The sequence below is a fragment of the Natranaerobius thermophilus JW/NM-WN-LF genome, from assembly GCF_000020005.1.
Classification (GTDB): Bacteria; Bacillota; Natranaerobiia; order Natranaerobiales; family Natranaerobiaceae; genus Natranaerobius; species Natranaerobius thermophilus.
The window spans coordinates 1,007,060-1,468,432 of record NC_010718.1 but is presented as its reverse complement, the minus strand read 5'-3'; the positions used below and the strand labels follow the sequence as shown (position 1 = coordinate 1,468,432).

The window sequence follows — 461,373 nt, the reverse complement described above, 5'->3', positions numbered from 1 at the left end:
TCCCATCATTCTAGTTAAATTTCTAGCTGTCTCAGAGTCCATCTCAGATAGAATTCTTGCTTTTTGGTCACTGGAGAGACGATTCAGTATTTCAATCACCAATTCATCTTCTAAATCTTCCAGTATCTCTGCTGCTTCTTGAGGCCGCATTTCAGAATAGACATTAGCAAGTGATTCTAATCGCTCTTCTCTGTCTACCACAGTATCTTCCTTATCTAGTAATTCTTCCTCCCGCTCTTCCAATATTTGTTCGCGTTCTTTTAAGGATTCTTTTAATTCATCCAATTCCTCTTGACGTTCCTCTAATTCACGCCTATCTTCTTCTAAATCTCTTTCTCGGTCGTCAAGGGTTTCAGCCCATCTATCCAGTTCATCTTCTCGAGAGTAAACTTCTTCTTCGTCTGAGTCAGGTACCACTTCACCTACTACAGGAATTCCACCCAAAAAGTTAGTAATATCAATAATTCCAAACAATTGGGCTAGAATCCCTCCTACAATCAAAGCAAATATGAGAGGGATGATAATCATTAATGCAAGAGCCTGTTTTTGACTGCCAGTATTATTTTGATCCAATATCTCTCGCTCCTTTTTAACGGGAGTAACTAAATTGAACACTTAACTCATCTAAAGTCTTTTGTTCATTCTTCAAAACCTTTTGTTTATATTCCTCATACTGTCTTTCCTCTAGTTTCTCCAAAACCTTTTTCTCCCGTTTTGCTTCAATCCAATTAAGCCGTGCTTGCTCTAGTTGTTCTTCGGCATCTTCAAGTTGATGACGCTTATTTATAATTTCATCATCTAGATGTGAAAGATAACTATAGTAGTGGGTTATATTTTCTATTTTCACAGGAGATTTCTGTTTAGTTAAGATATCCTCACACAGTTCATGGCGCTTATCTAAAAGTTTATCTAAAGCCTGTTTTTGCTCATCCCTGTATTTTTGAGCTCTTTGAAATTCTTTCTTCTTCAGTTCTTCATTGCGTTCCTTAACTTTTAATACCTTCTCCAAAGAGAATTGGAACTTCTTCAATATTACCACCTCTGTCTTTCCCTACATTTAGTCAACCAATTAATCATCTAAAAACTTCTTTAGTTTATTGATGGTTTCATCCAGAGTAGTTTTTTCTGTGATTTCCTGGCGTAAAAACTCATTTAAATCGTCAATTAGCTCCATCGCCCAGTCAACCTTGGGATTGCTCCCCTTTTTATAAGCCCCGATTTCAATCAAATCTCGGGCCTCTTCATAGGCTGCCAGAGCTGAACTAATTTTGGCAGCCGCTTTTTGATGTTGAGTATCAGTAATATCCACCATCACCCGTGAAATGCTCTGTAGTATATCAATGGCCGGATAATGATTTTGCATGGCCAGCTTTCTGCTAAGAACAATATGACCATCTAGCACTCCCCGAACGGTATCGGATACGGGCTCGTCCATATCATCTCCATCAACCAATACAGTATATAAACCGGTAACACTCCCTTTATCAGAAGTACCAGACCTTTCTAACAGCTGGGGCAACATTGCAAAAACAGAAGGTGGAAACCCTCTTGTAGCCGGTGGCTCACCTGTTGCCAGTCCAACTTCCCGTTTGGCAGTAGCAAACCTGGTTACAGAGTCCATCATTAGCATGACATCATTTCCACAGTCACGGAAATATTCTGCAATAGCAGTTGCAGTCATCGCTCCCTTGATTCTCAAAAGAGCGGGTTGGTCAGAGGTGGCAACCACAATAACACTTCGTTGTAATCCTTCTTCTCCTAAATCTTTTTCTATAAATTCACGAACTTCTCTGCCCCGTTCACCTATTAAACCAATTACATTGACAGAGGCAGAAGTATTTCTTGCAATCATACCTAGGAGTGTACTTTTACCTACTCCAGACCCTGAAAAAATTCCCATCCGCTGCCCTTTTCCAATTGTCAAAACCCCATCAATAGCTTTAATACCAGTTTGAATAGGTTTTTGTATCCTACTGCGGTCAAGGGGAGCGGGGGGAGTGTTTTCCATAGGATAACGACATTTTGTATTAGTAAGGGGGCCCTTTCCATCCATAGGGCGACCTAGACCATCTAATACTCTACCAACCAAACCAGGACCTACAGGTACTGACAAATTCTCTCGAGAAGTAATCACTTTATTACCCGGTGCCACATTGTTTAAATTACCAAGGGGCATCAATAGTATTTTTCCATCATTGAAACCTACAACTTCACACTCAATCTCCTGATCATCACTTCTGATAAGGCACAAATCACCGATTTTAGCCCCTGGGCCTCGGGCCTCAACAGTTAACCCTACAACTCTGGTGACTTCTCCTTGTAAAGGTAAAGTGTTACTATTCCTTATTGTTTGAGAAAGTTTATCTAAGTCTACACCATCAGTTGCCACTGTTAATCACCTGCCCCAAGGCTCGGCGAAGTTCATCTATTTGCCGACTTAGTTCTAGTTCAATATGTCCATTTTCCCCAAACAAAATTGGTGCTCCTGGCTTTAAATCATCGTCCTGTTTCAGTTCAATCCTTAAGTCAGAAAAACCCTCGAGTATTTGGTCTTTGTCTGCTTCTAATTGGGCATAATCATCGGGATGTGCTCTTATTATAACCTTATTTTGTTCAGTCATTCTTTCAATACCATTTTTTACCAGTTCAGATACTAGTTCTTGCTGGTCTTCTAGTCTATCGGATATAAGTTTCTCGGCAATTTCAGTTATCAAGCGGCAAATTTCCGGTTCTAGTTCTTTTAATGTGTCTTGATAATCTTGCTTAGCAGCCACTAAAAGATGCTTAGCTTCGGATATTAACTGTTCTTTTTCAGCTTCAACTTCCTGTAACCCCTCATCTTTGCCTTGCTGGTACCCATCTTGATAACCTTTTTCCTTGGCTTCTTTAAGTATTTTTTCTTTTTCAGCCTGAGCATTATCTATTATCTCCTGGGCTTCCTGTTCAGCCTTTTGTCGAGCGTTTTCTAGAATTTGATTAATCTCTTCTTCGGGAATTTGATGTCCTTGCTGTTGCTCTTCTTCTTCTGTCTCGAATTGTTCTTCCTCCATATATGTATCTTCTTGTGTATCAGAGAAGAAATGGTCACATTTCCAGACAAGAGGGGATTTGGGAGTCAAGTTTTTAGACTTATATATTTTAGACAATCACTTCATCCTCCTTACCCCTTGCGATAACTATTTCACCACTTTCTTCTAGGCTGCGAATTAAGTTAACAATTTTTTGTTGCGACTCTTCCACATCTCTCAAACGTACAGGGCCCATATAATCCATCTCTTCTTTAATAAGATCTGACATTCTTTTGGACATATTTTTAAAGACTCGATCTTTCACTTCATCACCTGCTACCTTTAAGGCCATAGTCAAGTCCTTTTGCTCTACTTCTCTAATCACTCTCTGGATTGAGCGGTCATCTAGGAGTACAATATCGTCAAATACAAATAATCGCTTCTTGATCTCCTCTGCCAGATCTGGATCTTCAGTTTCTAGGTTTTCCAAGATAGTCTTTTCAGTTGCCCTATCCACATTATTTAAAACATCCACAATAGCAGAGATCCCTCCGGCTGAAGTATAATCCTGTGTCATGACTGAGGACAGTTTTCTTTCAAGTATCTGCTCCACTTCTTTAATTATCTCAGGGGATGTCCGTTCCATAACTGCAATACGCCTGGCCACATCCACCTGCTTTTCTGAAGGTAAAGCAGACAAAATCATTGAAGATTGCTCAGGTTGTAAGTAAGCCAGTATCAATGCAATAGTTTGCGGATGTTCGTTTTGGATAAAATTAATTACCTGGCTAGGCTCGGTTTTTCTCATGAATTCAAACGGCTTTACCTGTAACGAAGATGTCAGCCTATCTATGATATTCATGGCTTTTTGAGAGCCCAAAGCCCTTTCTAATACTTCCTTGGCGTAATTAATTCCACCTTGAGAAATATAATCTTGGGCAACAGCCATTTGATGAAATTCATTTAATACATCTTCTCTTTGTTCAGTATCAACTTTTTGCACATTAGCGATTTCAAGGGTCAGCTGTTCAATCTCTTCCTCGGATAGGTGCTTCATAACCTCTGCTGACGTATCGCTGCCGAGAGAAATCATTAACACGGCAGCTTTTTGTTTAGGAGAAAGTTCTTCGGGACTCATGGTCTCACCCCTTTATTCTTCAGCTAGCCAAGCCTTCAATACTTTGGCAAACTCTTCTGGTTTTTTCTCAGCGAAATCGGAGATTTGTTTTTGAACTTTAGGTACTTCAGGTTCAATATCTTCTGAAGCTGCTGCCTGATCTTGTACCATTTGTTCTCTCTCAAGGCGATCTTCTATTTCTTTTCTATCCCTTATGGTTTTATAAATCTTTCTACCAATGAGAGCCAGAACAACTAGGACTGCAGCTCCAATGCCAAGGGTTATCCATCTCTGTTGCGCTGCCATTTGTTGTTTTTTCTCATGTTGTGCAGCTAACATATCCTGTAAAGAAGTATCAAAGTCCATTTGTTCAACTGTTATCTGATGGTTCTCGTTTTCTAAATTTATTCCTACTGCGTCTTCTACTAGCGCTTCTATGCTATCCATTTCATCTTCATCGAGTTCTTGATTTACAGCTACAGCTACACTCAATTTATTTAGTGCGCCAGGAGCTAGCCTTGATCTTTCTTCAATCTTATTCACTTCATAATTTCTAGTTTCATCTATTCTTTCGTAATCAAAGCTACCACCTTCTCCGGTTACTTCTTGATATTCCGGAGTTCCCTCGGCAGGATCTCCAGGAACACCTCCTTGACTTACATCTTCACCGGAGTAAAACTCCTCTTCTCTATGCATGCTCACCAATATTCCTTCATCACCCTCAACGGGCTCAAAGAGTTCTGAAAAGGATTCAAATTCGTCAAAATCCAATTCCGCATTTACTCGGGCTGTCACATTACCTCTGCCCACTATATTTTCCAACATACTTTCTACACTGCTTTGGAGTGTATTTTGAAATTCTTCTTGAATGGATAATCTCTTTTCAACTTCTGATCCAGCACTAGGGCTGTTTTTGTCATCGGATTGGGTTTTGTCACTTAGCATCCTGTCTCCTGATGTTAATGTGACATTTTTGGGTGTCAGACCTTCCACAGAATGGGCAACTAAATTGACTATACTGCTTATCTGCTGTTCAGTCAGTTCCCTATGAGGTTCTAAATCCAAAAAAACAGCAGCTTGCGAATCTTCACGAGTTTCTTCGAAAATAGATCTTTCCGGAAGAACTAAATGTACTCTTGCATCTTCAACTTCAGGATAACGACGAATGGTACGTACAAGTTCTCCTTCCAGAGCAATCTTTTGACGCATCTCTCGCTCAGATTCAGTAAGTCCCAACTGTTGTGTATCTAACTCTTCATATCCCAGGACACCACCTCGCGGTAATCCGGCGCCAGCTAACTCTAATCTAACCTGATCGTGATCGTCTTCAGGCACCAGGATACGAGAGCCTCCATCCTCTATTTGATAAGAAACACCCATATCTTCTATCATTTCAGCTATTTCACTGGCATCTCTGGGATCTAAATCCCGTGCAACTTCTGTATAATCAGTTTGTAGCATAGAGACAGACAGTACCAGGGTACCAATAATAAATAGTCCCAGAGCGGTGGCAAAAGTTATCTTTTGACCTTTTGATAAATTGCCCCAAAATTGCTGTGACTGATTTTTTGCATTAGCTAACATTTCATTCATGGATTAATCACCACGCCTTTATATTTGCATCCGCATTAATTCGTCATGGGTTTCTATGAGTTGATTCCTAACTTCTAAAGTTAAGTTGAGAGCTAACTCGGCTTTTTCAGTGGCAATCACCACATCATGAAGGTTATCTACTTCTCCAACGGCTAGCTTTTGATTGAGCACCTCACTCTCTTTTTGGATGTCATCCACCTTAGAAATGGCGTCAGACAAAAACTCTCTAAAATTTAAGTCCTCTGCCTTTTGTTTATTTCCTTGATTAATAGGATTTACAGTGTTTTCACCAATACCTTCTATTCTCATGTTAATCCCCCCCATTATCGACCGATATCTAATGTATTAGAGGCCATACTTTTTGCATTATCTATTGCTGTAGCATTGGCTTCATATGCCCGTGATGCTGTAATCATATCCGTCATCTCTTTAACTATTTCAACATTGGGTTTTTGAACATATCCGGTTTCCGGATCAGCTTCAGGATGTTCCGGGTCATAAATTTCTTTAAAAGGTGAATCATCTTCTTCAATACTACTGACCCTGACACCTTGGGAATCAAAATCTCCATCTTTTTGCAAAAAACTATGTAAGTGGTCACTAAAACTTTTTCCTCTAGTTTCAAATACAGGCATCTGTCGTCTATAAGGTTCGCCATCTTCAGTTCTGGTTGTATTGGCATTGGCTATATTATTAGAAATAACATCCATACGTAACCTTTCTGCTGTTAAACCAGATCCACTAATATCAAAGGTGTCAAACATTTATTTACCTCCCTCCTTGTATAGCAGAACGCAATTTGTTAAATTCACTGCTTAACTGTCTTGTAAGGGCCTGATGATGAAGAGAGTTTTGGGTCAACCGTGACATTTCGGTATCCACATCTACATTGTTATCATCATTTCTCATAGATGAATCAGATTCACGCCTGACCTGGGGTTCTATCGTAGAGTCTACTTTCCCAATTGGTATGTGTTTTTCTCGAGTGATTTTTCCTTCAATATCTTTGGAATCAGCTTTCATAGCTTCTTTAAGCTGTTCTTCAAAATCCACTCGTCCTCTTTTAAACCCAGGAGTGTTGACATTGGCAATATTATTAGAAATTACTTCGTGTCTTTTAGTGGTCCCATTCAGGGAATTTCCTAACAGACCTATAGGGGCTTGTTCAAACATCTGACGTCCCTCCTATGCAAACGCTGAATAAACACAGTTAGTTTTTCTAAAAAATCATACTTTATCCTTATATTTGTCCATAAATCTTTATAGTAGCTTTGTTTTTAATAATGATATCTTTTATCCCTTGTCCGACTTTTATTTTTTCTTCGACATGTAATTACATTATTCCTACCAAAAATATTATTTTTTCGGTAAAAAATAGCATATTTAGTCACCTTGTTAAAAATATTACATATTCTGACAAAATACTAGACCTCTCAGGTCCTAATTGGTTCTTAGACCTAGGACAATAGACTCATAAATCGAGTAGGAGGTAGATAATTATTTTATCTACCGACCTCTCACACCACCGAGCAAACCGTTCGGTACACGGCGGTTCCTAGTTTACGCTTTAACTTGTCGATAATATTCCGAAAAGAATAGGAAACCAAATCCTTTGATTACATCATTTCCAAGGGATTTGGATAAGACGGGGCTATTGGAAATTCTCCAGTAGCCCTTTCTTGTGTTTGCATATTCCCATGCTTTGTATTTATTGGCTCCAAAGAACTTGAGCATTTTAAATTTTGTTCTCACTTTCTTCCATTGTTTCCAGTAAATCATGCGAATACGCCTTCTCATCCAACTGTCAGTATTTATTAACAGATTCTTCATATCAGCTGGTTTAAAGTAGTTAACCCAACCCATAATGTATCGGCTAAGTTTCTTTGCTCTGGCTTCGTTGCTTATTCCATAACTTCTAGATGTGAGTTCTTTTATTCTCGTTCTCATCTTTGTAACTGATTTAAGATGAACTCTTAATCTGGCTTTTCCTTTATGTCTGTAAAAGCCAAACCCAAGAAATCTTACCTTTCCTACATAGGCAACTACAGTTTTATCTTTATTTACTTTGAGAAATAGTTTATTTTCGATGAAGGGTAGTATGTTCTTCAAGGTGCGTCCGGCACTTCTTCTGCTTTTACAAAAGATTAGCAGGTCGTCCGCATAGCGGACGAATTCGTGCCCCCTTTTCTCAAGTTCTTTATCCAATTCGTGGAGCATTATGTTACTGAGGATAGGGCTAAGAGGCCCGCCCTGGGGCACGCCAACTTCTGTATCCTTATAGGTGTGTTTGATCATTACTCCTGCTCTTAGATATTTGTTGATAAGAGATATTACTCGACCGTCTTTTATTGTCTTAGATAGCACTTCTATCAATTTGCTCTGGTTTACTGTGTCAAAGTATTTCTCCAAGTCCATATCTACTACATATTTGTATCCTTCATTTATGTTTTGTTGACTTTTCTTAATTGCATCATGAGTACTGCGTCCAGGGCGAAAACCATAGCTGTTATCTGAGAATTGCTCCTCATATATTGGAGATAGTACTTGGGCTATTGCTTGTTGGATTACCCTGTCTACCACTGTAGGTATGCCTAATTTTCTTTTCTTCCCATCTTCTTTAGGTATCTCTACCCTTCTGACGGGATTAGGGCGGTATTTACCGTCCAGGACTCTTTGCCTGAGGTGGTCCCCGTTTTCTTTGAGATATTGTAGAAGTTCATCTACTCCCATCCCATCAATCCCGTGAGAGCCTTTGTTGGATTTTATTTTCTTGAATGCTTTATTCATGTTGTCTCTATCCAAAATTTCCTCTAGCAAATTCCCCTTCGACAAGTTTGCATTGGAGATGTTGTTTTCAGTTATCCTTAAAGAACTGTGCACTCCCGCATATCCTTCGTGTTCCGCACTATTCTTCTGCGGTGAGCCTTCTTTGCAGCTTTCGCCTGTCAGAAGTTGGCGGCACTTCATTCCTTTATTGGTAACAGTCATTTACTGATCTCCTCCTAGGTTCATCCCTTCCTTAATGATGTCGACCTCATCAAGTACTATGGAATCTGCTGACTTCTCATGACAAATCTTATTTCAACCGTGGTTCGAAGTTCATCTTGCCACGTCCATGAGACCTCCCACGGTAAGACGATTAACTTTCATTCCATGTACCCACATCATTTACACTGGTATGTCCGTGTAGTTGATTGGACTTCGTTTTGTATTGCAAACTCATCCCATACCTTATGCCTGATGATGTTCGTGTGCCTTGGGTCGGAATTTTGCCTTAAGCTTCCTTCAGATCCCACCTCACGATGGGCACCCTTGCTCTTGGCTAATGGTTGGTAACTACAAACCCCCATAGTGGACTTACACCACCTAGCTAATCGTCATGCATGGCGCACAATAAAAAGGCTATGCATCCTTTGGACACATAGCCTTTCACTTCTTGCTGTTTATGTTTTAAATCAGCGAAGACAGGTGAGGAAATTATTAGGCATATCTTTTTCTAAGCTCTTCTAGCAATTGATTGTTGAGAACTTTAATATAAGTTCCCTTCATTCCCAAGGAACGAGATTCAATAACTCCTGCACTTTCAAACTTTCTCAAGGCATTCACAATTACAGATCGGGTAATTCCGACACGATCTGCAACCTTACTTGCTACTAATAGACCTTCGTCACCGTCTAACTCTTCAAAAATGTGCTCTACAGCTTCCAGCTCAGAATATGATAGAGTTCCTAAGGCTAATTGAACAATAGCTTTATTTCGAGCTTCTTCTTCAATTTCCTCGGCTTTTGCCCTTAATATTTCCATGCCAACTACTGTAGCTCCATTCTCTGCTAGTATTAAGTCTTCGTCTTGAAATTCTTTACTGAAACGAGCTAAAATCAAGGAGCCAAGTCTCTTTCCTCCCCCGATTATCGGGACTACTGTTGTTAATTTGTTTTCAAATAGACATTGTTCGTCATTTTTATACACACATTCGTTTCTTTTTTGTGTTAGATTATAACTAGTTTCATTTAATGATAATAAATAATCATTGTAATCCTCAGGGAATTTTCCTTGATCAAGAACTTGATCTTTCATAATCTCACACTCGAATTCATCTACCAGGGCACTACCCAATATTTTACCTTTCTTGCTGGCAATGTAAGTGTTTGCTTCGATAACATCCCTTAAAACTTGGGCTACTTCCGCGAAATCTACAGGCTGTCCTGCAGCCTTTTGTAGAATTCTGTTGATTCTGCGTGTTTTTTCTAACAAACTACTACTCATAAACTTCATCCTTTCTTATAGAATTTTTTGTTTTATCTAGTAAGTATAATAGAAAAGTCACTAATACTTTTCATTTCCATGAAAAAATCCCACCTTCAATCAATAAACTGTTAAGTCATTTACAAGATAAACCGACTGCTATCTTTTTCAGTCACAATATCTTGAAGTTGATCTTTAACATAATTGGAGTTGATCTCAACCTCTTGACCTTTCATTTCTGGAGCATAAAATGATAATTCTTCCAGTAATGTTTCTAAAATTGTATGCAGTCTTCTAGCCCCAATATCTTCAGTATTTTCATTTACGTACTCACACATATTGGCAAGTTCTTCGATGGCATCTTCTGTGAAATTGACCTTTACTTCTTCAGTTCTTAACAAGGCCTTATATTGTTCTAGCAAAGCGTTGCTAGGCTCTGTCAGAATCCGATAAAAGTCATCCTTGGTCAGGCTATCCAGTTCAACTCTGATGGGGAATCTACCCTGCAATTCAGGTATTAAGTCCGCCGGTTTACTATCGTGAAAGGCTCCAGCTCCTATAAACATAATGTGATCAGTCTTGACTCGACCGTATCTAGTGTTCACTGTCGAACCTTCTACAATAGGAAGTATGTCCCTTTGTACCCCTTCACGTGAAACATCTTGACCACCGGATTGTTTTCCTGAAGATGCTGCTATTTTATCAAACTCATCCAAGAAAATGATACCATAATTTTCTGCTCTTTCAATAGCTTCTTGATTTACCTGATCCTTATTAATTAATTTATCGGCTTCTTGTCGAGTTAAAACTTTTCTAGCTTCTTTCACAGTCATTTTCTTGTGTTCAGATTCTTTAGGTAATATTTTTCCAAACAATTCTTTAAAATTAACTCCCATTTCTTCAAACTGTTCTCCCATCAAGTTATCATCTTGAGCCGGTTCTTTTTCTAGTTTAACTGTTACATACTCATCTTCCAATAAGCCTTTAAACAATTGTTCTTTAATTTCCCGTCTTCTTGTTCTCAGATCAGTTTCTTGCTCACCTTTGGAAGAAGATTTTTTCTCTGACAATAATAAATCTATAATTCTATTTTCAGCTTGCTTACGTGCTTGTTTAGAAACTTCTTCATGCTTTTCCTCTTCTACTAACTGAATGGATTCAGCTACTAAATCTTTGACCATAGATTCAACGTTTCTACCTACATAACCTACTTCTGTAAACTTAGTAACTTCAATTTTTATAAAAGGTGCCTTGATAAGTTTTGCCAGTCTCCTAGCTATTTCAGTTTTCCCAACTCCTGTAGGGCCAATCATCAATATATTTTTAGGAATAACTTCTTCTTTAAGTTCTTCTTCAAGTTTTTGTCTGCGATACCTATTCCTAATTGCTATAGCCATAGATCTCTTTGCTTTGTTTTGACCAATAATATATTTATCTAATCGCTCTACTATTTCTTGGGGTGTCAGTTCTTCTGTTGAAATAATCATCACCTGCCTTTTACGGTCAATTCTTTATACTAATTGAACTGTCAATTAGTCTCCCTGTGCTCTCAACTCTTCCACGGAAATATGGGAATTAGTGTACACACAAATTTCTGCAGCTGTGTTCAAGGCTTCGCAGGCCATTTCTCCAGGAGCTAAATCACTGTGTTTCGAAAGCATTTTTAAAGCTGATAGAGCATAAGCCCCTCCTGAACCAATTGCTGCTACATTATCGTCGGGTTCAATGATTTCTCCACTCCCGGAAATAATAAACATTTTATCTAGATTAGCTACCAGTAATAGAGCTTCTAAGCGTCTTAACACTTTGTCTGATCTCCATTCTTTTGCCAGTTCCACACTAGCCTTGGATAAATTACCTTTTTCTTGTTCTAATTTATGTTCAAACCTTTCAAACAAGGTCATAGCATCGGCAACTGAGCCAGCAAAACCAGCCAAGACTTCACCTTTATACAATTTCCATATCTTTTTGGCTGATTGTTTAAAAATGGTATTTTGTCCCATAGTAATTTGTCCATCCCCTGCAATGGCAGTTCCTTTATCGGTTTTACATGCTGCTATTGTAGTACCATCAAGCATAATGTTCACCACCTTAAAACTTCATTCGTGATAATATAATTTTAAGCCCTGGGATGATATTTATTGTAAACCTCCGTCATCCTGGCTTGATTAACATGGGTATAAATTTGAGTCGTAGATATATTCACATGTCCCAGTAATTCTTGAACAGCCCTGAGATCGGCACCACCTTCTAGTAAATGGGTTGCAAAACTATGTCTTAAACTATGAGGAGAAACTCTATGTTCTGAGGCAGTTTGTTGGACGTATTTTTTTACCCTTCTCCTAATACTGCGCTGAGATATCCTTGTTCCAAATTTATTCAAGAATAAGGCATCACAGTTTTCAACTGACTTATTCTTTTTAAGTAATTCAGGCCTGGCATTATAAAGATAATCTTCTATAGCTGCCAAGGCAAAGCTTCCCAAGGGTGCCAACCGCTCAATATTGCCTTTTCCAGTCACTTTTAAGTAACCAGTTTGTAAATCTAAATTTTGTAAATCAAGGCCCCATAATTCTCCTAGCCTTATGCCTGAACAATAAAAAACCTCCAAGATTGCCTTATCACGGAGTCCAAAAGGATCATCACCTGGGGCATTTATCAACATTTCAACTTCTTCTATTGACAAAAACTCCGGTAGTTTGCGCTCTTTTTTTGGTGTGGCTAATAAAGCGCTAGTGTTAGACCTTATTTTTTCTTCCCTGGTTAAAAATTTGAACAATGACCTAATAGCTGACAACTTTCTAGCCGTTGTGCTTTTTTCGTAGTTTTTATCTTTTAAATAGGCAAGAAAATGTCTAATATGTTTATGTGTCACTTCATCCCATTGATATAGCTCAAATTGTTCATTAAAAAAGTTTTCTGCCTGAGTAAGGTCTTTATAGTAATTGTCTACGGTATAATGGGATAAATTCTTTTCTCCTTTTAAAAATTCCAAAAAGTCGAGCAACTCGTTTCTCAATTTCGAGTTCTCCCTTCTGACAAATCATAACACAATTCGTAAAAGATTTGCAACTAAAATAGTTACAATTTTCTTTCAATAAATTCTTCCAATATTTTTAAAGCTCTTTCCGATTGTTTTTGCTTTTTAATTTTTTTCGGAACTTTCTTCTCTAAAGAGGGGAGTAAACCAAAATTAATGTTCATAGGTTGAAAATTGTCAGGCGAAGCTTCAACTATATAACTTGCCAGGGCACCCAATGCCGTTTCTCGCGGGAAAGTCAAGGTTTCATTTCCTTGTAATTTCCTAGCTGCATTAAGTCCAGCAACTAACCCTGAAGCTGTTGACTCTACATATCCTTCAACTCCAGTCACCTGTCCTGCAAAAAATAATCCAGGCCTTTCTCTAAGCTGATAATTAGCGGTTAAAACTTTGGGTGAATTAATAAAAGTATTTCTATGCATAACTCCATACCTGACAAATTCAGCTTCTTCTAGCCCGGGAATTTTACGAAACACTCTTCTTTGTTCAGGCCATTTTAGCCTAGTTTGAAAACCAACTAGATTGTATAGAGTTCCTTCACGATTATCTTTTCTCAGTTGCACTACTGCATAGGGCATTTCTCCTGTATTTGGATTTTCAAGTCCTACAGGTTTTAAAGGACCAAAAACCAAAGTATCCTTACCACGGTTTGCCATTTGTTCAACAGGCATACAACCTTCAAAGACTACTTCCTTTTCAAAAGATTTTAAAGGTACTTTTTCAGCATTTATTAACTCTTGATAAAAGTCTTCATACTCTTCTTTAGTCATGGGACAGTTCAGATAGTCAGGTGTACCTTTGCCATACCTGGATGCCCAATAAGCAATATTTTTATTAATTGATTCATATGTGACGATTGGGGCAGCTGCATCATAAAAGTACAGAAAATCTGTACCAGTTAACTTTTGAATTCGCTCAGTTAACGATGTTGATGTTAGAGGTCCTGTAGCTATAACAGTTGGCTGACTTTCATTTATTTCTGTAACTTCCTCTGTGATTAAATTTATATTCGGATGGTTTTCAATATACTCAGTCACTTTCTGACTAAAAGCTTCTCTATCAACAGCCAAAGCTCCACCGGCAGGAACTTGTACCTGATCAGCAACTTTCATAATCAAACTATCGAATTTTCGCAGCTCCTCTTTTAATAGTCCAGCTGCATTTTCCAAGGATTTAGCTCGCAAGCTATTACTACATACTAATTCAGCCAGTTCACCTGTTTTATGTGCAGCCGTGGTCTTAACCGGCCTCATTTCATACAAGTCAACAGTTACCCCTTGTTGTGCAGCCTGATAAGCAGCTTCTGAACCAGCTAGTCCACCACCTATCACTGTTAATCTCATAGTATATCCTTCCCTTCTCCTGTGTTAGTTCAGCTCTGTTTCTCTTCTTGTTCTTCCACGGCATCGGCGGAATAATCACAATCTGGATGACTACACTGGTAGTACTTGTTCTTTTTACCGCGCTGTACTAGAAAAGATTCGCATTTAGGGCATTTTTTTCCTTCAACAGGTTTATACCAAGTTATAAAATCACAGTCTGGATAATTATTGCATCCCAAAAACTTTCTGCCTTTTTTACTCTTTCTTTCTACAATAGTTCCCTGACATTTAGGACATTCTACATTCAATTCCTTAACAAAGGATTTGGTATTTTTACAATCAGGAAAATTAGGACAAGCCAAAAACTTTCCATAACGGCCATGTTTTACCACCATGTAACTACCACATTTTTCACATTCTACATCCGTCTGTTCTTCTTCTAGTTCAATTTTCTTCATCTCTTCTTCAGCTGTTTTTACTTGTTTCTCAAAGGGTTCGTAGAATTCATATAAGAACTCTTGCCAGTCTTTTTCACCATCTTCAATTTTATCTAAACCCTGTTCTACTTCTGCAGTAAAATCTACATCTAATACATCAGGAAAAAATTCTTTAAGTTGTTCAACTACTATTTCACCAAGTTGAGTCGGATATAGTCTCTTCTCCTCCTGAATCACATACCCCTTTGTTTGAATAGTTTCTATAATTGGTGCATAAGTACTAGGACGACCTATACCTTCTTTTTCTAAAGTTTTTACAAGAGAGGCCTCACTGTATCGAGGCGGTGGTTGAGTAAAGTGTTGGTTAGGTTGCAATTCTTCTAAATCTAACAAATCATCCTGTTTTAATTCAGGCAAAATTTCATCTTTATCCTGGTCTTCATGTCCCAAAGCTAAAAAGCCTGGAAATTTAAGTTGAGAACCTCGAGCCCTAAACTTCATAGTACCAGCAGCATAAATATCAGCAGCAACGGTATCGTACTTGGCTGGAGCCATCTGACTTGCAATAAATCGATTCCAAATTAATTTATACAATTTAAATTGGTCATTACTCAGGGCCGATTTAATTTTTTCAGGTGATAAATCCGTCCTAGTTGGGCGAATACACTCGTGAGCATCCTGGGATCCTTTGCCACCTTTAAACGTTCTCGGTTTCCCGGGATAGTAGTCTTCGCCATATTCCTCCAGGATATATTCTTTAGCAGCAGTCAAAGCACTTTGACTAATCCTAGTGGAATCCGTTCTTAAATAAGTTATTAAACCCACATGTCCTTCACCAGACACCTTAATACCTTCATATAATTGTTGAGCTGTTCTCATAGTTCTTCGTGCAGAAAAACCCAATCGTCTATATGCGTCTTGCTGTAATGTGCTTGTTATGAATGGAGGATTCGGGTTTCTTTTGCGTTCTTTTTTCTCTACCTTATGAACCTTGTACGTAGCATTTTCTAACTTTGATAGTATCTCGTTCATTCTTTCTTCATTGGGAATCTCAGCTTTTTTGCCGTCAACTTCTTGCAGTTTACCTTCAAATTTTTCTCCATCTTTACTGAATTGAGCAATCAGGGTCCAATACTCTTCTGGAACAAATTCTTTGATCTCTTGTTCTCTATCGCAAATGAGCCTAACCGCTACCGACTGAACCCTTCCCGCACTCAATCCTTTTCTTACTTTTTTCCACAAAATGGGACTAATATTATAACCAACAAGCCGGTCCAGTACTCGTCGAGCCTGTTGTGCATTAACTAAGTTATAAGCGATTTTTCTTGGTTCTTTAAAAGCCGCTTTTATTGCATCCTTAGTAATTTCATTAAATTCGACGCGGCAATGTTCATCTTCATCTATTCCTAAAGCTCGCCCCAAGTGCCAACAGATAGCTTCCCCTTCTCGGTCAGGGTCCCCTGCCAGATAAACTCTGTCGGCTTTTTTGGCCTCTTTTTTAAGCTCTGAGAGAATTTTACCTTTCCCTCTAATTGTTATATATTTTGGCTTGAATACTTCATTAATTTCTATTCCCATCTGACTTTTTGGGAGGTCTATTAAATGCCCCATTGATGCTTTTACTTTGTATTGTTTTCCAAGGTATCTTTTAATCGTCTGAGCCTTGGCCGGAGATTCAACTATAACTAAATTACTTGCCAATTACTTCACCTCCATAAAAGACCTTATTTTATCCTTATTACATATCCACCCAGTCTGCGCATTATCCATCCATTTAATTCTAATTCCAATAAACATGTATAAATATCCTTATCAGTATTAGTTGAAGACAATAATTCATCAATTGATATTTCATAATAAGGGATTTTTTCCAAAATTGCTTTTTGAGATGAGGAAAGTCTGTTCTTAGATTCTTCTATAAGCATATTAACTGTTAAATTATATTCTGTCAAAATATCATCAGGATCCGTAACCACTTTAGCACCTTGAGCAATTAAAGCATTGCAACCCTGACTACATGGATTATTAATATTACCTGGTATAGCAAAAACTTCTCTATTTTGATCTAAAGCTAATTGAGCTGTAATCATAGCCCCACTTTTTTTAGGAGCTTCAATGACCAAAACACCCTCTGACAAACCACTTATTATCCGGTTGCGTTGAGGGAAATGAAATTTTTGTGGGCCAAGTTCTGGCGGATATTCACTGATTAATAGCCCCTTTTCAGAGATTTGCTTGTATAGTTCCCTGTTTTCTGGAGGATAAATAATATCTAAACCATTGCCTAAAACGGCAATGGTTTTCCCCCCTTCCTGTAAACATCTATAGTGAGCTTTTGCATCTGTTCCCTTAGCTAAACCGCTGACAATTGTTATATCAGCCCTTGTCACTGAAGGTATGATATTTTTAATGACTATATCTCCATAACTGGTTATTTTACGTGTTCCAACTACAGCAAGTTTTCTGGTATTAAGTAATGATACATCGCCCTTGGCATATAACAAAACAGGAGAATCATAAATTTCTTGTAGTGATTCAGGATATTCCTCAGGTAATATAATCTTTATTCCCTGTTCCATAATTTCATTAACCTTTTTTTGTAAATCGATTTTAGATCTATGAACCACTATATTTTCAGCCAAATCGTAACTAATACCAGATACTTCTAAAAGATTTTCAATAGATGAATTCCAAACTTCTTCCCCACAACCAAACCATTGAATCAACTTTTTTATTCTGTTATTGCCTAAACCAGGAATCAACTTTAACCCCATAACATACTTTCATTCCAAAGTTATCAACTCCTGTCGGTAATTTAAACTTCTAAAGTTAGTACTAAGGTCTTAATTTTGTGTTTAGTATACACTATTTAATATATTAGAGTCAATTCTTGCCAGTTTATTTTAGATACATATCTTGCCATAGTAAAAATATCAATAGTGTCCACAATTTTCTGCCCTGAAAATCAGTTTTTTTATCGGGTTTCATTAGTTTTTTAACTTTGTTTGGATTAAAGTATTTTTTACTTTCATTAGACAATAACAAATCTTTAGCCCATGTAATCAAAGAATTTTCAAACCATTTATCAGTAGGTACTGGAAACCCTAGTTTTTTCTTAACAACACTTTGTTGAGGTAAAATGTCATTCATGGCTCTTCTAAAAGCTATTTTGGTCTCTTTTTGGGAAACTTTCCACTTAACAGGTAAATTATAAGCCCAGTCTGTCAATTCAAGATTAAGAAAAGGGGCTCTTAAGCTCAGTGAATGTGCCATTAACATTCTATCAACTTTTAGCATTATATCACCTGTCATCCAGGAATTTATGTCTACATACTGCATTTTATTAACATCGTGGCATTTTTCTACATTTTTATAGATAGGTTTAAACATTTTGTCTAAGACTCCAGAAATTTGATGTTCTTTGGAAATTAAGTTATCCTTTTCAGCTGGAGTGAAAATCATGGCATTACCGAAATATCTCTCGGATAGAGGAGTGTTGGCTCTTTTAAATAAACTCTTTCCTTTTATATTGTAAGGAATAATATTAAATATACTATTCATAGTAGATAATACAGTCGATGGTAATTTTTGAATTTTGTTGACAAATAAGGGTTCTTGGTAGATATTGTATCCACCAAAAAATTCATCTGCTCCTTCTCCTGAAAAAATTTCTTTGACAAAATTACTTGCAAGTTCAGCCCCTTTATATAAACCAAAGGCAGAAGGATCAGCTACTGGTTCGTCAAGATGCCACACAAATTTACGCAATTCGTTCTTCAATTCCTCTAAAGACACCAATTTTTGATAATTGTTAACCTGAAGTTGAGCTGTTAAATTTTTAATAAATTCAAGTTCATCATACTTTTGAAAATGAAACCCCACGGAAAATGTAGAAATCCCCGGAACATATTTTTTATTTAACAGAGCAACTACTGAGGAAGAATCTATTCCACTTGAAAGAAATGCTCCTGGATTAGATGTGTTTTCAAATTGTTCCTGAATACTTTTCTGAAATAAAGTTTTGGTTTGTTCTGCTATTTCTTGCTTATTACCTCCCTTTGGTTTTGATTGAGTGAATTTATTCGAACCATTAAATACAAAAGTATGATATTTGTAAGTAGATTCTATGCTAGCTTTATTAAAAGTCATTGCAGTTCCTGGAAGGACACGGTAGACATCATCAATCATACTGTAAGGCTCCGGAGGGTACTGTAATATTAGATACAAATTGAGGCAATAGGAGTTTAATTTAGGAGAAATTAAATTAGAAGCTACTATTCCCTTTAATTCAGAAGAAAAGAGTATGGTACCATTTTTTTGATGATAATAAAGAGGTTTAACGCCAAAGGGATCACGTGCGGCAATTAACTTATCTGTATTTTTGTCATAAATCACCAGACTAAAAAATCCGTTGACCTTTTGTAATCCATCCAAACCCCATTCTTCATAGAGATGAAGCAAAATTTCTTCTCCATTACCGGTCCTTAAATAATGTCCCTTAGCTTTTAATTGTTGTCCCAGTTCATGTGAATTGAAGATAGTGGCATCACAAATCATCATTTTGTTGTTATATTCATTTACATAAGGCAAAACCTGCTGTTCTTTCTCAACGTTCACGGTCATTCCCATAGTAATTTTATTAATAGAATGTTTCTTTCTGATCCCTGGTCCCCTGTGATTAAGTGTTGCCAGCATGTTATCAACAATTTTCTGTCTTTCAAATTCTCTGTTAGGCGACATAACACCAGCCAAACCACTCATAAAGACTGCCCTCCAGTCATAATATTATTTGAAGGTTAATTTATTTAAAATAACCTTGAGTTTTATCCCTTTCCATGTTAGTATATTTAAGAAATATCGGGAGTGTTATTATATTTGTTAATGGGGAGAAGACCAGTGATAATAGGACCAAGAGTTTGGAAAACAGGATTGGCCGTTACAATCACAATATGGTTGGCCAGTTTATTACAATTAGAATATGCTTATCTAGCAGCTATAGCAGCTATTATTTCACTACAGCCCACAATTACTGATTCTTTTATCAAGGGCTGGGAAAGAATTCAGGCTACTGCTATCGGAGCAATAATAGCTTTATTAATGTTATTCACTTTGGGAAATAACCCTTTACTTGTAGGACTTGCTATTATCATTACTATTTTGGTCTGTCTTAAGTTTGGCTGGACCGAATCTATCAACTTGGCTTGCGTAACAGTGGCAATTATAATGACCGGAGGACGAGACGACACAGTTTCTTATGCTGTCCATCGAGCTACCATTTTACCCTTCTTAGGAATTATCGTAGCAGTAATAATTAATCTTTTATTTTCTCCACCACAGCATATTGAAACTGTAAAAAAGAGCTTGCGCGACTTAAATGAAGGAATTGAATTATTGATGATGAGAGTTATCAACAGTTTTCTGACTTGTGAAAACTACAGTCAGGAACATATCGATCAGTTGGTTGACAGAATTTATCACCTCCATGATGAAGCAAAGCAAAAATTAGCCATGTATAAAAATGAACGAGGTTACAAGCGTTACTTTGGGAGCAAGCACAAAAGCTTTAATGAGATCGATAAAATGGAAAAGGCATTAGAACTGCTATGGCTTATAGCCCAACGGGTAATTGATATTCAATATGTTGCTGAACAAAGATGTAATCGTTTATCTGGTATCAGAAACCCCAGTACACAATACAATGATTTACTTAATTCAGTACAAGAATTCTTGTTTTTAACCACAAGTCTAGAAAAAAATTTACTGGAAAATTTCTTAGAATCCGATGATAATAGAGTAGAAATAATTTCAAATCAGATAGAAGAAATCACCACTTTAAGAGAAGAACTGCGTGAAAAAATTAATAACTGGCAAGAAAGCCACTTAGGACCTGCTCATATTAGGTCTCTAATCGAAATTGCTACACTAGTTTATGACTTAGACCAAATTTGTAATTTATTATTCCAATTTCAAAGTTTAACCCAGGAAAAAAATGAAGACACCCAATAATGGGTGTCTTTTTTACTGGTATTTACGATCTAAGCCGCGATAACTACTAGCTTCAGCCAAATCTGAGGCGGTAATTTGGTTATCACCACGCAAATCAGCAATGGTCCTTGCAACCTTTAGGATTTTATTATATCCCCTAATACTTAGCCCTAATTTGTCAAACATTTGATTTAGCAGATTTTGACCTTGTTTATCGATGGAACAGTGTATTTTTATTTCATTAACTTTTAAACGTGAATTAGTGATCATTGAGTAGCCATATCTCTCCTGTTGTTTAAGACGCGCTGATATAACCCTTTGCTGTATATCTTGGGAATCCTCACCGTTATTATTAGAAATAATTTCATTATATTCAATTAACGGTACTTCAACCTGTATATCAATGCGATCCCATAACGCTCCTGTTATTTTTCCATGATGAGTTTTTAATTGACGAGGAGTACAAGTACATTCCTTTCCCGGCACAGTAAAGTAACCACAAGGGCACGGATTGGTGGTTGCCACTAGCATAAATTTGGACGGAAACTCACATGTACCATGCGCTCGAGAAATAACTACCCTATCATCTTCCAAGGGTTGGCGTAATAAATCTAATGTTGTCGCTGAAAATTCTGATAATTCGTCTAAAACTAAAATACCCCTGTGGGCAAGGCTGATTTCACCAGGGATAGGAACCTTTCCTCCACCAATCAAAGCAGCTTCTGTAATACTGTGGTGAGGGGTTCTTACCGGTGGAATAGCTATCAAACCATTAAAAGTATTGTAATCTAATTTTCCTGAAGCACTATAAATTTTAGTAACTTCTAAGGATTCTTCAAAATTAAGCCCTGGCATTATTGAAGGAATGCGCTTGGCGAGCATTGACTTGCCCGTCCCTGGTGGCCCTATCATCAAGATATTATGCATCCCTGCTACAGCAATCTCTAAAGCTCTTTTAGCTTGCTCTTGACCTTTTACATCATTAAAATTTGATAACCATGTTTTTTTGGTTGATGAAAATTGATGGCAATCCATATCAATAGTGATATTTTTACTAGACGCCCCTTTACAATTGATAACAGCTATAGCTTCCTCAATAGAATTAATAGGGAATACTTTCAGTTTATCTCCTAGTACTGATACTTCTTTAGCATTTTCTGCCGGTAAAACTAAGTTTGAGTAGCCGCTTTCTAACACAGACATAGCCATGGGGAGGGCACCGTCAATCCTTCTAACTTTTCCATCCAGGGATAATTCGCCAATATATACAGCATCCCGGCTAAAACAGTTATAACTGTGGTAATCTATCCCTTGGCCACAAGCAGTTAAAATACTAAGAGCAATAGACAGATCAAGTTGCGATCCGCCCTTGGGGAGATTACTGGGTGCTAGATTGATGGTAATGCGTTTTGTAGGAAAATCTAGACCACTGTTTTTTATTGCCGATCGGACACGACCCTTAGCCTCTTTCACAGCTGTGTTGGCTAGTCCCACAATCTCAAAATTGGGAATTCCATTAGCAATATCAACTTCTACTCCTATGAGTTTACCTTCGATACCATGCAAAATACAACTTGTCAGTTTAGTATACACCTGGCACTCATCTCCTAAATTTTAATCAAAGTCCTTATATTTCTTGTTAATACAGCCTTATCAAAAAGCATCCCTCAAGTGACTAATTTCACATTTTACCTTATTATTATTTAAAATAGCAATCACATCAAATCTGATTTGGTATTCAGTAAATTCGTTAAATTCGTACAAAAAAATATTTGCCAACTTTTTCAGCTGGCCTTGTTTCTCATAACCAACCGCTTCTTCTGGTTGTCCCCATAAAAGAGATGATCTGCTCTTAACTTCTACAAATATAAGGATATTGTCAAAACAACATATTAAATCTATTTCTCCTAACCGAGAAAATCTATAATTTTGGAAAATAATTTGATAGCCTTTACTTAATAGAAAGATTCTTGCAATCTTTTCGGCAGTTCTTCCCTTGGATTTATTGTTCACCTGCTTGTGTGCCTCTTTTCATTTTAATTAATACTTAATCACAATCATAATAATTCCCTAAAATAGCTCCAACTGTTGATTTTTCTGATTATCAATAATTTTTTTAATAGGTTTATATGTTTTTCTATGTATTGGACTGGGTCCGTATTTTTGAATAGCTTTGATATGGTTTTTAGTCAGATAACCTTTATGGTCTTTAAATCCGTATTCAGGATATTGTTCATCATATTCTAGCATCCTATTATCACGGGCAACTTTGGCTAGAATTGAAGCTGCACTTATGGCAGGGATTTTACTATCACCTTTAACGACAGTTTCCACTGGAAAAGGCACTTCAGGTGAATTAATGCCATCTATGTAAACCATATCTGGTTTAACAGTTAATCCTTCAAGAGAACGCTTCATTGCCAAAATCGTAGCTTTTCTAATATTTAGTTTTTCGATTTCTTCCACACTTGCAGTAGCTATACACCACGTTAAAGCGTCTTGTTTAATTTCTTCTGCAAGAAGTTCCCTTTTTTTAGGAGTCAATTGCTTAGAATCCGTTAGGCTTTCATTAATAGGTTTCTGTGGATCTAAAACACAGGCTGATACATAAACCTGGGCAGCTCCTGCTCCGAAACCAGCTTCATCAATACCACAATAATACATCATAATTCCCTCCGACATATAGAACAACTCAAAATATATACCAAAAGCATCTTATATACTCCCAACATCATCTAAAGGCCAAAAGATTAAAAAAGCTTTTCCCTTTATCTTATCTTCATGGATAAACCCAACTGAGTCAGAGCGGCTGTCCATACTATTATCGCGATTATCTCCCAAGACAAAATATTTATCTTCGGGTACTGCTTCAGGACCGTAATTATCATTAATTTTTTTTGTTTCATATTCAGACTCGTCAAGAGGGTCACCATCTATATATACTTGTCCTTCAGATATTTTAATTTCTTCTCCTGGAAGAGCAATTACTCGTTTAATAAAATCTTTATCATCACTGTATTCAAAAACTATTACATCTTCTCGATCAGGTTCTCTAAAACGGTACACAAATTTATTCACTATCAAGCGCTGGGAATTCTCCAAGGTAGGATACATGGATTGTCCCTCTACTAAAAAAATTTCTACAACGAAATATCTGATAAGCAAAGCAAGTAAAACAGCTACTACTAATGATTTTATCCATTCAAATACTTCTCGTGATTTGTTTGTTGTCATAAACTCATCCTCCATGTTTAAAAAAGGGACTGTAATCCAGCCCCTTTTTTACTAGCGAATGCCTTTGACACGTGCAGCTTTACCTTTTAAATCTCTTAAGTAATACAATTTAGCACGGCGTGTCTTGCCACGACGCAATACTTCAATTTTTCCTAACTTAGGAGAATGGACGGGGAAAGTTCTTTCGACTCCAACACCGAAACTTGTCCGCCTAACTGTGAAAGTTTCTCTTAAACCAGAACCTTTTTTACGAATAACTATTCCCTCAAAAGGCTGCTGTCGTTCTCTTTGTCCTTCAACCACTTTCACATAAACCCTAACAGAATCTCCAGTTTTAAAATCAGGAATATCATCTCGCATTTGTTTTTGCTCAATTTGTTTAATTATATCCATTTTTCTTCCTCCTCCTTCTTAGACGTTCATGTCAATTATTTTGACAGAGGACCATCTGTGATTTGACAAACGACAGAAATATTATAGCATATTGGTCTTAAATTTACAATCTGTCCAAGTCCAATTCTTTATTTGGACTTTCTTTTAAAATTTCGCGCATTAATTTGTATTCTTCTTCAGTTAACGATTTCTTGTCTAGTAAGTCTGGCCTCCGAGATAAGGTTCTCTTTAGGCTCTCTTTGGTTTTCCATGTTGCTATTCGCTTGTGATCCCCAGACATTAAAATTTCTGGAACTTCTAAACCTCTAAAAATTGCAGGTCTAGTATACTGGGGATGTTCAAGCAAGTAATTATTGAATGAATCTGTCTTGGCCGAGCTCTCATCACCAAGAACACCAGGTACAAGCCTGGTTACAGAATCCAAAATAACCATTGCAGGCAATTCACCACCGGTTAATACGTAATCTCCAACGGATATTTCTTCATCTACTAAATGTTGCCTAACCCTTTCATCTACTCCTTCGTAATGCCCACATAAAATGGTTAATCGATTTAAACTAGATAATTCCTTCGCTTTTTCTTGAGAATATGGATTTCCTTGTGGTGTAACAAAAACAGTTTTCTGGTTTACATTAAAAGAAGGAGACTTTTTAAGTTCATCCATGGCATAAAATATGGGTTCTGGTTTCATCACCATTCCCGCACCGCCACCATAAGGGTAATCATCTACCTTTCGATGCTTATTAGTAGAAAACTCCCTGATATCAATCAGATTTACTGTAATCATTTCTCGAGCCAGGGCTCTACCAATAATACTGCTTTCCAATACGCCGTGAAACATTTCCGGGAATAATGTCATGATATCGATATGCATTTTATTCCTCCTCGTCTAAGAGCCCCTCTGGTAGATCCACTATCATAATTTGTTCGTCAAGATCTATTTTTTTAACTACTTCATAAAGGGCTGGAATTAAAATTGGCTTATCATCTTGTTCTTTACTGACTTCGTAGACATCGTTACTCCCAGTTTGGTAAATATTGGTTACAGTACCCAGAAATTCATCTTCCACGGTAACAACAGACAAACCGGTGATTTGATCAAAGTAATATTCATCTTCTTCTAACTGTGGCCTTTCTTCCCTAGGGATTTTAATATACCAGTCATGAAAACCCTCAACTTGATTGATATCATCCCATTCACTAAACTTGACAATTTCCATGTTTTTATGAGTAAAGGATGATTCAATATGAGCAATAATAGGGTCATAGTGATCTTGTTCATTGACAAGATAGACCCTATCTAGCTCATTAAATCGGTTTTCAATATCGGTGAGTGAAATGACTTTCAACTCACCTTTTACACCGTGAGTACCTACAATTTTCCCTACATAAACAAGATCTAATTCAGGGTGCATTTTGATTCACCCCACTTTTAAGAATACTATCTGCTGCCCCAAATAACATTACATCACTGCACTATTTCCACCATAACCCTTTTATTTTCTCTTATAGCAGCAGCACTAACCACAGTTCGGATAGACTTAGCAATCCTACCTTGTTTACCAATCACCTTACCCATATCATCAGGATGAACTTTTAACTCAAGGACCATCGCTTTTTTGCCTTCTACTTCTGACACAGACACTTCTTCAGGATGATCGACTATAGATTTGGCAATGTATTCCACCAGTTCTTTCAATGTTAAAAGCCTCCTTCTGTTATTTTTCCACTACACCGGCTTGGGTTAACAGAGAACGAACTTTTTGTGAAGGCTTAGCCCCTTCTTGTAACCATTTCTTAGCTTTTTCCTCATTAATTTCTAAAGTGACTGGTTCAGTTGTTGGGTTATAATGTCCCAGTTCTTCAATGAACCTGCCATCTCTGGGTGCTCTCACATCTGCCACTACAATTCTGTAGGAAGGTTGTTTCTTAGCTCCCATTCTTTTAAGTCTCATTCTAACAGCCATTAGTTCTACACCTCCTTAGTTTGATTAGATGGATTTCTAAATTCCATTAAATTATTACATAAAGGGAAGATTGTTCCCCATTTTTCCCGGCATTTTCTTTTTACCCATTTTACCCATTTGTTTCATCATTTTCTTCATTTGCTCAAATTGCTTCAGAAGTTTGTTGACATCTTGGACTCTGGTTCCACTTCCTTTGGCTATACGTTTTTTTCTACTGCTATTAATTACTTCAGGTTTAACACGTTCTTCTTGAGTCATTGATTGAATAATAGCTTCAATTTTAACTAGTTCTTGTTCATCTACAGAGAAATTTTTCATCTTTTTGTTACCTGCCATACCAGGCATCATATCCATAATTTGGTCCAAAGGACCCATGCTCTTCAATTGTTGTAGCTGCTCTAAAAAATCTTCGAAGGTAAAAGACTGGCTTTTAATTTTCTTTTCCAGTTCTTGGGCTTTTTTCTGGTCCATACTAGTTTCAGCTTTTTCTATCAGAGACATTACATCTCCCATGCCCAGAATTCTAGAAGCCAATCGATCAGGATGGAAAACTTCTAATTCATCAACTTTTTCCCCTGTACCAATAAATTTAATTGGTTTTCCAGTGACTTTTTTGACTGAGAGCGCTGCTCCGCCCCTGGTATCTCCATCAAGCTTAGTCATTACTATTCCAGATAAATCTAAATCCTGATCAAATCTTTCGGCAACATTGACTGCATCCTGACCTGTCATAGCATCTACAACTAGTAAGATTTCATGAGGCTCGACACTGCTCTCAACCTCACGCAACTCTGTCATTAGATCTTCATCAATATGCAATCTACCAGCTGTATCTAAAATAACAACATCCATCTGATTTTTTTTAGCATGTTCCACAGCACCTTTAGCTATATCAGCTGGGTGCTGTTTATCTCCCATACTGAAAACAGGGATATCAGTTTGTTCTCCTAAAACTTGTAACTGTTTAATTGCAGCTGGACGTTGGGTATCACAGGCAACCATCAATGGATTTTTGCCATCTTTTTTAAATTTTTTAGCCAGCTTAGCAGATGCCGTGGTTTTTCCAGTACCTTGCAAACCAGAAAGCATAATAACAGTTGGAGGTTGATCAGAAAAGTTTACTTCGCTAACTTCTCCACCCATTAATTGTGTTAATTCATCCCGGACAATTTTGATCACTTGTTGACCCGGAGTTAAACTTTCTAATACTTCTTCCCCAACAGCTCTTTCTTTAACATTATTGACAAACTCTTTAACTACTTTATAGTTAACGTCGGCTTCTAGAAGGGCCAGACGAACTTCTCTCATGGCTTCTTTAACGTCTTTTTCGTTGACTTTACCTTTTCCTGTCAGTTTGCCAAAGGTATCCTGTAATTTTTCTGATAGTCTTTGAAGCATTAAGCCTCACTCCTTAATAATTCATCCAACAATTTAAGGCACTTTTCTCTAGTGTTATTATCTAGGTGAGTTTCCCTTGTCAAAATTTCTTTTATCTTTTTCAAGGATTTCCTTTGAAAGGTAAATCTGTCAACAAAACCCAATCTGGATTCGTAATCCTGTAGTAATTCCTCACAACGTTGTAATAAGTCATATACAGCCTGCCGACTAATACCTTCCAGTTCGGAGATCTCTCCCAGAGAAAAATCCTCATAATAATATAACTTGAATATTTCCTTTTGTCTAGGGGTTAATAATTCTCCATAAAAATCAAAGAGCATAATCAATTTATTTGTTTTTTCTAGCATTTTAGAATACCCCACCTGCAAAGTTTAATCTTACAAAATCACTGTAAAGGCAAATCACTTTACAAAAATATTCTACAAAAAAAAGACTCCCCTGTCAAGCAAGGAGTCTTTACTCTTCATTATTTTCTCCCGAATTAGCAAACAGAGCATCGATAAATTGGTCTGGATCAAAATCTTGTAAATCTTCCATTCCCTCACCAACCCCAATATATTTAATTGGTATCTCCATTTCATTAGCTAGTGCTAGCACAATACCACCTTTTGCAGTACCATCTAATTTAGTAAGAATAATACCGGATACGGGAGTTACCTCTGAAAATAGCTTGGCTTGACTCAGGGCATTTTGGCCAGTAGTTGCATCTAATACCATGTAAACATCATGTGGAGGAGTTCCGATTTCTCTTTCAATTATTCTTGATACCTTCTTTAATTCTTCCATAAGATTTTTCTTATTATGCAAACGACCTGCCGTATCACATATTAGATGATCAGCATTGCGGGCTCTTCCAGCCTGAATAGCATCATACACTACTGCAGCAGGGTCCGCACCCTCCTGATGTTTAATCACATCAACTCCAACTCGGTCACCCCATATTTGTAGTTGGTCTATTGCAGCGGCTCTAAAAGTGTCCCCGGCCGCTAAAACCACTTTTTTACCTTCTTGTTTGTGTTTATATGCCAGCTTTCCAATGGAAGTTGTTTTCCCAACACCATTCACACCTACAACTAAACTTACTTTAGGGGTCCCTTCTTGGGGAGTTAGTGACTTATCTTTTTGCATAAGCATATCCTTCATTTCATCTTTTAAAACTTGATTAACAGTTTCCGAATCCTTTATTTTTTCTTCCTTTATCCTTTGACGCAAGTTTTCTACAATTTTTAAAGTGGTATCCACTCCTACATCAGCACTTATTAAAATATCTTCTAGCTCTTCAAAGAACTCTTCATCAATCTTTTTACCTGTTAACAACTTTTCTATCTGGGACACGAATCCACGTCTAGTCTTTGTTAGACCGTCCTTGATTTTTGAAAATATCCCCATTTTTAACTGCACTCCTTTCTTATTTTCCAATCTAAGCGGTTTCTATTATATCATCATCTTCTAGTTTAACTGAAATAAGTTGACTGATGCCGGGTTCAGCCATGGTAATACCATAAAATCTATTAGCAGCTAACATAGTCTTTTTCCGATGAGTTATCACAATAAATTGTGTATTTTGGGCATAACTTTTCATAAATCTGGTCAGTATTTCTAAGTTAGATTCATCTAAAGAAGCATCTATTTCATCTAAAATGCAAAATGGTGTGGGTTTAATCTCGTGAACGGAGAAAAGTAAGGCAATGACAGTTAATGCCCGTTCACCTCCGGATAATAAAGATAAATTTTGTTTCTTTTTACCAGGTGGCTTGGCAATTATCTCTATACCTGTGTTTAACAGATCGCTTTCATCAGTGTATTCTAAATGAGCCGAACCTCCACCGTATATTTCTGTGAAAACTCTTTTAAATGTCTGATTAATCTTAGTGACTGTCTCTGAAAAACTATTTTTCATCGTAGAATCAATTTCTGATAATAATTTGTTTAATGATTTCTGAGCGGATCTCAAATCCTTTTGTTGATCTTTTAGGAAGTCCATCCTTTCTTGTAACCTGTTGTATTCTTCTATAGCGCCCAAATTGACTTCACCCAATTGATTTATCTCTGATTGGATGTTTTTAATCTGATATTCGTATTTTTTAAAATCATCAATGGCTTCTTTATGATTTAAAGCTTCCTGAGGTTCCATATCATACTGTTCATCAAGGCGTTCTAGTATATTTGATAGTTCTGTTTCAATTCTGCTCTTTTTCATCTTCAATTGAGAGCTCTGTTGGTCTATTTCTTTCTCTTGTTTGGCTAACTCTTTTTGACGAGTTTCTTTTTCACTTAGAGTTTCTCTCGTATTTTCTCGTTCTTGTTTCAGATTGTCCAAGGTATTGGATAATTCCCGCTGCTTTGTCCTAAGTTCTTCAATTTTGGTATGATTGTCTTTTTTCTCGTTGATAGTATCATTTATCTTTTCTGATAACTCTTTCAGCTCTTCCTTTATTTGAGGTAACTTTTCTTCCCGATAATATCTCGTTTTTTCATAAGTTTCCTGTCTGTCTTCACTGATATTTTTTAACCTTTCATCTAATTTCCCAACATTAACTTCAAAGGTTAATTTCTGTTCATTGAGCTTTTTGTATTCATCACTAGTTTGTTTAAATTCGGTTTCAAGTTCTTTAATATCCTGTTCGAGTTTACTTCTAGTTTGATCGAGTTCCTGTAATTTTGATTCCGTTTCTTCAATATTACTGTCTAAATCCGAAAGTTCCTGTTGTTTTGTCTGTTGTTTAAGCTGATAGACTTCTATGTCTTCTAGTATTTTGGCTTTTTCAGTTGCAAAATTCTCTTGATCTTTTCTCAACTCACCTAATTCCAAATCTAATTGATGTCGTTCAGACATCAACTTGTCAATATTGCTTCTTTTATTCTGAAGCTGTTCTTCTATCTGTTTTTGATCTTCCTGTAATTTTTGAAGTTCTTTTTGGGTAGTTGAGATCTGATTTTGTAATTTAGTTTTATTATCGTCATTGGATAGTTGCTGTTGCAAAGAAGAGGACGACTTTTTGTTACTTCCCCCTACCATAGCTCCTCCTGGTAAAATCAATTCGCCGTCTAGTGTAACTAGTTTAAGACTAAACTTGAGTTTTTTGGCTAACTCTAAACCAGTATCCATATTGGGTACAACAATAACTCGGCCTAACAGATGCTCGGCAACTACTCTGTATTTTTCAGATATAGTGATCAACTGTGAGGCTATACCAGTAATCTCACATTCTCTGATTATTTGACGTTGTTTTTGATTTAAGTATCTGGGTTGTAAATTATCTAAGGGCAGGCAAGTAGCTCTACCGAGTTTGTATTTCTTTAAATGTTCTAATACTTTTTTAGCTTCGGCATCATTAGCTGTAACTATATTCTGTTGAGCTTGTCCTAAAGCAGTTTCAATAGCTTTTAAATAATGTTTTTCCACAGATATGAGCTGTGAAACAGTTCCTATTACTCCACTCCAAGACTGGGGGTTATTTTCTTTTAGTTTTAAAACTTCTCTAACTCCCCTGGAAAAACTATCTGAATTATAGAACTCCTTTAAAGCTTCATACCTGGATTTATAACCTTGGAGTCTTTGATTAAGGTCATTTATACGATCTGTTAATTGTTGTTTTTCAGACTCTAACCCATCAATTCTTTGTTTTTCAGAGGTTATTTTAGTTACTAATTCATCCAGACGACTTTGTTTTGTTATTTGCTGCTCTTTTATTTGTTTAATTTTATTGTCAAGTTCTTCTTGTCTAGACTGTAATTTTTTTACTTCAGTTTTTAGCTCATCTAATTCCTTTTTAAGACGTGTTTGTTCCTTATAATAGTTATCATATTCAGTTTCTTTTCTTTGACGATGACTAATCACTTCTATTAAAGATGCTTTCGCATTTTCCAGTTCATTATTTTCTTGGGACATTTTATCAAGACGGTTTTTTATGTTATGCAAATCTTCTTCCACTTGATGTTTTTCTTTCTTCAGAGATTCATATTTATTATCAAGGTCTGTCAAGGAAGTTGTTAACTTCTCAATTTCTTTTTCAATATTTGCCTGTTCGGATTCAAGACGGACTTGTTCTTTTTCCAAATTTTCCTTACGCTCAGATAAAATTTTATCTTGTCCCTGTTTTTGTTCTATCTCACTTACTACTTCTACATTTTGCTGTTGCTGCTTCTCCATCTCTTTCTCCAAGTCAACTAACTGGGTTTTAATGGTTTCTAGTTCACTTTCAATAGTTCTAAGCTGAGAAGATATTTCTTCCTTGTTATTTTCTATCTGCTTATAAGTTTCATCTAATTCATACCATTTAGCTCTCTTTTCATCTATTCTATGAGCTAAAAGGTTTACTTCCAATTTCATCATTTTATCTTTAAGTTCTTTATACTTGCTAGCTCTTTCAGCTTGTTGTTTTAGAGGGGGTAATTGTTGATTTAATTCCTCGATAACATCGGAAACCCTGGAAAGATTGTGCTCAGTATCATTCAGCCGCTTAAGTGCTTCTTGCTTTCGCGTCTTATGTTTTAAAATACCTGAGGCTTCCTCAAAGAGATATCTCCTCTCATAAGGGGAAGCTGATAATATTTTGTCAATCTCTCCTTGGCTAATAATTGAATATGTATCTTTTCCCAAACCAGTATCCATGAAAGTTTCCTGAATATCTTTTAATCGACAAGGTGTTTTATTTAAAAAATATTCACTGTCTCCACTTCTGTAGTATTTTCTCTTAATTGTCACTTCATCGTAATCAAGTCCCAAATGCCCTTGAGAATTATCAAGAGTTAGCGTAACTTCTGCCATATTCATAGCTTTTTTATTTTGAGTACCGGAAAAAATGAAATCTTCCATTTTTTCACCACGAAGAGGTTTTGTTCGATGTTCTCCCAGTACCCATCGAATTGCATCACTGATATTACTTTTACCACAACCGTTAGGCCCAACTACGGCTGTGATACCATCAGAGAGCTCAAATGTTGTTTTTTCAGGAAAGGACTTAAAACCGACTAATTCTAGTTTTTTTAACAAAATACCACGCTCCTCTAGACTCCACGCAACAAAATACCTGCTTGTTTGCACAAGCAGGTACTGTAATAACAAGTTTCAATTGCTTTGAATCTCAATTTTAGCGAGATTCAAGATAAAATTTAATGGCTGTTCTTTCTTCACCATCAATCTCAATTTCAGTAAAAGCCGGGATACATACCAAATCAATCCCATTAGGAGATACAAACCCTCTCGCAATAGCAATCGCTTTTACTGCCTGATTAACGGCACCTGCTCCTACTGACTGAATCTCAGCAGCGCCATGTTCTCTCACTACAGCCGACAGTGCACCTGCAACAGCCTTTGGTTCTGATTGAGCAGAAACTTTTAGTACTTCCATTGTTTTAAAGCTTCCCCCTTTACTTGAATTGTTTTTTGTAATTTAACTTCTTCTTAACTTTGAAATGCACCAAAACTTTAATTGAATTGTTTTAGCTTACTTTATAATATACTATATGTTCATAGCAAATTCCTGCCACTTGGTTAAAATTAATTTATTTACTTAATTTTTGAAAAGCAAAATGAGCCGCATTCTGTTCTGCCTCTTTTTTGCTTTTACCACTGCCTCTACCCACGACTTCATTGTTAATTTGGACTTCAGCAACAAAACTCTTGTCATGATCTGGACCCGATTCTTTAACAATTTGATATTTAGGTGGATCACCATATCTATCCTGTACTAATTCTTGTATCATAGTTTTATAATCACCAATCCGTTGATTATCAATATGACTTAATTGATCTTTAAATAAGTCAAGAATCAGTTGTTTCGTTTGATCGTAATTTGTTTGTAAGTAAACAGCTCCAATTAAAGCTTCAACTGTATCTGCCAGGGTAGAACGCCGGTCTCTTCCTCCAGTACTATCCTCGCCTTTGCCTAACCTTAAATATTTTCCCAGATCTAATTTTTCTGCAATTTTAACTAAAGATAATTCGCACACTAACTCTGCTCTTAATTTGGTAAGCTCACCCTCAGGTAGCTCAGGGTATTTTTTATATAATGTTTCGCTGATTGCCAGTTCTAAAACAGCATCTCCTAAAAACTCAAGCCTTTCATTGTGATCAACAACATCTTTTTGTTCATGGGCATAGGAAGTATGAGTCACTGCTTGTAGTAGTAACTTATCATCCACATAAATACCTAACTTTTCTTTTAGTTCAACAATATCGCGGCATTCCTTACCCATTTTACATCCCTCACTTAAATAGTTAATCCTTCAAGCTTTTAAAAATTAAGCTAGCATTTGTCCCACCAAAGCCAAAATTATTCACTAAAGTAGTATCTAGTTCCGCATGGCGTCCCTCATTGGGTACGTAATCCAGGTCACATTTAGGGTCATGAGTTTCTAAATTTATAGTCGGATGAACATAATTATTTGTCATTGAAAGTAATGTAGCTACACTTTCAACCCCTCCTGCTGCCCCCAATAAGTGGCCTGTCATGGATTTGGTTGAACTTACCAGTAAATTTTCGGCATGTTCTTGGAAAACTTCTTTGATGGCTAAAGTTTCTAATCTGTCATTATACTCGGTGGAAGTGCCGTGAGCATTTATATACTGAATTTCAGTTTTTGAAATACCAGCATCCTGAATGGCTTCTTCCATACAAGCAATGGCTCCAGTGGAATCTGGACAAGGAGCAGTCATATGATAAGCATCACCTGTCATGCCAAATCCTGCTACTTCCGCATAGATAGGTGCATTTCTTTTGATTGCATGATCTAGAGTTTCCAGAACTAAAACTCCAGCTCCTTCTCCCATTACAAATCCGTCCCTATTTTTATCAAAGGGCCGACTTGCTTTTTGGGGATCGTCATTTCGCGTTGATAATGCCTTCATAGAACCAAATCCTGCAATAGCTAAAGGTGTGACAGTCGCTTCAGATCCTCCGGTGATCATCACATCACATTCACCCCTTTGAAGTATTCTGAGCGATTCACCGATAGCATGAGCAGCAGTAGCACAAGCAGTTACTAAAGTCAAATTTGGTCCTTTTGCACCCAAATCTATTGACACCTTACCCGAAGCCATATTAGCAATCATCATGGGAATAAATAAGGGGCTTACTCTTTTAGGCCCTTTTTCCATTAGCTTTTTATGACTTTCTTCTAAGGTTTGTAGTCCACCTATTCCTGAGCCTATAGAAACTCCTACTGAATTTTTCAATTCATCAGTTATTTCAAGAGCTGCATCATCGACAGCCATCTGACTAGCAGCTGACGCAAATTGAACAAACCTATCCATTCTCCTCGCTTCTTTTTTACTAAAAAAGTCTGTGGCTTCAAAGTCTAATACTTCACCAGCTATTTTTGTTGAAAATTCTTCGGTATCAAAAGATGTGATTTCATCTACTCCGCTGCTCCCATTTTGTAGTGCATTCCAAAACTGTTCTTTACCTAAACCGTTAGGACTGATAACTCCCAAGCCAGTCACAACAACCCTGTTCAAATTAATCACCCACTTTCAGTAAAGATAGGTTTGATAGCTTGCTAAAACAACTTATTGCTTGTTTACCTAAAATCTATAATTTAGAGAAAGTCCCTATAGGGACTTTCTCATATTACTGATTCTGTTCAATATAATTAACAACATCACCAACAGTGCTCATTTTCTCAGCTTCCTCATCTGAGATTTCCATGTCAAACTCTTCTTCCATAGCCATAATTAATTCCACAATGTCTAAAGAATCAGCTTCTAAGTCTTCAGTGAAATTAGCTTCCATAGTCACTTGATCTTCATCTACTCCCAGCTGATCCACAACAATGTCTTTCACTTTATCAAAGGTAGCCACATTGTCACCTCCCCTCTTTAGTGCTAGGTACTATAATAATGTATTAGTTAATATTTGTAATAAACTAGGGTTTTAAAATCACATCACCATACCACCATCTACATTAATCACTTGTCCAGTCAAATATGTAGCCTGTTCAGTTAAAAATAGTACAGTTTCAGCCACTTCTTCAGGGCAACCATATCTCTTCATAGGTATTTGATTTAATAACTCCTCTTTTACTTGTTCCGATAGGTTCTCAGTCATCTCTGTATCTATAAAGCCAGGAGCGACAGCATTAACTCTAACTCCCCTTGGTGCTAATTCACGTGCTAAAGTTTTCGTTAAACCTATGACACCAGCTTTACTGGCTGAATAATTTGCTTGGCCTGCATTTCCTATGATCCCAGCAATAGATGCCATATTAATTATTGTACCTGATCTATTTTTGATCATAGGTTTTGAAAACACTTTACTACAATTATAAACACCTTTAAGATTCACATCAATCACTTTTTCAAAATCTTGTTCTTTCATTCTCAGAAAAAGTTTATCTTGAGTAATCCCTGCATTATTGACCAATACATTTATATTTCCGTATTTTTCCATAGCATAATTACCCATTGCTTCAACATCTTGATAATTCTCTACAGCGGCCTGATAACATTCGGCCCGTTGTCCAATAGCTTCAACTTCCTTTTTAACTTCTTGGCAAGCACTGGAGTTAGAAGAATAATTAATTAAAACATCATACCCAGCTTTTGCTAAGTTTAGTGTAACACTTCTACCTATACCCCTAGAACCGCCAGTAATAACAGCAATTTTACTCATTTAAGCAGGTCCTCCTTATTAGATAACAATTCTTGTAAATTATTTCCTTTATCAACTGAAGTCTGATAAACCTTACGGTCAACTTTACTTAAAAGCTTCGTCATAGTGTTACCTGGACCTACATCGATAAAACCATCATATCCCATGTTAATCATTTTAGTAAACGACTGATGTAATAACACTGGGGATTTCACCTGTCTAATTAAATTTTCACGGACTTCTTGAGCCGTTTGAAAAGGTTCTCCAGTCACATTTGATATTACATCAATTTCTGGTTCTTTAATTTCAATTTGATCCAGTTCTACCTTTAGTTTAGCTGCAGCTGGCTCAAGTAATTCACAATGAAAAGGCGCACTTACGGAAACTTCTTTAGTTCTTTTTGCACCTAGTTCATGACATTTCTCTTTGGCCAATTCAACACCCTCGGCCTCTCCGGAGATGACAATCTGCTTAGGACTGTTATAATTAGCAGGAACCACATATTTATCAGTTTCTGTTCTCACCATTTCACAAGCTTTTTCAACCTGTTTATCTTCTAAACCTAAAACAGATACCATTTTGCCTTTACCTTCAGGGACGGCTTCTTGCATATATTGTCCTCTTCTTTGAACAATAACAAGAGCATCTTCAAATTTGATGGATCCTGCTATCACCAGTGAACTGTACTCTCCCAAACTAAGCCCTGCAGCACCTTGCGGTGCCAAACCTTGTTCCTGTAATACCGTAGCAGAAGCGACTGAAGTTGTCAAAATAGCTGGTTGTGTTAATTCTGTTTTACGTAAATCTTCTTTTGTTCCGTTAAAAATCTTGTCCTTTATATCAAAACCCAGAACTTCACCTGCTGTTTCGAAGATTTTTTGGGCTGGTTGGTAATTATCATATAGAAATTTTCCCATTCCTACGTATTGAGCACCTTGGCCCGGAAACAAAAAGCCTAGTTTTTTCATACATTTCACCTCACCTTTCCAAATTCTTTGAATCAAAACTGTCCACTAAATTTTTAGCTTCAGTCATAACTTCTTCGATAATCTCCCTGGCACTCTGTTCCTGGCTTACCAAACCAGAAATTTGTCCTGCCATAACTGAGCCTTCCTCAACATCACCTTCATTAACAGCTTTTGACAGCATACCTGCACCTAATTCTTCAATTTTCTCTTTGGGAACTCCCTGTTGTTCCATTTTAGTAAACTTTTTGGTTAACTTATTTTTAATAGTACGTACAGGATGTCCCGTGGAACGAGCTGTAACCAAGGTATCCCTATCTTTTGCTTTCTTGATAGCTTGTTTATAATTATCATGAGCAGTGCACTCATGACACATAACAAATCTGGTTCCCATTTGCACTCCTGAAGCTCCTAAAGCTAAAGCTGCAACTAATCCACGGCCATCGCCAATACCTCCTGCCGCAATTACCGGTAAGTTTATAGAATTTACAATTTGTGGCACCAAGGCCATGGTAGTTAATTCACCTATGTGACCACCTGCTTCAGTACCTTCGGCAATTACAGCATCGACTTTTTGTCTTTCCATTCTTTTGGCTAAAGCAACTGATGGGACTACGGGAATTACTTTAATACCTGCCTCTTTAAATTTGTCCATATATTTTCCAGGGTTTCCTGCTCCAGTAGTCACTACGGGAACTTGTTTTTGAATAACTAAATCCACAATCTCATCAACAAAGGGGGAAAGTAACATAATATTAACTCCAAAGGGATTATCTGTTTTAGCTTTGACCTTGTTTATTTCTTTTTCTACTACATCTACAGGTGCATTACCCGCTCCAATCATTCCTAGGCCACCGGCTTCAGATACAGCAGCAGCCAATTCACCTGTGGCAACCCAAGCCATCCCACCTTGAATTATAGGATAATCAATATCAAGTAATTGTAATAATTGTTTAGTATTCATGATAAACCCTCCATTTTCTACTACCATTTAATGAGACAAGAGCCCCAGGTCAAACCTCCACCAAAACCTACTAAGGCAACCAAGTCATCTTCCTTTATTAAATTTTCTTCAATAGCTTCATCTAAAGCAACCGGAATCGAAGCTGCTGACATATTTCCATAATTTTGTAGATTAACAAAAGTTTTCTCCTTACTTATACCAAGACGATTAGTAGCGGAATCAATAATTCTCTGATTTGCCTGATGAGGAATAAATAAATCAATATCTTCAGTTGTTTTGTCAATTTTTTTCAAAGCCTTTTCCGTTGTATCACCAATAACTTTCACAGCAAATTTAAAGACTTCATTTCCATTCATTTTGATAAAATGCTCTTTACTACTAACTGTTTCTAATGTAGCCGGCTTTAAGGAACCTCCTGCAGGTTGCTGCAATAATTCCCCCTTGGAGCCATCAGCACCTAAATCAAAAGAGATCAAACCTTTGTCTTCTTCACCATTCTCTACAGGGCCAAGTACTGCTGCGCCGGCTCCATCACCAAAAAGAACGCAGGTGTTTCTATCTTCCCAATCAACAATTTTGGACAGGGTTTCTGATCCTATAACCAAGATATATTTATGGGTATCAGTAGCTATAAACTGACTGGCTATCCGCAATCCATACAAAAAGCCTGTACAGGCAGCTTCCAAGTCAAATGCACATGCTTGATCAGCTCCTAATTTATCTTGAACAAGGCAAGCCGTAGAAGGGAAAGCCATGTCAGGAGTAACCGTAGCTACAATGATCATATCCAAATCGGCTGGTTCAATTCCAGATTTGTTCAAAGCTATTTCGGCCGCTTGTACTGACAAATGAGACGTAGCTGTGTTTTCATCTGCAATCCTACGTTCCTTGATGCCTGTTCTTGATGTGATCCAACTATCACTGGTTTCCACCATCTTCTCCAAATCTTCATTGGTGAAAATTGAATCAGGTACACTTTTTCCTGTGGCCAGTATTTTCGCATTACTCATCAGTTTCTACCCCTTTCTCTATTTCCTGTGAAAAAGCCGTCAAAACTTCGTTATTGACAAAATGATATACTTGGCGCACAATAGCATTTTTAATGGCGGTTTCATTGGAGGAACCGTGACTTTTCACAAGAATTCCGTTCACTCCTAGAAAAGGTGCTCCTCCATACTCATTGTAATCAAATCTACTTTTAAGAGACTTCATACGAGGTTTTAACATCCAAGCTCCAAGTTTACTCTTAAAATCCGCAGTAAATTCGTCTTTCATTGTCCCAAAAAGTCCTTTTCCTATGCCTTCCATAAATTTGAGAAGTACATTTCCCATAAAACCTTCACATACAACCACATCAAAATCACCTGATAACAATTCCCTGGCTTCCACATTACCACAAAAGTTAATAGGAGCAGTCTCTAATAAACTATAGCTTTCCTTAGTAAGTTGATTACCTTTACCTGCTTCTTCACCTACATTTATTAGTCCCACCCGTGGTCGTTCACGACCAAGTACTTTTTCTGCATAAACACTTCCCATAATTGCAAAATCTTTTAAGTGTTCTGGTTTAGGATCCATAGTAGCACCAACGTCTAATACAACAGTCCCATTTCCATCAAAAGCTGGAAAAACAGGTGCTAAAGCAGGCCTTTTGATATTTGCTAGTCTTCCGAGTTTGAGCAACCCTCCAGCCATAAACGCCCCGGTATTTCCAGCACTAACTACAGCTTCTACTTGATTATCTTTTAATAAGTTCATGGCCTTTACTAAGGAGGAGTCTTTTTTTTCTCTAATTGCTTGAGTTGGATTGTCTTCACCTGATATTATTTCCCGTGCATCAACTATATGTATGTTATCATCATCAAAATCTTCGCTTTTTATTCGAGAAAGTTCTTGTTCAATTAATTCTTTTTGACCGACAAGAGAAATCGAAATTTCTTGTAACTCTTGTACAGCTAACAAAGCACCTTTCACAGGCGCTTTTGGGGCATGATCTCCACCCATAGCATCTAAAGCTACTCTAATCATAGTTTTCCCCCTTATTATAAAAATCCTGTTGGAACTAATTTATATCAATAATGTATAGAATCTAAGGTGATATACTATTAGAAATTAAGGATTTTAAATTCTAATTAACTATAAGTTAACTACCAGTTAATTTCAAAAACAGTATAATATATCACCAATTGAATTGCAAGAAAAAAGCACCTACCGGCAACATAATATGAGGCCTGTAGGTGCTTGCAATACTAATTATACTTCTATAATTTCTTCACCTTTGTAATGCCCACAACTTTGACAAATTCTGTGCGGTAATTTCTTTTCTCTACATTGAGGGCACTCAACAAACTGTGGTGCTCTCGCTTTCTTTTGAGCTCTTCTACGATTTGTTCGAGTTTTTGAAGTCCTTTTCTTTGGTACTGCCATTAATTCACACCTCCTTGATTAGTTACTATAAATCTTTTTTTAACTCTTGCAGTTTAGCCATCCGAGGGTCAATGTCCATCCCTTTACACTGACATTTTTTTGATGACAAATCCACTCCGCAATGTGGACATAAACCAGGACAGTCTTCTTGACATACAACTTTTGGAGGAATCGCTAAAATTAACATCTGTCTGAATAAGTCTGTTAGATCTAATTCATTTCCACTAAAATAATCCACATTTAGATCTTCACTGTCTAAGACAACTTCTTTCTCATCATCTTCTTCCTCTTGGTCTTCTTCATCCTGATCTAATTGACTGCTTTCCATCTGGCGAAACTCTTCTTGAAAATTAATGGATATCTCTTTTTTTGCTGGCTTTAAACAGCGATCACAGTTGGTGTCGTATGTTGTTTCAAGTTGTCCCGTAATTAAAATTCCGTTTCCCGTATAAGTCGCCGTAAAATCAACTTTAGCGGGTTGTACACTGTTTTTTAAATCTTGAGGTGGATGTACCTCCCTTTGATACTTCTTAGTTCCTTCAGGTGCACTTTTTAAAGCATTTAATAATACCTTCATAAGCTGTCCTCCTATGCTCCTTAAACAGGTTATATTATAATTAACTCCTCTTTTTTTGTCAAGAATGGTATGTATAGGAAGGATAACACAATTCCCGCCGAGAAACAATTATTACATAACTCAAATTATCTAACAGGGGGTTCTTTAAATATGCAAGGGCTTGGTATCATTGCTGAATACAATCCATTTCACAACGGACATTTATATCATATTACTAATAGTTTAGAGCAAATTCGCCCTGATTTTGTCATGGCTGTTATGAGCGGCAATTGGGTGCAACGAGGAGAGCCAGCTATTATTGATAAATGGACAAGGGCTGAAATGGCCTTGAATCAAGGAGTTGACTTAGTAGTCGAACTGCCTTTTTTATGGGCTACTCAAAGTGCCCGAGAATTTGCCCAAGGAGCAGTTGCTTTGTTAAAGGATTCCGGGGTTATCAGCTACCAATCTTTTGGAAGTGAAACTGGAGATCTAACATTACTACAAAGAGCAGCCAAGTTGTCTTTAGAAGAATCTGAGCACTTTCGACAAACTTTGCATAACTACTTAGACCAAGGATTTAATTTTTCTGAAGCATTGGCTAAGGCTTTAAATTTAAATGAGCTAGCTTCCAATGATATACTTGGAATCGAATATCTAAAAAGTCACGATCTACTGTCTAGTGATATCAGCTGTATAACAGTCCAAAGACAGGGAAGCCCTTACCACAAAAGTGAAATATCCGGCAAATTTAGCAGCGCTACAGCTATTAGACAGGCAGCCAAAAATGGCGATTTATCTCTAATTAAACACACTGTACCTGATCAAACTTGGAATTTACTATCTCAAAATAAAACAGATTGGATATTTTTCAAAATGCTTGAACAGCATATACTTTATAAATTTAGGATAACGAATAAGGAAACTATTGAACAACTAATGGAGTGGGAACAGGGCTTAGAAAACCGCATTTATAATGCTTCCCTTGATTCGTGCACATTAGAAGAGTTTATATCCAAATTAAAAACCAAGCGCTATACAAGAACTCGTTTAAACAGACTGATGTTGCATGCCCTCATGGAAATTGACAAATCACTACTTAACCATTTCAATACCACAGGTCCTCCATACTTAAGAGTTTTAGGTATGAATCAACGAGGCAGACAGGCATTAAAAACAATATCTGACAGAGCTTCTTTACCAATTTTAACCCGTCCAGCCCGTGACTTGAGGTCTTTGTCACATTATTGCCGCCAATGCTTTCACTGGGAAGTGAAGGCATCAGCCTTTTATAATTTATTAAAACAAAAAGACGGTCGAGAAGAATATATAAGGCCTCCTATTGTACATCCTGACTAAATTTACATTAAAGTGATTCCAAAAAATCTTGAACTTCTTCAATATTTGTTACTTTGACAACTTTGATATCTTCGGCCCCTTGTTGAGCTTCTTCATAATTGTTTTCGGGAACCAGGAAGTAAGTAGCGCCTTGGGCTTCTGCAGCTCGAACTTTATGTCTTACTCCTCCTACCGCATTAACGGAACCATCTAAATCTATCGCCCCTGTACCTGCAATTACTCGCCCTTGACTTAAGTCTTCTTCAGTTAACTGATTCATGATTTCTAAAACAAACATCAAACCTGCTGAAGGACCACCAATACCTCCTGTTTCAAAATTTATATCAACTGGTAGTATAGGTTCCCATTTGACAGTTTTTATAAAAACGCCCAAGTATGAATTATCCGGATTATCAGGATGAGCTTTCGTTTCTACAGTTTTTAGCTCCTCTTGGTTATTTCGTTCAATTGTCAATTCTACAGTTTCACCAATAGGATGATTTTCTATATAACCGACTAATTCTTCGGCTAAATATATGGGTTCTCCGTTGACTTTAGTGATAATATCATCTTTTTTTAAAATGTTTTCTGCAGGACTATCCTCTGCTAGCTCTAATACCTTTATACCTTCTCCAGTAAATTCTATTTCATGACCCAAATTTTCTAGAGCAACTGTTTTTGCTATGTTTTGACTGTCCGTCATGCGTTGCTGCATCATCTCTCGATACTCTTCCACATCCATTTCCGGAGGTATCACTTCTTCTATTTCATGTAATTCAGCATTGGGATTAAGTAATCCATACAAAAATGATACTCCACTGGTGCGAGATTGATTCACTGTTGTCAAAAACAAATTGCCAAATTTTTGGCTATCATTGTCTATTTCAATAACCTCACTCAACTCTAAAGGTGTACCTGGTTGTACCAGATAATAATCTGGCGTCACCTGACTTAGTAATAATATTAGGACGGCAACTACAGCAAAGGTTTGTAAAATTCTTGCAATGAGTGATTTAGAGTTAGTCATTTTTTAACACTCCTCGACTACTTGTTTTAAAGCTGGTAAAACTTCCTGACATGCTTCTTTGCCTGCTTCAATAGCTTCTTCTGCCTTTTGGAATTGATTGGGTGTAATACTTTGTACATCAGGCCTAATCAGAATATCGCTATCTTCTCTTCTTTCTTTTAACATTTCAGCTTGCATTATATTCATTGATTGGACTATCACATCAAATATATTAGTAATACTAGCATTAGACACGTGGGTACTCACATCTACTGAAATTACACAATCGGCTCCTAAAGCGCGACACAAACTTACAGGTAGTCGGTCTACTAATGCCCCATCTACTAGAGTTTTTCCTTCGTATTCGTATGGAGTAAAAACTCCCGGAATAGAAATACTTGCCCTGATAGCTTCCGCTAAATTCCCTTGTTTGTAAACAATTCGTTCTCCAGTGTTTAATTCAGTCGCCACACAACCAAAGGGAATTTTGGTATTTTCAATAGCGCTGTCTTTAGTTAACATGCGCAGAATTTGTAAAACTTTATCACCTCGAATAAATCCCTTTCTAGGCACACCTATATCCACCCATTTTTTTTGTGTTAAATTTAAAGATAAGCCCTCGATAATATCAATTGGTATCCCTGCAGCATACAAACCTCCTACCATACTACCCATACTGGTTCCTGCAATGCAATCAATTGGAATATTATTGTCAATTAATGTTTTTAAAACACCTATATGAGCCAAGCCCCGGGCTGAGCCGGCGCTCAAAGCTAAACCTATTTTTTTAGTCAAAATAACCACCTCTAATCTAAGTATATTCCCCTTTTTTACCAATATAAATGATAATGTACCCGGTTTTAAGGAGGAATTGATTATGGATAACATTAAAGGAGGGAAATTATTTCATCTATTCCTATCATGTAGTGCAGCATTTCTAACCATTTCTTTAATACTTTTTCCTGATAGGGCTTTTGACGCGGCAGTTGATGGCCTTAATATTTGGTGGGAAGTAGTTTTTCCGGCTTTACTACCTTTTTTTATCGGGGCAGAAATTTTAATGGGTCTCGGCGTTGTCCACTTCATGGGAGTTATGTTAGAACCATTAATGAGGCCAATATTTAATGTGCCTGGAGCCGGTTCTTTTGTTATGGCAGTAGGTTTGGCTTCTGGATTTCCCATTGGGTCCATTCTAACATCCAAGCTTAGAAGGGACAGTATGCTTACTAAAACTGAGGCGGAAAGATTATTGTGCTTTACCAATACTGCTGATCCACTTTTTATGTTCGGGGCTGTAGCAGTAGGAATGTTTCACAATGCCCAATTAGGTTTAATGATAGCTGCAGCCCATTATATGTCTAGTTTTACTGTGGGTTTATTAATGCGATTTTACAAAAAAAATAGTTCTGATATAACAAAAGAACCAAAAAGCCAAGAACATATAGTTATTAGAGCATTTAAAGCTATGTTCGATGCAAAAGACCGGGACGGACGCACCATGGGTAAATTATTAGGGGATGCAATAAAAAACTCGGTCAACAATTTATTACTTATCGGAGGCTTTATTATACTTTTTTCAGTAATTATAAGAATTTTAACAGTTGTAGGAGTAGTTGATTTGATAACAGCAATTTTGGCACCAATTTTTGTATCTGTGGGGCTAGAGCCCGATTTAATTCCAGCAATTATTAGTGGTTTTTTCGAAATTTCTCTTGGCTCCGAAATCGCCGGCAATTTGCCTGCTGAAATTCCTTTAGTACAAAAGTTAATGGCTGTGGGAGCAATCATCGCTTGGAGTGGTTTATCAGTCCATGCACAAGTTGCAAGTATAACCAGTGATACAGATATTAACATTATTCCTTTTATATGTGCTAGAGTGGTACACGGATTGTTAGCAGCAATTTATACAATACCAGTTGTAAATTATATTTTCGCTGATATCAGTCTTTCTCATACAGTAACGGCAATTTCCAAAACAGGGACAGAATTAATTTATACTTGGGGTTTAGGAGTCACTTGGTCCCTAAGTGTATTTATTATCCTAATATTGTTCACAATTTTACTAATGTTATTATATACTCTAGGGATTAGCAAAAAAGTATTAGTCCTGTTTAAAAACCGTAAATAATTACGGATATATGATATCATTTCCTTTGAGAGTTCCTTTTTTCAATAATGTAGTCTTGAATTTGTTCTGGTACTAATCCCTCAATACATCCATCAAAAGCTACTACTTCTTTTACTACACTGGAACTTAAAAATGAACATTTATGATTAGTCATCATGAAAATAGTTTCAATATCAGGTGCTAATTTTCTATTCGTCAGAGCCATTTGCATTTCATTTTCAAAATCCGATATAGCTCGAAGACCTTTAATAACTATGCTAACTTGTTTTTCTCTAACATAATCAACTAGTAACCCATTAAAATCATCAATTTCTACATTGGCATATTCCTTAGTGATCATTTCCAACATTTTTCGACGTTCTGCCACTGTAAACATAGGGTTTTTCTCTGGATTATTTAACACAGCAACTATAACTTTATCAAAAACCCGAGCAGCTCTTTGAATAATATCCAAATGGCCATTTGTTGGTGGATCAAAACTTCCGGGATAAATTACCGTTTTCATAACTATTCACTCCTTAACGGTGTTAGGATTGTAATTGTAGTATCACCATAATTTTTTTCCTTTACTTGTTTCCATAGTTTTAGCTCAGTTTCAATTAATTTCCCTTGCTCATGTTCTAAAATTAATAAACCACCATGGGATATTATGGCAGCTAACTCTTCAGAACTCAACAATTTATCAGTATAACCTTGTCTGTACGGCGGATCTGCAAAAACTAAGTCAAAAGCTGTATTTTTTGCTTGCACTCCCTTTGACAACCATTTAAAAATATCGTCTTTAATAATTTCGACTTGTGATGAAAATTCACATAATTTCACATTATTTCGCACCAATTTGATAGCAGAAATATTATTGTCAATGAATGTAACATCCCTAGCCCCACGGCTAAGTGACTCTAAACCTAAATTACCACTACCGCAAAACATATCAAGAACATGGGTATCCGTGATATCTTGTAGCATGTTAAATATTGATTCTTTAACCTTATCCGAAGTTGGTCTGATTTTATTACTTTTTAAGCTATGTAGTTTTAGCCCCTTTTTTGATCCAGCTATTATCCTCATATTATATATTCACCACTTGTATTATAAATGATTTAGAACATCTATATTCTACCAACAAAAAAAAGAAATTTCAATTAAGTTTCGTAATGTTGGCTACAAAATTTTTTAATAGTGTATACTCTTTACTTAAATGGTAATAATATTCATAGAAGGGTTAACCCCAAACTCTTCCTCCGGTTTCTCCTCTCCCGTAAACCAGGGTCTATAAGACCCTGGTTTATTAATAAAAGGGAAAAAATTTTCTTTTTTATGTTACATTTTTCATTTTTAACCTTTTCGTTGGGTTATAATAAATTTATTAGAGAATATAAATAAAACCGGGTAGATCTAAGTCTACCCGGCCCTGTTAACTTATATGTGTGAAGATATTCTGTTATTGACCTCCTGTTTGGCTCAACTGGTTTTCATAAGCTTCAACCATCTTTCTAGTCATGTTGCCTCCTACTGCACCACAGTCTCTTGAGGTAAGATTACCCCAATAGTCACTTTGAGGAGGCTGAATTCCTAGTTCGCTAGCTACTTCATATTTGAATTGGTAAAGGCCTCTCTCGGCACCTTCTACAAGAGCTTTGTTTCTTTTTTGACCTGTACCCATATTGTCACCTCCTTCTTTATTGTCTATTTGTATTATTTCTCCCTTAGCAAGACTTAATACTAGAAGTGTTTTCCTAACTAAAAAACACAAGGGCAATAAACACCCTTGTGTTCGGATTTATGATGAATTATTAAATTTTATTTGTTAAATCATACATACTCCAAAGGCCCCTGGACCAACATGGACTCCAATAACAGGTCCGAAGGGTGAAATCACCATGTCTTCACAATTAAATTCTTCGCTAATTTTAGTTTTAATCATATCTAGATTTTCTTGTTCATTACCACTATAAAGAATTCCCGCCGTTACATTCACGTCTCCCTTTGCTTCTTTTAATAGATCAATTACCTTGTTTATTGCTTTCTTTTTTGTTCTCACTTTATCAATGGGTTCAATGATTCCCTCATTATTAATGGTTAATATCGGTTTGATATCTAAAAGAGAGCCTACCAGGGCTTGAGCCTTACCAATTCTGCCTCCTCGTTTTAAATATTCCAAAGTATCCACAAAAAAATACAAGGTAATTTTTTCTTTCAAAACATCAATTTTGTCGACAATTTCTTCCATAGAAGCTCCTTGCTCTCTTGCTTCTGCAGCCTTTTTGACTAATAATCCCATAGCCAGGGATGCCAATTTAGAATCAATCACCGTAATATCTAAATCAGGTAGCATTTCCTTAGCAATATTAGCTGATTGAAATGTGCCACTAAGCTCTGAGGACAAATGTATTGATAATATTTGATCCTTCTCCCCTGCAATTTCTTGATAACAGTTTACAAAATCTCCTGGAGAAGGTTGAGAAGTTTCGGGATGTTCCTGTGAATTCACTAATTTTTGGTAGAATTCATCAGGAAATAAGTCAATCTTGTCTTTATAGGTATTTTCCGCAAAATGAACGTTTAAGGGTACTACATTGATACTATATTTTTCTATTATTTCTTTAGGTAAATCACATGTACTATCAGTTACTATATGAATCGTCATAGTCTAGCCTCCTTAATTACTCCACAGAAAATGTATAGTAATATAACGGTTGACCTCCGTAATGGCTTTCAATTTCACAGTCGGTGAAAATACCTTCTAGATCTGAAATTAAATTATCAACTTTAGATTTATTAGTATTTTCACCATAATAAATGGTTATAATTTCGTGGTCTTCCGAAACTAAATCATTTAAAGCATCTAATAACACTTGTTCAGATTCAGTTCCGTGATTAGTGATTTTCCCATCTACTATAGCTATTATTTCATCCTTTTTAATATCCATATCATCAATCTTAGTATCTCTAACGGCGTAAGTTATTTCTCCAGTAATAACTTCTTGAGAAGCGTCTCCCATATCCTCAGCCATTTCTTTCATATCGTCGGCTTCTGGGTCAAAGGCCATCATAGAGCTTATACCTTGAGGGATCGTTTTTGTAGGGATAACTTCTACCTGTTTGTCTGATATTTCCTTAGCCTGCTCACAAGCCATAATAATGTTCTTATTATTCGGTAATAAAATAACACTGGACTCAGGTATTTGATTAATTGCGTTAATTAAATCTTCAGTGCTAGGGTTCATAGTTTGTCCGCCTGTAACTACATGAGAAGCACCTAAACTTTGAAAGATCTCATCAAAACCAGCTCCATTAACAACCGTTATAACTCCCACCTTATCTATTTGTTCTTCATTAAACTCGTCTTCCTTACTATCCCCTGGTTCTTCATTTTTAATTATTTCTGTATCGTGTTGTTTTTTCATATTATCTATTTTGATGTCTGTTAGTTCTCCAAATTTCATTGAATCTTCCAGGACTTTTCCCGGTCGATTAGTATGTACATGGACTTTAACTATATCAGTTTCACCTACTACCAGTAAAGAATCACCATAGGCCATCAATTCCTGTTTGAGAGTCTTCTCAGTTTCTTCTGGCTGATTTACACCAGAAAGAATAAATTCCGTACAAAATTTGTAAACCAAATCAGCATCTTCTTCGTGATGACCTTCAGGAATCTGACTTTCGGCGATAGGTATATCTACCTTCAAAGAGGAAAAATCCTCGCCAGAAAGTCCCATTAAAAATCCATAGTAAATATAGTATAATCCTTTACCTCCAGCATCTACTACACCAGCTTCTTTTAGAACCTTTAATTGTTGTGGTGTTCTTTGAACACCTTCATCAGTACTTTGAATTACATAATTTAATAGTTCATTAAAATTAGTTTCTGACTTGTTGCGGACATATTTTTGTCCTCCTTTAGCAGCATCTTTAGCAACAGTTAAAATAGTACCTTCAACTGGCTTCATAACAGCTTTGTAAGCTGTGTTTACACCAGAATTCATGGCTTTGATAAAGGTTTTCACATCTATTTCAGCATACTGTTCTAACTCTTTAGCAAAGCCTCTAAATAGCTGGCTTAAAATAACACCTGAATTACCTCGTGCTCCCATTAATGCTCCTTTTGAGATAGCCTTGGCCACTTCACCAGCATGATTAGTAGTAACTTTTTCAGCCTCTTCCTTAGCCGATTTTACTGTTAAATTCATGTTAGTACCCGTATCACCGTCAGGTACGGGAAAAACATTGAGAGAATTAATTTCTTCTTTTGCTTTATTTAATGAAACTGCTCCACCAGCTATCATTTGTTTTAACATTAATCCGTCAATGGTTTCTTTACTCAATATTTGTACCCCCTTTACTCCTGAACCCTTACACCCTGTACATTGATATTTACTTCCTCAACTTCCAGTCCAGTATAATATTCCACAGTGTATTTTACTTTTTCCATAACATTATGGGCTACTACGGATATTTTAGTACCATAACTGACGATGATATATAGTTCAATGACCAGCTTGTCTTCTGAAACTTTAATCTCAACACCTTTGCTTAAATCTTCTTTTCTTAGAATTTCATTTATACCGTCTTTTAACCTGCGAGAAGCCATCCCTACTAATCCGTAACATTCAATAGCTGAAATCCCTGCTATAGTGGCAATTACTTGTTCGGATAACGAAATTTGGCCATATTGCGTTTCAAAGATATTTCCTTTCATATTAAACCTGGCTTATACGCCAGGATTCACCTCCTTTTTATAAGGATATTATAGTACTTAACCCTAGCTTTATCCAAGTCTATAATTCAATATGCTTTTCGATAATTCCTTCTTTTCTTGTCAGTTAATGTATCTTATGCTAAAATACACATAGTTTAGTTGGTATTATTATAATTACTTAGTTAGAAAATAAACAGGTAGAACAACTCATCCAATATCAAAATAAAGGGGGTATAAAAATGGCTAATTTATGTGAAATTTGCGGTAAAGGAAATAACTCCGGTGCAAGTGTATCCCATTCCAATAAGAAAACAAAAAGAAAATGGAAGGGGAATATCCAAAAATTAAAAGCCATGGTCGATGGCAGACCTAAAAAAGTTAAAGTGTGCACCCAGTGTATTAAAGCCGGGAAAATAGAAAGAGCATTTTAAGTAAAAAAGCGCTGTAAAAGCGCTTTTTTATTTATTTTATTTTACGACTCCTGTCCCTTATTCCCTTTACCTAAAAAACCTCTCAATAATTTAGCTAAAAACCCAGGTAATTTGATTGTATAAAATTTCATTCAAATCCCTCCCCCAAATAATAATTAATTATTTCAACACCAAATTTGGGTTGGTATTATTCTATTATTGAAACCGACAGAATGTTACTTTCTTCTATTTTGTTTATTATATTTTATGCATAATTCACTAATCTATGTTTAACTATGAACTCTTTTCGAAAAATCGGCATGTACAAATTTTAGAGAAAATCTAAATAGAAGTTGGATCTGGGGAAGGGTATTTTAACAATTTAATAGCTTGTTCTAACCCCAGTTTGGATGAAAATATAGCAGAGCCTGCTACCAGTATATCTGCACCAGAGTCCAGCACCTGTTTGGCATTACTGTGATTTATTCCTCCATCAACTTGAATCATAAAGCTATATTTACCCGCCTTTCGAATTTTATCCAAATCGCTTATTTTGCCTGATACATATGGTATATATTTTTGTCCACCAAACCCAGGATTAACACTCATCAATAAAACCTGATCCAGTTTTGGTAATACCCACTTTATTTGCTCTAAAGGTGTAGCAGGGTTTAAAGAAACTCCAGCTTTAATATCATGTGCAGTAATTGCTTCTATATTTCTGTCCAAATGCAATGAAGCTTCCTGATGAATAGTCAATATATCGGCACCTGCTTGAGCGAATTTGTCGATATACTTTTCCGGTTCTTCAATCATCAAATGTACATCACAAGGAATAGAGGTTATTCTCTTGAGGGCTTCAACAATTTTGGGTCCCATGGTTATATTGGGAACGAATCGTCCATCCATTACATCGACGTGAATCATATCTGCCCCAGCAGCTTCAACAGCCTTGATCTGCTCTTCTAACTTCAATAAATCAGCTGATAATATTGATGGTGCCACTAATGTCATCATCAAAAACTCCTTTCCATGTCTACCAATTCTTCAAAAAATTTGACAAAGTGTTCGTATCTCGTAGTAGGTATATCAGTGCCGACCAATTTCTTAACTTGACAATCAGGTTCCTTTCTATGAGAGCAGTCATTAAATTTGCAATCTGAAGAATGCTTTTTTATTTCTGGAAATGCAAGTTCTAGCTGTTCTGGCACTATTTCTGGCAACTTTTTTTTGTTAAATCCTGGTGTATCAACTAAAAATCCTCCACCGGCTTTTAAAAGTTGACAATGACGGGTGGTATGTTTGCCCGTACCAGCTTTTCTGCTTACGGGATTTACCTCCAAGTTTAAGTCCGGATTCAAGGTGTTTAAAATACTGGATTTACCTACGCCAGATTGACCAGCTAGAACGGAAGTTTTATTTTCAAAGAATTTTGGGAGATGATCCAGATCGTTTTCCTTGACACTGATTAAGGTTGTATTTATCTCTGAAGTTTTATATATTTCAGCCAATTCCTGTGCTTTTTGATAGTCTAGTTCTCTTTTGTTAATACAGACCATTCCCTGTAATCCTTCAAAATAAGCCCAAACCAATAGACGGTCAACTAATTGGAGATTCGGTTTAGGGTTTTTGACAGATGTGACTACAATCACCTGATCCACATTGGCAACTGCAGGTTTTACAAGCCGGTTCTCTCGGGATGATAAATCTGATATCATACCCTGCCCTTCCCCTGTAAGTTCCACTAAAACTACGTCTCCTACTAAGGGAAAGTTATTATCTTTAATTAAATTGCCTTTTAATTTACATTCTATTGTTGCGTTCTTTTCATTGCCTTGTACATAATAGAAATCATTTATAATTTTGACTACTCTACCCTGCATTTATTATCACCCACCTTACTCGGGGAAAATTATGATATCGTAAATCTGTGTGAATTCACCTTGTTCATCTTGGGTAGATATTTCAACTATTCCTTGTTCTGTTCCCTCAATTTCCATTGAATCTTCTTCAGGAACTCCTTCAAAGACTACATGAGCTCCTAATTCATCATCAACAACGATTTTAATTTCCTCATCAGTGGGTAAATTCTCAAGCTGTATAGTATGTCGTTCTACATCTTCGTCCTGTTCTTCTGCTTTATTAACCCAAAGATCTACATTGTCCCCAGGTTGCACTTCTTCCCCGGAATCAGGCCATTGTCTAGTAATGACTTCTGAAGGTAATGTGGGGTCTTCTTCTTCATAAGTGTTTCTCAGTTCTAAATCTAAATCATCAATTTCTTCTTCTATTTCTTCGAAATCTTCCCCGACAAAGTCTGGTAAAACAAAAGGTTCTTCCCCTAAACTAACAGTTATATAGACCTGCTCACCTTCCTCTAATTCTGTATCTTCACTTGGGTCTTGAGATATCACCTTATTAGCTTCTACTTCGTCATATTTTTCCTCTACCTGAACTTCAAATCCACCTTGTTCTAGTTTTATTACAGCTTCACGTTGGCTCATTCCTTCAACGTCCGGTACTTGCAGTAATTCCGGACCTTCACTAATAATCAAACCTATTGTTCTATTTTGCCGAACTGTGCTGTCAGCTTCAGGGTCTTGCCGAATAACATAAGTTGCCTCAATTTCTGGATGAGGTTCCCTTTCAGTTACTGCACTATCAAGCCCTTCTTCTTGCAAAGTTTCTTGGGCTTCATCTAAAGACATTTCCTGTACATTAGGTACAGTTACTTGGGGAACTACTAAAAAAGCCATTATTCGATTAACTCCCCAGGATACTCCTCCAATAATCACACCAAGTATCAAAATTGCCAGCAGTAATTTCTTTATCGAAATTTTAGGTCTGGATTTTTTAGTACGCTTTTTCTTGTTCACATTGTTTCCCTCCACCTTATCGGTTCCTTGATCTGAAGAAGTAGACGAACTTTGTTCTTGCCCAACTACAGGTATCTCCTGAGTGGGAAAATCTTCAGGTGATACCCCTTCTCTATGGTTATTTGCCTTAAAATACTTGTCTTGAAGGCAGTAGTCATCTTGAAAATCTGAATTAAAGTATGACGAGTAGGTGGGATTGTCGACAAAGTTTCTCAAGTCATCCATCAAATCTTTCACATTTTGATATCTAAAAGCTTGATCTTTTTCTAGAGCACGCATTATCACACGTTCAAGCTCTTGAGGTATATCAGGATTATAATTTGTAGGTTTTTCAGGCATTTCTTGAATATGCTTTAAGGCTACAGATACAGGACTACCGCCATTGAAAGGAACATTACCAGTTAGCATTTCATACAAAACTACACCTACCGAATAAATGTCAGAACGTTCGCTAGTATAACTTCCTTTGGCTTGTTCCGGCGAAAAGTAGTGGGCGGAGCCCATGACAGAACTAGTATAGGTTTGTGTAGCTTCGGATACTGCTCTTGCTATACCAAAATCAGTTACCTTAGCCTTACCCTCTGTTGTAATTAAAATATTATGAGGTTTTATATCTCTATGAACCACATTGTTGGCATGGGCGTGAATCAAAGCATCAGAAATTTGACAGACAATGTCAACCGCTTTGTTTACGGGTAACGGAGCTTTTTCTATAATAACTTCCTTCAGACTTTTCCCCTCAATATATTCCATTACAATGAAATGTCTATCCCCATCTTGTCCTACATCGTAAATACTCACAACGTTAAAATGGGATAAGCTTGCAGCAGCTTGAGCTTCTCTGCGAAACTTTTTTATGAACTCCTCATCGTGGGCAAATTGAGGTAGTAATACTTTTATAGCAACATAACGGTTTAAAATTTGATCCTTAGCTTTATAAACCGATGCCATTCCTCCCGTACCAACATGCATTACTATTTGATATCGATTAATTAACAGTTCTCCAATCATCGGCTTCACCTCTTGAAAATACCTGCAAGTTCACTGTTGGTAATCATGGTAACGGTAATATTATCGTGACCTCCTCGTTCTTTAGCTTCTTGTACAAGCCTTTTACACGCCGATTCAATATTCTTCGATTGAACCACCATTTGATAGATCTCGTCATCCTGAATTTGGTCAGTTAAACCATCTGTACAGAACATAACCAAACTATTAGGGGGAAAAGCTAAAGTTTGTATATCTACATTTATTTCAGGACCTGTACCTAAAGCTCGAGTTAGTATATTTTTTTGAGGATGATTAGCGACCTTTTCACTAGAAATTTTACCCTGCTGAAATAATTGGTTAACATAAGAATGGTCTTCTGTTAACTGCATAATTTGTACAGCATCATTTATTATATAGGCTCTAGAGTCTCCTACATGTGCAATAGTCCCGGTTTCTCTTGTGAAAGCACCTACTGTCATAGTAGTACCCATATACAGGAATTCATTTTTTTGATATTTATAATCAAGAATTTCTTGATTAGCCTTTTCAACAGATTCTTTTACTATCTTAGGTAGAATTTCTTGAGATTTCTGATGATTGTCGTATTCGGATTCAAGTTGTTCATGAAAATGCTTTCTGACAGAAGAAACTGCAATTTCACTAGCAACATCGCCTCCGTGATGTCCTCCCATGCCATCTGCAACCCCTGTTATTACTAAGTCTCCTGTTTTGATGCCTTGAATAAAATTATCCTCGTTTTTTTCACGTAAGCACCCTACATCACTCATCCCGAAAAACTGCATTTTTTCACCTCATTACCTTTGATCTTAACTGCCCGCAAGCGCCGTCAACATCGACCCCGCGCTCTTTGCGTACAGTAACGCCAATATTATTCGACTGTAAATTATTTTTAAAATCCGAGATTCTGGAACTCGGAGGTGCCGTAAATTTAGTTTCTTCAACTGGGTTAAAGGGTATCAGATTAACATGTACGGGCATCTTCAATGCTGTTAAAGTTTCGGAAAGTTCTTTTGCCAAATCAATTGAATCATTGAAGTCCTTAATCAGTACGTATTCAAAAGTTATCCGTCTCCCAGTTTTTTGAAAATACACTTGACAGGCTTCTAGCAGTTCGTGAATTGGATATATTTTATTTAAAGGAATCAGTTTATTTCTCAATTCGTCATTGGGAGCATGGAGTGAAATTGCCAAGTTTAACTGCAACTCTTCTTCAGCAAGATTATAGATTTCAGGTACTAAACCACAAGTAGATACAGTAATATGCCTCATACCAATATTTAAACCTTTACCGTCATTGACTATTTTTAAAAACTTGATAAGATGTTGATAATTTTCTAAAGGTTCTCCACTTCCCATAACAACAATATTATTTATCGATTCCGAACCCGGGAGCACTTTATTTGCCATAAGTACTTGATCAATCATTTCTCCTGGGCTCAAATCCCTTTCTTTACCCCCAGTAGTCGATGCGCAAAACACACAATTCATATTGCATCCCGCTTGAGAAGAAATACAGACAGTATTACCATAATCATATTTCATGATAGTAGTTTCTACACCTATACCGTCTTTGAGAACACTTAAAAATTTAATTGTTCCATCTGTTGGTGATGTATATATATTATTACTATCTAACTCTAAATCATTAATGGTGCAGTTTTCCATCAATTCTTGGCGCAGTTTCTTAGGGATATTAGACATCACTTCAATGGAGTCAACTTGTTGAATATACATCCAGTCAAAGATTTGTTTCGCCCGAAATTGTTGCCACCCTTTACGACTAAAATATTCCTGCAATTCATTCAAGGTAAGATCTTTTAAAGATTGCTTGTGATTAATCATATTGCATCATCCCCATCTTCATTACTTATTCATGCCAAAGTATATCAGAGTAAAGGACACATAGCAACTAACAGTGCAGGGAGTTGTAATGGAATTAGATTACTACCCTTTATCTATTATTCACACTGAGTTTTTTTCATTCTGGCCCCGTAGAAGCCATCCCCTAAGTTTAATTCAGGAAAGTACTGTAAAGAATTGTTAGATAAAATCATACCTCCCTGTAAAGTGTCTTCCTTTAAGATAGCTCGTGGAGATTCCATTACAAAATCAGGATGATTTTTTAGGAAATCATTGATTTGGTCTTCATTTTCTTGTGGGTTAATAGTACAAGTACTGTAGACTAAAGTTCCACCCGGTTTGACCAGCTGACTACCTGCTTTTAATAGCTTACCTTGTAGAGTTGATAGACTATTAAGGTCCTGTTCGCTAATTGTCCATTTAAGTTCGGGGCGTTTTCTCAAGGTCCCTAAACCTGAGCATGGAGCATCTATTAGGCACAGGTCAAATTGTCCCTTGAGCTGTTTATTGTTTTCTTGTTGATCCCTAGAAATTAATTTAGTACCATCAGCCTGTTTGACATTAACATTATTGACTTGTAATCGTCGGCATGCTTCTTTAACCAACTTCAGCCGATGTTCATGGATATCTACTGCCAATATCGACCCCTGACCGTCAATCAACTGTACTAAATGAGTGGTTTTACTACCTGGAGCACTACAAAGATCAATAATATTATCACCTTGTTGTGGGTCACAAAGATGCGAAACTACCATGGAGTTTATATCCTGGACTTGAAAATAACCACAATTAAATAATGTATTATTATTCAAATCACCCAAATTATCTACAAGTAAAGCATCATCAATCTTTGAAGAAAGTCTACTCTGAATCCCAGTCATTTCTAATTCATTTTTTAAGTTTTCAAGACTAGTCAAAAGTTTATTGACCCGAATAGCTTCTTCTGGTGTAGAATTATTTTGGTCCATGATTGAAATAGTTTTATCAAGCCCATACTTATCGTACCATAACTTTACCATCCAATAAGGGTGTGAATACTTTACAGATAAATAGTTCAGTAAATCTTGATCCCTTGACGGTAATAATATTTGATCTTTCTTTCTAATTAAGTTTCTTAGAATTCCATTGACAAAATTGGCAATCCCTTTGTGTGTTCTTCTATGAGCAACCTTGACAGTTTCATTAACAGAAGCACTTGGTGGTACTCTATCTAAAAACAGTATTTGATAGGCACCCATTCTTAATAAAAATAAGGCCTTGTTTGATAATTTACTTAAAGGACGATGTGACAGGGTTTTAAGATAATAATCTATTAAACCCTGCCACTGTAAAGTCCCATAAGTAATTCTAGAAGCCAAGGCCTTGTCTTGAGCCAAAAGATCAGTTTTTCCTAAAAGTTGATTTAACACAAGATTGCTATAGGCCTGGTCCTGAATTATTCTCGTATACGCAACAAAGGCCAGTTCTCTAGAAGATTTAATCTTCATAAATTAACGCCTTCCTCGTAACATTATTAAACGGAGTAATTGAGCTAGTGCCATAGCAGTAGCAGCAACATATGTCATCGCCGCAGCATTTAAAACTTGTTTAGTAGGTTTAACTTCATCTGAAGTCAAATAACCGCCGCCTTCTAGGGCTGCAACAGCTCTAGTACTGGCATTAAACTCCACAGGGAGAGTAATTATTTGAAATAACACGGCAAAGAAAAACAGCGCAATTCCTAAATCCATAAAGGTGGTTCCCATACCCTCAGCAAATATAAATCCAATAAAGAACAAGGGTACACCTAGTTTAGAACCAAAACTGGCAGCTGGAAAGACCATATTTCTTAAAGACAGTGCAAAATATCCATCTGCGTGCTGAATAGCATGACCAGTTTCATGGGCTGCTATCCCCAAAGATGCTATAGAGGTGCCGTCATGAACATTTGGAGATAGTCGCACTGCTTTTTTCCTGGGATCGTAATGGTCACTTAGCTCTCCTTTACTTTTCTCAACTCGAACATCAGATAAGCCCGACTTATCCAAAAGAGCCCTGGCAACCTGAGCACCAGTAAACCCTCTCTTACTGGGAACCCTCACATATTTTTGATAGGTTCCTTTCACTTTATTTTGGGCATACATTACAAATATAAACGCTGGTATTACGAATAGAATGAGCCCTGTATCGAAAAAGAACATGGTTCATCGCCTCCTTTAGTTAAATAAATAATAGCATTCTCCACTTCACTTAAATCCACTTGAGTGTCAAAACACGGACCTTGGGGACGCTGATTGACAATACCTAAAACTGGTAGAGGATTAGTATCCAGGATACCACTAGTTAAATCCCTTTCACAAGCCACAGCAATAATTGCCTTGGGACGGATTTCTTTAACTACTTTTCTCGCTAATGTCCCTCCTGTTGCTATTCTAACTGGAACACCATAATCCTCAGATAAGTTTAACAAGCCATCAATGGGACATTTACCACATCTTCGACAATTATTAATTTCCAAATTAATTCTATGAGGACACTGAGAATCTTGCAGACAATGAGGTAATAAGATCAATATTTTATTACTGGATATTTTTCCCTTTAAATCTTTGATTTTAACTTTAACCAGCTGATTATTGACCTCTACAAAGGATTGTTGAATGCGATCCTTTGTTATTTTGAATAGTCTACCTAAGAACATAACTATGGGATAAAACAAGTTTAATGTTAATGAGATCCATTTGTCCAAAAATGGATAATTTTTAGCATTTATTATGGTTAAAATTATACCAATTAATCCAAGGGTAAACATCGCCATCAGGCCAATTATTACAATCGTAGTTATAAATACCATGATTTCAGCTAATATACTGTCTCCACCGGAAAATAACAGCTGACCTAAATACAGCAACAACAAACCACTTAAAACAATAGTTAAACTAACTAAACCGAGAAATAATCTTTTCCTCGCTTCCATAATTTTATCACTTCCTTATTCCAGTTGTATCCCTGATTTTATATCATAGCCCCGAATAAACTGTTCACCAGTCATTGCTTTTTTTCCGGATGGTTGAATTTTTGTTAATATGACAGAACCTTGACAACATTTAACCACAGGTCCTTGTTGGTTTATCTCAATAATTTCACCTGGTTTAGAGTTTGAATTAAATGAACTACTATTGTGAACTTTCGTCTCCCATATTTTTAGGCGTTTGCCTTCAAACTTAGTAAAGGCTCCAGGCCAGGGGTTCAACCCCCTAACTCTATTAAACACTTCTGTATTGGTATATTTAGAAAAATCCAGGTATTCATCTTCTTTTTTTAATTTAGGTGCATAAGAAACTTGATTTTCATCTTGTTTTAAAGGAGTTACTTGATTTTTTTCCAGTAAGTCCATAGTTTCTATTAGCAGTTGGGGGCCAACTGTTATGATTTGTTTATATACATCTCCTGTGGTGTCTGTTTTTCCAATATCTACCGATTCATAATTTAGTATATCCCCTGCGTCCATTTTATCGCACATTTCCATAATAGTCACCCCGGTTTGCTCCTTGCCGTCCATAACAGCTCGATGAATAGGTGCTGCTCCCCTGTATTCCGGTAACAGTGAGGCATGGACATTAATAGCTTTTATCCGAGGTAAATCCAATATTTTTCTGGGTAAGATTTGTCCATAAGCTGCGGTGACTATTAAATGGGGTTCAATATCGGATAAAATCTGATAAGCATAATTATTGTGAATGCTTTCGGGTTGAAATACATCTATTCCAAGCTCCTCAGCTTTTCTTTTAGCCGGAGGTGGTTGCAATTCCTTCCCCCGACCTTTTCTTCTATCTGGTTGTGTTACAACTAAGTTCAAATTGTGGGTGCTTCGAGCAATTGCCTCAATAAAAGGAACTGAAAAGTCTGGTGTACCCATGAATATAGTTCGCATAAATATACCACCTCAATTTAATGAGATTCCTCTTCCCTAAACACTTCTTCTGCCCTGTCAATAAAAGTAATACCATCCAAATGATCTATTTCGTGCTGTAAAGCCCGGGCCAATAATCCCTCTGCTTCTATAATCATTTCTTCTTCCTGGGGATTCAGAGCTTTCACTGTAACTTTAACAGGTCTAGTGACCCGCCCCTGTAATCCAGGATAACTCAAACAACCTTCCAAGGCTTTTTCTTGCTCATCGGAAGTATCAACTATTTCTGGGTTTATTAACTGATAAATTTCATCTTCACCTATATCAACAACAATCACTCTTTTTGATATTCCTATTTGTGGTGCTGCTAGGCCAATTCCTTCAGCTTCATACATGGTATCAAGCATGTTTGTTAACAGTCTTTCCAATCTATCATCTATATTTGTAACTTTTTTGGCCTTCCGTTTAAGTACAGGATCATCATTAGTTCTAATTTTTTTAATCGCCAATATTATTGCCACCTCCAAAGATGCAAACTACTCTGTAAAGCTTTTTTTACAGCCTATATTATAGTAAGTTTAAAGGATCTACATCAATTGCCATTCTTATTTTTCCCTGTTGAGATAAATTATTTTTTGTTGTAAGCAAGTAATCTCGAAGTTGTTCATCTATTATTTCTTGATTATTTAGATCAAGCCTTAACATTAGATGCCATCTAAATTCATCCTTGATTTTAGGTATGGGACAAGGGGTAGGACCTAACACTTCATAGCCCATATCCTGCAATTTTTGTGATAGTTCCTCTACCTGATGGGATACAGCCTGTTCATAAGGAGACCTTAACATAATCCTGATCATTCTCTTAAATGGAGGATAACCTAATTTTTTACGTAAAGCAAGTTCTTCCCCGGTAAATTTACGCACATTTTCATTTTTAACTGCTTCAATGCTGTAATGATCTGGATTATAAGTTTGTATTACTACTTGCCCTCGCTGATTATTGTCTCTGCGTCCTGCCCTTCCAGCTACTTGAGTTAATAATTGAAATGTTTTTTCACCAGCTCGAAAATCTGGCAAATTAAGAGCCGTGTCTGCTGTAATTATACCAACAAGAGAAACGTCAGGGAAATCAAGACCCTTAGCTATCATTTGAGTGCCAATTAGCACATTTGCCTGTTTATTTTTGAACTTTCCCAATAATTCTTGATGGGAGTTCTTTTTCCGAGTTGTATCCACATCCATTCTAATAGTTTTTAAATCAGGTAAATATTTTTTTAGTTCTCTTTCTATTTTTTGAGTTCCTGTACCAAATTCTTTGATTTTATCGCTATTACAATCCGGACAAAATTTTGATAGGGGTTCTGTGTAATCACAATAATGACACAACAATTGATTAATTGATTTATGGTATGTCAGAGTAACTTCACATCTCGGACAGGTTACAGTATAGCCACATTCTCTACAGAGTAGAAATGTAGAATACCCTCTTCTATTTAAAAATAAAATCGTCTGTTCGCCTTTATCTGTAACTTCTTTTAGCTTTAATATTAATTCTCTACTGAATACCGACTTATTGCCCTTCTGAAATTCTTCTTTCATGTCAATCACAGATATATCGGGAAGTTCAACATCTCCTACTCTCTCAGGTAATTCTGCCAAATTGTAATCATCTGACTTGACTCGGTGTATACTTTCTAAAGATGGAGTAGCTGTTCCAAGTAACAATTGACCATCTTTAAACTGACATCTTCGTTCAGCTACCTCCCTAGCATGGTACCGGGGCAATTCTTCTTGTTTGTAGGAGCCTTCTTGCTCTTCATCGATAATAATTAACCCGAGATTTGAAAAAGGTGCAAATACAGCAGATCGAGGCCCCACAACTATATTAGCTTTACCCCACAACATTTTCTCCCATTGATCTAATCTTTCCCCATGACTCAATTTACTGTGTGTAACAGCCACTTGGTTTCCAAATCTTCCAACAAACCGTTCAATTGTTTGGGGAGTTAGGGAGATTTCGGGTATCAATACTATCGTCTGCAGTCCTTGCTGTAAATACGATTCAATCAATTGAAGATAAATTTCAGTTTTACCACTCCCGGTTACCCCAAATAGTAAAAAAGGCTTCGGCTTCTTAGGAGAAGTGTTATCACAACTACCTCTACCCTGATTCTTGATTAATTTTAGCACAGTTTTTTGGGCCTGTGTAGGTTCTTTAGGTTTATACTCTTCGATTTGTTTGAAATCAATGGGTTCCCTATAGGATCGACTACTTTGGATATTAATTATTCCCTTCCCATAAAGAGATTCTACCGGGGATTTTGTGATTTTTAACTCATCTAGTAACTGATCAAGAGCTAAGGGTGAATTACTAAGTAAGCGTTCAAGAACTTTCCTTTGTTTAGGTGCCTTAGCACTGTCTAGTAATTTTCTAGCTTCAGTTATATCTGCTATAGACACGTATTTTTTATAAATGCGATTCACTCCTGATTTTAACCCCTGGGGAACCATAATATTGTAAGCTTTAGACAGCGAACATAAATAATAGCTGCTCATCCACTGGGCAAGTTCCATGATATCTTCCGGGAGAGGTTGATCTGATAGGACTTGATTCACGTTTTTTATCTTATCTTTGGATAAAGAAGTAGTTCCAGTCACTTCATTGACAACTGCATTAACATTTCTCTTACCAAAAGGAACTTTAACTAAAGAACCCCGAGTGACCCTAGATTCCAAATGTGGTGTTATTTTATATGTGAATTGCCTGTCCAATTCATCGGATACGATATCTAGAATTGTTACATGACAGTATTTCATAAACCCTTAAAACCTCCCCCAGTTTTTAACATTGGTGCTGTTATATTTAGTTGTTGATACTGTAATATTTACAGTTATCAATATTCAACTATCCACATTCAACTTTAATACAACCTAGCTATTAAATTGACCGACCTATCCCAGGTCGGTCAATTTAATAAGTTCTCAATTTCAGCTAGAAGATGCTCGGCTAATTCTAACTTTGACATGGTATCTAATTCTTTACAGGAGCCATCCTCAAAAAACAGAGTTACAGTATTTATATCTTTTCCAAAACCTGCTTTATCGGAACTGATATCATTTACAACTATCATATCCAAGTTCTTTTTAGTTAATTTAGCTCTCGCATGCTCGTAAATATTGTCAGTTTCTGCAGCAAAGCCAATGACAAGCTTATCACCTTTTTTTTCGCCAACTTCCTTTAATATGTCAGGATTACGGACTAGAGTCAACTGATATTGATCATCCTGCTGATTTTCTTTCTTTAATTTATTGTGGTAAGTTTCCTGGGGGCGATAATCACTGACTGCTGCAGTTTTTATAATCACATCTGATCTATCCAAATTCGCCATAACCTGTTCATACATATCCCTTGCTGATGTAACTGAGATCAATTCGACCCCTTCTGGTGGTGTTAAACTAGTGGAAGCAGAAATTAGTATTACATGAGCGCCGTCATTTACTGCAGCTTGGGCAATTGAGTAACCCATTTTCCCGGAACTTGGATTAGTTAAGTATCGGACCGGGTCTAGTTTTTCCATCGTGGCACCCGCAGTCACCATAACAGTATATCCTCTTAACATTTGTCCTGGACTTGGATCAGCTGCTTCTTTATCAAAAAAATTAGCCACCTGATCAACTATTTGTTCTACAGGAGCTAGACGGCCTTTTCCTTCATCACCACAAGCTAATTTACCAGAATCCGGATCAATAATCTGGTATCCGTATTGTTCCAACTTAGACAAATTATCTTGAACAGCGGGATGCTGATACATACCCGTATTCATTGCTGGAGCAATCATACAGTGGGCTTTGCTAGCTATTAAAGTAGTGGAAACAAAATCATCACACACTCCAGAAACTAACTTGCCAATAATATTTGCGGTTGCAGGACAGATTAACACTAAATCACACCACTGGGCCCAACTAATGTGTTCTACGTCCCAATTTGCTTCTCTAGAAAACATATCAGAAGCCACGGGATTTTGGGTTACTGTTTCAAAAGTAAGGGGTGTAACGAATTCTTTTGCAGATTCAGTCATCATAACCTTTACATTAAAACCGGCTTTTCTCAAGCGGCTGCAAATTTCCACGCTTTTATAAGCTGCAATCCCACCTGTAACTGCAACTAAAATATTACCTTGTCTTTGGTCAGACACTATACTCGCCCCTCTTTCCTTGTTCAGCTCTACTTTTTATGATAATTTAGCTTATTCGCATCAATTTCTTTTAGGGCTACAGTAACACTTTTTGGTGATTTGTTCTCAACTAAAGAAGGAGAGCCATCCACTATCTCCCTTGCTCGCTTGGCAACAGCAATAACCAGAGAGTACTTACTCTCCACCTGTTCTACTAAGTTATCAACTGCAGGTTCATTCATTATCTATCACCTCTTTAACGAGTTTTTGTCCAACCCTGCTAACACTGCATTTTTCAGCTTTGATAACTGAATAAATCAAGTCAGCAGTGTCACCTATATTATTATTAACAACTGCATAGTCGTATTGATGTACAGTTTTAATTTCATTTTTTGCTGCCGTTAATCGCGTCTGCATATCCTTATCTTGTTCAGTTCCCCGCTTTCGGATACGCTTGTGTAATTCATCCAAGGATGGTGGTAATAAGAAAATAAATACACCATTTGGACATCGTTGCTTTACCTGTAATGCTCCTTGAATATCAATTTCTAAGACAACACTTTTACCTTCTCTAAGTTTAGAGTTGACAAATTTTCTTGGTGTCCCGTAATAATTACCAAATACTTCTGCCCACTCTAAAAATTCATCATCAGCGATCATTTCTTGAAATTCACTTTTCGAAACAAAGTAATAATCTTCTCCATGGATTTCTCCAGCTCTTGGAGATCTGGTAGTCATAGAGATAGAATATTCCAAATCCGAGTATTTATCAAGTAAATGATCACAAATAGTACCTTTTCCTACTCCTGATGGACCAGAAAGAACTACTAGTAAACCTTCTTTTTTCATAGTTTGTCCCACCTATATTTAATTTATTTCTTCATCGTCCTCTGAGGAATCAGTGTGTAGTCTTTGTTTAACTGTTTCCGGTTGAACAGCTGATAAAATAACATGATCACTATCGGTGATCACAACTGCTCTAGTTCGCCTACCATATGTGGCATCGATTAACATTCCCCGATCTCTACCTTCTGTTACAATCCTCTTAATTGGAGCTGACTCAGGACTCACTATAGCCACAATCCTGTTTGCGGATACTATGTTTCCGAATCCTATGTTTACAAGTTTAATTGACACGTCATCTCCTCCTTTTTTAGTCTTCCCATATCATGCATACCTCTAGTATAGCTTAAAATATAGGAATAATGCAAGTTGTCTTTAATATTCTCAATCATTCTACATTCTGCACCTGTTCTCTAATTTTTTCTATAATACTCTTGGCTTCGATTACTAACTTTGAAATAATTTCATCATTGGATTTTGAAGCAATAGTATTAATTTCTCTAATCATTTCTTGAACTAGGAAATCAAGTTTTTTCCCTATAGCACCTTCTTCCTCTACAAACTGTTCTATTTGATTGAGGTGACTATGCATGCGAACCAGCTCTTCATCTATATTAGCTTTATCCGAATAAATTGCTGCTTCTTGAATAATACGATTTTCATCAATGTCGTGTTCGCTTAAAAGTTCGCTTAGGCGTTGAGTCAATCTTTCATATCCTTTGTTTTCAGAATAAGACTTTCTATTATCTATTTCTGAAACAATCTCTTGTAAATGCTTGCTCTGATCAATGATATCAGTTTTTAATTTCTTACCTTCTCGCTCTTTCATTTCCACTACTTCATCTAATGCTTCTAAAATGCCATGATATATAGCCTCCCAGGCACTCTCTTCGTCTATATCGGATTGCTCTAGAGAAAAAACTTCAGGCATTTTTGCCAAAACTGGAAGTAGCGGCTGTTCAGCCTCTCCCGTTAATTTTTTAAGCTCTTGCAATCCTTGCCAGTAACTTTCTGCCAGAGATTTATTAAACTTGGCTTCAATGTTTTGTTGATCTGTAAAATGGATTTTAAACCTAACTTCAACTCTACCTCTGGCCACTTTCCGAGAAATTTCTTGTCTAATTTTATCCTCTAAAGAAAACAGTTCCTTAGGCCCTTTCACATTAATATCCAAGTATTTGTGATTAAGGGTTTTAACGTCAACTTTTCCCTCCATTTCAGGAGCTGAGATATCACCACTACCAAATCCTGTCATGCTGTACAATTTTGGAGCCCCCTTGTGTGATACAACTGTTATATAACTCTATTTAATTAATTCTAGCCGATTTGATTATATTTAATCACTATTTAATTGTCAAAATTCTAGGTATCTGTTTTAGTAAGTAGCTAATAATCGTAGGGATTAATGACAGAACAAAAATTACCGACCAGTGTTCCCAACTCAAACGATAGGTATCAAATATAGTAGCCAGAGGTTCTAAATAGATCACTGCACAAAACAGGGCGAAGGATAGTAAGACAGCTCCCATCACTTGAGGGGTCTTAAATATTTTAGATAAAGTAAAGCCTCCCTTTAAATTTTGACATTCAAAAACAAATAGCAACTGACTAACAACTAGAGTACTGAAAGCCATAGTTCTGGCAAAATCAATTGAGTGAGGTGTAAACTCCAAACCACGCATAAAAGCAAATACACTTACTAGGCTAATCAAGAATCCACGCCCAACTATAGATTCAAATAAACCACCGGAAAAAATACTTTCCTGAGGTGATTTTGGTTTTCTCTGCATGAGATCATCTTCTTTTGGAGCTACCCCTAGGGCTATGGCAGGGAAGCCGTCTGTCACTAAATTAACCCATAAGATTTGAATTGGTTTCAAAGGTAATGGCAAACCAATCAACATGGCAAAGAACATTGTCAATATTTCACCAAAATTACATGCTAATAAGAACTTAATAAATTTCTTTATATTGTCGTAAATCCCCCGACCTTCCTCAATAGCTGATTCTATAGTGGCAAAGTTATCATCTGCCAGGATTAGCTCAGCAGCTCCTTTAGTTACATCAGTTCCCGTGACACCCATAGAAATTCCAATATCAGCCGATTTAATAGCAGGCGCATCATTAATCCCGTCTCCTGTCATGGCTACTATATTACCTTGCCTTTTTAATGCCGTTACTATTCTCAACTTATGTTTTGGAGACACCCGGGCAAAAACTTTTATTCTGTCAATAATCTGAGCTAATTTGTCATCACTAATATTGTCTAGCTCTTTCCCTTCCATGACTTTACCATTTTCCTCGTTAAGAAGATTGATTTTCTTTGCAATGGCAACAGCTGTGGCTTTATGATCACCTGTAATCATCTTAGTTTTAACTCCAGCTCTCAAACATCTAGTAATTGAATATTTCACTTTTTCTCTAGGGGGATCCAATAAACCTATTATACCTACAAAAGTTAATTGGGACTCCAGATCTGCCAAATTGTGTTTATAGCGTTCGTATTGCTCCCTTGTGATATATTTATAACCCATGGCAATGTTTCGTAAAGCATTATTGGCCATGTTTTCATTTTCCTTGAAAATTTCTTGGGACTTGGATTCAGTTAGCTTCTGAGGAGCTTTGTCTCCATGAATTTGAGTACATCTAGGCAAAATCATTTCAGGAGCACCTTTAGTTACTAATAATATACTTTCTTGGGACTCCCAACCTTTACCATCTATCTGATAAAACACACTCATCCGTTTTCTATCAGAATCAAATTGTAATTCATCCAAAAAGGAATAGTAAGTCAAGAGTTGGTCCGGAGAGTACCCTTCATCTAAAGCTTTTGCCATCAAAGCCTTTTCCGTGGGTTCTCCCCTTACTATTCCACGTCCTTCTTCATAAACCGAGTGATTACATAGAATAGCTATTTTATGACACATTTTCAGGGCCTCAGGCTCATCAGGAGCATATATTTCATCAACTTTCATTTCGTTAGTAGTCAATGTACCTGTTTTATCTGCACAAATAACAGTAGCAGAACCCAGGGTTTCAACGGCAGGTAATTTCCTGACTAGAGCTTTCCGCTTCATCATTCTTTGAACACCTACTGCTAAAGCTATAGTAACGACAGCAGGCAGCCCTTCTGGTATAGCTGCTACGGCTAGACTGACACCAGCCATGAACATTTTATATACAGGTTCTCCTCTAAATATTCCAAGAATGGCAACTAATAGACAAACTACCAGGCAAACTGTGACGAGAATCTTACCTAAGTAAGCCAGGCGTTTTTGTAAAGGTGTTTCTTCTGCGTCGTCTTTTTCCGACAGCATATATGCTATCTGTCCCATTTCCGTATCTTGGCCGGTACCCGTAACCACTCCTTTTGCAGTTCCTTTAGATACCATGGTCCCCATAAAAGCCATATTAGAAATATCGCCGGTTGAGTCGGGATAAAAATTTAGTGTATCAGTGTGTTTCTTAACAGGTACCGACTCTCCTGTTAGTTCAGCTTCTGTTATCTCTAGGCCTTGTTCTTCTATTAAACGTAAATCTGCTGGCACTCTTGAACCCGTATCAATAAAAACCACATCTCCTGGAACCAAATCCAGGGCATAAACTTCTTGATATTGATTATCCCTGATAACCCACGATTTAGGTGCAGTCAATTGTTTTAAAGCATCTAGTGACTGCTCTGCTTTATATTCCTGATAAAAACCTAGTATGGCATTCAAGAACACAATTGCTATAATAGTTACTGCATCTGTATACTCACCTAACAGACCTGATATTAAAGTAGCAACCAGTAAAACCAGAACCATAAAATCTCGAAATTGATCTATTAAAACATCCCACCATTTGACACCCTTATCAGTGGGTAAAACATTGTCACCATATTGACCTTGTCGCTTGTGAGCTTCATTGGTAGTTAATCCTTGCTCAATATTTGTATTAAGCTCTTTCGCCACATCTTTAGTTGATACAAAATAAAATGACATAGATGTTCCCCCTCCAAATAAACCGGCTACTCCTAATTCCTATTACATAAATTTAAAAATAATACTTTTATCAAGGGTAAAATTTGACCCGATCTTTAATACCATTTATACTCTAATTGATACTTGAAACGGAGGGAACAATCTAATGCCAATAGACGGTTTTACCATCAGAGGAATTGTAGGCGAGTTACAAAAAATAATTGGTTCTAAAATTAACCAAATTCATCAACCTCAAAAAGAAGTTATTACTCTAAAATTATATGGAAGAAGTGGCCAGAACACGTTGTTATTAAGTGCTCATCCCAAGTACTGTCGCGTGAATCTAACTGAAAAGAAACTGGAAAACCCGGCTTCTCCCAGCTCATTTTGTATGTTTTTGCGTAAATTTTTAGTTGGAGGAAAAATTACCGATATTGTTCAGTATCATGGTGATCGGATAGTTGATATTCACATAAAACGCAGGGATGAGTTTGATTTGACCGAAGAATTCCTGTTAACTTGTGAAATAATGGGTAAGCACAGTAATGTGATTTTAGTCAATAAAAAAACAAAGAGAATTATGGATGCTTTAAGGCGTATTCAAAGAGAACTCTCTGCCTCTGATCAAAGAGAATTAGTGCCGGGGACCCTATTTGAACGACCACCAGCTCCAGATAAACTAGATCCCTTTTCTGAAAATCTAGATAAAGATAAGTTTAATAAACTATTATCTCAATACCAAAATCAAATAGATAAACTGTTTTTTGATAACTTTTTAGGAGTAAGTCCCTTTTTATCAAAGCAAATAATAAATACTACCTACCCAGAAGGTGTAGAAGCTAACGAGCTGTATAATATTTGGGAAAAAATTATAAATGATATAATGTCCCTGTCATATCAACCTGTTATTGTTTATGACAAAACCACAACTGAGATGAAGGATGTTTATTGGGATAATAGATTTTATAATACTGATAATTTTAAATTAGTCGAGTACGATACATTAAATCAAGCAATAGATGATTTTGCTCATTATAAGGGACAAGAAGAACTGGCTAAGCAATTAAAATCACAACTAAAGAAAAAACTATCCGGAGCAGCTAAAAAAGCAAGAAAAAAACTTAAAAAACAAACAAAGGAATATGAAACTTCGGAAGGTGGTACTAAATACAAAAAATATGGTGAACTCTTAAGTGCTAATTATCATTTAGTTAATAATGCACATACCGAAACAGTAGAAGTTTACGATTATTATCAAGATCCTCCCAAACTACTAGGAATTAAAATCGACCCATCTAAAACTCCAGGAGAAAACATTGACCATTACTTTAAAAAATTTAAAAAATGCACCAATCGTATCAAAAAACTAGGAACTGAGATAAAGAAAACCAGGCAGGAAATTTCTTATTTGGAAGGCTTACTATTCCAAGTCGATGAAGCAGCTAAATTGGAGGAACTAAAAGACATTAGGCAGGAGCTAATGGAGCAAGGTTACTTAAAGAAACAAACTAAAGACCGAGAAAAAGCCCCTCGAGGTAGTGAAGGTGATTTTATCAAATATACTTCTAGTGATGGTTTTACAATTATGGTAGGAAAAAACAATAAACAGAACGATCGCTTAACGTTAAAGAAGGCTTCCAAAAACGACACTTGGTTTCACACCAAGGAAATTGCAGGAACTCATGTAATTGTTAAAGGTGATAATATTCCGGAAGCAACTATCCTTGAAGCTGCACAAGTTGCGGCATACCATTCTAAAGCTAGAAACTCTGAAAATGTACCTGTGGATTACACTCAAATTAAAAACGTCAGAAAACCCAAAGGAGCAAAACCAGGAATGGTAATTTATGATAATCACAAGACTTTATATGTGGATCCAAAGTTACCACAAACTGACTCCAACTAATTCAATATAATTTGAAATCATTTTTTATCTAAAATTGGTTTTGTCACTTCTGGTTAGTTTAGAAATCAGGTTCATCATATCTGAGGGCAGGGGAGCTCTAAAAACCATAGTCTTTTTAAATACAGGATGAGTAAATGCTAAGGAAAAAGAGTGAAGAGCCTGCCCTGTTAAATTTTTATCTATATCTACGTTTTTTCCGGTTTTTCCTCTATAAACTGGGTCACCTAAAAGGGGATAACCTAAATGGCTTAAATGTACTCTAATCTGATGAGTGCGTCCGGTCTCTAAAGAGCATTTCAAATAAGATATTTTTTCGGGATTTTGAAAACTTCGCAACATCTCAACTTTCGTAATTGCTCTCTTTCCTCCATGAACTACAGCCATTTTTTTCCTGTTTCTGGGATCTCTTCCTATTGGTAAATCAATTGTAGCTTTCTTCTTGGAAAAGTCTCCTATAACTAGTGCTAAATAAGTTCTGGCTACACGCCTGTTTTTGATTTCCTCCGATAAAATATCATGGGTTTCATTTTGCTTTGCAACTACCAACAAACCAGAAGTATCCTTGTCCAAGCGATGTACAATACCGGGTCTCTCGTAAGAAGTACCATCTGATAAATTTTGACAATGATATAATAGAGCATTAACCATGGTATCTCGATAGTTCCCGGCTCCAGGATGAACTACCATATTTCTCGGCTTATTGACAACCAAAAGATATTCATCTTCGTAGACAATATCTAAGGGTATAGACTGGGGAATTAGAGTTATCTCAGATTGAATTAATTGAGTGTCCACTTTTACCACATCTCCAGAGGTAATGGAATAGCTAGCCTTAACCCAATTGTCATTTACCATCACACTGTTATTGTTTATTAACATTTTTGCTTTACTTCGGCTTAAGTCCTCGATCTGTTCACTTAAGTACAGATCCAGCCTCAATCCCTCATCTTTCTCTTTAGGGATCAATTCATAGTCTGTATTTATAGACTGGGCCTTTTTATATCTTTCCAATACAAGCCCTCCCTTACTGGCAACTTCCACTAATCAAAACATCCATAATCTTTGGACATAAACAATATAAAATAAATTAAAATAGACACACCTAGCACAATAGCCATATCTGCAATATTAAAAATTGGCCAGATCCTAAAATCAAAAAAATCTATCACATAGCCTGTTCTAATCCTGTCAATCAAATTACCTACTGCGCCACCAAACTGTAAAGCCAGAGCTATTTTTACTATTTGAAATTCTTGTCCTAGTCGATAAAATAAAAATACCATTACGAGTAATAACAAAATGGTAGTCACGATGAAAAAGGTAGTCTGATAAGCCATTATTCCAAAAGCAGCACCGGGATTAACTGAGTAAGTTATATGAAAAATGTTCTCCAACACCGGGATACTATCACCTAAACTCATAGTTCTTGCAACTATTAGTTTGGATATTTGATCTAAAACAATAGTTAATGCAATTATGACAAATAAAACAAATCCCACTCCACCAGTCCCCCCTCTAATAGTAATAATCTCAATTTATTCTAGCACAACAGAACATGCTTGACAATTTAGATGAAGATAAATACTATGATTGATCATTTCTTCCCCGTCTTTTCCTTCTTTTAAATCGTTCTGGATCTGTTTTAGGGTTAATACTAAGATCTTTGCCTCCAATAGAATATTCATCCATTTTATCAGCAGCACCCCAATTTTCATCGGAGTTTTCATAATCTTCGTTAGTTCCCCCGGCCTGACCGTAGTTCTCTAATTTTTGCCACATATCTTCTTTATCGAAGTGGATTGAATTTTCGTCTTTTGAGCTCATAGTCTCCAAGTGAGTATGTCCTTCAAAATAAGGGTGTTCATCCTGATTTGAAGCTAAATCTCCTAGACATGAAATACAATATCTAGTGTATGGAACTGCATCTAATCTTTCATTATTAATTTCCTTTCCACATGATTCACATTTCCCATAATCACCATTAGCAATTTTTTCTAAAGCAATTTCTATTTCTCGTAATTTTTGTTCTCTTAGATTTGATAAAGTTGTATCTTTTTCTAGTTCATATTGTTCAGAACCTAAGTCCCCAGGATGATTATCATAGCTCGATAGTTCTGAGACATTATCTCTAATACTAGTACGATTATCATGTTGTCCTTCAGCTTCGTGTTTTTCAAGATCTGCTTTAATAGATAACAATTTCTGGCGATATTTCTCAATTTCTTGATCTGTCATTTAGAACAACCTCCTTTAAGAAATTATAAGTGTTCTTGAACAATTTTAACGATATCAGCAATAAAATCACCAATTATTGGTAGATTTAACATTACTAGCTGCTGTAAAAAGTAAACCAAAATAGCACCTAAAACTGTCATCCCCACTGCTATGCCTAAACCTCTAGCTACCCCTCCCCAAAAATTAATCCAAAAATAACGTACTGGATTATTTAAATAATGCATATACTCGGCTAATTTAAATTTTTCCAGTTTATCTAAAAGTTCTGCAGTTTGGTAATATAGTTTTTCTAACAACTCTTTTTGATTATTATTGTTATCTTGCAAAATTCTCATCCCCCTTATTAATTTAACCATTTGTGTATCTATTATTTTATTCCAAAACATGGTAAATAAAAAACCCCCTGATTAAATTCAGGGGGTAAATTTTGCTAATTCTATTAAACTATTTATTGCTAGTCTCTAAGACATGACTACATCTAGGGCATAATTCTTCCGCTTTAGTCACTTCAGGGTGATAGTTCCAACACCTGGGGCATTTTTCACCCTGGGCGGCTTCAATAATTATGCTAGCCTGTTCTACATCTTCCGAGCTTAAAGCCTGGTTCTTAACAGTCTCAGTTAATTGTTCGGCTTTCTTCAATTCTACTTGAGAAACTATGAACAGTTCCTCTAGATTATCCTCAAAACTTTGTAATTTTTTAAATAGGTCTTCATCAGCATAAATTAAGATTTTCGATTCTAAGGAACTGCCAATTTTTTTATCTTTACGAGCATTTTCTAGTGCTTTGGCCACTTCTTTTCTGAATTCTAAAAAATTCGCCCACTTCTGCTCTAGCTCATTATCTACCAGTTCCTCGTTGACTTCTGGCCAGTCGGTTAATTGGATTGACTCTTCTCGATCACCTGGTAAATACTGCCATATTTCTTCACTGGTGAAAGTCAATACTGGAGCAAGCATTTTCACTAAACTATCTAGTAAATAATACATGGTGGTTTGAGCAGCCCGCCTCTCTCTTGACTCAGTTGGCATTGTATAGATTCGATCTTTAATCACATCTAAATAGAATTGACTCAATTCAACAACACAGAAATTGTGAATTAAGTGATAAAACTCATGAAACTCGAATTCATCATAGGCTCTAGTGGCTTGATCAATAACCTTTTGTAAGCGACATAGAATATAGCTATCAATTTCTTCTAATTGATCAAAGGATACATAATCTTTTTCGGGTGTAAAATCGTATAAATTACCCAGGATAAATCTAGCAGTATTTCTTATCTTACGATAGGCTTCAGCAGTCTGTTTTAATATCTTTTGAGATACCCTGACATCTTGTTTGAACTCACTAGAGGCTACCCAAAGCCTGAGAATATCTGCTCCGTATTGGTTAGTAATATCCTGGGGAGCTATGACATTACCCTGGGACTTACTCATTTTCTTTCCTTCACCATCAACTACCCAACCATTAGTCAAACATTCTCGATAGGGGGATTCACCCTTAGTGGCAACAGCAGTCAGCAAGGATGATTGAAACCATCCTCGATATTGATCGCTCCCTTCCAAATAAAGATCTACAGGCCATGCCAGTTCTTGTCTTTGAGCACAGACCCCTCTATGAGTAGACCCAGAATCGAACCATACGTCCATAATATCCGTCTCTTTACTAAATTTTTTGGCACCACAACTACATTGAATGCCTTGTGGTAATATTTCAGGGGCTTCTTTTTCGAACCAGGCATCTGAACCTTCCTGTCTGAATAATTCAGCTACAGCTGAGATAGATTCTTCTGTGATCAATTCATGACCACATTCTTGACAGTAGAAGATCGGCAATGGTACTCCCCAGACTCGTTGCCTGGAAATACACCAATCTCCCCTGTTCATTACCATGGCTTTGATTCTTTCTTCACCCCAGGCAGGGATCCAATCCACATCTTCTATAGCTTTTAAAGCATCTTGTCGAAATCCGTCTACTGATGCAAACCATTGTTCAGTGGCCCGAAAGATAACTGACTCTTTACATCTCCAACAGCATGGATACTGGTGAGTAATGAAACTCAAGGACAATAAAGCTCCTCTTTTATCCAGGGCTTGAGTAATTTCTTTATTAGCTTTGTCGTAATAAAGTCCTTGAAACTGACCAGCTTCTTCAGTAAAAACACCACTATCATTCAATGGAGAAAGTACTTCCAAATCGTATTTTTGGGCAACTTCATAGTCCTCATGACCATGTCCCGGAGCAGTGTGAACACAGCCAGTTCCCTGTTCAAGGGTTACATGATCCCCTAAAATAACTAAAGACTCTCTGCTATCAAAGAGGGGATGTTGACAGACTATTCCTTCTAATTCTCGACCAGTATACTCTCTGATAATTTGATATTCTCCTAATTTAGCCTCTTCTGCTACCGTTTCTAGTAAATCGGTAGCCACAATATAGTGTTTTTCTCCCGATTTTATTAATGAGTATTGAAATTCGGGGTGAAGTGCAATTGCCATGTTGGCAGGAATCGTCCAGGGAGTAGTGGTCCAGATAATAAACTCTACACCTTCTTCATTAAACTCACCTTTACTATCCTTTACATGAAATCCAACATAAATGGAAGGTGAACGTTTGTCATGATATTCAACTTCTGCTTCTGCTAGAGCTGTTTCACAGTCAGTACACCAATATACAGGTTTTAATCCTTTATAAATATAACCCTTTTGTGCCATTTCACCAAATAATTTAACTTGTTCAGCTTCAAATTCAGGTGATAAAGTCAGATAAGGATTATCCCAGTCTCCTCTGACTCCAAGTCGTTTAAACTCTTCCTTTTGTATCTCCACATACTTCATGGCATAATCATGACATTTTTTACGAAATTCCACATCTGACATGCTCTTCCTATCAACTTTCTCTGTTTTGGTAATCTGATGCTCTATAGGTAGACCGTGGGTATCCCATCCAGGTACATAGGGAGAATCGTATCCTTGCATTGTTTTAAATTTAACAACAATATCTTTAAGGACTTTATTCAAGGCATGACCCATATGAATGTTCCCATTAGCGTAGGGTGGGCCATCATGCAAAATGTACTTAGGCTTTCCTGAACGTTTTTGTTGGACACGTTGATAGAGGTTGTTGCTTTCCCACTCTTGTAAAAATTCAGGTTCCCTTGAGGGAAGCTTAGCTTTCATGGGAAAATCTGTCTTAGGTAAATTGAGAGTATCTTTATAATTCATAGTGCCACCTCCAGGCCATCTTTTATTTTAGAAATCAAAAAAACCTCGCCCTGATAGGGACGAGGTTACTCGCGGTACCACCCTATTACCCGCACACCTAAGCAAAATCTTAACGAATGATATACGGGCTCTCAGGGCAATTAACGCTTGCCATTCGCTTTGAGCTACTATTAGTTCACTCAAAGAGCTCAAGGATGATCTTCATCTACACACTATCACCGGTTCCCAGCATTCCCGGCTCTCTGTAGATAGTAAGTGCAGATTACTCTTCCCTTCACGGCCGATAATGTATATTGAATTTTAAAGCTTTAACGGAATTTATTTATCTTAGCATTTTAGCATAGCCACAATTGTTTCGCAATATTCTTTTTACACAAAATTTACCTGATACTCTTATTAATTACTATGTGATGTGTCTTGACTATCAATTTGGGAATTTTCAACTTCCTCTTCTTCGTAGCTAGCAGTCAAATCAGAGGCTTGTTCAGTACCTGCATTTTGGCTATGATATTCAGATTGGTAGTCTTCTTGATTGTTAGCATTTAAATTTTTCCATTCTTCTGATTCCAGTAAATCAAGTTGAGTTTCTAGCATGGATTTAAATCGTGTTTTATGAGCACTAGCTTGTTTTTTCAATTCTTCTATTTCCTGTTGAATTTTATTGACCTTGTTATGAGCATCTTCGATCTGCTTGTTAGCTTCACTTTGAGCTTCTCTTTTAATTAATTCTGCCTCTTTTTGTGCATTTTCCTTCACTTCTTCAGCAGTTTCCTGAGCCACAACTATAGCATTATGAAGAGTTTCTTCCATTTTTTGATAGTGTTCAATTTTATTATTTAATTTTTCCACTTCTTCCTTAAGTTCGATATTCTTTTTGATAATACTTTCATAGTCCTTAACAACCCTGTCCAAAAACTCATTAACTTCATCAGGATTATATCCTCGAAAGGAACGAGAAAATTCCTTATTGTGTATGTCTAGGGGGGTTAATGTCATAATTCCACCTCCGAAATTAAAACTTATTTATAACGCTTTAATGTTACATGTCTCCTACCCTTTCGGCTTTTACCACCGATTGCAGATATTTCCACTCTTCCTTTTCCTCTTAATGAAATCACATCTCCTTCAGAAACAGTAGCCTTAGGATCTTTAGTAGGTTGCCAGTTGAGTTTTATCCTCTCTGCTTTTATCAACTGACTCATTTTACTTCTAGAAGCTCCGAAACCTATACTGGCAACAGCATCTAATCTTAAACTAGATACAGTTCCCTTTATTTCACGAGTGTACTCTTGCTGGCGAGGGATTTCTTCCTGATCCATAGCTTCAGCTGATACTGATACATTTTTTACTTGTGTTAAATTTTGTGTAATGAATTGGGAGATACTTTCATCAACAGCAATAATCAACCTGTGTTCCTCTTCCATGACATGAATATCACCAATTTTATCCCTCTTTAAACCTAGACCCATGACAGCACCTAAAACATCTCTATGAGAAATACTAGAAAATCTAAAATTTCCTCTAAGCTCTAGTACTTCGATCCCCAATTGATCAGGGGTAACATTCCATTCCTTAGGGAAAATCCCAACCTTTTTCCTTTCCGCATCAGCTAAACCACCATAAAATAAAGCTGAAACATCAGAGAATGTATTAATCACTTTTTCTGCAATAGTTAACTGATGTGGATCAAAAAAATCTGTAGTTTCCATCCCTTGCTCCTTAAACACTTTGTCTGTTTTATCGAATATTTTACTGGCTGTTTCCTTTTCCAGAGGATGAGTATAGTGATTCATAATTGTTTGTTTATCAGTTCCCATCAACTACCCCCCATATTAAATTCCAAATTTTACAGCATCCAAAGTAAACTAAATGTCAATCTTTGTAATAAATTCAATAATAACAAGGCGATTAACGGTGAGAGGTCAATGTAATGTCCTCCACCGACCATCAAAGGCGAAATTAAGTTTCTAATAGGTGCTAGGACAGGTTCTGTTATTTTCCAAATAATTTTATTTAAATCATATAATCTTTTGTTTTGATAAGGGGACGGACGCAAAAAGGAAAAGATCACTCTAATAATCAGCATTATATATACAATTTGAAAAATCCAATTAAACAAACTCACCACAGGCATTTATTACATCTCCTATTCATATTCTTCGTATGTTTTTTGATCAAAAAATTCATCTCCAGTGGTATCAATGGCACCATCTATTCCTACATTAGGTGGCGAAAATAAGAATATTTGCTGCCCAATTTTGTGTAAATTGCCATCAAGGGCAAAAACTGTCCCACTAACAAAATCAATCATTTGTTTGGCCGTCTCCATTTCTAATTGTTCTAAGTTTACGACCACAGGAAAACCACTTTTTAGGTATTTCCCAATTTCTTGAGCTTCTTCGTATTTACTGGGTGCAATTAAGTGAATTTTTATACCTTGTGTATTTTTTGTACTGTGTAGTGGCACTACCGAATCCCCTTCCTGATCACTATTTTTCTGTTTTCTTTGAACAGCACTTCGTTTTTTATGTTTTTTTTCTTGGAAGGTAGAGTTGTTAACTGGTGCTACATCTTCTTCATCTTCTATAATTTCCTCCTCTGCTTCTTCGGCTAGCCCTAAAAATACTAGTATCTTTTCAAAAAAATTCATATTATCTTACCCCTCCTCTCTTTGTGTAAACAGTGACCTACCAACTCTAACCATGTTTGCTCCTTCTTCAATGGCTATATGGTAGTCATGGGACATCCCCATTGACAGATATTGAAAATGTTGTTCTCCAAATTTTGTTTTAAACAATTCAAATAGTTCTCTCATTCTACTATAATATGGACGAACTTGCTCCGGTTCTGAAAAATAAGGAGGCATGGTCATAAGACCCTTGATATTGATACGTGGATAATTATTTAATACTTTTTCAATAAAATGTTCCGTTTCCTCCTGACTCAGCCCAAATTTATTTTCATCTCCAGCAATATTTATTTGAACCAAAGCATTTACATTGACATTGTTTTTATCTGCACGTTTGTGCAACTCCTTAGCCAGTGAGGTCCTATCCAAAGCCTGGTAAAGAGATATATGATTGATTAAGTACTTTACCTTATTACTTTGTAAATGACCTACGAAGTGCCAGTTAATTTCAAGATCTTCTAATTCTTCAATTTTAGGTAATGCATCTTGAACTTTGTTTTCTCCTATATTTGTCACCCCTAATCTGTATAGTTCAGCTATTTGTTCAGTTGTTGCATACTTAGTAATTCCTATCAATGTTAAATCATCAAGGGATTTACCGACTAGTTCCGCAGATTTTGACATTTTTTCCTTAATTTCTTGAAGATTACTTTTGATATATGCCGTCATTACCCTCCCCCCCATTTATTGTAATTATTTTGTATTATCGTATTCGATCACCTTCTCGAACGAAAAAGGAATTCCTAATCAATAAATTCCCCTCATTCAAGCCATCGACTAATACTTCATTGTTTTCTAATTCGGAAATTAATTCTATTTCTTCAAATTTTACCACACCATGCTTGACAAGGTATACCCCTAATTGACCATTATTCTCGGTCAGGGCTCTTTGAGGAATTTTATACCCTATCTTGGTATCTTTGACAATATCAATTTCTGCAAACCGATTTTTCCAAAATTTTTCTAGCTCACGTTCAAATTCTAACACCATTATAGTTTGGGAATCAAATTCTTTTATTTCCACAATTCTACCTTCAATTTCATTATCAGCAAAATCAAATTTGACTGATAACCAATCACCCACTTCATTATCAATGGTTTCTTCTTGTGAAATTTCAACTATTGCCTTCCAGTTATAATTATCCACCACTTTGAATAGTGGAGCTCTTGAGACAACTATATCTTGATCATAAGTTGAATTCTCGTGTTGCTCACGGTAACGCTGCAATCGTTTAGGTGACAGCTTGTCTATATCATTAAAACCATTTTCCAATCCGTCTATATTATAGCTGACAATACCGGGCTCTGGTGAAGTAACCTCTCTTAGAGAGCTATTTTCGTTTTCTTTTTCATCAACTATTCTGTGATATTCATCAGATAAGTTTTGAATATCTTGGATAATTTCTTCAATTTGACTTTTAACTAAATCTTGTTCACGAGCTGATGTCAATTCTGATTCAAATTCTACAGCTAATCTGTCTATCTGACGCTTAATTTCACCTTCACTTTGATAATTATCCTTTTCATTTGAAAGTTCGTCATAAACCATGACTGTTTGATTGCGTTTGACCCGGATGCCCTCATCCACTTTCCTGTCAACTTGACCGGAAACTGGAGCAGTTATCACCTGCTCTTCCCGCTTTATAGTAGCCGGTTGTTCTTCTATAATCTGATCCACCTTTTGTTGTTCTACAAGTTCTATATTAACTAGTCGGGTAACAAAAAAACTTCTCATACCAGAAATTAATATGATTAAAACAAATACAGCAACAAGCAATGAAATTACAGGTAGTAAATTTTGCTTTTTATGTGTTCCTGTCTGTTCTGATTTATTGTTTCTTTGAAGTTTTACAACCTTTTCAGTTTTATTTCTTCGTTTCAACCCCCTCCTCCTTCCAGTTTCCGTAATCGCGGGATATATATTTATTTCTCTTTATATATTCAAGTTCCTGCTAAAATGTGTTATTTTAGGGAAATCAAACCCATCATCCTTCCGGTGTATTTGCCTCCCTTGCGATGAGAGAATAGCAAATCATGATTACACATAGTACAAAGTTCTCCAGATAAGATATTTTCTGAAGGTACTCCTGCTCTCTTCAATAATAATTTATTTGCACGCCAAAGGTCTAAAAACCAATATCCTTGTTTGTTTTTAAAAACTTGCTCCCTATCTTCTCCTTTTCCCCATTGTTCATAAAGTTCTTTTCCTACTTGATAACAGCAAGGACCAATAGATGGTCCAATAATCACTTTCAATCTGGAAACTGACCCACCTTCTTGTTTGATTTTCTCAACTGCTTGAATGGCAATACCTTGCCATGTCCCACGCCAACCTGCATGGACTATTCCTATTAATGAACGGTCAGGCTCATAAAAGTATAATGGAACACAATCAGCAAAACTTCCTAAAAGCATAATGTTTGAGGAATCAGTAATCAAACCATCGGTGTTAGCTATGCCACTATCAGGATTTGTAATCATATCAATTGAACCTGGCTCTTTAACTACAGTTACCTGATTACTGTGAATTTGATTTCCTATAACCGCATGATACGGATTAGCCCCTAAAGCCTTAACAAATCGAATGCGATTTTCAACCACATTGGCAGGATTATCAGGGACGGAAAACCCGAGATTCAAGCTATTGAATGGGGGTTTGCTTACTCCACCGTATCTAGTAGAAAATCCGATCATCACTTGCTCTGTATCGAAAAAATCGCTGGTGATATAAATGACACCATTTGACCCTTCAACAAACTGTAACTTTCTGTTAAACATAACATAATTCCTCCGCTGCAGTGTATTTAAAATTTATTAACTAAAAAATATTATATCATATACTCTAAACAATAACAGGTATCCTAAATCAGATCTAGCGTGTACTTTTGTGAGTTCTTTGGACTTTCCTATTCATTCCTGGTACTTCAACTAGGATAACATCTGAACCAAGTTTAACAATCTTATCCCAGGGTATTACATAATCTCTTTCTCCGCCTAGAAGTCCAAAAAATTTACCTGGACCAGGAACTATAATAGCGTTAATACACCCTTCCCTAGGATCAAGTTCTAAGTCACTTACAAATCCTAGCCTTTTACCATCATCCACGCTGACAACTTCCCTTCTTCTTAATTCCGAAGCCTTAATCACATTAATACCCCCTGATTCATCATATGATGAGCAGAAAGGTTTTTTTCCTAAATTATTATAATAAAAATTCCCTCCTGGAGGAGGGAATTTAATTCGACCTAGATTTTGATCCAGAATCGGATATATTTTTTTTCAATTGAGATAAAGCGGCTTTTTCTAGCCGTGAAACCTGGGCCTGGCTGATTCCGATTTCTTCTGCTACTTCCATTTGTGTTTTCCCCTTAAAAAATCGCAGATTTACAATTAATTTTTCTCGGGAGGATAGTCTATGAAGACCTTCTTTAATGGCTATTTCCTCTAACCAGGTTCTATCTTGATTCTTCTCATCACTGATCTGATCCATTACGAAGATGGGATCACCCCCATCATGATAGATTGGTTCAAATAAAGATACTGGATCTTGGATAGCATCTAAAGCAAATACCACCTGTTCTTCACTAACATCGAGTTTTTCGGCAATTTCAGATATTGCAGGTTCTCTGGAATTTTTTTCAACTAGCTCATCTCTGATTTGAAGGGCTTTATATGCTATATCTCTTAGGGAGCGGCTAACTCTAATAGAATTATTATCTCTTAAGTATCTTCGTATTTCACCAATTATCATAGGTACTGCATAAGTTGAAAATTTTACGTTTTGACTCAAATCAAAATTATCAATAGCCTTTATTAACCCTACACAACCTACTTGGAATAGATCATCTACGTATTCACCTCTGTTGTTGAACCTTTGGATCACACTTAATACAAGGCGTAAATTCCCGTTAATAAGTTTTTGTCTTGCTTCGTCTTCATCATCACCAACCCTCATTTTCTCAAAGAGTTCCTTCATTTCTGAGTTGTTTAAAACGGGTAACTTGGAGGTGTTGACATTGGAAATTTCTACCTTAGCACTGCTCATTTTAATCGCCCCCTGTTGCTTCATTCTGTCCCTTATTTATCTCCAAGTACCCGTTTTTTATACTGGTGAGTTATTGCATTTTGTTTATTTCTTTTCTCATTCTATTAATAATTCTCTTTTCTAATCTTGAAATATAAGACTGAGAAATTCCCAGTATATCGGCTACTTCTTTTTGTGTTTTACCTTCTTGACGCCCTAATCCAAACCGCAATTTCATAATAGTTTTTTCTCTCTGGGATAATTTTTCCAAAGCCATCTTCAGTAAATTTTTGTTTACTTTTTGCTCAATATTTTGATGTATAATGTCAATATCAGTTCCCAATACATCAGACAATAAGAGTTCATTTCCGTCCCAATCGATATTTAATGGTTCATCGATTGATACTTCATTTTTTAATTTATTATTGCGTCTCAAATACATCAAAATTTCATTTTCTATACATTTTGAAGCATAGGTAGCTAGTTTAATTTTCTTTTGAGGATCAAAAGTATTAACAGCTTTTATTAAGCCGATAGTCCCTATAGAGATCAAATCTTCTATATTTACACCAGTATTTTCAAATTTTCTGGCAATATAAACCACCAGCCTTAAATTTCTCTCAATTAAAGTTGACCTTACTTTTTTATCACCAGCTTTTAGTTTTTCAAGTAAATCTTTTTCTTCTTCATTTGTTAACGGTGGTGGTAAGGCTTCACTACTCCCTATATAATGCACTGGCGGTTTTTTTATAATATTCCATTGGTATAATTTTATAACAATTTTAACAAATAAATTTCTAAAAAATTTCATCAAGATCCCTCCGCAAATTTTAATAATTCTACTGGTACTAAACCACAATTAGTATCATCAATATTTAATTCTTGAAAAGTAACAGCTATTAGAGCAGAAACTTCTCTCCAGGGATCCCCATTATTATTCTTGTTAACTGTACCATTACATTCAAAACTTGTGCCTGAATTACCTAAAGCCAGTTTTTCGGGTCTAAAGGCCAGTAATAATCCGTGTTCTGTCCCTAGAGAGTTGAACCACAGGGGAAAAAATCTTGCAGATGCCTCTTGATCCCATTGCCTGTCATCTAGTTGATTATAATTTGAAATTTCTGATAATACATGTTTTTCGTCTGAAGTCAATACGTTATCTAGTGCTCTCGCTTCTACTACGAGACAGTATTCTCCAGTGAAAGTCTTTAATTTGTTTCCTGTATCCACTAAGGCATTTAATTTCACAGATTTACCGTTCACAACCACTTTAACTGGAATAGAGACCTTTTTAAGAGTTATTTTACGTTCTATTGCCCTAATACCTAAAATCACTGCCAATGCTACAATAAAAGCTAGAACTAAGTACCCAAAGGGTAAGTTCCCTGGCATCAGAATTTGAAAATTCGATTGTCCGCTAAACAGAAAAGCAGTTCCCATTATGCTGCCACCCATTACAAAACTAACTCCATAGAATACCATTAAAGTTACTAAAAAAGCTTGTTTTTTAAGGGCTCCAAAAGCAATTCGAATCATCAAAACGGATATGGCTAATTTAACTAAAATTTCACCAGGGAATTGTGGAACAAACACGGCTAAAGTTCCTATCAAACCACTTGCCAATAGTTTTTTTAACGAACAATACAGATTCATTATCCTCCCCGTTACAAATAAGAGCATAAAGTTTAACAGAAGATTAATCACTAAAACTACTTCACCTATAACATACACTGGACCAGATCCCTCCCCAAGGACTTAGAAGTCCTTTTATGTATGTATTCATATATCTTATTCGATATGACAATTATAACAATAAAAAATCAAAAAACTTGTCACTTTCCTGGGATAAAAGCATAAAAAAAGAGCGACTTTTTTAGTCGCTCTGTCTCTCTATTTGTCGGATTTTTTCTTTCTTCTCAAAAATGCGGGGATATTTATGTCGTCTCCCACGAAAGAACTGCTAGCTAGCTCCTCTTTAGTTTGAGTTTTTTGGCTAGATTCAGTTTGCTTTGGTTGTCTATCGTCATCATCAAACCCTGTAGCTATCACTGTCACTTTAACTTCGTCTTCCAGATTATCGTCTATGACTGCTCCAAAGATAATATTAGCATCTTCAGCTGCAGCTTCTGCCACTACATCAGCTGCCTCATTCACTTCAACCAAACCTAAGTTTGATCCACCAGTTATATTTAACAAGATACCCTGAGCTCCTTCGATACTTGTTTCCAATAGTGGGCTCAAGATTGCTGATTTAGCGGCATCTACAGCCCTGTTGTCATCTGTACTAGACCCGATTCCCATAAGTGCCGTGCCTGTATCAGTCATAATTGTTTTGACATCAGCGAAGTCCAAATTAATTAATCCTGGAACTGTAATCAAGTCTGAGATACCTTGTACACCTTGTAGAAGTACTTCATCAGCTACTCTAAATGCTTCTACCATTGTTGTCTTTTTTTCTACAACTTGCAGTAATCTATCATTGGGAATCACAATTAAAGTGTCAACGTTTTCCTTGATCTCATCTATTCCAGCTTCAGCTTGTTTTTTACGTTTCTTGCCTTCAAAAGTAAAAGGCTTTGTACAAACCCCAACAGTTAATGCACCGAGTTCTCTAGAAATTTTAGCTATTACTGGAGCAGCTCCTGTTCCGGTTCCTCCACCCATACCAGCTGTAACAAAAACCATATCCGCACCTTTTAAAGATTGCTCTATTTCATCACGGCTTTCTTCAGCCGCCTTTTTACCAATCTCTGGGTCCGCCCCAGCTCCTAATCCTTTAGTTAAATTTTGACCTAATTGCAGTTTTAAATTAGCTTCTGACATGTTTAATGCTTGAGAATCAGTATTTACAGCTATAAACTCTACACCTTTCAGTCCAGAAGATATCATGCGGTTTACAGCATTACTTCCACCACCGCCAACTCCGATGACTTTGATTTGGGCAAATTGATCTGTTTCGATATCAAATTCCAACATATGTACCCCTCCTTATAGGCATTAATAAAGCTATTCGAAAAAATCAAGCAACCAGTTTTTAACTTTTCCAAAAAAACCGGTCAGTTGAGAATTAGTACTTTCTTGTTCTCTAGGATAGAGATTGTTCTTAGTTACATAATTTATTATACCTACCCCAGTTGAGTAAATAGGATTGTTAACTCCTAACAATTTTGGTTCACCAATCCGTACATTTAAACCTAGCTCTGTCTCTGCTATTGTTTGGACACCCTTTAACTTAGTAACCCCTCCAGTTATAACTACCCCAGCAGGTAATGATTTTTCATCATAACCCATATCAGCTAACTTTTTATTTACTAGAGCAAATATCTCTTGAACTCTTGGTTCTACTATATTGGAAAGTTCTATAGCACTAATTTGAATTGGTTCCTTTTCACCTACTTGCGCAATTTCTAAATACTCTTCTGCTTCTGTTACCTCTGAGAGAGCAATTCCATGTTTGATTTTTAATTGTTCTGCTTCTTCAGTAGGGGTTTTCAATCCTACAGAGATATCATTTGTGATAAAATTTCCGCCTATATTAATAACATCTAGTTTTTGTAAGTTACCGTTTCGGAAAATACCAATTTCAGTGGTTCCACCACCAATATCTACTACCGCTACCCCCAGCTCTTGTTCATCTTTAGTTAATATAGCTTCCGCATTAGCCATTGAGTTAAGCACTAATCCATCAACGTCTAAACCCGCTCTTGTGACACACCGAAGCATATTGTGTATACTGGTGCTCTTACCAGCAACGACTAAAGCCTCAATTTCCATCCTAACACCTAACATTCCAACAGGGTCGCGAATTCCATCATATCCATCGACGATAAACTGACGAGGAATTACATCAATAATTTCACGATCAGGCGGGAGGGCGATCACCTTAGCAGCTTGAACAGCTCTTTGAACGTCTTCTTCAGTAATTTCTTTATCGTCACTGCTTACCGCAACTACTCCACTGTTTTCAATTAATTGTATATGAGAACCAATAATTCCGACAAAAGTCGACTCTAATTCTACACCAGCCATTCTTTCAGCTTGCTCTACTGCATTTACTATTGCTTCAGTAGTTTTATCCAGATCTACAATTCCTCCATTTTTTAACCCCTCGGATATGCTTGTCCCTATCCCAACAATATTTATGTTATCACCATTCCCCATTTCGCCAACTATCACGCGAACATGGGTGGTGCCTATATCTAGACCGGTAATTAAATTTTTAGTGGTCAAATTAGCACCTCCCTGTATCTCATCAAATGCCCATTGTATATTACTTCAACGTTTCAGCAAAATTTCCTTTTTTATAATCCTTAAGAAATCAGTTTTGATCTTGTTCTTTATCAACCAAAACTGGGTATTCCGGTACTCTTAAGTCTAAATAATAATCATCACTTTTCTGCTTAAGTTCAGACTTCACTTTACTTAAAACACGAAATTTGTCATTTAGTTTTCTTAATTCCCCTATCTTAACTTGACTTCCATCTGTCAAGTATAACATCATTCCACCGGAAGACTGAGAGTAACGGAATTCCGTAAGTCTTATTTCTGAGATACTTGTAAGTTCGTATTTTTTTAACAGTTCAAAGACTTCTACCATTGGTTCAGAAAAATCTTCAGTTAACTGTTCACCCTCGGAAACTTTTTCAAATTGTCCTTCATTTAAACCAGTTATCATAGGAAGCTGTCCGGGGTTTTCTTGATACCGTTCCATGACTACTAAGTCTGAGGATACGGTATAGTATTTCTCCTGTTCCTCATCTCTAATCAGCGCTTGTCCTTCCCGTTCTTCAATTTCCACGTATAATTTATTGGGGAACTCTTTATCTATTTTTGTCACTTGTTTTATCCAACGATTTGACAATAAGTTGTTTTTAAATTTTTGTTGATCAAATAACCAGTAATTGAGATTCTGTTTTTCTAAGGTAGACTTGAGTTCACCTTTAGCTATTCTATGGTTACCATGGAAAAAAAACTCATCTATTTCAAAATAGCTAGAAGTACCGATAAAAACAAGGGCTAAAAGACCTAAACAAATGAGCAGGACTACCCAAATTGTCTTTTTGGGTCTGATTTTTTTGTTTTTAGTCGATTTTTTTCTCATTAGCTTGTCCATAAAAAACCCCCTGAAAACGCCTAATAATTAGGCGTTTTCATCACTTTTTATATCCGAATGATTGGAAATTCTAAACATATTGGCTCCAAGAGCATTTAAGTCTCTATCAAAGTCCTCGTAACCACGGTCAATATGATCAATATTTTCAATAATTGTAACACCTTCGGCAGCTAGTGCTGCCAGGGTAAGAGCAGCCCCTGCTCTTAAGTCAGAAGCTTTCACAACGGTTCCAGATAAAGCACTATTTCCTTTTACAATAGCATAGTTACCCTCAATACTAATATCTGCTCCCATTTTTAATAGTTCAGAGACATGCTTGAATCTACCCTCAAAAATATTTTCAGTTATTTTTGTAGAGCCGGTTAGTAAACAACTTAGTGCCATAAATTGCGGTTGCATATCTGTAGGAAAGCCAGGATATGGATTTGTTTCTATCTTACCCGGTGAATTCAACTGGCGATTTTTTGCAGAAACAGATATATTTCTATCTCCAACTACAACTTGCACACCACACTTTTCTAATAAATTTACTGTTTTTTCGACATGAGAAGGTACTACATTTGTTAAAGTGACTTCACCTCCGGTAATTGCCGTCGCTACCATGTATGTGCCAGCAGCAATTCGGTCAGGTATAATTTGATAATCAGTACCATGTAAAACCTCTTTACCAACTACTGTAATCTTATCAGTGCCAGCCCCTTTTACTTCACCACCCATTGAATTAATAAAATTAGCCAAATCTTGAATTTCAGGCTCTTTTGCAGGATTTAGAATTTCAGTAACACCTTTAGCCTTGGCTGCAGCCATCATTATATTTTCTGTAGCACCAACACTAGGATAGTCAAGTTTAATTTTCGCTCCCTTTAAGCCATCCGGAGCAGTCAAAACTATAGACTCTTGATACTGTTTCACTTCACATCCCAGCTGTTCTAGTCCTTTTAGATGTAAATCAATTGGCCTTTTTCCAATAGCACAACCACCAGGTGGATATATCTTTACCCACCCAAGATTATGCAAAATACCTGCTAATAATACAATACTAGATCTCATTTCACTCATTAATCTTTTTGGTATTATACCTGTTTCAATTTCTCCTGGATTAACGCTAACACCATTACCATCCTCAATTACATATCCACCTAAACTTTTAATAATTTCTTTCATAACTTTAACATCTCGTAACTGCGGTATCTCCCTTAACCTCACAAGCTCACTGGATAAAAGAGAACCTGCTAATAAGGGGAGTGCAGAGTTTTTTGCACCGTGTACTTTTATTTTTCCATGAAGCCGTTTCTGTCCCGATACCACAAATTTACACATTCAGGCACCCCCAATTAATTGCATAACCTTAATCTTGAATCTTGGTTTATGATATGCAATAAATTTAACTGGTGTTAATTACGCTTGTCCCTTTTCTAATGGACTTGTCAGATTAAGGATTCTAAGATCTTACATATTTCTGTAGCCGCAGTTGGATAACTTATCTCTTTGGTAGCTCTTTGCATATCAAAAAGTACCTCTTCATCATTAATAATAGAAGATATTGATTTAATAACTTCTTGTTCATTTAGCGAGTCTTCAGTGAGAACTTTAGCAGCCCCTCGTTCTCCTAAAATTTTAGCATTTACTCTTTGGTGGTCATTGGTGACATTTGGTGACGGTATTAATATTGAAGGAGTCTCGGCTGCTGTAAGTTCGGCAAGGGTAGTAGCTCCAGCCCTACTTATAACCAAATCAGCACAGCTGATGGCAGCCGGCAAATCAGATAGATATGCATGAAGTTTAAGACGATCTTGATAAGAGTTATCTACATATTCTAGTATCTGGGACCTAATTGATTCGTAGTAATTATTACCCGTTACATAGATAATTTGTATGGGAAATTTGGAAATAAGTTCAGGTATAATATTGATCATAGTTTCATTTATTTTTTGTGCCCCTCTACTTCCGCTAACAATCAGTAAAGTTTTAAGATCAGATCTCAAGTTCAGATGCTTATTCACACTAGAAAAATCTCGACTGGTTATTTCTTGAGCTCTAGGATTACCTGTTGTAATAATTTTTTTTGCTTTTGTCATATAGTTTTTTGATTCTGGAAAGCTAACACAGGTATAATCGGCAAATCTAGACAAAAATTTATTGGTGATACCTGGAATCACGTTTTGTTCATGAAGTACTGTAGGAATCTTCATTAAACTGGCTGCCATAAGAACAGGACCGCAAACATAACCACCGGTCCCAATTACCACATCAGGGGTAAAATTTTTTATCAATCTGTAAGATTGATAAAGCCCTTTTAAAAAATCTCGTAAAAAATACACCTGTTCTAAATTAATCTTACGTTGAAGGCCTCTCACTGTAATAGCTGCAAAATCAATACCTCTATTAGGTATTATTTCTTGCTCCATACCTTTGGAGGTGCCTACATAAAGTATGTCAACTATTTGATTGCGCTCTTTGAGTTCATTTATTACAGCAAGGGCCGGGTAGATATGACCACCCGTGCCCCCACCAGTTACCAATACTTTCATAACAGACCTCCTGACTTGGTACTGCACATTAGTGTTATATTAATACTGTCGAGTTGTTAAATTTGATTATGTTTAGAAATATTAAGGAGGATTCCAATTGAACTTAAGGTAAATAGTAAAGACGACCCTCCTGCGCTAATTAAAGGTAAGTTAATTCCTGTAACAGGCATTGAAGCCGTTACAACTCCAATATTCATAAAAGCCTGTAAGCCTACCATAGCAGTTATACCTGTAGCCATAAGTGCTCCAAACATATCAGGAGAGTGCATGGCGATTTTAAAACCTCTCCATATAAACACAAAAAACAATATTATCACTAAGCTAGCTCCTAAAAAACCTAGTTCTTCTCCAATAACTGCAAATATAAAATCATTATGGGGTTCAGGTAGATAGAAAAACTTTTGTCGACTTCTACCTAGTCCAGCACCAATTAATCCCCCAGGACCTAAAGCGTATAAGGATTGAATTATTTGATAACCGCTTTCAAGTTGATCTTCCCATGGATCTAAAAAAGACAAAAACCTTTTACGTCGATAATCTTCACTAAAAACCAGGGCTATAGTCGCCGGGACAATTGCACAACCTAAGACTAGCATATGAGAAATTTTCATACCAGCAACAAAAATTATAAGTAAAGCACTACCTGCTACAGCTACAGCCGTTCCCATATCAGGTTGTAATAGTATTAATCCGCAGCTAATACCCATGGCTCCCAGTGCAACCATCAAAGTCCTAATATCTTGGACTGAATTTTTACGACTGGTCAAATATGTGGCTACAAATATCACTAATGCTATTTTAGTAAACTCCGATGGCTGGATCGTCAAACCTGCTATACCCAGCCATCTTTCAGCTCCGTAAACTTGGACCCCGAGACCAGGAATAAATACAGCCAACAAAAGTATAAAGTTTATAATGATAATGGGAGTGGCCAACAATTTCCATTTCCAGTAATTTATTTTGCTAGTTACATACATTCCGATGATGCCTAAAACTGCCCAAAAAGCTTGACGTCTGAGAAAAAAGTAAGTATCGTCTCTTTGAACTTGAGATATGATAGCACTAGAACTAAAAACCATTACCAATCCAAAAGCTACCAATATTAGTGTAACTGCAAAAAGAGTGAAATCGGGAGTTGATTGCTTTTTTTCCATATCATTCACCCCCGAGAGAATAAACAATACTTTTAAAATGATTTCCCCGTTTCTCGAAACTGTCATACATATCCCAGCTGGCACAGGCAGGTGAAAGCAAAACTACATCGCCAGAAATGGCGTCCTGATATGCCCCTGTGACAGCTGTTTCTAAATTATTAACAATATAATATTCAGGATAATATACTTTATCTAGAGCAGAAGCTATTTTTTTATAAGTTTCTCCAAATAAATAAACTTTTTTAACTCCTTTTTCTTTTATAGCCTCCGCAAATTCACTGAAATCAGCCCCTTTATCTTTACCCCCAGCTATTAATATCATGGAATCAAATGAATTGATGGCTTTTAAAGAGGCTTCAACATTGGTTCCCTTAGAATCATTTATAAATTTAACTCCATTTAGTTCTCTCACTAATTCAAGTCTGTGGTCTACTCCACTAAATGCTTTCAAGGTATTTCGAATATTTTCCTCACTTATAGAAAAAGGCAAAGTTGCGGTAGTCGCTGCCAAAACATTCTCCAAATTATGCTCCCCAGGAAGTAAAATATCGTGTTTATGGATTATAGAAGTTTTAGTATCTAAATAATTGATTACTAAGTGATCATCCTCTATAAAAGAGCCTTCAGTCCGCAAACTATTCTTTGAAAAATTTAATTTTCTTCCTTTGCTTTCTCGATTTAAACCAAATGTCGTTTCATCATCCACATTGACAACGGAAAAATCTTTACTGGTCTGATTTTTAAAAATATTCATCTTAGCTCTAATATATGAATCTAGATCACCATGCCAATCTAGGTGATCTGGTGTTATATTCAATATCATTGATACCTTTGGCCTAAAGCCTTTAATAAATTCCAATTGAAAACTAGATACTTCTAAGACTATAAAATCAGTGTCTGTAACTTCACAGGCTATCTGGCTTAAAGGTAATCCCACATTTCCCGCTACATAAATGCTGTAACCACTTGCTTCGAAAAATTCGCCAATTAAATTAGTAGTTGTAGTTTTTCCATTAGTACCAGTTACAGCAATAAGCCGTTCTTCCGGTTTTGTCAATCTGTAATTCAATATTTGATATCCTAGTTCAAGTTCATCTATGACAGGCATACCTAATTCTTTAGCTTTGGTAATAATATTATTGTCCATGGGTATTCCTGGACTTTTGACAAGAATATCAAACTCAGACAGTCTTTCAACGCTTTCTCTTTCATTTAAATAAGGTACATTATGCTCTTCTAGTATGGCAGCTGCATCCCGGATGTCATCGAGGTTTTTTCTATCTGTCACAGCTACCTGACAATCTTCAAAATTACTCAGACCTATAACAGCGCCCTGGCCGCTTTTACCTAATCCAAGTATTAGATATTTGCCTTTATCATCAAACATAGTCTCTCTCCTATCTGAACTTTTGTTTATAAATTAATCACGGAAATAATCCCGATAGCGGCAGTAATCAGAGTAAAAACCCAAAAAACTAATACAACCTTCCATTCACTCCATCCCTTTAATTCAAAGTGATGATGTAGTGGGCTCATCAATAAAATACGATTCCCTGTAGTTTGATAAAATATTACCTGCCCAATCACACTTAAAGTTTCTATTACCAAAGTCAGACCTATTATAACCAGGGCTAACTCGGCTTTGGTTAAAACAGCCATGGAAGCCAATCCACTTCCAAGAGCCAGACTACCTACATCCCCCATAAAAACTTTTGCAGGATGAAGGTTAAATATTAGAAACCCAGCACACGCTCCAATAAAAGCGCTTCCGAATAAAGCGGTTCCAGTTAGATTATGCATATGAGCCAAAATAACAAAAGATGTTAGGCAAATTACTACAACTCCAGTGGCTAAACCATCTAAGCCATCTGTAATATTAACCGCATTAGAGGTACCCAGAATCATCAAAGCAAGAAACAGATAATAACTAAATCCCAAATCTATTTCAAAATTTGTGAAAGGGATTAATAATTCCGTAGAGTGATCAATAGAATTCAGATAAATAGAGAACACAGCTACAACAAGTAACTGGCCAAATATTTTATATCTGCCCTTTAATCCAAGACTTCTTTTTTTAACAACCTTTTGAAAATCATCCATAAATCCAATTAAACCAGTTGCCAAAGTTACAAATAATAATATAAGGATTTCACCGTTCAAAGGTGCGATAATAAGCAGACTTATTAAAGCAGATAGGAGAAAAATCACGCCCCCCATAGTTGGGGTGCCTGATTTTTGATAATGGCTTTTTGGTCCTTGATCTCTAATTTGCTGTCCGAACTTAAGTTTCCTCAATAACGGTATAAAAATGGGTGATAATACTAAACTGATTACAAAAGCTATTAATATTGATGTGTATATTTTTTCCATATTCGATCCTCCTAAGTTTTTAACAACGAATTTACTATCTTTTCCATAGCCATACCTCTAGAACCCTTAACAAGTATTCCATCTCCAGATTTAACTATCTGTAATATCCTTTGAATAGCCTGTTCACGATCAGCAACATGAATGTTTTGATGCTCAGGCATTCCCAACTTATCAGCTGCTTCTTGAGTGGTTTTTGATAGTTCACCAACTGTAATCAAATAATCAAATCCCCTGTTTACAGCCTGTTCACCCACAGTTTTGTGAGCTTTTTCTGTATAATCACCTAATTCGAACATATCTCCTAAAACGGCTATTCTACGGTTGAGTGGTAAATTTGTTAATACATCAAAGGCTGCCAAGGTAGATTGTACATTGGCATTATAAGTATCATCAATAATTATCATGTCTTTATGATACTTTATTTGATTCCTCATTGATGTACCAGTAAAACCTTCAAGTGCACGGATAGATTGAGTCAAATCGAGTCCAAAGACTCTACCAACAGCAATTGCCGCCAAAGCATTACTCAAGTTATGCTTTCCAATTAAAGGTAAGTTTAGCTGCTCACTTTTATCATTACTCATAATTTTCGCATTCGTTTTGTCCTTGTCGACTCTGACATTATAAGCCGATAAATCTCCATCTGTTAAACCATAGTATAAAACTTCACCTGGAACTTTAGACCTCAGTCGTCTAACCCAGTTATCATCGCAATTCAAAATAGCAGTCCCACCAGGCAATAAATTCTCCAACAGTTCACCTTTAGCTTCTGCAATGTTTTCTAAACTGCCCAGCTTCTCTATATGAGACTCGGCAATCCTTGTGATAACACCTACATTAGGTCTTGCCAACTCACATAACCTGGCTATTTCTCCTTGATTGTTCATTCCCATTTCAAGTACAGCAACTTGATGATGTTGAGTTAATTCCAATAACATCAAAGGGAGTCCAATTTCACTATTCAAATTACCGTGGGTTTTTAAAATAGAGTACTTTTCAGCTAAAACACTGGCGATCATATCTTTGGTGGTAGTTTTACCAATACTACCAGTAACAGCTACCACAGAAACGCCAAATTTTTGTCGATGCTTTCTGGCTATTTCTTGCAGGGCCATCAACGTATCATTGACTTTTATTACCAAGGGTGGATGGACTGAATGACGTCGAGACAGTTCAATATCACGATTTACTAGACATCCTCGGGCACCATTATCAATTGCTTCGTCTATAAAATTATGACCATCGGTTTTATCTCCCGGTAAGCATACAAACATATCGCCCTGCTTGACATAACGTGAATCCACACTAAAGCCAGTAATGACAGTATCAGGGTCACCCATAATTATATTTCCCCGACAATTACTAGTAAGTTCATGTCCGGTCCAAACCATACTAATACCCCATTTTTTTCAATTTTTCTCTCGCTATCTCACGATCATCAAAGTTAATAACTTTTCCGTTTATCTCCTGAGTAGCTTCATGTCCTTTACCTGCTATCAAGACAGCATCTCCTTCTCTAGCCCAATTTAGAGATTTTTCTATGGCCTGTGCCCTATCTAATTCAATTTGTATTTTTTCATTATTGTTAACATCACAACCTGATAATATATCTTGCACAATTTTTTGGGGATCTTCTGCTCTAGGATTATCAGAAGTGATAAATATCTTATCACCCAAATCAGAAGCCGCACGACCCATTTTAGGTCTTTTACTTTTATCCCTTTCTCCTCCACAGCCAAATACAACTCCAATTTTTCCCGATACCATTTGACGTAAGGATTGTAGTACTTCCTGCAATGAATCAGTAGTATGAGCAAAATCTACTACTACTGTAAATTCTTGACCTAAGTCAATTCTTTCAAATCTTCCTGGAATATTAATAGGTTGTTCCAGGATTGTTTGAATTTTGGAAGCAGGAATACCCTCAAACAAAGCTACGGTAATTGCTGCAAGCAAATTGTAACAATTGAATTTTCCTATTAAAGGAGTTTTAACAGTGAAATTTCCCCAAGGAGATGTTATTTTTAGCTCCGTAAACGTTTCAGCTGTGTTTATAATTTTACCTTTTACATGTGCATTTTCATCAAAGCCGTGTGTCAAAACTTGTACGGCAGGTTGTTCTAACATGTAGCTGGCATATTTATCATCTAAGTTAATAACAGCTAGTTTAGGTTTATCATTTTTTTCAGGCTTAAGGCCTTGAAAAGAAAATATACGCCCTTTAGTTCTCTTATATTCATCCATATCAGTATGGTAGTCTAAATGTTCAGGTGCCAAATTGGTATACACTGCTATATCTAAATCAACACCGGCAATTCTTAATTGAGATATGGCATGAGAACTAACCTCTAGGGTTACATGACTAGCCCCTGAGTTTTCAATTCTCCCTAATAGTTCATTTAACTCTAAAGGACCTGGGGTTGTAGTTGGCTGCTTTTCCTCTTGGTCATCTATTCTTGCATTGATTGTTCCAATCATGCCAGTTTTCACTTCTTTGCCTTCAGAAAGTAGCTTATCTATTAGATTTACAGTAGTGGTTTTCCCTTTAGTTCCTGTCACACCAGTGACTCGCAAACTATCACCAGGATAGTTGTAGTATTTACTCGCCAAGATGGCAAAAGCTTTTCTAGAGTCTGTCACCAGTATTACCGGAATATCTATCTGGGTTAATAACTTTTTCTGTTCTGATGACAAGCAGTCGTATTGAGCCACTACGGCACTAACACCCTTAGATAATACATCTTCTAAATACTTATGTCCATCATCTTTTGTTCCTTTGATACATGTGAACAATTGGCCTGGTTTAGTAAATCGGGAGTCGTATGACAGGCCGGAAATTTCACCGTCTAATTTGCCAAATACTTTAACTTTTAGTAGTGGTTTTACTAAATCGGCTAATTTGATAATTTCACTCCTCTCCCTGTTATTAATTTCTGTTTTTGATTCATAGTTTAACCTTGTTAATCTATGAAGGTTATTTAATGTCTTACTCTTCATTGAATTCATCGGGAGGTTCGAACTGGACAGTTACGGATGTACCTTTATCTACTTTCGTCCCCTTTTCCGGATTTTGTGTAACAGCAATACCACTGCCTTCTTCTCTCAATTCTAAACCCATCATATTTAAAACTTCTCCCGTTTCTCGCATGCTTCTTCCCCTTAAATCAGGTACCGTTACTGTCTCTTCCTCCCTGTCTTCTGTAGCTTCCAAATATAAAATTAATGAAGATTGTTCAGGAACTTGTTCTCCGGGTTCAGGGATCTGATCTGTGATAGTTTCACCATCGCCTATTAATTCAACCTCTAAGGCAGTTTGATCTATATGTTCCTCAGCCTCTTCAAATTCCATATTTAGAAGATTAGGGACTTCTACATAATTTACCTCTTCTTCAATTTCCCCTGGTTTAGAAGGAGGCACTTCTAAATAGTCCAAGATATCAACCATCATATTTCTAAATACGGGGGCTGCAACTTGACTACCCCAAGCAGGCCCCTCAGTAGGGGTATCTACAGCTACATAAATTAGAATTTCAGGATCATCAGCCGGTGCAAATCCCACAAAGGATACTATTAGTTCTCCAGGGACATACCCACCTTCTGGACCTACCTTTTCCGCTGTCCCCGTTTTGCCAGCAATTTCATAACCATCAATAGCTGCATTTTGGCCACTTCCCTCATTTACTACTCCCCTCATAATTTCTGATACTTCTTGAGAAGTTTTTTCAGAGATGGCGCGACGAACGGTATTAACTTCTTTGTCTTTAACTACATTTCCTTCTTCATCTAAAAATTTATCTGCAATTCTTGGTTCATTAATATAACCACCGTTGGCAATGGCACTTACTGCTACAACTTGCTGTATAGGAGTGACTGAAATCCCCTGACCGAAAGAAGTTGTTGCTAATTCAACTGGACCAACTTGATCAGGTCCAAATAACAATCCCAACGTTTCTCCCGGCAGGTCAATACCTGTTCGAGATCCAAATCCGTACCCTTGAATATAATCAAATAACGTTTCAGTTCCTAAACGCTGACCCAATGTAACAAATCCAGGGTTACAAGAACCATATACAACTTCTGTAAAATCTATAGCACCATGACCATCACCAGTCCAACATCCAATTTCTGCACCAGAGACTTCAATATGTCCGGGACAATAAAAAGCTTCATCGGGATTATATTTCCCTTCCTCTATTGCTGCTGAAAGAGTTACTAGTTTAAAAGTTGATCCAGGTTCAAAAGTATTATTGATTGGAGTTATCCTTCGTAATGATTCATCAAAATCTTTGTATTCACCAGGGTAGTAATCTGGTTTACTGGCCATTCCCAGTATTTCACCAGTATTTGGTTCCATAGCCACTGCCATGGCTCCTTCTGGTTTGTATTCCACCATAGCCCGTTCTAGCTCGCGTTCCATAATATATTGAATCCGACTATCTAAAGTAGTTTGCAATTTCTGACCGTCTTTAGGTGGAACAAATTGTTGGACTCCATGTGGTAATTCTTGTTGTCTTGCATCCGCTTGAAAAATCAGCCATCCTTCTTGACCCTTAAGTTCCTCATCGTATTGGTATTCAATTCCCGCCCAACCTTGATCTACACCAACAAACCCCAATACTTGTGAGGCTAGGCGCCCATGGGGATAATATCGTTCGGTTTCACTAGTAGTTTTAAGACCTGGGTCACCTAGGGCCTTAACTTTCCTAGAGTCTTCTTTATCTAATATCCGCTCGACAATAACCTGTTCCGTATCTTCTGTCAGCTTTTCAAAAAGTTCTTCCTGATCCCTATCTAGAATAGCCGCTAACCTCTCCGAAAGTAACTGGGGGTTTTCTATTTGTTGAGGAATAGCAATCAGACTATCTGCCGTTACACTACCGACTAGTAATTCTCCATTCCGATCTAATATTTCTCCTCGAGGTGAACCTGTGGGGATACTTCTGTTCCATTGCTCCCAAGCCTTTTCATGTAATTCTTCCCCCATAACCAGCTGTATATATCCTAATCTACTAATTAATGAGATCGTAATTAATAGTACAAAGAAAAATATAAGTACAAGTCTCCTTTTAGTCGGTAGGAGATGTTGGCGCTTCTTTGCCACTCCTCACCACTCCCAACTTATTTAGATTCGGGTCGCTTCATTTCTAACTCTTCTTTGGCGTATTGCTCTATTCTCTGATGAGATTTTAATTCCACAATTTTCATTTCCAAATGGTTTTTTTCATTATGTAACTCTTCCAACTCATTTTCAAGTTGTGATATTTGAAAGTTTAGCTGCGCTACAAAGGCAAAATGAGCAACAGTAAGCATCGCTAAAGCAAAGGCACAAAAAGCTACACCAAGAAATTTTATTTTAGCAGTTTTAGGAACAGCAACGGGACGACTACGAGTTTTCTTACGTTCTTGGGGACTTCTTTGGGGTGCGGTTTGTCTATGAGTTTTAGGTATTGCCTCGGCAGTCACTTGATTTTTATACAATATATTCACCCCTTTCAATTGTTAGAACCCAATCGCTCCACTGCTCTTAATTTTGCACTTCTTGCCCTAGGATTAATTTCTATTTCCCCTTGACTTGGCAGTAGAGGTTTTTTTGTTAGTAATTTAACTGTAGCTTCTCCCTTACACTGGCATATCGGCAATTTAGTAGGACAAACGCAGGTTTGAGCTAATTTTTTAAATTCTTGCTTGACTATCCTGTCTTCTAGAGAATGAAATGTAATAACTACAAATCGACCTTTACCCCTTAGTAACCGAATCCCTTCTTGGATGGCCGTTCTTAAACTATCAAGCTCTCCGTTAACATGTATTCTAAGGGCTTGAAATGTCCTTTTTGCCGGATGAGGCCCTGATTTTCTAGCTCCTTTAGGTATTGCAGCCTTAATTACTTTTACTAACTCTTGTGTTGTATTTATCTCCTGATCTTGACGGGCCTGAACAATAAATTGTGCTATTCTCTGTGCCCATTTTTCCTCCCCATATTCTCGGATTATCTCGGCTAATTTTTGCTCTGAATAAGTGTTAACTACTTCGCTAGCTGTTATCTTTTGGCTTTTATCCATTCTCATATCTAAAGGTGCATTTTCTTGATAAGTGAAACCCCTGTCTTTATTATCAAGTTGATAACTAGAAACACCTAAGTCTAGTAAAATTCCGTCCACATAATGAATACCAATTCTTTCACAGATATGTTTTATATTTACAAAATTGTCATTAAAAACTTTAGCTTTATTTCCATAAGCCTCTAACAGAGATTTTCCCGCTTCATAAGCATCTGGATCTTGGTCAATACCAACTAGAATGCCTTCAGGAGGTAAACTATTAATAATTCTTAATGAGTGGCCAGCTCCTCCCATGGTTCCATCAACAATAACTTGAGCCGACTCAGGTTTTAATAATTCTATTGTTTTTTCAATCATAACCGGTTCATGATTAAAATTCATTGTATATCACCTTTCTTGTTTTATCCTTTAATGTCAGGCTATATATCAAAATCCACAATCTCTTCGGCAATATTTTCAAAGGAACTTTCAGCTTGTTGCTGATAGTTATCCCATTTCTCCTGACTCCAAATCTCAACTCGATTGGATACTCCAATTATCACTACATCTTTTTGTAAAGCTGCGTAGTCTCTTAAATTACTTGGTAAGCTTATTCTCCCCTGTTTATCAAGTTCACACTCACTTGCTCCTGATAGGAAGAATCTGCTAAAAGCTCGTGCATCGGATTTAGTTAGGGGGAGTTGACGTATTTTTTCTTCTAAAACCTTCCATTCGTTCATGGGGTAAACAAAAATACAGTTATCTAAACCTCGTGTAGCCACGAAATTGTCTCCTAGGCCTTTTCGAAACTTGGCTGGTACAATTACTCTGCCTTTGCTATCCAGGCTATGCCTAAATTCCCCCATGAACATACTTATCCACCACTTTCATCCATTATTTAACCACTTTCTACCACTTTCCCCCACTTATATTTTTCGTGCCTTATTTAAATATTCCTTCATAAAACTTCAAAAAAAATAAAAAAAGCGAGGTCTATAACCTCGCTTAAATACTTAACAGTTTATTTTGTTTTAATTTTCAGACTAATAATTTTTTGACTTGGTTCATCTGTTCAGAACTGATCAATTTCCCCTGACACTTAGGGCAGTCTGAATTTTCAGCCTTTTTTTCACCTAATCCTTGGAAACCGCAGGTCAAGCACAGAAATTCAATTAAACTTAGTTTCTGATCCAAAAGATCGCCTCCCATCCATGGATTGGCTTTCAAATAATTTTATCAGTTTAGGGGGAGAAACGTAATGTTAATTTTCTGAATTTTTTTGATACACTTAAACCCTTTAAGTACATACGTTAAATTAATTGCTGTATTTGGCAATTAATTCAGTTAATTCTTTAATTGCTCGTTCCCGTTCTTCTTCGTCCTGAGGTAAATCGATACACTTCCGTAAATGTTCTTCCAAAACCAATTTTCCTACATTATTAACAGCTGATCTAACTGCTGAAACTTGCATCAAAATATCTGAACAATATTTTTCTTCTTCTACCATCTTTTGAAGACCTTTTATTTGACCTTCTATCCTACGTAATCGATTTATCAAGGCCTCTTTTTCACTCATTTCAAATTACCCCCTAAACGAATACTATATCGACTATCAAGATAAAAGTGAAAGCGCCCCCGCTGTGCCGTGCACTACACGCATGTTTTGAACCTGATTACCTCAGGTGGGTGCCCTCCTGCATGCTTAACATGTCCCTATCAGGGCCTATGCGCCACATGCAGAGTCCAGGCTCCCTTTGTTGTTGCTGTTGGGTCAAAACATAACGGCTATCACGTACACAGTAGGGACGCTTTCAAATCTGCTTATCTATTGCTTTGTTTAATGAAATAATAACATATCTAGACCCAAAAATCAATTATCATTAAACATCCGATTTTACTTCGTGGTTTTCAAGTGCAACTCTTTGAGCTGGTTTTCATCAACTTTTGCAGGAGCCTCAGTCATTAGGCAACTTGCGTTAGCAGTTTTTGGAAATGCTATCACATCTCTGATACTTTGAGAGCCAGTAAACAACATTACTAATCGATCAAGTCCAAAAGCAATTCCGCCATGGGGTGGTGTTCCATATTCAAAGGCTTCGAACAAGAAACCGAACTTTTGTTTAGCCTCTTCTAGAGGGATTCCTAGAAATTCGAACATTTTCTCCTGTAACTCTTTCTGATGGATTCTCATACTCCCCCCACCGATTTCTACTCCATTCAATACTAGATCATAAGCTTTGGCGCGTATCTTTTCTGGTTCATTCTCATATTTTTCTAAGTCATCTTCATAAGGTGATGTGAATGGATGATGCAATGCTTTATATCTTCCTTCATCTTTATCATATTCCATTAAGGGGAAATCAATTACCCATGTAAGTTGATATTCATTGCTAGGAATAAGATCTAACTTATTAGCCAAATGCTCACGTAATTTTGATAAGGAATCTGCTACTATTTCGGGTTCATCGGCTACAAATAACAGTAAATCACCTGTATTGGCGCCCATTCGATCAATAATTCCGTCTAATTCTTCGTCACTAAAGAATTTAGCTATTGGACTTTTTATTTCTTCTTCCTCTAAAACCATCCATGCTAGCCCTTTCGCACCGAATTCCTTAACAAATTCCGTTAAATCGTCAATTTCTTTTCGACTGAATTCTTGTCCTTGAGGGACGGCAATTCCTTTAACTTGACCTTCGCTAGCCACAGTTTCTCTAAATACTTTAAATTCTGCATCTTTCACCAAATCAGATACATCATGTAATTCTAAACCGTATCTTAAATCAGGGCTATCAGATCCATATCTGTCCATAGCCTCCTGGTATGTTATTCGCGGGAATGGCTTAGTTAACTCAATTCCCAATACTTCTTTAAATAATTTTGATACCATGTTTTCCATTAATTTCATAAACTCTTCTTGTTCGAAAAAAGACATCTCAATATCGATTTGACTAAATTCTGGTTGTCTATCAGCCCTTAAGTCTTCATCTCTAAAACACCGAGCTATTTGGAAATATTTTTCCACTCCTGAAGCCATCAATAATTGTTTAAACAATTGGGGAGATTGAGGCAACGCATAAAATGATCCCTCATGTAACCGGCTAGGAACCAAAAAGTCTCTTGCACCTTCTGGAGTACTTTTAGTCAGCATAGGTGTTTCAACTTCAATAAAACCGTTCTCATCTAAAAAGTCTCTCACAAGTTTAGTGATTTTATGTCTTAAGTAGATATTATTTTGCATTGATGGTCTTCTAAGATCTAAATATCGATACTTTAAGCGTATGTTCTCATCCACATCCACATTTTCATTAATAAAGAAAGGAGGTGTTTTGGAAGTATTTAATACATTAATATCCTCACAGTCTACTTCTATTTCACCTGTCTTCAGATCTGGATTAACATTTTCCGGTGACCTTTCTCTAACAGTACCGGTGATTTCAAGAACATACTCGGATCTAACCGAATCAGCTACTTCTAAAGCTTCAGGATTAGATTCAAAATCACATACCACCTGAACTAAACCCGAATTGTCTCTCATGTCGATAAAAATCAGTTTTCCATGATCACGTCGATTGTCAGCCCATCCCTTAAGGACAACTTTTTTCCCAACTAATTCCCTGGTCAATTCTCCACAGTAATGTGTTCTTTTCATATTACAAACCCCCTATCCTTAATTTGTTTTAACCAGCTATCTCTTTTATCCTTTCTTCAAAGCTCTTTAAAGGAACTTGAAATTGTTCGCCTGCTTCCATATCCTTAATTTGACATGTTTGTTCGTTCAATTCTGCTTCACCAAGGATCAAAGAAAATCTGGCATTTGCCTTATTTGCTCTTTTCATTTGCGCTCTCATACTACGTCGTTCAAAATCCATAACTGCGCTATAACCCTCTTCTCTAACTGTAGCCAACAATTTAAATGCTTCTTGTTTTGCTTCTTCCCCAGTGGCAATAAAATAGAAATCTAATTTTTCTTCTTGATCTAAGTTGATCTCTTTTTGCTCGAGGGCTAATAAAATTCGCTCTAGCCCTACTGCAAAACCTACACCAGGGGTGGGCGGGCCTCCACATTCTTCTACTAAATAATCGTATCTGCCTCCACCCCCTAGGGCATCTTGTGCCCCCAAAGAAGGCATTACTACTTCAAAAGCTGTCTTGGTATAATAATCTAAACCACGAACTAGATGAGGGTCAATCTGGTATGGTAAATTCAAGCTAGTTAAAATTTCTTTAACTTTATCAAAGTGAGTAGCACAATCTTGACATAAATAATTTACTATTAAAGGCACATCTTCACCAATAGCTTCACGACAAGATTTCTTTTTACAATCCAAGACTCTCATGGGATTAGTTTGATACCTTTGATAACAATCCTGACAAATATGATCTATCTTCCCTTCAAAATAATTGCTTAATTCATTTAAGTATTTTTGGCGACATTCTTTACAACCAACACTATTAAGTTTGAGCTCTAATCCCGATAATCCCAGTGCCTCAAAATAGTCTAACAACAGTTTCATTACTTCCACATCTGTTTCTGGTTCTAAACTTCCAAATACTTCAACACCAAATTGGTGGAACTGACGATATCTGCCCGCTTGTGGTCTGTCGTAGCGAAACATAGGGCCAATATAATAATACTTTACAGGTTGAGGCTCGTTAAACAATTTATGTTCTACGTACAGTCTGGCTGCTGGAGCTGTACCCTCTGGCCTTAATGTAAGACTTCTATCTCCCCTATCGGTAAAAGTATACATTTCTTTACTAACTATATCAGAGGTCTCTCCAACACTGCGAGTAAATAGTTCAGTATGTTCAAAAATTGGAAACCTTACTTCATTGAAACCGTACAAGTTTGAGATTTTCTTTGCCGTCTCCTCTAAAGCATGCCACTTGCTACTCTCTTGAGGCAAAATATCTTTAGTTCCCCTTGGAGCTTTCGTCAACATAACAATTCCCCCTTTCAAAATAAAACTAGCATTAATATCTTAATATAAATTCCTGGAATACGATCTTTATTAATCAGCCCAAAACTAAAAAACTCCCGTCTCCGACATAAGCCGAGGACGGGATTTATGCTCCCGCGGTACCACCTCAATTAGCACCTTAAGAAGTACTCACTTTGCTGTAACCCTAGCAGGGATATGGACCTACTCTGAATATCAAATAGATATACTCATAGAAGAAACGTAGTTTCTGTAATCATTTCGATCCAATAGCTCCAGGATGTTGTTCGAAAAGCCCTTTTTAGGGTCCTTCCAGTCTAGGGACCCCTCCCTGTTAAAAAGGTATCTTTTCTACTCTTCCCATCATAGCATTTTTACAATATTTTATTTCTAAATTATTTTATAATATCGCTATCCCGTTGTCAAAGGTTATATTATTTAAGAAAAGGATTTTTTCTTTTCTCATGAGCAATGGTAGTGCTTCCTCCGTGCCCTGGATATACAACAAGATCATCGGAAAGTGTGAACAGCTGTTCTCTTATGGATTTAAGTAATTCATCTTGGTTTCCACCCGGTAAATCACAACGGCCTATCCCTTCAGTAAATAGGGTGTCACCAGAGAACAGATTATTATCAATTTTAATACATATTCCTCCTGGAGTATGACCTGGAGTATTGATTATTTCTCCTTTTAAATTTCCTACTTTTATAGAATCACCGTCATTTAAATGTATATCTGCTGACGGACTAATAATCTCTTTTCCAGTGAACATGGACAAATTAAGTTTGGGGTCAGTTAGCATTGGAGCATCTTTGGGATGAATCCCCAATTCGGCATCAGTGTGTTCTTTTAAATATGAATTAGCCCCAATATGATCGACATGACCATGAGTGTTAATTATCATAGAGGGAGTCATATCTAACTCTTTGATTTGTTGGTGGATTTTTTCACCATTCCCGCCTGGATCAATAATCACTGCTTCACCGGTTTCCTGACAACCGACAATATAACAGTTAGCACCTAATTCACCTACAACTAATTGCTCAATAATCAATGTTTTATCGCCTCCTTCTATCTGTAATCAAAACTTTTTGTTACTATCTAATAAAATAGTCACAGGACCGTCATTTAAAATATCTACTTCCATATGTTCTTTAAAGCTTCCTGTGGCTAATGATAATCCATAATCTTTGCTCACTTTTTCTACAAACTTTTGATATAGCTCATCGGCAATTTCCGGAGAAGCTGCTTTCATAAAATTTGGCCTTCTACCTTTTCGACAATCTCCCAGCAAGGTAAACTGACTAATAACTAATAATTCTCCTCCGATATCATTTACCGATAAGTTCATTTTTCCTTGGTCATCCTCAAAAATTCTTAGATTGACAATTTTATCAACTAAATATTTGATATCGTCTTCCCCATCACCATCTTCAACACCTAGTAGTACATTTAAACCTTGATTAATTTCTCCGACTTTTTCTCCATTAACATTAACGTAAGATTTGCTAACTCTTTGAACCACTGCTCTCATGGTATCTCTCCTTTCATAAAACCACTGCCACTTAATCTAGGGGTTATCCCTTTGTACTTTCAATACATCCTGAATATTCTGTAGTTTGTCAATCACAAATTGTAAGTGTGAGTGATTCTTGATTAATACAGTTAAATTGATTTTTGCAACTTGATTTTTGTCCGTCTTAGCTTCTATAGCAGTCACGGCAATTTTAGAATCGCCCAAGGCTTTCATAATATCTTGAACTATTCTTTGGCGATCTACAGCAAAAACGGAAACGCTAACTTGAAAGTCATTATCTCCACTTTCATCCCAGTGAACTGGTACAGTGCGTTCATTATTCTTAAGCTTATGTTGAGCATTCGGACAGTCATGGCGATGGATAGTGATACCTCTAGTTCGTGTTATAAAACCTACAATATGTTCTCCTGGTAAAGGATGGCAACATTTTGCAAATCTAGTGGCAATATTTTCAAGACCCTGTACGCTTATACTGTCTTTGGTTTTTTTGAGACTTTGATCTTCTTTTAGATACTTGGAGAAGTCCTCTACCTGATCTTCCTCTTCTTCTAACTCTTCCCGATTTGCTTTATAAATACTCTGGTATTTTCCAATAACTTGATTTACTGTAATACCACCATAACCTAAAGCGGCTAAAACATCATCATAACTCTTCATATTAAACTTTTCAGCCACTTCTTCTTGAACTTGTTCATCTTTAATATACTTCTCAGGAAAGATCTTTAAGCGCTTGGCTTCCCTTTCAATCATTTCTCTTCCTCGTTGAATATTTTCATCTCTGCTTTGACGTTTAAACCATTGTTTAATCTTATTTTTAGCCTGAGAGCTTTTAACCAAGTTTAGCCAGTCACGACTCGGGGTGGCATGCTTAGAAGTTAAAATTTCAACTACATCCCCCGTTTGTAACTGATAATCTAGAGAGACCATTCTACCGCTTATTTTAGCTCCAATACAAGTATTACCTATATCGGTATGAATCCTATAAGCAAAATCAATAGGTGTAGAGCCGCTGGGCAAGTCAATCACATCACCTTTAGGAGTAAAGACAAACACTTCATCGGAGAAAAGATCAACTTTTAAGTGCTCCATAAACTCTAAGGCATCACTGGTTTCTTGCTGCCATTCTAGCAACTGTCTAAACCAGGACACTTTTTCAGCAAACTTCTTGTCGTCCGTATTTTCTTTGTATTTCCAGTGAGCTGCAATACCATACTCTGCTGTTTTATGCATATCCCATGTCCTGATTTGTATTTCTACCAGATTCCCTTGTGGACATAACACCGTTGTATGCAAAGATTGATACATATTAGACTTGGGAACTGCAATATAATCCTTAAAACGACCAGGTACGGGCTTCCACATAGTATGGACAGTTCCTAATACTGCATAGCAATCTTTTACATTATTAACGATAATCCTTAGGGCGATTAAATCATAGATTTCATTAAGATCTTTTCCTGTTTTTTTCATTTTAGAATAAATACTATACAAATGCTTGGGTCTTCCATGAATCTCACCATCTATGCCCATTTCTTTTAATTTATCCCGAAGGTCAACCTTTATTTTTTTAATATATTCTTCTCTTTCCATTCTCTTCTGTACAATTCTATCCGCTAAATAATAATACTGTTCAGGTTCTATATATCGAAATGCCAGGTCTTCCAATTCCCATTTAATTTTATATATACCTAAACGATTGGCAAGGGGAGCATAAATTTCCATAGTTTCTTTAGCAATTTCTTTTTGTTTTCGTTCTGGAAGATAATTTAGAGTTCTCATATTATGAGTTCTATCAGCTAATTTTATTAGAATAACTCTAATATCATTTGCCATGGCAAAGAACATTTTTCTTAAATTTTCTGCCTGATGTTCTTCTTTAGTTTTAAAATTCAATCTGCTAAGCTTTGTTACCCCATCTACTAGCAAAGTAATTTCATCACCGAACAGTTCCTCCAACTCTTCTCTAGTAGCAGGAGTGTCCTCCATGACATCGTGCAGTAAACCTGCACTAATGGTATCTAGATCCAACTCTAAATCCGCTAGCACTAGGGCAACTTCAATGGGATGAACTATATATTCCTCACCTGAAACTCGTTTTTGATCATTATGATAGCTCCTGGCAAACTCAAAGGCTCTATCCAGTTGTTCTAAATCTGTGTCAAGAGGGTAGTATGATTTTATTTTTTCTTTTAAACTGAAAAACAACTGTTCGGCATCTAACAATGTTTTCATCTCCCCACCTTTATATTAGTAAGTACCTAACTCTTTAATATACTCGGGCGAAATATTATGATTATATAATAACATGTATAATTTGGAATAACTTCCTTTTAAAAAGCATTCTTCCCAGAAAATCAAATTAGTAAGTCTATTATGCTCTTCACCGTAAATTAGTGAGCTCTCAAGTTCTGTAGTAATATCCTCTTGATAGTTGATCAGTTTTGTATTTATTGGAACATAATCATGGTAAGAATCGGTGTATTCAATAATCTTTAATTCCTTAAAAATATCCATAATTTTGTTGATCAATCGATTTGTAACAGGATAAGAAATTTTATCTTCAAGTTTATTCTGTAACTCTTTTTTGGATATAAAATCAGTTTCAGTTTGTTTGTACTGTTCTTTTAACAACTGATAAGCTATTTGCAGATTATTTTCACTTGGAATTGTCGCATACCACATTTTGTTATTACTTGCTTTATCCTGTGAATTGTAAAGAAGATATAAGTATTCAGGATTTACATTAACAATCCAATTTCGAACTTGATAGGGGTCATATGGTAAATCATAAATCACTAGAACCACATTATCTGTATCTAAATCTGCACGATCATGTTCCGTTATTCTTGCAACTTGGCATTGAGGGTATTGGCTTTGTAAATGTAGCCGTTTTTGTTTGTTATTTACGAGAATAACTGTACTATACTTTTCATTTAGCAAATTTTTGATAGTTTTTCCCTTGGAATAATTGCGACAGTCTCTTAAAATATTTGCTTGGTTGTCAGGAAGCTGCATATCACATAATTGCAAGCTCAAATGTCCTTTACTTGATTTGGATTTAAAAGTAGATATCTTAGGAATAAAAGCTGCTTGAACAGGCATACCTGTTTTAATATTTTTTTCTTTAGCTTTTTCTGCTCCTTTAAACCAAATACCGTCAAGTACACCCATATTATTTTTAAATTTTATTTGCAAGTGTTCAGAGCTTTTACCCACTTCTCTAGTAGAAGCGACTTGAATATGTCCACAGCCAATGACGGGTTGAGGATTACCCATGCCAAAAGGCTCTAATTGGGAAATTTCTTCTGCTAGTTCCCTAGTTAAAGCTTCCTCGGGAATTTCCATATCTATATCAATAGACGGCAATAAGTCATCTTCTGAAAGCCACTTTTGAGCCAGATGATTCATCTGTTTAATAAACTCATCTAGATGAGCCGATTCTAATTTTAAACCGGCTGCCAGTTCATGTCCTCCGTATTTTATCAATAAATTATCACAGCTTTTTAAAGCTTCTGCCATGTTAAAACCTGAAATACTTCTACAGGAACCCTTTAACTTGCCGGGTTCATCGTCCCTTGTCAACACTATTACGGGGCGATAATATTTTTCAAGTAATCTAGAGGCGACAATTCCTACTACCCCTTCATGCCAATTTTCGCTCCAAACAACTAAAACAGGTCCACGAGCAAGCAAATTATTGCGATTAATCATCTCGTCTGCTTCTTTAGTAATCTTTTGTTCAACCTTTTGCCTCTCTCTATTTTCTTTATCAAGTTTTTTTGCAAGTTCACGCGCAGCAGATTCTGAACTCTCTGTTAGGAGTTGTACAGCTTCATCCGCGGATGCCAATCTACCTGCAGCATTTATCCTGGGACCGATAACGAATCCGACCTGTCCTGCTTTAACTTCTCCGTATTCAAGTCCTAATAAATCCATAAGAGCTTTCATTCCAGGTCTTCTTTCATCAATATATTGTAATCCCTTTGATACAAAAATCCTGTTTTCACTAGTTAAAGGCACTAAATCAGCAATTGTGCCAATAGTGACCAAGTCCAGATACTGCTTCAACAGTTCATTAAAATCATAGTGAGTTTCTATTTGTTCAGCTAGAGCACTCACTAGTTTAAATGCTACACCCACTCCTGCCAGATATTTAAAGGGATAGTTTGTAGTGTGGATTTTAGGATTAATAACTGCGTGGGCAGAAGGCAAATCACCAAGTTGTTCGTGATGGTCAGTAACTATCACCTTTTTGCCAAGACGATTGAGTTCTTCGATCTCTTGAATTGAATTGATTCCGCAATCCACGGTGATAATTAATTTGCATTGAGGAAATCTTTCCAATACGGAATTAACACCTGCATTGGTTAAACCATAACCATCTTTGAAACGATCGGGAATGTAATAATATATATTATCAAACTTAGTAGATAGATATTCGTATAATAAAGCCGTGGCTGTCACACCGTCTGCATCGTAATCTCCATAAATTAATATCGGCTCATTGGATTTTATAATTTTATCAATCAATTCAACAGCCTGTTTCATATCAGGTAACAACCAGGGAGAATGCAAAGAATCAAAAGAGGGATTTAAAAAATCAGCTACCTGTTCGGGGGTAGTAACACCTCTATTGACTAACAATTGAGCTAGGACTGTAGAAATATTACAAGAATTAGCTAATTCTTTAGCTGTCTCCGAATAATCGGTTTTTATATTCCATTTAACTGCCTGTCCATCCATAATAAATCCCCCACACTCATAATTAAACTGTTTAGCTGTTAATCTTTAGATTACAAACTCAAAGGTGCAAAGTAGAGATTTTACGCTGTCTGTTTATTTTTTTGACTAAGCCCGGGGGCTAATTTTTCAGTCAAAATTGACCATACATTCGCAGCTACGAAAATGGAAGAATAGGTTCCGCTGATCACACCAATTAACAGAGCAATTATAAGCGGCCTTATAGTTACTCCTGCAAAAATAAACAAGCTAATTAAAACTAATAAAGTTGTAATTGAAGTACATAAGGATCTTTTTAGCGTTCTTTTAATACTAATTTGGATAGTTTCAAAAAGAGTCAATTTCTTTTCGAACTTAAGAGTTTCTCTAATTCTATCAAAAACCACAATAGTGTCATTCACTGAATACCCAATGATAGTCAGTATAGCTGCAATAAAAGGCTCATTAATTTCAATCTGAAATATTGAAAAAACAGCCAAAACAATGAAAGCGTCGTGAATTATGGCCGCAATAGCTGCTAAAGCAAATCTATACTCAAAGCGATAGCTAATAAAAGCAATCATCCCTAAGGAGGCAATTAATAAAGCCCAAAACGCTTCTGAACGCAATTCAGATCCGATTGTTCCACCCACATTATCAGTTCTTAAAACCTCTGATTCCGGCCAGCTATCCCGAAAACTGTCAATAATTTCATTGCGTGCCTCTTCATTTAATGAAACTGTCCTGATAATAACTTCTCTCTCTTCAGCTTCATCACCACCAGCTTCTTGAATAACACTATCTTCTAAACCGTGTTCTCCCATGATATCTCGCACTTCTGATACCTGATAGTCTTCACCTATTTTGATGTGAAGTAGAGTTCCTCCTGTAAAGTCAATCCCCACATTTAATCCATTAAACATCAGAGATCCTAAACCAATCACCAATATTACCAATGAAACTATAAACCAAATTTTGCGATTTGTTATTATTTCCATAGCTCTAACCCCTTTGTATTCCAAAATACTTAGTATCTCTAATTAATCTGCTAGACACCAGCAGTTTTAAGATCACTCTCGTAAACAAGACTGCAGTAATCATACTTGCAATTATTCCAGTTGATAATGTTACGGCAAAACCTCTGATGGGACCGGACCCAAAGTAGAATAGGACAGCGGCAGCAATTAAGGTTGTGATATTGGCATCTAAAATAGTTCTGATACCTTTTTTGAAGCCTGATTCTACAGAGACACGAAGGGTTTTACCATAGTTTAATTCTTCTTTAATTCTTTCAAATATAATCACATTGGCATCGACAGCCATTCCCAGAGATAATATTAGACCTGCAATCCCCGGTAACGTAAAAGTTGCATCTAGATAGATCAAAGCATTAAAAATAATCACCAAATAAACAGCCAAAGCAATATTGGCCATTAATCCAGGCAAACGGTAAACACCCAGCATAAATATCACTAACAAAGCAAGTCCAAGTAATCCAGCTTGTAAACTTTGTTCTTGAAATTCTTCTCCTAAGGATGGTCCCAAGGTTCGGGTTTCTAGCTCTGTTAAAGACACAGGTAGAGCCCCTGACCTTAGCATCAAGGCGACATTTTGTGCTTCTTCTACTGAACCCATACCATCAATCATACCTTGATCGTGAATAACATCCCTAATCTCAGGGGCTGAAACTAACTCTCCATCTAAAACTATCACTAAATGATCTCTCATGTGTTCTTGAGTGGCTTCGCGCATTCGATCAGCGCCTTGGGAGGTAAAATGGACATTTACATAAGGCTGACCTTGGGGAGTATATCCAACCCCAGCATCTTCAACGTGTTCTCCAGTTACAAAAGGACTAACATCTTTATTCTCTAAATCGATTTGTTCATCTTCGGTCACATCAATTTGTCGATATAGGTCTGGGCCGTAAAATTCTAGTTGTGCCGTTCTGCCAATAACATCCATTGCTCGCTCTCGATCAATCCCGGCACCTGCTAATTCAACTCTGATTCTATTAGCTCCTTCTTGTTGAACTACAGGTTCCGAAACGCCCAGCTCGTCTACTCTAGACCTAATAATTGTCTTAGCCCGTTCAATGGCATCATCATCGTCTTCTCCTGCTACATCTTCAGCTTCCAAGAGGACATATATACCTCCAGACAAGTCCAATCCTAGATTGATGTTATCCCTTGCATAATGATAGGAATAAAAACTCAGTCCAAATACAGCTAACAGTATTACCAATAAAATCGTCACGTATTTCCATCTGATCATAGCCTTTTAACTCTCCTTATTATAAATTCAACGATAGTTAAATAAGATTGTAAAGCTAATTATACCTTTGGTCAATTTTCGGTGTCAATCAGTTTTGCAAGAGCATTTCTCTCTAACTGCTGTCACAGTTTTTAATAACATTTCAGGAATAGTTAAATCATCAGTGGGCAAATAAAGATCACAGTATTCTTTAGCTGTCTGTAATCGCTTCCTTTGAAGCTCAAGCCTTTCTTTACCCCAGGAAATATTGCGCCTTTTCTGCGCTGTTTCTAAACTACAGGTGAGCATAACTAAAAAATCCGGCTGCTTTCTTTTCCATAAATTTTTAGACACCGAATGTTCTTGAGGGATATTAATAGCTTTGTAACCCATAGCAGTCAATCCCTCAACTAGTGTTGTTTTACCTGAAACGCAGTTCCCACAAACCCCAATCAAACATTCCTTTGGTTTCAAAAAAAATTTCCTCCTGTCATAATCATATTTAATACGTATACATAACTCTTAGTTGCCTGGGCTTGTGTTGATACTCTCCTGCAAATAATCCTAGAACTAATACTGACATATCATCCTGCGGACGATTCCGATCTCGATCTACTGCCAAAGATAAAATATCTTGACTTAGTTCATAAATGCCATCTTGTTGATTGTTTGTTTCTAACATTTCTATTATATCATCAACAGCTACCTGATTGCCAAATTTTCGCCCAGCATGAAATATACCGTCACTAAAACTAATAACTACTGTTCCAGGTGTAATAGGCAATTCATCAATGGTAGGTTTGACAAAATAATGAAATCCAATGGGTTTTACAGGTTCATCTAAGACTTTGATTTCATCTTCTGTTTTGACAATCACAGGACAATTACTATTTCTTGAAATCACCAAGGTGTCCGTAGCTAAATCGCATGAAACCATTGTTAGAGTAGAAGACACCCGTCCTCTTTTTTGGGCATACAAAAAATCATGGGCGGCTCGAGAAACAGCCCCATCCCTAGTTCCATCTGAAACCAGGGAAGCAGCTTTAGCAGCCACCGTATTACTAGTAATTTTAGCCGATGGACCGCTTCCTTGACCATCGGCCAAAATTGCTGTAATACCACCTTGAGGGCGCTCTACTACTTCAAAACTGTCCCCACTTTCGCCACTTGCATGCTTAGGAACTTTATCAGTAGCAAGTTCAATTTTCAATGTAACTGCTCCTTCCATGTTTTGATAACAACCCATGGACACAGAATATTTGGGATAAATTATTTTATATGAAGGCTGCGTAATCTATTCAGGGCTGATGCCAGTTCGAAGGGTCTAAAAGCTGCATACTCACCAGGATGACCTTTAAAACCTGACAACACATCCAAACCTTTTTTGTCTATATCCTCCATAACCCTGTCAATAATTTGGTTCATTGTCATATTACTATCAATGTAAAACTTCAATATATAGAAGATAGCATCACCAATAGCTCTAGTCTGGCTTGTGTCCACTAATTGTTCAACTTCAGAAAGCAAGATATTCTGTTTACCGTACTGAATTTGTTTCAATCCTTTAGCGGCTACTTTCCTCTTCTTACCTTTTATAGGATCAAGGCCCTTTTTCAAAGGCTTTCTAGGAGTTATCCTTCCAAAGCTCTTCCCACCTTCTTTTTTACGATAGGCCTCGTGTTTCTTAGCTATGTTGTGGGCTTGGCCTGTTACTTCATAAGGTTTATAGTGATCCATCATGATTACATTATCCGCTACATCAAAGTAATCACCAGAGCCACCCACGACTAGGACCGTACTTACTTGATGTTCTTGATAGAGCAATCTAATTTTATCGATCAATGGAGTGATAGGCTCTTTATTTTTAGCAACTAATTCTTGCATTCTAACATCTCTAATCATAAAGTTAGTAGCAGAAGTATCTTCGTCAAGTAATAGAACTTTCGCCCCTATTTCCAATGACTCCATAATATTGGCGGCTTGTGATGTACTTCCACTGGCGTCTTCGCTGGAAAAACGTTGGGTATCAGCTCCGTGAGGCAAATTATTAATAAAAGGACTGATATCAACTTTTTCTACTTTCCTGCCATCTTCAGCTCTAATTTTGACTGATTCTTCCCTAGAAACAACAAGTTCTCTACCATCTTCAGGCAGGTGATTATATACGCCTCGCTCCAAGGCAGTTAATAAAGTTGACTTTCCGTGATAGCCACCACCGACTATTAAAGTGATTCCTTCCTTTAAAAACATACCTCTAACCTTTCCTCTATTGGGCAGTTCAACCTCTCCCTCTAGGTTTTCAGGTGAGTAAAAAGGTATAACCTCCTCTTTATTCATAGGTCTATCATCTATGCCGCTTCGTCTAGGTAGTATAGCACCGTTTCCCACAAAAGCTATATAATTATTCTTTTCTAAATAATCCCTCAAATAATCCTGGTCTTCAACTACTGCAATATGCTCCTCCAATTCAGTTGTATCCAAAGCTTCATTATAGAGGGAAGAAGAAACTATTTTGGTTATTTCTTGTTCAAATATTTCAATGGCTTCTTTCCCAAGGATCTTTCTACCACGGGCCGGTAATCCAATAACAAAACGTGCCTCTACATAGTTATCATTGACTACCATTGAAGAACGTCCTAAGACTTCTTGACCTCCAGCATCTATAGCAATCATGCCACTTTTTCCTGTTCCTCGATTTCCTTTAGCTTTGTTTACAGCCTGGTCAAAAGCACGAGTTAGATAGTCCTCCAAGGCAATTTTACGTATTTTATTTTGGTAATAGCTTTTAGGAAATTTGGCAAGCTCCATGGGCACTCGAAATCTTAAACGCGAGGGACTTGCAAAGGGGTCTCCTTGAACGTAATCAATATACAATTCTCCACCATCAGGATACTTATACATCCCTTGAATGTCTTTATAGGCCTTATAGCCTTTCCCATCGATCCTGGAAAGAGTGGCTATCAGCTTTTTAAGATCTGCCATAGCAACACCTCCTATGATTCTAGAATAACTTTTATCAGTGCTGTTGCGGGACATTTACAAATTTCAGCTGATCCAATTGATGTAGGTAAAATTACTGTTAACTCTTCTCCAGTTTTTTTCTTATCTCTAAGCAGCAATTCCTCAATTATATTTGGGTCTTTAACTTGTATAGGTACTTCTGGAACTTTTGTTAACTCTGGTAACTCGGCGATTGCTTGATAATCCTTATAGGTCAGCTTGTTTAGTTTATAGGAAAGTTCTGCTGACATGGCAAGTCCCCACATCACAGCTTCTCCATGCTTAAAATAGTTATAAGATGTTGCTCCTTCCAGGGCATGAGCGAAGGTATGCCCTAAATTTAACAACATCCTAATGCCAGTATCAATTTCATCCTGAGATACAATATCTGCTTTGATTTCACAAGATTTGTGGATTAGATACGAATACCTTTCCCAGGAAACATTATTAAGGGGTTCACAGTCTTCAAATAAAGATTTCACTGTTAAAAATAACTCCCGGTCACATAGAATACCATATTTAAAAACTTCTGCCAAACCAGCCCTGAGTTCCCTGATGGGAAGAGTATCTAAAAAATTTGTATCTATTATTACTGCTTTGGGCTGATAGAAATTACCTACTAAATTTTTATAGCCACTTTGATTTATTGCAACCTTTCCTCCAACACTGCTATCCACCTGAGCAAGTAAGGTTGTCGGTACATGAAGGAGATTAGCCCCACGCATGTAAGTAGCTGCTACAAAACCTGTTAAGTCTCCTACGACACCACCACCAATCCCAATGAACCAAGAAGACCTGTCAAGATTAAGGCTAGCAGCCTTCTCATATAGCGATTCTGAAACTGATAAAGACTTGCTATCCTCTTCTCCTGGTATGATAATTTGATTGACCGTTCGCGACTCGGTTAAAAACTCTATCAATCGTGTGATTTTATCCCTGTGCAACCTTGCTATCCGCGAATCAATAACTATCAAAACACTTACATTTCTTGGTATCACCTTATCTAACAGATTGAGAATGGCTTTACCAATATAGATAGGATACTTTTTTTTGGATTTAACCCCTGTTTCAACTGTTAAAGTGTCAAATTTATTTTTCAAAAAAATCCCCCTATATTATCTAGTATCTAAATACTCAAAGTAAGCTTGATAATTTCGTCTCAATTCATCTATTGAATCACTACCAAATTTTTCTTTCACTACTTTGGCAAGTTCATAGGCTATAATATGTTCAGCCACTATAGCTGCCGAAGGGACAGCACAACAATCAGAACGTTCAATTTGGGCATCAAAAGCTTCTTTAGTATGAATATCCACACTTTTTAAAGGCTTGGATAGTGTAGGTATGGGCTTCATGGCTCCTCTGACGATCACAGGTTCACCATTGGAAATACCACCCTCTACACCACCGGCATTGTTTTGATCTCGATAGTAACCTCTATCCTGGGAATAAAAAATTTCATCATGAATTTGAGAACCAGGGAGTGTTGCCGTTTGAAACCCAGCACCTATCTCTACTCCTTTTATTCCCTGCAAGCCCATTAATGCTCCTGCTAGCAGACCATCAAGTTTACGATGATAATGAACATGGCTTCCCAATCCCGGAGGAAGGTTTTCAACTATAACTTCAAATTCACCACCTAGAGTATCTCCTTGGAGACGTGTTGAATCTATCTCTTCAATCATCTTCTGCTCTGTTTTAGGGTCTATACAATTCAGTTGTGATCTTTCGAGATTTGAAATTAATTCTTTCATGTTAGAGAAATTATTAGTATGAGTTACCCCTGTTAGCTCTTGAGATAGGCTTATACTACCTATTCTAGTGACATGACTAATAATCTTGATATTTAAGTCTTGAAGAAGTTGTTTACACAAGGACCCCACTGCCGTTCTCATAGCTGTTTCCCTGGCACTAGATCTTTCCAAGATGTTTCTAATATCACTTTGGTCATATTTTAACGCACCAGCTAAATCAGCGTGACCAGGTCTAGGTTTTGTAACTTGGGTATTAAATTTTGACTGAGACTCAGATTGTTTTGTACTAGACTCTTCAGAGTCTATTTTTGACGGATTCATTTCATCTTTCCAATTCTGATAATCTTTGTTAAATATTTGAAAAGCTATGGGTGCCCCTGTAGTGACACCCTGACGAACACCTCCCAGAAAATTTACAGTATCGCCTTCGATTTTCATGCGACCTCCCCTACCATAACCTGATTGACGCCTTGCTAGTTCTGAATTTATTTTGCTTTCATCAATTTCAAAGTTTGACCAGAATCCTTCTAATATCCCTACCAATGCTGGTCCATGGGATTCACCTGCTGTTAGAAAATTAAGACTCATGTCCTCACCTCTTCAAATATACTGCCTGATTTTTTTCTTTACGATTACGAATTAAATAATATCCTCCAACAATAATTAAAATCACACTTACTACTTGAGCTACCCTTAAAGGACCTAACATCAAACTGTCTACACGTAATCCCTCTATCCAAAAACGACCAAATGAATATAAGATTAAATATAAACTAAAGATCTCTCCCTGACCCTGTCTGAATTTTTTTCGATAATATAGTAAAAAGGCCAAAACTAGTAAGTTCCACCCAGATTCATAAAAAAAAGTAGGATGATGATAAGAACCATTAATTTCAATAGCCCATGGCAAATCAGTCTCATAACCGTAAGCTTCTTGGTTGATAAAATTTCCCCAGCGACCAATTGCCTGTCCCAGAATCAGACTAGGTGCAGTCACGTCAGCCAAGGCCCAAAAATTAATATTTTTGTATCGGCAATAGATAATTGCTACTAAGATAGCAGCAAATATACCGCCGTGAATTGCCAAACCTCCTTGACGAAAAGCAAAAATCTGTTCCGGATAGACAGAAAAGTAATCCCATCTAAAAATGACATAGTACAAACGTAAGCCAATAACAGCAACAGGCAAGGCAAATAATAGATAAGTTATTAAATCGTCAGGGTCCAATCCCTGTCTTTGACTTTCTCTAATAGCTAAATACAAGCCGATTAAAATCCCTAAAGTAATCAAAATGCCATACCAGTATACTGAAATCGGTCCAATTTCAAAAGCTACTGGATCCATATTTATACCTCCTTCAAAACCTTCAAATTAACACCTTCTAGGTTCAGAAACCATTTTTTTAACTCTATCATACCCGAAAAACCTCCCAGGCTATTATTTCTACCAATAACTCGGTGACACGGCACCAATAGGGGGCAGGGATTTTTTCCTAAAGATTGTCCGACTGCTCTACTTGCCCCTGGTTTATTTAATATTTTAGCTATCTGTCCATATGTGCACACTTCTCCCCAATTGACCCTTTTAGTAACTTCCAATACCTGTTTAGTAAAGGTAGGTAGACCTTCCAAAGAAACTGGAATTGAAAAATTCACTAGTCTTCCTTGAAAATACAAGTTCAGTTCTCTTTCTAGAGCTGTTAGTTTTTGATTTTGATAGCTGGATAGTTCCTCTTCTAAACCTGTTTCTTCCTGCTTATCAGGTAAAATCACTCTATTTACAATGCCCTGATTATGCCCAAAGGTGATTGTTCCCCATTTAGTTTCATAAAGCATCTTTTTAAACATTAACTCCCCCCGACTATAGTATTATAGGATACTTGATCCGATTAAAGAATACTTGATTTATATCATAAGATCTAAATATAATACATTAAACCCTGAGACGATTTTTGATAATATTTATTCCTGAGATCATCTAAAGTGATCTGATTGAGTTGTTTTATTAAATCTTGAGAAAGTTCATCCCAAAATTCACTGGTTACTGATAACAATTCCTTTTCGCCCGCTTGATCAGAAGCATCTTCACCAAAATGAATTGGTTCTATAGAACTCAACACTTGATATACGGTGATTTTTTCTGGGTGATATTTTAATTTATATCCACCTTGAGTTCCTCTAGTACTTGCTAATATATCGGCCTTTTTTAATGGAATGGACAATTGTTCCAAGTATTTTTCTGAAATACCTAGGGCTTTGGAAACCGTTTTTAATGGAATAACTTCCTTGGAATAATTAACAGCATAATAGAGACTACATGCCAGAGCCCATTTGCTCCTAGTAGATACTTTCACGGTCTTACACCCTCCCTAATGTTTTTTGATATAATTGCTCATATTGTGGGATAACTTGTTCTACACTAAATTTATTAATCACCCTATTTCTAGCATTATTGCCCAAACTTGTGCTTAAAGATTCATCCAGCAAAATTTTTAAAGTTTTTTCGGCCATACCGTCAATATCTCCTACAGGCAATAGATAACCTGTCTCACCTTCAGAAACTACTTCAGGAATACCACCCACCTGAGTTGCTATTACAGGAATCCGAAAAGCCATAGCCTCTAATGCTACTAATCCAAAACTTTCGCGTTCAGATGGCAAAATAAACAAATCCGATATATCTAAAATGTTTTTTATCTGATCTTGTTTACCCATAAATATAATTTCGTCCTCTAATCCAAGTTCTCTTGCCAATTGTTCTGCCTTTGTTTTATCAGGGCCATCGCCCACCATTAACAGCTTTGTAGAAACTTGTTCCTGGACTTTTGCAAAAGTTTGAATTACATCTTCCACCCTTTTTACAGCTCTAAAATTAGATATATGCAGTAATATTTTTTCACCATTTGGGGCCAATTCTTTTCTCATTTGCCTATTATTGTTTCCTGGTCGGTATTCCTCATAGTCAATAAAATTATATATTGTAGAAATCGGTTGTTCAATTCCAAATATATCATAAGTTTCATGTTGCAATTTGTTTGAAACACATGTAAGAGAATTACTGTCTTCCATGCTGTATTTTGTTATGGGAAAAAATGAAGGATGGTTTCCTACCAAAGTGATATCAGTACCGTGTAAAGTGGTTACTACTACAGGGGCTTGATCGGTTTCTCTTTTGAGCATATCTCTAGCGAGATTACCACAGACTGAGTGAGGTACCGCATAATGAACATGAATTATATCTAAACCTTCTTTTTTGCTCACCTCAGCAATTTTACTGACAAGGGAAAAAGAGTAAGGAGGATATTTTAATACAGGATATGTGGGTACTTGAACTTCATGGAAAAAAATATTGGTATAATATTTATCAAGTCGGAATGGTACTTGATATGAAAAAAAATGAATTTCATGACCTCGCTTTGCCAGTTGTTTCCCCAGTTCTGTAGCTACCACTCCACTACCCCCATGGGTAGGATAGCAAACAATACCTATCTTCATTATTAAGCACCCCCAATACTTAACAGGTCATTAATTCGTGGAATTCGATCACAAATTAAACCTTCACCCAATTCACATCTGCCTAAATGGCCCATGTAACGATCTCTAGCTTTAATCCTTTCTAAAAATGAAGGGTGAGTTAGTCTAGTATCACGACCTTGGGCATACTCATCCAAGCCCAGTTGTGATTTATGAGCTAAAATACTATCTATTTTCGTTTTATGTACAGAAGTTATATCAACCACTAGATCAGGGTTTTTGGGTCTAGCAGCTAAGAAAAAATATAAATTACTGGGCCTAAAAGGCTCCCCTTTCCCTGGATATTTATATAAACCAGATAAATGAGCTGCTTCTCTAACTAATTGAGAAGCGTGTATATGGTCTGGATGGTCATCTTCTGAATAAATTGTAATAATAGTTTCTGGACGGTACTTTCTAATTAAAGAAACTGTTTTTTTGAGGTTTTCCTCAGTAGTTCGAATAAATCCATCAGGTATTTTTAAATTTTCTCGCACTGCTACCCCCAAAATTTCAGCAGCATTTTGAGATTCTTGTCTCCTTATTTCTATAGTGCCATTAGTTCCCATTTCTCCTTGAGTGAGATCACATATTCCAACTTGATAGCCTTTCGAAGTATGAAGAGCTATAGTGCCACCAACCCCCAATTCTGCATCATCAGGGTGAGGTGCAATTACTAATAGATCTAATGAATTCATAATTAATCACTCTCCTACCTACCATCTTTTTTATACTTAATTCCATTACCAAAAGTTAATATCTTGATCTTTGATCATTCTAAGTCAACCACTGATATTTTTTGAGGGTTGAGGGGTGTCTTTAACAGTTTTTTTAATACAGAACTGTCATATTTACACAAAAATTCCCCAATATTATACTCTCTTTCTTGTAATTTATCCAGAGGATAGATTTTTATCTTTGAGTAATCCAGATCTCTCTGAGCTTGTAATTGTTGACGTCGAAAATATTGGTCTCCCTTTTCTTTCAAATAATATAACTGTCTATATATCAAATGGAAATTCTTTTCTTCAAAATCGTAAATCTTTTCATCTAGTCTTGATAACTCTTGAATAAATTTTTCATGCTCTTCCTTGATAGTACGACAAGTATCATTAAGAACTTTTTCTGTATTAATGGGAGCTAGTTCCCGAAAAACTCGTTTTCTAGTGGTAGGCCAGTCATAAAAGATGTTTTCTGGACCGATCTGGTACTTTTCTAATATGCTTTTCACATCTGATTCTAATAACAAATAGCTTTCTCTAGGATAAATTACAGGCATTCCAATTTCAAATTGTTCATAAATTTGTTTTAGTTGAGCAAAGTAGCTAATCTCACCTGGTCCCGCTACATAAGCCAGTGATGGCAATAAAAAATCTTGTAACACAGGCCAAAGAGTAACATTAGGGCTGAACTTAGCTGGATCAGATTCAAGCTCTCGAACCAAATCCTCTTTCGATTTCTCAATACCTAAGTTAGCTAGTAAAAATTGATCTCCCTCTACAGTTAAGGGGGATCTAATACCTTGATAATAATAAAATAAGCCCGAGTGATTTACTCTTAGATCGACTTGTCCTGAATAACCCCGATTATTTAACTTTTCAGTTTGTGAGTCTATACTATTATGAAGTCCTTCTCCCAAATCCAATGCCTTTGAAAAAATCGGCTTGCTCAGTTGCCGAAATACTGGCTTCATAGGATCTATTACTAGTACACCTTCGTTGCCAAACAATTCTAAAATTATGGCAGCAGTCCAATCGGCTAGAGTTTTGGACTGTTCCAAAGTTTTACTGAATAGTGTCATCCATTTATCATAATAAGGGCTGTCTTGCAATTGTTGAGCTAACTTATCAAGTAAATCTTGACTTTTATGTTTGATATCCCGGTCACCGATAGAAAAACCTTCTTTATCATCATGTATCTCGTATAGTAGTTGCTCACCTTTGTGATCAACGGTTTTTAGCCAGTTGACCTCTTGAAAGTCATGGTCATCAGAGCAGATCCAAAAAATAGGAATAACATTGGCATCTAGATTTTTAGACAGTTTTTTTGAAAGTTTAATCGCTGTAATTATTTTGTAGATGGCGAACAACGGGCCTGTCATGATCCCTGGTTGTTGACCTGTCACCACTGTCATTGTTTCTGGATCATTAAGTAATTCTATTGTATTGTAAACTTTAGGATTATCTGTAAATTTTTTATGGTAATTGTGTAATCCTAAGGTTAATTGATTTCGAAATGTTCTTCGGTTGGCCTCTCTTTCTTGTAATTTCTTAGCTTGCTTCTCAAAAGAACTTTCTTGCCATGGGGATAATTCAAAGAAGTCCTTTAAAGGATCAAAATTATAAAGATAATCCAAGTAAACTTGCGATCCCATATCCTCATTAAATGTCACTTCATTTTGAAACAAATAGATCACCCCTCATTTCATGAACTAAGCTAATTATTTTCTCCCTTTCATTTAATAATAATTGCTAGCAAATATCAAGGGTTTAGTCAAAAAAAGGGCTGCAAAAATGCAGCCCTACTAATAATATCAAGTTTGCAATAAATATTCTAAGATTTGTACTGCATTAGTAGCAGCCCCTTTTCGAAGATTATCTGCTACAATCCATAAATTGATTCCATTGGTTAATGTAGGATCTTTTCTAATCCGTCCTACATAAATTTGATCAGAATCGTCACAATCTATAGCAGTTGGATAATCATTTTCACCTAAATTATCGTTAACTACAATTCCTGCCCCTGTTTTTAACACCTCTCTCACCTTTTCTGGGTTGATATTATTTTCTTCAGTTTCAATAGTAACTGCTTCACTATGACCATTTACTACAGGAACTCTAACACAAGTAGGTGATATTTTGATATTCGGTGAAATAATTTTGCGAGTTTCGTTAATCATTTTTAGTTCTTCTTTTGTCAAACCTGATTCAGTAAAGTCATCTACATGAGGTAGACAGTTAAACTCAATATTCTTGGGATATGCCTTTCTCTCAGTATCTTCGTAATAGCCTGCCAACTGCAATGCGGCGTTTTTTCTCAATTCTTTCATGGCTGCTTTGCCTGAACCCGACACGGCTTGATACGTACTAACAATCACCCTTTTAACACCAAATTCATCGTCTATATATTTGAGAGGTACCACCAACTGGATAGTTGAACAGTTTGGGTTTGCAATAATTCCTTGATGCTCCTTAGCTGTTTCGGGATTGACTTCAGGAACCACTAATGGTACATGGGGAGCCATTCTGAAACGTGAACTGTTATCGATAACAGTTGCCCCAGCCTGGACTGCTTTTGGAGCGAATTCCTCACTAACGTCTCCACCTACAGCAAACAGTATATAGTCTAGTTTCGAAAATAGCTCCACATCTATTTCTCTGGTAAATATTTTTGTGCCTTTAAAGTACAGGGGCAAACCAGCAGACTTTTTTGTTGTCAAAAGATACAATTCTTGAGGGGTAATATTCCGTTCTTCAAGAACTTCCAAGATCTTGCCACCAACTAAACCGGTAGCACCTACAACGCCTAATTTAAAAGACAATTATCCTCTCCCCTTTAATTAAGAAAAATACTCACATATTTTTTCCATAGCTGTTTTTAGTCTGTCCTTTGTCACCGTCAGGGCAATTCTAAAATACCCCTCACCGTGTTTTCCAAATCCAATACCTGGGGTAACTACCACACCAGTCTTGGTAAGTAAAGATTTAGTGAAATTGAAAGAATCTTGATTGCCAGGTACTTGTGCCCAAACATAAAAAGTGGCTTTGGGGTGATAGACATGAAAACCTGCTTCTTCCAAAAATTCAATAACCAAGTCTCTTCGTTCTTTGTATGCCTTCAATATATCCGGAATGTATTCATGTCTATTTTCCAAAGCATGGGTAGCAGCTAACTGCAATGGTGTGAACACTCCAGAATCTACATTGGTTTTGTACTTAGCTAATGCAGAAATTGCCTTTTCATTACCTACAACAAAACCTACACGCCAACCGGTCATATTAAAGGTTTTAGATAGGGAATTAAATTCGATGGCTACTTCTTTGGCACCAGGTACTGATAATAGACTCTGAGGTTGATAATCATCAAATGCAATTTCACTATAGGCAGCATCATTACACAATAATAACTTATTTTTTTGACAGAATTTCACAGCATGACTGTAGAAATCTTTGCTGGCTACAGCCGAAGTAGGGTTGTTAGGATAATTCATAAAAACAATTTTACCTTTACTTAATCGGGACTGGGGAATACTTTCTAATTCCGGAATAAAACCATTATCCTGCTTTAATGGCATAGAATGAGGTGTACCACCAGCCAGAATAGTTCCATTTTTATAGACAGGATAAGAAGGATCGGGGATAAAATTAATGTCTCCCGGGTTTAAGATGGCTTGTGAAATATTAGCGATACCCTCTTTAGAGCCAATTAAAGTTAGGATTTCCCGATCAGGATTCAATTCAACTCCAAACCTGCTTTGATAGTATTCTTTTATAGCATGTTTTAATTTATCAATACCATCATAGGCTGGATAACCATGATTTTCACCCTTATACATTTCCTGAGTAGCTGCTTTAATTATTCCTTCAGGTGGTTTCATGCCAGGATCACCAATTCCCAATTTGATTATCTCTTTACCTTTGGCCTGTTCTTTTTGGACCATTTTATCGAGATCAGCAAATAAATAAGGTGGCAAATTATTTAAGCGGTGGGCCGATTGCAATTAAAAACCTCCTTTAGCAATACGAGGATTTTCTTATAGATATGTATTAATTTTGTTCTCTATTAATTACATAATAAAAAAAAGAATCGGCTATTAACCGATTCTCCTTAAACCAAGACTCTTAATTTTACTTTTAGTCATCACGATGTTTAAAAACTTGCATTAATTCCTCCAAAACCTCTTCCTCTTCATTTCCTCTTTTAATAGCTCCTTTAACACAGGAATGTAGGTGCTGTTCCAAGATTTGATCACTAATTTTACGAAGGGAAGATTGAACTGCAGAGATTTGGTTAATGATATCAATACAGTACTTGTCCTCATCAATCATTTTTTCAATTCCCTTCATATGACCAATCACTGTTTTTACCCTTAACTGCAAATCCTTTTTATCACTTACCATAAAATCCTCCCCTTATATTTAATCACCATTTGGACACTTATTTTATTAAAGGTATTGAAATATCTAAACTAGAATAATTTAAGATAGTATAATATAATCTAATCTAAAAATTTCTTTATTAATATCAGAATCTCTGATATTTAGTTATTGATACTGTGAAAAGTTTCAGTTAAACTGAAACGGATTTAAATTTTACAGATATCAATTCAACTTTAATACAACTAATAAAAAATAAGCGAGGTTATATTATGAATATAAATAAAGGAATTATTTTAGCTATTATTGCAACTTTGTTTTTCTCTACCAGCCCAATTTTCACACGGTTAGCCACCGAACTTTCTCCCAGTCAAGTCGCTTTTGCCCGCATGTTTGGTGGCAGCTTATTTATAGCTATCTTCTTAAAGTCTGGAACAAAATTACTTATATCAGAAAGTTTTAAACTCCGATATCTCATCTATGGAGTAATTACCGCTTTCCACTTTCTATTTTATATCTGGTCTCTATACTATACTTCAATTGCCCATAGCCTAGTCATTATACACACAGCTCCCGTTTATGTTTATTTATACGAGGTTTATAAAGGTCATAAACCCACCATGAGTGAAGCTATAGGAACAATTTTGGCTTTATTGGGTTTGGGGATATTGTTAGGTTTTCAACCTTATGTTGATTCTACAATTATCTTAGGAAATGTCATGGCTTTTGTATCCGCTCTATGTTTGGCAATCTACTCTTTAATAGGTCGCCGGGAAAAAAATCGAGGTCCTTTGTTACCTTATACCTTTTGGCTATATTTTATATCATCATTAGTATTACTTCCTGCGGCAGCTGCAGACTTTCAAGTTGCCTTTAGCTTTAAGGAAATTAGCGCCTTAATAGGCCTGGCACTATTTCCTACAGCCCTAGGACACACTATATACAATGCTTCCTTAAGACAAATCAGAAGTTTTTATCCAAGTATTATAGCAACTCAAGAGGTAACCGGAGGAATTTTACTTGGTATCGTATTTCTATCAGAAATACCAACAATTCAAACTATTATAGGTGCATTAATTTCTCTAGCTGGAATTATAGTTATTGTTTACAAATCCCAGTCGTCTTAATTACAGCTTTAGTTCGTAGTTAATTTTTTGAGTATTTTTGGCTTGAATTTTTGTGGCTGAGATGTTTTCACTTTATTATCGTACATTTTTAGCCCTGTATAGGAAAAACCCATAAACAATATACCAAAGGCCAAGCCAATTAAGTTCTCATCACCATTAATTTCTGCTGCAACCATATTCCCTAGAAATAATCCCAAAACCAATGAAAATAATGGAAAAAGATATATTAAAAAAGAAGCCAGTACAATATCTTTTCCTTCCATATCTACAACTACCTCGTCACCGACCTCAGCGTTTACAGTGTTTTCAAGCTCCAATTCAGAGGTTTTGTTACCGCTCATCCCAAAGTCGCAGGCACCACAGTTTTTACATGCTGAATGACGCTCTATTTCCACTGTTACATAATTATCCTTGCGCTCAATTACTTTTCCCACTTGGTTTTCATTTTCACTTTGATTCGACATAAAAATTACCCCCCCATAACTTCATTCACTAGTTTAATAGCAGCTCTATGAGGACTGATTTGTTGTGTTTTCACCTGCTCCATGATTGAATCTTCACCCTGATGCCTTTCCATTAGAAGTTCTAATTTTCTCCCCAGGTCTTGACGAATGAGTTCCAAGACTTGTTTTTGTGCTCTTTCATTTCTTAGCTCTTCCCATCTTCCAGTATCCTTAAGCAAGTTTTTATGATCTATAAAAACATTTGCCAATTCATTAATACCCTGTCCCGATACAGCAGATGTAGACACTATTTCAGGTCGTTCAGTATCATCATGATAATGAAAATCTAACATACTTTCAATTTCTCGTAAAATCTTATCAGCACCTGGGAGATCTAATTTGTTAATTACAAAAATATCGCCAACTTCCATAATACCAGCTTTCATAGTTTGTATACTATCACCTGAGTTAGGAGTTAAAACAACAGATACCGTATCTGCTATTTGAATTACTTCAACTTCACTCTGTCCTACACCAACTGTTTCAATAATTATTATATCAAAACCAGAGGCATCTAAAATTGCCACTGCTTCCCTAGTAGAAACACTAACTCCACCTAAACTACCTCTGCTGGCCATACTTCTAATGTACACCCCTTTGTCTAGGGAGTGATCCTGCATTCTAACACGATCTCCAAGGATCGCTCCTCCACTGAAAGGACTTGAGGGATCCACTGCTATTATTCCTACTTTTAAATCCCGACCTCGGAACTGTTTTATTAAAGAACTGACCAGTGAGCTTTTACCCGCTCCAGGTGCTCCTGTAATACCAATGATATGGGATGTTCCAGTTTTAGGATACACCTGATCCATTAAACTTGTAACTTGCTCATCATTGTTTTCAACTATAGTCAGGGCTTTGGCTATTGCCCTAGGATTTTTCCAAGTTAACTCAGTGACTTCCATCTGCAACCCCCTATAAGTTTACAGTTTATAGAACTAAACTTTCTTCAATAAAATTAATGATTCCATCATAATCATCCCACGAAAATACCGAAATGTTTCTTAAATTCTCTGGCAGCATTTTCTTTACCTCTTGTAAGTTTTCACAGGCAAGGGCATATAAGTTATCCTCGTTACTACATAGCGGAATATTATCTCCTTTATCCCTTATCACTTCTATTTTAGGTTTTGGTCCCCTTTTATAACCTTCAGTTAAAACAATATCAACACCATCGCCAATTTTTTCTTGTATTTGTTCAATTGATCTTTCCTGGTTTAATTGCTCAATCATTGCCATTTTATAAGGAGATGAAATTACTACAGTATCCGCTCCAGCTTCCCCGTGCTTCCAAGTATCCTTACCTGGTTTGTCAATATCAAATCCATGGACATCATGCTTGATTGTTGCTACCTGATACCCTTTTTCTTTTAGTTTTGTCACCAGATTACAAATTAGAGTAGTTTTACCATTTTTTGACTTCCCCGCTATAGAAATCACTGGTGGCTTCATGTAACTTCAATGCCCCCTTTATCTTTTGACAATATTTAAATTTAAGTCAGTACACGTATTTGGTCACCTGGTTTTATTTTGCCACCTTTTTCTATTTTAGCAAAAATTCCTTCTCGAGGCATGACACAATCCCCAGCTTGCTGATAAATGGCACAGCGATCATGGCATTCTTTTCCTATTTGAGTTACTGTCAGCTCCACAGTGTCACCAATGGTAAAACGAGTGCCTATAGGCAATGCAATCAAATCAAGATTTTTTGTGGTTATATTTTCCGCAAAGTCTCCTGGAGAAACTTGCAATCCTTGAGCTTTCATTTTATCAATACTTTCTTGAGCCAATAAGCTTACCTGTCGGTGCCAATCTCCTCCGTGAGCATCTCCTTCTAAGCCATATCCTTCAATAAGTTTCCCTTCATCAACTACTGACTTTCGTTCACCTGTTTGTCCACTCTTGCAAACAGCTACTACCTCAGCCCTTCTTGTTTGATTATTTTTATTAGCCTCCAATTTGACTCATCCCTCTCTTTCTATTTAAATCATTTGTCAGCATATCCTCTGAATGAATGGTCGAAAGATTATGCTGGCTAGGTTTTGCTAATATAGCTTTAAGTAACAATCTCTCTATATCATAATTAGATTTTAAAGCTACTCTTAAGTCCAATTCTTCATCGGAAAATAAGCATGTTTTAATTTTTCCATCGGAAGTAAGCCTAAGACGATTACAATCTCCACAAAAGTGCTCACTTACAGCGGAAATAAACCCTATTTTACCTACACCATGTTCAAGTCTATAGTACTTGGCAGGCCCATTTCCTTTTGCCGTTTCCACAGGTAACAATTTGCCAACTTGACTACATTTTTCTTTAATATCTGTAATTGGTAGATAGGATTTTTTCCAATTTTCACCATCACTCATGGGCATGTATTCAATAAAACGTACCTCAATATCCTCATTCATTGTTAACCTGGCAAAATCAGCAATTTCATCATCATTCATTCCTTTAATAACCACAACATTTAGTTTTAAAGGGGTTAAACCCAAATTCCGAGCAGTTTCTTTGCCTTTTAAGACTTGAGCCAGAGTTCCTCCCCTAGTAATTTGAGAAAATTTAGTATTATCTAAGGTATCTAAACTGATATTAACTCGATTTATTCCAGCTTCTAGGAGCTGTTCACCTTGTTGGGCCAACAAGACCCCATTAGTAGTCAATGACAGATCCTCTATTCCTGGTATTCTTGATATGGTATTAACTAGTTTAGAAAAATCCTTACGCACAAGGGGTTCGCCCCCCGTAAATCTAATTTTTGATACTCCTAAATTGGCAGCCGCTGTTACTATTCTTTCAATATCTTCAAAGTTCAAAATTTGGGGGTGAGACATTTTCTCTACACCACTAGTTGGCATGCAATAAAAGCAGCGCAGATTACACCTATCAGTGACCGAAATTCTTAAATAGTCAATCCGTCTTCCGTACATGTCTAGATTTTTGTCTAATTCATTTGTCATTTTATTCCCTCCATAAATAAACATCAACTGCTTGGAAACAGTTGATGCAGTTCTCCTTTCCAAGCACGGGGGGAAAAAGGGTTTCCCCTTTTTCCTAACGGCTGAACCCCATAGGCGACCCCTTAGGGAGAGCAGCTCGGAGAAAATTATTCAGTTTTGCCTAAATATTTCCTAGCCTGTTCTAAATCTTCAGGTGTGTTGATGTTAAAAAAAGAGGCAAGATATTCATCATATTGCACACAATAATTGTCTGTCAGTTCTAGGACCTTAAACTCTTTTAAAGAATCAGTGATTTTAAAGTTCTCATGAAGCAATTGCTGCTTCATGGTATAGTGACAGTTTTTATGATAGACAGCAAATAGTGGTTCATAATGTCCTGAAATAACGGGTATGATAATGTCCCATTTATCCTTCCTCATTTCAGAAATCATTGCTTTTATGAGCTCAGGACTTATAAAAGGCATGTCCCCTGCAAAAATAAATCCATACTCATTACTTATTTCTGTAAGACCAGTGTAAATTCCTCTCAAAGAACTTCTTTTTAAATGAGTTAATTTATCGCTGACAACTTTGAAATCATTATTTTTGTAATCAAACTTTTCAGGTGAATTTGAAACTATTACAAGCTCATCAAAAATATCTGAGATAGATTCAATTACAATTTCAATCATTTTTTTCCCTTTTAATTTTAACATACTTTTGTCTGTTCCCATTCTACGACTTGCGCCACCCGCTAAAATCACTGCAGAAACATTATCAGTCATATTGACTACCTCGCAAATTTAAAATTGTAGTTTACTTCTGTTGAAGTAAGCTTTCCATTTCTTCGAAAGTCATAGGTCCTGGTTTAACAAACAAAACTTCTTGGTCTTGATTAACAAGATATTGAACAGGAAAGCCCACGACCTGGTAGTCTTCCGTCATGTCACCATCTGAATCAAAAAGAACAGGGAATTTATAACCCTCGTTTTCCATAAATGAAGTAATTTCGTCAGGATCTTCCATAACATTGATGGTATATATTCCCATATCATCGTCTTCTTTTACTTGATCATGTAACTTCTGAGTTGCGTCCATCTCCTCTAAACACAAAGGACAAGTACTTTGCCAAAATTTAATTAAGACTATATCCTCCAAATCATCCGGTACTGTTACTTCATCCCCATCTAAATTTTGGAGAGTATGAGAAGAAACCTCAAACTCTACTTCGTCAAGATCATCGTCAGTTCCTTCAAATTCAAAATCATTAGTTTCCTTCTCCTCTTCTTCCTTGGCCTCCTTTTCATCATCTAGCAATATATCTGGATTACATCCCGACAAAAGGAAAGAGCCAGTCATCAGAACTAATAGCAGAATTATCAATAATGATTTTTTTAAGAACATTTTGATACTCCCCCCTTTAATTAACCAAGTTAAACAGCCATAAACTAATATCTGCAAACTTATCAAAAAGGACTAAAAATCCAATAACTATTAATAAGCTACCGCCAATTTTATTTAACAAAGGCAAATATTTACTAAACTTGCTCAAGCGTGGATGAAGTAATCGCATAAAATAAGCAAGTAATAAGAATGGAATGGAAAAACCCATGGAAAAGATCGCTAGTAATACCATTCCCTGATAAACCGTATCTGATTGACTTGCGTATAAGAGTATTGAAAATAAAATAGCAGTAGTACAAGGACTCCATGCAAAAGCAAAAGTTGTTCCAAAAACAGCCGATGAAAAAAAGCCTGGGTTTTGTGGTATAAAATTGATCTTTTTTTCTTTATTAAGAAAGGGTAATCTATAAAAACCACCCAATTGTAGCCCGAATAAGATGATTAAAATACCAGCACCAACTCGAAAATAGTTCTGTCGTTCATCTAAAAATTCACCTATCCCCGTAGCCGTTGCCCCAAGCAGAACAAACACCAAAGTAAATCCAGCTACAAAGCCCAGTGCATTTACCATAACTTTCGTTTTATTTAACCCGTCTTTTACGTCTCCAATTGAAGAACCCGCAATATATGATATATAAGCCGGATACATAGGCCATACGCATGGACTAAAGAAAAATAATAATCCGGCTGCAAAGGCTATAGAAATTGATACGGTCTCTATCATGAGTAATACTCCTCTCCCTTCTATACTTGTTGATTTTTTCGCCATAATCAATCTAGGAGTATTTTAACCTTAATGTTTTTTAGAATAGTATTTTTTAATTTTTTTAGATACTATACCACCTATCTTACCTGACTCCTCGGCAGTTAGGTTTGCCCAACCATGTTTCAGAACTTTCCCTCCTAAACCCATTTCAATTGCTGTCTTCCATTTAAAATAATCTTTTATTTCATTTAATCTTCCTTCATCTAATTTTTCATCCTTTTGGGTAACCATTATAATATATCTACCCTCCCATATTAGCAGGATTAATATCGGGTACTATTATTATAACATAGGTTTTAGGACTTAATTCTTATTTCACATTTTTACACTAAATATTTATTTTACCAAAAATACATTTGGTAATCTATAAGTTCAAAATGTCCTTCTTTTTCTAACATATCAATGGACTTTTGTAAAATTTTATCTAAATATCTTTTATCAGTACTGACAGCCGCTACACCTAAAGTCGCCCGCTGCCATTTATCATGATAACCAACTTCTGCCACTGACAAATTAAATTTGTTTTTAAGTCTGGTGATAGTGCTCTTTAAAATTTTCCGTTTTTCTTTCAAAGACCTAATTCCACCTATACTGATGTCAATCTCTAGAATTCCTACCTCCATTGTATCACCTCATTATATATTTTTTACCTTGCTAATATTTTATAGTTACCCCCAGAAATTGAAAATAATTTTTAAATATTTCCATAAAGGAAAAAAGGCGAACCTTTTCACAAGGCCGCCTTTTTCCTAGTAATTTATCCCCATTTTCCTTTTCCAACATGAACTTCAATTTCCGCCTTTGATGACTGCTTGAGAACATTAGCCTGTTCTTTGGCCTGTTTAAACAAGGCAAGGCAACCGGGGTCAAGATTAATTTCTATCCCCTCTTCTGAAATATTCTCAGCCTGTTCCATTAGTTCACAAAGTTCCATTAATAAAGCATTTGTTTCCCTTGATTTTTCGACTTTTTCCTGGGACTCTCCAGTTAGTTCCATGAATTTTTCCTTGGGTGCACCGCATCTCGGACATTTTTCCGGTGCTTCTTCTACATCAAGAATTAAATTACAAACTTCACATTTCCACATTATCTTTCACCTCTTTTTCAGAAATAAAAATTACTATTATTAATATTCGACTTTGATTTATAAATTCCTGCTTTATTATTCTATTTTTGGGAATGAATTCTATGTAGCTATAAATTACATTTTTTCGGCCAGAATTACTGTGCTTGAACAATTTTGATTCCAGATCTGTTCTTCAAAGCCGCAATAGCTGTTTTTTACTTGAAAACCTGCTCTTTCAAGCATTGAAGTTAATTTATCTTTAGTTAGTATTAGCAGTTCGGTCTCATCTTGGTAGTTTTCATGATTATCCGTGATTTGTAACAAAGTTTCAAATAATACTTTATCTTCTCTCTCATTATGAGGGCGATATTGACGGTAAAATTTCACCTGCCCTTTTCTGGCAGTTAATACTGGAAATTCTTTTGAATCAGCCCCATCCTGATCAAAGTTCACAGTCTGAACTAGCAGCCGACCTTTTGGATTTAAATAATTATATGCTATTTGTAAACACTGATAAACATCTTCAAAGCTGTTAACATGGGGCAAAGTGTTTCCGATACAAAAAATCCCATTAAATTTTTCATTAAAGGGATAATCTTGTAACATATCTCCTACTGCTACATGAGCCCCTGTAATTTCATTTTTTTGAATTTTATTAATAGCCATATCTATCATGCCATGATCGTTATCAATCCCGTAAGAATAAATGTCCTGCTTGGCAAATGATAGCACATAATCCCCTGTACCACAGCCCAGATCTAAGATTTTATCCTTCTTTTGTAGTCCTAGTTTATCCCAGATCCAATGAACTTTGTTCATTTTGACTGGAAACAGTTCATCGTAATATAAAGATAACTGCTGGTATAAGCTCATTCTGTTCCTCCTTTGGCCAGTTTAATTGGTATTTTTTAGTATAGCAGATAAAATATCTAAATACAAAAAAAGCGTGGTTTTAATATATTTCACCACGCTTGATAAGTTACTTTACTTTATAAGATTGCTAATTCTCCAGGGATCATTTTTCTTATTCGAAGGCTATGTAATATTTAGTTGTTGAAATTGAAAATTTACATACCAACATTCAACTTTAATACTGCTTATTTGAAAATATCCTTAAAACCTGCTTGTTCGATTCTATCTTCAATGATTTCGTGATCGGTGGTATAGTATCCCCATTGATTTAAGTAATCAAATAATACTGAACCCGAAAAAGTATACTTGATAGCTCTACCTTCTTCAGTAGTCATTTGCTCACCTACATAAGCAATAGCTTCGCCACACATAGTAGAACGGGGAATTTCAATTAGTTCATCATCTAACCCATAACGTACAGCATTAAAACCGGCCAGGGTACCTGTTATAATCGCTTCTGTATGACCTACTAGTAAACCCGATTTCTCTCCAGCACAAAATAAATTTTTAATTCCTTGAACATTTAAGTAATTATCTCTGGGAGCTAAAGCCATATATCTAATGGAATTGCCTACTCCTCCAGCATAAGGATCTTCAAATCTGGCTTTCTCAAAACCAGGAATCTTCCTTAAATATTCAATAGGAAAAAATGGAGTCATCAATTTGGCATGACCTGTATCCAAAAGAATAATATTGTCATAGTATTCCTTTAAAGCATATTGCTGACAAGCTTTTTTCTTTGTAAAGTCATCACTTTCTAAAAGTTCTTGTGGAATCGATACTATAGCAGTACCTGTGCTATCTAATTGATGCACTATGTCTTCACTTAATGAATCTTTCAATAGCTTACAAGATCCACTCATAGCCCCTTGAGTGCCATCGGAATTTTTACCTGTTATTTCTTGTATACCTGCTTGAGCAGTGATACTTACTCGCTCTCCAAAGCTACTGCATCTGTAGATGCATTGAGCACAGCCATTTCCATATTTAATGCAATTTTTCATAGGTCCTGCTGTGCCTGTAGTGTCTATAAACACATCTCCTTGGACTTCTCCATGACCAGTTATTAAAGATTCAATTTTATCTTCTTTGAGATTTACATCTCTAGCAGTAACATTTAAATGTAGTTGGACACCATTTTGGACTAAAAAATCCCTGATTACTGGTTCTATACTGGCTATATCATAAAGACTAGCATGTTGGTGTCCGGGAAAATCTACATTTTTATGTCTGGTTGTCTCATCTATGAGTTTAAATAAATCTCCTCCACCCATATTAATAGCTTCTTCTGCAGCAGTATACCTACCGTTATTTCTCATAATCCCTCCGACTAGACCGGAACCCAATAACATATCCGTTCTTTCCAGAATACTCACTTCTGCACCTTGTTTTAGAGCTGCAATAGCTGCAGCACAACCGGCCCAACCTCCCCCCGAGATTATTACTTTAGTCAATTCATTACCCTCCTGAAATCAATACACATAATACACATCCTATCAAACAAAGGATTCTTGAGTTTTTCACAATAACTTTCATTTGAAATATAATAAATCAGGTTTGATATAGCTCAGGAATCATCCTGTATCATTTAAAATACCCCGTATAGCTTGTTTTATTCTTATAAGGAGCTAAAATCGAATCTTTGAGGGGTATCAGCTGGGGAAAGGAGGTTAATTATGAATACTAAGATCATTCCCTATTACTTTGCCGGTGGAAATACCAGCCAAGGATTTTATTCACTATTTGATTATATTTTAGAAAATCCGGATAGGATTTATATTTTTAAAGGAGGTCCAGGTACCGGTAAATCAACTTTAATGAAAAATTTAGCTAAAAAATTCACTGAACGTGCATATGCCGTAGAGCAAATTTATTGTGCTTCTGATAGCAATTCCCTTGACGGAATAATGTTGCCCAAAAAAAACAAAGCAGTAATTGATGGTACTTTTCCTCACGTAATTGACCCACGTTCACCTGGTGCTGTAGAGGAAATAATTGATCTAGGTAAAAATTTGAACAAATCAAATTTGAAAATAAATAAAAAAACAATCAAATCAATCCAAAATCAAGTAAAAAAATTATTTTCTGTCAGCTACAATTATCTAAAACAGGCCAATACCACTAGATCGAGACTCAAAACGATCTACGGTTTTAAGCTAAGTAATAAGTTTCTACATGAGTTAGAAAGTTTCATTGTATCTAGCTTAAATTCTCACCGAAACAAACTGTCAGATCCGTATGTTCACAACAACTTGCCAGGAAAAAGCCGATATTTATTTGCCAGTGCTTTGACTCCTCAGGGTTATATAAATTTTCTACCCAATATACTTGCCAATGCTTCTCATCTGATTGCTGTTAATGATGATTATTATCCAGAAACTGATCTCCTGTTTAAAAATGTTTTAAAAGAACTTCAGAAGCAAAATCATCGAATCACTGTTTTTTTGTGTGGACTTAATCCAGAACAAATTGACTGCATTTACCTTCCAGACTATGGTGTAGGGTGTTTTAGGTCCAATCAATATCACAAATTCCCAGAAAATGAACAAAATAATAACATCAATTTTGAAACTCTTAACCTTAGAAATTCAGTTGATTTACCTTCATATTTGTCTGCAGAAAGGCAGTACAGTCTTAATCAGTATCAGCAATTAATTGATAAAGCCCTTGAAAAATTGGAAGAGATGATTGAAATCAGGCAAGATCTAGAATCAATATATATAAATGCTCAAAATTTTGATTATGTAAATGAAATTGAAGACTACTTACTAACAGAGTTAAACCAGTAAATTGTAATCTTTGTGCAATTTTACTATTTAGGTTGACAAAGCTATGATATTAAGGGAAAATTTAGCTAGAATTTTACAAGTGATTATCCAAGTAATTGTAATAACTTTTGAATCACCGTAAATACAAATACAATAAATAAAACGCGAGGGTCTTGTCATGTTAGATCTTAATTATTTAATTGATGTATTGAAAGTTATCGTCTTTTCAATGCTACCTGTAGTGGAAATTAGAGGGGGAATTCCTTTAGGAATTTCTCTAGGATTTCATCCTATTCAGGCATTTATATTTAGTGCACTAGGTAATATAGCTATAATCTTACCTTTAATCGTGATATTAAACTTGCTTGATCCATTCTTTCGTTCTTTACCCGGAATTCGATTAATTTACGAAAAATCTATTGACAGAGTCCTAGCACGTAGAGATAGGTATTTAAAGTATGGAAAATACGTGTTATTCTTTTTTGTAGCAATCCCCTTTCCTACTACCGGAGCATGGACAGCTTGCCTGGCTTCTTATATTTTTCAAATACCCAAAAAAGATTCATTTTGGATAATAAGTACAGGAGTACTAACTGCTGGTTTAATTGTTCTATTAATTTCTCAAACAACAATTTCATTTTTAACTTTCTTAGATTAACCCGACCAGACTATGGTCGGGTTTTTTATTTGATGTACAAAGTTATTGCATGTTGATAACTGTAAAATCCACATTATCAACAACGAAATAATAAAGCGCTTTTATTTAGACATTGTATAAAATTATTGTCTGAGTAATATTAGAATTAACTCAGTTTAGATAAAATGACCAATTATTGCTAATACTAGGATTAAGTATAAATTTTAAACTTGGAGTGATAAATTGTGAAATCTATCGATAACAACAATCCCCAAATCGCCAATTTTAAGTCTCTAATACTCCAAAACTTACAAGAAACATTGCTTAACGATGGAGATACAGAAGTTCAATCTATCATTAATCATCTTTTATCAAGACAAGGAAAGCTTTTTCGACCCGTCCTTGTATATTTATCAGCCAATATTCATCAAGTTGATAAAGATAGGGTATTGAAAACTGCCATGGCTTCTGAGTTGATTCACCTAGCTTCTTTGGTCCACGATGATATCATAGATAATTCTGACTATCGACGGGGGAAACAAACTGTAAATTATTACTGGGGTAATAAATCAGCCGTGCTAGTTGGTGATTATTTATTTTCAAAGGCTTTTTCAATTCTTGCTATGATTGATTCTCCCAAAATTATGGCTCTATTTACCGATGCCATCAGTAAAATGTGTCAAGGAGAGCTTATTCAGTTAAATAACGCCTTTAAAAGTGGTATTTCTAGAGAAATTTATTTTAAAGTGATTGAATATAAAACAGCTGCACTACTTGCAGCTTGTTGTGAGTCCGGTGCTATCTTAAGTTCAGGGAATGGAAAGTCTTGTAAATCGGCAGCAGCTTTAAAAAATTATGGACTTCATTTGGGTAGAGCTTACCAAATCATCGATGATGTAATGGATTATACTGTACCCATGGGTTCTAGCGAAAAACCACGAGGGAAAGACCTTACTGAAGGCATTATTACTTTACCCGTAATTTTATTAATGGAAAAGAATGAGTTGACAGGGCAAGAGCTAGAAGAATTTTGGCAGGCAGGTCCGACCCCAAACCAGTTTAGTCTCCTTGTGCGAGACCTTAATAATAACAGATGTATTACTGAAGCCCTCAGAATTGCTGAACATGAGTTGAATTTAGCTAATCAATATTTAACACAAATTAGTGGAGAGTACAGTGAGCTCGATGTCTTGTTTTCTATGAAAAGTCAACTTTTACAGCGTGTAAACAAACTACAATCAGTCACCGCCGAAATCTGAAATTGTAAATGGCTGTATTAAGTTGTATTTTGAAAATGTAAAGAGTATCAACAACTAAATATAACAGCGCCTAAGTAATAATAAATTAAATCTAGATTACTCCTACTCTTCTAAGTGATTTACAGACTTTATATAACATTAATGTATCACTACCTCCAGTTGAAAGCAGGTCATTTCGCAATAATTCCATTCCCTGACTTTCAATTTTAGGATCTGATAGGTACAGAGCCAGTAACCCTTTTACTACCATTTTATGAAAATCAGCATTTGGTAACTCTTTAATGGATTCTAAGGACTTGTTGACAAAGTACTTTAATCTTGTCAACATCATTTCTTTATTAGGATAAAAAAACACAAAATTTAGATCTTGTTCTCGATAATCCTCCTCTTGATCAATTAAATAATCAAGTAAAATATGAAGTCCACAAATCCAAGGAAAATAACAGTTCAAAATTGACCGGTGTGAGGTTTCATCGTAATTTTTAGACATCAAAGCAATTAAAGCAAAAATCAATAATGTAGAACCAGATGCACTGGCAAATTCCCACCAGTATAAATTTCCAGCACTATTCAATTTAGTGGTATAATGCTCATGCCAGGACTTTAACTTGGATTCTCTTTTATCTAGTTCTAGATGCTTGTAAATTTGTAATTCTGTGTAGAGCTTGGTATAGAAATACAAGTCATCTCTAACTAAGTCAATTTCTTTAAATTTACTTAATTCCTGTCTACAAGTCTGTACTAAATTGATCAGATAACTGTCATCATCTGTATGAGGATAATATTTATAATATCCTTCTCCTGAAACTGACAAATTGACTTCATCAGTATTAAAAATATCAAGCATTGCTTGATGTAGTTTTGCAAAACTTCTTTCTTCATAAATACCAGAACGATCGCACAAATTATCAAGATAATCGCTGATTGTTTGAAAAGCTACAATAAATCGAGCCACATCCTCGTCGAAACTTCCTTTGTATAGTGAATAGACACTTCCACCCTGACAGTGAAATTTTTTAAATTTAATGCTTAATTGTCCTTGTTCACTTAAAAAATCACTAGAGGCATTGGAAATCACATCGTACCAGTAATTTAATTCCCGATTTACAAAGGGTAGAACTTTAAAAATCATTAAACTAAGTGATTTGAACTGCAATACCCTTTCCTCCCTGGTTAATCGTATTTAATATTTTACAACTTAATAAACAAAAGTTCTTTATACTCTGTTGTTGCTAGTTGAACTTTTCTATTGAACGAATTTTGTGTTTAACACAGACAAACAAAAAATACCTGCTATCATAATATTTCCAAGACAGCAGGTATTAATCCATTTCGAACTAGTTAATATGTTTATTTCACTATATTTATTTCACTATAAAGCTGGCTTACAAATTATTTCATGTAGAGATGTCTTAAAAAAGTCTTTGCCATGAGCTGGAGTAATAACCACGGCAGAATCAGCTCCCCGACCACTGCCTCCTATGGCAATCACTTTCTTTCCATAGGGAATCAAACCAGCATCTAATGCCATGGTAGAGATTTCAAAAGTTACTTTTACTCCCTGTCCAAAACATCTTAAAGTTGCTGAAACAATTCCACCAGGATATAAGCCACCGAATTCATTGGTTACAGCTCTTTCAATATTAGCAAATAAATGGGTAGTAGTTAATACAGAAATTCCTTGATTAGATAATTTTTCTCTGTTTTCCTGGGACATTTCATCCTGACCAGGTTCTTTGAAACCTACATGATGAGTAACACAATTAATATTTGCTTCCTGATCTTTTAAGAGATCGGCAAGTATTAATGCAGTATCACCGTTATTCGAGGCCACAATATAATCTGTTACTCCTAGCTCTTTTCCACGCTCTACAGCTAACTCTAAAGCTCGATTTGTATTATCCTGACCGGAATTTTCAAAAGTAATCAATGTTTCCACCTCCCATCACTAATTTACATTGCTTCAGGAGCTTTAATACCCATAATACCTAGGCCATTAGCTAAAACCTGTCTCACAGCATCAATGAGTATTAATCGAGCCTGTTTTACTTCTTCGGTTTCATTCAAGATAGGGCAATGGTTATAAAAACGGTTGAATTCTCTACCTAAATCCAGCAGATACCTGGCTAGTATATGAGGTTTGTTGGCATCCCTAGTTCGTTTTAAAGCATCTGTGAATCCAGCCAACAACTGAATCACATTCTTTTCATAGTCTGACTGCAAGTGCTTAACTATGTCTTTGTCATACTCTGGCGTAATATCAGCTTTTTTCAATACACTACAAATTCGCGCATGTGTATATTGTAAATAAGGTGCTGTTTCTCCATTGAAGTCTAAAATTTTATCCCAATCAAAATTCACTTCTTTAACCCTGTCATTGCTTAGGTCACCAAAAATTACAGCTCCTACTCCCACCATTTCTGCAATATCTTCTTGATTATCTAATTCAGGGTTCTTTTCTCTAATAGTTTCAAGGGCCAGTTGTTTTGCTTTTTCAAGAACGTCTTCTAAGTAAACCATATTTCCTTTGCGAGTAGACATTTTCCTATCTTGGAATCTAATTAACCCAAAGGGTACATGCTCCATATTTTCAGCCCAATCACAACCCATTTTCTTTAGAACATTGAACATTTGGTTAAAATGCAGTTCCTGATCAGCTCCCACTACATATAGAGCTTTATCAAATTGATAGTTTTCGTATCGATAGAAGGCTGCAGTTAAATCTCTAGTAATGTATAATGTGGCACCATCTTGTTTCTTTAATAAACAAGGTGGTAAATTTTCTTCGTTTAAATCTACAATTAATGCACCTTGACTATAAGTAGCGATTCCAGAATCTTTGATGGTTTCTATGGTGTCTTCCAACTTATCATTGTAAAAAGCTTCACCTTTGTTACTATCAAACTTAACTCCAAGTTTACGGTAAATACGTTCAAAATCTTTTAAACTCATTTCTCTAAACCATTCCCAAAGCTTTTCCGCCGTCTCATCGCCTTCCTCAAGCTTTCTAAACCATTCCCTTCCTTCATCTTTCAAAGACGGGTCTTCTTCCATTTCTTCATGAAACTTGACATACAAATCATATAAATATTCAATGGGGTCTTTTTCTAACTCTTGTTCGTTTCCCCATTTCAAATATGCGGCAATCAAATTGCCAAACTGAGTTCCCCAGTCTCCTAAATGATTAATTCTTTCCACATTATACCCTAAGGTCTCATAAACATTTGCCAGGGAATTGCCAATAACAGTAGAACGAAGGTGACCAAATCCAAAAGGTTTGGCTATATTTGGTGATGAAAAGTCGATAACTACTGTTTTCCCATCCCCTTCAGAAGATTTTCCGTATCCACGGCCTTGGGTATAAATCCTTTCTAAGGTGTCCTGGTTTAATTTTTCAAGATTACAGGTGAAATTAATATATGGACCTGTAGCTTCTATAGCTGAAAAGTATTCTCCTGCTTCAATATTTTCAACTATTTCCGATGCAATTTGAGCTGGATTTTTTTTCTTTATCTTGGCCAGTTTAAAACAAGGAAAGGCAAAATCTCCCAGGTTACGGTCCGGGGGAACTTCAACGTTTTCTTTAATGTCCTCAAGATCAAGCCCGGTTTCTTCCAGCAGTAACTCTGCTATTTTCTGGCGAAAAATTTCCATAGCTTATCCCCCATTTCTTTAAATATTTCAAATGAATATTTTATGTTTTAATTGCATGCATGATTTATTATATCTCAATTTGTCAGTGCCAACAAGAAATCTTTGCAAAAACAAATTTATATTCTTTATATCCAAGTCTATTTTAGTTAAAAATAACTAAAATTTATGTTAGACTTAATGTATATGATTTACAATACGGTATGTTTAACTCGTTAGGAGTGAGACCATGAACCGATCTTACTATAAGGACAGACCTATATTTTTTTTGGGTCATAAAAAACCTGATACAGACTCAATTTGTTCAGCTTTGGCTTACAGTAATTTTAAGAATAAAGTTAGTAACGAACATCAATTTCAGGGTGCAAGAGCAGGAGAAATAAATAAAGAAACAGAGTTCGTATTAAATCATCTTGAGGTTGAACACCCTCCACTAATAAAAGATATTCATTCACGTGTATCTGACATGCTTACTGAGGAACCTGTAACTATTAACCCAGATACCACAGTTAAAGAGATTAATTCTTTGTTAAAAAATAAAGAATCCAAGTCGTTTCCAGTAGTTGATCAACACGAGCGCCTGCAAGGTCTAGTCACTATGGGAGACTTAGCTGCTAAAATTATGGACGATCTTGAAAAAGATTTTTTAGGACCAATTTCTTTTGAGTCCGAATCACTTGTTAAAATTTTAGCTGGTGAAGCTCTTTACCTAGGTAAAGATAAATCGTTAAAAGGAAAAATCATTGTGGGCGCTATGAGTCAAGATACACTCCCAAGTTTTGTTTCCCGGGGTGACATTGTTTTGTTGGGAGATAGACAAGATGCTCAAATTAACTGTCTCAAAGCTGGTGCAAAATGTCTAATATTGACAGGTAATAGTCAACCAAGTTCAAAAACTAGAGATCTAGCAAAAGATAAAGATGCCTCCATCATTTCGGTACCCCATGATACTTCAAAGACAGTTAGATTGTTAACCATGGCAACTCCTGTAAAAGACTTCATGAATACTGGCAACATCGTATCCTTTTATACCGATGACCTTACCGAAGAAGCTAAAGACGAAATGCTTGCGACAAGATATCGTAGTTACCCCGTTCTAAACCATGATAATCAAGTTGTAGGAACCATATCTCGAAAAGATCTATTGGGATTACAGGGAAAAGAAGTTGTTTTAATTGACCATAATGAAAGTCATCAGGCAGTTCAGGGTATTAATGAAGCAAAGATACTAGAAATAATTGACCATCATAAATTGGGTGATCTTTCTTCGGCAGAACCGATTTATTTTAGGAATGAACCTCTAGGAGCTACGGCTACAATAATTGCTCGTATATATCAAGAACACAATCTAAAACCTGATCCAACAACAGCAGGTCTTTTATTAGCAGCAATTTTATCTGATACAGTTATTTTAAAATCACCTACCTGTACCCAACTTGATATCAGTATTGCTCAAGAATTAAGCCAAATAAGCGGACTTGATATCTACGAATTCGGTAAGAAAATGTTTCGAAAAGGTGCAGAAGTAATAGAAGAAGCTCCTGTTCCTATGATAACAAAGGACTTTAAAGAGTACAATTTTGGAGAAAAATTCGTTGGTATAGGACAGATGAACACGGTTGATTATCAAGATGTGAGAGAATACCTTCCCAGTATTAAAGAGGGAATGAAAAAAATAATTACAGAAGATCAATATGATCTGTTACTTTTTCTAGTAACTGATATTGAAAGACAGGATTCTTTACTACTGGTTGAAGGCACTGATTTGAATTGTGTTGAATCAGTATTTCAACAAAGGTTATCAGAAAATACTTTATACCTAGAAAATGTAGTTAGCAGAAAAAAACAAGTAGTGCCACCTCTATCAAGATTTTTTTCACAAAAATAATTAACGTAATTCTTGATGTCACGATATGAAAAAAGCAGGCTCCCTAAATTAGGAAGCCTGCTTTTCTTGTTAACGGAATATTCTCTTACCGTCATTTATCATATAAATCTACATAGACTGTTGTAATTTCTCTAAAAGTTCTGTTACCACTGGCTTTTTGTTCACAGCCGACATCTTTTGTAGTCTACCTTCAGAGTTGTAGAAACTACCGTCCATTTCTAGATAGCTTTCTGCCATCATGGTTACATCTGCAGCTCCATTTCCAGCCACTCTTCCGGCAAGAATATCAGCTACAAAAAGTGATTTGCCATTATTGGATAACTTAGTAGCTAATTCTTCATCAGATTCGATTACTAAAGCACCGGTAATATCTCCTGCCGCCACCTTATTCATAACTTCTTCATGTTCGTGAGTAAGGATGTCTTCTTGAACAAAACCATAACTGTTACCCGCTGGTTGTAGAACTAGTACTTTAAGATCGCCCTGATGTTTATTTGCTACTTCTGTAACAGCTTGTAATTCTTGTTCAGTTATTCTGGCTCCATCAAGGATAATCACAGGTGACTTGGCTTGTTGTAAGGATTTTGCTACTTCATCTTGTCCTGCACCATTAGCTAGACTAGTTAATGTTTCTTGGCCTTTTTTAGATGAATCCACTGCTACATAATTGTCTACAATATCATCTAATTTTGTTTTTACATCATTAATTAAGGCTAGCTGAGTACCCTTATTTTTATTCATTCTAACTCTGTTATCAACTACCGGATAATCTTCACCGGGATTCACTCTATACATAACTATAAAGTCAGAATGATCCAAGTCATTGAACTCTCCACCGTATTCTGCCATTAATTCCTCTTTAGATTGTTTGAGTATTGAGTAGTTTATTGGAGTAGTACTTGCTATATAATCAGCTCCCAGTTTTCCGTGGGCTAGCTGCTTAGTTTGTTTAGCTATTTCTAAAGGCAGTTTTGGTGAAATAAATACTGCTAAGCTTCCTTCTTTTTTAACCCTGGCTAACTCATGGGCAGCCTTCTTAAGAGCTTCTTCTTGATCATTTTCTGCCATTTCGTTGTTTTCGTGTTGATCTAGTGTGTTGTATCGATAAGCACCTTCCACGCACAAGTTACCAGCATTCACTTCATTGTTTACTCTCGATTCTACTCCTACTAGTTGGTCTCCTGCATGTTCCAAGGTGATTGAGCAGCCAACACCGCAGTGAGGACATACGGAATCTTTTTTGTCCGTTTTCCATGGTCCGGGTTTTTCAAGCGCTAATCTGTTTGTCAAAGCACCAGTTGGACATACGGAAATACACTGGCTGCAAGATTCACATTCTGTTTCTTCTAAAGGCATTTCTAGGGAAGGTAGTACGATTGTATCTAGTCCCCTATTTACCATTCCAAAAGCATGAACTCCCTGGACTTCACTACAGATTCTGACACAACTACCACATAGGATACACTTATTTGGATCTCTCTTAATATATGGGTGATCCTCTGGAATTGGATGATTTTGCTTTCTGTCCATCTTAACAACTTCGTCATCAGATACTCCGTATTCCGTTGCAAGTTCTTTCAAAGTACAGTCAAAAACTTCATCACAACCGCATGATAGGCAACGTTTAGTTTCTTTTCTTGCACTCAATTCGTCAAATCCGTGTTCATATTCCACGAAGCTAGTTTTTCTCTTTTCAGGTTCAATGGTAGGTTGTTCAGTTCGTTCTTGAGATTCTTCATCAGCATATTCTTCAGGATCGATATCTTCATTCTCACCTCGAGAGCAGTTGTATTCTTCTTTAATAGGAGTAATTTCTTCACCATTCAGATATTTATCGATGGAAAAGGTAGCTTTCTTTGCTTGACCAATAGCTTCAACTACAGTACTAGGTCCTGTTACGCAGTCTCCTGCCGCAAATACTCCCTCAGCTGTAGTTGTAAATGTTTCCTCAGAGGCGTCTACTTCACCCCAAGAAGTTGCACACAGAGCTTCACAGTCAGCAAAGCAGTCATCATCAACTTCTTGCCCTACAGCTAATATGACTGAATCAGCCTGTAAACGAAATTCAGAACCTTCAATTGGTTGTGGTCTTCTTCTACCACTTTCATCAGGAGGACCTAATTCCATTTGAACACATTCAACTTCTTCTACTTTGTCTTCTCCGATCACTTGGGAAGGATTTGTCAAGAACTGAATATCTACACCTTCTTCAAGGGCTTCTTCAATTTCTTTAGGATCTGCAGGCATTTCATTTCTTGAACGTCTGTAAACTACTGTCACATCTGCTCCCATTCTAACTGAAGTTCTAGCAGCATCCATAGCGGTATTACCGCCACCAACAACTACTACTTTTTTACCTAATTCCACATGTTTTCCTTCCGCAATATTTTTCAGGTAATCTATACCTGAATAAAAACCACTTAGATCGGAAGGACATCCCAAGTCTAAATCTCTATTTTCTTGAGCGCCAATAGCTAAGAATACTGCATCATATTCGGATTCTTTTAAGCTATCTACGGTAAAGTCTTCACCTAATCGCTTATTGGTTTTTACTTGTATACCAAGTTTTAATATATGATCGATCTCTTGATCTAGCAAGTCATTGGGAAGTCGGTATTCAGGAATACCATATCTTAAAAATCCACCTAATTTTTCTTCACCTTCAAAGATGGTAACTCTATGACCCTCTTGTCGCAAGTAATAGGCAGCTGATAAGCCTGCAGGTCCGCCACCTACTACAGCCACATGTTTACCAGTGTCAGGTTTTACTTCAGGTAAATTATCTCCTTTTGCTGCCAGATCCTGATCTCCTGCAAATCTGTGAAGTGTACAAATAGAAACAGGATCTTCTAAAATGTCTCTACGACATTTTTCTTCACAGAATTTAGGACAAACCCTACCTACACTGGAAGGGAAGGGCATTTGTTCTCTTACAACGCTAGCTGCTTCCCTTGGTTTACCATTTGCAATGTGCGCAATAAAACCTTGGACATCAACACTTGCAGGACAAGCTTGATTACATGGAGCCATACAATCGCCATAGTGATTAGCTAATAGTAACTCCAAAGCAGACTTTCGAATCTCAGATAATGTTTCTGAATTAGTATGAACTTCCATACCATCCCGTGCCTCAGTGGAGCAAGCAGTCATGGGTTTGTTTCCACCTTCGATTTCCACAAAGCACAGTCGACAAGCTGCAAAAGGCTCCAATCGTGGATCATGACACAAGGTGGGGATTTCCACATCAGCCTTTTCCGCAGCTTCTAAAACAGTCGCTCCTGGATTCACTTCAACAGTTTTGTTATCAATTGTTACTTTAACTTTCGTCACCTTTATCCCCTCCCTTGCTAGTTATCCTCTCTTTCTCTTCACCACTAACTACGTGAATAGCATCAAATTTACATGCTGATACGCACATACCGCATTTTACACATTCTTCTTGATCTATGATATGGATCTCTTTTTTATCTCCAGAAATCGCTCCAACTGGACAGCTCTTCTTACAAACTCCGCAACCAATACAATCATCTGTTATGGAGAAGGCGATCAGCTCTTTACAAGTGCCAGCTGGACATCTATTTTCTTTAACATGAGCTTCGTACTCATCTCTAAAGTACTTCAAGGTTGTTAATACCGGGTTAGGAGCAGTTTGACCCAATCCACATAGGGATCCTTTAATGATTTTACTACCCAAATCTTCTAAACGATCAATGTCTTCCATTTCTCCTCGACCTTCAGTGATTTTATCTAAAATATCAAGCATCTGATGAGTTCCGATTCGGCAGAAAGTACATTTACCGCAGGACTCTTCAGCAGTAAAGTCCAAGAAAAACTTGGCTACGTCTACCATACAAGTATCCTCATCCATTACGAGCAAACCACCTGAACCCATGATAGCACCTAGCTCATTTAGTGACTCGTAATCAACTGATACATCCTGATATTTAGCAGGTATACAACCTCCAGAAGGTCCGCCTATCTGAACAGCCTTGAACCCTTTGTCTTCAACAATTCCGCCGCCAACTTCATAAACGATATCTTTGATTTTAATTCCCATAGGAACTTCAATCAAACCACCGCGTTTTACGTCACCAGCCAGGGCAAATACCTTTGTACCTTTGCTATTTTCAGTACCAAGTTCACTGTAAGCTTCAGCTCCTTGTAAAAAGACCCTGGGTACATTAGCTAAGGTTTCTACGTTATTAATACAACTTGGTTGAGTCCATAAACCTTTTTGGGCTGGGAATGGCGGTTTAAAAGTAGGTGTTCCACGTTTACCTTCAATACTTGCTATTAACGCTGTCTCCTCACCGCAAACGAAAGCACCTGCACCTTCACGAATATATATATCAAAATCAAATCCAGTATCTTGAATGTTTTTACCTAAATAACCCTTTTCTTTAGCCTGTTCTATAGCTATCTCTAGCCTCTTAACGGCAAGTGGATATTCAGCTCTAATATAGATATATCCAGTGTTAGCCCCAATAGCATAACCGGCAATTGCCATTCCTTCTAGTAAACTATGGGGATCACTTTCCAAGACACTTCTATCCATGAAAGCACCCGGGTCACCTTCATCGGCATTGCAAATCACGTATTTAGGCTGTCTTTCTTCAATTCTTGTAAATTCCCATTTTTTGAAAGTAGGAAAGCCAGCTCCTCCTCGGCCTCTAAGACCAGAGCTTTGAACTTCTTCTATCACATCTTTGGGAGTCATTTCTTTTAAAGCATTTAATAAGCCTTGATAACCGCCTTCTTCTAAATAACTTTCTATATTTTCTGGATCAATTTTACCACTGTTTTTCAATAAAATTCGTTTTTGACTATCCAAATATTTTTGAATTTCAGATTCAATTTTGTCAGAATAAACTATCAAATCCTCTACAGGTTGACCATTATCCAAGTGATCTTCAATAATTTGCTGCGCTTTTTTCTCATCCACATCCCCGTAAATAAAACGTCCCTCATTATCGATCACTTCAACCAGAGGTTCTTTAAAACACATTCCGACACAGCCAGTTTCTTGAACAGAAGCTTTACTTTGAGCTTCATCGGAGAAAAGGTCATAAACTTTTTTAGCCCCTGCAGCTATACCACAACTGGCCATTCCGATTTTTACAACTGGTACCATACTTTTGTCCACCTCCTAGATGTTTTTAGCTATTTTAACAGCTTTGTCAGGAGTCAGCCTGCCGTGAGTTTCACCATTTATAGTCATAACTGGTGCTAAACTGCAGCAACCGAGGCAGGCTACTTTTTCGACAGTAAATTTACCATCGGGGCTTGTACCTTCATCGCCAATCTCTAATTCTCGTACTAAAGCATTGGTGATCTCCTCGGCACCAGCCAAGTGACATGCAGTTCCGTGACAAACATGAATCAAATTATCACCAACGGGCTGCAATCTAAATTGAGAATAAAATGTAACAATACTGTAGAGGTCACTTTCTGGAATCTTTGTTAAAGAGGTAACTTTTGGTAACACCTCTTTAGGAATGTACCCCAACTCCTTTTGTATGTCTTGCAAAATTGGAATAGCTGCACCTTTTTTATCTTGGTGTTTTTTGACTAGATTCTCTACTTTTTTGACTTCCTCTGTTCCAATGGTTTTTTCTTGAGACACGTTATCCCTCCTAACAGAAAAATATGTCCTCCCTAAATACTTAATACATTAATTAATCTTTATTACTAATGACTTAAAAACTAAGCCTGTCCTAGATATTATAACATAAAAATACCCCTCATACCCTATGTTCATTTTATAACAAATGGAATGACCCTACAACCTTTTATGATTAAACTAAAAAAATTCAGACTATTTCCTTTGTTTTTTCTTGATAAGTTTTAAAACTGTTATCGTCAAATAATACAAATTTTATTAATTCAATATTTTTAAGTTTATCTGCCTGCGCTTTAACAGTATCTAAGGCAATTTCGGTAGCTTCTTCAATGGGATATCCAAATGCTCCAGTAGATATTGCAGGGAATGCTACGGATCTAATCTCATGTTCATCGGCTTTCTTTAAAACATTTTTATAACATTTAATCAATAATTCATCATGTGGCTTATCAACACCATATACTGGCCCCAAACAGTGGATTACATAATCATTAGGTAAATTATGAGCTCCTGTTATAACTGCTTCACCCGGTGTAATTGGAGCATATTGTCGGCATTCCTGTTCTAATTCCGGACCAGCACCTCGATGGATAGCTCCTGCTACTCCACCACCAGTTCGCAACTCTCTATTGGCTGCATTAACTATAGCTTGCACATCATTTTGATTGGCAATATCACCTTTAGTGATTTTTAGAGTAACACCGCCAATCTTCTTCTCCATATTTACACCACCTCCAATTTTAAACTAATTCCATTTATAATTATTTGATTTTAACGGCAAAATATCCTTCTAAGTAAAATAAAAACCGCATCTTTGTAGATGCGGTTAGCTAACAATCTAATTTTTAAAATTTGGTGGGCGGAACAGGGCTCGAACCTGTGACCCCCTGCTTGTAAGGCAGGTGCTCTCCCAGCTGAGCTATCCGCCCTTTCAATCAACGAATCACTGCTAAGTAAACCACTTTCTTATTAGTCCGTTATATCTCTAGTATAAGACAGTCAAAACTAGAAATCAAGTGGTTTACCCCTTTGTTGTTAAATTATATCTTTACAAAATATTTATTATCTTTTAAAGCAACCACACTTAAAGCTAGAGCAATCACCATATCATCATGGTTTTCTTCTCCTTGCTTGTTTCCTGTACTTCCATCTTCTCTAACTTCAAATATCCTCATTTCTTCAAGTGTTCTTTGACAGTTAATATTAATTAACCCTTTCTCAAATAACTCTTTTAAGTCCGTTATCATAATGCTTTTAGATGCGTTTGTAGTTAACCATCCCAACTGTTTTTTCTTTTTACCTCTTTGGTCAAATGTTTTCATCTTGTATAAGTTCATATATTGATGCCTTTCTCTTAGTCTTTCAATTAATGGGAGTCCGTATGAATTTCTTTCTATACAGGTATAAGCATAACTAAAATACCTGCCTAGCTCGTTAACTATTTCAGCAAACTCATGGACTGGTACATCATTTCTATAAAAACTAGCAACTTGTTCACCATCTTTGTTTAGAACTATGATTGAAGAATAATCAGCACCAGAACCACTAGCAACATCAACACCTGCAAAATGGCGTTCTCTCTTTGGTCTATTGTAAATATCCAATCCATTGTTAAGATATTTTTTTAGTTTACTAGGCAGATCAGCTAGTTCTTCCTTTGGCAATGGTGGAAGTAAATTATCTAATCTTTTAACAATCATTTCAGTATCAAATATTGACTTCTGACTACTTATAAATGCCTGTTCAGAATGTGAGGGATATTCCTGACAGAATTCTTCTTCTGTCATATCCTGTAACTTCCAATAACGCCACATTATCTGTTTTAAATTAGCACCTTTTTCATAGTACAATTTTTTTGACGTTTCATCTGTTAAATCTTTTGTTGTTAATCTATTTCCTTTATTGATAGACTTATACCACTTTTCAGCAATATCATATTCACTAGCAAACTGCTTTTTATTGTCTATCCAATTAAAAAAGAAGGGTTTGTATTTACTGTTACCCTTCTCTGCTGATTTAAAAAGCTCGTAAAATTTGTTAAGACCATTGGCGGTACTTTCAATTATTATTTGACCTTTCCCAGGTTCATCTGACTTCATTAAGGACTGTTCTAAACCCATTAATCCTTTTGTTTGTACCCACTCATTCCAAAAAGCGTATTCTGATAGGTGGGCAAAACTCAAAGTTAAACCACGTGATAGCTCTTTATACCCTGCTGTTTTTACAAGTACCTTGCTACCATTTTCAAGTAACAATTCATATCTGTTATTTCTTAACTCCTTTGGCTTGATTCTCTCATCATCGGGAATACTATTATAAATGCTTTTTAGTTTATTAAAAATCTCTTGTGTACTTTCAAGATTATAACTGACAATCATTGAAGTAACATTTTTCCTAGTACATGCTAAATAGACTGAATAAGCACAACTAAGTGTAGTTATTCCTAACTGTCGGGATTTTAGACAAATATTATATTTATCCATGTTCCTGTAAAGGTATCTCTGTTCTTCGTTTAATGTTAAGGGAACTTCTTCACCTGTTATATCAACTACCTTCATAAAGTTCTTGGCATATAACTCAAAGTTATTTAAGACTTTATCTAGTTTCTTCTTACTAGAGGTTTTGACTGCCATATTAGTTTCACCACCTTAAACATAAAAAAGAAGGGAATACCTAGAGGTAGCCCCTTCTAAACTTAATATATTTTAATTGTTAGCAGGTTTTGAAAAAACTTTTAGCTTTTTAACATCTCGTTTTAATATCGTTACAATTTCTTTTAACTCATTTTTGGTTTCTTCATCTTTTATTTTATCTATTTCTTCCATAATTTCATCAAAACCAATTTCAATATTTTGTATTGATTCTTTATACTTTTCTCTGTTTATCTCAGGTGGAATAGTAAAACCATCCTTACTTTTAATCAATTTCACCCCCTTCCTGTTAACTACTCTTTTCAGAAAGCTTGACTCCCTAAGTTAAACTTAGACCGTTCATCACCTTCCTATTAACTAATTCTTTCCAGAAAGGGGGTTATCCTTTGACTAATTTTGTAGCTTTTTGTCGATTAATCTAATATCAATTCATCGCCTTCATCTTCTTCAAACATCTTACTTGCCTCTTTTGAATTTTCCTTAATTCTCTTTTGTAATTCCAATAACTGTTTAACCGCTTTATCATCACCTTGTTTAGCTTTTTCCTTAACAGATTCGTAAACTTCTAGCAAGTCATTAGCTGTTTGAGATTGCAAGTAAAGATTTACAAGTGCATGATACTCTGGAGTTCTCTCCCATTCCTTGAATGGTCTAATTGTTGTACCATCATCTGTATATTTATCTAAAAATTCCTGTTCTGATAAATTACTTAAATCAACTCTTGGCTTAACATTAAATTTCCACTCAAAGTAATGTTTTTTTCGTGTAGGCAACTGTCTTAATGCTTTACGCAACTCCATCATCTTGGATACCTCCAATTTGATAAATACTTGGATTCAGTTCTTCAATCAATTCTTCTCTAGAAACTAACAACCCTAAACTTTTATAAGTTGGGTTTTGAGAAGAAACTTTTTTATATTTCTTTTTATTTTTCTTTATCCACTTTTTCAGATCAGATAATTTAAAGATATATAAAGTACCATCTATAAAATAATAAAACAGCCACTTGGCGTGACTGCTTAACAATGCACCAGTTTTATTTTTGTTTGTGTTTGCTATATACTCTAAAAAGAAATTTCCACTACTATAATAAGTATCTGTTTTTACTTCTATTCCTTGCTTATTTCCGCTTTCAGTCTCAATTAGAAAATCAATTCCCTTTTCCATATATTCTTCGTTATCAGAAACATCAATAACATTTCTTATATTTTTCTTATTATTCAGAAATTCATCTACCTTCTTTTCTCCTTGCTTACCTATCTTCATAGAATCCCAAAATTTATGTGTCATAACATACGGTCTAGTTCATTCCCTAGACTCCTTTTTGCTCCAACGGTATAACCATATTCAGTTTTTAAACCTCCTTTCATTCCCCAACTAAATGGGAATGAACATTAACCTTTCCCCCTTATTGGTTTAATAATTTTTTGGTGATTTCATCCACTTGTTCTTCAAGTTTATATAACTCTGTAAACATTTTCTCCTTTTGACCCTTTTCCTGTTCTTTAAACTCATCTATCAAATTTAAAATATCTTGAGTTTTTTTATTCATACTTAAAACCTCCTTTGTTGAGTTTAAAATATAAAAAAACGCAGGGTTCTCCTGCAATTGATATTTATGTACAATTTGACATACAACGATATATATATAATAGTAATCAGAGTATAATAACAGTATATTGATATATAGATAGTAATATAGCTATTAACTAATAAAATATTGATACTGTCTCCTTGGTAACAAGTCTTTTAACTGCTTATCAGAATAAAATTCCAACAAACAATCTTGAAAATTGTCTTTCAATTCAATTTTTTCGCTTTGATTTTCATTTTTCATTTTTATTCTATATCTATTTGGCTTACTAATTGGTTTTTGCAAACTGTAATCATATTCAAAGTTTTTACCATTTCTTTCCACAACTTCAATCATCTTTAATTCTTCTAATTCATTAATTTGCCTAAAAACTGTCCTAAAACCTAATCCAGTAGTTTCTTCCATCTGTTTAAAAGTCATATAAAAAACGCCACCTTCAGTGGCGTATCTTTTGGAATGTACTAGAAGTGCGTACATTAATAACTTTTGATTTTTTTGTGGACAGTTAGTAACTATCGTGTTAATCTCGTCAAAACTGATTGATAAATCCTTTTTAGGCGGTACTAGACTCTTATTATTTTCATAAACCCAATTAACAATTTTTTCTATATCTTTCAATGAATCCTCCAATGGCGTTCTATAAGTCTTTTCATCCTGTCTTTTCATCCAATTCTTTAATTCCTGTTCTGCTTCACCTTTTTCTAATCCGTTATATCTCAAAAACTTTGCTAATAACAGACAAACATTGTGTCTAGTTCCTGTCCGCTTTAATCCGTTTCTATAATAATCCATTGCTTTGCTGAATATTTCATCCTCTGTTTGATTATATATTCCCAATTCTTGATATTGTTCAAGGACTTCACCTGTTTCTTCAATCTCATTTTCTATAGTTCCAGTCTTTTTATTTTCTTGAATCTTTTTATTACTTTCTTCAAAATAATTTTTATATTTCTTTACTATTTTTGAGATTTTCTTTCTTTTTATTTTTTGGATATTTAAGAAATAATTAATTTCTTCCTGTTCATCTAACATTCTCAATCTTTCAAATTCAGAACAAAAACCACAATAACCACCTGTTTGATAATATTTCTGATTTAACCCTAAAGGGAGCTTTACTCCTTCTTTTTCTGTTGGTCTAAATTCAATTTTACCCTTATCTGAATAGCTATACAGATCTGTAAATCGTAAAACTAACAAGTAAAACTTATATGCTAATTTAACTGGTATTAAATCTTCAAAGAAAACTTCTATATGATAACCTTTTCCCCCAGAATGGCTAATGTAATATTCATTGATTCCCATTTCTCTTAAAGTTTCAGCAACTTTGTAGGTAAACCACTTGGCAAGGTTATCATCTTCCTTCAAATCAACGTCAAAACATATAAATTTAGTATAAGTCCTGTTGTTCTTTCCTTTTCCTGCAAAAGTACCAATTGTATAATTTTGTTCTAAGTGTGCTTTAATCATAAAGGGTAATAATGGTTTTTTGGTAGTTTTCCCTTTTGTTAAAGTCATAAATTCTTTCCCTGGATTTTGTTTAAGATATTTATCAGTTCTATAAATATATAAGTCATAAATCTTATCAATTAGCTTCTGTTGAATATCCTCATCCAGTTTTGGTGAATACATTCATTACGCCCCTTTCTATCTAAAGATTTTGTCTTTAAATTCCTTATACAACTCTACAGTATCTCTTAATTCTTTGGTGTTGTTGAATAAGAAAACATTTCTTGAGGGGTCTTCCCTAGATATATCTAACTTCTTTAATACAAACCCTTTTAACATTAAAAAGCCAGCTAAACGCTGACTTCTAACAACATACCAAGTAGCAACTTTTAGATTTTCATTCATTTGTTTTCCCTCCTAAAATTTTCAGATTTATTCTGACATTTTTGACCAACTTTGACCATCGGAGTAAAAAAAGAGCAGTTTTTAACTGCTTATAATCTTTTAAAATTAATTTTTGACACTTTTATTCATCTACTGAATTTGACTCTTTTATATCTTCATTATTTTCTAATCCTTTTGATCTAATTGATTTAATATCCTCACGCTGATTATATTCTAGAAAAATATATGCCATCATAAAACTCATCCCTAATACGGCAAAAAATATTGCTAAAGTAAAATAACCAGTGGCATAATTAGCATTAATTATAAAATTGTAAGCATCTCCACCTACATATGCGTTAACTGCATTCTCTAATACTGAATCTGGGTTTTCATATATAAAAATCTTATGAAAACCAATTCCTATAAAAATTATAGAAATAATATAACTGACTATCGCACCATTTTTCATCATTCTATTTCTACTCCTAACTCTTCATATAAATCAAAATCTTCATCAATTATTTCTAATTGGTCATCTAAACCATAAAGCTCATTAAAAGTTTTAATTATATGTTTTAGCATCATACTATTTTCTGATTCCCCATAGATAAAGTCATCTGTCTCAAAGTGATTATCTGTTTCTTTAATGTTATTTTCTACATAACTTTCATATCGATTAAGAAACTGTACATACATAGATACTACTTCGTAATCAAAATCTGTATAATCTCCTTCTACTAATTCATCTCTTGAAGCTTCTTCTAACAATTCTTCATGTATCTTATTAGATTCTTTTGCAAAATCTTCATAAACGACTTCTTTTGTGTGAAAATGTTCTTCATAAGATTCTTCTTTATCTAATTTATCTAAAATAACATAGTAGGAAGCTCCAATATCATAATAAAGTTCTTCATCTTTAAATTGCGGTGGTGGTTCTGCAAAATCAAGCTTTTCTTCATCTGGTATATAATTCCCTTCCATTCCACAACCAACAAACAAGAATAAACTTAAAATTATAATTACCGATACTCTAATTTGTTACCCCTCCCTCTTTAAATTCCAGAATATTCTTAATATAGCATAACTCTTCATACAAATTTTGTCAAGTTGCTATGATTTCCCTATACCTCTCAACCTTCTCATCACTCATACCACATTCACCTAATTCAAACTTAGAGATTAAACTCTTATGACAACCTACATAATTAGCAACTTCATCTAAAGTCAATCTCTTTTTCCTACGTTCTAAAAAAAGCTTGTCTCGTTCTTCTTGGGTAACCATTTCATTTGTCTCCTCCTTTGTTTCTAAATGTTGAATTATATTTTTTTAATAAGAAGGGGCTAGAATTAAAATCTAGCCCCTTAAAATTACTATGCAGTAGAAATTTCTAAAGTAGAACCAGCATAACTGTTTAATAGCTTAACTCCTGCTTGTGTTTCTAGGTATACTTCCTGTTTAGAACCACTAGGATTCTGTGGTCTAGCTGTGAATGGAATTAGTGTTGGCATTTCAAGATAAGCAGGATTAATTACAAACATTGTATTAGCAGGTAACTTTGGTGCAAGTGCAAATCTTACAATACCAAAAGGAGATATGTATTGCTCTGCATCGAATCCTGCTACTCGATCTAAAGTATCAGTATATTTAACTACGTTATTAAACTCTTGGTTAATCTTAATCTTCTCTTCTGGTCTAAGGAAAACAATCATATTATCGTGTACATTCGCATCGTATAGCTTTTGTAAAGTATCTAAGAAAACATTTTCATTAAATTCATCTTCTGTTTTTTGGTTTTCAGAATTAATCAAGTTAAGAATACCATCAGTTTCATAAACACCATCAGCAAAGTTTTTATTACCATTAATAAACTTGTTTTCCATTCTGTTACGAATGGATTGAGTTTTCAACTCTACTTCATGTGCTAGTAAGTCATTCACAGTTTCACTAGTTGAATACTGTGCAGTATTTGAGACCTTTGCTGTTGCTCCAAAAATCTCAAGGTAGTTTTCTTTAAGTTCTCTGTTATCAGTTTTATGTTCTGGAGCATCATCACCTTCTCCTTGAGTAACAGCCGAAGATTCATCTATCTCAACTTCTACCCAATGTACCTGTGGAGCTTGTGCTTGAACCTGCCTTACCATCAACAAAGATGTAATAGGAGTTTGTGGTACGTTAGTAACTTCTAAAACTCCACTCATATCAATACTTTCATATTGTAAAAAGTTATTATGTGTAAACATATTCAATCACTCCTGTAATTATATAGTATGCTTTATTTGTTGATTAAAGATTTTATCATCTCTTTTGGATTACCTTCTTGTTTAGCTTGTGAGTACTTATCTGTTGAACCATGTTCTCTAGGAACATAACTATTATTAACCTTCTTTTTCTTTAAGACGTTATTTAACTGTTCTACCTTGTTATTCAAATCTTCTTCATCTTTAGCAGTTATTAAACCCTCAAAACCATCTAAGCCATTTTCTTTAAGTGTTAAATCAACCTGTTTCTGCCATAACTCATTTTCCTTTTCTTCAATCTTTTTCTGTTCTTCTGATTTTTCTTCTGGCTTGTATTGTTCTAGTTCCTGTATTTTACTCTCCATATCATTTAATTTTTGACTGTATTCTGTTCTAATTTTATCTTCGTGAGATTGTACCAATTTTTCAACTGTTTTTTGCTGTTCTTCATCAAACTGTTGTTTTAAATCATCTGTCCATTCAAATTTCATGTTTAGAATCCTCCTTTTGAGTCCTGTTTTGTGTTAGTCCTTCAAAAAGAAGTCCTAAACACTCACAGTCCTCAGTTTTATTTGACCAATACAAATAAAGTTTGTGTCAGCTAACTATTCAATAATTTCAAATTCAAGTCTATCAATAATTACCTTATCAGAATTATCAATATTGATTTTAAAATAAATATAATAACTCTGATCTGTCTCAAAATCTTCTTTGGTCGTATCCACTAGATACCAAACTTTATTTCCATCAATCTTACCTTCGCCCTCATCAACTAGGGTATGGTCGTTATCTAGTTTCCTAATCTCAACATCAACAGAATCAATCTCAAAACCTGTATATTTGTATATTGTTCTCTCAACTTCCAACCCTAAATTTCTCTTTTCACCTTTATAAAACTCAATCATTTCATCACTATACATCATGCTAAACCACTTCCTATTTTGAAAGTCAATATAACTAGCTTGATAATCAAGAGGTAACATAGCAGTTTCAAAAACTTCATGTTTTAGTGTTTCATCTTCCATATTTCTTAAAGTTTGAAGTTTTTTAATCACAGTACCGTAAATATTCCTAGCAGCTTGCAATCCTACTGAAAAAGATTCTGTTCCTAAACTATCAACCAATCTTTCAGTTTGTAATTTAACTTTAAAATCACTAAACAGTTCTCTACCAGTCTGTAATTTTGATTTTACTTTTCCAACTAATTCACTACCGCTTTGAAGTGAAACTGTAAATTCTTCAGGGTTTGATAATTCCCTTCCTGTCTGAAAATTAATGCTAAAAAAGTCTGTATCATCATCTGTTAATATTCTTTCAGTCTGTAAATCAACTGCAAATTCTTCGGGCATCTAAATCACTCCTAACTACCACAAATCCCCGCCTGTTTCTTCTGCAAGACCTTCAACAGTAATAAGAACATCATCATATTGCCCCAAATCTTCATTTTCTTCCGCTTTTGCCTTTACCCAAAAGTGTTTTGTATCTTCAGCATCAATATCTCCTAAATCTAAACTCTCGCCCCAATCTTTATATTCACCTTCTTCACCATCATCATCAGGTGCTAATGCCCACTTTTCTGCTGTATCTCCTTCAATCTTGATAACAACATCTTCCAAGTGATAATCTTCATCAGCTTCAATATACAATCTTTCAGAATCCTTTTCTTCTTCGTCTGCTTTTAACTTAAATATAATTGCATTATCAAATTCTCCCTCTTGGGAGACTTCTTCATCTGTTTCAGCAAATTTTATTTTTAAATAATCACTCATGTTATCACTCCTATAAAATTAGAATAAAAAAGCAAAAGAAAAGAGAGCTACGGAAATGTAGCTCTCTTTAAAGATAAAAAACAACCTGTTGAATTAGCCAAAGTAAGTTTTAAGTATGAATAAAAAACTCCTTCATATATAATAACAAATTTTTTGGGTTAAAATGAAGTGATTTTTCTCACCTTGCTTCATATATAATAACAAAATTTTAGAGTTAAAATAAAGTAATTTTGACGTAATTGTTCTCCCCTTCATATATAATAACAAATTTTTTGGGTTAAAATGAAGTGATTTCCACGAAAATTATCCCTCACTAGTAATAACAAATTTTTTGGATTAAATACAAGTGATTTTGTCGAATATTAATCACATTTTTTACAAATTCCTTTTAATCCATATTTCCCTTTAGAATCTTTTCTAAAATATTTATCTTTAGCTAACTTAACTTCACCACACTTACTACACTTGGCTTCACTAATAATAACAAATTTTTTAGGTTAAAATGAAGTGATTTTGCACAAAATTATCTACATTTTTTGCAAATGGTATTTAAACCATCTGGACTAGATTTATTTTTACTAAAATATTTATCTTTTGCTAACTTAACCTCGCCACACTTACTACACTTGGCTTCACTAATAATAACAAAATTTTTAGGGTAAAATAAAGTGATTTCTTACGAAAATTATCCCTCACTAATAATAACAAATTTTTTGGATTAAAATGAAGTGATTTTCCAACAACTATTTATTGCATTGTTTACAATATGGAAAAAATCCATCCCCTGCCAAACTTCAAATTGAAGTAACAAAAAGCTGAATTAAAGCAAACATAATCCCTGCACCAGTTAAAAACAAACCTGCTAACTTCCACATATCCTTTTTATAGTTATACTCTACTTGTCTAATCTGTTGAGTTAACTCTTGCTTATCTTGTGAGTGTTGCTCTTTTGTAACATAGTATGTAGGAAGATTAATTTTCACTTCATTCACATCTTTCCTTAATTCTGCCATTTCATTGGATAAACTAGTTAATGTGTCCATCACATTTTCTGTTTTTTGTTCATCTGCACTTTTCCATTCTTGAATTGCTTGTGTTATTTCTTTTAGGTTATCAATTTCGCCCTTCAGCTCCTTTTCTCTGTTTTCTTTCATAATATCTTCCTCCTAATTAATTACCATAAATCAGCAACCGAAACTTCTAAAATCCTATAAATATCCGAATCTTTTTCTAGTTCTGCTTTAATTTCAATAGTTGTACCAACAGTATCCTTAACTGTAAGCTCACCATCTTCTGTAATTTCACTATCAACATCATTAGCAATAGAAAATTTAATTTCCTTATCAAGTTCTTCCACCCCTTGATATGCTATGGCTTGATATTGATATGTAGAATCTTCGTGTACGCTTGTTTCTCCCGATATTAAGATATAAGTATCATCTTCGGAAGGTAGTTTAACGTCTTGCTTTTCATCTTGTTCAACTGTTAATTTGATAACCCCTGGGGTAGTTTTATCAATTCCCATAACTACCCATTTAAAATCAAATAAATAGAAATAGTCATTTTCAACAATCAGATCTGTTGCATCATTTCTTTGTAGGATAACCTTAAATTCATCTGTTGGTACAATGAATTGGTCTGTATCTTCCATGCCCATATCAAAAGATTTAATAATTGCATCTGTAAAGAAGAATAAATCTGTATCATGGTCAAATATAGCAATTTGATAAAACATAGGTTCAATAACTGCTTTGTATTTAAAATCCACCTTTGGATAGGTAGGTTCAGTTATCATAAACTTTTGATTGTCAAATTCGATTATATTACCCGATTCTATAGGATAGAGTGTTGATATTATTCTTTTGTAAAAATTGTTTTGATGTGTTGAGATGATTGCTTTAGTTCTTGTGGTCTTTTCTCCATCATCTATCTTTACAGGTTTGCCTATCTGATTAAGTAGAAACTTGAAATCATTCTCAATCAAAATAATCACTCCTTAAACAACATGAAGGTACTACTCTTCTTGTTGTGACTGTCTGAAACTGATAGCTGTCTTATAGTCCGTTCTAGCTGGTCAATTCTGTTTTGTAGGTTTTCAGCAAACTGTGAGACTGTCATATCTTCGTGAGTGTATCTTTTCATTGTTGTAGGTGAGTTTGCTAAGGATTCAAGGATTGATAAAGCTGTTTGGTAAATTCTGCGTTTATTAATTGGGGAATCTGTTTTGTATTCTTCATCGGGTTTAAGCTGATTTTCTTCTAAATAGACTTTAAGTTCTTGTTCGTGGACTTCTATATCTTTAATTTCCATTTTTAAGCGTTCTAGGTTAGTCATGCTAAAACTCCTTTCTAGTGGGAGGTTTGAGAATCCGACAAAATGTCGGTTTCTAAAATAGTGAAAAAATTTCACCATTAAATTTAGAAAGTTGTAAAACACAACTTACTTGAAGAAAACTTGGATTTCAAGATTTAGAAATGGACACAATGTCCAATTCTAAATGTTCAAAATGAATAATTAGAAAGTGACAAGATGTCCCTTTCTCACTGTCGGGAAACACTACCCCGAAACAGGGTGTCGGTTAAATCTACTCCCCAAACAGGATAGTGGGAAAAACATTCATCTTGAATGTTTAGAATACCGCCCCGAAACAGGGCGGTGAGGTTTGCATAAAATTTTTTCCTGCGAAAAAAAGTCAGTCTGTAGGAGGCGAACGCCTGTTCGAGGGGTATCCAAGATTTTTCCATTTTTTAGGAAAATTATTGCCGTTTTTCAGGAATGACTGATAAGGAATATTATCAATCACTTCCAAAACTGGATAAAATGAAAATTTTATTAAGATGTTCAAGTCTCATAAACCTTGCCATCAAAGGATTGTTTTAACTCATTAATCTGTTAAACGTCCTATAAGTTACGTTATGTTAATAATTTCAGTAAAATCCTGTAGTTTTTAAAATTGTGTTATTATTTTATACAATTAAAGTGTTGTTTTTTGTCAAGTATTATTCCTTAACAGGCGAAAATCTCCCACTTATTATCTTTTTGGTAACTTTCCTTTAATGACAGTATTCAAAGCATATTTGAAGTAATGTTATGTTTTCTTAACATATACCAAAAACTCTTATTTTGCTATTCTTCACTATTCCCATTATCATTGCTTTCTTCTAATCTTTTCTTTTCAAAGTTTTTATCGTTAACGTATGGATTCTTGTCTAACAACGTATCCAGACTAATTGCTCCCATATCATCTAACTTCTGTAAGTTATCAATAACTTCATTATCATTTCTTGGAAGTGCAGGATGAAACACAGCGTCTAATGTCTCCCACCCTTCATAATTCTCTCCTTTATAATCCAACAACCGCTTAAACCTATCAAACCTCTGTTCAAACCCTTCTCTCATAAACTTTTCATTTAGTGAACCTTTCATACTAGCTAATGTGTACATCATTCTAATACTAACTTCTGAAAGGTTAGAAATATCAGTTTGGTTAAAGGCAACTGCAGGAGTTTGGGAAATATCCAGTAACGCCTGTTTAAGTGTATTATAAATTTCCTTAAATGCTCTCTCGTTTATTTCATTATTGGCAAAGTAAAATTCTGCTCCATCTTCAAGGTTTAATCCTTCTCCTGCTATTTTAGGATTAACCCCTTCTTCTCCCTCTAATTGCTGACCTGACATAATAGGCAGCCCATCCATGTATTTATATAAACCATCGCAAGACCTTGAAATCAATCTTTCCATTTCTTCAATGATTTCACCAAACCGTAACACATCTGATCTGCCAAAGTTTTCATCTAATTCATTATCACTTTTGTAGATACAAGGCAATCCTGAAACATTTTCATACTCCCCTATTTTGTGTATCTTACCACCTTTGTTGCTATACTCTTCTACTTTATCCTCTGTAAAAACAACCCAGAATGTTACATTATCAACTGTATAACTTTCAATAAATCCTATATATTCATTACCAAACTCTGAAAAGATAGGATAGCCATCTTCTGGGGGAATGATTTTACTGTAAATGTATCCATCTTCTGAAATATACGGGTATTCATAAGCGTTTCCGTATTTAACAACTTTGTCAAGTATATCAAAATCTATCCTGTCATAATTCCCAATATCATAAACCTCTTTCACCCTATTCAACAAGCCCTCATTACTACAAGTTAAACTAACTGGATTCTTTAATAGAAAATTAGTCTGAAAATTACAGATTGTTTTAGCATAATTCAAAACTATAGTAGCAGGATAATAAGTTTTGCCTTTATATTCTTCTGTTTGACTGTTCAATATTGAATGATTCTTACCTTCAAGAAATTCCTTTATATCAATTATCTCATTAACCCTTTTCACATTATCCATTCTGTTAACTTCTTCTTTAAAGAAAGTTTCTCTATCATTATAATTTTCTTCAATGTAATCTTGTAAAGTAGTCAAGTTCAATACCTCCTTCTAAATAAAAAACCTGCCCATAAAAGGCAGGTTAAAAATAAATATCTATTTTCTGATTCTAAACATCAATTTCATTAAGCGGATTAAACTTATCATTCTGTTCCTTTAGAGCAGTACCAAAGTTTACATACCTTCTACACATAGATAAATCTTTATGTCTTAACATCTTTTGAAGAGTGAATATATCACAGTTGTTTTTTATCATGTTTACTGCAAAGGTGTGTCTGAAGGTATGGCAAGATACTCTTACATTTTTAAAATTCATGACCTTCTTTAATCTTTTAAAAATACATTTTACTGCATTATCAGTGAGCTTTTCATTTTTTCTATTAGTAAACACATATTCAGATAAACTTTCAAAAGTCTGTTCACAATAAGTTTTGTATTCCATTAATTCTTTCTTTAATTTTTCCGTCATTGGAATTGATGAATATTCCCGCTTTTTGCCATAAAAGACAATAGTGTTGTTAATAAAATCAATATCATCCCAACGCAAATTGATTAATTCACCTAATCTACTACCAGTACCTAAAAGGAAAACTATAATGGTGTAATTTCTATAAGCGTAAAATCCTTTCTCCCTTCGCTTTATTCTTCTGTAGTAGTCTAGCATCTGCTTTATCTGATAATCATTAAAAACCTCAATTTTAATATCCTCTTTAACATAGTTAATTTTTTTAGCTGGATTTTGCTTTTCACTTATTACTTCAATGTCTTGTAGGTAGTTAAAGAAAATTTTGAGATTATGAAGTTTGTGATTAATAGAAGTTGGATTATTGTTTTTATTCTTTTTACAGTGAAGTAGATAAGATTTAATGTGAGATTGAGTTACATCATTTGCATTAACAACTTCCTGTTCTGAAATAAATTCTTGAAACTCTTTTAGTGTAGCACTGTAACCTGAAATTGTTTTTTGAGTAAGGTTCTTAAACTCCCTGTCCTCAATAAAATCTTGGATAGCAAACTTCAACAACAAAAAAACCACTCTCCTTTTGTCCATTATTTGGACTAAAAGAAAGTGGTTTTTATAGTTTGAATCGGGTTAAAGATTGACTACTTTATTCGCTAATTGTCTTAAACCTTGTAGTAATCGTACTGGTGGGCGGAACAGGGCTCGAACCTGTGACCCCCTGCTTGTAAGGCAGGTGCTCTCCCAGCTGAGCTATCCGCCCGCTACCAATATATAGTTTACTTCATGTATTTAATTTTGTCAAGGTTTCCTTTTTAAAAATTAAGCTGCTTGTCCAGTATGTTTGTTCTTTCGCCTATAAATAAACTTAGATACCATAATACTTGATTCATATAAGATAATCAAAGGACCAGCAAGTAACCCCTGTGATATTAAATCAGGGGGTGTTAAAAAAGAACCAATTACAAAAGTGATCAACACTGCTATTTTTCTATTTGTTCGTAAAAATTCAGGAGTTATTAATTCTAAATTTGATAAAATTGTTACAATGAGTGGCAATTGAAACACCAAGCCAAAGGGTAACAATAAACCTAAAGCAAAAGAGACATAACTTCTCACCGTGATCATTGGAAGTAAATCTTCCCGGGCAAAATTAATAAAAAATCTATAAGCTAAAGGTAATATTACAAAATATGCAAACAATACTCCCAAAACAAATAATATCAAAGCTAAAGGCAAGAATATAAATAAATACTTTTTTTCTCCAGGCTCCAAAGCAGGTAATACAAAAGCGATTAGTTGATAAAGTGTTACTGGTAAACTGAACACTAGACCTGCAATAATAGCCAGCTTCAGTTGACTAAGAAAGGCTTCTGCAGGTGAAATATAATGCAAATTGTCTGCTGGCACAGTGATTATGTCCAACAATGTCTCTGAAAAATAAAAGGCAATTCCTGTGGCAATTAAAAACGCTAGTACTATCCAGATTAACCTCTGTCTTAATTCACCGAGATGATCTGTGAAACTCATTTTATCACGTTGTTCTGACATTGGCCTTCACCCACTTCTAGTCAAAAAGTGCATATAATAGAGTATAACTGATCAGTGTTTAAAGTGTTATCTCTAATAAATATAAGGTAGTCAATTAGGTTGATTTTTCAGTTTTGTTATCTTCGTTTTCTTTTACATCACTTGATTTATTTTCTTTAACTTCCTCTTCTACTTCGTTAACTTCTTCTCTTAATTCCTTAGTGGCACTCTTAAACTCTCTCAAACTACTGCCCAAAGCTTTCCCTAGTTCAGGTAATTTTTTAGGTCCAAAAATAATTAATGCAATAGCCAGAATCAACAAAATTTCAGGAAGCCCAATTCTACCAAACATTTTTTACCTCCTCCCACACTTTTGTTATTAGATTAACAATCCCTGATACAATTCTTATTATGTCTTTTATGTTATTATATTACATTACAAGCCAAAACACAATAAAAGAGAGAATCATTCCTCACATTCAGAAATTTCTTCTAAACTTTTAGTTTCACCTGTTAATTTTTTGGCAATTATCAAATAACCTGTATGCCCTATCATTGTATCTTCAGGTCGCATACGTTCTGGGTTATGTTTATATCTTCTCAATAACAATTCAACAATGTCTGTTACAAAGAAACTATTATCTTTTAATTCTGGAAGCGTAGCACTAATCTGATTATATGTGGGTACTAATACACCTAAATTTCCCGAAGGTTTTAAAGAATGACTTATTTTGTCTAGTACTTCCCAGGGCTCTCTCACATCTAGTACAAACGCATCTAAGTCGGTTTCAAAAATTCCTTCTTCTATTGATTGATTGTAAAAGGTTACATTATCAAATTTTCTTCCCCTAGAATAGTTTTTATTTACTAATTTACTGAAGTCTGATCTCCTTTCATAAGTGTATACACTCCCTTGGGGACCTACTGTACGAGACAAGGACAGTGTCATGGCACCAGAACCAGTACCCGCTTCGCCTACACTATCACCTGGTGAAATATCAAGTTTATAAATCATAAAACTGATTTCTTTAGGATACATAATTTGAGTCTTTCTCTCTAATTTTTTTTCAAGAAAATCAGCTAATGTACATTCAAATATAAAGTATTTTTTTTCGTTTAAATAAAATTCCGAACCTGGAGATAACTGTCGCAACTTTTCACCTGTTAGAATCCCCGTTGGTAATTGGACACTATCAGCTTTCAGATCAACTACCTTTTTGAATTTGTTTCCATCTGTTATCATTCTTTTACTGTCTAATCCTGTGGACATTTCTATCACTCCTTACATAAAAACTTTGATTTATATTTTAACTTCAATCAAAATTTATTATAATAATTCCAGGAGGTGAAATAATACATGAGTTTTGTTTACGGTCCCGTTAAGTCAAGAAGACTGGGTTTATCATTAGGAGTAGATATAACTCCTGATAGAATATGTAGCTTTGATTGTATCTATTGTGAAGAAGCCTGCGCCACAAAAACTTTAACAATTACTAGAAGTGAATATAGTCCTACCGAGACAGTCATTAACGAAATCGTCACACAAGCCAACAACCACCCCCGTCTAGATTATATCACTTTTTCTGGGTCGGGCGAACCCACTCTTCACTCCGAGTTAGGAAAAATTATTACAGAAATAAAGTCTCAAACTGACAACGCTGTAGCTGTGTTAACTAACTCCTCTTTATTATACCGTGAAGATGTAAGAAATGATCTACAAAAATCAGACTTGGTAGTTCCTTCAATCGATGCTATAACCGAAAAAAGTTTCACTGACATAAATCGTCCTCATGAAGAAATTAATAGCTCACTTATAGTAAATGGTATCAAAACTTTCTGTCAAGAATACACAGGAAAAATCTATCTAGAAATTTTACTTGTCTCTGAAGTCAATGACTCTTATGAAGAGATAGAAAAATTGGCTAATTTTGTTAACGATTTAAATGTAACTAAAATTCATTTAAATACAGTGAGTCGTGCCACAACAGAACCTGATGCTCAAAATATCCCCTATGATAAACTTAAAGAAATAGTAAACCTATTTTCCAAGCCCGTAGAAATCTTTAATTAATACATTGCAACAATAATACATTGTGACTTGGATAGGAGGTGATGTAATGGAAATAACAGTAACAACTTCCAAGAAAATAGAGTTTATTAATATTACTGAGGAGGTTAAAAAAGCACTGTCTCAAATGGAACTTCCCCAGGGTAATAACAAAGTTCATTTATTTATTCCACATACAACAGCTGCTATTACAGTTAATGAGACTGCAGATCCAGATGTCTGCTTCGATCTAGAAAACGCCTGTCAAAAAATAATACCAGACATTTCTTACCAACATCTTGAAGGTAATAGTCCAGCTCATTTTTTATCTTCTCTAGTAGGGCCTGATATCATGGTACCTATTAGGAAAAACACATTAGATTTAGGCAGGTGGCAGGGTATAATTTTTTGCGAATTTGATGGTCCCCGCAGAAGGAAAGTAAAAATCCTATATTAACTTCTTTAACATCTTACATTTTTAAGTATAAATAACCCACGACTATAGCCGTGGGTTATTATTATTTCTCAATTATTCAGTTCCATCAACATTATAAGATCTCGGAAAATAAACAGTAAATGTACTGCCCTTTCCTTCTTCACTATCCACTTCTATTTTGCCGTTATGAATTTTTACTAATTCATTGACAATAGCCAAACCTAATCCAGAGCTTCCGCTTTTTTTATTTTGATTTCTTGCTTTATCTACCTTGTAAAACCTTTGGAAAATACTATCAAGCTCTGATTTTGGGATGCCAATGCCGTTATCAACCACTTGCAAGGCAACGTATTGTTCTGTATCAAATGCCCTTAACCTTATTGTACCTTTTTCAGAAGTATACTGGATAGCATTCTTTAACAAATTAACAATAATCTGTTTTACCCTCGGAGGGTCTCCTTTAAAGAATGTTTTACTTTCACTCTTATCTATGGTTATAGTTTGATTTTTCTTTTCAGCATCAGGTAATACCATATCCATGGCATCAATTAAAACTTCCTTGGCTGTCATCTTCTCTTTGTTTAAGTTTATAGTACCCGTTTCTAAACTCGACAGGTCTAATAACGTATCGACCATTTCATTTAATTCAACGGCATGTTTCCATATTAGGTTCAAATAGTGGGTTTGATCTTGTTCAGGAACAATACCATCAATAATCAATTCGCTATAACCCCTTATGGCACTTAAGGGAGCCCGGAATTCGTGGGATGCATTATCTACTAAATTTTTTCTAAAAACAGCTAACCTTTTTTGTTCTTCAATATTGTTTTCAATTTCCTGGGCAGCTAAATGAAAAGTGCGGGAAACTTTACCCAATTCATCATCGGTTTCCTCAAGCACCTCGCGACCAATTTTCTGGGTAAATTCACCTTTAGCCAGGGCTTGTGCAGACTCATTGATTGAACTCAACGGTCTAGTAATATTCTTTGAAAGAGACAGGGCAAAGGCACTTGCTACAAGAATTGCAATTCCTCCTGAAATTAAAGTCAACCGACTAATATTAGCCAAAGTGTCCTCAATACCTGCTAAAGGCACATTTAAACTTACTACACCTATAACTTCTTTTTGTTCTTCTTCATTTTGATCATCTTCCTGCTGATTACTTTCACTTTCATTATCACTCTCTCTAGTTTCATCTGTGTTCTGTTTTTCATCATTCTCTTCTTCTTTTTCATATACTGGTATGGCAATCAATAATCGCTCCGCTTGTGGACCGACTAGTTTTTTCGTAAGGGAATTACCTTCTAATACATGGTCAAGCTCATGATTTTCAAATTCTACTGTCCCGGTATCTTCATCGGAATAGTAATTTGCGATTGTAATATTTCTTCCATTTTCGTCAAAAACTGCTATTTCTGCTTCAAATGAACGTGAAAGAGTTTGAGCTTTTTGCATAATATCCTGTAATTCACTATTTTGGATAGGCTCTTGTAACATACTAGCAACTTCACGGGCTTGAGTATTCACTTCCCATTCTCTGGCACCATAAAAATATTCTTCTACTAAATAGGACATAATGCCACTTAATACTAGCAAAGTTACTAGTATGACAACCAAATAACTCAGCATCAGTTTTAAAAATAAGGTCTTGGGCTTAAATTTTTTAATCATTCATTTTTCACCTCAAATTTGTAGCCAACGCCCCAAACCGTCTGGATCAAACTATCAAAACCACTTTCAGGTTCTAGCTTTTTTCTAATTCGTTTTACATGTTCATCTACTGTCCGTGTCCCACCAGCAAAAGAAAATCCCCAAATTTTCTCCAGAATTTCTTCTCTGGTAAATACTCGTTCGGGATTTTTAATGAGTAAATATAATAATTCAAATTCTTTTGGTGGTAAATCAACTTCATTATCTTTAACAAAGACTTTATAACTGTGTGCATCTACAGTTAGATCGCCTTTTTCAAGAATTTTATCTTTATCCTTGAAATCCTGATCTCTTCTTATCAGAGCACGTACCCGGGCTACTAATTCACGTGGACTGAAAGGTTTTATAACATAATCATCAGCTCCCAGTTTTAGTCCCATAATTTTATCATCTTCTTCTACTTTGGCAGTTAACATTATGATTGGTACCTTACTATTGTTTATTGAATTTCTTATTTTATGGCAAACTTCCCAGCCATCCATTTCCGGTAGCATAATATCTAAAATCACAGTATTATAGTTATATTTTTCAACATATTCATAACCTGTCTTACCATCATAAGCCATATCAACAGAAAACCCTTCGTGTTCCAGGGTCAGTTTAACCATATTACATAAATCTTTATCATCGTCTACTATTAGTACTTGTTGATCAGGCATCAAACCCACCTCCAATTTAATTCAAAATTAAACATTATCTAAGTCTAATCTAATATTTTGCTCTTAATAAATAATTTCCTGCTAATAGGCAAATTTTCATTAAAAATGTTATAATAAAAAGATGTGTGAAAGTTATATTATACAAGGAGTGTGGTGCTATGAACAGTTTGAATCTTCCAGACAGTGCAGGAGTTGCAGCTATTGGTCTTAAAACTGATCTAATTGTCCCTCACGATGATATCGCGGAAATAACTGCCAATACCGTCAAAGATATTACCGAAGATAATGATATAATTTGCGTTACAGAGGCAGTTGTGGCTAGATCTCAAAACCAATATGTTTCTTGTGAAAGTTTGGCCGAAGAAATTCGAGAAAAACTAAATTTAAAAGAACAAAGCACTATAGGAGTTATCAGTCCTATTGCAAGCCGCAACAGGTTTTCATTGATTTTAAGGGCTCTAGCTTTAGCCACTCGTGGGGGTAAAGTTATTGTTCAATTTCCTATTCCCTTTGATGAAGTAGGTAATCAAGTTATTGACGAGAATTTTGCATATACCAGACTCAGGTTAAAAAAGACACTCCAAAGTCTTAGAGAAACAAGGGGAAGCACTCCACAGCTGAATGTCTTAATAAGAGAAATTTTAGCTGCCTTAAAACTACAAGAATTAGGATACGGAATTGAAAGCATTCGTAAAATTACCGGAAAAGGCATTGCTGATTTGACTTTAAAAACCCCTGAGGGGAAAACTGCAGTTGCCGAAGTTACTTTTGAGGACTTAGCCAAAACCGCAAAAAAAGCCATAGGAGTAAAGAAGGATGTGCCTGAAGCGGAAGTTGCGCTAAGTATAGCTGTGAGCTTAGAACATAATAGTATCACAATTGTGGATGCCAACGACTATCTATATAGTGATAATCCAAAAGTTTCCACTATTAATTACGGAAACCAGGTGGATAGTTATTACGATCCAGAAGTAATCTATACCAATGAGATAGAAAATCATACTTTCCCTCATCCTATCACTAAGCATGACTATCGTCATCTTTATTCAGAAATAATTGAAGATGCCGGAGCTCAAGCTTCCATTATATTTACAGATAACCCTGTAAAAGTTTACGAAATGGGTTTTATAGATGGTATATGCGTTGGAGCAGTACACGAACGATACAAACTAAAGGAATTATTTAGTTCTTTTGGAGCGAAAGTTCCAATAATTACAATTGAAGATATCGGTAGTAATCCCTGGGGATTGATTGGTTCTAACGTATCAGATATGGATAAGGGAATTTTAAAACTACTTCCCGATAATCCTCACAAAACTGCCGATAACATTAAAGATAAAATTAAAGAAATTACAACTAAAGATGTTGAAGTTTTGATTTTCGGTGATGGTGCTTATAAAGATCCGGATACAGGTATTTACGAACTGGCCGATCCTCATCCAGCAATTGGAGCCAGTTATAATTTGCGAAGTGCTTCTTTAAGAGAAGGTTCAAAACTAAAACTACAGGTTGACACTTTGTTCCGACAGGGATATTCAAAAGATCAGATTAAAGATATTTTATCCGACGATAGTGATAAAACTGCAGAAAATCTTGGTACTACCCCCAGAAGTGTAACAAGTATATTGGGTACCATGGCAGATTTGATCACGGGCTCTGCAGATGCCGGAACACCAATTGTCTTAGTCAGAGGTTTTAAACATCTATAATAAAGGTATTACCTACTAAAAAGGCTGTTGCCCCACATAGGGCAACAGCCTTTTTAACATTAAACTGCCAGGATATTTACAAGCAAGTCTGTAAGCCGAGTTCTGTCCTCCCCCTAGAGGGAGTGGCAGTCATCTATCTAGGGTGCCAGTCGCCTGACACCTCAAGCGACCAAACCCGGAAGGTCAGCGGGCCACTTCATCCCTTCCCTATTTGGTCTTGCTCCGGGTGGGGTTTACCTAGCCGACCAGTCACCTGGCCGCTGGTGCGCTCTTACCGCACCTTTTCACCCTTACCAGATTGAAGCCTGGCGGTTTGTTTCTGTGGCACTTTCCTGGGGGTCGCCCCCACTGGGTGTTACCCAGCACCCTGCCCTACGGAGCTCGGACTTTCCTCGAAGACAGTTTACTGTCCTCGCGACTACCCGACTTACTTGTAATCATCCCGGCAGTTAATGAAAAAACGGATATTTATTTTCTCTCCGTTTCCGGATTTATAAGTATAACACATACTACTTACTTAGTCAAAATCACAATACGATCACAGCTATCACAAGACACCATTCCTTCAACTTGCAAACGACTGTATCTCTCAGTTGATAATTCTAAACCACATGCACAAGTCACTTCTTGTTCGAATAATTTCACTACTGCATCTCTTGGAAATTTATTGACCAAAGAGTTATATTTTGTTAATAATCGTTCTGGCATTTGCTGTTTTAATTCTTCTCTCTTTGATTTTAGTTCCTCTATTTTTTCGGTTACATCTACTTTATTATCAGCTATTTCATTGCTTTTTTTATCCAACTCTTTTTTAATATCTTGAAACTTATTCTGATTCTGTTCTAAGTTCTTTTCTTCATTGTCAATCTCTTCAGTTAACTCACAATAGCCCTCAAAAGATTGTTGTTCTTTCTGGTGCAAGTCTTTTATTTTTTCAGATAGATCATTTAATTCTTTACTGGCTGTGACCTTTCCGGAATACATTTCGTCTTCGAGTTGCTTCTTTTCTTGATGATACTGTTCGCTTTCAAGTTCCCGTGTTTTCATCAGTCGCCGCTTTTCTGTTAAGCTTTCTTCCTGGTTTTCAATAGTTTTTTCTAGATTATTTAGTTGTTGTTCTAAGCGTTCTGGCTCATGACTGTCTTTTAAAACCTTTAGTTCACTTCTTAACTCAGTCAGTTTCCTGTCTAAGGTAAATAATTGCTCAATTAATTTTTGTTCTTGCAACACTGCACCTCCTAGTCTTTTGGCAAACTTGAATGTTGATAATCGTAAAATTTCAATTTTACTTAAAAATGCTTAGATTTGGTACATCTAATTCTCCTGTTCACTTGTTAAAATGTACTGTCAAACCCGCATAATCCGTTCAATTGATAATTTTACAGTATTAACAACTCAATATAACAGCCCTTATATTAAAATAGATAATTAATAAAAAACAGGTAGAGATAACAGTATCCTGTCACTCTACCTGTAAAACACATATTCGTCATTATGAAAAGATTTTATTTCTAGGTTGTAATCATCACTTAACTGTTCATCTAAAAACTTTGTAACTTTGTCTACAACAGGTAATTCTGTTTCTCTATGACCTGCATCAATTAGAAAAAGTCCTTCTTGTTCAGCTCTCAGAGCATCGTGATATTTTATATCTCCTGTAATAAAAGCATCTACTCCTAGTTTTAAGGCTTTTTCAACCATTTTACCTCCACTTCCTCCACAAACTGCCACACTATTTATATTTTCGGGCCTTGGCCCGGCAAGTCTCACTTGGGTATGTAATCTTTGTTCAATTGTTTCAATCAAAGTCTCACTTCTAATGGGTGAACTTAACTCTCCTACCAATCCGATTCCATATTTTTTGTCAGGATATTCCAGTTGATAAATATCATATGCAGGCTCTTCGTAAGGATGAACAGCTCTCATTTCTTGAATTACTTGATTAATTTTGGAATTAGGAACAATGGTTTCAAGCTTAACCTCTTCAGTGCGAGAAATTCTTCCCTGCTCTCCGATAAAGGGATCAGTTCCAGCCAGGGGTTTAAAAGTGCCTATACCTTGAGATTGGAAACTAACGTCACAATAATGCCCTAAAGAGCCAGCACCTGCACTACTCAATGCCGTTCTCACTTCATCTTCATACCCTTGAGGCATAAAAACAACTATTTTTGAATATTTTTCTTTATATGTTGTAGTCAAAGGCCTTTCGTCAATTAAGTTGATATTTAGTGTTTCAAGAAGTGCATGATTAACTCCAATTTCAAGAGCAGCATCCAAATTTGTATGACTTGTATAAATGGATATGTCATTTTTAATGGCCCTTTTTGTTACATCTCCTATTTTTTCATCAGTAACTACATGTAAGGGGGGCATGAATAAAGGATGATGTGTAATAATTAACTCCGCTTTCATTTTTATTGCCTGTTCAATGACTTGTTTTGATGGATCAAGGGCTACTAAACACTTAGAAACTTTATCATTAACACTTCCAAGCTGTAATCCAGGATTATCCCCTTCAACAGCTAAGTATTTTGGAGCAAATTTTTCTAAAAGATTAATCAAGGTCTTTTTAGCTGGTCGTGTTGTCATGATTATTTAACACCTCCGAAATAGCATCGGCTCTAGTTCTCATTTCCTGCAGTTTTGCTCTTGCCCTCTCAGTTTTAGCTTGTTGAAGTTCATCTATTACTGATTTAGTTTTTACTAATTCTCTATTTAAATATTCTATCAAAACTTCATTTGGATTCGCTAGGATTTTTGGACCCATTTCCATTTCGAGTTCACTTAAGCTATTTGCATCAATTTTATTTACATCAGGTACTGCGTTAATCACTTGATAAAAAAATCCTTTATCTTTAACTAGTTCTTCTCTTTTAAAGAAATATCCTTTGGAAATCAAGTATTTTCTGATATCAGCATGATCAGTCTGAGGTTGTAGGATTAAGTTTGATTTGAAAAGCCATTTATCCTCATTATCCATTAAAATATTTTTTATGGTTATTCCACCTATACCTGCAAGGATTATAATATCTGGGGTTTCATTGCTAGCGAGAACCTCTAATCCGTCTCCAATTCTTAGATCAATATAATTTATTAAATCATGTTTATTCACTTGTGCTCTGGCTTCATCAACTGTAGCTTTAGATATGTCTGAAGCTATAACTTTTTTCACTCTATCTTCTTTAATCAAAGAAATGGGTAATAAGGCGTGATCGGTACCAACATCCAATACTAGTTCTGAATTGCTAATCATGTTTTTAATAGCAGTTAAGCGTTTAGAAATCATTTGCGTTCCTCCAAATAATATTCCACAGTAAAGTAAAAAAACCTTCTCAATAAGAGAAGGTTTTTAGTGGTGGGCGGAACAGGGCTCGAACCTGTGACCCCCTGCTTGTAAGGCAGGTGCTCTCCCAGCTGAGCTATCCGCCCATGTGGTGACCCCTAGGGGATTCGAACCCCTGACTTCGGCGTGAAAGGCCGATGTCTTAACCACTTGACCAAGGGGCCATGATTGTTATAAATATCAGTTGGATGGTGGGCCCACCTGGGCTCGAACCAGGGACCAACCGGTTATGAGCCGGTTGCTCTTCCAACTGAGCTATGGGCCCAAAAATGGCTCCCCAGGCAGGATTTGAACCTGCGACCTACCGGTTAACAGCCGGTCGCTCTACCGCTGAGCTACTGAGGAACTCTTTCGACATGATTTATTATACTTAAGTTTAGCAGCGAAGTCAACAGGTTTTTTAAATTTTTTGTTTGAAAATCTGTCGCTGTCGTCGAGCCATTTCCGCCGCCCACAATAATTTATACCAAAAAAAACGTCTTTTGTAAAGAGTAAATTTAAATTTTATTTAATCTAAGTAATCCTTAAGGCGTTTACTTCTCATAGGGTGACGTAATTTACGCAAGGCTTTAGCTTCTATTTGTCTAATCCTTTCCCTAGTGACACCAAAGTGTTTACCCACCTCTTCTAGAGTTCGAGTTTTTCCGTCATCTAATCCAAATCTAAGTCTCAATACTTTTTGCTCACGGGGTGTTAAACTATCCAATACTTCTTCTAATTGTCCTTTAAGAAGTTCAAAAGCAGCAGCATCTGCAGGTGGTTTAGCATCCTGGTCTTCTATAAAGTCTCCTAAGTGACTGTCATCCTCTTCTCCTATAGGAGTCTCTAAACTTACGGGTTCCTGGGCAATTTTTAAGATTTCCCTGACCTTGTCTTCACTCATATCCATTTGTTCTGCAATTTCTTCAGGTAAAGGTTCCCTACCCAGTTCCTGTACGAGTTGACGCGAAACTCTAATCAATTTATTGATAGTTTCCACCATATGGACAGGTATTCTAATAGTCCTAGCTTGATCTGCTATGGCCCTTGTAATTGCTTGACGTATCCACCATGTAGCATAAGTACTAAACTTGTAACCTTTTCGGTAATCAAATTTTTCTACTGCTTTTATCAGTCCCAAATTACCTTCTTGAATCAAGTCCAGAAATAACATCCCGCGACCAACGTATTTTTTAGCAATACTGACCACTAAGCGTAAATTGGCTTCAGCCAATTTTCTTTTAGCTCCTTCATCTCCCTCTTCAATTTTCTTGGCAAGTTCTATTTCGTCGTCGGGAGATAGAAGGGGGATTTTTCCGATCTCTTTTAAGTACATACGTACCGGATCACTTACTTCTACCCCTTCAGGAAGTGATAAGTCCAGCTCCGCTTTTGTGGGGTCATCTGGATCCACCTCTCCAATAGCATCCACCACATCTATACCGGCCTGAGTCAGTACTTCATAAAATTCATCTATTTGGTCGCTGGAAAGCTGGAATTCTGACAACTGATCCATAATTTCTTTATAGGTGAGAAATCCTCGTTCTTTTCCCACTTTTAACAGTTCATCTTTAATTTGTTCTAATTTTTGGTTTTGATTTTTCTCTGCCATAATTTTACCCCCCTTCCTCCAAGGTCCACTGTTTTGTTTTTTCTATATACAAGCAATCTTGCAACTTTCTCAGAATTTCTCTATATCTATCTGGTTCATGATCAGGATTTATTTGAGAAAGCTCCTTTTGTAGCTCTTCTCTTTGACTCTTAATTCTGCTTTCCTTAATTCTAAATACACAGTCCTTTACAAACTTTTCTATATCCTTTGGCTGCGGAAAATCCTTCATACCAAGTTTAGTAATGATATTTTCTGCATCTGGGTGATCTCTTAATTCCTGGGTGAGATTCGACAGATCTAGTTCAATGTCGTGATTCTTCAACTGATACAGTTTATGAACAATAAGAGCTAAAGTATCACTAGAAAAATCTTCAGGGTACAAAAATTTATTCACTTCTTCAGTATATTCAGGAAAATGCAACATTAGAGCCACCAATCCTTCTTCTGCTTTTTCGCGTGGTGTCCTTTTGTCAGCAAATTTCACAGTTTCACTTCCATTATTTTTTCTTTTATTCTTCCTGTTTACTCCAGTTTTATCCATTTTGCGATAATTTTTATTTCTGTAATTTTTTCTAAAATATTTCATGAGTTCAGAATTGAGTGCTTCTTGAGAAATTCCTAACTGCTCTGATACTTGATTCAGATATTCCTCGCGCTCCACTGCATTATCGATTTTTGAAATTATAGGGATTATTTCTGTTACGTATTGCTTTTTTCCTTCTATTGTTGACAAATTTTTGTTTTTAGCAGCTTGTCTTATTTGATATTCAGTTAGTGGCAAAGCCGTGTCTAAAATTTTCTTTTGAAAATTTTCTAGTCCATAGTTTTTTAAATACTCATCAGGGTCATAAGACTCTGGAAGCTGACAAATCAAGACATCCAAGCCTTTACTTTGCAAAATTTCTAATCCACGGAGAGTGGCAGTCTCTCCTGCAGCATCTGCGTCAAAGGCTATATAAGCCTTGCTAGCATTATTTCTAATTAGTTTAGCTTGTTCTTCAGTTAAAGAAGTTCCTAAAGACGCTACTGCCGTATTCACACCAAATTGATGAGCAGTGATCACATCAGTATAACCTTCCATCACCAAGGCATGATTTTCTTTTCGAATTGTTTTAAAAGCTAAGTTTAAACCATATAAACTTAATCTTTTATTAAAAACAGGAGTTTCAGGAGAATTTAAATACTTAGGTTGCTTTTCACTCTCCTCTAATAGCCTTCCACCGAAACCGATCACTTCGCCTCTTTGGTTATAAATAGGAAAAATTACCCTTCCTCTAAATCTGTCGTATACCCCCTCACGATATTTCCTACGATTACTTAGACCAGCTTTAACTAGTAATTCCTCAGTGAAACCTTTTTTCTTTAAGAAATCACTCAGACCAGTCCAGTTATCGGGAGCGTATCCAATAAAAAAGTCCGCCATCGTCTGCTTGTCAATTTTTCTATCAGCCAAGTATTTTCTCCCAGATTTCCCAGTTTCGGTATTCATTAGTACGTATCTAAAAAAGTTTGCTGCATATTTATTGGCTTTTTTAATAATTTCTCGTTCCTGCATTTCCTGGGATAACTCTTGACTGTCTTGGGAATCCGCTGGCAACTCAATTCCTAGTTCTTCACCCAACTTTTGACAAACCTCAACAAAGTTTAGTTGTTCAATAGATTCGAGAAATTTAAAAACATTCCCTCCTGCTTGACAACCAAAACAATAGTACAATTGCTTTTCAGGTGAAATATGAAATGACGGAGTTTTTTCGCTATGAAAGGGACATAGACCCCAGTAATACTTACCTTGTTTTTTTAAGTTCACATACCTTGATGCAATTTCTACTAAGTCGGCTTCAGCTTGAATTCGTTCTATAATTTCCTGGGGTATTCGGATTGTCATATGGATATCCCCCTCAGATAACCTTCTACATAAATCATCATGAAACGACAAGTATATTCATTTCTCTAACATTAAAAAAAATCCTGCTAAAAAATAAAATCTATTTAAGCAAATTTTTTAAGTTAATAATGCCTTTAATACTTTAGTTAGGTTTACGTAAGACATATTCGACGAAAAAATTAAAATTTCCTTCTAAGGATTAGCAAATACCAAACATATATTCGCCTTTAATTATTCACTATAATTTCCGATAAAGGCTACTTTTATTCTTCTCTGTTAAATCGCCATGGCTTCGGTAAAAATATATCTCGATAAAGATCTAAAATATACCTGTCTGTCATACCCGCTACATAATCACAAACTAACCTTTCCCTACCAACTTGATCTATCATACTATACACATCATTTGGCAACTTTTCAGGCTCATTATAGAAATAATCATAAACTGCCTTAATTACATATTCCGCCTTACTTTCTTCTTCTTTGGCCTTAGAACCTACATATACATTTTGAAATAAAAACTCCCTCAATTCTTCCATGGCAGTTTTTACTCGAGTACTCATTGAAACTTCCCCATTTTTATAGCTGGTTTCTATCAAGTCACACACCATAGTGTCGATACGTGAATTAGATGTATTACCTAATACATTACCCGAACTTTCAGGTAATTGTTTTTGGGATATTATCTCTCCTCTCAGAGCATCATCAATATCATGATTAATATAAGCTATCCGATCACATATTTTCACTATTTGCCCTTCTAAACTGACAGGGGTAATATCACCAGTATGATTTTTAATTCCGTCTCGGACCTCTTGAGTAAGATTAAGCCCGCCGGGGCGTTCTAAAAAATCCACAACTCGTAAGCTTTGATTATTGTGCTGAAAACCCCCGTCATTAACCAATTCATTTAACACCATTTCACCAGCATGACCAAAAGGAGTATGGCCTAAATCATGTCCCAGTGCTATCGCTTCTGTCAAATCTTCGTTTAAAAATAATGCTTTAGCTACTGTTCTAGCAATTTGTGCAACTTCTAAAGTATGAGTCAGTCTGGTTCTATAATGATCACCTTCGGGTGAAATAAAAACTTGGGTTTTATGCTTAAGTCTTCTAAATGCTTTACTGTGTAAAATTCTATCCCTATCTTTTTGGAATGCAGTTCTAACTTTACATTCTGTTTCCGGAGACAATCTACCACGTGTGTTTTGGGAAAATGTGGCTTTTTGTGACAATGTCTCTGTTTCTAATTTTTCCAGTTTTTCACGAAAACTTACCATTTAAAAATCTCCTTAATTAAAGTCTTGACCAAATGAGATAATTAGAGCTAAAATAAATTTGTGTCGTACTATGTGATATACTATTTTGGTCAAGGATTTTCCTGCTTAATCACTAAGGTATTTTGTATAAAACTGTTTCAAAAGTTGAGTGTTGATAACTGGAAATACCAATTTCAATCGAAAGTTTACATTTATTAATAGTGAAATGTAACAGCACCTTGTATAAGAGGAAAAACTAAGGCCAACAATATTATTACGCAAAAACAAGGAGGAAAAGCCAGTGAAGTTTAACAATATCTACATTATTATACCCTTATTATTTTTAATGATTGTTAATCCCCTGTTATCACCATCAGTTTCAGCCGAAGAATTTGACTTTGATGCAGAATCAGTTATATTAATCGAAGCTGAAACAGGGAGAACCATTTACGAAAATAATGCCGAGAAAAGTTGGCCACCAGCTAGTTTGACCAAAGTAATGACTCTTGTAATTGGTTTAGAAGCTCTAAATGAAGGTGAGCTAGAACTTGAAGAAACAACCAGAGTTAGTGCCAAGGCCAATCAAACGGGCGGCAGTCAGATGTTTCTCAGAGAAAATCAAGAAGTTACCATTGAAGATCTCCTGACTGGAATCGCTGTAGTTTCTGCTAATGACGGTTGTGTTGCTCTAGCAGAACATATGGAAGGTTCAGTAAATAATTTTGTCAATCGCATGAATGAAAAGGCAGAAGAAATAGGATTAGAAAACACTAATTTTAAAGACCCTCATGGTTTAGCTTCTGATGGGCAGTATATGAACGCTCGTGATGTAGCTCGACTATCCCAGTATGCCGTTAATGAAACGCCTAAAATTTTAGAATTAGAAAGTATAACTGGATTTCAATTCAATATTGAAAGCACCCAATATAATAGAAATTTAATGTTACCTGACCACCCCCAAACCACAAGATATTCCTATGAAGGAACGGATGGTTTGAAAACTGGTCAAATCGAAGAAGCAGGTTATAACTTTGTGGGTACTGCCCAACGCGACGATATGAGACTAATTGCAGTTGTTTTAGGTGCTGAAGAACAAACTGAAAGATTTAATATTACTCGCCAACTTTTTGATCACGGATTCTCGGAGTATCAAAAAATAAAGTTATTTGATGAAGGTGACGAATTGGAACAAGTAGATGTTAAAGATGGCTCAGAACGCCAAACAATGGCAATATCAGAAACTGAAGCAAATGTAACTACCAAGTTTGACAATGATCAAGAACTTGAATTTGTATTTCAACCAAAAGATGAAGAACTTAGAGCCCCAATCCAAAAAGGTGAATATTTAGGTGAGTTATTAGTCATTGAAGACGGAAAAGAAATAGCTTCTATCCCCGGAATTGCTCAAGATGAAGTAGAAGAACTTGGTTTTTTTGGTAGAATTGCTAGAACAATTAGTGATGCAATATCCAACACATTTGAGAGTATAAAAGATAGTATAGTCGACTTTATTTTTGGCGATGATTAAATTTATGTTGTAATATTTGTTAAATTACCAGCTTAAATTTGAGTTAAAAAGATATGCTCCCCTTAAGGTTGCAGTTAAAAACAAATCTGTACCTAAAGGGGAGCATTTTTACATTACTTGTAATGTGTAAACCAAAATAAATACATAACAAAGAAAAAAGAAATTATACTTATTCTGAATTTAAAACAGATTGTGCTGCAGCCAACCTTGCTACAGGAACCCTAAAAGGAGAACAACTAACATAGTGTAGTCCAATCTTATGGAAGAATTTAATAGAATCAGGATCGCCTCCGTGTTCACCACAAATACCTCTAGTTAAATCTGGATTGACCTGTTTTGATTTTTCAACTGCTATTTTAACTAGTTCACCCACTCCTGCCTGGTCTAAAATCATAAAAGGGTTTTCAGGAATAATGTCATTTTGCATATAATGAGCTAAGAACTTTCCTTCTGCATCATCTCTACTATATCCTAAAGTTGTTTGTGTAAGATCATTAGTACCAAAAGAAAAGAATTGAACATGATTGGCAATTTCATCAGCTGTCATACAAGCTCTGGGTAATTCGATCATGGTCCCAACATGGAAGATTTCTTTTTCTTCTGGTGCTTCTACATGTAAGTCTATTATTTCATGAATGCTATCTTTTAATAACTCCATTTCTGTTTCATGTCCTACTAAAGGTACCATAATCTCTGGTTGCGGTGAGTATCCTTCAGCCAATAGCTTTTTAGTTGCTTTGACCAGGGCTTCCACCTGCATATTATAAATTTCTGGGTATATTAATCCTAAACGACAGCCCCTAAATCCTAGCATAGGATTAGATTCTTCTAGGGCTTTAACTTTATCAAGAAGTTGTTTTTTCTCTTCTAAGGCCTCTTCATCAATCTCATCTTTCGATAAGTTATTCAATTCTTGTTCAAGTTTTTCTCTGTCGGGCAAAAATTCATGGAGTGGCGGATCCAATAATCTTACAGTGGTAGGATATCCATCCATAATTTTTAAGATTTCATAAAAATCTTGTTCTTGATATGGGACCAATTTATCTAAAGCTTCTTTCCTTTGGCTTTCAGACTCTGAAATAATCATTTCCTGAACCTTAGGTAAGCGCTCTGAACCCATAAACATGTGTTCAGTTCTACAAAGACCAATCCCTTTGGCCCCAAACTCTCTTGCTTTTGCGGCATCAGATGGTGTGTCTGCATTAGCTCTCACACCTAATTGTTTGATATTTTCTGCCCAATCAAGTAATTTTTGACTTTCTTCATTTAGTCCAGGGTCCGTTAATTTTACAGCTCCAGAGATTACTTTACCACTACCACCATCAATGGAAATTAACTCACCCTTATTTATGTTTTGGCCGTTAATGATCATTCTCTCATTCTCAAGATCAATACTTATTTCATCACAACCACAAACGGCTGGAATACCCATACCTCTAGCCACAACAGCTGCATGACTAGTCATGCCACCACGACTTGTTAGTATTCCTTCTGCTGCAACTATCCCATGTATATCGTCAGGGGTAGTTTCTGGTCTAGCTAGGATGACATTTTTACCAATGTTTTTTAACTCCTCAGCTTCATTGGCATCAAAGACCACATTGCCAGTAGCAGCACCGGGCGAAGCAGGTAAACCACTGGTCAACATTTCAAAGTCCTGATCGGGATCAATTTGTGGGTGCAATAAATGGGCAATTTGTTCTGGTTCTACTCTTTGTAATGCAGTTTCTTTCGATATTACTCCCTCTTCAACCATATCCACTGCAATTTTTACAGCAGCAGCTGCTGTTCTCTTTCCATTTCTAGTTTGCAATAAATAGAGCTTTTTATTTTCAACTGTAAATTCAATATCTTGCATATCGCAATAATGGTTTTCTAGAAGTTGACTGACTTCTAGAAACTGATTATAAACTTCAGGAAATTCATCCTCCAGATCTTTAATCGCTTTTGGTGTTCTAATCCCTGCTACCACATCTTCTCCTTGGGCATTTAGTAGAAATTCTCCATATATATTTTTCTCACCAGTTGACGGGTTTCGCGTAAAAGCCACACCTGTTCCACTATCATTCCCCATATTTCCAAATACCATGGTCTGTACGTTAACAGCAGTACCTAGTTCGTGAGAGATATTATGAATTTCTCTATAAACTTTGGCTCTTTGATTATTCCAGGAATTAAAAACCGCTTTGACTGCCATAATCAATTGGTCTTTTGGGTCCTGGGGGAATTCCTCACCGGTTTCTCTGTTATATACCTGCTTATACCTTGTGATCAGGTCCTGTAATGCCTGACTGTTAAGTTGAGTATCTTCAGTTACCTGATATTCTTCTTTTAAGCGGGACATTTCATTTTCAAACATATAATTTCCTATTCCCATAACTACATCACTGAACATTTGAATAAAACGTCTGTAGGAATCATAAGCAAATCTATCATTGGAAGTTTGACGGGCCAGACCTTGTACTGTTTCATCATTCAATCCTAGATTCAAAACTGTGTCCATCATCCCTGGCATGGAAATTACTGCTCCAGAGCGCACTGATACTAATAAAGGATTAGAAGGATCACCAAATTTTTTATTAGTTGCATTTTCAATTTCCGAAAGAGCAGTGAAGATTTGCTCCCGCAATTGTTCTGTTAATATCCCATTATTTTTAAAGTATTCATTACAAGCATCAGTGGAAACTGTAAATCCTGGTGGAACCGGTAGACCGATTTTCGTCATTTCGGCAAGATTGGCACCCTTTCCCCCTAAAAAAGGCTTCATATCTCTGCTGCCTTCTGAAAACTTATAAACTAGTTTATCCATCGAAGTCATTATCTTTACCCCCTCTAATCATGTCTAGTATTTTTTGGGCCGTTTCCTCCACAGCCCGATTACTAACGTCAATGGTAGGACAACCAATTTTTTTCATTATTTCTTCAGCATAATCCAGCTCAGTTAAAATCCTATCCATATTTGCATAGTTTGCTTGAGATTTTAAGCCTAAAGTTTTCAGACGCTCCTTTCTAATTTCATTTAGTTTATATGGATTGATTACTAATCCAATCACTTTATGACTAGGAATTTGATATAACTCCTTTGGAGGTTTCACTTCTGGGACCAGAGGTAAATTGGCAACTTTTAAACGCTTATTGGCAAGATACATACTCAAAGGAGTCTTAGAAGTTCTAGATACTCCTAGTAATGTCACATCTGCCTTTAAAATCCCTCTAGGATCCTTACCATCGTCGTATTTAACTGCAAATTCGATGGAATCCACCCTTTTAAAATAAGATTCATCCAATTTGCGAACAAGACCTGGTTGTAACCTAGGTTCTCTTTGCATAACTTTTTCAAAGGAATCTAACATAGGTCCCATAATGTCTACTGCTTCCACTTGATATTCCTGGGTGATTTTTTCCATAAAAGACCTCAAATCAGGATCTACCAAGGTGTAAGCAACCATGCAATTAAAATTTACTGCTTCTTCAATCACTTCTTTAATAGTTTCCTTATCACTGACATAAGGGACTCGTCTTAATTCACAATTCCCGGAATTAAATTGGCTTGAAGTAGCTTTTACTACTAATTCTGCGGTCTCACCTATAGAATCGGAAACCACATAACAGATAGGAGTTAGCTTTTGTTCAGTCAAAAATGTACCTCCTCTCTAGAAATAAATATATTCTTTTATAAACTAATAATATAACTCATTTTTCACCTCTGTTCATCAATTTCAGCTAATAATTTAACCAAATGAGTTTTACTAACTCTACCAGTAAGCTCGGCCTGTTCTTCTACATTGTCATCACTGATTACGGGTATACAATCCACCTGAAATTCTTCAACTTTTTTGGCAGCACTCAAAGCTGTATCTTCATCCCGCAAAGTAACTATATTGGGCCAGCGTGTCATAACAATACCTACAGGCATTTTTCCCAAATCATTATCTCCCAGGGTAATCTTAAGAAAATCTTTCCTTGAAGCTACTCCTTTGAGATAGTTATTTTCATCAACCACAAATATTGTTCCCACATCTTCTAAAAACAGTGTTACAATAGCATCATAAACACTAGTTTCCTCAGATACCGCTACAGGTAGTCCCTTAATGTCACTAACTTTATTTTGTTTTAATATGTCCCCAAGGGCATTTTCGATACTTTTACCAGTATAATAATACCCTACTTTAGGCCTTGCTTCTAACAAACCCGACATGGTAAGGAAACTTAAATCCGGCCTTAAAGTGGCCCGAGCTAAATTCAGATAAGATGCGATCTCTTCACCACTGATAGGACCCTTTTCACGTACTATTTTTACTATTTCATTTTGTCTTTTAGATAGCCGGATGTTCATCACCACCTAATTTTTCTTAAATATGTTATACTATATCAAAATAAACGCCAATATATTATATACTATTTATATTTAATTTTTCCTGCTAATTTTAAAAAAAAGAGACCAAAAAATTTGGCCTCTTTTTAAAACTTTAATTAATCCTGGATAATTGAAAAATCAGCAAGTTGTCTATACATTTCTTTTATGTGGTAAATCAGGTTAAGTCGATTGTTTTGTAAATGTTTATCGTCGACCATAACCATTACTTCATCAAAAAACTGATCAATATAATCTTTAAAACCAGCCAGTTCCGAAATCGCTGATGATATTTCATCCTGTTCTAAATCAGATAATAATTTATCTTCGGTATTCAGATATTTGTGATATAACATTTTTTCTGTTTCATCTTGTAATAATTCAGTATATACATCTTCGCCCTTTGCTTTGTTTGCTAGGTTTTTAACTCTAGTATAGGCAGTCCTAACATCTTCTAATTCTTGAGAATCTCGGTAATCTTTAAGTACTTTGGCTCTCAAATATGCTTTATAAACATTTGCTTTATCAACCTCTAAAGTGCTATCAATAATATCTATTGGTAGTCCCTGTTCATTAAAAATTGTTCTACTTCTTAATTTAACGAAATCCAAAATATCATCAAGAATATTAGAAATTGGTGCCACTAAAGCACTTTCGGGTATGAGAGATAAAGCCCTGTGGAATAGTTGTTCTAGTGAGAAAGCCAATTCTGTTTCAAGAATTATATGGACAATTCCTAGCGCTTGTCGCCTCAAAGCATAAGGGTCTTGGCTACCCGAGGGGCGTTCTCCGATAGCAAAACTACTGGCAATATTATCAACTTTATCAACTATACTGGTAATAGTCCCAACCATTGTTTGGGGTAATTTATCACCAGTATGTCTTGGAAGATAGTGCTCCGAAATACCTAGACATACTTTTTCATCTTCTCCATGTATCCTAGCATATTTCTCTCCCATAATCCCTTGTAGATGAGGAAATTCTGATACCATGTTAGTAGGTAAATCCGCTTTAGATAGAGCAATTGCCCGCAAAGTTAGAGATCGTACAGGTTCTGATAATTCCAAGATGTCTAATAGAGTTTTACCCAACTCTTCCATGCGGGTGACTTTCTGGTCAACACTTCCTAGCTGTTCTTTGTAAATTATAGATTTTAGCTGTTCCCGTTTTGATTCAAGAGAAGTTTTTGTATCTTCTTCAAAAAAGAACCTGGCATCTGAAAGACGAGCCCTGAGAACTCGCTCGTTACCTGCCTTTACTTTATCGATCCCATGGTCATCTCCATTTCTAACTGCAACAAAATAGGGAAGTAATTTTGAAGAATCCTCTTTGTCTACTAGGGCAAAATATTTTTGATGTTCTTGCATGCTTGTTATTAATGCCTCTTTGGGTATTTCTAAAAACTCTTCTGCAAAATTCCCGAGTAGAGCTGTTGGCCACTCAACTAAAAAATTCACTTCTTCCAATAAGTCATGGGGCATTTCCGGACTAGCATTCATTTGGTCTGCCAGTTCTTCAATCTGAGCTTTGATGGTTTCCTCTCTTACATTGTGATCAACCATCACCCATGAATCACGCATTACTTCCTCATAATTTTCAGCTGAATTGATAATCACATCACCTTGGGATAGAAACCGATGTCCCCGGCTTATATTAGATGCCTCTACAGTTCCGAAGTTTAAAGGTAACACTTGATCATTAAACAAGCAAACCAACCATCTAACTGGTCGTAGAAATTTATCCTGTTTGTTATTCCAAAACATTTTAACCGGTAAATTAAATTTAGTAATCAACTCGTCTAGTAATTTTGGCAATACATCCTGGCAATTTTCACCTACAATTTCAGCTACAGCATATACATACTCTTTCCCATTATCTTCTCTAATCTCCAAGTCTTTTGGATCGATATTTTGACCCCTGGCAAAACCTATAGCAGCCTTGGTTGGTTCACCATTTTCATCAAAGGCAATCTCTTTAGCAGGTCCCCTTTTCATTGTGGTACTGCTTTGCTGTTTGTCCGCTAACCCGTTAACAAGCAAGGTTAATCTCCTGGGAGTAGCCATTACTTTTATGTTTTCATATTCAATTCTGTATTCTGTGAGCAAATTAGCGGAATTTTCTTCTAGCTGTTTAATAAGACCAGGAATAAATCTGGCTGGTAATTCTTCAGTTCCTAGTTCGAATAGTAATGTATTATGCATAGCTGATACCCTCCTTCAAAAGAGGATAATTGAGTTCTTCCCGTTGGCTTAAAAAAGCCTTTGCACATATTCTGGCCAAATCACGAACTCTGCCGATATAACCGGTTCTCTCCGTTACACTAATTGCACCCCTGGCATCCAATAAATTAAAGGTGTGTGAACACTTTAAAACATAATCATAACCAGGAAGTACTAATCCTTGGTTAAGAAGGCGTTTGGCTTCTTTTTCGTAGAGTTCAAATTCTTTGAATAGCACTTCAGTGTCTGAATCCTCAAAGGAAAATTTTGAATGCTCGTATTCAGCATGTTTAAACAGTTCACCATATGTAACCTGATCGTTCCATTTGATATCAAAAACATTTTCTACACCTTGAAGATACATAGCGATACGCTCTAATCCGTAAGTTATTTCACAAGACACTTTATCTACGTCAATACCTCCCACTTGTTGAAAGTAGGTAAACTGGGTAATTTCCATACCATCTAACCAAACTTCCCATCCTAATCCCCAAGCTCCTAGGGTCGGAGATTCCCAGTTATCCTCAACGAAACGAATGTCATGTTCTAAAGGATTTATTCCCAGCGCTTGCAGACTTTCCAGATAACGTTCCTGGATATCGTCAGGAGTTGGCTTCATAATTACTTGAATTTGATGGTGTTGGTATAATCTATTGGGGTTTTCTCCATAACGGCCATCTGTAGGCCTTCTAGAAGGCTCTAAATATGCCACATTCCAAGGTTCTGGACCTAAAGCCCTCAAAAAAGTTGCAGGATTCATTGTGCCCGCACCCTTTTCAATATCATAGGGTTGCCATACCAAACATTCTTGATCTTTCCAGTAATTTAATAAAGAAAACATTAAGTCTTGAAAATTCAATTACTCCCACCTCCATAGTCTTGGAGTTATTATTATTGAATACTTTAATTTGTGCAAGTGTCACAAAATACAAAAACCCTCTACGCCCGTATACTAGGGACGAGAGGGATTCTCCCGCGGTTCCACCCTATTTAACCCTCCATTTAAGGAGAGTCCACTCAGGTGACTATGGCTCGGAAACGCCTTCACTACCATATCTTTTCGAGCTCCCACTGTCCCCGAATCGCTGCTAAGATATTGGGTAGCTACTACTTTTCTTCATCGCCATTTCTATTATTTTTTATACTATAAGGAAAATATAGCAAAAACCCCAGGTCATGTCAACTAAAACTGTTAAAGTATTCCTTATTTTATCAAATCATCCATCATATGTTTAACTATTTCTCTGTAGATTGGTCTTAAAAAAAGGCTTAGTTTTACATACAATCCCAAAATGAACTTCGAGCATGCTTGTTAACATTTTCTCCAAAGTATCATACTGTAATTGAGTCGGTTTTAGTGTTCGCAGTTTATATACAGGAAATTCAAACATACGTTTTATTATATTAATACTTCCTTTTTCTACAGGAAAGGCTCTCCCTGGTCCCCGGTTCTCTGTTAACTGTTCAAAACAGGTTTCACAAATCAATCCTCCAGTTTCAGGATCAAAATACAAATTCCCTTGGGTAATACTGCCATGATTGATACATCCTGATAATTCTGGACTCACTCCTAAATTATGTATCAATTTAGCTTCAAATATACGTAATACCAGGGAAGGAGGGTAACTTTTTTCTAATAGATGAAAACAACTTAATGTCACTCCAAATAAAGCCGGGTACTCCTCACCTTCTGGAATTGCTTTATCAATTAGTTCTAAAATACACATACCTGCACTCATTAATACTAGGTCTGTTCTCAATTCTTGAAACCCATGTAATACCTTTCCTTGAACTAGCCGACCAAGGCTTTTTCCTGAGTAAAGTTGATAATTTCCGTAAGTAAAACTTTGTACAATACCTGCTAATTTGCTTTTAGGTTTTTTAACACCTTTCACAACTGCAGACACTCTTCCATAATAAGGGGTGAACAGATTTATTATCTTGTCATAATCTCTATAATCACGGCTTCTAATAACCACCGCATCCGAATTATACAGAGCACACATCTTTAATACCCCAACTCTCTTAAAAATCTTTCTCTGTTTCGCCAATCTTTTTGATTTTTAACCCATAAATCTAAGTATATCTGAGAACCTAATAAATTCTCAATATCGCGTCGAGCTTCTTGACCAACCTTTTTTAGTAATTTTCCTCTTCGTCCGATAACTATCTTTTTTTGTGATTCACGTTCCACATATATTACCGCTTCTATATCTATTAAATCCTGATCTTCCCGATTTTCCATCAACATAATTTCTACAGCTACAGAATGGGGTATCTCTTCTTGTGTATAGTTTAAAAGTTTTTCCCTGATTAATTCGGAAACTACAAATCTCTCAGGCTGGTCTATAAGTTGATCTTCCGGATAGTATTTCGGGCCTTCTGGCATTAAATTCTCAAGCTCTCCTAATAAGTCAACTAAATTGTTCCCATACAGTGCAGATATATAGTGAATACTTTCAGGAGACAATTTTTCCTTAATTTTCTCTGTCTTTTCCCTGGCCAAGTCTTCATCAACCAGATCCATTTTATTCATTACTAAAATAACTGGAGTTGATAGACGCGCTAGTCTTTCAACTAACATAGTTTCTCCCTTTCCAAAGGGAACGGATACATCAATTACAAATAAAATGGCATCCATTTCGTTCAGACTTTCATCAACTGCTTTTACCATTTTTTCTCCCAATTTATGCTTGGGTTTGTGCATCCCTGGCGTATCAAGAAATATGATTTGACTGTTTTCACCATTATAAACACATTGAATTTTATTTCTGGTTGTCTGGGGCTTGTCACTTGTAATTACTACTTTTTCACCTAATATATAATTGATCAAAGTTGACTTGCCGGCATTTGGTCTTCCGATAACTGAGACAAAGCCAGAATAGAAAATTTCCTCCTCCATATTTTGGTTCACCCCTTAAAATTCATATTATTAAATACATTACCCTATTTAATCAAAGTTTATTTAAATTGAATCCCAAATATATTCCTTTTGCACATATGGAGAAGTCATAGTAAATAACACAGCACCATATTCCATATCAAAAGTTATTTCATCTCCTATTTTATAGTTATGATCGCTATCAGTTATGTCTAAAATCAAATGATCACTACTTGCTCCTTCAATTGTTACTTGTTCATCCTCGGGAAGCAAGGAGCCTATTGCCACATCTTGTTTACCAATAGCAGCTATAGCACGTTTCCTAATTCCTCTATCAGGGAATTCCGGAACATTACCAAAAGGATCTTTACCTATCTCTCCTTCGGGTTGTGAGGGACGATCTTTAATTTCAATTATTTCAGTGACCAGACGGAAAGTATCTTGATAAGTGCCAGGTATTGGAGTTTCCCGCACACTATCATTCCCAATTAGGAAAGCCTCACCTACTCGTAACTGATTAATTCCCTCCGGTAACTGATTATGGAACATAATATTCAATCCACATGTGCTCCCACCAGATATTGTAGGTACTTCAATCCCTTCTTGTTCAAGTTCTGATTTTAGATCAATCAAGATTTGAGCATTTTCTGTAGTTGGTAGTACACCCCCAAAACAACCGACATTTAAACCCAAACCTTCAAACTTAACATTTTCAAGTTTGATAGCTTCTTTGACAAAGGACTTAACATCTTCAGGCAACACACCTTCTCGCCGGTCACCTACATCTACCATTATTATATAACCATGTGTTTTTCCCTGCTTTTTTGATTCTTCATCTAACAGTTTTAATGTATCAAGTTCACTATTTAAACTCACATTGGCAAAATTTATTACCTGGGAAATTTCACTGTACATGGGAGCTCTTAATAACAAAGTTTTTCCACTAAATCCATAGTCTCGAACCCTTTTAAGATTTTGGATTCTAGCGTCACCCAAATAATCTAAACCACCTTTTAAGTAAGCGTCTAAAATCTGATGATCTGCAAGAACCCCTTTAGTTACTCCTACTAGAGAGATATTATTTTTAGCAGCTTGTTTTTGCAAATACTCCACATTGTATGCAATGCGGTCAGCATAAATCTCTACTCTGGGAGATCTTATTTCCATATAGCATTCTCCTCTCTTTTAATATTTTTTCACTCATTTAAAGATTTTTAGATTCCTCTTATTACAAATAGATGTTTCATAGATTTTACCTCTTACTCTAATTCCTGTGCCGTAAAAGCCCCCGGCAACAGTTCACTTGCTTTCACAATCTGATAATCACCATCTTTATTGGCAAGAATTAATATAGCATCATCACTAAACTCTGAGATCACTTGTCGACAAGCACCACAGGGTGAAGCATGTCTTTCGGAGTTTGAGACCACCGCCATCACTTGGATATCTCTATAACCGTGGCTAACAGCTTTAAATATAGCTGTCCTTTCTGCACAATTCGTCAATCCATATGAGGCATTTTCTACATTGCAGCCAGTAAAAGTTTCTCCATCTTTAGTTTTCATTGCAGCTCCAACTGGGTAATTTGAATAAGGCACATAGGCATTTTGTAGTGCTTGTTCTGCTTGGCTTAACAAATTACGAATTAATTCTTCTTTAATTTCTTTTTTCTTCATATTCCCCTTGTCCCTCCTTTATGTAAGTTTTATCATGCATGTCCGCGACAGGAGGTGCTACTACCCCACCTGAAATCACAAATTTTAATCCCTCTTCGATACTCATATCTAAAAAGGTCACATTTTCCTTGGGAACCATTATTAACATTCCAGATGTAGGATTAGGAGTAGTCGGTATAAAAATACTTAACAGATTTGAACTAGTACGTTTCTGAGGCTCACCTTTTGCATCACCAGTAGCAAAGCCCATAGCATAAATACCCTTTCTCGGATATTCAACCATAACCACTTTTTTAAAAGAAGTTTTACTATTTTGAGAAAATGTATCCAAGAGTTGCTTGACTGCTATATATATATTTCTCACAAAGGGGACCCTGCTAAAAATTAAATCCATTAGACTCAGAATTTTCTTACCTACTATATTGGTTGCCAAAAGACCAGTCAAAAATATGATTATAATAGCAGATACAATACCAGCACCAGGTAAATCCGATGGGACAACTTTTAAAGGCCATCCTACCAAGCTATCCAGCCAATTAAACAGCACCCAAAATAGATAGATGCTAGTAACAATAGGTAGCAGTACAATTATTCCAGCTATAAAATAATTCCGCACCTTCTTTAATACAGTTCGCGCCATAGTTCTCACCCTCAATGAATAACAACGTTCAAAAAATTAATACTAACAAACCAAAAATCAAACCTATTAATGCCCAAATAAAATTAAGTTGTAACTGAAGTTGTCTTCTATTTCGCAAGTATAACAGAATGAGCAGGTAAAACCCAAGTCCAATTGTCATGGCCAGTAGAATATGTTCTAAATAGTTAAACATTAATACGATAATAGTGCCCAGGATAAAGCTGACACAAGCTGTTATAAATTTGACATTATTACCTTTTAGATATGTGAAAACACCGATTACTATCATGAAACCAAAAATAAATAATAACAAAGTATTTAAGGTATTATCAGAAACTAGGAATTCCGTCCAGGTTAACAGTAAAATATTTACGGGTTCAAAAAAAACTATATAACCTAAGATAATTGCATTAATAGCCGCTAGTAATACCGCCCCGGCTGCAACATCCTTGGCGATAGCTGCTAGTTGTTTTTTTTCCCTAGTATATAAATCAACAGTACTTTCAACTGCCGTATTAATCATTTCAGTAATCAAAACTAAAAAAATGGCAAACACAACCAGTAAAAGTTTAATTATATTAATTTCCAAGAACAATCCCAAACTAAAGGCCAGGATTGCAGCCACCAGATGATAGCGCATATTTGGTTGAGTTAATAATGTATATGCAATTCCTCGAATAGCAAAATAGAAACTTTCCAATAAATTACGTCGCTCCATGGAAATAGCCTCCATAAAGAACCTTGTAGGTTCTATCTTATACATTAAAGAGGGACTAAGGGTTTACTAGCTTTATCAAATCCTGATTTAAATTCCTTGATAATTTATTAGTAAAATCCTGATTTCTGATTTATTGTCTGGTTATTCCTAAACTTGATAATATTTCCTCTTGAAGAACGAACATTGATTCTTCCTCGCTTTGTGCTTCCTCTTTTTCATGATCGTATCCTAATAGATGAAGCAATCCGTGTAAAAACAGAAATGCTAATTCCCTTTCAATAGAATGGCCGTATTTATCAGCTTGGTCTAAGACCGCCGATTCCGAAATTACAATATCTCCTAGTAATAAATAATCATCGGAATCTCGTTCAACTAAATCATCTTCTTGGTATTGGGGAAAAGACAAAACATCAGTGGACTTATACTGATTACGATAATCTCTATTTAACTCTTTAATAGTTTCAGCATCTACTATCATCAATCCAACTTCCCCGGGGCTGTTAGCTATTTCTTTCTTCACCTTTTGAAGCGTTGTTTCCACAATCTTGGTTAACATCTTTTTCTGTTCTTCCTTGAGGGTCATTTGAGTTTGATTGTTGATTAGTAGTTCCATTCACAGTACTCCTTTCAGGGAAATTTTCAGGGTACTCCACTCTGCTATGGAAGATGCCCGACAGAACCTGCACAAAAGAATCTGAAATTTTATTCAAATCTCTTAATGTCAAATCACATTCATCTAACTGTCCCTCGGATAAATGCTGTTTCACTAATTTTCTTACAAGGCCTTTAATCTTACCCGGATTGGGTGAAGAAATAGTTCTAACAGCTGCTTCCACGGCATCAGCAAGTAAGATGATTGCAGATTCACGAGATTGGGGTTTTGGCCCCGCATATCTAAAGTCTTCTTCCTTAATATCTTCCGCTTTCTGTTGAGATTCACAGGCCTTTTGATAAAAATAACTACACAATTTAGTACCATGATGTTCTTTAATTATATCTAATATTGCTTGTGGTAACTTGTATTTCTTAGCTAATTCCACACCATCTTTTATATGAGATGTAATAATTAATGAACTTAGAGTTGGTGAAATTTTGTCGTGGGGATTATCCTTGGCAACTTGGTTTTCTATGAAAAAGTATGGTCTAGCTACTTTACCAATATCGTGATAATAAGCTCCAACTCTAGATAAAATTGAATTAGCTCCTACCTCATCAGCTGCAGTTTCCGCTAAATTTGCCACAATCACACTATGATGGTAAGTACCTGGAGCTTCTAAAAGCAACTTTTTCAATAAAGGGTGATTAGGATTCGCTAATTCTAGCAATTTTACCGAAGTAGTAAGGCCGAATCCGCTTTCTAAAAAAGGTAAAAATCCAATCGCCAATATTGCTGACAAAAATCCATTTAGAATTCCATAAAAAACTTTAATTAAAATATTAATAACAACATCTGGATCGACCTGAAAGCCTTCTTCAATTAAAAGTAAAGCAACAATAACCAAAGCATTAGCTCCTGCCACATATAAACCCGATCGAGTCAGATCGCCTCGTTGCTGCAATTTCGCTACTGAATAAGTGCCCACAAAACCAGATACCATTGATAAAATTGCAATATTAATATCATTGTCCGCCATTATGCCAATCAATAAACTCATAACAGCAATTATAATCATTGCAAATCTAGAGCCGAATAAGACTGTGATTAAAATTGCAGCCATTGCAGTGGGAATCAGATATCCCGAAAAAGGTATTAAAATACGCGCAATCAATAGTGTTCCTACAATAATCAGTCCTAATAAGCTTAATTTGTTATTACTGAAAAATACTTCTTTTTGATAGAAATACAAATACATCCCAATCAAAGCTAGTATGGCCAGGATTAAAATTGATAAGCCCACCAGCATAAAATAGTCACCGTGAGCACGCTTTAAACCTAAATCTTCGAGAATCATTAAATGTCGGTCAGTTAAACGTTCCCCTTCCCGTACAATCACTTCGCCTTCCATTATTGTAACCGGCTCCACTTCTTCTCTTGCTTCTTGACGCCTTTGTTCAGTGGCTTCTTCATTATATGTCATATTGGGTACTAAAGCTTCTTTTAAAACATGGAAAGTAAATTCGTTCATCTCATTAGAATAGGGTAGAATCTCCACTCGCTGTTCTATTTGCTCTTGTACATTTTCGATACCATCGGGTTTAACTCCTTGGTCCATAAAACCTACTAAAATGGTTTTTGCATCTTCTTGAATATTTTTTAAATCATCTGTTTCTACATAGCCCAGAGGGATTTCTAACTCCTCTAAATCAAGGGGTACTTCTTCATTAAATTCAGCTATCAACTCCTGGCGATACTCCTCTTCATTCCAGCCTTCATGATTATTTTCACCTTGACTAGCTTCTTCCATAGCATCATTCATTTCTCTGTTAAAAGTAATCATTATGTCATAAACTTCATCGATAGTATCCAAAGATTTTTCCTTTACACTCGGATCTAAATCATAGACTTCCGGAACTTCTTTAGCTGCTTCTTGCCTTCGTTGTTCCGTGGTATAACTGTCTTCAACTTCTCTGGGTGCATAATAATTTTTTGGACTTACTTGTCCAACTTCAAGAGTATCGGGTAAAAACCCAATACTCATCACTCCAAAGACGCTCAAAAAAACCAATAGGGCAATTATCACTCTTTGCCAAAGCGGACTGATACCCCTTTGATTTTGATTTGTAGTTTTTGATTGAGCGCCTTTTTTAAAAAACATGACAACTCCTCCTAACTATCCTTACCATCATCAGCTTCCCCATTATATTCAGTAACTTGATTTTCAGTGTCTTTCTTCAACTCTAATTCTTTTTCATGATTTTCATAAGCCATGATAATTTTTTGAACGAGTTCATGCCTAACCACATCTTTCTCTGTTAAGTAAACAAATGCCAAACCAGAAATACCATGGAGAATATTAGTCACTTCAGTTAAGCCTGAATATTTACCCGAAGGTAAATCTACTTGGGTAATATCCCCTGTGATAACTGCTTTTGAATTTAATCCAATCCTGGTAAGGAACATTTTCATCTGCTCCGAAGTTGTATTTTGAGCTTCATCCAAAATAATAAAAGAATCGTCTAGAGTACGTCCTCTCATATAAGCTAAGGGTGCAATTTCAATTATTCTCTTTTCCATGTATTTATGCACCTTGTCCATTCCCAGTAAATCAAATAAAGAATCATATATGGGACGCAGGTATGGATCAACTTTTTCTTGTAAATCGCCAGGCAAAAATCCTAATTTTTCGCCCGCTTCAACAGCAGGTCTAGTTAAAATCAATCTATTCACTTCTTGGCGTTTTAAGCTGGCAACAGCCATAGCTATGGCTAAAAATGTCTTACCAGTACCAGCTGGACCAATTCCAAAGACTATATCATTGTTTTTGATTGCTTTCAAATAATTCTTTTGGCCAACTGTTTTGGGCTTAATTTTCTTTCCTCTGTAAGTCGTAAATACTAATTCTTCAAACATATCTTTAATCTTTGACTCTTCACCTTTCTTGACTAGATCGGCCGCATAGTTTATATCAAAAGCTGAAATTTGTTTGCCATCTCTAGCTGTTTGTGATAGTTCATTAATTAAAGCTTCAACTAGTTCCACATTTTGTTTATCACCTTTAATTTTTATTTCTTGGCTTTTTGGTATTAATGTCACAGGAAAGCAATTTTCAATGGTTTCGAGATTTTCATCAAACTTTCCAAGTAAGTTTAATACCTCTTCTTCATTGGACATTTTAATTGTTTTAGTTATTTCTGCATCAAACTGTCCGTCCAACCAGACACCTCCCAATAAATTTATTCTACTTCAATCTCTTCACCAATGTTCTTTTCTACTGATAATACAGCTTTTATTTGAACTACATCTTCATCTTGATTGTCTAATTCACGATAATCAACACCGATGATCTCGATGTCTTGATCTTTAATATCTTCAATCTTATCTTGGGCTTCATCATAGGCTTCCTTCTTGGCAAGCTCCTTTGCTTCACTTCGATCTAGATGAATCTCTTGGCTTGATATTTCATACAACTCTTCTCTAATCAAGGCTATTTCCCATGGCGGATAATTTAAAGATAACTTTCTCATGGTCTTCTTCTTATCATACTCTACATAAGGTATTTCTTTCAAGTCCAAATACCTGGTTTCGCCATTAAAATACAAGCCATATCTTGTAAACTTATCACCAGTTCTTTCTTTTTTTACTTCTGTTAAACCTTTTTCACTGTAACCTTTATAGTGAACTCTGCCTTTTACAATTCCACGGGCTTGAGTTCCGGGATATTCAGTCAATTCCTCTTCTTCTAGCTCTCCCAGCTCAGTTCCGCTTGGAACAACTCTACCATATATTAACACATCATCTTTCCTAACAGCATCACCAGGTTCAACCGCAGGATACCCTGAATAAACCATTGTGTCAACAATATAGGCATCCGTTTTTGCTATTATATTTGAAGGACCTTCTATCTGTTCTGGCTCTTCTTCCTTCTCGTTTATATTGACTTCAGCCCGGGTCCCTCTTATGTTAATTCCTGCCCACAAAATTTCATCGTGGGTAGCTATAATATCGTCCTCTATTTCATGAATATCAACAGCTGAGCGTTTAACACCCTGTTGCAAATCGTGTTTTGCTAAAATTTCATGTATTTCCTCATCATTAACCCGATCGTTTCCAGTAATATCAATAAACCAAATATATGAAGAAAGATAAGATAGCACAACTAATGTAAATATTATACCACCTGTCAGTAACTTCCGTTCTTTTAATTTTTTAACATAAAAGGGCAGCCCACGTTTTCTAACTATTTTTACCCTACAACCACTATTTTTTACTACTTTCCTTACTTTAGCAAAATCTTTGACACCAATCTTAACTTTTAATCCTCTGGGATATTTTTTCACATCCCAAATTAAAATATTTTCTTGTAAGGCCAAATTTAAAAATTTTTCTACAGCTATCCCCAATACGGTAACTTCTAAATAACCGATGATATAATACCATACTTTTTTCAAAATCACCAAATTCCCCTCCACTATTCTTGAAATTCTATCTTTTCAATATCGCCCTCGATTAAAATTTCTTCTTCGAAAATATTGCGGACAACCAGATTAGTCCCTATAACTTTTAATTCCCCACCTGTAATTTTAATCCGAATAGTATCCTCAGAGTATTCAGAAATGCCTCTATGATTCTCCACGTAGAATTGAGTATTGCCGATTATAATAATTCTTGGTAAATTCAAAACTATATCCTTGGGTAAATCAAAAAAATCTGTAAATAACTCTTTGAAATTATTATGATCCTTCATTTCCTTTCCCCCTCTCCCTAAGATAAAAATATGAGCTATTGCATCCCAATATTAAACTTACGTGTAAAAAGCTATGATTTTTGTTGATACTGTAAAATATCAATTTAACGGATTACGGAGGTTTGCCAGCACATCTTAAAGACAAACAAAAAATTAGATTTAATACAACAAAAAAAAGATGGATTGAAAAATTCAACCCATCTTCTAAAAATCTATCCTTTTAAATTAAAATCTCAATGTGGTCTTTTGCTCTTGGGTGGACCTAGAATTTCTGTTAATAAAATTGCTTTTTTCAAATCATTTCTACTGTCTAGTAGACTTGAAACATCTGCGCTTTTAGATGAGGATCTATACTTGTTTACTCGATACAAGTTTTCAACTTTTTTGGAGTGTTTTTGAGATTTCTTTTGCTTCTTTGTCCGGTAATTCTTCAATTTCTCATCAATAAAGCGACCATCTTCTTTATACATTTCTACATCTTCTGCATGAGACGAGATTTCACGGGGTCTAATTTCTTTTTCTTTATCTTTATCTTGGTCCTCAAATCCGGGAATACCTGGTAATTCTTCTGGGGTCGGGATTTCTGGAAATCCCCCTTCTTGTTCACTTTCTCTTTTAGGTTGTGAATGAGGAATTTCCTGTTCATCAGTTGGCTTAGGAAAATCCCTCCTGGGCCTATGACCAGGACTAGCAGCATTTCGAATTGCTGAGATTACTAAAATAATTATGATTATAATGATAGTCTCCATCTCAAGGCCCCCTTTTTTGTAACAAAATGCTTGCTAAGTCGAATTGTTTATTCGTTGTCATCTTCATCACCATTATCTACTGGTCTTTGATAGTTAGGTGTATCACTGTCAGTAGATTGATCTCCTTGAGAAATATAATTTCTCATATCAGTATCCGCCTGAATGTTTTTCATCTGATAATAATCCATTACGCCTAGTCTTCCTTCTCTAAGAGCCTCAGCCATGGCCAAGGGTACTTGAGCTTCGGCTTCTACAACTTTTGCTCGATTTTCTTGAACCGTTGCTCTCATTTCTTGTTCATGAGCAATAGCCATTGCACGACGTTCTTCTGCTTTGGCCTGAGCAATTCTCTTATCAGCATCAGCCTGATCCATTTGTAACTGAGCACCAATATTTTTGCCCACATCAACGTCGGCTATATCAATACTCAAGATTTCAAAGGCTGTACCGGCATCTAATCCCTTATTTAAAACATTATGGGACATGTTATCTGGGTTTTCTAGAACTTTTTTATGGTTTTCAGAAGAACCAATAGTAGTAACTATACCTTCACCTACACGTGCAATAATTGTGTCTTCACCTGCACCACCAACAAGTCTATCAATATTTGCTCGAACGGTAACCCGGGCTTTTGCCTTAACTTCAATTCCATCTTTAGCCACAGCGGCTACTACCGGAGTTTCAATCACTTTAGGATTAACACTCATCTGAACTGCTTGCAACACATCTCTGCCTGCCAGGTCAATAGCTGAAGCCCTTTCAAATTCCAAGGGAATCTCAGCGCGCTGGGCAGCAATTAACGCATTTACTACTCTGTCTACATTACCACCTGCAAGATAATGTCCTTCTAATTTATTTACACTTAAATTTAAGCCAGCTTTGTTTGCTTTGATTAAAGGTTTTACAACCTGAGCCGGAATTACTCTTCTAAGCCGCATCCCTACTAAAGTAAATATACCGATCTTTACTCCAGCAGCTTGTGCAGAAATCCATAATCCTATCGGGATAAAACTAAACAAGATCGATAAAAATACGATTACTAACGCTACTAGAATTAATAATGTTACGAGAGAACCATCAATCATTCAGTATCCTCCTCCTTCTGATCACTTTCTTCTGATTTGATTTCTTTGACAATCACTCTTGAGCCTTCAACTTTAGACACTTGTACAGGAGTCCCTTCTGGTATATACCCCCCTTCACTGATTACATCTATTCTTTCACCCGAGATTTGGGCTGTTCCAGCCGGCCTTAAAGGTCCTTCCGTAACACCTGATTCACCTACTAAATTTTTATATTCAGTATTCGTACCTACATAACCCTGGTCTTTACTTTCAGAATGGTTTAATATAATTCTATCCCAAAATCTACTTCTAACAAAATACCTAAAGGCAATCACTAGAACTATAATAGTACCCAGTAAACTATACAGTAACATCATTAAGCCTTGTTCTGTACTTTCTGCCGATATTACTATGGCAAAACCGAATGATACAATCCCTGCAAGCCCCATAACACCAAACCCAGCAGCAATGGCTTCTATTAATAATAAAATTATTCCCACTATAAAGAATAGCAGTACTTCATAACCAGCCAAACCTGCAAAGATATGTCCTCCAAAGAACAACCCAAAACATAGAAGTCCAACCAATCCAGGCAATCCTAATCCTGGTGAAGATAGTTCAATAACAAGTCCGGCCATTCCTAAAGTTAATAAAATTGAAGCCACAGCAGGTGAGGTAAAAAACCGAGCCATTCGTTCAGCCCATTCCATGGGATATTCCACTATATTTGCACCTTCGTAACCGGTTTTTTCCAGTAATTCGTCGTAATTATTTACAATTCCTTCTGCCATACCATGTTCCTTGGCTTCTTCCGCACTTAAAGTTAATAGTTGATTTTCTGATACCAGACCTTCTATCTCCATTTCACGCCGAACCATGGCTGCAGCTATGTCAGGATCACGGTCCCTTTCCTTGGCCACAGTTCTCATTTCCGTTTCCCATACACTCATCACTTTCTCATCGGCTACTTCAGTCCCCATACGCGCTTCAGCAGCACCCATGGTACCAGTTGGTCTCATGTAAATTTCATCAGAAGCTAAGGCAAGGTATGAACCAGCTGATATTGCCTGGGAATTAACAAAAGCATAAACTGGTATTTCTTCATTGACTATTAAATCTTTAATCTCAAAAGAAGCATCTAATGCCCCTCCAGGAGTATTTATATCTAAAACAATTAGATCTGCATTTTCTTCTTGGGCACTTTCAAAAGCTCTGTTCAAAAAGGCAGATAATCCTCGTTCTATATTGCCTTCTACAGGAACTTGGTAAACAGTTTTTTCTCCGGTATCAGCTAATGACTGTGCCTGAACCTCTTCAAAGTGAATAAATAAACCACTGAAAATCAGTAAAACACATATGAATGAACAGAAAATATTAAAGTTTTTACGCACCAAAATCACCTTCCTCCGGAAGATTCACTCAAGAACCAGGACTAAAAAAAATTTTTGCTATTATACTCATTATACGACAATTTTACTTTAAATTCCAAACATTTTTACGTTTATTTGGCTTTGTGCTAATAAAAAAGGGCCTTACGGCCCTTTAATTTTCATCTATTAACTTGTTAATAACTCTTTTACCAACTGATTAACAATTTTACCATCTGCTTTTCCTTTAACTTTAGGCATAACTTCTTTCATGACTTCACCCATATCACTGGGAGATTCCGCCTTAACATTGGAAATTGCCTCTTCAATAATTTTTTTCAGCTCTTCTTGAGATAATTGTTCTGGAAGGTACTCGTCCAAGATTTCTATCTCTCGTTTTAAATCCTCAACTACATCGGTTTTACCGGCTTGCTGATATTCTTCAAGAGAATCCTGTCGTTTTTTCTTTTCTTTAGCAATTAGTTCTATAGCTTCGTCTTCCGAAAGCGACTCTGATTGAGAAATTTCTCTATTCTTAATCTCAGAGCGCATCATTCTAATAACTGACAAGCGGAATTTATCTTTTTCTTTCATTGCTTTTTTCATATCTTCTTGTAATTGATCAGCAATTCCCATATCTTACTCCTCCTACCGTACTTATTTTCTGCTATTACGCTTTTCAGTAGCTTTTCGTTTGCGCTTTTCACTGGGTTTTTCATAATGTTTACGTTTTTTGGCTTCACTTAAAACACCACTTTTGGAGCATTGTTTTTTAAAACGTCGCAAAGCGCTATCTAATGTCTCGTTTTTACCAACTTTAATCTCAGCCACGTATTTCCCTCCCCTCTTTCACAACAAACAATTCTATACATTTAATATCATATCATTTATTTATATGTAAGTAAAATAAATGATAATCCTTTTTTAACCTGGTGGCCAGGTCAAGCTGCGTTTGCCTAACAAATGAAAGTGAACATGGTTAACAGTCTGTCCACCTTCTTTCCCGCAATTATTTACAATTCTAAAACCTGATTCATGAACATCAAACTCTTGAGCCAGTTTTTGAGCTACAAAAAAGATTTTTGAAATAAGTTCTGAATCTTTATCTTCAAAATCCATAACTGACTCAATATGCTTTTTGGGAATAATCAGCAAGTGGACTGGTGCTTGAGGATTCACATCTTTAAATGCAATAATATTTTCATCCTCATATACTATTTCACTATCCATCTCTTTATTGGCTATTTTGCAGAATATGCAGTCCGACACTCTCTGTTCACCCCCTTACTTCTTAACCTTACAAAAAGTATACTTACTAGCATGAACAAAATTTACATCAATAAATAAATTAAATTTCTTATATGCTTTGTAGCTAAATATTTCGCTTTTTAAGTTAACAATTCCTGCATAAAGCACAATTAATTCTATAAAGTTATAGTTTGTATCTATATTTTTCCAAGTATTAAAATATCTATACATATTGACGAAACTCACGAAAACCGATTTTAATTAACTAAGGGTCCTGAGTGATTTGATAAAGTCTTTCACCATCAACATCTACAAAGTGCCAATTTATTAGATCTGCACCTGTGTCTCCAATTCCTAATTGTTTTTGATCCATGACAGCTACATGATAAAAATCATTTTCAGGACTTACAATTACTTCAACTTGTTTTTGATTGTCTCCTTCAAGTAATCGTATTTGTTCTATTTCACAATGAAAAGTAAATACACCTATTTCTCTTTGCTCATTAAAGGCATCAGGAGACAGACCTAAATCTTTTTCTTCAATAATTTGTACCCACTCATTATTGCTTTCTACAATTATAAAAGAAGCAGGCTCAACACGATAGCCTTCATCTTTTGTAGAAAACTCCAACTCTTCCAAGGCTCGTTCACCCTCTACCTTTTCTGTTAACACCCCAGTTTTCTTTGGTTCCGGAGTAATTTGATCATAAAGGGATAAACCTGATAGCAAGACAAGTAATAATATAAATGGTATTAAACGTTTTAACTCAAATACTATCACCTTACTCAACAAAATCACCTACCTTGAGCAATACTCACTTAAACTTATGCCCAAGATAGGTGATTTATTACTAACTCATTTCAATTTACCTGCCCCTGCTTATCAACCACCTGTTTATTCAGGTAATTCTCCATAAACCATTTCTTCATCGGCACTATTTATTTGTACCTGACAAATTTTGTTATATAAATTAATCTCGGATTCCACATTGAATGTTACTTTTAAATAGGTATCACTGACCCCAGAAGCAACATCCTCTTCATGTTTTTCAACTAATACAGGAACAGTTTTATCAATAAACTGTTCGTGATAAACTCTGCTAAGATCTCGAGAAATCTCAATTAATTCTTGGCTACGAGCTTTTTTTTCTTTACTATGCACTTGGTCTGAAAATTCTTGGGCTGGTGTATTTTTTCTCGGTGAATATTGGAAAATATGAATATCAGAAAAACCTATCTTTTTGACAAATTCCTTAGTATTTCGAAAGTGATTCGCAGATTCACCCGGAAAGCCTACGATTATATCAGTGGTTATTGCTATGGAAGGAGACTTTTCCCTAGCAGCCATGACTATTTTTCTATAATCTTCTTTTGAATAATCTCTATTCATTGCTTTTAAAATTTCATTATCCCCACTTTGGAGAGGTATATGAAGATGTTTACAGATTTTTTCAGAATTAGTAACCAGCTCTAATAACCCAATAGTAATTTCTTGAGGTTCACAAGAGCTCAATCTTATTCTGTAATCCCCCTTTAGGTGAATGATTTTATCCAGCAAGGTTGCCAAATTGGGTAAATTTGAATTTTCACGGCCATAAGCTCCTAGATTTATACCTGTTAGTACTATTTCTTTAAATCCATTACTAACTGCCTGTTTAATCTCAGAAATAACATCTTCTGGCGGGCGACTTCGCAAATGTCCTCTGGCATAAGGGATAATACAATAAGAACAAAATTGGTCACAACCTTCTTGTATTTTTAAGAAATGTCTTGTTCTATCATGTTTTTTAAAGTTTTTGATCTTTAAGTTTTCAAATTCTCCCTTTGGTCTTGAGTCATGTAGATGTATAGCTCCCTGCCAGATGTTTTCCTTAGATAAAGCCTGCTCTACCAGTTCAACTAAACCTGATCTATCTTCAATTCCATGGACAATATCCACGCCTTCTAAAGCTTTAACTGTTTGAGGATCAGTCTGAGGATAACAGCCAGTAACCGCTATAACACAATTTGGGTTTCGCCTCTTGAGTTTTCTGATATGCTGTCGAGCCTTGCGATCGGCTAAATGTGTAACTGTACATGTGTTAATAATAGCCACATCAATATTATCCAATTCCTGAGGATTCCAATCACTTATCTCAAATCCCCTGTCCTGGAATAATTCTTTCAGGGCTTCTGAATCATACTGATTAACTTTACATCCAAAAGTAATGAATTTCACCCTTGGTACGTCTGACATTGCTCAGTTCCTCCCAAATCTGCTAATTCGTATAGAATTGCTGAGACGGCAACTATACCTGCAGTTTCAGCTCTTAGTATTCTAGGACCCATACTCACAGAAGAAAAACCTTGTTCCCGAGCTAAATCCACTTCATTATGGGAAAAACCCCCTTCTGGCCCTATCAATATTATAGCAGAAGACGGTGGAGTCTCGATAGTTTTCAGGACCTTTTTTAAGGGGGTGTTTTCTTGTTCATGACACATTATTTTTAATCTCGAACCATTATTGTTCGAATTCTCATTGTTATTTTTTAGATACTTTTCAAAATTGACGGGGTAATGAATTAGAGGTAGTACTTGCCTCTGACATTGCTCTGCAGCGTTTTTAACTATTTCTCGCCAGCGAGTTAGCTTTTTGGAGACTTTTTTGTCTGATTTATTTAATAAATTCACTTCTGTACGTTGACTTATCAGGGGATAAAATTCAGTCGCTCCCAATTCGGTACCTTTTTGGAGTACAAATTCAAAGTTGTCTTTTTTAATCAATGATTGGGCCAAGGTTATTCGTATAGGCGCTTCTTTATTATCAATTAATGGTTCTTCTAATTCAAATTCAATTTGGCCTTCTCCTAATCTATTTATAAAACTAAAACAGGCTCCTCCTTTACCATCTAGCAAAATTACTCGATCACCAATTTTCAAACGTAACACACGTGTCAAATAGTGGTAATCTTCTCGGGAACCTGTTATTTTCTGGCCTGCACTAACTTCAGTTAATGAATTTTCTTCTAAAAAAATTCTTGGTATTTGACCACTAATTGCGAACCACCAGGGCTATCCACTCCCCTGAGGTTTCCTCTGCAACAATTTCCATACCATGACTATTAAATTCATCAATAACAGCTTCTTTTTTGTTTACAGCAATACCCGATCCAATGAAAATTGCATTTTCCTTCATCATATATTTTATATTTGGTACTAAAGAAATAATTATATCCGAAATCAAATTACCGACAACTACATCTGCCTTTTCTTCAACTACTTGTTTTTTAACATCTCCCCGTTTAATGTCTATTAAATCTCTAACTTCATTCAAGTTAGCATTTTGACCAGCTACCCTACAGGCTACCGAATCAATATCATAAGCAAAAACTTTTTCAACTCCTAACTTAGCAGCAGCTATTGACAGAATCCCTGAACCACATCCTAAGTCAATAACTTTTTCATTTCCCTGTAGATATTGTTTTAAAAAGGAAATACACATAATAGTAGTGGGATGAGTTCCCGTCCCAAAAGCCATTCCTGGATCCAACCAAATTGTAGTTTGCTCATTATTATCCGGGGAAGTCCAAGTGGGCCGGACAGTAATTCCATTAACGTTTACAGGTTGATAGTACTCTTTCCACGCTTCCGACCAATCGTCTTCATCTACTTTACTAACATTGAGATCATTAGCAGAGACATTCAAACCATAATTCTCCATGTCACTGATTCTTTCTCTAATAGTACTTAGTTTGTTAGATAGTTCTTCATCCCAGGGTAAATATGCCATAACATATACTCTGTCAATCAAACTGTGTTCCGCATGTTTTTCTAACTTTTGTGGGTCTTGCCATAACTCATCTTCATCTAATTGGGGTACTATTTTGGGATCTTTAATTACAACTCCACCTGCTCCCGATTCGTGAAATAAATTAGAAACAGCTTCCATGGCTTCCCTCTCTGTGGTGAGTGTCAATTCGGCCCACTTCATGTTCTCGCCCCTTTTCATTATTTTGGAATCATTCATTTCCTCCCAGGGCTTTTTTAACCCTGTTTAAAAAACTTTCGTCAGATGAGATGTTTTTCCCCATAGATAAGGCCAACTCTCTGACAAGTTGTTTTTGCTTTTGTGTAAGTTTTTTAGGAATATCTACATTTACTATGACGATTTGATCTCCTCGTCCTTTTCGTTTGAAATGTGGTACTCCTTTTCCTTTTAAAGTGAACTCAGTTTTCGGTTGTGTGCCTGCGGGAATCTTTAATTTTGACTTGCCATCTAAAGTAGGAACTTCAATTTCAGTTCCCAAAATAGCTTCAACAAAACTCACATTTATTTCAGAATAAACAGTGGTACCATCACGTTTAAAAGTATCATGAGGTTTAACAGAAATATCTACATACAAGTCACCTGGGGGGCCACCATAAGTTCCAGCTTGGCCTTCCCCTCTTACTCTCAATCTGGTACCATTATCAACTCCCTCAGGAATGTTCAACTTAACCTTCCTACGTCTTACGACTTTACCTTCTCCTTGACACTCAGGACAGTGTTCTTTGATTACAGTTCCTTCACCACCACATCTACTACAAGTAGCTACATTAACAAACCTTCCAAAAGGAGTTTCTTTGACCTGGCGCATCTCGCCACTACCATTACAAGCTGAACAAGTTTCCGGTTGAGTTCCTGGTTTAGCTCCTGATCCATCACATTTCTCACAGTTTTCTGTCCGTGGAATCCGAACTTCCTTTTCAGCACCGAAAACAGCTTCTTCAAATTCAATTTCCAGTTTATATCTTAAATCCGAACCTTTACGAGGGCGGCGTCGTCTTTCGCCGCCTGAAAAACCGCCCCCAAAAAAGGCATCAAAAATATCTTCAAAGCCACCAAAACCACCAAAATCTTGGCCGCCAAAGCCACCATATTGCTGGTGCCCATCACCATTGACTCCGGCGTGGCCGAATTGATCATAGCGTGTACGCTTTTGTTCATCACCGAGGACTTCATAAGCCTCTTGAATTTCTTTAAATTTATCTTCTGCTTGTTCATCATCTTGATTAACATCAGGATGGTATTTCCTCGCCAATTTTCGGTAGGCTTTCTTTATTTCATTTTGACTGGCATTTCGGTCCACACCTAAAATTTCGTAATAATCACGTTTTGCCATTACAATCACCCTTTAGTGCAATTAAATTTATAATTATTAGCCTTTTTGCTGTTGATCGTCGTCTTCTTCATTGTCAACTTCATAGTCAGCATCGACTACATCCTCTTCTTGACCCTGGCTTTCTGGATCTCCTGCTGCATCGGCACCTGCTTCTCCCGTTTGAGCCTGGGCATCTTGATATATCTTTTGGCTTAATTCGTGGAAGTGGTTAGTTAGTTCTTCCTTGGCCGAGTTTATTTGATCAAGATCATCTTCTTCTAGGGCATCTTTAACTTTCTGAATAGCATCTTCCACTTCTTTCTTTTTAGATTCGTCTACTTGTTCACCCAAGTCGTTTAAGGTCTTCTCAGTATTATAGACTAGTGAATCAGCTTCGTTACGAGCTTCTATTTTTTCACGTTTTTTCTTATCTTCTTCTTCATGTTCTTGAGCTTCTTTAACCATTTCTTCTACATCTTCTTCAGATAACCCACTAGAAGGTTCTACTGTAATTTTTTGCTCTTTACCAGTTCCTTTGTCTTTAGCACTTACATTTAAAATTCCGTTGGCATCAATGTCAAAGGTGACCTCTATTTGAGGTACTCCCCTTGGAGCCGGTGGTATACCATCCAGTATGAATTTACCCAAGGATTTATTATCCTTTGCCATCTCACGCTCGCCCTGCAAGACATGAATTTCAACACTGGTTTGATTATCTGCTGCAGTTGAAAAGACTTGTTGCTTACTTGTAGGGATAGTTGTGTTTCTTTCAATTAATTTGGTGAATACACCACCCAATGTCTCAATTCCTAAAGATAGAGGTGTAACATCCAATAATAATACATCTTTGACATCACCACTAAGAACTCCTGCTTGAATAGCTGCTCCTCGAGCTACAACCTCATCGGGATTAATTCCTTTATAAGGATCTTTTCCGGTAATTTTTTTAACTTCTCTTTGTACAGCTGGAATTCGTGTAGAACCTCCAACTAAGATTACTTTATTAATATCTCCAGCAGAAACTCCAGCGTCTTTCATGGCTTGCTTCATTGGCTCTATAGTTTTATCAACTAAGTCACTGGTAAGTTCTTCAAATTTAGCCCTAGTCAAGTCCATATTCAAGTGTTTTGGGCCTTCGTCAGTAGATGTGATAAAGGGTAAGTTAATATTTGTTTGAGAAACACTAGACAATTCTACTTTTGCTTTCTCTGCCGCTTCCTTAAGCCTTTGAAGACTCATATTGTCTTCTCTAAGGTCAACTCCATGTTCTTTTTTAAATTCTTCTGCCAGGTGATCCACAATTCTCTGATCGAAATCATCTCCACCTAGCTTGTTATTCCCACTAGTAGCTTTAACTTCAAAAACTCCATCTCCCAGTTCTAGTAAGGAGACATCAAAAGTTCCTCCACCTAAGTCGTAAACTAAAATTGTCTGATCTTCTTCCTCTTTATCTATACCGTATGCCAAAGAAGCTGCAGTTGGTTCGTTAATAATTCTTTTTACTTCTAAACCTGCAATTTTCCCAGCATCCTTTGTTGCCTGTCTCTGACTGTCTGAAAAATATGCTGGAACAGTAATAACAGCCTCGCTAACTTCTTCTCCTAAGTATTCTTCTGCATCTCTTTTAAGTTTTTGAAGAACCATAGCACTGATTTCTTGAGGAGTGTACTTTTTGCTATCTATGTTTTCAGTATGGTTGGTCCCCATATGCCGTTTAATAGAAGCGATTGTTCTATCAGGATTAGTGATAGCTTGGCGTTTAGCAACCTGACCAACCAGGCGCTCACCATCATCTTTGAAAGCTACCACGGAAGGGGTAGTTCTATCACCTTCAACATTAGTAATTATACTGGTTTCTCCACCTTCCATTACTGCCATACATGAATTGGTCGTTCCCAGATCGATTCCAATTATTTTACCCATAACTATTACCTCCCTTAAGTTTTGTTTTGAATAGAATAGTTCAAATCATTTTGAATCCAGATTATCTATTATCTGGAAACTTTTACTACACTTGCTCTCAGCAGGCGATCTTTAAATAGAAAGCCAGGTTGAATCTCCTCAATGACAACATTGCTTTCATGTTCCTCACTGTCAACTTGCATAACCGCTTCGTGATAATTAGGGTCAAATTCTTGGCCTTCTGCTTCAATTCGCTCTAACCCATTTTTGGTTAGTACCTCATATAATTGATCATAAATCATATTAACCCCTTCATAGAAATTGGGGTCAACTTTTTCGTCGTCAATGTTGTTAAGAGCCCTTTCAAAATTGTCCAAAATTGGTAATATATCCTCTGCCAATTCTTTTGCTTTTTCTGTGCTTGTGCGTTCCCATTCTTTTGCAGTACGCTTTTTATAATTATCAAAATCTGCTTGTAAACGTTTCAATTGCTGGAGATAGCTCTGTTTTTCCTCCTCTAAACGCTCGTTCTGGTTTTCTAAATCCTCAATTTTTTTCTCCAAATTCTCCTCCCCTTGTCCCTGGTATTGTAAGTCTTCTGCTTCACCTGATTCTTCTCGGCTTTCTACTTCCTCTTTGTGATTTTCCAGTGTGTTTGTTGTTTCTGTATCTTTTTGATTTTGTTCTTTCTTTTGGTTGGCCGATTGCTTTTGTTCTTCTGTGATATTTTGATTATTTTCTTTTTTCATAATCATCACCTACTCCTCAGTAATTTTCTTTTTATCCAATGCCATTGTAAGTTCATTGGCAATTTGAGCCACTATGGCAATCACCCTGGAGTAATCCATCCTGGTAGGACCTAAAACACCTATAGTACCCAGGGGGCGTCCATTTAATTCGTAACTAGCAGTTACTAGACTGCAATCTTTCACTTCATCCCTGGGGTTTTCCTTCCCAATTCGCACAACAATGCCTTCCGATTCAGAAAGCAATTCAGCCAAGACCTCTTCATTCTCAAAAAATGATAGTAACTCTTTCACCTTTTTAAGATCATTAAATTCAGGCTGATTTAAAATATTCTTTGTCCCGCCTAAAGCCACGTTGGCACTACTGTGTCTAAAGGAATCAGCCAAGATATGCATGGCTTTTTCCACTAAATCCACTTCTTTAATTAAATCTGTCCGCAACTCCTTTAATAGGCTAGGGGTGATATCATCTATAGTTAAACCTTTCAGTCGTTTGTTTAGATGTTGAACTATGTTACTAAGCTCTTGTTTTGATAAGTTACCAGAAACTGGCACCGGTTTGCTTTCTATAATTCCTGTATCTGTTGTTAGAACCATTAATACCCTTTGTTGATCAATAGGAAAAACTTGAATTTCCTGAAAAGCACTTTTACTTGTTTGCGGACCTAAAACTAAAGAAGTATAATCTGTCATTTCAGCCAGAGCCCGAGCTGTTACTTGCACTATTTCATTTATTTCTAGAGCCTTGAATTTGGTTAATTTTTTTAAGAGCAACTCTTGCTGTGGAACTGATAAACAGCGAGTTATCAACTCATCAACAAAGAAACGATATCCTCTTTCCGTAGGAATACGCCCGGCTGAAGTATGCGGTTGCTCCAAAAAGCCCATATCTTCTAAGTCTGCCATTTCATTTCTGATAGTAGCGGGACTTAAATCAAATTCATATCTTTTTGTCAGGGTTCTAGACCCGACGGGTTCTGCACGTTTAATATAATCTGAAATAATAGTCTTTAAAATTTTTTGCTTACGCCAATTAAGGCTCATCAAATCACCCCTGAAAGTTATTAGCACTCTTAAAACAAGAGTGCTAATTGATCCAGTTAAAAAATAACACTAGCCAAGTTATTTGTCAAGATGAGGTAGGAACTCCATAAAAACATAATTTGACAGCATATATGCCTTTTCGGTTAGTTTAATAACAGAACCTGTTTTTGTTAAAAATCCTTGATCAATTAATTTTTTAATTTGTTTAGCAAATTTTTTCTCTACATCTAATTGAAACTCTTGAGAGATTTCTTCCAAATCAACACCTGATAACAAACGCAAGCCTAAAAAAATCCTTTCCGATAAAGCTTCTTCTCGTGATACATCCCAGCAATCTTGAATTAAGGTTCTTTCATCCAAGTCTTGGTCTTGACTGGCTTTTAAATAGTCTGTAATGGATTCGGTACAATAAAATCTTTTGCTATTCCACAAGCTGTGCGCACCAGGTCCTAAACCCAAATAGTTATGTCTTAACCAGTAGATTAAATTGTGTCGGCATTGATATCCTTCTTTAGAAAAATTAGAAAGTTCGTAGTGCTTATATCCTCGATCTTGCAGGATTTCCCTGGCCATGTTATACATAGACACTTCAGACTGTTCATCAAGGATAGGTAGTTCTCCTGTTTGATATTCTTCCATTAACGGAGTTCCTTCTTCTATCGTTAGATTATACAAGGATATATGTTTCGGGGGAAAAGGAGTTAAATTCGTAAGAAGATCCAGATCTTGTTCTAAATCTTCCAACCTTTGTCCGGGAATGCCATAGATTAAATCAACATTAATATTGTCTATCCCTTTTGATACCAAGAGTTCATAAGCTCGAATAAAATCATTCCATGTGTGTATTCTTCCTAACCTTTTTAAATATTTAGAATGAGTACTCTGTAAGCCTATGCTGATGCGATTAACTTTCGAAGCTAAAATAGTCGCTTTTTCACTAGTGATTGAATTAGGATTCACTTCCACAGTAATCTCTCTGCTTTGCCCGTCGTTGTCAAAACTAGTATTGGAGTTCTCTATATAGAATGACAATAAATCGTGTAAAGCCTCTTCCGTTAAACAAGAAGGAGTTCCTCCACCAATATATATGCTGTCCCATGATTCTTGGTTAAGGCCAAGTTTTCTGTAAAATGTCTTAGTCTGTTTTTTTATTGTTTTTAAGTAGTTTGTTATTTCATCCTGGGATTGAAGTTCTCTACTATTAAAATCGCAGTATTTACATTTAGATAAACAAAAAGGGACATGAATGTACAGTCCCTTTTTGTAATCCGTTTTATTTATCAATGCTCAACACCGCCATAAAGGCTTCTTGAGGTATATCTACCTTCCCGACTTGTTTCATTCTCTGTTTCCCTTCTTTTTGTTTTTCTAATAATTTTCTCTTACGAGTGATATCTCCACCGTAACATTTTGCCAAGACATTCTTTTTGACTGCTTTCACCGTTTCCCTGGCAATTACCTTATTACCGATAGCTGCTTGTACTGGAACATCGAACATTTGTCTTGGCAGCATTTCTCTTAGTTTACCTGCCAGCTGTCTTCCTTTATAATAAGCTTTATCTTGATGAACTATAAAGGATAATGCATCCACAGGTTCCTTGTTCACCAAGATATCCACTTTAACTAAATCCGCTCCCTCGTAACCAATGATCTCGTAATCAAAGGAAGCATAACCCCTGGTCTTACTCTTAAGAAGATCAAAGAAATCAAAAACAATTTCACTTAAGGGAAGCTTGTACTTGAGCAGTACCCGCAATGAATCCAAGTATTCCAAGGTTTCATATTCCCCTCTTTTTTCTTCACATAATTCCATGACTGGGCCAATATAGTCCTGCGGCACCATAAAATTAGCTCTTACTACTGGTTCATAGATTGCGTTAATTTCGTTTCTCTCTGGTAGATCCGTGGGATTTTCAATTGTTATTTCTTCTCCTTCGACTAGTTCTACTCTATATACAACATTGGGAGCCGTTGTAACTAGCGAAATCCCATATTCTCTTTCAAGCCTTTCTTGAATTATCTCCATATGAAGTAGTCCTAAAAATCCACATCTGAAACCAAATCCTAAGGCAGCGGAATTTTCTTGTTCATATACTAATGAAGCGTCATTTAACTGTAGTTTATCCAAAGCATCCCTTAGATCTTCATAATCTTCTCCGTCAGCAGGAAACAAGCCACAGTAGACCATTGGTTTTACTTGCTTATAGCCTGCTAAAGGCTCTGGAGCTGGTTTCTTATATGAAGTAATAGTATCTCCGACCCGGCTATCCTTTACATCTTTTATATTGGCAGCCATAAATCCAACTTCCCCAGCATTTAAGGCATCCACTTTTTTAGGGCCCGGATTTAATATGCCAATTTCCGAGGCCTCGAATTTTTTTCCGGTTTGCATCATCTTTATTTCCATTCCGGGAACCAATTGACCAGAAAACACTCTAAGATAAGTGATCACTCCCCGATAGGTGTCGTAATAAGAATCAAAAATTAGGGCTTTTAAATGGTCATCTTCTTTATCATCGGGAGCCGGAATTCGTTCCACGATAGCTTCTAAAATGTCCTCAATTCCTGTACCATCTTTAGCTGAAGCTAAAATAACTTCATCTTCGTCAATCCCTACGATTTCTTCCAATTCTCTAGTAACTTTTTCTACATCAGCATTAGGTAAATCAATCTTATTAATCACTGGTATAATTTCTAAGTTTTGTTCAAGAGCTAAATAAATATTCGCAAGGGTTTGAGCTTCAATGCCCTGAGCAGCATCTACAACTAATAATACACCCTCACATGCTTTTAAACTGCGAGAAACTTCATAGGTGAAATCAACATGACCAGGAGTGTCAATTACATTAAGATAATATTCTTTCCCATCCTTTGCCTGGTAGTTCATTGTAACCGCTTGCAGTTTAATGGTTATACCTCGTTCTCTTTCCAAATCCATATTGTCAAGAAATTGTTCCTGCATCTCTCGTTCTGTTAGGGTTTTTGTATATTCTAACAACCGATCAGCTAGTGTTGATTTACCATGATCGATATGTGCAATGATCGAAAAGTTTCTAATTCGTTCTTGTGTCATATTCTGGTCCCCCTTTTATCTCACCTTATTATAACACCTGGACATGAGGGTGACAAGTCGTCAATCACCAGCAAATGCCGCCTTTTTCAGAGCTTCAGCTAGGTATGGAATAGTATTTTTTGCTTCTTCTAAACTATTTTCATGACCTCCAATTTCTATCAGTAATGATCTGGAATGAACTTCCTGATTATATGAAAAATTCCTTGTCCTAATACCCCGAGATAAGTCAGGATGGATTTTTTCTAATTGTTTTTGTAGCTGCAGGGCAAAACGATAGTTTTCCCGCCAATCAGGATTACCTTCAGAACCAACCAGTATTAAAATTTTCCCGACTTGTTCCCCTTCTATTTCTGTAGTGGTCATATTCCGAGGGACTCCATCTCTATGTATATCTAATAATACATCAATTTCAGGGTTTTCTTCCATCATATTTTCTATTGTAGGTAAACTTCTCGAATAACTATCTCTCCTAGTTGGAAGATCATGGACTTCCTCGGTATGAACAGTTTCTATATTATAATCTGCTAGTTCCTCAGTCAACTTCCGACCTAGCTCTACTACTGTTTTATCCAAATTTTCAGTAAATGGTTCACCACTATCTGGTACGAAACTTTCGGTAGTGTGGGAATGATAAATCCCTACTTTGCCATCTAGATTTTCACCTTCCGCTACTATTTGTGGACTATCTTCAATTGGTTCCTCTGGTAACTCGCTCAAATCCAAGCCTGTTTCTTCTTGCCAGACTACTTCTTTAGAGCTTTTCTGATCTGGTTTCTGTTCTTCAGCCATGGCTTGGATTTCCTTTGAATAATCCCTAACTGGAGAAAACTGTGTTCCTAAAATTGTTTCTGGTGAGTTACTGTCAACAGCTAATGGATGAAGTAACAGTTTGTCTAAAGCATCAGTTAAGCTAGTAATAGGGGGATCTTGAATTTCCATAACATAAAATCCGGGTAATTCTTGTTCTAAAAACCATACATATGGTTTTTCAATGAATATACTTCCTAATATGGATAATAATAATTGTATAATCACAGAAACTCCAAATACAACTGAAATACAAACTAAGAGACTTTGTTTTAAGCTTTTTTTTCTTTTACCTGTCTTGTTATTAACAGTCTTGTGAAAATTTTTTGTCACTGCCTCGTCCCCCTCAATTACATTGTTTAATTGCTAATATTAATTATATGCAGAAGATCTATTACTTGATTAAAAAAATAAGCCGCCGAATTGGCGACTTATTGTAAATACTTTCCGGGATTTTCCTGGGCAACCCGAGGATGAACTGCCACATTTATTCCACCAGCCAAAACTTCAGAAATATCATCTACAAACTGATCTACTTCCTTAGGAGTAATCATCAAGGTTCGTCCTTCACCACTATAAGGTTGAAGTGCTTGATTGACTAAATTACGATCAACTTGTTGATTGCCGCCAGGAGATCCTTGAGCTGGATTGCCTGGTCCTGGCATACCTTGTGATTGAGTTTGGGTTGGTTGCTGTCCTTGTTGAGCATTTTGACCTTGCTGACCTTGATTGTTAACCATTTGTAAAGTATCACCTACCAAGGTAGTTGCATCAACTACAGTGGGTACTCCCATAGCAACAACTGGAACCCCCATAGTCTCTTTATTTATTCCCATTCGATCGTTACCTACCCCGGACCCAGGGTGAATGCCGTTATCAGCAATTTGAACTGTTGTGTTTAATCTACTAAGGTTTCGAGCTGCTAAAGCATCAATGGCCAATATCATATTAGGTTTAGCTTCTTCTACAATTCCTTTGATTATTTCACCTGTTTCTACTCCAGTTAAACCCATGACTCCAGGTGCAACCCCTGATATAGATCGAAAACCTTCACCTAATTGTTCTGGTACTAATTGTTTTAAATGTCTTGTGATAACTAGATCTTCAACTACTTTAGGGCCAATAGAATCGGGAGTTACATTCCAATTCCCCAATCCTACTACCATCAATTCAGTACTATCATTAAATTGGGCAATATTTTGTAATTCTCTCGCTACAATCTGGCTAACCTCTTCTTGTAGATCTGTATTTTTTTCCCGCAGGCCCGGAGCTTCAATATTAACATAATTCCCCATGGCTTTATTCATAGCTTGCTGACCTTGTGGTGACGTGATACTGAGATGGTTAACTGTTATTCCATCCTCTTGAAAAGTTTCACTTTCTACTCCTGGAATATCTTTCTCAGTTTCAGGAGATACCATTTCCATAGCTTCAATTGCCAAGTCTGTTCGGATACTTGAATTTAAACCTTCCTTATTAGAATTCATATCTTTCTTATCATGGCTCATTTAGTAACCTCCTATTTGTTTTCTTCAGTATTATCCTGCACCAATTTTGAAATATTAATTCGCCCTAGGAGTGGATTTAAACTCTTGATTTATATAAGTTTATATGTTACTATTTACAGTGTTCTCAATCGTTTCCGGATTATTTCATTAAAATTTATTAAAAGCACAAACACAGGAGGTGACACTCTTGCCTAATATCAAATCTGCTAAGAAAAGAGTAAGAGTTACTCGTAAAAAGACTTTACGCAACAAGCATGTGAAAACAATGGTTAAAACAGCCATTAAAAAATTTGAACTAGCTTTACAAAACGAAGATGTTGAAACTGCCCGAGAAGAACTAAAAAACGCTACTAAAACCATTGATAAAGCCGTAAGCAAAGGAGTTATCCATAAAAATAATGCGGCTAGGAAAAAATCCAGGCTTACAGCTAAGTTTAATAACATAGCTAGTTAAAAAAAATCTACTCTTTATGAGTAGATTTTTTTATGCTTCAATTTTGTCAACAAATGACATTATTAAACGCTCCAGGGCAAAAGTACCTTCCAGTTGACCTGTTTTAATGGCATAATCAATCCGCTGTACCTCTTTAACAGCATCCTGCAGCTCTTGATAACTGAAATTTTTACTCTGTGCGGCCACTTTTTTTCCAATAAAAGGAGGAATGCCTAGTTTCTTGCTCGCTTCTGAAACAGCCAGACCGTCGTCAAGATAAGCTTTTATTTTTATTAGTAATCTGAACTGGCGAGCTATTAAAAACAGTATCTTAACTGGTGGCTCGTTTAATGTCAATTTTCGAACCAATGCAAGGGCAATCCCTGATTGTTTTTCCCCAATTTTATCGACCAATTTAAACACATTCGTCTCTAAAGATTCCGGTACTACCTGTCTCACATGATTTTCTTCTATTTTTTTGATACCAGCAGTATAGAGATCTAGCTTTTCTAATTCCTGTTCCAATAAAGGCAGTTCATTGCCAATACGCTGAACTAAAAGAGAAACGGCGTTTCTTTGAATATCTTTTCCTCTCATATTAACCCATTCCCTAATCCACTTATCTATTTCCCAAGGTTTTAATTGGCTAAATTCATAGAGCATACCTCTTTTTTTGAGGTTCTTTACTAATTTTTGACGTTTATCTACCTTATCAGCAAAAAATACTAGTACAGTAGTTGGAGCAGGATTGTCTAGATAATCTGAAAATATTTGTTTCTCTTTTTCTGATAATTGTTCACTAAAATAAGGAGCATTACTCACCATGACTAAACGCCTATCACTAAAAAATGGTAAAGATTCAGCTTTTTGAACTACATCAGCCAAATTATATTCTTTACCATCTAATTTTTCATAACTGCTAAGGTCAAAATCGGTTTTTAACAATAAATCTTTTATTTTTTGTCCAAATTGTTTTTGAAAATATGATTCTCCTGTAATTAAATAAACAGATTTTAATTGCTCTTCAGTTAACTGGGGTATTTTATTTCCTGACATTTAAATTATCCTTTCTATAAACGTAATTTTTAACTCCCCTTACAAGCCCAAAAGCTCCTGATAACATCATATCCCCATGGGGTATTGCCATATAACCTAAGTTTTTACCAAGATTCCTTCTAGGTCCTGTGACTGCTATAAAATTAAATTTATGCTCATCCGCTTCTGGTACTCGCATGCAACCATGTCCTTTATCTTCTAACACTTCTTCGTTTGATAGCTCTCCCAGGACAAATCTATCCAAGTGATGTTGTAATTTTTCCTCTGTTAATTTTTTGGTATGGTGCTCAAAAACTCCTAGCACTCTCTGTCCTACAACTAAGAAGGCTATGGTATGTTGATTTCCAATATTAACAATCATACCATTATTTTGCGTCACTTCTCTATTTACATTATTGTCTTCTAAGGCCCCCAAAATTGCAGCTGCTCCTGTATCTGTTATCCAAACTTTGTGACCGGACCGAACAGATTGAGTTTGCACAGCTTCCATAACAGCATGCATTCTGGTGAAGTAATCTGGTACAGAATTTTCATCATAAATCAGATCCGCTAAATAACCGCCCGATTTTAAAAACTTTTCCCAGTGTCCAAATCTAAATAACCGATTACTGCTATCAGGGGCAAATCCATGATCCTGAACAGCTAGAGCATAGTCAGCTGGCAATTCTTCTTCAAATAACGCCAAAGCCTCTTTTAATCCTGATATATCTATATCTTTCAACTCAATTTGGTCACAATTCTGTGGAGGTGATTCAACAATTTCAACTCCTATCTCTTTAACTTTATTTAAATTATCTTTTAAAGTCAAGGCTGCTTCTTCAGTTGCATATACTCTGTAACCATAGCTTAAATGCTCTTTGATTGCTTTGCTAGAGGCTCCTCCCCCCATGAGATAACCGCTTAGAAAAATATCTGATCCCATTTGGGTACATTCTCTAATTCTTTTGGCAACGATTTGAGTCTGAGAAGGTAAAATCATCTTGATATTGTTTTCCATTTCAGATTCTGGATGATACACAAGGACATCCTGGGTTCCACTCCCAATATCAACTGCTAATAAAGAGTTCATTTTAATTCATCCTCCTTTAATCCCTAAACCAATTTTTTAAATGGCTCTATGAATTTATTTGTTGACACTATAAAATTTTCAATTGGACGGATTATTTTAATTCTCAATATAGGATTTGATCTGTAATTCTCTCCCATTGCTGTTTAATATCACAGCCCCATTTTTATCAGTTCGAAACACTCGAATCCCGGAACTTTCAAGTTCTTCTATCAATTGTAGTGAAGGATGGCCATAGCTGTTATTACCTACTGAAATAATGGCAACAGACGGGTCTATGGCCTCCAAAAATTGCAAAGATGAGGAAGTTGAGCTGCCATGATGAGGGACTTTTAGTACCTGGCTGTTAAGATTATCTTCGCTAATTGTATTCAACAATCTTCTTTCTCCTTCCTCCTCCAAATCCCCTGGGAAAAATAAAGCTGTTTCTTGCCATACTAATCTGGTTACGATAGAGTTATTGTTTAAGTCACAATTTGTCCCTGTTAAATAGGGAGAATTCGGGTGTAATATTTCCATAGTTGCATCAGATCCTAAATCTATAACGCCGGGATCTTGTACATAGTTAACAGGAATATTTCTATTATTCAATTGTTCCATCAATTTCTCGAATTCTTCAGTATCATTCCCAAGCTCGGGTATTAACACTTGGGAAATATTTACATGGTCTAATATAGCTATTAAACCTGCAAAATGATCGGTATGAGCATGAGTTATAATAACCAGATCAATTGTCTTTTCACCGTAATATCTTAAAAATGGTAATAGTACAGTTTCACCAGGATCAGAAAATCTACTATCCAATGGTACTCCACCACTGTCAATTAAAATTGTCTGTCCTTTCGGTGTGAAAATAACGGCCGAGTTACCTTGGCCTACATCCAGATAATAGGTATCTAAGGTTTTATTAAAGGGGCTTAGAAAGCTTATGAATAAACATATCATTGAAAAAATAGCTAATAGGGGTAAATACTTAACAGGCCGAATAATCAATGGTGAATTTTTAAAAATGAGAATAACAAGTATGGATATATAATAACAAACTAATTGAACCCCCGACCAATGACCCCATAAACTAAAGCTATACTGAGCGACCAGGTAGATTACAGTTTGTAAGTATCGCACTGTCAGTTCAATAAAGACTTTTAAAAACTGGATTGGTATAAAAGCTAGATCTAAATTAACTAGTAACCCGAAAATCATAGCTGCCAAAATTAATGGTGCTAACACCATTGCTAGAAAAGGAGCCAATAATAGACTACCAAAAGACACCCAGCCAAAGTGGTGTAAAATTAAGGGGAATACACCTAATTGGGCACAAAGTGCAATTTTAAAAGGTTCTATTAGAAAAGATGTTATTGAGTTGCGTGTTGATTTGAGTTCTGGGTAAATTAGAATGATAAACAAAGTAGCAATAAAGGACAATTGTAAACCAACATTAAAAATTAAAAAAGGCGAAAAAGCCAATATTACCAATAAACTTAAGCTAAGTGCTAAGAGGGGTGATAATTTTTGAGTGGTTAAAGAAGAACATAAAACTAGCCCAAGCATTAGCATAGCTCTCATTACTGAAGGTGAAAAACCAGCTGCAGAGGCATAAATTAAACTCACAATTAAAGTTACTATTACAGAGCACTTTTTTCTAATCCCAATAGCAAGTAATGCATTGTATAGGCTAAGGGCCACAATTTTCATATGAAGGCCGGATACAGCAGTTAAATAACGCGCTCCAGCCTCATCTAGAATTGTGATAGATTGTTTATTCAAATATGAAAGATCCCCCAAGGTAAGAGCAATTACCCAGGGGGAAACCTCAAGGTCTAAGTTTTTAAGATAAATTTCTGTTAAATTGTTCGATAACAAAGTTCCCGGTCTATGTAGTGAAATACTTTCACCAATAATTTCAAGATTATGTGGATTCTGAGGGTATAGAATGTGAAATTTACCCCTGCTCTTTAGATAGCTGGCATAGTCAAAACCTCCAGGATTCCTAGCTCCTTCTGGTTTAACCATGTTTGCCCTTCCTCGAACCCGATTACCTGGTAGTAATTCCCTTTGTTCATCCACATCCTTTTTCGGTAAACTCATACGCACTTTCAAAGGTGAATTAAAGGTTTGGTCTACTTGTTCTATTTGTTGTAGTTGGTCTATTTGTTCAACAAAGCTTAATTCCGTTATTGTTACAGGATAGTGGATGGAATTAGCACCTGTACTAGGAGAACCAGAAATTTTCCCAATGAATTCTACGTCATAGGAATTTTGACTATCTGTACCTATATAAAGGGGAAGTAATTGGCGGTTCCAATACCAGATGCTAATTAAATTAATACAAAATATTAAAAACAGACCCACACATACCAGTTTTAAAGTACTCTCAATTTTGTTTAATTTTTACACCACCCGTGTAAATAAATATATAGATTTAACTCTTGTCAGGAATTGCTTCCGTTGCCAATTGATCAGCTCGATTATTAAGTTCATCATCGCTGTGACCTTTAACCTTAATCCATTGAATTGAGTGATAATCATTTAATTCAATGAGTTCTCTCCATAAATCCTGATTATCCACTTTTTTCTTTGATTTAGTTAACCAATTATTGCGCTGCCACTTCTTCCACCAGCCCTGTTGAAAACAATTAACTAAATATGCGCTATCACTACATAGCTCCACATTACACGGGTACTTCAATGCTTTCAGAGCCTGCACTGCGGCATATAATTCCATTCTTTGATTGGTAGTATTCTCCGCAGAACCTGATAATTCCTTTTTATGTTCATTAAAAAGCAAAATAGCACCCCAACCACCCGGACCAGGGTTGCCACTGCAAGCTCCGTCGGTATAAATCGTAACTCTTTTCTTGTCTTCATTTGTATTAGTCATATAAATCTCTCCCTAAAAAAAATTCTGTAACAAGTATTATAACTTGTTACAGAAAAAATTTACACAAACAATATTTTAAAATATTACTCAAATCTTTACAAGGCCTTATGTTCGGCAAAATTCTCTATGATTCTATCCGCCATTTCTGGTGCTTGAACTGAAAGCAAACCGATAGCTGCCAAGCTATAGTTACTATCCAGTATTAATTGCGCATCTTTTGGAGGTGTTAATTTGCTTGGTTGATAACGTTTTAATAACTCTTTTATAACCTTTTCTCCAGGTTTACTCCTACCTAAGGCTCCTCCAGTGCCAATCACATATCTAATTTTAGTTAAATCTTTCCCTTTAACTATCTTTTGACGTCCTGTGGGCCCATAGAGATATTTTATAGCTCCGGCATGTCTATCTACTGCTGTGAAGGTAGCTATTTTTGCAAACAATTGTAATAGATGTTTTTCCGATTCATTCTGTGGAAAAGGTTCCCAGTCGGCAATGATATTTAACATATCTTCTTGGCTCATCCCCGACTCAAAATATGATTCGTCCATTAAATCAATCAAATTCTTAGCATTTCTATAAACACCCAAGTCACCTTCTACCGTTCTTTTAGCCCTGGGTTCAGGTGCCACAGTCAAGTCGAGCATTTCTTGCGAACCATCTGTAACTGAGTGGACATCGGTAGTAGCACCACCTACGTCAATAACCATAGCATCACCTATTTTATCAGCTACCCGTTTGGCTCCTTCCATTACAGCTCCTGGAGTTGGCATAATACTTCCATTAACTCTTTCTTTAATTTTTTCCATTCCAGGAGCATGCACAATATGGCTTTGGAAAATTTGTTGTATTGCTTTCCGGGCTGGTTCCACGTTTAACTCGTCAACGGTAGGATAAACGTTTTCAACAGCTTTCACATAAAGGCCTGCAGATTCTAAAATTTTAACCACTTTTTCCTGACAAGCTACATTACCAGCATAAACTATAGGAGCTTTTATGCCACTGTCTGCTATATAACGGGCATTATTTACCACAGTTTTTTCTTCTCCGTAGTCCACCCCACCGGCCAGTAAAATAATATTTGGTGAAATCTCCAAAGTGTTATCTATATCTTCTTGGGATAATTCACCGGCGGTAACTTGGTGAATAACGGCACCTGCCCCTAATGCAGCTTCTCTAGAAGCACGGGCTGTCATATCGTAAACCAGACCGTGAACTGTCATCTTTAAACCACCAGCGGCACTGCTAGTAGCATACATTTCTAAATCATCTAAAGATCCAGAGAAGCTTCCATTTTGGTCCAGTTGTTGTTTTAAATCCTCCTGGGCTCGATTCAAGCCCAGGAGGACATCTCCTGCTTCAACAGTAGTAGAACTTTGTCCTTGCGCTACTAGCTTTCCCTTCTCATTATACATTGAAACAACTGTAGTAGTACTGCCGACTTCTGCTACTAGTTTTTCCTGTCCCATCGCAATACCTCCTTAATTAGAGCCACTAATTGGAGTCAGCATCTTCTTTCATTTGTTTTACAAGATAGCTTGCCACATTAATTCCTTTTGTACCTCTTCCAAATCCAGCATCAAGTCCGGATTCTTTTGCAATGTCATCATTCACCTGGGTTCCTCCACCTATCAAGATCACCTTATCTCGCATTCCTTTTTCCACACAAAGCTGATGTAACTTTTTCATATTTTCTCTATGAACATCACCATGTGTAATAATTGTACTGATCAAGATGGCATCAGCATCAATCTCTACTGCAGCATCAACTACTTTTTCTACAGGTACTGAGGTACCCAGATAGTCTGTCTTGATACCGAAAGCTTCGATTCCACCGTGTTTGATATCAATGATTTCTCTCATACCAACGGAGTGCTCATCTTCTCCTACTGTAGCAGCTACTACTTTCATGCCGTTTTCTGATACATAATCCCGAATCTCGTCTTCAGGAAGCAGTTCTTCCGGTTCAGGTATATCTAGTTCAGATGGATTGATTTCATGAGGTACACGACCTTTGACTTCAACATAAGTTCCTTCAGCCGGCTGCATACTGTATTTGTGGATCACTTCTGCATCTTCCCAACCCATTTTACCTACCATTTCTAGTGCTGCGTATTCTGCAACTCTCTCAGAAACAGGTAGGAACATTGTTAGGCATGCAATTCTATCTGCTGCCCATTCAACTTCTGGTATCAGTTTTTTCTCAGCTTTACGGTAATCTTCAGTTTTCTCTAATCTCTTTTCTACGTTGTCTTCATCATCTAATTCATCAATATAAGCAATTTTATCATGGTCACATAGGGTACATCCATCAACTGGCTCACATGGTGAATCCCATTCTTGAGGAAGGTTATTGTATCCAAAGTGCTCACAGACAGGTGCCATGTAGTCTTCGTCTCTCTTTACTATGGTATTGGCACCCACTCCGCCGTCGATATCTCTTTGAATACCGTCACCATTGCGTTCAGGATAAAAACCGGAGTCAACAAAATAGCCTTCTTCAACAGCTTTGAAATAACCACCCGTTTCCAGAATTTCTTCAAAGAAGAGTACAGCTCGTTCTTTTAGTTCACGTACTCTTTCTCCTACAATGCCATCGCGCTTAATTTCTACCAAGTCTTTTAAGCCATCCATTCCCAACAGGGCTTGTTTTGCAGTGTCAACAGCTTGCACACTGAAATGATGCCATGGCACATTCCTACCTTCATCTGGCGTAATAGTACTCTGAATTTCTGCCCTAGTCAATCGACTGATAAGCAGGTTCAGAACATGAGTGACTGTTGCTTCTCTAGTGTCTGATTCAATATATTTAGTGTTCATTTGAGCCCTAATATTATTCTTAGGGAACAACTCTCTCAAAGCTACCGCATAGGGTAAATCGTAAGTTAACGCAGGTGCTGGCGGTGCAGTAGGCGGCACACTACTTAGTGAAATCAATTCATCAGGCATTCCGATTCGCCTGGAATATGCTGTGTTAATAGCATGTTGTACCATTAGTTCAGGCATAACTTTCCATGCTTCTCGGGCTGTAGCGTTGGCATTGTGAGCACCGTCTATCTGTAGCATATCCACTGATTTCATCAAGTTTTTAGCAACTGCCGCATCGACAAAGGAACGAACCATATTAACATTTCTGTAAAGAACATTGTATTGGGGGTCCTGATGAGCACCGTTTACACCTTCTTCTGCAAATAGCAGAGCTATTTCTGGTCCAGATACTCCACTAACATATGAGTGAAGATTGAGGGGACGCCCCACTTCCTCTTCAATCAAATCCAGCCCTTTGCGAGTAGCTCTCAATTGTTTTCTTGAGATAGGGATACCACCCACTCCTTCAGGTGTTCCCTCAATCAAACCATCGAAGTGACTCTGACCGGCTGTCCTAATCACCATCATATGATCTGCACCATGCCAGGCAGCCATTCTCATCCGACGAATATCATCTTCAAATCTACCAGAAGCAATTTCAGATGTTATGACACAATCCGGTTGAGGATCAATCTCTTGAAAACTTCTAGCTGCTGGTAGAGGTACACTATTTTTAAGTGATTTGGATACTTCTTTATAATTAAAGGGTCCCACTTGCCTAGGGCCTTGCTCTTCTCTCCAGGCCCAACCTTTTCTTTTAGGGCGATACTTATCAAGATCATGTAAAATATCTTCAATTAAGAGTTTTTCATCAGTAGATAAGTTTTCTTGCTTCTTTTGGTTTTGATTGTTATTATCTGCCATTACTTACCACCTCCAAACAGCTCTACTGCTCTATCCCAGTGTTTACCATCAGCCAGGGCTCTTCCCGCTTCTTTAATTTCAATTCCTTGATCACGGGCTACTTTAAGCACAACATGCCCGGCTCCTTTGGAGAGTAGCTCTTTTTGAACACATTTATCTACAATAGCTTTTGATTCCATACTATCAAAGCCCATCCTTAGCAACACTGAACGCTCTATAGATGGTGAAGTATGATTTTGAGCTAAATCGACCATGGGGTCTACTGCTTTATCAGCTAGTTCCCAAAATCGTTGTTCTAGTTCTTTTTCTGACATTTCTTTCAAATGCTGTCTTCTACTTTCAAAGTCAGACATGCTTAACCCTCCTCTTTCAGAACTTTTTCCAATAACTGATCTACCCTATCTTTAGAAATTCCTAATTCCTCTGCTACAAAATCTTTATCATCATTATCAAGTTCTTTCACACCTGTATTTTTAACTACATTTTTGAGATATGATTGTCTTAATTTATCTAGTTCTACATTTTGTGTTCTGATTTGTTCTGGAGTTTCAGGGATAATGATTCGTTCACCGGGCTTATCTTCTTTAGCTGGATCTCCTCTTTTCACTTCTATTCCTTGCTCCTTAGCAAAGGTTAATTGAGCATAAGGATGCTTTCCAGCACTTGTATATTCAGTTTCTTGCACTACAATCACTTGGTCCTCATCCATGGTTTGTGCTATATCGAATGCAGCAGCCAAACTGGTATTTCCAGCTGGTCCTCTTTCTAAACCATCGAGTTGCGCCAAGGCTTCTGTGATGTAGAACACTTCACCTTGAGATACAGTAACATAGCGATCCATATGCCTTAAAGGACGTGCAGCACTTCTTGGTACATCAGATCTATCTGGCCATGTTGTAAAGGGCATACCAAAGCCAGTATGGCCAGTTGTAAAGGATTTACGGTTAAAATCTACATCACTGGCACTATGAAGACCACTCAAGTCAACACTGGCTGCAATTATTTCTGTGTCATTACATCCGGCCTTTGATAATCCCCTGGCCGTTCCAGTTAAGTTTCCACCGCCCGCATTGGTAACTATCACTGCATCCGGGTCTTTACCTGCTTGATTTCTAGTTTGTTCTGCAATTTCATATCCTAGAGTCTCTATTCCTGCTATTCCAAAAGGAGTATACAGAGAAGCATTAAAGTAGCCTGTCTCTTCCAATAGAATCAAGAACTTGTAAAATAGCTCTGGACCTACTGTCAACTGAACAACTTCCGCTCCGTAGGATTCACACTTACGACCTTTTTCCATAATCTCTGGTTGACCTTTATATTCTGAGTCAAAAACTTCTTGAACTACAATACAATCCAGCCCTCTCATGGCAGCTTGAGAAGCTACTGCAGCACCGTAGTTTCCACTAGTGGCTGAAATAACCCCTTTGTATCCATGTTTTTTTGCATGATAAACCGATACACTTCCTCTTCTTGCTTTAAAACTGCCTGAAGGATTGCAGGCTTCATCCTTGATAAATATGCGAGCACCTTTTCCTTCAGGGGCAAGTTCTCTAGCTAGTTGAGATAAGTTTTTCATCTCCAAAAGCGGTGTGTTGCCAATTCCAGTTTCTTCTTGAATATCTCGTACTTTATCTACACTGTAACCTACTTCTTGCATCATTGATTCGTAATCAAAAGCTACACGAGAACGCTCAAACTTGTTATAGTTTATTCCTACTGCTTTTTTCATGATTTCTCCACGTCTATCCATTACTGCTTGATAACTTTTATTCGTCACCGTAACCCACCTCCTTCATACGAGCTCGTAGCTCTTTACCAATAGATAAAAGTTCAGTTGGAGGTACACCAAAGTCATGTTTGTATCCAGGAGATACCCTTACCAGCTCTCCGCGTACCTTTCTTCCAATTACTGTTTCAATTTCTACTTGGTCTCCGACCTTCGCTTGTTCATCAATAAGAAATCCTTTAACCCACATTTCCAGAGGAACTTGCTTAGTTTCCTCTGGAAGATTAGCAGGTCGCTCTTCAGGTGATAACACCGTATTATGGATTTGTACCCATTCACCTTTTTTGGCTTGAGTACTCAATATTATCGCCTCCCCATAATTTTTTTAACATCGCCAACAATCGCTCTTGGTACAGGCAGATCTTTCATAGAAGTCAACCCTGCAGGAGCATCAACCAATAGTGGAATCATGTTGACTGCAGTTGCAATAGTTCCTACTCCACCAGGAACTTCTGGATTAATTGACATATTAATTTCTGGATTACCTTTAATGTAGATATAGTCTCCTGTATCTACACCTTCTTTGTCAGGATGGATCTGTTGAGGATGTTCTAAAACAATTAGCTCCTCGCCATCTTTAAAACCTTTACCCACATGCCTACAACCAGCAACCATGCCAGGTTCAACTTTAACATGTTCAGTTTCGCGATAAGTTTCAGAAACAATAGGCTCTCTAGTCTCTTCAATTTTATCTAAAGTTATTCCAAGAGCATCTGCAATCATGTATATACTCTCTGGAAAGCCTACGTGTCCTACTATTGTACCTTCTTCTACACCTTTATTAAATTCTTCTACCGTAGTTCCTACTCCCTGGGTTTTCATCACAGTTGCACCAAATGGTGATAGATCATTTACTCTTGAAGCCTTGATACTGTCTACACTAATTGCTCCACCGCTCAAAGCTATAATCAATGTATCCAAGACAAAACCTGGATTTACTCCTGTACCTAAAACACTAACACCATTTTTCTTAGCTATTTCATCCATTTGCTGAGCAAGTTCTTTTTCCTGTACCGAAGGATATGCCATTTCTTCTGCAATAGAAATTACATTAACACCTTGTTCAAGTATTTCCTTAATTTCAGGAAAAGCATCCTTGGTAAAAGAAGTGTTAGCTTGTAGTACTACATCAGGTTTCTTGTCTTTAATTTCAGCTACTAAATCGTTATTCACATTAACACCAATAGCTTCACGACCGACCACTTCTCCAACATCTTTTCCAACTTTGTTTGGTCGACCGGCTACCCCACCAACTAAATCCAAACCTTCCTTGTCAATCACCATTTTTGCCATACCGGAACCCATATTACCTAGGCCCCTTACTAAAACTCTAATATTTTCCATATTACTTGACACCTCCTAAATTATTTTAATTCCCTATTTTTAAGTTTCCAAAATTCATGTTAAATTATATGCAAAATTCATGCCAATTTATAAATAGGGATATAACCTTGTTATCACAGGATTTTAACGCAAATTTTTACTGTTTGGTGCAAATTAATTTGCGATATCCGCTAAACGGTACTTTTTAATTTTATACTGTAACGCTTGTCTACTTATCCCCAAGCTATTAGCAGCTTGAGATATGTTACCATTATATTTTTTTAGTTGTCCTTCAATGGCCTTTCTTTCAAAGCTTGCCATCTTATTGGGTAGAGTTTCTCCTTCTTCAAAATCAATTAGTTCTTGTTCATTAATTGTTGTATCATCGTGCCAGTCCTGATCAATTTCAAAGATATTTTGTTTCATTAAAGGTGGCAAGTGTTCTACGGTCATGCGTTCCCCACTTTCAATTACATTCATAGCTGCTTCAATAGAGTGTTCTAGCTCTCTGACATTACCTGGCCAGTAATAATTTTGTAATTTTTCCAGTAAGTTTTGGTCCATCCCTTTAATTTCTTTATTAAATTCCTTTTGAAATTTTTGTAGGAAATAGTCTATCAATGGCAAGATATCTTCTTTTCTGTCTCTCAAAGGAGGCAAAAACAAGTTAATGACACTGATTCTATAATATAGATCTGGTCGAAGGGTCTCTTCTTCCATGGCCTTGATGGGATCAGTATTCATTGTTGTAATAACTCTTACATCAACATCCTGTTCTTCTTTCCCTCCTACTGGTCGAACTTTCTTTTCTTCCAAAACCCTTAACAACTTTGCCTGCAAATGAAGTGGCAAAGTATGAATTTCATCTAAAAGCAAAGTCCCTTTGTGAGCTTGCTGAAATAATCCTGGTCTATTTACAGCACCAGTAAAACCTCCCTTTACTGTTCCAAATAAAATTCCTTCGACTAATTCAGAAGGTAAAGCTGCACAATTTTGAGCAATAAAAGGATTGGATTTCCTGTGGCTCTTTTGATGGATCTCTCTGGCAAACATCTCTTTACCTGTTCCTGTTTCACCATAAATCAATACATTGGAAGGTGTATTGGCTATTTTTCTAGTGTAATCAAGAACTTGTCTGATCACACGGCTTTTACCTACAATAGCAGTTTGTTCATCATCTTCTTCATCCAAATCTTCTGTTCCTTCTGAAATCATCTTTTGTTTCAGTTCGATAATTTCTTCCGACATATTTTTCAGCTCTGTAATATCCTTTGCAATTTCACAAGCTGCAACGATATTATCATTTATTTTAATGGGATAACTGCTATTTACTGTAGTCACTTGAGTACCTGTTATTGTTAAATAAGTTTGAACTCTGTTTTTAATTGGAAGACCAGTTTCTAATACTTTCAAGAGAGTACTGGTTTCTGAGTTTAAACAAGGAAAAACTTCTAATAAAGGCTTCCCAATTACTTGTTCTTGCTCCATTCCCTCTAACTGTCCCATTTGCCTGTTATAAAAGATTGTTTGACCATTGGCATCGACCACGTGTACACCTTCATCTAAAGCATCAAGTACATCTTTGTATAATACATCTGGTGCTTTCAAATCTTCACCTCCAGTACCCTATATTAATATGGAAAATATAATTATTACACCAAACAGGGAATATAGTTTAGTCATCTCTATATCAATATTCAACATAAGAGAGGAAGTCCCCTTGTAAATTTTGCGATTAACTGCAAAAAATTTAGGCAGTAACAACCATGTAATCATTGTAAAATATGGAAGTAATCCTTGACTGACGAATATGGGGATTAGTAAAAAAGCTACCAATCCAGTTATTGTAAAAATTTTACATGCCATTGAGTAGCCAAACAAAATAGCAAAAGTAGTTACACCACTTCTTTTATCCCATCTTTTATCCCTCAGATCATTCGCTTGTAAAATAATAGATACTAAACATGCAATGGGAATACTAATCAAAATTAAATCCCAATCTGAATAACCCAGTTGTGTCAAACCCCCAGCTTTTACTAACAATGGGCCCATCATTAAAAAAACTAGAACTGGACCTAAAGCCCGATATTTCAGTTGTAACGGAAACCCTGTATAAAAATAACCAGCTAGAATTCCTATGACAGCAATAACAGTTACTTTATATGAAGTTAATATACCAAGAATTAGACTAAGAATAAATGCAAAACTAAAAGACATAACTGCGAATATTAATATGTTTCTGGGAGGAATAATTTGTAATGGCAAAAGTTTACTTGACCCAAAGGAATTTACAGTATCTACTCCTCGTATAAAATCATAATAATCGTTAGTTAAATTAGTACCACCATGTATAGCTATCCCGCATAATAAAGTTATCAAATAAATTGGCCAATTAACACCACTTCCTATCTCCCAGAAAGTACCTATTGTAATAGGAATAATAGAGGTAGGGAAAGAAAAAGGTCTTAAAGCTCTGAAATATAATGTTGATTTCATTGTAGCAACTCCTTTTAAAATTTAGCGCTTTTATGTTTCGTTGTTGAAATTTATATTTTACAATATTATTTACTTTATTATTTAAATTAAATCTAATTCTAAAAAAAAACTGAAAGCATTTGCTTTCAGTTTTTAAAGTCAGTCCATAAATATTTGTCAGCGAAAATCATTATTCTTTGTATTTATTCTTCAGCAGGTGGATGGATTACATAATCGTAGGTGATCTCGGTTTTGTCAGGGTCAAAGCTACTCCATACGGAACAATAAGTACTTTCTGACAATTCAATGGCTCGAACCAATTCTTTTTCCGTCAAATCTTTACTTTTAACATGAAAGGTCATGTCAATTTTTTCAAAGATTTTGGGATGCTCATCTCTTCTCTCTCCGGAAACTTCAACCCAATATTCTTCAATTTCTTTTCGTCTTTTTCTTATTATCGTCATGATATCCATACTGGCACATCCAGCAAGACTTATTAATAACATTTCCATGGGACAGGGTCCTTCTTCATTTCCCCCAACCCCCGATGTTGCATCAAAGACTACTTGGTTAGTACTATTTTCACCTTCTCCATAAAAAGCCATATTGTCTTTCCAAATAATTTTGCTCTTCACTTTATCACTCTCCCTTTATAATAACTTTAGTAACTTTAGAAGCTACTATGTCTATTTCTTTAATTGAAACTGTTCGCAAGTCAAACACCAATTTATCTTTTTGCAATCTTGTAACTATAGGAGGGTTTTGTTGTCTCAATTGATCCCAAATTTTATGAAGATCAGTTGATGAACAAGTTAAAGTAACTACCCAAGTCGGTAATTCCTGGGTTGGCATAGCCCCTCCTCCTACCCTAGAAATATTAGATTCAATTTCTAATTTATATTCTTTGGTGATAAATTCCGAAAGTTTATCGTAAAGTAATTTTGCACGTGTTTTGATTTCATCCTGAGATATTGTCAGCATATTCAGAACTGGTATCTTTTCCCTGGCTTGTTCTGGCTGTAAATATAAACGTAAGGTTTCCTCTAGCGCTTTTAATGATAGTTTATCAACTCGAAGAGCCCTTGTTAATTGGTCTTGTTTTAAAAGTTGAATCAGCTCTCTTCTTCCAGCTATTATTCCAGTTTGTGGTCCTCCCAGTAGTTTATCTCCACTAAATGTTACCAAATCAACACCAGTATCTAAAACTTCTTTTATAGTAGGTTCATTATCTAAACCGTACTCTGTTAAGTCTAGAAAAAGCCCACTTCCTAAGTCTTCCACTACTGTGATCCCATTATTGTGTGACATTTCCACCAGTTCACTGCGAGAAACGCTGTCTGTAAAGCCAATTATTTCATAATTAGAGGTGTGTACCTTCATAATCAACCCTGTTTCTTCTGAAATTGCCTGTTCATAATCTTTTAAATGAGTCTTATTGGTAGTGCCAACTTCTACTAAATGAGCACCACTTTGTTTCATTACTTCAGGAATTCTAAAGCTACCACCAATCTCTACGAGTTCACCTCTCGAAAGTATCACTTCTTTGTCCTGTGCCAATGCTTTCAAGACAAGCATGACTGCGGCTGCATTGTTGTTTACCACCATAGCACTTTCAGCACCTGTAAGAGTAGTAATCAAATCTTCTATATGATCATATCTGCTACCCCTTGAACCTTGGTCCAAATCATATTCTAAATTACTATAGTTTGAAACAGTTTCTGTAAGTTTCTCCATGATACCCGATGAAAGAGGAGCACGTCCCAAATTGGTGTGTAATACAGTTCCCGTACAATTTATTACCCGCTTAAATTTGGCTTCCGTTCTTGATTGGATCATTTGATAGATTTTATTTATCAGATATTCTTTGATACCCTTTGTTTCATCTTGATAATCAACCATAAATTTAGTTAAATCCTGATCATGATTAATAATTGCGTTTCTAAGTTTATCCTGTTCTTCTCTAACTATATCTACAATCATTTCTCGATTATAAAAATTTAAATATTGCTGAATTTCAGTTTCTGCCACTAATTCATTGACAGATGGGATAGCTCGTAACAATTGCTTCAACTTAATCACCTCTATTCTAACTGGTCAGCTAAATATACAAATGTTTTTCATTGAACTCAATTATAACCTAAATTTGTAGATGATTGCAAAACTCTCTTTAATGATAACATCTTTAATGAATAAATAAACCCACTCCTATTTATGCTCGGGAGTGGGGGCTTAAAATAATCCACATATTTTCAATGAGTATTCAATATTTTTATCTAAATTTTATTAATTGAATTATAATTAAGTTTTAATACACTGAAATTAACAAGTCTATTTTATTTAACACCATAACCGAAATGGCGACTGACCTCTGTAGTAACTCTCTCTAGTTCTTCTTTAATTGTCATCATTTTCTTAAAATCTAATCTAAAAGAAGGACCACTCACACTAATGGCCGCAACTGTCTTTCCGGAAAAATCCTTAACAGGCATGGCTATACAACATAGTCCTTTACAATACTCTTCATCGTCAATAGCATAACCTTGTTTCTTTACATTTCTTAACTCATTCAAAAGCTCGTCCACTGATGTAATGGTTTTTTCTGTCAATTTTTCTAACTGAAAGTCTTCTAGTAGTTGTCTGAGATTTTCTTCTCTCAATTCAGAAAACAGCACTTTTCCCATAGCAGTTGCATAAAAGGGTTCTTTTTCACCTACATGGAAATTAGCCTTTAATCTATAGCTGGTTTCTGGCTCCACCTTAGAAACAACTACTACGTCTCTTCCTTCTTTAACCCCTAAGTTGACAGTTTCTTGAAACTTTTCACATAGTTCTTTTAGGTATTTAGGATCTAGATTACCTACAGATCTCTGCCTGGGTACGGCACTTCCTAACTGAAAAATTTTCCAGCTCAGTCTATATTTGTTGTCAGGTAGTTTTTCAACGTACTGATAGGCAACTAGAGTATCTAACAATCTATGAATAGTGCTCTTACCAATGTTTAATCTACTACTCAATTCGCTGACTCCTAGACCATCATCGGATTCTTGTAATGATAATATTTCTACAATTTCAAAAGCTTTTTCTAGCGTTTGAACAGGATATTTAGGTTTATACATAGGTGTAATTAATTGATTCAATTTAGTCACCTCACAGTTCTACTTACATGGACGTAAGTATAATAAGATCTAATAACAGTTTATCAGTTTTTTTTATGTTAATAAAGCCTATAGATATATAATACTATATATCTATAGGCTTTTAAATACCCTGTTTCAGTAGCTAGTTAGATTAATCTATAACTTTTTCAACTTGCTCTAGGGCTTGTTTTAGATCAGCAATGACATTTTCAGGCTCTTCAATTCCTACAGATAATCGCACTTGTCCTTCAGTAATACCTACACGCTCTCGTTCTTCTTTACTCATTGTGGCATGACTCATAGAAGGTGAATGCTGAATCAGAGAATCTACACAGCCAAGACTAGTAGCAAGACTAACTAGTTCAACACTGTTCATAAGGGCTTTTCCTGCCTTTGCACCACCTTTGACATCAAAACTCATCATGCCACCAAAATCTTTCATCTGCTTTTTGGCTAGCTCGTGTTGCGGATGAGTTTCAACACCAGGGTATAGAACTCTTTCTACCATATGATGGCCTTCTAGGAATTCAGCTATCTTTTTAGCGTTTTGGCAGTGTTTTTCCATTCGCACTCCTAGTGTTTTAATTCCTTTAGATACTTCTGCTGCATCCATTGGAGACATAATTCCACCGAAGAATTCAAGATATGGTGCTTTGATTTTATCCATTAACTCTTTTGAACCTACTATAGCTCCACCAACAATGTCTCCATGACCATTCAAGTATTTTGTTGCACTATGAAGTACAACATCTGCTCCTATATTTAGTGGATTTTGTAGATAAGGAGTTGCCCAAGTATTGTCAACAAACAGTTTAGCACCATTAGCATGTGCAAGTTCAGCTGATTTTTCAATATCAGTGATCCCCAATACAGGATTTGAAGGAGTTTCAATATATACTATTTTAGTATTTGGTTTGATTGCTTCTTCAATGTTTTTAGGATCTGTTGTATCAACCATAGTCACTTCAATTCCGTATTGAGGTAAAAGATCGCGGACAAAACCATAGGTACAACCATAGATGATATCACCTGTCACAATATGGTCACCAGCTTGTAGTTCTGCCATTAATGCAGTAGAAATTGCTGCCATGCCTGAAGCCGTAGCCAAAGCTGCTTCAGCATTTTCAAGAGAAGCAATTTTTTCTTGTAAAGCGTCTACCGTGGGGTTTCCAAATCTACCATAAGAATATCCTTCCTCTTCTCCATAGCCTATTCTGATAGCTCTCTCGACATTATCAATAACAAAGGTTGAAGTCCGGTAAACTGGCGCTACATGAGCTCCTGTAGTAGGGCAGGGTTCACTACCTGCATGAATAGCCTTAGCATTAAATGATAACCTACGTTTTTCCATAAATATCCCTCCGTCTTAATTTTAATTTATATTTAGGCTGATTTACTTGCCAGCTTCCTTGGGAAGTCTGCCAAAGCTTCACAACCATCTTTGGTAACTCTTACTGTTTCTGTCAATTCAAAGCCAAAATCATCAGACCACATACCAGGGGCATTAAGTGGAAAGTCATATTTTCTTGAAGTACAGTTTTATCTCCTGGTCGCAAGCTGATTGTATGCTCTCCCAATCTGGTGGATAATTAAGACCAACAGAGTAACCAATACGGGATTCTTTGTTCAAGCCGTATTTTTTAGCACACCAGCCCAAGTTGCTTCAATTTCCTCACAAGTTACACCTGGTTTGATAAATTCTAAAGTTGTGTTAACCCCTTCTGCTACAATATCAGCCATTCTTTGAAGCTCTTGAGGTGGATTATCTCCCAAGAATATAGTTCTAGCCATAGGTGAATGATACCTGCGATAGCAACCAGATAGTTCCAAAATAATTGCATCGTTTTCTTGATATTTCCTATCTGTCCAGGTCAAGTGACATGCGCCAGTATTTTCTCCTGAAGGCATAAGAGGAACTATAGCAGATAATCCCCTCCATGCTCTTCTGTTCCAGTTAACACAAGCATCCACTTTGGGATTTTCCAATACACCTTCTTCAACCATTAACCTTGCACCAGCGTTTTCTTCATTGGGCTGAAATACAAATTTTATATTTCCTTTAAGTTTCTCTTTTTGTTGACTTAAAATTTTGGCTGCTACCAATAACATGGCCATATGGCCATCATGGGCACATGCATGCATAACACCATCATTTTTTGATTTATAAGCTACTTCATTCTATAATACGTCACTGTCAGGTAATGTAACAACTGTGCCACAAAAGATAATCTATTGTGCTGAGACAACAGTTTTTTTGAAAAATTTTTTTAAGATAGTATAGAATCATTGACAAGCTGTAACACTATGGATATAATCAACACGTATTTAACTAATAGTTAAATTTTTAGAAAGTTAGGTGTTATAAATTGTCTTTACCATCTTTAAAAATTGGAGAACTAATTGCCAAAGTACCTATTATTCAAGGAGGAATGGGAGTTGGTGTTTCCCTATCTAGATTAGCTTCAGCTGTAGCTAATCACGGGGGAATCGGAGTAATTTCCGGAGTCCAAATCGGTTATTCTGAACCGGATTTCTCTACAAATCCCGATCAAGCAAATCTAAGGGCTTTGACAAAACAAATCAGAAAGGCCAAAGATTTAAGTCCTTCAGGTATCATTGGGGTCAATCTACTAGCAGCTATTAATAATTATGAAGATATGGTTAAAACAGCTGTCAAAGAAAACATAGATGTGATTGTAACAGGGGCTGGGCTACCTAAGAATTTACCAGGTCTAGTAGAAGATGCTAAAACTAAATTAGCACCCATTGTATCTTCAGGGAAGGCAGCTTCTTTGATTTGTAAATTATGGGATAAACGTTATAACCGGGTACCTGATATAGTAATTGTAGAAGGTCCCTTGGCCGGTGGGCATTTAGGTTTTAAAAAACAACAGTTGAACAGTCCCGATTGCTCAACTTTAGAAAAGCTCATCCCTGAGACCCAAGAGGCCTTACATCCTTTTGCAAAAAAATATGAACGTACTATTCCAGTAGTAGCAGCCGGAGGAATATTCAACGGACAAGATATTGCAAAGTTTCTAAAGATGGGTGCTCAAGGGGTACAGATGGGAACACGCTTTGTTACCACTGAAGAATGCGATGTACATGAAAACTTCAAAAAAGCTTATATAAATTCACGGGAACAAGATATTCAGCTAGTTGATAGCCCTGTGGGGATGCCCGGAAGAGCCATTTCAAATAATTTCACAAAACAAATTGAAACAAAACGAATCCCCGTTTCAAAGTGCAATAATTGTCTAAAACCCTGTGATCCCAGTACTAATATTTATTGTATTTCCGAGGCCTTAATCAAGTCCTGTCAAGGAAATACAACAGATGGTCTAATTTTTTCAGGGACAAATGCTTACAGAACTAATAAATTGACGAGCGTAAAAGATCTAATGACAAGTTTAGTCCAAGAAGCGGAACTCGCTTATTAAATTTTGAAACAAAAAAGGACTTAACCAAAAAGTAAACAAATAACTTTTTAAGGGATACGGTCCTATGTATTTTAAAATCAAAGTAAAAAAGGTAGCTTTAATATTTAATCTAAATGAAAAAGGGCTGAACCCAAAAAGTTATCACTTTTGGGACAACCCCTTTTTTATTATATATCAACTAATAATTACCGTGTCATCTTACCGTGCCATTATAGCTACTAATTTTCATGAACATTACTACACAACAAGAGACTACACATCATTGGCAAATAACATAAAAGGATCGACTAAGTATTACTTAATTTCTTTTTCAAAAGTTGAAGATTTATCTTCTTCATAATTGTTCTCATAATCATTTAATATCTTAACTACTAAAGATACCATACCCAATAAAGCAATCAAGTTAGGAATTACCATCAAACCGTTAAAAGTATCGGCGAGTTCCCAGACTACCGTCACTTCTAAACTTGTACCGATAACCACAAAAATTAGTACTAAACCTTGAAAAACTCTCAAAAACTTTGTACCGAACAAATATCTAATATTAGCCTCTGCAAAGAAATACCAACTGATAATAGTAGATAATGCAAAGAAAAACATACTAATTGCAATAAATGAGTTTCCCAATTCTCCAAACCCTTCATAAAAACCATATTGTGTCAATTCAATACCAACTAAATCAGTAGTATAAGCTTCTGTTATGATAATAACAAGGGCTGTAACAGTACAAACAATCAAAGTGTCAAATAATACGCCAAAGATACCTACAAGGCCCTGTTGAGCGGGATGCTTTACTTTAGCTACTGCGTGTGCATGAGGAGTTGAACCCATTCCTGCTTCATTAGAAAATAACCCTCTAGCAATCCCATAACGGAACACTTCTCTAATAGTTACTCCTATAATACCTCCAGTAGCAGCAGCTGGATTAAAAGCTCCGTAGACAATCATTTTGATAGCTGGTATAATTTCTTGATAGTTTGTTAGTATAATCACAAAGGCTCCAAATAGATAAAACACCGCCATAATTGGAACTACATTTGAAGTGAAGTGGGCAATTCGACTCATTCCTCCAATTACTATCAGACCCACTAAAAAAGCAATAACTAATCCAGTCACTAAGGGGGGAATTTGAAAAGCACTATTTACAGCATCAGCGATGGAATTAGATTGCACCATATTTCCCATGAATCCTAAAGCCAAAACAATTGCTACAGCAAAAAAACCAGCTAAAGCTTTACTACCCAAACCATGTTTTATATAGTAAGCTGGCCCTCCTACAACCCGTCCGCCAACTTTTTCAGTATATACCTGTGATATCACAGCTTCTGCAAAAATAGTCCCCATACCAAAGAAACCACTAATCCACATCCAAAATACGGCTCCAGGTCCCCCCGCTGCTATTGCCGTAGCCACTCCTGCCAGGTTACCAGTACCCACTTGTGCAGCAATGGCAGTTGCCAACGCTTGAAAAGAACTCATGCCTTCGTCATCCGCTTTGACGCCTTCATTCTTTTTAAAAGTCTCTCTTACAGTATCTTTTAGCCGCCGCAACTGAATAAACCTAAGCTTAATAGTAAATAAAACACCCGTACCTAACAACAGTACTAACATAACCGGTCCCCATAACACATTATTAATACTTTCGATAACACTTAACGAGTCCATAATTCCCTCCCAATTAAAATTTTTTCCTTGTTTATGTGTTGTAGAATCAATAACTTTAATGAGAAATCTTCTATAAAAAATTCCTTTATTAAAGTATTGACCAGATCTATGCTTTTATTCATAATTTGCATATTTGAATAATGTTGACTATATTAAGATTGTTTAAATTTACCCGTTCAGTTAAGAACGAGTATGTAAGCCAAGGAGGTAATAAAAAAAGGAGAGCACAGACGCAATATCTAGCGCGCCTTGCTCCCCTTTTTTATTATTTTTTTACCTTGTACTATTTTTTTACCTTCTACTATAATGATAACTTGAGTTCAGCTTGTCCACAAAGTCTATTTAATAATCAATCGACAAGCTGAAATGACCTTCTAATAACTAATTAGGAGGCTATTTGTCTACAGCCTTAGCAGTCAAGCTAATTACTGTAGCTTCTACTTGCTCGATTTATTCACCCTAAAAATTGAGGGTTTCTTGTTTATCTAAATCTAAAATTACTTTTAACAGCATGTCAGCCACTATTTTCAATTTATTTCGATCAACCTTTTCAGGAGTATCTTCTGGACTATGATAATAAATATCATCAGGTCCCCATATCCAAGTGGTAGGAACACCTGCTGATGCAAACTTACCACTATCTGGTGTCCCAAAATCATTGAATCCATATTCCACGGCATATCCATATTCCCGCGCTTTTTCGTAAAAAAACTGACAAACTTTGTCTGGGAAATTTACTGTTTTATCTGGCCACTCTCCTCCCTTCATAACACATAATGAATTTCCATTACCAACCATATCTAATTCAACAGCAGCTTTTATATTATTTAGTTCGCTTTTATGCCTATTTATATACTCCAATGCACCTGCGGCCCCTAATTGTTCTTCTGCCCCAGTTGATAAAAATTCTATAGTTCTATTTAATTTCATATCCTTTAAAAGACGAGCAAGTTCCATCATTATTACGGTACCTGATCCATTATCATTCGCTCCAGGCGTTCCAGCAGAGTCTCTATGTCCATATATAAGAATTTTCTCATTATTATTTTGGCTTCCTGCTTTAACCCCTCTTATATTGGATGAACGCATTTTTTCGTTTAGCGTGTCAACAATAATGTCTACAATAACTTTTTCTTGATTCATTAAATCAAGAATCAAGTCACCTTTATTTTTGCTAACAATAACAGATGGGATTTCATTTGGTTCGATAGGTAAAAACCTTTTCGATGGTTCAAAATAGCCAGTTTCTAGAGTAGTTATAAATTCCCAATCATCGAAATTAATAAGAATTGCACCAATTGCACCTTTTTCTGAAGCTGTTTTTATTTCTGGCCAGAAATGATCTTTGATTTGTTTGTCATCTCTATGGAAAATTACTATTTTTCCTTCTACATCTTTACCTTCATAATCTTGTTCTAAACCATTTTTTACATAAACTAGTTCACCTTGTAATCCTTCTTTATGAGTTCCCGGTGAATAATACATTGCCCTGGTATCGAATGTGAGTTCTAGAGGCTTTCTTAACTTTATTTGGGAATTTTTTTCATAAAAAGAAAATACATCAAAAGATTCTTCATAAACTTCGAGTCCAGATTGTATAAACGATTTTTTAACAATTTCACCAGCTTCTTTTTCTGCTGTAGAACCTGCAAATCGATCCCCTAAAGCTGCTAAATCGACAATATCTTCATACATTCTCAATCCATCACTTTCAAAAATCTCCATTGTTACAACCCCCTTGTCTGTTATAGTTATTTTAGAAGAGTAGGCAAAAACCCCTCTTTGATCACGTAATAAGTGTAGCACACTAACTTTTTGTAAATCTTTTGTGACTATATTTTCCATCATAACAGTTGTCAAAACTGCTTTTCACAATAAGTTTATCCCGGGATTTTTGCAATATTGGAGGTCGTCGAATATTTCGGAATACTAAGGATTAAATAATTTATTATTAGTTACTAAGTATGATATTCTAGCTCTTTTATAAAAACCCTCCAAAATATGTTAATTTTATTAATAATTTACTGTAATATATTTACTAGAAAAAAATCATCGCTGATTATAGCTATTTAAAACTCAGTATTTCCTATATAAATAAAAGGGGCTGTCCCAAAAGTGACTAACTAACACACACTTTAAGGGTGCAGCCCCTTTTCTTTGTCTATTTTAAAAAGGTAATAAAGGCAGCCAGTCTTTCCCTAGAATCCTATGGCTGCCTTCTTAATCATATTATGTGCTAAACTGATTAATCCAAGTTCGATATTAACTTTATCTAGCCCACGGAGCATAAATCGCCTAAACATACGATTAGCCTTGAAATGACCATTTACACTCTCCACATCAATTTTCCTTTGAGAAGAGAGCTCTCTTCCATGATCAGTTCCAAGGTTTTCTCTAGCTTTTTGTTTGTAACTTTCTAATTCCCAATTGACCCAAACAGTCCTACCTTTTTTAGACTTAGTACACTTTTCTTTTAACTCACATTCTTGGCAATCAAAACATCTATACAGTCGCCGTTTTGTAATATAACCAGCTTCAGTTTTGTAACTTTTTTCATATTGAAAGTGTAACTCTTTCCCATTTGGACAGATGAATTTATCATTTTTAGCATCATAATGCATATTTTCTCTTCGGAATATTTTCTTTCTCCAACTACGTTTTTGTTCCTGGAAATATGTATTATACTTAACGTAAGCATTCCTATCTTTTTCTTCTAAATATCTATAGTTTTCTTCACTTCCGTAACCAGCATCAGCAATTATGTTTTGAGGAACATTACCAAGCTGTTCTTCAAGTTTTTCTAAATGCGGAATTAAACAAGTTGTGTCAGTTGGTTTCTGGTGAATACTATATCCTAAAATGAATTGGTTTTCTGTTCCCAGCTGAATGTTGTATCCTGGTTTTAACTGACCATTTTTCATGTGATCTTCTTTCATGCGCATAAAAGTAGCATCTTTATCTGTTTTTGAAAAACTGTTTCGGCCATTAAAAGTTGACTGATATTTTTCATACTTTCGTGTCCGGGGTAAGTAGTCTTTTTTTATTGTTTTTACTGCTTTCTTCACTTTTTTGTTTTTTGGTTCTTCTTTTAAACGTGATTCTAGTTTTTCTACGGTTTTCTCCAGATCTTCACTTGTTATTTGACTGTCTTCTCCCAATTCATCTAAATCTTTATCACCATATATTTCATTTTCTCGCTCATTTTCCTCTTCTATCTCTTGTAATAATTCTTTTATTTTAGCTTGAAGATTAGCTTCATAGCGGTCTGTGGACTTCTTCCATACAAAACTGTAACGGTTTGCATTAGCTTCTACTTTAGTGCCATCTAAAAAGTAATTTTCAAATTTTACGTAACCTTCTTTTATCAAAAGTTCAAGCACTGATGCAAACACTTCGTCTATTACGTATTTCATCCGCTCTGATCTAAACCTATTAATTGTTCTAAAATCAGGTTTTTGTCGTGCTGCTATCCACATGAAAGGCAGTTGCTCTCTAACTGCTTTGGCTATTTGACGTGAAGTATATATCTTTTGTGTATAAGCATATACTAAAATTTTAGTCATCATTTTTGGATGATAACTGCTTCTCCCTCCACCTGGATAATATTTTAAGAATAAATTATCATCTAGTTCATCAATTGAGTCATTTACTACCCTCACAACATGATTATCTGGTATTCTTCACTTAAATCCATTGGCAGTTGTAGTTGATTCATGTTATAATCTTTAAAGACAATTTTATTATTGTTCATAAAGAAGCCGCTCCTTTCTATTGGTTTGTTTGGTCACTTACCATTTTATCAAAAGAGCGGCTTCTTTTTAATATTTAATTAAAATGAATTAGGGGCTGCACCCCAAAAATTATCACTTTTGGGACAGCCCCTCGTTGAATTTCAATTTATTTTGTGTCTCTAGGATATTAAATTAATTAGACTTTTGGATCATTACTTATTTATTATCATTTGATGAATTGTATCTTTTATTCTCTGCTTATGTTTTTCTTATAGTGCTGCCATTTCGCCGTATAAATCTTTTTATTAGCCATTCTTGGCATCTATTTTAAGTTTTTATTTTGATATCTTTATCATTTTCGCTGTTGTAGTGATCTTCGCAACCCCCGTCATTAAGGAAATTGGCGGGAGTATGTGGGAATCGAACCCACCGGAGACGGAACTCGCCTCCCAACGGATTTGAAGTCCGCGGGCCTCACCAGAGATCCAACTACTCCCATAATCTTGCTACGCCTATTGTAACAGGGGTTTTGAAGATTTGCAAGGTCTATTAAGAAAAGTATTGTTATTGTAAAATTACTGTAGGATTTTTTGGAGAAAGCAGGAAGGAAAGGAAGCAAAAAAGAAGAGGAACCTCACATTCTCCGCACGAGAATGAAGTATACCCAAAAAAGTAAGGAGTGAGGTTCCTCATGGAAATAATTCAACTTGTAGAAGAAAAAATCCTTCAAGTTTCAGAAAAAGTGTTAAATGTTTTAGACGGAGAAATAGAGTACGATACATTCACAAAGCTACTAAAAGAAGAGCTAGACGGTTTAGGTAGTGATATTCTTAAAGAAGTACTAGAAGCATTGGATGCCCAAATAAAAGAAAATAGAAGAGATCGTAAAGGTTGGGTCGTAGAAAGGAAAGCTGACCCCAAGAGTATCTTAACCCCATTTGGTGATATGGTATACAACCGAACATATTATAAAAATAAAGAAACAGGTGAATATAAATATCTAGCTGATGAAAAAGCTGGCATAACCTCACATATGCGAGTAGATTCTACTTTAAAATCAGATATAGCTGATGCAGCCACTAAGGTGTCGTATGAGAAAGCGACAGAAGAAGTGAGTAGGTTTAACCAAGACCTAAAATTAAGTAAACAGACAGTAGCCAATACAGTGAAAGAATTTGAATTAGAACCTCTAGAGCAACCAGAAGAAAAGAAAAAAGTATCAAACCTTTACATAGAGGCAGATGAAGATCATTTGTCTATGCAAACTTCGAAGAGATCTGAAACAAAGCTAATTTATGTCCATGAAGGAATAAAAGGTAAAAAACGTAGATCTCTTAAAAATTGTCAACATTTCACAACAATAACTGAATCCCCGGATAAATTTTGGTTAACAGTATGTGACTATATCGAATCACATTATGACACAAAGGACACAAATATTTTCATATCAGGAGATGGGGCTAAATGGATCCGAGTAGGTGAAGAATATATCCCAAATGCGACATATATATTGGATAAATTTCATCTATCCAAATACATAATAGCAGCTACCGGTCATGCCCCAAAGCTAAGGAGACAGATATATAAGAACATTAAAAACCTAGATCAAGAAGCAGTATTTGAAAATTTACAAGAAGCACTTACAAAGGCAGATACAGAAGCTAGACAGAAACGCATAATGGCAACAATTAAATATATTAAAAACAACTGGGATGGCATAGAGGCATCAGTAAACCACCCTGAAGTAGGTTGTAGTGCTGAAGGCCATGTAAGCCATATTTTAGCATCAAGAATGAGTAGTCGACCAATGGCCTGGAGTGAAAAAGGCGCAACTAAAATGGCCGAGATGTTGGCTACAAAAGCTAATGGAAAATCAGTAAAAGAAGCTTACTTATCCACAAAAGGTCGTCAAGAAGCTGAAATAGTTAACCTACAGAACCAAATAAAACAAGAACTAAAAAAACTTACAACTAAAAAGAAACTAGGAAAAGCCAACAATGGCAATGTACCTTTGATGAATGGAAAGTACAACTTAACAAGAACGGCTATAAAAGGGTTGAACAGGAAACAGATTATCTAGGAGAATTAAGGTTTCTTTTTAACCTACAGTGGCTTGACACGATCAAAAGTATTACTTCGTTTGAAAACATAAAAAATTTTTCTTATAATCAGTTAGTAGATTCAAAATAATTTTAGGAGTTGATGCTATGAGATATGAAGGAAATTTGTACAGGCCTCCAAGTGAAGCAAGAAGCCTTATTATTCAAGCTACTATTGGTTGTTCTCATAATCAATGTACTTTTTGCAGTATGTACAAAGATAAACAATTTCGTATAAGAAGTCTTGAAGAAATCATGGAAGATCTAGAAACAGCCAAAAAACAGTTTCCAAAAGTAGAAAGGATATTTTTAGCTGATGGCAATGCTTTAGCATTAAAGACGGAAAAATTAAAAGAAATTTTATTAAAAATCAAGGAATTATTTCCCGAATGTCAACGAGTAAGCATTTATAGCGGTCCAAAGGACATCTTAAGAAAAAGTCTAGATGAGCTCAAAACTTTGAATGAGTTAGGTCTATCAATAGCATATCTAGGTATAGAGTCTGGCAGTGATAATATATTAACTAAAATAAACAAAGGGGTTACTGCTCAAGAAATCACAGAAGCCGGTAAAAAAATAATGGCTTCTGGCATAAAACTCTCAGCCACTATAATTTCTGGCCTAGGAAGCAAAGAAAACTGGGAAGAACACGCTTTAGCTTCAGCAAAAGTTGCTAGTGAAATTAACCCCGACTATCTAGCTTTACTTACTTTATTAGTCCAACCGGGAACAAAACTATATGAGGATGTGAATAGCGGAAAATTCCAGCTACTAACACCAAAAGAAGTATTAAAAGAAACTAAAGTCTTTATTGAAAATCTGGATTTAGACAATTGTGTCTTCAGAAGTAACCATGCCTCTAATTACGTGACACTAGCCGGTACATTATCTCAGGAACAAGACAAACTATTAAACACCATTGAAAGCGCCCTTGAAGATGAAGGAGATAACTTCATTAAAGAAGAAGGATTCAGGCGATTGTAAAATTAAATCTTTTAAATCTTTATGTAGATATAAATGGCCGAAGCCTGATAAACTTGTCAAGCTTCGGCCATTTAATTTATTTTACTTCTCGCTACTACTATCTTGACTTTTAAAAATGATTATTACTGTTTTTCAAAAATTTCTTTAATGGTTTGGATAGCTTCATCCAAGGTTTCTTTTTCAATGACTAGAGGAGGTGCAAATCTTATTACATAATCTCTCGTTTCCTTACATAAAATTCCTTGTTCTTTCAAGGATAAACAATACGGTCTTGCTGGTTCTGTTAGTTCCATACCAATAAACAAGCCTTTTCCTCTAACTTCTTTAATAACTGGACTATTAATTTCCGCTAACTTATTATAAAAGTATTCTCCTAATTCCTTAGATCTAGCAGGCAAGTCCTCGTCCATTATCACATCTAAAGATGCCTTACCCACAACACAAGCAAGTGGATTACCTCCAAAGGTTGATCCGTGAGAACCAGGCTCAAAGACGTCCATAACCTCGTCATCAGCTGCTATACATGAAACAGGGTATACTCCTCCACCCAGTGCCTTTCCTAAAATATAAATGTCGGGCTGGACTCCTTCCCAATCACAAGCAAACAGTTTTCCCGTTCTTCCTAACCCGGTTTGAATTTCATCGGCAATAAATAAGACATTATTTTCTTTACATATATCAAAAGCTTTTTTAAGATATCCTTCCGGTGGTATTACAACTCCACCCTCGCCTTGGATCGGTTCAAATAAAAATCCGACAGTATTAGGTCCAATAGCACCTTTTAATGCTTCGAGGTCACCAAAAGGAATCTTTTTGATTTCAGGTATCATAGGTCCATAATCTTGTGTGGCTGATTCACTGGTGGATAGAGATACCGGAAACATTGTTCTGCCGTGAAAATTACTTTCACAGGCTATTATTTCAGCTTTATCGGTGTCCACTTTTTTCTTGCGATAGCCCCATCTTCTTGCAGCTTTCAGGGCTGTTTCAACAGCTTCTGCTCCAGTATTCATAGGTAGGGCCTTATCTTTAGATGTTGTCTCTGCGACTTTTTGACAAAATTCTCCTAAAATATCATTGTGGAAGGCACGTGAAGTTATAGTTAATTTTTTTGCCTGTTCAAATAAGGCATTAATTATTTTGGGATGCCTATGGCCCTGATTTAATGCAGAATAACTAGCCAGCATATCGAGATAGTAATTACCATTGACATCCTTTACCCATACCCCTTCCCCTTCAGATAACACGACAGGAAGTGGCTTATAATTGTGGGCACTATACTTCTCGGTTAATTCAACAATTTGATTTTCGTCTTTCATAAACACAACCTCCTTTTTCATCTTTTTCAATTTTTTTGATTAAAGAATTATTATACTTTTTAAAAAACCCCCCTACATTTTTAATTATCAAAAATTAAAAAATGACATAGATAACACATGCCAATTTAAACTCTATTATTAAAATTGCTAATTTTTTAATTTCGCGAAAAAGTTATGTTTTTCCTTCAAATTTGTGGATAATCTTGAATATATTGTGATAAAAATTTTATTTCTTCTGTTTTCTTAAAATTCAAAATTATTGCATAGAACTTTACAGTCTTCATTAAAAAAGATAGGGGCTTAACCTTAAAATTAACAGTTTTTAAGGACAGCCCCTTTCCTAATATAGTTTAACTTTTAGTACACGATAATAGCTGAACTTAAGTTTCGCTATTATACCTGAAATCTATCTCTTAGCCTTTCAACCCAAAATCTCAATAATATTGCAAATAATATATGTGCCCAAAAGAATGCAATAATGGGAAGTAGCTCCTCTCCAGTAGGAGGTAAGATATTCAAGATCAACATGATTGGACCAGAGGCGATTAACCATATAATAATTATCACTGCTAAAGCTTTAGTTAACGAGTTTTCCCACCCCGTATAAATTAGGGTCAATAAGTAAATAAAAGCGTAAAATATCCCCACTACGATACTCCATATCAGGGTCAGAATTAAATCTGAAAAATTTTCATCAAAAGCGGGTAAAAACATATCTATTCCCAAAAATGGTATAACTATGCTTAGTATTAACAAAAAAGCAAAAGCTCCTAAAGCCGCTAAAGTTCCCGCGTAAACAGATACTTGAATATAGTCCCTCATAATTTACCCCCATTAAAAGTGTAGTTTTATTTTGGCCCTGGGTTTTAAAAAATATTATTTCAAACTTCCTTCATCTAAAACTACATTAATAAATCTAATCCAAGCCTGCTCTTTTGATTTGATTATCTAAAAGTTTATTGGCCTCTTTTTTTACCGCTTCTTCATCTATAGTGGTAAGTTGTTGTTCCTCCATTACAATTTTTCCGTCAATAATCGTAGTAGTTACATCCGTTGCCCTAGCACAATATACTAACTTGGCAATCACGTCCTCACCTGTTCGTGGAGCCACATGTACCCCATTCAAATCTACAATTGCCAAATCAGCTAATTTTCCTTCTTCAATACTACCTAACTGTTCCTCCATACCCATGGCCTTGGCACCACCTAGAGTAGCCATTTCAAAAACTTTTTCTGCATTTATAACTGTTGGATCTAAGTTAAATGCTTTATGTATCAATGCGGCATTTCGCATTTCAACAAACATATCCATATTATTGTTACAAGGTGCACCATCTGAAGCTAAAGAGACATTCGCCCCCATTTTTAACAAATCAGGTATTTTAGCAATTCCTGAAGCAAGTTTTAAATTAGAACTAGGACAGTGTACAATTTTAGTACCAGTACTTGTTAAGATCTCCATTTCTTCTTCATTCAGCCAGATACAATGAGCCAGTATTAAATCTTCACCAGTTAAACCTAGTTTTTCAAATAATTTAACATTTCGTAAACCTGTTTTTTCTTCAACTAAGCTGGTTTCATATTGATTTTCAGAAGCATGAGTATGAATTAATACTCCGTATTCCCGAGCTAAATCCCTCACTTGGGAAAGGGCTTTTTGGCTACTTGATATGGCAAATCTAGGTGCGAATCCGTACTTAATTCTTCCATTACCCTGATTGTGCCACTTTTCCAATAATCTAACACTTTCTTGTATAGATTCTTTAGTTGTTTCTCTTAATGTTTCAGGGATATCCCCACCATCGTCCATTATACATTTACCGGTAACAGCTCGATAACCTGTGTCATAAATGGCTTTTAAGGCAGCTTCAGTATGATGGACTGTTTCCATATCGATAATTGAAGTTGTTCCACCTTTTATCAGTTCTGCAATTCCCAGATATGCGGAAATATAATTAGATTGATCCGTATGAGCCCCCTCTAAAGGCCATATTCTATTTTTTAACCAATCAAGAAGTTCTAAATCATCGGCTTGGCCTCTAAAAAGTGTTTGAGTAAGATGTACATGGGGTTGTATCATACCAGGAATAATAACTTTGTCTGTAGCATCAATCACTTGGTCCACATTGGTTGAAATGCTTTCACTGCTTATTTTTGATATTTTATTGTCTTTTATTAGAATATCTCCTGTATATATCTCTCTATCTTTATTCATCGTAACTAACAAGCCATTTTGTATTAAAGTTGTGGTCATAAATACACGCTCCCTTGCTTTATATATGTAATCAACATACCAAATAATACTATTTTATTCAACTCAGTCCTAAATGATGATATCTCTTTACAAAGATAGGGTCAACTGATAAGATGATTGTAATCGAACTAAAAATCGTTTTCCTGGTATATTTTCGTATTATCTCCGAATTTTATTTCTTATTTTGTATTATTGTTTATTTTAATTGTGTTGAAACAACTCAGGAAATGCTAATTTATGAGTCCTTTAATCAACAATTTATATATATATTAACGAAGGGAGGAATTGAAGTGGAAGAGGAATGCGGAATTTTTGGAATATATGCCCCAGATCAAGACGTAGCCCAATTAACTTATTACGGGTTATATGCTCTACAACATCGTGGTCAAGAAAGTACCGGAATTTCTGTTTCCAATTCAAATAAGTTAGTAACTAATAAAAATATGGGATTAGTTAATGAGGTTTTCGATGAGCACAATTTATCTGAACTAACTGGCATCAGCGCCATAGGTCATGTTCGCTATACAACAGAGGGAGACAGTTCGGTTGTTAATGCTCAACCCTTAACTGTAAAATGCAAATTAGGTGAGCTATCTGTGGCTCATAATGGCAATTTAATAAATTCCGAAGAACTTAGAAATCGACTAGAAAAAGAAGGTACTATTTTCCATACCAATAGTGACAGTGAAATCCTGGCACATCTTTTGGCGAAATCTCAAGAAAATGATTTATTAGCAGCTTTTCAAGAAGTTATAAAATCCATTCAAGGAGCTTATAACTTTTTAATGTTAACCCCAGACAAAATATTAGCAGTACGTGATCCCTGGGGATTTAGACCTCTATCTCTGGGAAAGGTCGCGGGAAACTACGTAGTGGCTTCGGAAACTTGTGCCTTTGATACTATTGGAGCAGAATTTCTCCGCGATATAGAACCAGGTGAAATGGTCTGTATTGATCACAATGGTTTAAATTCTTATCAGGTTTTTGAGAAAACAAAACCTTCACTGTGCATGTTTGAATATATTTATTTTGCAAGACCTGATAGCAACATAAATAATCGCAATGTTCACCTAGTCCGAAAAGAGCTAGGGCGCGAATTAGCTAAGGAATTACCAGAGGAAATCCCAGCTAAAGCAGATCTGGTTTCTGGTGTTCCTGATTCAAGTCTTTCAGCAGCATCAGGAGTTTCCGAAGAATTGCCAGCACCTTACGAAATGGCTCTGATAAAAAATCGCTATGTAGGAAGAACTTTTATCAAACCTAATCAAACTAATCGAGAAATCAGCGTAAAAATTAAATTAAACCCTGTTGAGAGAACAGTAGCAAATAAAAATTTAATTTTAGTTGATGATTCTATTGTCCGTGGTACTACCATTTCCAACATAATAAAAACACTTAAAAAATCCGGCACAAGTCAAATTCATGTCTTGGTCAGTTCTCCTCCAGTTAAATATCCTTGTTGTTTCGGTATAGATACTTCCACCAGTAGTGAACTGATTGCCAGTAATCAATCCGTTTCTAATATAAAAGATCATATTCAAGCTGATAGTCTTCAATATTTGAGTGTTGAAGGTATGCTTCGAGCGGTTAACAATGTCAGTAAGATTCAAAATAATGAAGGTTTCTGTTTAGCTTGTTTTAACGGTGAAAACCCGAGCTTGTAAACATTTCAAATTATATTAGTGGAAAGAACAAAAACCAGGCGCCGGTAGCCACAGAACTTAGGCGCCTGGTTTTTTTATAACTCCTGAATTGTCACCTTGTAAGATGAACTTTTAAAATGAAGATTTATGATCTGCTTATTTTTTACAGGCTGTTTAATTAAATCTACCAAATTATCAAACCAAAGATCATGTTTATGTTTCTTTTGTCTTGCTTCTTCCAACGAAATTTTATTAAATTTAATTCGGTCTCCAGGTTTAGCCTGTCCTAGCTTATATATCTCATAAGAAGCTACCGTAGCAATTTTGGGATAACCTCCTGTTGTTTGCCGATCTTTCATCATGATAATTGGCTGTCCGTGCCCGGGGACTTGGATCCCTCCTAAGGGAATACCATCTGAAATTATATCTGCTGCTCCCTGATGTTCAATTTCCGGACCATTCAAGCGATAACCCATTCTATCTGCAGCATCGCTTATCTGATATTCTTGTGAAAGAAAGGTATTGACTCCTTGTTCAGAAAAATAATCAACTTGTGGACCCAAAATAACATCTATTTCATAAGGTGATATGAATGTAGGCCAATACTTAGTTGGCAAGGGAGACCTTTGATCTATATGTGAAAAGTCCAGTGAAGAATAGGAACAGGCATCTAAGGTGTCCCCTTTTTTTACCTGCCTTCCTTCTATCCCTCCAATTTGGCCTTTGAGGTAAGTGGAACGACTTTGCATGACTAAAGGCACATCAACTCCACCTAAAACACACAGGTATCCTCTTAAACCCTCTTGGATCCCAGAAAAACTGATTTGATCCCCTGGACACAGATGTAATGGAGCATACATGGGACTTAGTTCACCATTCACTTTTACTTGGCAACGCCCCCCGGTAACAGCCACCAATGTCTCTTTTTTTATTTCTAATTCGGGACCTTTTAAAGTGAATTCTATTGCTGCGGCATTGGGCTCATTTCCTAGAAGATAATTTCCTAATTGAAAGGAAACTTCATCCATGGCTCCCGATGGGGCCATGCCATACCTTTGAAACCCAAATCTACCTAAATCCTGTATTGTGGTAAATGGCCCCGGGTCTGTTATTTTAATTGTACTCATTAGAACCCCCCATCACCTTTTAAAGGCACTGTTTATTTAGTTGCTGATACTGTAAAATTTTCAACTTTAATACAGCACTTATAAAAAATATTTTATAAAGCTATCCGAGATTAGTTGAATCCGGCTAATACTTATTTTTAAATTCTCGATATTCATCTTCAGTAATAGGATAAAACTTTAAGTGATATCCTGGTTTCGGCAGGAAAGGATCTTCTTTGTTAGGATCATAAAACTTTAATGGTGTGCGTCCTATTAGTTGCCATCCTCCTGGACTTTCTAAGGGATATACACCAGTCTGACTACCAGCAATGCCTACTGAACCTTCAGGAATTTTAGCCCTGGGGTCTTTTAATCGGGGTGTAGCTATTTTCTCCGACATTCCACCTAAATAGGTGAACCCAGGAACAAAACCTAGCATATAAATTAAATAAGTTGTTGTATGATGTATTTCTATCACCTGATCTGAAGTTAGATTGTTGTACTCCGCTACATATTCTAAATCTGGCCCGTATTCACCACCATAAACAACAGGTATATTTAGAGTTTTTGGCTCAGGAATCTCCTTTTCTTCCAGATAATGAGGTATTTCAACTAATTTTTTTGACAGGGTTTCAAAATCCCAGTATTTTTCATCGTAGTATATTAGTAATGATCTATAAGTTGGTATTATTTCTGTAATGCCTTTTAATTGAAACTCCTCTCTCAACAAATGATCCGTTGCTCTTATTTTAGCATTGACTTCTGGTGAAATCTCATTTTCGAACTCCATAACAACAGCTTTATCCCCGGCAGGTAATATCTGTAATTTTGACATGCTATCCCTCCACATTAATAAGGCCCCTAAACTTGTCAGGGGCCCTTTGAATTCTCAAGTTATAATAATAGTAGCTTACAGAAGTACCCCTGTAAGAGCATCGTATAAGGATTTTAAACCAAGGATAACAGCAACTATTAATACAATTATACCTAAAACATTATGAATAGGGCCATTTGTCCATGCTCCTAGACGTTTCTTGTTATTACTAATCCAGATTAAGAAAAAGGCAGCAATAGGTAACATGATTCCATTTGCAATCTGTGCAATTAAGATGACGGTAACAGGATCGTAACCCATCCCAGAACCTACCACACCTATTGCAAGTATAATCATTAGTACAATTCTAAAGTTTCTACCTTTCAAATCCCTTCTCCAACCCAGGGCACCAGCAGTAGCATAAGCACCCGCAAGTGGTGCTGTTACAGCCGATGATAGTCCGGCACCAAATAATCCTATGGCAAAAAACCATTTGGCCCAAGCGCCTAACAACGGTGATAACTGTTCTGCCATGGCTGCCCCATCTTCCGGAACTACACCCGTCCCATAAAATGTAGCTGAAGCTGTCACAATAATTGCCAGGGTTATTATTCCACCTAAGATAATGGAAAAGAAAGTGTCAAACCTGGCTTGGGGTAAATCTTTGGGATCAGTCCAACGTTCTTGGACAGCAGAAGCATGAAGAAATAAATTATAAGGAACAACTGTAGTTCCAATCAAACCAATGGCAAAAGCCAATCCTCCTTCAGGTATTTCGGGTACAAACATACCAGAAAGTACTTCACCCATATTTGGGCTCACCACTAAAGCTGTGATTATAAAAGCCATACTCATAACAATTACAAGACCAATTAAAAATTTCTCAACTATTTTATAACTGCCTGACCAAAGTATAAATGCAGCTATTATACCTATTACAGGTCCTACTATGTTAACATGTATACCTGTTAAAGTTTCCACTCCAAGGGCTCCACCCAAAATATTTCCGGTTTCAAAGGCAGCTGCCCCAACCCCTATGGCCACAACTACAAGAATAATACTGAACCATTTAATTATAGGGTTTTCAAATTCATTTCGAAGTGCTTCTCCTAATTCCATTTTTGATACAATTCCAACTCTCATCGACATTTCCTGTAAAACTATAGTTGCAAATATAGAAAATACCAATGCCCATAATAATGTGTACCCATATTCTGCTCCTGTTACAGTAGCCGTAGTTACTGTTCCGGGTCCAATAAAAGCTGCTGCTACTAAAGCACCAGGGCCAATATTTTTTAATCGTTTAACAAAATTCATATTGTGTCCTCCCTTCTTGTTTAGCTCGGTAATATACCGAACTAGCCTGTAAACCAGGTCCCAAGACTTTTAACTGTGATACCATGTTCTTGTAACATATGTCTAATACTTGCTGCTAATTCTACAGCTTCAGGGTTATCACCGTGAACACAAATAGTATCAGGATTAATGTTTAATTTTGTGCCGTCTTTGGCAGTTACAACACCCTCAGAAGCCATTTGTACAACCCTTTCAATTATTGTCTCTTTATCATGTAATACAGCACCTGCTTCTTGTCTCGATACTAGGGTACCATCAGGATTATACTGTCGGTCAGCAAAAGCTTCTTTAGCCACTTTCAACCCTTCTTCTCTTCCGATTTGCTCCATTTTAGAGCCAGCCAATGCAATATAAATCAAATTTGGATCAGTCAGTTTAATTGCCTTAGCAACAGCCCGGGCTAAATTTTCATCTACACTTGCCATATTATTTAGAGCACCATGAGGTTTAACATGACTCAACCCCACACCATTAGCTTCACAAAAACTCCTAATGGCTCCAATTTGATAGATCAATTCGTTTACTATCTCTTCACCTGTCATGTGAATCTTCCTTCTTCCAAATCCCTGAAGGTCATTAAAACCAGGATGAGCTCCGACCCCCACCTTATTGTCCCTAGCTAATTTAACAGTATAGTCCATTACTTGTGGGTCCCCTGCATGAAAGCCACATGCTATATTTGCAGAGCTAATGTAGTTAATCACCTCTTCATCACATCCAATTTTGTAATGACCAAAACTTTCTCCCATATCACAATTTAAATCAATCACCTTCATAATCCATACCTCCTTAAGCAACAAATTTAGCTAAGTCTATTATTAGATATTAAAATAATCTAATTTTTAATATCAATTATATTATAACTGGAAATAATCCATATCCTTTTTATCAGTTATAAACATATGTCCAGGAGCATGGGTGATTACAAATTCCGGGCGGTAATTCATAATTACTGCTTGAGGTGTAACACCACATGCCCAGAACACTGGTATTTCTCCACTTTCAACATTCACCCTGTTTCCAAAATCAGGAGAATCCAAATCTTTAATTCCAATCTTTTCTGGAGACCCTATGTGTATCGGAGCGCCATGAACTGCTGGAAACCTAGAAGTAATTTGAATAGCTTCTGTTAACTTATTTTCAGGAATAGGACGCATGCTGACAACCATATTACCATGAAATACACCGGCATCTTTGCATTTTATATTCGTTCTATACATGGGGACATTTACGCCCTCTTCAATATGGCGTACCGGTACTCCTCGTTGTAAAAAAAAGGATTCAAAAGTAAAACTGCAACCAAGCAGAAAAGACACCAAGTCCTGAGTCCAGTACTTATTTATATCTGTAACTTCTGCACTTTTGACACCATCCCTGTAAATATAGTATCTAGGAAGGTCAGTACGTAAGTCCTTTCCAGGTGCAGTTTCCTTTGGTTCATACTTCCCTGTGTCAATAACTTCCAGGAGAGGGCATGGTTTTGGATTTCTTTGGCAAAAAAGTAAAAAGTCGTATGCCAAATTTTGGGGTAGAATGACCAAATTGGCCTGGGTAAACCCATTCATCAACCCCGTTGTGGGACCATCATATTGCCCTTCTTTAATCCTCTGTCTAATCTCTGTTTCATTTTGTTTCCAGGTCATATCTTCACCCCAATATTTTAAATATTCCTAAATTTGTGATTTAACGCTAATTTCAATAAATTAATTAATTAAACTCATAAATCCTTGAAATATTTATTCGACATTGACTACCTAATTTCCTTTTTTGTTATGTTATATATAATTTAGCTATTGCGATTAGATGTGTGTTTTGTTATTATTTAATTCGATATCGAAATTCGATATATGGAGGGAACCAACCATGTCATGTAAGGTACATAGAAAATTATTTTTAGGTTTTATGCAGTTGCATATTTTGCATCACGCTAAGAAAGAGCCATTTTTCGGAGCATGGATGATAGAAGAATTAAAATATCATGGCTATGACATTAGCCCTGGTACTTTATATCCTATCCTCCACAATATGGAAAAAGATGGCTTAATAATCAAAGAAGAGTCGCTAGTATCCGGGAAAGTGAGAAAATACTATAAAATTACTCAATTAGGTGAGGAAATTTTAGAAGAAGGCAAACAAAAAGCAAAAGAATTATTTAATGAAATTATCGATTGACACTCTCTATCAAATTCATGAAGTGAAATTAAACTTCTACAGTTATCAACATTCAACAGCCAATATTAAAAAAAGGGAGAGGTTATATGTTTGTCTTAAAAAAAGTACATTATAAAGATATTTTAAGTATTAATGAACTTACACTCCCCGAAAAGAAAGTTAGCTGTATTATAGGTGAAAGTGGGAGTGGAAAAACAACATTATTAAAACTATTAAATCAATTGATTAGTCACGATGGCGGAGAAATTTGGTTTCAAAATCATCTTATTGAAAAATGGGATCCCATCACATTAAGAAGAAATGTCGTTATGGTACCTCAAACCCCTGTAATAACTTCGGAAAGCATTAGAGAAAATCTCAATTTAGGAGCGACTATGTCAGATCAGTCTCCCAAAGACGATGAAGAACTGAAAAATGTCCTTGAATTTATGAAATTAGATAAGAACTTAAACCAAAATGCAGATAATCTTTCGAGTGGAGAAAAACAAAGGTTATCATTGGCTAGAGTGATGTTAATGGATCCATCTGTCTTTTTACTAGATGAACCATCTTCGGCTTTGGACGAGGACCTCGAGGACTTAATTATTTCAAAATTCATTGATTACGCAGTTAATAAAAATAAAACAGTTATCATGGTGACTCATTCTAAAAAAATTGGTCAGAAACAATCCGATGTTTTGATAAACATAGATAATGGCAAAGCTGTCATTAAAAAGGGGGGTAATCAAGAATGGAGGCTGGAGTAGTTGAATTAGGTTTTTATCAGATGTTATCAGCTTATATTTTTGTAATAATTCTGTTATTAATTGTCAAAGTCAAGCAAATCCCTAGAGAAAAAGAAATCATCTTATCTACTATCAGAATGACAATCCAATTAATGCTTATGGGCTATGTATTAATTTTTATTTTTGATAATCAACATCCGTTACTGACACTATTTGTGATTTTAGTTATGGAAACCTTTGCTGTTATAAACATCTTTAGCAGAGCTAAGAAAAAATTGAGCTTATACTTTAAGAAAATTATAGCTTTTTCAATGGTTTTTGGCACTTTAATCACCTTATTCTATTTTATCTTTATAGTTATCAATGTCACCCCTTGGTATGATCCAAGATACTTTGTTACTATTGCTGGCATGTTAATTGGTAATTCTATGACTGGTATTACCCTTGGCGTAGAACGTATGTCTGACGGAATGGAAACAGAAAAAGAAACTGTCGAAGGGTATCTAATGCTAGGTGCAAGACCAAATGTTGCAGCAAAAAGAATCATTAATAATTCTTTTGAATCTGCAATTATACCGACTATTAATAATATGATGGGTATGGGAATTATCTTTTTACCAGGTATGATGACCGGTCAAATTTTATCCGGAATTTCACCTTTGACAGCAATTTCATATCAAATTGCAATTATGTTAGGTATACTAGGAGGAGTTTCTCTAACAGTAATTACCTTTGTCCAACTGGGTTACAAAACCTTTTTCAACGAAAAAAATCAATTAATAAACGACACTGGTGATTATTAATTGGTTAATTCACCCTGATAAGTGTTATTTAATTTATTTACAATTTTTACAATAACCATAAAAGTGTAATCTATGGTCTGAAATTTTAAAATTATGCTGAGTCTCAATATTATTTTCTAATTTTTTTAGTAAGTCATCTTTAACTTCAAAAATTTGATTACAATTTAGGCAAATCAAATGATGGTGATGGCTAGATCCGGTACGAGTTAATTCGTATCTACTACATCCATCACCAAAATGTAACTTATGTACAATTTCAAGTTCCTCAAATAAATCCAAAGTTCTATAAACTGTAGCAAATCCAATGTCTGAATTTTTTTCTTTGGATAGCTGTAAAATTTCTTCTGCACTTAAGTGATGTCCTTTATTTTCAAATAAAACCTTGAGAATAGTTTTTCTTTGAGGTGTGAATTTATAATTATAAAACTTTTTTTCTATTTCTGCTAAATCTAACTCGTAATCCATTAAAGATCCCTGCCTTTCCTAATGTCAATTCTAGTTTATTTATTAACATATGTCAATAACTTAATGGGAGGTGCTAGTGCTAGTCCCAGTCCGATATTTCCATAATATCACAATTAGCACTAAAGCTATTATCAATAGTTTTACCCACAATAGTAATGAGGAAGAAATTAAAGATATGAAACCCAAACCAAAGAAAATGAAGCTAGAAAAAAGCTTCATTTTTCTATAGGAAAACTTATCTTTTAATTTATACCCTAGAAAAATTCCTATGGCATCGGCAGTTAACATACCTAGCATAACCCCACCAAAAATTAACAAAGGCGACCCATGGTTGGCAGCATAAACTGCTGTAGCCAATTGTGTTTTGTCACCTAGCTCTGCCAGTGTAAATAATGTTGCTACGGAAACTAAAGAGCCAAATCCACATTTTTGTGAGTGTTCTAAAGTATCAATACCTTCTTCTTTTTCCCACAAAGTCCATAAACCGAATCCTAGAAAAGCCATAGCAGAAATGATAGTTATAAGTTCTAGGTTTATAATATTACTAATATAGGCACCAAAAAATACGGCTGCCCCATTGTTTATGATGGTACTAATAACAATACCCATTAAAATAGTTTTCACTTTATAACAGCTTGTCAAACTAAATGCCATTAACTGAGATTTGTCACCCATTTCGGCAAAAAATATCATGAAAAAAGCGCCAATAAAAATAGACATTAATATCATCCTTCCTATGAAAACACTAAAATGCGAGACCTCAAAGTTAAAATAAAAAGGTCTCGCAATTTTAATAAGTATCTCTTAAATTAATCAGTTCTGTTTCAAATGCAGTTATTTCTTGTTTTTATTTTATCACATTTGTTATGATAGAGAAAACATAACTAAATCTTTTGGCAGGAGGATCAAAAATGAAACTATTAGTCGTGACCATCAGTGACAGAACAAAATTAACCCCTATCTTAGATAAGTTTTATGAACGAGGTATTAAAGGCGCTACAGTGATTGACAGTCATGGTATGGGACATTTGATTGCCGATCATTTTCCTTTCTTTTCAAGATTTGCTGAAATTGGAGATCCACAAAGTGATTTAAACTATACAATTTTTTCAGTGATTAAAGATGAAGGACTAGTAGACAGAGCTATTAAAACTATCGAAGAAGAAGTAGGTGATTTAGAAGAAGAGAATTCTGGTTTAGCCTTTGTCTTGCCCATAGATTACGTAAAAGGCTTTCCTAAACAAGATTAAATTCTTAATAATATCTGTGATAATTTGACAAAAGTGTTATAATTAAAATTGGAATATTTACAAAAAATTTAAATTAATACACATGTAAAATTGAGGGGATTTAACTAATGTTGGAATCGACCACCTTAGCAGCAGGAGCTATTTTGTTAATTGGATTACTTGGAGGAAAGCTAGCAAATTATATAAAATTGCCATCAGTTACCGGCTATCTTATAGCCGGATTAATAGTGGGACCATCACTACTAAATCTGATACCTGATGAAACACTAACGAATCTTGAACCCATTAATGAATTAGCTTTGGGTATTATAGCCATATCTATTGGCGGAGAGTTGACATCAAGTAAACTGAAGTTAGTTAAACAACAACTCCCTCCCATTTTCTTCTCAGAAACCGCTTTAACTTTCATAACAGTAACTGGAGTCTGTTATTTAATATCTAATGATTGGCCCCTATCTCTAGTATTAGGTATCCTTTCCCTGGCTACCGCTCCAGCAGCCATAATTTCTATATTGAAAGAATATCGAGCCCGAGGTGACTTTCCTCGATTGCTAAAGTCTTTAATAGCCCTGGATAATTTGTTCTGTATAGTTGGATTTGGGATAATCACCTCATTACTAAGGATTTTATTTTATCAATCCATAGAACCTGAAAATGGCATTATCTGGGCTGTTTTTGAAGAGTTAGTCATAGCTCTAGCTTTGGCTTTATTTTTAGGGTTTGTACTGCTAATGTTAAATCGGTTTTCTTATAATGATGACAAGCTTCTAGTAATAAATTTGGGTATGTTATTATTTGCCGTTGGAGCTGCTGAAAGTTTAGGACTCCCTTCTTTGTTAATAGCAATGATAATGGGAGCTATTATAGCCAATTATTCCAAAAATTCTAAAGCTGTATTTCGGGTTCTAAATAGAATTGAATTTCCCATCTTGGTTGCCTTTTTAACCCTAGCTGGTATTAAATTAAACCTAGGTATCATTTCTGAAATAGGAGTACTAGCAATTGGTTATATCCTAGCACGACTTGCGGGAAAAATTGGTGGTGCACGATTAGGAGCTATGTTTAGTAAAGATTTGCCTCGCAAATCTCGTCAAAATATTGGTTTAGCCCTGACACCTCAGGCGGGCGTAGCAATCGGTCTAGCCATTTTAGCTGAAAATAAACTCCCGATCGAAGATGGATTAATAATAACTCTTATTTTGTCAACAGTCATCTTTTTTGAACTAGTTGGTCCCGTATTGGTTAAACTAGCTTTAAAAAATTGTGATTGCATAGAGGAGTAAGTTTGTTCTGTTTTATTTTATTGTTATTTAAGGTAAGGAGGACTTTATAAATGAACAGAAAAATTACTGAATCAATAACCTGGGTAGGGAAAATTGATTGGGATTTAAATACCTTTCACGGTCAGGAATTACGGTCAGGAATACTCTACTCATCGGGGAACTAGTTACAACTCTTATCTTGTCAGAGACGAAAAAAAATGTCCTGATTGATACCGAGCGGAATGGGATCCTCATCAGGGCGCTTTAGAAAGAGCCGAAGACTTTGGAAAGCAATTTGCAAAACAATTACAGGAGACGAAATAAGATAAAACACCTCACAACATCACACGAGATGTGAGCCTAATAAATAATATTTAGAGCATAAAAATGCCCCCGCAACGCGGGGGTTTTTTATGGTGCTCATGCAGGAGAAAAATCACCTATATCAAATTCTAGTTCTGCTTCATCAACTCGCCTCTCGCCTTGAATTATCTTGTTAGGTAATTCGCCACCCAATCTTTCTTTGGCAATACTACAAAACTTTGCCTTGTTAGGTATCTTCATATTTTCCAATTCCCAGTCCTCTAAGCTATAGAAAATCGAAGCATCAGTTTTGATAGGATATATTTGGGATAAAACGTCTCGTAAGTCACTCATAATGATAATTATTTGTTCTTCTGCTTGTTTATCCAGTTTTGGATTTTCTAATTGTTCTTTAAAAAATGATTCTTGGTAGGCCTGGAAATAGGTTAGTTCTAACTCATGTTCACATAAACTGTTATAATGGTCATTTAATTCATCAAAATCTTCATGAATATTTTCTAATTGACGTTTAGCATTTTTATCTACTTCCTCTTCATCACCACAATGAAACATCACTTCTTCTAATCTAGTTAAGGTTGTTCTAACTTGTCTGGCAAAAACATCTATTTCTTCTTGTTCCCCTGAACGAACTTCCTGTTTAGAAGCTTCCTCAATTTCGGCACAGGCTGTCAAGATTCCAATGACAATGGGCATAACCAACACTGTTATCACCATAAGAATATTCTTACGGTTAAGTGACTTATTAATAATATCACTCCTTTAGGTTAGAAAAACTTCTGTAAATAGAACCACAAATCCTATATCTCCAGTCTGTTTCTAATCTCTTTTTGTAAAACTTCTAATTCTCTCCATGAATTAGTTTCTCCATAAATCCTAAATAAAGGTTCAGTACCCGATGGCCTAATCAATATCCAACTATCATCTTCACACTCAATTTTCAAACCGTCCACAGTATTAAAATCAATAACCCTATGGTTAGCTAATTTTTTGGGACGCCATGTTTCTAAAATTTCTAATACTCGGCTTTTATCATCTTCAGAAACATGAATATCCAATCTTTCATTTACTAAAGTACCATATTCTTCGTAGATTTGATCTAAATATCCCTTCAAATCGCCTTTTTTAGCAATAATTTCTACTATTAATAAACATGCCAATATTCCATCCTTTTCAGGAATATGTCCTCTTATGCTTAATCCTCCACTTTCTTCTCCACCAAGGACACAATCTTCATCTCTTAAATTTTTACCAATAAATTTGAAGCCAACAGGTGTTTCAAAAACTTCTTGGTTGTGCTCATTTGCAATTCTATTTAACATATGTGTTGTTGAAACAGTTTTGGTTACTGGACCCTGAATTCCTTTATTTAAAAGGTGGTGATATAACATGGAAAGCACTTGATTAGCATTGATAAACTCTCCTCGATAATCGATTATACCAAATCTATCGGCATCACCGTCCAATGCTAAACCTAAATGATAGTTATTGTCCTTAACCATAGATGAAAGTTCCTTGAGAACCGAGGGAGCCGGTTCCGGCATCTTTCCACCAAATAAAGGGTCTCTGTAATTACAAATCGCTTCTACCTCACACCCGAGTTCCGATAATAATTTATCTAAGTAGCCTGCCCCCGCTCCGTACATGGGATCAACAAGTATTTTTAAACCAGCATTTTTAATCGCTTCTTGATCAACTAAACTCTTCAGTTGTTCTAAATATGCATCTCGATCATTAGCTAATCTGATCATTTCTTCTTGTTTCCCTTTTCTATAAGGCATTCGTTTAATATTACCCTGATCCTGAACTTGCTTCACTTTTTTCTCAATTTCTGCTGTTATTTCGGGTAAAGCTGGGCCAGCATAATCAGGTATAAATTTTAAACCATTGTATTCAGGAGGGTTATGGCTAGCTGTAAACATTAAAGCACCTATAGTTTCCCTTTTGACCACACTGAAAGCTGTGGTCGGAGTTGGTACTGCTTTATTGCTTATTAAGACTTTAATTCCGTTCCCTGCCAAAACCTCTGCAGCGCGCTGGGCAAATTCAGGAGATAAGAATCTATTATCGTATCCAATAAAGATTTGATGATCATCTCCCTTTAAATTTTTAACATAATCGGCAATACCTTGAGTTACTATTTCTACATTAGAAAAAGTAAAGTCCTCGGCCATTACAGCTCGCCATCCATCTGTTCCAAATTTTATACCCATAAACCTCACTCCTTTCATATCAGGTCAATGTATCCCTCTTTGTCGAAATGGTTATTTAATTCATATTCAGTTACAATACAGTATAACAAAATTTTACCATAAACTACAATTTGAAACTTATTTTCGCATAAATTCTTTCCACTTTATTAGTCTAACACTTTAGCAAAAAAATAAACCGGCGACTCTATAGTTCGCCGGTTTGATATTACTTATTTAGAGTAATTCCAGTGTATAACTATACTGTGTACCTCTTATGACTAAAGTCACGAGAGTGCGTGACGACTTTTCAAATTATACCTGAGCTGCTTTCGACAAAGCTTTATCGGCAATTTGTATGGTTTTTTCAATATCCTCCTGGGTGTGTACTAAAGACATAAACATAGCTTCAAATTGACTAGGTGCCAAATACACACCTTCAGATAACATAGTCTCAAAATATTTTACAAACTTATCGTTATCTGAACTGGTTGCACTTTCAAAATCAGTTACTGGTCCTTCTGTGAAATACATCCCTACCATTGTACCTACTCGGTTAATAGTCACTGATACTCCATTTTTATCTGCCACTTTTGCCAATCCTTCTGCTAGATGTTTACTTTTTGATTCTAATTGGTCGTAGCTACCCTCTTGTCTTAAGACTTTCAAGGTTTCAATTCCTGCCCTCATAGCTATGGGATTACCTGATAAAGTTCCAGCTTGATAAATTGATCCAGCTGGTGCTATGTACTCCATAATCTCCTCTTTGCCGCCATAAGCACCAACAGGTAATCCGCCACCAATAACCTTACCAAGACAAGTTAGATCTGGTGTAACTCCGTAATAAGCTTGTGCACCACCATAAGAAACTCTAAAACCAGTCATCACTTCATCAAAAATTAGTAAAGAACCGTATTTGCTAGTAAGTTCTCGCAACCCTTCCAGATATCCTTCATTAGGCGGAACCACACCCATATTACCAGCAACAGGTTCCAATATCACACCTGCAATATCATCTCCATATTTATTAAACACTTGTTCCATAACTTCTAAGTTATTGTAAGGTACTGTAATTGTATTCTCGGCAATACTGGCTGGTACCCCGGGACTATCTGGCAATCCAAGAGTTGTCACACCCGATCCTGCTTTTATCAATAAACTATCAGAATGTCCGTGATAACAGCCAGTCAGTTTGACTATTTTGTTTTTTCCGGTATATCCGCGAGCAAGTCTCAATGCACTCATAGTAGCTTCTGTCCCGGAATTCACCATTCTAACCATTTCTATAGAAGGTACTGCCTCAATCACTAGTTCTGCCATTTCATTTTCCAGTTCTGTAGGTGATCCATAACCAGTACCGTAATCGATTTGTTCTTTTAAAGCATCTCTTATTTGGGGATGACAATGGCCTAAAATTAATGGCCCATAGGACGCTACATAGTCAATGTATTCATTATCATCAACATCGTAAACCTTAGAACCTGATCCATCTTTAATAAATAATGGGTCACTCTCTACCGAGCTAAAAGCACGGGCTGGACTGTTAACTCCTCCGGGCATCAAATCACAAGCTGTTTTAAAATACTTTTGCGAATTAGCATAACGCAAAATCAATCCCTCCTTATTCCTTATCAGATTTGACAATTCAAATTTGACAATTAATTAAAATAAGTCATGCTAGTTTTCTTATACTCCTTTGTACTGTATAACAGTTCATAATTTTCAATTCCTGTTATACGAGACATTTCCCGGGCAATTTTTTCACACTCATCTCTGGTTTCAGCATGAATCATAGTAAACAAATTATAAGGCCAATCCGGATAAGTCGGCCTTAAATAGACATGGCTTGCTTCTTGAAATCGAGCCATTTGGTTTCCGACTTGTTCCACCTGATTATTGGGAACTTCCCAAGCTACCATGGCATTTGCTTTAAACCCTGCTTGTCTGTGTTTAATGATCCCCCCTATACGTCTTAGTAAGCCTTGCTCCTTCATATTTTTGATTTCAGCTAGTAATTTTTCTTCGGAAATCCCTAATTGATTAGCAATGTCTCGATAGGGCTGTTTGCTTGAGGGTAAGTCTCCCTGAAGCTGTGTGACAATTTGTTTTTGTAAATTAGTAAGTTTGTTAGGGTTTTGATCTTGGGAATTGATTTGATCATTATCACTCAGGTTTGGAGTCTTTTTCATAACATTCACCTCTACTAGTTTAGCAATGGAATAATATTTTAATCCATCTTGAAATTAACCCCTATTTTAAACAATTTAAGGGCAGGCAATTTTAACATTCTTTTCACACCAGGCAACTGGGAAATCTCCTTTAATTGTCTGTCTAATTCATCTTCTCCTGAGGCAGCCAAAGTAAACCACAAGTTGAAATCGTGCTCACGCTTGTAATTGTGGGTTACACCTTGATATTCATTGATCCTTCCTGCTACTTCATCTATATTGGCCTGGTCAACTTTCAAAGCGATCAGAGTTGTTTTAAAGCCTAATTTCTTTGTATCAAAAACACCACCAAGTCTTCGGATAAATCCACTTTCTCGCATATCCTGGACGCGCTGAAACACTTCCTCTTCATTGCTATTTACTTCTTGGGCTAGTTTTTTATATGGGCGTTTTTCTATAGGAAAACCTCTTTGGATAGTGTTTAGTATCTTTTTATCAAGTTCATCTAGCTGTTCTTGATTCTTGGTCATAATATTCCTCCCAAGATATTTAATAAAGTTATTCCTGACAGTTATTTTTACAATTATTCCTGACAATTTCTAGCTAGTTATTCTTGTATAAACACCAGGGGTCTTCTGCCATATAATTACCATTATAATAATATGCCCGAGCTCGGCATCCACTACAGTACTCTAAGTAATTGCAGTTTCCGCACTTACCTTCTAAGTCCATTGTCCGCAGTTCATTCAGAAGCTCACTGTTTTTCCAAATTTCATCAAAAGGAGTTTCGAGAACATTTCCGACTTTATGAGGAAGATAAGGGCATGGATTTACATCGCCATTAGGTGTAATACAACAATATGAGGTTCCTGCTAAACAACCTCTAGTAAACCTCATATCTATCCCTTTCATGTGAGCTATTCTCATGAATTGAGGTGCACAGGTTGGTTTTAATTCAATATCCACCTCTGATTGCTTATCAATTATCCTATGCAGCAATTGTTCATATCTCTTTTGTCTTACACCTTCTGTCTCAATATCCTTGGCTCTACCTGTTGGTACTAAGAAAAAAATGTGATGAGCTTTAGCTCCCAATTCAACTGCAAATTCTGTTAATTCTTCAAATTCATGATAATTTTGTTCTACTATAGTAGTATGGATTTGAAAATCCAGCCCTTCAGCAAGACAATTTTTTATTCCAGTAAGGGCATCATCAAAGCTGCCTGGGGTTTGTCTAAAATCATCATGTACTTCCGGATGTACACTATCTAAACTAATACCCAGCCGAACAGCTCCGGCTTCCTTTAATTTTCTAGCCACTTTCCTGGTAATTGTGGTACCTGAAGTTCCCAAGACTGGCCTTAAACCTATCTTCTTGGCATAACTGACTAATTTATAAATGTCTTGGCGTTCCAACGGTTCTCCACCACTAAAAATAATCAACTTAAAACCCGCTGTTTTAATTTCATCTAGTAATTTCTTACCCTCTTCTGTTGTTAATTCGCGACTATCAGCTTCCCCGGCATCACGATAACAGTGCTTACAATTTAAGTGACAACTTTTGGTTGTATTCCACGACACTAGCATCTGCTAATCGCCTCCTATAGCTATTACTCAATTCCTTGAAGCCAGCGGGCTGCATCATCGGCAAAGTAAGTCAGGATCATATCAGCTCCAGCTCGCTTGAAACTAATCAACTTTTCCAGAACTACTTCCCGCTCATTTAGCCAGCCCTTGTCAGCAGCTGCTTTTATCATGGAATACTCACCACTGACATTGTAAGCTGCTATTGGATGGTTGAACTTTTGTTTCACTTCTTTTATCACATCCAGATAACTTAAACCGGGTTTAATCATAACTATATCGGCACCTTCGTTAATATCAAGCTCAACTTCTCTGAGTGCTTCTTTACCATTGGCAGGGTCCATTTGATAGGATCTGCGATCACCTTCTGAAGGAGCTGATTCAGCAGCGTCTCTAAAAGGTCCATAAAAGCTAGATGAAAATTTCGCTGAATAAGCCATGATAGGTAACTGTGAAAAGCCTGCCTCATCTAGTTTGTCCCGAATCACTTTTACAAAACCATCCATCATATTGGAAGGAGCCACCATATCGGCCCCTGCTTGTCCATGAGAAATAGCAATTTCAGCTAGTTCTTCTATAGTAGAATCATTATCAACGGTTCCCTCTTTTATTAAACCACAATGCCCATGGGTAGTATAGCCACACAGGCAAACATCAGTAATTACAGTCAGTTCTGGTAAACTACTTTTGATTTCACGGCAAGCTCTTTGAACAGCTTCTTCTGAATCTTTTCCCGAACTACCTGTTGAGTCTTTATAATTAGGTATACCAAATAACATTATCGCTGGTATGCCTAATTCATAAATTTCTTTTAGATGTTGTACAATTTTATCTACAGGCCATTGATAAACACCAGGCATTGAGGGCACTGGTTTGGGCTCCTGGATGGCACTATTTACAAAAACAGGGTAAATCAAATCACTTACATCCAATTTATGCTCTCGAACCATCTGTCTCATTTGTTTAGTCGCTCTTAATCGCCTCATTCGATACTCAGGATATTTCATTACTGCCACCCCCTAGTAGCTATTTATTAAAACTTTTCCCTTCAAAAGTTGTTATATCACGTTGTATAAAAAATTATTTTAAACCGATCTCTTTATCAGTCAAATAGCAAGCTGGATCAGAAGCCCAAAAATCGTGATAAACAGACTCAGCCCTAGCCCTGAAATTACCGTTGCAATAGTCAAGCCAACGACATTGACTACAGCGCCCTTTTAATAAAGGTTTCCTATCTTTTAATCCCCGTAATATTTCATTCGAATCAGTATCAGTCCAAATTTCACCAAAGGGGCGTTCCTTGACATTACCAAAAGTATGATTTTGAGTAAATTGATCTGGATGGACCCATCCCTGACTATCTACACTGCTAATAGCTATGCCACTACGATTTCCCCCATTTTTTCCTAAAAGTTTCAATATTTCCTGGGCTTTAGCTGGATCTTCTTGAAGCATTTTTTGATAAATATAGATACCATCGGCATGATTTGCTACCATTAAGATCTCCTTGGGATCATTAATCCTGGCAAACTCGAGAGTTTTTTCCATGATCAAGTCAAGTACTTCTCTTGTTTCTTCAGGTGAAATGTCCTGATCTTTCATTTCACTTCCCCGGCCAGAATAAACCAGGTGATAAAAGCATACCCGCGGAATATTTTCTTCTTTTATTAATTTAAAAATATCAGGTAACTCTTTATAATTATGACGGTTTATAGTAAACCTTAGCCCCACTTTTTGACCTTCTTCAAGACAGTTTCGTATTCCTGCCAGAGCATCTTGAAAAGCTCCACTTTGTCCTCTAAAATTGTCATTATTCTCTCCAATTCCATCAAGGCTGATACCTACATAACTGATCCCAATTTTTTTAAAATCCTTTGCCATCTGTTTATCGATCAAAGTTCCATTGGTAGAAATAGTCGATCTTATACCTTTTTGGGCAGCATATTCTGCCAGTTCAAAGAAATCATTTCTCAACAAAGGTTCTCCACCTGAAAATAACAATACAGGTACATTGAAAGCTTGTAAATCATCTATAAAAGTCTTAGCTTCTTTAGTAGACAATTCTCCAGAATAAGAATTACTATCGGAATCGGAATAACAGTGAATACAATTTAAATTGCACGTTCTAGTACAATTCCAAACTACTACTGGTCCATGGCCTTTACGAGTTCCATGAACTGTTTTTCCTGAATCCTTGTGATATCTAAGACCATCTCCATAATGATCACTGTCCTGCATTAATAATTTAGTTACACTAATCATTTAAACTCCTCCTCCACGTTCTCATCCAGATTATCTATCAAGGATTCTACCAGACCTGGAATTGTATATTCATTGGCAATTGAATTAACTTCTATACCATACTGTTGGCAAGTACTAGCAGTGATAGGGCCGATACATGCAATATGAGTGTTAGCTAGTACGGCGCCTGGTTCATTTAACCCTACATTTAATTCTAACACTTCCACAAAATTTTTTACCGTAGAAGAACTAGTGAATGTGATGGCGTCTAACTCATTTTGTTTTAACATTTTCCGGACTTTTTCTGTGTCTTTAGTGTCTTTTACTGTTTCATAAGCAGTAATTACATCCACTTTTAAGCCCTGCTCCCTTAAAGCTTCCGGCAGTACTTCTCTAGCTTCTTTTGCACGGGGAATTAGGACACGATCACCTGATTTAACTTGCTCTTTCATTAAGTCGATCAATGCTTCAGCTCTATATTCTTGGGGCACTACATCAGCCTTTATACCCTTCTCTTCTAAAGATTCTTTAGTTTTAGAACCAATAGCACAAGTTTTTAAGCCGGCGAGTTGTCTACAATCATAATCTAAATTTTCTAATCTATTAAAAAAGTGTTTCACCCCGTTAACACTAGTAAAAACCAGCCAGTTATATTCAGCCAATTTTTTAATAGCTTCATCCAGGGGTTGGTATGTATCAGGTTTTTCTATTTTAATTGTGGGGAACTCCACAGGTTGACCACCCAGTTGGGAAATTTTATATGAAAGTTCACTAGCCTGACTTCTCGCCCTAGTAACTAGAATATTTTTATTAAAAAAGGGCTTCTTTTCAAACCAAGCCAGTTGTTCTCGTAAATTTACCACTTCACCAATTATGATTACCGCCGGTGATTTAAAGTTTTCGCTCTTTGCTTTTTCTACTATATTCGATAGGGTACCGGTCAGGGTTTTCTGATAGGGGCGAGTCCCCCATCTAACTAAAGCTATAGGGGTTTCAGAATCTTTTCCATGGGCCAGCAAGTTATCAACTATTCTGGAGAGGTTACCCACTCCCATCAAGAAACACAAAGTTCCACTTTCTAAGGCTAAGTCTTGCCATGAGATAGAACTTTCAGCTTTGTCCGGATCCTCATGACCGGTTATGACCGCAAAACTTGAACTTAGTCCTCGGTGAGTAACTGGTATTCCTGCATACATAGGAGCTGCTACTGCTGAAGTTATACCAGGTACCACTTCAAAAGGTATATTATGTTCTTTTAAAGCTATGACCTCCTCACCTCCCCTGCCAAATACAAAGGGATCACCGCCCTTTAATCTTGCAATAATTTTACCTTGCTCAGCTTGTTCAATTAATAAATCATTTATTTCTTCTTGTGTTAAAGTATGTTTTTCAGGGCTTTTGCCCACAAATATAAACTCGGCAGTAGAAGGTGCATATCGCAATAAAGCTTGGGGAATAAGCCGGTCATAAACAATTACATTAGCTTCTTTGACACAGTTTAGGCCTTTGACAGTAATTAGGCCTTCATCTCCTGGGCCCGCACCTATTAAATATACTCTCCCTGACACATCTACCCCTCCTTAAGTTCTGACAATATTTTATTTGCTCCTAACTCTATCAGCTCTTCAGCCAGGTCATTTCCCAATGTAGATGGTATTTTGTTATTATCACTAAGATGAGTTTGAACACTTCTTTTTATTACATCTTGCCCATCCTCACTTGCAACTACTCCTGTCAAATGTAGTTCATTTGAAATAATTTCAGCATAAGCTCCTACAGGCACATGGCAGCTACCACCTAATCTATTAAGAAAAGCTCTTTCTGCCCCAATTGCCTTTCTGCTTTCCGAATCATCTAATACTGCTAGTTTTTCTTTGAGATTCTCGTTATCATGGCGAATCTCTAATCCTAAAGCACCTTGACCGGGACAGGGAACTATTATTTCTGGAGATATATTCTGGCTAATACTGTCTGTCATCCCTGATCTAACAAGCCCTGCTTTTGCTAGGACCACGGCATCTAACTCTGGAAGTTCTTGGAGCTTATTCATTCTGGTATTAATATTTCCTCTAATAGGAATTATTTGTAAGTCATTTCTGTAAGCTTTTAACTGTGAACCACGCCTTAAACTGCTAGTTCCTATCTTAGCATTTTCAGGCAGTTCGTCTATTGTAATATCATTATTGGAAATCAGGGCATCAAGAGGATCGACTCTCTTAGTGATGGCACAAATTTCAAGATCTTCAGTAGTTTCCGTAGGTATATCTTTCATACTATGAACAGCCAAATCGATTTCTCCTTGAAGTAAGGCATTTTGGATCTCTTTTAAAAATAAACCCTTGCCACCAACTTTGGATAGAGAAACATTTAGTAACTGATCACCCTTTGTTTCAATTTTTTTAATTTCAATTTCTATGTCTGGATAATGCGTTTTTAATTGTTCTACTACCCAATTAGTTTGGTCAAGGGCAAGTTGGCTCCTTCTAGTCCCTATTCTTAGTTTCATCTTGTTGCCTCCCATTCTCTATTAACTGTTTTAGTAATTTATCACAAAAATATTCCAGGTCTTTTCTATTAGTATCTTTGACCTGGTCAAATATTGCATCATCTTCCACCAGTTTATTAAAAATATAAGATCTCGTATCTGAATCAGGAATCTGATTTTTCACTTTTATTCTAGCTATTTTTAAAAACTCAACATATTTCTCCCATTCTTGTCCAAATTCCTGTTCAAAGTTTCGGCGCAATTTAGCAGCCAGGGCTGGACTAGCCCCTTGGGTTGATATGGAAATATTTAAATCACCTCTAGAAATTGTAGCAGGCACATAAAAAGTAGATTCTTCAGCTGAAGTGACTACATTAACGGGAACACCTTTTTCTTTACCCTCTTTAGCAATTTCACTATTAATTTCGGGATCAAAAGTACAAGCGAAAGCCAAAACAGCACCCTGCAAATCCCCGTACTGATAAGGCCTTTTAATCCATTTAAGATTATGGCTTTCCAAAAGTTTTTCAATCTTAGGATTGATTTCAGGAGAAATAATAACTACTTGAGATGTAGCTTTTACTAAAGAAGAAATTTTCCTTGAAGCTACTTTTCCTCCACCAACAACAACACAATTTGCTTCAATTTCCGATAGGTTCAACATTATAGGGTAACTTTCGTAGCTGATCACTTTTGCAGCCTCCCAAAAGAATAATTAATAAAAGTGATGTAGTCCACCATCCAGCAATCTTACCACAAAATAATTTATCATAATTGCAATAAAACCAATTAAATTCAAATAAGAAATCACCTTACCTTGAAATCCCCATATTAATTTATTATACAGATATATTCCATACACCAACCAAATGAAAAGGGTAACTATAAATTTGGGCTCCCAAAACCAGTAAGCACCCCAAATTTCATCACTCCATATACCGCCAAATCCAATACCTACTGTTAAAAATATGAACCCGGTAAATATTATCCGATAATTTAACTTGTTCAGCTGATCTAGAGAAGGAATCAATTTGACAATAATAGTAATTTGTTTGTTTTTTATACAACGATCCAGAAACAAATACATTCCTTCAGTTAAAAAAGACGCACTAAAACAACCATATGCAATAATCACAAAGGCTATATGATAGCCAAGCCATCCTCCCATCATTTCGGAAGTAAGTTGCGGAGGATTTTGGGGAGCAAATAAAGAGACTATCATAAATAAAGCTGACAAAGGATAACTGAAAAATTTTAATAGCTCAACATCATATATTTTTTCTGCAGCTTTGGCCACGGTTACCAAGACAATTGCAGCTAAAATCAGCGTCTCATAAAATGAAAATAATGACAAATACCCTAAAGCATAGCTCCTACCTATAAATTTAGACAACAGCAATAGATAGCCAAAATCACCCAGAAATTGAGAAATAGCTTTTTGATAGTTATTTCCAGGCTGATCTAAATATTTTACTGAAAGAATAAATAAGGCTGTCGATGCAAGCAAACTGATAGCTATTATAAGATTAATTATGGAAATCGGATTCATGGTGACCCCTCTCTGTAGAAGATTGAGTAACGGACTCAACTTCCTTTGAAGATGAATGCTCTTCTCCATCCTTGGGGATAACTTCATCTTCTAAATCAAATAATTGAGCCAGAGTGGCCATATACAATTCACTTTTATCTTCAACAGCAAATTCTTTTATTCTAAGCACAGGTTCCTTTAATATCTTATTAACTATACTCTTAGTCAATTTATCTACGGCTTCTTGCTCCTTTGGACTAAGATTTTTAAGTTTTTTATGATACTTTTCAAGTTCCATTTTCCTAACATCTTCAGCTTTTTCTCGTAAAGCTGATATCAGAGGCACTACATCTCTAGTTTTATACCAAACCATAAATTCAGCCACCTCTTCACTAATTATTAGTTCTGCGTTTCGTGCTTCTTCCTGTCTTTCTTGCATATTAGATTCCACAACTGCTTCTAAATCATCAATGGTATACAAATAAGCATTATCTTGATTATTGACAGATGGCTCTACGTCTCTAGGTACAGCGATATCAATTAAAAACATAGGACTATATTTTCTTGATTTCATAGCTCTTTTGATTTGTTCTTCTTTAATTACAAAATGTGGTGCTCCCGTACTGGTGATCACAATATCAATTTCATTAAGCCATTCACTCAACTGATCATAAGATGCGTAAAGGCCTCCAAATTTATCAGCTAAATTTTTAGCTCTTTCTATAGTCCGGTTAATCACAATTACATCTTTGACACCGTTACTATACAAATGCCTTGCAGCCAGTTCACTCATTTTCCCGGCACCAATAATCAAGGCACGCCGGTTCTGTAAACTCCCGAATATTTTAGTTGCCAGCTCCACACTGGCATAACTGACAGATGCTGCATTATCGTTAATTCCAGTTTCTCTGTGTACCCGTTTACCTGTCCTTAAGGCTTGTTGGTATAGCCCATGGAAAATAGAATCAACTCCACCAGCTTCATCAGACAACTGATAAGCTTTCTTTACTTGACCTAGTATTTCTGTTTCACCAGTTACCAAAGAATTCAGTCCAGCAGTAACTTTAAATATATGACTAACGGCCTCCTGATCTGTAATGAAGTATAAATGATCTACATACTCCCGGGGGTCTAGATCACTAAAATCTGACAGGTATGTCATGATATGATTTTTGCCCGCCTCAATTTGCCCTGTGTTCACTGTAAAGTGAACCTCTGTTCGATTACAAGTTGATAAAACCGAAGCTTCCTTTATCGGTTGACCTTCAATAAGTTTTTGAACAAGTTCTTTTACCTGTTTAGAAGAGAAAGCTAATTGTTCTCTGGTTTCTACTGATGCGGTTTCATGATTTATTCCGATAACTGCTAGAATCACTAAAACACCTCCAAATCACCATAGGAGTCAATACTGACAAATACTGATTTACAAATAACTGTGTTCACTCGGAAGCAACATATTAACTCCCACATAAGTGAAAAGCACACATAAAAATCCTATAATAGAAAACCAAGCAGTTTTTGTTCCTTTCCAACCACGAGTCAACCGTGCATGTAAATAAATAGAATAAACAATCCAAGTTATTAATGACCAGGTTTCTTTAGGATCCCAACCCCAATATCTTCCCCAAGCTTGTTCTGCCCAAATCGCTCCTGTTAAAATACACAAGGTTAGTCCCATAAAGCCAAAGGCCACTGCTCTGTAATTAATATTATCCAAAAGCTCAAAGGATGGAAAAAAGCTTCTATTAAATATACTATTGTCATCTTCTGCTTTTCTTCTCTTTAACAAGTACATAATAGATATTCCACAGGCTACTGCAAAAGCTCCATACCCCAGGATAGCTGTTATTACATGAACTGATAGCCAAGCACTTTGTAATGCAGGCATAGGAGGTCTGATTTCACTAGGCAGTGTAGATGCATATAAGATCATTAAAAAAGCAATTGGAACCACAAAAGAACCAATCCCTCTATATTTGTATGCAAACTTTCTCTCAATAAAGAGATAGCAAAACATGATTCCCCAAGCAAACCAGGTAGCAAACTCAAATTGATTATGCATAGTTAATCTTGCTGCATTGACCATTCTAACAAAAATTGAAGCAGTATGAACTATCAACCCCATAGTCGCAATAAAAGTGGCGTATTTACCAAGTTTCTGTTCTTTTTTAAAAATTAAATAAGTTACAATATACAGTAAGGCAGCCACTAAATAAAATACAAAAGTAATATCAAACAAAGTATTTTCTAAGGACACTAATTGTTCCTCAGTCACGGTTTTCACCATCCTTTTTTACACTGTTATACATTTTGATAGCAATCTATTTTAAATAACATGCTTTTATAAATTCTCCTCTTTTGATAAATCCTCCACTAATTCATTAAATTCCTGTGTAAAACTCTGTCTATCTTTAAGTCCTTGTCCACCAATAATTAGCTGAGATGAACCGTCTTTAGTTTTCACCCTTACCCATATTCTTTTAGGAAACATGTAAAATGACATTATCAAACCTACTACCATAACAAAGCTTCCAAAGAAAAAAACGGGAATTCCAGGGTCATGAACTACACGCAATCCAGTATATTGGTTATAATCAGTAAACTGAATTTCTTTATCTTGGTATTCTACGGCTTCTTCTGGTTCAGTCACGAACATATCAGCAATTTCTCCACCTTCATAAATCATCCAAATAAAACGAGGATTATTGGGAATTGGTGATTTATTGGTTGGACCATCTGGACCTAAATGGTAATCTGGATAGAAGGAATGAAACATCAAAGTAGTATTGTCTGTGATATGATAATGAGATTCTTCGTATAGGCTAACATCATCTGTAATATCAGTTTCTTTGTTTTTTATTTGTACATCACCCATCCAGCCGTGAGTTGATTGGTAAAAATTTATCCCATCGTATCTTAAAGGATTATTGACATATATTTCTTCCTGTTTTATTTCTTCATTTTCTTCCATAACAGTTAAAGTGCTATAGTACTGATCAACAGAATAATCATCCCTATAATCAATTTCAAAGTCATCTACTCTAACTTCAAAATTTCTTTCTTCTATTTCCATTATGTCCCCAGGTTGTCCACTGACAAAATTTTCAAAGCCGACCCTATTTCCATAAGCAAAACCAAGAACTAATATGACAATACTTAAATGAGTAAGAAATGAACCAAAATATCCTAATTTCCCTCGTTCCGCAAATAACACTTTTTCTCCCGAACTTTCGTCTTCTAATACTTCAGTATTGTATTTCTTTACCCTAAAACATTCCGATACTTTAGAAACTACTTCTTCTTGGGAATCCTCAACTTTTATAGTGGCTGAATTGTTATAATTTTGCAATTGGTTTTCATCCAATATTTTTTTAGGATAAAAAGCTCTACGATAAATTCCGGGAAGTCTTTTTAAACTACAGAGAAATAAGTTAGCACATAAAAGAGCAATTAGGCCGACAAACCACCAGACTTCAAAAATATTATCTAATCCCAAAGCTAAAATAATACTTGATACTAACTCACTATATTGTTCATGATATTGTTCAGGGGGGTGTTCTTGTGGAATAAAGGTTCCTATACTAGATATTACTGCTACCAAGATTAATAAAAGGATCCCTGCTTTCATAGAACTTAAAAAATTAAATATTTTTTTAATAAACTGTTCTTGAGACTCATCTTTTTCATTCTGTTTGGATTTCTCCTGGTCTGCCATGTTGCCACCCCCTACATGATCAATTGTTATATTTATTATAATAATAAATATACTTATTATCATATTCTCACTAAACATAAACGAAGTCAAGTACCATTTAGAAGGTATTTAAACTACTTGCAAATTTTAAAACTATCTTTATGTTTCTTTAAATTTCCTTCGGTTCAGCATCGGCCAGTAAAAACTAGGGCGAAAGTAAGTTGACAAATACCATGAAAAATTATATATTTTCCTCAATCCCATTGTTCATATAGTCCCAAATAAGAGAAAGGAGAGTTTTTGTTGAGTTCAGAAATAAAAACTGAGGTTATTAAAGAAATAAAGAACTTAGAAAAAGAACTTGGCTCAATTGCCGATTTTATCCATCAAAATCCCGAACCTGGACTTGAAGAATTTCAGGCAGTGAAACTCTTAACTAATAAATTATCCCAGGAAGGTTTTGAAGTACAACAACCAATCGCCGGACTTGAAACTGCTTTTAAGGCCTCCTATCAATCACAACACTCCCCGTATCCTAAGATCGGATTTTTAGCGGAGTACGATGCTTTACCTGAAGGACATTCATGTGGGCATAATTTAATTGCTGCCATGAGTTACGGGGCTGGTGTAGCTCTAAAACGATTGCTAGATAAATTTCAAGGTGGAACCATTGAGATATACGGTACACCTGCCGAGGAAACTGATGGTGCCAAGGTCACTATGGTGGAACAAGGAATTTTTAACCATTTAGATGCCGCCTTAATCTGTCATCCTGGTAGCAAAAATATGGTCCTAGATAGTTCATTAGCTATGGACGCTATAGAATTTAAATTTTATGGAAAAGCAGCTCATGCAGCTGCGGCTCCTCATGAAGGAATCAATGCACTAGATGCGGTAATTTCACTCTTTAATAATATTAACTCCTTACGCCAACAATTAACAACAGATGTACGTATTCACGGAATCATCACAGAAGGGGGATCTGCCCCTAATATCATTCCTGAAAAAGGAGTAGCCCGATTCTATGTTAGAGCATCTGAAAGAGATTACTTAAATCAAGTGGTTTCAAAGGTGATTAATTGTGCCAGTGGTGCTGCCCAAGCTACAGGCTGTCAATATGAATATGATTATTTTGAATTATCCTTCGATAACATGATAACTAACAAAACCCTGGCAGATTCATTTCAACAAAATTTAAAAGAACTGGGTGCAGTAATCCACGCCCCAGGGGGTAATTTTGGATCAACAGATATGGGTAATGTCAGCCACGTCACACCCTCAATCCACCCTTTCATTTCAATAAGTTCTCGAGATATTGCAGCACATACAGATGCCTTTAAAGAAGCAGCTGGCTCTAAGGAAGGTAAACAAGGCATGTTATTGGGAGCCAAAGCTCTAGCAATGACTGGTGCCGATTTGTTAGTTCAACCGGAGCTAATTGACCGGATTAAAGCCGATTTTGAAAATTGAAAATGTTTATTGTAAACGAGGTTCTTCCCAATTATATCCGTAGGCATGATAGGGAACTGGCGTAGCATTCACAGGAATTGTAATTACTAATTTCCTTGAAATCTGCGGCCACTTGTTAACATAGTAATACAATGCAAAACTCGCAAAAGGAGGCAATACAGTGCTGATCATCGCACATAGAGGTGCTAATAATCTAGCACCTGAAAACACACTATCTTCTTTTAACAAAGCATTACAATTAGGTGCAGATGGAATTGAAATGGACGTACAACTATCTAGAGATGGCGAACCCGTAATAATACATGATGAGTACTTGGATAGAACAACCAACGGAATGGGTGCTGTGAGGGACTTCAATCATACGGAGCTACAAAAGCTTGACGCTGGTAGCTGGTTTTCAACTTCTTATTTAAATGAATCCATTCCTACTCTAAAAGAAGTTTTTCGAACTTTTAAATCTAATGAACTCATAATTAATGTGGAATTGAAAAATGACAATATACAATATCCTGGTTTAGAAGAAAAAGTCATTTCTTTGATTGATTATTTTAATTTATTTGAACGAGTAATTGTCTCTTCTTTTAATCATAATAGTTTGTTTAAAGTTAGTCGCCTCGACTCTAGAGTAAAATTAGGATTATTGTATGACCAATCTAGACCAAATACAAACAAGTTAGAGAATAAGGTGGATTTTTATACTATTCATCCTCATAATTCCTTAGATTATAAAAAACCCCATAAAAAACAGGCCAGGGTATTACCCTGGCCTGTTAATAACAGAGAAGAGGCAATCAAACTGGCTAAAAGCCACGAAATATTCGGGATAATTACAGATTTTCCCGAACTGTTTTGTTAAGGCAGTAAAATTTTACTTTCTTTTTCTTGTTTATCCTTAACCTGACCCACTTGATGATAAGCCAGGCAACCTGCTTCTTTTAGAACATTTTCCACTTGGTTGATCTGTTCTTTCGGAACACAAGCAAGTAAACCTCCAGAAGTGATAGCATCAGCCAAAATCAACCTCTTTGTTTCGGAAATCCTTTCATTAAAAGAACATACCTCATTAAAGAATGATAGATTTTTGTAAGTACCGCCCGGAATCAAACCTTGCTCAGCATATTCCTGAGTACCGGGTAGTAAAGGTATATTTTCTTCCCACAGCTCTATATCAACACTACTAGCTTTGGCTACTTCAAGGGCATGCCCTAAGAGTCCAAAACCCGTGACATCGGTACAGGCAGTTACATTAAAATCTTCCAGGACTCTCTTAGCAGTTTTATTTAAGGTCACCATAGCCTCAACAACTGAATGTTCATGGTGGGGCTCTGCAAGTTCTCCTTTGATAGCTGTTGTCACAATACCTGTACCTAAAGGTTTTGTCAAAATCAAGACATCTCCTGACCGAGCACCACTATTTGTCCAAACTTTATCGGGGCTTACTGTGCCTGTAACTGACAGACCGTATTTAGGCTCATTATCTTCAAGGGAGTGTCCACCTACCAGGGCTGCACCTGACTCTTGGATCTTGTCATGTCCACCCCGCAAAATTTCATTAAGAATCTCACTACTCAACTTATCAATGGGGAAGCCTAATAAATTCATGCAGGTAACCGGTTCCGCACCCATGGCATAAATATCACTCAAGGCATTAGAAGCAGCCAACTGACCAAATGTAAAGGGATCATCTACTACAGGAGTAAAAAAGTCTACAGTTTGTACCAGAGCAACATCATCTGTTAATCTATACACCCCAGCATCATCAGAAGTTTCTAAACCGACTAGTAAGCTCGGATCTACAGCTTCAACCTTTAGTGAAGAGAGCATATTGTCTAAGTCCGCCGGACTTAGTTTCGCTGCTCAACCAGATTTACTACTGTAAGAAGTCAGGCGACAACTCGATTCGGACTCATGATCTTGTCCATTTTGATACTTTAACTCCTTATTTTCTGCTTGCTTATTTTTTTCTTCACCCATAAATTCACCTCCTTTACGTAGAGAATCTTTAGTAGTAGATGCAGTTCTTTCAATATTGCTGTTACTCGTTGTTTCCCAGATAGACTCTAACATCTTCCTGACGTCTAGTTAGTTTTATTCTGTCAAAATATTCCAGTAAAGGTAAGGCGTACTTTCGAGTAGTATCCAATATATCTCTCCATTCTCCAATGGACAGTGTATCTTGATCAGAAAAATGATCTTTCAGCAGCTGTTTGGCTTTGTCTACATCTTGAGCTAGCATATAATAATTATCGGTAATTTTTATCATTGTCCCCACCATTACCAGGTATTCAAACAATTCTCTTGTCATATCCTTAGATATTTTCAAATCATTAGAGATATCTTCTAAAGCTGGAGGACGAAAACCTTGGTTTGCATATTTATCTTCAATTTCTTTCAGTAACTGTTTTTGTTCATTAGTTGGTTCAGGTTTGAAATCTGGTAAGCTAATATGATCATTTTCCACCTTTATCTTACTGTCTTTTTGGAGCTGTTCTAATAAAATCATGGATGCTTTCTCATCCATACCAGATTTGACCAGGAAGCTTATAATCTCTGCTTTTGGCTTCCCAGGACGTAAGGGATAATTTTTTTGGAATTCATTGAGGGATTCAATTATCTGCTGAGTTAAATACTGGATTTTCTCGAAATCAATCACGTAGTCCCCTAAAGTAACCAATTTTTGACCTTCAGATAGTCCTTTAACAATAGAATTAAGATCTTCACCTAAAACACCTGTTTCTTTAGCGATTTTATCCAAAGAAACAATTTTTTTAGTTTTGACAACTTGATTAACTAATTCACTAGGATCACCTTTCTCCAGAGCTAGTAAGTGATCAATAACTTTTTGTGAACTTAAAGGTTTTTTGTTAGCATCATGCTCTAAAACTAATCCGCCACCGATAGTGGTAACAGGAGAGTATGATCTAATAATAAATCTATCTTTTCTAAATATAGCAAGGGGCTTTTCCAATCTCAATTGTGCTAATGAACTCTCCCCCGGTTGTAATTTTTTCTGCCCATAAAAGTATATTCTGGCCACGGTCTCTCCCGCTCCTACATGAAGATGTACAGGTGAACCATTTTTAAGTTCCCAATCTATATCTTGTAGCATATTCACTCTGACATCACATTTTGACACTTCCTTAAAATAACTTGGTTCCGATAATACATAGCCCCTTTCCAAATTCTCCGCCGAAACATTGGGAATGTTAATGGCTAATCTCTGTCCTGCCCGTCCTTTATCGACTTGTTTCCCATGGACTTGAATCTGCCTTGCTCGTGTTTTAGTCTCACTAGGAACTATCTCAAGTTCATCACCTTTATCTATGGTTCCTGAAAACAGAGTGCCTGTTACTACAGTTCCAAACCCAGATATCTTAAATGCCCTGTCAATAGGCATGCGAACAGGCCCACCTTCATCCTTAGGAGGGACTTGCTGCAATTTATCGTCAATTAATTCTTTTAACTCTGAAACTCCTTTTCCTGAAACCACAGAGGTCTTTATAAGAGGGGCATCTTTTAGAAATGTTTGGGATAAGCTTTCTCTGACTTCTTCCTGCATAAGTTCAATCCATTCCTCTTCTGCCTGATCTACTTTAGTGAGAACAATTATACCAGATTTAATTTCCAGTAACTCCATAATTGCAATATGTTCTTTAGTCTGAGGCATGATTCCCTCATTCACGTCAATTACTAAAATAACCAAATCTATTCCTGCAATTCCAGCAAGCATATTATGAATGAATTTTTCATGTCCGGGAACATCAACCACCCCAGCTATGCTACCACTAGGAAGCTTAAATGGAGCAAATCCTAAGTCTACGGAAATCCCTCGATCCTTTTCCTCTTGTAGGCGGTCGGTATCTTCTCCCGTTAACGCCTCTATCAACTTAGTTTTTCCATGATCCACATGGCCTGCTGTACCTATCACATGATGCATGACGGATCACCTGCCGTTTATTAATTTTTAATTTTATTTGTCATTCAAAAATCAGAAAACAGTATTTGTAAAGTTGATTCTTTTCAATAAAAATTCCAGTTATTTTCATCTTAATTTAGTATGTGCCCCATGTCAATAAACACCAACAATACACCTAACAAGTTAACTGCCCCAACGCCGTTGGGGCAGTTAACCTCAACCCTTTTTGCAATTAGAAGGCATTTTTTTTAGTATAATTTCATTTAATTCTTCTGAATACATAGGCATTAGCTGAAATTGATTACTCCCACAGTCAGGACAGAATTCCTTTTTTCCCAAAGTCCCTTGCCACCATCTAGGAAAAAACTCTGTATCACAATCGTAACACTTGAACTTGTAACTCATGCTATAGCTACTAAAGATTTAGTAGCTTCTCCCCCCTTCTCTAAACTTTAAACTAAGGGAGATTTATACCTATTCCTTAATTAGAACAGCAATACAAAACACTATGTTACTATTAGCTCTTTAATTTGGTTAAATATTCCTGGTCCAATACCGTTAACATCCATTATTTGTTCAATGCTAGTAAATTCACCTACTTTTTCTCGATGTTTAATAATACTTTCCGCCCGTACAGGCCCTATACCTGGTAGGCTTTCTAGTAAAGTGATATCAGCTGTATTGATATTTATTTTAGTATCACCTTGGGATTTGTTATCAGGGACTAGTTGTGATTCATAGTCAATGTCATCTCCCTCTCTGTATATATGAATATGCTGACCATCCTCCAAAGGTGAAGCCAAGTTTAACAATTCCAATAAAGAATCTTCCAGCTCCCCACCCGCAAGTTCAATTAATTGATATACCCTACTACCATAGGGGAGAGTGTAAACTCCAGGTTCTTTCACCCCACCAGATATGTACACCACTAATTCTTCTGTTCCACTGTCTTTAGACTTTTCTTTAATTTGATCATCAGTATTAATATTGTCCTGAAGATTTAAACCTTCATCATTTTCTTTATCAGAAATAGTTTCATCTTGATCCAAATCAATTACCAAAGAGTTATTCGAACCAGGCAATCCAAAAATCCAACCATAAACAAAAAGCAGGGCTACACCTGCTATCACAATTATTAACGGTCTATTTGTCCTGTTTATGTTAATTACTACATAACCCCCTAAATATAGTAATTATATAATTCTCTTTATTCTATTAAATATCCTTTTTATTTTATAACACTATTATATTAGTTGTTGATACTGTAAATGAAATTTCATAGTATCAACATCCAATCTTTATACAACTTTTTTAAAAAGTATTAAAATTGTTCATAGTAATAGTTGTCAAAGGCATATCAATATGGTTAAAATAAGATACAAGAATGTTGTTTGATTGATATATCATCACTAAAATTAATTTAAGATTCTCTATGTAAAGGGTAAACTGATGTAAAATTTTGGAAATCAGGGATGTAGTAATCCAAAGCTAAAATTTTGCTCTTTTAAAAACTAAATTAAGCAGCGTGTTTTTCTCTAGCTTTTAAGAATTTGTTTTCATTGTAGGGTTCTTTGTTCAGCCACATAGCATAGAGTATCCTGACCCAAATATTAGCTAGAGCCCTTGCAGCCTCATGATGCTGTTTGCCTTCTTTTCGCTTTCTGAGGTAATAATCTCTGGCCCAGGGGACCCACCTCGCAGTTTGAAGAGCAAATTGATGCAAAGCGTTTCTAAAAGGTTTAATACAAGAATGCCGCCTTTTCACAATACGCATTTTGCCACTTTGATGTAGTACTGGTGAAGTTCCCGCAAGGGCTTGGACTACCGAGGCGTCAGCATAACGGCTTCTATCATCTCCCCACTCTGCCAGCAGCCTCGGTGCTATACGCTTACCGGCACCTGGCAAGCTTTCAAAAAGTTTACTGTCAGAGTGGGACTTAAAAAGTTTTTCAATTTCCCTGTCATACTCTTTAATGTGCTCTAATAAAGGCTCTAGCTGATCAAGGATAGTAAATAAAAACTTAGACTTGGCAGAACAAATAGCCCTGTTACCTTCTAAATTACGTCTTTGAAGCTTTGTGAATATTTCATTAGCTTTAGATAAAGGGTTAGGATGATTTTGCTTTTTCAAAAACTTGTAGATATCATCTCTGCTAGCTTTACGAGCCTGTTTTGGAGTAGGATATTTTCTTAAGAAAGCTAGAGAGATAGGTAGAGTTATTTTAGAAAATAATTCAAGAGCTACAGGATAGTATTCTTTCAGTGTTGAAATCAGCCTATTTGTTAGCCTAGTACTTTCTTGTATAAGGGCGTCTTGATCTCTGGTGAGTACTTTAAGCTCTTGGATATGTTCCGAATCAGGCTCTAGCTTATGTAAGTCATGGAGCTCTGATCTGCCCATATTAGCTAGTATTTTAGCATCAATAAAGTCAGTTTTAGCCCCGGAAGCTTTTCGTCTAGCATCAACTAGCTTGGGGTTAACAGAATAAACAGTGAAGTTATTTTCTAAAAGATATTGAGTTAAAAGTCCATGTTTGGTTTCAATTAAGCAGCAGAAGTTTTCAGGATTATCGTCATGTTTCAAAAGTTTAGTTTCTAAAGTTTCAAATCCATCTTGAGAATGTTGAATAGTGAAGTTATCTAGTTCTCTACCATCGCCACTCATGACCAGGATATCATGTTTTGTATCAGCCCAATCAATCCCAACAAAGTACATCTTAAGACCTCCTTTAGGTGATGGTATTTAGTAGCAGTGGTGATCCTCGTCTAGCATCGGTGCTCGAGGCACAACTTCTCTATAGTCCGTAACTGCTACTTATGGTATCCGGGGAAGACATTTCTTAAATAAGCAGTCACACTGGCTAGGAGGTGATGGTCTTTCCCCGGATGGCCACCTTTACTTTATTATTACGTGATCCAAGAGGGACTTTCCTGCCCTTCTATAAATAACTATAACAGACGAGGTGGTGGATATTCATGCCCCAAACTGTACCTGTTGCTTTAAATCGAGAAGAACAAAATTCCTTGTTAAGAGTTCCAGAACGAAATACTGTTATGGGACTTAGAGATCTCATTATTATGAACTTAATCCTAAATTACGGATTAAGACTTTATGAATTGCGATCATTGAGGTGGGATAATTTAGACCTTCATGCCAATATGATATATATACCTAAGAGTAAAGGATCTTTTGGTAGGAAACTGCAATTACGTTTGGCCGATTATAAACTGTTAAATACATGGAAGGACACGCAAAATCAGTACTTTTCAACTTCTTATGTGATCACTACTCTATCGGGAAATGTCATTAGTGGATCTTATATTGAATCAATTTTACAAAGATATTCACAAAAAGCAGGTATTTCCAAGCGTCTGACTCCCCATATTCTAAGGCATGTGTTTGCAGTAGACTCCTATAAAAAGACTGGAGACTTAGATAAAGTTCAAGAACTTCTCGGTCATCGCTTTCGTTCAACTACTGAAGAATATTTAAAAATCGTGGATACAAGAGTTTCACCTTCAAAATTAAAATGGCTAAAAATTTAAGCAAGTATATCTGTCTTCAAATATCGCCGAGCTTCTACTACTAAGTAAAAAGAACCAAAGATCACTAACAAACTTCCGTTGCCAGCTTTTGAGATTCCCATTCGAACTGCCTTGTAAAGATCACTTTCCACAGAAATATTGGTATCTGGTAATTGATCAGTAATATAGTCCAGCAAACAATGAGCTGAAAGGGCTCTAGTATTTTGGGGTTCTGTTACAACAATCTCATCAGGGATCAAGCTGAAGTTGGCAACTATTTTTTCCATCGGTTTATCTTGTAATACTCCAGTAACAAACACTATTTTATTCCATTTCCTATTGGTATCCAAACGTCTTATACAGCTCATCAAATTTTGGACACTTGGAGGATTATGCGAAGCATCTAGTAACACATCTGGTTGTTTTTCAGCTCTAGAACCGGTAATAGTTTTTTCCCCGGAATCTGCAGGCCAAAATTCCATTCTAGCTGGTATATTGACCCTAACCATTCCTTTTCTCATATCATTCCAATCAATCTCATTCCAACCTTGTTTTTTTAATAATTCTAAGGCACATAAAGCCATAGAAGCATTTTTTATCTGTGATTCCCCGAGTAATGGTAACTTAAGATTAATAAATTCAGCTTCTAAACCAAAATAATCAAAGCAATAACCGGTGGATGAAAAAGCTTTTATTCGATAATTCCAGTTCCGTTCGCTGGCATATAAAGGAGACCCTTTCTTCTGGCACTTTTCCTCAATTACTGAAAATGCTTGCTCCTGTGTATCTTCTTCAATACTAGCTTTATCCTGATGTAGTCCAGTAATCACCGGTATATTCTCTTTGATAATTCCAGCTTTTTCTTCGGCTATTTTTGTAAGGGTGTTTCCCAAAACATTAATATGGTCGTAACCTATACTAGTGATAATAGAAAGTACTGGGGTTACTACATTGGTTGCATCCAATCTACCTCCTAAGCCTGTTTCAAGGATTACCATATCAGGCGACTTTTTTTGAAAATAAAGCAGTGCCAAAGCTGTAATAACCTCGAATTGGGTTGGGTGTCCTAAACCTTTGGCTTCAGCCGCTTCTACTATAGGTTTTATTTCGCAGACCAATTCACCCAGTTCAGTTTTAGTAATTGGTTTAGAATTACAAGTGACTCGTTCAGCAAAATCATCAATAAAAGGAGAGGTGAACAGACCTACCTGATACCCCATACTAGAAAGAAGACTTTCTAGTATGGAGCAGGTAGAACCTTTCCCATTAGTTCCTGCCACGTGAATGACAGGATAGTGATTATGAGGGTGATTTAATTCAGTTAACAGCCAGTTAATTCTCTCCAGTCCGGGTTTAGAACCGAATTTGTCGAGATTTTGGATCCATTTAATAGCTTCATCACCACTAATAGCCACCGACTGCTCACTCCTTCATTGCTAATAAAGTATCAAGACGTTCCTGAACTTTAGCTAACCTTTCTTTATAGTCTCTTTCCTTTTCTCGCTCCTTGTCAACTACGTACTGAGGTGCTTTATTTACAAAGTTGTCATTGGCTAATTTACCTTCCACACGAGCCACTTCTTTATCTAGTTCCGCTTTTTGTCCCCGAAGCCTTTCTATCTCTTCATCTAAGTCTACTAGACCTTCTAAGGGTAAGAAAATTTCGGCACCACGTACAACAGCTGTTAGTGCTTTTTTAGGTTTTTCTTCTAGATTATCTACGACTTCTACCGGTGATGCATTAGCTAGAGCTCGGAAGTATTCCTGATTGCTGTTAAAGTTATCGTAATCTGATGCGTCAGAAGCTAGGATTGTGATCGCTGACTTGGTCTGTGGTACAATGTCAAGCTCTCGCCTGAGATTTCTCACAGCCCGTACGCCTTCCATGATTTGTTCCATGGCTTTTTTGCTAGTTTCATCTGAGAAAGACTCCTCTTTTTCTGGCCATTTTGAAGTAACTAGCAATTCATCGGTATGGGGCAAATGAGACCGAATTTCTTCCGACAGAAATGGCATAAAAGGATGAAGCAGTCTCAAGATTGTATCAAGGCCACGTACTAGTATTTCTTGGGTCAATGATTTTTCTTCTTCACTACCCTGATAAAGCCTAATTTTAGCCATCTCAATATACCAGTCACAGAATTCAGACCAGATGAACTCATACAGAGTTTTTGATGCTTCTCCTAGTTCATATTTGTCCATAAGCCTGGTCACATCATCTATAACTTCATTCATGCGATGAAGAATCCACTTATCCGCCAGGCTCAACCTATCATCTTCTGGTGACAGTTCCATAGGTTGATAGTTATCTAAGTTCATAATTGCAAACCTAGACGCATTCCAAATTTTATTGGCAAAATTTCTACTGGCTTCTACTTTATCATAAGAAAATCGCATATCATTTCCTGGTGTAATTCCAGTCACCAAGGTGTATCTTAAAGTATCTGCACCGTATTCATCAATTATTTCTAGGGGATCGATTCCATTGCCCAAGGACTTACTCATCTTTCTGCCATGAGCATCTCTAACTAATCCGTGAATAAATACATCGTCAAATGGTCGTTCCTTCATGAACTCTAATCCCATAAATATCATTCTAGCTACCCAGAAGAAAATAATATCATATCCCGTTACAAGGACATCTGTGGGATAAAATTTCTGTAAATCATCTGTCTCGTCAGGCCATCCCATAGTGGAAAAAGGCCAGAGAGCTGAGCTAAACCAGGTATCTAGTACATCGGGGTCTTGCTCTAAACCTGATTCTCCACATGAAGGACAAGAATCGGGATCCTTCCTGCTAACTATAATTTCACCACACTGGCAATACCAGGCTGGAATGCGATGGCCCCACCAGATCTGACGAGAAATACACCAGTCCCTAATATTCTCCATCCAATTTCTGTAGATTTTTTCAAATCTAGCGGGAACAAATTTTACATCTCCCTTATCAACCACATCTATAGCTGGTCCCGCTAATGGTTTCATTTTTACAAACCACTGTTTACTAACCAGGGGTTCGACTACAGTATCACATCTATGACAGTGACCGATAGAGTGATTATGATCTTCAATTTCCAGTAAATAACCTTGGTCTTTCAAATCTTGAATTACAGATTTTCGACATTCATATCTGTCCATTCCCGAGTATCGCCGTGCTTCATTAGTCATCTGTCCGTCTTTACCTATTACAGCAATACTTTCTAAAGTGTGACGTTCTCCCATTTCAAAGTCATTAGGATCATGACCTGGTGTAACTTTGACAGCACCAGATCCGAATTCAGGGTCAACAAACTCGTCAGCTATAATTGGGATTTCTCTATCCATTAACGGTAGCATAACAGTTTTACCAATTAAATGACTATATCGTTCGTCATCTGGGTGAACAGCTACAGCAGTATCTCCAAGCATAGTCTCAGGTCGCGTTGTAGCCACAGAAATAGAACCTGATCCATCAGTCAAGGGATATTTAATATGAGTGAGAGTTCCCTGATCTTCCATATGCTCTACTTCAATATCTGAGAGGGCAGTATAGCATCTCGGGCACCAATTGATAATATAATCACCTTGATAAATTAGCCCCTTTTCATAAAGTGATACAAAAACTTCTCTAACAGCTTTACTACATCCCTCGTCCATAGTAAATCTTTCTCTAGACCAATCAACGGATACCCCTAATTTTTTTAATTGATTAGTAATACTATCGTGATAGGTTTCTTTCCAAGCCCAAACTTTTTCAAGGAACTTCTCCCTACCCAAGTCGTATTTAGATACACCGTCTTCTTGGGCAAGATGTTCCTCCACTTTAGTTTGAGTTGCTATACCGGCATGGTCAGTACCAGGCATCCACAAAGTATCATAACCTTGCATTCTCTTAAATCGCACAATTACGTCCTGTAATGTATTATCCAGGGCATGGCCCATATGCAGTGAACCCGTGACATTTGGTGGTGGAATTACTACAGAAAATTTATCCCTGTGATCGCAGGAAGCTTTGAAGGAATCAGCATCCAACCATTTCTGATACCATTTTTGTTCAACTTTTTCAGGTTCGTAAACCTTTGATAAATTTGTTTTACTCATAGTATTCACTCCTTTCTTTTATTTGGCTCAGATTCTCTTGTTTGTTTTGTTGCTCTTCAAGATTTACAATCAAGCTACAACAATTTACTTAATTGAAGATTATAAGTTATCAACAGCTAAATATAACAGTGCTATAGCAAAATATAAAAATAAGCCCTTCTGTCCATAAAAGGACGGAAGGGCTTTATTCCGCGGTACCACCTTTTTTCCCCCTACACCTAATTTCCGTAGCTGGGGACCCTCATAAAAATAACGGCTACAGCCGGATGGCCCTACTATCATTATTCATGGATAAATGTTCAGGCCACCATCTCCCGGGCGACATTCAACGGAAAGATCTTAGAGTGCTTTCAGCCATGGCACTCCTCTCTTTCAAGATCTGAACCGCCTACTCCTCCCGTTCCGAGATGTTTCAATGATTTAAAAGTATAGAATTGTATTTATATAATACATATTTTGGGTCTTAGTTGTCAATAGTTTATCCAAAATACTTGTTAACTAAACCCTCAAGCATTTTTGCGTGCCTAGCTTCGTCCTTGGAGGATTCAATAAAATAAGTGTAAGTTTCAGTTAATTCTTGGTCTTTTGCTTTTTCAGCCGCTTTCTTTTTATCTTGATTAGCAAAGATTTCTCCTTCAAGCATTTCTTTTAAATTTTCCTCAGTACTATCATTAATCATACCATTTAATTCAGCAAACCTTGCGGCATGTTCTGCTTCCTCCATGGCAATTCTTTTAAGACTCTCTGCAATTTCAGGATAGCCTTCTCTTTGAGCTTGTCGAGCCATGGCAAGATACAAACCCGTTTCAGATGTTTCGCCTTGAAAATTTTGTTTTACAGGTCTTTCCAGATCAGAACCTTTGGCTTCTCCCAACACATTCTCAGTAGTTAAATTTTTTTGTTCGACCATAATGCAGTCCTCCTCTTTCTTTATGAATCTTTCATGTATATTTGTGCCAGGGATTCTCCTAACTCCTGATCACTTTGTCTGATATCGTTTAGATATACAAATGCACTACCTTCGTATTCAAAAGTTTGACCAGTCAGTATGTACTCTAGAGCTGATCTGCTGACGTTTATTAAACAATCTTCATCATGGTATAATTTGCAGTTCTTACATTGTTTTAAAATCTCTCCCACCGCTTCCAAAATATCCTGTTTATCATAAGCCTTTAAGTCGTGGGTGGGAATACAATCAACACCATTATTCACATAAAATTCATCTTTTTCCATGGCCTCACTAATTAGTTGTTTACAAAAACCAATTAAACATTCATTTGTCTGACAATCATTACATTCCTGACAGCACTTATCGGTGTTTTTATAAACTTTGACAAAATTCACCTCTTCAAGCAAGCCCTTTCCCCCCTTATTGTTACTAGTATTAGTAACTATTATTGATAATTGGTTATGATTATATTTTATTCAAATTAATAATAATTGTCAACAATTTAAGGTAAGGTTTTTATTTTAGCTTCTAATTCCGACCAATTTGATATAAGGGGTGCATTAGGGAGAGAATTTATGAAGTGACGCCCATAAGATTTAGTAAAAACTCTAGGATCCAGAAGGGCAAAGATTCCACAGTCATTATTATGCCTTATTAATCTACCGAACCCTTGCTTTACAGCCAATACAGCTTCTGGCAACTGATAGTTCATAAAGCTATTTTGTCCTTCTTGTTGCAGTTTTTCAATTTTAGCCTTTATTAAAGGATTATCGGGTACTGCAAAGGGTAATTTATCCATAATAACTACTTGCAGTGAACTACCGGGTACGTCTACACCTTCTCTAAAACTATTAGTAGCCATGAGAACGGAACTGGCATCGTTTTGAAACCAAGACAAAATTTTATTTTTTGGATGAATCCCCTGACAATAAATTTCATAGGGGACTTTATCTTTAAGCTGATTATATATACTATTAAGTGTAGAATAGCTTGTAAATAACACTAAAGTTCTTCCACCAGCTGCATCGATAATTTGTTCAATGGTATCTGCTAACTGCCTGTTATACTCCCCTGACCTGGGTTCTGGAAAATTCTTAGGAATATATATATTGGATTGTTCTTGATAGTTAAATGGAGATTCTATTTGATATGTTTGGGCATCTTGACTAAGCCCCACCCTGTTTTTAAAATAAGCAAACTTTCCATTTATAGACAAAGTTGCCGAGGTCATAATAATCCTGTCTACATTATCGAATAAAAATTCCCTTAACTGTTTATGAACAAATACAGGATTTGTTGATAAAGAAATGTCCGATGATTGCTGATTAACCCATGAAATATAGTCCTCTTCCTCTAAATCTAATATCAAATCCAAGTCAAGCTTTGTCTTATTTAATCTAGAAGCCAACATTCTTGGTTGTTCTGGTCGATCCATTTCTTCTAACGCACATTCCTCCACATGTTGTGCTAATTTAGATAACTTTTTTCTAAATTCCTTTAGGGAGATAAATGAATCTAATTCCCTTAATAAATAATCACTTTCTCTGAAATCAGAAAGTTTATTAAAAGCCTTAACGGCACTGGCTTCCGCCTCTTGGACTAAATTCACTTGAGCTTGAAATTTTTGTTTTAAATAGCTGGTCACTTCTTTAAATAATTTTATTACCCGGGAATATTTCACTTCCCTTCCGAGAGATTTAGTGGCCGTATCAGGTATATGATGAGCTTCATCAAAAATAACTCCTTCATAATCAGGGAAAATAGACATAGACCCATCTGAATCTATTCTTAGATTAAGATCACTAAAATATAAATGATGGTTAGTTACTAACAGTTCTGCAGTTTCTGCCCTTTTTCTCAATTTAACCACAAAGCATTCACTGTAAAATTGACATCTCATAGCCAAGCAACTTTCGCTTTGAGAACAAACTTTTTCCCAAATTTCCGGCATTGTTTGGAGTTCATTGCGATCACCCGTCTCTGTTTCATTTACCCATTCAATCAGTTCACGCTCTTGAATTGAGTTAACAAAGCTTGTTTGTCCAAAATGTTGATTAAATTTCTGTTTACAAAGATAATTGCTTCTACCTTTAATCACTTCAACTCTCAGGGTTCTCCCAATAATTTTTTCAACCAAAGGGATATCCTTCTGAAGTAGTTGTTCTTGTAAGGCGATGGTAGCTGTAGAGATAACCATTCTAAATTCATCCTGTGCCAGCTGAACTGCAGGCAACAGATAGGCCAGGGACTTTCCTGTACCAGTTCCTGCCTCTACTACAAAATGCCCTCCATCTTGGAGAGCTTTTAAAACCCCAAGGCTCATATCTATTTGTCCTTCTCTAGTTTCGAATTTATCGATATGATGCTGTAAGTCTTCCCAAATCTGATCCAGTTCCTCCCATTGAGACGACACAATCATCCCTCCGTCCAAGTCAACATGAAGATGTGAAATTACAATTAAGATAATTTCCTGTTAATCTATAGTAAATCTTCTATAATTTGCCATAATTCATTTTTTCCTTCCCCAGTTGCACTAGAAAAAGTTATCAGTTCATCATCTTGATCCAGTTCAAGAGCAGATCTCATCTCGGTTATTCTCTGTTTTCGTTTATTCGCTTTTACTTTGTCCATCTTAGTTGCAACCAACAATACAGGGCGCTCAAAATCTAACAGATAATCAAACATATCTATATCTGCATCTTTAGGACCGTGTCTACCATCAATAATTAGTATAGATAGTTTTAATGTATTTCTCTGGGATAAATAAGCATTGACTAGTTGCTCCCAATCTTTTTGCATAGTCTTAGAAACTTTAGCAAATCCGTAACCTGGCAAATCTACAAAATATAAACTCTTATTGATTAAGAAAAAATTTATTGTCCGAGTTTTACCCGGTTGTTTACTTGTATAAGCCAAATTTTTTCTATTAATCAAAGTATTGATTAAAGATGATTTCCCCACATTAGATCGACCTATAAAGGAAATTTCAGGATACATTTCACTAGGGAATTGCGAGGATAAATAAGCACTTGCCATGTATTCTGCATTAGTCACTTTCATTAACAGTCACCTCCACCTTCATTATAAAGTACCAAGATTAATTTTAACATAAAGCTATGTTAAAGTTGAATGTTGATAATATAAAATCTCAATTTCACTTAAAGATGTTTAGGTGCGCCTAACATAAAAAAACTTCGCCTGCCAAAAAAAATGGAGGCGAAGCAAAGCTTGAAACTACAAGGTGACTTCTCTTAGTACTTCTTTTAAGTCCTCAACTGGCGACACTGTTAGAGACTCTTCATCTTCAAAGGTTTTTTGATAGTTTTCTTTAGGAATTAAAACTTTACTGGCTTGAGCCTCTTTAGCTGCTTCTATTTTTGTGGAAACGCCTCCTACAGGTTTTATTTCTCCTCTAATTGAAACTTCTCCTGTCATGGCAACTTTATGGTCAATCGGCTTATTTGATAAAGATGAATATATTGCTGTGGCTATGGCTACTCCTGCAGAAGGACCATCTATTGGGATTGAACCTGGAAAATTTATATGGATGTCGTAATCCCTAGGATTAACGTCTAGATAATGCTTTAGTACTGTCAACACATTATCAACTGAACCTTTTGCCATACTTTTGCGCCGAACTACTCGGGAATGTCCCCCCATTTCCTCTTCTTCCACAAGTCCAGTTACGTTTATTTCACCTTCACCTTCTTTACAAGGGATTGAAGACACTTCGATTTCTAAGAGTGTTCCTCGGCTAGGTCCTAGCACTGCTAATGCATTGGCTAGCCCAACTTGAGATCTGGCGGGTATCAGTTTATCTGGTCTAGGTGAAATTTGGCTTGTGTTAATAACCCATTCCAGGTCTTTTTGGGTTAAATTGGAGCGTTTTTCTGTCTGGGCAAGACCTGCTGCTATTTGAATTAGGTTAACAGCTTCCCTACCATTTTCAGCATATTTTTTGATTATTTCAATGGCCCCTTGTTCTACCTCAAATCCCAGTCTTTTAACAGCATGTTTCGCTATTCCAACAAGTTCTTCAGGAGTTAGACCCTTAAAAAATACTTCAACACAACGACTTCGAATAGCTTCAGGAATACTTTCTGGTCCTTTAGTGGTGGCACCGATAAGTCGAAAATCTGCAGGTAAGCCTTTTTGGAAAATCTCGTGTATATACTGGGGACAGTTGGGGTCCTCCGAACTGTAATATGAACTTTCTAAAAAAACTTTTCTGTCTTCCAGGACCTTTAACAGTTTATTCATCTGTATATGATGAAGTTCTCCAATCTCATCAAGAAATAAGACTCCTCCGTGGGCTTTACTTACTGCTCCAGGTTTAGGCTGGGGGATACCATGTATTCCCATGGCTCCAGCACCTTGATATATAGGGTCATGAACAGTACCGATTAATGGATCAGCAATCCCTCTTTCATCAAACCTGGCAGTAGTGGAGTCAATTTCCACAAATTCAGAATGCTCACCAAAAGGGGAACGTGGATTGTTTTTAGCTTCCTCTAATACTACGCGAGCTGCTGCAGTTTTTCCTATACCGGGTGGACCATAAATTATCACATGTTGTGGATTAGGTCCACAAAGAGCTGCTCTCAGTGCTTTTAACCCTTCCTTTTGACCAACAATTTCTTGAAATTTTTGGGGGCGTGTTTTTTCTGCTAAAGGTTCTGCTAAGGATATTCTTCTCATTTTTCTGAGCTTTTCCATTTGTTTTTCCGATTCACGCTCAACAGTAGCTTTACTTGACTGCTGGCTTCTTAACTGATTCCAAAAATAAAGGCCGATAACTACTGCAAAGAAGAATTGTACCATTGCTAAGAGACCGGCTATTCCTTCCATGTAATCCCCCTCTCACTACAGAGTTCAACCTAACCTTATTATGCGGAAGCATCTTGCATTTTATTCCTGAACTGTTAGATTTAACAAAGGACCTGTTATATTTAGTTGTTGATACTGTGAAAACAATTGAACGGATCATGGATTTGATAGTATTAATGAGTGAAGAGGAGAATAGAGCTAAATAGCAACAAAAAACAGAAAAAATGCCCTGCCTTCACTTAAAAGCGAAGGCAGGGCATTATAGTTAATAATTTTTTATATTTCTATGCAGACTCATGCTTTTTCTCACCTTGATTATCCTTTACTAACATAGGTCTTTCATCTTTTTCAATCACTTCTTCTGTGATGATACATTTATTGACATCATCCATAGATGGTAGATCGTACATAATATCATTCAGATGTTCTTCAACTATAGCTCTTAAACCTCTGGCTCCTGTATTTCTCTCAATGGCCTCTCGAGCTATAGCTCTTAGTGCATCTTCTTGCATTTCCAGTTCTACACCATCTATCTCAAATAGCTTTTGATACTGCTTAACTAAAGCATTTTTGGGTTCAACTAGGATTCGTACTAAGGCATCTTCATCCAAGGCATCTAAAGACGAGATTACAGGAATTCTCCCTACAAACTCTGGAATCAACCCGAACTTCAGAAGGTCTTGAGGTAGAACTTTTGATAGGATTTCACCTATACCTTCATCCTTAGCACTTTGTACCTCGGCTCCAAAACCTAGACCTTTCTTTCCAATCCTGTTCTGAATAATCTTGTCAATACCATCAAAAGCTCCACCGCAAATGAACAAGATATTGGTGGTATCTATTTGGATAAATTCTTGATGTGGATGCTTTCTACCACCTTGAGGAGGTACACTTGCTTTTGTTCCTTCTAAAATCCTAAGCAGTGCCTGCTGTACCCCTTCTCCTGAAACATCTCGAGTAATAGATGGATTATCAGTCTTCCTTGCAACCTTATCAATTTCATCGATATAAACTATCCCTTTTTCAGCTTTTTCAACATCATAATCCGCTGATTGAATTAATTTTAGCAGGATATTTTCTACGTCTTCACCTACATAACCAGCTTCGGTTAATGAAGTAGCATCAGCCATGGCAAAGGGAACATTTAATATTTTTGCCAAGGTTTGAGCCAACAAAGTTTTACCTACACCAGTTGGACCAAGTAATAAGATATTACTTTTTTGAATCTCAACATCGTCTTTCTTTTTGGCTTCGTTATTTACACGTTTATAGTGGTTATAAACAGCAACTGATAGGGCTTTTTTAGCTTCTTCCTGCCCAATGATATAATCATTGAGAATTTCGTATATTTCTTGAGGTTTAGGAATTTCAGAAAAGCCCATATCGCTATCATCATTAAGTTCTTCTTCTATTATCTCATTGCATAGTTCGATACACTCGTCGCAAATATAAACACCTGGACCCGCTACAAGTTTTTTAACTTGTTCTTGGGTCTTACCGCAAAAGGAACACTTTAAGCGTCCCTTTTCATCGTTTAATTTAAACACTCACAATCACCTCTCTAGTAACCTCTTCTTTTTCTTTAAATACCACTTTAAAAATTAACTATTTTCAGGTGGCCTTTTTAAAACATCATCAATTACACCATATTTTTGAGCTTCTTCACTAGACATGAAAAAGTCTCTATCTGTATCTTTACTTATTTGCTCAACTGGCTGTCCTGTGTGGTGGGCTAAAATCTGATTCAAGCGCTCTTTTGTCTTCATTATTTCTCTAGCATGGATCTCAACGTCAGCTGCCTGCCCTTGAGCACCACCCATAGGTTGATGCAACATGATTCGAGAATTTGGCAAGCAGAATCTCTTACCTTCATTCCCAGCAGCTAATAGTACAGCACCCATGCTTGCAGCCATTCCAACGCAAATTGTTGAAACATCTGATCGAATATATTGCATAGTGTCATAAATTGCCAAACCTGCGTGCACATGACCGCCAGGACTATTAATATACAAATGAATATCCTTATCAGGATCCTCTGATTCTAAAAATAGCATTTGGGCTATTACTGAGTTTGCAATATCATCATTTATGCCTGTTCCAATGAATATTATCCGATCTTTTAACAGACGAGAATATATATCGTAGGATCTTTCACCTCTGTTGGTTTGTTCTATTACCATGGGTATTAAATTCATATTATAACCCCCTTTTGCTTTATAATAACATATTTCTGTCTTTAGGTCTCCCTTTTTAAACTAATAACTTTTATCAATTTGGCTGATAGTTGAAAACCTTATAGTTAAGATTTTTAGTTTTATTATTCTGTGTTCCCTTGAGTTTCTTCCTCAGAATCATTACTTTTCTCAACTACAGTGACCTTTGCTTCGTCTTTCAGCAAATCAACTGACTTTCTTATAGCTATTTCATTTTTCAATTGAGACATTCTACCTTGCATTTCTAGGAATTCCTTAATCTTATCAGCTTCTTGTTGTGCCTGTTCAGCTATTTTGTTGATTTCTTCATCTATTTCTTCTTCAGTGGCTGTAATTCCTTCCTCATCTTTGATGGCTTCTAAAACAAGATTTCTTTTTACTCGAGTTTCAGCTGACCCCTTAAATTGTTCCTTCATAGCATCTTCGTCTGTATTTGCCAATTTGTAATAAGTGTCTAAATTCAATCCCTGATATGATAAGTTTTGTTCAAACTCTTTAAGCATATTATCTACTTCTTGGTCAATCATAGGTTGTGGAATTTCTACTTCGGCATTTTCCAGGGCTTTAGTAACAACCTGTTCTTCAACTTGTTGTTCGGCAGCCCTTTCAGCTTCTTCTTCTAGCCTATTTCTTATATCATTTTTAAATTCTTCTAATGTATCAAAATCACTAACATCTTTTGCAAATTCGTCATCTATAGGTAATAGGTTTTTCTTTTTAATTTCTTTAACTTTTACATTAAAAGTAGCTTCTTTCCCTTTTAATTCTTCGTTTTGATAGTCTTCAGGAAATGTTACTTTTACTTCTTTCTCTTCTCCAGGTTTACTACCTACTAATTGTTCTTCAAATCCAGGAATAAACTGATTTGATCCTAGCTCTATATTATGATTTTCGGCCTGACCACCCTCAATGGGTTCTCCGTCCACATAGCCTTCAAAATCGATAACCAGTCTATCTCCATTTTCCGCTTCACCGTCTTCAACATCTTCATATTCAGCATGTTGTTCTTGCATTTGTTTCAATTCATTTTCCACATCTTCTTCAGTAACTTCGACTTTTTCCTTTTCTACTTCTAGTCCTTTATAAGTACCAAGTTCAACTTCTGGTTTTACTTCTACAGTGGCATTAAACTTCAAAGGTTGCCCCTTTTCCATTTGGTCTATATCAATTTCAGGTTGATCCACGGGCTCAATTTCATGTTCCTCTAACGCTTCCTGATAAGCTTCAGGAACAAGTATCTCTATAGCATCTTCGTATAGAACTTCTGGTCCAAACCTATTTTCTAAGATTTTTCTGGGCACTTTCCCCTTTCTGAACCCAGGGATTTCCACCTGTTTGACTACTTTTTTGTAAGCTTGCTCCAGGGCGTCTTCAACCCTATTTTCATCAACTTCAACAGACAGCTTGATTTTGTTCTTGTCTATCTTTTCCCAAGTACTGCTCATTTATACTTCCTCCTTCTTTAATTGTAATCATGTCCAATTAATACCTCCACATTATAACATAAATAATAGTGCCAGGTAAAAGGTGTCAGAATTTATAAATAAACAACCGCCTTGGCGGTTGCGATAAAGTTACTCAGAGATGTTTGCACCTGATTATATAATATCTTTCAAAACACGTCAAAATAATTGTATCACTCCAATTTATATTATTCATCATTAAAGCAAGTGTTTTACAAAAGTCTTTTTGAAATTATTCATTAAATGATTATTCACCAAATTTTCGTGGAATCCTGCCGGTGTTAATAAATTTTTATTAAAAAGTCGCTGTTATATTTAGTAGTTGATACTGTAAAACTTTCAATTGAGTGATTAGGCGGGTTTGACAGTAGATCTTAACAAGTGAACAGAAGAATCTTTAATACAGCCAAAAAATATTCCGGGTAAATCTAAATTACCCGGAATATTTAAGTTCTCAAAGCTATCTGACATCACAGGCCATCTGTCTTAACTGGTCAATTTGATGTACCTTCCCTAAAACCATCATAGTATCCCCTTCTTCCAGAACTTCCTCAGGCCCGGGATTAAAGACTAATTGATCTTCCCCTTGATTCCTTAATGCCAGAATTATCAAGCCGGTTTTTTCTGGTATTCTAGCTTCTTTAAGTGTAAGTCCTAATAATTCAGATTTTTTGCAAACAATTACATCTTCCAATTCTAATAATTCTTCGCCCACTTCTGTTATTACATCCAAAAATGAAACTACTGTAGGCCGTAACATAATAGATGCCATCTAGCTCCTCCTAATACGTTCGGAGAAATGGTGTTATCCGCTCCTGCCCTTTTCAATTTCATGCTAGCATTTTTCTCAATAGCCCGAGAAACTATGAATAGATCCTTGTTTAATTCCCGGGCAGTCAAGACCACTAGTACATTATCAGCATCGCTAGAAAGGGAGGTAACCAAGCCTCTAGCATGTTCAATCCGTGCTTTTTTGAGGGTTGATTCTAAGGTGGCATCGCCTTCAATGGCCATAATTCCTTGATCGAGTAATTTATTAACTTTATTTTCATCCTTTTCTATTACCACCAGTGGTAATTCACTTTTTTCAAATTGCTCTACAACACTAAATCCAGTTTCACCAGCACCGCAAAGTATATAATGACCTGAAACCTGGGAAATTTTATTATTCATTGCTCGCCTCCTAAAATAATCTCTAAATTCACCTTCAATAACAAAAGTAGTTATATTAGTAAAAGCGTAAAATACAATACTTAAACCGGCAAATATGATAATAATCGTAAATAATCTTCCGGTAGAACTTAGTTCTCCAATTTCTTTATATCCCACAGTAGAAATAGTGATCACTGTCATGTAAAGAGAATCAAATAAAGATAAATCTGTTAATAAATAATATCCAAAGGTTCCAAAAGCTATCAAGCCAAATACTGCAACAAAAATATAAAATATTTTATTCCATTCTTTCATGAAAAATCCACTCCCTACTCATCCGTAACAGCTAGCTTATTAAGTACCTATTTCCCAAGAGTTAAGATAATCAATTTGTTCATCAGTTAACTGTTCAAGCTCCATTCCCATTGACTTAAGTTTTAACTTAGCAATACTCTCATCTAAATGCCGTGGAACTGGATAAACATCTTTAGCTAATTGTTCATGTTCTTTGGCTAAATATTCTACAGATAAGGCTTGATTAGAAAAACTCATATCCATGACATCAGCCGGATGTCCTTCACCAGCAGTTAGATTTACCAATCTACCTTCCCCAATCAAATATACCTTTCGCCCATCTTTGAAGGAATACTCTTGCACATCAGGACGAACTTCTCGCTGTTCCTTAGTCATTTCCTCTAAGGCCTGCAAATTAATTTCTACATTAAAGTGACCGGCATTAGATAATATACAACCATCATTGATCTTGTCTAAATGTTTCTTATCAACCACATTTTTATTCCCCGTTGTTGTCACTATAAAATCTGCTTTTTCCGCAGCTTCATCCATACTAGAAACTTCGAAACCATCTAAAGCAGCTTCTAAAGCTCTGACTGAATCTACTTCCACCACTGTTACCCGAGCACCCATGCCGCTAGCATCTTTTGCAATACCTCGTCCGCACCAACCATAACCGACTACTACAAAATGAGCCCCTGCCAATAAATAATTCGTAGCTCTCATAATACCATCAATAGTTGACTGGCCTGTACCATAACGGTTGTCAAACATATGTTTAGTCATGGCATCATTAACAGCAATCACAGGATACTTTAAATAATTATCTTTGGCCATTGCTTTTAAACGTGTAACACCTGTAGTAGTCTCTTCGGTACCGCCCAGTACTGAATCCAGTAATTCTTTTCTCTGGCTATGTAATGTAGTGATTAAATCAGCACCATCATCTACTGTGATATGAGGTTGCAAGTCTAATACGGTTAAAATACGATTATAAAAGGAATCTTTGTCTTCTCCTCGTTTGGCATGAGTTGGGACATCATAAACTTCATTCAAAGCCGCTACCACGTCATCTTGTGTACTTAAGGGATTTGAGCCACAAAGGGCTACTTCAGCCCCACCATCCTTCAAAGTTATTAATAAATTCGCAGTTTTTGAGGTCACGTGTAAACACGCTGCTACCCTGATCCCGGCCAGGGGTTGTTCACGTTTCCAGCGCTCGGAAATATTTCTGATAACTGGCATTTTGTTTCTTGCCCACATTATTTTGTTTTTCCCCTGCTCCACTAACTCAGTGTTAATCTTTTCTGTCATATCCATCAAAACCTCCCTTTTTTATAAATATTCCATTACTTGACCAAATTCTCCTCTATAATAATAAATGACTCAACGATAAACTTTATTACATATTTTCCCCTTCAACCTACAAAAGATATTTATGATTCTATATAATATTTATGAACATTTTAAAAAAATTAAAGGATTTATTCGTTTTTTATCGTAATCTATTATATAAGAAATTATAGTAGGTTTCTTATTTTTCTTAAACCGAAAGGAGGAAACTTGATTGAACCAAGTTGAAAAAGCTCTAATGCACGGTCTTTTTATTCACTTACACCACAATATCGACAAAGCCATCGATTTTGGCCAGTTTAAGGAATTAAACCAAAAGGTAGATAACACATGGCCGAATTATTTGAAAGTCGGTCCTGATGCTAACGATGACGCAGCTGTTGTGCAGACCTCAGATGATGGTAATCTGATAGCTGCAAAAATGGAGAGTCACTGTTCTCCTTGTGTCCCCAGACCATATGATGGTTCAGCCACAGGGGCTGGAGGCGCCATGAGAGACGTAGTAGCCATGGGTGCTAGACCATTATTTATTATGGATTTTGTCGGAACCAGGCCCTTAGAAGAAGAAGTTATAGTAGGGCCATGCGGTTTCCAAGAAAAGTGTACTTGCGGTAACTGTGAAACGATGACTAGCCAGGAAAGGCTAAATATCATGTTAAAAGGTATAAAAGATATGTGTAGTACAATGGATGTTTTTGTAGCGGGTGGTGGATTTTCAACCTCATTTAGCGATATAGTCCCAGCCGTAGTCTTAACGGTCATCGGTCAACAAATCACAGAAGAACCCCTCACTAAACCTGCTAAAGAAGCAGGTGACAAAATTATCATTATTGGAGAAACAGGTGTAGATGGAAATGACACCTTGTATAGAGCCGGACTAGTTTCGGAACTCCTTCCTGCCCAGGCACTTTTTGAGGAGGAAAAAACCACTATGGAAGCTACTTTATCTGCTTTCAAAACTGGTAAAGTTAAAGCCTGTTCTGACTTAGGAGCAGCAGGGATAGGTGCTGCAGTATGCGAATCAGCTCGATTTGGCGGACTAGGTGCTGAAGTTGAGCTAGATAAAGCTCCTGTAAAAACAGAGAATATCAGCCCTGAAGAAAGATTAATTTGTGAAACTCAAGGTCGTATGCTCCTGCAAGTTGCTCCCGAAAATGTCGATGAAGTATTAGAAGCAATTTCAGCAAAAAATGGCCAAGGTGCCGTAATTGGTGAAATAACCGCTGAAAACCAGTCTATATTCAAATATCAAGGGGAACGAATAGCCACAATTCCCAATCAACCCAGTGATGAAATTTTAAATGCTTTACAATCCGAGTGATTCTTAAATTCAAAAAACCCTTCTATTCTATTCATACAATGTTCAATAGAATAGAAGGGTTTTTATTTATCTAACTTGATATCCAGCCTCGGTAATTGCATTAACCAAGTCCTCTTTTGTCACTCTATCTGGATTGAAAGACACATCAACCTGTCCTTTAGAAAGCTCAACTTCTGCTTTATCCACGCCATCTAAATTATTAAGTTCTTTTTCTATTGCCTTTTTACAGTGTTCACATGCCATTCCTTCTACTTTTAGGGTAATATTTTCTAGATTATTACCGCCACAACAATTCGCCATTTTTCCCACCTCCAATAAGAATTTTACAATAATTTCTGATGCGTATTTAAACGAGTATTTAAACACGCATGACTGTGATCATAAATAAATATTTGACATTATAGGGATATGTTCCTGCTATGAGTAGTTAGTATTTATTATTTATCAATGAATGAGTTAATATTATGTCATTGTGGACTAACTAAAATGGTTGGGGAAATATTACCCCACTAAATAAGATCCAAGCCATTACAAAAGTAGCAATAATATTCAAGGTTTGTCCAACAAGATATAGTTTTAAAGGGTTCCCCTTCTCAAACAAATATTTCATTCGAGATAACCGGGCATTTAATCCAATACTCACAAAAGCCAGTACAAAAAACCAGCCTCGAAGCCCACTAGTTAAGTCTAATGTGCTATCAACCCAAGAACTCCCTAAATAAGGAGTGAAAACAAAAGAAAATAACAAAGAAGCTATAACAAATCCTATTATAAATTTAGGAAATCTTGTCCATACCTTTGTCCAAGAAACAGACTTTTCCCCTTCTTGTTGTAAATTTTCAATTCCTTCTGAGTTTTTCACCCAGATAAAAGCAATTATAAAACCGATAACACCTATTAAAACATTTTGGATCATCTTAATGGTAGCAGCGATTTCTACTGCCTCTTGACCTAATACTGAAGCAGCCACAACAACGGCACCTGTGGCATCAATGGTACCACCGACCCACGCACCACCAACCAATGGATCTATTCCAAGAAAAGTAATCAATAGCGGCATGAAAATTATCATCAATACCGTCATAACTGAAGTTATTGTAACAGCTAAAGACATTTGTTCTTCAGTAGCCTTGGAAGCTTCTCCTGTTACAATTGCAGCACTAACTCCACATACAGAAGTGGCAGCACTAATTGTAACGACTAATGATTTATTATTAATTCCTAAAAGCCGAGTTCCGATAAAATACATAGACACTAGAACAATTGGTGTGACAATCCAAGCAACACCTATTCCATAAATACCCAAAACCAACAAGCGGTCAAACAAAATTTCAGCACCTAAAAGTACAAGTCCAGTTTTTATAAATAATTCACTCTTAATGGCAGGTTTTATAAATTCTGGAACTCCTATAACATTGCTTATAAATAGACCCAAAGCTAATGCCCAAACTACATACCCCAGGCCATAATGTGAAGCAAGAGATTGTTCTGATAACACATAGGAAATTACTGCAATCATAAATACCCAAGGAAAAGCTTTTAGATAATTATTGGCAAATGACTTTCCTTGTATATAATAAACTGCAATCCCTGTTAACAATGCCAGGCCCGTTCCTAAAACCGTCAGTTCTAAAACTGTACTTAACGATAAGCTGTTTAGAGGATTGTGGGTCCACTCCTCTAGTCCAGGGATTTCAGTTAATAATCCCAGACCTGTAATAAGTATTAAAAATAGACCTAACCAAACGGCCCACCAATCATCCTTTCTCAACACTTGTATTCCCCCTTTACATAGAAACTTTTATTTATCAGGAAGGGAGAAGAGCCATTGTTAATGGCCCCCTCCCATATAAGTTATAATTTCAACTTCGTCTCCTTCGTTGATAAAAGTGTCATCGAAGTGAGCTCTATCTAACATTGCACCGTTCAGTTGAACATGAACAATTTTAGGATTTATGTCTAATTCTTTGACTAAATCCGTTACTGACAATCTCGTTTGTTCAAATCGTCTTTTTTTCCCATTCAAATTGATATCCATTTGAATCCCTCCATAAAAATTGGTCTAATCAGACTTTTTAATTAATATTTTGCTATAGTCACTATACTTAACTATATCCTTTATGAAATGTCCTTCATCCCTAACACTTTGAGGTACATTATCCATGGGTTCACCATTGTCAAGATAAAAAGCTTGTATTTCGCCATTTTGAAGAGATGACAGAGCCATTTTCACCTTTACAAAATTCATAGGGCATTTAACACCTCTTAAATCCACCACATCACTTTCTTCGCCTTGTGATTCTTCACCACTATTTGTACTCTTCTGAGTCTGTTGCTCTGATTCATTTGCTACTTTAGCTGCGGTAATTTCTAACCTAGAGTTAAGAGATTGAAAAATCTCTTTAACTCTTTGAACAAGATAAATTACTTCATCATAATAAGAACTCAAGTCTGACAAGTCTCCCATTTTAAAATCCATTAAATTATTTACTAAATCTATTACACTATCTCGAACATAGCCCGTATCTACAAAGTGTTTAATAAATTCATTAAAAATTTCTCTATCTTTATTGGTATCGATACCTTTTAAAACCAATAAAGCCCTAGCTCCCGATAAAGCTGCCTGGTACAATAACCGGGTATCAACTAGGTTTTGATAGTCTTGTAACCTGCTTTCGGCGTTGTTGATATCTATTTTGATTATGTCTAGCACTCCAGCACCGCATTCACCAGGACCCCTACCTTCAAGGGAAAATTGTTTGTTAGACCCGAAATCAAAATATAAACCGGGATTTTCTTGATAACTTTCTAAAGTTGAAAAAACTGTAATAAGTTGGGTAATTTTTTTATTTGAATTATAAACAAATTCTTCAAAATCTTTATATCCATTTTGAGCTTTTAATTTAGCCAGTTCTTTTAAAAATACAGGAACCTTTTGAGCTGGTATTTCACCAAATTCCGTAGCCAATCGTCCTTTGTTTGCCTCGGTTTTACCTCCCATATACACTGTATAAGCAGGTACAAGTCCGTCCTCTGTCCTACTAGCTTTTCCGGATAAACCTAGTAGGCCAATTTGATGCTGGCCACATGAATTAGGACAACCAGAAATGTATAGCCGAGGAAGTTCTTTAAGTGCTTCAGTATCACTTTGCTTTAATTCATCTAGAGTTTGAATTAACATTTTTTGAGATAAACAAAGACCTAGTTTACAGGTAGCAGCTCCTGGACACGAAACTGAGCACTCTACCTGGTATTCCGGAATAAGATAATCAAGTTTATTAATGAGTAATTCACCTTCTGAAAAGGACAAATTACATAGATAAAAACCCTGGGTATTAGAAATTCGAAACGATATATTATCATTCATTTGTTCTATGGTTGTTATTAATAATTGTAAATCCCTAGTGTTTAAGTCGCCTTTTTCGGGATGAAAATAGACCGAATAGGCTCCGGCCTGTTTTTGTTCTATTGATAACCGCTGTATCTTCCTTTGATTGGAAATTTCGGAATACCTGTTTTCTCGGTACGCTTGTCCTTGACTGTCTATTTGAAAATTATCAAAACTATCTTTATTCTCATCATTTATATCTAGATGATTTGAAATTTTATCCCATAAAGACAACTCCGGATGATCAGCCTTGATTTGTTTTAATAATTTATAATATAGCTCTTTAAATTGATCTTGTCCAAGCCTAGACATTATATGTCTGATTCGTGCTTTGTTTTTGTTAAGTCTATCTCCCTTCTGCTGAAATAACTCTTTCATAGTTTCTACATGAAATAAGATTTGATCCTCGGTTATAAAATTAAATAACTTAATCGCTTTAGAAGGTTCATTTCCCAAACCACCAGCTCCATATACTTCAAAACCTTTTTGGCCATCTTTGATTTTAGCTATAAAACCCAAATCAGAAATGGTAGCGTTAGCAGTATCAGCCAGAGAATTAGAAAAAGCAATTTTAAATTTTCTTGGTAAATTGAAAGCACTTTCATCTTGTAACAAATAATCCGTTGTATATTTGACAAAAGGTCTAATATCAAATACTTCATCCTTAGATACTCCAGACAAAGGCGAACCCACCACATTTCTTGGTGTGTTTCCCCCGGAACCCTTAGTCAAGATACCCCATTGTAATAGTTCCTCTATAATTTTAGGTGAATCAGAAAGCTCCACATTGTGAAACTGGATATCCTGTCTGGTTGTTAAATGTATTAAATTTTCTGCGTATGCTTCAGCCAATTTCTTGATAACTTTTAGTTGTTCTAAAGTTAGTTCTCCCCCGGGCAATCTAGTTCTAATCATATATTTACCATTTCTCTGTTCGTAAACTCCCCTCCCAACCCGGTACGGTTTAAACCTGAACTCATCCAAGTCACCTTTCTGAAAATCCATAACTTTATCCTGATAACTTTTTAAATCTCGAATAATTTCTTCCGGTACATTGAGTTGCAACTTTACAACCCTCCTTCATCTGTTGTATTTGAATTGATAACTTGATCTTTACTTACAAGTAATTGAACATTTAGTTCTTGGCTTGCATTTTTTAAATTCTCTTTTATTAAAAAAAATTTTAATACTGGTAACTCACCTTTCAAGGAAATTATTGCATAAACCAAGTCGTTATCGTATGCTAATCTAAAATCTTCATCTGAGAGGCGACAACCCGTAAAGGGATGAGAATGATAATTCCCTACTAATTCTAATCCATGATTTCTAATATCTTTGATAACGGAAAATTGCTCTTGAGGATCTAGAGAGTATTTGGTACTGCTTTGTTCCATATTAGTCATTTCATAAATATTTGTAATCACATAGCCCTTTGGTTTTTTAAAACCTGCCATGAGGCCACAACATTCAAGGGGAAACTCTTTTTTAGCATGTTCTAACATTTTCTGATATTCTGTCTGTAAAATCCATATTTTCATATAAACACCCTTTAATCACTTTGTTTGTAGGTTACATTTAGGACCCGTGTAGTCAACCAAGTCTTTGATTTCTGGGTTAGTTCCGCAAATTTTACAATCCCTGTCTGAATGTAATTCAATTTTTCTAAAATCCATTTTTAAAGCATCATAAACTAATAATTCACCTGTCAAATTGTCTCCTATTCCTAATAAGTATTTAACCGCTTCTGTAGCTTGTAAGCCACCAATCACTCCCCCTAGAAGTCCAAGGACACCAGCTTCCTGGCAAGAAGGAACCACCCCGTCAGGCGGGGGCTCATTAAAAACACATCTATAACAAGGAGTAACCCCATTACCATTTGGAACATAAGTCATCACTTGACCCTGGAATCGAATTATACCCGCATGACAAAAAGGTTTTTCCGACATTACACATGCATCGTTAATTAAAAATTTGGCTGCAAAATTGTCTGTGCCATCAATAACGAAATCATAGTCTTCAATTATATCCTGGATATTTTGTGAATTAATCCAGGTATTATGCGGAATAACTTCTACATCTGGATTCATGTGTAGTATTGTTTCCTTTCCTGATTCCGCTTTAAGTTTACCTATATCTTTAGTTTGATGAATAATTTGACGTTGTAAATTTGAAAGTTCGACTTTATCACCATCTACCAAACCAATTGTACCAATTCCCAGAGCAGCTAAATACATGGCTGCAGGCGCCCCAAGGCCTCCAGTGCCAATGATTAACACTTTTGAGTCTAGCAATTTCTGCTGTCCCTCGACACCCACCTCGGATAAAATGATTTGTCTGGAATAACGTTCTAGTTGTGCTTCATTAAAGTTCATCAGTTCACCCCACTTTTCTGTGATAGTTTCAAGCAAGTAATTTTTTCTATAAGTTAAAATAAGGAGCCATGCTCAAGTAACGCTCTCCCGTGTCAGGGAAAACTGTCACTACTCTTGCCCCTGATGGTAATTGTTTTAAAGCCTTTAATACCCCTTTCAATGCAGCACCACTAGATATTCCGGCCAGTAAACCTTCCTGTTTTGCCAATTGATTGCTCATATCATAGGCTTCAGAACTATCAACCTGAATTACTTCATCAATCAATTCTGTCTTTAATACTTGAGGTACAAAACCTGCCCCTAGCCCTTGAATTTTATGAGGACCTGGATTCCCTCCAGACAGTACCGGTGATTCCTTTGGTTCAACTGCAAAGATTTTTAAATTAGGATTTTTGTGTTTTAAAACTTCACCTACACCTGTAATTGTTCCGCCAGTACCAACACCGAGTACTAATCCATCTATATCTGAATCTAATTCTGAAATAATTTCCCTGGCAGTAGTTTGTTTGTGTATTTCTGGATTACTGATGTTATTAAATTGTTGAGGGATAAAGTAATCCGGATTTTCCCTTTTAATTTGATTAGCTTTCTCAACAGCTCCTCCCATACCTTTATCTGCTAGCGTCAGTACAAGCTCTGCTCCATAAGATTTTAATAATGCCCGTCTTTCTTCACTCATACTCTCTGGCATAGTCAAAATTAATTGATATCCTTTAACAGCAGCTACAATAGCTAATCCGATCCCAGTGTTTCCACTGGTCGGTTCTAGAATTGTTCCTCCCTGTGATAAATGCCCGTTTTGTTCGGCCGAGTTAATCATACTTAATGCAATTCTATCTTTTACGCTACCTCCTGGATTAAACATTTCTAGTTTTGCAAAAACCTCAGCTTCAGTGCCCACTATATTCCGGCTCATTCTAATCAAAGGTGTATTACCTATTAATTTTAAAGCACTCATATTTAATCCTCTCCTTTTTATTCCCCTATAAACCTTTAGGTTTTTAGTTGTTCAAGTTATTTATAACTCTAAACTTTTTTTGCTTCACTGTCAAGTAGTTTGTATAAAGAAATTTCCCTTTTGGTTAAACTATAAAGGAGCTATAAACCTTAAAAACCACAATGGAGGGATACATATGTCAAGAACTGCAATCATTTTAGTAGTAGCTGCAGCTGTTATTGGGGCCTTCTTCATCTTTACCAATGATTTTGGAGATAACGGAGAGGCAGAAGATACGATAGAATTCGGGTTTGTAAACTGGGCTTGTTCGGTTGCTAAAACTCATACTATCTCAGCTGTGTTAGAAAATGAAATGAATTATGACACTCAATTAACCATGGCCGATGCGGGACCAGTCTACGCAGATGTGGCCGCAGGAGATCAAGATGCTTTTGTTTCAGCTTGGCTCCCTGTTACCCATCAAAGTTATTACGAAGATTACGGTGATGATATAGTAGATCTCGGCCCAGTATACGAAGGAGCGAGAATCGGACTCGTTGTACCAGAATATCTTGAAGAAATAGATAGTATAGAAGAAATGGACGAATACGAAGAAGAATTTGATACTGAAATAGTAGGAATTGATGCAGGGGCAGGGATAATGGGATCAACAGATGAAGCACTAGAAACTTATGAAAGCCTGGAGAATTACACCCTTACTGAGAGTTCCGACGCAGCAATGACAGGAGAACTAGGTACTGCTATAAACAATGAAGAATGGATTGTCGTTACTGGTTGGACCCCCCACTGGAAATTTGCTGAATGGGATCTTAAATTTTTAGAGGATCCAGAACAAGTTTACGGGGAAGCCGAAGATATTCATGTGATGGTAAGAGAAAATTTTGATGATGACCAACCAGATGTCAATCAACTACTAGAAAACTTTTATCTAGAAGAGGAAGAATTGGGAGAAATTATGGCTATGATTGATGAAATGGATGATGAACAAGAAGCCGCAGAACAATGGATTGATGAAAACCAAGATATAGTTGAGGAGTGGCTACCTGAAGAATAAAAAATCATTGACTAATCATTCTCACCTCTTTATAATGTAAAAGAATGGCCTTTAAGCTAGTCCCGAGAGACTAGTAAGGGAACCAGATAATTGTTACTTAAAACATCATAGGAAGCGAATCCCTTTAACATTAGTCCAGTGAGGCTAATAAGGGTCAAGTAGGTATGACTACAAACACCTTATTAGCGTCAAAATAAGGTGTTTTTTTTGACCCTGTAGCCCATAACAATACAGCATCCATTTCAATAACTATTAACAAGATTTCATGAACCAAATCCTGCAGCTGTAACACTATCCTAAAGGCCAAAAAATTCTATGAAGGAGGAACTTGCTAATGAAAACTAACACAAACCAATTACTAACCCAACTTCCCATGGCTTTTCAACACGTATTTGCCATGTTTGGGGCTACAGTTTTAGTCCCTTTCATTACTGGGCTGAACCCCTCTGTAGCTTTGTTTACAGCCGGATTGGGAACTCTCATCTTTCACTTAGTAACGGGAGGAAAGGTTCCAGTCTTTTTAGGTTCGTCATTTGCTTTTATCGCAGGTATCCAAGCAGTAAACGCTAATTTTGGACTAGCCCATGCCACTGGGTCTCTGATAGCAGTTGGTGTTGTTTATCTGTTAATAGCGGGAGCTGTAGTATTAATTGGAATAAATAATATCAGGCGTCTTTTTCCTCCAATAGTTACTGGCCCAATTATCATAGTAATAGGTCTTATCCTAGCACCTAATGCCATAGAAATGGCTGCAGAACATTGGGGTATCGCACTCATTACAATAGTGGCAGTATTAACTACAGGGATTATGGGAAAAGGATTTTTAAAGATAATCCCCATCTTAATTGGAATCACCACAGGTTACGTAGCTAGTGTTTTGTTCGGAATAATTGATTTTGATCCTATCCGAGATGCAGCTTGGTTGAGATTTCCTGAATTCATGGCTCCTGAGTTTTCCATGGATGCGTTAAAAATTATGATCCCTATTGCATTGGTAACCGTTATTGAGCATATTGGGGACATTACCACCAACGGTGCTGTAGTAGGTAAAGACTTTTTTAAAAATCCTGGCCTACACAAGACATTAATCGGTGACGGAATTGCTACAATCGTAGGTGGTGCCTTAGGAGGACCTCCTAACACCACATACGGTGAAAATACAGGAGTATTAGCCCTAACAAAAAACTATAACCCAGCCATCATAAGAATAGCGGCAGTACTAGCCATTGGTTTCAGTTTTATTGGTAAACTTGGAGCATTCATCATGACTATCCCAGAACCAGTAATGGGCGGAGTTAGCTTCGTACTTTTCGGCATGATTGCCAGCGTTGGAGTTAGAACATTAGTTGATTCAGGTCCTGATCTGTCTAATTTGAGAAACTCAAGTGTAGTATTCATAATATTAATAGTAGGAATCTCATATTTACAAGGAGAAGAAAATCTTGCAACTATTCAATTGACAGAATACGCTAGTCTTGAAGGGTTAAGTTTAGCTGCCCTGCTAGGGATATCATTAAATGCAGTTTTCGAATTTATTTTGCCCAAAATATCAGCAATTGAAAATATTATCCCTTCAAATGAAGGGTATAACTCCACTGAAAAAGTGGCTCCAAATAAATCAAAATAATGTCAGAAATAAATTCTCTTTGTTAAGGGCTCCTATATAGGAGCCCTTATTTTTTGTTGTTCATGAAAACAAAAGTTTTATGTTTTATGGTTTATAAATGAATTTATAGCAGACAAATTCCAAACAATAAAATTACAACTATTTCTTTAAAATATTTATATTTAACAGACTTAAAGTTAAAGGAGGACTTTAGGTGAACCAGAAATCTAAAACTCTCAATGGTAATGAAGCAGCAGCACACATTTCTTACCCTTTTACAGAGGTTGCTGCTATTTATCCTATTACCCCTTCGTCACCCATGGCTGAAATCACTGACAAGTGGGCTGCCCATGGTAAAAAGAATATGTTCGGCCAACGGGTACGAGTGGTCGAGTTACAGTCTGAGGCTGGCGCGTCAGGAACCATCCATGGTTCTTTAGCTGCTGGGGCTTTAACGACAACCTATACAGCTTCTCAAGGTTTACTACTTATGATTCCCAACATGTACAAGTTGGTAGGCGAACTTCTTCCCGGTGTGTTTCACGTTAGTGCCAGGGCCTTAGCTACCCATGCCCTTTCCATTTTCGGAGATCATCAAGATGTAATGGCCTGTCGCCAGACGGGTTTTGGATTCTTAGCGGCGTCCAACGCCCAGGAAGTAATGGACCTGGGTTGTTTAGCTCATCTAGCAGCAATTAAGTCAAGGATGCCATTTTTACATTTTTTTGATGGGTTTAGAACTTCTCATGAATATCAAAATGTCAATGTAATAGATTTTGAAGATATACAGGACCTAGTGGATTATCAAGCTATCAAAGAATTCAGGGCTAGAGCTTTAAGTCCAGAAAAACCAGTTGTCAGAGGAACCGCCCAAAACCCTGATATTTACTTTCAGGGAAAGGAACTTCCAAACCCATATTACAAAGCAGTACCAGAAGTTGTAGAAAATTATATGCAAGAATTAGAAAAAATCATCGGTAGAAGTTATAACTTATTTGATTATCATGGAGACCCCCAGGCAAAACATATTATTATTGCTATGGGGTCAGTGTGCGATACCATTGAAGAAACTGTAGATCATTTAAACGAACAAGGCCGAAAAGTTGGTTTAATTAAAGTTCGGCTCTATCGGCCATTTTCTGCAGAACATCTCCTATCAGCTATCCCCGACACAGTCAAGAAAATAGCGGTCCTGGATCGAACTAAAGAACCTGGATCTTTAGGAGAACCTTTATATCAGGATGTTGTTCATGCATATAAAAATTCTCAGTTGAACCCTGAAATTATCGGAGGCCGTTATGGTCTAGGGTCCAAAGAAACTAGACCTTCACACATAATATCCGTTTTTGACAATCTGGCCGAGGATAAACCAAAGGATAATTTCACCATCGGTATTGTGGATGACGTATCCCACACTTCTCTACCAGAAACAGGAGATGTGGACATCACACCTAGTGATACCATTAGTTGTAAATTTTGGGGGCTTGGCTCCGATGGTACCGTCGGGGCGAATCAAAGTGCAGTCAAAATAATTGGTGATCACACAGATTTATACGCTCAAGCATATTTCTCCTATGACAGTAAAAAGTCAGGTGGAACCACAGTATCTCATTTAAGATTTGGCAAACAACCCATAAGAGCTCCTTATTTAGTTTATAACGCCGATTATGTAGCTTGCCATAACCCAGCTTTTGTCAATAATTACGATCTGTTACAAGGTCTTAAAGCAGGTGGAACTTTCGTATTGAATTGCCCCTGGTCTAAGGAAGATCTCGAAGAAAAATTACCCGCTTCTATGAAAAGATATCTAGCCGAGAACGATATCAATTTCTACATAATAGATGCCATATCCATTGCAGGAGAAATAGGTCTAGGAAATAGAATCAACATGATTATGCAGTCAGCATTTTTTAAGCTGGCTGATGTAATTCCAATTGAAGATGCTGTCAAATACTTAAAGGAGTCTGTAGTAGAAAATTATGGTGATAAAGGACAAAAAGTAGTTGATATGAATAACTTAGCTATAGATAAAGGAATAGACTCATTAATCAAGGTTGATATTCCTAAAGCCTGGAAAGATGCTCAAGAAGAAGAGTATGAAGAAAGTGAATCCGAACCCGAGTTTGTCACAAACATTCAAAAACCCATGGCTAAGCACGAAGGAGATGATCTTCCGGTTAGTGCCTTTAAAGGAATGGAAGATGGAACTTTCCCATTAAGAACTACAGCTTATGAAAAGCGTGGTATTGCAGTCAACATACCAGAATGGCAAATTGATAAATGCATTCAGTGCAATCAATGTTCGTATATCTGCCCTCACGCTGTCATCCGGCCATATTTACTTGATGAAGAAGAAGTGCAAAGGGCTCCTGAAACTTTTGAAACTAAGCAGGCTACCGGTAAAGATATGGATGACTTAAGTTACAGAATCCAAGTTAGTCCTCTTGATTGTACTGGTTGTGGAAACTGTGCCGACATTTGCCCTGCCAAGGGAAAAGCTTTGATCATGGAACCGGCTGAAGAACAAATAGAACAACAAGAAGATAATTGGGAATTTGCTCAAACCATTACCGAAAAAACAGATCGTGTCAATACAAAAACCTTAAAGGGGAGTCAGTTCGTCAAGCCTTTATTTGAGTTTCATGGTGCCTGTCCTGGATGCGGTGAAACGCCCTATTACAGGTTGTTAACCCAATTATTCGGTGACAGAATGTTGATAGCCAATGCTACTGGCTGTTCTTCAATTTATTGTGCTAGTGCTCCCAGCATTCCTTTTACCATTAACTCAGAAGGACGTGGGCCAGCGTGGGCCAACTCCCTTTTCGAAGATAATGCTGAGTACGGTTACGGAATGTACTTGGCTTCAGATTACATTCAAGATAGATTGGCAGAATTAGCAAGAGAGGTCTTAGAAACTCAACAAGGCGACCAAGACTTAAACCAAGCTTTAGAAGAGTGGCTACATGTTAGAAAAGATGGCGAAAAATCCAAAGAAGCCGCTAAAAAGCTTATCAATCTCTTAAATAACCGGAATTTAGACGCTAACACAACTTTAAAACATATTGCCGAATATCAAGATTATTTAATTAAACGATCACAATGGTTAATTGGCGGTGATGGTTGGGCCTATGACATTGGTTTCGGTGGTTTAGATCATGTACTCTCCACAGGTGAAGATGTAAATACCTTGGTTATGGATACTGAAGTTTATTCAAATACCGGTGGTCAATCGTCTAAAGCTACTCAGACTGCTGCTATGGCCAAATTCGCCTCTTCTGGCAAAGCCACTATGAAAAAGGATTTAGGTATGATGGCCATGAGCTACGGTTACGTTTACGTCGCGCAAGTTTCTATGGGAGCAAATATGAACCAGACTTTAAAAGCTTTCTTAGAAGCTGAACAATACCCTGGTCCTTCTCTAATAATTGCATATTCTCCATGTATCAATCACGGAATCAGAAGTGGTATGGGGACTAGTATCAGCCAAGAAAAAGCAGCAGTTGACTCAGGCTATTGGCATCTTTATCGTTATAATCCTCAGTTAAAAGAAGAAGGTAAAAATCCCTTCATTTTAGATTCAAAAGAACCTAAAGAATCACTGCAAGATTTCTTAATGAGTGAAGTTAGATTTGCTTCTTTACAAAAAGTGTTCCCAGAAACTGCAGAAAAACTATTTGAAAAAGCCAAACAAGATGCTCGTACCAAATATGAAACTTATAAAACCTTATCAGAACATAAACTCTTTTAAATTGAAGAGTAAAAAGCTAATAAACTAAAAAACCTACCAGGCACTGATTGTAATCCATAAATTATAGTGCCTGGTAGGTTTTAATTTTTTTCATAAAACGCTGTGACTTCAATTACTTTTGATTATTGTCTACCCATTCTTTGGCATTTTCTACTTCATACTCGTCAGGAAGAGAAACCTGGGATATTCCTTTTAACTTCTTTATATTTGCCCATGCTGCAGTATCATGCTTTTCAACAGGTTTAAATCTACGATACAGTTTAGTCTTTTTCATATTCTCCCTCCTAGATTAAAAGTGGTTTTCATACTATGGGATTTTGACTTGGAATTTCAGATTTTGCGTTTTTTTATTGAAGTCTTTCAGATTCACTTACAATGCAAGCTGTTGGGCATTTATCTTTACACAAACCACAGTTAACACACTTATTTTGATCAATAACTGCTAAATCATTATCTAAATTTATAGCACCAACGGGACATTGTTCACGGCAAATACCACAACCAAGACATCCATATTGACAGTTTTCCTTTACAATTTCTCCCGTTTCTTGAGAGTTACAATATATAAAATGTTTGTACCTATCTCCCGGTATCAATCTTATGACACTCTTAGGACATGTATTTACACAAGTGGCACAGCCCCTGCATATATCATGGTTTATACGAGGAAGACCGTCATCTCTCATTTCAATAGCTTCAAAAGGACATGTTTCAACACAGGTAGCTAGGCCTATACACCCAAATTCACAAGCTTTTGGACCATTTCGGTACATCATTGCAGCCCGGCAATCTCTGACTCCATCATACTCAAACTTCTCCTTACAATACTCTCTAGAGCCTAAGCAAGCCACTTCTGCAATGTATTTTTGAGAAGGTTCCTGTATCACTTTATTGGTTTCTTTCACATAACCCAAGGTGCTAAACTCATTGCTCTCACCTGCTCCATTAGACAGTATCTCTGAAATCTGTTCGGCTGCCTTCTTTCCTCCAGGTGTACAACCTTCAGGTGGAGCTTCTCCCCTGGCTACAGCTTCTGCAAAAGCTTCACAACCTGGATACCCACAGGCACCGCAATTAGCACCCGGCACAACTTCAGCAATTGCCTCTATGCGTGGGTCTTTCTCGACTTTAAATTTTTCCGCGGCATAAGCTAATACAGATCCAAAAATAAACGCAATAGCTCCTAAACTTAAAACAGCTTCAATCATCTAATTACACTCCTTTTGTATCACATCCTTAAAATTATTCACTAGATTATGCCTAAAAATCCTGAAAAAGCCAGGGCAAGAATTCCCGCGGTAATAAAAGCGATTGAAGCACCCTTAAAAACTTCATGCATTTTAACAAGTTCCAAGCGCTCTCTGATACCGGCCATCAAAATTAAAGCCAAAATAAACCCAACTCCCGCACCAATTCCATGGACAGTAGCTTCCAACAAATTATAATCTTCAAGTATATTAATCAATACTAAACCTAAAATAGCACAATTAGTAGTAATCAAAGGCAGAAATATTCCCAAAGCTTTATACAAGCTCGGACTAACTTTTTCGAGTAACATTTCAATAAACTGTACCAGAGAAGCAATCACCAGAATATAAGCTACATACTCTAGGTATTCAGCTTCCAGGGGGATGAGGATAAATTCAGCTATAAACCATGTAATTATAGATGACAATGTCATAACAAAAGTAACAGCAAAACCCATTCCCAAAGCTGTTTCTACTTTTTTCGAAACTCCCAGAAAAGGACAGATTCCTAAAAATCTTATTAATACAAAATTATTAACAAGAACTGCTCCCAAAAAGATAACCAGTAGATCCTCTATCATAATAAGCCCCTTTCCCAATGTTTATTTTATTTATTGTGTTTTCGTAAAGATCAAGTAAAAAAATAGTTTACATACTTACACAGAAATTTTTCTAAAATACAAATTCATTACTGCCAATAATAGCCCCAGGGCAAAAAAAGCTCCAGCAGGTTGGACAAATATCAAAACTGGTTGAAATTCTGCCCCAAACAATCCAAATAACTGATCCATCACCGGCCACCCAAAAATACTTCCCATTCCTAAAAGTTCTCGCACTACACCTACAGAAAGAAGTGCCAGGGTAAAGCCAAGCCCCATACCGAGTCCATCGCCAATGGAAGGTACAATTTCTTCTCGGGAAGCAAAGGCTTCAGCCCTTCCTAATATCAAACAATTAGTTACAATCAAGGGGATAAAAATACCTAAAGCAGAATGGAGCTCTGGATTAAAAGCTTCTAAGACCATATCAACCAGGGTTACAAAAGTGGCTATGATAACTATATAAGCTGGAATTCTAATTTTCTGAGGAATCAGATTACGTATAAGAGATATAACAATATTTGAAGCCACTAAAACTGATAAAGTGGCAACTCCCATGCCTAAGCTGTTAATAGCAGTACCGGTAACTGCCAGGGCAGGACAAAGCCCCAGCAATTGCCGGTACAAACCATTTTCTCTTAATATCCCTTGGGCTAATGCCTGACTAAAATTCATTCTATTCACTCTCCTGTTCTAAAGCTTCCTCTACTGCGTTAATAATTCCAACACTTGATTGGGTAGCTCCAGATACAGTATCTACATCAGTAGACTGTTCTTCTAAAATTCTTTCACGCATATCATCCCAAGCTTGATTCATGTATGAGTCAGAATCATCATGTTCAAGGAGTTCCAGTTCGGTTATTTCACCATCCTGAACTGTCACCTCAACAACAACACCTGGATTTCTTCCCGTTCCTTCACCTCTCGCTACTCCATCTTCAAATTCTTCTTCTCTTTCTTCAATGGCATCTTCTACTGCATCCTTTATACCAACACTGGACTGGGTGGCACCTGATACCGAGTCCACATCAGGGCAGTTTGCTTCTTTTATTTTATCAACCATTCCTTCCCAGGCTTCATCCATATATGCATCGGATTCATCATGATCAAGAAGTTCAATATCTGTAATTTCCCCTTCCTCTACAGTAACTTCCACTTCAATTCCCGGATTACGACCAGTGCCTTCCCCGGTAAATACTCCATCTTCTAATACTTTTGGAGCCTCTTCAATCTCTTCAAGCTCCTCTGGATCCTTTTGAAAATAGGTTATAGCAACTTTTTCAACCCCTTTTTCTACTCCTCTAGTTACTCCCTGGCTACTTACAGTGGCGCCTGAAATAACATCTACATCAACACCTATTTGAATTTCATCTACTACAGTTAAGCCAATAAACTGGGTCTGCCACTCTTCGTTTTCAATTTTGTCTCCTAATCCTGGAGTTTCCGAATGGCCTAAAATTTCTATTCCTCTAATTTCACCATCAATATCTACTGCTACCATCATCTCTATTTCTCCACCATATCCACTTGGATTGGTTAAAGCAGCAGCTCCAATTGTTTCATCATCTTTTTCTACTACATAAAATTCATCGTCATTAACCTCTTCTATTTCAAATTGATCAGCTTCTGGGAAGAATTTAAACATGGCATCTTCTAACTGTTCCATCCTTTGTTCCCAAATTAGAGGCTCTGTATATACAAATGAGAAACCCAAGACAGTAGCTGCCAAAAGTGTAACTAAAGTTAAAATCATTGATAGACGAAGTACGTTGGATGCTTTCATTTTTTATTATTAACCTCCCCATAGACTCTAGGTTTAGTATAAACATTAATAAAGGGTACTAATGCATTCATCAATAGCACCGCATAGGTTACTCCAGCGGGAATTGCTGCGTACATCCTTAAAATGGCAGTTATGGCACCACAACCTATCCCAAAAATTAGTTTTCCAGTTTTTGTATAAGGAGAGGTGACCATGCAAGTGGCTATAAAAATAGCTCCAAAAAAAGCACTACCGCTAACTAAATGGAACAATGCATTTTCGCCTGCAATAGAAACAACTAAAGCCAAGGCACCCAAAAAACCGAGAGGCACTCTGAAATCAATATGTCCTCTTATTAGTAGAAATATTCCACCAATTGTAATTGCTAAAGCCGAGGTTTCACCAAGTGAACCAGCAATGGTTCCTACAAACAAGTCAGTAAAGGGAACTATTTCAAAGGGTGAACCCTCTGTCATACCCGGGAATGCCAATGGGGTGGCCCTAGAAGCAGCATCAACAGGTTCAAAGGGTTCTGTCCAATGAGTTAAATAAGAGGGCCAAGCTACTACTACAAAAGCCCTACCTACTAAAGCGGGATTGAAAATATTATATCCAATCCCTCCAAATATCTGTTTTGCAATGAAAATAGCAACAAAAGCGCCTGAAGCTACTACCCACCAGGGCGTCCCAGGGGGCAAACTCAGTCCAAAAATAACCCCTGTGACTGCAGCACTTAAATCTCCTTTAAGTTTCCTTGGAGCCAATGATTTATGGACTATAAGAGATTCAGTTATCATAGATACTGCAGTTGCCACTGCAACAACAATGATAGATGTCCAACCAAATAACCAGATGCTTACAATAAAAGGTGGTATTAAAGCTATTAACACATCTCTCATAATACTATCTATAGTTTCTGGTGACCTGAGATGAGGTGAAGAAGACACCACAAGTTTCTCTTTCATCTTATACCTCCTGCTATCAAAAACTAGTCTTTTTAATCCGTCTTATCAATCGTCATCCTTCTTTTTCTCGCTTTTTCATGATATCGGCCTTGGCCATTCTAATATAATGCACCAGTGGTCTGTTAGCAGGGCATATATAAGTACAGCAACCACATTCTATGCAATCCATGGCGTTATAGTCTTCTGACTCATTTACCCTGCCATTTTCCATATAATGGGCTATTACATTGGGAAGTAAATAGGCAGGACAATCGTCTACACATCTGCCACAATTAATGCAGGGTTTTTCTTCAAAAACTTTAACCTCTGATCCTGTTAATAATAAAATCCCTGAAGTTCCCTTAATAACTGGAAACTCAACTGTCGGTTGGCTCAGCCCCATCATAGGACCGCCCATGATAACTTTTTTTGTATTTTCCTTTGCTCCACCACATTCAGAAATAATATGAGATGCTAGTGTCCCTATTCTTACTAAAAAATTACCTGGTCGGTTGATTCCTGGACCTGTTACTGTCATAACTCTTTCGTAAGAAGGTTTATTTAATTTAATAGCCTCAGCTATAGCTACAGCTGTTCCTACATTATTTACGATACATCCTACATCCATAGGCAATCCTCCAGAAGGCACTTCTCTTCCTGTAACCGTTTTTATCAACTGTTTTTCTGCCCCCTGGGGATACTTTGATTCAAATATCATCACCTGTAGTCTGTCGTCATCTGCTACAATATTTTGCATTTTCTCGATAGCTTGGGGCTTATTATTTTCAATAGCAATAACTCCATTTTCACAGTTAACTGCTTTCATAATAGCTCTTAAGCCAAACAACACATAATCTTCTGCTTCCAACATCATTCTGTAATCAGTTGTTAAATAAGGTTCACATTCAGCCCCGTTTAAGATAACTGTATCAATAGGTTTTTCTTTATCTGGAGAGATTTTGATATGAGTAGGGAAAGCAGCTCCGCCCATACCAATAATTCCAGCTGCATTCACTTTCTCTTTAATTTCATCAGCTGTAATATTATCGGGGGAATCTAATCCCTCGCTTTCTTCGTAATCCAATTCATCTTTTCCGTCATTTTCAATTATTATTGTATTGGCTTTTTCTCCAATTGGATGGGTGTATTCAGTAATATCTATAACTTCCCCCGAAATACTTGCATGAATAGGTGCCGAGACCGGAGCTTCACTTTCTGCAATTTTTTGACCAGTTTTAACCTTATCTCCTACATCAACAATAGGTTCACAAGGTGCTCCGATATGTTGTTCTAGGGGAATATAAACTTTGTCGGGTAATGCCATCTGTTCTATAGGGTGGTCTGCGGTATTTTTATAGTCACCAGGTTCCACACCTCCCCTAAAGGTTAACTGGGCCATTATACTCCTCCTTCGCTATAACTTGTTACTTAAATTTTGAACTACATATGCTCTTGTTTTTAATTTTTACTGGGAGCGTTATTTTATACCATTTAAATTCGAGCAATATAAGGTTGTTTGTTATGCTAGCAAAAATTTACTTTTGTTTAGGTAATGTCAAACTTATAGGCAGGAAACACTGTATATTATTGTCTTTAGTAGTACATGATACAAATTGAATTCAATTACTTTGTTCTTTTATTATCTCTTGATTTTTGAACAAAGTGAGTTCAAAAAAATGTGTTATGAATTAGCTTAGCATGTGTAAAAACTAATTATGATTTTTCAAGGAGGTATAAACAGTGCGTAAAATATATTCACGGAAAAACAAATATTTGCTTTTGTTAATCACCCTGGCCTTATTAGCAACTTTCACATTAACAGCTTGCAATGACGGTGACCAAGATGAACCTAAAAATGGTACCCCTGGTGATGGAGAGGACGAAGGAGAACCTACTAATGGAGAAGATGGAATGTTTTCTGCAGCTTCTGAAGCTGATGATAGAGGTTATGTTTATGCAGAAGTAACTTTAGAAAACGATCAAATCACCGATGTGGAACTGACAGAATTTAACGACAAAGGCCTTGCCAAAGGCGAAGATTACGGATGGGAACCTTGGCATGAAGCAATGGATGAACTTCCTGACCGATTTGTTGAAGCGAATTCTTCCGAAATTGAAGCTTACAGTGAAGCTACCACTACATCAAATAAAGCAATGGGAGCAGTAGATAAAGCAATACAAAAGTCAGAAGGCCAAGAAACTTTTGATGGCACGTTTATGGGAACTTCCGAAATAGATAAAGATTTAGGTTGGGGAGTTGCTTGGGTTGTGGTAGAAGATGAGGAAATAACTGAAGTACAACTAGAAGAAGTCACGGTTGCAGACGAAGAGGAGGATGAAGAAGACAAGTATGAATTTAAAGACGACGATTATGACTGGGAAGATTGGCAAGAAGCCAGAGAAACTATGCCCGATTGGTTTGAGGATGAAAATACATGGGATGTAGATATTTACACTGGTGCTACCCAAAGTTCAGAAATGTGGAGAGAAGCCGTCAAAGATGCCCTTGAAAAAGCAGGTATCGCAGAAGATGTCGAAGACGATGCTGACGAAGACAATGACCAGGAAGATGATGAAGAACAACAAGAAGAAGAGGGCAATAATGATGAACAGGACGAAAATGATGACGAAGAAGAGTAATTTTAAAAAATGAGTCCTGATAAAGTTTCTTACAAATATTTACAATTTATTTGATATACTAGAAAGTCTACAAAAAGGTCCTCACCCTAAAGAATGGGTAAGGACCTTTTTTGTATAACATATTAGATTTTCGCTAAATAAGAGGGTGTAAAATAAACGGTGTAAACCTTCCGAATTGATGTATAATAAAAAAAGGATGGGAGGTTTGCACCGTTATGAATTTAATTGACAAAAAGAAAGTCAGAGAAATGATGAAGGAAGGAAAGTTGAAAGATGTGAATGATATTCAAGACTTACTGAAGGAACAGTTTGGCGAGCTGATAGAAGAAATGCTGGAAGGCGAACTTGACCATGAATTAGGCTACTCGAAGTATGATTATCGAGAAAAAGAAACTACCAACAGTCGAAACGGGAAGAGAGAAAAACAACTCAAATCGAATTATGGTAATTTAGAAATAGAAGTACCAAGAGACCGAGAAGGTGAATTTGAACCACAAGTAGTTAAAAAGAACCAACGAGACGTTTCAAGCATCGATGATCAGGTTCTAAGCATGTATGCAAAAGGCATGACAGTAAGAGATATACAGACTCATTTACAAGAGCTTTATGGAGTGGATGCTTCTCCTACACTCATTTCCGGAATTACAGACAAAATAGTTCCTCTAATTAAGGAGTGGCAAAACCGACCGCTATCAAGAATCTATGCTCATGTAGTTATGGATGCTGTCCATTACAAAGTGAGGCAAGATGGTAGAATAGTCAACAAAGCAGCTTATATGGCTATAGGAATTGATTTAGATGGCATGAAGGATGTTTTGGGCATTTGGATTGGAGAAAATGAAAGTTCGAAATACTGGTTGAAGATAATTAACGAGTTAAAAAATCGAGGCGTAGAAGATATTTTAATTGTATCAATAGATGGTTTAAAAGGGTTTGAAGATGCAATACATGCTGTTTATCCGCAAACAGAAATTCAAAGCTGCATAATTCATCAGATTAGAAATAGCACAAGATATATATCGTACAAAGATCGAAAAGAATTCTGTAGTGATCTTAAGAATGTTTATAGAGCCCCAACTGAGGAAGTCGCTTTAATAGAGCTAGATAAACTCGAAGAAAAATGGGGAGATAAATATGAGATTTCCATTAGATCGTGGAGAAATAATTGGGACAAGCTCTCTGTTATGTTTAAATATCCAGAAGAAGTTAGAAAACTAATTTATACAAACAATTCTATGGAAAGCTACAACCGACAATTAAGAAAAGTTACCAAATCAAAAAGTATCTTCCCTACCGACGAATCCTTATTAAAAATGCTTTATCTTGCTACAATGGATATCACTAAAAAATGGACTATGAGAACAAAAAACTGGGCTCAGATTCTGGGACAATTGAGTATTTACTTTGAAGGAAGAATTTAAAACTTTTTAACTTTTTTGATTGATGATAGCTAGTACCAGGGGATTCTATACCCACTTATTACCACAAAATCTCAAAAATGAAAAATCGAGGGAGATGATCTTCCCACACAGGAAACTCCCTCGATTTCTTCACTGTATTTAAGTTGTTCCTATAGGTCATAATCGGATTGTTTACACCAATTACTTGACAGACTCCTAAATAAATAATAACTTAGCTATGGTGTTAATATTTTACATGCTAGTATCTAAACCATTTTCGTCTTCAGCTTCTTCGCCTGCAGCTACAATTGCTTCCATAAGATTTTCCATAACTAAATTCGCTTTAATATTAACAGTTTCTAGCTCATCATTTTCAAGAGCTGTTCCTAAATTCTTTACGGATTTTTCTAATTGTGCGGCCACATCTTCTCCCGGTTCGTTTCCTTCATCTTCATTATTTTCTTCATCCTCATTTTCATTGTTTTCATCCTCTTCATCCTCTTCATTCTCTTCTTCATCATTTTCCTCATCCTCATCCTCTTGCGCTTCCTCTGCCGCTTCCTCAAGGTCTTCAACAATTAGCTCTGTTAACTCATCTAAGGAATCAAAGTTTTCTTGGGCTTTTTGAAAATTTTCCTGAGAAGATAATAGAACTATGGCTCTCGTATGATATCTAGCTTCAAAAATTTCAGGATAAATTTCCTCACTAAAAGGCATCATGAAAGTCGAAATATCTCTGGTAACCTGATTGGCATTTTCTATTGTAGGTAAAAATTCTTCACCATTAACAGTACTGTTTAAATCGTCTAGTAATTCCTCAAAGGAGTCAATTTCTTCTTGTGCAATGTCTTCTTCGGCAATATCAGGGGCAATATCATCCCACATTTCATGAAGATTAGCAGTATCATCTTGTACTTTATCCCAAATCTCATCTGGAGAATCTGTTTCTTTTTCATCTTCATCGTTATTATCTTCTTCATTGTTTTGGTTTTCTTCATTATTGTTTTCTTCACCATTGTCATTTTCTTCTTCCTCAAATTCTTTTTCAATTGATACAATTTGATCTAAAACTGATTCTTCAACTGTGGATTCAGCTCCCTCTATAACAGCTAAAGTTGTTTCATGCATTCTCAATAATTCAGCAAAAACTTCTTCCTGTTCTGCTTCTTCAACTTCCTCTTCGGCATCTTCTTCGTCATCTTCTTTATCTGGCACCTCTTGACACCCCGTCATCCCAAAAACAAGAAATAAACTTAAGAGAATCAAACTAACATATATAATACTTTTTTGACCTGCAACCAATTTCATCACCTCATAATTATTGTTACCTAAAAATCACGCTTTTACTACAGTTGTCTCGGGAAATTACGGTTGATCTAAAAATATTAATTGGGAGTTGTAGCAAGAAAAAAGGCAACCGAAAGCCTTAAAAATCTATAGGCTTCGGTTGCCTTTTTAATAAAATTCATATTAACTAGTTCATATTAACGGACAGTTTTATCATAATTTAAAATACCCTCTACAATTGCTTCAGCAGCCTTTTCGCGGAATTCATCCTTTTTAAGTAATTCTTCTTCTTTTTCATGGGATAAAAAGGCCAATTCAACTAAAGCTGCAGGCATAGTAGCATTTCTTAGTACTCTAAAACTGCTATCTTTCACCCCTCTATTATTTCTTTGAAGACTGTGTAATAAGCTATTCTGTAAGGCTTCAGCTAATTCAAAATCTAAAGGACTCCGTTCTGAAGAATAAAAGGTTTCTGTACCGTGAATATCATTATTGGGATGAGCGTTAGCATGGACACTTACAAAAATATCAGCATTTGAATCAGTTGCCATTTCAACTCGCTCGTCCAGAGAAACTTGAATATCCGATTCGCGGCTCATATAGATATCAGCACCTAATTCCTCCAACATATCCCTAGTTCTTAAAGAGACGTCTAGAGCCACTTCCTTTTCTTTAAGACCATTTTGTCCAATAGCTCCACTATTACTACCTCCATGTCCTGGATCTATAAATATTTTCTTACCAGATAATGGATTATCGTCATATAATCTGACATTTAAATGAGCATCTTCCCAATCTATAGAGTAGTGTTCCTTGGAATTCAAATCAAAAACAACCCTTGTCATTCCATTGTGTTCATGAGCCCTTATACCTTGCAAAGTAGATGTTTCGACTTGCCAAGCAGTCTCATCAGTAGCTAGAGCTATTCCTTCAAAGTCTAGAACAAGTCTATCAGGGTCTTCTCTCGTAAAGGACTCCAAGGGAATCCTTTGTACTGGTCCCAGGGTGATTTCAGTGTTGTTAGAGTTCTCGGTCCAATTTATATAATTTATTTCCTCTAAATTATTCATCAAATCTATATTATCTCTTTTGACATACTCTGCAGCAACCCAACCCTTGGCTTCATTTCTGTCTTCCACATCTAAGTTTCTTTTATCTAAGTCGATTTTAAACCACTCTTCATAGGTGGGATGATTTTCCATAGCTGCCATAGTTATGATGTCATAGTCTTCACCCTCATCAACTTGGGTGATACTATCATAGTCCAACCCTGGCCCTGTCCTAACATTTAAATTGTCGGCATCTATAACTATCTCACCTAAAATATCATCGTATTCTTGTGGTATTTCCGGTCTATCTCTTTCATCTTCTTCTGGTTCTTCTATTTCTTCTTTTTCTTCGTCTTTTTGTTCCTTGTCTTCATCTTCTTCACTTTCTTCTAGAAAACTAATCTCTATAAAATCTGCACTAACCCAAACATCATCTTGTTCATCCTCTAAATCAATTTTCAGCCAGTCTTGATATTCTTCCTCATTTTCATTATGGTGCTTGTCCAAAATAGGAAAGGAATCTCCTGCCTGTAAATTATCAACTACTGAATAGTCCATTCCTGGTCCTGTTCTTACATTTAGATTGCTCGCTTTAATTTCAGCCATAGCTTCACTGTTCTCCAATTCTTCTTGTGAAGGAACATCAGACGGATTATTCTCGTTATTTTCATTCTCTTTTTCTTCTTGACTCTCTTTTGTATTAATATAAACAGACTCTTCCTCTCCTAGCCAATCTACTTCAGCACCCAAACCTTCACTTACAAATCTCAGAGGTACCATGGTTCGGCCCTGTTGTGAAACTTGTGGAACTGTATCCATTTCTTTTTCACTATTATCAATTAAGTAAATTTCTTGTCCCACTTCTAAGGATAGTTCCTTTTTATCCAGTTTAATATTGACTGTTTGAGTACTGCCATCCCATTCCACATAACCTCCGAGGGCTTCACTGACAAAACGTACTGGTACTTGAACTCTGCTGTTTTCGTCTATGTAAGGTTCTTGGTCAGGAAAATTCACCAGATCCTCGTCTACAAAAACATCAACATTTTCTTGACCAGCTGCATAGTTCGTTGTTATTACTAGCATGAAAACAACAATAACTAAAGTTACAACTTTTTTCAATTAATTTCGCCCCCTTGATTAGTGCTTAAATTTGGTACATTTTACAGATTTCACAAAATGATAGATTTTTTTGGATTAGCTTTTATATAATAGACGAGCATTTTTCCGGAAAAGTTTCAAAAATTGACAAAAAAACTGAATGTAATTTTATTCCACCCTATGCCATTTTCATTTTCAATTAATAGCCTTGGCACCTAGAGTTTTAAGTAAAATTTCATGAGATCTCACCAAATAGCACTTTTTATAATAGAGATAATTTTGTTTTCCTAATATAGATATACACACAGAATACTTTCAACTATCTCTTTACGAATTTTCATTTTATTGTTAGCTTTTGCTCTTTTTGTATATTTGTAAATAGTTGCAATATAAAAACATTATTTGAGTTTATCCATATTTATTGCTTTTTCACGAATTTGTTACTAAAATAACTTTTAAGATCTATAGTAGTTATAAATAAATTAATTCATTTATTCGTCGAAATAAAGGAGAAAAAATAGCTTAAATATTATCCAGTAGGAGGGTCAGTAATGAACAAAAAATATACTGATACAGTAGTGGTCGGTTTCGCACTCTTTGCCATGTTCTTGGGGGCAGGAAATGTAATTTTTCCACCGTTTTTAGGTCATTCTTCTGGTACCGACTGGTTGCCTGCCTTGATCGGTTTTTTGTTAACTGGTGTTGGACTACCCTTACTTGGTATCATCGCTGTTGCTGTAGCTGGTGGCACTGTCGACCACTTAGCTAAAAATGTCAGTAAAAACTTCGGTAAACTTTTCGGCTCAGTAATAGTTTTAACTATTGGCCCACTCTTGGCCATTCCACGAACAGGGGCAACAGCTTTTGAGTTAGGGATAGCTCCCTTTCTTGAGGAAACAATAATTACTTCAATAATAGCAACAACAATATTTTTTGGAATAACATTATATTTTTCTCTAAATCCATCAACAGTGATTGATCGGATTGGGAAGTATCTCACACCAACATTGGTTGCAGTATTAGGTATTATAGTCATAGTTGGTTTTATCAGCCCAGTTGGAGCACCACAAGATGTGAGTTCTGAAAATACCTTTACCATAGGTTTTACCGAAGGGTATCAAACTATGGATGCACTGGCTTCAATTCTTTTTGCCGGTATTGTTATTGGAAGCTTAATCGACCGGGGATATAAAACTGTATCAGATCAGATCTCCTTGACAATTAGGGCGGGAGCTATTGCAGCCACTGGACTCGGGTTAATTTATGGAGGACTTGTGTACTTAGGAAGTACTGCTAGCGGAGTGTTTGATGCCGGAATTCACAGAACAGATTTATTAATTGGTATCAGTGGTAATTTACTCGGCTCTCTTGGCACTGCTATTCTAGGAATAAGCGTTTTCTTAGCGTGCTTAACTACTTCTATTGGATTAACTACTACGGTAGGAAAATATTTCAATGATTTATCTGAAGGTAAATTAAAATATAACCATCTCGTGATCGGTACTGTACTATTTAGCCTATTCTTTGCTAATGCCGGTGTAGAATTAATTGTAACTATAGCAGAGCCAATTTTAATTACTATCTATCCAACAGCCATTGTATTGATTATTATGTCATTGTTTGATAAATACATTAATGACAAAATCGCCTATAGAGGGGCCGTTGTAGCAACCTTTTTAATTGGTTTGATGGATGCTTTTAGAACATTAGATTTGAACCCCAAAACTATAGAAATTTTTATGTCTAACCTCCCCTTAGCCGAATACGGTATGCCTTGGATTACACCAGCAATTGTGTGCGCTATACTGGCTTCAGTTGCTAAAAAACTAACATCTGAAAACATGTTTTAATTTATTTACTTCTTAAAAGTCTTTAAGTACCATGAATTATATTAATTATATTTAAGTATGGCAGATAACAAACAAGTACGTGCCTTGGATATTTTCTTAGGCACGTACTGTTTTGTTTATAAATGCTTTTTACAGGGTAAGGTTAAGTTTAAACAATATTTGATTAATTTTTAAGGATTTTCAAATCGTCTAGAAACCTCATTCCAATTGACAATCTCCCACCAAGCATTAATATAAGCAGCTCGATCATTCTGATACTGAAGATAATAAGCGTGTTCCCACATGTCAATCACCAATAGAGGTTTAGCACCAATCACAGTTAGATTTTGATGTTTTTCTAATGTCAGTACCAGCAATTGCTCTAAAACATCGTTCCATGCTAAGACAGCCCAACCCGAAGCTTCAACGGTTTTAGCAGCATTGGTAAATTGAGCTGCAAACATTTCAAAACTGCCAAAATCTTTGTTAATCTGATCCCGCAGACTCTTTGATAGATTTCCTTGTTCCGGACCCAAATTATTAAAGAATAAAGTGTGTAAAATATGGCCAGATCCATGAAAGGCTAGTTCTCTTTGCCAGTGCTTTATACCGTTATAATCATTGTTTTCTCTAGCAACTTTTAATTTTTCTAGAGCATTATTTAAACCATTAACATAGGATTGATGGTGTTTACTATGATGAAGTTTCAAGGTCTGTTGATCATAATGAGGTTCCAGTGAATTATAACTATAAGGCAGATCCGGTAATTTAAAATTCATTTTATTAGCTCTCCTTTTTGTACTGTTTTTGGCTGGTTTTATTATTTCCCAAATTGTGTGATTTATAAAATATTAATCTCATTTAATAAAGCCCTTGATTATAAGCTAATTTCTTGCTATAATGGTTATTGCCATGCCGAAGTGGCGGAATTGGCAGACGCGCGCGACTCAAAATCGCGTGGGCTTTCCCGTGTGGGTTCGAATCCCACCTTCGGCACCAAAACTTTAAAAAACCTAGGGTGATATCCCCTAGGTTTTTTTGATTCAAATCGCAATTATGTTAAATAAATTATAGTATTTTTTTAACCCTACCTACTATCCCGGATGTTAACCTTACCTTAATACCATGAGGATGTGAAGAGGATTTTGTAAGGATTGAATCAACAATTCCTTCTGTTAATTTTCCTGAATTTTGATCTTGTTTTTGAACTACTTGAACACGTGTACCTGAATTGATATCTTTCCTGTTAATTCTAGTCATTCCTTTCTCTCCTTTACTTGTTTATCCATACATTCTTATTTTCTAATGGTTGTGCTAAAGTCCCGTTTTACTTATCCAGATATCTAATATAAAATATCAGTAGACTCTCTAATTACTAAAGATAAAAAATTAGTAGACTAAGGAAAGAGGTAGAAATAATGTATTTTACATACATAATAGAATGTTCCGATAGCACACTATACACTGGTTATACAACCGATATTACTTATCGGATAAAAAAACACAATGAAGGTAAAGCTGCTAAATACACAAAATTTAGAGTTCCTGTTAAACTAAAATACCACGAAAAATTCAGCACTAAGTCAGAAGCTATGAAAAGAGAAAGAGCAATAAAAAAGATGAGCCGACAGGAAAAACTAAATCTAATTTATAAAAAGCAATCAAATACTTTAAATCTCAAATCCAAGTAAAACTGATTGATCTCAAATAGCTTAAATTGACTAAATTGACCTTAGAATTGGCCTTACTTATAGAATAACTACTTCTTATTCATTTTCATTTATTTTCAGCTGAAATACATCAGTTCGGTCATAGTGACCAACTACATCAAAGTCCATCTTTCCTTTTATAACTAGATCCATATTCAAGTCTGCCAACAACATTTCTTCCTTATTATACACAGGTTCCACTACATATTCACCCATAGGATTGACTATGGCACTACCTCCTGAACACATAATATTGGGCTGATTTTGTAGTTCATGATAATATTCAAGATCATCAGGATACATATCCTTGGTTACAAACTGATTACAAGACAGCACATAACATCTGCCTTCTAAGGCTATATGCCTAATAGTTGATTGCCAAACTGATCTGGCATCTGCTGTGGGAGCAACATATAAACTGACACCTTTTTGATACATAGCGGTTCGTGCAAGAGGCATGTAATTTTCCCAGCAAATCAAACCACCTAATTTACCATGGGGAGTATTTACAACTGATAGCGTACTACCATCCCCTTCTCCCCATATAAGTCTTTCAGACCCAGTAGGTTTTAATTTTTGATGCTTATCTAAAAGTCTTCCATCGGGGCCAAAGTACAAAATTGTACAATATAAAGTGTTATTATTTTTTTCAGTATCAATTTCCGTAACTCCAATCACTAAATAAATTCCTGCTTTTCTTGCTGCTTCTCCCAATTTTTCAGTAGTATCACCAGGAACTGGGACAGCATTTTTATAATATCTCAAAAAATCGTTTCTTCCTTCCATTGTCCGACTTCCTACTAAATATCCAAAGGAAAGCCCTCGTGGATAAGCGGGTATAAAGGCTTCAGGAAAAACCACTATTTCAGCTTGTTCATTTTTCGCTTCTTTGATTAAATCCAAAGCTTTATTTAAAGTTTTCTCTCTATCCATTATAATTGGTGCTGCTTGAATTACTGCTGTTCTTACATATTGATTGGTTTTCAATTTATATTCCTCCCAAGTTAATCATAACTTTAATATTATCCCCCAAATATATTTTATGACAAGTTTATAACTTAGCCCAGTGATTTAAAAAGCTCCTATGGGCCTGTACCTATACCAGAAATTCGCCATCCCGTTTCAGGAGTTTCTCTAACTAAAGTCATAAAACGTGGTTGTTTTCCGCTGCCATGAGTAATTTTATCTTTTACTGTTTTATCAACTGTTACTTTAAATTGCTTTTTGTCTCTAGAATCATGGTTAGTTTCATAATGCTCTTGTTTTTCCACCTCTAGTAATTCTACTGATTCAATATTATAAAGCCCACCTATTACTCCTTGATTAAAACTTTGATTATATAGTTCCCGATTATCCATATTTGAAAATAGATAACTTCTTAAATTACATCTACTTAGAAGAGAATAAGCTTTGCTATATTCACCTTTATCTGCTGCCTCCCAATATTTTTCAATAATTTCTTGGGCTCCTAACTTGTTAAGCTCTCTTTCTTTTGGATTATCTGCATCAATAATTGAGTCAACCCATTCTTCCCATGTTTCTCCCGTTATTTCTTCTCTTTGTTTTCCTCTTAGTGAACAAGCAAAATCATCATGACTGCCTGCACCTAGCCAAGCACCAATTATTTCATTTTGGTCTCGGACTACAATTGCCCTACCCGAATCTTCTCTAGGACTCATAAACTCTGGCAAATCTTCCTCTATGTCGTAAAGATTAACGGTAACCTCATTTCCTAAATAAGGTCTTAAATCCTTGCCGATATCCTTGTTCAATTCGTTATTATATGCCCAGTAAATTACTTCTGGAAATTCTCCGGGTTTATGCTCAAAACTCTCAGGAAGCCTTAGATTAAATGAATTAATCGCCTCTGAAACAGTCCAACCATAATCACTTAATAGTTCTTTATCTTCAAATTCAATTTTCTCGGTAATATTTTCATTAATTCTATTTTGTCTTTCCTTTTCATATAATTTTTCAAAATCAATCTCTAGGGTTTCCTCTACTTTATCCATGATTGACATTGCTTTTTCTTGGTCTTTTTCTGCTATCTGGAAAAATTGGTTTTTGGCTTCTCTAGCGCCCTGGTTTTCTATAGTCTTAATTATTTTATCTACTTTTTCTTCTTTTTCACTAGGTTTACTATTATCATTATGGGAACCTTCTAAACAACCAGGCAAAATAATAATCAATAAAGTCGACACAACTAAAAATAATATATAATATACTTTTGTAAATTCTTTCCATTGATATTTCATAAAGCGTATAGTCCTCCCTTTGATATGCTCTCAAAACTAAAGCAGTGGTTTTATGATGCTGTTTATCGTAAAATCCTGGTTATCAATATTTAGCTTAATACAGCTTTTATTTAAAAACAACATAATACCTATTTCCTTTTCCTCTAAATTTTAGTTGCTCACCATCTTCGTTTTCAAAAATCCACATTGACCCTAATTGTTCCTCCTCTTGCCAGTCCCAGCCTCTGGCTTCCATAAAATTTACAAATATTTCACTGCCGTTATTTTTTCGTACTTGATCTACAAAATAGTAATTGATATCTAGTTCTTCAAGTTTTAAATATCTCACTTCATCTTCCGATGGCAAAATATGAGTAAAAGCCCATACAGCCCAAAACCTGTTCATCCACAATATAATTAAACCAAATAATGTTATTAATAATATGAAAGATATTTTTTTCTTATTCATATTGCTTCCTCCTAAGATATTAACCCTTAATTCATAGATTTTAGTTAGTCAATCAGCTCTCCATTGGCTAAGCCTTTTAAGATATTCTAAAAAAACGCCAATTATTATTGAAAAAATTATCAATAAATATGGAACTGACATTACTGAATAATAATCTCCAAGTCCTCCTGTATAAGCTAAATTATATTTATTAATAATATTAATTGTTAAAATAGCCAAAATATGTCCTACAAAATAAGCTGCTAAAATTCTATGTTTCTTTAATACCGCTAACACAAGTACACCTATTATTCCTGTATAAATGTATGCTTCACTATAGCTGGTAGCATGAGCTATCAAAAAGGAAGCAACAAAATATATTACCACTAATCCAACAGTAAAAAGTAATAAAAATAGTAATGAATAGAGATTCTTAGACAATGGTAGATCACCAAATCTGAAATGAACATATGCCCAAAAAATTAATACTATGGCAATAATTATAAATAAAAGAGAGCTTTCAGAAACCAATTTAACACCGCCCCTTATCAGTTCTTATTAAATCTTATTGATCCTTATATTAATTATCCTGCTGTTTTTAATTTTCAATTTTCTTGGCATAATTTTGAAGGCACAATTCGTGGGAATTTTTATTAAATGGAAAAGGAATGAACTGCCACTCTGTATTTTCTACAAACGACCATGCTTTCCCTTGAAAAATTGCAAGAAAAGAGGAAATCGTGTTGAAATAACGCCCCAAAATCATTTTTTGGACATCTTAAAAAGATGAAGACATTAAAGACATGTAATAATATCGATACCAATAGAATAAAAAAAGTTGACCCCTGTTCATGGCAGAGGTCAACTTCTGTATCAGCGGCTTTTTTAATTCTCTTTATCTTAAAAAGGCAGCCCAATTTGTATTATTTACGATAAATGTTTACAATTATATCCTACATCTTTTGATTATTGTTCGTATACTATTTCTCCTCCTACTATAGTTTTAATGGGTTCTGTTTTCCATATCTTCTCATCAGGAACCTCTTCTTCATCCATTATATTTTGATCAAGAACAGTAAAATCTGCAAGCTTCCCTGGTTCAATTGATCCTAGTAAGTCTTCTTGAAATGCGGCATAAGCATTATTGTAAGTATATTGTCTTAAAGCCTGCTCTCTGGTTAGTGCCTGATCACCGTACCACCCATCTTCTGGATTGTTATCACGATCTTGACGGGTTACAGCTGCATGAATTCCATAAAAAGGATTCAGTGGTGAAACAGCTGCATCAGAACCACCAAGTCCAACAACACCCAAGCTTTCCATAGTTTGCCATGCATAAGCGCCAAGAATTCTCTCTTCTCCTACACGATCTTCAGCAAATAGCATATCCTCTGTAGCGTGAATCTGATTCCAGGAAGCAATAATGTCCAGTTTAGCAAACCTGGGAATATCTTTAAAATCTATTATCTGAGAATGTTCAATAGCTGATCTGTGATCATCAACAAAATCGTTGTTAACTTGTTCAAGGGCTCTTTCATAAACATTTAATGTTTTATGATTGCCATAATCTCCAATTGCATGAGTTCGTGGTTGAAATTCAATTTCATATAAGTCTGCTACTTTTTCGGTTAACTCATCTTCTTCATAATATGTTAAGCCGTCATTGCCCGGGTCATCACTGTAATCCTCTTTAAAAGCTGCACTTCTTGCTCCAAGAGATCCATCAATCTGAAATTTTACAGATTGAATACTGTATTTATTGTTATATAACCCTTTTTCTGGTGTTCCCATCTCCATGGCTGCATCATAACTAGCCATATCATTGACTCTGATATCTATTTTTCCGTTCTCATAAAGTTCTTTCATATTATCAATGCGGTCTAAGGAATGTGCTGAAGCATCATGTAAATAAGTCAAACCATAGCTAGCAGCCAATTCTGTTACTTCTGCAATACCTTGCATAATCTCCTCTTCTTCATAACCTGGTCTATCTATTTCTCCCATAGCTGCCCCTAATAACAATCCTGTGGGTTCGCCATCGTCATCACGTATTAAAGTACCATCTTCCACTTCAGTTTCAGCATCTATACCAGACAATTCCAATGCTTTACTGTTCACCCACAACTGATGGCCACAATACCTCGTAAGAGCTATAGGATGCTCAGTACTGATTTCATCAAGGACTTCTCGATGAGGTTCTGCATCGTCCCATAGGGCTTCATTATAACCACGTCCTAGTACCCATTCCCCTGGTTCTGTTTGTTCTACTTCCTCTTCTACATTTTCTAATAACTCTGATTTTTCTAACCAATAAACATCAACCCCTAAAGCTATTGTTGCCATACTATAAAGATGCATATGACCATCTGCTAAACCTGGAGTAACTGCCCTTCCTTCCAAATCAATCACTTCAGTTTTTTGACCCATAAATTGATCTACATCATCATAACTTCCTGTTTCTATAATTGTATCATCATTAACTGCAACAGCTTCTACCACCGAATTGTTTTCATCTACTGTGTAAATTTCTCCATTCTTAAGAATCAAATCCGCTGTTTCATCAGACCTTGCCTGCATTGTACCAACACTAACACTGAACACCATCACCAACGCAATGGCAGTAGAAACTACACCCTTAAAAATTTGATCTGAAGACATTTAAATAAAACCTCCTTAGTTTAAATTACTATTAAATCTGCCAGTAAAAAGAACTAGCAGATCTAAACTCTGTTATCTTGCAATTTACACTTTTCCGTAAACAGTTAAATAATAATTAGTATACTTTATTTATATATAATGCTTTTTATCAATACTACATCGAATTATTCTTAAAAACTGTGTATTTATACTTTATAACACCGCAAATTTTGCAGCAACGGATTAAATTTAAAATTTATTGTATAATTTTGTCATTAATTGTCCAATCTTTTGATATTCAACAACAATATAAAATACTGCCCACCTTTTGTAGGCGGAGCAGTATAACAAAATCAAATACAGAACATATGCCTAAAAAATTAATACAATAACAATAATTAAAAATAAAAGATTAATTTCTGAAACCTTAAACTCCTAATATGTATGTAAAAATTAATCTAGATCTCTTATCTTTTTAGACATGTAATTATAAAAAAATTCATTAATACCGGCTCTTACTTCCTCTGGCAGTTTGGGTATCATCTCATCTGCTACATCTAGTAATTGTTTCACACCATGCGGTAATCTCTCGGGACAGATATTATTATAAATATCAATAAGTTTTTTATTTAGGTTTTCATCAATATAGTTATTCAAATTCTTAATTCCCAATTGTGCTTTAGAAGGATTGTTAATATATCTTACAATTACACATAGATCACTAATCAAATGTCCTCCTAATCTAGAAGCCCACATCAGATCTTTTCTTAGATAAGCTGTCTCAAATTCTAGTAAAGAAAATGTAAAACTATTAAATAATTTGATTATTTGTTTCGAAGTAAACGATAAGCTTTTAGGTTTATAATCACTTAGTAATTGCTTTGGATCATATAGTACCTTTATTTCATCTTTTTCTGGTAAGGTAGGCTCGGTTACAGTATAAAAATCAAAATGAAGACCATTATCGAAAACTGCAACTATCTGTGGTCCAACAAAGTTTGATTCAGACCAAAAAATTAGATTTCGGTACTTTCTTAAGTAATCAAAACGTTTTTCTAGAAAGTCAGCCTTTTTATCCTCTTTAACCAAACAATAAAAGTCTACATCTGAATACTCATCATATTCTCCTCTAGCAATTGACCCCTTAAGAAAAACCGCTTCAACAGCTTCATCATTCTTCACATGAGGTAAAATGCTTTCAATTGCCTCTTCTTGTTTCATTTAACCCCTCCCACCTGCACTAAATATGAATATTAAAAGCAGAAGCAGTAACTCTAAATTAAGTATCTAAATTAAGTATCCTTAATGCGTTTTTCAAAATCATATAGCCAAAACTCAAAAAACTCCATGTATTTATGTCTAAGACTATAGTTTGTTGTATTAACCCCTATACTTTCCTCAATTTGTGCATTTATTTTAATTTTATTTTCTTCTAAGTACTCCATCTCAATAATGGCTTGTTTGGGGAGCAATTTCGTTGGAGCAAGCCATGTTCCTAATAATCTTGTAATCAAATATGAGCCTTGTTTAAGAAATATTTTATTAGTTGTTTTTTCTACAATTTTCATTTTATGCTTTTCTAAAAAGCTATTCAATTTATTTTCTAAATACTCATGTTCGCCTTCTATTATTAAAGAAGTGTTTTGCTCTATCTTTTCCATATTAATCTCCTTTCGTCAGCCAAAGTTCTGTTAAGTTATATGATATTTGAATCAGTCTCCGTCCCGGAGTTAAGATAGTTTTAGACAGAAATCAAAACCCTCCGGGAGAAAGGAGACTGATCCATGACTAAAGTTGTATGCCCTAGATGCAATAATAACTGCTCTGACAAGTTTTATAGGTTTGGTTTTGATAATCATGGTCATCAAAAGTATCAATGTCAAGAATGTTTTAGTCAGTTTGCACCTAAGACACTTTCTAAAGGCGGGGATAAAAGAGGTCCTAATAAACCTCGTAAATATCCCTCTTGCCCTAAATGCGGTAAAGCTACATTTTTACATCACGACTATGAATTTTATTCTAATTTGAGGTGTTGGGACAAAAGCTGTAATCATTCTTTCTATGTCCCTAAACCTCAAAGTATTCCTGAACCTTCGCAACTTGATATTGACGGCAAAGTAGACTTCTCTAACATGAGACATTCTCTTCATACTGTTATTCGAGCTCTTTACCTGTACTTTATCAATGGTAGCTCTACTAGAGGTGTCTCACAGTTCCTTATTGATTGTGAAGGAATTAAAGTATCTCATGTTACTATTGCTGACTGGACTAAAAAGTTTGCTCCTCTGTTTCTTTATATCTCTAGATATCTAAAGCCAATAGATCTTGACTCTTCTGATGAGTGGCATGTCGACGAAACTGTAATTAAAATTAAAGGCAAAAGATTCTACGCCTGGACTGTTATTGATGCTGAAACTAGATTTGTGCTTGCATTTCATCTATCTCCTTACAGAGATAGCCAGGCTGCTTTTAAAGTGCTGAACTATGCTAAGAAACATTTTGGACAGCCTCATAGTATCGTTACAGATAGATACTGGGCTTACAATGCTCCAATTAAAGTTCTGTTTCCAAACTCTAATCACATCAGAGTCGAGTCTTTTCAAGATGATATCTCTAATAACTTAATTGAATCTTTTTTTCAGATTTTCAAAAGCTGGGTTAAGCAACGCAGAGGATTTGCTTCTTTCCAGTCAGCCAACAAGTTGATTGCGGTATTTGTGTTTGCTTTTAACTTTGTTAGGACAAGCAATGTTTTGAATCAGTCTACTCCTGCTCAAGTTGCTGGGATTAATTACTCTAATCGTAATAGGACTTTTTGGCTTTTACATAGTAATAATGCCGCTTGACTGCCAAATCTTTTGAAATCTTGCGAGCAAATGAGCTTATTTTTCATAACAACTTAACAGACTCTCAGCCAATATTATTTATTTATATTAATTCCTAAATCAAATTGCTCAATGATCATTTCTTTCATCATATTGTGTTTGTTTCTGCATTCCTTATGAGTACAGACTTCCCACTCTTCGTTTTATATTCCGTCTTTTTAAATTACCCATACGATCATCCTCCACCATCGTCCGATAGGACCACAAAGTTCGGTTTTAAATAACCCTATTCGACTTTAAAATCTATCTTTACTTAAGCTATAGCTGTACCCAGACATAAAAATCAATTAGAAATAATTTAGTTAATTTCTTTTAAATCAATCTCTTCTTCCTTATCAAACCATTTCACAGTAGTCTTTATCTTTTCTTTTTCTATCGGTTTATCAATGTGACCACCTGTATTATAAAAACTTTCATCTTCTAGTATACTACTTCCATCCTTCGTGCTCGCCGAACTTCCTGAACCATAATGTTCATGAAATGAATATTCTAAAGCAATTTCAGAAACTTCTTCAGGATCTTGGTCTAAATATTCTAATTCAAAATTATAGTATCCAAAAAATTCAAGATTCTTATCTCCTTTTTCATCTTCCCATTGATATTCAAAAAATTCCATATCAAAATTAATATCCCAGTAGTCACCTTCACCTTGAAATTTTTTATTTTTAGTTTCATGCATGTTATAAAACACAGCCTCACCTAGTTTTGTCGTAGTTTCTAATATTTCCGTTCCTGATACATCAGTTAATTCATATATGATTGCAACATTCTTAGTGGCATATGAAGAATATCTGGTACTCTCATCACCTTCAACAGAAAAGCCACCTAAATTATCTGGAAAATATTCCTTTCTTTCTTTAATAGTATCAAATTCATAAATATATATTTTTTCCTTTCCCTCATTAATTTGATATGCCTCATGGGATACAGATACTTCCTCTTGTTTTGGTATTTGAAATGTATCATGAGATATAGAAATTTCTTCAGGTGAAGTTTCTTCTATAATGCTTATATCTAACCCTTCATTTTCAATTGCTGTCTCTACTTGTTCAAGATTTATAATTTTATCATCTGATATTTCTTCAACATCTTCAGTACAACCTATAAAACCAGTTATAACAATAAAAATATTCAATAATAAAGTCAAAATTCTCATTTTCAAGTCACCTTTCCCTTTCTATACTAACTAATCTGGCATATAACACTTATTTGCTACATACCTGTTATTTTTTCTTTATTTTGTTTCTATTAAATTTTGTAATTTAAATTTTATCTGTTCCAACTCTGAAATATCATCTTTGGCAAGGTTTGACTTTAGGGCAAACAAATCGTAAAAAATGGGCAGTATGTCCTTCTCAGTTATTAATTTCAGCTTTATTGAAGTTTCAATTACATATATTAAATCTACAAAAGACTGTTCAACATCTTTTGGCAAAGATTTCCCTAGTATATTATTTATAGTTTCTTTTTGTTTAACCTCTAAATTTTTTTGTTCTGCTCTAAGAAAATCATCAAGTTCAGCTAAATCTTCTGATTTTAATTGCCAACCACTACCACCAATATTTTCTTCCAAATGGGTAATCTTTGATGGTCCTGTTAACGCACTAACTACTCCATTTTGATTTAATATCCAAGAAATTGTCACTTGAACCAATGTTTTATTATACTTATCTGCAATTTTTTTAAACTTACCACTCACTTTTTTAGCAAATTCAAAATTATCTTTAAAGAATTGAGGGTCTATATTCCTTATATCTCCCGACTCAAACTCATAATCATCTTTGTTCCAAAACTCATCTGTTAAAAGTCCTCTCCCTGTTACGCTAAAAGGGATTATAGCTACATTATACTTTCGGCATAGTGTGAGTACCTCTTTGTCATAATAAAGTGGATTCATTTCCATAATAACGGAAAAAACATTTCCTTCACTAAAATATTTTTTGAATACATCTTTACTTAGATGTCCCAGACCATATTTTCTTATTTTACCTTCTTTCACTAACTGTTCTAATGCACTAATAGTTTCTTCAACAGGAGTATAAGGATCATTAAAGTGTACATGGTAAATATCTATATAATCAGTTTGTAATTTTCTCAAGCTTTCTTCGCAAGCTGACTTTATATACTCTTTAGAGAGGTTTGGTTTATTCCCCCCTTTGACCCCCACCTTACTTGAAATATAAATATCCTTTCGAAAATCTTTAACAGCATCTCCTAAAATTTCTTCGGCTTCATCATATGCTTCTGCCGTATCAAAAAAATTTATCCCTAAATCATAAGCCCTCTTAAGCATTTCCTTGAACATATTAATATCTACATTTCCATAAACACCACTTAATGAATAAGTACCAATACCTATTTCCGAAAGTTCAAAATCTCTATGTTTTCGATAATTCATGACCAACAAACCTCCTTGGAATTCAGAAGCTTTGATCCTAACGTTTCCGTTGTTTCATATCAATTTTTTTATATATCTCACTTTATTCAATTTCTTTCCTATCTCTATCTGATTCACTTTTCCTTCTTCTATAAACCCCATGCGTTCATAAAATTTCCTCGGTCCTTTACTTTTTTCAAGAACCCACAAAGTCGCTTTTCTATATCCTTTTTCCTTCAGCTTTTCAATTCCCCAAGAGATTAATGCTTTTCCGTACCCTTGTCTCCAATAATCAGGTAGTAAGTACATTCCCCAAATCTCACCTGTTTCCGACTTATAATCGTCATCTCTACATTCACCTATAGTTATAAATCCAATTATTTTATCATCAACTTTAATTACACCTGTTTTTTCCGTTCCTTGCTCTAAAGAGTTTTGGAAATATTCAGCTCGCTTAGTTGGATTTAACCTTTTAAGAATTTCATCGGGAATTATGTTTTTATAAGCCATCTGCCAAGATTTTGTGTGAATTTTCCCAAGCTCTTTACAGTCTTCCTTCTTGGCCCAACGTATTGTATGATCCATAAAGTTCCCTCCAGAAAATCTAATTAAAAGACTCACTTCTCATCTGTCGCATGATATTCTATTTTCGCTCTTACTGTTTTCAACTATATTTCGAAACTTATTCTACACTTTTATCTTCTAATAGTTTAATAACCTTTTCGTTTTGCTTTTTTACTTCATTTAACTTAGCACTAATCAAAAGTAGAAATAAAAACAAAAACATAAATAGAATATATATAAGCATTATTTATACCTACCCCCTAACTTTAGTCACAAATAACTTCAACACCTCTGTCTTCCAATGAATCTATCACTTCCATATTTTTAGGATCAGATTGCAATTCTTCTATACTCTTCATATAAACTTTTTCCAAATGTTCAAGTTCTTTTATCGGAGTAATGTCATTTATTTCATTATTTGACAAATTTAAAACCTCTAAATTATTAAGGTTTTTAACTGGGTCAATATTATCTATACTATTATTAGCTAAATCTAAAAATCTTAATTTATTTAAGTTTTCTATTGCTTTTATATCTTCTATCTGATTATCCCTCAAGGTAAGTTGTTCAAGTTTCCTTAAGCTTTTCAAAGGATCAATATTTGATACTTCTGTTCTGTTTAATTCTAGAACCTTCAAGTTTTCCATATGCTCTATTCCAGCTATGTTTTCTATTTCATTATATTTAGGATGGACTGATAATTTTTCGATATCTTTTAGATCCGAAAGATATATTTCTTTATCATCATCCGCTTTAGGCAAAACCGCATTATCCTCAAAATATCCTAAACTCACCTTTACTGTTTTTTCAAATTCACTGTCTTCGAAAATTATTTTTTCATTTTCAACATGTCCCGATGAACTACAGCCAGAAATTAATGCCATAGTTAAGAGTGAAATCACTAAAAATGTTAATGAGTATTTGGGAGACGTAATAGTACCACCTCCATCAAATTACAAGGTCAATAAGGTCATCTTTCATCTATTCTGTTTTTTCGCCTTATTATAAGAGACTTCCTCTAATAAATCACTATAAGAGTTAGACAACAAGTCTTCTTCACAAACTCCAAACAAATTCATATACTGTTTACACTGCTTCAACAGTTTCTCTTTACCGATACTACCACCTTTATCGATAGCTTCAATTTCAATAAAGTTCCCTAGATTTTCCACACTATCGATATGAAATTTCAAATTATCAATAAAGTAAATTTCTCTTTGCTTGTCTACAACAATATGAATACCCAAACTACGAATAAGGACATCCTTCAATGTTGTATTAGGTTCTGTTTTATATAAAATGTAATCAGATTCTTTAGGACCTTTTTTTTCTTCTCTCTGATAACTTATAAGATTATTCTCGATAGTTCCTTCTCTTAATTTTAACCTGCCATTATTTACATTAAAATAAGTGTCCACTTGATGATCAATTCCTTTGTAAATCGCACCTTCAACTTTTAAAATTTCTCTTACTTTTTCGGGATTTGAACATTTTGCTTTAATTTCAATATTAATGGTCATACAAAGTATCCCCCAATTTTTTTCATTCTCCCATAGTTTAATAATCAAAGGCATAATCTGATTATATAATTTGTATATTTTGGCTATTTCTTCTTATTCCAATTTAGCACCAAAAGACTCTACGATTATTGCTGCTTGAGTTAAATCTAGTCTAACATTTTTTAAGTCCAGGTTTCTAAAGTCAATATCCTCAATTTTAGCTCCTCTAAGATCACAGCCCTGAAGCTTGGCTTTTGCTAAATTTACACCTGTTAAATCTGCTTCTTTAAAAACTGCATTTTCTAAGTTAGCTCCATACAGATCGGCATGAGAAAGTTTGGTTCTACTAAAATCTAACCCTTTTAAATTGCTGAGTCTTAAATTAGTATAAGACCAGTCTCCTCCAAATATATACATGGCTATTGTTTTACTTTCTGTAAAATCTGTCCCAACCATTTTGCAATCAGAAAAAGAAACACAGAATAAATTAGTACCCCCAAAGTCACAATTCAAAAATGCTGATTCATGATGTTTCGACTCATTGAACCTGGCGTTTGTAAAGTCACACTGATTAAAAATACATCCATCAGTTTTCAATTCTTCCAAGTTAGTATCAACAAAACTACAATTCGTAAAAGTGAGATTTTTAAACTCCCTGCAACTCAGATCAAGATCATCAAATACCTCATTTTCATATTTTGACTGGTCAAGTTTCAACTAACTCACACTCCCCCCTAAAAAATTTAGTGAAATTATCAGCTCCAATAACCACCCACATCAAAACCGAAAAGACCATAGTTTGACTTCCTTTATTAAAAAGTTAAATCACTAATCTAATTTAGCCTTTGTGTTCTTCCAATTGCTTTTATTGATTTTAATACATCTAAATTTCTTTTAATTGTTTTGGTAGTCTCAGTCAATTTCTACTTATTAATTTGACTCTTCTATACTCCGTTGTTGATAGTTGAACTCTTCGATTGAACGAATTTTGTGAAATGTCAAAGTAACTCCAAAAAGCTAACAAAATTGCAAAAGGCAAAATTTGAAATAAGGGATACATAATAAATACCTCCTGTACTGGCGATAAAATATTTATTACTCAATTACTCAATTGCATTTAAAGTGTTAATCAAATCGGATGCAATATCTCTAACAAAATTAATTCGTCTTTCAGATACCTCTTCTCCATGAATTGCAGGTGAACAGATTGAATACACTTCACTTATTACATTAGCAAATCTAAAATCAATTACCTCCGCACTTACTAACTGTTGTAGTATATTTTGTATAGAAATGGTTCTTTTCCTATGTTCTTCTGTACTAAATCTATGATTCCAGATTCTTCTAAGCTCTCTTTCAATATGATATCTTACGGCAAAAAGATAACTAACATTATCCGAAATTTCGGGGATATTCTTTGATTTTACATTTTCATTAATATCTAAATTTTTTTGTACTTCATTCAATATACTTCTTGATCTTTCTTCAATTACCGGAATACTAGCGTCAGATGGAGGGGTCATATAAATACTAGGTCCTATCTGCTTATTAACATTAACGAAATTTTGTATGAGGTTCTGGAGACCTTTAACTTCAGTTTTTAAGCCTTTTATTTCCTGTCTTAACCTAAATCCAAACATTTCAAATTCATTAAATAATGGAATTAATAATAATCCTACCCAGATTATAAAAATACTAAATTCCAATATATGAACTTGTTCGTCTAGTAAGTAATCACGTCTGCTATAAAGAAATGAAGTAGCTAAAACAATTAAAACTATCCACCAAATTATTTTAAACCTTTCTGAAAATCTCAAAAAATTCCCCCTAAAGAGTATAGCAGCTAGCGTTTCCGTTGTTTGATTGCCACCCCAGTCCCGACATAAACCCAAAATATAAAAATTTGTTTAAATGCTACAATTTGTAAGCGATTTTGGCTTAACCTTTTCTTTCTAAATTCCACCTCTATGAGTAAATTTTGAAACTGCAAGTAATATGACCGCCGCGATAAGTACTATGCTCATTAAAATTGCCACTGGATGATTTGTAGAAAACAAATAAATAGGTAATACAATACAAATAGCAAAAATTTTAATAACTGCTATAATCACAAATATAAACCTAACTAATACCCCCAAGTAATCACAAACAGCACCAAAAATCTCGTAAAACCTCATATACTACACCTCATTCACACTTATTACTTCATAACCTCTTTCCATAAGCCGTTCTAATATGCTATCTTCTCCTGCCAAATGAGCATAACCAACAAGGATAAAATACGTCTGATCCTCCGATTCATTCAGCAATTTTTCTAACTCATCAGTCATATCGGCATCGCGGCCACTTAAATGAGCTTCCCACTATTCAGCCATGGAATCTGTTTCCGCTTCATTGATACGTTCTTCTCGTTTTTTTGCTTCCGCTGATACATTTCCTTCTTCCCAGTCTGTTATCAACTCAGTAGATCCTTCTTCATAATCTTCGAAGCCATCGAGGGTATTTTCAAGCATTTTTTCCTGGGATTCTTCAGATAAAAGTTCGTAATTTTTAACCAGATCTTCTTCATAGTCTTCGAGTTCTACTAGTTCCATATCTTCTTCAAAGGCTTTTCCTATAAAATACGGTTCCACACCATGATCATAGGAATATTTCGATTCTTGAGTTGCTGCTCTTTCCAATAATGAGTTGATTCTCCAAGGTTTATAATTTTTGAGTTCTTCTTCTGAAATTGAAGTATTATGTTGTTTAATTAATTCAAAAGACTCATAAAACAGTTCTTCTGATATAACATCTGTTACTTTGGTCTCATCCTGGTAAGTTCCATATTCATCTTGTATGGAGTCCATGGGCGTATTCATAGGATCAATTTCCATAGCTAGAACATCAGATTCATCAAAAGCTTCGTAAATGCTGTCATCCAAAGGATACATATCTGGATGGCCGATATGAACAGTTCCTAATATATACATGTCATTTTCTCCCCCAGCTATTTCATAGAAGAAATATTCACTTTCTTCAATTTCAGTGACTTCAGTTTCGTTGCAACCAACTGCAATTAATAAAAAACTAATCGTAAACATTAATGTTAATGATCCCCAAAATGTTTTACCTAACAACAAAAATACCTCCTTATCATCGATCTTTTGTACCAAAAATTCTTAAGATTAGCATTTTTTATAATATTACCGTTGCTTATGATTTGTCTGTCCGTCAAATAATGGCTGTAGTGTAGGTTTTCTATATTCTTTTCAAAACAAAATATAGATTACCCATTTCTCCATTTATTTCTTTAGTCATATTTACTTCTTTAAATTCTTTATCATATATACTTATTAATTTAAATAAACCAGACTTCTGAAATAAATTCTTCAAATCCTCAAATAACCAAAGTCTCATAACATGTTCATCTTCAATTTTGAATTTTTTATCTTTATCTATATCTATAACTTCCATTTTAGAAGATTGGTAACTTAGTTTGTTTTTTCTATCTTCGCTATTAATAGTCCATTTCATTTTCACTTTAGTTCCTTGGCTTTGCATTTCCCATTCAACAAACATTGGCTTTTCAAAACTGGAATATGCGCAGTTTAATTGAACAATATACAAACCATCCTTTTTAACACATTCACCTGTGTTCCTAAAATGTTGGAGTATATCTTCATCTTTTGTTATGTAACCAATGCTATTTATCATATTGATGGCTAGATCAAATTGCTCACTAAATTTTGCTGTAATCATATCATCTTTAGCTACAGAGGCAATTTCCTGAAGTCTTTTATCTTTTATTTTATCATTACTGTATTCAACCATCTCTGGGTTCAAATCATAGCCTACTATCTTACTAAAATTTTTGTATTTAGGCAGTTCAATTAAGTAACGTCCCGTTCCACATGCAGGTTCCAAAACGTTATTAACTTCAAAAGGTACGTTTTTCTTAAATACATCAAGTAAAAAATATATTTCCTCTGATAAGTCCCACGAAAAGGCTATATCATAATATTTAGGTAAGTTATATATGTCTTCTTTTTTCAAAATATCACCTCACTCACTTTCAGCTAAACTTATAGATACCAAACTGCCACATTTCAATGCCACATTTCAATGCCACAGTTCAATGAAGTTTATCAAGTTTCTCTAATATTTTTTTAAGTGCATTATAGATATTTGTCAGTATCAATATTATAAAACCTAGCATAAAAAAAGTTACTACTTCCCCAGTAAAGAAAGACGCTACACCAAGTATGAAAAGAATAAAAGTATACCAAATTGTGCTAAAGTCCTTCATTCCATATCACTCCTTACAAAGAGAAGTCCATAGGGCTGTACCAGACTTACAACCACTCTCAATATACGTTCTGTTTAGCAAAACTATCTACTACGTATTAGTACTTGCAAATGCAATTAGCAAGAACCTACTCAGCCATTTCTGCTTTAGAACTTTTATAAAAGCCTACAACAAGGGCTAAATGACCTACCAGTGTCAGTAATTCTCTAATCCAGGTTAATATCATTCCTCCCTCCCAAGTTGGTATTAAAAAAATCTGAACTTTACTCATGGATTCATCTCCCTTTGAATTTTCTAAAACATATATTGGAATTTCTCCTAAAATTATTTTCGTGAGTATGCCAATAAAACAAAAATAAAATACCAAGTTATACTTAAAATAACCACAAAAAAATCTGCTTCAAATATGGTTCTTAAGGTAACATGAATCAAAATAGCCGGCAAAAGTGATTCAGTCCATTTTCTTAAAAGAGCTAACACTATTGCTAAAATAAAAATATCAAACATGTTTGCTCCGTAATCTGGGAGTAAAGTTTGTGTATGAACTGCTGCGAAAGCTAAACTCGATATTAGAACCGCCCATACCCAAGGTTTCTCAGTATATTTAAAAATCCTCAATAGTAGTACATATAAGTATCCACGAAAAAACACCTCTTCACCAGTTCTCGCAAAGATTTCGATACCTGAGGATTGCCAGTCTTTGAAAGAAAAAAGCTCAAAATTTAAAATAATAAATATCATATAAACTGCAACAGTTATGAAAACTTGATAATTTATTACAAAACCAAAATCACTAATACTCCAGTCTTTTTCTTTTCTAAAAAATGAATAATACAAAAAAGGAAGATATAACAAGATCCAGGAAATTACGTAAATTGGATTGAGTTGTTCAACTACTCCGTCGGCCCATGAAAAGTAATTCAGTATACCGGCATATATAATAAATAATATGACATAGACTATTCCTATAAGGTGATCTTTTTTAAAATCTACCTTATACAAATCATAATAACCCCCTTGAATGCCATTATATTATCGAACTAAGTTCTAAAGTTCTAAATTAGATTAATATCATTTTTAAAAAATAATTGCAACTTCCGTGATAGCAAGACGACTGTTTATTTATTCTCTATATAATCCTTTTGTAACGAGTACCCCGGCAAGCCCACTCAAAATCATTTGATTCGACCCCCCACTGCAAAGGTGCAAACAACCAGTCTATCAATCTATCCCCAAAAGGTTGAAGAACGCCAAAATTTTCACTAATCCATATAGTAGGTAATAAACTTATACCTAGAATTAATATCCCTGGTAGCAGTTGTATGCCAAAATTTATATTGCCTTCAAAATAACCTTTTACTTTTCTCCAATTAACTGAAGCACCTATTATAAATCCACACATCACTCTAAATATATGTGATCTTATAACTCCTGAATAATCCAGATGATCTGAAGCCCTTTGTCCTTCTAAATAAAATTCCGCAGATAAATTCAGCATTACAATTCCTATGCCAAAAAATAAAACATAAGGCAAAATTTTTGTGAGTTGGATAGAGATCACTCCCCGATAAATTTAACAAGGATATCTAGATAAGAAGTTGACGGTATTAATTATCATAAATACAATGCCAAAAACAGTAATCGATAGTAGAAACATTTTTCTGGTGTTCTTATTATTAATTATATCAAAGCCTATATTGGAACCTCTGAAAAAACTAATACACAAGAAGGAAAAAACTAGACTTATAAAAATTGTGGTAATACAAATAGCTATTATATTAGCTGTTATATAGCCAAAATTCTGTTGAAATAATATTGTCTCTATACCCACTAAACATTCTCCTTCCTTCATGTAATGTGGTTTTGATAAAATGATAGTAACGATTATCTAACAAAACATTTAATATTTGCTTATAGTTTTTCTCTTAACACCTCTAAAAAGTCAGTAAGACGCGACTTTATTAAGATGTCACTTCTTTTCCAAGGGATTCTGAAAGAAATATTGAAAATAAACCTGCTACAAGAATGCGTAGATTCCCTCCTTGTTCTAGTACCTGAGTGTAAGTCAATGCACCTTCAAGTAAAAACACCAGAATCAAAAGATATCCTATATATTGGAGTCTTTGTATATTTTCTTTAGTAATTAATTTAGTTTCTGAATTTTGTAAAATTCTAAGTAAAATGAGGTAAATAAGAACCCAAAGAACAGACCGAATTAGAGTCCCAACAAAATTAAGAGGGGCAATCTCTTCTTCTATAAAAAATGACGAAATTGCTCCAATTATACCTAACCCTAAACTCGCAATTGATATGAACAATATTATAGTTAAAATGTTGGATAAAATTAAACCTACCTTGCTGTTCATGAAATTCTCCTTTTATTGAAATTTATCATGCAATCCAGTTTGCAACCTAGTTAAGGATTGATCAACAACTGTAACTTCTGTGACAGAAGGGCATGTCCCTTAGTACGCGACCGTCAGGGAGCTGTTTAAGCAAGCGTGTTATCTGATGCATTGGGATTTCAAGCGAAGCCAAGGACGGCGAAGGCTAAATGTTTTTTAAATTATACCATATATTTCCATTTGGATCTAGATAATCCTTTTGATTTTAAAAAAGAATGGGGAAAATTTTAACCCATTCCTTCAGCTTTTCAGAAATTCTAGTACACATAAATCAGATGATGTTCACTAAAGATATTCTTTTTGTCAATCAATAAAAACCCCCTTGATAATAGACATACTATACATGAATTGTAAGCTTCCTCATAAATAAATTAATTATTAATTTCAATAATCTCTCTGTTTTTAAAATCGATTTTATACTCTCCAGGTAACTTGTGCTCTCCATCCTTACCCTCTTCATGTTCTTCACGAACAACAACCTTTAAAACTTGTGTATTTTTCCATTCATGGTCTTTATAAACGTCAAATGGATGTTTTTTGGGAACATGCTGAACAAATGGGTCTTCATAGGAAGACGCTTCAGTAAAACTATAAAGCTCGCCCCGATCAGTAACACTATTTGGTTCAAATACCTGTTCAACGCTTAAGTCTTCATTTATGTTTACTACCTGAACATCGACAGTTAAGGGTAATGGGCTTTTTACCCTATAAGCTATATAGTCATCTCCAGGAGATTGGTCAAAATCAACCAATGTCAAATTCATCTCATTATCCCTTACAGAAAGTTTTTTGAGATCATTTAATTCTCCTAAAAAGTTTATTTCATCGATTTCATTTCCTATAAGGTTGACTTCTTTAAGATTAGTCAATTCATGTAGTGCTTTAATATCTGTTATCTCATTATTGTTTAAGTTTAACTTCTCTAGTCCCGTAAGTTCAGTTAAAGCGGTTATATCTTGAATTTTATTGCCCGAAAGGTTTAAGTTTTTAAGATTTTCTGCCTTTCCCAAGTTAATCAGATCGCTAATCCCTTCTCTTCTCGCCTCCAAAGATGTTAACTGTTTAATATTTTCTTTTGTCACTTGATCTACACCTAACTCTTCCTTAATAGCTGCTTCTAAGTTTTCATCAGGAATGTTTACAGTTTCTGCAAATTCAGCAACTAATTCTATACTTTCTTCAATTTCAAATTTATATTCTTGATCTTGACTTACTTCTTCACCTTCTTTTTCCCATTTTTTAAATTCATAACCTTCATTAGGTTCAGCTTCAACTGTAACCTCTTCTCCTTCTTCGTAAGTGCCTTCACCTTCAATTTCTCCTGCTTCTTCAGGATCAGCTTGTATCTCCACTTCGTACTCTGGTGTGCAACCTGTCATAAAAGTTACTGAAACAGACAAGCATGTGATCAATAATAATTGAAATGACCTTCTTACTGACAAGGTATCACCTCATTCACTTTAAGATCTTCAAATTAAATTTTTTATTAATGACTAAACAAAGAATCATACTCTATCTGATAAACTGAATCATCTTTCTTTAAGTAAATATCCTGATCTTCAGGATCAATTTGGATAAGCTTAATATTATCTTTAAGATAAACCAATTCTATATCTAAACTATTCGCGTTTAGATTAGTTGACGCAAAAACAGGAGCTTCAATAGGAGGACGCGGATCGTCAAATGTATGGTGTAAATGATCTTTATCTGTATCTTTTACAATAACCGGAAGCTGGTCTATCTCTCCATTATCTAATGTTTGAGCAAAATCTAATTCTTTGTGTAGGTACTCACTCAATTTAGAATTATTTTCACCAACATCTTTCATCACTTTATTATTATCTAAACTTACAAAAGCAGATATCTGTAATGAAGATTTTCTTTTGCCTTCCTCAATTTGCTCAGATTCAGTCATATTAGTAGGCCATAAATTGTTTTTAATCCCTTTTTCATCTGGGATAGCACCTACCAACATTACATCATCTTTTTCCTCTTCAAAACCACCGGGAAGGTGCTGTACAGTGCTTGCTGTTAAATCGAGGGAATTATTGCTATCCGGAGCCCATATTTCTATACTTCTAGCAGAACAGGCATGTATTGGCACTTCACTTTTAGTAAGTAAAATGCCATATTCATTGACTCCTAAAATTTTATGGGACACAAAATTTGAATCACCTTCGCCAGGGACTTCCCCCTCATGACTAGTACCGCCTACCTCCAAATGTTCTATAGAGAAATTGTTTAAATCTATTAAACTAAATCCTTTATCACCACTAGCTATAATAGCGCTATTATCATCGTATATTGCTATATCCGTAATTAACGGGGACTCTTCAAACTCCTCTTCAAAATTTATCTCTTTTTGTTTAAATCCATCTTCAGATAACTCGAATACTTTTAAAAAAGGTTTTTCAACTCTGGGTGGTTTTTCATGCCTTACTACCCAAGAATGATCTGCGTAAAGAAATAGGTGATTGCCAATAACACTAGTTTGAAAGTGTAGATTGTTATGTATGTTTATAAAGAATTTTCCTCTCCCATCCTTCTCTAAACCCTCTGGTATGTCCCATTCTAAATCTTGTATATTTAATTTTTTTTCTTTTGAAGCTTGTTCCTCTTCGAGACTATAAAAATACGCTCTTTGACCGGTATTTGGTATATAAATCAACTGATCTTCAATAATTACACATTTCTCATTAGTCCCTTCTTTTGTAACTATTCCTTCTACGGTATCAAAATGTTCTAAATTATCTTTTTGGTAAATGACCAAGTCACCTTTTTCTTCATCAGGTTGAGCAATATAATTTTCTCCTATATAAATTGGCTCGTCAGTTAATGCATTTGATTTTACAGGGTCTAATTCATCTATTAAATTTGCTCCCATGATAGTTTCTTTAATAGTACCATCATCTGTTTCTGTGGTTATCTGTTCAAACTTATCCGAATTATATTCTGTCTCAAATACTGCCTGGAACTTTTTATCTTTTTCCATTGTAAAATTATATTTTTTATCCTCACTAATATCTTCTCCTTCTAAATGCCATTTCTTAAATTCATAACCTTCTTTTGATACTGCTTCTAGTTCAACCTTTTCCCCCTCTTCATAAGTACCTTCTCCTGTTATCTCACCAGCTTCTTCAGGATTAGCTTGTACCTCTACTTTGTATTCATTTGGTTCATCTTCATCCTGTTTAGCCTGTTCATCTCCTGCTTTTTTCTCTTGAGTACAGCCTGTCACAAAAACTGTTAAAACCATTAAGCTTATTACTATTACTAAATAAACTAATTTTCTTCCTGACACTTTTACCACCTCTCTCTAATAAGTTTTAAAATGATATGTCCTATTGAAGAGGAACATAAAATATCTACTACGAAATCCAGTTTTTACCGCGGTAGAAGGCGGGCAGATCTATGTTTTGCTGTTTTACTCAATGTTTTTCAGGTGATAACGTTCCCGTTATATGCGACGTTACCGGCTCCGGCATAACAAACCCAAACAAAATACCAAGGGGTTGGCGCGACTTCTGCCCTTTAAAAACTCTATCCATAACTGCAAAAGGCGTGACAGAAGGCATGTCCCCGTAGGGCTATCTTTCTTAACTCAAAAAAAAATTTCCCTTAAATTCCTCTGACATTATTTTAAAAGCTTCCCCTCCCTATAATCTCTAAATTACTACACTGCATCCTTAAAAAGGAAGGCGGTAAACGTAAACTAGTATTTATGACAGGTTTTCCGAGTCTAAATGGATCATTTAGAATTCGGTTGCACCCATCTTGTTGAAACCTAATTCATTGGTTGCCCCAATAATAGCTTGTATCTCTATTTCGATACTCTGATCATGCTTGAGGTTCCCTTCATAATTACCAGCATCCAGATCCTCTGAATCGATTTTACCAATAATTTTGTCCATAGGGGGTAATATGATCGTTTCGTTGGCATTTCCAGTAGTCACTACAGCATCTGCTTTCGGGTCAGCGTCTGCTAGGGATTGGGAAGAACCATCCCGGCCTGCATACTCGTCCGTTACAAGTACCGTTTTGATCCCCTTTTCCTCAATCTTCTTGCAATTCATAATCAAATCGGTGTCTGTGTTTCCGTACTCTTCTTTTGAAATGATGACACCATCAAACCCAAATTGCTCCGACAATTTAGCAGTGTAATTTGAAGAACGCTCTTTATCCTCTAAAGTAACGTTTTCATTTGTAATAATGACCCCGCAGAAATTAATTTCTTTACCGTGATATTCAAATAAATCTTCAATGATAGGATTATTCAAATGATGGTAGGTGGTGTTCTTGTCGCAAGCTATAATACTATTTCCGTTGACAATAGCACCGTCCATGACTTCTGTTGGATAAATATAAGTAGGTAGTATCTCTTTAGCGTCCACACCATAGAAATAAGTATCGTGTAATAGTCCCTGGCTTTGAAGCATATAGATGTATCCCACCTTCGGTAGCTCAGGGTACTTTTGCTTCTGTTGATCTATGGGTAGCGTTTCATAGGCGACTTTTTCCTGGGCTGTCGCCTCTTGACATTTTTCACCAATGTAATGGGCGATTTTCAAGCCAGCCAGCCGTAAAGCCTCTTCGTACTGGCGACTTTCCAGGCCAGAAATCGGATCGCAGTCTAGTACAAGGTTATTCGTATGAGAGAAAGGTGTGTACTCTGCTCCTGGACCAGACATGTCTATAATACCTTCCTTAACTCCAACAATTTTCCCGGTGGTTACTATCGTTGCACCTTTAAACACTTTGGTAACCCCTTCTCCCACCTGGTCAACACTGCCAATCGTACCAGGAAACAGTTCACACGTATCGTCCACTTTTACTCTAGGTTCAATTACATCTCTTACAGAAAATAAGCGAGCAGATTCACCTGGCTTCACAATGTCTATGTTTACTTTAGCAATCCGATCATCTTCCTTAACTTTTTTAATGATTTCGTTTTTGTTAACGATTAAAGTGGTACCGTTAATCATGGTGTGATCACCAAAAACTAAATCATCAACTCTTACTTTTTCCAAAGTCAGTTTCATAATTATCCGCCTCCAAAGCAACATTTAAATATGTTTTGATTTTTTCTTCGACCTTAAATTAAATATTCCTTATTAATTGTGCAATGCTTGTCAAACGAAACATTCCTGCTTCCGTAATTAAAATTAAGCATCTTAACTGAATTAGATTATTCTTAGCATATTTAGACCCCTCTTCACCTTTTTATTATTTACCTTTTATTATTACTATTATTTTACCATATATTAGGTGTAAAGCTTATTACCTCCCTCTTCATTAACTATTCTTTATTGTTATTTTTATGAGTTTCTTCCCTTACGACCTTAACAACATCAACAATAGAGTATTTTGTTTCGCCAAATCTCTCAGTTTTTTTCACATACAAACTTAAAGTATCTATCATCTTCGACAATTATATTTGTAAAACTTTTTTCTTTACTATGATAGATTAGTTCGGCATCAGTTGGTATAAGTGATTTTTCAGAATTATATCCGTTTTTCTCTTGATTTGCTTTAAATTCTTTCCTAGTTTTGGAATGTACGATTATAAACTTCCCATTTTTATTCAAGTTGTTATATGCATTTTCAAACAACTTGCTTAAATTTCTGAAGTGAGGTATACCATCAAAAATTATAACAAAATCAAATGCTTTCTCTAACTGACATTCCAGTTCAAAATCATCACACCTAATATCAGCTTCTGGGTGTTTTTTTCTAAATTCTTTAACCATATTTTCAGCAATATCAATTCCAACGTAGTCGGTTAAGTTTTTATTATCAATGATAGTGTAAATTATTCCTGTTCCAGCACCTACATCAAGAACCGCATTATTAGCCCCAATATTATATTCTGAAATAAAATCTTTAGCTACTTTTATATGTTCTTGCGTAATCTTGTTATCCCACACTTTTGCTTGATCATTAAAGAATTTGATTTCTTCCTGTTTACCCATAGCTATCCTCCCTCCTTATTGAGTTATATGTCGCCTAACGTTCCCGTTGTTTGCAACATACCCGGGCCGACTCAGTCGGCCTGGCGCGGAGGTTGCCCCTCCATTTATTCTATCCACTAGCTGCAACCTCCGTGACAGAAGGGCATGTCCCTTAGTGCGCGACCGTCAGGGAGCTGTGTAAACAAGCGTGTTAGATGATGCAATAGGCGGAATCATAAACGACGAAGCTTATTTTTTGTCGTATATTCCCCTTATATCTAATATCAAAAATCAAATAAACTTTATTATAGTCACCTTATTTTGTAGTACAAACTTAAACTTAGAAGTAATTCTTTTTCTCATCATTACACTCCTCTAGAATTTCTAACTTTACATATAGACCTGGATAAAGCTTTCTTACTTCATCCCACTTCATTCTTATCACTCTCCTAGTGATCTTTCTTATTATATCTACAATCGGGGGGCACTCATATATTGCTGAAATAACCACACTTAGCATTTCAGATAACGTTCCCGTTGTTTGCGACGTTGCCGAGCCCGACATACAAGATACAAGGGGATTGGCGCGACTTTTGCTACTTACTAACTTTAACCTCTAACTGCAAAAGTCGTGACAAAAGATAATTTCCGAAGGCGGGAAAAGGGAGCAGCGCAAACAATCGTGTTAGACGAAGGACTAAACATTTATTACTAAAATTTAAGTATCATATTTTTTAAATCAATAATAACTTCTGTATCTATCAAAATATCAAGCCCTAGTAACCCATTTATTTCACCATTTATATCAATAAGTCCAAAATCAAGTTCAGCTTTCTTGATTTTGGACTCCCCGATTTTTATTTCATCTATTGTTTTAACAAAAGCATTATGTATTGATCCTCCAACCCCATAATAACTTACTATTTTATCATTTGGATCTGCAAAAATATCCAAGTCTTCTACTATATCAGAAGAAATAATAGTTTCAGACGCTCCTGTATCTATTACTATATTATTAATCTTTTTTCTCCTGCCTTGATAAACTAAATCAACACTAGTGAACAATAAACCTTCTCTATATTCTATCTTCATTGAACTATACCTCTATATCCTTTAATATTCTTTATCTCCAAGACAATTTCTTCATTGTCAGTATGATAAACTACAGTGTCTCCCTTTGAGTTTATAAGTTCTTGAGTTGCCTCTTTTTTATCACTAATAGGTTTTATAACAGCCACATCAGTAACATATTTTTTATTTCCTCTTATTTCAGACTCTAAAATTTCTACCTTAACAAATTGACCTGGATAAAGCTTTCTTACTTCATCCCACTTCATTCTTATCACTCCCCTGGTGATCTTTTGACCATATTATATCAACAATCGTGGCTCATTCCTATATGCTTAAATAACCATACTGAGCATTTCAGATAACGCTCCCGTTGTTTGCGACGTGCCCGAGCCAACCACAGTCGGCCTGGTGCGGAGGTTGCTCCTCCATTAATTCTACTCATCAACTGCAACCTCCGTAACAGAAGGGCATGTCCCAAAGGGCAAACGAAAGCAGGGAGTGCAGCGTAAACAATCGTGTTATATGCTGTGCCATTATGTATTTTGTTCACTTATAAATTCCGTCATTTCTTTTTTTACTTGTTCCCATGTATCATTGAGTGACACTACTAAGCTTTCTAATTCTTCCTAATCAAGATAAAAAGAATATGAATGCGATAAAAATGTCTAAATGCTAAATATTCAATTAATTTATTTCTCAAGTCTTCTGAAATCAAAGGTCCTCTAACTTCATTTTCTTTTAACATTTGTTTAAGTAACTCTTTGTGCCAATTGGAACTTTTGGGTACATATTTATCAATGTTTTTTGCAACAGCTACAAACAAATTCTCTATTCCGTTATAAAATGAATGTAGAACAGAAGCTAGTGCTGTCATCTCAATTAAATCCGGTTTTCCATTTTTTGCTTTCTTAATTAAAGTTTCATACGAGTTTAGGTGTTTTTCAATCTGGTTTAATTCAAACTCTATTGATGAAATATCTTTTTTAACTCAAGGTTTTATCATCCATAATAAATATGCACCTTCTAATTTGTTCTACCAATATTTTACCACACATTGAAGAACTCAATCACGGCATTGCATATAATGTTCCCGTTGTTTGCGACGTTGCCGGACCCGCCATAGCAAACCCAAACAAATACCAAGGGGTTTGGCGCGACTTTTGCTACTTAAACCCTAACCCAATTAATTGCAAAAGACGTGACAAAGGCAATGTCCCGTAGGGCGCGACTGAAAGGAGCTAGCGCAAACAAACGTGTTAGACGATGGACTAATTATTCAATAAATCTTTAATTCCATCTTTTAAAATCGGTAACTTGTTCTGTACAACATCCCATACTATTTCTAAATCTACCTCCGCGTAGTCATGAATTAACACATCTCTAATTCCAGCTATCTTTCTCCACTCAATATGAGAAGCATTTTCCTTAACTTCTTCTGGAATTCTTTTAGAAGCTTCCCCAATAATCTCTAAATTACGAATCACAGCATCTTGAACCATATTGTTTGAACTAAAAGCTTTGTAAGTTATGTTGTTCACATAGCTTTCTATTTTTTCAATACATTTCAATATATCTTGTAAATAAACTCTGTAGTCACGCATATTCAACACTCTCCATTATCTCTGCCTTTAATTCAGGTTTTATTGATTCGGATGTAACTAAATCAATTTCTTTATCAAATAATTCTTCTAAAAAGAACTTGAGTTCTATATAGTTATCATAATTTTTCTGTCCTTTTTTAAACTCAACTACAAAATCAAGGTCGCTGTTGTCTTTCTGATGCTCTTTAACAAAAGACCCAAATAAACCTATATTCCTTACCCCAAGTTTTTGTAGTTTGTCTTTATTATTTTGAAGGGTTATAAGTATTTTCTTTTTGTCCATATTCTCACTTCCTTTTAAAAGTGTTTACTATATTTTACCACATATTATACCCACATTCTAAACTGACTAGTCTTTCGTCTAACGTTCCCGTTGTTTGCGACGATGCCGGCTCCATCAGATGTTAACCCTAATCCTTCTACAAAGAAGCTTGGCACGGCTTTTGCTCCCCCATAGTTTTTGCTTTCTTGGTTGCAAAAGACGTGACAAAGGCAATGTCAATCGTGTTATATGATGCTATAGGTCCAGCCAAAGCCATGGACGGCGGAGGCTGATAAATTTCTTGGATATCTTCGTTACCTTCTTTATCTAAAAGAAACTAAATAAAGAAATCCTAGTAAAATTAATATAATTCCTGTTATTACTATGGTAATAACCTGAACTTCAGTCGTTTCAGTAGAAACATTTAAAAAACCAAAAGTATTAATTTTATCTTTTATCAATTGCAATGACAATCTAGGTTTAATTATTAAAGAAATTCCAATCACAAGTAACACAAAAGATATAAAATCAAAACCAATGCTCCCTGCGCCAGGAGAAAAAATCAATATCACCCCATTTAACTCTTGCTTTTCTTCCTTTCTAGTAGTTAAATCAATTCATGACTTTTACCATTACATCAAATAGGTCTTCCCAACTGCCCGCAGGACGCGGGCAGACGCTTTGCCCAATGTTTCAGATAACGTTCCCGTTGTTTGCAACGTGCCCGGGCCGACAACAGTCGGCCTGGCGCGGAGGTTGCCCCTCCATTAATTCTACTCACTTATTGCAACCTCCGTGACAGAGGGCATGTCCCAAAGGGCAAGCGACCGCAGGAAGTGCAGCGCAAACAATCGTGTTCGTATTATTGGTTCATAACCAGCTTAGTCTGGGCTATGAACCTTTTTTATTTTTTCTAAAAAGTCTATACTTAAGAAAGCCCTGGGGTGAAGGACGTCAATCGTGTTGGGACTAGATCCCGTCGAATAAAGTGTCCAAGCCTAAGCTTACATCCATATCCCGATTAAGCTGGTTGGGTATTTTAACCCGCATCACCGAGCGAACTTGTGAAGGATGGAAAGCTTCGGTCCCCCAAATACAAAGGAGGAGTTCTATGACTGATCCTGTACTAAGTATCGATGTTTCAAAAGAAAATAGTACTGCTGCTCTGTTTCTTTCTCAAGGTAATTTGAAAGACAAAACCTTCACCTTTAAGCACACCCATAAGGAGTTATCTGAAGTTTTGGAGATCCTTAAGTCTACTGAAATAGAAACTGGTTCTAAAGCTAAAGTTGTTCTAGAGGCCACCGGAAACTACTCCACCCCTATTGTCAGTTTTTTTGAAACTAATGGATTTAAAGTTATATCATTGAATCCCATTGAAACCCACTTACAAAAAAATAAAGCTGTAAGAAAGGTTAAAACTGATGCTATTGATGTCGTTAGAATTGCCAATGTTTATTATCTTAAAGGAGATCAATTACAGTTTAGGATGGATGATCAGGCTAGAAATCTACGAACTATGTGTAGACAGTATGATGGTATTTGTGAGGTGTTTAGCGAAACGCAGCTTAAATTTAGAGACTTTGTTGAAATGGTCTTTCCTATGTATAATGGGATTTTTTCTGATTTTTGTTCTAAAACTTCTCTAAATGTACTTTATCATTTCCCTTCTCCAAATGCTGTACTTGAAGCTTCTAGAGAAGAGATAATCAAAGCTTTGAAATTGGCTAACATGCCTAAAAAGTGGTACCAAGATAAGGTGGACATGCTTTACAATGCTGCCAGAGAAAGCCTATCTGTTAACCTGTCCCAAGGGCCTTTTGAAGAAGCTATCAAGGATTATATTTCTATCCTCAATAACTTAAGAGACAATTTGACCCGTATGCGGGATCGAATGGTTAAGCTTGCTAGGCTTTCACCTCAATTTGAGCTCCTCCTCTCCATCCCAGGGGTAGGAGAAGTGACAGCTGCCACCATTCTTTCTGAAATCGGTGACGTCCTTAACTTCCCTACTGTTAAACAACTAGTCGCTTTTTCAGGACTAGATCCCAGCGTTTTTCAGTCAGGAAGGTTTAAGGCTACTAAAAACAAGATATCTAAAAGAGGATCGAATCATCTTAGAAAAGCTCTTTATCAGGCTACTGTTGCAGGTATTAGAAAGAGAAAAGGAAAGCCTGTAAACCCCGTGATATTTGAGTTCTATTCTAAAAAGCTTTCCGAGGGTAAGGCGCCTAATGTTGCAATTATTGCAGCTTCTAACAAGCTATTAAGAATAATTTATGGCATGTTGAAGAGTAGAACCATTTTCTCGACCTCTTGATACAATATTACTCTATTTGAATCTATTTTGAAAGAGCAGTATTACACTAAAAAAACTTACTTGCTGGGTAGGTTTATTTGGCATGGATTATTTTCTTATATTGATAAATTATTAATAAAACCTTGACAAATATTAGCTGGTTTATCTGACGTTTTGCATTTCTTTTAATTTATTGTTTATATAACATATATGTGATATAATTTTATTACTAACAGGTGTGAGGTGAAGTCATGTATGAAATAATATATTTTGAAGAATATAATGAATCACCTGTTGTAAACTTTATCTTAAAACAATACGCTAAAGAACAGGCCAAATATTACGAGAAATTGATCTTCTTGAAGAATTTGGACTTTCTCTAGGGATGCCACATATTCGTAAAATTAAAAATACAGAACTTTGGGAATTAAGGATCAAACATAGTTCTAACATATTTCGAATACTTTTCAAAGATTATAATAATACCTTTGTTTTACTCCACGGTTTTCAAAAGAAAGATAACAAAACCCCTAAAAAAGATTTGAATATGGCTTTAAAAAGGTTAAAAAAGTATCTTGAAAGAGGTGATAATTATGAACCATAAGAAAGTTAAAGAAAAACTATTTAACAACCCTAATGTTAAAAAAGAATATGATAACTTAGAAGTCCTTTATGATATCAAACGACAAGTTATTAAGCTTCGCAAGGAAAAAGGTTTAAGTCAAAAAGAATTAGCTGAAAAAATAGGAACAAAACAATCTGCAATCTCCCGATTAGAAAACGAAAGCTACAATCCAAGTATAGAGCTTTTATATAAAATAGCCAAAGCTTGCGACAGAGATCTTCATATTAAATTTGATTAAACAGTGGCCCTTGAGCCACTGTTTTCCTTTTTCAACGCACTTGCAAAATGTCAGCTAACGTTCCCGTTGTTTGCGACGTTGCCGGCCCCGGCATAACAAGCCCAAACAAAATACTAAGGGGTTTGGCACGACTTTTGCTGCCATACTACCTCAACCGCTAACTGCAAAAGTCGTGACAAAAGGCAATGTCCCGAAGGGCGCGACCGCAAGGGAGCAGCGCAAACAATCGTGTTAGCTGATGGACCGAGCATTATAACTTATAAAAAAAGACCCTCATCTCACATTTAGGGTCATATTGTATGTATCAATAGTTACTTTTCCTAGTATCAGAAAATCCATTCCTACAAGCCCATTAATACTACCTTTTGGATCTATCACTCCAAAATCTGTCTTCAAATTTTCTACGGAAATATCGCCTATAGAAATACTATTAATTTGTTTTCTCACTGCAGGGGACTCTGCTCCTCCTATGCCAGACATCACAACTAATTCATCAGAGTCATCAAATCCAATATCCAAGTCATATAAAAAGTCTGTCAAGATTATTGTGTGACTTGAACCAGTATCAATTATTACATCAGGTATTGTAATTTCTTTTTTCTCATGATAGATCGTAGCGTCAGCATATAACAACCCATTTTCAAACCGTAAATTATACATTGTTATGAAGTCCTCCGAATTCCTATATGTTTTACTACGTCTATAATTACCTTTTCATGTTTTGTATTGTAAACAAATTGGCCTTCTTTACATTTAGAAAACTCTTGCATTGCTTCTTTTGAGTCTTCAATCACTTTAATTATTGAAACTTCATCTACAACCCTTTTATTATCATCAGTATGATAATCTAGCACTTCAAACTTAACAAATTTATTAGGGTATTGCTTTCTTACTTCAGACCATTGCATAACAACACCTCCTGTCAAATCTATTATATCATTGAATGCTTTGGAATAACATCCCAAATTACTAGCGAGGTATTTCATATAACGTTCCCGTTGTTTGCGACGTTGCCGGCCCCGGCATAACAAGCCCAAACAAAATACTAAGGGGTTTGGCACGACTTTTGCTGCCATACTACCTCAACCGCTAACTGCAAAAGTCGTGACAAAAGGCAATGTCCCGGAGGGTGCGACTGCAAGGAGCAACGCAAACAATCGTGTTATGTGAGGTCGGGCAAACCTTAAATGTATTAAAGGATATTAACAGAATGTTATTGAAATAATAATATAATAACCTACAAGTTTGGAGGTGTAACAATGTCGGTTGAAGAATATATTGATTTTGTTTTAAATAAATTAGTTTCCTTCTATGATCCAGATAAAATATACCTGTTTGGTTCTCAAGCTAAAAATGAAGCAAATGAAAATAGTGACATAGATTTTCTGGTTGTTACTGAAACTTCAAAACCAAAAAGATTTCGTGCTTTAGAATTCAGAAAACAATTACGTGGTCAAAATTATTATCCCGTTGATATTCTGATATACACTCCAAATGAATTTACTAATGAATGTAAGATTAAGGGTACAATTGCCTACCATGTTAAAAAGGAGGGAAAATTACTTTATGACCAAGGACGTACAGTCGCTAGCTAAGGAATGGTTCGAATTTGCTGAGAAAGACCTACAAGCAGCTAAAATGCTTTTTAAAGAAATAAATCATATTACTTGTTTTCACTGTCAGCAATCTGCTGAAAAATATATCAAAGGATTGTTGGTATTACTCCAAATAGATTTTAAGAAATCTCATAATCTAAGTTATCTTCTTGAGTTATTAGACAAAAACATCCCTAATGATATTATGGAAGCTGCAGAATATTTGAATGAGTTTGCTGTTGAAGCAAGATATCCTGGTCAGTTCTCAACTGTGACTAATGAAGAAGCTGATAAAGCTCTTGAGTATTGCACCCATATAAAGAAGTATATTATTAATCTTGCTAGAGATAATGGCTTTAAATTATAACTGCTACCACTAATAGCAGTATTTTTTTGCCCGATTTCACATAACTTCGTAATTAGCGAAGCGCTGATTGAAGTGTTCGCGAATACTTCATATTTAAATGGGTTTGCGATGTTTATTTCGTTAATACCAATTATAGTGCTAAAGTTAATAGTTAATAAAAACATTTATTGGGCTTTTTAGCTTTTTCAAATTGAACTTTTTTAGCTTTTTATATATTGAGCTTAAAGTTTTGTCTTACTATATTTCCTCCATTAACTTGTCTAGTGGGCTTTCAATTCTTGAAATATTTTGAGTCGTAATATGTGTGTAAATTTCAGTAGTTTTAGAACTTTCATGACCTAGCAGTTTTTGAATATACCTTAAATCAGTTCCAGCTTCTAGTAAATGAGTCGCAAACGAATGTCTCAAAGAATGAACTGATACTTTTTTATTTATATTAGCTTTCTGCTTAGCTTTTTGAAATATCTTTTGAACTGATCTTTCGCTCAAATGCAGATTTTCATTTTGTCCAGGAAAAAGCCATTTCTTAGGTTGATAAATTTTATAGTAATTTCTTAATATTTTTAGAGCATTATCCGATAAAATAGTATAACGGTCCTTCCTTCCTTTTCCTTGTTTTATATGAATTATTTTTTGCTCTCCATCTAAATCTTCTGGTTTTAACCTGACTGCTTCACCAACCCTGAGACCACTTGAATAAATTATGCACAAAATAGCTTTGTGTTTAATATTAGTTGTTACGGTAAGTAGTTCTAAAACTTCTTTCTGACTCAAAACATTTGGTAATTTCCTTTCTTTTTTAGGTCTATTAACTTTTATTTGCTGATTCACACAAGTTTTAATTCCATGAACATCTACATAACCTTTTTTCGTAATTTCATTATTTAAAAGCTTCAGTGCACTTATGGCTTGATTTACATAGGAATGAGAATTATTATTTTCGAGAAGAAAAATTATATGAGATTGGATATCTTCTTTATTATTTATATTTAATCCCACTTTCAAGAAACGTTTTATGTGACCTATATAAGCTTTTATAGTTTTTTCAGTATAACCTTTTAATTTCAAGGTTTTTTCAAATTCTCGCATTATCTTCTTTTGGTTTAGGTCAAGCTGGTCTGTAGCTTCGATAGCATCTATAATTTTCTCTTTTACAAATAATTGTTTAAGCGTTTTTATTGCTTTTGATGTATTGGGTACAAACCAACATCTACTATTGCGATCATATCTTCTTCCTGGAAACTAATTTAACAATTCAACCCTCTCTTTAGTATAATCGAATTTAACGGTCAATTCGGAATCCGAGTGTCTTTCAATAAGAATGGTCATCTTTTTCTATTGTCTCCTCTTCATTAAATGCGTATCTAAGTTATTATTATATTATATTCCATTTTTTAGGAAAAAACCCTTTTAAATTTAGAACTAAAATTTCACGTTCTAAATATGTTGGACAAACTCTGTCTGCGAGACCTACATGAATAGCTTGTTAATAAAAAATCAATTTTTTAATCAATTCACTTTTTTAAAAATAAGTGTAACCTTTTACGTTTACATTCGTTTTTTTAGTGGAGGCACTTTATGAGAAAGAGGGTACTTTAATGAAAAAAAATCCATTTGAATTAGCCTATAAAAAATACCATAGAGAACTTTACTTCTACGCCTTATCACTTTGCAGACACGAAGAATTAGCTAAAGATCTAGTAAGCGAAACTTTTTATAAAGCCTTCTTAACTTTAGAGACACCCGATAATAATATAAAATTCTGGCTTTTTAGGGTTTTAAAAAATTTATTTATTGATTATCAACGAACAAGCAAATATCATTTTTCACTAGAAGATTATGAAATAATTTTGGATAATCAAAATCAAGATTCACCTTTGAAAAAAATTATAAAAAATGAAAGGGATCATGAAATATACAAAAAAATATTATCTCTCACTCCTAATAATTACCGTGAAATTATAATCCTCTATTATTATGGAGGTTTAAGTATAAAAGAAATTGCTGTCACTTTGAATTCCAATCCTTCAACCATTAAAACAACTTTACATAGAGCGCGAAAGAAACTAAAAAGACTGATGAAGGAGGATATTTATGAGTTTTAAACATTTATTAGAAAAATATAAGAAAGGTAAAGCTACTAAAGATGAAATAAAGCTTGTGGAGCAGGAATTAGAAAAATTCGAAGCAATTGAAGATTATTATACTGAAAACTTTTTATCACTTGCTAATTCAAAAGATGAAGAAGATAAGTTTGATGAGAAAGATAATAAAAAAATTAACTCTTATGAAGAAAATAATACTATAAAAGAAACTAAAAATACGCTAAGTATGAATATCAACAAACTAGTTAATCAACGACTTAGAAAGGTGGTCTTTACTGCTGTAATAATTGTAGTTATTTTGTATACAAGTATTTTCTTTGTGTTGTCACCTTTAGTAGGCATGTTTTTTTACAATCCTTCAGAAACATCCATGGGGGAAGATTCTCCGGATATCAAGTTTGATTTTAAAGCATTATCAGAGCTTAATGTACCTGGTGTTAATATGGCAGGAATAAATTATGTAGAATCCGAGGGATTTGGTAACTATTCCATTAGTTATTCGAAACATGATCCATTTATAGATGAAATGGATAGCCAAACTATTAAACTTAAACAAGGTGATTTTATCGGAACATTGGAAGGAATAGGGCCCAGTTCTCATTCATTCGGGTTTGAAGTTGTAAAAAATCCTTCACTCTATGAGCAAGGTGTATACGAAAATCAACCAGAGAAAATGATGGAACATCTTGAATCTTTATCACCCGTCTCATATGTCTCAGTTTACCTGACTTTTGAAGAAGATATGGATTTGAAAGAATTTGCAAAGATGAAGCTAGAACTTGAAGACTTAGATATCCAATGGGCAGGGGTTAGAACTCATGATGACCATAATAAGGACAAAAGTCATGGTAACAACAGAAATTATCTAACTGGTTTTAACCCTAATATAACAGGTTCCATTAGTGATGCTCGTCCTAATCCTGATAAATATCCATTGTTTCAGCTGGTTGACGCAACAAAAGAACCACGAGATAGTGGTCCAGAATCATGGGCTGAAATATATGAAACCCATTATCGTTCACTATTGAAATACATGACGGATCGAGAAGATTTTATTAAAGCTTTAGATTATGATCCTGGTAAAGTTGAATACTATGAACATGCTTTAAATTATATTGATAAAAATGGAGTTAATGTTTTTGGAGTTTTAGTTTACGGCGAAGCCCAGGAACTATTAGAATTTGCTGAAGAACATGATTTGTTATCTCTACAGCTAGAACAGGCTTTACCATCAAGGCCCAATCTTCAAAAGCCTATTGAGTAATGTATAAATAAGAGTATTTTATGGCTAACAGAGCTGTGTGTGCTTCCGGATCTACTGGTTTCAATGAATTTTAATTTAAAAATCGTTGTATTAAATTTTTTCAAGCTCAAGTATTTTATATGAAAGAAATAAACGAAAACATTGTTCTCCATCATCAAAATTAAGTCCAGTTATTTCTTTCAATTTTTCTAACCGATGTGCCATAGTGTTTCTGTGGATATATAGTTTTTTAGCTGTCATTGTTATATTATTGCAGTTTAAGAAGTACTCATATAAAGTCTTATAATAATCAGTACCATTTGTTTTATCATACGCTATGATTTTATATATAGCAGGATGGCAGTAACTACTTAAATTTTGACGAGTTGATACCTCTGACAGAAGATTATATATATAATAGGACTCAAAATAAAACAATGGTCCTTTTGTATCTAAAGTTTCACCAAATTGAAGCGCATTTACAGATTGGTTATAATAAATCCCCAATTTCATTAAATCATTAAATGTAAAGCTAACCCCTGCTGTGAGATTATTAGAATTTAAAAAATCTTTTAATTTCCTGTCGATATTTTCTATATCATCAGTTTCTTTAAAATCGAGCAATAAAACTATATTACCCTCGTAACATACGGACTTACAAAATGGAATCAGTCTCTCAATTCTATCTCTGAGGTAGTTCACAATATGAGAAGTAGTATTATCCTTGGGCACATTTATTGTAACAACTTTATAGTAATCAGAGGGCTCCCATTGTGAAGATTTTAACCTTTCTTCCATTATTCTCCTATCATTAACCCTCTTATCCAAAAGGTCAAGTATCAAACTTTCATACATAACTCCCTTAAAATTTCTAAACAAATTGTTTTTTTGCATTTCAGAAGAAATGACATCACAAAGAAGCTTTGTGATCTCGTGATCTTCCTCTTTAAAATTTTGATCATATTCTAATACGCCTAAATGACCCACTATTTTATCATCTATTAAAATTTTACCTAAGTATCTACGGATATCTTTTGCCAATCCAGTTTTAACTAAAATTGGTTCAGGGCTTTTTGCAACCTTTTCGATTAACTTTTGTCTTTTAAATAAATTAACAAAATTGTGAGAGCAATACCCTTTTGTTGTTAGATCTTTCCACACAGGGTCAATTACTTCATTTTCCGCATAATATGCCAAAAGTTTATACGAGCTATCTGCAAGTATTACTGGATTACCTAAAATTTGTGATCCTATTTTTACAATATAATTTAATCCCCTCCCCCTAATTAGTGAATTTAACAGGGCTGCGGAGCTTTCTTGATAACGATTTATTGAAATAAAGATATTTTGTACATCATTGAAAAGCGTAAAAAGTTCTGCTTTTTCATCAACCTCAATAATATCTCCTTTTGTATTCAAATTGTCAAACTCCAAATCCTCATAATCATTAATAACAACAAGGTTTATCCCTTCTATTTGATAAAGGTCCTGTGGAATCATAGAGGCAGTTCCAACATAAATAATATTCTTTTCGTACTCCATATTGATGCCAGTAACTAATTTTGCTGATTTTAATCGAACATGCCTTGAGCAATTTTTGATCAGCTTTAAATTATATTTATTTAACCTGCTTAGCTCCGCCTGGATAATGTCAATATTAATACTCACATAGCTCACCTCATTTTATAGGATGCAAAATGAACAATATCACTCTGCTATTTTCGTTAACTACAACAATGTACAGAAAATTCAGTTATGATAAGCTTGACTTGTTAGTTAATTAACAAGAGTTCAATTCTATTGTACAGGGAGGAATCATAATGGACAAGTATTCAAGATTATTTGAAGGTGTTAAGATAGGTGATATGAAATTAAGAAACCGACTTGTAATGTCACCTATGGGTACCTTCAACGAAAACTATGATGGAAGTATTTCACAAGAACAGATTGATTATTATGAAGCCAGAGCTAAAGGCGGAGTTGGTATGATAATTGCCGAAGCTCAATACGTCACTAACAAAACCGACCCTTGGATTGAATCAATGACAGCTGTTGGTACTGATATTCAAATGAAAGGCTGGGCACGTATGGCAGAAGCAGTACATGCTCATGGTGCTAAAATTTGTCTACAGTTAAGTTGTGGTCTTGGAAGAAACGCTTTCCCCTTTGACTCAAGACAGATGGTCTCAGCTTCAGCAGTTCCTTCATTCTTCTTTCCAGATCAATTATGCCGTCCCTTAGAAAAAGACGAAATTAAAGACATTGTAGAATCATATCGGAATGCTGCAAGAATGGCTCTAGTTGCAGAAGTGGATGCTTTAGAAATTCATGCCCATGGTGGTTATATCATTGATCAGTTTATGACACCAATTTGGAATAAACGAACCGATGAATACGGAGGAAGTTTTGAAAACCGCATGCGTCTAGTTACCGAAATATATCAGGCGATGAGAGATGAAGTTGGCCCTAACTTCCCTATCTTAATCAGAATGGCAGCCGACCACGATTTTGAAGGTGGAAGAACTGTAGAAGAAAGTATCGAAATTGTAAAGTATCTAGAAAAATTAGGAATGGATGCCTTTGATATAGATTTAGGCTGTTATGAACAAAAACAATGGATAGTTCCTTCTATTTATACAGGACTAGGATGTATGGCGGATGCCGCTGCCGCAATAAAAAAAGAAGTAAACGTTCCTGTACTCAATTCAGGTACGCACACACCTGAAACAGCAGTTGAAACTATAGAAAATGAAAAAGCTGATTTTATCATGCTAGGACGACCACTTATTGCAGACCCTGATTGGGTAAATAAACTCAGACTTGAAGGTCCAGAAGAAATCAAACCTTGTCTTTTCTGTAATGAAGTTTGTGTTGGAAGATTATATCAAAATAGAACCATATCATGTGCAATTAATCCCCACGCCGCATTTGAGAAAAAATATCCTATGACAAAAACGGAGCTCCCTAAAAAAGTTGTTGTAGTCGGGGGTGGTCCTGGCGGAATGGAAGCAGCAAGAATAGCAGCAAAAAAAGGTCACAGGGTCACGCTATACGAAAAGTCTGATAAACTAGGTGGCCAAATTAATGCCGCTGCAACACCACCTTTCAAAAAAAGATTACAAGATCTGATTGATTGGCAAGAAAGACAACTGAACAAATTTGGAGTAGATATCCGCTTAAACCACAAAATCACTGAGGAATCTTCAGAATTAGAGAATGTAGACCAAATCATCGTTGCAGTGGGTGCAAAACCCTTACTACCTAAAATTAAGGGGATTGATAAAGAAAATGTAGTTGAAGTTATCAGTGCACATCAAAATCCTGAGTTTGTAAAAGGAGACAATATCGTAGTTGCTGGAGGTGGTTTATCTGGCTGTGATTTTGCACTTGAAATGGCAATGGAAGGGAAGAAAGTTAGTATTGTTGAAATGTTAGATGAACTTGCGGCTACGGAACTAATGGATAATCGTAACCCATTACTATTTAAATTAAATGAATATAATGTAGAACAATTAACAGGACACAAAGTGATAGAGTTTACAGATACTGGTTTAACAGCCGAAAAAGCAGACGGAACGAAAGTTGAACTCAAAGCAGATACTGTTGTTGCAGCCTTTGGAACGCAATCTGAAAGTGAACTGGCCGAAAGTATTTGGAAAAAATACCCTACGTCACGATTGATCGGAGACTGTGTTGAAGTCGCACAAATTGGTAGCGCAGTTAGGAATGGATTTTTCGCTGGATGGTCCATTGACTAACATCTTGATTTTAGATTAACCATCTATTGATTAACAGTTATCCTTTGACTCAGGGCTAGCCATTACAGAATTCAATTAATTCATCCTCGCCTGTGTAAACAGGCGAGGATGAATTAATGATTTGCGCCGAATTCTTTTAAATTATCATTTTGTTTGGATACCCAAGTACAGAAAAGGCATTTTAGATGGTCCAGAGATCAAAGAAATAATAGATGATACTGTTAAAGAGTTGTCGGAAAAACACAAATTTGACATTTTAGCTCTTGAAATAATGCCAGATCATATACATCTTTTTGTATCAGCTTTGCCTGAATATTCTCCTAGCAAATTAATGAATATCATTAAAGGAACTACCGCTAAAAGAATATCTAAACAGTTTCCCGATTTGAACATTAAAGGCTCTGTTTGGACTAGATCTTATTTTGTCGCAACAGCAGGAAATGTTAGTTCAGAAACTATTAGGCACTATATTGATAGACAAATATAATCAAAAGAGACAGGATGATTATATGAAACTAACTTATGTTTTAGAGCTTTTGGAACCTACAAGGCGAAAAGAAAATATTTTACTTAAAGGGAGCGTATTTTATATATAAAATACCTAATACTGATTAAACTCAAAAAAAACTAAAAGACTAAGGTTCTAAGTAATATCCTGCAGGATCATCTTCCATTCCAAACCAGACATGAGAATACTGGCCAGCTATACCTATGCCCATAACTTCTAAATCTTTCCAGCTACCTTTGCCTACTATGACGTCTTTATGAGGCGGCGAGTTCTGCCAACCTTCCAAAACATTATCAGGTTCGGCCCCACCCGAACGCATAGCCGAAATTTCATAACCATTACCTTTATAATCAGTTAGTTCTGAAGGCTTACTCCACATAAGTTCTGCGTGCTCATGATCGGGGGTATAGCAAACTTCTTCCCAGGGGCCTTCATCGGACCAGCTATGTAAATTTCCTTCATTACCGTCTTCATCTTTACAGTTTTCCGGTTGATTTTGGTTACTATCATATACGTGGTATCTAGCAACTGTAGTTAGTGATTTAGATACCTTGAATGGTTCCAATCCTTTAGATTCACGGTATTCATTTATTTTTTCTGCCAACTTAAGTTCATTCTCTGTTAATTCATCAGGTAACTCGTCTGGATGATATTCATCGACAGGGTCAATAGTTTCAAATTCCAAATCTACTGTAAATTCTTGCCATGAATCCATACACTCAAATTCTTGTTCTGCTCTGTATTTACCACTTTTGGGCCAGCCGGGATAATTCTCTGTCATAACTGTTTCAAAGGTCCAAGTTTCTCCAGGCTCCTGCTTTTCATCTTCTTGAAACCAGTTGATACTAAAGTATATCTCTTGCCATTCATCTTCCGATTCGTCATAATATTCTACATCGGCTACTCGCATAGGGCGCAGCTCTGTATTTCCAGTATTAGTTAATTCAAATTCTACAGGCTCATCTGCCCTAAATTTTTCTTCGCTAATACTTAATTTCATTTGAGGATTTTGTTTTTCTTCATCATCTTTATCATCCTTTTTATCCTTTTGTTCTTCTTTGTCATCTTTATCATTTCTATCATCTTTGGCTTGTTCTAAACCCTCAGCAGCATCACCTAAGTCATCGTCTGTTACTATAGAAACCAATTTTTTTTCACCATCCCAATTAACTTCAGCACCTAAAGCTTCTGAAACGAAACGTAATGGGACTACTGTTCTTCCTTCCAATATTCTCGGGGCAGTATCCATTTGTTCGTTCATACCATTGTTCTGGTATTCTTGGTTACCTATAAATAGCTCTATCTTTTGATTAGCATGCTCAATCTTCACAAGACCGTCACTTTCATGGTCAGGATACCATTCCACTTTAGCACCCAGTTCTTCTGAAATAAAGCGAACGGGAACCATAGTTCGTCCCTGTTCATCTACTAAAGCTTCTACTTCATCATCAAATACTACCATTTCTCCGTCAATTTCTACATCAACCCGGTCCTGCGTAGCTGTGGCTGAAACTCCCGTAGTAAACAATAGTAAAGACAATCCAATTGTGAAAATTAATTTTAACTGTTTCATCTTTTATACACTCCTTACCTAATTAATGTAGTTAGACTGAAAACTTAATAACTTAATTGGTGTGGTTAAATTGAAACTATAATAGTGCGAAACCAAGTACAATTTCAGTTAGATATCAGTTAGATAGAACTTAATAACTATCGACCCTGATTTGGAATTTATTCGACAAATTTCTATATAATTCCTGTTATGATTAAAAGATAAAAATCCCCCAATTGATGATGAATTGGGGATAAAATCTAATATTTAAATGAATTTTAAATATTAATGTATCAAAAATTGGAATTACTGTCCAAAAAAAAGAGTGAATTGCCTTGCCTAGCGCAATCCACTCCTCAATCTTAATTTTATATTATTTATTATTTTTTCCTGGTAATTTTAATTGTGCGACCAGCTTGTTTTGGAAGTTCCTTGTCTTTATCTTTGGCGTATAGCTTGTTTACATTTTCTGCCACATTGACTGAATTATTATCATTCCCTTCCCTCGTCTCTGGTTTTGGAAAAGGGGCTGGTCGTCCTTGCTCCATATCCATCCCCATAAGCATCTGTTCACTTGTCGCCAAAAGATTTCCATCTTGATCTTCCATTTCGAAGAACATATGCATCCTTTTTTCATCACAATCCAATACCTGATAATATACCGAAAGAGTCATACCTTCAAGAGCTTCTCGCAGATAACAAATATGGTTTTCCAGGGTATATATTGAATAGCCCAGTTCTTCCCTGGCATTTTCGTCTAGACCCAAGTCTTGTGCAATCATTGTGTTAACTGCTAGGGTGAAAACTTCTACATAAGGGGCATCATTCATATGGCCATTGTAATCCACCCACTTGGGTTTAACTTCAGTAGTTACAATGGGACACTCACCGTAATTGGAAATTGGCATGTTTACTCCCCCTAACCTGACATAGAGTTACTGTCGTATGGCTCATTTTGACCGTCTAAGGGCTTGTCCTCTTGCTCTGGCCAATACTCTTTAACCAGGTCAAGAAGTTTTACTAAAAATTCATCCCTTTGTCGTTCCCATTCTTTAATAGAGGTATCACCAGCTTGACTTTCACAACCGTTGATAACTCTATCAGCTAATTCATCTGTCAATTCCGGAGCTTCAAGTTTAGTCCAAGGTTTTTTTAAGGCAGGTCCAAATTGATGCAACATATGTCTCATTCCACCTTCTCCTCCTGCCAAGTGAAATGTCATAAACGTGCCCATCAATGCCCATCGCAAACCGGGCCCGTATACTACAGCATCATCTACATCTTTAGTTGTAGCCACACCGTCATTGACGATATGAAGAGCTTCGCGCCATAATGCTTCCATCAGACGGTCAGCTATATGACCTTCAATTTCTTGTTTTACTACCAATGGACGCATTTCCAACCGTTGATAAAATTCATAAGCTTGATTAATTACGACTGAACTAGTTTGCTCACCACCTACTAGCTCAACCAATGGCAATAAATGAACGGGATTAAAAGGATGGGCTACAATAACACGTTCAGGATTATGCCGACAATCTTTTTGCAAAGTACTAGGAATAATCCCAGAAGTACTAGAAGCTATAATAGCTTCTGAATGAGCATGTTCATCTATTTCAGCTAAAACTTGTCTTTTAAGCTGCTCTCTCTCAGGAACATTTTCCTGAATCAAATCCGCTCCTGTCACTGCAGAAGGCAAATCATCTACAAATTTCAATCTCTCCTTTGATGCACCTGGGGCTAGTCCAATTTTTTCCAATGCAGGCCAGGCATTTTCGATAGCTTTATGAGTTTGCTCTTTTGCCCCTTCAGCCGGATCATAAGCTATCACATCATATCCTTTTGCTAATCCTCTAGCAATCCATCCGTTACCAATTACTCCTGTTCCAACTACTGCTAATTTATTTGCGGACATTTGTAATCACCTGCTTTCTTTATTGAATTTATTTTGGATCCAGTAAATTATAATGCTCTCTAGCTTCTGCTGGTGTCATGGGTTCCATTCCGAAGTGGCCCAGTAAATCTATAGCTTTATCCACCAGTTGTTCATTAGTCGCAAGTACACCTTTTTTTAAATACAAATTATCTTCTAAACCTACACGGATATTACCACCCATTAATGCTGAATGAGCGGCAATGGGGAACTGCATCCTTCCGATACCAAAGGCAGACCATTCAGCGTTTGCTGGTATTTTATTCTTCATACTTACTAAAGTCTCTATGTCTGCTTCCGCGCCCCATGGAATTCCCAAACAAAATTGATATAATGGTGTTCCATCCACCAATCCTTCTTGAATTATTTGTTTTGACAAGTGAATGTGACCTGTGTCAAAACACTCTATTTCTGGTTTTACCCCCGATTCTTGAATCAATTTGGCTTGTTTACGTACCCATTCAGCTGGATTTACATAGATCATATCCCCCATATTGGTACTACCACAGTCCAAGCTACACATCTCTGGTAACAGTTCTTTAATAGGCTCATGGCGTTCTTCAGGGGTTTGAATATCAGAACCAGGTCCAGCCTTGGTAGGATCAGCAGCATTTAAGATTAAATCTCCTCCACCCCCAGCTGTGATATTAACGATAACATCAGTTTCCGCTTCCCTAATTCGTGAAACAGTTTCACGGTAATACTCCACATTATGACTCACACCACCAGTTTCAGGATCACGGGCATGAATATGGGCAACAGTTGCACCAGCTTTTGCTGCTGCGATAGCTGAATCAGCAATTTCTTTAGGAGTCACTGGAACATGTTTATTTTTACTAATTGTATCTCCAGCTCCTGTGATTGCGCAGGTTAATACAGGTTTTTTAGGCATATAACTTACCTCCTTTGTACTCATTAATACTCTTCTTAATAAACAATTGGATAAATAATCCGAAACAATTGCATCAGAAACAATTATCTAACAGAAACAATTGTCTAACTGTAAATATTAATTAAGAAAGAACCTCCCGATTTTGACAGGAGGTTCCCTTTTAATCCTGTGACAATAAAACTAAATTATACTTAACTTGGCTATTAAATTTTCCTAATAGCACCTCTAAAACTTGATAAAATTTATTCAGCCATTTCTTCAATGGAGTCTATTTCAACATAATCGGGAACTACCAACCCTAATTTTGCTCCTTCAAAGATAGGACCCAAGTCTTCCAAGTCATCTCCGTATTCTTCCCAATAATTTGCTTGAGTTAATGGTAACCAGGCACAAACCATGGCATCGTAGTCTCCACTAGCTAAGCCTTCAAAAACAAAAGCCACATCCACCATTTCCATTTCTACTTCATAATTCATTTCCTCTTCCAAGACATAAGCTATTAGATTAGTGGAAGCAATAGCATCAGTCCAGTTATTGTATAAAAGCTCTACTGTCTCGCCTTCCCCATCGGGATCTTCTGGCACCCATTCAGAAATTACATCTTGATTGTCTTCAGCCCACTCTTTAACAACTTCCCTCTCGTTACTATCTGTGTCTTCTACTAATGCCATCAACTCACCAAGTTGATCTTCTGTCAAATAAAAATTTTGTAAAGTTTGACTAACTTCAGGCATGTCATCAGTAAAACCTGCTCTACTTAATGCTTTGATATTTTCCGCTTCACCAAATATACCTTTAGGATCTTCTAAAAATTTCATATCATATTCTGGGATTTTCCAGTGAGGTGTCCAACCGATCCCCACTACCCATTCCTCGTCATCTACCCTAGAATCAATTTCAGTAATCATACCAGCTTCACTAGATTCAACAAGATCGTACTCATCCAGGCCGTATTCCACCATGACTTCATTTTCTACTGTGCCCATAATCTCAGCACCAGAGTCTATACCTACAATTTCATTATCAAATCGTTCAGGAACTGACGCATCTCCGTCTTCTTCTGAACCCCCATCACAACCAACCGCAAAACTTGCTGTTAGTAAAAGAATAGTTAGTGTAACAAGTAACTTTTTACACATAAAACTGAATCTCCTTTCCGTTTTTGTTAGATTATATGGTTTTAAAGATATGTTTACTAATGTATCAATGAAAAGAAATAATAGCAAATCTCTAAAATCACTTTGAGTGATTAAACCGTTGAAATATCTAGCAGGAATATATACATCTGCACACCTTTTGGCTATTTATATACCTATCTGGAATTTGACTAACAGTTTCTACCTACATCTACTATAATCTGGTTTAAAATTTAATAAAATGTGATACAATGAAGTAGAATTTTCAGAAATATCACATATCGAGGAGGAAGAGTATGGATTTAAAATTTTTAAAGGATTCTCTTTTACAAGAAGACTTTTGTGATCTCAGGTATCAAGATTTTTCCTTAACTTCTATCAAAGGAACCAACAAAGAGATTGATGAGGTTTCAGAAATTAGGAAAAGTGGAGGGAATGTCCGGGTATTATCCGGCGGTGGTTTTGGTACATTTTCTTTTACAGATCCAAAGGATATCAATTTTGCCGTCAAAGAAGCCAAAACTGCTAGTGATTTGATTAGTGGTAACTCGGAACTAAAGAATGTTGAGGTGAACAAAGACCATGTAAAAATCAATCCCAAGATAGATCCCCGTCAAGTCTCTATTGAAGACAAAAAAGCCTTATTAGAAAAATACATAAACATTATAATGGAAAAAGATAATATTGTGGATCTTGATTCTAACTACTTTGAACAGTTTACCGATACTTTAATTTTGAATAATCGCGGAACGGAAGTCCGTCAGGAAGAACTGATCTGTGGGATTTCATTTAAAATTACTTCGAAAAAGGATAACTTAACTCAAACTACACGACTTTCCTTGGGCGGTAGTGACGACTACTCAGGGCTCCTTGAGCAAGAAGATATTGTTTCTGCCAAAGCCCAGCAGACTGTGGATCTCTTAGATGCCGAGCCAATTTCCGGAGGTAATTATGATGTTATCTTGGACAGTGATGTGGGAGGTCTTTTCATACATGAAGCCTTTGGGCATTTAAGTGAAGCGGATAATCTTATTGGCAACAAAACTCTAGCTGAAACTATGACTTTAGGTTCTGAATTTGCAGTAGAAGAGTTCAATGTTATTGACGATCCAACCAAAAAGGGACATCCGGGTAGCTATATTTACGATCACGAAGGGATCAAGGCCAAACCGACTTACTTAATCAAAAATGGCAAGTTAAGCGGGCGGCTTCATTCTTTAGAAAGTGCAAATCTAATGGAAGAAGAACTTACCGGCCATGCCAGGGCAAAAAACTTTGGTTTTACTCCAATTGTCCGTATGGGTAATATTTATATAGATAAAGATAAACACTCTTTTGATGAAATGGTCAAATCAATTGATAATGGCCTATATCTTTTTGGTTCTGCCGGTGGTCAAACCAGTGGCGAAACTTTTACCTTCGCAGTCCAGGGTGGTTATAAAATAGAAAATGGAGAGATCAAAGGACTAGTTAGAGATATTGCTCTAACTGGCCATTTATTTACCACTTTGAAAAATATAGAAATGATTGGTAACAAAGTTGAGTTTTCTAAATCCGGTGGTTGCGGAAAAGCCGGTCAAATTTTAATCCAATCCGGAAAGGGTTCAGCCCCAATCAAAGTTAAAAATATGGGCATAGGGGGAAAATAACATGGAAAATTTGTTAAATAAAGCCTTAAAAGTTGCCGATGAAGCTGAAGTTTACATGAGAGAAGTTTTTAATACTTCTGCTTCAGTTAAAATGGGTGAAATGAAAGGAATAAATTCAGAGAAAAAAACAGAAGTAGCTTTGAGGATTATCAGAGATGGAAATATGGGAGCTGCAGTTTCCACATCTTTAGAGGATGATAGTATCATCGACCGAGCAGTTATAGCTTTAGAAAACCAAAAATCCGAGGCGGTATCCTTTCCTAATGAAAACTATCATGAAGTCCCTACATATTCTGAAGAAGTTAAAAATATGAGCAGTAAAGAATTATCCCAACTTGCTTTTGATTATTACAATCGATTAAAAGAGGCCGGTCCAGATATTAAGTTTGATGTTAAGCTCCAAAAATCATTTAAGAAAATTCATTTACTAAACAGTACTGGTTTCAATAACAGCTATGATTACACTAATTTTTCATTAGGTTTAAACACACTAACAGATAAAGGCTTTACAGGCGCAAACAAAGAGTATTCCAGTGCAAAGCTACCTAAAGTTAGCAATGAAAGTATTCAGAATCTAATCAAGCGACACCGTTTAGGTGATCACCCTGTTTCATTAGAAAACGAACAAATGCCAGTGATATTCAGTGGCAAAACCATGGGTGCTTTAATGTTGAGAGTCTTAGCTGGTGTTAATGGTGAAAATATAAATAAAGGGATTTCTCCAGTAAAAGACAAACTAGGTGAACAGCTGTTTTCAGAAAACATCACGATTAGAGATGACGGTAAAATGCCCTACGGATGTAATTCTTGTCCCTTTGACGATGAAGGGACCCCAGCACAAAATACCATCTTATATGATAAGGGAGTCCTGAAGAATTACTTACTAGGTCTCAGTCAAACTAAAGAATTAGACTTAAAGCCAACAGGTAATGCATTTAAAAGGACCTTATTCTCTAAAGAAATTGAAGATAAACCTTCAGTTTTCGACTCAAACCTGGTAGTTGAAGGTAAGTCAAAATCAGATGCAGAGCTTATCAAGAATGTAGATAGAGGCCTGTTAATAACAGGCGTAATGGGAGCTCATACTGGTAATATAAATCAAGGTGACTTTTCTATGAACATTTCCTCAGGTTATCTGATTGAAAACGGTGAATTAGTGGGAGAAGTAAAAGGTAGCATGATTGCTGGTAATATTTATGATCTCTTTCAAAAAGTAGAAGCTGTCGGCACAGAATATGAAGCCATGAGAAGTATATTCTATTACATGGGCTATTCTCCCATGGTATTGTTCAGTGAAGCTAGTATTGTAGGAGAGTAATTTAATTATTAATATAAGAAAAAAGGGACTGTAACCCAAAATTATCATTTAGTTTGGGGACAGTCCCTTTTTGCTTTAACTGTTTCAACAATTTCAATTTTTTAATACAGTTTATACAATTTAAATTAAACCAAATTTATTCGGATCACATCATTTTCATATCATTCTTTTTCAACTGTTTCTAAAAGTTCAGTAATCACGGGTCTACGGAGATTAGAATCCGAATTGTATGCTAAAACTAAGTCTAGTTCTGGCACTACAAAAAGCCCTTGGCCAAACGATCCGGTATGACCATAAAATTTATACTCGATATCCGGATAATCTTCGTATATATACCAGTGATAGCCATATTTAACATCATCACTAACCTCGGATCCATCTTGAAATGTTCTTTCAATCCATTCTTCTGGTACCACATCTTTTCCATTATAGGATCCATCATTTAAAGCTAGATCTCCAATTTTGGCCATATCCTTTGTGTGCATTTTAATTCCACTGCCACCTAAGTTAACTCCATAGTCATCAGCTATCCAGCTGAGATATGACATATTAATATCAAGTGGTTCAAACAGATACTTATCAGCGAACTCATAAGGCTTCATACCTGTAGCCTTTTCGATTATATGTGACAATACATGACTATCGGCGGAGTTGTAATAGTATGCTTCTCCAGGGCTTTCATCCATAGATTTTGAAAAATAATAACCCAGGGGATCCCCTGAAACTTCTGCACGAGTCCAATCATTTCTAAATTCTCCTTCTTTATTCTTAACATAATAGCGTACATTTTCCTCGTTCCATTCTACTCCACTTGTCATTTGCAATAAATTTTCGATTGTTATCTCTCTCATCTCAGGATTTTTTTCTTCAAGCTCTGGAAAGTATGTCCCTATTTTCTCGTCAACACTATCGATATAACCTTCATCAATAGCAATTCCTACTAAAAATCCTGTAATTGGTTTTGTCACAGAATACATTGGATAACTATCTAATAGGCGAGGATATCTGTAGTATTCTTCGACTACTTGCCCTTCTCTTATAATTACCAGACTGTCAACATTACCCCAATGATCCAGGCTTTGTATAAATTCTTCTAATTTCTGAGGATCAAATCCTTCTGCTTCTGGTGAAGAAGCTTCCCATTTAGTAGCTATAGCAGGTTCCTGAAAATAGCCCGATACACCTGGGGTAATTATTGCTAAACTTAAAATTAGAACTAGCACTCTTAATCCTACTTTACCTTTAAAATATTTAGAACTTAATCCCAACAATATGGCAGTTAGGGCTAAAATAATAACAATTTCCCTGAGAACTTCAAAAATACTTAGCCCTTCTACCCATGTTACCGATATTGTCATGTAACTGTTCACTACAGGGTTGATTATCTCCAGAATCATGGTACTAACTGGCCCTATTTGGAAATTTACGTAGAATATTAGTAAAATTATTTGGTAACAAGAAATAATCTTAGCCAGTCGATTATAATTTCTTTGATTATTAACTATATTAGTCATGAAAAAAGCAATGGCCACTTGAAATAAGTTGATTAATACCAATGTTATCAGTATATTATGAATACTTCCATAAGATATTTCCACTCCCCAGATAGCTACAACATAAACCATCATGATTGCAATACTCAATAATTGAAAAATTAATGCATTAAGAAACAAACTAAAACCTAAAGTGAATGGTTGAACCCCTAATAATTTATACTTTGCAAAAGAATTAAACTCTTGATATCTTGCAAGATTGCCTCCAAAGTTAATTATTATGGAAGTAACCACTACAAAAACAATATATTGCATTGAAGTGACATCTTGCATCATTTCCTCGGCAGTAATTACTAAATAAGTTACTAGCAATAGTGGGATCACTATGATAAAAATTGAGTTTCTATAATCTCTAAAATCAGATCTTAATTGGTATGAAAGCAGGGGTACAAATTTGTTATTCATTAACAATCCTCCCCTCTCTATCTATTTTGTACCCGGCAAATTTACTAAATATATCTTCTAAAGTGGGATCTTTAATCTTTTCATCTACTATATCTACATCTTGCTTTAGTTGTGTTAACATCTTATGGGCGTCGGAAGTTAACAATTTATAGCGATCACCACTCAATTGAGTCACCTGATATTTCATCAACTGTGAACTCGCTTTTTGGTCTTTAATCTGAAATTCAATGATCTGCCATTTTAGTGAGTAGTCTTCTAAAATCGAAGATACTTCATCTAAACACACTTGTTCTCCTTTGTGTAAAACCAGTGTTCTATCGGCCAAATAAGCTACTTCATTAATCAAGTATGTGCACATAACAATGGTCTTTTTTCTATTAGTCCGTATCTTTTTTATGTTTTCCAAAACTTCTTTTCTTGGCACTGGATTCAAATTTGTTGTCGGTTCGTCTAAAAAAATAATTTCTGGATCTTTAATAAGGGTTAATAAAATATTGAGCTTTCTTTGATTATCATTTGAGAGATACTCAACAAAAGTATTACTTTGCTTCTGTAAATTGAATTCTTCTAATAATTGCGTTATCTCCACATCACTTTGGAACATTTCTTTGTACATTTCACAAACTTCTTTTACCGTTAACCATGGATGTTCAAAATATTGTGCTTGCATCTGCACACCTATATGTTTATAGATATCTTCCTTGTTACTATTAATATTATAAATTATAGAACCTTGACTCGGAGTATTTATTCTAGTCATACAGTCTAACAAAGTTGTTTTTCCGGCTCCATAATGACCTAAGATAGCAAAAATTTCTCCTCGGTTCACAGTAAAGTTTAAATCATTTAATGATTGGCCACTCCTATCCTCTGTAGTTAAGCCTTTCACATTAATGATTTCACACACCCTCATCCCTCCAGTTTTGCCTGAATTTTACAATAATTCTAAAATTTCGTAAAGAGTCGTTTACAGAAGCTGATGTTTAATTGTGAGCTTATTACAATAAGAAAAGTTGCAGCTCATGAAAAACTGCAACTTTGTGGAAAAATCTTTCGAATATCATTCTATGGTAGTTCCTTTCTACAACAGCTCTACAACAACATATACTTCTACTCTTGTATCTGTTCTATTTGTTCTATCTCTTCCAAAATTTTCTCTAGATAATCGTCCCATGCCACTGGATCCTCTATTTCTGGAAAATCAATTTCTTCCCCGTAATCGTAAAATGACATTTCCATTTCTATGGTAGTATCAAAAGACATTTCCATTTCTTGTTCTTCCATTTTCTCAACAAAATCTATTCCGTAGTTCATATTTGTTGTAACATGAGAAGTTTCAAAAGTTTCATGGTGAATATACCAGTATTGTTCCATGTTAAGCTGTAGGTTTTCCATCATCTCGTCAATTAGTTCTTCCATTTCCTCATCATTTTCATAGTTAATAAAGTATTGTTCAATCATCTCACCAAAAGCATCTTGATTTATATCTAGATATAATACGTAATAATCTTCTCCTTCAAGTTCTTCTACACCTTCCAATTGGTATGAGATCCCTAAATCTTCAGCTAGTTCAAGAGAAGTTGATGGATCTAAGTTGATTAAATACTGCATAGTATCTGCTATTCCTTGCTCATCGAAATCATTAACCACCCAAATATCCTCATTAATTCTTTGAAATACTCCGTCTTCAGTTATTAACATTTCTTCTTGACCTCTTACTCCCATGTCGATCTCATCAATTTCATCGATATTTTCAATCTCTTCAAGCCCATCTTCAAGATCTGATTCAATCTCCCCTTCAAATTCCGAACCAACTCCAGGAAGTTCTAGTTTTTGTGTAATATGCATAATAAATGGGTCATAACTATAGCCGGCTTCCATGGTTATAGGATATTGAAGTTTTGGAAGAGTTTCAGCCGATGCGATTTCTGGCATATCAGATATGGAAAAATCTACACTAATTATTCCTTCACCTTGCATCCGATAACTGTTTTGCTCAATCATAAATTCTTCAGCTTTTAGAGCAATGTCCTTTGCTTTCATGTCATCATGATTATTGTTGCTACCAAAATCCTGATCTTCAGGCAATTCGATAATAATTGTTCGGCTTTCACTATCCCAATCTACTTTGGCACCAAGCTCTTCAAACAGCTTTCTAACAGGTACGTAAACATTCTCGGAGTCTTCCCCATCCTCATCTGTCATGAACTGTGAATCCACGTAGGCAGTTCCATCTTCTGTGTACATTTCCACTTCCACTACTTGACCATCAATCTTTAAACCAATGCTTTGATCTTCTTCTTGATTTTCATTATTGCTAGCTACACCAATTCCAGTTATTGCTAGAGTTAATAATAAAGCCATCCCAACAACCAACCAAGTACTTTTTGTTTTCACAAAGCTAACCTCCCTGAAAGAATTAGTTAACAAACAATTAATTTACCATCATCATGATATTTATTATACTATAAAACCATACTTTTTTCCGCTAAAATTTTATAAATGCTTATATTAAAAAATGGTAAAAAAATAGTCTTTCATACTTGAAAGACTAATAATTAGAAGACCAAATATAAAGGGATGGCCATTATAGATGTAATAATCCCTGTCATACCCATTGAAAACGCACTAATACTCCCTTGAATTTCTGATTGTGCCACGACTCTAGCCGTTCCAATTCCATGGGAAGATGTCCCCATAGCAGCCCCAATAGACTCATTTTCACTGATCCCACATTTTTTCAGTAGCTCAGGACCAAATAAGCTTCCAAAAACACCTGTCAGTACAGTAAATGTAGCTCCTAAAGATGGCATCCCACCCAAATTAGCAACTATTTCTACTGATATTGGGGTAGTAGCCGATTTAGGCATCATAGAAAACATCAATCCCTGATTTCCACTTAAAATAAAGACCAATAACCCAGCACTAACAAGCCCCACTAAACTTCCTACAGTATTTCCTAACAAAATAGGAACTAAATTATCCTTAATTCTTTGAGCTTCTTTGTAGATTGGTACACCCAGGGCAATAGTAGCGGGAGCTAGCATAAACTCAATGATGCGCCCACCTTCTTCGTAAGCATCATATGGTATATCCAAGGTTAATAAAAGTAATATAATCAATGTAGTAGTAAAAATAAAAGGATTTACCATTGGAACTCTTTGTTTCAATAACACAAAAATCATATACGGGATGATTGTCATCCCTACACCAAAAATTGGCTGATTTAGAAATTCCATATCAGTTCTCTCCTTTTTTGCTTAATTTACTAGATATGGCAAGTTTGACAGTAATACCAGTAGCTAATAAAACAAGAATTGTACTTACAGTAAGACTTATAATAATCACCAATAAGTTCTCTCTTAAAAGAGGGAACAATGAGATGATTGCAACTACGACTGGTATAAAGAACAGTGCTAGGTGTTTGACTATCACTGAAGAAATAGTTTCTACCCAGTCTAATTTAATAATCCCCGAAAATAGTGAAACTATAAATAAGATCAGTCCGATTACATTACCGGGGAGCGGTAAATTTAAATAGATAGACATTAATTCGCCTAAAAAAGCAAAACCTATTAGAATGGTTAAACCAAGCATTTTTTCTTCCCCCTTCAACTACTTCCTAATTGCTTTTATATTCGTCTGCTATGGTTCAATCTCCTTTAATTTCTACTATTTAGTAATAAAAATCCCTGCACTCTAAAATTAAAGTGCAGGGATCATCTACGGATTTCTACTATATTAGAGAATCATCAAAGAATCAATAATTTAAAGGTTAACATTAATATTTAAATTTAGATACCTGTTGCTGCATTTCCTCAGCTAACTGTGCCAAACTATCACTGGCTTTAGCTATTTCATCCATAGAAGCAGTTTGTTCTTCTACTGATGATGAAATTTCCTGAGTGCTTGATGAATTCTCTTCAGCTATGGCAGACAACTCTTGTAAAGCAGTTGTAATTTCTTCCTTTTTAGCTCTCATTTCTTCACTGGATTCTCGTAGCGATTCTACATTTTCTTTAATCTTCTGTATCCCTTGAGAAATTCCTTGGAACTTTTCTTTAGTATTTTCAACACCTTCAGTTTGTGCTTTCACAACCTCTTCAAGAGTCTCCATTGTACTCACTGCATTATCGGACTTTTTATTTAGATCGCGTACTATTTTGGAAATTTCCTCTGAGTGTTCATTAGATCGTTCGGCTAACTGGCGTATTTCATCGGCTACAACGGCAAATCCTGAGCCTGACTCTCCAGCTCTAGCCGCTTCAATACTTGCATTTAGAGCTAGTAAATTAGTCTGTTCTGCAATGTCCTGAATTGTACTACTGGCCTGTTCAATCTCTTTAGCACTGTTTTTTGTTTCCTTAACAGTATTAAATATCTCTTCAGCTGCTTGATTACTCTCTACTGCTTTATCTGCTAAATCAGAAACTGTAGTACTTCCTTCTTCACGTAATTTATCAACATCTTCAGTAACATCACTTAACTCCATAACCTGTTTTTGGTCATTTTCAATAATTTCTCCCAGCTTATTAATGTTTTCTGAAGTTTGCTCAGTTTTTTCAGCTTGATTTGTTGCACCGCTTGCTATATCTTCTACAGCTCGGGACACTTCATTGGCAGCATTGGTGTTTTCTTCACTGTTGGCACTCATTTCTTCAGCTGATGAAGCAACTTGTTCCGACTTTTCATTGATATTTTTTATTAACGAAATAATATTTGTTTGCATATTAGTCAAAGCATTAGTAATGATACCTATCTCATCTTTTCTGTTTAGATAGTTATTTGTAACACTATCCTCATCAAAAGTAAAGTCATAATCAGCTAATTTACTTATATTTGATGTTAAATTTTTAATAGGTTTGGTAAAATTATTTGTTATAAAGTGAGTAATAATTAAGGAAATAATAATTATTAATCCAGAAAACATGAGAAAATTCAGACCTGCTTGACTAACCATTTGATTTATTTCTTCTACAGGTGTTCCTACTAACCACATACCGACTATATTACCATCTTCATCCTCAAGGGGAGCATATCGAGCCTCATAAGAAGTTCCTGCAATTTCAACTTCTCCGGAATAGTTTTCCCCTTCTTCTAATACTGTTTCAGCAATTCTTTCCTCAGCCTGAGCCCCTATGATTCTTTCACCATCATCTCCCTCTATAGTAGTAGCTTCTATGGTATCACGTCTGAAAACTGCAAAAGCGGAACCAGTCTTTTCATGAAATTCATCAAGTACATCATCAAGTGTGTGGACGGGAGTACCGCCTTTATACATATAGGTCCGATCTTCCCTTTCCATTAGCGTCCAAGCCCCAGTAGAATGTTCATCTATTAGTCTCATACTCATGCTATGTTCTGAATCCAGTTGGTTTGCTGCCCTTTCATCAACTATATTGTTTACTGTATAATTATTTAAAACCCAAAAACAAGCAGTGGCGATCACAATTATGAGCACTATAAACAACATTAACTTCGGCTTAATTCCCATATTATTCAACATGTAAAACCTCCCCTTTAACTAACATATCAAACCCTTTCTTCACTCTGCCCAGAGGTCTAAATAGGATTCCACCTCCTTATCAGGAAAATGATCGAATACTTTCGAAAATCAATTTAAATTGTATTGTAAATTCGTATTAATTTAAAATTTCTTGAAATAATTTCTTCATTCCTTTGTGACTTCTGTCTTATTTTGTCATAAAAAAGTACTAGTCTTAATATCGACACTTCTGTTCATAAAAAAAGTCCCCTTAAGGTTAAACAGGATCTTTCCATAATCTTCATAATCTGTCTACCTCAAGGGGAACATATCAGACATCATTCCTATATATTATTAAATATACTCTCATTCCTGATAATGAGATGTATCACCGTGTAAAAGGACCTTGTACCCATTTTCATTTATTTCTACTAAATTTAAACAAGTTTGATACATGAAAGGAGGATCCCACAGTTTTTCTATAGGTCTATTTTCAAAGTGAGCCATCAAAACTTTTAAAACTGCAGCATGAGTCACTACTAAAATATTGCTATTAGGATTGTGATCTGAAATTATCTGTTTTATTAAGGGGACTACTCGATCTTTTAATTGATAAAAAGTTTCCCCAGTTTCTTTTCGATAATTATGTGGTTCTTCCCAAAATTTTCTAAAGGCCTCATTTTCCTGTTTCTTTATATTTTCGACAAATTCACCTTCCCAATCTCCCAGGTTGATTTCTCTCAAATTATCCTTTGGAATCAAGTCAATATTTCTGTTACCTCGAATAAGTTCGGCAGTTCTTTGTGTTCTACCACTAGTACTCGTGTATATAGTTTCCAACTCCACTTCTGCAAGCCTGTCACCAAGCCATTTGGCTTGTTTCTCACCTAATTGTGTTAATGGTGAATTGTGCCATCCCTGCATTTTCTTCTGCAAATTCCATTCGGTTTCACCATGTCTGGTAAGGTATAACTTAGTCACATTATCACTCCTAATTAAATAATATTTAATAATATCTAGTCTACATTGCCTTCTCAATTATTAAAATACAGATAATGTATTTAGATACAAGTTATGAAATTCCTTTTAAGGAAGGAAAAAATTCTATACGAGTATTTCTTGCTAAAAGCAGGGATAAAGTCTGGATAGTAAGAAATATATCATTCGAGAAAATGTCACAATTTATCAAAGGAGAAATCGGCAGCAAGAGGAGGTTGTAATAATCATGCATGAGATTTCTTTAATTACAGGTTCTAGCAAGACCCTGGAAACATTGTTATCTCAACTACAAGAATATACCTGTGAAAGTAAAGATATTAATTTGTATTCATATGCTTTAGATGAAATTAAGGGTCCCCCCTACTTTGGAAATGTGGTCATATTTTCCAGTCCAATAGTTAAACAAGAACTAGAGGAAATATGGGGATTAAATATTCCAAAGTCTTCTGAAGTAATTATCGCTGATAGAACTATCAACTACGAATTTATTGATCGAATAGTATTGCTGCCATCGAGAACAAAAGTTTTATTTGTAAATGATGCTAAAGAATCTGCTTTAGAGGGAATTGAAGCTCTACAAGAAATCGGTATTGACCACCTAGAGTTTCATCCATATTACCCTGGTATTGAGTTTTGCGATTCTAAACTAAAGGATATAAACATTGCCATCACCCCCGGTGAAAAGGACAGAGTGCCAAAGCATATTAACAAAATCTACGATATTGGCCCTAGACTTCTAGATTTTACTACTATCATGAAAGTACTCAAATCAATTGGTCAGTTGGAAAGTCGTGGAAGACAATTCTCAAACAATTACCTTCAAAAAATTATTACAATGGCTAAAAGACTATCTCATTCCGCAAATTGTATTTCCGAATTAAATCAACATTTAAATACTGTCATTGATGGCCTACAAGATGGTTTAGTTGTTTTTGACACCCAAGGCAGAATTAGCGTATATAATGAGAATTTTCGCAGAATGATGGAAATACCAGAAGCAAATTTACGTGGTCGCAAAATAAGTGACGTAATCTATCAAAAGCCGTTAAAAGAATTTCTCATGAATTACGATACAGAACAAGAACTATCCATAGATTTGGATAAAGACAAACTTTTAGTTTCCAAAATTAAATTGATGGACAATAATTATCTAGTTGGAAGGTTTCGAAGCCAAAAAAATTCAACGGAATATCGTGAAGCTAAAAATATTGAAAAGGGTCATTTTGCCAAACACACTTTTGACAATATTGTTGGTAAAAGTTCGATTGTGACTTATACGAAAAATATTGCTCATAAGCTTTCCAAAACAGAACTCACTATCCTGTTAGAAGGAGAAAGTGGGACTGGTAAAGAGCTATATGCAAATGCTATTCACAATTCCTCCCACAGAAAAGATGCTCCTTTTTTAGCAGTTAATTTTAGTGCCTTACCTGATAATTTAATTGAAAGTGAACTCTTTGGCTATGAAGAAGGAGCTTTTACAGGAGCTTCCAAAGGTGGTAAACCTGGTTTATTTGAACAGGCAGATGGAGGAACTATCTTTTTAGATGAGATTGGAGACAGTTCACTAAAAGTACAAGCTCGCCTATTGAGAGTTCTGCAGGAAAAAGAAGTCATGAGAATTGGAGCCACCAAAATACGACCGGTAAATGTAAGAGTAGTAGCAGCAACTAATAAAAACTTAAAACAATTAATAGCTCAAGGCAACTTTAGACAAGATCTATACTATCGCTTAAAGATGGGATATATAAAAATACCTGCTCTTCGTGACAGAAAAGAAGATATTCCAAAGCTGTTAGACTATTTAATTAAAATCGAAACAGCTGCTGATATAAAATTTGATGATGAAGTCCTGAATATTCTAAAAAACTATGATTGGCCGGGTAATATTAGAGAATTAAAAAATGTAGTCAGTTATATGCTGGCAGTTAGACAAAATGACTACCTAACTATTGAAGATATTCCACACAAAGACTATTTTGAATACCGTCACAACCACGTAAAATCAGTTGAAAATAATGTAGATAACTTAAGCTGTAATACCTCTGACCAAAAGACCCATTCAAGTGTTGAATCATCTTCAGGAAATAACGCTATATCTCCTCTTTCACAAACAGATAAATTTATTTTAGCTGCCATTGAAAATTTAACTCAGAGCGATAAAGTTGCTGGTAGAAAGAAAATATCCGAACTAAGCCAGAAGAACCAAGAAAATTTAACTGAAGCTCAAGTCAGAACCAGGTTGAATAATCTAGCCAAGGAAGGTTATGTGAAGAAACATAAAGGTCGTGGATGTAATTTAACAGATAAAGGAAAAAATTTATTGCGTGATAACGAAATTAGTTAACAAGATTTGGTCACCTGGTTAACCAGGTGACCATTTTTAGAGTTACTTTGGTCAAGAGCAATGAAAAATTATTTTGAAAAATCCCTATCTTGTAGCAGTTAAGCCCATTATACTATTAAATTTTATCATTGGCATAAAACATGCAATGAGTATTCAATCAAAATCACAATTATCTAGGAGGTATTGTAATGTCAAAACCAAAGTTTCAGGCTCCCGATACCTATGTAATTATTTTCTTTGTGGTATTGGCAGCTGCTTTACTCACCTTTATCGTTCCTATCGGTTCTTTTGAAACTGAAGAGGTTACCGTCGAAGAGCTAGACGATACCAGAACAGTCATTGATCCCGAATCTTTTAGTTATGTTACAGACGATGATGGCGAAAAAGTTAGAGAAGGTATCTCATTGTTTGAACCATTTGGTGGTGTTGGATTTTTAAATTATATGTTTGAAGGTATGGTAGCTGGTGACAAGTGGGGTGCAGCAGTTGGTGTTGTCGCCTTTATTCTAGTAATTGGTGGTTCTTTTGGAATTATTTTAAAAACTGGGGCTGTTAATGCAGGAATTCTTAGTATGATTGAAAAAACCAAGGGTAGAGAAGTTTTATTAATACCTGTATTGTTTTTTATGTTTTCCCTTGGTGGAGCCATCTTTGGCATGAGTGAAGAAGCTATGGCCTTCGCCATGATAGTCATTCCAATAGTTATAGCCATGGGATATGACTCAATTGTAGGAATATGTATCACCTATGTAGCCACTCAAATTGGTTTTGCTACATCATGGATGAATCCTTTTGGCGTGGCAATCGCACAAGGTGTGGCAGATGTTCCTGTTTATTCAGGAGCCGGATTTCGCATGGTATTGTGGACTATTTTCACAGCTGTAGGGATAGCTTATACTTATTCCTATGCTAGAAAAATTAAAGAAGACCCAGCCAAATCTATTGCTTATGAGAGTGATCGGATACATCACAGTGATTCCATCAAAGAAGGACAAAGTCAAGAAAAAATCAGTGAAGGATTTAGTTTAGGACATGCTTTAGTACTTACTACTATTGGTTTAGGAATAGTATGGATTATTTGGGGTGTTGTAAACCACGCTTACTATATTCCGGAAATTGCAACACAATTTTTCACTATGGGGATAATTTCAGGGATTATTGGAGTCATCTTTAAGTTAAATGATATGACAATAAATGATATTGCAGGTTCTTTTAAAGATGGTGCAAAAGATCTCGTAGGAGCAGCCTTAGTTGTAGGTATGGCTCAGGGTATTATCTTGGTTTTAGGTGGTACTGATCCCGAAAACGGAACAGTACTAAACACTGTACTTAACTGGGTTGGTGGTGCCATTGGAAGTTTTCCAGCAGCGATTTCAGCATGGTTTATGTATTTATTCCAGTCAATTTTCAATTTCTTCGTAGTCTCCGGTTCAGGCCAAGCTGCCCTGGTCATGCCATTAATGGCTCCTCTAGCTGATCTTGCAGGTGTTGCCAGGCAGGTAGCCGTTTTGGCATATCAAATGGGAGATGGATTTACAAACATGATCGTTCCAACATCGGCCTCTCTTATGGGTGTATTGGGAGTAGCTGGATTGGATTGGAGTAAATGGCTTAAATTTATATTTAAGTTCCAAATTATCCTATTTGTCATGGCTTCCTTAGCAATCATTACAGCTGTAATGATTGGTCTGCAATAAAACGTCCACTCTCTAATAAATGCATTTAATTGATTATAAAACCAAATAAACGAAATTAGTTTGTGAATATCAAAACTCTAAATTTATAAGAACTAATTGAAAGGGGTTAATTGATGGTTACTTTAATACGCGGAGGACAGCTTTACACACCTGAGTATCAAGGTAAAAAAGATGTCCTGTTAACAGGTGAAAAAATTGCTTACATCGATGACAATATCAACTTACAATCTCCTTCCTCACAAGATGGAATTGTAGAAGAAATTGATGCTCGCGGCAAATTTGTTGTGCCAGGTTTTATAGATGGTCATGTCCATCTCATTGGTGGTGGTGGCGAAGGTGGCTTCGCCACCCGAACCCCTGAAATTGAACTTTCTAATATTATAACTTCTGGAATTACCACTGTTATTGGATGTCTCGGTACTGACGGTATCACCCGAGAAATGAAAGACCTCCTAGCAAAAGCACGTGGACTAAGAGAAGAAGGAATTTCTACATATATCTTGTCCGGATCATATAAAGTGCCTGTAACAACCTTAACCGGTGAAGTACAAAAGGATATTGTTTTAGTTCCAGAAGTTCTTGGTGTAGGAGAAATAGCTTTATCAGATCATAGATCCTTCGAACCAACAATATCCGAATTGAAAAAATTGGTTGCAGAAACCAGAGTAGCAGCTATGTTATCCGGTAAAAAAGGTATCATAAACGTACACATGGGCGATGGAGTTAAAATGTTCCAAGATATTGACAGAATAATTGAAGAAACTGAGCTTCCCGGTTCTCACTTTGTTGTGACTCATGGCAATCGAACCCAAGGCTTATTCAATGAAGGATTAGAATTAACCCAAAAAGGAGTCTTTTTAGACTTAACGACTAGTACAGTACAGAAATTCATAGAAGACGGTGAAATCAAGTGTTCCCGAGCGCTAAAATATTTTGATGATAATGGGATAACGCCAGACAACGTAACGTTTTCTTCTGACGGTCAAGGTAGTCTTCCGAATTTTAGTGAGTCTGGAGATTATTTAGGCTTAAAAGTCGGAGGTGTAGAATCACTATATAGAGAAGTTAAAGAAGCTGTCACTGAGGAAAATGTACCCTTAGAAAATGCTCTCAGGGTCATCACAAAAAATCCAGCTTCTGCATACGGACTAAACAACAAAGGAGAACTAACAAAAGGTAAAGATGGTGACTTAATACTACTCGATGAAGATACTTTAGAAATCGATACAGTTATCTCCCGAGGAAAAACATTAATTAAAAATAAAGAAATTTTGCAAAAAGGTACCTTCGAATAATAGAGTCCTGAGTCCTCCAAAAGCACGTGGACTAAGAGAAGAAGTGAGAACCTCCCAGAAAGTTTATTGAATCTCTGGGAGGTTCATTTATATTGCTAGACTAGCCGTTTGAATAGCAATATTATTCTTGGTCGTGAGCTTTTAAAAGTTTTTCAAATTTTCTCCGCTCCCGTTTCCGTTTTTGTTCTCGACGAGTATCTTCAATTCCCTTAATCAAGGCAAAAGCCATGGCGGTTAATACCACTGCAAATGGAAGTCCAGTACTAATTACTGCTGTCTGTAGAGCAAGTAAAGCTTTTTCTCCACCAATCAATAACAGAACTGCTGCTAACAAACCCTCTAAAATTGCCCAAAAAGCACGTTGATTTGCCGGAGTATTAAGTTTACCACTTGATGTAATTTTATTAACTACTAGTGACCCCGAATCAGAGGAGGTTATGAAATATACTGCCACTAAGAAAGTTATTAATATAAACAATAAAATTCTAAATAATTCGGCTAATAATGGTAAATTTAATAAATTAACCAACTCATACAAGGCTACAGGTAAATCATCCTGAACTACTTCATACAAACCTCCTACTTGTTCGTTAATAAAAATTGCACTACCACCAAAAACAGATAACCATAAAAATGATAACAGTGACGGTACTATCATTACTCCTAAGATCAATTCCCTGATGGTCCTACCTTTTGAAATTCTTGCAATAAACATTCCAACAAAGGGAGACCAGGATATCCACCAAGCTAAATAAAAGATCGACCAATTTGCTTGCCACCCTGTTTCTTCTACTGCAATAAAGAAAGAGTATTCAATAATATTATTAAAATATAAGCCCAAAGAATTGGAAAAAAGCCTTAAGATAAAACCAGTAGGTCCCAATAATAAGATAATTCCCATTAAAATTGCAGCCAATCTAATATTCATTTTTGACAGAAACTTTACTCCTTTATCTATACCCGATAATACGGAAATGGTAGCTAATAATGTGATTCCAATTATTAAAGCTACTTGGATGTTAACACTAAAACCAATATCAAATAAATAATCAAGACCACTGTTTATTTGTTGAGCCCCTAAACCCAAGGAAGTAGCTAATCCAAACAGAGTTGAAAGCACCGCTAAAGTATCGATAACATCACCTAGGGTTCCGTACACTCTTTCTTTAAAAAAAGGATAAAAGACTGATCTAATTGATAATGGCAAATGCTTATTATAAGCGAAAAAGGCTAAAGCTAAAGCTATTAAAGAATAAACTGCCCAAGGGTGTAAGCCCCAGTGAAAAAAAGTAGTGGCCATGGCAGTATGTTTATCGAAAGGGCTATCAAATACTGGAGGTAAAACTTCAAAATGAGTTAAGGGCTCACCAACTGCCCAAAACATCAGTCCAATACCCATCCCTGCTGATATTAGCATGGAATACCAGGCAAAGTTACTAAATTCTCGCTCGGCATTTAATCCACCTATTTTGACTTTACCTAATTTGGAAAAAGCTATATATATGCAAATCAAAATAAAAAAACTGCTCGAGAGAATAAAAATCCAATCAAAGTTTGTCACTATGATTTCATTGACTGAATTAACTAAAATATTAGCTCTTTCAAGATTGATCAAAGCAAAAGCAGAAAAAATTATAATTATTATACCTGCACCTAAGGAAACCACTGGATTTAAATCAAAACCAAATTTCTTTGTATTTCTACTGAACAATAATTCTTCTATTTTATCTCTATCTATTTCTTGATCCTCATTTCTATTTCTTCTATTATCATTGGCAGCCATATTATTTAGACCCCTTTCATTATTTCATTAAGGCGTTTTGACAGCACGTTGAGAAATCAAATATATATAATATTCAGATTAGATCATTTTTATTTTTATCTGTTATATGAATAGCTATTTATTATCAATTTTGGTGCTAAAAACATTAATTGGTAATATGGCCATGTTTTAAAAATAAGTTGTTAGTTTTGCAGGATTTCTAATAGTCCTAAAGAATAGTAATGATGATGAGTTTGATGTTATGTTTGCGGATGTATGTTTTTTGACAAGTGTGAAAAATTATGAGCAGGGTGATACATATGAAATTATTTGCAATCAGTGATCTACATCTAGCCTTCCAAGTCGACAAACCAATGGATATTTTCGGACCGTCATGGGAAAACCATCATGAGAAATTAGAAACTTTCTGGAAAGATAGTGTTAGCAATGAGGATACTGTTATCATTGGTGGAGATATTTCATGGGCATTGAAATTAGAAGAGGCAAAATTAGACCTGGATTTTATACATTCACTTCCCGGTAAAAAAATTATTTTTAAAGGTAATCATGATTATTGGTGGGAAAGTTATTCTAAAGTCAAAAGAGTCTTACCGGAAAGTATAGAAGCAATCCAAAACAACTTCTTTCCCTTTGATAGAGAAAAAAGCATCGCTATCTGTGGCACTCGAGGCTGGCAAGTTCCTTTAACTGATGATAAAAGTTATAAACAGAATAATGAACAATTTAGTGAACAACAGGAACATAATAAAAAAATCTTTAATAGAGAATTACATCGACTGGAACTTTCTATGAATGCCGCAATTGATGAGGGATTCGAAAATCTAATAGTAACATTACATTATCCCCCATTTTATAAACACAATCCTTGTTCTCAGTTTGCAGAACTTATGGAGAAATATAATGTCAAGATTTGTTTGTACGGACATTTACATGGAAAAGATCATGAAAATGCCTTTGTAGGAGTAAAAAATAATATAAGCTATAACTTTATTGCTGGTGACTATTTAGACTTCAAACCTTTGAAAATTGATTTAAGTATATTACAATAATCAAATTAATAAAAAGAAAGCGGGCTATTTAAAGCCCGCTTTCTTTGCTAATATTGAAATATCAATTGTTATGTTATTTATAATACTACTAGTTAAAACCTGGGTACAAAATGCTTCCCTTATAGCTTTTGAACTATTGCTTGGCCTTCGTCAAAATCTCCTTCTTTTTCTAGCTCATCAACATCTCCACATCCGATTAAAGCTGTGGTGGACAACACTAAAATTGCGCCTAAAAGCAGAACTTTTTTCATGCTAATGACCTCCTTATTCGGATTGTTTAATTATACTATAATCCATAAATTAAACATACAAATCAACAATTTTTAACTATTTTGTAAACATTAATTTGACTGGAAATACTATTTTTGTGATATAATGAGTTAAGTTACTAAACAATCCCAAATCAATTAATGTGTTACTGATGTTTTAGCTATTGTCATATAGTAATTGATTGAATAGGAGGCCTAAAATGAGCAAAAAATTATATCGCTCAGATTCCGACAAAATGATTGCAGGTGTTTGCGGCGGCTTCGCCGAGTTTTTCAATATAGATTCTACTGTTATTCGCTTGGCCTTTGTATTATTAGCTTTAATTACAGCAATTTTACCTGTAATACTTTTTTACGCGATAGCTTACTTTGTGGTCCCAGAAGCTAGTACATAATATTTTCAGATATTTCCCCGATATTTCCTTATATCTTGATAGCGGTGCCGTAAACCATAATTTCTGAAGCACCTGAAGAAATTTGTGAAGTACTAAATTTTATCCCTATTATAGCATTGGCACCCATTTTATTTGCCTCTTCTAGCATTTCTTCAACAGCTTTATCTCTTGTTTTTTTCATTAGATCTTCATAATCCGATATGTCCCCTCCAGTTAATTTTTTTATAAAAGCTATGATATCTTTTCCTAAATGAACGGCTTTAACTCTATTTCCTCTAACTATCCCCAACACTTCGTACTCGGTATTTAAATCAGTTGTAGTCAATAACATTACAAAACCCCTCCTTGGATTTTATCAATCGAATTTTTATAATTCTTTATTCTTGAAACTATTTATACCACAATATCCGATCACAAGACTTAGTAAAGCAAGGGCAATTAATCCAAAATTATTCTAAATACATTAATATCTAATCCTATTATCAAACTTAGTACAATTAAAAAAATAGTTGGAAGCAGTATCGATAATAAAATAATTAAGCAACCTGCCAAAACTTTTGTAATATAAATCATTTCTCGGCTGATAGGTTTACTTAATAAAAAACTGATAGTACCCCTATTGAATTCTCTTGCCATCATAACAGCACCTAAAATAATGGCTAATATAAATCCGATTTGAAGCACATTATTGCTATGCCATTGACTCCAGACATAAAGGGTGTGATCTTGCATCCAGGCGGCTGATTCTTGCAAAAATGACACAAGAAATTGGGGTGGATCATCTAAAGCATCTATTATTTCAGGCAAGGATAAAGCATCCATTAAATTATAAGAAAACACCACTATAGCTGCGGAAACAGTAAAAAACAGTAATCCAATTATCAGAATCCATTTATTTTCTATTATTTCTTTTCTCAAAAGAGTTTTAATCATATATTTACCTCCCAGAAGTATTAATTAGAATGTCTTCGAGACTCTGTTCAATTACATCAAGGGTAAAGTGAGGTTTACTTTTACATCTTTGATAAATTTCCTCAAAATTCTCTGAGACTGTTAAAATATAGGCATTATCACTTTTCTCTACTTTTGCTATGCCTGGAAAATCAAAAAATTCTGATTCAATATCTCTTTGAAAAACAACTCTAATCTTCTTTTCATTGGTTTTAAGTTCATCCATATCTCTAACTTTCAACAACCGCCCATCATTAATTATGCCTATCTGATCAGCAATTCTCTCAACATCATCAATAATGTGAGATGAAAAGAAAATAGTTTTCTCTGATTGAGTCATTTCTTCTACTAGAACATTTAAAAATTCCCTTCTAAAAATAGGGTCTAGCCCACTTGTTGGTTCATCTAATATCAAAATTTTGGGGTTATGGGCCAGTGCTAGAACGAGAGAAACTTTTACTTTCATACCTTTAGAAAATTCCTTAATAGGTTGATTTAAAGGAAGCCGAAAAAACTCCGTATACTTATCGACTAGACTCGGATCCCAATTAGTATAAAAACCTTTCGCAAAGTTTAAAATACCTTGGAAAGTCATGTAATTATAAAGATTACTTTCTTCGGAAACATAACCAATGTGATCTAAAATTTGATATCCATTTGAGATATCTTGGTTAAGTATTTTTATTGATCCTGTCGTCGGTTTAATAAGCCCTGTCAGCATTTTTATGGTAGTTGTTTTCCCAGCTCCATTGGGTCCGATAAAACCAAATACTGTGCCACGTTCTATTGTTAAATTAAAATCGTCGATAATTTTTGAGTCACCAAATTTCTTAGAAACATTTTCAAAACAAATAGCGCTCATTTAAATTCCACCTCTTTTAATTAAATTTTGATTTCCAACTAGATAGTTTTTCCTCAAATAAAGATCTGATTTCTTCCTCGGATAAGTTCAAATGATATGCTTCAACTAATAGTTTTTCTAAATTATCACTAAAAATTTGTTTAGCTTCAGTCTTTTGACTATACTGAGAAGTCTCAGCCACAAACATTCCAATGCCTCGTTCTTTTTTGATAATACCTTCGTTTTCAAGCTCCTGATACGCCTTCGATACAGTATTAGGATTAACTGTCAAATCTTTGGATAATTTTCTTACAGATGGGAGTTTTTTCCCTTTCTCTAAAGCGCCAGAGGCAATAGCATTTTTAATTTGGCTTTTTATCTGTATAAAAATGGGCGTTCCTTCACGAGGATCAATATTTATCCACATATAAGTTCCTCCGTAATCTAATCTTTAATTAATAATTAGAAATTTCATTTTATAAGGCGCTAATATACATTTTAGTGTAACATACTGTCTTAATACACTAATACACCTGGTGGTTATTATTATATTCTCATTTGTGTAAAAAGTCAATACTTGCTTTAATTAATCGCCACAATCTGCTATACTGTAAAAGTTGAGAAGGAGGAATTCAAAATGACTACACAAAAAATCAGAAACATAGCTTTAATTGCCCACGTAGACCATGGAAAAACGACCTTGGTAGATAGCTTGTTAAAGCAAAGTGGAGTTTTTCATGAAAAAGAACAAGTAAAAGAAAGGGTTATGGATTCAAATGATCAGGAGAGGGAAAGAGGTATTACAATACTTTCAAAAAATACTGCTATCAAATACAATGACACAAAAATCAACATAGTAGACACTCCGGGTCATGCAGATTTTGGTGGAGAAGTGGAACGGATAATAAATATGGTAGAAGGTGGATTACTATTAGTTGATGCTGTTGAAGGACCTATGCCCCAAACTAAGTTTGTCTTAGAGAAGGCCTTATCAATGGGATTAGTCCCCATTGTTGTCATAAATAAAATTGATAGACCACAAGCAAGACCGCAAGAGGTTGCCGATGAAATCCTTGATTTATTTTTTGACTTAGAAGCCAACGAAGATCAACTGGAATTCCCTATTTTGTATACAGATGCACTTAAAGGAATTGCCAGCCATCAACTAGAAGATTTTCAATCAGATAACCAAAGTATTGAAAATGGGTCCTTAAAACCATTGTTTGATACCATCTTAGAAGTAATACCAAGCCCAAAAGTCGATCCTAATGCTCCTTTCCAAATGCTTGTATCCAGCACGGATTATGACAGTTATCTTGGAAAATACGCAGTGGGCAAAATCATGCAAGGAACTATTTCAAAGCACGATCAAGTTTTAATTTTAGAAAAACAGGAAACGGAAGACCAAGAGCCTAAAAAAGATAAGCAAACTGCGGGACAAATTTTCACATATCAAAACCTTGAAAAAATTGAAGTCCCAAAGGCAGAGGCTGGAGACATTGCCGCAATTTCTGGGCTTAATGATATTAATATTGGTGCCACTATTACTGATCCCAACTATCCAGAACCTTTACCAAGCCCTACTATTGAAGCACCAACAATTAGCATGACCTTTTCAATTAATAATAGTCCCTTCGCAGGACAAGAAGGTAAATATCTAACATCAAGAAAGTTAAAAGAACGTTTATTTACAGAGCAAGAATCTAATATCAGTTTAAAAGTAGAAGAAACTGATAACCCAGAGCTTTTCCAGGTTTCAGGTCGTGGTGAACTCCATCTTTCTACGGTAATTGAAAAACTGAGAAGAGAAGGATATGAATTTCAGGTATCAAAACCTCAGGTGATTTATAAGGAAATTGATGGAAAGAAATGTGAACCTATTGAAGAAGTTGTAGTGACTTTACCTGATGAATATTCAGGAACAGTAATTGAAGAAATAAATCAGCGAAAAGGCGAACTATTAGAATACAAAAATTTATCCAGTGGAAATACCCGATTAAAATTCAAAGTACCATCTAGAGGATTAATTGGTTTCAGATCAGAATTTTTAACATTAACTAGAGGGACTGGATTATTTTATCACAATTTCCTTAACTACGAGCCATATAAAGGAGATTTCTCAACGAGAGTGAATGGAGCCCTTGTGGCACATCAAGCCGGTGAAGCTACTTTCTATAGTATTCAAGCAATGGAAGATCGAGGCGAATTTTTCATATCCCCAGGAGTTAAAGTTTATGAAGGAATGATTGTAGGCCAAAGGAATCGTGAAGGTGATCTAGATATCAATGTATGCAAGCAAAAACAATTGACCAATGTAAGGGCAGCAGGTTCCGACAATACTGAAAAAATTGCGCCTCCTAAATTATTATCACTTGAAGAAGCTCTAGAATTTATCAATCAGGATGAACTTGTTGAAATAACTCCAAATAACATTCGATTAAGAAAGAAAACATTAAAAAAACAGTTTAGAAAATAGCTTTAAAGAATTAATTACAGGGGTGTTATTCATGAAAATTGTATTTCATGAAGATTTTTTCAAAACCTATAGTTTTGATCCAGCGGCATCCAAAGGAAGATTAGATCATGCTGCAGCATTGTTAACAAACCACTACCCCGTAGTCACTCCTTATCTAGCCTCAGAAAAACAAATCAAAATAATTCATACTGATTCTCACGTCCAAGAGATTCAAAACTCAAGTCAGATATATCACATGGCACGCCTGGCAGCAGGTTCAGCCATCAAAGCTGCTGATCTCGCCTATTCTGGTACAGCAGCTTTCTCCCTGGCCAGGCCTCCAGGCCATCATGCAGGTCCGTCTACATATTGGGGTTTTTGTTATTTTAATAATATAGCCATCGCAGTAAAACAGTTGATATTAGAAGAAAAAATCAATTCCGCTGTAATCGTAGATTTTGACCTTCATCTAGGTGATGGCACTATTGATTCCTTTGCTGATACTCCCGAAGTTCATTATTATCATCTTGAAAACGGAATTGATTTAATTGGTCTCAACAATGGAAATAAGGACTTTAGAAATCACCCGGTAACTCAATTAAGAGAATACTTAAAGAAATTCTATAATATACCAGAAGATACACCTGATATCCTTGCTGTGTCTGCAGGCTTTGATCGACACATACATGATTGGGGTGGCAGCTTGGATACTAAAGAGTACCAGGAAATAGGTGAAGAGTTGGGAAAATTTGCCAAAGAGCAATGTCAAGGTAAGATTTTTTCCGTACTGGAAGGTGGTTATAATCCCGAATCTTTGGGAGAAAGTGCCTTGGCCTTTTGTCAGGGAATTGAAAAAGGAGTTAACTAGTGTGCTTTAACTAGTGTACTTTTTGGTTACATCCAAACTAAAAAGGGAGTGTCAAAATGATTTCTCAAGTTTTTTCCCATATAGAGGATAATAAAGAGAAGTATTTAGATGAGTTAAAAAAGTTGGTAAAACAACCAAGTATCAGTACTAAAAACCAAGGAATAACTGAATGCGCAAAAATGATACAAAAATTGATGAAAGAAACTGGAATCACAACTAAACTAATCCCTACTTCAGGTCATCCCATAATCTATGGCGAGTTAATCACTTCAGAATCAGCACCCACAATAATCTTTTACGGTCATTACGACGTACAACCCCCTGAACCATATGAATTATGGCATACCGAACCTTTTGAACCAGAGGTGAAAAACCAACGTCTTTATGGACGAGGAGTAGGAGACAACAAGGGACAGTTATTAACCCATATTTTAGCAGTTCGGTCTTATTTGGAAACAAAAGGTCAACTTCCAGTTAATGTAAAGTTCGTTTTCGAAGGAGAAGAAGAAATAGGCAGTCCACATATAGCTCAATTTGTAAAAGAAAATAAAAATTTGCTTAAGGGTGACTTAGTTTATATTTCAGACGGGCCACTGGCACCTGGAGACGCGCCAGTGGTTTCTCTTGGAAATCGGGGGATATTATCAGTCCAATTAAGTATCAAAACTGCAAATAGAGATAATCATTCTGGTAATCGTGGTGGGGTTATTCCAAATGCCGCTTGGGAACTAGTAACCGTGCTAAACTCCCTTAAAAATGAAAAAAATAAAGTATTGATCCCTGAATTCTATAAAGATGTCATAAAACCTGGATCAGCAGAACTCGACTTGATTCAACGATTGCCATTTGACTCGCAAAAAACAGCCGAAGCTTTTTATGTAGATGAAAGCGATTTAGAGAAAGAAAATTTTTATAAAAAACTAACACTAGAACCAGTATTAAATATCAATGGTATCGTAAGCGGTTATACCGGTGAAGGAACTAAAACCATTATCCCCTGTCAAGCTAGTGCTAAACTTGATATGAGATTAGTACCAGACCAGGATCCAGAACATATTTTCCATAGACTTTCAGAATGGGTCAAAAAAATAAATCCCCGCACCCAAGTTGAGATGCAGGGACGTTACATGTATCCGTCCAGAACAAGTCCTAAACTTTCAGCTATTCAACATATAACAAAATCTGTTGAACAAGTTCATAATACAAAACCATTAGTCTATCCTTCCACAGGTGGCAGTTTACCCACCTATGTTTGGACGAAAATTTTAAATTTACCAGCTGTCACTGTTCCCTATGCCAATTCAGACGAAGCCAATCATGCTCCTAATGAAAATTTGAAGCTAGATTTGTTCTATAAAGGAATAAAAACATCTTGCCAGGTCCTTGATAATTTATCTCTGCTCAAAAATCACTGATAATTAAAGCCTATAATAATCATTCTCAACGATAAACCAAACTCAACGATGAATCAAAAACCATAGTCTTAAAGATACTAATACTAAAGATTTAAAGATATTTTAATTCTCTTTCTAGAGTGACACCAAACTTTTCTTTAACTGTTTTTTGGATATATGATACAAGTTCTTTAACATCACGACTCGTTGCCGTACCGGTGTTTATTATAAAACCACAATGTTTTTCAGAAACCTTGGCTCCTCCTATTTCAACACCTTTCAAGCCACTATCTTCAATCAGTTTACCTGCATAGTATCCTTCAGGCCTTTTAAAAACGGAACCTGCTGATGGATAATTTAAAGGCTGCTTTTCAGTTCGCCTGGATTTCAGGTCTTCCATATAAGACTTAATTTGGTCAAAGTCACCCTTTTGTAAGGCAAGTGTTGCCTGAAGTATTATTGCATTCTGATTTTGAAAAGTACTACTGCGATATCCAAAGTCCATAGACTCTCGTGTATAGTTTTGAATTTGGTGGTCCACTATAGCAGTCACTTGTTTAACCACATTACTGAGTTGCCCGCCAAAGGCTCCGGCATTCATGTATAAACCACCACCTAAGGTTCCAGGAATGCCTTCTGCGAACTCTAGACCAGTCAAACCATGTTTAAGAGCCATACGACTAAGCTTGTTAAGAGAAACTCCACTCTGAGCTGTTATTTCTGTCCCCTCTACTTGTATGTCTTTAAAGGTTTCTCCAAGATAAATTACTATTCCCGATAAACCATTGTCGTCAATTAAAACATTAGAGGCATTGCCAAGCACAAAATAAGGGAGTTCTTCTTGATTTACCAAGTTTAAAACAGCTTGAACTTCTTCAATATTGGATGGTGTCACAAAAAGCTCAGCTGGTCCACCTATCTTAAAAGTTGTATACGGTGCCAATTCGTGTTGAAGTTTAATATTATCTTTAGGTAGATGGTTCAATAGCTCATCGTATATGGCTTGAGTGTTCATGAGCGAATCACCTCTGTAATCAATAGTTAAAATACTTTCCTTCCATATCAGCATATTCAACATAGTACACTACGATCTTTTTTATTGCAACAAATTATTTATTCTATTTACCCTATCACATTATTGTAGTCGAAACATGAGTTCTTCATTAAACTTTTATTTCCTTCCATTTACCGGATTTAAATCTTAAAAATACTAAAATTCCTCGAACATACAGATCACTAGCCATTGCCAACCATGCTCCAAATAATCCCCAGTTAAACACAAAGGCAAATAAAACAGCTAAAATCAATCTTACTCCCAACATTCCGATTGCCGTTGTTACAGCTGGGAAAGTAGTATCTCCTGCCCCTCTAAGACCTCCTGACAGTATAATAGCAGTCGCAAAGGGAGGCTGTGCCAGGGCTACTATTCTAAGACACATCACACCAAGATCTATAACCTCAGGCTCATTAGTTAGGAAGTTCATCAGTACATGGGGAAAGAAAAAGAATATTAATCCCATGAAACTCATTACACCGGCACCCAAACGCCAGGTTTCTAGTCCACAACGCTCTGAAAGTTTAGGATCTTTGGCTCCAAGGCCTTGACCAACCAAAGTTGTAGCAGCCATGGAAAACCCAAAACCGGGCATAAAAGACAAGGATTCTGCGTTAATGGCCATATGATGAGCGGCAGTAGCTGTGGTTCCCAAACTTGCAACTATCCTAGTAAATAACACCTGGCCTGAACTCATGGCCATCCGCTCAATTGCTGTCGGAATCCCTACTTTAACTATCCTTTTTATCATAGTAAAATCAGGCCGAAAGGAATCTGACAAATTAATCTTTATCACGGATTTTCCCTTTAATAAGGTTTTAACAACTAATAAAGAGGCTATTGCCCGGGAAATACTAGTCCCTAATGCTGCCCCTTGTACTCCTATTCCAGCGCCTGGCATCAGGAATTCTATTCCTAAGAATGACATCTCTCGAGTTTCAAAAATCAATAAAAAGTTCAATATGATATTAACAACATTGGCAACAGCATTAACCCGCATAGGGGTCCTAGTGTCGCCTGCACCTCTTAAGACACCGCTTAATATAAAAGAAGATGAAATAAATAAAATACCTGCACTGATAATTCTCAAATAATCTGTACCTAAGGGGACCACTTCCGGTTCGGCACCCATCAAGTTAATTATAGTTGGAGCAAGAGGAAAAACTATTGAAGTTACTAACAAGGCTGTTGCCACGCTCATAATAATAGCCTGTCGTCCCGCCAGGTTCGCTTGATTATGTTCCTTTGCCCCTATATGTCTAGCAACTACTGCTGTAGTGCCTACACCTAATGCTGCGAACAATCCCATAAAAAACATCATGGGAGACATTGATAAGCCAACGGCAGCAATTGACGCTTCTCCTAGCCTTCCTACCATGGCATTATCAACGATTTGCTTAAATGTCATCAAAAACATTTCAATAATGGCTGGCCATGCCAGGAAAATTACTTTTTTGCGGATTTCACTATTAGTAAGATTTTCTCCTTCTAATAGTATTGAATTGGATTGTTGATTTGAATTTTGCTCACTACTCATAAAATTTTCCCCTTTTTCAATATTTCGCCTCACTAAATATTAGTTTATTACGATTTATATTTAAGTGTCAATATAATTTTATGGTGTTTTTTCTTCTTTGCTATCTTCTTAGCTATTAACTTTCAATATTTTATCATTCCAAAACAAAAAAGACTAGTTTAATGTACAAATAAGACTAGTCTTTATAAGACTGTATTTCTATTACATTTTAAAATTTGGCTCTTTTATACTCCGTTGTTGATAGTTGATCTCTTCGATTGAACGAATTTTGTGTAAGGTTGATATTACATCTTAACGATCAACAGTAGAATTAAAGTCAAATAACAAGATGTTATTTCTGATCATGCTCTAGGATGAGCAGCTGTTCAGGAAGCTTTAATTCTACTATTGGGGAGTTTTAGATGTACCAACCCGAAACATTTGATGTGAAATCGAAGAGTTCAACTATCAACATTCAACTTTAACACAGCTTAATATTGAAAGATATAATTATAGAAAGGGTCCTATGTAAGGGACCCTTTTCTATAATTTTGCTAAATTTAGAATAATTCTTACTGCTTTTTGGGCTAATTTCTCTTTTAAATTTTTTAAATTTCTGCTTTTCTCTCTTTAAGCAATCTTAAAATTTTAGAGATACTGTAATATGCCATACTAACAATTACATATGCCATAAAGACCATTAAAACAAAACTGAGCCAATTTTGTTCAACTACAAAACGATATAATTCGTAAATGACTGCAGCTAAAGCCGATGGATATATAACTATTAACGGAGCTACTACAAAAATCTTGAAGTTTCTGTCAAAAACCTCTCCACTTTCAAGTCGATCAATTATCAAAAGACTCAAAGGAACTGTAAGTAAGGTAATAGAACCTAACGCTATTCCTGACCAAAGGTCCATGACCGGCGTATAAAAAAGTACTATTACTGCAATAATCATAAACACAATACTTGTAATTATTCTGCTTTTACCAAAATAGTTCCAGGTGAGCTCTTGAAGTAAGTATCGACCATTTCTCGCCCATGAATCCAATGTTGTTAATAATAATGCTCCAAATGTTAAAGCGCCAATGGTTCCTCCCCAAACGGGATCTAGACCATATAATTCTAAAGCATTAGCTAAAGCGTTAGAAAACGCGCCTCCGGGATCGGGATAAGCACTTTCCATGAACCCATCATATGAGAAAAAAGTCATGATCATAGCTGCCGAAACAACTGCCATAAAAGTTTCTCCTTGCATACCACCAAACATAACAAAATAGCCATCTTTTTCTTTTTCTAATTGTCTGGCTGTTGTGCCGAATGCAATTAGTTGATGCACTCCACTAGCTGCTCCACACGTGATTGTTGCCATTATCATGGGCCAAAGGGGACCACGTTCTGTAAAAAAAGATGTGTACATAGGTAACTGTACTTCTGGTCTAAAGATTAACATGGCTGAAGCTCCTAAAATTAATCCTCCGATAACAAGCACAGTATTTAGATAGTCTCTGGGAGATAGCAAAACCCAAACGGGTATGGTAATAGCGCCAAGTGTATAAAATATAAAAACAGCCATCCAAGCATTCACAGACAGGTTAAGAGGGAAATTAGCCCCTATACCTACAACTATCAATAGCAGTATTACAAAAACGGCTGTAGTCGGTCCAAGAGGAAACCCTTTTTTAATTGTTACTCCGAATAACATGGCCACGGGAATTAGTAGTAATATTGGTAAACCTGCTTCGGGAACACCTACCACAGTATCTGCCATAACTTCAATAAACATACTGGTTACCATTAATCCAGCTAAAAAGTACAGTACTGTTAATAAAGTCCCAGTTCTCTCGTGAATTTTTTCAGAAGCTAGCTCGCCCATAGACTTTCCCTGGTTCTTAACCGCATACATGCCCGCAAAATAATCAGTAGTTGCCCCAGCAAAGTGTACACCCACTAGCATCCAAATTAATGAGGGCAGCCAACCCCAAATCAAGCCTGTAATCGAAGCAAAAATCGCAGTAGTACCAGCTATAGACATCCAGTGGTGTCCAAATAACACATACTTGTTCTGAGGAGTATAATCTACTCCATCATACATAGTGTGAGCTATTGTTTCTGCTGTGGGGTCAACCTTGGCGATTCCTTCTACAGGCTTTTTTAAAGCCTTGTGTGCAACTAACAACACGGCCCAAGAACCAATCAAATAGCCAAAAATACCCATGGATAAACCTCCCTTTTTAAATGGAATGGTCTTACTACTTCTAGTACCACCTCGCTTTCATTTCAATTTCCATTTCATTTTTATTGATATTTATATTAAGCAAGTTGTTATTAGTTTTGATGTTATTTTTTGTAATATTTTGAATTTTTATTTTTGATTATGTTTACGATTTTAATGAATTGTATTTGTGGGATTTAAGAGGATATATAGATCTAACTATTTGTTATGACAACCTTTATTACAAGTTGTATTTTCAACTCGGCTTTGTTTATGTAGTTCAAAAAATAATTCCGATAATTCCTTTAATACTTCTTTGTTTACAGTATAATGAGTAAAATATCCTCTTTTTTCACCCCAAACGATACCTGCTTGCCTCAATACTTTTAAATGTTGGCTAACTGCCGCTTTAGTCAGTCCTAAATTATTAGCTAGTGCTCCTACACAGTAATCATGGGAAATTAACAACTCTATAATTTTAAACCTGGTATTATCTCCTAAGGCCTTTATTGTCTCAATATGGTTCATAGTAATCACCCACTTTACTCTTTTAAAATTAAGTCTTTTCTTAATTGAATTATAATACAATTGAGTGAAATAAACAATCAAAATTGTACAAAAAAAGAAAAAGTAGAAAACTTATCCTTGACAATTCTTATTAAGTTTTTTATTATTTAGTTAAGTACTTACTTAATAGTTTTTTAAAAACAATTATTTATTAGTATTATTACGGAGGTAATATAATGATTAAAAGCCCCATTATAAACGTTAAAAACTTAACAAAAAAATACAAAGAGTTCACAGCAGTAAATAATATATCATTCCAAGTTCATGCAGGCGAAATTTTTGGTTTTCTAGGACCTAACGGTGCAGGCAAAAGCTCTACAATTAACATGCTCACAGGTCTCGCTCATATTACTTCAGGAGAATATAATGTGTTGGGCTATAGTTTTGACAACTATCACAAACAGTTCAAAAAAGTCATGGGAGTTGTCCCAGATGAAAGTAATATGTATGACGAATTGACAGGCTTTGAAAACCTGTGCTTTTCAGGGTCACTCTATGGAGTAGATCGAGATACACGAACTAAACGAGCACATAACTTGTTAAAAAAATTCAAATTAGAGAATTCTGGTGATAAATTATTTAGATATTACTCCAAAGGTATGAAAAGAAAACTAACTATAGCTGCCGCTTTAATTCATGAACCTAAAATATTATTTTTAGATGAACCAACTACTGGTATTGATGTTCAAAGTGCTAGAGAAATTAGAAGTTTAATAAAAGATTTGAATAACGACGGAAAAACCATCTTTTTGACTACCCACTATATTGAGGAAGCTGAGCGGCTTTGCCACCGTATTGCCTTTATTGTAAATGGCCAAATCGTAAAATCAGATCATACTAATAATCTACTGTCCGGAGAAAAACAAGGGAAAACATTAGAGCTAACTGTAGATAAAACTGTTCCCGAACTGCAGGAAAAATTGATTACACAATTTCCAAACCTTGATTTTAAAGTAAAATCTGAAACATCTATTATTATAGAATCTCATAAATCCGGATCTATCACTCTATACCCTTATATTCATTTCCTTTATCAACTAGGTATCAATGTAATAGAAGCCAAAGAAAAGAAACTCTCTCTAGAAGAAGTGTTTGTAAGAATTACAGGAATCGAATCAGACGCTTGGACGGCCAATAAGAAAGGAGAGGAACCAGCATGATAACCGCTTCAGAATTAACAGCTTTTATTAACATATTAAAAAAAGATATTAAAAGTTATTATCTTAAACCACCTAATATAAGCTGGGGATTGATTTTTCCTTTTGCCTGGATGCTCATGTTTTTAATCCGATCCGAAGGACATTTAGAAATCATAGATGTATTCCCTGGAGTTATTGCCATTTCAATCTTATTTGGAACCACCTCTATGTTAGCTGTAACTATAACATTTGAAAAACGCAGTCGATCTTTCGAACGATTATTATTAGCACCTATTGATCTGAATTTATTGATGTTATCGAAAACAATGGGAGCTATATTATTCGGCATGATAAATGCCATTCTCCCAATTTTAATAATTTCCTATTTTATAGAAGTTTCAGCAACTAATCTGGCCTTGATTTTGGGTAGTGTTTTGTTATCAGCTGTCAGCTGCACTTTTCTTGGTCTATTTATTGCTGTATCTGTTAAAGAGGTTTTCCAAGCCCAAACATATTCAAATTTTTTCAGATTTCCTATGATGTTTTTATGTGGTCTTTTCGTACCAGTTTTTGAACTACCATTAATTATAAGACCTTTATCCTATATATTACCATTGACATATGGAGTCGATATCTTAAGAGAAGCTATTAACCAAACTGGACATTTACCTATCTGGATAAACTTCATTGTCTTATTATTATTCTGTATAGCACTTTTTCTTTATAGTATTAAAAATGTCAAATACAAATGGATTGATTAACTTTAAATGAAAGGGGGAGATACCATGTGTAAAAAGAACAGCAATTGCAAATATCCACACAAACTAACTGACAAACCTAGTAAATGTAGTCCTGAGCAAATCAGAGAATGTCATGGTGACGCTAAAGAACATGAATGCGAACATGACGACGAATAAATAGTTTTTGGGCTTGATTAAAAGAAATCCCCTTCTGGGTTTAATTAACACCTAAGAAGGGGATTTCTTTTAATCAAGGATTCTTTTAACATAAAAATAAAATGTTGTCCCACGGCCGACCCTACTTATTACATTTAAACTTGAATTATGACCAATAACTGCATGTTTTGCTATCGATAACCCGAGACCAGTACCTCCATAATCTCTATACCTGGATTTATCAACTCGATAAAACCTTTCAAAAATTCTCTCTTTATCTTCTTCCGGGATCCCTTTACCATTATCTGTTACAGAAAATCTTATATAATCCTTCTCAGAAACTGCTTTTAGCTTGATTTTTGTTCCCGGAGGATTATGACGACACGCATTGTCAACCAAATTTAAAATAACTTGCTGAATTTTATCCTCATCCATTAAAGCTTTTAAATCAAAAGGAACTCCGCCTCTATATATCCGATATCCATCTTGCTGCCATCTTTTTTGTGATATAGATACGGTTTTATCTAAAAAGTTTAGCACATTAACTTCATCTTGGTTAAATTCAACTTTATTAGTTTCCAGCCTAGAAAGTATAGTTAAATCATTAATCAGTCTACTAACTCTATCCGTCTCTTCTTCAATAATATTTAAAAACTCCCGTTGAGTGTTATTTTCACCTAAAGTTTCTTCCTTTAGAGTTTCTACAAAGCCTTTTATCGATGTTAAAGGTGTTTTCAATTCGTGACTAATATTCGAAATAAATTCTTTTCTCATCTGTTCCAGTTTAGTTAAATCAGTAATATCCTGAAGTATCACAACAGCTCCTCTAGATCCTTCTTCAAAAAGAGGTAGAGGAGTAACATACATTCTAACAATCTGATTGTTAAAATCAGTTTCTCTAGAAACCTGTTCCCCTGATTTAAGAACCTGAGTTACAGCATTATTCAAATCAAAATTTCTAGTTAATGATACTAATTCTTGTTGATCAACGGAATCGTAAGCATTAATGTTTAAAAAACTCCTGGCAGCTGGATTTATAAGAGTCACTTCACTTTTATGGTTGATTTCGATAACACCATCGGGCATATTATTTAATAGTGTTGATAATCTATTTTTTTCTTCCGTCAATTGGCTCATAATTGTTGATAAATTATTTTTCATTTGATGAAATCTATGAGATAATTCCCCGATTTCATCTTTTGAGTTTATTGGCTTATCTTCACTAAAATCACCTTTTGAAACTTGCCCAGTCCATTTACTTAAAACTTCCAAAGGATAAGTAATAGACTGGGCAATCAATGAGCCGAATAACCAGGTAAATAATAATGCCAATAAGGTACCAGACCCAATAATTACTCCTAAATGATTCCTGACACTTTGAATTTCCGTTAAGGGAAAAGCAACTCGGGCAAAACCATTGACAATTAAATCATCCCTATTTTTATTGTCTTGATTTCCTATTTCCTCATTGTAAATAGGGACTGCAGCGTATAGCAAATCTTCGTCAATTGTATTTGAATATCTGGTATGAAGACCTGTTCCTTCTTCATAAGCTTTTTTTATTTCCGGACGATCTAGATGATTATCCATTACTTCCGGATTCTTTTCAGACTCGGCAAGGACAGTTCCATCATTATTGACTACTGTAAATCTAAAACCAGTATCTGTGCCTAAAGTGACAACGTATTCTTGCAATGCATCGCCTGCGAGTTCACTATCTTTAATGCTGTGTGATATCATTTTTGCTTTATTAACTAGCTGATCTTCCAAATTTTCTAAATAAAAATTTGAAAAATAATTAAATAAATATAATCCCATGCTTATGAAAGCAAGGGCAATTAATATGGAAAAAGCTGTATTAATTTTACTTTTAATTGTTCTCATAACAATTACTCCATTTCTTTTAAACGATATCCTATGCCCCTGACTGTCTCTACTAAGTCAGGAGGACCACCCGCTTCACTAATTTTCTGGCGTAGATGTCTAATATGAACATCTACAGTTCTGGTATCTCCAAGAAAATCGTAGCCCCAAATTTTTTCAAGTAATTTTTCTCTCGTCAAAACTTGTCCAGAGTTTGTAACCATAATATTTAAAAGCTCAAATTCTTTTGGAGTTAACTGTAATTCTTGATTTTCAATATATGCTCGATATTTTTCAGGTTTAATTGATAAAGGACCATTCTTTTTAACATCTTCACTTTTATCCCTTTGATCAAAAATCTTGTTAGAATTATCTTGGCTTTTTTCATCTGTTAACTCTTTAGTTCTTCCACGCAATTGAGCTTTTACTCTAGCTAACAGCTCTCTAGGACTAAAAGGTTTAGTTACATAATCATCGGCACCCATTTCTAAACCTACTATTTTTTCAATCTCATCACTTTTTGCTGTTAACATAATAACTGGAATATGCAGGGAGGAATTACCACGTATTTTTCTACAAACTTCTAGCCCATCTAAACCAGGAAGCATTAGATCTAAAATAATTAAATCATAGTCATTTTCAAAATATTTGTTAAAAGCTTCATCTCCATGGGTTACATGTTCAACTTCATACCCTTCTTTTATTAAGTTGTGATTAACTAGTTTAGCAATATGGTGTTCATCCTCGACTAATAATATTCTATGCATCTTGGATGATCCTCCCTTAAACCTTAAAATATCTTGAATTAAATAGTCTGAGTTTAATTCTATACATCTATTCTATCACCAGTCACCATAAAAATCACCCATTCACCTAAATTAGTAGCATGATCACTAATTCTTTCAAGATCACTGCTCACAAACATTAGCTGCGTAGCTTGAGAAATTTTCTTAGGATCAGTTATCATGTAAGTAACTAATTCACGAAAAATTTGATCATATAGATAATCAATTTTATTATCATCATCTATAACTTGATATGCTAAATCTACATTTTCTTTTACAAAAGCATTCAATGAGTTTTCCACCATTTCTTCCGTCAAATCAGCCATTCTAGGAATATCAACTAAAGGTTTAATAAAAGGTTCATCCAAAAGATTAAGTGTTTTATGAGATATTGAAGCCGCTTTATCGCCCATTCTCTCTAAATCTGTGATTAATTTTAAAATTATACCTATTCTTCTCAAATCTTTAGCCATTGGTTGATGTCTGGCAATCAAAGTTAAGCATTTATCTTCAATCTCTAATTCCAAATCATCAATGCTATCGTCTTCTTGAATTACTTGTCTCGCTATTTTTCCATCTTGCTTTTTTAAACCTTCGATTGATTTTGAAATAGCTTTTTCCACCGCTCCCCCCATGACTAGGACCTGGTTTTTTAACTCAGTCAATTCCTGATCAAATGTATCCCTAACCATTTAAAATCCCCCTTTTAGCCAAAACGGCCAGTTATATAATCTTCAGTTCTTGAGTCTTTAGGATTAGTAAATACTTTATCCGTTTTATCTAACTCAACAAGTTCCCCATTTAAGAAAAATGCCGTTCTATCGGAAATTCGTGCAGCTTGTTGCATATTATGAGTTACTATTACAACGGTATATTTCTCTTTTAAAGTAGTAATTAAGCTTTCTATTTTTGAGGTGGAAACAGGGTCTAAAGCAGAACAAGGTTCATCCATTAATATAACTTCTGGCTTTGAAGCCAGTGCTCTAGCAATACATAATCTTTGCTGTTGCCCCCCGGAAAGGGATAAAGCTTGATTTTTTAACCTATCATTAACCTCATCCCATAAAAATGCTTGTTGTAAAGATGTTTTTACAATTTGATCTAAGTTACTTTTATTCTTTGTCTCGTGCAATTTAGGGGCGAAGGCTACATTCTCGTAAATTGATTGGGGAAAGGGATTAGGTTTTTGAAATACCATTCCAACTTGTTTTCTCAACTCAATTACATTTGTTTCCTGACTGTAGATGTTTTTCCCTAGATAATAAATTTCTCCACTTAATTTTGCACTTCCAACTAAATCTACCATACGATTTAAAGTTTTTAAGAAACTTGACTTCCCACAACCTGAAGGTCCAATGATGGCCAGAACTTCTTTTTCCTTAATACTCATATTTATATCTTGTAATGCTTGATTGGAGCCATACCATAGTTTGAGATCTTTTATTTCGAAAACAGGATTATCATTCATTTGTTCAACCTCCTCGTCTGTATAGTTTCAAAATAATTCTAAATTCCCAAGTGCTTTATATTACCATATTTTGTTTTTTCTGATTTTCACCCTAATTAATATCGCTACACTATTTACAGTTAAAACAATTAGAATCAATACTAATGCTGTTCCAAAAGCTATTGGCCTGACGGTAGAAATGTCAGAGTGTTGCGTGGCTAATATATACAAATGATAAGGTAAGGCCATAAACCTATCAAAAACACTTTCAGGTAAATAAGGTAAATAGTAAGCTGCACCAGTTAATATAATAGGGGCAGTTTCTCCTGCAGCCCTAGCTAAGCCTAAAATACTACCGGTCGCCATGCCTGGTAATGCATAAGGTAGAACTTGTAATTTTATAGTTTCCCATCTTGTAGCTCCTAGAGATAAAGCAGCTTGTCTAAAATTATTTGGCACACCTTTCAGAGCTTCTTCACTTGAAGTGATCACGATAGGCAAGGTCATCAGTGATAAAGTTAGTGATGCCGATAGTAGAGAACTTCCAAAACCCATGCCCGAAGCAAACAAAGCAAGTCCAAATAATCCATAGACTATTGATGGTATACCGGCTAAATTCCTTATACTTAAACGTATCAATCTCACAAACCAGCCTTTTCCTGCCCATTCGTGTAGATAAATAGCTGCACTAATTCCAATAGGTAGGGAAAATAATAGTGTTAACACAGATAAATAAAAGGTCCCTAGGATGGCAGGAAAAATTCCCCCTTCTGTCATTTGTTGTAACGGCCTTTCGATCAAAAATTCCAAAGATATGACTTCGAAACCATTAATAAATATAATTGTTAACAAAAATAACACAATTAAAACTGCAGAAGCTCCAACTGCTCCGAATAAAGCGAACCATACTTTCTCTTTAAATTTCTTTAGTGCACTTTCTCTGAAACTTTCCCGCGAATAAGTTAGGCTAGCAAGTTTTTTCGATATTTTAGTAACCATTTTTTCACTCCTCTCCTGAACGGCCTAGGGCAAAATCTGCAATCAAATTAACTATAAAAGTCATCAAGAATAAAATGGCCCCTACTACAAAAAGGGAATGATAATGTAAGCTTCCCCATGGTACATCTGAAGCTTCAATGGCAATAGTGGCTGTCAGTGTTCTTACGGAAGTTAGAAAGTCCGGTATGGGAAAACCCCAAATTTCTGTTAGTGGAACAGCTAGAGAATTACCGGTTACCATTAATACTGTCATCGTTTCACCAATTGCACGACCAAATCCCAACATAACTGCTGCAATAATTCCAGAAGATGCCGAGGGATAGGTTATACGTCTTAATGTTTCCCACTTTGTAGCACCCAGAGCGTATGAAGCTTCTTTATATTCATTCGGCACTGAATTTAGCGCATCTTCTGAAATACTTATGATAGTAGGTAAAGCCATAATACTTAACATCAAAACACCAGTCAAAGCTGTTAAACCATTTGATAATTGAAATATATTTGCCACTAACGGAGCCAAGATTGTTAATCCTATAAACCCTAATACCACTGAAGGGAATATAGCCAAAGTTTCTACTGTTATCTTCATAATTTCCTTAATTTTAGGAGAGGCCACATCGGAAATATATCCTGCTGTAATTACACCCCAGGGTACTGCAATTACTATGGAACCTATAGCTATAATCAAGGTACTCAATATCAAAGCTAAAGTTCCGTATCCTGGATCACCAGAAGAAGGCATCCAACGATAACCAGTTAAAAACTCTAATATCCCCAATTCTTTGACAGCAGGATATGCTTCGACAATTAAAAAGGCAAATATTAAAAATAAAACCAAAATAGCTATACCACCAGTTAATGTGAAATATCCCTTTATAAGTTTTTGTTTTACATCAAACCATTTCCCTGCTTTCATACCGCCCTCACCAACCTTTTTAATTTTAGCTAGTTTAACTATAACTGAACTTAGTTAATTGCAAATTAATTGTTTGTTAAGAAAATGTTAAAATTATAAACCGCCCTAGTCTTAAAAGTGAATACAAAGACTGCAGGGCGGTTATGGTAGTTTTAATTTGTAGCTCTTTAAAATCTACTCGAATTCAATATCTAATTCCTGAAATATTTCTTCGTTTTTAGTTTCATATTCTGGAGTAAGCGCATAGAAACCAGCATCACCGATTATATCTTGTCCATCATTTAACACAAATTCGAGGAACTCTAATACTTCTTCTTCTGGAACGCCATTAGTGTAAAAATACAATGGTCTTGCTATTGGATAGTCTCCATCATCAATGTTCTCCTGCTCCAATGGAGTATAAAACTCAGATCCTTCATCTTCAGCCACATCTAATGCTGTAACACCATCCACATATCCGACTCCGTAATAACCTATTCCATTTTCATCATTTTGCAAAGCATCATTAATGGCAGAAGAACCACTCATAAATTGAGTATCTGAAGCCCAGTCTTCTCCATCCATAATATTCTCATTAAAATATACATAAGTTCCAGAATTACTCTGGCGGCTGTACACTTCAATTGTACCTCCATCTTCCCATCCTAGCTCGGACCATTCTGTCACTTCACCGGTAAAAACTTTTTTAAGTTCATCCACTGTCATCTTATCGATAGGATTATTCTTATGCACTCCAACTGCCAGTCCATCCTGACCAACTTTAAATTCATAGACATTAACATCATTATTTTGAGCTTCTTCAATCTCTTCTTCTTTCATATATCTGGACGAACCCGCAATATCAACATTATCGTTGATTAATGCAGAAATACCAGTTCCTGACCCCCCACCAGTAACTGAAACTTGTTTATCCTGATTTTTATCCATATATTCTTCTGCCCAAGTTTGGTTTAAATTAACCATAGTATCCGAACCTTGAATCTCTAGGGCACGATCCCTGCCCTCATCCCCATTACCACAACCACTCAATACTGAAAGTCCTAAAATCAAAACTAATGATAAAGAAATAAGTTTAGTCCTCAAGTTAAATTCCTCCTCCCAATAATTTAAATCAAGTTAGTTTCTACTTATACTATAAATGAGCTATATTAAAGACAAATTAACGAATTATTAAGATAGTATTAAGATTAAACATTTTCAATTAAACAAAAAAATCCGTTGTGATAAACAACATCACAACGGCAATAGGAAAACTGTATTTTATCCGTCTATATTTAAAAATTTAATAAGAATTTCTTACTAATCATTAAAAGTATTGTCATCAGTATCATAATAAGCTTGAGAAATATTATCTAAAGCGATTTTCGTACCCTCTGCTACACCTTCACAACTTCTTGTCGCTCCTGCAATCACATCAATATCTTCACTGATTTCAATTTCATCAAAGGCGGTCAGTCCATTAAATTGGGCTAACCATTCAGGTTCAGTAATTTCGCTCCCTAGACCAGGAGTTTCCGAATGAGATAAAATCTCCACCCCTTCAATGTAACCATGATTATTAACAGCTAACATGAGTTCGATTCTCCCACCATAACCACTACTTTTAACGACTGTGGCAACACCTTGGATATTATCATCATCTTTAACGACAAAAAATTCTTCATCATCTACTGTTTCGATTAAAAATTCGTCAACTTCCGGAAAATAACTGAACATTTTACTTTCTAGAGTTCTTAATCGGTTCTCTTCTATTATTGGTGCTGTATAACTGTTGGAAACCCCTAATAATAGTGCAGATACTACAGCAATTACCATTAAAAGAATGGGCAATTTAGTGCAACGTGTACTCTTTTTCACAAATTTTCACACCCTTCTATTAGGAAATTTGAAAAATCCTTGTTTAGGGTCTCGTGTTTAAGGTCGTAAAATTATTTAATGTTATTTATATTATACTACAAGGCTAGTTTAATTAATAGCTACATCTACAGACTACTTTTATTTACCAGTTTTTTGACTTCAGCCCTGTTCATGTTCCTGCAGCTTGGCAGATGTCATGAACTAGCTAGTTAACACCCATACCGGGCATAAAAAAGACCCGCCCCAGGCTTGAGGCGGGTTGTTGTAGCATATTTATTTTATTCTCCTGCCATAATTTTTTCCAAATCTTCATCTACATTAGAATTTGGCCTCATATCAAACTTATCAACTAGCACATTCAATACATTTTCAGATACGAAGGCAGGAAGGGTGGGACCTAGATAAATTTTCTTCACACCTAGATACAGTAACGATAGTAGCACTGTAACCGCCTTCTGTTCGTACCAAGCAATGTTATATGAAACTGGTAGATCGTTAATATCTTCTAACTCAAAGGCTTCAGCTAGTTTTTGCGCGATAACAACCAAGGAATAAGAGTCATTACACTGACCTGCATCTAATACTCTTGGAATTCCTCCGATATCTCCTAAATCCAGCTTATTATATCTATACTTGGCACAGCCGGCAGTCAGTATAATTGTATCCTGGGGAAGAGCTTTGGCAAATTCTGTGTAGTACTCTCTACTCTTATGGCGTCCGTCGCAACCGCCCATAACAACAAATCTCTTGATATCACCGTTCTTAACTGCTTCTACTACTTTATCTGCTACACTTAATACTGCATTGTGGGCAAATCCACCCGGTATTTCTCCCTGTTCTAATTCTTCTGGAGCAGCACATTTTTTGGCATGCTCGATAATTTGGGAGAAGTCCTTGCTTTCACCTGCTTCTCTCTCGGGAATATGAGTTACACCATCAAAACCTACTACACCAGTTGTGTACACTCTATCTTTGTAAGAATCTTTAGGTGGTACAAGACAGTTTGTAGTCATCAAAATTGGACCATTAAATTTCTCAAATTCTTCATTTTGCTGCCACCAAGCATTTCCGTAATTACCTACGAAATGATCGTATTTCTTAAAGGCTGGATACGCATTAGCCGGAAGCATTTCTCCATGCGTATATACATCAACACCAGTGCCTTCTGTCTGTTCTAGTAGTTCTTGCATATCCTTCAGGTCGTGACCACTGATCAAAATTCCTGGATTATTGCGTACACCAATATTTATTTGAGTTGGTTCAGGATGACCGTAGGCTTCTGTGTTGGCTTTATCTAGTAGTGCCATGGTATTTACTCCAAACTTTCCACACTCCATGACTAGAGATACCAAATCATCTACACTCAAGCTATCATCTGTAGTTGCTGCTAAACCTTTGTGCATAAAGGCAAATATTTCATCATCTTTTTGGTTTAAAGTATATGCGTGATGGGCATAAGCTGCTATACCTTTGATACCATAGGTTAACAGTTCTCTTAAGGAATTAATATCCTCATTATCCGATGAGTGAACTCCTACTTCTTCACCTTTGGTTTTGAAATTAAGCTCATCTTCTGTGTACCAAGTCGCATTTGAGGGCACCTTATTATCTAAATTCTCACCGTATTTTTCTCGGTATTTTAGCATAACTTGTTCTTTTATTTGATCTCTTATTTTAAAAGACTGCTTGATTCTATCAATAAAATCTTGTTCACTGAAGTTTACATTAGTTACTGTAGCAAATAAATTATCCATGACAAACCTATCCACTTCTTCATCTTTCACACCCAAGTTTCTTCCTTCATGGGCATAGAACGAAATCCCCTTTAAAGTGTAAATCAATACATCTTGAAGATTCGCCACATTATCAGGCTTACCACAAACACCCTTAACTGTACATCCCTGATTCTTTACTGTTTCTTGGCATTGAAAACATTTCATGCTCACATAAATCACTCCTTATAAGTAATTATTATCATTTTCATTCTTGGCCTTTCCACAATAAATTGCTAATTTCCTGGTTTTTGGATAAAACTGTTTTTAGATTCCCTGTCTCCTGTTAACTTCAATTTCATTTTACTACGCTGTGGATTATAAGACTGTAATCTATATCACAGTTCTATAATTTTTTCATTTAATTTTTAATTATATAGAAAACAATTTTAAAAGATTTTAACAAAATCGAGTAGGAGGTAGATAATTATTTTATCTACCGACCTCTCACACCACCGAGCAAACCGTTCGGTACACGGCGGTTCCTAGTTTACGCTTTAACTTGTCGATAATATTCCGAAAAGAATAGGAAACCAAATCCTTTGATTACATCATTTCCAAGGGATTTGGATAAGACGGGGCTATTGGAAATTCTCCAGTAGCCCTTTCTTGTGTTTGCATATTCCCATGCTTTGTATTTATTGGCTCCAAAGAACTTGAGCATTTTAAATTTTGTTCTCACTTTCTTCCATTGTTTCCAGTAAATCATGCGAATACGCCTTCTCATCCAACTGTCAGTATTTATTAACAGATTCTTCATATCAGCTGGTTTAAAGTAGTTAACCCAACCCATAATGTATCGGCTAAGTTTCTTTGCTCTGGCTTCGTTGCTTATTCCATAACTTCTAGATGTGAGTTCTTTTATTCTCGTTCTCATCTTTGTAACTGATTTAAGATGAACTCTTAATCTGGCTTTTCCTTTATGTCTGTAAAAGCCAAACCCAAGAAATCTTACCTTTCCTACATAGGCAACTACAGTTTTATCTTTATTTACTTTGAGAAATAGTTTATTTTCGATGAAGGGTAGTATGTTCTTCAAGGTGCGTCCGGCACTTCTTCTGCTTTTACAAAAGATTAGCAGGTCGTCCGCATAGCGGACGAATTCGTGCCCCCTTTTCTCAAGTTCTTTATCCAATTCGTGGAGCATTATGTTACTGAGGATAGGGCTAAGAGGCCCGCCCTGGGGCACGCCAACTTCTGTATCCTTATAGGTGTGTTTGATCATTACTCCTGCTCTTAGATATTTGTTGATAAGAGATATTACTCGACCGTCTTTTATTGTCTTAGATAGCACTTCTATCAATTTGCTCTGGTTTACTGTGTCAAAGTATTTCTCCAAGTCCATATCTACTACATATTTGTATCCTTCATTTATGTTTTGTTGACTTTTCTTAATTGCATCATGAGTACTGCGTCCAGGGCGAAAACCATAGCTGTTATCTGAGAATTGCTCCTCATATATTGGAGATAGTACTTGGGCTATTGCTTGTTGGATTACCCTGTCTACCACTGTAGGTATGCCTAATTTTCTTTTCTTCCCATCTTCTTTAGGTATCTCTACCCTTCTGACGGGATTAGGGCGGTATTTACCGTCCAGGACTCTTTGCCTGAGGTGGTCCCCGTTTTCTTTGAGATATTGTAGAAGTTCATCTACTCCCATCCCATCAATCCCGTGAGAGCCTTTGTTGGATTTTATTTTCTTGAATGCTTTATTCATGTTGTCTCTATCCAAAATTTCCTCTAGCAAATTCCCCTTCGACAAGTTTGCATTGGAGATGTTGTTTTCAGTTATCCTTAAAGAACTGTGCACTCCCGCATATCCTTCGTGTTCCGCACTATTCTTCTGCGGTGAGCCTTCTTTGCAGCTTTCGCCTGTCAGAAGTTGGCGGCACTTCATTCCTTTATTGGTAACAGTCATTTACTGATCTCCTCCTAGGTTCATCCCTTCCTTAATGATGTCGACCTCATCAAGTACTATGGAGTCTGCTGACTTCTCATGACAAATCTTATTTCAACCGTGGTTCGAAGTTCATCTTGCCACGTCCATGAGACCTCCCACGGTAAGACGATTAACTTTCATTCCATGTACCCACATCATTTACACTGGTATGTCCGTGTAGTTGATTGGACTTCGTTTTGTATTGCAAACTCATCCCATACCTTATGCCTGATGATGTTCGTGTGCCTTGGGTCGGAATTTTGCCTTAAGCTTCCTTCAGATCCCACCTCACGATGGGCACCCTTGCTCTTGGCTAATGGTTGGTAACTACAAACCCCCATAGTGGACTTACACCACCTAGCTAATCGTCATGCATGGCGCACAATAATCGAGTAGGTAGAAGCCACAGTAATTAGCTGTGGCTTCGTTCCTCTCACAGAACCGTGCTTACGGGCCACGTACACGGCTCCTAGTAGACCTCGATCACTTTCTAAAGTGATGCAAAATACCAACTTGATAGGTACTAATATTAATTAGACCTATCTCGTCAAACCACTTATTGGGTAGTGCTAAACTTATGAGAGGACTTGATGAGTTTCTCCATTTATTCATGGAGATTTTCTCAAATTCCCCTTTGTAGCCTTTTCTGCGAAGAGTTTTGTGTAGTTGTTTCCAACTTTTCCATTCTCGCATTTTCTTCATCCTAAGTCTTCTTCTAATCCATTTCATTAAGTTCTCAAATTGTTTCTTACAATTGGCTATTCGGAAGTAATTTGCCCATCCTCTTAATACTGGATTTAGCTCTTTTATGATTTCGGATAGATTTCTACCATGATTTCTTGGTGTAAGAGTTCTGACTTTTTCTTTGAATTTCTGTATCTTTTCAGGCTGGATGGATATGTTTTGACTCCTTATGATAACTCCTAGGTAGGGAACACCTTTGCGGTCATTTGTTATGTGAGTTTTCTCTTTATTAACTGTTAGTTTTAATTCGTCTTCTAATATTTCAGTAGCTATATCTTTATATCTTTTCGCTTGTCTTGGTGTGTAGGCGAATATTAAAATATCATCGGCATATCTTACTATTCGGATATTGCGACTCTTCATTTCTTTATCAAATCTGTCTAGGTAAATGTTGGTTAGTAGTGGTGATATCACTCCACCTTGAGGGCTCCCTATTTCTGTGTCTTCTATGGCTCCATCTTCCATTACTCCGGACTTCAAAAACTTCTTTATTAATTTGAGAACACTTCCATCACTAACTTTCTTGGCTACTTCTTCGATAATCAACTCATGGTTTAATTTATCAAAGCATTTAGATAGGTCCATATCTACTACATGTCTTAGATTGTATTTATTAATGAACTGTTCTGATTTAGCTATTGCTTTGTGACATGAGCGATTAGGCCTGTATCCGTAGCTTGACGGGTGGAAGTCTGGATCAAAAATCGGTTGAAGTATATTTAAGGTTGCTTGTTGGACTACCCTGTCTTTTACGGTTGGAATCCCTAATGGGCGAGTACTTCCATCTGGTTTGGGTATCTTAACTCGCCTCACAGGTTGTGGTTTGTATGCGCCAATTTTAAGGTCATGATGAAGGGTTTCCAGATTTTCTTCTAGGTTGGAGCCATAAGCCTCCACGGTTACCTGGTCTATGCCGGGTTTACCTTTGTTAGCTCTGACCCTGCGGTAGGCGTCTTCTAGATTCTTTTTGGAATAAATCTTGTCTATTAAACTGTACCATTTCTTCATCAATTGCACCTTCTTTCGCTGTGTGCCTTCCCTCTTTCTACACTTTTAGTTGTGGTTTCTTTGAACGTGCTTAACGGTGTCTCTAGCTCTTTGGCAATCTTACCTATCAGGGTACGCTCTACTTCCACTAGGCGGACGGTAAAGCAAGTAAGCTCGTCACCACCTGACTTTCCGTTCCCTTTAGCATTTCAGCTTCAGTTTTCTTCCTACCTAAAGTGTCTACTCGAGTTCTTGCTACACTCTTTGGTCTACTTTCACCCCTTCACACTACATAATTCCCCTTTCGGTCATTATGCACCACTACAACCAGGTGTAGTGTCCTTTCGGTTTTATCCTCCAGACTGTTACCAGCTTTCTTTGGCCGAAAGTTCTTCACTACTACGGGTTCATCTGCCTCCTGCACTGCTTTAGTTAAAACTCATGTTTCCACTTGTCTTAACTTTACTTGTCGTCACAAGACAATACAGGTATCTCCCCGGTTAAGTCTGCTTGCCTGAATTTGAACGCATCCGTCCTAACCTTTTAGGTTATCCAGCTTTCGGGCTTTCCCATAATTTGCAAGGTTACCCACCTAAAAGGCCATCCTCGGTTTGTTCTCACTATGTTCCAAATTCCCCCTTCAGCTTCCTTCAGACTCCACCGTCACCGGTGACGCCCTTGCCTTATGGTTGTCTTCCTGCTGGTTAGGTGACAGGGTTTCTTTCAACCCATCGGCGCGGCAGGCATGCCGGGCAAACAAAAAAGACAGGAGCAAAACTCCTGTCTTGATTCAGTATTTAAGCTACCCATCCTCCCCACACTGAATAGTAGATAAAAACGGAAATTAAACTTAGTATTACTACTATAATCAGATTTAATATCTTTTTAATTCCAAACTGATTATTGCTAACATCTAATAAAGCTCCTTCCTGCTTTCTGAAATAGCTGATTATCAAAGCAGCTATGATGAAAATTAAGCTCAATAAATGAGAAACAGATAACTCACCAACTATGGTTGGATTGACTCGAAAGATTTCAACTATCCCTCTATTAACAGAAAAAAGAATTATATACCAGAGAAAAATTTGTCCATGGTAATTCTTTACTTTTCTTTTCTCCCATAAAATAAAAAATACTACAAAATTCAAAATCACTTCGTAAATTTGGGCTGGATGAACAAGAACCCCTTCATAAACTACACCCCAAAATCTGTGAGTTTCCATTGGTTTTCCGAAAACGTCACAACCTATTCTACCTATTGCTTGTCCAAGTATTAAAGCTGGTGCAAATAAGTCAGCTAATTTCCAAAAATCCAGTTTATACTTTTTAACATACCATATACCAAATAACAAGCCACCTACAATACCACCGTGAACTGATAAACCACCCTGATGAATCATAAATATCTGCAGTGGGTCCTGTAAATAATGAGCCGGATTATAAAATAAAATATATCCCACTCTTGCACCAACTATTACAAATAAAAACATATAAATTGCCATATCTAAAATTGTGTTTTGATTAAATTCGTTACTATTTGAAGCCTCTCTGTAAATCAACCAAATTCCTGCTAGGACCCCTGCAGCTATTGTAACCCCAAAAAAGTGCACTGGAATATCAAAAATCCAAAATAATACTTTCATCTAATACTCCTTTCTATTCAGCATAATTTCTAAATGTCCAAATCAAGAAATTTTTAATTAAACATTTTTTTAAAATATTTTTAGTGAAAATTAAGGTTTTACGTTAGCATACTCAACTTTGATGTAGTCATCCAAAAAAAGAGAGTTGTCAGAGACAACTCTTAAATATGAAAATCATTTATATTTTCATCAATGTTTAAAAGCTCTAGTTCGTACCATGGCAGTATTCATACATCTCTTTTAATTCTGATTCCGACAACTCTGGATGATGTTCTTGCATGAATGGCATCATTCTTCTAAAACCTTGACTTATATCATTACTATTTACACCTTGACCCATCACTACCGTTCCGGTAGTAAAAACTATCACAACAGCTAACACAACTCCTATAATTTTTTTATCCATTAGTTAGACCCTCCCTGTAAAATTTAATTATCTTGCTTTTTCATTCTTTTTCTGACTTTTTGTCTGGCAATTGATCTTTTTTCTGCTTATTCAAATCACAACAGTCAAGCTTCTTTTTATCACCAAATTGTTTCTTATTAGTCTCTTCTAATTTTTTTAAAAACCTTCTTAAAATACTAATAAAATATCACCCCTATCTTTTGACAATAATTAAATGAAATTATCATCCATCATAAATTGTGGCAACTTTTAATCACTCCAATAATATAAGATAATCAAGTTCCAAATTAAATTTCCACTCTTTTCTATTCCCACCCCCTATGCCCCGGGGTATTAAATTGTATTTATAGTGTAACAGGTATACCCCTATAAGTCAAATAAATTTTTAGGGATTCAGGATGTAGCGCTATATAGCGCTACATCTGTTATCACAAGTCAACATCAGTTGTAAATTTGTCATCAGATGGTGCTGGAGAAATTGTCACGTATAAAACTAAAGTCTTTTCTCCCAAATTATCCACTGACATCTCTTCCGGACCATCTAATTGAACCAAATTATCCTGGCTAATTCCAATTGACTTATCATCATAATTTAAATTAGCACTTCCTTGAATAACTTTGATTAAGACAGTTGAGCCAAAATGAGTATGCCTAGGAAGAGATTGCCGCTTAGCAATGTTTAATATAAAAGTGATTACATTATCATCTTTAAAAATCACTCTTTTGGCAACTTTCCCTTTAGGTTCTTGTATATAATCATTAAGTTCAAATTTTTTCATTACTTCTACCTCCTTTAGGTTTTTAAGTGTAATGCTCAGGCTCATATGAGTAATAAGTATTTACAATTTCATTGATAATTTTCCCATTAATGAAATTTCCTTTAAAAACTTCATCTTTTTTATACCCCTTTTTGACACTAAAATTCTCAATAACACTTTCCATGTTCTCATGAGGTGCTAATGTTTGATCAATTTCCTTAATTTCTTGTAAGATAATAACTAGCTTTTTTTTGATTTCAGTATCAAATTCAAAATATTTGTCACTGTGATTTTGGGCGAACAGTATTCTGTGTAAATTTTTCAACCTGTTTAACTCCAATAGAGGTGACTGACTATCATCGACGCGCAAATCAATGTAGCTATTGCATTGGCCAAACATATTTTTTGCATTTTTTTTAATTAATAATGCTGCTGACTGAACTCCCCGTCTTTCTCCTCCCGCATTTTGGGCTCCCTGAAGTGAAGCCACCAATTTATCGGCTAAATCCCCTTCAGCTGTTTTAAAGCCTCTCACCATTTCATCTAATACACCCTCCCCCACCAATAAATTGCCCTGGCATACAAAGTTTGTATCTAATTTATGTCCTGCAAACCCAATACATTTGTTGCCTGTATGGGCAGACACATTACCCTGGGCATCTACCACTCCCACTTGTCGATAATCCGATTGAGGATCTTCCGAAATTAAAGTTTCTACAACCTGCTTAGCGTCCTTGCCGTTATTGATTAATTCAAAGGCCCGAGTACCATACATTGAATTTGTCTTGGCCTGAGTGGCAATGGCTCCTGTATTAGAGCTAACCCAAGGAACCAAGGCACCAACTGATAAAAACCTCGATTGTACACCAACGCCCCATTCTTGAAATTGCGGATCATATGCAGCAATAGAATAAGTACCAGTACCCATTTGATTCAATCTAGTTACCTCCACTTGTATAAATAAATCGGACCAGATTTTTAGCTATTCAGATTTTTTCGCTATCTTGTAATTTTATTTTGTCACACAACCGTAAATTTAAATCAGAATCTAGTTATAATTTTAAGCACAAAAAAACAGAGAGTTTTAAAACTCTCTGTAAATTACACTCAAGCTTTGCACATCTCACCAATAATTACAATTACCTGTGGACGCTGGTAATCAAAAAAGGCATGCAGGTACATCCGTTCTCTCTTTACTATATTACTCGGACACTCTACCCGAGGCTATCTCATCGGCGGCTTTCTTCCAGGAAGTTGCCACCTTATCCATTTCTTCTGCTTCTTTTCCTGTCAAGATAGTATCTGAACCACTGTCTGTAGAAGTAGCTCCAGTTTCATCAACTATTTCCCTTAATGCATCTGGAACATCAATTAATGGGCATGGTCTAAGATAATTTTCATCAAAGGGTTGGCGTTTTTGATAAGATTTGAAAATTGGTGTTTGAAGTATTTCTTTTAAAGATTTGTCTTGAATATTTTCGACGGCAAAATGGATAAAAGCACAAGGCTCAATGTCACCTTTAGCTGTGATGTGGAAATAACGCCTACCACCAGCAATACATCCGCCGCTCAAATGACCATCATTCCAAAAATCTGCAAACTTCAAAGGTTTGCTACTACGAAGACTATTAACCCGTTCCACAAGTTGTGCCCTTTGCTCAGCAGTTAACATTAAAGAAAAATCAGGTTCCCTACCAATTGGGATATAATGGAACGACCATCCGTATAATGCACCTTTATCTATCATCATGTCAATAAATTCTTCAGAAATCACTTGTTCGCAATTCTCTCTAGTTAAAGTCACACTAAAACCAAAGGGAACTCCTGCTTCTCTTAAATTTTCCATGACACTGGAAACTTTATCAAATACCCCTTTACCACGACGTTCATCAGTTAACTGTCTGTCGCCTTCAATACTGATAGCAGGGCTAATATTACCTAGTTCAGCCATTTTTTCGACTTTCTGTTCATCTATTAATGTCCCATTTGTATATGGCATAAAAACAACATCATCATGTTTTTCACACAATTCTAACAGGGGATCCCATGCAAAAGGTTCTCCACCTGAAAGTGGTATAAAATATATTCCCAGTTCTTTACCTTCCGTAATTAATCTATCAACTGTTTCAAAATCCAGCTCGTCATGATGATCGTAGGTACCAGCCCAACAACCTTTACACCTTAAATTACATTTACTAGTAGGATCTATTAATATTGCAAAAGGTACACTTACTCCAAGTTTTTCAGACTCTTTCAATTGTTTGGGAACACCCATTAAGGTAGCATTAAGGAAAAAATTCACGATTCCTTTTTTTCGAAAGGTCTCGTTTGTATTATTAAATATTCTTTGAATATATTTTTGAGTTACTGGATCATTTTCCAAGTAGTCCTTAATATTGTGAATTATCTGACGATGATGTTCGGCGATGGGAGCCTTTAGGATTAAGTCAATTCCTCGGTTCATATTATTAAGTGGATCTTTTTCTAAGTAAGAAATCACCTGTCGAAAAATCTTTTCTCCCAAAAACCTCTTACCTAGTTCCGTTCCACTGATGACCATAATCCTCTCCCCCCTTTGAGATACAAGTACTCAAACACCCTTACCTATTCATATGTAATTATAACAAAAATTTGCTAAAATGGCCCCCTTTTTGTAGAATGATTTGTAAAATTTTTCATAAAATTACATTCTACATTTAGGGAGCCATCTCCTTCAATATAACATTTATTTCCCTTTTGCCAGTTTTTGAGGAATTTGACTTACTTTAAGATTTTACATTCCTACTAAAATTGTCAGCTAATTGAGCTCAATCTCCCCCTGTTCAATTCTTTGAGCAAGATCTTTAACTTTTCTTTCAATTTCTCTTGCTGTCCTCACAAATTCCTCTTGGGATTTACCAGAAGGATCATCTAGTCCCCAGTCTTCTTCATGTTTTGCAGGTAAATATGGGCAAGCAACATTACAACCCATCTTAATAACTACATCTATATCCGGCAATTCAGATATCAACTTTGAATACTGATCTTGATTCATATCTACACCATATAAATCTTTGACTACTTTGACAGCATCTTGATTAATTTCAGGCTTGGTTTCCGTCCCCGCCGAATAAGAATCAAACACATCGGATGCATACAACTTACCCAAAGCTTCAGCCATTTGTGAACGACATGAATTATGAACACAGATAAAAGCTACTTTTGGCTTCATAAAAACACCTCTCGTTAAAGGAACTCTAATTTTATTTTTGATACCGCACTTTCTGTTGACAATAACTGATAATTATTAAATGATTTTAATTTAGATTACCTGGATTTTAATCTTATGTCAAATTATATAACAAATTATAGAGATTAGGAATTTGATAATGTTAATATGCAAACACTAATTTTAAAATATAGGCGCTGTTATAGTTAGTTGTTGATGCTGAAATTGAAATTTTACAGTTATCAACATTCAATTAATACAGCCTAAAAAAATTACAAGTTTGCCATAACAAATTAAGGAGTTGATAAATTGAATTTTCCAAAATTATTTCAGCCAATAAAATTAGGGACAATGGAAGTTCCCAATCGATTTGTAGTCCCTGCCATGGGTACTAATTTAGCTAATCCAGATGGAACCATTTCTGAAGATTTGATCGCCTACTGGGAAACCAGAGCTAAGGGTGGCTGGGGACTTTTAACTGTGGAAGTTACAGCAGTTGATTCCCTAGGTAAAGCTATCCCAAATCAACCAGGACTTTGGGATGACCAATTCATAGAAGGATTTAGCAATTTAGCAAAAGCAGTGAAAAAGCACGATGCAAAAATAGCCGTGCAATTGCATCACGCAGGAAGGCAAACCACATCGACTACAATTGGCGATCAGCCTGTAGCTCCATCACCTTTAAAATGTCCTATTTGCAATGAAATCCCAAGAGAACTAAGCCGAGAAGAAATTTATGCTTTAATCGACTCTTATGCCACAGCCGCTTATAGGGCAAAAATGGCGGGAATTGACGCCGTAGAAATCCACGGTGCTCACGGATATCTGATTGCCCAGTTCATGTCTCCCCATTCCAATAAACGAGTCGACGAATTTGGCGGTACTTTTGAAAATCGCATGAGATTTCCCAAAGAAATTGCTAAAAATATTCGCCGTAAAGTTGGATCCGGTTTCCCTGTCATTTTTAGACTTAGTGCCGATGAAAGAGTAGCTGACGGCTTGACAGTACAAGAGTCCAGGGCAGCAGCAAAAATAATGGAACAAGCGGGTGTAGATGCCATTCATGTTTCTAAAGGGGTCTACGAAACTATGCAGTATATAGTTGCTCCTTCTGATGTAGGTCCAGGTTACATTCTACCTGATGCCGGTGAAATAAAAAAATCAACAAATCTTCCTGTAATTGGAGTAGGTAGAATTAATACACCCTATATGGCAGACGATGCGATCACAAGAAATCAGGCTGATCTACTCAGCTGGGGCAGGCAATCCCTGACAGATCCTGAGCTACCTAATAAATTAGCTTCAGGGAAAACCGACGAAGTAGCACCTTGTATAGCTTGCAATCAAGGTTGTATTGGCTACATTTTTGACCCAGATAAATTACAAATCAGTTGTCTAGTCAATCCTTTCTGTGGAAGCGAAAGAGAAATGGAAATAAATAATGCTCCAGAACAAAAGCATGTGGTAATCATAGGAGCAGGTCCAGGCGGTCTGAAAGCTGCGTGGATATTAGCGGAAAGAGGCCATCAAGTAACTGTCTTTGAAAGCCGTTCAAAACCAGGAGGTCAAATGGAGTTAGGAGCTTTTCCACCAGGAAGACAGGAAATAACGAAATTTATCAATTATTACTGGCATATGGCATTGAAAAATGGAGTTACCTTCAGATTTAACACAGAAGCCACTGTTCAAGATATAGTTGATGAAAATCCCGATAGCATAATTCTGGCTACAGGCGGTAAACCTCTAATTCCAGAAAATATATCTGGAATTAATCAAGAACATGTAGTAACTGCTTTAGATATACTCATGGGAAAAATCACTCCTGAAAGCCGAGTTTTGATAATAGGTGGTGGCTTGATTGGATCTGAAACTGCAGATTTTCTAGCAATGAAAGGACATAAAGTAACTCTTTGTGAACAGGAAGCAGAAATTGCAACGGATATTCATGAAGCCGTTAAATACTTTTTGATTCAGAGACTCCACGAAAATCAGGTAGATATTAAAACTGGCACAAAAATAATCGAAATCCAAAAAGATAAAGTTATTGCAAGTATCAATGGTGAACGCCATGAGTTATCTGGACATGAAACGATAGTTCTAGCCGCGGGAACTGTTTCTAATAATCAGCTAGGTCCTGAGCTCTCAAACAAAGTCAACAACATTCATGTCATAGGGGATGCTAGTGATCCTAGAAAAGCCATTGATGCAATAGAAGAAGGGGCCAGAGTAGCTTTGAATATTTAATTAAGAAAATAGACTTCTAGTTAATAAACAGGGTCAAACTTAAATTGGCCCTGTTACCCTTAGATTTCAGGAGGCATAACTATGTTTTGGAAAAAATATCGTAATTATATTATTTTGGCAATTATAGCCTTAATTCTCTTATTTAGCCGAAGATTCGCCGTTATCGTGACTGATATTCAATGGTTTCAAGCTCTAGATTTTTTTGAACTGTTTTGGAAACCTATTGCTATCCAATACCTTTTTTCGATAATCGCCTTCATTTTAGGAGCAGTTTTCATATATCTTAATTTAGGTCTTTTAATAAATAATTTAATAACTCCTGAATATGAGACTAAGTTTTATGAGACGGGTTTAGCTGAATACGCTGATGTCATAACATCCATGGGTAAAATTGGAAGATTAATCATTTCCATAATAATCAGTTTTATCTGGATTGGAAGTTTTGCTAATATTTGGGAAAACATCGTCTATGTGATAGGAAGTCAAAGTACCGGTATTGTTGACCCTATTTTTAATATAGATGCGGTTTTTTATTTATTCCATTTACCCTTTTTACAGAGACTAGTAAGTCCAATTTTGGCTTTACTGATTTTAACAATTATAGCTGTTTCAATAATTTATTTTTCAAAAGGCCTGTTATCATGGACGATATTTCGTAAATATTCGCCATTACAGGCTCCTGCTTTAAAGCATCTCAATTACCTTCTAAGTGGAATATTTTTAATACTGACATTCCGGTTTATATTGTCCTTATTTAATCTTATGTTCTCTCCTCGAGGTGCAGTTTACGGTATTGGATTTACTGATCTATACATATCAGCTCCCGTATATATTATTCTTGCATTATTGTCTATAGCCAGTTTGGTATTGACATTAGGTAATTTTAAATGGAAAAAATACCGACTATCTCTTTATTGTTTCGGAGGTATAATTGCAGTTTCTATTCTCGGCGGTATAGTAGCTACTGCTGTTCAATCAATCGTTGTAGCCCCTAATGAACTTACTCGAGAGGGACCATTTATCAATAATCATTTAGAAATGACACAAAAAGCTTACGGTATTGATGATATTACTGAAAGAACCTGGGAAATTGAAGATAACGAAAATGGCACTGAAAATACTATTGAGAATAACGTTAATGAAGATGAAGCTAATCAAATTGAAGAGGATCTGGATCAAGAAGAGGGTGTTCCTCAAGAAGAAGATGATGCTCCCCAAGAAGAGGGTTCTCCTCAGGAAGAAGGAGTAGCAGCTCCCGAAATCATTCCAGAAGTTATTAACAATGTCAGGTTACTGGATTATCGTCCTCTGAGAGACGTCTATCGGGAAGCTCAAGAATATCGACGCTATTATCATTTCAATGATGTAGATATAGCTAGATATACTATTGATGATCAATATCACCAAGTTATGTTGGCAGCGAGAGAGATGGATGTGGATCGTCTTCCAACAGGTGCTCAAACGGCAGTTAACAGGCATTTAAAATATACACACGGTTACGGGCTAGCCATGAGCCCAGTCGGAGATTTGACTCCAGATGGGCTTCCTCGTTATTTCTTCCAAGATATGCCCGTACAAGATCATCTCGATATGGGATTAGAGCGGCCGGAACTTTATTTTGGCGAACTAACCAATGATTTTGTGATTGTTAACAGTGAAGAAACAGAATTTCATTATCCTGGTCAAGAAGATGTAGAGTTAATCTATGAAGGTGAATCAGGCATTAACATGCATTTTATGAACCGATTGTTATTTGCCCTGAGAAAATTCAATAGTTTCATACTCTTTTCAGGGGAGTTTTCATCGGAAAGCCAAATCTTATTCAACCGTAATATCAAAGAACGTGTAGAGCGAATAGCACCTTTCTTAAGATACGATCAAGATCCCTATCTTGCTGTAGCTGACGATAGACTTTACTGGATTATGGATGCCTATGTGGAAACCAATCAGTTCCCTTACAGCCAACCCTTTGAAGATAGTACTAATTATATTCGAAATCCAGTTAAGGTAGTCATAGACGCTTACAGTGGTACTGTGGATTTTTATTTAATTGAAGACGATGAACCCTTCACTCAAGCACTGGATAGAGCATTCCCTGACCTATTTTCCAACCTGGATGAGTTATCTAAGGAATTGAGAGCCCAATTCCGCTATCCAGAAGATTTATTTAGTGCCCAGGCCCATATACTACAAAATTATCATATGGAAAATCCCGTGATTTTCTACAACAGGGAAGATGCCTGGGATATTCCTACTGAAAACTACCAAAATGAAACTATTACCATGGAACCGTATTATGCCACTTTAAATTTAGGTGAAGAAGAACGGCCCGAGTTTGTCCTAATGATTCCCTATACTCCTGTAGAGCGGAATAATATGATTTCTTGGTTAGGTGCTAGAAATGATGGAGAAAATTACGGTGAATTGGTTCTGTTCAGATTCCCTTCAGGCGAACATATCTATGGCCCTCAACAAATTGAATTCCGAATAGATCAAGATCCCCAGATATCCCAACAGATCAGTTTATGGGATACCCGAGGATCAAGGGTAATCCGTGGAAATTTACTAGTAATTCCTTTAGAAAACGGCATCCTGTATATTGAACCTTTATACCTCCAAGCTGAAGCCAGTAGTTTTCCTGAAATGAGAAGAGTCTTAAGCTTTTGGCAAGGAGATCTAGTTATGGCCGATACCCTGGATGAAGCTTTGGCTATGCATGGAGTAGACCCTGAAGAATTAGATTTGGAAGATCCTGATGATATTGAAGATATTGAGGAGATTGAAGATTTACCTGATACTGATATCGCTGGGCTTGATCAATTATCTCAAGAAGCTTTGGATCTTTACCGTCAAGCTGATGAAGCTCTTCGCCAGGGTAATTGGACAGAATACGGGGCCACTATTGAAGAGTTAGAAGGAGTCTTAGAAGAAATTCAGTTAAGAGTCGACGAAAACTTTTAGAAACTAGAACTTTTTACATTATTAAACACCTAAAGAAAGCAATAAGTTAAATAAAAATCCAGCAAAAATTGCTACAACTATTACCGTGATTATATAAGTAATAAGTAATTTTCTCTTATATATGGAGCTCAACATAGTTAGTTCCGGTAAACTTGCTCCAGTGCCGCCTATTACTAGAGCCATGACTGCACCAACATTCATACCCTGATCTATCAAAACTGAACTTATAGGAAGAATAGTAGCCTCTCTTACATACATTGGGATTCCAATTACCGAAGCAATGGGAATAGACAAGATTCGGTCGGGGCCTGCAACTCTAACTATAAATTCTTCTGGCACAAAGCCGTAGATAAAAGCTCCAACTCCAGCTCCAATTATCAAGAATACAATGACCTGGCGGAATAAATTAACGGCAAATCCACTTGCCCTTTTTAATTTAGGTTTCACCCGTTCTATAAAACCAGCATCGTTTTGTACTTCTTCTGATTCTTGTTCATCTCTGACAACTTTAACTTGTTTTATCTCTTGTTCATAGCCAAATTTTTCGAGAAAAATGCCAGTTACAACTGATACGGGAAATAAAATCAGCCAGTAAATCACTGTAATTTCAATGCCAAACAGAGCTAGCATTAAGATGATCACAACGGGATTTAAAAGAGGTGAGGCAAAGAAAAAACTCATTGTTATTCCAAAAGGGACTCCACTTTTTAAAAGACCAAGGGTTATTGGTATTGTTGAACAGGTACAAAATGGTGTTAAGGAACCAAAAAAAGCTCCTATAATATTACCAAATACTCCTAAATTTTTTTCCTCTAAATAATTTTTAATACGGTCGGGATTTACATATTCTTGTAATAAACCTACTAAAAAACTAATTACTATAAATAACAGGACTAGTTCCCCAACTAAATATCCAAAAAACCCTGCTACTTCTATTAAATGTTCAGTATCTAACATGCTATCCCCTGCCTTCCCTTATACACTATTTCCTGATATATTCATTACAATTAATTTTATTACTTCTCACTATCACTATTTTCTTTATCCTGTCCATCCCTCGTTTGCTCCTTATTATCTTCGTTACCGTCGTCTTCCTCAGATTCGATTCTCACTCCACAGCAGCTACCTTTCTTATCCTGTCCTTTACCAAACAATTTACTTAGCAAACCTCGTTTCTTTTGTTCTTTTTCACTCATTTGGCAACCTCCTCTGCAAAATTTTAAAGGTTTTATATATAGGGTCTATATGTTGCCCCTCTATATATACTATGAAAAATTCTAATTTATGTCAATATATAAAAAAGAAGGGGTCTAAAACCCCTTCCGCCTAAAACCACCTGGGTAGGTTTTAAATTATTAAATTATTAATTATCCCCATCACCATCCACTTCTTCAGACATAACTTTATTTAAAAAGGGAAGTATATCCTGCCAGGCTTCTTTAGCTTGTAAATAAGCCTGCTCACCTTGTTCAGTGAGATAATAAACTTTTCTCTCTCTATTATTAACCGTCTCAAATTTAACTTCAGCATACCCTTCTTCACATAATTCCTTTAAAATAGGATAAACGGATCCGTATGTAGGTGTACAACAACCTTGAGTAAACTCTTTAACTTGGTTTAATATCCCATAACCATGGGATGGGTTTGTTTTTAAAGTTCGCAAAACCAAAAATTTAATAACTGCCATGTTAATTAGGGATTTCCAATAATCTTTATTAATTAATTTCATAAAATTCCTCCATCTAACCCGTAGTTGTTAAAATCTAAGCTGTGTTAAAGTTGAATGTTGATAGTTGAACTCTTCAATTTCACATCAAATGTTTCGGGTTGGTACATCTAAAACTCCCCAACAGTAGAATTAAAGCTTCCTGATCAGCTGCTCATCCTAGAGCATGATCAGCAAATAACATCCTGTTATTTGACTTTAATTCTACTGTTGGATCGTTAAGATGTAATATCAACCTTACACAAAATTCGTTCAATCGAAGAGTTCAACTATCAACAACGGAGTATAAAAGAGCCAAAATTTAAAGTATCAGATCAGATATGACATGTCAATTTAAAAGAGCAATCTTCTTACTATTTAACTTTTTCGTGTTATTGACTCAAACCTATAATAATTAACGGTGCAAAAAAGATTAAGCGGCCTTAGCTCTAAAAATCGAGCTGGGGCCGCTTATATTAATAATTTATTTCAACTACCTACTTAGCAAAGAATTTTGCCGGCACTATATAAACAACTTTTACTATATTGTTCAATCTTACACATTTTTAATCAGCGGTAATCTTTTTGACAGCTTCTAAGAAAGACGACAAACCACATATTCCTTTCTAAAGAGTACTCTGATTAGTTTTAATTAAATTCATTATTATTTAAAAATCATTCGTAATAATAATAGATTCAGCTACTTTTTTCATAGGGATTGAATTATCCATACTCTTTTTTTGAATACTTCTAAAGGCTTCCGCTTCAGTCATCTTTTTCTTCTTCATCAGTATATTTTTAGCTCGATCAACTAACTTTCTAGTCTCTAAATCATCTTTTAAATTGTTTAGTTCAGATTGTAGTTTTTGATATCGCTCGAAATTAGCCATGGCAATTTCTAAATAAGCAATCAATGCCTGCTTATTGACAGGTTTCATAATCGGAGTAAGAATCCATGATTCTTTAGCCATAGACAATAGTTGTTGTTGAATATTACTTGTTAGGATAACTATAGCTGTTTCACCAACAGGCTCTATCACATTCAGTAGACCAATCACATCAAAATCTATATTATCAATATCGGCTATAATTAATCGAGGAATCAGCCTATGATATAGGCGTAAAGTGGCATCCATATTATCACTCTCACCAACCAACTTATACCCACACTGCATTAGCGTACTTTTTAAGTGTTTCCTATACTCAGTTTCTCCGGAGGCAACTACTACATTCGCCTCAGGCACTGTAACCACTCCATCCCTAAGATTTCATGAAATAGACTCTAATTTATATACTAAAATTTTGTTAAATATTCGTCTAGCTCCCACTGGTGAACTGCTGACATGTAATTTTTCCATTCAATTTTTTTGGCTTCAATGAATTTCTCGCAAACATGTTCACCTAAAGCATTTTTAATCAATTCATCTTCCTCTAAATGATTAATTGCTTTTTCTAAAGTTTCTGGTAATTGATCAATTTGTAGTTCTTCTAAGCTTTCTTCAGTCATATCATAAATATTTCTATCAACAGGTGCAGGGGGATCGATTTGATTTTCAACACCGTCTAAACCAGCTGCTAAAATCGCTGCTAAAGATAAGTAAGGATTAAAAGAAGGATCAGGGCTTCGTAACTCAGTTCTTGTTGACGAACCCCTCTTACCAGGAATTCTAATTAGCGGACTTCTGTTTCTAAATGACCATGCCATATTAACCGGTGCTTCATAGCCAGGCACTAATCTTTTATAGGAATTGACAGTTGGATTTGTAATTGCAGTAATGGCCTTTCCGTGCTTTAGCAGACCACCAACAAAATTAACGGCTACGTCACTTAAACCATTTTCTTTTTGTGGATCATAAAAAGTGTTCCCTCCATTTTTAAACAATGATAAATTAATATGCATACCTGAACCATTTATACCCTGAATTGGTTTCGGCATAAAAGTAGCATGAAGGCCATGTCGTTGTGCTATACTTCTTACAACCAATTTAAATGTGACTATTTTATCAGCAATATCCAGAGCATCTGAATACTGAAAGTCAATTTCGTGCTGTCCTGGTGCCACTTCGTGATGAGATGCTTCAATCTCATATCCCATTTTTTGAAGAGTAGTAACCATGTCTCTTCTTGCACCTTCACCCAGGTCTACAGGTGATAAATCAAAATATCCGGCTTTATCATGAGTGATGGTAGTTGGTCGACCTTCACTATCAGTTAAAAATAAGAAAAATTCAGCTTCTGGACCTGCGTTCAAAGTATACCCCTTTTGGACTGCCTTATCAACCAAACTTCTAAGCACACTTCTAGGGCAACCTGCAAATGGCTTCCCTTCTGTAGAATCATAAACATCACAAATCAACCTTCCTACATCCCCATCAATTCCTGATCTCCAAGGGAAAGTTATAAATGTATTCGGATCTGGTTGTAAATACATATCGCTTTCTTCGATTCTAACAAAACCTTCAACTGAGGATCCATCAAACATCATTTCCCCATCCAAAGCTTTTTCTAGCTGACTTACTGGAATTGCAACATTTTTCATAATTCCAAAAATGTCAGTAAATTGCAACCTAATAAATTTCACGTTTTGCTCTTTTGCCATTTTCAAAACATCTTCTTTAGTAAATTTACACATGTTCATATACCTCCTGATAATTTCTATAAAATAATTTAAGGCGTCCCTAGTACAGTCGTATTAATATAATACAACTGTACAAGTGAACGCCTTTGCTCACTAGAGTACACCTTTGCACTCAAAGTTTATAAATTTTAGTTGCTATATATTATAATTATTTACTATAAGATGTGATTATTAATAAAGTAATTTATTAAATCTGCTTAACCAATTAATAAGCCTTTCTTTCTACCACCATATTTTTATGCCAAATCATAAAAGTTAGTACAGTCCAAATTTTGCGGCTATAGTCTCCCTTGTTTTTTCGGTGATCTTCTAGTAGCTTTAATACCGCTTGCTTGTTGAATAAATAATCTGTGTCACTATTTTTGATAATGGTTCTTGCCCAAGAAAACATTTCTTCTTTTAACCACAATCTTATGGGAACCGGGAATCCTAATTTTTTTCTGTTTATGATAGAATCGGGTATCTCGGTTTCCAGAGCTTTTCTCAAAATATATTTAGTAGTTTCTGGAGTTACCTTAAATTCAGATGGTATTTGCTTCGCAATATTAAAAACACTTTTATCTAAAAAGGGAACCCGCAATTCTAAAGAATGTGCCATAGTCATTCTATCTGCCTTAATAAGTATGTCTCCGGAAAGCCAGGTGTTCAAGTCAATATACTGCATTTTTTCTATGCTTTCCATGTTTTTAGCTTCTTTATAATAGGATTGAGTAATATCATAAAATTTTTTTCCAGAATCAAACTTTTGATAAAACTTAGCTTTTTCTAACTCTTTAAAAATCCTAGCATTACCATAATACCTTTTTTCAATAGGAAGAATACCTCTACTAATAAACTCTTTTCCTTTTACACCATCAGGTAGAATCCGACTTAAATAAAATAATGATTTTTTTAAGGTAATTGGTAAAGAAGTGAACTTTTTCAAATCCCCTGGTTCTCTATAAATATTGTATCCTCCAAACAATTCATCAGCACCTTCACCTGATAAGACAACTTTAACCTGTTTTGAAGCTTCTTGACTAACGTAATACAAAGGAATGGCTGCGGGGTCAGCAACCGGGTCATCCATATGCCAAATTATTGTTGGCAAGTCTCTCATAATATCTTCCGCAGTTACAGTTTTAGTGTAATGATCCACACCTATTTTTTCTGCCGTATCTTTAGCTATATCAGCTTCATTATAACCTTCTCTTGAAAATCCACTCGTAAAAGTTTTGATATCTGGATGAATCTTTTTAGCTAAAGCTACTATACCAGTAGAATCTATACCACTTGATAAAAAGGCACCTACTGGAACATCACTTCTCATATGCAATTTAACAGATTTTTCTAAAGCAACTTTAACTTGACTAACCAACTTTTCTTCTTGATTGATGTAGTTTTTATTAGGATTGAGTTTTAGACTGAAATATTTATTTAAAGATAAACACTCAGATTGACTTTTGGTATCATAGTAAAAGCAAGTACCTGGCGGTATTTTTTTAATGTTTTTATCCATTGTATTAGGTTCCGGGGGATACTGATAAGTAAGATAATGTTGTAAAGTCTCGTAATCCAGGTCAGTTTCTATAAATTGTAACAACGCTTTTTTCTCTGAACAAAATACTATAAACTCATCATGGTCTGAATAATACAACGGCTTTATACCAAAATAGTCTCTAGCACCAAACAGTTTCTTTAGCTTTGAATCCCAAATAATAAAAGAAAACATACCCCTTAATTTATGAGCTATTTCAGAACCATGCTGATGATATAAAGCAACAATAATTTCAGTATCTGATTCTGTGTTTAAATTAACTCCAGTATTGATTAATTCATTTCTTAATTCTAGGTAATTGTAAATTTCCCCATTAAAAACTATTTGGTAACGGTTATTAAAATAAGATAGTGGTTGCTTCCCGCCTTCCAAGTCAATAATACTTAGTCGTTTAAACCCTAAAGAAATATTTTTATCGCTATAATAACCACTATCATCTGGGCCTCTATGACTTATAACTTCTGCGGCATCTTTCACCTTATTCTGAATTTTTATTTTCATGTTTTTACTATACAAATTACCTTTTTCTTTTTTAGGTATATAACAAACAAACCCACACATTTTACCATCCTTTCTGTTACTTGTTTTGCCAGGATAAATCACATTAATAGTGTACTCGTGTATGATATTCTTTGTTAACTCATGATAAAATGCACGAAACTTAATCTCAGCTAATAGTATAATAGAAACCATGATAATGAAAATCATTTTCAAAAGGGTGGCTAATAATGTGTGGAATAACAGGTTGGGTTAATTTTAAAAAAAATTTGGAGGAAGAGGAAAAACAAATTAAACAAATGACGAACACTTTGGAACACCGTGGTCCTGATGATAAACAAATTTGGCTTGATAGACACGTAGCATTTGGTCATACTCGATTGGCTGTAATCGATCCTGCTTTTGGTAAACAGCCTATGAGTAAAGAATGTAGAAGGTCTCAATTCACTATTGTTTATAATGGAGAATTATATAATACAGAACAACTGCGATTAGAACTTAAGTCTCTAGGACATCACTTCACCACTAATTCTGATACTGAAGTTCTACTTACTTCATTTATTGAATGGAAAGAGAAATGCTTGGAAAAGTTAAACGGAATTTTTGCCTTTGCTATTTGGGACAAAAATAAAGAAAGATTGTTTATGGCAAGAGACAGATTAGGTGTTAAACCTTTATTTTACGCTATCAAACAGGAAGGTTTAATATTCGGTTCTGAACTTAAAGCATTACTATCTAATAGATATATTGACAGTCATATTGATTTGGAAGGTCTGAAAGAAATTTTTGCCCTTTCTCCATCTAGGACTCCAGGTCATGGTGTTTTTTCCGACATTTCAGAGCTTCGGCCAGCTCATGCAATGGTTTTTGATAAAGACAACTTCAAGATTTGGAGATACTGGCAAGTTAAAAGTTCAGTGCACAAAGATAGTAAAAAAGTAACTGCTTTAAAAGTACACGATCTATTGAAGGATGCGGTTCAAAGACAGTTGGTATCGGATGTTCCAATTTGTACTTTTTTATCAGGAGGAATAGATTCTTCCGCTTTAACAGCTTTTGCTTCTAAAAAATTGACACGAAAAGAGGGTTATAATCCACTAAACACCTATTCAATCTCATATGAAGAAAATGAGCGTTATTTCTCATCGAATAATTTTCAGCCCACTGGTGATAAACAGTGGATTGATGTAGTTTCCAACCAATTTGGCACAACTCATCATCAAAATGTCATTTCAATAGAGACTCTGGTAAACTATTTAAAAGAAGCGGTTTATGTTAGAGATCTACCCGGTATGGCAGATATTGATTCTTCACTATTATGGTTTTGTAAACAAATAAAAAAGAATGCAACAGTAGCTCAATCAGGTGAATGTGCTGACGAAATTTTTGGTGGATACCCCTGGTTTTATCGTGAAGAACTAATGAATCGTCCTTATTTCCCATGGATGGATTCAATAAATTTGCGGGAAAGATTATTAAGAGAACCTTGGAAAAGCAAATTACAATTGGAAGATTATGTTCGTTTTAGATATCAAGAATCTATACAAGAGACTCCTTATTTAGAAGGAGAAAAGAGTGTAAACAAACAAAGACGTGAAATTTCCTATTTGAATATGATCTGGTTTATGACTACTCTTTTGGATAGAAAAGACCGGATGAGTATGGGGGCTAGTTTAGAGGTTCGTGTACCTTTTGCTGATCATAATTTAGTCGAATATGTTTGGAATATCCCAGCCTACATGAAATGGCATAATCAACAAGAAAAGTGGATTTTAAGAAAAGCTCTTGAAGATGTGTTGCCAGACGCTATATTAAATCGAAAAAAGAATCCTTACCCCAAAACCTATCACCCAAAATACAGTCAAGCAGTTGCTACATGGGTGCAAACTGAAATTTTAGATGATCCGAATGCCCCATTGCTTGAATTTATCCAAAAAGATACCCTTGAAGATCTTGTTAAAAGCAAAGGAACCTCTATTAAAACTCCTTTTTTTGGGCAATTAATGTCTGGTCCACAATTACTAGCACACTTAGGGCAAGTTAATACTTGGTTAAAAAAATACGATGTCAAGATTAAATATTAACTTATATAATTTAAGTTTAATTATTTGACTTTAAGTTATTGCAGCTCCGAGAAATTTTACCCGGAGCTGCTTTTATTAGAGCAATATTAGAATAATAATTCCTTTACGTATTCAAATACTAGAAATAAATAACTAGTTTAGATAGGAGCGTGATAAGATGCCAAAGGAAAATATGCATGGCACGGTAAATAGATTGGCAAATGAAAAATCACCATATCTGTTACAACATGCACATAACCCTGTAGATTGGTTTCCCTGGAGTGAAGAAGCTTTTGAAAAAGCCAAAAAAGAGGATAAGCCTATTTTCTTGAGTATTGGCTACTCGACCTGCCACTGGTGTCATGTCATGGAACAGGAATCTTTTGAAGATCATGAAATAGCTGGAATTCTAAATAAAAACTTTATTTCCATTAAGGTAGATCGGGAAGAACGCCCGGATATTGATGCAATTTACATGTCAGCCTGTCAAGCTTTAACTGGCCGAGGAGGTTGGCCCCTAACAGTTTTTCTGAATCACGATAAAAATCCCTTTTACGCTGGTACCTACTTCCCAAAAGAAAACCGATTAGGAATGCCCGGATTAAAAGATATACTTGAAAAGGTATCTAGCAAATGGCAAAATGACCGTTATGAACTAATTAATATTGGAAATGAAATTACTCAAGCAGTAGAACACCACTTCTTTACTCATGCTCCCGGTAATGTAACTGAAGAAAGTCTTCACATTGCATTTTCACAGCTTGAAGAAAACTTTGATGAAGAATACGGTGGCTTTGGAAGTGCTCCAAAATTCCCCAGTCCTCATAATTTATACTTTTTACTCAGATATTATCACTTGACTGGTAACGAATCTGCTTTACATATGGTTAAAAAAACATTAACATCAATGTACCGCGGTGGTATTTATGACCATATTGGATATGGGTTCTGCAGGTACTCCACTGATAAAAAATGGTTAGTACCTCATTTTGAAAAAATGTTATATGATAATGCCTTGTTAGCAATTGCCTATCTAGAAGTTTATGAAATCACTAGAAATAACTTTTTTAAAGAAATAGCTCAAGAAATATTCACATATGTATCCCGGGAACTGACATCACCTGAAGGTGGTTTTTATTCAGCTGAAGATGCTGATAGTGAAGGCGAAGAAGGGAAGTTTTACGTCTTTACTCCACAAGAAGTTATTGAAGTCCTGGGTGAAGTTCGAGGACAGGAATTTTGCAAGCAATACAATATCACTGCAAACGGCAATTTTGAACACGGAAACAGTATTCCGAATTTAATTGGGAAAAATCCAGAAAAAGACGAATTCCAAAAAGACTTAAAAAAATTATTTGAATACCGAGAACAGAGGGAACATCCCTTTAAAGATGATAAAATATTAACATCATGGAACGGTCTCATGATTGCGGCCTTAGCCAAGGGAAGTAGGGTTTTAAATGATGAGAGATATCTGAACATGGCTCAATCATCCTACAGATTTATTGAAAAAAATTTAATCACCAATAATCAAAGGTTATTAACACGTTACAGAGACGGAGAAGCTTCAATCCCAGGATTTTTGGATGATTACGCTTATCTTGTTTGGGGGCTAATTGAATTATATAATGCTTCCTTTGAACCCTACTATTTGGAAAAAGCACTAATTTTTAATGATGAAATGATCAAATTATTCTGGGATCAAGACCAAGGGGGCCTTTATCTGTACGGACACGACAGTGAAACTTTAGTATCTAGACCAAAAGAGATAGATGATAGCGCTCTTCCCTCAGGGAATTCTGTGGCAACGAGGAATCTATTAGAACTATTTCATTTAACAGGAAAAACTTCCCTGGAAGAACTAGCTGAAAGGCAAATCAATTCCTTTGGCGGAAGTGTAAATAAATCACCCATATATTATACTCATTTTTTAACTGCTGTATATTTGGTTTTGACAACAACGGAAGAAATCACCGTAGTTTCAGATCCTGAACCTGATGAAGCAACATCTGTGCTAGTAGAAGCTTTAATTAAGGGGTTTCATCCTAATAGATTTTTACTAGTAAAAACTGAAGATAGAAAAGGAAGGCAATTAGAAGAACTCGCCCCTATAGTCAACAACAGGAACCAAAAAGACAACAAACCAACAATTTATGTTTGTAAAGATTTCACATGTCTAACTCCTGTTCATAGTTTAGAAGAAATTTCACAACAACTTAAAATTGAATCTAAATTTTAATTTGAGTCTCAAAATTGCCTAATGAGAGTCAATCACAATGTTTTCAATAGAAAAAAATGTATTTGTTTCAATCTTGAGGTAATGTCCCCAGCAATTACATAACTATGGGTTATTAAGTTCTCGCATCTAATGATGTAAAATCAGAGTAAGAAATATAGAAAACAATTGAACAAAAAATTTGAAAGGAGTGTTTCTATTTGAATTACAAAAAAGTCTTCTTGTCTGCTGCAGTAGCATGCCTGATTGCTATTCCTAGCACTACTTCAGGAGCAGAGACAGCCAAAATTGAGGTAGATGGTGAACAAATCCCAACAGAGGTACCACCTAAGATAGAAGATAGTAGAACAATGGTCCCTATCAGAGTTATTAGTGAAAATTTAGGTGCTTATGTGGACTGGGATGGTGACACTAAAAGTGTACTAATAGCCCGTGAAGGTGGCACAATCTCTAACCCTCTAAACCAGTCTAGAGATGAAATTAGTCTAATAGTAAATGGTGAAATCATCTCAACGGACGTTTCTCCAAATATCGTAAATTCAAGAACTCTAGTACCAATAAGGGCTGCTAGTGAAGCTTTAGGCTCATACATACAGTGGGATGGCGACACAAATACCGTCCGAGTTTTTACAGACTTTAACCAGGAAGAAGACAAAACAGAAGATGATACAGAAGATGATAAAAAAGAAGATGATACTCAAGAAGACTTAGAAAGCCCAGAACAAGATAAGGGAGAAGATAGTGGACAAGATAGAGACACAGATACTGAAGACGAAAACGATAGAAATGATTATGATGAAAAAGACCGTGAGAACGAAAAAGACAATAAAGAGGACAATGAGAAAGACGATCCAGAACAAGATGTCCCTGAAGACGATGAACAAATAGCTGATAATTGGACCCTTGAAGATTACAATAATTATAACACCTCAAACTTTAGGGAAAATGAACTTTTCCACCAAAGTGTAGACTTCGATAATTTGGATTATCCCAGACTAAATGCAGCTATTTTCTACGTTACCAATGAAATCCGTGCCGAACATAATTTGAGTGAATTAAAACATACCGTCGAACTAGAGATTGCTGCCTGGAACCATTCAAAAAGCATGGCGGAACAGGAGTTTTTTAGCCATAACAACAGTTATAACAGTGACCGATATAGTCCTTCCGACCGGGGAGAGCTGGCAGGAATACTTAATCCCAGTATAGCCGAAAACATTGCCATGAGTAGTTTTTATGACGAAACTTACCTGTCAATGGCGGAAAATATTTTAGACATGTGGATGGATTCCGAAGGACATCGTGACAATATTCTATCTGAAAATGCCATTCAATTGGGCACTGGTGCTTACGATAGAGGAGGACAAGCTGGTCAATACGGAGGTGCAACTTTATATTTCACCCAAAAATTCCAGTGGTACCAAGAAGTTGAATCAACCGATAGCACAGACCCTAGCCCCCATCAGTATTAATCTTTGTCTAGCTAACTTAACTATAACTAGCTAAAATGAATAAATATAATAACCTCCTTTTCCTGTTATAGGTTAAGGAGGTTATTTTTATAGATAATGAAACATTATAATCAAAACGACTAAAATGAGCTATAATACTCAGCATTTTATTAACTTATTAATCATAAAAATTATATTATTGAATTTCATCAGCTTCTATTTCGACAACTGCCTCTTCAAAGCCTAAGACATCTGGAGTAAAGTGAAGATAGTACTGGGATAAATCATCAGGTACTTCCACAGCTACTTCGCCCTCCATTGCTTCACCGGGAGCAAAAGGTCCTACCACATCTTTAGTTTCAGGAACATTAGAATAATCGTAAATTTGTCCATCATCATCACTAGCTTCAAAAACTTGGGCTATACCTAAAGTTGCCTGTTCATCTGCATTATTAACTATTTCAATTTCGGCAATTAAGTAATCGTATCCCTCCGGTAACTGAAGCATTTCTTTTTCTTCTTCACCCAAGTCTTCTAAATAAGAACCATCATCCCATCTGACACTGTGAACTGTAAATTCCACATCACCTTTTTCTATTGTCTCTCCTAACTGATACTTTTCTTCAAATTCCTGGTCCTTCTCTTCTTCTTCGTCTTCGTTTTTTTCTTCGGATTTTTCTTCCTTGTCCTTAACTTCTTCTTCCTGAGCTGTTTCATCTGTTTCGACCTGGTCTTCACATCCAATTACTGGTAATACTAGTAGCAGTGACAATAAAATACCTAGAATTTTTAAAGACAATACAACTCCCTCCTTTATTTTTTCCTGTCCCGAAATATATCATGTAAAAAAATGAGAGACAATACCATAAAAAGTAAACTTTTTATCAATTTTTTTAAAAAAATTATTTAACAGGTTTTAATGCGACTCTGGCAGGAGCTCCATCTGCTGATTTAAGTTTTAAAGGAAAGCAAATAATCTCAATTTGTCCTTCAGGAATTTGTTTTAATTCTGTCAAACCTTCGATAATATACATTCCTGATCCTAGCAATTTCTGATGAATGGCTGAAGCCTTTTGAGGGCTCAATTCTCTGGGATCTTCTACACTGGCAGTATCTACACCTATTGCTTTCACATTTCGTTCACATAAAAAATCTGCAGCTGCTTGTGTAATAAAAGGAGCTTGGCTAAAATACTTTTTTGACGGAAAGTGATCAGACCAATCAGTTCTAAAAATCACAATATCTCCTGCACCTATTTGATAACCTGTTTCTTTAATATCTTGTATATCTATACCATCTAAGCTGTTTTTATAAGAAAAGTCCAGTAAATAACCAGTTCCTAAAAAATCTTCTATAGAGAACTTATCTAAAGTGGCTCCATTTCTCAAAAAATGTGCTGGTACATCTATATGGGTCCCTGTATGAGTTGAGGTCGATAACTTAGTGACAGATCGATTATGAGTTTCATGAGTTGCAGTAGCTTCCATCTGATAATCTAAAATCCAGGGGGTCGGGAACCCTTTTAATCCATGATAAGCTGTCATGGTGACATCAATAAATCCCTTAACATTCACTTTTAACACCTTCCTTTTTAAAGAGTAAATTAAGCTATTAAAAGACTATTAATGATTAAGTTCAACAAAAACAAACTTTACCCCTTCCCGGAACAGACCGGGAGTTCTAATTCCATGACTCGGAATCACCAACTTTAATATTTTATTTTTTAAAAAGGCTCTTTTATACTCCGTTGTTGATAGTTGAACTTTTCGATTGAACGAATTTTGTGTAAGGTTGATATTATATCTTAACGATCCAACAGTAGAATTAAAGTCAAATAACAGGATGTTATTTGCTGATTATGCTCTAAGATGAGCAGCTGATCAGGAATCTTTAATTCTACTGTTGGGGAGTTTTAGATGTACCAACCCAAAACATTTGATGTGAAATTGAAGAGCTCAACTATCAACATTCAACTTTAACACAACTTTTAAAAAAAACAGGCCCAAAACAGGGCCTGATTCAATTTTTAACAACTACCTTATGATTCAATAACATACATATAAAACTTTTTTTCATGTTCATTTCTTATATGTTCACTTTTTTCTCTTGCCTTATGCTTTAAGTGACTGTGAGTCACTGCACTTTGTTGATTTTTCTTAACATCAATATCTACATCTGCTTCAATAAAAGGTACATGGAAAGATAATTTCATAGTTTACACCTCCTCCTATTGTTGTGTTAACTCCACACTTTTTAATCCTATGCAATACCTATACAAAAGTTGACTCTTAAATTTTTTTAACAAATTTCATCCCCATGCCAATTTTGGAATTATATAATATAATAATATTAGTGTAAATACCAAAAGGAGGACCTTCTAATTGGATTCATTTATAGCAATAATTATAGCCATAGTTTTCTTCATTACCGGAATCATCGGTAGTATACTGCCAGTGCTCCCCGGAGTTATTTTGATTTATTTGGGAATGTTGAGTTACGGAATTTTAACAGGTTTCAGTAACTTATCGACAACATTTTTCCTTATTCAAGGAGCTGCCACAGGGTTGGTCCTGTTAATCGACTACTTAGCGGCAGCCTTAGGAGCTAAAAAATTTGGAGCTTCCAATCAAGCCCTTCTGGGCACAATAATAGGATTGTTTTTAGGTACGGTAACATTAGGACTTCCAGGTTTAATTTTAGGGCCTTTCTTAGGAGCTTTCTTAGCTGAATTAATAAAAGGCACCGAGATAGACAGTGCCTTTAAAACCAGCTTAGGAACTTTTGTTGGATTTGCCGGTGGTATAGCTGTTAAGCTCTTTATTGAAGTAATAATGATCCTGTGGTTTTTTATAACAATTTGGTCTTAAATCGGTATTATCACTAAGTCTAATGACAAAATTTGGTTTAGTTAATAATAACAGTTATAATAGTTTTATATATATGATATATCTCTTAAACAAAAACGAGGTGTATGTTTTATTATGATACCATTAAAAGACAATATTAGGTCAAGAAAGTTACCTGTAATGACGGTAGGATTAATCATTCTTAATATTTGGATATTTTTTCAGCAAACTCAACTACCACCTGATCAGCTCCAGCTCCTAATAGCAGAGTTTGGATTCATTCCAAAAAGAATAGTACTAGCTTATAACCAAGGCGAACTTTCTTTACTACCTCTAGCCACACCTGTAACTTCTGCCTTTTTTCACGGAAATTTAATACATTTAGCCGGCAATATGTTATATCTTTGGGTTTTTGGTGATAATGTAGAAGATAAACTGGGTAGTTTTAGATTTTTGTTATTTTACCTAGTAGCTGCAATCTTTGGTAGCCTGGGCCATCTATTGAGTGATCCTTTATCAGTTCAACCTGCCATAGGTGCTAGTGGTGCCGTTGCCGGAGTACTAGGAGCTTATTTTATTTTTTTCCCTTACGCTAAAGTTTTTACACTAGTCCCCATCGGTATTTTTATTACGTTTATTCATCTTCCGGCTGTTATTTTTCTGGGCATTTGGATATTAATCCAAGGTGCCAATGCCGCATTGCCTGCCCCTGGAGAAGCTGTCTCTGTAGCCTGGTGGGCACATATAAGTGGTTTCATAATGGGTGTAATTTATTCATTATTCAAAAAATAATTTACCCAGCTCATAATTAATACTGGGACATGCGAAATTAAGATAGGGGTTGTCGCTTGGACAACCCCTAAGGTAGATGAAAAAATCTGGCTAGCTTATTTATTTTTAATACTTGGATAGATAATTATCAATTTCCCAATCATGCACTTGTTTGTTATATGAAACCCATTCGTCAAATTTAGCCTTTAAATATAAATTGTAAACATGTTCACCAAGAGCTTCTCTTACTAAAGAATCTTTTTTCATTTCATTAATGGCTTCGTACATATCTCTGGGTAATAAATCTACATTTAGCTTTTGTTGTTCTTCAAGGGAAAGTTCAAATATATTCTCTTCTATATCTGGTGGTGGAGTAATCTTATTTTTAATCCCTTCTAAACCTGCCTTCAGCATAACAGCAAAAATTAGATATGGATTAGCAGTTGGATCTGGATTTCTAAGTTCAATTCTGGTACTACATCCCCTAGAAGCAGGCACTCTTACAAGTGTACTGCGATTTTTAGTTGACCAAGCAATGTTAGTAGGTGCTTCATATCCTGGTAATAAGCGTTTATAACTGTTAACGATTGGGTTGGCAACTAAAGTCATACCTTTAGCATGTTTTAACAATCCACCAATATAGTAATAAGCAATATCGCTTAATTGCCCATTTTCTTGATCATTACAGTCATAAAAAGCATTTTCTCCATTTTTAAATAAAGATTGGTTACAGTGCATTGCATTGCCATTGTCGTTAGAAAATGGCTTGGGCAAGAAAGTTGCATACAATCCGTGATTTTTTGCAATATTTTTGACAATATCTTTAAAAGTCATCCAATTATCAGCTGTAGTTACTGCTTCATCATACTTGAAATCTATTTCATGTTGGCCTTTCGCTACTTCGTGGTGAGAGGCTTCAATCCTAAAGCCCATTTTTTTCATCGTCAATATAATACTTCTTCTGGCATCTTCCCCCATATCATAGGGAGCTAGATCAAAGTATCCTGCTGTATCATGTACATCAAATACCGGGCGTCCTTTTTCATCAGTGTGAAATAGAAAAAATTCTCCTTCAGGTCCTACATTAAATTCATATCCCATCTCTTCTGCTTCTTGTACGGCTTTTTTTAAGATATTTCTTGGACATCCTTCAAATGGTGTACCATCAGTGTTGTAAACATCACAAATCATGCTAGCAACACCTTTTTCCGATGGTCTCCAGGGCATAACATTAAAAGTTGAAGTATCCGGGATTAATACCTGATCAGATTCTTCAATCCTAGCAAAACCATCAATTGAAGACCCATCAAACATCAGTTCACCATCCATAGCCGCATCTAACTCGTCAACAGTGACAGACATACTTTTCATAATACCAAAAACATCAGTAAACTGTAGACGAATAAATTCGATGTCCAAATCAGAAATTTTTTCTTTCAATTCTTCTCTTGTAAGGTCACTCATGAATTAAATATCGCCTCCTACAAAATTTGTAAATCTAATGTAAAATTTTATCATAAGCTAAAATAATGTCAAGTTAAGGTAAAAATATTATAAGGTTTCAAACAATCTAGTTAATAAAGCTGTTCTTTCTGGCAAATAATTTATATAAATTAACTCATTTTTGGAATGTTCTCCTTGTCCTACAGAACCAAGTCCATCTAAAGTTGGTATTTCTAAAGCTGCTGTGAAGTTCCCGTCACTGCCTCCACCTGATGATTCTTCAGCCAGCTCAATTCCTAATTCATCTGCTAAATGTTTAGCATGGTGAAATAGTTTTTTTATGGCGAAAGTACGTTCCATTGGTGGTCTATTTAATCCCCCTTGAATTTCCAATTCAGTTTCAGACATTATAGGTTGCAATTTTTGTATTGAATTAATAATATTATCCACTTCAGAGGCTTTTGTTATTCGTACGTCAACTTCAGCATAAGCTTCACCTGCAATTACATTGGACTGGGTCCCACCATTTACAACACCTACATTAACCGTATTACCTTTTTGATAGTTTGTCATACCATGTAGCTTCAATATTTGTTGAGCTAATTCTTCAATGGCACTCACTCCTTCTTTGGGTTGTGAGCCAGCATGAGAGCTTTTTCCTTTTACTAACAGGTCAAACATACCGATACCTTAGAGCTCCATGAGGTGACACAGGTGGTTCTAATACCAGAACTACATCGGCATTTTGTGCCTTCTTTTCTATGATGGATTGAGATGACAAGCTTCCTGCTTCTTCATCACTTGTAAATAAAAAATTGATACTTTTTTCTTGAGCTGACAAACCACGATCCAGGGCTTTTTTTGCAGCGAAATAACCCTGGGCTATACCTCCTTTCATATCACATACCCCTGGCCCGTAAGCTTTATCACCTTCTATTTTGAAGGGTCTTTCTTCAATTTCTCCGGCCTCCCAAACCGTATCTATATGACCCAAGACTAGAATATTGGTATCTCCTTTGCCCCAACTGGCTAATATATGATTTGCATAATCCTTGTTCTCTATTATTTCTATGTCAAACCCCAGCTGTTGAAAGTGTTGACCCAAATAATTCCCCAGTTTGTTTGTTATTTCTTTATTGTTACTGGGGGACTCATGCTCAACCAAAGTTCTTAAAAAGCTTAAAATTTCTTGAGTATCAAATTCACTGATTAAACTGCCCATTTTATCACCTACCATACTACTGATTACTACTGTTCTAGTTTTTACTACTGTTCTAGTTTTTGTGTCTCTTACATCATAGGTTTTCCTAATTAAATTAAAATAAACAAAGACCTGCTTATTTCAAGCAGGTCTATATCATTAACTCAGATGATTTCTAAATATCTATTTTTTAATATCTATTGATTTAC

General features: G+C 35.8%; 439 protein-coding genes, 8 tRNA genes, 2 other RNA genes, 5 pseudogenes, 1 riboswitch and 3 other annotated features (1 of these 458 running past the window's edge). Of the genes and pseudogenes, 68 read left to right on the top strand and 386 right to left on the bottom strand.

What is annotated here, in order from left to right:
- The 18 genes from NTHER_RS07070 to asnB (NTHER_RS06980) all read right to left on the bottom strand — a co-directional run.
- Window positions 1–573: the 5' portion of a MotE family protein gene (locus NTHER_RS07070; protein WP_012447853.1), read on the bottom strand. 6 nt of this gene lie to the left of the window's left edge; only the first 573 of its 579 coding nucleotides appear in the window; it begins with the start codon at window positions 571–573; its stop codon lies off the left edge, out of view.
- 16 nt (window positions 574–589) lie between these two features.
- Window positions 590–1,030 carry a flagellar export protein FliJ gene (gene fliJ, locus NTHER_RS07065; protein WP_012447852.1) on the bottom strand — a complete coding sequence of 147 codons (441 nt, stop codon included), beginning with the start codon at window positions 1,028–1,030 and terminating at the stop codon, window positions 590–592.
- A gap of 39 nt (window positions 1,031–1,069) precedes the next feature.
- Window positions 1,070–2,389: a flagellar protein export ATPase FliI gene (gene fliI / locus NTHER_RS07060; RefSeq protein ID WP_012447851.1), complete on the bottom strand. Its 1,320-nt coding sequence runs from the start codon at window positions 2,387–2,389 to the stop codon at window positions 1,070–1,072.
- Entirely contained in the window at window positions 2,379–3,146 is a 768-nt protein-coding gene (locus NTHER_RS07055; RefSeq protein ID WP_012447850.1) for a FliH/SctL family protein, read from the bottom strand. Before NTHER_RS07055 ends, fliI begins: the two co-directional genes overlap by 11 nt.
- The gene (fliG, locus tag NTHER_RS07050; protein ID WP_012447849.1) at window positions 3,139–4,146 is read right to left on the bottom strand and encodes a flagellar motor switch protein FliG; all 1,008 of its coding nucleotides are present in this window, start codon (window positions 4,144–4,146) and stop codon (window positions 3,139–3,141) included. The genes NTHER_RS07055 and fliG overlap by 8 nt, the downstream gene beginning before the upstream one ends.
- 12 nt (window positions 4,147–4,158) lie before the next feature.
- On the bottom strand, window positions 4,159–5,718 hold the full coding sequence (gene fliF / locus NTHER_RS07045) for a flagellar basal-body MS-ring/collar protein FliF (protein WP_012447848.1): 1,560 nt from the start codon (window positions 5,716–5,718) through the stop codon (window positions 4,159–4,161).
- An 18-nt stretch (window positions 5,719–5,736) separates the two neighbouring features.
- Window positions 5,737–6,027, bottom strand: a complete 291-nt coding sequence (gene fliE / locus NTHER_RS07040; protein ID WP_012447847.1) for a flagellar hook-basal body complex protein FliE — start codon at window positions 6,025–6,027, stop codon at window positions 5,737–5,739.
- A gap of 14 nt (window positions 6,028–6,041) precedes the next feature.
- Entirely contained in the window at window positions 6,042–6,482 is a 441-nt protein-coding gene (gene flgC, locus NTHER_RS07035; protein ID WP_012447846.1) for a flagellar basal body rod protein FlgC, read from the bottom strand.
- A gap of 4 nt (window positions 6,483–6,486) precedes the next feature.
- Window positions 6,487–6,891: a flagellar basal body rod protein FlgB gene (gene flgB, locus NTHER_RS07030; protein WP_012447845.1), complete on the bottom strand. Its 405-nt coding sequence runs from the start codon at window positions 6,889–6,891 to the stop codon at window positions 6,487–6,489.
- A 387-nt stretch (window positions 6,892–7,278) separates the two neighbouring features.
- Window positions 7,279–8,706 carry a group II intron reverse transcriptase/maturase gene (ltrA, locus tag NTHER_RS07025; protein WP_012446632.1) on the bottom strand — a complete coding sequence of 476 codons (1,428 nt, stop codon included), beginning with the start codon at window positions 8,704–8,706 and terminating at the stop codon, window positions 7,279–7,281.
- 492 nt (window positions 8,707–9,198) lie between these two features.
- Entirely contained in the window at window positions 9,199–9,984 is a 786-nt protein-coding gene (gene codY / locus NTHER_RS07015) for a GTP-sensing pleiotropic transcriptional regulator CodY (RefSeq protein WP_012447844.1), read from the bottom strand.
- Window positions 9,985–10,103: 119 nt separating this feature from the next.
- Window positions 10,104–11,444 (bottom strand): ATP-dependent protease ATPase subunit HslU, encoded by a 1,341-nt coding sequence (hslU, locus tag NTHER_RS07010; RefSeq protein WP_414628120.1) that lies wholly within the window; start codon window positions 11,442–11,444, stop codon window positions 10,104–10,106.
- A 51-nt stretch (window positions 11,445–11,495) separates the two neighbouring features.
- A complete protein-coding gene (gene hslV, locus NTHER_RS07005; RefSeq protein ID WP_012447842.1) occupies window positions 11,496–12,041 on the bottom strand; it encodes an ATP-dependent protease subunit HslV in 546 nt (181 codons plus the stop codon).
- A 41-nt stretch (window positions 12,042–12,082) separates the two neighbouring features.
- On the bottom strand, window positions 12,083–12,982 hold the full coding sequence (xerC, locus tag NTHER_RS07000; RefSeq protein WP_012447841.1) for a tyrosine recombinase XerC: 900 nt from the start codon (window positions 12,980–12,982) through the stop codon (window positions 12,083–12,085).
- Between the two features lie 62 nt (window positions 12,983–13,044).
- Window positions 13,045–14,346, bottom strand: coding sequence for a methylenetetrahydrofolate--tRNA-(uracil(54)-C(5))-methyltransferase (FADH(2)-oxidizing) TrmFO (gene trmFO / locus NTHER_RS06995; protein ID WP_012447840.1), 1,302 nt, complete (start codon window positions 14,344–14,346; stop codon window positions 13,045–13,047).
- Between the two features lie 29 nt (window positions 14,347–14,375).
- Window positions 14,376–16,463, bottom strand: a complete 2,088-nt coding sequence (gene topA, locus NTHER_RS06990) for a type I DNA topoisomerase (protein ID WP_012447839.1) — start codon at window positions 16,461–16,463, stop codon at window positions 14,376–14,378.
- 23 nt (window positions 16,464–16,486) lie between these two features.
- Window positions 16,487–17,536 carry a DNA-processing protein DprA gene (gene dprA, locus NTHER_RS06985; protein WP_012447838.1) on the bottom strand — a complete coding sequence of 350 codons (1,050 nt, stop codon included), beginning with the start codon at window positions 17,534–17,536 and terminating at the stop codon, window positions 16,487–16,489.
- A 124-nt stretch (window positions 17,537–17,660) separates the two neighbouring features.
- Window positions 17,661–19,523: an asparagine synthase (glutamine-hydrolyzing) gene (gene asnB / locus NTHER_RS06980; protein WP_012447837.1), complete on the bottom strand. Its 1,863-nt coding sequence runs from the start codon at window positions 19,521–19,523 to the stop codon at window positions 17,661–17,663.
- 135 nt (window positions 19,524–19,658) lie between these two features.
- Here asnB (NTHER_RS06980) and NTHER_RS06975 point away from each other — a divergent pair, with 135 nt between their 5' ends.
- Window positions 19,659–20,768, top strand: coding sequence for an FUSC family protein (locus tag NTHER_RS06975; RefSeq protein ID WP_012447836.1), 1,110 nt, complete (start codon window positions 19,659–19,661; stop codon window positions 20,766–20,768).
- A 12-nt stretch (window positions 20,769–20,780) separates the two neighbouring features.
- Here NTHER_RS06975 and NTHER_RS06970 read toward each other — a convergent pair whose 3' ends face one another.
- The 24 genes from NTHER_RS06970 to NTHER_RS15210 form a co-directional block, all read right to left on the bottom strand.
- On the bottom strand, window positions 20,781–22,340 hold the full coding sequence (locus tag NTHER_RS06970; RefSeq protein WP_012447835.1) for a YifB family Mg chelatase-like AAA ATPase: 1,560 nt from the start codon (window positions 22,338–22,340) through the stop codon (window positions 20,781–20,783).
- A gap of 60 nt (window positions 22,341–22,400) precedes the next feature.
- Window positions 22,401–22,760: a YraN family protein gene (locus tag NTHER_RS06965; protein ID WP_012447834.1), complete on the bottom strand. Its 360-nt coding sequence runs from the start codon at window positions 22,758–22,760 to the stop codon at window positions 22,401–22,403.
- Window positions 22,761–22,817: 57 nt separating this feature from the next.
- Window positions 22,818–23,414 (bottom strand): ribonuclease HII, encoded by a 597-nt coding sequence (locus NTHER_RS06960; RefSeq protein WP_012447833.1) that lies wholly within the window; start codon window positions 23,412–23,414, stop codon window positions 22,818–22,820.
- Window positions 23,415–23,462: 48 nt separating this feature from the next.
- On the bottom strand, window positions 23,463–23,996 hold the full coding sequence (gene lepB, locus NTHER_RS06955; protein ID WP_041366974.1) for a signal peptidase I: 534 nt from the start codon (window positions 23,994–23,996) through the stop codon (window positions 23,463–23,465).
- Between the two features lie 36 nt (window positions 23,997–24,032).
- A complete protein-coding gene (rplS, locus tag NTHER_RS06950) occupies window positions 24,033–24,374 on the bottom strand; it encodes a 50S ribosomal protein L19 (protein WP_012447831.1) in 342 nt (113 codons plus the stop codon).
- 103 nt (window positions 24,375–24,477) lie between these two features.
- Entirely contained in the window at window positions 24,478–25,248 is a 771-nt protein-coding gene (gene trmD, locus NTHER_RS06945; RefSeq protein WP_012447830.1) for a tRNA (guanosine(37)-N1)-methyltransferase TrmD, read from the bottom strand.
- Window position 25,249: 1 nt separating this feature from the next.
- Window positions 25,250–25,789: a ribosome maturation factor RimM gene (rimM, locus tag NTHER_RS06940; protein ID WP_012447829.1), complete on the bottom strand. Its 540-nt coding sequence runs from the start codon at window positions 25,787–25,789 to the stop codon at window positions 25,250–25,252.
- A gap of 53 nt (window positions 25,790–25,842) precedes the next feature.
- On the bottom strand, window positions 25,843–26,073 hold the full coding sequence (locus tag NTHER_RS06935; RefSeq protein ID WP_012447828.1) for a KH domain-containing protein: 231 nt from the start codon (window positions 26,071–26,073) through the stop codon (window positions 25,843–25,845).
- Between the two features lie 19 nt (window positions 26,074–26,092).
- On the bottom strand, window positions 26,093–26,341 hold the full coding sequence (rpsP, locus tag NTHER_RS06930; protein WP_012447827.1) for a 30S ribosomal protein S16: 249 nt from the start codon (window positions 26,339–26,341) through the stop codon (window positions 26,093–26,095).
- A 54-nt stretch (window positions 26,342–26,395) separates the two neighbouring features.
- The gene (ffh, locus tag NTHER_RS06925; RefSeq protein ID WP_012447826.1) at window positions 26,396–27,739 is read right to left on the bottom strand and encodes a signal recognition particle protein; all 1,344 of its coding nucleotides are present in this window, start codon (window positions 27,737–27,739) and stop codon (window positions 26,396–26,398) included.
- The gene (gene ylxM, locus NTHER_RS06920) at window positions 27,739–28,086 is read right to left on the bottom strand and encodes a YlxM family DNA-binding protein (RefSeq protein ID WP_012447825.1); all 348 of its coding nucleotides are present in this window, start codon (window positions 28,084–28,086) and stop codon (window positions 27,739–27,741) included. The genes ffh and ylxM overlap by 1 nt, the downstream gene beginning before the upstream one ends.
- Window positions 28,087–28,195: 109 nt before the next feature.
- Entirely contained in the window at window positions 28,196–29,128 is a 933-nt protein-coding gene (gene ftsY, locus NTHER_RS06915) for a signal recognition particle-docking protein FtsY (RefSeq protein WP_012447824.1), read from the bottom strand.
- A 31-nt stretch (window positions 29,129–29,159) separates the two neighbouring features.
- The gene (smc, locus tag NTHER_RS06910; RefSeq protein WP_012447823.1) at window positions 29,160–32,735 is read right to left on the bottom strand and encodes a chromosome segregation protein SMC; all 3,576 of its coding nucleotides are present in this window, start codon (window positions 32,733–32,735) and stop codon (window positions 29,160–29,162) included.
- Window positions 32,736–32,832: 97 nt separating this feature from the next.
- Complete coding sequence (locus tag NTHER_RS06905; protein WP_012447822.1) at window positions 32,833–33,093, bottom strand: stage V sporulation protein S; 261 nt, start codon at window positions 33,091–33,093, stop codon at window positions 32,833–32,835.
- Window positions 33,094–33,247: 154 nt separating this feature from the next.
- On the bottom strand, window positions 33,248–33,940 hold the full coding sequence (gene rnc, locus NTHER_RS06900; protein ID WP_012447821.1) for a ribonuclease III: 693 nt from the start codon (window positions 33,938–33,940) through the stop codon (window positions 33,248–33,250).
- Between the two features lie 22 nt (window positions 33,941–33,962).
- Window positions 33,963–35,207, bottom strand: a complete 1,245-nt coding sequence (gene fabF / locus NTHER_RS06895; protein WP_202943891.1) for a beta-ketoacyl-ACP synthase II — start codon at window positions 35,205–35,207, stop codon at window positions 33,963–33,965.
- Between the two features lie 106 nt (window positions 35,208–35,313).
- Window positions 35,314–35,544, bottom strand: coding sequence for an acyl carrier protein (gene acpP, locus NTHER_RS06890; RefSeq protein WP_012447819.1), 231 nt, complete (start codon window positions 35,542–35,544; stop codon window positions 35,314–35,316).
- A 78-nt stretch (window positions 35,545–35,622) separates the two neighbouring features.
- Window positions 35,623–36,354, bottom strand: coding sequence for a 3-oxoacyl-[acyl-carrier-protein] reductase (gene fabG / locus NTHER_RS06885; protein ID WP_012447818.1), 732 nt, complete (start codon window positions 36,352–36,354; stop codon window positions 35,623–35,625).
- Window positions 36,351–37,301 (bottom strand): ACP S-malonyltransferase, encoded by a 951-nt coding sequence (gene fabD, locus NTHER_RS06880; protein ID WP_012447817.1) that lies wholly within the window; start codon window positions 37,299–37,301, stop codon window positions 36,351–36,353. The genes fabG and fabD overlap by 4 nt, the downstream gene beginning before the upstream one ends.
- Before the next feature lie 10 nt (window positions 37,302–37,311).
- Window positions 37,312–38,262: an enoyl-[acyl-carrier-protein] reductase FabK gene (gene fabK, locus NTHER_RS06875; RefSeq protein WP_012447816.1), complete on the bottom strand. Its 951-nt coding sequence runs from the start codon at window positions 38,260–38,262 to the stop codon at window positions 37,312–37,314.
- Window positions 38,263–38,282: 20 nt separating this feature from the next.
- A complete protein-coding gene (locus NTHER_RS06870) occupies window positions 38,283–39,272 on the bottom strand; it encodes a beta-ketoacyl-ACP synthase III (RefSeq protein WP_012447815.1) in 990 nt (329 codons plus the stop codon).
- Complete coding sequence (gene plsX / locus NTHER_RS06865; protein ID WP_041367556.1) at window positions 39,265–40,287, bottom strand: phosphate acyltransferase PlsX; 1,023 nt, start codon at window positions 40,285–40,287, stop codon at window positions 39,265–39,267. Before plsX ends, NTHER_RS06870 begins: the two co-directional genes overlap by 8 nt.
- Before the next feature lie 228 nt (window positions 40,288–40,515).
- The gene (gene rpmF / locus NTHER_RS06860) at window positions 40,516–40,689 is read right to left on the bottom strand and encodes a 50S ribosomal protein L32 (protein ID WP_012447813.1); all 174 of its coding nucleotides are present in this window, start codon (window positions 40,687–40,689) and stop codon (window positions 40,516–40,518) included.
- Window positions 40,690–40,714: 25 nt separating this feature from the next.
- Window positions 40,715–41,266: a YceD family protein gene (locus NTHER_RS15210; protein ID WP_012447812.1), complete on the bottom strand. Its 552-nt coding sequence runs from the start codon at window positions 41,264–41,266 to the stop codon at window positions 40,715–40,717.
- 150 nt (window positions 41,267–41,416) lie between these two features.
- On the opposite strand from NTHER_RS15210, the gene NTHER_RS06850 reads away from it, so the two are divergent.
- Window positions 41,417–42,604, top strand: a complete 1,188-nt coding sequence (locus NTHER_RS06850) for a nucleotidyltransferase (RefSeq protein WP_012447811.1) — start codon at window positions 41,417–41,419, stop codon at window positions 42,602–42,604.
- Window positions 42,605–42,611: 7 nt separating this feature from the next.
- Here NTHER_RS06850 and NTHER_RS06845 read toward each other — a convergent pair whose 3' ends face one another.
- Window positions 42,612–43,610 (bottom strand): YlbL family protein, encoded by a 999-nt coding sequence (locus NTHER_RS06845; RefSeq protein ID WP_012447810.1) that lies wholly within the window; start codon window positions 43,608–43,610, stop codon window positions 42,612–42,614.
- A gap of 3 nt (window positions 43,611–43,613) precedes the next feature.
- Window positions 43,614–44,393 carry a patatin-like phospholipase family protein gene (locus NTHER_RS06840; RefSeq protein ID WP_414628119.1) on the bottom strand — a complete coding sequence of 260 codons (780 nt, stop codon included), beginning with the start codon at window positions 44,391–44,393 and terminating at the stop codon, window positions 43,614–43,616.
- A gap of 73 nt (window positions 44,394–44,466) precedes the next feature.
- On the opposite strand from NTHER_RS06840, the gene ylbJ reads away from it, so the two are divergent.
- Window positions 44,467–45,717 (top strand): sporulation integral membrane protein YlbJ, encoded by a 1,251-nt coding sequence (ylbJ, locus tag NTHER_RS06835; RefSeq protein ID WP_012447808.1) that lies wholly within the window; start codon window positions 44,467–44,469, stop codon window positions 45,715–45,717.
- Between the two features lie 16 nt (window positions 45,718–45,733).
- Here the strand turns inward: ylbJ and coaD are convergent, their stop codons facing one another.
- The 6 genes from coaD to NTHER_RS06805 form a co-directional block, all read right to left on the bottom strand.
- A complete protein-coding gene (gene coaD / locus NTHER_RS06830; protein WP_012447807.1) occupies window positions 45,734–46,222 on the bottom strand; it encodes a pantetheine-phosphate adenylyltransferase in 489 nt (162 codons plus the stop codon).
- A 2-nt stretch (window positions 46,223–46,224) separates the two neighbouring features.
- Window positions 46,225–46,785, bottom strand: a complete 561-nt coding sequence (rsmD, locus tag NTHER_RS06825; protein ID WP_012447806.1) for a 16S rRNA (guanine(966)-N(2))-methyltransferase RsmD — start codon at window positions 46,783–46,785, stop codon at window positions 46,225–46,227.
- 373 nt (window positions 46,786–47,158) lie between these two features.
- A complete protein-coding gene (locus NTHER_RS06820; protein WP_012447805.1) occupies window positions 47,159–47,380 on the bottom strand; it encodes an alpha/beta-type small acid-soluble spore protein in 222 nt (73 codons plus the stop codon).
- Between the two features lie 144 nt (window positions 47,381–47,524).
- Window positions 47,525–48,364 (bottom strand): DegV family protein, encoded by an 840-nt coding sequence (locus NTHER_RS06815; RefSeq protein ID WP_012447804.1) that lies wholly within the window; start codon window positions 48,362–48,364, stop codon window positions 47,525–47,527.
- Between the two features lie 16 nt (window positions 48,365–48,380).
- Complete coding sequence (locus NTHER_RS06810; protein WP_012447803.1) at window positions 48,381–50,045, bottom strand: DAK2 domain-containing protein; 1,665 nt, start codon at window positions 50,043–50,045, stop codon at window positions 48,381–48,383.
- 14 nt (window positions 50,046–50,059) lie between these two features.
- The gene (locus NTHER_RS06805; protein ID WP_012447802.1) at window positions 50,060–50,419 is read right to left on the bottom strand and encodes an Asp23/Gls24 family envelope stress response protein; all 360 of its coding nucleotides are present in this window, start codon (window positions 50,417–50,419) and stop codon (window positions 50,060–50,062) included.
- Window positions 50,420–50,658: 239 nt separating this feature from the next.
- On the opposite strand from NTHER_RS06805, the gene rpmB reads away from it, so the two are divergent.
- On the top strand, window positions 50,659–50,850 hold the full coding sequence (rpmB, locus tag NTHER_RS06800) for a 50S ribosomal protein L28 (protein ID WP_012447801.1): 192 nt from the start codon (window positions 50,659–50,661) through the stop codon (window positions 50,848–50,850).
- 41 nt (window positions 50,851–50,891) lie between these two features.
- On the opposite strand, the gene spoVM is transcribed toward rpmB, so the two are convergent.
- From spoVM to NTHER_RS06715, 18 genes are all read right to left on the bottom strand, one after another.
- Window positions 50,892–50,981, bottom strand: coding sequence for a stage V sporulation protein SpoVM (spoVM, locus tag NTHER_RS15600; protein ID WP_083762732.1), 90 nt, complete (start codon window positions 50,979–50,981; stop codon window positions 50,892–50,894).
- Window positions 50,982–51,171: 190 nt separating this feature from the next.
- The gene (gene rpe, locus NTHER_RS06795; protein WP_041366969.1) at window positions 51,172–51,843 is read right to left on the bottom strand and encodes a ribulose-phosphate 3-epimerase; all 672 of its coding nucleotides are present in this window, start codon (window positions 51,841–51,843) and stop codon (window positions 51,172–51,174) included.
- A 2-nt stretch (window positions 51,844–51,845) separates the two neighbouring features.
- Complete coding sequence (gene rsgA / locus NTHER_RS06790; RefSeq protein ID WP_012447799.1) at window positions 51,846–52,712, bottom strand: ribosome small subunit-dependent GTPase A; 867 nt, start codon at window positions 52,710–52,712, stop codon at window positions 51,846–51,848.
- 15 nt (window positions 52,713–52,727) lie between these two features.
- On the bottom strand, window positions 52,728–54,716 hold the full coding sequence (gene pknB / locus NTHER_RS06785; RefSeq protein ID WP_012447798.1) for a Stk1 family PASTA domain-containing Ser/Thr kinase: 1,989 nt from the start codon (window positions 54,714–54,716) through the stop codon (window positions 52,728–52,730).
- 5 nt (window positions 54,717–54,721) lie between these two features.
- A complete protein-coding gene (locus NTHER_RS06780) occupies window positions 54,722–55,498 on the bottom strand; it encodes a Stp1/IreP family PP2C-type Ser/Thr phosphatase (protein ID WP_012447797.1) in 777 nt (258 codons plus the stop codon).
- 4 nt (window positions 55,499–55,502) lie between these two features.
- Complete coding sequence (gene rlmN, locus NTHER_RS06775; protein ID WP_012447796.1) at window positions 55,503–56,558, bottom strand: dual-specificity RNA methyltransferase RlmN; 1,056 nt, start codon at window positions 56,556–56,558, stop codon at window positions 55,503–55,505.
- Window positions 56,559–56,674: 116 nt separating this feature from the next.
- Window positions 56,675–58,063 (bottom strand): 16S rRNA (cytosine(967)-C(5))-methyltransferase RsmB, encoded by a 1,389-nt coding sequence (rsmB, locus tag NTHER_RS06770; RefSeq protein WP_012447795.1) that lies wholly within the window; start codon window positions 58,061–58,063, stop codon window positions 56,675–56,677.
- 3 nt (window positions 58,064–58,066) lie between these two features.
- Complete coding sequence (locus NTHER_RS06765) at window positions 58,067–58,756, bottom strand: zinc metallopeptidase (RefSeq protein WP_012447794.1); 690 nt, start codon at window positions 58,754–58,756, stop codon at window positions 58,067–58,069.
- Window positions 58,720–59,529: a DUF116 domain-containing protein gene (locus NTHER_RS06760; protein WP_012447793.1), complete on the bottom strand. Its 810-nt coding sequence runs from the start codon at window positions 59,527–59,529 to the stop codon at window positions 58,720–58,722. Before NTHER_RS06760 ends, NTHER_RS06765 begins: the two co-directional genes overlap by 37 nt.
- A 15-nt stretch (window positions 59,530–59,544) precedes the next feature.
- On the bottom strand, window positions 59,545–60,486 hold the full coding sequence (fmt, locus tag NTHER_RS06755) for a methionyl-tRNA formyltransferase (protein ID WP_012447792.1): 942 nt from the start codon (window positions 60,484–60,486) through the stop codon (window positions 59,545–59,547).
- A gap of 17 nt (window positions 60,487–60,503) precedes the next feature.
- A complete protein-coding gene (gene def, locus NTHER_RS06750; RefSeq protein WP_012447791.1) occupies window positions 60,504–60,974 on the bottom strand; it encodes a peptide deformylase in 471 nt (156 codons plus the stop codon).
- 58 nt (window positions 60,975–61,032) lie between these two features.
- Complete coding sequence (priA, locus tag NTHER_RS06745; protein ID WP_012447790.1) at window positions 61,033–63,282, bottom strand: primosomal protein N'; 2,250 nt, start codon at window positions 63,280–63,282, stop codon at window positions 61,033–61,035.
- Window positions 63,283–63,431: 149 nt separating this feature from the next.
- Window positions 63,432–64,661, bottom strand: a complete 1,230-nt coding sequence (gene coaBC / locus NTHER_RS06740; RefSeq protein WP_012447789.1) for a bifunctional phosphopantothenoylcysteine decarboxylase/phosphopantothenate--cysteine ligase CoaBC — start codon at window positions 64,659–64,661, stop codon at window positions 63,432–63,434.
- A gap of 29 nt (window positions 64,662–64,690) precedes the next feature.
- Window positions 64,691–64,882, bottom strand: coding sequence for a DNA-directed RNA polymerase subunit omega (rpoZ, locus tag NTHER_RS06735; protein ID WP_012447788.1), 192 nt, complete (start codon window positions 64,880–64,882; stop codon window positions 64,691–64,693).
- Window positions 64,875–65,489, bottom strand: coding sequence for a guanylate kinase (gmk, locus tag NTHER_RS06730; RefSeq protein ID WP_012447787.1), 615 nt, complete (start codon window positions 65,487–65,489; stop codon window positions 64,875–64,877). The genes rpoZ and gmk overlap by 8 nt, the downstream gene beginning before the upstream one ends.
- An 18-nt stretch (window positions 65,490–65,507) precedes the next feature.
- Complete coding sequence (gene remA / locus NTHER_RS06725; protein WP_012447786.1) at window positions 65,508–65,777, bottom strand: extracellular matrix/biofilm regulator RemA; 270 nt, start codon at window positions 65,775–65,777, stop codon at window positions 65,508–65,510.
- 94 nt (window positions 65,778–65,871) lie between these two features.
- Window positions 65,872–66,738, bottom strand: a complete 867-nt coding sequence (locus NTHER_RS06720; protein ID WP_041367545.1) for a YicC/YloC family endoribonuclease — start codon at window positions 66,736–66,738, stop codon at window positions 65,872–65,874.
- 88 nt (window positions 66,739–66,826) lie between these two features.
- Entirely contained in the window at window positions 66,827–69,466 is a 2,640-nt protein-coding gene (locus NTHER_RS06715; RefSeq protein ID WP_012447784.1) for a calcium-translocating P-type ATPase, PMCA-type, read from the bottom strand.
- Between the two features lie 145 nt (window positions 69,467–69,611).
- Here NTHER_RS06715 and NTHER_RS06710 point away from each other — a divergent pair, with 145 nt between their 5' ends.
- The gene (locus tag NTHER_RS06710; RefSeq protein WP_012447783.1) at window positions 69,612–71,351 is read left to right on the top strand and encodes an Rqc2 family fibronectin-binding protein; all 1,740 of its coding nucleotides are present in this window, start codon (window positions 69,612–69,614) and stop codon (window positions 71,349–71,351) included.
- Window positions 71,352–71,375: 24 nt separating this feature from the next.
- On the opposite strand, the gene NTHER_RS06705 is transcribed toward NTHER_RS06710, so the two are convergent.
- The 55 genes from NTHER_RS06705 to NTHER_RS06445 all read right to left on the bottom strand — a co-directional run bounded on the left by NTHER_RS06705 (window position 71,376) and on the right by NTHER_RS06445 (window position 127,571).
- Window positions 71,376–72,362, bottom strand: coding sequence for an RluA family pseudouridine synthase (locus tag NTHER_RS06705; protein WP_012447782.1), 987 nt, complete (start codon window positions 72,360–72,362; stop codon window positions 71,376–71,378).
- Window positions 72,363–72,391: 29 nt separating this feature from the next.
- Window positions 72,392–72,850: a signal peptidase II gene (gene lspA, locus NTHER_RS06700; RefSeq protein WP_012447781.1), complete on the bottom strand. Its 459-nt coding sequence runs from the start codon at window positions 72,848–72,850 to the stop codon at window positions 72,392–72,394.
- Window positions 72,851–72,935: 85 nt separating this feature from the next.
- Window positions 72,936–73,586 (bottom strand): TraR/DksA C4-type zinc finger protein, encoded by a 651-nt coding sequence (locus NTHER_RS15205; protein WP_012447780.1) that lies wholly within the window; start codon window positions 73,584–73,586, stop codon window positions 72,936–72,938.
- Window positions 73,587–73,609: 23 nt separating this feature from the next.
- The gene (locus NTHER_RS06690) at window positions 73,610–73,921 is read right to left on the bottom strand and encodes a DUF5665 domain-containing protein (RefSeq protein ID WP_041367541.1); all 312 of its coding nucleotides are present in this window, start codon (window positions 73,919–73,921) and stop codon (window positions 73,610–73,612) included.
- A 109-nt stretch (window positions 73,922–74,030) separates the two neighbouring features.
- The gene (ileS, locus tag NTHER_RS06685) at window positions 74,031–76,811 is read right to left on the bottom strand and encodes an isoleucine--tRNA ligase (RefSeq protein ID WP_012447778.1); all 2,781 of its coding nucleotides are present in this window, start codon (window positions 76,809–76,811) and stop codon (window positions 74,031–74,033) included.
- A gap of 52 nt (window positions 76,812–76,863) precedes the next feature.
- Window positions 76,864–77,098 (bottom strand) — a binding site (T-box leader).
- A gap of 109 nt (window positions 77,099–77,207) precedes the next feature.
- Window positions 77,208–77,807 carry a DivIVA domain-containing protein gene (locus tag NTHER_RS06680; protein WP_012447777.1) on the bottom strand — a complete coding sequence of 200 codons (600 nt, stop codon included), beginning with the start codon at window positions 77,805–77,807 and terminating at the stop codon, window positions 77,208–77,210.
- 23 nt (window positions 77,808–77,830) lie between these two features.
- Window positions 77,831–78,628, bottom strand: coding sequence for a YlmH family RNA-binding protein (locus tag NTHER_RS06675; RefSeq protein ID WP_012447776.1), 798 nt, complete (start codon window positions 78,626–78,628; stop codon window positions 77,831–77,833).
- A gap of 29 nt (window positions 78,629–78,657) precedes the next feature.
- The gene (locus NTHER_RS06670) at window positions 78,658–78,945 is read right to left on the bottom strand and encodes a YggT family protein (protein WP_012447775.1); all 288 of its coding nucleotides are present in this window, start codon (window positions 78,943–78,945) and stop codon (window positions 78,658–78,660) included.
- Window positions 78,946–78,957: 12 nt separating this feature from the next.
- A complete protein-coding gene (locus NTHER_RS06665) occupies window positions 78,958–79,461 on the bottom strand; it encodes a cell division protein SepF (RefSeq protein WP_012447774.1) in 504 nt (167 codons plus the stop codon).
- Window positions 79,462–79,467: 6 nt separating this feature from the next.
- Window positions 79,468–80,169 (bottom strand): YggS family pyridoxal phosphate-dependent enzyme, encoded by a 702-nt coding sequence (locus NTHER_RS06660; RefSeq protein ID WP_012447773.1) that lies wholly within the window; start codon window positions 80,167–80,169, stop codon window positions 79,468–79,470.
- A gap of 34 nt (window positions 80,170–80,203) precedes the next feature.
- Window positions 80,204–81,382 (bottom strand): biotin/lipoyl attachment domain-containing protein, encoded by a 1,179-nt coding sequence (locus tag NTHER_RS06655; RefSeq protein WP_012447772.1) that lies wholly within the window; start codon window positions 81,380–81,382, stop codon window positions 80,204–80,206.
- Window positions 81,383–81,462: 80 nt separating this feature from the next.
- Window positions 81,463–82,278 (bottom strand): peptidoglycan editing factor PgeF, encoded by an 816-nt coding sequence (gene pgeF, locus NTHER_RS06650; protein ID WP_012447771.1) that lies wholly within the window; start codon window positions 82,276–82,278, stop codon window positions 81,463–81,465.
- 94 nt (window positions 82,279–82,372) lie between these two features.
- A complete protein-coding gene (locus NTHER_RS06645; RefSeq protein WP_012447770.1) occupies window positions 82,373–82,648 on the bottom strand; it encodes a YlmC/YmxH family sporulation protein in 276 nt (91 codons plus the stop codon).
- Between the two features lie 88 nt (window positions 82,649–82,736).
- Window positions 82,737–83,546 carry an RNA polymerase sporulation sigma factor SigG gene (gene sigG / locus NTHER_RS06640; RefSeq protein ID WP_012447769.1) on the bottom strand — a complete coding sequence of 270 codons (810 nt, stop codon included), beginning with the start codon at window positions 83,544–83,546 and terminating at the stop codon, window positions 82,737–82,739.
- A 70-nt stretch (window positions 83,547–83,616) separates the two neighbouring features.
- The gene (gene sigE, locus NTHER_RS06635) at window positions 83,617–84,336 is read right to left on the bottom strand and encodes an RNA polymerase sporulation sigma factor SigE (RefSeq protein ID WP_012447768.1); all 720 of its coding nucleotides are present in this window, start codon (window positions 84,334–84,336) and stop codon (window positions 83,617–83,619) included.
- Window positions 84,336–85,256: a sigma-E processing peptidase SpoIIGA gene (locus NTHER_RS06630; RefSeq protein ID WP_012447767.1), complete on the bottom strand. Its 921-nt coding sequence runs from the start codon at window positions 85,254–85,256 to the stop codon at window positions 84,336–84,338. Before NTHER_RS06630 ends, sigE begins: the two co-directional genes overlap by 1 nt.
- A 159-nt stretch (window positions 85,257–85,415) precedes the next feature.
- Window positions 85,416–86,501, bottom strand: coding sequence for a cell division protein FtsZ (gene ftsZ, locus NTHER_RS06625; RefSeq protein ID WP_012447766.1), 1,086 nt, complete (start codon window positions 86,499–86,501; stop codon window positions 85,416–85,418).
- Window positions 86,502–86,531: 30 nt separating this feature from the next.
- Entirely contained in the window at window positions 86,532–87,755 is a 1,224-nt protein-coding gene (ftsA, locus tag NTHER_RS06620; protein ID WP_012447765.1) for a cell division protein FtsA, read from the bottom strand.
- Window positions 87,756–87,843: 88 nt separating this feature from the next.
- The gene (locus tag NTHER_RS06615; RefSeq protein WP_012447764.1) at window positions 87,844–88,638 is read right to left on the bottom strand and encodes a cell division protein FtsQ/DivIB; all 795 of its coding nucleotides are present in this window, start codon (window positions 88,636–88,638) and stop codon (window positions 87,844–87,846) included.
- Window positions 88,639–88,665: 27 nt separating this feature from the next.
- Entirely contained in the window at window positions 88,666–89,958 is a 1,293-nt protein-coding gene (gene murA / locus NTHER_RS06610) for a UDP-N-acetylglucosamine 1-carboxyvinyltransferase (RefSeq protein WP_012447763.1), read from the bottom strand.
- A gap of 107 nt (window positions 89,959–90,065) precedes the next feature.
- Window positions 90,066–91,169 (bottom strand): undecaprenyldiphospho-muramoylpentapeptide beta-N-acetylglucosaminyltransferase, encoded by a 1,104-nt coding sequence (murG, locus tag NTHER_RS06605; RefSeq protein WP_012447762.1) that lies wholly within the window; start codon window positions 91,167–91,169, stop codon window positions 90,066–90,068.
- A gap of 56 nt (window positions 91,170–91,225) precedes the next feature.
- On the bottom strand, window positions 91,226–92,323 hold the full coding sequence (gene spoVE / locus NTHER_RS06600) for a stage V sporulation protein E (RefSeq protein ID WP_012447761.1): 1,098 nt from the start codon (window positions 92,321–92,323) through the stop codon (window positions 91,226–91,228).
- A gap of 1 nt (window position 92,324) precedes the next feature.
- Window positions 92,325–93,710: a UDP-N-acetylmuramoyl-L-alanine--D-glutamate ligase gene (gene murD, locus NTHER_RS06595; protein ID WP_012447760.1), complete on the bottom strand. Its 1,386-nt coding sequence runs from the start codon at window positions 93,708–93,710 to the stop codon at window positions 92,325–92,327.
- Window positions 93,711–93,736: 26 nt separating this feature from the next.
- Entirely contained in the window at window positions 93,737–94,693 is a 957-nt protein-coding gene (gene mraY, locus NTHER_RS06590; RefSeq protein WP_012447759.1) for a phospho-N-acetylmuramoyl-pentapeptide-transferase, read from the bottom strand.
- An 11-nt stretch (window positions 94,694–94,704) separates the two neighbouring features.
- Window positions 94,705–96,084, bottom strand: a complete 1,380-nt coding sequence (locus NTHER_RS06585) for a UDP-N-acetylmuramoyl-tripeptide--D-alanyl-D-alanine ligase (protein ID WP_041366965.1) — start codon at window positions 96,082–96,084, stop codon at window positions 94,705–94,707.
- A 1-nt stretch (window position 96,085) separates the two neighbouring features.
- Window positions 96,086–97,690 (bottom strand): UDP-N-acetylmuramoyl-L-alanyl-D-glutamate--2,6-diaminopimelate ligase, encoded by a 1,605-nt coding sequence (locus tag NTHER_RS06580; protein ID WP_012447757.1) that lies wholly within the window; start codon window positions 97,688–97,690, stop codon window positions 96,086–96,088.
- Window positions 97,680–99,794, bottom strand: a complete 2,115-nt coding sequence (locus NTHER_RS06575) for a PASTA domain-containing penicillin-binding protein (RefSeq protein ID WP_012447756.1) — start codon at window positions 99,792–99,794, stop codon at window positions 97,680–97,682. The genes NTHER_RS06580 and NTHER_RS06575 overlap by 11 nt, the downstream gene beginning before the upstream one ends.
- A gap of 17 nt (window positions 99,795–99,811) precedes the next feature.
- On the bottom strand, window positions 99,812–100,171 hold the full coding sequence (gene ftsL, locus NTHER_RS06570) for a cell division protein FtsL (protein ID WP_041366963.1): 360 nt from the start codon (window positions 100,169–100,171) through the stop codon (window positions 99,812–99,814).
- Window positions 100,172–100,185: 14 nt separating this feature from the next.
- Entirely contained in the window at window positions 100,186–101,133 is a 948-nt protein-coding gene (gene rsmH / locus NTHER_RS06565) for a 16S rRNA (cytosine(1402)-N(4))-methyltransferase RsmH (RefSeq protein WP_012447754.1), read from the bottom strand.
- A 38-nt stretch (window positions 101,134–101,171) separates the two neighbouring features.
- Window positions 101,172–101,603, bottom strand: a complete 432-nt coding sequence (gene mraZ, locus NTHER_RS06560) for a division/cell wall cluster transcriptional repressor MraZ (protein WP_012447753.1) — start codon at window positions 101,601–101,603, stop codon at window positions 101,172–101,174.
- Between the two features lie 166 nt (window positions 101,604–101,769).
- Window positions 101,770–101,925 carry a hypothetical protein gene (locus NTHER_RS15895; RefSeq protein WP_012447752.1) on the bottom strand — a complete coding sequence of 52 codons (156 nt, stop codon included), beginning with the start codon at window positions 101,923–101,925 and terminating at the stop codon, window positions 101,770–101,772.
- A 121-nt stretch (window positions 101,926–102,046) separates the two neighbouring features.
- Window positions 102,047–102,307, bottom strand: coding sequence for a metal-sensitive transcriptional regulator (locus NTHER_RS06555; RefSeq protein ID WP_012447751.1), 261 nt, complete (start codon window positions 102,305–102,307; stop codon window positions 102,047–102,049).
- A 52-nt stretch (window positions 102,308–102,359) separates the two neighbouring features.
- A non-coding RNA gene (gene ssrS / locus NTHER_RS15595) (6S RNA) lies at window positions 102,360–102,540 on the bottom strand.
- 85 nt (window positions 102,541–102,625) lie between these two features.
- Complete coding sequence (aspS, locus tag NTHER_RS06550; RefSeq protein WP_012447750.1) at window positions 102,626–104,383, bottom strand: aspartate--tRNA ligase; 1,758 nt, start codon at window positions 104,381–104,383, stop codon at window positions 102,626–102,628.
- A gap of 28 nt (window positions 104,384–104,411) precedes the next feature.
- Complete coding sequence (gene hisS / locus NTHER_RS06545; RefSeq protein WP_012447749.1) at window positions 104,412–105,677, bottom strand: histidine--tRNA ligase; 1,266 nt, start codon at window positions 105,675–105,677, stop codon at window positions 104,412–104,414.
- Between the two features lie 110 nt (window positions 105,678–105,787).
- Window positions 105,788–106,050 (bottom strand) — a binding site (T-box leader).
- 58 nt (window positions 106,051–106,108) lie between these two features.
- Window positions 106,109–106,729 (bottom strand): MBL fold metallo-hydrolase, encoded by a 621-nt coding sequence (locus NTHER_RS06540; RefSeq protein ID WP_012447748.1) that lies wholly within the window; start codon window positions 106,727–106,729, stop codon window positions 106,109–106,111.
- Window positions 106,730–106,756: 27 nt separating this feature from the next.
- Window positions 106,757–107,209, bottom strand: a complete 453-nt coding sequence (gene dtd / locus NTHER_RS06535; RefSeq protein ID WP_012447747.1) for a D-aminoacyl-tRNA deacylase — start codon at window positions 107,207–107,209, stop codon at window positions 106,757–106,759.
- Between the two features lie 36 nt (window positions 107,210–107,245).
- A complete protein-coding gene (locus NTHER_RS06530; protein WP_052291958.1) occupies window positions 107,246–109,444 on the bottom strand; it encodes a RelA/SpoT family protein in 2,199 nt (732 codons plus the stop codon).
- Window positions 109,445–109,459: 15 nt separating this feature from the next.
- Window positions 109,460–111,955: a single-stranded-DNA-specific exonuclease RecJ gene (gene recJ, locus NTHER_RS15200; protein ID WP_012447745.1), complete on the bottom strand. Its 2,496-nt coding sequence runs from the start codon at window positions 111,953–111,955 to the stop codon at window positions 109,460–109,462.
- Between the two features lie 80 nt (window positions 111,956–112,035).
- Entirely contained in the window at window positions 112,036–112,929 is an 894-nt protein-coding gene (gene secF / locus NTHER_RS06520) for a protein translocase subunit SecF (RefSeq protein ID WP_041366961.1), read from the bottom strand.
- Window positions 112,930–112,933: 4 nt separating this feature from the next.
- On the bottom strand, window positions 112,934–114,205 hold the full coding sequence (gene secD, locus NTHER_RS06515) for a protein translocase subunit SecD (protein WP_012447743.1): 1,272 nt from the start codon (window positions 114,203–114,205) through the stop codon (window positions 112,934–112,936).
- A gap of 84 nt (window positions 114,206–114,289) precedes the next feature.
- On the bottom strand, window positions 114,290–114,658 hold the full coding sequence (locus tag NTHER_RS06510; RefSeq protein WP_012447742.1) for a hypothetical protein: 369 nt from the start codon (window positions 114,656–114,658) through the stop codon (window positions 114,290–114,292).
- A gap of 28 nt (window positions 114,659–114,686) precedes the next feature.
- Window positions 114,687–115,412, bottom strand: a complete 726-nt coding sequence (locus tag NTHER_RS06505) for a PP2C family protein-serine/threonine phosphatase (protein WP_202943872.1) — start codon at window positions 115,410–115,412, stop codon at window positions 114,687–114,689.
- Window positions 115,413–115,453: 41 nt separating this feature from the next.
- Window positions 115,454–117,166, bottom strand: a complete 1,713-nt coding sequence (locus NTHER_RS06500; RefSeq protein WP_012447740.1) for an ABC-ATPase domain-containing protein — start codon at window positions 117,164–117,166, stop codon at window positions 115,454–115,456.
- A gap of 11 nt (window positions 117,167–117,177) precedes the next feature.
- Window positions 117,178–118,284, bottom strand: a complete 1,107-nt coding sequence (aroB, locus tag NTHER_RS06495; RefSeq protein WP_012447739.1) for a 3-dehydroquinate synthase — start codon at window positions 118,282–118,284, stop codon at window positions 117,178–117,180.
- A 15-nt stretch (window positions 118,285–118,299) separates the two neighbouring features.
- Window positions 118,300–119,526: a chorismate synthase gene (aroC, locus tag NTHER_RS06490; protein ID WP_012447738.1), complete on the bottom strand. Its 1,227-nt coding sequence runs from the start codon at window positions 119,524–119,526 to the stop codon at window positions 118,300–118,302.
- Window positions 119,527–119,530: 4 nt separating this feature from the next.
- Window positions 119,531–120,283, bottom strand: a complete 753-nt coding sequence (gene lgt, locus NTHER_RS06485; protein WP_012447737.1) for a prolipoprotein diacylglyceryl transferase — start codon at window positions 120,281–120,283, stop codon at window positions 119,531–119,533.
- A gap of 2 nt (window positions 120,284–120,285) precedes the next feature.
- Entirely contained in the window at window positions 120,286–120,786 is a 501-nt protein-coding gene (locus NTHER_RS06480) for a methylated-DNA--[protein]-cysteine S-methyltransferase (RefSeq protein WP_012447736.1), read from the bottom strand.
- A gap of 71 nt (window positions 120,787–120,857) precedes the next feature.
- Window positions 120,858–121,292 carry an RrF2 family transcriptional regulator gene (locus tag NTHER_RS06475; RefSeq protein ID WP_012447735.1) on the bottom strand — a complete coding sequence of 145 codons (435 nt, stop codon included), beginning with the start codon at window positions 121,290–121,292 and terminating at the stop codon, window positions 120,858–120,860.
- A gap of 4 nt (window positions 121,293–121,296) precedes the next feature.
- Entirely contained in the window at window positions 121,297–122,433 is a 1,137-nt protein-coding gene (gene bshA / locus NTHER_RS06470; protein WP_012447734.1) for an N-acetyl-alpha-D-glucosaminyl L-malate synthase BshA, read from the bottom strand.
- A gap of 2 nt (window positions 122,434–122,435) precedes the next feature.
- On the bottom strand, window positions 122,436–123,149 hold the full coding sequence (bshB1, locus tag NTHER_RS06465; protein WP_012447733.1) for a bacillithiol biosynthesis deacetylase BshB1: 714 nt from the start codon (window positions 123,147–123,149) through the stop codon (window positions 122,436–122,438).
- Window positions 123,150–123,223: 74 nt separating this feature from the next.
- Window positions 123,224–124,858, bottom strand: a complete 1,635-nt coding sequence (gene bshC, locus NTHER_RS06460; protein WP_012447732.1) for a bacillithiol biosynthesis cysteine-adding enzyme BshC — start codon at window positions 124,856–124,858, stop codon at window positions 123,224–123,226.
- A gap of 126 nt (window positions 124,859–124,984) precedes the next feature.
- A complete protein-coding gene (locus tag NTHER_RS06455; RefSeq protein WP_012447731.1) occupies window positions 124,985–125,992 on the bottom strand; it encodes an aspartate-semialdehyde dehydrogenase in 1,008 nt (335 codons plus the stop codon).
- A gap of 18 nt (window positions 125,993–126,010) precedes the next feature.
- Complete coding sequence (locus NTHER_RS06450; protein ID WP_012447730.1) at window positions 126,011–127,171, bottom strand: LL-diaminopimelate aminotransferase; 1,161 nt, start codon at window positions 127,169–127,171, stop codon at window positions 126,011–126,013.
- A gap of 133 nt (window positions 127,172–127,304) precedes the next feature.
- Window positions 127,305–127,571, bottom strand: coding sequence for a metal-sensitive transcriptional regulator (locus tag NTHER_RS06445; RefSeq protein ID WP_012447729.1), 267 nt, complete (start codon window positions 127,569–127,571; stop codon window positions 127,305–127,307).
- Window positions 127,572–127,819: 248 nt separating this feature from the next.
- Here NTHER_RS06445 and NTHER_RS06440 point away from each other — a divergent pair, with 248 nt between their 5' ends.
- Window positions 127,820–128,674: a DMT family transporter gene (locus NTHER_RS06440; protein ID WP_012447728.1), complete on the top strand. Its 855-nt coding sequence runs from the start codon at window positions 127,820–127,822 to the stop codon at window positions 128,672–128,674.
- Between the two features lie 8 nt (window positions 128,675–128,682).
- On the opposite strand, the gene NTHER_RS06435 is transcribed toward NTHER_RS06440, so the two are convergent.
- From NTHER_RS06435 to NTHER_RS06375, 13 genes are all read right to left on the bottom strand, one after another.
- Window positions 128,683–129,138, bottom strand: coding sequence for a SoxR reducing system RseC family protein (locus NTHER_RS06435; protein WP_012447727.1), 456 nt, complete (start codon window positions 129,136–129,138; stop codon window positions 128,683–128,685).
- Window positions 129,139–129,143: 5 nt separating this feature from the next.
- Window positions 129,144–130,082: a methylmalonyl Co-A mutase-associated GTPase MeaB gene (meaB, locus tag NTHER_RS06430; RefSeq protein ID WP_012447726.1), complete on the bottom strand. Its 939-nt coding sequence runs from the start codon at window positions 130,080–130,082 to the stop codon at window positions 129,144–129,146.
- A 25-nt stretch (window positions 130,083–130,107) separates the two neighbouring features.
- A complete protein-coding gene (gene mobB, locus NTHER_RS06425; protein WP_012447725.1) occupies window positions 130,108–130,629 on the bottom strand; it encodes a molybdopterin-guanine dinucleotide biosynthesis protein B in 522 nt (173 codons plus the stop codon).
- Window positions 130,630–130,670: 41 nt separating this feature from the next.
- Window positions 130,671–131,135, bottom strand: coding sequence for an MOSC domain-containing protein (locus NTHER_RS06420; protein WP_012447724.1), 465 nt, complete (start codon window positions 131,133–131,135; stop codon window positions 130,671–130,673).
- Complete coding sequence (gene moaA / locus NTHER_RS06415) at window positions 131,125–132,135, bottom strand: GTP 3',8-cyclase MoaA (protein WP_012447723.1); 1,011 nt, start codon at window positions 132,133–132,135, stop codon at window positions 131,125–131,127. The genes NTHER_RS06420 and moaA overlap by 11 nt, the downstream gene beginning before the upstream one ends.
- Window positions 132,136–132,172: 37 nt before the next feature.
- A riboswitch (molybdenum cofactor riboswitch) is annotated at window positions 132,173–132,289 on the bottom strand.
- Window positions 132,282–132,899, bottom strand: coding sequence for a molybdenum cofactor guanylyltransferase (gene mobA, locus NTHER_RS06410; protein WP_012447722.1), 618 nt, complete (start codon window positions 132,897–132,899; stop codon window positions 132,282–132,284). Its footprint overlaps the riboswitch before it by 8 nt.
- Before the next feature lie 31 nt (window positions 132,900–132,930).
- On the bottom strand, window positions 132,931–133,518 hold the full coding sequence (locus NTHER_RS06405) for a TlpA family protein disulfide reductase (protein WP_012447721.1): 588 nt from the start codon (window positions 133,516–133,518) through the stop codon (window positions 132,931–132,933).
- A gap of 16 nt (window positions 133,519–133,534) precedes the next feature.
- The gene (locus tag NTHER_RS06400) at window positions 133,535–134,242 is read right to left on the bottom strand and encodes a cytochrome c biogenesis CcdA family protein (protein WP_012447720.1); all 708 of its coding nucleotides are present in this window, start codon (window positions 134,240–134,242) and stop codon (window positions 133,535–133,537) included.
- 69 nt (window positions 134,243–134,311) lie between these two features.
- Entirely contained in the window at window positions 134,312–134,515 is a 204-nt protein-coding gene (locus NTHER_RS06395) for an alpha/beta-type small acid-soluble spore protein (RefSeq protein WP_012447719.1), read from the bottom strand.
- A 110-nt stretch (window positions 134,516–134,625) separates the two neighbouring features.
- The gene (locus tag NTHER_RS06390; protein WP_012447718.1) at window positions 134,626–134,907 is read right to left on the bottom strand and encodes a DUF503 domain-containing protein; all 282 of its coding nucleotides are present in this window, start codon (window positions 134,905–134,907) and stop codon (window positions 134,626–134,628) included.
- 134 nt (window positions 134,908–135,041) lie between these two features.
- Window positions 135,042–135,371: a rubredoxin-like domain-containing protein gene (locus tag NTHER_RS06385; RefSeq protein ID WP_012447717.1), complete on the bottom strand. Its 330-nt coding sequence runs from the start codon at window positions 135,369–135,371 to the stop codon at window positions 135,042–135,044.
- Between the two features lie 114 nt (window positions 135,372–135,485).
- Window positions 135,486–136,223: a class I SAM-dependent methyltransferase gene (locus tag NTHER_RS06380; protein ID WP_012447716.1), complete on the bottom strand. Its 738-nt coding sequence runs from the start codon at window positions 136,221–136,223 to the stop codon at window positions 135,486–135,488.
- A gap of 224 nt (window positions 136,224–136,447) precedes the next feature.
- The gene (locus NTHER_RS06375; protein WP_012447715.1) at window positions 136,448–137,716 is read right to left on the bottom strand and encodes an FAD-dependent oxidoreductase; all 1,269 of its coding nucleotides are present in this window, start codon (window positions 137,714–137,716) and stop codon (window positions 136,448–136,450) included.
- A 222-nt stretch (window positions 137,717–137,938) separates the two neighbouring features.
- On the opposite strand from NTHER_RS06375, the gene NTHER_RS15195 reads away from it, so the two are divergent.
- The 3 genes from NTHER_RS15195 (at window position 137,939) to NTHER_RS06360 (ending at window position 140,926) form a co-directional block, all read left to right on the top strand.
- Window positions 137,939–139,051, top strand: coding sequence for a hypothetical protein (locus NTHER_RS15195; RefSeq protein ID WP_012447714.1), 1,113 nt, complete (start codon window positions 137,939–137,941; stop codon window positions 139,049–139,051).
- 157 nt (window positions 139,052–139,208) lie between these two features.
- Window positions 139,209–139,688, top strand: coding sequence for a COG2426 family protein (locus NTHER_RS06365; protein ID WP_012447713.1), 480 nt, complete (start codon window positions 139,209–139,211; stop codon window positions 139,686–139,688).
- Between the two features lie 224 nt (window positions 139,689–139,912).
- On the top strand, window positions 139,913–140,926 hold the full coding sequence (locus tag NTHER_RS06360) for a polyprenyl synthetase family protein (protein ID WP_012447712.1): 1,014 nt from the start codon (window positions 139,913–139,915) through the stop codon (window positions 140,924–140,926).
- A gap of 91 nt (window positions 140,927–141,017) precedes the next feature.
- Here the strand turns inward: NTHER_RS06360 and NTHER_RS06355 are convergent, their stop codons facing one another.
- From NTHER_RS06355 to argS, 3 genes are all read right to left on the bottom strand, one after another.
- Window positions 141,018–142,082, bottom strand: a complete 1,065-nt coding sequence (locus NTHER_RS06355) for a tetraprenyl-beta-curcumene synthase family protein (protein WP_012447711.1) — start codon at window positions 142,080–142,082, stop codon at window positions 141,018–141,020.
- 216 nt (window positions 142,083–142,298) lie between these two features.
- Window positions 142,299–142,865 (bottom strand): pyruvate kinase alpha/beta domain-containing protein, encoded by a 567-nt coding sequence (locus NTHER_RS06350; RefSeq protein ID WP_414628113.1) that lies wholly within the window; start codon window positions 142,863–142,865, stop codon window positions 142,299–142,301.
- A 14-nt stretch (window positions 142,866–142,879) separates the two neighbouring features.
- Window positions 142,880–144,580, bottom strand: a complete 1,701-nt coding sequence (argS, locus tag NTHER_RS06345) for an arginine--tRNA ligase (RefSeq protein ID WP_012447709.1) — start codon at window positions 144,578–144,580, stop codon at window positions 142,880–142,882.
- A gap of 226 nt (window positions 144,581–144,806) precedes the next feature.
- Here argS and NTHER_RS06340 point away from each other — a divergent pair, with 226 nt between their 5' ends.
- Entirely contained in the window at window positions 144,807–146,465 is a 1,659-nt protein-coding gene (locus NTHER_RS06340) for a putative manganese-dependent inorganic diphosphatase (RefSeq protein ID WP_012447708.1), read from the top strand.
- Between the two features lie 108 nt (window positions 146,466–146,573).
- Here the strand turns inward: NTHER_RS06340 and NTHER_RS06335 are convergent, their stop codons facing one another.
- From NTHER_RS06335 to NTHER_RS06205, 28 genes are all read right to left on the bottom strand, one after another.
- Window positions 146,574–149,795 (bottom strand): FAD-dependent oxidoreductase, encoded by a 3,222-nt coding sequence (locus NTHER_RS06335; RefSeq protein WP_012447707.1) that lies wholly within the window; start codon window positions 149,793–149,795, stop codon window positions 146,574–146,576.
- Window positions 149,782–151,596 carry an NADH-quinone oxidoreductase subunit NuoF gene (gene nuoF / locus NTHER_RS06330; RefSeq protein ID WP_012447706.1) on the bottom strand — a complete coding sequence of 605 codons (1,815 nt, stop codon included), beginning with the start codon at window positions 151,594–151,596 and terminating at the stop codon, window positions 149,782–149,784. The genes NTHER_RS06335 and nuoF overlap by 14 nt, the downstream gene beginning before the upstream one ends.
- Window positions 151,597–151,611: 15 nt before the next feature.
- Window positions 151,612–152,088 (bottom strand): NADH-quinone oxidoreductase subunit NuoE, encoded by a 477-nt coding sequence (nuoE, locus tag NTHER_RS06325; RefSeq protein ID WP_012447705.1) that lies wholly within the window; start codon window positions 152,086–152,088, stop codon window positions 151,612–151,614.
- A 187-nt stretch (window positions 152,089–152,275) separates the two neighbouring features.
- Entirely contained in the window at window positions 152,276–152,806 is a 531-nt protein-coding gene (locus NTHER_RS06320) for a macro domain-containing protein (protein ID WP_012447704.1), read from the bottom strand.
- A gap of 132 nt (window positions 152,807–152,938) precedes the next feature.
- A tRNA-Val gene (locus tag NTHER_RS06315) sits at window positions 152,939–153,014 on the bottom strand.
- Between the two features lie 111 nt (window positions 153,015–153,125).
- Window positions 153,126–154,718, bottom strand: coding sequence for a phage terminase large subunit family protein (locus NTHER_RS06310; RefSeq protein WP_012447703.1), 1,593 nt, complete (start codon window positions 154,716–154,718; stop codon window positions 153,126–153,128).
- A 72-nt stretch (window positions 154,719–154,790) separates the two neighbouring features.
- The gene (locus NTHER_RS06305) at window positions 154,791–155,009 is read right to left on the bottom strand and encodes a hypothetical protein (RefSeq protein WP_012447702.1); all 219 of its coding nucleotides are present in this window, start codon (window positions 155,007–155,009) and stop codon (window positions 154,791–154,793) included.
- Between the two features lie 140 nt (window positions 155,010–155,149).
- A complete protein-coding gene (locus NTHER_RS06300) occupies window positions 155,150–155,539 on the bottom strand; it encodes a hypothetical protein (RefSeq protein ID WP_012447701.1) in 390 nt (129 codons plus the stop codon).
- Entirely contained in the window at window positions 155,523–156,002 is a 480-nt protein-coding gene (locus NTHER_RS06295) for a hypothetical protein (protein ID WP_012447700.1), read from the bottom strand. Before NTHER_RS06295 ends, NTHER_RS06300 begins: the two co-directional genes overlap by 17 nt.
- Before the next feature lie 142 nt (window positions 156,003–156,144).
- Window positions 156,145–156,288 (bottom strand): hypothetical protein, encoded by a 144-nt coding sequence (locus NTHER_RS15890; RefSeq protein ID WP_012447699.1) that lies wholly within the window; start codon window positions 156,286–156,288, stop codon window positions 156,145–156,147.
- Window positions 156,289–156,441: 153 nt separating this feature from the next.
- The gene (locus tag NTHER_RS06290) at window positions 156,442–157,959 is read right to left on the bottom strand and encodes a TOTE conflict system archaeo-eukaryotic primase domain-containing protein (protein WP_012447698.1); all 1,518 of its coding nucleotides are present in this window, start codon (window positions 157,957–157,959) and stop codon (window positions 156,442–156,444) included.
- A gap of 15 nt (window positions 157,960–157,974) precedes the next feature.
- Window positions 157,975–158,181, bottom strand: a complete 207-nt coding sequence (locus tag NTHER_RS06285; protein WP_012447697.1) for a DUF5659 domain-containing protein — start codon at window positions 158,179–158,181, stop codon at window positions 157,975–157,977.
- A 121-nt stretch (window positions 158,182–158,302) separates the two neighbouring features.
- Complete coding sequence (locus tag NTHER_RS16035) at window positions 158,303–158,635, bottom strand: hypothetical protein (RefSeq protein WP_012447696.1); 333 nt, start codon at window positions 158,633–158,635, stop codon at window positions 158,303–158,305.
- Complete coding sequence (locus NTHER_RS06275) at window positions 158,632–159,144, bottom strand: hypothetical protein (RefSeq protein WP_148206822.1); 513 nt, start codon at window positions 159,142–159,144, stop codon at window positions 158,632–158,634. The genes NTHER_RS16035 and NTHER_RS06275 overlap by 4 nt, the downstream gene beginning before the upstream one ends.
- A 121-nt stretch (window positions 159,145–159,265) precedes the next feature.
- Window positions 159,266–159,445 carry a helix-turn-helix domain-containing protein gene (locus tag NTHER_RS06270; RefSeq protein ID WP_012447694.1) on the bottom strand — a complete coding sequence of 60 codons (180 nt, stop codon included), beginning with the start codon at window positions 159,443–159,445 and terminating at the stop codon, window positions 159,266–159,268.
- 89 nt (window positions 159,446–159,534) lie between these two features.
- Entirely contained in the window at window positions 159,535–160,404 is an 870-nt protein-coding gene (locus NTHER_RS06265) for a DUF5309 domain-containing protein (RefSeq protein WP_012447693.1), read from the bottom strand.
- A 32-nt stretch (window positions 160,405–160,436) separates the two neighbouring features.
- Entirely contained in the window at window positions 160,437–160,892 is a 456-nt protein-coding gene (locus NTHER_RS06260) for a hypothetical protein (protein WP_012447692.1), read from the bottom strand.
- Window positions 160,893–161,006: 114 nt separating this feature from the next.
- Complete coding sequence (locus tag NTHER_RS06255; RefSeq protein ID WP_012447691.1) at window positions 161,007–161,750, bottom strand: hypothetical protein; 744 nt, start codon at window positions 161,748–161,750, stop codon at window positions 161,007–161,009.
- A 15-nt stretch (window positions 161,751–161,765) separates the two neighbouring features.
- The gene (locus tag NTHER_RS06250) at window positions 161,766–162,170 is read right to left on the bottom strand and encodes a hypothetical protein (protein ID WP_012447690.1); all 405 of its coding nucleotides are present in this window, start codon (window positions 162,168–162,170) and stop codon (window positions 161,766–161,768) included.
- Between the two features lie 794 nt (window positions 162,171–162,964).
- Window positions 162,965–163,324, bottom strand: coding sequence for a hypothetical protein (locus tag NTHER_RS06245; RefSeq protein WP_012447689.1), 360 nt, complete (start codon window positions 163,322–163,324; stop codon window positions 162,965–162,967).
- A 20-nt stretch (window positions 163,325–163,344) separates the two neighbouring features.
- Window positions 163,345–164,154 carry a hypothetical protein gene (locus NTHER_RS06240; RefSeq protein WP_012447688.1) on the bottom strand — a complete coding sequence of 270 codons (810 nt, stop codon included), beginning with the start codon at window positions 164,152–164,154 and terminating at the stop codon, window positions 163,345–163,347.
- A gap of 5 nt (window positions 164,155–164,159) precedes the next feature.
- A complete protein-coding gene (locus NTHER_RS06235) occupies window positions 164,160–164,504 on the bottom strand; it encodes a hypothetical protein (protein ID WP_012447687.1) in 345 nt (114 codons plus the stop codon).
- Between the two features lie 792 nt (window positions 164,505–165,296).
- A complete protein-coding gene (locus NTHER_RS06230) occupies window positions 165,297–166,610 on the bottom strand; it encodes a phage portal protein (protein WP_012447686.1) in 1,314 nt (437 codons plus the stop codon).
- 73 nt (window positions 166,611–166,683) lie between these two features.
- Window positions 166,684–167,601, bottom strand: coding sequence for a tyrosine-type recombinase/integrase (locus NTHER_RS06225; protein WP_012447685.1), 918 nt, complete (start codon window positions 167,599–167,601; stop codon window positions 166,684–166,686).
- A 120-nt stretch (window positions 167,602–167,721) separates the two neighbouring features.
- Window positions 167,722–167,797: transfer RNA gene (locus tag NTHER_RS06220), tRNA-Val, on the bottom strand.
- Between the two features lie 59 nt (window positions 167,798–167,856).
- On the bottom strand, window positions 167,857–168,585 hold the full coding sequence (gene tatC / locus NTHER_RS06215) for a twin-arginine translocase subunit TatC (protein WP_012447684.1): 729 nt from the start codon (window positions 168,583–168,585) through the stop codon (window positions 167,857–167,859).
- A gap of 94 nt (window positions 168,586–168,679) precedes the next feature.
- Entirely contained in the window at window positions 168,680–168,916 is a 237-nt protein-coding gene (locus NTHER_RS06210) for a TatA/E family twin arginine-targeting protein translocase (protein WP_012447683.1), read from the bottom strand.
- A 114-nt stretch (window positions 168,917–169,030) separates the two neighbouring features.
- A complete protein-coding gene (locus NTHER_RS06205; protein ID WP_012447682.1) occupies window positions 169,031–169,834 on the bottom strand; it encodes a tRNA (adenine-N1)-methyltransferase in 804 nt (267 codons plus the stop codon).
- An 87-nt stretch (window positions 169,835–169,921) separates the two neighbouring features.
- Between NTHER_RS06205 and NTHER_RS06200 the strand changes: the two genes are divergently transcribed.
- Both NTHER_RS06200 and NTHER_RS06195 read left to right on the top strand, forming a co-directional pair.
- On the top strand, window positions 169,922–170,635 hold the full coding sequence (locus tag NTHER_RS06200; RefSeq protein ID WP_012447681.1) for a radical SAM protein: 714 nt from the start codon (window positions 169,922–169,924) through the stop codon (window positions 170,633–170,635).
- Between the two features lie 46 nt (window positions 170,636–170,681).
- Window positions 170,682–171,068 (top strand): secondary thiamine-phosphate synthase enzyme YjbQ, encoded by a 387-nt coding sequence (locus NTHER_RS06195; RefSeq protein ID WP_012447680.1) that lies wholly within the window; start codon window positions 170,682–170,684, stop codon window positions 171,066–171,068.
- 72 nt (window positions 171,069–171,140) lie between these two features.
- On the opposite strand, the gene NTHER_RS06190 is transcribed toward NTHER_RS06195, so the two are convergent.
- Together NTHER_RS06190 and NTHER_RS06185 are read right to left on the bottom strand one after the other, a co-directional pair.
- On the bottom strand, window positions 171,141–172,718 hold the full coding sequence (locus NTHER_RS06190; RefSeq protein ID WP_012447679.1) for a sensor histidine kinase: 1,578 nt from the start codon (window positions 172,716–172,718) through the stop codon (window positions 171,141–171,143).
- A complete protein-coding gene (locus NTHER_RS06185; RefSeq protein WP_012447678.1) occupies window positions 172,715–173,416 on the bottom strand; it encodes a response regulator transcription factor in 702 nt (233 codons plus the stop codon). Before NTHER_RS06185 ends, NTHER_RS06190 begins: the two co-directional genes overlap by 4 nt.
- A gap of 158 nt (window positions 173,417–173,574) precedes the next feature.
- Between NTHER_RS06185 and NTHER_RS06180 the strand changes: the two genes are divergently transcribed.
- Window positions 173,575–175,125 carry a coenzyme F420-0:L-glutamate ligase gene (locus NTHER_RS06180; RefSeq protein ID WP_012447677.1) on the top strand — a complete coding sequence of 517 codons (1,551 nt, stop codon included), beginning with the start codon at window positions 173,575–173,577 and terminating at the stop codon, window positions 175,123–175,125.
- Between the two features lie 75 nt (window positions 175,126–175,200).
- Here the strand turns inward: NTHER_RS06180 and rnpB are convergent.
- The 11 genes from rnpB to NTHER_RS06130 all read right to left on the bottom strand — a co-directional run bounded on the left by rnpB (window position 175,201) and on the right by NTHER_RS06130 (window position 183,224).
- An RNA gene (gene rnpB, locus NTHER_RS15505) (RNase P RNA component class A) lies at window positions 175,201–175,559 on the bottom strand.
- Between the two features lie 79 nt (window positions 175,560–175,638).
- Window positions 175,639–176,352 (bottom strand): zinc ribbon domain-containing protein, encoded by a 714-nt coding sequence (locus tag NTHER_RS06175; RefSeq protein WP_012447676.1) that lies wholly within the window; start codon window positions 176,350–176,352, stop codon window positions 175,639–175,641.
- A 240-nt stretch (window positions 176,353–176,592) separates the two neighbouring features.
- Window positions 176,593–177,714 carry a Nif3-like dinuclear metal center hexameric protein gene (locus NTHER_RS06170; RefSeq protein WP_012447675.1) on the bottom strand — a complete coding sequence of 374 codons (1,122 nt, stop codon included), beginning with the start codon at window positions 177,712–177,714 and terminating at the stop codon, window positions 176,593–176,595.
- Entirely contained in the window at window positions 177,695–178,411 is a 717-nt protein-coding gene (locus NTHER_RS06165; RefSeq protein WP_012447674.1) for a tRNA (adenine(22)-N(1))-methyltransferase, read from the bottom strand. Before NTHER_RS06165 ends, NTHER_RS06170 begins: the two co-directional genes overlap by 20 nt.
- Window positions 178,412–178,478: 67 nt before the next feature.
- A tRNA-Val gene (locus NTHER_RS06160) sits at window positions 178,479–178,554 on the bottom strand.
- 3 nt (window positions 178,555–178,557) lie between these two features.
- Window positions 178,558–178,632 (bottom strand) — tRNA-Glu (locus NTHER_RS06155).
- Between the two features lie 25 nt (window positions 178,633–178,657).
- Window positions 178,658–178,733: transfer RNA gene (locus tag NTHER_RS06150), tRNA-Ile, on the bottom strand.
- A gap of 5 nt (window positions 178,734–178,738) precedes the next feature.
- Window positions 178,739–178,813, bottom strand: a tRNA-Asn gene (locus NTHER_RS06145).
- Window positions 178,814–178,976: 163 nt separating this feature from the next.
- Window positions 178,977–180,059 carry an RNA polymerase sigma factor RpoD gene (gene rpoD / locus NTHER_RS06140; RefSeq protein ID WP_012447673.1) on the bottom strand — a complete coding sequence of 361 codons (1,083 nt, stop codon included), beginning with the start codon at window positions 180,057–180,059 and terminating at the stop codon, window positions 178,977–178,979.
- 4 nt (window positions 180,060–180,063) lie between these two features.
- Window positions 180,064–181,944, bottom strand: a complete 1,881-nt coding sequence (gene dnaG / locus NTHER_RS06135; RefSeq protein WP_012447672.1) for a DNA primase — start codon at window positions 181,942–181,944, stop codon at window positions 180,064–180,066.
- Between the two features lie 263 nt (window positions 181,945–182,207).
- Window positions 182,208–183,224: a deoxyguanosinetriphosphate triphosphohydrolase gene (locus tag NTHER_RS06130; protein WP_012447671.1), complete on the bottom strand. Its 1,017-nt coding sequence runs from the start codon at window positions 183,222–183,224 to the stop codon at window positions 182,208–182,210.
- 280 nt (window positions 183,225–183,504) lie between these two features.
- Between NTHER_RS06130 and NTHER_RS06125 the strand changes: the two genes are divergently transcribed.
- Window positions 183,505–184,731, top strand: coding sequence for a D-alanyl-D-alanine carboxypeptidase family protein (locus tag NTHER_RS06125; RefSeq protein WP_012447670.1), 1,227 nt, complete (start codon window positions 183,505–183,507; stop codon window positions 184,729–184,731).
- Window positions 184,732–184,900: 169 nt separating this feature from the next.
- On the opposite strand, the gene ppdK is transcribed toward NTHER_RS06125, so the two are convergent.
- From ppdK to gpr, 34 genes are all read right to left on the bottom strand, one after another.
- Window positions 184,901–187,549 (bottom strand): pyruvate, phosphate dikinase, encoded by a 2,649-nt coding sequence (ppdK, locus tag NTHER_RS06120; RefSeq protein WP_012447669.1) that lies wholly within the window; start codon window positions 187,547–187,549, stop codon window positions 184,901–184,903.
- Complete coding sequence (locus NTHER_RS06115; protein WP_012447668.1) at window positions 187,533–188,369, bottom strand: pyruvate, water dikinase regulatory protein; 837 nt, start codon at window positions 188,367–188,369, stop codon at window positions 187,533–187,535. Before NTHER_RS06115 ends, ppdK begins: the two co-directional genes overlap by 17 nt.
- 62 nt (window positions 188,370–188,431) lie before the next feature.
- Complete coding sequence (ccpN, locus tag NTHER_RS06110) at window positions 188,432–189,067, bottom strand: transcriptional regulator CcpN (protein WP_012447667.1); 636 nt, start codon at window positions 189,065–189,067, stop codon at window positions 188,432–188,434.
- 137 nt (window positions 189,068–189,204) lie between these two features.
- Window positions 189,205–191,286 (bottom strand): glycine--tRNA ligase subunit beta, encoded by a 2,082-nt coding sequence (gene glyS, locus NTHER_RS06105; RefSeq protein ID WP_012447666.1) that lies wholly within the window; start codon window positions 191,284–191,286, stop codon window positions 189,205–189,207.
- Window positions 191,279–192,163, bottom strand: a complete 885-nt coding sequence (gene glyQ, locus NTHER_RS06100) for a glycine--tRNA ligase subunit alpha (protein ID WP_012447665.1) — start codon at window positions 192,161–192,163, stop codon at window positions 191,279–191,281. The genes glyS and glyQ overlap by 8 nt, the downstream gene beginning before the upstream one ends.
- A gap of 373 nt (window positions 192,164–192,536) precedes the next feature.
- A complete protein-coding gene (gene recO / locus NTHER_RS06095) occupies window positions 192,537–193,310 on the bottom strand; it encodes a DNA repair protein RecO (RefSeq protein WP_012447664.1) in 774 nt (257 codons plus the stop codon).
- A 2-nt stretch (window positions 193,311–193,312) separates the two neighbouring features.
- Complete coding sequence (era, locus tag NTHER_RS06090; protein WP_012447663.1) at window positions 193,313–194,206, bottom strand: GTPase Era; 894 nt, start codon at window positions 194,204–194,206, stop codon at window positions 193,313–193,315.
- Between the two features lie 63 nt (window positions 194,207–194,269).
- Entirely contained in the window at window positions 194,270–195,352 is a 1,083-nt protein-coding gene (locus tag NTHER_RS06085) for an alanine/ornithine racemase family PLP-dependent enzyme (RefSeq protein ID WP_012447662.1), read from the bottom strand.
- A gap of 92 nt (window positions 195,353–195,444) precedes the next feature.
- Window positions 195,445–195,861 (bottom strand): cytidine deaminase, encoded by a 417-nt coding sequence (locus NTHER_RS06080; RefSeq protein WP_012447661.1) that lies wholly within the window; start codon window positions 195,859–195,861, stop codon window positions 195,445–195,447.
- Entirely contained in the window at window positions 195,842–196,501 is a 660-nt protein-coding gene (locus NTHER_RS06075) for a DUF502 domain-containing protein (protein ID WP_012447660.1), read from the bottom strand. The genes NTHER_RS06080 and NTHER_RS06075 overlap by 20 nt, the downstream gene beginning before the upstream one ends.
- 28 nt (window positions 196,502–196,529) lie before the next feature.
- Entirely contained in the window at window positions 196,530–197,219 is a 690-nt protein-coding gene (locus tag NTHER_RS15190; protein WP_012447659.1) for a diacylglycerol kinase family protein, read from the bottom strand.
- Between the two features lie 130 nt (window positions 197,220–197,349).
- On the bottom strand, window positions 197,350–197,760 hold the full coding sequence (gene ybeY / locus NTHER_RS06065; RefSeq protein ID WP_158438225.1) for an rRNA maturation RNase YbeY: 411 nt from the start codon (window positions 197,758–197,760) through the stop codon (window positions 197,350–197,352).
- Window positions 197,720–199,975, bottom strand: a complete 2,256-nt coding sequence (locus tag NTHER_RS06060; protein WP_012447657.1) for an HD family phosphohydrolase — start codon at window positions 199,973–199,975, stop codon at window positions 197,720–197,722. The genes ybeY and NTHER_RS06060 overlap by 41 nt, the downstream gene beginning before the upstream one ends.
- Before the next feature lie 11 nt (window positions 199,976–199,986).
- Window positions 199,987–200,991: a PhoH family protein gene (locus tag NTHER_RS06055; RefSeq protein ID WP_052292006.1), complete on the bottom strand. Its 1,005-nt coding sequence runs from the start codon at window positions 200,989–200,991 to the stop codon at window positions 199,987–199,989.
- 62 nt (window positions 200,992–201,053) lie between these two features.
- Window positions 201,054–202,274, bottom strand: a complete 1,221-nt coding sequence (yqfD, locus tag NTHER_RS06050) for a sporulation protein YqfD (protein ID WP_012447655.1) — start codon at window positions 202,272–202,274, stop codon at window positions 201,054–201,056.
- A gap of 14 nt (window positions 202,275–202,288) precedes the next feature.
- Window positions 202,289–202,564, bottom strand: coding sequence for a sporulation protein YqfC (gene yqfC / locus NTHER_RS06045; protein ID WP_012447654.1), 276 nt, complete (start codon window positions 202,562–202,564; stop codon window positions 202,289–202,291).
- 233 nt (window positions 202,565–202,797) lie between these two features.
- On the bottom strand, window positions 202,798–203,313 hold the full coding sequence (locus NTHER_RS06040) for a hypothetical protein (protein ID WP_012447653.1): 516 nt from the start codon (window positions 203,311–203,313) through the stop codon (window positions 202,798–202,800).
- A 47-nt stretch (window positions 203,314–203,360) separates the two neighbouring features.
- Window positions 203,361–204,398 (bottom strand): flotillin-like protein FloA, encoded by a 1,038-nt coding sequence (gene floA, locus NTHER_RS06035; RefSeq protein WP_012447652.1) that lies wholly within the window; start codon window positions 204,396–204,398, stop codon window positions 203,361–203,363.
- Window positions 204,395–205,768, bottom strand: coding sequence for an NfeD family protein (locus tag NTHER_RS06030; protein WP_238526150.1), 1,374 nt, complete (start codon window positions 205,766–205,768; stop codon window positions 204,395–204,397). Before NTHER_RS06030 ends, floA begins: the two co-directional genes overlap by 4 nt.
- A gap of 165 nt (window positions 205,769–205,933) precedes the next feature.
- Window positions 205,934–206,380, bottom strand: coding sequence for a GatB/YqeY domain-containing protein (locus NTHER_RS06025; protein ID WP_012447650.1), 447 nt, complete (start codon window positions 206,378–206,380; stop codon window positions 205,934–205,936).
- A gap of 21 nt (window positions 206,381–206,401) precedes the next feature.
- Entirely contained in the window at window positions 206,402–206,575 is a 174-nt protein-coding gene (gene rpsU, locus NTHER_RS06020) for a 30S ribosomal protein S21 (protein WP_012447649.1), read from the bottom strand.
- Window positions 206,576–206,668: 93 nt separating this feature from the next.
- Window positions 206,669–207,013 (bottom strand): histidine triad nucleotide-binding protein, encoded by a 345-nt coding sequence (locus NTHER_RS06015; protein ID WP_012447648.1) that lies wholly within the window; start codon window positions 207,011–207,013, stop codon window positions 206,669–206,671.
- A gap of 244 nt (window positions 207,014–207,257) precedes the next feature.
- Window positions 207,258–207,782, bottom strand: coding sequence for a hypothetical protein (locus tag NTHER_RS06010; protein WP_041366952.1), 525 nt, complete (start codon window positions 207,780–207,782; stop codon window positions 207,258–207,260).
- Window positions 207,783–207,887: 105 nt separating this feature from the next.
- Window positions 207,888–209,228, bottom strand: coding sequence for a tRNA (N(6)-L-threonylcarbamoyladenosine(37)-C(2))-methylthiotransferase MtaB (mtaB, locus tag NTHER_RS06005; RefSeq protein WP_012447645.1), 1,341 nt, complete (start codon window positions 209,226–209,228; stop codon window positions 207,888–207,890).
- Window positions 209,207–210,007: a 16S rRNA (uracil(1498)-N(3))-methyltransferase gene (locus tag NTHER_RS06000; protein ID WP_274377069.1), complete on the bottom strand. Its 801-nt coding sequence runs from the start codon at window positions 210,005–210,007 to the stop codon at window positions 209,207–209,209. The genes mtaB and NTHER_RS06000 overlap by 22 nt, the downstream gene beginning before the upstream one ends.
- Before the next feature lie 16 nt (window positions 210,008–210,023).
- Window positions 210,024–210,998: a 50S ribosomal protein L11 methyltransferase gene (gene prmA / locus NTHER_RS05995; protein ID WP_012447643.1), complete on the bottom strand. Its 975-nt coding sequence runs from the start codon at window positions 210,996–210,998 to the stop codon at window positions 210,024–210,026.
- A complete protein-coding gene (dnaJ, locus tag NTHER_RS05990) occupies window positions 210,991–212,133 on the bottom strand; it encodes a molecular chaperone DnaJ (RefSeq protein WP_012447642.1) in 1,143 nt (380 codons plus the stop codon). The genes prmA and dnaJ overlap by 8 nt, the downstream gene beginning before the upstream one ends.
- Before the next feature lie 36 nt (window positions 212,134–212,169).
- A complete protein-coding gene (gene dnaK, locus NTHER_RS05985; RefSeq protein WP_012447641.1) occupies window positions 212,170–214,035 on the bottom strand; it encodes a molecular chaperone DnaK in 1,866 nt (621 codons plus the stop codon).
- A gap of 68 nt (window positions 214,036–214,103) precedes the next feature.
- Window positions 214,104–214,763 (bottom strand): nucleotide exchange factor GrpE, encoded by a 660-nt coding sequence (gene grpE, locus NTHER_RS05980; protein ID WP_052291955.1) that lies wholly within the window; start codon window positions 214,761–214,763, stop codon window positions 214,104–214,106.
- A gap of 9 nt (window positions 214,764–214,772) precedes the next feature.
- Window positions 214,773–215,804: a heat-inducible transcriptional repressor HrcA gene (hrcA, locus tag NTHER_RS05975; protein ID WP_012447639.1), complete on the bottom strand. Its 1,032-nt coding sequence runs from the start codon at window positions 215,802–215,804 to the stop codon at window positions 214,773–214,775.
- Window positions 215,805–215,882: 78 nt separating this feature from the next.
- A complete protein-coding gene (gene hemW, locus NTHER_RS05970) occupies window positions 215,883–217,088 on the bottom strand; it encodes a radical SAM family heme chaperone HemW (protein WP_012447638.1) in 1,206 nt (401 codons plus the stop codon).
- Entirely contained in the window at window positions 217,078–218,877 is a 1,800-nt protein-coding gene (gene lepA / locus NTHER_RS05965; RefSeq protein WP_012447637.1) for a translation elongation factor 4, read from the bottom strand. Before lepA ends, hemW begins: the two co-directional genes overlap by 11 nt.
- A gap of 60 nt (window positions 218,878–218,937) precedes the next feature.
- Window positions 218,938–220,017, bottom strand: coding sequence for a stage II sporulation protein P (gene spoIIP / locus NTHER_RS05960; protein ID WP_012447636.1), 1,080 nt, complete (start codon window positions 220,015–220,017; stop codon window positions 218,938–218,940).
- A 98-nt stretch (window positions 220,018–220,115) separates the two neighbouring features.
- Window positions 220,116–221,192, bottom strand: a complete 1,077-nt coding sequence (gene gpr, locus NTHER_RS05955; protein WP_012447635.1) for a GPR endopeptidase — start codon at window positions 221,190–221,192, stop codon at window positions 220,116–220,118.
- A 187-nt stretch (window positions 221,193–221,379) separates the two neighbouring features.
- Here gpr and rpsT point away from each other — a divergent pair, with 187 nt between their 5' ends.
- The gene (gene rpsT, locus NTHER_RS05950) at window positions 221,380–221,646 is read left to right on the top strand and encodes a 30S ribosomal protein S20 (RefSeq protein ID WP_012447634.1); all 267 of its coding nucleotides are present in this window, start codon (window positions 221,380–221,382) and stop codon (window positions 221,644–221,646) included.
- Between the two features lie 30 nt (window positions 221,647–221,676).
- Here rpsT and holA read toward each other — a convergent pair whose 3' ends face one another.
- The 18 genes and pseudogenes from holA to NTHER_RS16505 form a co-directional block, all read right to left on the bottom strand.
- A complete protein-coding gene (holA, locus tag NTHER_RS05945) occupies window positions 221,677–222,681 on the bottom strand; it encodes a DNA polymerase III subunit delta (protein ID WP_012447633.1) in 1,005 nt (334 codons plus the stop codon).
- Window positions 222,668–223,750 carry a DUF1786 domain-containing protein gene (locus NTHER_RS05940; RefSeq protein ID WP_012447632.1) on the bottom strand — a complete coding sequence of 361 codons (1,083 nt, stop codon included), beginning with the start codon at window positions 223,748–223,750 and terminating at the stop codon, window positions 222,668–222,670. Before NTHER_RS05940 ends, holA begins: the two co-directional genes overlap by 14 nt.
- Window positions 223,751–223,846: 96 nt before the next feature.
- Window positions 223,847–226,099: a DNA internalization-related competence protein ComEC/Rec2 gene (locus tag NTHER_RS05935; RefSeq protein WP_012447631.1), complete on the bottom strand. Its 2,253-nt coding sequence runs from the start codon at window positions 226,097–226,099 to the stop codon at window positions 223,847–223,849.
- Window positions 226,100–226,169: 70 nt separating this feature from the next.
- Window positions 226,170–226,628 (bottom strand): ribonuclease HI, encoded by a 459-nt coding sequence (gene rnhA, locus NTHER_RS05930; protein ID WP_012447630.1) that lies wholly within the window; start codon window positions 226,626–226,628, stop codon window positions 226,170–226,172.
- A 95-nt stretch (window positions 226,629–226,723) separates the two neighbouring features.
- Entirely contained in the window at window positions 226,724–228,094 is a 1,371-nt protein-coding gene (locus NTHER_RS05925) for a GlmL-related ornithine degradation protein (protein ID WP_012447629.1), read from the bottom strand.
- Between the two features lie 25 nt (window positions 228,095–228,119).
- Window positions 228,120–230,357, bottom strand: a complete 2,238-nt coding sequence (gene oraE, locus NTHER_RS05920; protein WP_012447628.1) for a D-ornithine 4,5-aminomutase subunit OraE — start codon at window positions 230,355–230,357, stop codon at window positions 228,120–228,122.
- Entirely contained in the window at window positions 230,357–230,710 is a 354-nt protein-coding gene (locus NTHER_RS05915; RefSeq protein ID WP_012447627.1) for an ornithine aminomutase subunit alpha, read from the bottom strand. Before NTHER_RS05915 ends, oraE begins: the two co-directional genes overlap by 1 nt.
- A 2-nt stretch (window positions 230,711–230,712) precedes the next feature.
- A complete protein-coding gene (gene ortB, locus NTHER_RS05910) occupies window positions 230,713–232,134 on the bottom strand; it encodes a 2-amino-4-oxopentanoate thiolase subunit OrtB (protein WP_012447626.1) in 1,422 nt (473 codons plus the stop codon).
- The gene (gene ortA / locus NTHER_RS05905; protein WP_012447625.1) at window positions 232,124–232,444 is read right to left on the bottom strand and encodes a 2-amino-4-oxopentanoate thiolase subunit OrtA; all 321 of its coding nucleotides are present in this window, start codon (window positions 232,442–232,444) and stop codon (window positions 232,124–232,126) included. The genes ortB and ortA overlap by 11 nt, the downstream gene beginning before the upstream one ends.
- 2 nt (window positions 232,445–232,446) lie before the next feature.
- Window positions 232,447–233,487 carry a 2,4-diaminopentanoate dehydrogenase gene (gene ord, locus NTHER_RS05900; protein WP_012447624.1) on the bottom strand — a complete coding sequence of 347 codons (1,041 nt, stop codon included), beginning with the start codon at window positions 233,485–233,487 and terminating at the stop codon, window positions 232,447–232,449.
- Between the two features lie 153 nt (window positions 233,488–233,640).
- Complete coding sequence (locus NTHER_RS05895; protein WP_012447623.1) at window positions 233,641–235,074, bottom strand: sigma-54 interaction domain-containing protein; 1,434 nt, start codon at window positions 235,072–235,074, stop codon at window positions 233,641–233,643.
- An 18-nt stretch (window positions 235,075–235,092) separates the two neighbouring features.
- On the bottom strand, window positions 235,093–235,962 hold the full coding sequence (locus tag NTHER_RS05890) for a prenyltransferase (protein ID WP_012447622.1): 870 nt from the start codon (window positions 235,960–235,962) through the stop codon (window positions 235,093–235,095).
- A gap of 182 nt (window positions 235,963–236,144) precedes the next feature.
- A complete protein-coding gene (locus tag NTHER_RS05885; protein WP_012447621.1) occupies window positions 236,145–236,576 on the bottom strand; it encodes an OsmC family protein in 432 nt (143 codons plus the stop codon).
- 4 nt (window positions 236,577–236,580) lie between these two features.
- Complete coding sequence (gene selA, locus NTHER_RS05880; RefSeq protein WP_148206820.1) at window positions 236,581–238,020, bottom strand: L-seryl-tRNA(Sec) selenium transferase; 1,440 nt, start codon at window positions 238,018–238,020, stop codon at window positions 236,581–236,583.
- Window positions 238,021–238,274: 254 nt separating this feature from the next.
- Window positions 238,275–239,087: an IclR family transcriptional regulator gene (locus tag NTHER_RS05875; protein ID WP_414628111.1), complete on the bottom strand. Its 813-nt coding sequence runs from the start codon at window positions 239,085–239,087 to the stop codon at window positions 238,275–238,277.
- A 142-nt stretch (window positions 239,088–239,229) separates the two neighbouring features.
- Window positions 239,230–240,429, bottom strand: a complete 1,200-nt coding sequence (locus tag NTHER_RS05870; protein ID WP_012447618.1) for a trans-sulfuration enzyme family protein — start codon at window positions 240,427–240,429, stop codon at window positions 239,230–239,232.
- A gap of 32 nt (window positions 240,430–240,461) precedes the next feature.
- Window positions 240,462–241,039: pseudogene (locus NTHER_RS16510) on the bottom strand (M24 family metallopeptidase); the annotation flags it as partial.
- A pseudogene (locus NTHER_RS16505) lies at window positions 241,020–241,187 on the bottom strand (M20/M25/M40 family metallo-hydrolase); the annotation flags it as partial. The pseudogenes NTHER_RS16510 and NTHER_RS16505, both read right to left, overlap by 20 nt.
- Before the next feature lie 257 nt (window positions 241,188–241,444).
- Here NTHER_RS16505 and NTHER_RS05860 point away from each other — a divergent pair.
- A complete protein-coding gene (locus NTHER_RS05860; protein WP_012447616.1) occupies window positions 241,445–242,518 on the top strand; it encodes an NAD(P)H-dependent flavin oxidoreductase in 1,074 nt (357 codons plus the stop codon).
- A 294-nt stretch (window positions 242,519–242,812) separates the two neighbouring features.
- On the opposite strand, the gene NTHER_RS05855 is transcribed toward NTHER_RS05860, so the two are convergent.
- The 4 genes and pseudogenes from NTHER_RS05855 to NTHER_RS05840 form a co-directional block, all read right to left on the bottom strand.
- Window positions 242,813–244,183: an alanine/glycine:cation symporter family protein gene (locus NTHER_RS05855; protein WP_012447614.1), complete on the bottom strand. Its 1,371-nt coding sequence runs from the start codon at window positions 244,181–244,183 to the stop codon at window positions 242,813–242,815.
- A 459-nt stretch (window positions 244,184–244,642) separates the two neighbouring features.
- Entirely contained in the window at window positions 244,643–245,908 is a 1,266-nt protein-coding gene (locus tag NTHER_RS05850) for a M20/M25/M40 family metallo-hydrolase (protein ID WP_041366948.1), read from the bottom strand.
- 473 nt (window positions 245,909–246,381) lie between these two features.
- A pseudogene (locus NTHER_RS05845) lies at window positions 246,382–247,934 on the bottom strand (IS1182 family transposase).
- 381 nt (window positions 247,935–248,315) lie between these two features.
- Window positions 248,316–248,411: transfer RNA gene (locus NTHER_RS05840), tRNA-Sec, on the bottom strand.
- Window positions 248,412–248,605: 194 nt separating this feature from the next.
- On the opposite strand from NTHER_RS05840, the gene NTHER_RS05835 reads away from it, so the two are divergent.
- Window positions 248,606–249,994 carry an ISLre2-like element ISNth2 family transposase gene (locus NTHER_RS05835; RefSeq protein WP_012447610.1) on the top strand — a complete coding sequence of 463 codons (1,389 nt, stop codon included), beginning with the start codon at window positions 248,606–248,608 and terminating at the stop codon, window positions 249,992–249,994.
- Window positions 249,995–250,121: 127 nt separating this feature from the next.
- Window positions 250,122–250,997, top strand: coding sequence for a radical SAM protein (locus NTHER_RS05830; protein WP_012447609.1), 876 nt, complete (start codon window positions 250,122–250,124; stop codon window positions 250,995–250,997).
- A 122-nt stretch (window positions 250,998–251,119) separates the two neighbouring features.
- Here NTHER_RS05830 and NTHER_RS05825 read toward each other — a convergent pair whose 3' ends face one another.
- From NTHER_RS05825 to NTHER_RS05815, 3 genes are all read right to left on the bottom strand, one after another.
- Window positions 251,120–252,316, bottom strand: a complete 1,197-nt coding sequence (locus tag NTHER_RS05825) for an ornithine--oxo-acid transaminase (protein ID WP_012447608.1) — start codon at window positions 252,314–252,316, stop codon at window positions 251,120–251,122.
- Between the two features lie 393 nt (window positions 252,317–252,709).
- Entirely contained in the window at window positions 252,710–253,138 is a 429-nt protein-coding gene (locus tag NTHER_RS05820; RefSeq protein ID WP_012447607.1) for a hypothetical protein, read from the bottom strand.
- A gap of 94 nt (window positions 253,139–253,232) precedes the next feature.
- Window positions 253,233–254,570: a 5'-deoxyadenosine deaminase gene (locus NTHER_RS05815; protein ID WP_012447606.1), complete on the bottom strand. Its 1,338-nt coding sequence runs from the start codon at window positions 254,568–254,570 to the stop codon at window positions 253,233–253,235.
- A gap of 290 nt (window positions 254,571–254,860) precedes the next feature.
- Here NTHER_RS05815 and purF point away from each other — a divergent pair, with 290 nt between their 5' ends.
- A complete protein-coding gene (purF, locus tag NTHER_RS05810) occupies window positions 254,861–256,234 on the top strand; it encodes an amidophosphoribosyltransferase (protein WP_202943871.1) in 1,374 nt (457 codons plus the stop codon).
- A gap of 74 nt (window positions 256,235–256,308) precedes the next feature.
- On the opposite strand, the gene NTHER_RS05805 is transcribed toward purF, so the two are convergent.
- The 5 genes from NTHER_RS05805 to NTHER_RS05785 all read right to left on the bottom strand — a co-directional run bounded on the left by NTHER_RS05805 (window position 256,309) and on the right by NTHER_RS05785 (window position 261,132).
- A complete protein-coding gene (locus tag NTHER_RS05805) occupies window positions 256,309–257,340 on the bottom strand; it encodes a 5-oxoprolinase subunit C family protein (RefSeq protein ID WP_012447604.1) in 1,032 nt (343 codons plus the stop codon).
- 124 nt (window positions 257,341–257,464) lie between these two features.
- The gene (gene pxpB / locus NTHER_RS05800; protein WP_012447603.1) at window positions 257,465–258,154 is read right to left on the bottom strand and encodes a 5-oxoprolinase subunit PxpB; all 690 of its coding nucleotides are present in this window, start codon (window positions 258,152–258,154) and stop codon (window positions 257,465–257,467) included.
- A gap of 75 nt (window positions 258,155–258,229) precedes the next feature.
- Window positions 258,230–259,450: an Nramp family divalent metal transporter gene (locus NTHER_RS05795; protein WP_012447602.1), complete on the bottom strand. Its 1,221-nt coding sequence runs from the start codon at window positions 259,448–259,450 to the stop codon at window positions 258,230–258,232.
- A 41-nt stretch (window positions 259,451–259,491) separates the two neighbouring features.
- Window positions 259,492–260,265 (bottom strand): LamB/YcsF family protein, encoded by a 774-nt coding sequence (locus NTHER_RS05790; protein ID WP_012447601.1) that lies wholly within the window; start codon window positions 260,263–260,265, stop codon window positions 259,492–259,494.
- 81 nt (window positions 260,266–260,346) lie between these two features.
- On the bottom strand, window positions 260,347–261,132 hold the full coding sequence (locus tag NTHER_RS05785; RefSeq protein ID WP_012447600.1) for a putative hydro-lyase: 786 nt from the start codon (window positions 261,130–261,132) through the stop codon (window positions 260,347–260,349).
- Window positions 261,133–261,352: 220 nt separating this feature from the next.
- On the opposite strand from NTHER_RS05785, the gene NTHER_RS05780 reads away from it, so the two are divergent.
- From NTHER_RS05780 to NTHER_RS05770, 3 genes are all read left to right on the top strand, one after another.
- Window positions 261,353–261,661, top strand: coding sequence for a PadR family transcriptional regulator (locus NTHER_RS05780; protein WP_012447599.1), 309 nt, complete (start codon window positions 261,353–261,355; stop codon window positions 261,659–261,661).
- 86 nt (window positions 261,662–261,747) lie between these two features.
- Complete coding sequence (locus NTHER_RS05775; RefSeq protein WP_012447598.1) at window positions 261,748–262,407, top strand: ABC transporter ATP-binding protein; 660 nt, start codon at window positions 261,748–261,750, stop codon at window positions 262,405–262,407.
- Window positions 262,392–263,189, top strand: coding sequence for an ABC transporter permease (locus tag NTHER_RS05770; protein ID WP_012447597.1), 798 nt, complete (start codon window positions 262,392–262,394; stop codon window positions 263,187–263,189). The genes NTHER_RS05775 and NTHER_RS05770 overlap by 16 nt, the downstream gene beginning before the upstream one ends.
- A gap of 33 nt (window positions 263,190–263,222) precedes the next feature.
- On the opposite strand, the gene NTHER_RS05765 is transcribed toward NTHER_RS05770, so the two are convergent.
- On the bottom strand, window positions 263,223–263,654 hold the full coding sequence (locus tag NTHER_RS05765; RefSeq protein ID WP_012447596.1) for a Fur family transcriptional regulator: 432 nt from the start codon (window positions 263,652–263,654) through the stop codon (window positions 263,223–263,225).
- 60 nt (window positions 263,655–263,714) lie between these two features.
- A complete protein-coding gene (locus NTHER_RS05760) occupies window positions 263,715–264,374 on the bottom strand; it encodes a TMEM165/GDT1 family protein (protein ID WP_012447595.1) in 660 nt (219 codons plus the stop codon).
- Between the two features lie 191 nt (window positions 264,375–264,565).
- On the opposite strand from NTHER_RS05760, the gene NTHER_RS05755 reads away from it, so the two are divergent.
- The 3 genes and pseudogenes from NTHER_RS05755 to NTHER_RS16500 all read left to right on the top strand — a co-directional run.
- Window positions 264,566–264,904, top strand: coding sequence for a P-II family nitrogen regulator (locus NTHER_RS05755; protein WP_012447594.1), 339 nt, complete (start codon window positions 264,566–264,568; stop codon window positions 264,902–264,904).
- Window positions 264,905–265,011: 107 nt separating this feature from the next.
- On the top strand, window positions 265,012–266,187 hold the full coding sequence (locus NTHER_RS05750; protein WP_012447593.1) for a cation:proton antiporter: 1,176 nt from the start codon (window positions 265,012–265,014) through the stop codon (window positions 266,185–266,187).
- Window positions 266,188–266,237: 50 nt separating this feature from the next.
- A pseudogene (locus NTHER_RS16500) lies at window positions 266,238–266,382 on the top strand (anaerobic nitric oxide reductase flavorubredoxin); the annotation flags it as partial.
- Window positions 266,383–266,586: 204 nt separating this feature from the next.
- Here the strand turns inward: NTHER_RS16500 and NTHER_RS05745 are convergent.
- The 15 genes from NTHER_RS05745 to resB all read right to left on the bottom strand — a co-directional run bounded on the left by NTHER_RS05745 (window position 266,587) and on the right by resB (window position 282,397).
- Window positions 266,587–267,204 (bottom strand): hypothetical protein, encoded by a 618-nt coding sequence (locus tag NTHER_RS05745; RefSeq protein ID WP_012447591.1) that lies wholly within the window; start codon window positions 267,202–267,204, stop codon window positions 266,587–266,589.
- Window positions 267,205–267,287: 83 nt separating this feature from the next.
- Window positions 267,288–268,700, bottom strand: a complete 1,413-nt coding sequence (locus NTHER_RS05740) for a phosphoglucomutase/phosphomannomutase family protein (RefSeq protein WP_012447590.1) — start codon at window positions 268,698–268,700, stop codon at window positions 267,288–267,290.
- Between the two features lie 291 nt (window positions 268,701–268,991).
- A complete protein-coding gene (gene hemL, locus NTHER_RS05735) occupies window positions 268,992–270,287 on the bottom strand; it encodes a glutamate-1-semialdehyde 2,1-aminomutase (RefSeq protein ID WP_414628118.1) in 1,296 nt (431 codons plus the stop codon).
- Between the two features lie 47 nt (window positions 270,288–270,334).
- Window positions 270,335–270,865 (bottom strand): siroheme decarboxylase subunit beta, encoded by a 531-nt coding sequence (gene ahbB / locus NTHER_RS05730; RefSeq protein ID WP_012447588.1) that lies wholly within the window; start codon window positions 270,863–270,865, stop codon window positions 270,335–270,337.
- Window positions 270,866–270,903: 38 nt separating this feature from the next.
- Window positions 270,904–271,374: a siroheme decarboxylase subunit alpha gene (gene ahbA, locus NTHER_RS05725; RefSeq protein ID WP_012447587.1), complete on the bottom strand. Its 471-nt coding sequence runs from the start codon at window positions 271,372–271,374 to the stop codon at window positions 270,904–270,906.
- Window positions 271,375–271,447: 73 nt separating this feature from the next.
- Window positions 271,448–272,431, bottom strand: a complete 984-nt coding sequence (gene nirJ2 / locus NTHER_RS05720) for a putative heme d1 biosynthesis radical SAM protein NirJ2 (protein WP_012447586.1) — start codon at window positions 272,429–272,431, stop codon at window positions 271,448–271,450.
- Between the two features lie 23 nt (window positions 272,432–272,454).
- Entirely contained in the window at window positions 272,455–273,435 is a 981-nt protein-coding gene (gene hemB, locus NTHER_RS05715; RefSeq protein ID WP_012447585.1) for a porphobilinogen synthase, read from the bottom strand.
- 73 nt (window positions 273,436–273,508) lie between these two features.
- Window positions 273,509–274,690, bottom strand: coding sequence for a putative heme d1 biosynthesis radical SAM protein NirJ1 (gene nirJ1 / locus NTHER_RS05710; RefSeq protein ID WP_012447584.1), 1,182 nt, complete (start codon window positions 274,688–274,690; stop codon window positions 273,509–273,511).
- Complete coding sequence (gene cobA / locus NTHER_RS05705; protein ID WP_012447583.1) at window positions 274,687–276,237, bottom strand: uroporphyrinogen-III C-methyltransferase; 1,551 nt, start codon at window positions 276,235–276,237, stop codon at window positions 274,687–274,689. The genes nirJ1 and cobA overlap by 4 nt, the downstream gene beginning before the upstream one ends.
- Before the next feature lie 2 nt (window positions 276,238–276,239).
- Window positions 276,240–277,175, bottom strand: a complete 936-nt coding sequence (hemC, locus tag NTHER_RS05700; RefSeq protein WP_012447582.1) for a hydroxymethylbilane synthase — start codon at window positions 277,173–277,175, stop codon at window positions 276,240–276,242.
- Window positions 277,153–277,845, bottom strand: coding sequence for a precorrin-2 dehydrogenase/sirohydrochlorin ferrochelatase family protein (locus NTHER_RS05695; protein WP_012447581.1), 693 nt, complete (start codon window positions 277,843–277,845; stop codon window positions 277,153–277,155). Before NTHER_RS05695 ends, hemC begins: the two co-directional genes overlap by 23 nt.
- Window positions 277,846–277,869: 24 nt before the next feature.
- Window positions 277,870–278,703: a cytochrome c biogenesis protein gene (locus NTHER_RS05690; protein WP_012447580.1), complete on the bottom strand. Its 834-nt coding sequence runs from the start codon at window positions 278,701–278,703 to the stop codon at window positions 277,870–277,872.
- The gene (gene hemA, locus NTHER_RS05685) at window positions 278,681–280,057 is read right to left on the bottom strand and encodes a glutamyl-tRNA reductase (RefSeq protein WP_012447579.1); all 1,377 of its coding nucleotides are present in this window, start codon (window positions 280,055–280,057) and stop codon (window positions 278,681–278,683) included. Before hemA ends, NTHER_RS05690 begins: the two co-directional genes overlap by 23 nt.
- A 48-nt stretch (window positions 280,058–280,105) precedes the next feature.
- Window positions 280,106–280,957 (bottom strand): c-type cytochrome biogenesis protein CcsB, encoded by an 852-nt coding sequence (ccsB, locus tag NTHER_RS05680; protein WP_012447578.1) that lies wholly within the window; start codon window positions 280,955–280,957, stop codon window positions 280,106–280,108.
- A 66-nt stretch (window positions 280,958–281,023) separates the two neighbouring features.
- On the bottom strand, window positions 281,024–282,397 hold the full coding sequence (gene resB / locus NTHER_RS05675) for a cytochrome c biogenesis protein ResB (RefSeq protein WP_012447577.1): 1,374 nt from the start codon (window positions 282,395–282,397) through the stop codon (window positions 281,024–281,026).
- A 282-nt stretch (window positions 282,398–282,679) separates the two neighbouring features.
- Here resB and NTHER_RS05670 point away from each other — a divergent pair, with 282 nt between their 5' ends.
- Together NTHER_RS05670 and NTHER_RS05665 are read left to right on the top strand one after the other, a co-directional pair.
- Window positions 282,680–283,846, top strand: a complete 1,167-nt coding sequence (locus tag NTHER_RS05670) for a M20 family metallopeptidase (RefSeq protein ID WP_012447576.1) — start codon at window positions 282,680–282,682, stop codon at window positions 283,844–283,846.
- Between the two features lie 160 nt (window positions 283,847–284,006).
- A complete protein-coding gene (locus NTHER_RS05665) occupies window positions 284,007–284,702 on the top strand; it encodes a glycerophosphodiester phosphodiesterase family protein (RefSeq protein ID WP_012447575.1) in 696 nt (231 codons plus the stop codon).
- Here the strand turns inward: NTHER_RS05665 and selD are convergent.
- The 5 genes from selD to NTHER_RS05640 all read right to left on the bottom strand — a co-directional run bounded on the left by selD (window position 284,699) and on the right by NTHER_RS05640 (window position 290,478).
- Complete coding sequence (gene selD / locus NTHER_RS05660; protein ID WP_414628117.1) at window positions 284,699–285,733, bottom strand: selenide, water dikinase SelD; 1,035 nt, start codon at window positions 285,731–285,733, stop codon at window positions 284,699–284,701. The genes NTHER_RS05665 and selD overlap by 4 nt on opposite strands.
- Window positions 285,704–285,913: a hypothetical protein gene (locus NTHER_RS16135; protein ID WP_012447573.1), complete on the bottom strand. Its 210-nt coding sequence runs from the start codon at window positions 285,911–285,913 to the stop codon at window positions 285,704–285,706. Before NTHER_RS16135 ends, selD begins: the two co-directional genes overlap by 30 nt.
- Window positions 285,882–287,783, bottom strand: a complete 1,902-nt coding sequence (gene selB / locus NTHER_RS05655; RefSeq protein WP_012447572.1) for a selenocysteine-specific translation elongation factor — start codon at window positions 287,781–287,783, stop codon at window positions 285,882–285,884. The genes NTHER_RS16135 and selB overlap by 32 nt, the downstream gene beginning before the upstream one ends.
- A gap of 485 nt (window positions 287,784–288,268) precedes the next feature.
- On the bottom strand, window positions 288,269–288,892 hold the full coding sequence (locus tag NTHER_RS05645) for a ComEA family DNA-binding protein (protein ID WP_012447571.1): 624 nt from the start codon (window positions 288,890–288,892) through the stop codon (window positions 288,269–288,271).
- Window positions 288,893–289,278: 386 nt separating this feature from the next.
- Window positions 289,279–290,478: an IS110 family RNA-guided transposase gene (locus NTHER_RS05640; protein WP_012447570.1), complete on the bottom strand. Its 1,200-nt coding sequence runs from the start codon at window positions 290,476–290,478 to the stop codon at window positions 289,279–289,281.
- 260 nt (window positions 290,479–290,738) lie between these two features.
- On the opposite strand from NTHER_RS05640, the gene NTHER_RS05635 reads away from it, so the two are divergent.
- Window positions 290,739–291,308, top strand: a complete 570-nt coding sequence (locus NTHER_RS05635) for a tyrosine-type recombinase/integrase (protein ID WP_012447569.1) — start codon at window positions 290,739–290,741, stop codon at window positions 291,306–291,308.
- Here the strand turns inward: NTHER_RS05635 and NTHER_RS05630 are convergent.
- The 13 genes from NTHER_RS05630 to NTHER_RS05570 all read right to left on the bottom strand — a co-directional run bounded on the left by NTHER_RS05630 (window position 291,305) and on the right by NTHER_RS05570 (window position 307,585).
- Window positions 291,305–292,702, bottom strand: coding sequence for a bifunctional folylpolyglutamate synthase/dihydrofolate synthase (locus NTHER_RS05630; protein ID WP_012447568.1), 1,398 nt, complete (start codon window positions 292,700–292,702; stop codon window positions 291,305–291,307). The two genes, NTHER_RS05635 and NTHER_RS05630, sit on opposite strands and share 4 nt — an antisense overlap.
- Before the next feature lie 7 nt (window positions 292,703–292,709).
- The gene (locus tag NTHER_RS05625; protein WP_012447567.1) at window positions 292,710–295,367 is read right to left on the bottom strand and encodes a valine--tRNA ligase; all 2,658 of its coding nucleotides are present in this window, start codon (window positions 295,365–295,367) and stop codon (window positions 292,710–292,712) included.
- Window positions 295,368–295,533: 166 nt separating this feature from the next.
- Window positions 295,534–295,781 (bottom strand) — a binding site (T-box leader).
- A 64-nt stretch (window positions 295,782–295,845) separates the two neighbouring features.
- Window positions 295,846–296,277, bottom strand: a complete 432-nt coding sequence (locus NTHER_RS05615) for a ferritin-like domain-containing protein (protein ID WP_012447566.1) — start codon at window positions 296,275–296,277, stop codon at window positions 295,846–295,848.
- A 20-nt stretch (window positions 296,278–296,297) separates the two neighbouring features.
- Window positions 296,298–296,723 carry a hypothetical protein gene (locus NTHER_RS05610; RefSeq protein ID WP_012447565.1) on the bottom strand — a complete coding sequence of 142 codons (426 nt, stop codon included), beginning with the start codon at window positions 296,721–296,723 and terminating at the stop codon, window positions 296,298–296,300.
- A 95-nt stretch (window positions 296,724–296,818) separates the two neighbouring features.
- On the bottom strand, window positions 296,819–298,729 hold the full coding sequence (locus NTHER_RS05605; protein ID WP_012447564.1) for an ATP-dependent DNA helicase: 1,911 nt from the start codon (window positions 298,727–298,729) through the stop codon (window positions 296,819–296,821).
- A gap of 65 nt (window positions 298,730–298,794) precedes the next feature.
- Window positions 298,795–299,376, bottom strand: a complete 582-nt coding sequence (yihA, locus tag NTHER_RS05600; protein WP_012447563.1) for a ribosome biogenesis GTP-binding protein YihA/YsxC — start codon at window positions 299,374–299,376, stop codon at window positions 298,795–298,797.
- 174 nt (window positions 299,377–299,550) lie between these two features.
- Window positions 299,551–301,164 (bottom strand): ATP-dependent protease LonB, encoded by a 1,614-nt coding sequence (gene lonB / locus NTHER_RS05595; RefSeq protein WP_012447562.1) that lies wholly within the window; start codon window positions 301,162–301,164, stop codon window positions 299,551–299,553.
- Between the two features lie 263 nt (window positions 301,165–301,427).
- On the bottom strand, window positions 301,428–302,690 hold the full coding sequence (gene clpX / locus NTHER_RS05590; RefSeq protein WP_012447561.1) for an ATP-dependent Clp protease ATP-binding subunit ClpX: 1,263 nt from the start codon (window positions 302,688–302,690) through the stop codon (window positions 301,428–301,430).
- A 54-nt stretch (window positions 302,691–302,744) separates the two neighbouring features.
- On the bottom strand, window positions 302,745–303,338 hold the full coding sequence (clpP, locus tag NTHER_RS05585) for an ATP-dependent Clp endopeptidase proteolytic subunit ClpP (protein WP_012447560.1): 594 nt from the start codon (window positions 303,336–303,338) through the stop codon (window positions 302,745–302,747).
- A 122-nt stretch (window positions 303,339–303,460) separates the two neighbouring features.
- Window positions 303,461–304,801, bottom strand: coding sequence for a trigger factor (gene tig / locus NTHER_RS05580; protein ID WP_012447559.1), 1,341 nt, complete (start codon window positions 304,799–304,801; stop codon window positions 303,461–303,463).
- A gap of 478 nt (window positions 304,802–305,279) precedes the next feature.
- The gene (locus NTHER_RS15180; RefSeq protein ID WP_052291953.1) at window positions 305,280–305,591 is read right to left on the bottom strand and encodes a cation:proton antiporter regulatory subunit; all 312 of its coding nucleotides are present in this window, start codon (window positions 305,589–305,591) and stop codon (window positions 305,280–305,282) included.
- Complete coding sequence (locus NTHER_RS05575; protein ID WP_052291952.1) at window positions 305,561–306,286, bottom strand: potassium channel family protein; 726 nt, start codon at window positions 306,284–306,286, stop codon at window positions 305,561–305,563. The genes NTHER_RS15180 and NTHER_RS05575 overlap by 31 nt, the downstream gene beginning before the upstream one ends.
- 39 nt (window positions 306,287–306,325) lie before the next feature.
- Complete coding sequence (locus NTHER_RS05570; protein ID WP_012447558.1) at window positions 306,326–307,585, bottom strand: adenosylhomocysteinase; 1,260 nt, start codon at window positions 307,583–307,585, stop codon at window positions 306,326–306,328.
- A gap of 247 nt (window positions 307,586–307,832) precedes the next feature.
- On the opposite strand from NTHER_RS05570, the gene NTHER_RS05565 reads away from it, so the two are divergent.
- Window positions 307,833–308,939 (top strand): AIR synthase-related protein, encoded by a 1,107-nt coding sequence (locus tag NTHER_RS05565; RefSeq protein WP_012447557.1) that lies wholly within the window; start codon window positions 307,833–307,835, stop codon window positions 308,937–308,939.
- A 66-nt stretch (window positions 308,940–309,005) separates the two neighbouring features.
- Here NTHER_RS05565 and copZ read toward each other — a convergent pair whose 3' ends face one another.
- The 7 genes from copZ to cysK all read right to left on the bottom strand — a co-directional run bounded on the left by copZ (window position 309,006) and on the right by cysK (window position 315,657).
- On the bottom strand, window positions 309,006–309,239 hold the full coding sequence (gene copZ, locus NTHER_RS05560; RefSeq protein ID WP_012447556.1) for a copper chaperone CopZ: 234 nt from the start codon (window positions 309,237–309,239) through the stop codon (window positions 309,006–309,008).
- Between the two features lie 181 nt (window positions 309,240–309,420).
- Window positions 309,421–310,713, bottom strand: a complete 1,293-nt coding sequence (locus tag NTHER_RS05555; RefSeq protein ID WP_012447555.1) for a YeiH family protein — start codon at window positions 310,711–310,713, stop codon at window positions 309,421–309,423.
- Window positions 310,714–310,770: 57 nt separating this feature from the next.
- The gene (gene thiS, locus NTHER_RS05550; RefSeq protein WP_012447554.1) at window positions 310,771–310,977 is read right to left on the bottom strand and encodes a sulfur carrier protein ThiS; all 207 of its coding nucleotides are present in this window, start codon (window positions 310,975–310,977) and stop codon (window positions 310,771–310,773) included.
- A 24-nt stretch (window positions 310,978–311,001) separates the two neighbouring features.
- A complete protein-coding gene (locus NTHER_RS05545; protein ID WP_012447553.1) occupies window positions 311,002–313,392 on the bottom strand; it encodes a sulfurtransferase TusA family protein in 2,391 nt (796 codons plus the stop codon).
- A gap of 2 nt (window positions 313,393–313,394) precedes the next feature.
- Window positions 313,395–313,865 carry a M67 family metallopeptidase gene (locus tag NTHER_RS05540; RefSeq protein ID WP_012447552.1) on the bottom strand — a complete coding sequence of 157 codons (471 nt, stop codon included), beginning with the start codon at window positions 313,863–313,865 and terminating at the stop codon, window positions 313,395–313,397.
- Between the two features lie 15 nt (window positions 313,866–313,880).
- Window positions 313,881–314,699, bottom strand: a complete 819-nt coding sequence (locus NTHER_RS05535; RefSeq protein ID WP_041366934.1) for a HesA/MoeB/ThiF family protein — start codon at window positions 314,697–314,699, stop codon at window positions 313,881–313,883.
- Between the two features lie 46 nt (window positions 314,700–314,745).
- The gene (cysK, locus tag NTHER_RS05530) at window positions 314,746–315,657 is read right to left on the bottom strand and encodes a cysteine synthase A (RefSeq protein WP_012447550.1); all 912 of its coding nucleotides are present in this window, start codon (window positions 315,655–315,657) and stop codon (window positions 314,746–314,748) included.
- Between the two features lie 175 nt (window positions 315,658–315,832).
- On the opposite strand from cysK, the gene NTHER_RS05525 reads away from it, so the two are divergent.
- From NTHER_RS05525 to nifJ, 3 genes are all read left to right on the top strand, one after another.
- Complete coding sequence (locus tag NTHER_RS05525) at window positions 315,833–316,711, top strand: glycine betaine ABC transporter substrate-binding protein (RefSeq protein ID WP_012447549.1); 879 nt, start codon at window positions 315,833–315,835, stop codon at window positions 316,709–316,711.
- A 334-nt stretch (window positions 316,712–317,045) separates the two neighbouring features.
- Complete coding sequence (locus NTHER_RS05520) at window positions 317,046–318,338, top strand: uracil-xanthine permease family protein (protein WP_012447548.1); 1,293 nt, start codon at window positions 317,046–317,048, stop codon at window positions 318,336–318,338.
- A gap of 193 nt (window positions 318,339–318,531) precedes the next feature.
- Window positions 318,532–322,065 (top strand): pyruvate:ferredoxin (flavodoxin) oxidoreductase, encoded by a 3,534-nt coding sequence (gene nifJ, locus NTHER_RS05515; protein WP_012447547.1) that lies wholly within the window; start codon window positions 318,532–318,534, stop codon window positions 322,063–322,065.
- 112 nt (window positions 322,066–322,177) lie between these two features.
- Here nifJ and NTHER_RS15575 read toward each other — a convergent pair whose 3' ends face one another.
- From NTHER_RS15575 to rsxC, 7 genes are all read right to left on the bottom strand, one after another.
- On the bottom strand, window positions 322,178–322,339 hold the full coding sequence (locus NTHER_RS15575; protein WP_012447546.1) for a CDIF630_02480 family spore surface protein: 162 nt from the start codon (window positions 322,337–322,339) through the stop codon (window positions 322,178–322,180).
- 73 nt (window positions 322,340–322,412) lie between these two features.
- Window positions 322,413–323,273: an RnfABCDGE type electron transport complex subunit B gene (locus tag NTHER_RS05510; RefSeq protein ID WP_012447545.1), complete on the bottom strand. Its 861-nt coding sequence runs from the start codon at window positions 323,271–323,273 to the stop codon at window positions 322,413–322,415.
- 41 nt (window positions 323,274–323,314) lie between these two features.
- Complete coding sequence (gene rsxA, locus NTHER_RS05505) at window positions 323,315–323,893, bottom strand: electron transport complex subunit RsxA (protein ID WP_012447544.1); 579 nt, start codon at window positions 323,891–323,893, stop codon at window positions 323,315–323,317.
- A 75-nt stretch (window positions 323,894–323,968) separates the two neighbouring features.
- The gene (gene rsxE / locus NTHER_RS05500; RefSeq protein ID WP_012447543.1) at window positions 323,969–324,586 is read right to left on the bottom strand and encodes an electron transport complex subunit RsxE; all 618 of its coding nucleotides are present in this window, start codon (window positions 324,584–324,586) and stop codon (window positions 323,969–323,971) included.
- Between the two features lies 1 nt (window position 324,587).
- A complete protein-coding gene (locus NTHER_RS05495) occupies window positions 324,588–325,694 on the bottom strand; it encodes an FMN-binding protein (protein ID WP_012447542.1) in 1,107 nt (368 codons plus the stop codon).
- Complete coding sequence (locus tag NTHER_RS05490; RefSeq protein WP_012447541.1) at window positions 325,691–326,638, bottom strand: RnfABCDGE type electron transport complex subunit D; 948 nt, start codon at window positions 326,636–326,638, stop codon at window positions 325,691–325,693. The genes NTHER_RS05495 and NTHER_RS05490 overlap by 4 nt, the downstream gene beginning before the upstream one ends.
- 52 nt (window positions 326,639–326,690) lie before the next feature.
- Window positions 326,691–328,016 carry an electron transport complex subunit RsxC gene (rsxC, locus tag NTHER_RS05485; protein ID WP_012447540.1) on the bottom strand — a complete coding sequence of 442 codons (1,326 nt, stop codon included), beginning with the start codon at window positions 328,014–328,016 and terminating at the stop codon, window positions 326,691–326,693.
- A gap of 341 nt (window positions 328,017–328,357) precedes the next feature.
- Here rsxC and NTHER_RS05480 point away from each other — a divergent pair, with 341 nt between their 5' ends.
- Entirely contained in the window at window positions 328,358–329,257 is a 900-nt protein-coding gene (locus NTHER_RS05480; protein ID WP_012447539.1) for an FMN-binding protein, read from the top strand.
- 215 nt (window positions 329,258–329,472) lie between these two features.
- Window positions 329,473–330,678 (top strand): IS256 family transposase, encoded by a 1,206-nt coding sequence (locus tag NTHER_RS05475; protein WP_012447351.1) that lies wholly within the window; start codon window positions 329,473–329,475, stop codon window positions 330,676–330,678.
- A 231-nt stretch (window positions 330,679–330,909) separates the two neighbouring features.
- On the opposite strand, the gene NTHER_RS05470 is transcribed toward NTHER_RS05475, so the two are convergent.
- Window positions 330,910–331,872, bottom strand: coding sequence for a hypothetical protein (locus NTHER_RS05470; RefSeq protein ID WP_148206817.1), 963 nt, complete (start codon window positions 331,870–331,872; stop codon window positions 330,910–330,912).
- A 269-nt stretch (window positions 331,873–332,141) separates the two neighbouring features.
- Entirely contained in the window at window positions 332,142–334,115 is a 1,974-nt protein-coding gene (locus tag NTHER_RS15175) for an N-acetylmuramoyl-L-alanine amidase (RefSeq protein ID WP_012447537.1), read from the bottom strand.
- 530 nt (window positions 334,116–334,645) lie between these two features.
- Here NTHER_RS15175 and brnQ point away from each other — a divergent pair.
- Window positions 334,646–335,944, top strand: a complete 1,299-nt coding sequence (brnQ, locus tag NTHER_RS05460; protein WP_012447536.1) for a branched-chain amino acid transport system II carrier protein — start codon at window positions 334,646–334,648, stop codon at window positions 335,942–335,944.
- 170 nt (window positions 335,945–336,114) lie between these two features.
- Here brnQ and NTHER_RS05455 read toward each other — a convergent pair whose 3' ends face one another.
- Window positions 336,115–336,702 (bottom strand): superoxide dismutase, encoded by a 588-nt coding sequence (locus NTHER_RS05455; protein WP_012447535.1) that lies wholly within the window; start codon window positions 336,700–336,702, stop codon window positions 336,115–336,117.
- A gap of 135 nt (window positions 336,703–336,837) precedes the next feature.
- On the opposite strand from NTHER_RS05455, the gene NTHER_RS05450 reads away from it, so the two are divergent.
- A tRNA-Leu gene (locus NTHER_RS05450) sits at window positions 336,838–336,922 on the top strand.
- 69 nt (window positions 336,923–336,991) lie between these two features.
- Here the strand turns inward: NTHER_RS05450 and NTHER_RS05445 are convergent.
- On the bottom strand, window positions 336,992–337,183 hold the full coding sequence (locus NTHER_RS05445; protein WP_012447534.1) for a YwbE family protein: 192 nt from the start codon (window positions 337,181–337,183) through the stop codon (window positions 336,992–336,994).
- Window positions 337,184–337,341: 158 nt separating this feature from the next.
- On the opposite strand from NTHER_RS05445, the gene NTHER_RS05440 reads away from it, so the two are divergent.
- Window positions 337,342–337,614 (top strand): GIY-YIG nuclease family protein, encoded by a 273-nt coding sequence (locus tag NTHER_RS05440; protein ID WP_012447533.1) that lies wholly within the window; start codon window positions 337,342–337,344, stop codon window positions 337,612–337,614.
- 75 nt (window positions 337,615–337,689) lie between these two features.
- On the opposite strand, the gene NTHER_RS05435 is transcribed toward NTHER_RS05440, so the two are convergent.
- From NTHER_RS05435 to NTHER_RS05405, 7 genes are all read right to left on the bottom strand, one after another.
- A complete protein-coding gene (locus tag NTHER_RS05435) occupies window positions 337,690–338,619 on the bottom strand; it encodes a carbon-nitrogen hydrolase family protein (RefSeq protein WP_012447532.1) in 930 nt (309 codons plus the stop codon).
- Between the two features lie 95 nt (window positions 338,620–338,714).
- Window positions 338,715–339,887 carry a DUF4830 domain-containing protein gene (locus NTHER_RS15170; RefSeq protein ID WP_012447531.1) on the bottom strand — a complete coding sequence of 391 codons (1,173 nt, stop codon included), beginning with the start codon at window positions 339,885–339,887 and terminating at the stop codon, window positions 338,715–338,717.
- A 106-nt stretch (window positions 339,888–339,993) separates the two neighbouring features.
- Complete coding sequence (locus NTHER_RS05425; protein ID WP_012447530.1) at window positions 339,994–340,335, bottom strand: hypothetical protein; 342 nt, start codon at window positions 340,333–340,335, stop codon at window positions 339,994–339,996.
- 48 nt (window positions 340,336–340,383) lie between these two features.
- Window positions 340,384–340,845, bottom strand: a complete 462-nt coding sequence (locus NTHER_RS05420; protein ID WP_012447529.1) for a hypothetical protein — start codon at window positions 340,843–340,845, stop codon at window positions 340,384–340,386.
- A gap of 435 nt (window positions 340,846–341,280) precedes the next feature.
- Complete coding sequence (locus tag NTHER_RS05415) at window positions 341,281–342,972, bottom strand: amidohydrolase (protein WP_012447528.1); 1,692 nt, start codon at window positions 342,970–342,972, stop codon at window positions 341,281–341,283.
- A 432-nt stretch (window positions 342,973–343,404) separates the two neighbouring features.
- A complete protein-coding gene (locus tag NTHER_RS15165) occupies window positions 343,405–344,172 on the bottom strand; it encodes a nucleotidyltransferase domain-containing protein (protein WP_012447527.1) in 768 nt (255 codons plus the stop codon).
- 71 nt (window positions 344,173–344,243) lie between these two features.
- The gene (locus tag NTHER_RS05405) at window positions 344,244–344,612 is read right to left on the bottom strand and encodes a hypothetical protein (protein ID WP_012447526.1); all 369 of its coding nucleotides are present in this window, start codon (window positions 344,610–344,612) and stop codon (window positions 344,244–344,246) included.
- Window positions 344,613–344,735: 123 nt separating this feature from the next.
- On the opposite strand from NTHER_RS05405, the gene NTHER_RS05400 reads away from it, so the two are divergent.
- Entirely contained in the window at window positions 344,736–345,797 is a 1,062-nt protein-coding gene (locus tag NTHER_RS05400) for an IS6 family transposase (protein ID WP_012446527.1), read from the top strand.
- 337 nt (window positions 345,798–346,134) lie between these two features.
- Here NTHER_RS05400 and NTHER_RS05395 read toward each other — a convergent pair whose 3' ends face one another.
- From NTHER_RS05395 to NTHER_RS05280, 26 genes and pseudogenes are all read right to left on the bottom strand, one after another.
- Window positions 346,135–346,992 carry a hypothetical protein gene (locus NTHER_RS05395; protein WP_012447525.1) on the bottom strand — a complete coding sequence of 286 codons (858 nt, stop codon included), beginning with the start codon at window positions 346,990–346,992 and terminating at the stop codon, window positions 346,135–346,137.
- A 78-nt stretch (window positions 346,993–347,070) separates the two neighbouring features.
- The gene (locus tag NTHER_RS05390) at window positions 347,071–348,234 is read right to left on the bottom strand and encodes an aldo/keto reductase (protein ID WP_012447524.1); all 1,164 of its coding nucleotides are present in this window, start codon (window positions 348,232–348,234) and stop codon (window positions 347,071–347,073) included.
- A gap of 54 nt (window positions 348,235–348,288) precedes the next feature.
- A complete protein-coding gene (locus NTHER_RS05385) occupies window positions 348,289–348,798 on the bottom strand; it encodes a GNAT family N-acetyltransferase (RefSeq protein WP_012447523.1) in 510 nt (169 codons plus the stop codon).
- A gap of 97 nt (window positions 348,799–348,895) precedes the next feature.
- Window positions 348,896–349,021: a hypothetical protein gene (locus tag NTHER_RS16365; protein WP_012447522.1), complete on the bottom strand. Its 126-nt coding sequence runs from the start codon at window positions 349,019–349,021 to the stop codon at window positions 348,896–348,898.
- A 22-nt stretch (window positions 349,022–349,043) separates the two neighbouring features.
- Window positions 349,044–349,661 (bottom strand): leucine-rich repeat domain-containing protein, encoded by a 618-nt coding sequence (locus NTHER_RS05380; protein ID WP_012447521.1) that lies wholly within the window; start codon window positions 349,659–349,661, stop codon window positions 349,044–349,046.
- 93 nt (window positions 349,662–349,754) lie between these two features.
- Window positions 349,755–350,297, bottom strand: a complete 543-nt coding sequence (locus NTHER_RS05375; RefSeq protein ID WP_012447520.1) for a class IV adenylate cyclase — start codon at window positions 350,295–350,297, stop codon at window positions 349,755–349,757.
- Window positions 350,298–350,390: 93 nt separating this feature from the next.
- Window positions 350,391–350,993, bottom strand: coding sequence for a pentapeptide repeat-containing protein (locus NTHER_RS05370; protein WP_012447519.1), 603 nt, complete (start codon window positions 350,991–350,993; stop codon window positions 350,391–350,393).
- A 386-nt stretch (window positions 350,994–351,379) separates the two neighbouring features.
- Window positions 351,380–352,093 carry a hypothetical protein gene (locus NTHER_RS05365; RefSeq protein ID WP_012447517.1) on the bottom strand — a complete coding sequence of 238 codons (714 nt, stop codon included), beginning with the start codon at window positions 352,091–352,093 and terminating at the stop codon, window positions 351,380–351,382.
- 135 nt (window positions 352,094–352,228) lie between these two features.
- On the bottom strand, window positions 352,229–352,453 hold the full coding sequence (locus NTHER_RS05360; protein WP_012447515.1) for a hypothetical protein: 225 nt from the start codon (window positions 352,451–352,453) through the stop codon (window positions 352,229–352,231).
- A 3-nt stretch (window positions 352,454–352,456) separates the two neighbouring features.
- A pseudogene (locus NTHER_RS05355) lies at window positions 352,457–353,359 on the bottom strand (TraB/GumN family protein).
- Between the two features lie 157 nt (window positions 353,360–353,516).
- Window positions 353,517–354,311, bottom strand: a complete 795-nt coding sequence (locus NTHER_RS05350; protein WP_012447512.1) for a class I SAM-dependent methyltransferase — start codon at window positions 354,309–354,311, stop codon at window positions 353,517–353,519.
- A gap of 79 nt (window positions 354,312–354,390) precedes the next feature.
- Window positions 354,391–354,564, bottom strand: coding sequence for a hypothetical protein (locus NTHER_RS16030; RefSeq protein ID WP_012447511.1), 174 nt, complete (start codon window positions 354,562–354,564; stop codon window positions 354,391–354,393).
- 127 nt (window positions 354,565–354,691) lie between these two features.
- Window positions 354,692–354,835 (bottom strand): hypothetical protein, encoded by a 144-nt coding sequence (locus tag NTHER_RS15885; protein ID WP_012447510.1) that lies wholly within the window; start codon window positions 354,833–354,835, stop codon window positions 354,692–354,694.
- 53 nt (window positions 354,836–354,888) lie between these two features.
- A complete protein-coding gene (locus NTHER_RS05345) occupies window positions 354,889–355,566 on the bottom strand; it encodes a CPBP family intramembrane glutamic endopeptidase (RefSeq protein ID WP_012447509.1) in 678 nt (225 codons plus the stop codon).
- A 127-nt stretch (window positions 355,567–355,693) separates the two neighbouring features.
- Entirely contained in the window at window positions 355,694–356,098 is a 405-nt protein-coding gene (locus NTHER_RS05340; protein ID WP_041366928.1) for a hypothetical protein, read from the bottom strand.
- 427 nt (window positions 356,099–356,525) lie between these two features.
- Complete coding sequence (locus NTHER_RS05330; protein ID WP_012447507.1) at window positions 356,526–356,930, bottom strand: hypothetical protein; 405 nt, start codon at window positions 356,928–356,930, stop codon at window positions 356,526–356,528.
- A 410-nt stretch (window positions 356,931–357,340) separates the two neighbouring features.
- Window positions 357,341–358,411, bottom strand: coding sequence for a leucine-rich repeat domain-containing protein (locus NTHER_RS15160; RefSeq protein WP_012447506.1), 1,071 nt, complete (start codon window positions 358,409–358,411; stop codon window positions 357,341–357,343).
- A gap of 44 nt (window positions 358,412–358,455) precedes the next feature.
- Window positions 358,456–360,270 carry an InlB B-repeat-containing protein gene (locus NTHER_RS05320; protein ID WP_012447505.1) on the bottom strand — a complete coding sequence of 605 codons (1,815 nt, stop codon included), beginning with the start codon at window positions 360,268–360,270 and terminating at the stop codon, window positions 358,456–358,458.
- 451 nt (window positions 360,271–360,721) lie between these two features.
- Window positions 360,722–362,008 carry a glycine/sarcosine/betaine reductase component B subunit gene (locus NTHER_RS05315; protein ID WP_012447504.1) on the bottom strand — a complete coding sequence of 429 codons (1,287 nt, stop codon included), beginning with the start codon at window positions 362,006–362,008 and terminating at the stop codon, window positions 360,722–360,724.
- Window positions 362,009–362,350: 342 nt separating this feature from the next.
- Entirely contained in the window at window positions 362,351–362,938 is a 588-nt protein-coding gene (locus NTHER_RS05310; protein ID WP_012447503.1) for a class I SAM-dependent DNA methyltransferase, read from the bottom strand.
- Between the two features lie 690 nt (window positions 362,939–363,628).
- A complete protein-coding gene (locus NTHER_RS05305) occupies window positions 363,629–364,009 on the bottom strand; it encodes a retropepsin-like aspartic protease (protein ID WP_012447502.1) in 381 nt (126 codons plus the stop codon).
- Complete coding sequence (locus tag NTHER_RS05300) at window positions 364,006–364,254, bottom strand: hypothetical protein (RefSeq protein ID WP_012447501.1); 249 nt, start codon at window positions 364,252–364,254, stop codon at window positions 364,006–364,008. The genes NTHER_RS05305 and NTHER_RS05300 overlap by 4 nt, the downstream gene beginning before the upstream one ends.
- 350 nt (window positions 364,255–364,604) lie before the next feature.
- A complete protein-coding gene (locus NTHER_RS05295) occupies window positions 364,605–364,862 on the bottom strand; it encodes a ribonuclease toxin HepT-like protein (RefSeq protein WP_012447499.1) in 258 nt (85 codons plus the stop codon).
- 394 nt (window positions 364,863–365,256) lie between these two features.
- The gene (locus NTHER_RS05290) at window positions 365,257–365,589 is read right to left on the bottom strand and encodes a HepT-like ribonuclease domain-containing protein (RefSeq protein WP_012447498.1); all 333 of its coding nucleotides are present in this window, start codon (window positions 365,587–365,589) and stop codon (window positions 365,257–365,259) included.
- A complete protein-coding gene (locus NTHER_RS05285; RefSeq protein WP_012447497.1) occupies window positions 365,582–365,872 on the bottom strand; it encodes a nucleotidyltransferase family protein in 291 nt (96 codons plus the stop codon). The genes NTHER_RS05290 and NTHER_RS05285 overlap by 8 nt, the downstream gene beginning before the upstream one ends.
- A gap of 302 nt (window positions 365,873–366,174) precedes the next feature.
- Complete coding sequence (locus NTHER_RS05280; RefSeq protein ID WP_238526120.1) at window positions 366,175–366,417, bottom strand: hypothetical protein; 243 nt, start codon at window positions 366,415–366,417, stop codon at window positions 366,175–366,177.
- Between the two features lie 545 nt (window positions 366,418–366,962).
- On the opposite strand from NTHER_RS05280, the gene NTHER_RS05275 reads away from it, so the two are divergent.
- From NTHER_RS05275 to NTHER_RS05265, 4 genes are all read left to right on the top strand, one after another.
- Complete coding sequence (locus NTHER_RS05275) at window positions 366,963–368,171, top strand: IS110 family RNA-guided transposase (protein WP_012447495.1); 1,209 nt, start codon at window positions 366,963–366,965, stop codon at window positions 368,169–368,171.
- A 230-nt stretch (window positions 368,172–368,401) separates the two neighbouring features.
- On the top strand, window positions 368,402–368,533 hold the full coding sequence (locus NTHER_RS16360; RefSeq protein WP_012447494.1) for a hypothetical protein: 132 nt from the start codon (window positions 368,402–368,404) through the stop codon (window positions 368,531–368,533).
- Between the two features lie 2 nt (window positions 368,534–368,535).
- A complete protein-coding gene (locus NTHER_RS16495) occupies window positions 368,536–368,754 on the top strand; it encodes a type II toxin-antitoxin system RelE/ParE family toxin (protein WP_012447493.1) in 219 nt (72 codons plus the stop codon).
- Window positions 368,744–369,013 carry a helix-turn-helix transcriptional regulator gene (locus tag NTHER_RS05265; RefSeq protein WP_012447492.1) on the top strand — a complete coding sequence of 90 codons (270 nt, stop codon included), beginning with the start codon at window positions 368,744–368,746 and terminating at the stop codon, window positions 369,011–369,013. The genes NTHER_RS16495 and NTHER_RS05265 overlap by 11 nt, the downstream gene beginning before the upstream one ends.
- A 273-nt stretch (window positions 369,014–369,286) precedes the next feature.
- Here the strand turns inward: NTHER_RS05265 and NTHER_RS05260 are convergent, their stop codons facing one another.
- Both NTHER_RS05260 and NTHER_RS05255 read right to left on the bottom strand, forming a co-directional pair.
- On the bottom strand, window positions 369,287–369,673 hold the full coding sequence (locus NTHER_RS05260; RefSeq protein WP_012447491.1) for a retropepsin-like aspartic protease: 387 nt from the start codon (window positions 369,671–369,673) through the stop codon (window positions 369,287–369,289).
- 2 nt (window positions 369,674–369,675) lie between these two features.
- A complete protein-coding gene (locus NTHER_RS05255; protein WP_041366924.1) occupies window positions 369,676–369,921 on the bottom strand; it encodes a hypothetical protein in 246 nt (81 codons plus the stop codon).
- 351 nt (window positions 369,922–370,272) lie between these two features.
- Between NTHER_RS05255 and NTHER_RS05250 the strand changes: the two genes are divergently transcribed.
- Both NTHER_RS05250 and NTHER_RS05245 read left to right on the top strand, forming a co-directional pair.
- On the top strand, window positions 370,273–370,608 hold the full coding sequence (locus tag NTHER_RS05250) for a nucleotidyltransferase domain-containing protein (protein WP_012447489.1): 336 nt from the start codon (window positions 370,273–370,275) through the stop codon (window positions 370,606–370,608).
- The gene (locus NTHER_RS05245) at window positions 370,580–370,975 is read left to right on the top strand and encodes a HEPN domain-containing protein (protein ID WP_012447488.1); all 396 of its coding nucleotides are present in this window, start codon (window positions 370,580–370,582) and stop codon (window positions 370,973–370,975) included. Before NTHER_RS05250 ends, NTHER_RS05245 begins: the two co-directional genes overlap by 29 nt.
- A gap of 237 nt (window positions 370,976–371,212) precedes the next feature.
- Here NTHER_RS05245 and NTHER_RS05240 read toward each other — a convergent pair whose 3' ends face one another.
- Window positions 371,213–372,064, bottom strand: a complete 852-nt coding sequence (locus tag NTHER_RS05240) for a tyrosine-type recombinase/integrase (RefSeq protein WP_012447487.1) — start codon at window positions 372,062–372,064, stop codon at window positions 371,213–371,215.
- A 509-nt stretch (window positions 372,065–372,573) separates the two neighbouring features.
- Between NTHER_RS05240 and NTHER_RS05235 the strand changes: the two genes are divergently transcribed.
- Both NTHER_RS05235 and NTHER_RS05230 read left to right on the top strand, forming a co-directional pair.
- Window positions 372,574–373,080: an RNA polymerase sigma factor gene (locus tag NTHER_RS05235; protein WP_012447486.1), complete on the top strand. Its 507-nt coding sequence runs from the start codon at window positions 372,574–372,576 to the stop codon at window positions 373,078–373,080.
- The gene (locus NTHER_RS05230) at window positions 373,070–374,344 is read left to right on the top strand and encodes an anti-sigma factor C-terminal domain-containing protein (RefSeq protein ID WP_012447485.1); all 1,275 of its coding nucleotides are present in this window, start codon (window positions 373,070–373,072) and stop codon (window positions 374,342–374,344) included. Before NTHER_RS05235 ends, NTHER_RS05230 begins: the two co-directional genes overlap by 11 nt.
- A 90-nt stretch (window positions 374,345–374,434) precedes the next feature.
- Here the strand turns inward: NTHER_RS05230 and NTHER_RS05225 are convergent, their stop codons facing one another.
- Window positions 374,435–375,991, bottom strand: coding sequence for a PucR family transcriptional regulator (locus NTHER_RS05225; protein ID WP_012447484.1), 1,557 nt, complete (start codon window positions 375,989–375,991; stop codon window positions 374,435–374,437).
- A gap of 152 nt (window positions 375,992–376,143) precedes the next feature.
- Here NTHER_RS05225 and NTHER_RS05220 point away from each other — a divergent pair, with 152 nt between their 5' ends.
- Window positions 376,144–378,081, top strand: a complete 1,938-nt coding sequence (locus tag NTHER_RS05220) for an NAD(P)/FAD-dependent oxidoreductase (RefSeq protein WP_012447483.1) — start codon at window positions 376,144–376,146, stop codon at window positions 378,079–378,081.
- A 121-nt stretch (window positions 378,082–378,202) separates the two neighbouring features.
- Window positions 378,203–378,568 (top strand): IS200/IS605 family transposase, encoded by a 366-nt coding sequence (gene tnpA, locus NTHER_RS05215; protein ID WP_012447482.1) that lies wholly within the window; start codon window positions 378,203–378,205, stop codon window positions 378,566–378,568.
- A 148-nt stretch (window positions 378,569–378,716) separates the two neighbouring features.
- Here the strand turns inward: tnpA and NTHER_RS15155 are convergent, their stop codons facing one another.
- From NTHER_RS15155 to NTHER_RS05190, 5 genes are all read right to left on the bottom strand, one after another.
- Window positions 378,717–380,162: a stalk domain-containing protein gene (locus NTHER_RS15155; RefSeq protein ID WP_012447481.1), complete on the bottom strand. Its 1,446-nt coding sequence runs from the start codon at window positions 380,160–380,162 to the stop codon at window positions 378,717–378,719.
- A 359-nt stretch (window positions 380,163–380,521) separates the two neighbouring features.
- Window positions 380,522–381,049 carry a thioesterase family protein gene (locus tag NTHER_RS05205; protein ID WP_012447480.1) on the bottom strand — a complete coding sequence of 176 codons (528 nt, stop codon included), beginning with the start codon at window positions 381,047–381,049 and terminating at the stop codon, window positions 380,522–380,524.
- A gap of 11 nt (window positions 381,050–381,060) precedes the next feature.
- Window positions 381,061–382,056, bottom strand: a complete 996-nt coding sequence (locus NTHER_RS05200) for an L-carnitine dehydrogenase (protein WP_012447479.1) — start codon at window positions 382,054–382,056, stop codon at window positions 381,061–381,063.
- Between the two features lie 28 nt (window positions 382,057–382,084).
- On the bottom strand, window positions 382,085–382,966 hold the full coding sequence (locus tag NTHER_RS05195) for a beta-keto acid cleavage family enzyme (RefSeq protein ID WP_012447478.1): 882 nt from the start codon (window positions 382,964–382,966) through the stop codon (window positions 382,085–382,087).
- Window positions 382,967–383,208: 242 nt separating this feature from the next.
- A complete protein-coding gene (locus tag NTHER_RS05190) occupies window positions 383,209–384,105 on the bottom strand; it encodes a glycine betaine ABC transporter substrate-binding protein (protein WP_012447477.1) in 897 nt (298 codons plus the stop codon).
- A gap of 293 nt (window positions 384,106–384,398) precedes the next feature.
- Between NTHER_RS05190 and NTHER_RS05185 the strand changes: the two genes are divergently transcribed.
- Window positions 384,399–385,751: a TldD/PmbA family protein gene (locus NTHER_RS05185; protein ID WP_012447476.1), complete on the top strand. Its 1,353-nt coding sequence runs from the start codon at window positions 384,399–384,401 to the stop codon at window positions 385,749–385,751.
- A gap of 1 nt (window position 385,752) precedes the next feature.
- The gene (locus tag NTHER_RS05180) at window positions 385,753–387,069 is read left to right on the top strand and encodes a TldD/PmbA family protein (protein WP_012447475.1); all 1,317 of its coding nucleotides are present in this window, start codon (window positions 385,753–385,755) and stop codon (window positions 387,067–387,069) included.
- A gap of 161 nt (window positions 387,070–387,230) precedes the next feature.
- Here the strand turns inward: NTHER_RS05180 and NTHER_RS05175 are convergent, their stop codons facing one another.
- The 7 genes from NTHER_RS05175 to NTHER_RS05145 form a co-directional block, all read right to left on the bottom strand.
- Window positions 387,231–389,027: a serine hydrolase domain-containing protein gene (locus NTHER_RS05175; protein WP_012447474.1), complete on the bottom strand. Its 1,797-nt coding sequence runs from the start codon at window positions 389,025–389,027 to the stop codon at window positions 387,231–387,233.
- Window positions 389,020–389,934 (bottom strand): ATP-binding cassette domain-containing protein, encoded by a 915-nt coding sequence (locus NTHER_RS05170; protein WP_012447473.1) that lies wholly within the window; start codon window positions 389,932–389,934, stop codon window positions 389,020–389,022. The genes NTHER_RS05175 and NTHER_RS05170 overlap by 8 nt, the downstream gene beginning before the upstream one ends.
- 203 nt (window positions 389,935–390,137) lie before the next feature.
- Window positions 390,138–391,424, bottom strand: a complete 1,287-nt coding sequence (locus NTHER_RS05165; protein ID WP_012447472.1) for a stalk domain-containing protein — start codon at window positions 391,422–391,424, stop codon at window positions 390,138–390,140.
- Window positions 391,425–391,585: 161 nt separating this feature from the next.
- On the bottom strand, window positions 391,586–392,266 hold the full coding sequence (locus NTHER_RS05160; RefSeq protein ID WP_012447471.1) for an LrgB family protein: 681 nt from the start codon (window positions 392,264–392,266) through the stop codon (window positions 391,586–391,588).
- 1 nt (window position 392,267) lies between these two features.
- Window positions 392,268–392,624 (bottom strand): CidA/LrgA family protein, encoded by a 357-nt coding sequence (locus NTHER_RS05155; RefSeq protein ID WP_012447470.1) that lies wholly within the window; start codon window positions 392,622–392,624, stop codon window positions 392,268–392,270.
- Between the two features lie 184 nt (window positions 392,625–392,808).
- Window positions 392,809–394,533, bottom strand: coding sequence for a methyl-accepting chemotaxis protein (locus tag NTHER_RS05150; RefSeq protein ID WP_012447469.1), 1,725 nt, complete (start codon window positions 394,531–394,533; stop codon window positions 392,809–392,811).
- Window positions 394,534–394,878: 345 nt separating this feature from the next.
- The gene (locus NTHER_RS05145; protein WP_012447468.1) at window positions 394,879–395,493 is read right to left on the bottom strand and encodes a histidine phosphatase family protein; all 615 of its coding nucleotides are present in this window, start codon (window positions 395,491–395,493) and stop codon (window positions 394,879–394,881) included.
- A 244-nt stretch (window positions 395,494–395,737) separates the two neighbouring features.
- On the opposite strand from NTHER_RS05145, the gene NTHER_RS05140 reads away from it, so the two are divergent.
- From NTHER_RS05140 to iadA, 3 genes are all read left to right on the top strand, one after another.
- Window positions 395,738–397,858, top strand: coding sequence for a sigma 54-interacting transcriptional regulator (locus NTHER_RS05140; protein WP_012447467.1), 2,121 nt, complete (start codon window positions 395,738–395,740; stop codon window positions 397,856–397,858).
- A gap of 188 nt (window positions 397,859–398,046) precedes the next feature.
- Window positions 398,047–399,555 carry a putative basic amino acid antiporter YfcC gene (yfcC, locus tag NTHER_RS05135; protein ID WP_012447466.1) on the top strand — a complete coding sequence of 503 codons (1,509 nt, stop codon included), beginning with the start codon at window positions 398,047–398,049 and terminating at the stop codon, window positions 399,553–399,555.
- Window positions 399,556–399,668: 113 nt separating this feature from the next.
- Window positions 399,669–400,850, top strand: a complete 1,182-nt coding sequence (gene iadA, locus NTHER_RS05130; protein ID WP_012447465.1) for a beta-aspartyl-peptidase — start codon at window positions 399,669–399,671, stop codon at window positions 400,848–400,850.
- Window positions 400,851–400,971: 121 nt separating this feature from the next.
- Here the strand turns inward: iadA and NTHER_RS05125 are convergent, their stop codons facing one another.
- The gene (locus tag NTHER_RS05125) at window positions 400,972–402,633 is read right to left on the bottom strand and encodes a BCCT family transporter (protein ID WP_012447464.1); all 1,662 of its coding nucleotides are present in this window, start codon (window positions 402,631–402,633) and stop codon (window positions 400,972–400,974) included.
- 299 nt (window positions 402,634–402,932) lie between these two features.
- Between NTHER_RS05125 and NTHER_RS05120 the strand changes: the two genes are divergently transcribed.
- Window positions 402,933–403,682: a metallophosphoesterase gene (locus tag NTHER_RS05120; RefSeq protein WP_012447463.1), complete on the top strand. Its 750-nt coding sequence runs from the start codon at window positions 402,933–402,935 to the stop codon at window positions 403,680–403,682.
- Between the two features lie 119 nt (window positions 403,683–403,801).
- Here the strand turns inward: NTHER_RS05120 and NTHER_RS16355 are convergent, their stop codons facing one another.
- Window positions 403,802–403,933 (bottom strand): hypothetical protein, encoded by a 132-nt coding sequence (locus NTHER_RS16355; RefSeq protein ID WP_012447462.1) that lies wholly within the window; start codon window positions 403,931–403,933, stop codon window positions 403,802–403,804.
- 218 nt (window positions 403,934–404,151) lie between these two features.
- Here NTHER_RS16355 and NTHER_RS05115 point away from each other — a divergent pair, with 218 nt between their 5' ends.
- Window positions 404,152–404,346 carry a PspC domain-containing protein gene (locus NTHER_RS05115; protein ID WP_012447461.1) on the top strand — a complete coding sequence of 65 codons (195 nt, stop codon included), beginning with the start codon at window positions 404,152–404,154 and terminating at the stop codon, window positions 404,344–404,346.
- 28 nt (window positions 404,347–404,374) lie between these two features.
- Here NTHER_RS05115 and NTHER_RS05110 read toward each other — a convergent pair whose 3' ends face one another.
- The 4 genes from NTHER_RS05110 to NTHER_RS05095 all read right to left on the bottom strand — a co-directional run bounded on the left by NTHER_RS05110 (window position 404,375) and on the right by NTHER_RS05095 (window position 406,565).
- A complete protein-coding gene (locus NTHER_RS05110) occupies window positions 404,375–404,677 on the bottom strand; it encodes a YbjQ family protein (RefSeq protein WP_012447460.1) in 303 nt (100 codons plus the stop codon).
- Window positions 404,678–404,784: 107 nt separating this feature from the next.
- Window positions 404,785–405,279 carry an ABC transporter permease subunit gene (locus NTHER_RS05105; RefSeq protein ID WP_012447459.1) on the bottom strand — a complete coding sequence of 165 codons (495 nt, stop codon included), beginning with the start codon at window positions 405,277–405,279 and terminating at the stop codon, window positions 404,785–404,787.
- A 4-nt stretch (window positions 405,280–405,283) separates the two neighbouring features.
- Entirely contained in the window at window positions 405,284–406,159 is an 876-nt protein-coding gene (locus NTHER_RS05100; protein ID WP_012447458.1) for an ABC transporter ATP-binding protein, read from the bottom strand.
- Window positions 406,160–406,175: 16 nt separating this feature from the next.
- A complete protein-coding gene (locus tag NTHER_RS05095; protein ID WP_012447457.1) occupies window positions 406,176–406,565 on the bottom strand; it encodes a GntR family transcriptional regulator in 390 nt (129 codons plus the stop codon).
- A 210-nt stretch (window positions 406,566–406,775) separates the two neighbouring features.
- Here NTHER_RS05095 and typA point away from each other — a divergent pair, with 210 nt between their 5' ends.
- Genes typA through NTHER_RS05080 form a run of 3 tightly spaced genes read left to right on the top strand, consistent with a single transcriptional unit; the run spans window position 406,776 to window position 410,876 of the window.
- Complete coding sequence (gene typA, locus NTHER_RS05090) at window positions 406,776–408,614, top strand: translational GTPase TypA (protein ID WP_012447456.1); 1,839 nt, start codon at window positions 406,776–406,778, stop codon at window positions 408,612–408,614.
- Window positions 408,615–408,645: 31 nt separating this feature from the next.
- Complete coding sequence (locus tag NTHER_RS05085; protein WP_012447455.1) at window positions 408,646–409,461, top strand: histone deacetylase family protein; 816 nt, start codon at window positions 408,646–408,648, stop codon at window positions 409,459–409,461.
- 56 nt (window positions 409,462–409,517) lie between these two features.
- Entirely contained in the window at window positions 409,518–410,876 is a 1,359-nt protein-coding gene (locus tag NTHER_RS05080; protein ID WP_012447454.1) for a M20/M25/M40 family metallo-hydrolase, read from the top strand.
- A 91-nt stretch (window positions 410,877–410,967) separates the two neighbouring features.
- On the opposite strand, the gene murB is transcribed toward NTHER_RS05080, so the two are convergent.
- The 4 genes from murB to NTHER_RS05060 all read right to left on the bottom strand — a co-directional run bounded on the left by murB (window position 410,968) and on the right by NTHER_RS05060 (window position 416,172).
- Window positions 410,968–411,924 (bottom strand): UDP-N-acetylmuramate dehydrogenase, encoded by a 957-nt coding sequence (murB, locus tag NTHER_RS05075; protein WP_158438221.1) that lies wholly within the window; start codon window positions 411,922–411,924, stop codon window positions 410,968–410,970.
- Window positions 411,925–412,018: 94 nt separating this feature from the next.
- Window positions 412,019–413,446, bottom strand: a complete 1,428-nt coding sequence (locus tag NTHER_RS05070; RefSeq protein ID WP_012447452.1) for an MATE family efflux transporter — start codon at window positions 413,444–413,446, stop codon at window positions 412,019–412,021.
- A 587-nt stretch (window positions 413,447–414,033) separates the two neighbouring features.
- Window positions 414,034–415,647 carry a carbon starvation CstA family protein gene (locus NTHER_RS05065; RefSeq protein WP_012447451.1) on the bottom strand — a complete coding sequence of 538 codons (1,614 nt, stop codon included), beginning with the start codon at window positions 415,645–415,647 and terminating at the stop codon, window positions 414,034–414,036.
- A gap of 216 nt (window positions 415,648–415,863) precedes the next feature.
- Window positions 415,864–416,172 (bottom strand): ArsR/SmtB family transcription factor, encoded by a 309-nt coding sequence (locus NTHER_RS05060; protein ID WP_041366920.1) that lies wholly within the window; start codon window positions 416,170–416,172, stop codon window positions 415,864–415,866.
- A gap of 215 nt (window positions 416,173–416,387) precedes the next feature.
- Here NTHER_RS05060 and NTHER_RS05055 point away from each other — a divergent pair, with 215 nt between their 5' ends.
- Genes NTHER_RS05055 through NTHER_RS16350 form a run of 3 tightly spaced genes read left to right on the top strand, consistent with a single transcriptional unit; the run spans window position 416,388 to window position 418,267 of the window.
- Window positions 416,388–417,371 (top strand): ABC transporter ATP-binding protein, encoded by a 984-nt coding sequence (locus tag NTHER_RS05055; RefSeq protein ID WP_012447449.1) that lies wholly within the window; start codon window positions 416,388–416,390, stop codon window positions 417,369–417,371.
- A complete protein-coding gene (locus NTHER_RS05050) occupies window positions 417,368–418,111 on the top strand; it encodes an ABC transporter permease (protein WP_012447448.1) in 744 nt (247 codons plus the stop codon). Before NTHER_RS05055 ends, NTHER_RS05050 begins: the two co-directional genes overlap by 4 nt.
- Before the next feature lie 24 nt (window positions 418,112–418,135).
- Window positions 418,136–418,267, top strand: coding sequence for a hypothetical protein (locus NTHER_RS16350; RefSeq protein ID WP_012447447.1), 132 nt, complete (start codon window positions 418,136–418,138; stop codon window positions 418,265–418,267).
- Between the two features lie 69 nt (window positions 418,268–418,336).
- Here NTHER_RS16350 and NTHER_RS05045 read toward each other — a convergent pair whose 3' ends face one another.
- The 18 genes from NTHER_RS05045 to NTHER_RS04960 form a co-directional block, all read right to left on the bottom strand.
- The gene (locus NTHER_RS05045) at window positions 418,337–420,130 is read right to left on the bottom strand and encodes a HAMP domain-containing sensor histidine kinase (RefSeq protein ID WP_012447446.1); all 1,794 of its coding nucleotides are present in this window, start codon (window positions 420,128–420,130) and stop codon (window positions 418,337–418,339) included.
- A 5-nt stretch (window positions 420,131–420,135) separates the two neighbouring features.
- Window positions 420,136–420,876, bottom strand: coding sequence for a response regulator transcription factor (locus NTHER_RS05040; protein ID WP_012447445.1), 741 nt, complete (start codon window positions 420,874–420,876; stop codon window positions 420,136–420,138).
- Between the two features lie 59 nt (window positions 420,877–420,935).
- Window positions 420,936–421,586, bottom strand: a complete 651-nt coding sequence (gene phoU, locus NTHER_RS05035) for a phosphate signaling complex protein PhoU (RefSeq protein WP_012447444.1) — start codon at window positions 421,584–421,586, stop codon at window positions 420,936–420,938.
- 14 nt (window positions 421,587–421,600) lie between these two features.
- Window positions 421,601–422,362: a phosphate ABC transporter ATP-binding protein PstB gene (gene pstB, locus NTHER_RS05030; RefSeq protein ID WP_012447443.1), complete on the bottom strand. Its 762-nt coding sequence runs from the start codon at window positions 422,360–422,362 to the stop codon at window positions 421,601–421,603.
- 60 nt (window positions 422,363–422,422) lie between these two features.
- A complete protein-coding gene (gene pstA, locus NTHER_RS05025) occupies window positions 422,423–423,340 on the bottom strand; it encodes a phosphate ABC transporter permease PstA (protein WP_012447442.1) in 918 nt (305 codons plus the stop codon).
- Between the two features lie 4 nt (window positions 423,341–423,344).
- Entirely contained in the window at window positions 423,345–424,256 is a 912-nt protein-coding gene (gene pstC, locus NTHER_RS05020; protein WP_012447441.1) for a phosphate ABC transporter permease subunit PstC, read from the bottom strand.
- Between the two features lie 174 nt (window positions 424,257–424,430).
- Window positions 424,431–425,339 (bottom strand): PstS family phosphate ABC transporter substrate-binding protein, encoded by a 909-nt coding sequence (locus NTHER_RS05015; RefSeq protein ID WP_012447440.1) that lies wholly within the window; start codon window positions 425,337–425,339, stop codon window positions 424,431–424,433.
- A 216-nt stretch (window positions 425,340–425,555) separates the two neighbouring features.
- The gene (locus NTHER_RS05010) at window positions 425,556–426,113 is read right to left on the bottom strand and encodes an RnfABCDGE type electron transport complex subunit G (RefSeq protein WP_012447439.1); all 558 of its coding nucleotides are present in this window, start codon (window positions 426,111–426,113) and stop codon (window positions 425,556–425,558) included.
- 278 nt (window positions 426,114–426,391) lie between these two features.
- Window positions 426,392–428,059, bottom strand: a complete 1,668-nt coding sequence (gene hcp / locus NTHER_RS05005; protein WP_012447438.1) for a hydroxylamine reductase — start codon at window positions 428,057–428,059, stop codon at window positions 426,392–426,394.
- A gap of 316 nt (window positions 428,060–428,375) precedes the next feature.
- Window positions 428,376–429,803 carry a group II intron reverse transcriptase/maturase gene (gene ltrA, locus NTHER_RS05000; RefSeq protein WP_012446632.1) on the bottom strand — a complete coding sequence of 476 codons (1,428 nt, stop codon included), beginning with the start codon at window positions 429,801–429,803 and terminating at the stop codon, window positions 428,376–428,378.
- A 504-nt stretch (window positions 429,804–430,307) separates the two neighbouring features.
- Window positions 430,308–431,576: a group II intron reverse transcriptase/maturase gene (gene ltrA / locus NTHER_RS04990; RefSeq protein ID WP_012447437.1), complete on the bottom strand. Its 1,269-nt coding sequence runs from the start codon at window positions 431,574–431,576 to the stop codon at window positions 430,308–430,310.
- A 776-nt stretch (window positions 431,577–432,352) separates the two neighbouring features.
- On the bottom strand, window positions 432,353–433,198 hold the full coding sequence (gene lgt, locus NTHER_RS04985; protein WP_012447436.1) for a prolipoprotein diacylglyceryl transferase: 846 nt from the start codon (window positions 433,196–433,198) through the stop codon (window positions 432,353–432,355).
- A 205-nt stretch (window positions 433,199–433,403) separates the two neighbouring features.
- Window positions 433,404–433,604 carry a hypothetical protein gene (locus NTHER_RS04980; RefSeq protein WP_012447435.1) on the bottom strand — a complete coding sequence of 67 codons (201 nt, stop codon included), beginning with the start codon at window positions 433,602–433,604 and terminating at the stop codon, window positions 433,404–433,406.
- Window positions 433,605–433,644: 40 nt separating this feature from the next.
- Window positions 433,645–433,779: an LDCC motif putative metal-binding protein gene (locus NTHER_RS16440; protein ID WP_331446329.1), complete on the bottom strand. Its 135-nt coding sequence runs from the start codon at window positions 433,777–433,779 to the stop codon at window positions 433,645–433,647.
- Between the two features lie 253 nt (window positions 433,780–434,032).
- A complete protein-coding gene (locus NTHER_RS04975) occupies window positions 434,033–434,383 on the bottom strand; it encodes a cupin domain-containing protein (RefSeq protein ID WP_012447434.1) in 351 nt (116 codons plus the stop codon).
- Window positions 434,384–434,405: 22 nt separating this feature from the next.
- The gene (locus NTHER_RS04970; protein ID WP_238526147.1) at window positions 434,406–435,290 is read right to left on the bottom strand and encodes a DUF1028 domain-containing protein; all 885 of its coding nucleotides are present in this window, start codon (window positions 435,288–435,290) and stop codon (window positions 434,406–434,408) included.
- A gap of 273 nt (window positions 435,291–435,563) precedes the next feature.
- A complete protein-coding gene (locus NTHER_RS04965) occupies window positions 435,564–436,922 on the bottom strand; it encodes a radical SAM/SPASM domain-containing protein (protein WP_012447432.1) in 1,359 nt (452 codons plus the stop codon).
- A 237-nt stretch (window positions 436,923–437,159) separates the two neighbouring features.
- Window positions 437,160–437,573 (bottom strand): arsenate reductase ArsC, encoded by a 414-nt coding sequence (locus tag NTHER_RS04960; RefSeq protein WP_012447431.1) that lies wholly within the window; start codon window positions 437,571–437,573, stop codon window positions 437,160–437,162.
- A gap of 306 nt (window positions 437,574–437,879) precedes the next feature.
- Between NTHER_RS04960 and NTHER_RS04955 the strand changes: the two genes are divergently transcribed.
- Both NTHER_RS04955 and NTHER_RS15150 read left to right on the top strand, forming a co-directional pair.
- Window positions 437,880–439,814 carry an NAD(P)/FAD-dependent oxidoreductase gene (locus tag NTHER_RS04955; RefSeq protein WP_012447430.1) on the top strand — a complete coding sequence of 645 codons (1,935 nt, stop codon included), beginning with the start codon at window positions 437,880–437,882 and terminating at the stop codon, window positions 439,812–439,814.
- Between the two features lie 81 nt (window positions 439,815–439,895).
- Window positions 439,896–442,775, top strand: coding sequence for a UPF0182 family membrane protein (locus NTHER_RS15150; protein WP_012447429.1), 2,880 nt, complete (start codon window positions 439,896–439,898; stop codon window positions 442,773–442,775).
- Window positions 442,776–442,796: 21 nt separating this feature from the next.
- Here the strand turns inward: NTHER_RS15150 and NTHER_RS04945 are convergent, their stop codons facing one another.
- The 6 genes from NTHER_RS04945 to asnB (NTHER_RS04920) all read right to left on the bottom strand — a co-directional run bounded on the left by NTHER_RS04945 (window position 442,797) and on the right by asnB (NTHER_RS04920) (window position 449,216).
- Entirely contained in the window at window positions 442,797–443,732 is a 936-nt protein-coding gene (locus NTHER_RS04945; RefSeq protein WP_012447428.1) for a permease, read from the bottom strand.
- A gap of 59 nt (window positions 443,733–443,791) precedes the next feature.
- Window positions 443,792–443,971, bottom strand: a complete 180-nt coding sequence (locus tag NTHER_RS04940; RefSeq protein WP_012447427.1) for a hypothetical protein — start codon at window positions 443,969–443,971, stop codon at window positions 443,792–443,794.
- Between the two features lie 167 nt (window positions 443,972–444,138).
- Window positions 444,139–444,504: a PadR family transcriptional regulator gene (locus NTHER_RS04935; RefSeq protein WP_012447426.1), complete on the bottom strand. Its 366-nt coding sequence runs from the start codon at window positions 444,502–444,504 to the stop codon at window positions 444,139–444,141.
- 644 nt (window positions 444,505–445,148) lie between these two features.
- On the bottom strand, window positions 445,149–445,724 hold the full coding sequence (locus tag NTHER_RS04930) for an ANTAR domain-containing response regulator (RefSeq protein ID WP_012447425.1): 576 nt from the start codon (window positions 445,722–445,724) through the stop codon (window positions 445,149–445,151).
- A 50-nt stretch (window positions 445,725–445,774) separates the two neighbouring features.
- Window positions 445,775–447,112 carry a type I glutamate--ammonia ligase gene (gene glnA / locus NTHER_RS04925; RefSeq protein ID WP_012447424.1) on the bottom strand — a complete coding sequence of 446 codons (1,338 nt, stop codon included), beginning with the start codon at window positions 447,110–447,112 and terminating at the stop codon, window positions 445,775–445,777.
- A 211-nt stretch (window positions 447,113–447,323) separates the two neighbouring features.
- A complete protein-coding gene (asnB, locus tag NTHER_RS04920; protein WP_012447423.1) occupies window positions 447,324–449,216 on the bottom strand; it encodes an asparagine synthase (glutamine-hydrolyzing) in 1,893 nt (630 codons plus the stop codon).
- Between the two features lie 167 nt (window positions 449,217–449,383).
- On the opposite strand from asnB (NTHER_RS04920), the gene asnB (NTHER_RS04915) reads away from it, so the two are divergent.
- The 3 genes from asnB (NTHER_RS04915) (at window position 449,384) to NTHER_RS15145 (ending at window position 454,924) form a co-directional block, all read left to right on the top strand.
- On the top strand, window positions 449,384–451,237 hold the full coding sequence (asnB, locus tag NTHER_RS04915) for an asparagine synthase (glutamine-hydrolyzing) (RefSeq protein WP_012447422.1): 1,854 nt from the start codon (window positions 449,384–449,386) through the stop codon (window positions 451,235–451,237).
- A 157-nt stretch (window positions 451,238–451,394) separates the two neighbouring features.
- Complete coding sequence (locus tag NTHER_RS04910; protein ID WP_012447421.1) at window positions 451,395–453,455, top strand: thioredoxin domain-containing protein; 2,061 nt, start codon at window positions 451,395–451,397, stop codon at window positions 453,453–453,455.
- A gap of 197 nt (window positions 453,456–453,652) precedes the next feature.
- Window positions 453,653–454,924 (top strand): stalk domain-containing protein, encoded by a 1,272-nt coding sequence (locus NTHER_RS15145; protein ID WP_012447420.1) that lies wholly within the window; start codon window positions 453,653–453,655, stop codon window positions 454,922–454,924.
- Between the two features lie 175 nt (window positions 454,925–455,099).
- On the opposite strand, the gene NTHER_RS04900 is transcribed toward NTHER_RS15145, so the two are convergent.
- The 3 genes from NTHER_RS04900 to NTHER_RS15880 all read right to left on the bottom strand — a co-directional run bounded on the left by NTHER_RS04900 (window position 455,100) and on the right by NTHER_RS15880 (window position 457,115).
- Entirely contained in the window at window positions 455,100–455,702 is a 603-nt protein-coding gene (locus NTHER_RS04900) for a DUF4352 domain-containing protein (protein WP_012447419.1), read from the bottom strand.
- A 103-nt stretch (window positions 455,703–455,805) separates the two neighbouring features.
- Window positions 455,806–456,477 carry a cyclase family protein gene (locus tag NTHER_RS04895; RefSeq protein WP_012447418.1) on the bottom strand — a complete coding sequence of 224 codons (672 nt, stop codon included), beginning with the start codon at window positions 456,475–456,477 and terminating at the stop codon, window positions 455,806–455,808.
- Between the two features lie 464 nt (window positions 456,478–456,941).
- Entirely contained in the window at window positions 456,942–457,115 is a 174-nt protein-coding gene (locus tag NTHER_RS15880) for a hypothetical protein (protein WP_012447417.1), read from the bottom strand.
- 169 nt (window positions 457,116–457,284) lie between these two features.
- Between NTHER_RS15880 and NTHER_RS04890 the strand changes: the two genes are divergently transcribed.
- Complete coding sequence (locus NTHER_RS04890; RefSeq protein WP_012447416.1) at window positions 457,285–457,770, top strand: DUF456 domain-containing protein; 486 nt, start codon at window positions 457,285–457,287, stop codon at window positions 457,768–457,770.
- A 114-nt stretch (window positions 457,771–457,884) separates the two neighbouring features.
- A complete protein-coding gene (locus NTHER_RS04885) occupies window positions 457,885–458,541 on the top strand; it encodes a rhomboid family intramembrane serine protease (RefSeq protein WP_012447415.1) in 657 nt (218 codons plus the stop codon).
- A 105-nt stretch (window positions 458,542–458,646) separates the two neighbouring features.
- Here the strand turns inward: NTHER_RS04885 and glnA (NTHER_RS04880) are convergent, their stop codons facing one another.
- From glnA (NTHER_RS04880) to NTHER_RS15135, 3 genes are all read right to left on the bottom strand, one after another.
- Window positions 458,647–459,984, bottom strand: coding sequence for a type I glutamate--ammonia ligase (gene glnA, locus NTHER_RS04880; RefSeq protein WP_012447414.1), 1,338 nt, complete (start codon window positions 459,982–459,984; stop codon window positions 458,647–458,649).
- A gap of 87 nt (window positions 459,985–460,071) precedes the next feature.
- Window positions 460,072–460,644, bottom strand: a complete 573-nt coding sequence (locus NTHER_RS15140; protein WP_052291951.1) for a M20/M25/M40 family metallo-hydrolase — start codon at window positions 460,642–460,644, stop codon at window positions 460,072–460,074.
- Entirely contained in the window at window positions 460,637–461,200 is a 564-nt protein-coding gene (locus NTHER_RS15135; RefSeq protein WP_052291950.1) for a M20/M25/M40 family metallo-hydrolase, read from the bottom strand. The genes NTHER_RS15140 and NTHER_RS15135 overlap by 8 nt, the downstream gene beginning before the upstream one ends.
- Window positions 461,201–461,373 lie beyond the last annotated feature (173 nt).

Bases quoted from the DNA above. Each gene is read 5' to 3' on its own strand.
- NTHER_RS05625 (WP_012447567.1), bottom strand. From the start codon at position 295,367: ATGAGTAAAACAAATTTATCAAAGGTTTACGAACCTGAAAAAGTTGAA.
- ord (WP_012447624.1), bottom strand. From the start codon at position 233,487: ATGGAAAATATTAGAGTTTTAGTAAGGGGCCTAGGTAATATGGGTTCC.
- NTHER_RS06445 (WP_012447729.1), bottom strand. From the start codon at position 127,571: ATGGTAAGTGATAAAAAGGATTTGCAGTTAAGGGTAAAAACAGTGATT.
- NTHER_RS15195 (WP_012447714.1), top strand. From the start codon at position 137,939: ATGAATACTAAGATCATTCCCTATTACTTTGCCGGTGGAAATACCAGC.
- NTHER_RS05855 (WP_012447614.1), bottom strand. From the start codon at position 244,183: ATGGACTCGTTAAGTGTTATCGAAAGTATTAATAATGTGTTATGGGGA.
- NTHER_RS06870 (WP_012447815.1), bottom strand. From the start codon at position 39,272: ATGAGTAATGCGAAAATACTGGCCACAGGAAAAAGTGTACCTGATTCA.
- argS (WP_012447709.1), bottom strand. From the start codon at position 144,580: ATGGAAATTTTTCGCCAGAAAATAGCAGAGTTACTGCTGGAAGAAACC.
- NTHER_RS05820 (WP_012447607.1), bottom strand. From the start codon at position 253,138: ATGAGGGACTATATTCAAGTATCTGTTTACGCGGGAACTTTAGCGGCT.
- NTHER_RS05400 (WP_012446527.1), top strand. From the start codon at position 344,736: ATGACTAAAGTTGTATGCCCTAGATGCAATAATAACTGCTCTGACAAG.
- resB (WP_012447577.1), bottom strand. From the start codon at position 282,397: ATGGCAGACCAGGAGAAATCCAAACAGAATGAAAAAGATGAGTCTCAA.
- NTHER_RS06530 (WP_052291958.1), bottom strand. From the start codon at position 109,444: ATGAAAACATTGTTAGATGCCGAACAGTTGTTTTTCAGTTTAAAAGAA.
- NTHER_RS05890 (WP_012447622.1), bottom strand. From the start codon at position 235,962: ATGAAATCAACATTATATTTCAGAGCTTTAAGACCTTTTTCTTTCCCT.
- NTHER_RS05315 (WP_012447504.1), bottom strand. From the start codon at position 362,008: ATGAAACTGACTTTGGAAAAAGTAAGAGTTGATGATTTAGTTTTTGGT.
- ileS (WP_012447778.1), bottom strand. From the start codon at position 76,811: ATGAATTATAAAGATACTCTCAATTTACCTAAGACAGATTTTCCCATG.
- recO (WP_012447664.1), bottom strand. From the start codon at position 193,310: ATGTGTGCTCTGTATAATTCGGATGCGGTGGTTATTAGAAGCCGTGAT.
- NTHER_RS06310 (WP_012447703.1), bottom strand. From the start codon at position 154,718: ATGGCAGTCAAAACCTCTAGTAAGAAGAAACTAGATAAAGTCTTAAAT.
- NTHER_RS05100 (WP_012447458.1), bottom strand. From the start codon at position 406,159: ATGAGCGCTATTTGTTTTGAAAATGTTTCTAAGAAATTTGGTGACTCA.
- rsmH (WP_012447754.1), bottom strand. From the start codon at position 101,133: ATGAATTTTAATCATGAACCGGTTATGATTGAAAAAACAATAGAATTA.
- aroC (WP_012447738.1), bottom strand. From the start codon at position 119,526: ATGAGTCTTAATTTTCTAACAGCAGGTGAATCCCATGGACCAGCATTG.
- NTHER_RS06710 (WP_012447783.1), top strand. From the start codon at position 69,612: ATGCCAATAGACGGTTTTACCATCAGAGGAATTGTAGGCGAGTTACAA.
- iadA (WP_012447465.1), top strand. From the start codon at position 399,669: ATGGTTACTTTAATACGCGGAGGACAGCTTTACACACCTGAGTATCAA.
- lepB (WP_041366974.1), bottom strand. From the start codon at position 23,996: ATGGAGGATGAGTTTATGACAACAAACAAATCACGAGAAGTATTTGAA.
- NTHER_RS05175 (WP_012447474.1), bottom strand. From the start codon at position 389,027: ATGAATAACAAATTTGTACCCCTGCTTTCATACCAATTAAGATCTGAT.
- NTHER_RS05290 (WP_012447498.1), bottom strand. From the start codon at position 365,589: ATGCGTGACTACAGAGTTTATTTACAAGATATATTGAAATGTATTGAA.
- pstB (WP_012447443.1), bottom strand. From the start codon at position 422,362: ATGAATGATAATCCTGTTTTCGAAATAAAAGATCTCAAACTATGGTAT.
- lgt (WP_012447436.1), bottom strand. From the start codon at position 433,198: ATGAAAGTATTATTTTGGATTTTTGATATTCCAGTGCACTTTTTTGGG.
- NTHER_RS05490 (WP_012447541.1), bottom strand. From the start codon at position 326,638: ATGAAAGAGAAACTTGTGGTGTCTTCTTCACCTCATCTCAGGTCACCA.
- NTHER_RS05455 (WP_012447535.1), bottom strand. From the start codon at position 336,702: ATGAATTTTAAATTACCGGATCTGCCTTATAGTTATAATTCACTGGAA.
- NTHER_RS16360 (WP_012447494.1), top strand. From the start codon at position 368,402: ATGTATGAAATAATATATTTTGAAGAATATAATGAATCACCTGTTGTA.
- NTHER_RS05295 (WP_012447499.1), bottom strand. From the start codon at position 364,862: ATGACAGCACTAGCTTCTGTTCTACATTCATTTTATAACGGAATAGAG.
- NTHER_RS06555 (WP_012447751.1), bottom strand. From the start codon at position 102,307: ATGAGTGAAAAAGAGGCCTTGATAAATCGATTACGTAGGATAGAAGGT.
- NTHER_RS16495 (WP_012447493.1), top strand. From the start codon at position 368,536: ATGCCACATATTCGTAAAATTAAAAATACAGAACTTTGGGAATTAAGG.
- NTHER_RS06780 (WP_012447797.1), bottom strand. From the start codon at position 55,498: ATGCAGTTTTTCGGGATGAGTGATGTAGGGTGCTTACGTGAAAAAAAC.
- priA (WP_012447790.1), bottom strand. From the start codon at position 63,282: ATGAAATACTGTCATGTAACAATTCTAGATATCGTATCCGATGAATTG.
- ftsY (WP_012447824.1), bottom strand. From the start codon at position 29,128: ATGGGGATATTTTCAAAAATCAAGGACGGTCTAACAAAGACTAGACGT.
- NTHER_RS05740 (WP_012447590.1), bottom strand. From the start codon at position 268,700: ATGGGTATAAAATTTGGAACAGATGGATGGCGAGCTGTAATGGCCGAG.
- NTHER_RS05150 (WP_012447469.1), bottom strand. From the start codon at position 394,533: ATGTTGAATAATATGGGAATTAAGCCGAAGTTAATGTTGTTTATAGTG.
- NTHER_RS16355 (WP_012447462.1), bottom strand. From the start codon at position 403,933: ATGAAAAAAGTTCTGCTTTTAGGCGCAATTTTAGTGTTGTCCACCACA.
- NTHER_RS06905 (WP_012447822.1), bottom strand. From the start codon at position 33,093: ATGGAAGTACTAAAAGTTTCTGCTCAATCAGAACCAAAGGCTGTTGCA.
- rpe (WP_041366969.1), bottom strand. From the start codon at position 51,843: ATGACATTAGTGGCACCATCAATATTATCAGCTGATTTATTGAAGTTA.
- asnB (WP_012447422.1), top strand. From the start codon at position 449,384: ATGTGTGGAATAACAGGTTGGGTTAATTTTAAAAAAAATTTGGAGGAA.
- oraE (WP_012447628.1), bottom strand. From the start codon at position 230,357: ATGGCAGATAATAACAATCAAAACCAAAAGAAGCAAGAAAACTTATCT.
- NTHER_RS04980 (WP_012447435.1), bottom strand. From the start codon at position 433,604: ATGGATAAAAAAATTATAGGAGTTGTGTTAGCTGTTGTGATAGTTTTT.
- dprA (WP_012447838.1), bottom strand. From the start codon at position 17,536: ATGGGGTTAAAGTTGATTCCTGGTTTAGGCAATAACAGAATAAAAAAG.
- NTHER_RS06275 (WP_148206822.1), bottom strand. From the start codon at position 159,144: ATGGAAGGGAATTATATACCAGATGAAGAAAAGCTTGATTTTGCAGAA.
- NTHER_RS06435 (WP_012447727.1), bottom strand. From the start codon at position 129,138: ATGTCGAATCAAAGTGAAAATGAAAACCAAGTGGGAAAAGTAATTGAG.
- NTHER_RS05770 (WP_012447597.1), top strand. From the start codon at position 262,392: ATGGAGGCTGGAGTAGTTGAATTAGGTTTTTATCAGATGTTATCAGCT.
- NTHER_RS16030 (WP_012447511.1), bottom strand. From the start codon at position 354,564: ATGAAGGACTTTAGCACAATTTGGTATACTTTTATTCTTTTCATACTT.
- NTHER_RS06715 (WP_012447784.1), bottom strand. From the start codon at position 69,466: ATGTCATTTTATTTTGTATCAACTAAAGATGTGGCGAAAGAGCTTAAT.
- NTHER_RS05415 (WP_012447528.1), bottom strand. From the start codon at position 342,972: ATGTCTTCAGATCAAATTTTTAAGGGTGTAGTTTCTACTGCCATTGCG.
- dnaJ (WP_012447642.1), bottom strand. From the start codon at position 212,133: ATGGCAAAACGTGATTATTACGAAATTTTAGGTGTGGACCGAAATGCC.
- NTHER_RS06720 (WP_041367545.1), bottom strand. From the start codon at position 66,738: ATGACAGGATTTGGTAGTGGTGATATCTCAGCTCCTGAAATGGAGGGA.
- lgt (WP_012447737.1), bottom strand. From the start codon at position 120,283: ATGGATCCAGTAGCTTTTGAAATTGGACCGATTTCAGTATACTGGTAT.
- hrcA (WP_012447639.1), bottom strand. From the start codon at position 215,804: ATGAGCCTTAATTGGCGTAAGCAAAAAATTTTAAAGACTATTATTTCA.
- NTHER_RS06075 (WP_012447660.1), bottom strand. From the start codon at position 196,501: ATGGCGCGAACTGTATTAAAGAAGGTGCGGAATTATTTTATAGCTGGA.
- NTHER_RS06960 (WP_012447833.1), bottom strand. From the start codon at position 23,414: ATGATGTATTATTGTGGTATTGATGAAGCTGGTTTCGGAGCAGGAGCT.
- NTHER_RS06680 (WP_012447777.1), bottom strand. From the start codon at position 77,807: ATGACATTAACCCCCCTAGACATACACAATAAGGAATTTTCTCGTTCC.
- fabD (WP_012447817.1), bottom strand. From the start codon at position 37,301: ATGAAAAAACTAGGCTTTTTGTTTCCGGGCCAAGGTGCTCAATACGTA.
- yqfC (WP_012447654.1), bottom strand. From the start codon at position 202,564: ATGAAGGATCATAATAATTTCAAAGAGTTATTTACAGATTTTTTTGAT.
- glnA (WP_012447414.1), bottom strand. From the start codon at position 459,984: ATGAGTGACCTTACAAGAGAAGAATTGAAAGAAAAAATTTCTGATTTG.
- spoVE (WP_012447761.1), bottom strand. From the start codon at position 92,323: ATGGAAAAAAAGCAATCAACTCCCGATTTCACTCTTTTTGCAGTTACA.
- NTHER_RS06505 (WP_202943872.1), bottom strand. From the start codon at position 115,412: ATGGAAGGAGCAGTTACATTGAAAATTGAACTTGCTACTGATAAAGTT.
- NTHER_RS05785 (WP_012447600.1), bottom strand. From the start codon at position 261,132: ATGACCTGGAAACAAAATGAAACAGAGATTAGACAGAGGATTAAAGAA.
- NTHER_RS06585 (WP_041366965.1), bottom strand. From the start codon at position 96,084: ATGGTTTGGACCGGACATGAACTTACTAGTAATTGTCGGGGAAATATA.
- NTHER_RS15180 (WP_052291953.1), bottom strand. From the start codon at position 305,591: ATGGCATCTATTATGTTACGGCCTACAGTAGTTTCATTTTTGGATGTA.
- NTHER_RS06205 (WP_012447682.1), bottom strand. From the start codon at position 169,834: ATGTCCACAGGATTAGACAGTAAAAGAATGATAACAGATGGAAACAAA.
- NTHER_RS06615 (WP_012447764.1), bottom strand. From the start codon at position 88,638: ATGGACAAGCTAATGAGAAAAAAATCGACTAAAAACAAAAAAATCAGA.
- NTHER_RS05235 (WP_012447486.1), top strand. From the start codon at position 372,574: ATGAAAAAAAATCCATTTGAATTAGCCTATAAAAAATACCATAGAGAA.
- trmFO (WP_012447840.1), bottom strand. From the start codon at position 14,346: ATGAGATTAACAGTGATAGGTGGTGGACTAGCTGGTTCAGAAGCTGCT.
- NTHER_RS05085 (WP_012447455.1), top strand. From the start codon at position 408,646: ATGAAAATTGTATTTCATGAAGATTTTTTCAAAACCTATAGTTTTGAT.
- trmD (WP_012447830.1), bottom strand. From the start codon at position 25,248: ATGCATATCGATATCATGACATTATTCCCGGAAATGTTTCACGGCGTA.
- NTHER_RS06760 (WP_012447793.1), bottom strand. From the start codon at position 59,529: ATGGAAGCGAGGAAAAGATTATTTCTCGGTTTAGTTAGTTTAACTATT.
- NTHER_RS06405 (WP_012447721.1), bottom strand. From the start codon at position 133,518: ATGTTCTTAAAAAAATCATTATTGATAATTCTGCTATTAGTTCTGATG.
- ftsZ (WP_012447766.1), bottom strand. From the start codon at position 86,501: ATGTTGGAATTTGATATCGAAACAGATCAATTTGCCCAAATCAAAGTC.
- NTHER_RS05310 (WP_012447503.1), bottom strand. From the start codon at position 362,938: ATGGGTAAACAGGAAGAAATCAAATTCTTTAATGATCAAGCAAAAGTG.
- NTHER_RS05205 (WP_012447480.1), bottom strand. From the start codon at position 381,049: ATGCCAATTTCCAATTACGGTGAGTGTCCCATTGTAACTACTGAAGTT.
- rsxE (WP_012447543.1), bottom strand. From the start codon at position 324,586: ATGAATTTTAGTCAGGCATTAGCCCAAGGGATATTAAGAGAAAATGGT.
- NTHER_RS06340 (WP_012447708.1), top strand. From the start codon at position 144,807: ATGAACCGATCTTACTATAAGGACAGACCTATATTTTTTTTGGGTCAT.
- NTHER_RS05475 (WP_012447351.1), top strand. From the start codon at position 329,473: ATGAATTTAATTGACAAAAAGAAAGTCAGAGAAATGATGAAGGAAGGA.
- NTHER_RS05240 (WP_012447487.1), bottom strand. From the start codon at position 372,064: ATGCGAGAATTTGAAAAAACCTTGAAATTAAAAGGTTATACTGAAAAA.
- NTHER_RS05830 (WP_012447609.1), top strand. From the start codon at position 250,122: ATGAGATATGAAGGAAATTTGTACAGGCCTCCAAGTGAAGCAAGAAGC.
- fabK (WP_012447816.1), bottom strand. From the start codon at position 38,262: ATGAATACTAAACAATTATTACAATTACTTGATATTGATTATCCTATA.
- NTHER_RS05300 (WP_012447501.1), bottom strand. From the start codon at position 364,254: ATGAAGTGGGATGAAGTAAGAAAGCTTTATCCAGGTCAATTTGTTAAG.
- phoU (WP_012447444.1), bottom strand. From the start codon at position 421,586: ATGGTTAGGGATACATTTGATCAGGAATTGACTGAGTTAAAAAACCAG.
- NTHER_RS05140 (WP_012447467.1), top strand. From the start codon at position 395,738: ATGCATGAGATTTCTTTAATTACAGGTTCTAGCAAGACCCTGGAAACA.
- NTHER_RS06690 (WP_041367541.1), bottom strand. From the start codon at position 73,921: ATGAGAATTTTGCAAGATAACAATAATAATCAAAAAGAGTTGTTAGAA.
- tatC (WP_012447684.1), bottom strand. From the start codon at position 168,585: ATGTCAGAACAACGTGATAAAATGAGTTTCACAGATCATCTCGGTGAA.
- NTHER_RS05635 (WP_012447569.1), top strand. From the start codon at position 290,739: ATGCCCCAAACTGTACCTGTTGCTTTAAATCGAGAAGAACAAAATTCC.
- NTHER_RS04965 (WP_012447432.1), bottom strand. From the start codon at position 436,922: ATGGTCATCAGTGGAACGGAACTAGGTAAGAGGTTTTTGGGAGAAAAG.
- prmA (WP_012447643.1), bottom strand. From the start codon at position 210,998: ATGAATGATTCCAAAATAATGAAAAGGGGCGAGAACATGAAGTGGGCC.
- NTHER_RS06255 (WP_012447691.1), bottom strand. From the start codon at position 161,750: ATGCCCGAAGAATTTGCAGTTGATTTACAGACTGAAAGAATATTAACA.
- NTHER_RS06850 (WP_012447811.1), top strand. From the start codon at position 41,417: ATGCAAGGGCTTGGTATCATTGCTGAATACAATCCATTTCACAACGGA.
- NTHER_RS06660 (WP_012447773.1), bottom strand. From the start codon at position 80,169: ATGACGGCATATATCAAAAGTAATCTTCAAGAAATTAAGGAAAAAATG.
- NTHER_RS15155 (WP_012447481.1), bottom strand. From the start codon at position 380,162: ATGAAACAGTTAAAATTAATTTTCACAATTGGATTGTCTTTACTATTG.
- flgB (WP_012447845.1), bottom strand. From the start codon at position 6,891: ATGTTTGAACAAGCCCCTATAGGTCTGTTAGGAAATTCCCTGAATGGG.
- NTHER_RS06185 (WP_012447678.1), bottom strand. From the start codon at position 173,416: ATGCCTGATCAACAAGTACTAATAGTAGACGATGATAAAGATTTATGT.
- NTHER_RS05780 (WP_012447599.1), top strand. From the start codon at position 261,353: ATGTCATGTAAGGTACATAGAAAATTATTTTTAGGTTTTATGCAGTTG.
- NTHER_RS05120 (WP_012447463.1), top strand. From the start codon at position 402,933: ATGAAATTATTTGCAATCAGTGATCTACATCTAGCCTTCCAAGTCGAC.
- sigG (WP_012447769.1), bottom strand. From the start codon at position 83,546: ATGAGCAGTGCTAAGGTAGAAATTTCCAATGTCAACACCTCCAAGTTA.
- rimM (WP_012447829.1), bottom strand. From the start codon at position 25,789: ATGCACCCTGAATTAGATCTTGTTTATGTAGGGAAAATTGTAGGTACT.
- NTHER_RS15575 (WP_012447546.1), bottom strand. From the start codon at position 322,339: ATGAAAAAGACTAAACTGTATCGTAGATTTAAACCTGTTGAAAAGCAT.
- NTHER_RS05825 (WP_012447608.1), bottom strand. From the start codon at position 252,316: ATGAAAGACGAAAATCAAATTGTTGAATTAACCGAGAAGTATAGTGCC.
- cysK (WP_012447550.1), bottom strand. From the start codon at position 315,657: ATGAGTGCTTTAAAATTAATAGGTAATACACCTTTGATTAGAATGAGC.
- fliF (WP_012447848.1), bottom strand. From the start codon at position 5,718: ATGAATGAAATGTTAGCTAATGCAAAAAATCAGTCACAGCAATTTTGG.
- secD (WP_012447743.1), bottom strand. From the start codon at position 114,205: ATGATCAGATGGAAATACGTGACGATTTTATTGGTAATACTGTTAGCT.
- NTHER_RS05425 (WP_012447530.1), bottom strand. From the start codon at position 340,335: ATGAATAAGAAAAAAATATCTTTCATATTATTAATAACATTATTTGGT.
- NTHER_RS05375 (WP_012447520.1), bottom strand. From the start codon at position 350,297: ATGACCATTAATATTGAAATTAAAGCAAAATGTTCAAATCCCGAAAAA.
- NTHER_RS05060 (WP_041366920.1), bottom strand. From the start codon at position 416,172: ATGAACCATATTGAGACAATAAAGGCCTTAGGAGATAATACCAGGTTT.
- NTHER_RS05385 (WP_012447523.1), bottom strand. From the start codon at position 348,798: ATGGATCATACAATACGTTGGGCCAAGAAGGAAGACTGTAAAGAGCTT.
- ffh (WP_012447826.1), bottom strand. From the start codon at position 27,739: ATGCTTCAAAGACTATCAGAAAAATTACAGGATACCTTTGGCAAACTG.
- NTHER_RS06320 (WP_012447704.1), bottom strand. From the start codon at position 152,806: ATGGAGAAGAAGATTGGCGGTGTTACTCTAAAAATCACTAAAGGTGAT.
- NTHER_RS05805 (WP_012447604.1), bottom strand. From the start codon at position 257,340: ATGAGTACAATTAAAATAACAGACCCGGGGCCATTTACCACAATACAG.
- bshA (WP_012447734.1), bottom strand. From the start codon at position 122,433: ATGAAGATAGGTATTGTTTGCTATCCTACCCATGGGGGTAGTGGAGTG.
- NTHER_RS05925 (WP_012447629.1), bottom strand. From the start codon at position 228,094: ATGGGACAGGAAAAACTAGTAGCAGAAGTCGGCAGTACTACTACAGTT.
- NTHER_RS04940 (WP_012447427.1), bottom strand. From the start codon at position 443,971: ATGAGTGAAAAAGAACAAAAGAAACGAGGTTTGCTAAGTAAATTGTTT.
- NTHER_RS15885 (WP_012447510.1), bottom strand. From the start codon at position 354,835: ATGAGTAAAGTTCAGATTTTTTTAATACCAACTTGGGAGGGAGGAATG.
- NTHER_RS06170 (WP_012447675.1), bottom strand. From the start codon at position 177,714: ATGACAACACGACCAGCTAAAAAGACCTTGATTAATCTTTTAGAAAAA.
- secF (WP_041366961.1), bottom strand. From the start codon at position 112,929: ATGGAAATAATAACAAATCGCAAAATTTGGTTTATAGTTTCATTGGTA.
- NTHER_RS04945 (WP_012447428.1), bottom strand. From the start codon at position 443,732: ATGTTAGATACTGAACATTTAATAGAAGTAGCAGGGTTTTTTGGATAT.
- gpr (WP_012447635.1), bottom strand. From the start codon at position 221,192: ATGAGCCATGATAAGAAAGATATGAATTCTAATAAGGAAGGTTTAAAT.
- NTHER_RS06440 (WP_012447728.1), top strand. From the start codon at position 127,820: ATGAATATAAATAAAGGAATTATTTTAGCTATTATTGCAACTTTGTTT.
- NTHER_RS05815 (WP_012447606.1), bottom strand. From the start codon at position 254,570: ATGACCACAACTTTAATACAAAATGGCTTGTTAGTTACGATGAATAAA.
- NTHER_RS05330 (WP_012447507.1), bottom strand. From the start codon at position 356,930: ATGAACAGCAAGGTAGGTTTAATTTTATCCAACATTTTAACTATAATA.
- fabG (WP_012447818.1), bottom strand. From the start codon at position 36,354: ATGAGTAAAATTGCTGTTATTACTGGCGGTTCTAGGGGTATAGGTAGA.
- NTHER_RS06670 (WP_012447775.1), bottom strand. From the start codon at position 78,945: ATGCCTGTGGTGAGTTTGTTTAATTGGATTTTTCAAATTGTATATATA.
- NTHER_RS06380 (WP_012447716.1), bottom strand. From the start codon at position 136,223: ATGAGCTTATACCAGCAGTTATCTTTATATTACGATGAACTGTTTCCA.
- hemC (WP_012447582.1), bottom strand. From the start codon at position 277,175: ATGAAACTAAGAATAGGGACTAGAAGGAGCCAACTTGCCCTTGACCAA.
- NTHER_RS05045 (WP_012447446.1), bottom strand. From the start codon at position 420,130: ATGAGAACAATTAAAAGTAAAATTAATACAGCTTTTTCCATATTAATT.
- ahbB (WP_012447588.1), bottom strand. From the start codon at position 270,865: ATGAAAAAGACTCCAAACCTGAGTGATAATGATCAAATCAATTCCCAA.
- NTHER_RS15880 (WP_012447417.1), bottom strand. From the start codon at position 457,115: ATGAAATTATCTTTCCATGTACCTTTTATTGAAGCAGATGTAGATATT.
- NTHER_RS06260 (WP_012447692.1), bottom strand. From the start codon at position 160,892: ATGAAATTTGAATGGACAGATGATTTAAAACAACAGTTTGATGAAGAA.
- NTHER_RS05760 (WP_012447595.1), bottom strand. From the start codon at position 264,374: ATGTCTATTTTTATTGGCGCTTTTTTCATGATATTTTTTGCCGAAATG.
- NTHER_RS05275 (WP_012447495.1), top strand. From the start codon at position 366,963: ATGACTGATCCTGTACTAAGTATCGATGTTTCAAAAGAAAATAGTACT.
- NTHER_RS04960 (WP_012447431.1), bottom strand. From the start codon at position 437,573: ATGAAGCCAAAAGTAGCTTTTATCTGTGTTCATAATTCATGTCGTTCA.
- lonB (WP_012447562.1), bottom strand. From the start codon at position 301,164: ATGGAAGGAATAGCCGGTCTCTTAGCAATGGTACAATTCTTCTTTGCA.
- NTHER_RS15135 (WP_052291950.1), bottom strand. From the start codon at position 461,200: ATGGTAGGTGATAAAATGGGCAGTTTAATCAGTGAATTTGATACTCAA.
- flgC (WP_012447846.1), bottom strand. From the start codon at position 6,482: ATGTTTGACACCTTTGATATTAGTGGATCTGGTTTAACAGCAGAAAGG.
- NTHER_RS05395 (WP_012447525.1), bottom strand. From the start codon at position 346,992: ATGAGAATTTTGACTTTATTATTGAATATTTTTATTGTTATAACTGGT.
- rpmF (WP_012447813.1), bottom strand. From the start codon at position 40,689: ATGGCAGTACCAAAGAAAAGGACTTCAAAAACTCGAACAAATCGTAGA.
- NTHER_RS05440 (WP_012447533.1), top strand. From the start codon at position 337,342: ATGTATTTTACATACATAATAGAATGTTCCGATAGCACACTATACACT.
- NTHER_RS05640 (WP_012447570.1), bottom strand. From the start codon at position 290,478: ATGTACTTTGTTGGGATTGATTGGGCTGATACAAAACATGATATCCTG.
- dtd (WP_012447747.1), bottom strand. From the start codon at position 107,209: ATGAGAGCAGTGGTTCAAAGAGTTAGCAAATCTTACGTTAATGTTAAT.
- NTHER_RS05110 (WP_012447460.1), bottom strand. From the start codon at position 404,677: ATGTTATTGACTACAACTGATTTAAATACCGAGTACGAAGTGTTGGGG.
- NTHER_RS06235 (WP_012447687.1), bottom strand. From the start codon at position 164,504: ATGACTAACCTAGAACGCTTAAAAATGGAAATTAAAGATATAGAAGTC.
- ltrA (WP_012447437.1), bottom strand. From the start codon at position 431,576: ATGAAGAAATGGTACAGTTTAATAGACAAGATTTATTCCAAAAAGAAT.
- NTHER_RS05850 (WP_041366948.1), bottom strand. From the start codon at position 245,908: ATGGAGATTTTTGAAAGTGATGGATTGAGAATGTATGAAGATATTGTC.
- NTHER_RS05690 (WP_012447580.1), bottom strand. From the start codon at position 278,703: ATGAATCCGATTTCCATAATTAATCTTATAATAGCTATCAGTTTGCTT.
- NTHER_RS05265 (WP_012447492.1), top strand. From the start codon at position 368,744: ATGAACCATAAGAAAGTTAAAGAAAAACTATTTAACAACCCTAATGTT.
- NTHER_RS05495 (WP_012447542.1), bottom strand. From the start codon at position 325,694: ATGAAAGCATCCAACGTACTTCGTCTATCAATGATTTTAACTTTAGTT.
- ppdK (WP_012447669.1), bottom strand. From the start codon at position 187,549: ATGACTTCGATGGATAAACTAGTTTATAAGTTTTCAGAAGGCAGCAGA.
- fmt (WP_012447792.1), bottom strand. From the start codon at position 60,486: ATGCGAACTATATTCATGGGTACACCAGACTTTTCAGTTCCTTTTATT.
- murB (WP_158438221.1), bottom strand. From the start codon at position 411,924: ATGCTGATATGGAAGGAAAGTATTTTAACTATTGATTACAGAGGTGAT.
- NTHER_RS05525 (WP_012447549.1), top strand. From the start codon at position 315,833: ATGTCAAGAACTGCAATCATTTTAGTAGTAGCTGCAGCTGTTATTGGG.
- NTHER_RS05105 (WP_012447459.1), bottom strand. From the start codon at position 405,279: ATGATTAAAACTCTTTTGAGAAAAGAAATAATAGAAAATAAATGGATT.
- NTHER_RS06580 (WP_012447757.1), bottom strand. From the start codon at position 97,690: ATGAAGAGTAAGACATTAAATAACCTTCATAGATTAACAAGGTTAAAC.
- sigE (WP_012447768.1), bottom strand. From the start codon at position 84,336: ATGAAATTTTTTAGAAATTTATTTGTTAAAATTGTTATAAAATTATAC.
- hemB (WP_012447585.1), bottom strand. From the start codon at position 273,435: ATGAAATATCCTGAGTATCGAATGAGGCGATTAAGAGCGACTAAACAA.
- NTHER_RS05575 (WP_052291952.1), bottom strand. From the start codon at position 306,286: ATGAAAGAATGGAATAAAATATTTTATATTTTTGTTGCAGTATTTGGC.
- murG (WP_012447762.1), bottom strand. From the start codon at position 91,169: ATGAAAGTATTGGTAACTGGTGGGGGCACGGGTGGTCATATCTACCCG.
- mobA (WP_012447722.1), bottom strand. From the start codon at position 132,899: ATGACTGATAATGTTTCTGCAGTGATTTTAGCGGGTGGCGCAAGTCGT.
- NTHER_RS05795 (WP_012447602.1), bottom strand. From the start codon at position 259,450: ATGAATTTTGTTAAACGATTAAAAAATATTGGCCCTGGTGCTTTAGTA.
- NTHER_RS05230 (WP_012447485.1), top strand. From the start codon at position 373,070: ATGAGTTTTAAACATTTATTAGAAAAATATAAGAAAGGTAAAGCTACT.
- NTHER_RS05050 (WP_012447448.1), top strand. From the start codon at position 417,368: ATGATAACCGCTTCAGAATTAACAGCTTTTATTAACATATTAAAAAAA.
- NTHER_RS05540 (WP_012447552.1), bottom strand. From the start codon at position 313,865: ATGAAAATATGGATTTTACAGACAGAATATCAGAAAATGTTAGAACAT.
- NTHER_RS15140 (WP_052291951.1), bottom strand. From the start codon at position 460,644: ATGTTTGACCTGTTAGTAAAAGGAAAAAGCTCTCATGCTGGCTCACAA.
- NTHER_RS05115 (WP_012447461.1), top strand. From the start codon at position 404,152: ATGAGCAAAAAATTATATCGCTCAGATTCCGACAAAATGATTGCAGGT.
- NTHER_RS16135 (WP_012447573.1), bottom strand. From the start codon at position 285,913: ATGTTAGAGTCTATCTGGGAAACAACGAGTAACAGCAATATTGAAAGA.
- ccpN (WP_012447667.1), bottom strand. From the start codon at position 189,067: ATGAACATCCGGCTATCTAAAAGACAAAATGAAATAGTAAAAATAGTA.
- NTHER_RS05070 (WP_012447452.1), bottom strand. From the start codon at position 413,446: ATGAGTAGTGAGCAAAATTCAAATCAACAATCCAATTCAATACTATTA.
- NTHER_RS06665 (WP_012447774.1), bottom strand. From the start codon at position 79,461: ATGAATTTTTTTGAAAAGATACTAGTATTTTTAGGGCTAGCCGAAGAA.
- gmk (WP_012447787.1), bottom strand. From the start codon at position 65,489: ATGAAAAAAGAAGGTTTACTAGTAGTTCTTTCTGGTCCATCAGGAGTA.
- NTHER_RS05520 (WP_012447548.1), top strand. From the start codon at position 317,046: ATGAAAACTAACACAAACCAATTACTAACCCAACTTCCCATGGCTTTT.
- hisS (WP_012447749.1), bottom strand. From the start codon at position 105,677: ATGTTGACGAAAGCTCCAAGGGGAACTAAAGATATTTTGCCTCAAGAG.
- NTHER_RS06300 (WP_012447701.1), bottom strand. From the start codon at position 155,539: ATGATGGAGTTGCGTAAAGCATTAAGACAGTTGCCTACACGAAAAAAA.
- copZ (WP_012447556.1), bottom strand. From the start codon at position 309,239: ATGGCGAATTGTTGTGGCGGTAATAATCTAGAAAATATTACCCTAAAA.
- NTHER_RS05040 (WP_012447445.1), bottom strand. From the start codon at position 420,876: ATGCATAGAATATTATTAGTCGAGGATGAACACCATATTGCTAAACTA.
- NTHER_RS05185 (WP_012447476.1), top strand. From the start codon at position 384,399: ATGGATTTAAAATTTTTAAAGGATTCTCTTTTACAAGAAGACTTTTGT.
- NTHER_RS06165 (WP_012447674.1), bottom strand. From the start codon at position 178,411: ATGATTTCTAAACGCTTAACTGCTATTAAAAACATGATTAGCAATTCA.
- NTHER_RS06365 (WP_012447713.1), top strand. From the start codon at position 139,209: ATGTTAGATCTTAATTATTTAATTGATGTATTGAAAGTTATCGTCTTT.
- aspS (WP_012447750.1), bottom strand. From the start codon at position 104,383: ATGAAAAGAACACATTACTGTGGAGAATTGACCAGGGAATTAGTTGGG.
- mtaB (WP_012447645.1), bottom strand. From the start codon at position 209,228: ATGTCAGACGTACCAAGGGTGAAATTCATTACTTTTGGATGTAAAGTT.
- rnc (WP_012447821.1), bottom strand. From the start codon at position 33,940: ATGGGTAAGGAATGCCGCGATATTGTTGAACTAAAAGAAAAGTTAGGT.
- NTHER_RS15170 (WP_012447531.1), bottom strand. From the start codon at position 339,887: ATGAAATATCAATGGAAAGAATTTACAAAAGTATATTATATATTATTT.
- ahbA (WP_012447587.1), bottom strand. From the start codon at position 271,374: ATGACCAAGAATCAAGAACAGCTAGATGAACTTGATAAAAAGATACTA.
- mraY (WP_012447759.1), bottom strand. From the start codon at position 94,693: ATGGAAAAAATATACACATCAATATTAATAGCTTTTGTAATCAGTTTA.
- fliG (WP_012447849.1), bottom strand. From the start codon at position 4,146: ATGAGTCCCGAAGAACTTTCTCCTAAACAAAAAGCTGCCGTGTTAATG.
- NTHER_RS05095 (WP_012447457.1), bottom strand. From the start codon at position 406,565: ATGTGGATAAATATTGATCCTCGTGAAGGAACGCCCATTTTTATACAG.
- NTHER_RS15165 (WP_012447527.1), bottom strand. From the start codon at position 344,172: ATGAAACAAGAAGAGGCAATTGAAAGCATTTTACCTCATGTGAAGAAT.
- brnQ (WP_012447536.1), top strand. From the start codon at position 334,646: ATGAACAAAAAATATACTGATACAGTAGTGGTCGGTTTCGCACTCTTT.
- coaD (WP_012447807.1), bottom strand. From the start codon at position 46,222: ATGAAAACGGTAATTTATCCCGGAAGTTTTGATCCACCAACAAATGGC.
- NTHER_RS15150 (WP_012447429.1), top strand. From the start codon at position 439,896: ATGTTTTGGAAAAAATATCGTAATTATATTATTTTGGCAATTATAGCC.
- NTHER_RS05445 (WP_012447534.1), bottom strand. From the start codon at position 337,183: ATGACTAGAATTAACAGGAAAGATATCAATTCAGGTACACGTGTTCAA.
- rpoZ (WP_012447788.1), bottom strand. From the start codon at position 64,882: ATGAATGAACCTGCAGTTGATAACTTAGTAGAACAGGTGGAGAGTAAG.
- NTHER_RS06385 (WP_012447717.1), bottom strand. From the start codon at position 135,371: ATGTGGAAATGTGAAGTTTGTAATTTAATTCTTGATGTAGAAGAAGCA.
- NTHER_RS05870 (WP_012447618.1), bottom strand. From the start codon at position 240,429: ATGGAAAAACGTAGGTTATCATTTAATGCTAAGGCTATTCATGCAGGT.
- rsmB (WP_012447795.1), bottom strand. From the start codon at position 58,063: ATGAAGATTAAATCTTCTAGAGAACTGGCCTTTGTTGCGTATACGAGA.
- bshB1 (WP_012447733.1), bottom strand. From the start codon at position 123,149: ATGAATTCATTAGATCTATTAGTAATTGCACCTCACCCTGATGATGCA.
- ylbJ (WP_012447808.1), top strand. From the start codon at position 44,467: ATGGATAACATTAAAGGAGGGAAATTATTTCATCTATTCCTATCATGT.
- NTHER_RS06805 (WP_012447802.1), bottom strand. From the start codon at position 50,419: ATGAAAGGAAATATCTTTGAAACGCAATATGGCCAAATTTCGTTATCC.
- asnB (WP_012447423.1), bottom strand. From the start codon at position 449,216: ATGTGTGGGTTTGTTTGTTATATACCTAAAAAAGAAAAAGGTAATTTG.
- murA (WP_012447763.1), bottom strand. From the start codon at position 89,958: ATGTGTAAATTTGTGGTATCGGGACAGAAACGGCTTCATGGAAAAATA.
- NTHER_RS05065 (WP_012447451.1), bottom strand. From the start codon at position 415,647: ATGGGTATTTTTGGCTATTTGATTGGTTCTTGGGCCGTGTTGTTAGTT.
- recJ (WP_012447745.1), bottom strand. From the start codon at position 111,955: ATGGATGGACAGGCAGTTAAATGGAATATAAAAACCGATTATTCGGAG.
- glnA (WP_012447424.1), bottom strand. From the start codon at position 447,112: ATGTGTAAATTTACTAAAGAAGATGTTTTGAAAATGGCAAAAGAGCAA.
- asnB (WP_012447837.1), bottom strand. From the start codon at position 19,523: ATGAGTGGTTTGGCTGGTGTTATGTCGCCTAACAGAGAATTTGAAAGA.
- NTHER_RS05160 (WP_012447471.1), bottom strand. From the start codon at position 392,266: ATGGAATTTCTAAATCAGCCAATTTTTGGTGTAGGGATGACAATCATC.
- NTHER_RS15205 (WP_012447780.1), bottom strand. From the start codon at position 73,586: ATGACAGATCAAGAAATTGAGAAATATCGCCAGAAATTGTTATCTATT.
- dnaK (WP_012447641.1), bottom strand. From the start codon at position 214,035: ATGGGTAAAATAATTGGAATCGATCTGGGAACGACCAATTCATGTATG.
- mraZ (WP_012447753.1), bottom strand. From the start codon at position 101,603: ATGTTCATGGGGGAATTTAGGCATAGCCTGGATAGCAAAGGCAGAGTA.
- NTHER_RS15190 (WP_012447659.1), bottom strand. From the start codon at position 197,219: ATGGAGCGACGTAATTTATTGGAAAGTTTCTATTTTGCTATTCGAGGA.
- rlmN (WP_012447796.1), bottom strand. From the start codon at position 56,558: ATGATTAATCACAAGCAATCTTTAAAAGATCTTACCTTGAATGAATTG.
- pxpB (WP_012447603.1), bottom strand. From the start codon at position 258,154: ATGTCAAAATTACAGATATTACCTGCCGGGGATAAAGCTGTTGTTATG.
- NTHER_RS06480 (WP_012447736.1), bottom strand. From the start codon at position 120,786: ATGTTTAAAAAGATGCTTTATGAAACTAAATGGGGAACAATCACCTTT.
- NTHER_RS05775 (WP_012447598.1), top strand. From the start codon at position 261,748: ATGTTTGTCTTAAAAAAAGTACATTATAAAGATATTTTAAGTATTAAT.
- NTHER_RS05835 (WP_012447610.1), top strand. From the start codon at position 248,606: ATGGAAATAATTCAACTTGTAGAAGAAAAAATCCTTCAAGTTTCAGAA.
- NTHER_RS06210 (WP_012447683.1), bottom strand. From the start codon at position 168,916: ATGTTTGGTAGAATTGGGCTTCCTGAAATTTTGTTGATTCTGGCTATT.
- rsxC (WP_012447540.1), bottom strand. From the start codon at position 328,016: ATGGCCCAGTTAACCTTTAGGGGAGGTGTGGAACCTGGTGACTATAAA.
- ltrA (WP_012446632.1), bottom strand. From the start codon at position 8,706: ATGACTGTTACCAATAAAGGAATGAAGTGCCGCCAACTTCTGACAGGC.
- mobB (WP_012447725.1), bottom strand. From the start codon at position 130,629: ATGAAGCCACCAGTGATTTCTATAGCGGGGAAGTCAAAAAATGGTAAA.
- floA (WP_012447652.1), bottom strand. From the start codon at position 204,398: ATGATTGATGGTTCTCTCGTAACATTATTAATTCTAGTAGCGTTAGTA.
- NTHER_RS05200 (WP_012447479.1), bottom strand. From the start codon at position 382,056: ATGTCCGCAAATAAATTAGCAGTAGTTGGAACAGGAGTAATTGGTAAC.
- fliE (WP_012447847.1), bottom strand. From the start codon at position 6,027: ATGAGAATAGAAGGTATTGGTGAAAACACTGTAAATCCTATTAATCAA.
- rplS (WP_012447831.1), bottom strand. From the start codon at position 24,374: ATGGATATAATTAAACAAATTGAGCAAAAACAAATGCGAGATGATATT.
- era (WP_012447663.1), bottom strand. From the start codon at position 194,206: ATGGAGGAGGAAATTTTCTATTCTGGCTTTGTCTCAGTTATCGGAAGA.
- meaB (WP_012447726.1), bottom strand. From the start codon at position 130,082: ATGGAAGTCACTGAGTTAACTTGGAAAAATCCTAGGGCAATAGCCAAA.
- NTHER_RS06400 (WP_012447720.1), bottom strand. From the start codon at position 134,242: ATGATAGAGACCGTATCAATTTCTATAGCCTTTGCAGCCGGATTATTA.
- NTHER_RS06245 (WP_012447689.1), bottom strand. From the start codon at position 163,324: ATGAAAGAAAACAGAGAAAAGGAGCTGAAGGGCGAAATTGATAACCTA.
- NTHER_RS05255 (WP_041366924.1), bottom strand. From the start codon at position 369,921: ATGCAATGGTCTGAAGTAAGAAAGCAATACCCTAATAAATTTGTTAAG.
- pgeF (WP_012447771.1), bottom strand. From the start codon at position 82,278: ATGTTTAACAGAAAGTTACAGTTTGTTGAAGGGTCAAATGGTGTCATT.
- selB (WP_012447572.1), bottom strand. From the start codon at position 287,783: ATGCATCATGTGATAGGTACAGCAGGCCATGTGGATCATGGAAAAACT.
- NTHER_RS05940 (WP_012447632.1), bottom strand. From the start codon at position 223,750: ATGAACTCTTTATTAGCAGTTGATATTGGGAGTGGAACCCAGGATGTC.
- yfcC (WP_012447466.1), top strand. From the start codon at position 398,047: ATGTCAAAACCAAAGTTTCAGGCTCCCGATACCTATGTAATTATTTTC.
- NTHER_RS05080 (WP_012447454.1), top strand. From the start codon at position 409,518: ATGATTTCTCAAGTTTTTTCCCATATAGAGGATAATAAAGAGAAGTAT.
- rpoD (WP_012447673.1), bottom strand. From the start codon at position 180,059: ATGGCAGAGAAAAATCAAAACCAAAAATTAGAACAAATTAAAGATGAA.
- NTHER_RS05915 (WP_012447627.1), bottom strand. From the start codon at position 230,710: ATGTCTGACTTTGAAAGTAGAAGACAGCATTTGAAAGAAATGTCAGAA.
- NTHER_RS06765 (WP_012447794.1), bottom strand. From the start codon at position 58,756: ATGTTCTTTTTCGATACAGGGCTCATTCTATTCGTAATACCAGCGTTT.
- NTHER_RS06055 (WP_052292006.1), bottom strand. From the start codon at position 200,991: ATGTCCAATGAAGAAGAGGTATTAAACTTACTTGGAAAGTTTGATGAA.
- NTHER_RS06675 (WP_012447776.1), bottom strand. From the start codon at position 78,628: ATGGGAACTGATAAACAAACAATTATGAATCACTATACTCATCCTCTG.
- NTHER_RS05220 (WP_012447483.1), top strand. From the start codon at position 376,144: ATGGACAAGTATTCAAGATTATTTGAAGGTGTTAAGATAGGTGATATG.
- NTHER_RS04970 (WP_238526147.1), bottom strand. From the start codon at position 435,290: ATGGGTACTGGTACTTATTCTATTGCTGCATATGATCCGCAATTTCAA.
- rsxA (WP_012447544.1), bottom strand. From the start codon at position 323,893: ATGATAGAGGATCTACTGGTTATCTTTTTGGGAGCAGTTCTTGTTAAT.
- spoVM (WP_083762732.1), bottom strand. From the start codon at position 50,981: ATGAAATTTTATACAATCAAATTACCTGGGTTTTTAGCTAAATTATTG.
- pstC (WP_012447441.1), bottom strand. From the start codon at position 424,256: ATGAAAGCAGGGAAATGGTTTGATGTAAAACAAAAACTTATAAAGGGA.
- murD (WP_012447760.1), bottom strand. From the start codon at position 93,710: ATGTTTGATGATAAAGGCAAATATCTAATACTTGGATTAGGTAAAAGC.
- lepA (WP_012447637.1), bottom strand. From the start codon at position 218,877: ATGACACAAGAACGAATTAGAAACTTTTCGATCATTGCACATATCGAT.
- NTHER_RS05535 (WP_041366934.1), bottom strand. From the start codon at position 314,699: ATGAACTTTAATGAAGCACAACTAGAACGTTATTCCAGACAAATCATT.
- NTHER_RS05285 (WP_012447497.1), bottom strand. From the start codon at position 365,872: ATGGACAAAAAGAAAATACTTATAACCCTTCAAAATAATAAAGACAAA.
- NTHER_RS06200 (WP_012447681.1), top strand. From the start codon at position 169,922: ATGAGTTTTGTTTACGGTCCCGTTAAGTCAAGAAGACTGGGTTTATCA.
- NTHER_RS05155 (WP_012447470.1), bottom strand. From the start codon at position 392,624: ATGCTTGGTTTAACCATTCTAATAGGTTTTGCTTTTTTAGGCGAATTA.
- NTHER_RS05260 (WP_012447491.1), bottom strand. From the start codon at position 369,673: ATGTATAATTTACGGTTTGAAAATGGGTTGTTATATGCTGACGCTACG.
- NTHER_RS05790 (WP_012447601.1), bottom strand. From the start codon at position 260,265: ATGAAGGTGATTGATTTAAATTGTGATATGGGAGAAAGTTTTGGTCAT.
- NTHER_RS05380 (WP_012447521.1), bottom strand. From the start codon at position 349,661: ATGGCATTAATTTCTGGCTGTAGTTCATCGGGACATGTTGAAAATGAA.
- NTHER_RS06270 (WP_012447694.1), bottom strand. From the start codon at position 159,445: ATGGTTACCCAAGAAGAACGAGACAAGCTTTTTTTAGAACGTAGGAAA.
- rpsP (WP_012447827.1), bottom strand. From the start codon at position 26,341: ATGGCTGTTAGAATGAGACTTAAAAGAATGGGAGCTAAGAAACAACCT.
- NTHER_RS06060 (WP_012447657.1), bottom strand. From the start codon at position 199,975: ATGTTTTTTAAAAAAGGCGCTCAATCAAAAACTACAAATCAAAATCAA.
- tig (WP_012447559.1), bottom strand. From the start codon at position 304,801: ATGAGCAGTACTTGGGAAAAGATAGACAAGAACAAAATCAAGCTGTCT.
- NTHER_RS05390 (WP_012447524.1), bottom strand. From the start codon at position 348,234: ATGAATTATCGAAAACATAGAGATTTTGAACTTTCGGAAATAGGTATT.
- NTHER_RS05245 (WP_012447488.1), top strand. From the start codon at position 370,580: ATGACCAAGGACGTACAGTCGCTAGCTAAGGAATGGTTCGAATTTGCT.
- nirJ1 (WP_012447584.1), bottom strand. From the start codon at position 274,690: ATGATTAGTGTAACTAAATTATTAATGCAGGACAGTGATCATTATGGA.
- pstA (WP_012447442.1), bottom strand. From the start codon at position 423,340: ATGGTTACTAAAATATCGAAAAAACTTGCTAGCCTAACTTATTCGCGG.
- NTHER_RS05750 (WP_012447593.1), top strand. From the start codon at position 265,012: ATGTTGGAATCGACCACCTTAGCAGCAGGAGCTATTTTGTTAATTGGA.
- NTHER_RS05765 (WP_012447596.1), bottom strand. From the start codon at position 263,654: ATGGATTACGAGTTAGATTTAGCAGAAATAGAAAAAAAGTTTTATAAT.
- glyS (WP_012447666.1), bottom strand. From the start codon at position 191,286: ATGCATAATACATTACTATTCGAACTAGGAACTGAAGAATTACCAGCC.
- rnhA (WP_012447630.1), bottom strand. From the start codon at position 226,628: ATGACTAATACAAATGAAGACAAGAAAAGAGTTACGATTTATACCGAC.
- NTHER_RS05055 (WP_012447449.1), top strand. From the start codon at position 416,388: ATGATTAAAAGCCCCATTATAAACGTTAAAAACTTAACAAAAAAATAC.
- NTHER_RS06845 (WP_012447810.1), bottom strand. From the start codon at position 43,610: ATGACTAACTCTAAATCACTCATTGCAAGAATTTTACAAACCTTTGCT.
- NTHER_RS05125 (WP_012447464.1), bottom strand. From the start codon at position 402,633: ATGGCTGCCAATGATAATAGAAGAAATAGAAATGAGGATCAAGAAATA.
- holA (WP_012447633.1), bottom strand. From the start codon at position 222,681: ATGTCAGGAAATAAAATACCCCAGTTAACTGAAGAGCAATTAAAATCT.
- NTHER_RS06180 (WP_012447677.1), top strand. From the start codon at position 173,575: ATGAACAGTTTGAATCTTCCAGACAGTGCAGGAGTTGCAGCTATTGGT.
- NTHER_RS06195 (WP_012447680.1), top strand. From the start codon at position 170,682: ATGGAAATAACAGTAACAACTTCCAAGAAAATAGAGTTTATTAATATT.
- NTHER_RS15210 (WP_012447812.1), bottom strand. From the start codon at position 41,266: ATGAAGGTATTATTAAATGCTTTAAAAAGTGCACCTGAAGGAACTAAG.
- typA (WP_012447456.1), top strand. From the start codon at position 406,776: ATGACTACACAAAAAATCAGAAACATAGCTTTAATTGCCCACGTAGAC.
- NTHER_RS16350 (WP_012447447.1), top strand. From the start codon at position 418,136: ATGTGTAAAAAGAACAGCAATTGCAAATATCCACACAAACTAACTGAC.
- NTHER_RS16035 (WP_012447696.1), bottom strand. From the start codon at position 158,635: ATGATGAAAAATGGTGCGATAGTCAGTTATATTATTTCTATAATTTTT.
- NTHER_RS05190 (WP_012447477.1), bottom strand. From the start codon at position 384,105: ATGTGTAAAAAGTTACTTGTTACACTAACTATTCTTTTACTAACAGCA.
- ylxM (WP_012447825.1), bottom strand. From the start codon at position 28,086: ATGCTAGAAAAAACAAATAAATTGATTATGCTCTTTGATTTTTATGGA.
- NTHER_RS06290 (WP_012447698.1), bottom strand. From the start codon at position 157,959: ATGTATTCACCAAAACTGGATGAGGATATTCAACAGAAGCTAATTGAT.
- NTHER_RS06025 (WP_012447650.1), bottom strand. From the start codon at position 206,380: ATGGGAATTGCTGATCAATTACAAGAAGATATGAAAAAAGCAATGAAA.
- NTHER_RS06250 (WP_012447690.1), bottom strand. From the start codon at position 162,170: ATGAGTGATTATTTAAAAATAAAATTTGCTGAAACAGATGAAGAAGTC.
- grpE (WP_052291955.1), bottom strand. From the start codon at position 214,763: ATGAAAAAAGAAAATAATCAAAATATCACAGAAGAACAAAAGCAATCG.
- yihA (WP_012447563.1), bottom strand. From the start codon at position 299,376: ATGAAAGTGACTAATGCAGAATACATGGCAAGTGCTTATTTATCCTCG.
- NTHER_RS06265 (WP_012447693.1), bottom strand. From the start codon at position 160,404: ATGTTTACACATAATAACTTTTTACAATATGAAAGTATTGATATGAGT.
- ltrA (WP_012446632.1), bottom strand. From the start codon at position 429,803: ATGACTGTTACCAATAAAGGAATGAAGTGCCGCCAACTTCTGACAGGC.
- NTHER_RS06395 (WP_012447719.1), bottom strand. From the start codon at position 134,515: ATGGTTACCCAAAAGGATGAAAAATTAGATGAAGGAAGATTAAATGAA.
- NTHER_RS16365 (WP_012447522.1), bottom strand. From the start codon at position 349,021: ATGCTTATATATATTCTATTTATGTTTTTGTTTTTATTTCTACTTTTG.
- NTHER_RS04935 (WP_012447426.1), bottom strand. From the start codon at position 444,504: ATGAAATTAATTAATAAAGATTATTGGAAATCCCTAATTAACATGGCA.
- NTHER_RS06820 (WP_012447805.1), bottom strand. From the start codon at position 47,380: ATGGGTACAGGTCAAAAAAGAAACAAAGCTCTTGTAGAAGGTGCCGAG.
- NTHER_RS15890 (WP_012447699.1), bottom strand. From the start codon at position 156,288: ATGAATAAAAAAACTCAAGATATTTTAAATTTGATAGATGAGTTTAAA.
- thiS (WP_012447554.1), bottom strand. From the start codon at position 310,977: ATGGATATCAATTTGAATGGGAAAAAAAGACGATTTGAACAAACGAGA.
- NTHER_RS06190 (WP_012447679.1), bottom strand. From the start codon at position 172,718: ATGATTAAAAAATTTAAGCCCAAGACCTTATTTTTAAAACTGATGCTG.
- NTHER_RS06285 (WP_012447697.1), bottom strand. From the start codon at position 158,181: ATGAATGAAAATCTAAAAGTTGCTACTTGGTATGTTGTTAGAAGTCAG.
- NTHER_RS05755 (WP_012447594.1), top strand. From the start codon at position 264,566: ATGAAACTATTAGTCGTGACCATCAGTGACAGAACAAAATTAACCCCT.
- hslV (WP_012447842.1), bottom strand. From the start codon at position 12,041: ATGCTTGATGGTACTACAATAGCAGCATGTAAAACCGATAAAGGAACT.
- clpP (WP_012447560.1), bottom strand. From the start codon at position 303,338: ATGAATTTAATACCCATGGTAATAGAACAAACCAACAGAGGTGAAAGA.
- NTHER_RS05745 (WP_012447591.1), bottom strand. From the start codon at position 267,204: ATGGTGATAACAGTGTTGGTTATGCCCATTGTCATTGGAATCTTGACA.
- NTHER_RS05180 (WP_012447475.1), top strand. From the start codon at position 385,753: ATGGAAAATTTGTTAAATAAAGCCTTAAAAGTTGCCGATGAAGCTGAA.
- NTHER_RS06040 (WP_012447653.1), bottom strand. From the start codon at position 203,313: ATGGAGACTATCATTATAATCATAATTATTTTAGTAATCTCAGCAATT.
- NTHER_RS05405 (WP_012447526.1), bottom strand. From the start codon at position 344,612: ATGGAAAAGATAGAGCAAAACACTTCTTTAATAATAGAAGGCGAACAT.
- nuoF (WP_012447706.1), bottom strand. From the start codon at position 151,596: ATGGTACCAGTTGTAAAAATCGGAATGGCCAGTTGTGGTATAGCTGCA.
- NTHER_RS06815 (WP_012447804.1), bottom strand. From the start codon at position 48,364: ATGACGATTCATATAGTAACTGATAGTACATGTGATTTACCTAAAGAA.
- NTHER_RS06295 (WP_012447700.1), bottom strand. From the start codon at position 156,002: ATGAAGATAGGTAAGCAAGGAGAAAAGAAGGTAGATGAATTTCTGAAT.
- NTHER_RS06500 (WP_012447740.1), bottom strand. From the start codon at position 117,166: ATGGCAGATCTTAAAAAGCTGATAGCCACTCTTTCCAGGATCGATGGG.
- NTHER_RS06080 (WP_012447661.1), bottom strand. From the start codon at position 195,861: ATGAAGAAAAAAGAAATTAAAGAAGAATTAATTCGTAATTTGTTAAGC.
- NTHER_RS06130 (WP_012447671.1), bottom strand. From the start codon at position 183,224: ATGGTAAGTTTTCGTGAAAAACTGGAAAAATTAGAAACAGAGACATTG.
- NTHER_RS05195 (WP_012447478.1), bottom strand. From the start codon at position 382,966: ATGCCTAAAAAACCTGTATTAACCTGCGCAATCACAGGAGCTGGAGAT.
- NTHER_RS06390 (WP_012447718.1), bottom strand. From the start codon at position 134,907: ATGGAGGTAGGAATTCTAGAGATTGACATCAGTATAGGTGGAATTAGG.
- pknB (WP_012447798.1), bottom strand. From the start codon at position 54,716: ATGATTGGAGAACTGTTAATTAATCGATATCAAATAGTAATGCATGTT.
- NTHER_RS05510 (WP_012447545.1), bottom strand. From the start codon at position 323,273: ATGATTGAAGCTGTTTTAAGTTTAGGAGCTATTGCGTTTATTTTTGGA.
- moaA (WP_012447723.1), bottom strand. From the start codon at position 132,135: ATGACAAATGAATTAGACAAAAATCTAGACATGTACGGAAGACGGATT.
- NTHER_RS05615 (WP_012447566.1), bottom strand. From the start codon at position 296,277: ATGGTCGAACAAAAAAATTTAACTACTGAGAATGTGTTGGGAGAAGCC.
- NTHER_RS05360 (WP_012447515.1), bottom strand. From the start codon at position 352,453: ATGAGGTTTTACGAGATTTTTGGTGCTGTTTGTGATTACTTGGGGGTA.
- NTHER_RS05570 (WP_012447558.1), bottom strand. From the start codon at position 307,585: ATGGATATGACAGAAAAGATTAACACTGAGTTAGTGGAGCAGGGGAAA.
- nirJ2 (WP_012447586.1), bottom strand. From the start codon at position 272,431: ATGCTAGTGTCGTGGAATACAACCAAAAGTTGTCACTTAAATTGTAAG.
- rsmD (WP_012447806.1), bottom strand. From the start codon at position 46,785: ATGAGGATAATAGCTGGATCAAAAAAGGGGCTAAAACTACATAGCTTA.
- codY (WP_012447844.1), bottom strand. From the start codon at position 9,984: ATGAGTAGTAGTTTGTTAGAAAAAACACGCAGAATCAACAGAATTCTA.
- NTHER_RS05250 (WP_012447489.1), top strand. From the start codon at position 370,273: ATGTCGGTTGAAGAATATATTGATTTTGTTTTAAATAAATTAGTTTCC.
- NTHER_RS06085 (WP_012447662.1), bottom strand. From the start codon at position 195,352: ATGGAAATAAGATCTCCCAGAGTAGAGATTTATGCTGACCGCATTGCA.
- rpmB (WP_012447801.1), top strand. From the start codon at position 50,659: ATGGCTAATTTATGTGAAATTTGCGGTAAAGGAAATAACTCCGGTGCA.
- dnaG (WP_012447672.1), bottom strand. From the start codon at position 181,944: ATGACAATCCGAATACCCCAGGAAATTATAGAACGAATTCAAGCTGAA.
- NTHER_RS05305 (WP_012447502.1), bottom strand. From the start codon at position 364,009: ATGAAGATAGAATATAGAGAAGGTTTATTGTTCACTAGTGTTGATTTA.
- rsgA (WP_012447799.1), bottom strand. From the start codon at position 52,712: ATGCAGGGTAGAGTAGTCAAAATTATAAATGATTTCTATTATGTACAA.
- NTHER_RS04975 (WP_012447434.1), bottom strand. From the start codon at position 434,383: ATGAAAAAATTTGAACTTAATGATTATATACAAGAACCTAAAGGGAAA.
- NTHER_RS04885 (WP_012447415.1), top strand. From the start codon at position 457,885: ATGATACCATTAAAAGACAATATTAGGTCAAGAAAGTTACCTGTAATG.
- NTHER_RS04910 (WP_012447421.1), top strand. From the start codon at position 451,395: ATGCCAAAGGAAAATATGCATGGCACGGTAAATAGATTGGCAAATGAA.